At 44.8% G+C, this 461,373-nt stretch carries 448 protein-coding genes, 1 tRNA gene, 3 pseudogenes, 1 riboswitch and 1 other annotated feature (1 of these 454 only partly in view); of the genes and pseudogenes, 72 read left to right on the top strand and 380 right to left on the bottom strand.

The annotated features are described in order from the left end of the window. Nucleotides 1-71 precede the first annotated feature (71 nt). The 6 genes from J2736_RS04935 to J2736_RS04910 form a co-directional block, all read right to left on the bottom strand. Nucleotides 72-245 carry a hypothetical protein gene (locus tag J2736_RS04935; RefSeq protein WP_310224093.1) on the bottom strand — a complete coding sequence of 58 codons (174 nt, stop codon included), beginning with the start codon at nt 243-245 and terminating at the stop codon, nt 72-74. A gap of 100 nt (nt 246-345) precedes the next feature. Further along, nucleotides 346-1,347, bottom strand: a complete 1,002-nt coding sequence (locus J2736_RS04930; protein ID WP_310224092.1) for an aldose 1-epimerase — start codon at nt 1,345-1,347, stop codon at nt 346-348. A gap of 204 nt (nt 1,348-1,551) precedes the next feature. After that, the gene (gene araA / locus J2736_RS04925; RefSeq protein WP_310224091.1) at nt 1,552-3,039 is read right to left on the bottom strand and encodes an L-arabinose isomerase; all 1,488 of its coding nucleotides are present in this window, start codon (nt 3,037-3,039) and stop codon (nt 1,552-1,554) included. A 63-nt stretch (nt 3,040-3,102) separates the two neighbouring features. Further along, nucleotides 3,103-4,782, bottom strand: coding sequence for a ribulokinase (locus J2736_RS04920; RefSeq protein WP_310224090.1), 1,680 nt, complete (start codon nt 4,780-4,782; stop codon nt 3,103-3,105). An 86-nt stretch (nt 4,783-4,868) separates the two neighbouring features. Then, entirely contained in the window at nt 4,869-5,972 is a 1,104-nt protein-coding gene (locus J2736_RS04915; RefSeq protein WP_310224089.1) for a GntR family transcriptional regulator, read from the bottom strand. Nucleotides 5,973-6,068: 96 nt separating this feature from the next. Then, nucleotides 6,069-6,911, bottom strand: a complete 843-nt coding sequence (locus J2736_RS04910) for a helix-turn-helix transcriptional regulator (protein WP_310224088.1) — start codon at nt 6,909-6,911, stop codon at nt 6,069-6,071. Between the two features lie 110 nt (nt 6,912-7,021). Here J2736_RS04910 and fabF point away from each other — a divergent pair, with 110 nt between their 5' ends. Next, the gene (gene fabF, locus J2736_RS04905; protein WP_310224087.1) at nt 7,022-8,257 is read left to right on the top strand and encodes a beta-ketoacyl-ACP synthase II; all 1,236 of its coding nucleotides are present in this window, start codon (nt 7,022-7,024) and stop codon (nt 8,255-8,257) included. Nucleotides 8,258-9,080: 823 nt separating this feature from the next. Here fabF and J2736_RS04900 read toward each other — a convergent pair. From J2736_RS04900 to hrpB, 3 genes are read right to left on the bottom strand one after another with little or no spacing between them, the layout of a single operon-like run. Beyond that, a complete protein-coding gene (locus J2736_RS04900) occupies nt 9,081-9,344 on the bottom strand; it encodes a hypothetical protein (RefSeq protein ID WP_310224086.1) in 264 nt (87 codons plus the stop codon). Further along, a complete protein-coding gene (locus tag J2736_RS04895) occupies nt 9,337-10,056 on the bottom strand; it encodes a vWA domain-containing protein (protein ID WP_310224085.1) in 720 nt (239 codons plus the stop codon). The genes J2736_RS04900 and J2736_RS04895 overlap by 8 nt, the downstream gene beginning before the upstream one ends. A gap of 33 nt (nt 10,057-10,089) precedes the next feature. Next, the gene (gene hrpB / locus J2736_RS04890; protein WP_310224084.1) at nt 10,090-12,576 is read right to left on the bottom strand and encodes an ATP-dependent helicase HrpB; all 2,487 of its coding nucleotides are present in this window, start codon (nt 12,574-12,576) and stop codon (nt 10,090-10,092) included. A 162-nt stretch (nt 12,577-12,738) separates the two neighbouring features. On the opposite strand from hrpB, the gene J2736_RS04885 reads away from it, so the two are divergent. After that, nucleotides 12,739-12,993, top strand: coding sequence for a YpbS family protein (locus J2736_RS04885; protein WP_310224083.1), 255 nt, complete (start codon nt 12,739-12,741; stop codon nt 12,991-12,993). Between the two features lie 240 nt (nt 12,994-13,233). Here the strand turns inward: J2736_RS04885 and J2736_RS04880 are convergent, their stop codons facing one another. From J2736_RS04880 to J2736_RS04870, 3 genes are read right to left on the bottom strand one after another with little or no spacing between them, the layout of a single operon-like run. After that, a complete protein-coding gene (locus tag J2736_RS04880; protein WP_310224082.1) occupies nt 13,234-13,869 on the bottom strand; it encodes an NUDIX hydrolase in 636 nt (211 codons plus the stop codon). 53 nt (nt 13,870-13,922) lie between these two features. After that, the gene (locus J2736_RS04875) at nt 13,923-14,177 is read right to left on the bottom strand and encodes a DUF2164 domain-containing protein (protein WP_310224081.1); all 255 of its coding nucleotides are present in this window, start codon (nt 14,175-14,177) and stop codon (nt 13,923-13,925) included. A 12-nt stretch (nt 14,178-14,189) separates the two neighbouring features. After that, on the bottom strand, nt 14,190-14,501 hold the full coding sequence (locus J2736_RS04870) for a Dabb family protein (RefSeq protein WP_310224080.1): 312 nt from the start codon (nt 14,499-14,501) through the stop codon (nt 14,190-14,192). Between the two features lie 170 nt (nt 14,502-14,671). Between J2736_RS04870 and J2736_RS04865 the strand changes: the two genes are divergently transcribed. The 3 genes from J2736_RS04865 (at nt 14,672) to J2736_RS04855 (ending at nt 17,093) form a co-directional block, all read left to right on the top strand. Then, a complete protein-coding gene (locus J2736_RS04865; RefSeq protein ID WP_310224079.1) occupies nt 14,672-14,848 on the top strand; it encodes a hypothetical protein in 177 nt (58 codons plus the stop codon). A gap of 162 nt (nt 14,849-15,010) precedes the next feature. Continuing rightward, nucleotides 15,011-16,009 carry a YpdA family putative bacillithiol disulfide reductase gene (locus J2736_RS04860; protein ID WP_310224077.1) on the top strand — a complete coding sequence of 333 codons (999 nt, stop codon included), beginning with the start codon at nt 15,011-15,013 and terminating at the stop codon, nt 16,007-16,009. A 778-nt stretch (nt 16,010-16,787) separates the two neighbouring features. Further along, nucleotides 16,788-17,093 carry a hypothetical protein gene (locus tag J2736_RS04855; RefSeq protein ID WP_310224075.1) on the top strand — a complete coding sequence of 102 codons (306 nt, stop codon included), beginning with the start codon at nt 16,788-16,790 and terminating at the stop codon, nt 17,091-17,093. A 106-nt stretch (nt 17,094-17,199) separates the two neighbouring features. Here the strand turns inward: J2736_RS04855 and J2736_RS04850 are convergent, their stop codons facing one another. The 6 genes from J2736_RS04850 to J2736_RS04825 form a co-directional block, all read right to left on the bottom strand. Then, on the bottom strand, nt 17,200-17,760 hold the full coding sequence (locus J2736_RS04850) for a DNA-3-methyladenine glycosylase I (RefSeq protein ID WP_310224073.1): 561 nt from the start codon (nt 17,758-17,760) through the stop codon (nt 17,200-17,202). A gap of 93 nt (nt 17,761-17,853) precedes the next feature. Continuing rightward, nucleotides 17,854-18,642: a TatD family hydrolase gene (locus J2736_RS04845; protein WP_310224071.1), complete on the bottom strand. Its 789-nt coding sequence runs from the start codon at nt 18,640-18,642 to the stop codon at nt 17,854-17,856. Then, nucleotides 18,629-19,405, bottom strand: coding sequence for an ABC transporter ATP-binding protein (locus tag J2736_RS04840; protein WP_310224069.1), 777 nt, complete (start codon nt 19,403-19,405; stop codon nt 18,629-18,631). The genes J2736_RS04845 and J2736_RS04840 overlap by 14 nt, the downstream gene beginning before the upstream one ends. An 18-nt stretch (nt 19,406-19,423) precedes the next feature. Further along, nucleotides 19,424-20,191, bottom strand: a complete 768-nt coding sequence (locus J2736_RS04835; protein WP_310224067.1) for an ABC transporter permease — start codon at nt 20,189-20,191, stop codon at nt 19,424-19,426. Further along, nucleotides 20,191-20,481 (bottom strand): thiamine-binding protein, encoded by a 291-nt coding sequence (locus tag J2736_RS04830; protein WP_310224065.1) that lies wholly within the window; start codon nt 20,479-20,481, stop codon nt 20,191-20,193. Before J2736_RS04830 ends, J2736_RS04835 begins: the two co-directional genes overlap by 1 nt. Before the next feature lie 28 nt (nt 20,482-20,509). Continuing rightward, on the bottom strand, nt 20,510-21,526 hold the full coding sequence (locus J2736_RS04825; RefSeq protein WP_397340158.1) for an ABC transporter substrate-binding protein: 1,017 nt from the start codon (nt 21,524-21,526) through the stop codon (nt 20,510-20,512). 459 nt (nt 21,527-21,985) lie between these two features. Between J2736_RS04825 and J2736_RS04820 the strand changes: the two genes are divergently transcribed. The 3 genes from J2736_RS04820 to J2736_RS04810 are packed head-to-tail and all read left to right on the top strand — an operon-like array spanning nt 21,986 to nt 25,648. Further along, nucleotides 21,986-23,479 carry a spore germination protein gene (locus J2736_RS04820; RefSeq protein WP_310224062.1) on the top strand — a complete coding sequence of 498 codons (1,494 nt, stop codon included), beginning with the start codon at nt 21,986-21,988 and terminating at the stop codon, nt 23,477-23,479. After that, nucleotides 23,451-24,560 carry a Ger(x)C family spore germination protein gene (locus J2736_RS04815; RefSeq protein ID WP_310224060.1) on the top strand — a complete coding sequence of 370 codons (1,110 nt, stop codon included), beginning with the start codon at nt 23,451-23,453 and terminating at the stop codon, nt 24,558-24,560. Before J2736_RS04820 ends, J2736_RS04815 begins: the two co-directional genes overlap by 29 nt. 26 nt (nt 24,561-24,586) lie before the next feature. After that, a complete protein-coding gene (locus J2736_RS04810; protein WP_310224058.1) occupies nt 24,587-25,648 on the top strand; it encodes a GerAB/ArcD/ProY family transporter in 1,062 nt (353 codons plus the stop codon). Between the two features lie 69 nt (nt 25,649-25,717). On the opposite strand, the gene J2736_RS04805 is transcribed toward J2736_RS04810, so the two are convergent. The 4 genes from J2736_RS04805 to J2736_RS04790 all read right to left on the bottom strand — a co-directional run bounded on the left by J2736_RS04805 (nt 25,718) and on the right by J2736_RS04790 (nt 30,340). Then, entirely contained in the window at nt 25,718-26,569 is an 852-nt protein-coding gene (locus J2736_RS04805; protein WP_310224056.1) for a patatin-like phospholipase family protein, read from the bottom strand. A 282-nt stretch (nt 26,570-26,851) separates the two neighbouring features. Beyond that, a complete protein-coding gene (locus tag J2736_RS04800) occupies nt 26,852-28,417 on the bottom strand; it encodes a DUF3369 domain-containing protein (RefSeq protein WP_310224054.1) in 1,566 nt (521 codons plus the stop codon). Beyond that, nucleotides 28,414-29,949 carry a sensor histidine kinase gene (locus tag J2736_RS04795; protein WP_310224052.1) on the bottom strand — a complete coding sequence of 512 codons (1,536 nt, stop codon included), beginning with the start codon at nt 29,947-29,949 and terminating at the stop codon, nt 28,414-28,416. Before J2736_RS04795 ends, J2736_RS04800 begins: the two co-directional genes overlap by 4 nt. A gap of 10 nt (nt 29,950-29,959) precedes the next feature. After that, a complete protein-coding gene (locus J2736_RS04790) occupies nt 29,960-30,340 on the bottom strand; it encodes a hypothetical protein (RefSeq protein WP_310224051.1) in 381 nt (126 codons plus the stop codon). A gap of 323 nt (nt 30,341-30,663) precedes the next feature. Here J2736_RS04790 and J2736_RS04785 point away from each other — a divergent pair, with 323 nt between their 5' ends. Then, nucleotides 30,664-30,981: a hypothetical protein gene (locus J2736_RS04785; RefSeq protein WP_310224049.1), complete on the top strand. Its 318-nt coding sequence runs from the start codon at nt 30,664-30,666 to the stop codon at nt 30,979-30,981. Between the two features lie 111 nt (nt 30,982-31,092). Continuing rightward, nucleotides 31,093-31,728, top strand: a complete 636-nt coding sequence (gene udk / locus J2736_RS04780; protein WP_310224047.1) for a uridine kinase — start codon at nt 31,093-31,095, stop codon at nt 31,726-31,728. A gap of 50 nt (nt 31,729-31,778) precedes the next feature. Here the strand turns inward: udk and J2736_RS04775 are convergent, their stop codons facing one another. Beyond that, nucleotides 31,779-32,936: an MFS transporter gene (locus tag J2736_RS04775; protein ID WP_310224045.1), complete on the bottom strand. Its 1,158-nt coding sequence runs from the start codon at nt 32,934-32,936 to the stop codon at nt 31,779-31,781. Further along, a complete protein-coding gene (locus J2736_RS04770) occupies nt 32,926-33,468 on the bottom strand; it encodes a hypothetical protein (protein ID WP_310224043.1) in 543 nt (180 codons plus the stop codon). Before J2736_RS04770 ends, J2736_RS04775 begins: the two co-directional genes overlap by 11 nt. Before the next feature lie 170 nt (nt 33,469-33,638). Between J2736_RS04770 and J2736_RS04765 the strand changes: the two genes are divergently transcribed. Beyond that, nucleotides 33,639-34,754, top strand: coding sequence for an aminopeptidase (locus J2736_RS04765; protein WP_310224040.1), 1,116 nt, complete (start codon nt 33,639-33,641; stop codon nt 34,752-34,754). Between the two features lie 74 nt (nt 34,755-34,828). On the opposite strand, the gene J2736_RS04760 is transcribed toward J2736_RS04765, so the two are convergent. The 6 genes from J2736_RS04760 to J2736_RS04735 all read right to left on the bottom strand — a co-directional run bounded on the left by J2736_RS04760 (nt 34,829) and on the right by J2736_RS04735 (nt 40,937). Beyond that, on the bottom strand, nt 34,829-36,310 hold the full coding sequence (locus tag J2736_RS04760; protein ID WP_310224038.1) for a L,D-transpeptidase family protein: 1,482 nt from the start codon (nt 36,308-36,310) through the stop codon (nt 34,829-34,831). A gap of 209 nt (nt 36,311-36,519) precedes the next feature. Further along, nucleotides 36,520-36,849 (bottom strand): cytochrome o ubiquinol oxidase subunit IV, encoded by a 330-nt coding sequence (gene cyoD / locus J2736_RS04755; RefSeq protein WP_310224036.1) that lies wholly within the window; start codon nt 36,847-36,849, stop codon nt 36,520-36,522. Continuing rightward, on the bottom strand, nt 36,850-37,464 hold the full coding sequence (gene cyoC / locus J2736_RS04750) for a cytochrome o ubiquinol oxidase subunit III (protein WP_310224034.1): 615 nt from the start codon (nt 37,462-37,464) through the stop codon (nt 36,850-36,852). Next, on the bottom strand, nt 37,464-39,428 hold the full coding sequence (locus J2736_RS04745) for a cbb3-type cytochrome c oxidase subunit I (protein WP_310224032.1): 1,965 nt from the start codon (nt 39,426-39,428) through the stop codon (nt 37,464-37,466). The genes cyoC and J2736_RS04745 overlap by 1 nt, the downstream gene beginning before the upstream one ends. Before the next feature lie 40 nt (nt 39,429-39,468). Then, nucleotides 39,469-40,446, bottom strand: coding sequence for a ubiquinol oxidase subunit II (cyoA, locus tag J2736_RS04740; RefSeq protein ID WP_310224030.1), 978 nt, complete (start codon nt 40,444-40,446; stop codon nt 39,469-39,471). A gap of 230 nt (nt 40,447-40,676) precedes the next feature. Next, complete coding sequence (locus tag J2736_RS04735) at nt 40,677-40,937, bottom strand: hypothetical protein (protein WP_310224028.1); 261 nt, start codon at nt 40,935-40,937, stop codon at nt 40,677-40,679. A 254-nt stretch (nt 40,938-41,191) separates the two neighbouring features. Between J2736_RS04735 and J2736_RS04730 the strand changes: the two genes are divergently transcribed. After that, on the top strand, nt 41,192-41,950 hold the full coding sequence (locus tag J2736_RS04730; RefSeq protein WP_310224026.1) for an MBL fold metallo-hydrolase: 759 nt from the start codon (nt 41,192-41,194) through the stop codon (nt 41,948-41,950). 62 nt (nt 41,951-42,012) lie between these two features. On the opposite strand, the gene J2736_RS04725 is transcribed toward J2736_RS04730, so the two are convergent. The 5 genes from J2736_RS04725 to J2736_RS04705 all read right to left on the bottom strand — a co-directional run bounded on the left by J2736_RS04725 (nt 42,013) and on the right by J2736_RS04705 (nt 45,217). After that, on the bottom strand, nt 42,013-42,321 hold the full coding sequence (locus J2736_RS04725; RefSeq protein ID WP_310224024.1) for a DUF4870 domain-containing protein: 309 nt from the start codon (nt 42,319-42,321) through the stop codon (nt 42,013-42,015). 127 nt (nt 42,322-42,448) lie between these two features. After that, on the bottom strand, nt 42,449-43,435 hold the full coding sequence (locus J2736_RS04720) for an NAD-dependent epimerase/dehydratase family protein (protein ID WP_310224022.1): 987 nt from the start codon (nt 43,433-43,435) through the stop codon (nt 42,449-42,451). Next, the gene (locus J2736_RS04715) at nt 43,432-44,151 is read right to left on the bottom strand and encodes a copper homeostasis protein CutC (protein ID WP_310224020.1); all 720 of its coding nucleotides are present in this window, start codon (nt 44,149-44,151) and stop codon (nt 43,432-43,434) included. Before J2736_RS04715 ends, J2736_RS04720 begins: the two co-directional genes overlap by 4 nt. A gap of 125 nt (nt 44,152-44,276) precedes the next feature. Continuing rightward, a complete protein-coding gene (locus tag J2736_RS04710; protein WP_310224019.1) occupies nt 44,277-44,438 on the bottom strand; it encodes a hypothetical protein in 162 nt (53 codons plus the stop codon). Between the two features lie 122 nt (nt 44,439-44,560). After that, entirely contained in the window at nt 44,561-45,217 is a 657-nt protein-coding gene (locus tag J2736_RS04705; protein ID WP_310224017.1) for a deoxynucleoside kinase, read from the bottom strand. Nucleotides 45,218-45,491: 274 nt separating this feature from the next. On the opposite strand from J2736_RS04705, the gene J2736_RS04700 reads away from it, so the two are divergent. Further along, nucleotides 45,492-45,722, top strand: coding sequence for a hypothetical protein (locus J2736_RS04700; RefSeq protein ID WP_310224015.1), 231 nt, complete (start codon nt 45,492-45,494; stop codon nt 45,720-45,722). A 58-nt stretch (nt 45,723-45,780) separates the two neighbouring features. Here the strand turns inward: J2736_RS04700 and J2736_RS04695 are convergent, their stop codons facing one another. Next, nucleotides 45,781-47,964, bottom strand: coding sequence for a PAS domain S-box protein (locus J2736_RS04695; RefSeq protein ID WP_310224013.1), 2,184 nt, complete (start codon nt 47,962-47,964; stop codon nt 45,781-45,783). Between the two features lie 184 nt (nt 47,965-48,148). Here J2736_RS04695 and J2736_RS04690 point away from each other — a divergent pair, with 184 nt between their 5' ends. Further along, entirely contained in the window at nt 48,149-49,084 is a 936-nt protein-coding gene (locus J2736_RS04690; RefSeq protein WP_310224011.1) for a zinc dependent phospholipase C family protein, read from the top strand. Between the two features lie 110 nt (nt 49,085-49,194). Here the strand turns inward: J2736_RS04690 and J2736_RS04685 are convergent, their stop codons facing one another. From J2736_RS04685 to J2736_RS04630, 12 genes are all read right to left on the bottom strand, one after another. Then, a complete protein-coding gene (locus J2736_RS04685; protein WP_463675853.1) occupies nt 49,195-49,893 on the bottom strand; it encodes a uracil-DNA glycosylase in 699 nt (232 codons plus the stop codon). Continuing rightward, nucleotides 49,890-52,142: a type IA DNA topoisomerase gene (locus J2736_RS04680; protein ID WP_310224007.1), complete on the bottom strand. Its 2,253-nt coding sequence runs from the start codon at nt 52,140-52,142 to the stop codon at nt 49,890-49,892. The genes J2736_RS04685 and J2736_RS04680 overlap by 4 nt, the downstream gene beginning before the upstream one ends. A 235-nt stretch (nt 52,143-52,377) precedes the next feature. Beyond that, a complete protein-coding gene (locus J2736_RS04675) occupies nt 52,378-53,211 on the bottom strand; it encodes a hypothetical protein (protein ID WP_310224005.1) in 834 nt (277 codons plus the stop codon). A gap of 156 nt (nt 53,212-53,367) precedes the next feature. Next, nucleotides 53,368-54,225, bottom strand: a complete 858-nt coding sequence (locus J2736_RS04670) for a LysR family transcriptional regulator (RefSeq protein ID WP_310224003.1) — start codon at nt 54,223-54,225, stop codon at nt 53,368-53,370. 229 nt (nt 54,226-54,454) lie between these two features. After that, nucleotides 54,455-55,243: a GNAT family N-acetyltransferase gene (locus J2736_RS04665; RefSeq protein ID WP_310224002.1), complete on the bottom strand. Its 789-nt coding sequence runs from the start codon at nt 55,241-55,243 to the stop codon at nt 54,455-54,457. A gap of 94 nt (nt 55,244-55,337) precedes the next feature. After that, nucleotides 55,338-55,811 carry a DinB family protein gene (locus J2736_RS04660; RefSeq protein WP_310223999.1) on the bottom strand — a complete coding sequence of 158 codons (474 nt, stop codon included), beginning with the start codon at nt 55,809-55,811 and terminating at the stop codon, nt 55,338-55,340. 379 nt (nt 55,812-56,190) lie between these two features. Continuing rightward, nucleotides 56,191-57,243 (bottom strand): glycosyltransferase, encoded by a 1,053-nt coding sequence (locus J2736_RS04655; protein WP_310225200.1) that lies wholly within the window; start codon nt 57,241-57,243, stop codon nt 56,191-56,193. Nucleotides 57,244-57,343: 100 nt separating this feature from the next. Further along, nucleotides 57,344-58,429: a tetratricopeptide repeat-containing glycosyltransferase family 2 protein gene (locus J2736_RS04650; RefSeq protein WP_310223997.1), complete on the bottom strand. Its 1,086-nt coding sequence runs from the start codon at nt 58,427-58,429 to the stop codon at nt 57,344-57,346. Between the two features lie 225 nt (nt 58,430-58,654). Then, nucleotides 58,655-58,981, bottom strand: a complete 327-nt coding sequence (locus J2736_RS04645) for a DUF1904 family protein (RefSeq protein WP_310223995.1) — start codon at nt 58,979-58,981, stop codon at nt 58,655-58,657. 319 nt (nt 58,982-59,300) lie between these two features. After that, nucleotides 59,301-59,837: an MOSC domain-containing protein gene (locus J2736_RS04640; protein WP_310223993.1), complete on the bottom strand. Its 537-nt coding sequence runs from the start codon at nt 59,835-59,837 to the stop codon at nt 59,301-59,303. Nucleotides 59,838-59,894: 57 nt separating this feature from the next. Further along, on the bottom strand, nt 59,895-60,554 hold the full coding sequence (locus tag J2736_RS04635; RefSeq protein ID WP_310223991.1) for a PIG-L deacetylase family protein: 660 nt from the start codon (nt 60,552-60,554) through the stop codon (nt 59,895-59,897). Between the two features lie 27 nt (nt 60,555-60,581). Continuing rightward, nucleotides 60,582-61,061 carry a glutathione peroxidase gene (locus tag J2736_RS04630; RefSeq protein WP_310225198.1) on the bottom strand — a complete coding sequence of 160 codons (480 nt, stop codon included), beginning with the start codon at nt 61,059-61,061 and terminating at the stop codon, nt 60,582-60,584. A 186-nt stretch (nt 61,062-61,247) separates the two neighbouring features. Between J2736_RS04630 and J2736_RS04625 the strand changes: the two genes are divergently transcribed. Further along, the gene (locus J2736_RS04625) at nt 61,248-63,410 is read left to right on the top strand and encodes a HelD family protein (protein ID WP_310223989.1); all 2,163 of its coding nucleotides are present in this window, start codon (nt 61,248-61,250) and stop codon (nt 63,408-63,410) included. Nucleotides 63,411-63,514: 104 nt separating this feature from the next. Here J2736_RS04625 and J2736_RS04620 read toward each other — a convergent pair whose 3' ends face one another. Together J2736_RS04620 and J2736_RS04615 are read right to left on the bottom strand one after the other, a co-directional pair. After that, nucleotides 63,515-64,357, bottom strand: coding sequence for a DegV family protein (locus J2736_RS04620; RefSeq protein ID WP_310223987.1), 843 nt, complete (start codon nt 64,355-64,357; stop codon nt 63,515-63,517). Between the two features lie 106 nt (nt 64,358-64,463). Continuing rightward, nucleotides 64,464-65,234, bottom strand: a complete 771-nt coding sequence (locus tag J2736_RS04615) for an SDR family NAD(P)-dependent oxidoreductase (protein ID WP_310223985.1) — start codon at nt 65,232-65,234, stop codon at nt 64,464-64,466. 26 nt (nt 65,235-65,260) lie between these two features. Here J2736_RS04615 and J2736_RS04610 point away from each other — a divergent pair. Then, a pseudogene (locus J2736_RS04610) lies at nt 65,261-65,362 on the top strand (PAQR family membrane homeostasis protein TrhA); the annotation flags it as partial. Between the two features lie 9 nt (nt 65,363-65,371). On the opposite strand, the gene J2736_RS04605 reads toward J2736_RS04610, so the two are convergent. After that, complete coding sequence (locus J2736_RS04605) at nt 65,372-66,025, bottom strand: GDSL-type esterase/lipase family protein (RefSeq protein ID WP_310223983.1); 654 nt, start codon at nt 66,023-66,025, stop codon at nt 65,372-65,374. 79 nt (nt 66,026-66,104) lie between these two features. Further along, nucleotides 66,105-66,404, bottom strand: a complete 300-nt coding sequence (locus tag J2736_RS04600) for a hypothetical protein (RefSeq protein ID WP_310223981.1) — start codon at nt 66,402-66,404, stop codon at nt 66,105-66,107. A 131-nt stretch (nt 66,405-66,535) separates the two neighbouring features. Between J2736_RS04600 and J2736_RS04595 the strand changes: the two genes are divergently transcribed. After that, nucleotides 66,536-67,699, top strand: a complete 1,164-nt coding sequence (locus tag J2736_RS04595; RefSeq protein WP_310223980.1) for a M20 family metallopeptidase — start codon at nt 66,536-66,538, stop codon at nt 67,697-67,699. Here J2736_RS04595 and J2736_RS04590 read toward each other — a convergent pair. The 10 genes from J2736_RS04590 to J2736_RS04545 form a co-directional block, all read right to left on the bottom strand. Continuing rightward, entirely contained in the window at nt 67,633-68,949 is a 1,317-nt protein-coding gene (locus tag J2736_RS04590) for an MDR family MFS transporter (protein WP_310223978.1), read from the bottom strand. The two genes, J2736_RS04595 and J2736_RS04590, sit on opposite strands and share 67 nt — an antisense overlap. Before the next feature lie 66 nt (nt 68,950-69,015). Beyond that, nucleotides 69,016-69,888: a DMT family transporter gene (locus J2736_RS04585; protein WP_310223976.1), complete on the bottom strand. Its 873-nt coding sequence runs from the start codon at nt 69,886-69,888 to the stop codon at nt 69,016-69,018. A 187-nt stretch (nt 69,889-70,075) separates the two neighbouring features. Next, nucleotides 70,076-70,417, bottom strand: a complete 342-nt coding sequence (ytxJ, locus tag J2736_RS04580) for a bacillithiol system redox-active protein YtxJ (RefSeq protein WP_310223974.1) — start codon at nt 70,415-70,417, stop codon at nt 70,076-70,078. A gap of 479 nt (nt 70,418-70,896) precedes the next feature. After that, nucleotides 70,897-72,498 carry a PucR family transcriptional regulator gene (locus J2736_RS04575; RefSeq protein ID WP_310223972.1) on the bottom strand — a complete coding sequence of 534 codons (1,602 nt, stop codon included), beginning with the start codon at nt 72,496-72,498 and terminating at the stop codon, nt 70,897-70,899. 216 nt (nt 72,499-72,714) lie between these two features. Next, nucleotides 72,715-73,131, bottom strand: a complete 417-nt coding sequence (locus J2736_RS04570) for a PaaI family thioesterase (RefSeq protein ID WP_310223970.1) — start codon at nt 73,129-73,131, stop codon at nt 72,715-72,717. A gap of 52 nt (nt 73,132-73,183) precedes the next feature. Then, nucleotides 73,184-74,854: a long-chain-fatty-acid--CoA ligase gene (locus tag J2736_RS04565; protein WP_310223968.1), complete on the bottom strand. Its 1,671-nt coding sequence runs from the start codon at nt 74,852-74,854 to the stop codon at nt 73,184-73,186. A gap of 37 nt (nt 74,855-74,891) precedes the next feature. Then, nucleotides 74,892-76,664, bottom strand: a complete 1,773-nt coding sequence (locus J2736_RS04560; protein WP_310223966.1) for an acyl-CoA dehydrogenase family protein — start codon at nt 76,662-76,664, stop codon at nt 74,892-74,894. Between the two features lie 67 nt (nt 76,665-76,731). Continuing rightward, the gene (locus J2736_RS04555) at nt 76,732-77,919 is read right to left on the bottom strand and encodes an acetyl-CoA C-acyltransferase (protein ID WP_310223964.1); all 1,188 of its coding nucleotides are present in this window, start codon (nt 77,917-77,919) and stop codon (nt 76,732-76,734) included. Between the two features lie 368 nt (nt 77,920-78,287). Next, nucleotides 78,288-80,681: a 3-hydroxyacyl-CoA dehydrogenase/enoyl-CoA hydratase family protein gene (locus J2736_RS04550; protein WP_310223962.1), complete on the bottom strand. Its 2,394-nt coding sequence runs from the start codon at nt 80,679-80,681 to the stop codon at nt 78,288-78,290. A 28-nt stretch (nt 80,682-80,709) separates the two neighbouring features. Next, entirely contained in the window at nt 80,710-82,740 is a 2,031-nt protein-coding gene (locus J2736_RS04545) for a (Fe-S)-binding protein (protein WP_310223960.1), read from the bottom strand. Nucleotides 82,741-83,022: 282 nt separating this feature from the next. Between J2736_RS04545 and J2736_RS04540 the strand changes: the two genes are divergently transcribed. From J2736_RS04540 to J2736_RS04530, 3 genes are all read left to right on the top strand, one after another. After that, nucleotides 83,023-83,610, top strand: a complete 588-nt coding sequence (locus J2736_RS04540) for a TetR/AcrR family transcriptional regulator (RefSeq protein WP_310223958.1) — start codon at nt 83,023-83,025, stop codon at nt 83,608-83,610. Between the two features lie 76 nt (nt 83,611-83,686). Then, entirely contained in the window at nt 83,687-84,451 is a 765-nt protein-coding gene (locus J2736_RS04535; protein WP_310223956.1) for an electron transfer flavoprotein subunit beta/FixA family protein, read from the top strand. A gap of 27 nt (nt 84,452-84,478) precedes the next feature. After that, nucleotides 84,479-85,462, top strand: coding sequence for an electron transfer flavoprotein subunit alpha/FixB family protein (locus J2736_RS04530; protein WP_310223954.1), 984 nt, complete (start codon nt 84,479-84,481; stop codon nt 85,460-85,462). Between the two features lie 50 nt (nt 85,463-85,512). Here J2736_RS04530 and J2736_RS04525 read toward each other — a convergent pair whose 3' ends face one another. Then, nucleotides 85,513-86,091 (bottom strand): hypothetical protein, encoded by a 579-nt coding sequence (locus J2736_RS04525; protein ID WP_310223951.1) that lies wholly within the window; start codon nt 86,089-86,091, stop codon nt 85,513-85,515. Between the two features lie 182 nt (nt 86,092-86,273). Here J2736_RS04525 and J2736_RS04520 point away from each other — a divergent pair, with 182 nt between their 5' ends. Further along, a complete protein-coding gene (locus tag J2736_RS04520; protein WP_397340157.1) occupies nt 86,274-86,702 on the top strand; it encodes an ester cyclase in 429 nt (142 codons plus the stop codon). Nucleotides 86,703-86,798: 96 nt separating this feature from the next. Here J2736_RS04520 and J2736_RS04515 read toward each other — a convergent pair whose 3' ends face one another. The 3 genes from J2736_RS04515 to J2736_RS04505 all read right to left on the bottom strand — a co-directional run bounded on the left by J2736_RS04515 (nt 86,799) and on the right by J2736_RS04505 (nt 88,962). After that, a complete protein-coding gene (locus J2736_RS04515; protein ID WP_310223949.1) occupies nt 86,799-87,782 on the bottom strand; it encodes an alpha/beta fold hydrolase in 984 nt (327 codons plus the stop codon). 113 nt (nt 87,783-87,895) lie between these two features. Further along, complete coding sequence (locus J2736_RS04510) at nt 87,896-88,111, bottom strand: YezD family protein (RefSeq protein WP_310223948.1); 216 nt, start codon at nt 88,109-88,111, stop codon at nt 87,896-87,898. Nucleotides 88,112-88,131: 20 nt separating this feature from the next. Further along, nucleotides 88,132-88,962 (bottom strand): alpha/beta hydrolase family protein, encoded by an 831-nt coding sequence (locus J2736_RS04505; RefSeq protein ID WP_310223946.1) that lies wholly within the window; start codon nt 88,960-88,962, stop codon nt 88,132-88,134. A gap of 338 nt (nt 88,963-89,300) precedes the next feature. Between J2736_RS04505 and cysT the strand changes: the two genes are divergently transcribed. The 4 genes from cysT to J2736_RS04485 are packed head-to-tail and all read left to right on the top strand — an operon-like array spanning nt 89,301 to nt 93,157. Continuing rightward, complete coding sequence (gene cysT / locus J2736_RS04500; RefSeq protein WP_310223944.1) at nt 89,301-90,107, top strand: sulfate ABC transporter permease subunit CysT; 807 nt, start codon at nt 89,301-89,303, stop codon at nt 90,105-90,107. Continuing rightward, nucleotides 90,104-90,934, top strand: coding sequence for a sulfate ABC transporter permease subunit (locus J2736_RS04495; RefSeq protein WP_310223942.1), 831 nt, complete (start codon nt 90,104-90,106; stop codon nt 90,932-90,934). Before cysT ends, J2736_RS04495 begins: the two co-directional genes overlap by 4 nt. Continuing rightward, nucleotides 90,924-92,009, top strand: coding sequence for an ABC transporter ATP-binding protein (locus J2736_RS04490; RefSeq protein WP_310223940.1), 1,086 nt, complete (start codon nt 90,924-90,926; stop codon nt 92,007-92,009). Before J2736_RS04495 ends, J2736_RS04490 begins: the two co-directional genes overlap by 11 nt. A gap of 44 nt (nt 92,010-92,053) precedes the next feature. After that, the gene (locus J2736_RS04485; protein WP_310223938.1) at nt 92,054-93,157 is read left to right on the top strand and encodes a sulfate ABC transporter substrate-binding protein; all 1,104 of its coding nucleotides are present in this window, start codon (nt 92,054-92,056) and stop codon (nt 93,155-93,157) included. A 67-nt stretch (nt 93,158-93,224) separates the two neighbouring features. On the opposite strand, the gene J2736_RS04480 is transcribed toward J2736_RS04485, so the two are convergent. From J2736_RS04480 to J2736_RS04425, 12 genes are all read right to left on the bottom strand, one after another. Continuing rightward, entirely contained in the window at nt 93,225-94,010 is a 786-nt protein-coding gene (locus tag J2736_RS04480) for a DUF817 domain-containing protein (RefSeq protein WP_310223936.1), read from the bottom strand. Further along, nucleotides 94,007-94,822: a VanW family protein gene (locus tag J2736_RS04475; protein WP_310223934.1), complete on the bottom strand. Its 816-nt coding sequence runs from the start codon at nt 94,820-94,822 to the stop codon at nt 94,007-94,009. Before J2736_RS04475 ends, J2736_RS04480 begins: the two co-directional genes overlap by 4 nt. A gap of 102 nt (nt 94,823-94,924) precedes the next feature. Then, a complete protein-coding gene (locus J2736_RS04470; RefSeq protein WP_310223932.1) occupies nt 94,925-95,491 on the bottom strand; it encodes a histidine phosphatase family protein in 567 nt (188 codons plus the stop codon). 148 nt (nt 95,492-95,639) lie between these two features. Then, the gene (locus tag J2736_RS04465) at nt 95,640-96,113 is read right to left on the bottom strand and encodes an acyl-CoA thioesterase (RefSeq protein ID WP_310223930.1); all 474 of its coding nucleotides are present in this window, start codon (nt 96,111-96,113) and stop codon (nt 95,640-95,642) included. 59 nt (nt 96,114-96,172) lie between these two features. Continuing rightward, a complete protein-coding gene (purT, locus tag J2736_RS04460) occupies nt 96,173-97,351 on the bottom strand; it encodes a formate-dependent phosphoribosylglycinamide formyltransferase (protein ID WP_310223929.1) in 1,179 nt (392 codons plus the stop codon). Between the two features lie 680 nt (nt 97,352-98,031). Beyond that, complete coding sequence (locus J2736_RS04455) at nt 98,032-99,915, bottom strand: nitric oxide reductase activation protein NorD (RefSeq protein ID WP_310223927.1); 1,884 nt, start codon at nt 99,913-99,915, stop codon at nt 98,032-98,034. Between the two features lie 49 nt (nt 99,916-99,964). After that, nucleotides 99,965-100,855: an AAA family ATPase gene (locus tag J2736_RS04450; RefSeq protein ID WP_397340222.1), complete on the bottom strand. Its 891-nt coding sequence runs from the start codon at nt 100,853-100,855 to the stop codon at nt 99,965-99,967. 281 nt (nt 100,856-101,136) lie between these two features. Continuing rightward, nucleotides 101,137-101,814: a YhcN/YlaJ family sporulation lipoprotein gene (locus J2736_RS04445; RefSeq protein ID WP_310223923.1), complete on the bottom strand. Its 678-nt coding sequence runs from the start codon at nt 101,812-101,814 to the stop codon at nt 101,137-101,139. Between the two features lie 32 nt (nt 101,815-101,846). Further along, complete coding sequence (locus tag J2736_RS04440; protein ID WP_310223921.1) at nt 101,847-102,002, bottom strand: hypothetical protein; 156 nt, start codon at nt 102,000-102,002, stop codon at nt 101,847-101,849. A gap of 261 nt (nt 102,003-102,263) precedes the next feature. Then, a complete protein-coding gene (locus J2736_RS04435) occupies nt 102,264-102,743 on the bottom strand; it encodes a hypothetical protein (protein ID WP_310223919.1) in 480 nt (159 codons plus the stop codon). 52 nt (nt 102,744-102,795) lie between these two features. Then, complete coding sequence (locus J2736_RS04430) at nt 102,796-103,431, bottom strand: trimeric intracellular cation channel family protein (RefSeq protein WP_310223916.1); 636 nt, start codon at nt 103,429-103,431, stop codon at nt 102,796-102,798. 18 nt (nt 103,432-103,449) lie between these two features. Further along, entirely contained in the window at nt 103,450-104,526 is a 1,077-nt protein-coding gene (locus J2736_RS04425; RefSeq protein WP_310223914.1) for a Gfo/Idh/MocA family protein, read from the bottom strand. A gap of 253 nt (nt 104,527-104,779) precedes the next feature. Here J2736_RS04425 and J2736_RS04420 point away from each other — a divergent pair, with 253 nt between their 5' ends. Then, nucleotides 104,780-105,001, top strand: a complete 222-nt coding sequence (locus J2736_RS04420; RefSeq protein WP_056621044.1) for a hypothetical protein — start codon at nt 104,780-104,782, stop codon at nt 104,999-105,001. Here the strand turns inward: J2736_RS04420 and kapB are convergent. The 3 genes from kapB to J2736_RS04405 are packed head-to-tail and all read right to left on the bottom strand — an operon-like array spanning nt 104,998 to nt 106,247. After that, nucleotides 104,998-105,384 carry a kinase-associated lipoprotein KapB gene (gene kapB, locus J2736_RS04415; protein ID WP_310223910.1) on the bottom strand — a complete coding sequence of 129 codons (387 nt, stop codon included), beginning with the start codon at nt 105,382-105,384 and terminating at the stop codon, nt 104,998-105,000. The genes J2736_RS04420 and kapB overlap by 4 nt on opposite strands. A gap of 14 nt (nt 105,385-105,398) precedes the next feature. After that, nucleotides 105,399-105,722: a thioredoxin family protein gene (locus tag J2736_RS04410; protein WP_310223908.1), complete on the bottom strand. Its 324-nt coding sequence runs from the start codon at nt 105,720-105,722 to the stop codon at nt 105,399-105,401. Nucleotides 105,723-105,725: 3 nt separating this feature from the next. Continuing rightward, a complete protein-coding gene (locus J2736_RS04405) occupies nt 105,726-106,247 on the bottom strand; it encodes a hypothetical protein (protein ID WP_310223906.1) in 522 nt (173 codons plus the stop codon). A 73-nt stretch (nt 106,248-106,320) separates the two neighbouring features. Between J2736_RS04405 and J2736_RS04400 the strand changes: the two genes are divergently transcribed. After that, nucleotides 106,321-106,542 carry a hypothetical protein gene (locus tag J2736_RS04400; RefSeq protein ID WP_310223904.1) on the top strand — a complete coding sequence of 74 codons (222 nt, stop codon included), beginning with the start codon at nt 106,321-106,323 and terminating at the stop codon, nt 106,540-106,542. A 64-nt stretch (nt 106,543-106,606) separates the two neighbouring features. Here the strand turns inward: J2736_RS04400 and J2736_RS04395 are convergent, their stop codons facing one another. The 16 genes from J2736_RS04395 to J2736_RS04320 form a co-directional block, all read right to left on the bottom strand. Next, entirely contained in the window at nt 106,607-108,220 is a 1,614-nt protein-coding gene (locus tag J2736_RS04395; RefSeq protein ID WP_310223902.1) for an ABC-F family ATP-binding cassette domain-containing protein, read from the bottom strand. Nucleotides 108,221-108,268: 48 nt separating this feature from the next. Beyond that, the gene (locus J2736_RS04390) at nt 108,269-110,224 is read right to left on the bottom strand and encodes an ABC-F family ATP-binding cassette domain-containing protein (RefSeq protein ID WP_310223901.1); all 1,956 of its coding nucleotides are present in this window, start codon (nt 110,222-110,224) and stop codon (nt 108,269-108,271) included. Beyond that, entirely contained in the window at nt 110,221-111,270 is a 1,050-nt protein-coding gene (locus J2736_RS04385) for a M42 family metallopeptidase (protein ID WP_310223899.1), read from the bottom strand. The genes J2736_RS04390 and J2736_RS04385 overlap by 4 nt, the downstream gene beginning before the upstream one ends. A gap of 152 nt (nt 111,271-111,422) precedes the next feature. Continuing rightward, entirely contained in the window at nt 111,423-111,713 is a 291-nt protein-coding gene (locus J2736_RS04380; protein ID WP_310223897.1) for a Dabb family protein, read from the bottom strand. 33 nt (nt 111,714-111,746) lie between these two features. Next, complete coding sequence (locus tag J2736_RS04375; RefSeq protein WP_310223895.1) at nt 111,747-113,303, bottom strand: ABC-F family ATP-binding cassette domain-containing protein; 1,557 nt, start codon at nt 113,301-113,303, stop codon at nt 111,747-111,749. Nucleotides 113,304-113,408: 105 nt separating this feature from the next. Next, complete coding sequence (locus J2736_RS04370) at nt 113,409-114,908, bottom strand: DUF6382 domain-containing protein (protein ID WP_310223893.1); 1,500 nt, start codon at nt 114,906-114,908, stop codon at nt 113,409-113,411. A gap of 14 nt (nt 114,909-114,922) precedes the next feature. Then, complete coding sequence (locus J2736_RS04365) at nt 114,923-115,420, bottom strand: A24 family peptidase (RefSeq protein ID WP_310225194.1); 498 nt, start codon at nt 115,418-115,420, stop codon at nt 114,923-114,925. Between the two features lie 68 nt (nt 115,421-115,488). Next, on the bottom strand, nt 115,489-116,163 hold the full coding sequence (locus J2736_RS04360; RefSeq protein ID WP_310223891.1) for a TadE/TadG family type IV pilus assembly protein: 675 nt from the start codon (nt 116,161-116,163) through the stop codon (nt 115,489-115,491). 19 nt (nt 116,164-116,182) lie between these two features. Further along, a complete protein-coding gene (locus tag J2736_RS04355; RefSeq protein ID WP_310223889.1) occupies nt 116,183-118,468 on the bottom strand; it encodes a hypothetical protein in 2,286 nt (761 codons plus the stop codon). A 23-nt stretch (nt 118,469-118,491) separates the two neighbouring features. Further along, nucleotides 118,492-119,562: a TadE/TadG family type IV pilus assembly protein gene (locus tag J2736_RS04350; RefSeq protein WP_397340156.1), complete on the bottom strand. Its 1,071-nt coding sequence runs from the start codon at nt 119,560-119,562 to the stop codon at nt 118,492-118,494. Continuing rightward, a complete protein-coding gene (locus tag J2736_RS04345) occupies nt 119,486-119,713 on the bottom strand; it encodes a Flp1 family type IVb pilin (RefSeq protein WP_310223885.1) in 228 nt (75 codons plus the stop codon). Before J2736_RS04345 ends, J2736_RS04350 begins: the two co-directional genes overlap by 77 nt. 15 nt (nt 119,714-119,728) lie before the next feature. Next, entirely contained in the window at nt 119,729-120,592 is an 864-nt protein-coding gene (locus J2736_RS04340; protein ID WP_310223883.1) for a type II secretion protein F, read from the bottom strand. Between the two features lie 7 nt (nt 120,593-120,599). Further along, the gene (locus tag J2736_RS04335) at nt 120,600-121,478 is read right to left on the bottom strand and encodes a type II secretion system F family protein (RefSeq protein WP_310223881.1); all 879 of its coding nucleotides are present in this window, start codon (nt 121,476-121,478) and stop codon (nt 120,600-120,602) included. Then, the gene (locus J2736_RS04330) at nt 121,475-122,737 is read right to left on the bottom strand and encodes a CpaF family protein (protein ID WP_310223879.1); all 1,263 of its coding nucleotides are present in this window, start codon (nt 122,735-122,737) and stop codon (nt 121,475-121,477) included. The genes J2736_RS04335 and J2736_RS04330 overlap by 4 nt, the downstream gene beginning before the upstream one ends. Next, on the bottom strand, nt 122,718-123,857 hold the full coding sequence (locus J2736_RS04325) for a P-loop NTPase family protein (RefSeq protein WP_310223878.1): 1,140 nt from the start codon (nt 123,855-123,857) through the stop codon (nt 122,718-122,720). Before J2736_RS04325 ends, J2736_RS04330 begins: the two co-directional genes overlap by 20 nt. Before the next feature lie 263 nt (nt 123,858-124,120). Continuing rightward, entirely contained in the window at nt 124,121-124,633 is a 513-nt protein-coding gene (locus tag J2736_RS04320) for an acyl-CoA thioesterase (protein WP_310223875.1), read from the bottom strand. A 131-nt stretch (nt 124,634-124,764) separates the two neighbouring features. Here J2736_RS04320 and J2736_RS04315 point away from each other — a divergent pair, with 131 nt between their 5' ends. Beyond that, entirely contained in the window at nt 124,765-125,247 is a 483-nt protein-coding gene (locus J2736_RS04315; RefSeq protein WP_310223873.1) for a TspO/MBR family protein, read from the top strand. Here the strand turns inward: J2736_RS04315 and J2736_RS04310 are convergent. From J2736_RS04310 to J2736_RS04270, 9 genes are all read right to left on the bottom strand, one after another. Next, nucleotides 125,231-126,865: a serine/threonine protein kinase gene (locus tag J2736_RS04310; protein ID WP_310223871.1), complete on the bottom strand. Its 1,635-nt coding sequence runs from the start codon at nt 126,863-126,865 to the stop codon at nt 125,231-125,233. The two genes, J2736_RS04315 and J2736_RS04310, sit on opposite strands and share 17 nt — an antisense overlap. A 92-nt stretch (nt 126,866-126,957) precedes the next feature. Further along, on the bottom strand, nt 126,958-127,995 hold the full coding sequence (locus J2736_RS04305; RefSeq protein WP_310223869.1) for an SAM-dependent methyltransferase: 1,038 nt from the start codon (nt 127,993-127,995) through the stop codon (nt 126,958-126,960). A 54-nt stretch (nt 127,996-128,049) separates the two neighbouring features. Next, on the bottom strand, nt 128,050-128,823 hold the full coding sequence (locus J2736_RS04300) for an ABC transporter ATP-binding protein (protein WP_310223868.1): 774 nt from the start codon (nt 128,821-128,823) through the stop codon (nt 128,050-128,052). 20 nt (nt 128,824-128,843) lie between these two features. Next, entirely contained in the window at nt 128,844-129,194 is a 351-nt protein-coding gene (locus J2736_RS04295) for a cyclic-phosphate processing receiver domain-containing protein (RefSeq protein WP_310223867.1), read from the bottom strand. A gap of 4 nt (nt 129,195-129,198) precedes the next feature. Next, the gene (locus J2736_RS04290) at nt 129,199-130,032 is read right to left on the bottom strand and encodes a deoxyribonuclease IV (RefSeq protein ID WP_310223866.1); all 834 of its coding nucleotides are present in this window, start codon (nt 130,030-130,032) and stop codon (nt 129,199-129,201) included. A gap of 16 nt (nt 130,033-130,048) precedes the next feature. Further along, on the bottom strand, nt 130,049-130,852 hold the full coding sequence (locus tag J2736_RS04285) for an Fpg/Nei family DNA glycosylase (protein ID WP_310223865.1): 804 nt from the start codon (nt 130,850-130,852) through the stop codon (nt 130,049-130,051). 157 nt (nt 130,853-131,009) lie between these two features. Beyond that, nucleotides 131,010-132,434, bottom strand: coding sequence for a ribonuclease H-like domain-containing protein (locus tag J2736_RS04280; RefSeq protein ID WP_310223864.1), 1,425 nt, complete (start codon nt 132,432-132,434; stop codon nt 131,010-131,012). Continuing rightward, complete coding sequence (locus tag J2736_RS04275) at nt 132,431-134,719, bottom strand: DEAD/DEAH box helicase (protein ID WP_310223863.1); 2,289 nt, start codon at nt 134,717-134,719, stop codon at nt 132,431-132,433. The genes J2736_RS04280 and J2736_RS04275 overlap by 4 nt, the downstream gene beginning before the upstream one ends. A gap of 59 nt (nt 134,720-134,778) precedes the next feature. Then, nucleotides 134,779-135,063: a hypothetical protein gene (locus tag J2736_RS04270; protein WP_310223862.1), complete on the bottom strand. Its 285-nt coding sequence runs from the start codon at nt 135,061-135,063 to the stop codon at nt 134,779-134,781. A gap of 87 nt (nt 135,064-135,150) precedes the next feature. Here J2736_RS04270 and J2736_RS04265 point away from each other — a divergent pair, with 87 nt between their 5' ends. Next, nucleotides 135,151-135,744, top strand: coding sequence for a nitroreductase family protein (locus tag J2736_RS04265; protein ID WP_310223861.1), 594 nt, complete (start codon nt 135,151-135,153; stop codon nt 135,742-135,744). Between the two features lie 63 nt (nt 135,745-135,807). On the opposite strand, the gene J2736_RS04260 is transcribed toward J2736_RS04265, so the two are convergent. The 7 genes from J2736_RS04260 to J2736_RS04230 all read right to left on the bottom strand — a co-directional run bounded on the left by J2736_RS04260 (nt 135,808) and on the right by J2736_RS04230 (nt 143,313). Then, nucleotides 135,808-136,410: a hypothetical protein gene (locus J2736_RS04260; RefSeq protein WP_310223860.1), complete on the bottom strand. Its 603-nt coding sequence runs from the start codon at nt 136,408-136,410 to the stop codon at nt 135,808-135,810. Next, nucleotides 136,394-138,001 (bottom strand): pilus assembly protein PilM, encoded by a 1,608-nt coding sequence (gene pilM / locus J2736_RS04255; RefSeq protein ID WP_310223859.1) that lies wholly within the window; start codon nt 137,999-138,001, stop codon nt 136,394-136,396. The genes J2736_RS04260 and pilM (J2736_RS04255) overlap by 17 nt, the downstream gene beginning before the upstream one ends. A 15-nt stretch (nt 138,002-138,016) precedes the next feature. Beyond that, the gene (locus J2736_RS04250; protein ID WP_310223858.1) at nt 138,017-138,775 is read right to left on the bottom strand and encodes a prepilin peptidase; all 759 of its coding nucleotides are present in this window, start codon (nt 138,773-138,775) and stop codon (nt 138,017-138,019) included. An 81-nt stretch (nt 138,776-138,856) separates the two neighbouring features. Next, nucleotides 138,857-139,345, bottom strand: coding sequence for a type II secretion system protein (locus J2736_RS04245; RefSeq protein WP_310223857.1), 489 nt, complete (start codon nt 139,343-139,345; stop codon nt 138,857-138,859). A gap of 22 nt (nt 139,346-139,367) precedes the next feature. Further along, nucleotides 139,368-140,576, bottom strand: coding sequence for a type II secretion system F family protein (locus J2736_RS04240; RefSeq protein ID WP_310223856.1), 1,209 nt, complete (start codon nt 140,574-140,576; stop codon nt 139,368-139,370). Continuing rightward, nucleotides 140,576-141,628 carry a type IV pilus twitching motility protein PilT gene (locus J2736_RS04235; RefSeq protein WP_310223855.1) on the bottom strand — a complete coding sequence of 351 codons (1,053 nt, stop codon included), beginning with the start codon at nt 141,626-141,628 and terminating at the stop codon, nt 140,576-140,578. Before J2736_RS04235 ends, J2736_RS04240 begins: the two co-directional genes overlap by 1 nt. Before the next feature lie 20 nt (nt 141,629-141,648). Next, a complete protein-coding gene (locus tag J2736_RS04230; RefSeq protein ID WP_310223853.1) occupies nt 141,649-143,313 on the bottom strand; it encodes a GspE/PulE family protein in 1,665 nt (554 codons plus the stop codon). Between the two features lie 316 nt (nt 143,314-143,629). Here J2736_RS04230 and J2736_RS04225 point away from each other — a divergent pair, with 316 nt between their 5' ends. After that, nucleotides 143,630-148,231: a DUF5057 domain-containing protein gene (locus J2736_RS04225; RefSeq protein ID WP_310223851.1), complete on the top strand. Its 4,602-nt coding sequence runs from the start codon at nt 143,630-143,632 to the stop codon at nt 148,229-148,231. 75 nt (nt 148,232-148,306) lie between these two features. On the opposite strand, the gene J2736_RS04220 is transcribed toward J2736_RS04225, so the two are convergent. The 9 genes from J2736_RS04220 to metH form a co-directional block, all read right to left on the bottom strand. Further along, nucleotides 148,307-150,151: a hypothetical protein gene (locus tag J2736_RS04220; RefSeq protein WP_310223849.1), complete on the bottom strand. Its 1,845-nt coding sequence runs from the start codon at nt 150,149-150,151 to the stop codon at nt 148,307-148,309. A gap of 11 nt (nt 150,152-150,162) precedes the next feature. Next, a complete protein-coding gene (locus tag J2736_RS04215) occupies nt 150,163-150,699 on the bottom strand; it encodes a PilW family protein (protein WP_310223847.1) in 537 nt (178 codons plus the stop codon). Then, nucleotides 150,683-151,243 carry a PulJ/GspJ family protein gene (locus J2736_RS04210; RefSeq protein ID WP_310223845.1) on the bottom strand — a complete coding sequence of 187 codons (561 nt, stop codon included), beginning with the start codon at nt 151,241-151,243 and terminating at the stop codon, nt 150,683-150,685. The genes J2736_RS04215 and J2736_RS04210 overlap by 17 nt, the downstream gene beginning before the upstream one ends. A 189-nt stretch (nt 151,244-151,432) precedes the next feature. Continuing rightward, entirely contained in the window at nt 151,433-152,428 is a 996-nt protein-coding gene (locus J2736_RS04205) for a metal-dependent hydrolase (protein WP_310223843.1), read from the bottom strand. 17 nt (nt 152,429-152,445) lie between these two features. Further along, nucleotides 152,446-153,366 carry a lysophospholipid acyltransferase family protein gene (locus tag J2736_RS04200; protein ID WP_310223841.1) on the bottom strand — a complete coding sequence of 307 codons (921 nt, stop codon included), beginning with the start codon at nt 153,364-153,366 and terminating at the stop codon, nt 152,446-152,448. Nucleotides 153,367-153,383: 17 nt separating this feature from the next. Beyond that, a complete protein-coding gene (locus J2736_RS04195; protein WP_310223840.1) occupies nt 153,384-154,157 on the bottom strand; it encodes a GNAT family N-acetyltransferase in 774 nt (257 codons plus the stop codon). A 145-nt stretch (nt 154,158-154,302) separates the two neighbouring features. Then, on the bottom strand, nt 154,303-157,557 hold the full coding sequence (locus J2736_RS04190) for an S-layer homology domain-containing protein (protein WP_310223839.1): 3,255 nt from the start codon (nt 157,555-157,557) through the stop codon (nt 154,303-154,305). A gap of 304 nt (nt 157,558-157,861) precedes the next feature. Next, a complete protein-coding gene (gene rnz, locus J2736_RS04185) occupies nt 157,862-158,791 on the bottom strand; it encodes a ribonuclease Z (RefSeq protein ID WP_310223837.1) in 930 nt (309 codons plus the stop codon). A 105-nt stretch (nt 158,792-158,896) separates the two neighbouring features. Beyond that, on the bottom strand, nt 158,897-162,334 hold the full coding sequence (gene metH / locus J2736_RS04180) for a methionine synthase (RefSeq protein WP_310223834.1): 3,438 nt from the start codon (nt 162,332-162,334) through the stop codon (nt 158,897-158,899). Nucleotides 162,335-162,548: 214 nt separating this feature from the next. Here metH and J2736_RS04175 point away from each other — a divergent pair, with 214 nt between their 5' ends. Then, complete coding sequence (locus J2736_RS04175) at nt 162,549-163,088, top strand: 1,2-dihydroxy-3-keto-5-methylthiopentene dioxygenase (protein ID WP_310223832.1); 540 nt, start codon at nt 162,549-162,551, stop codon at nt 163,086-163,088. A gap of 86 nt (nt 163,089-163,174) precedes the next feature. On the opposite strand, the gene J2736_RS04170 is transcribed toward J2736_RS04175, so the two are convergent. The 3 genes from J2736_RS04170 to J2736_RS04160 form a co-directional block, all read right to left on the bottom strand. After that, the gene (locus J2736_RS04170) at nt 163,175-163,966 is read right to left on the bottom strand and encodes an HAD family hydrolase (RefSeq protein ID WP_310225192.1); all 792 of its coding nucleotides are present in this window, start codon (nt 163,964-163,966) and stop codon (nt 163,175-163,177) included. Between the two features lie 39 nt (nt 163,967-164,005). Further along, on the bottom strand, nt 164,006-164,191 hold the full coding sequence (locus J2736_RS04165) for a DUF896 domain-containing protein (RefSeq protein ID WP_310223830.1): 186 nt from the start codon (nt 164,189-164,191) through the stop codon (nt 164,006-164,008). Nucleotides 164,192-164,334: 143 nt separating this feature from the next. After that, nucleotides 164,335-164,736 carry a LysM peptidoglycan-binding domain-containing protein gene (locus J2736_RS04160; RefSeq protein ID WP_310223828.1) on the bottom strand — a complete coding sequence of 134 codons (402 nt, stop codon included), beginning with the start codon at nt 164,734-164,736 and terminating at the stop codon, nt 164,335-164,337. A 144-nt stretch (nt 164,737-164,880) separates the two neighbouring features. On the opposite strand from J2736_RS04160, the gene lexA reads away from it, so the two are divergent. Continuing rightward, on the top strand, nt 164,881-165,498 hold the full coding sequence (lexA, locus tag J2736_RS04155) for a transcriptional repressor LexA (RefSeq protein ID WP_310223826.1): 618 nt from the start codon (nt 164,881-164,883) through the stop codon (nt 165,496-165,498). Between the two features lie 72 nt (nt 165,499-165,570). Here the strand turns inward: lexA and J2736_RS04150 are convergent, their stop codons facing one another. From J2736_RS04150 to J2736_RS04100, 11 genes are all read right to left on the bottom strand, one after another. Then, nucleotides 165,571-166,809: an aminopeptidase gene (locus tag J2736_RS04150; RefSeq protein WP_310223824.1), complete on the bottom strand. Its 1,239-nt coding sequence runs from the start codon at nt 166,807-166,809 to the stop codon at nt 165,571-165,573. 200 nt (nt 166,810-167,009) lie between these two features. Next, entirely contained in the window at nt 167,010-168,338 is a 1,329-nt protein-coding gene (gene glnA, locus J2736_RS04145) for a type I glutamate--ammonia ligase (protein ID WP_310225191.1), read from the bottom strand. 56 nt (nt 168,339-168,394) lie between these two features. Next, nucleotides 168,395-168,805, bottom strand: coding sequence for a MerR family transcriptional regulator (locus tag J2736_RS04140; protein ID WP_047676992.1), 411 nt, complete (start codon nt 168,803-168,805; stop codon nt 168,395-168,397). 95 nt (nt 168,806-168,900) lie between these two features. Further along, nucleotides 168,901-170,151, bottom strand: a complete 1,251-nt coding sequence (locus J2736_RS04135) for a methionine gamma-lyase family protein (RefSeq protein WP_310223817.1) — start codon at nt 170,149-170,151, stop codon at nt 168,901-168,903. A 1-nt stretch (nt 170,152) separates the two neighbouring features. Then, the gene (gene hflX, locus J2736_RS04130) at nt 170,153-171,484 is read right to left on the bottom strand and encodes a GTPase HflX (RefSeq protein WP_310223815.1); all 1,332 of its coding nucleotides are present in this window, start codon (nt 171,482-171,484) and stop codon (nt 170,153-170,155) included. 211 nt (nt 171,485-171,695) lie between these two features. Next, nucleotides 171,696-172,955 carry an iron uptake transporter deferrochelatase/peroxidase subunit gene (gene efeB, locus J2736_RS04125; protein WP_310223813.1) on the bottom strand — a complete coding sequence of 420 codons (1,260 nt, stop codon included), beginning with the start codon at nt 172,953-172,955 and terminating at the stop codon, nt 171,696-171,698. A gap of 19 nt (nt 172,956-172,974) precedes the next feature. After that, complete coding sequence (locus J2736_RS04120; RefSeq protein WP_310223812.1) at nt 172,975-174,141, bottom strand: EfeM/EfeO family lipoprotein; 1,167 nt, start codon at nt 174,139-174,141, stop codon at nt 172,975-172,977. Nucleotides 174,142-174,168: 27 nt separating this feature from the next. Further along, entirely contained in the window at nt 174,169-175,656 is a 1,488-nt protein-coding gene (locus J2736_RS04115) for an FTR1 family iron permease (RefSeq protein WP_310223810.1), read from the bottom strand. A 182-nt stretch (nt 175,657-175,838) separates the two neighbouring features. Continuing rightward, the gene (locus tag J2736_RS04110) at nt 175,839-176,816 is read right to left on the bottom strand and encodes an AAA family ATPase (RefSeq protein ID WP_310223808.1); all 978 of its coding nucleotides are present in this window, start codon (nt 176,814-176,816) and stop codon (nt 175,839-175,841) included. Between the two features lie 124 nt (nt 176,817-176,940). Next, nucleotides 176,941-177,942, bottom strand: a complete 1,002-nt coding sequence (locus J2736_RS04105) for a lipoate--protein ligase (RefSeq protein WP_310223805.1) — start codon at nt 177,940-177,942, stop codon at nt 176,941-176,943. Nucleotides 177,943-177,959: 17 nt separating this feature from the next. Next, nucleotides 177,960-178,439, bottom strand: a complete 480-nt coding sequence (locus tag J2736_RS04100) for a GNAT family N-acetyltransferase (protein ID WP_310223803.1) — start codon at nt 178,437-178,439, stop codon at nt 177,960-177,962. 89 nt (nt 178,440-178,528) lie between these two features. Between J2736_RS04100 and J2736_RS04095 the strand changes: the two genes are divergently transcribed. Both J2736_RS04095 and J2736_RS04090 read left to right on the top strand, forming a co-directional pair. Continuing rightward, a complete protein-coding gene (locus tag J2736_RS04095; RefSeq protein ID WP_310223802.1) occupies nt 178,529-179,335 on the top strand; it encodes a GNAT family N-acetyltransferase in 807 nt (268 codons plus the stop codon). 34 nt (nt 179,336-179,369) lie between these two features. Then, the gene (locus tag J2736_RS04090; RefSeq protein WP_310223800.1) at nt 179,370-180,236 is read left to right on the top strand and encodes an SDR family oxidoreductase; all 867 of its coding nucleotides are present in this window, start codon (nt 179,370-179,372) and stop codon (nt 180,234-180,236) included. A 52-nt stretch (nt 180,237-180,288) separates the two neighbouring features. On the opposite strand, the gene J2736_RS04085 is transcribed toward J2736_RS04090, so the two are convergent. From J2736_RS04085 to J2736_RS04005, 17 genes are all read right to left on the bottom strand, one after another. Continuing rightward, on the bottom strand, nt 180,289-180,981 hold the full coding sequence (locus tag J2736_RS04085; protein ID WP_310223798.1) for a YdcF family protein: 693 nt from the start codon (nt 180,979-180,981) through the stop codon (nt 180,289-180,291). Nucleotides 180,982-181,004: 23 nt separating this feature from the next. Continuing rightward, nucleotides 181,005-181,664, bottom strand: coding sequence for an alpha/beta hydrolase (locus J2736_RS04080; protein ID WP_310223796.1), 660 nt, complete (start codon nt 181,662-181,664; stop codon nt 181,005-181,007). Between the two features lie 43 nt (nt 181,665-181,707). Then, entirely contained in the window at nt 181,708-182,436 is a 729-nt protein-coding gene (locus J2736_RS04075; protein ID WP_310223795.1) for a peptidylprolyl isomerase, read from the bottom strand. Between the two features lie 205 nt (nt 182,437-182,641). Beyond that, the gene (locus J2736_RS04070; protein ID WP_310223793.1) at nt 182,642-185,203 is read right to left on the bottom strand and encodes a transglycosylase domain-containing protein; all 2,562 of its coding nucleotides are present in this window, start codon (nt 185,201-185,203) and stop codon (nt 182,642-182,644) included. 150 nt (nt 185,204-185,353) lie between these two features. Continuing rightward, entirely contained in the window at nt 185,354-185,593 is a 240-nt protein-coding gene (gene hfq, locus J2736_RS04065) for an RNA chaperone Hfq (protein ID WP_029193229.1), read from the bottom strand. A gap of 67 nt (nt 185,594-185,660) precedes the next feature. Beyond that, the gene (gene miaA / locus J2736_RS04060; RefSeq protein WP_397340219.1) at nt 185,661-186,632 is read right to left on the bottom strand and encodes a tRNA (adenosine(37)-N6)-dimethylallyltransferase MiaA; all 972 of its coding nucleotides are present in this window, start codon (nt 186,630-186,632) and stop codon (nt 185,661-185,663) included. Next, nucleotides 186,623-187,393, bottom strand: a complete 771-nt coding sequence (locus J2736_RS04055; protein ID WP_310223785.1) for a class I SAM-dependent methyltransferase — start codon at nt 187,391-187,393, stop codon at nt 186,623-186,625. Before J2736_RS04055 ends, miaA begins: the two co-directional genes overlap by 10 nt. Nucleotides 187,394-187,403: 10 nt before the next feature. Continuing rightward, nucleotides 187,404-189,461: a DNA mismatch repair endonuclease MutL gene (mutL, locus tag J2736_RS04050; RefSeq protein ID WP_310223783.1), complete on the bottom strand. Its 2,058-nt coding sequence runs from the start codon at nt 189,459-189,461 to the stop codon at nt 187,404-187,406. A gap of 4 nt (nt 189,462-189,465) precedes the next feature. Continuing rightward, nucleotides 189,466-190,953, bottom strand: a complete 1,488-nt coding sequence (locus J2736_RS04045) for a S41 family peptidase (RefSeq protein ID WP_310223781.1) — start codon at nt 190,951-190,953, stop codon at nt 189,466-189,468. Further along, nucleotides 190,928-193,579, bottom strand: a complete 2,652-nt coding sequence (mutS, locus tag J2736_RS04040) for a DNA mismatch repair protein MutS (RefSeq protein ID WP_310223780.1) — start codon at nt 193,577-193,579, stop codon at nt 190,928-190,930. The genes J2736_RS04045 and mutS overlap by 26 nt, the downstream gene beginning before the upstream one ends. Nucleotides 193,580-193,803: 224 nt before the next feature. Further along, entirely contained in the window at nt 193,804-195,273 is a 1,470-nt protein-coding gene (locus J2736_RS04035; protein ID WP_310223779.1) for a putative amidoligase domain-containing protein, read from the bottom strand. A gap of 181 nt (nt 195,274-195,454) precedes the next feature. Beyond that, nucleotides 195,455-196,024: an outer spore coat protein CotE gene (locus J2736_RS04030; protein WP_310223777.1), complete on the bottom strand. Its 570-nt coding sequence runs from the start codon at nt 196,022-196,024 to the stop codon at nt 195,455-195,457. A gap of 114 nt (nt 196,025-196,138) precedes the next feature. Further along, nucleotides 196,139-197,098, bottom strand: a complete 960-nt coding sequence (locus J2736_RS04025) for an aromatic acid exporter family protein (RefSeq protein WP_310223775.1) — start codon at nt 197,096-197,098, stop codon at nt 196,139-196,141. A 78-nt stretch (nt 197,099-197,176) separates the two neighbouring features. After that, nucleotides 197,177-198,019, bottom strand: coding sequence for an ABC transporter permease (locus J2736_RS04020; RefSeq protein ID WP_310223774.1), 843 nt, complete (start codon nt 198,017-198,019; stop codon nt 197,177-197,179). Further along, on the bottom strand, nt 198,012-198,785 hold the full coding sequence (locus J2736_RS04015; protein ID WP_310223772.1) for an ABC transporter ATP-binding protein: 774 nt from the start codon (nt 198,783-198,785) through the stop codon (nt 198,012-198,014). Before J2736_RS04015 ends, J2736_RS04020 begins: the two co-directional genes overlap by 8 nt. 43 nt (nt 198,786-198,828) lie before the next feature. Beyond that, entirely contained in the window at nt 198,829-199,845 is a 1,017-nt protein-coding gene (locus J2736_RS04010) for an ABC transporter substrate-binding protein (RefSeq protein WP_310223770.1), read from the bottom strand. Nucleotides 199,846-200,132: 287 nt separating this feature from the next. After that, nucleotides 200,133-201,653, bottom strand: coding sequence for a carboxypeptidase M32 (locus J2736_RS04005; RefSeq protein ID WP_310223768.1), 1,521 nt, complete (start codon nt 201,651-201,653; stop codon nt 200,133-200,135). Between the two features lie 172 nt (nt 201,654-201,825). Here J2736_RS04005 and J2736_RS04000 point away from each other — a divergent pair, with 172 nt between their 5' ends. Then, nucleotides 201,826-202,149, top strand: coding sequence for an iron-sulfur cluster biosynthesis family protein (locus J2736_RS04000; RefSeq protein ID WP_310223766.1), 324 nt, complete (start codon nt 201,826-201,828; stop codon nt 202,147-202,149). 49 nt (nt 202,150-202,198) lie between these two features. Beyond that, nucleotides 202,199-202,777 carry a beta-class carbonic anhydrase gene (locus J2736_RS03995; RefSeq protein WP_310223764.1) on the top strand — a complete coding sequence of 193 codons (579 nt, stop codon included), beginning with the start codon at nt 202,199-202,201 and terminating at the stop codon, nt 202,775-202,777. Between the two features lie 62 nt (nt 202,778-202,839). On the opposite strand, the gene J2736_RS03990 is transcribed toward J2736_RS03995, so the two are convergent. From J2736_RS03990 to J2736_RS03955, 8 genes are all read right to left on the bottom strand, one after another. Beyond that, entirely contained in the window at nt 202,840-205,011 is a 2,172-nt protein-coding gene (locus J2736_RS03990; RefSeq protein WP_310223760.1) for a hypothetical protein, read from the bottom strand. A 24-nt stretch (nt 205,012-205,035) separates the two neighbouring features. Continuing rightward, nucleotides 205,036-206,214, bottom strand: a complete 1,179-nt coding sequence (locus J2736_RS03985; RefSeq protein WP_310223758.1) for an ABC transporter permease — start codon at nt 206,212-206,214, stop codon at nt 205,036-205,038. Then, nucleotides 206,211-206,930: an ABC transporter ATP-binding protein gene (locus J2736_RS03980; RefSeq protein ID WP_310223756.1), complete on the bottom strand. Its 720-nt coding sequence runs from the start codon at nt 206,928-206,930 to the stop codon at nt 206,211-206,213. The genes J2736_RS03985 and J2736_RS03980 overlap by 4 nt, the downstream gene beginning before the upstream one ends. Before the next feature lie 27 nt (nt 206,931-206,957). Beyond that, on the bottom strand, nt 206,958-208,703 hold the full coding sequence (locus J2736_RS03975) for an efflux RND transporter periplasmic adaptor subunit (protein WP_310223754.1): 1,746 nt from the start codon (nt 208,701-208,703) through the stop codon (nt 206,958-206,960). Between the two features lie 42 nt (nt 208,704-208,745). Then, a complete protein-coding gene (locus J2736_RS03970) occupies nt 208,746-209,357 on the bottom strand; it encodes a hypothetical protein (protein WP_310223753.1) in 612 nt (203 codons plus the stop codon). A gap of 97 nt (nt 209,358-209,454) precedes the next feature. Then, nucleotides 209,455-210,906, bottom strand: a complete 1,452-nt coding sequence (locus tag J2736_RS03965; protein WP_310223751.1) for a sensor histidine kinase — start codon at nt 210,904-210,906, stop codon at nt 209,455-209,457. Beyond that, a complete protein-coding gene (locus J2736_RS03960) occupies nt 210,899-211,627 on the bottom strand; it encodes a response regulator transcription factor (RefSeq protein ID WP_310223749.1) in 729 nt (242 codons plus the stop codon). The genes J2736_RS03965 and J2736_RS03960 overlap by 8 nt, the downstream gene beginning before the upstream one ends. Beyond that, nucleotides 211,624-212,157, bottom strand: coding sequence for a DUF309 domain-containing protein (locus tag J2736_RS03955; protein WP_310223747.1), 534 nt, complete (start codon nt 212,155-212,157; stop codon nt 211,624-211,626). The genes J2736_RS03960 and J2736_RS03955 overlap by 4 nt, the downstream gene beginning before the upstream one ends. Nucleotides 212,158-212,336: 179 nt before the next feature. Between J2736_RS03955 and J2736_RS03950 the strand changes: the two genes are divergently transcribed. Then, nucleotides 212,337-214,250 (top strand): glycosyl hydrolase family 18 protein, encoded by a 1,914-nt coding sequence (locus J2736_RS03950; protein ID WP_310223744.1) that lies wholly within the window; start codon nt 212,337-212,339, stop codon nt 214,248-214,250. 69 nt (nt 214,251-214,319) lie between these two features. On the opposite strand, the gene J2736_RS03945 is transcribed toward J2736_RS03950, so the two are convergent. Further along, nucleotides 214,320-214,538, bottom strand: coding sequence for a hypothetical protein (locus tag J2736_RS03945; RefSeq protein ID WP_310223742.1), 219 nt, complete (start codon nt 214,536-214,538; stop codon nt 214,320-214,322). A gap of 176 nt (nt 214,539-214,714) precedes the next feature. On the opposite strand from J2736_RS03945, the gene J2736_RS03940 reads away from it, so the two are divergent. Then, a complete protein-coding gene (locus J2736_RS03940) occupies nt 214,715-214,873 on the top strand; it encodes a DUF1540 domain-containing protein (RefSeq protein ID WP_310223739.1) in 159 nt (52 codons plus the stop codon). A 131-nt stretch (nt 214,874-215,004) separates the two neighbouring features. Here J2736_RS03940 and J2736_RS03935 read toward each other — a convergent pair whose 3' ends face one another. The 12 genes from J2736_RS03935 to J2736_RS03885 all read right to left on the bottom strand — a co-directional run bounded on the left by J2736_RS03935 (nt 215,005) and on the right by J2736_RS03885 (nt 228,637). Further along, nucleotides 215,005-215,466: a carboxymuconolactone decarboxylase family protein gene (locus tag J2736_RS03935; protein ID WP_310223737.1), complete on the bottom strand. Its 462-nt coding sequence runs from the start codon at nt 215,464-215,466 to the stop codon at nt 215,005-215,007. 201 nt (nt 215,467-215,667) lie between these two features. After that, nucleotides 215,668-215,823, bottom strand: coding sequence for a sporulation protein Cse60 (locus tag J2736_RS34265; protein WP_397340217.1), 156 nt, complete (start codon nt 215,821-215,823; stop codon nt 215,668-215,670). A 63-nt stretch (nt 215,824-215,886) separates the two neighbouring features. Next, on the bottom strand, nt 215,887-216,417 hold the full coding sequence (locus tag J2736_RS03930) for a hypothetical protein (RefSeq protein ID WP_310223735.1): 531 nt from the start codon (nt 216,415-216,417) through the stop codon (nt 215,887-215,889). Between the two features lie 213 nt (nt 216,418-216,630). Then, a complete protein-coding gene (locus J2736_RS03925) occupies nt 216,631-217,677 on the bottom strand; it encodes a Ger(x)C family spore germination protein (RefSeq protein WP_310223733.1) in 1,047 nt (348 codons plus the stop codon). Nucleotides 217,678-217,682: 5 nt separating this feature from the next. Then, nucleotides 217,683-218,777, bottom strand: a complete 1,095-nt coding sequence (locus J2736_RS03920) for a GerAB/ArcD/ProY family transporter (RefSeq protein WP_310223731.1) — start codon at nt 218,775-218,777, stop codon at nt 217,683-217,685. Nucleotide 218,778: 1 nt separating this feature from the next. Continuing rightward, on the bottom strand, nt 218,779-220,140 hold the full coding sequence (locus J2736_RS03915; protein ID WP_310223730.1) for a spore germination protein: 1,362 nt from the start codon (nt 220,138-220,140) through the stop codon (nt 218,779-218,781). 135 nt (nt 220,141-220,275) lie between these two features. Continuing rightward, the gene (locus tag J2736_RS03910; RefSeq protein ID WP_310223728.1) at nt 220,276-221,130 is read right to left on the bottom strand and encodes a GGDEF domain-containing protein; all 855 of its coding nucleotides are present in this window, start codon (nt 221,128-221,130) and stop codon (nt 220,276-220,278) included. Beyond that, the gene (locus J2736_RS03905) at nt 221,127-223,214 is read right to left on the bottom strand and encodes a cellulose biosynthesis cyclic di-GMP-binding regulatory protein BcsB (protein ID WP_310223726.1); all 2,088 of its coding nucleotides are present in this window, start codon (nt 223,212-223,214) and stop codon (nt 221,127-221,129) included. The genes J2736_RS03910 and J2736_RS03905 overlap by 4 nt, the downstream gene beginning before the upstream one ends. 16 nt (nt 223,215-223,230) lie before the next feature. Then, the gene (locus J2736_RS03900) at nt 223,231-224,481 is read right to left on the bottom strand and encodes a glycosyltransferase family 2 protein (protein WP_310223722.1); all 1,251 of its coding nucleotides are present in this window, start codon (nt 224,479-224,481) and stop codon (nt 223,231-223,233) included. Next, nucleotides 224,478-226,043 carry a hypothetical protein gene (locus J2736_RS03895; protein WP_310223720.1) on the bottom strand — a complete coding sequence of 522 codons (1,566 nt, stop codon included), beginning with the start codon at nt 226,041-226,043 and terminating at the stop codon, nt 224,478-224,480. Before J2736_RS03895 ends, J2736_RS03900 begins: the two co-directional genes overlap by 4 nt. A gap of 37 nt (nt 226,044-226,080) precedes the next feature. Then, entirely contained in the window at nt 226,081-227,535 is a 1,455-nt protein-coding gene (gene wsfD, locus J2736_RS03890; RefSeq protein ID WP_310223718.1) for a glycan biosynthesis hexose transferase WsfD, read from the bottom strand. Nucleotides 227,536-227,554: 19 nt separating this feature from the next. Then, the gene (locus J2736_RS03885; protein ID WP_310223716.1) at nt 227,555-228,637 is read right to left on the bottom strand and encodes a hypothetical protein; all 1,083 of its coding nucleotides are present in this window, start codon (nt 228,635-228,637) and stop codon (nt 227,555-227,557) included. A gap of 171 nt (nt 228,638-228,808) precedes the next feature. Here J2736_RS03885 and J2736_RS03880 point away from each other — a divergent pair, with 171 nt between their 5' ends. Beyond that, on the top strand, nt 228,809-229,753 hold the full coding sequence (locus J2736_RS03880; RefSeq protein ID WP_310223714.1) for a serine hydrolase domain-containing protein: 945 nt from the start codon (nt 228,809-228,811) through the stop codon (nt 229,751-229,753). A gap of 54 nt (nt 229,754-229,807) precedes the next feature. Here the strand turns inward: J2736_RS03880 and speD are convergent, their stop codons facing one another. The 14 genes from speD to J2736_RS03810 all read right to left on the bottom strand — a co-directional run bounded on the left by speD (nt 229,808) and on the right by J2736_RS03810 (nt 244,493). Next, complete coding sequence (gene speD, locus J2736_RS03875) at nt 229,808-230,620, bottom strand: adenosylmethionine decarboxylase (protein ID WP_310223712.1); 813 nt, start codon at nt 230,618-230,620, stop codon at nt 229,808-229,810. A 150-nt stretch (nt 230,621-230,770) separates the two neighbouring features. Then, the gene (locus J2736_RS03870) at nt 230,771-231,409 is read right to left on the bottom strand and encodes a hypothetical protein (protein ID WP_310223710.1); all 639 of its coding nucleotides are present in this window, start codon (nt 231,407-231,409) and stop codon (nt 230,771-230,773) included. Between the two features lie 30 nt (nt 231,410-231,439). Beyond that, nucleotides 231,440-232,615: a sugar ABC transporter permease gene (locus J2736_RS03865; protein ID WP_310223708.1), complete on the bottom strand. Its 1,176-nt coding sequence runs from the start codon at nt 232,613-232,615 to the stop codon at nt 231,440-231,442. A gap of 11 nt (nt 232,616-232,626) precedes the next feature. After that, nucleotides 232,627-234,147 carry an ATP-binding cassette domain-containing protein gene (locus J2736_RS03860; RefSeq protein WP_310223706.1) on the bottom strand — a complete coding sequence of 507 codons (1,521 nt, stop codon included), beginning with the start codon at nt 234,145-234,147 and terminating at the stop codon, nt 232,627-232,629. Nucleotides 234,148-234,240: 93 nt separating this feature from the next. After that, nucleotides 234,241-235,341 (bottom strand): sugar ABC transporter substrate-binding protein, encoded by a 1,101-nt coding sequence (locus tag J2736_RS03855; RefSeq protein WP_310223704.1) that lies wholly within the window; start codon nt 235,339-235,341, stop codon nt 234,241-234,243. Nucleotides 235,342-235,453: 112 nt separating this feature from the next. Further along, the gene (gene xylF, locus J2736_RS03850) at nt 235,454-236,545 is read right to left on the bottom strand and encodes a D-xylose ABC transporter substrate-binding protein (protein WP_397340155.1); all 1,092 of its coding nucleotides are present in this window, start codon (nt 236,543-236,545) and stop codon (nt 235,454-235,456) included. Between the two features lie 88 nt (nt 236,546-236,633). Next, nucleotides 236,634-238,211, bottom strand: a complete 1,578-nt coding sequence (locus J2736_RS03845; protein WP_310223702.1) for a response regulator — start codon at nt 238,209-238,211, stop codon at nt 236,634-236,636. After that, nucleotides 238,208-239,647 (bottom strand): sensor histidine kinase, encoded by a 1,440-nt coding sequence (locus tag J2736_RS03840; RefSeq protein ID WP_310223700.1) that lies wholly within the window; start codon nt 239,645-239,647, stop codon nt 238,208-238,210. Before J2736_RS03840 ends, J2736_RS03845 begins: the two co-directional genes overlap by 4 nt. Beyond that, nucleotides 239,628-240,629, bottom strand: coding sequence for a sugar ABC transporter substrate-binding protein (locus J2736_RS03835; RefSeq protein WP_310223698.1), 1,002 nt, complete (start codon nt 240,627-240,629; stop codon nt 239,628-239,630). The genes J2736_RS03840 and J2736_RS03835 overlap by 20 nt, the downstream gene beginning before the upstream one ends. Before the next feature lie 88 nt (nt 240,630-240,717). Then, the gene (locus tag J2736_RS03830) at nt 240,718-241,017 is read right to left on the bottom strand and encodes a TroA family protein (protein WP_310223696.1); all 300 of its coding nucleotides are present in this window, start codon (nt 241,015-241,017) and stop codon (nt 240,718-240,720) included. Next, nucleotides 241,014-241,868: an AraC family transcriptional regulator gene (locus J2736_RS03825; RefSeq protein WP_310223694.1), complete on the bottom strand. Its 855-nt coding sequence runs from the start codon at nt 241,866-241,868 to the stop codon at nt 241,014-241,016. Before J2736_RS03825 ends, J2736_RS03830 begins: the two co-directional genes overlap by 4 nt. A 51-nt stretch (nt 241,869-241,919) precedes the next feature. Beyond that, nucleotides 241,920-242,216, bottom strand: coding sequence for a hypothetical protein (locus J2736_RS03820; protein WP_310223692.1), 297 nt, complete (start codon nt 242,214-242,216; stop codon nt 241,920-241,922). Between the two features lie 142 nt (nt 242,217-242,358). Beyond that, nucleotides 242,359-243,339: an ABC transporter substrate-binding protein gene (locus J2736_RS03815; protein WP_310223690.1), complete on the bottom strand. Its 981-nt coding sequence runs from the start codon at nt 243,337-243,339 to the stop codon at nt 242,359-242,361. A 170-nt stretch (nt 243,340-243,509) separates the two neighbouring features. Then, nucleotides 243,510-244,493: an NADP-dependent oxidoreductase gene (locus J2736_RS03810; RefSeq protein ID WP_310223687.1), complete on the bottom strand. Its 984-nt coding sequence runs from the start codon at nt 244,491-244,493 to the stop codon at nt 243,510-243,512. Between the two features lie 109 nt (nt 244,494-244,602). Here J2736_RS03810 and J2736_RS03805 point away from each other — a divergent pair, with 109 nt between their 5' ends. Continuing rightward, nucleotides 244,603-245,052 (top strand): MarR family winged helix-turn-helix transcriptional regulator, encoded by a 450-nt coding sequence (locus tag J2736_RS03805; RefSeq protein ID WP_310223685.1) that lies wholly within the window; start codon nt 244,603-244,605, stop codon nt 245,050-245,052. Nucleotides 245,053-245,128: 76 nt separating this feature from the next. After that, nucleotides 245,129-245,554: a VOC family protein gene (locus J2736_RS03800; RefSeq protein WP_310223683.1), complete on the top strand. Its 426-nt coding sequence runs from the start codon at nt 245,129-245,131 to the stop codon at nt 245,552-245,554. Between the two features lie 46 nt (nt 245,555-245,600). Here J2736_RS03800 and cls read toward each other — a convergent pair whose 3' ends face one another. From cls to glgB, 5 genes are all read right to left on the bottom strand, one after another. Then, the gene (gene cls, locus J2736_RS03795) at nt 245,601-247,055 is read right to left on the bottom strand and encodes a cardiolipin synthase (RefSeq protein ID WP_310223680.1); all 1,455 of its coding nucleotides are present in this window, start codon (nt 247,053-247,055) and stop codon (nt 245,601-245,603) included. Nucleotides 247,056-247,172: 117 nt separating this feature from the next. Further along, a complete protein-coding gene (glgA, locus tag J2736_RS03790) occupies nt 247,173-248,603 on the bottom strand; it encodes a glycogen synthase GlgA (RefSeq protein ID WP_310223678.1) in 1,431 nt (476 codons plus the stop codon). A gap of 45 nt (nt 248,604-248,648) precedes the next feature. Next, on the bottom strand, nt 248,649-249,758 hold the full coding sequence (glgD, locus tag J2736_RS03785) for a glucose-1-phosphate adenylyltransferase subunit GlgD (RefSeq protein WP_310223676.1): 1,110 nt from the start codon (nt 249,756-249,758) through the stop codon (nt 248,649-248,651). Between the two features lie 6 nt (nt 249,759-249,764). Beyond that, complete coding sequence (locus J2736_RS03780) at nt 249,765-250,913, bottom strand: glucose-1-phosphate adenylyltransferase (RefSeq protein ID WP_310223674.1); 1,149 nt, start codon at nt 250,911-250,913, stop codon at nt 249,765-249,767. Then, nucleotides 250,856-252,862 (bottom strand): 1,4-alpha-glucan branching protein GlgB, encoded by a 2,007-nt coding sequence (gene glgB / locus J2736_RS03775; protein ID WP_310223673.1) that lies wholly within the window; start codon nt 252,860-252,862, stop codon nt 250,856-250,858. Before glgB ends, J2736_RS03780 begins: the two co-directional genes overlap by 58 nt. 182 nt (nt 252,863-253,044) lie before the next feature. On the opposite strand from glgB, the gene J2736_RS03770 reads away from it, so the two are divergent. From J2736_RS03770 to J2736_RS03760, 3 genes are read left to right on the top strand one after another with little or no spacing between them, the layout of a single operon-like run. Next, nucleotides 253,045-254,166 carry a peptidylprolyl isomerase gene (locus J2736_RS03770; RefSeq protein WP_310223670.1) on the top strand — a complete coding sequence of 374 codons (1,122 nt, stop codon included), beginning with the start codon at nt 253,045-253,047 and terminating at the stop codon, nt 254,164-254,166. 53 nt (nt 254,167-254,219) lie between these two features. Further along, a complete protein-coding gene (locus tag J2736_RS03765) occupies nt 254,220-255,086 on the top strand; it encodes a class I SAM-dependent methyltransferase (protein WP_310223668.1) in 867 nt (288 codons plus the stop codon). A 3-nt stretch (nt 255,087-255,089) separates the two neighbouring features. Further along, nucleotides 255,090-255,800: an RluA family pseudouridine synthase gene (locus J2736_RS03760; RefSeq protein WP_310223666.1), complete on the top strand. Its 711-nt coding sequence runs from the start codon at nt 255,090-255,092 to the stop codon at nt 255,798-255,800. 15 nt (nt 255,801-255,815) lie between these two features. Here J2736_RS03760 and J2736_RS03755 read toward each other — a convergent pair whose 3' ends face one another. Continuing rightward, nucleotides 255,816-256,220, bottom strand: a complete 405-nt coding sequence (locus J2736_RS03755) for a MarR family winged helix-turn-helix transcriptional regulator (protein WP_310225187.1) — start codon at nt 256,218-256,220, stop codon at nt 255,816-255,818. Nucleotides 256,221-256,550: 330 nt separating this feature from the next. On the opposite strand from J2736_RS03755, the gene J2736_RS03750 reads away from it, so the two are divergent. Further along, nucleotides 256,551-256,718, top strand: coding sequence for a hypothetical protein (locus tag J2736_RS03750; protein ID WP_310223664.1), 168 nt, complete (start codon nt 256,551-256,553; stop codon nt 256,716-256,718). On the opposite strand, the gene gyrA is transcribed toward J2736_RS03750, so the two are convergent. The 16 genes from gyrA to leuC all read right to left on the bottom strand — a co-directional run bounded on the left by gyrA (nt 256,709) and on the right by leuC (nt 280,803). After that, nucleotides 256,709-259,150 (bottom strand): DNA gyrase subunit A, encoded by a 2,442-nt coding sequence (gene gyrA / locus J2736_RS03745; RefSeq protein ID WP_310223662.1) that lies wholly within the window; start codon nt 259,148-259,150, stop codon nt 256,709-256,711. The two genes, J2736_RS03750 and gyrA, sit on opposite strands and share 10 nt — an antisense overlap. 24 nt (nt 259,151-259,174) lie before the next feature. Then, nucleotides 259,175-261,148 (bottom strand): DNA topoisomerase IV subunit B, encoded by a 1,974-nt coding sequence (parE, locus tag J2736_RS03740; protein ID WP_310223660.1) that lies wholly within the window; start codon nt 261,146-261,148, stop codon nt 259,175-259,177. Nucleotides 261,149-261,175: 27 nt separating this feature from the next. Next, nucleotides 261,176-262,168 carry an ABC transporter permease gene (locus J2736_RS03735; protein ID WP_310223658.1) on the bottom strand — a complete coding sequence of 331 codons (993 nt, stop codon included), beginning with the start codon at nt 262,166-262,168 and terminating at the stop codon, nt 261,176-261,178. Between the two features lie 15 nt (nt 262,169-262,183). Continuing rightward, a complete protein-coding gene (locus J2736_RS03730) occupies nt 262,184-263,143 on the bottom strand; it encodes an ABC transporter ATP-binding protein (protein ID WP_310223656.1) in 960 nt (319 codons plus the stop codon). A 13-nt stretch (nt 263,144-263,156) separates the two neighbouring features. Next, nucleotides 263,157-263,972, bottom strand: a complete 816-nt coding sequence (locus J2736_RS03725) for a GDSL-type esterase/lipase family protein (RefSeq protein ID WP_310223655.1) — start codon at nt 263,970-263,972, stop codon at nt 263,157-263,159. A 206-nt stretch (nt 263,973-264,178) separates the two neighbouring features. Next, entirely contained in the window at nt 264,179-264,400 is a 222-nt protein-coding gene (locus J2736_RS03720) for a hypothetical protein (protein WP_310223653.1), read from the bottom strand. 255 nt (nt 264,401-264,655) lie between these two features. Further along, on the bottom strand, nt 264,656-266,503 hold the full coding sequence (locus tag J2736_RS03715) for an ABC transporter ATP-binding protein (protein ID WP_310223651.1): 1,848 nt from the start codon (nt 266,501-266,503) through the stop codon (nt 264,656-264,658). Next, a complete protein-coding gene (locus J2736_RS03710; RefSeq protein ID WP_310223649.1) occupies nt 266,500-268,350 on the bottom strand; it encodes an ABC transporter ATP-binding protein in 1,851 nt (616 codons plus the stop codon). The genes J2736_RS03715 and J2736_RS03710 overlap by 4 nt, the downstream gene beginning before the upstream one ends. Before the next feature lie 263 nt (nt 268,351-268,613). Next, a complete protein-coding gene (locus J2736_RS03705) occupies nt 268,614-272,318 on the bottom strand; it encodes a dynamin family protein (protein WP_310223647.1) in 3,705 nt (1,234 codons plus the stop codon). An 86-nt stretch (nt 272,319-272,404) separates the two neighbouring features. Beyond that, nucleotides 272,405-272,680, bottom strand: coding sequence for a hypothetical protein (locus J2736_RS03700; protein ID WP_028554377.1), 276 nt, complete (start codon nt 272,678-272,680; stop codon nt 272,405-272,407). Nucleotides 272,681-272,705: 25 nt separating this feature from the next. Then, the gene (nth, locus tag J2736_RS03695) at nt 272,706-273,377 is read right to left on the bottom strand and encodes an endonuclease III (RefSeq protein ID WP_310223645.1); all 672 of its coding nucleotides are present in this window, start codon (nt 273,375-273,377) and stop codon (nt 272,706-272,708) included. Between the two features lie 194 nt (nt 273,378-273,571). Continuing rightward, nucleotides 273,572-276,292 (bottom strand): S-layer homology domain-containing protein, encoded by a 2,721-nt coding sequence (locus J2736_RS03690; protein ID WP_310223643.1) that lies wholly within the window; start codon nt 276,290-276,292, stop codon nt 273,572-273,574. Between the two features lie 29 nt (nt 276,293-276,321). After that, a complete protein-coding gene (locus tag J2736_RS03685; RefSeq protein ID WP_310223641.1) occupies nt 276,322-276,906 on the bottom strand; it encodes a GerMN domain-containing protein in 585 nt (194 codons plus the stop codon). Between the two features lie 68 nt (nt 276,907-276,974). Then, a complete protein-coding gene (locus J2736_RS03680) occupies nt 276,975-278,447 on the bottom strand; it encodes an N-acetylmuramoyl-L-alanine amidase family protein (RefSeq protein WP_310223639.1) in 1,473 nt (490 codons plus the stop codon). A gap of 259 nt (nt 278,448-278,706) precedes the next feature. Further along, on the bottom strand, nt 278,707-279,312 hold the full coding sequence (gene leuD, locus J2736_RS03675) for a 3-isopropylmalate dehydratase small subunit (RefSeq protein ID WP_310223636.1): 606 nt from the start codon (nt 279,310-279,312) through the stop codon (nt 278,707-278,709). Between the two features lie 69 nt (nt 279,313-279,381). Then, a complete protein-coding gene (leuC, locus tag J2736_RS03670; protein ID WP_310223634.1) occupies nt 279,382-280,803 on the bottom strand; it encodes a 3-isopropylmalate dehydratase large subunit in 1,422 nt (473 codons plus the stop codon). 235 nt (nt 280,804-281,038) lie between these two features. Here leuC and J2736_RS03665 point away from each other — a divergent pair, with 235 nt between their 5' ends. From J2736_RS03665 to J2736_RS03650, 4 genes are all read left to right on the top strand, one after another. Further along, entirely contained in the window at nt 281,039-282,058 is a 1,020-nt protein-coding gene (locus J2736_RS03665) for an ABC transporter substrate-binding protein (protein WP_310223632.1), read from the top strand. An 11-nt stretch (nt 282,059-282,069) separates the two neighbouring features. Further along, entirely contained in the window at nt 282,070-284,115 is a 2,046-nt protein-coding gene (gene fhuB / locus J2736_RS03660; protein WP_310223630.1) for a Fe(3+)-hydroxamate ABC transporter permease FhuB, read from the top strand. A gap of 158 nt (nt 284,116-284,273) precedes the next feature. Next, nucleotides 284,274-285,167 (top strand): LysR family transcriptional regulator, encoded by an 894-nt coding sequence (locus J2736_RS03655; protein WP_310223628.1) that lies wholly within the window; start codon nt 284,274-284,276, stop codon nt 285,165-285,167. A gap of 32 nt (nt 285,168-285,199) precedes the next feature. Continuing rightward, nucleotides 285,200-285,511, top strand: coding sequence for a DUF5658 family protein (locus J2736_RS03650; RefSeq protein WP_310223627.1), 312 nt, complete (start codon nt 285,200-285,202; stop codon nt 285,509-285,511). Here the strand turns inward: J2736_RS03650 and J2736_RS03645 are convergent. From J2736_RS03645 to J2736_RS03560, 18 genes and pseudogenes are all read right to left on the bottom strand, one after another. Next, nucleotides 285,493-286,752: a methyl-accepting chemotaxis protein gene (locus tag J2736_RS03645; protein WP_310223625.1), complete on the bottom strand. Its 1,260-nt coding sequence runs from the start codon at nt 286,750-286,752 to the stop codon at nt 285,493-285,495. The genes J2736_RS03650 and J2736_RS03645 overlap by 19 nt on opposite strands. A 33-nt stretch (nt 286,753-286,785) precedes the next feature. Continuing rightward, nucleotides 286,786-287,565: a prepilin peptidase gene (locus J2736_RS03640; protein ID WP_310223622.1), complete on the bottom strand. Its 780-nt coding sequence runs from the start codon at nt 287,563-287,565 to the stop codon at nt 286,786-286,788. 1,191 nt (nt 287,566-288,756) lie between these two features. Beyond that, nucleotides 288,757-289,107 (bottom strand): annotated as a pseudogene (locus tag J2736_RS03635) (response regulator); the annotation flags it as partial. A 35-nt stretch (nt 289,108-289,142) separates the two neighbouring features. Then, complete coding sequence (locus tag J2736_RS03630) at nt 289,143-291,044, bottom strand: hypothetical protein (protein ID WP_310223620.1); 1,902 nt, start codon at nt 291,042-291,044, stop codon at nt 289,143-289,145. A 26-nt stretch (nt 291,045-291,070) separates the two neighbouring features. After that, the gene (locus J2736_RS03625; protein ID WP_310223619.1) at nt 291,071-291,610 is read right to left on the bottom strand and encodes a PulJ/GspJ family protein; all 540 of its coding nucleotides are present in this window, start codon (nt 291,608-291,610) and stop codon (nt 291,071-291,073) included. A 6-nt stretch (nt 291,611-291,616) separates the two neighbouring features. After that, complete coding sequence (locus tag J2736_RS03620) at nt 291,617-292,147, bottom strand: type IV pilus modification PilV family protein (protein ID WP_310223618.1); 531 nt, start codon at nt 292,145-292,147, stop codon at nt 291,617-291,619. Between the two features lie 37 nt (nt 292,148-292,184). Beyond that, nucleotides 292,185-294,572: a vWA domain-containing protein gene (locus tag J2736_RS03615; protein ID WP_310223615.1), complete on the bottom strand. Its 2,388-nt coding sequence runs from the start codon at nt 294,570-294,572 to the stop codon at nt 292,185-292,187. Between the two features lie 15 nt (nt 294,573-294,587). Beyond that, entirely contained in the window at nt 294,588-295,787 is a 1,200-nt protein-coding gene (locus J2736_RS03610) for an S-layer homology domain-containing protein (protein ID WP_310223613.1), read from the bottom strand. Beyond that, nucleotides 295,788-296,858, bottom strand: coding sequence for a type IV pilus twitching motility protein PilT (locus tag J2736_RS03605; protein ID WP_310223611.1), 1,071 nt, complete (start codon nt 296,856-296,858; stop codon nt 295,788-295,790). It lies immediately after the preceding gene. Nucleotides 296,859-296,889: 31 nt separating this feature from the next. Further along, complete coding sequence (locus tag J2736_RS03600; RefSeq protein ID WP_310223609.1) at nt 296,890-297,594, bottom strand: hypothetical protein; 705 nt, start codon at nt 297,592-297,594, stop codon at nt 296,890-296,892. A gap of 8 nt (nt 297,595-297,602) precedes the next feature. Further along, nucleotides 297,603-298,214 (bottom strand): PilN domain-containing protein, encoded by a 612-nt coding sequence (locus tag J2736_RS03595; RefSeq protein WP_310223608.1) that lies wholly within the window; start codon nt 298,212-298,214, stop codon nt 297,603-297,605. A gap of 5 nt (nt 298,215-298,219) precedes the next feature. Next, nucleotides 298,220-299,218 (bottom strand): type IV pilus biogenesis protein PilM, encoded by a 999-nt coding sequence (gene pilM / locus J2736_RS03590; protein ID WP_310223606.1) that lies wholly within the window; start codon nt 299,216-299,218, stop codon nt 298,220-298,222. A 70-nt stretch (nt 299,219-299,288) separates the two neighbouring features. Further along, nucleotides 299,289-299,948, bottom strand: coding sequence for a prepilin-type N-terminal cleavage/methylation domain-containing protein (locus tag J2736_RS03585; RefSeq protein ID WP_310223604.1), 660 nt, complete (start codon nt 299,946-299,948; stop codon nt 299,289-299,291). 35 nt (nt 299,949-299,983) lie between these two features. Then, a complete protein-coding gene (locus J2736_RS03580) occupies nt 299,984-301,207 on the bottom strand; it encodes a type II secretion system F family protein (RefSeq protein ID WP_310223602.1) in 1,224 nt (407 codons plus the stop codon). 30 nt (nt 301,208-301,237) lie between these two features. Further along, a complete protein-coding gene (locus J2736_RS03575) occupies nt 301,238-302,968 on the bottom strand; it encodes a GspE/PulE family protein (RefSeq protein WP_310223600.1) in 1,731 nt (576 codons plus the stop codon). A gap of 57 nt (nt 302,969-303,025) precedes the next feature. Continuing rightward, nucleotides 303,026-304,024: a VanW family protein gene (locus tag J2736_RS03570; RefSeq protein WP_310223598.1), complete on the bottom strand. Its 999-nt coding sequence runs from the start codon at nt 304,022-304,024 to the stop codon at nt 303,026-303,028. Between the two features lie 561 nt (nt 304,025-304,585). Next, the gene (locus J2736_RS03565; protein ID WP_310223596.1) at nt 304,586-305,431 is read right to left on the bottom strand and encodes a LuxR C-terminal-related transcriptional regulator; all 846 of its coding nucleotides are present in this window, start codon (nt 305,429-305,431) and stop codon (nt 304,586-304,588) included. A 379-nt stretch (nt 305,432-305,810) separates the two neighbouring features. Further along, nucleotides 305,811-306,284, bottom strand: a complete 474-nt coding sequence (locus tag J2736_RS03560; protein WP_310223595.1) for an SgcJ/EcaC family oxidoreductase — start codon at nt 306,282-306,284, stop codon at nt 305,811-305,813. Between the two features lie 239 nt (nt 306,285-306,523). Between J2736_RS03560 and J2736_RS03555 the strand changes: the two genes are divergently transcribed. After that, nucleotides 306,524-307,015 carry a cysteine dioxygenase gene (locus J2736_RS03555; protein WP_310223593.1) on the top strand — a complete coding sequence of 164 codons (492 nt, stop codon included), beginning with the start codon at nt 306,524-306,526 and terminating at the stop codon, nt 307,013-307,015. A 72-nt stretch (nt 307,016-307,087) separates the two neighbouring features. Here the strand turns inward: J2736_RS03555 and J2736_RS03550 are convergent, their stop codons facing one another. From J2736_RS03550 to J2736_RS03540, 3 genes are all read right to left on the bottom strand, one after another. Continuing rightward, nucleotides 307,088-308,470, bottom strand: coding sequence for a glycine--tRNA ligase (locus J2736_RS03550; RefSeq protein ID WP_310223591.1), 1,383 nt, complete (start codon nt 308,468-308,470; stop codon nt 307,088-307,090). Nucleotides 308,471-308,817: 347 nt separating this feature from the next. Continuing rightward, nucleotides 308,818-309,618 (bottom strand): carbon-nitrogen family hydrolase, encoded by an 801-nt coding sequence (locus J2736_RS03545; protein ID WP_310223589.1) that lies wholly within the window; start codon nt 309,616-309,618, stop codon nt 308,818-308,820. 327 nt (nt 309,619-309,945) lie between these two features. Continuing rightward, nucleotides 309,946-310,476 (bottom strand): DUF1572 family protein, encoded by a 531-nt coding sequence (locus J2736_RS03540; protein WP_310223587.1) that lies wholly within the window; start codon nt 310,474-310,476, stop codon nt 309,946-309,948. A 155-nt stretch (nt 310,477-310,631) separates the two neighbouring features. On the opposite strand from J2736_RS03540, the gene J2736_RS03535 reads away from it, so the two are divergent. The 8 genes from J2736_RS03535 (at nt 310,632) to mtnB (ending at nt 319,859) form a co-directional block, all read left to right on the top strand. After that, on the top strand, nt 310,632-311,834 hold the full coding sequence (locus J2736_RS03535) for a pyridoxal phosphate-dependent aminotransferase (protein WP_310223585.1): 1,203 nt from the start codon (nt 310,632-310,634) through the stop codon (nt 311,832-311,834). A gap of 396 nt (nt 311,835-312,230) precedes the next feature. Next, on the top strand, nt 312,231-313,331 hold the full coding sequence (gene proB / locus J2736_RS03530) for a glutamate 5-kinase (protein WP_310223584.1): 1,101 nt from the start codon (nt 312,231-312,233) through the stop codon (nt 313,329-313,331). A gap of 48 nt (nt 313,332-313,379) precedes the next feature. Further along, nucleotides 313,380-315,083, top strand: coding sequence for a proline--tRNA ligase (locus tag J2736_RS03525; protein ID WP_310223582.1), 1,704 nt, complete (start codon nt 313,380-313,382; stop codon nt 315,081-315,083). A gap of 11 nt (nt 315,084-315,094) precedes the next feature. Then, nucleotides 315,095-316,342 (top strand): glutamate-5-semialdehyde dehydrogenase, encoded by a 1,248-nt coding sequence (locus J2736_RS03520; RefSeq protein ID WP_310223580.1) that lies wholly within the window; start codon nt 315,095-315,097, stop codon nt 316,340-316,342. A 27-nt stretch (nt 316,343-316,369) separates the two neighbouring features. Then, nucleotides 316,370-317,239, top strand: coding sequence for a pyrroline-5-carboxylate reductase (proC, locus tag J2736_RS03515; protein WP_310223579.1), 870 nt, complete (start codon nt 316,370-316,372; stop codon nt 317,237-317,239). A gap of 60 nt (nt 317,240-317,299) precedes the next feature. After that, nucleotides 317,300-318,568 (top strand): 2,3-diketo-5-methylthiopentyl-1-phosphate enolase, encoded by a 1,269-nt coding sequence (locus J2736_RS03510; RefSeq protein WP_310223577.1) that lies wholly within the window; start codon nt 317,300-317,302, stop codon nt 318,566-318,568. Next, complete coding sequence (locus J2736_RS03505; RefSeq protein WP_310223575.1) at nt 318,565-319,227, top strand: 2-hydroxy-3-keto-5-methylthiopentenyl-1-phosphate phosphatase; 663 nt, start codon at nt 318,565-318,567, stop codon at nt 319,225-319,227. Before J2736_RS03510 ends, J2736_RS03505 begins: the two co-directional genes overlap by 4 nt. Next, nucleotides 319,224-319,859, top strand: coding sequence for a methylthioribulose 1-phosphate dehydratase (mtnB, locus tag J2736_RS03500; protein ID WP_310223573.1), 636 nt, complete (start codon nt 319,224-319,226; stop codon nt 319,857-319,859). The genes J2736_RS03505 and mtnB overlap by 4 nt, the downstream gene beginning before the upstream one ends. A 369-nt stretch (nt 319,860-320,228) precedes the next feature. On the opposite strand, the gene J2736_RS03495 is transcribed toward mtnB, so the two are convergent. The 8 genes from J2736_RS03495 to J2736_RS03460 form a co-directional block, all read right to left on the bottom strand. Then, on the bottom strand, nt 320,229-320,906 hold the full coding sequence (locus J2736_RS03495; protein WP_310223571.1) for a DnaD domain-containing protein: 678 nt from the start codon (nt 320,904-320,906) through the stop codon (nt 320,229-320,231). A 38-nt stretch (nt 320,907-320,944) separates the two neighbouring features. After that, nucleotides 320,945-322,234 carry an asparagine--tRNA ligase gene (gene asnS, locus J2736_RS03490; RefSeq protein ID WP_310223568.1) on the bottom strand — a complete coding sequence of 430 codons (1,290 nt, stop codon included), beginning with the start codon at nt 322,232-322,234 and terminating at the stop codon, nt 320,945-320,947. An 81-nt stretch (nt 322,235-322,315) separates the two neighbouring features. Then, nucleotides 322,316-323,524: an acetate kinase gene (locus J2736_RS03485; protein ID WP_310223566.1), complete on the bottom strand. Its 1,209-nt coding sequence runs from the start codon at nt 323,522-323,524 to the stop codon at nt 322,316-322,318. Next, the gene (locus J2736_RS03480; RefSeq protein ID WP_310223564.1) at nt 323,521-324,393 is read right to left on the bottom strand and encodes a 3-hydroxyacyl-CoA dehydrogenase family protein; all 873 of its coding nucleotides are present in this window, start codon (nt 324,391-324,393) and stop codon (nt 323,521-323,523) included. The genes J2736_RS03485 and J2736_RS03480 overlap by 4 nt, the downstream gene beginning before the upstream one ends. 121 nt (nt 324,394-324,514) lie before the next feature. Continuing rightward, nucleotides 324,515-326,020: an AAA family ATPase gene (locus tag J2736_RS03475; RefSeq protein WP_310223562.1), complete on the bottom strand. Its 1,506-nt coding sequence runs from the start codon at nt 326,018-326,020 to the stop codon at nt 324,515-324,517. Then, nucleotides 326,013-326,549: a hypothetical protein gene (locus tag J2736_RS03470; protein WP_310223561.1), complete on the bottom strand. Its 537-nt coding sequence runs from the start codon at nt 326,547-326,549 to the stop codon at nt 326,013-326,015. The genes J2736_RS03475 and J2736_RS03470 overlap by 8 nt, the downstream gene beginning before the upstream one ends. 125 nt (nt 326,550-326,674) lie before the next feature. Next, a complete protein-coding gene (locus J2736_RS03465; protein ID WP_310223559.1) occupies nt 326,675-327,163 on the bottom strand; it encodes a cell wall elongation regulator TseB-like domain-containing protein in 489 nt (162 codons plus the stop codon). 42 nt (nt 327,164-327,205) lie between these two features. After that, on the bottom strand, nt 327,206-328,501 hold the full coding sequence (locus J2736_RS03460) for an amidohydrolase (protein ID WP_310223558.1): 1,296 nt from the start codon (nt 328,499-328,501) through the stop codon (nt 327,206-327,208). A gap of 258 nt (nt 328,502-328,759) precedes the next feature. On the opposite strand from J2736_RS03460, the gene J2736_RS03455 reads away from it, so the two are divergent. Then, the gene (locus J2736_RS03455) at nt 328,760-329,386 is read left to right on the top strand and encodes a DUF47 domain-containing protein (RefSeq protein WP_310223556.1); all 627 of its coding nucleotides are present in this window, start codon (nt 328,760-328,762) and stop codon (nt 329,384-329,386) included. A gap of 59 nt (nt 329,387-329,445) precedes the next feature. Continuing rightward, nucleotides 329,446-330,447: an inorganic phosphate transporter gene (locus J2736_RS03450; protein WP_310223554.1), complete on the top strand. Its 1,002-nt coding sequence runs from the start codon at nt 329,446-329,448 to the stop codon at nt 330,445-330,447. 52 nt (nt 330,448-330,499) lie between these two features. Here the strand turns inward: J2736_RS03450 and J2736_RS03445 are convergent, their stop codons facing one another. From J2736_RS03445 to J2736_RS03380, 14 genes are all read right to left on the bottom strand, one after another. Beyond that, entirely contained in the window at nt 330,500-331,120 is a 621-nt protein-coding gene (locus J2736_RS03445) for a redox-sensing transcriptional repressor Rex (RefSeq protein ID WP_310223552.1), read from the bottom strand. A 3-nt stretch (nt 331,121-331,123) separates the two neighbouring features. Then, the gene (gene dinG, locus J2736_RS03440; RefSeq protein WP_310223550.1) at nt 331,124-333,982 is read right to left on the bottom strand and encodes an ATP-dependent DNA helicase DinG; all 2,859 of its coding nucleotides are present in this window, start codon (nt 333,980-333,982) and stop codon (nt 331,124-331,126) included. 98 nt (nt 333,983-334,080) lie between these two features. Beyond that, nucleotides 334,081-334,677 (bottom strand): tetratricopeptide repeat protein, encoded by a 597-nt coding sequence (locus tag J2736_RS03435; RefSeq protein WP_310223548.1) that lies wholly within the window; start codon nt 334,675-334,677, stop codon nt 334,081-334,083. Between the two features lie 88 nt (nt 334,678-334,765). Beyond that, nucleotides 334,766-335,149, bottom strand: coding sequence for an aspartate 1-decarboxylase (gene panD / locus J2736_RS03430; protein ID WP_310223547.1), 384 nt, complete (start codon nt 335,147-335,149; stop codon nt 334,766-334,768). Nucleotides 335,150-335,154: 5 nt separating this feature from the next. After that, the gene (gene panC / locus J2736_RS03425) at nt 335,155-336,024 is read right to left on the bottom strand and encodes a pantoate--beta-alanine ligase (RefSeq protein ID WP_310225184.1); all 870 of its coding nucleotides are present in this window, start codon (nt 336,022-336,024) and stop codon (nt 335,155-335,157) included. 24 nt (nt 336,025-336,048) lie between these two features. Beyond that, nucleotides 336,049-336,909 carry a 3-methyl-2-oxobutanoate hydroxymethyltransferase gene (gene panB / locus J2736_RS03420; protein WP_310223545.1) on the bottom strand — a complete coding sequence of 287 codons (861 nt, stop codon included), beginning with the start codon at nt 336,907-336,909 and terminating at the stop codon, nt 336,049-336,051. A 244-nt stretch (nt 336,910-337,153) separates the two neighbouring features. Further along, nucleotides 337,154-338,122: a biotin--[acetyl-CoA-carboxylase] ligase gene (locus J2736_RS03415; RefSeq protein ID WP_310223543.1), complete on the bottom strand. Its 969-nt coding sequence runs from the start codon at nt 338,120-338,122 to the stop codon at nt 337,154-337,156. A gap of 99 nt (nt 338,123-338,221) precedes the next feature. After that, nucleotides 338,222-339,490, bottom strand: a complete 1,269-nt coding sequence (locus J2736_RS03410) for a CCA tRNA nucleotidyltransferase (RefSeq protein WP_310223541.1) — start codon at nt 339,488-339,490, stop codon at nt 338,222-338,224. Nucleotides 339,491-339,537: 47 nt separating this feature from the next. Then, a complete protein-coding gene (gene bshA, locus J2736_RS03405) occupies nt 339,538-340,710 on the bottom strand; it encodes an N-acetyl-alpha-D-glucosaminyl L-malate synthase BshA (protein ID WP_310223539.1) in 1,173 nt (390 codons plus the stop codon). 19 nt (nt 340,711-340,729) lie between these two features. Beyond that, nucleotides 340,730-341,422: a bacillithiol biosynthesis deacetylase BshB1 gene (gene bshB1, locus J2736_RS03400; protein ID WP_310223537.1), complete on the bottom strand. Its 693-nt coding sequence runs from the start codon at nt 341,420-341,422 to the stop codon at nt 340,730-340,732. 1 nt (nt 341,423) lies between these two features. Beyond that, nucleotides 341,424-341,843, bottom strand: coding sequence for a methylglyoxal synthase (locus tag J2736_RS03395; RefSeq protein WP_310223535.1), 420 nt, complete (start codon nt 341,841-341,843; stop codon nt 341,424-341,426). A gap of 25 nt (nt 341,844-341,868) precedes the next feature. Next, nucleotides 341,869-342,672 (bottom strand): 4-hydroxy-tetrahydrodipicolinate reductase, encoded by an 804-nt coding sequence (gene dapB / locus J2736_RS03390; protein WP_310223533.1) that lies wholly within the window; start codon nt 342,670-342,672, stop codon nt 341,869-341,871. A gap of 16 nt (nt 342,673-342,688) precedes the next feature. Next, nucleotides 342,689-343,213, bottom strand: coding sequence for a hypothetical protein (locus J2736_RS03385; protein ID WP_310223531.1), 525 nt, complete (start codon nt 343,211-343,213; stop codon nt 342,689-342,691). A 64-nt stretch (nt 343,214-343,277) separates the two neighbouring features. Then, nucleotides 343,278-343,616 carry a nucleotide pyrophosphohydrolase gene (locus tag J2736_RS03380; protein ID WP_310225182.1) on the bottom strand — a complete coding sequence of 113 codons (339 nt, stop codon included), beginning with the start codon at nt 343,614-343,616 and terminating at the stop codon, nt 343,278-343,280. A 117-nt stretch (nt 343,617-343,733) separates the two neighbouring features. On the opposite strand from J2736_RS03380, the gene J2736_RS03375 reads away from it, so the two are divergent. Further along, nucleotides 343,734-344,609, top strand: coding sequence for a YitT family protein (locus J2736_RS03375; RefSeq protein WP_310223529.1), 876 nt, complete (start codon nt 343,734-343,736; stop codon nt 344,607-344,609). A gap of 67 nt (nt 344,610-344,676) precedes the next feature. On the opposite strand, the gene J2736_RS03370 is transcribed toward J2736_RS03375, so the two are convergent. The 61 genes from J2736_RS03370 to J2736_RS03070 form a co-directional block, all read right to left on the bottom strand. Further along, nucleotides 344,677-345,555, bottom strand: coding sequence for a sporulation protein YpjB (locus J2736_RS03370; protein ID WP_310223527.1), 879 nt, complete (start codon nt 345,553-345,555; stop codon nt 344,677-344,679). A gap of 54 nt (nt 345,556-345,609) precedes the next feature. Beyond that, the gene (locus tag J2736_RS03365) at nt 345,610-346,269 is read right to left on the bottom strand and encodes a DUF1405 domain-containing protein (protein WP_310223525.1); all 660 of its coding nucleotides are present in this window, start codon (nt 346,267-346,269) and stop codon (nt 345,610-345,612) included. A 92-nt stretch (nt 346,270-346,361) separates the two neighbouring features. Then, nucleotides 346,362-347,252 carry a c-type cytochrome gene (locus J2736_RS03360; protein ID WP_310223523.1) on the bottom strand — a complete coding sequence of 297 codons (891 nt, stop codon included), beginning with the start codon at nt 347,250-347,252 and terminating at the stop codon, nt 346,362-346,364. A 20-nt stretch (nt 347,253-347,272) separates the two neighbouring features. Then, nucleotides 347,273-347,944 carry a menaquinol-cytochrome c reductase cytochrome b subunit gene (gene qcrB / locus J2736_RS03355; RefSeq protein WP_029193037.1) on the bottom strand — a complete coding sequence of 224 codons (672 nt, stop codon included), beginning with the start codon at nt 347,942-347,944 and terminating at the stop codon, nt 347,273-347,275. Between the two features lie 17 nt (nt 347,945-347,961). After that, a complete protein-coding gene (locus J2736_RS03350; RefSeq protein WP_310223521.1) occupies nt 347,962-348,507 on the bottom strand; it encodes a ubiquinol-cytochrome c reductase iron-sulfur subunit in 546 nt (181 codons plus the stop codon). 285 nt (nt 348,508-348,792) lie between these two features. Then, nucleotides 348,793-349,221, bottom strand: a complete 429-nt coding sequence (locus J2736_RS03345) for a DUF2487 family protein (RefSeq protein ID WP_310223518.1) — start codon at nt 349,219-349,221, stop codon at nt 348,793-348,795. A 170-nt stretch (nt 349,222-349,391) separates the two neighbouring features. Further along, on the bottom strand, nt 349,392-349,580 hold the full coding sequence (locus tag J2736_RS03340; protein WP_056616951.1) for an IDEAL domain-containing protein: 189 nt from the start codon (nt 349,578-349,580) through the stop codon (nt 349,392-349,394). 176 nt (nt 349,581-349,756) lie between these two features. Beyond that, nucleotides 349,757-350,878: a hypothetical protein gene (locus J2736_RS03335; protein ID WP_310223515.1), complete on the bottom strand. Its 1,122-nt coding sequence runs from the start codon at nt 350,876-350,878 to the stop codon at nt 349,757-349,759. Between the two features lie 124 nt (nt 350,879-351,002). Continuing rightward, a complete protein-coding gene (locus J2736_RS03330) occupies nt 351,003-351,593 on the bottom strand; it encodes a histidine phosphatase family protein (protein WP_310223513.1) in 591 nt (196 codons plus the stop codon). 45 nt (nt 351,594-351,638) lie between these two features. Continuing rightward, entirely contained in the window at nt 351,639-352,268 is a 630-nt protein-coding gene (locus tag J2736_RS03325) for an anti-sigma factor family protein (protein WP_310223511.1), read from the bottom strand. Nucleotides 352,269-352,274: 6 nt separating this feature from the next. Then, nucleotides 352,275-352,856: an RNA polymerase sigma factor gene (locus tag J2736_RS03320; RefSeq protein WP_310223509.1), complete on the bottom strand. Its 582-nt coding sequence runs from the start codon at nt 352,854-352,856 to the stop codon at nt 352,275-352,277. 402 nt (nt 352,857-353,258) lie between these two features. Beyond that, nucleotides 353,259-354,131: a polysaccharide deacetylase family protein gene (locus J2736_RS03315; RefSeq protein WP_310223507.1), complete on the bottom strand. Its 873-nt coding sequence runs from the start codon at nt 354,129-354,131 to the stop codon at nt 353,259-353,261. A gap of 165 nt (nt 354,132-354,296) precedes the next feature. After that, nucleotides 354,297-355,385, bottom strand: coding sequence for a prephenate dehydrogenase (locus J2736_RS03310; RefSeq protein WP_310223505.1), 1,089 nt, complete (start codon nt 355,383-355,385; stop codon nt 354,297-354,299). A 27-nt stretch (nt 355,386-355,412) separates the two neighbouring features. Beyond that, complete coding sequence (gene hisC, locus J2736_RS03305) at nt 355,413-356,513, bottom strand: histidinol-phosphate transaminase (protein WP_310223503.1); 1,101 nt, start codon at nt 356,511-356,513, stop codon at nt 355,413-355,415. Nucleotides 356,514-356,534: 21 nt separating this feature from the next. Continuing rightward, a complete protein-coding gene (gene trpA / locus J2736_RS03300) occupies nt 356,535-357,350 on the bottom strand; it encodes a tryptophan synthase subunit alpha (RefSeq protein ID WP_310223501.1) in 816 nt (271 codons plus the stop codon). 3 nt (nt 357,351-357,353) lie between these two features. Further along, on the bottom strand, nt 357,354-358,547 hold the full coding sequence (gene trpB / locus J2736_RS03295) for a tryptophan synthase subunit beta (RefSeq protein WP_310223498.1): 1,194 nt from the start codon (nt 358,545-358,547) through the stop codon (nt 357,354-357,356). After that, entirely contained in the window at nt 358,544-359,242 is a 699-nt protein-coding gene (locus J2736_RS03290; RefSeq protein ID WP_310223496.1) for a phosphoribosylanthranilate isomerase, read from the bottom strand. Before J2736_RS03290 ends, trpB begins: the two co-directional genes overlap by 4 nt. A gap of 26 nt (nt 359,243-359,268) precedes the next feature. Further along, complete coding sequence (gene trpC / locus J2736_RS03285) at nt 359,269-360,063, bottom strand: indole-3-glycerol phosphate synthase TrpC (RefSeq protein WP_310223495.1); 795 nt, start codon at nt 360,061-360,063, stop codon at nt 359,269-359,271. After that, the gene (trpD, locus tag J2736_RS03280) at nt 360,053-361,093 is read right to left on the bottom strand and encodes an anthranilate phosphoribosyltransferase (protein ID WP_310225180.1); all 1,041 of its coding nucleotides are present in this window, start codon (nt 361,091-361,093) and stop codon (nt 360,053-360,055) included. The genes trpC and trpD overlap by 11 nt, the downstream gene beginning before the upstream one ends. Before the next feature lie 21 nt (nt 361,094-361,114). Further along, the gene (gene trpE / locus J2736_RS03275; protein WP_310223492.1) at nt 361,115-362,662 is read right to left on the bottom strand and encodes an anthranilate synthase component I; all 1,548 of its coding nucleotides are present in this window, start codon (nt 362,660-362,662) and stop codon (nt 361,115-361,117) included. 290 nt (nt 362,663-362,952) lie between these two features. Further along, nucleotides 362,953-363,339 (bottom strand): chorismate mutase, encoded by a 387-nt coding sequence (gene aroH / locus J2736_RS03270; RefSeq protein WP_310223491.1) that lies wholly within the window; start codon nt 363,337-363,339, stop codon nt 362,953-362,955. Between the two features lie 3 nt (nt 363,340-363,342). Beyond that, nucleotides 363,343-364,437, bottom strand: coding sequence for a 3-dehydroquinate synthase (gene aroB, locus J2736_RS03265; protein WP_310223489.1), 1,095 nt, complete (start codon nt 364,435-364,437; stop codon nt 363,343-363,345). Nucleotide 364,438: 1 nt separating this feature from the next. After that, nucleotides 364,439-365,602 (bottom strand): chorismate synthase, encoded by a 1,164-nt coding sequence (aroC, locus tag J2736_RS03260; protein ID WP_310223487.1) that lies wholly within the window; start codon nt 365,600-365,602, stop codon nt 364,439-364,441. Between the two features lie 267 nt (nt 365,603-365,869). Beyond that, nucleotides 365,870-366,034 (bottom strand): hypothetical protein, encoded by a 165-nt coding sequence (locus J2736_RS03255; RefSeq protein ID WP_310223485.1) that lies wholly within the window; start codon nt 366,032-366,034, stop codon nt 365,870-365,872. Nucleotides 366,035-366,126: 92 nt separating this feature from the next. Then, nucleotides 366,127-366,909 carry a CheR family methyltransferase gene (locus J2736_RS03250; protein ID WP_310223483.1) on the bottom strand — a complete coding sequence of 261 codons (783 nt, stop codon included), beginning with the start codon at nt 366,907-366,909 and terminating at the stop codon, nt 366,127-366,129. A gap of 127 nt (nt 366,910-367,036) precedes the next feature. Then, on the bottom strand, nt 367,037-367,480 hold the full coding sequence (gene ndk, locus J2736_RS03245; RefSeq protein ID WP_310223481.1) for a nucleoside-diphosphate kinase: 444 nt from the start codon (nt 367,478-367,480) through the stop codon (nt 367,037-367,039). A 67-nt stretch (nt 367,481-367,547) separates the two neighbouring features. Then, the gene (locus J2736_RS03240; RefSeq protein ID WP_310223479.1) at nt 367,548-368,525 is read right to left on the bottom strand and encodes a polyprenyl synthetase family protein; all 978 of its coding nucleotides are present in this window, start codon (nt 368,523-368,525) and stop codon (nt 367,548-367,550) included. After that, a complete protein-coding gene (locus J2736_RS03235; protein ID WP_310223478.1) occupies nt 368,522-369,385 on the bottom strand; it encodes a menaquinone biosynthetic enzyme MqnA/MqnD family protein in 864 nt (287 codons plus the stop codon). Before J2736_RS03235 ends, J2736_RS03240 begins: the two co-directional genes overlap by 4 nt. Next, a complete protein-coding gene (locus J2736_RS03230; protein ID WP_310223476.1) occupies nt 369,366-369,980 on the bottom strand; it encodes a UbiX family flavin prenyltransferase in 615 nt (204 codons plus the stop codon). The genes J2736_RS03235 and J2736_RS03230 overlap by 20 nt, the downstream gene beginning before the upstream one ends. After that, on the bottom strand, nt 369,977-370,852 hold the full coding sequence (locus J2736_RS03225) for a UbiA-like polyprenyltransferase (RefSeq protein WP_310223474.1): 876 nt from the start codon (nt 370,850-370,852) through the stop codon (nt 369,977-369,979). Before J2736_RS03225 ends, J2736_RS03230 begins: the two co-directional genes overlap by 4 nt. 6 nt (nt 370,853-370,858) lie before the next feature. After that, complete coding sequence (locus tag J2736_RS03220) at nt 370,859-371,614, bottom strand: demethylmenaquinone methyltransferase (protein ID WP_310223472.1); 756 nt, start codon at nt 371,612-371,614, stop codon at nt 370,859-370,861. A 22-nt stretch (nt 371,615-371,636) separates the two neighbouring features. Continuing rightward, nucleotides 371,637-372,503, bottom strand: a complete 867-nt coding sequence (locus J2736_RS03215; RefSeq protein WP_310223470.1) for a heptaprenyl diphosphate synthase component 1 — start codon at nt 372,501-372,503, stop codon at nt 371,637-371,639. A gap of 99 nt (nt 372,504-372,602) precedes the next feature. Further along, on the bottom strand, nt 372,603-373,136 hold the full coding sequence (locus tag J2736_RS03210) for a hypothetical protein (protein WP_310223467.1): 534 nt from the start codon (nt 373,134-373,136) through the stop codon (nt 372,603-372,605). A 144-nt stretch (nt 373,137-373,280) separates the two neighbouring features. Beyond that, nucleotides 373,281-373,544: a trp RNA-binding attenuation protein MtrB gene (gene mtrB, locus J2736_RS03205; protein WP_310223465.1), complete on the bottom strand. Its 264-nt coding sequence runs from the start codon at nt 373,542-373,544 to the stop codon at nt 373,281-373,283. Between the two features lie 76 nt (nt 373,545-373,620). Beyond that, on the bottom strand, nt 373,621-374,547 hold the full coding sequence (locus tag J2736_RS03200) for a phosphatase PAP2 family protein (protein ID WP_310223463.1): 927 nt from the start codon (nt 374,545-374,547) through the stop codon (nt 373,621-373,623). A 122-nt stretch (nt 374,548-374,669) separates the two neighbouring features. Continuing rightward, a tRNA-Pro gene (locus tag J2736_RS03195) sits at nt 374,670-374,742 on the bottom strand. Between the two features lie 164 nt (nt 374,743-374,906). Then, a complete protein-coding gene (locus J2736_RS03190) occupies nt 374,907-375,179 on the bottom strand; it encodes an HU family DNA-binding protein (RefSeq protein WP_056614405.1) in 273 nt (90 codons plus the stop codon). A gap of 248 nt (nt 375,180-375,427) precedes the next feature. Then, the gene (spoIVA, locus tag J2736_RS03185; RefSeq protein ID WP_056614411.1) at nt 375,428-376,906 is read right to left on the bottom strand and encodes a stage IV sporulation protein A; all 1,479 of its coding nucleotides are present in this window, start codon (nt 376,904-376,906) and stop codon (nt 375,428-375,430) included. Nucleotides 376,907-377,156: 250 nt separating this feature from the next. Then, on the bottom strand, nt 377,157-377,900 hold the full coding sequence (locus tag J2736_RS03180) for a hypothetical protein (RefSeq protein ID WP_310223460.1): 744 nt from the start codon (nt 377,898-377,900) through the stop codon (nt 377,157-377,159). Nucleotides 377,901-377,921: 21 nt separating this feature from the next. Continuing rightward, a complete protein-coding gene (locus J2736_RS03175; RefSeq protein ID WP_310223458.1) occupies nt 377,922-378,272 on the bottom strand; it encodes a 2Fe-2S iron-sulfur cluster-binding protein in 351 nt (116 codons plus the stop codon). Nucleotides 378,273-378,302: 30 nt separating this feature from the next. After that, nucleotides 378,303-378,893, bottom strand: coding sequence for a nucleotidyltransferase domain-containing protein (locus J2736_RS03170; protein WP_310223456.1), 591 nt, complete (start codon nt 378,891-378,893; stop codon nt 378,303-378,305). Nucleotides 378,894-378,918: 25 nt separating this feature from the next. Further along, the gene (locus J2736_RS03165; protein WP_310223454.1) at nt 378,919-379,212 is read right to left on the bottom strand and encodes a 2Fe-2S iron-sulfur cluster-binding protein; all 294 of its coding nucleotides are present in this window, start codon (nt 379,210-379,212) and stop codon (nt 378,919-378,921) included. Nucleotides 379,213-379,233: 21 nt separating this feature from the next. Beyond that, nucleotides 379,234-379,413 carry a DUF2768 family protein gene (locus tag J2736_RS03160; protein ID WP_310223452.1) on the bottom strand — a complete coding sequence of 60 codons (180 nt, stop codon included), beginning with the start codon at nt 379,411-379,413 and terminating at the stop codon, nt 379,234-379,236. A gap of 100 nt (nt 379,414-379,513) precedes the next feature. Next, nucleotides 379,514-379,795, bottom strand: coding sequence for a stage VI sporulation protein F (locus tag J2736_RS03155; protein ID WP_397340154.1), 282 nt, complete (start codon nt 379,793-379,795; stop codon nt 379,514-379,516). Between the two features lie 102 nt (nt 379,796-379,897). Beyond that, entirely contained in the window at nt 379,898-380,923 is a 1,026-nt protein-coding gene (locus J2736_RS03150; protein ID WP_310223450.1) for an NAD(P)H-dependent glycerol-3-phosphate dehydrogenase, read from the bottom strand. Nucleotides 380,924-380,954: 31 nt separating this feature from the next. Then, nucleotides 380,955-381,557 carry a glycerol-3-phosphate 1-O-acyltransferase PlsY gene (gene plsY / locus J2736_RS03145; RefSeq protein ID WP_310223447.1) on the bottom strand — a complete coding sequence of 201 codons (603 nt, stop codon included), beginning with the start codon at nt 381,555-381,557 and terminating at the stop codon, nt 380,955-380,957. A 13-nt stretch (nt 381,558-381,570) separates the two neighbouring features. After that, nucleotides 381,571-382,896: a ribosome biogenesis GTPase Der gene (gene der / locus J2736_RS03140; RefSeq protein WP_310223445.1), complete on the bottom strand. Its 1,326-nt coding sequence runs from the start codon at nt 382,894-382,896 to the stop codon at nt 381,571-381,573. Between the two features lie 128 nt (nt 382,897-383,024). Next, entirely contained in the window at nt 383,025-383,204 is a 180-nt protein-coding gene (locus tag J2736_RS03135; protein WP_310223443.1) for a capping complex subunit for YIEGIA, read from the bottom strand. Nucleotides 383,205-383,210: 6 nt separating this feature from the next. Next, nucleotides 383,211-384,131: a YIEGIA family protein gene (locus tag J2736_RS03130; protein ID WP_310223441.1), complete on the bottom strand. Its 921-nt coding sequence runs from the start codon at nt 384,129-384,131 to the stop codon at nt 383,211-383,213. A 1-nt stretch (nt 384,132) separates the two neighbouring features. Beyond that, the gene (locus J2736_RS03125) at nt 384,133-384,753 is read right to left on the bottom strand and encodes a YphA family membrane protein (protein WP_310223439.1); all 621 of its coding nucleotides are present in this window, start codon (nt 384,751-384,753) and stop codon (nt 384,133-384,135) included. A 126-nt stretch (nt 384,754-384,879) separates the two neighbouring features. Then, nucleotides 384,880-385,938: a type 2 isopentenyl-diphosphate Delta-isomerase gene (gene fni, locus J2736_RS03120; protein WP_310223437.1), complete on the bottom strand. Its 1,059-nt coding sequence runs from the start codon at nt 385,936-385,938 to the stop codon at nt 384,880-384,882. 28 nt (nt 385,939-385,966) lie between these two features. After that, nucleotides 385,967-387,280, bottom strand: coding sequence for a 30S ribosomal protein S1 (gene rpsA / locus J2736_RS03115; RefSeq protein ID WP_310223435.1), 1,314 nt, complete (start codon nt 387,278-387,280; stop codon nt 385,967-385,969). A gap of 150 nt (nt 387,281-387,430) precedes the next feature. Beyond that, a complete protein-coding gene (locus J2736_RS03110; RefSeq protein ID WP_310223433.1) occupies nt 387,431-388,012 on the bottom strand; it encodes a lysophospholipid acyltransferase family protein in 582 nt (193 codons plus the stop codon). A gap of 2 nt (nt 388,013-388,014) precedes the next feature. Then, entirely contained in the window at nt 388,015-388,698 is a 684-nt protein-coding gene (gene cmk, locus J2736_RS03105; protein ID WP_310223431.1) for a (d)CMP kinase, read from the bottom strand. Nucleotides 388,699-388,837: 139 nt separating this feature from the next. Further along, nucleotides 388,838-389,062 carry a hypothetical protein gene (locus J2736_RS03100; RefSeq protein ID WP_310223429.1) on the bottom strand — a complete coding sequence of 75 codons (225 nt, stop codon included), beginning with the start codon at nt 389,060-389,062 and terminating at the stop codon, nt 388,838-388,840. Nucleotides 389,063-389,128: 66 nt separating this feature from the next. After that, nucleotides 389,129-389,791 (bottom strand): flagellar brake protein, encoded by a 663-nt coding sequence (locus J2736_RS03095; RefSeq protein WP_310223427.1) that lies wholly within the window; start codon nt 389,789-389,791, stop codon nt 389,129-389,131. An 89-nt stretch (nt 389,792-389,880) separates the two neighbouring features. Beyond that, on the bottom strand, nt 389,881-391,251 hold the full coding sequence (gene ypeB, locus J2736_RS03090) for a germination protein YpeB (protein ID WP_310223425.1): 1,371 nt from the start codon (nt 391,249-391,251) through the stop codon (nt 389,881-389,883). A 162-nt stretch (nt 391,252-391,413) separates the two neighbouring features. Next, nucleotides 391,414-391,572 (bottom strand): hypothetical protein, encoded by a 159-nt coding sequence (locus J2736_RS03085; protein ID WP_310223423.1) that lies wholly within the window; start codon nt 391,570-391,572, stop codon nt 391,414-391,416. A gap of 69 nt (nt 391,573-391,641) precedes the next feature. Continuing rightward, nucleotides 391,642-392,337 (bottom strand): glutamic-type intramembrane protease PrsW, encoded by a 696-nt coding sequence (prsW, locus tag J2736_RS03080; protein WP_310223421.1) that lies wholly within the window; start codon nt 392,335-392,337, stop codon nt 391,642-391,644. Between the two features lie 183 nt (nt 392,338-392,520). After that, on the bottom strand, nt 392,521-393,126 hold the full coding sequence (locus tag J2736_RS03075; RefSeq protein ID WP_310223419.1) for a genetic competence negative regulator: 606 nt from the start codon (nt 393,124-393,126) through the stop codon (nt 392,521-392,523). A 248-nt stretch (nt 393,127-393,374) separates the two neighbouring features. Beyond that, nucleotides 393,375-393,686, bottom strand: coding sequence for a hypothetical protein (locus J2736_RS03070; protein WP_310223417.1), 312 nt, complete (start codon nt 393,684-393,686; stop codon nt 393,375-393,377). 172 nt (nt 393,687-393,858) lie between these two features. Here J2736_RS03070 and J2736_RS03065 point away from each other — a divergent pair, with 172 nt between their 5' ends. Further along, nucleotides 393,859-394,713 carry a polysaccharide deacetylase family protein gene (locus J2736_RS03065; RefSeq protein ID WP_310223415.1) on the top strand — a complete coding sequence of 285 codons (855 nt, stop codon included), beginning with the start codon at nt 393,859-393,861 and terminating at the stop codon, nt 394,711-394,713. A 67-nt stretch (nt 394,714-394,780) separates the two neighbouring features. Here the strand turns inward: J2736_RS03065 and J2736_RS03060 are convergent, their stop codons facing one another. Both J2736_RS03060 and J2736_RS03055 read right to left on the bottom strand, forming a co-directional pair. Next, on the bottom strand, nt 394,781-394,987 hold the full coding sequence (locus tag J2736_RS03060) for a hypothetical protein (RefSeq protein WP_310223413.1): 207 nt from the start codon (nt 394,985-394,987) through the stop codon (nt 394,781-394,783). Further along, complete coding sequence (locus J2736_RS03055) at nt 394,984-395,592, bottom strand: CPBP family intramembrane glutamic endopeptidase (protein WP_310223411.1); 609 nt, start codon at nt 395,590-395,592, stop codon at nt 394,984-394,986. Before J2736_RS03055 ends, J2736_RS03060 begins: the two co-directional genes overlap by 4 nt. Before the next feature lie 90 nt (nt 395,593-395,682). Between J2736_RS03055 and J2736_RS03050 the strand changes: the two genes are divergently transcribed. Beyond that, nucleotides 395,683-396,606, top strand: a complete 924-nt coding sequence (locus tag J2736_RS03050) for a hypothetical protein (protein ID WP_310223409.1) — start codon at nt 395,683-395,685, stop codon at nt 396,604-396,606. 48 nt (nt 396,607-396,654) lie between these two features. On the opposite strand, the gene J2736_RS03045 is transcribed toward J2736_RS03050, so the two are convergent. After that, nucleotides 396,655-396,978, bottom strand: a complete 324-nt coding sequence (locus J2736_RS03045) for a rhodanese-like domain-containing protein (protein WP_310223407.1) — start codon at nt 396,976-396,978, stop codon at nt 396,655-396,657. 238 nt (nt 396,979-397,216) lie between these two features. Continuing rightward, nucleotides 397,217-397,451: a binding site (T-box leader), on the top strand. A 71-nt stretch (nt 397,452-397,522) separates the two neighbouring features. Between J2736_RS03045 and serA the strand changes: the two genes are divergently transcribed. Further along, nucleotides 397,523-399,103: a phosphoglycerate dehydrogenase gene (gene serA / locus J2736_RS03040; RefSeq protein WP_310223405.1), complete on the top strand. Its 1,581-nt coding sequence runs from the start codon at nt 397,523-397,525 to the stop codon at nt 399,101-399,103. A 123-nt stretch (nt 399,104-399,226) separates the two neighbouring features. Here the strand turns inward: serA and J2736_RS03035 are convergent, their stop codons facing one another. From J2736_RS03035 to J2736_RS02990, 10 genes are all read right to left on the bottom strand, one after another. Further along, nucleotides 399,227-401,113, bottom strand: coding sequence for a sensor histidine kinase (locus J2736_RS03035; RefSeq protein WP_310223403.1), 1,887 nt, complete (start codon nt 401,111-401,113; stop codon nt 399,227-399,229). Then, complete coding sequence (locus J2736_RS03030) at nt 401,114-401,827, bottom strand: response regulator transcription factor (protein WP_310223402.1); 714 nt, start codon at nt 401,825-401,827, stop codon at nt 401,114-401,116. 37 nt (nt 401,828-401,864) lie between these two features. Next, entirely contained in the window at nt 401,865-403,124 is a 1,260-nt protein-coding gene (gene ccsA, locus J2736_RS03025; RefSeq protein WP_310223400.1) for a cytochrome c biogenesis protein CcsA, read from the bottom strand. Beyond that, complete coding sequence (gene resB, locus J2736_RS03020; RefSeq protein WP_310223398.1) at nt 403,121-404,782, bottom strand: cytochrome c biogenesis protein ResB; 1,662 nt, start codon at nt 404,780-404,782, stop codon at nt 403,121-403,123. The genes ccsA and resB overlap by 4 nt, the downstream gene beginning before the upstream one ends. Before the next feature lie 49 nt (nt 404,783-404,831). After that, a complete protein-coding gene (locus J2736_RS03015; protein WP_310223396.1) occupies nt 404,832-405,368 on the bottom strand; it encodes a redoxin domain-containing protein in 537 nt (178 codons plus the stop codon). An 83-nt stretch (nt 405,369-405,451) separates the two neighbouring features. Continuing rightward, on the bottom strand, nt 405,452-406,198 hold the full coding sequence (locus tag J2736_RS03010) for a pseudouridine synthase (RefSeq protein ID WP_310223394.1): 747 nt from the start codon (nt 406,196-406,198) through the stop codon (nt 405,452-405,454). 123 nt (nt 406,199-406,321) lie between these two features. Next, nucleotides 406,322-406,855, bottom strand: a complete 534-nt coding sequence (locus J2736_RS03005; protein WP_310223392.1) for a spore maturation protein — start codon at nt 406,853-406,855, stop codon at nt 406,322-406,324. A 6-nt stretch (nt 406,856-406,861) separates the two neighbouring features. Beyond that, nucleotides 406,862-407,461 carry a nucleoside recognition domain-containing protein gene (locus tag J2736_RS03000; protein WP_310223390.1) on the bottom strand — a complete coding sequence of 200 codons (600 nt, stop codon included), beginning with the start codon at nt 407,459-407,461 and terminating at the stop codon, nt 406,862-406,864. A gap of 46 nt (nt 407,462-407,507) precedes the next feature. Then, nucleotides 407,508-408,701: a D-alanyl-D-alanine carboxypeptidase family protein gene (locus tag J2736_RS02995; RefSeq protein ID WP_310223389.1), complete on the bottom strand. Its 1,194-nt coding sequence runs from the start codon at nt 408,699-408,701 to the stop codon at nt 407,508-407,510. A 208-nt stretch (nt 408,702-408,909) separates the two neighbouring features. Continuing rightward, a complete protein-coding gene (locus J2736_RS02990; RefSeq protein ID WP_310223387.1) occupies nt 408,910-409,668 on the bottom strand; it encodes an SDR family oxidoreductase in 759 nt (252 codons plus the stop codon). Between the two features lie 187 nt (nt 409,669-409,855). Here J2736_RS02990 and J2736_RS02985 point away from each other — a divergent pair, with 187 nt between their 5' ends. After that, nucleotides 409,856-410,467, top strand: coding sequence for a TetR/AcrR family transcriptional regulator (locus J2736_RS02985; protein WP_310223384.1), 612 nt, complete (start codon nt 409,856-409,858; stop codon nt 410,465-410,467). 62 nt (nt 410,468-410,529) lie between these two features. Here the strand turns inward: J2736_RS02985 and ytfJ are convergent, their stop codons facing one another. The 15 genes from ytfJ to J2736_RS02910 form a co-directional block, all read right to left on the bottom strand. Beyond that, on the bottom strand, nt 410,530-411,015 hold the full coding sequence (gene ytfJ, locus J2736_RS02980) for a GerW family sporulation protein (protein WP_310223382.1): 486 nt from the start codon (nt 411,013-411,015) through the stop codon (nt 410,530-410,532). 126 nt (nt 411,016-411,141) lie between these two features. Then, complete coding sequence (locus tag J2736_RS02975; protein ID WP_310223380.1) at nt 411,142-411,846, bottom strand: DUF2953 domain-containing protein; 705 nt, start codon at nt 411,844-411,846, stop codon at nt 411,142-411,144. Between the two features lie 133 nt (nt 411,847-411,979). After that, nucleotides 411,980-412,585: an SMC-Scp complex subunit ScpB gene (gene scpB / locus J2736_RS02970; protein ID WP_310223378.1), complete on the bottom strand. Its 606-nt coding sequence runs from the start codon at nt 412,583-412,585 to the stop codon at nt 411,980-411,982. After that, nucleotides 412,569-413,360: a segregation and condensation protein A gene (locus tag J2736_RS02965; RefSeq protein WP_310223376.1), complete on the bottom strand. Its 792-nt coding sequence runs from the start codon at nt 413,358-413,360 to the stop codon at nt 412,569-412,571. The genes scpB and J2736_RS02965 overlap by 17 nt, the downstream gene beginning before the upstream one ends. A gap of 16 nt (nt 413,361-413,376) precedes the next feature. Further along, nucleotides 413,377-414,021, bottom strand: coding sequence for a site-2 protease family protein (locus J2736_RS02960; protein WP_310223374.1), 645 nt, complete (start codon nt 414,019-414,021; stop codon nt 413,377-413,379). After that, nucleotides 414,021-414,491, bottom strand: coding sequence for a 6,7-dimethyl-8-ribityllumazine synthase (ribH, locus tag J2736_RS02955; protein WP_028554240.1), 471 nt, complete (start codon nt 414,489-414,491; stop codon nt 414,021-414,023). The genes J2736_RS02960 and ribH overlap by 1 nt, the downstream gene beginning before the upstream one ends. A 74-nt stretch (nt 414,492-414,565) precedes the next feature. Then, the gene (locus J2736_RS02950) at nt 414,566-415,795 is read right to left on the bottom strand and encodes a bifunctional 3,4-dihydroxy-2-butanone-4-phosphate synthase/GTP cyclohydrolase II (protein ID WP_310223372.1); all 1,230 of its coding nucleotides are present in this window, start codon (nt 415,793-415,795) and stop codon (nt 414,566-414,568) included. 12 nt (nt 415,796-415,807) lie between these two features. Beyond that, entirely contained in the window at nt 415,808-416,479 is a 672-nt protein-coding gene (ribE, locus tag J2736_RS02945) for a riboflavin synthase (RefSeq protein ID WP_310223370.1), read from the bottom strand. Nucleotides 416,480-416,495: 16 nt separating this feature from the next. Further along, complete coding sequence (ribD, locus tag J2736_RS02940) at nt 416,496-417,605, bottom strand: bifunctional diaminohydroxyphosphoribosylaminopyrimidine deaminase/5-amino-6-(5-phosphoribosylamino)uracil reductase RibD (protein ID WP_310223368.1); 1,110 nt, start codon at nt 417,603-417,605, stop codon at nt 416,496-416,498. A 219-nt stretch (nt 417,606-417,824) separates the two neighbouring features. After that, a riboswitch (FMN riboswitch) is annotated at nt 417,825-417,999 on the bottom strand. Between the two features lie 165 nt (nt 418,000-418,164). Then, nucleotides 418,165-419,349 (bottom strand): hypothetical protein, encoded by a 1,185-nt coding sequence (locus J2736_RS02935; RefSeq protein WP_310223367.1) that lies wholly within the window; start codon nt 419,347-419,349, stop codon nt 418,165-418,167. Nucleotides 419,350-419,471: 122 nt separating this feature from the next. Continuing rightward, the gene (locus J2736_RS02930; RefSeq protein ID WP_310223365.1) at nt 419,472-419,903 is read right to left on the bottom strand and encodes a peptidylprolyl isomerase; all 432 of its coding nucleotides are present in this window, start codon (nt 419,901-419,903) and stop codon (nt 419,472-419,474) included. 116 nt (nt 419,904-420,019) lie between these two features. Next, entirely contained in the window at nt 420,020-421,351 is a 1,332-nt protein-coding gene (gene lysA / locus J2736_RS02925) for a diaminopimelate decarboxylase (RefSeq protein WP_310223363.1), read from the bottom strand. A 163-nt stretch (nt 421,352-421,514) separates the two neighbouring features. Beyond that, entirely contained in the window at nt 421,515-423,143 is a 1,629-nt protein-coding gene (locus J2736_RS02920) for a spore germination protein (protein WP_310223362.1), read from the bottom strand. A gap of 24 nt (nt 423,144-423,167) precedes the next feature. Next, on the bottom strand, nt 423,168-423,581 hold the full coding sequence (locus tag J2736_RS02915) for a stage V sporulation protein AB (protein ID WP_310225176.1): 414 nt from the start codon (nt 423,579-423,581) through the stop codon (nt 423,168-423,170). Between the two features lie 5 nt (nt 423,582-423,586). Further along, nucleotides 423,587-424,219 (bottom strand): stage V sporulation protein AA, encoded by a 633-nt coding sequence (locus J2736_RS02910; RefSeq protein WP_310223360.1) that lies wholly within the window; start codon nt 424,217-424,219, stop codon nt 423,587-423,589. 191 nt (nt 424,220-424,410) lie between these two features. On the opposite strand from J2736_RS02910, the gene J2736_RS02905 reads away from it, so the two are divergent. Then, complete coding sequence (locus J2736_RS02905) at nt 424,411-424,620, top strand: DUF378 domain-containing protein (protein WP_310223357.1); 210 nt, start codon at nt 424,411-424,413, stop codon at nt 424,618-424,620. 133 nt (nt 424,621-424,753) lie between these two features. On the opposite strand, the gene sigF is transcribed toward J2736_RS02905, so the two are convergent. The 17 genes from sigF to J2736_RS02820 all read right to left on the bottom strand — a co-directional run bounded on the left by sigF (nt 424,754) and on the right by J2736_RS02820 (nt 438,962). Further along, nucleotides 424,754-425,509: an RNA polymerase sporulation sigma factor SigF gene (gene sigF / locus J2736_RS02900; protein WP_028554229.1), complete on the bottom strand. Its 756-nt coding sequence runs from the start codon at nt 425,507-425,509 to the stop codon at nt 424,754-424,756. Between the two features lie 11 nt (nt 425,510-425,520). Beyond that, entirely contained in the window at nt 425,521-425,967 is a 447-nt protein-coding gene (spoIIAB, locus tag J2736_RS02895) for an anti-sigma F factor (RefSeq protein ID WP_310223355.1), read from the bottom strand. Continuing rightward, the gene (gene spoIIAA / locus J2736_RS02890) at nt 425,964-426,317 is read right to left on the bottom strand and encodes an anti-sigma F factor antagonist (RefSeq protein ID WP_310223353.1); all 354 of its coding nucleotides are present in this window, start codon (nt 426,315-426,317) and stop codon (nt 425,964-425,966) included. Before spoIIAA ends, spoIIAB begins: the two co-directional genes overlap by 4 nt. 116 nt (nt 426,318-426,433) lie before the next feature. Continuing rightward, a complete protein-coding gene (locus tag J2736_RS02885) occupies nt 426,434-427,609 on the bottom strand; it encodes a D-alanyl-D-alanine carboxypeptidase family protein (protein WP_310223351.1) in 1,176 nt (391 codons plus the stop codon). Between the two features lie 171 nt (nt 427,610-427,780). Then, on the bottom strand, nt 427,781-429,082 hold the full coding sequence (locus tag J2736_RS02880) for a pyrimidine-nucleoside phosphorylase (protein ID WP_310223349.1): 1,302 nt from the start codon (nt 429,080-429,082) through the stop codon (nt 427,781-427,783). A gap of 94 nt (nt 429,083-429,176) precedes the next feature. Beyond that, a complete protein-coding gene (locus tag J2736_RS02875; protein ID WP_056614567.1) occupies nt 429,177-429,560 on the bottom strand; it encodes a cupredoxin domain-containing protein in 384 nt (127 codons plus the stop codon). A gap of 147 nt (nt 429,561-429,707) precedes the next feature. After that, a complete protein-coding gene (locus J2736_RS02870; RefSeq protein ID WP_310223347.1) occupies nt 429,708-430,154 on the bottom strand; it encodes a flagellar protein in 447 nt (148 codons plus the stop codon). A 156-nt stretch (nt 430,155-430,310) separates the two neighbouring features. After that, nucleotides 430,311-431,165, bottom strand: coding sequence for a purine-nucleoside phosphorylase (locus J2736_RS02865; protein ID WP_310223345.1), 855 nt, complete (start codon nt 431,163-431,165; stop codon nt 430,311-430,313). A 19-nt stretch (nt 431,166-431,184) separates the two neighbouring features. After that, nucleotides 431,185-432,012 (bottom strand): purine-nucleoside phosphorylase, encoded by an 828-nt coding sequence (locus tag J2736_RS02860; RefSeq protein WP_310223343.1) that lies wholly within the window; start codon nt 432,010-432,012, stop codon nt 431,185-431,187. A 35-nt stretch (nt 432,013-432,047) separates the two neighbouring features. Beyond that, a complete protein-coding gene (gene deoB, locus J2736_RS02855) occupies nt 432,048-433,223 on the bottom strand; it encodes a phosphopentomutase (RefSeq protein ID WP_310223341.1) in 1,176 nt (391 codons plus the stop codon). Between the two features lie 122 nt (nt 433,224-433,345). After that, nucleotides 433,346-434,242, bottom strand: a complete 897-nt coding sequence (xerD, locus tag J2736_RS02850) for a site-specific tyrosine recombinase XerD (protein ID WP_310225174.1) — start codon at nt 434,240-434,242, stop codon at nt 433,346-433,348. Between the two features lie 95 nt (nt 434,243-434,337). After that, nucleotides 434,338-434,574 (bottom strand): DUF4227 family protein, encoded by a 237-nt coding sequence (locus J2736_RS02845; RefSeq protein WP_310223338.1) that lies wholly within the window; start codon nt 434,572-434,574, stop codon nt 434,338-434,340. 59 nt (nt 434,575-434,633) lie between these two features. Then, entirely contained in the window at nt 434,634-435,764 is a 1,131-nt protein-coding gene (gene ald / locus J2736_RS02840) for an alanine dehydrogenase (protein ID WP_310223336.1), read from the bottom strand. A 179-nt stretch (nt 435,765-435,943) separates the two neighbouring features. Further along, complete coding sequence (gene fur, locus J2736_RS02835) at nt 435,944-436,414, bottom strand: ferric iron uptake transcriptional regulator (protein ID WP_310223334.1); 471 nt, start codon at nt 436,412-436,414, stop codon at nt 435,944-435,946. A 102-nt stretch (nt 436,415-436,516) separates the two neighbouring features. Then, nucleotides 436,517-437,161: a stage II sporulation protein M gene (gene spoIIM, locus J2736_RS02830; protein ID WP_310223332.1), complete on the bottom strand. Its 645-nt coding sequence runs from the start codon at nt 437,159-437,161 to the stop codon at nt 436,517-436,519. A gap of 61 nt (nt 437,162-437,222) precedes the next feature. Then, nucleotides 437,223-438,407 carry an endonuclease Q family protein gene (locus J2736_RS02825; protein WP_310223330.1) on the bottom strand — a complete coding sequence of 395 codons (1,185 nt, stop codon included), beginning with the start codon at nt 438,405-438,407 and terminating at the stop codon, nt 437,223-437,225. Further along, complete coding sequence (locus J2736_RS02820; RefSeq protein WP_310223328.1) at nt 438,408-438,962, bottom strand: NUDIX hydrolase; 555 nt, start codon at nt 438,960-438,962, stop codon at nt 438,408-438,410. 93 nt (nt 438,963-439,055) lie between these two features. Here J2736_RS02820 and mciZ point away from each other — a divergent pair. Further along, nucleotides 439,056-439,130: pseudogene (gene mciZ, locus J2736_RS34260) on the top strand (Z-ring formation inhibitor MciZ); the annotation flags it as partial. Between the two features lie 215 nt (nt 439,131-439,345). Here the strand turns inward: mciZ and J2736_RS02810 are convergent. Further along, nucleotides 439,346-440,476, bottom strand: a complete 1,131-nt coding sequence (locus tag J2736_RS02810) for a M20/M25/M40 family metallo-hydrolase (RefSeq protein WP_310223324.1) — start codon at nt 440,474-440,476, stop codon at nt 439,346-439,348. A 90-nt stretch (nt 440,477-440,566) separates the two neighbouring features. On the opposite strand from J2736_RS02810, the gene prli42 reads away from it, so the two are divergent. Continuing rightward, on the top strand, nt 440,567-440,653 hold the full coding sequence (gene prli42 / locus J2736_RS02805; RefSeq protein ID WP_310225172.1) for a stressosome-associated protein Prli42: 87 nt from the start codon (nt 440,567-440,569) through the stop codon (nt 440,651-440,653). 4 nt (nt 440,654-440,657) lie between these two features. Here prli42 and J2736_RS02800 read toward each other — a convergent pair whose 3' ends face one another. From J2736_RS02800 to lpdA, 4 genes are all read right to left on the bottom strand, one after another. Further along, nucleotides 440,658-441,992 carry a dihydrolipoamide acetyltransferase family protein gene (locus J2736_RS02800; RefSeq protein WP_310223322.1) on the bottom strand — a complete coding sequence of 445 codons (1,335 nt, stop codon included), beginning with the start codon at nt 441,990-441,992 and terminating at the stop codon, nt 440,658-440,660. A gap of 47 nt (nt 441,993-442,039) precedes the next feature. Continuing rightward, nucleotides 442,040-443,020, bottom strand: coding sequence for an alpha-ketoacid dehydrogenase subunit beta (locus J2736_RS02795; RefSeq protein WP_310225170.1), 981 nt, complete (start codon nt 443,018-443,020; stop codon nt 442,040-442,042). 1 nt (nt 443,021) lies between these two features. Next, the gene (locus J2736_RS02790) at nt 443,022-444,032 is read right to left on the bottom strand and encodes a thiamine pyrophosphate-dependent dehydrogenase E1 component subunit alpha (protein ID WP_310223320.1); all 1,011 of its coding nucleotides are present in this window, start codon (nt 444,030-444,032) and stop codon (nt 443,022-443,024) included. 108 nt (nt 444,033-444,140) lie between these two features. Beyond that, complete coding sequence (lpdA, locus tag J2736_RS02785; protein WP_310223318.1) at nt 444,141-445,565, bottom strand: dihydrolipoyl dehydrogenase; 1,425 nt, start codon at nt 445,563-445,565, stop codon at nt 444,141-444,143. Between the two features lie 168 nt (nt 445,566-445,733). Here lpdA and J2736_RS02780 point away from each other — a divergent pair, with 168 nt between their 5' ends. Next, a complete protein-coding gene (locus J2736_RS02780) occupies nt 445,734-445,997 on the top strand; it encodes a DUF2627 domain-containing protein (protein ID WP_310223317.1) in 264 nt (87 codons plus the stop codon). A 36-nt stretch (nt 445,998-446,033) separates the two neighbouring features. On the opposite strand, the gene steA is transcribed toward J2736_RS02780, so the two are convergent. Then, the gene (gene steA, locus J2736_RS02775; RefSeq protein WP_310223315.1) at nt 446,034-447,173 is read right to left on the bottom strand and encodes a putative cytokinetic ring protein SteA; all 1,140 of its coding nucleotides are present in this window, start codon (nt 447,171-447,173) and stop codon (nt 446,034-446,036) included. A 132-nt stretch (nt 447,174-447,305) separates the two neighbouring features. Between steA and J2736_RS02770 the strand changes: the two genes are divergently transcribed. Then, the gene (locus J2736_RS02770; protein WP_310223313.1) at nt 447,306-447,491 is read left to right on the top strand and encodes a hypothetical protein; all 186 of its coding nucleotides are present in this window, start codon (nt 447,306-447,308) and stop codon (nt 447,489-447,491) included. 60 nt (nt 447,492-447,551) lie between these two features. Here J2736_RS02770 and J2736_RS02765 read toward each other — a convergent pair whose 3' ends face one another. Both J2736_RS02765 and J2736_RS02760 read right to left on the bottom strand, forming a co-directional pair. Then, a complete protein-coding gene (locus tag J2736_RS02765; protein WP_310223310.1) occupies nt 447,552-447,734 on the bottom strand; it encodes a hypothetical protein in 183 nt (60 codons plus the stop codon). 302 nt (nt 447,735-448,036) lie between these two features. Continuing rightward, nucleotides 448,037-448,291 (bottom strand): hypothetical protein, encoded by a 255-nt coding sequence (locus J2736_RS02760; protein WP_310223309.1) that lies wholly within the window; start codon nt 448,289-448,291, stop codon nt 448,037-448,039. A gap of 146 nt (nt 448,292-448,437) precedes the next feature. Here J2736_RS02760 and J2736_RS02755 point away from each other — a divergent pair, with 146 nt between their 5' ends. Next, on the top strand, nt 448,438-448,704 hold the full coding sequence (locus J2736_RS02755) for a hypothetical protein (RefSeq protein ID WP_310223306.1): 267 nt from the start codon (nt 448,438-448,440) through the stop codon (nt 448,702-448,704). A gap of 59 nt (nt 448,705-448,763) precedes the next feature. On the opposite strand, the gene J2736_RS02750 is transcribed toward J2736_RS02755, so the two are convergent. The 3 genes from J2736_RS02750 to J2736_RS02740 all read right to left on the bottom strand — a co-directional run bounded on the left by J2736_RS02750 (nt 448,764) and on the right by J2736_RS02740 (nt 450,680). Next, nucleotides 448,764-448,994, bottom strand: coding sequence for a hypothetical protein (locus J2736_RS02750; protein WP_310223304.1), 231 nt, complete (start codon nt 448,992-448,994; stop codon nt 448,764-448,766). Between the two features lie 73 nt (nt 448,995-449,067). Further along, nucleotides 449,068-449,493 carry a hypothetical protein gene (locus J2736_RS02745; protein ID WP_310223302.1) on the bottom strand — a complete coding sequence of 142 codons (426 nt, stop codon included), beginning with the start codon at nt 449,491-449,493 and terminating at the stop codon, nt 449,068-449,070. A gap of 86 nt (nt 449,494-449,579) precedes the next feature. Continuing rightward, nucleotides 449,580-450,680: an MBL fold metallo-hydrolase gene (locus tag J2736_RS02740; protein ID WP_310223300.1), complete on the bottom strand. Its 1,101-nt coding sequence runs from the start codon at nt 450,678-450,680 to the stop codon at nt 449,580-449,582. Between the two features lie 246 nt (nt 450,681-450,926). Between J2736_RS02740 and J2736_RS02735 the strand changes: the two genes are divergently transcribed. Continuing rightward, the gene (locus J2736_RS02735) at nt 450,927-451,025 is read left to right on the top strand and encodes a YjcZ family sporulation protein (RefSeq protein WP_155993479.1); all 99 of its coding nucleotides are present in this window, start codon (nt 450,927-450,929) and stop codon (nt 451,023-451,025) included. Between the two features lie 167 nt (nt 451,026-451,192). Here the strand turns inward: J2736_RS02735 and spo0A are convergent, their stop codons facing one another. The 10 genes from spo0A to xseA form a co-directional block, all read right to left on the bottom strand. Then, nucleotides 451,193-451,990, bottom strand: a complete 798-nt coding sequence (gene spo0A, locus J2736_RS02730; RefSeq protein ID WP_310223297.1) for a sporulation transcription factor Spo0A — start codon at nt 451,988-451,990, stop codon at nt 451,193-451,195. A gap of 232 nt (nt 451,991-452,222) precedes the next feature. Then, entirely contained in the window at nt 452,223-453,563 is a 1,341-nt protein-coding gene (gene spoIVB, locus J2736_RS02725) for a SpoIVB peptidase (protein ID WP_310223295.1), read from the bottom strand. Between the two features lie 117 nt (nt 453,564-453,680). Then, on the bottom strand, nt 453,681-455,408 hold the full coding sequence (recN, locus tag J2736_RS02720) for a DNA repair protein RecN (protein ID WP_310223293.1): 1,728 nt from the start codon (nt 455,406-455,408) through the stop codon (nt 453,681-453,683). Between the two features lie 15 nt (nt 455,409-455,423). Continuing rightward, on the bottom strand, nt 455,424-455,873 hold the full coding sequence (gene ahrC / locus J2736_RS02715) for a transcriptional regulator AhrC/ArgR (RefSeq protein ID WP_056614653.1): 450 nt from the start codon (nt 455,871-455,873) through the stop codon (nt 455,424-455,426). A gap of 2 nt (nt 455,874-455,875) precedes the next feature. After that, entirely contained in the window at nt 455,876-456,328 is a 453-nt protein-coding gene (locus tag J2736_RS02710) for a hypothetical protein (RefSeq protein ID WP_310223290.1), read from the bottom strand. A 103-nt stretch (nt 456,329-456,431) separates the two neighbouring features. Next, complete coding sequence (locus J2736_RS02705; RefSeq protein ID WP_310223288.1) at nt 456,432-457,262, bottom strand: TlyA family RNA methyltransferase; 831 nt, start codon at nt 457,260-457,262, stop codon at nt 456,432-456,434. Between the two features lie 32 nt (nt 457,263-457,294). Further along, entirely contained in the window at nt 457,295-459,187 is a 1,893-nt protein-coding gene (gene dxs / locus J2736_RS02700) for a 1-deoxy-D-xylulose-5-phosphate synthase (RefSeq protein WP_310223285.1), read from the bottom strand. Between the two features lie 114 nt (nt 459,188-459,301). Further along, complete coding sequence (locus J2736_RS02695) at nt 459,302-460,216, bottom strand: polyprenyl synthetase family protein (protein WP_397340212.1); 915 nt, start codon at nt 460,214-460,216, stop codon at nt 459,302-459,304. After that, nucleotides 460,212-460,463 (bottom strand): exodeoxyribonuclease VII small subunit, encoded by a 252-nt coding sequence (xseB, locus tag J2736_RS02690; RefSeq protein WP_310223283.1) that lies wholly within the window; start codon nt 460,461-460,463, stop codon nt 460,212-460,214. The genes J2736_RS02695 and xseB overlap by 5 nt, the downstream gene beginning before the upstream one ends. After that, a protein-coding gene (gene xseA, locus J2736_RS02685; protein WP_310223282.1) for an exodeoxyribonuclease VII large subunit crosses the window boundary here: on the bottom strand, nt 460,450-461,373 show its 3' portion. The gene runs 447 nt beyond the window's last position; the window shows 924 of its 1,371 coding nt (coding positions 448-1,371); the start codon falls outside the window, past its right edge — the gene reads right to left on this strand; its stop codon occupies nt 460,450-460,452. Before xseA ends, xseB begins: the two co-directional genes overlap by 14 nt.

Here is a 461,373-nt window from a genome sequence, read left to right as displayed (position 1 = left end):
CCAGTTTTCATTATAGCGAATCCCCAACGCTTTGTCGAACTGAGTCGTATCTCCGTATCCGACAACCCCATTTATTCATACAAAGCTTCCCTCAGCTTCGTTGACATGCTCTCCATTGAACCTGATGCTGCAGGTTTAACGCCGCGCAGGCGCGCGATTTCCGCTTTCAGTCTTTCATTTTCAAGTATTAGCACATCAAGCTTCACTTCGATTTGCTCGCGATCCAAGTGATCCCACTTCCCCATTCTTACACCTCCTAGCATGAAAATACCCCCTCCTCGCAAGTCGATCATCCCATCGGATTCTCTCCATGCATCAAAGGGGGCGGTTCCTATCGCTTACTGCTTATTTCGTGATATTGATTGTATATAGTCGAGCAGTTTCTTCCCAAACTTCGCCTGGCTCTAAGGAGACTAGTCCGATTTGATCTGCAGGCAGATTCACATTCGGCGCATTAACCAAGTTCATTTGCGGCTCTGGACAGAAGAAACCTTCGGTTTTGCCATTGTTCCAGATCATCCATTGCTTATAAGAAGTCCCTACATCATAGACTAGTTTGATGCCTTCACGCGCATCTGTCAATGCCATGAAGTTGCGGCTATTCTGCGGAACACTCGTGTAATGATTATCCATGCCTTCGAAGAATGGCGACAGTCCGCCAACTTTCATCTTCGCTTCATCTGCAGACAACGCTTGATATTCGCCCGTTGGCAGCATACGCTCGTTCAACGCCCAACGCTCGCCGATCGTCATTTGGAACGTATAATCGGATGGCTGACTGTTGACAGCAAAAGGTGCATTAATCGTCGTATGGAAAGCCAGCAAACATGGCATTGCTTCATAGCCCTCATTATGTACAGAAATTTGCTGATGCAAACCTTGCTCATTCAACGTGTAGACGAGACGAATCGTAAAATCAAAAGGCAAAAATTCATGAACAGAATGTCCTTCACGAACTCGCAAGGCAAGTGCTACGCGACTTTCATTGCCATCACTGCTGTAATTCTCAACAGCCCATGGAATATTGTGTACAAATCCGTGCAGATGATTGCCTGTTTTAGGTTCATTGACTGGGAATTGAAATACCTTACCCTGCCAAGGGAATTTACCATCTTCATAACGATTCGGCGGGAATAACACCGGGATGCCATGTACAATCGGACGTTCTTTAAACGCTTCCATCTCTTCCAGCGCAGGCTCGCGCAAAAAGCGGTATTCTTTCTCTATATCACGAAAAGCAATCAGATTTGCTCCCACATCTGGCAAAACAACCGCTTCATAGCGTCCAGCTTGCAGCCAAATCGCTTGTTCCCCGTTGTACGTTCCTTCATATGCTTTGGTAGACATCCTCTTCATTCTCCTCCTAATAACTGCTTGTCTTATGTCCATAATCTGGACGGACACATTGATTTCACTTTAGCCCATGTGCGTGAAAAAAGTCAATGGACGTAAATTGCTTTTATATCGATAAATGTGACTTTCCTGGAAGGGGCTCCAACAAACGAAGGACCTGAGGCCGTAAGCCTCAGGTCCTTCACTCCCTGCATGAATCTAACGTCTCCAAACCGCGTCATTCCAACGAAGTTCATTCCGGAACTGAAGTGGTGACGTGTTTTTATTTATAATTACAACTTCAATGCCAGCTAGCTCTGCCCAATCCACAAGCTGCTCTGTACTTACTGTGTATGAGAATACAGTATGATGAGCGCCACCAGCATAGATCCAAGCTTCTGCTGAATCGTTCAACGAAGGTTGTGGTTTCCACAATACGCGAGCTACGGGCAGCTTCGGCATGTCTTTTAGGGGTTGAACGGCATCTACTTCGTTAATCAACAAGCGGAAGCGGTTGCCCATATCGATGAGCGAAGCATTCAAAGCTGAGCCTGAAGCACCGTCAAAAACAAGACGAGCTGGATCCGCTTTTCCGCCGATACCCAGCGGATGAACCTCGATTTTGGGACGAGTCGCAGCAATCGTCGGACAAATTTCAAGCATGTGTGCGCCCAGCACAAGCTCATTGCCTGGCTCCATGTGATACGTATAGTCCTCCATGAAGGACGTCCCCTTGTTGTTCGCGATGATTTTCATTACGCGCAGCAATGCCGCTGTTTTCCAATCACCTTCGCCGCCAAAACCGTATCCCTGTTCCATCAATCGTTGAACCGCTAGACCTGGCAATTGCTTCAGACCGTGCAAGTCCTCAAATGTCGTCGTAAACGCACCGAAGCCGCCTTCTTGCAAGAAGGCTTTCATACCGAGCTCAATGCGCGCTTGTTCTCTGATCGCTTCACGAATGGGTCCTGCTGTTCGCCCTTCAGACGTAATATCGTATAGCTCATTATATTCATCCATAAGTTGATCGACTTCAACTTCTGAAATATCCCCAACACGCTGAACCAGATCTCCCACACCGTACCCATTGATGGACCAGCCGAATTTAATTTGAGCTTCTACTTTATCGCCTTCAGTTACGGCAACATGACGCATATTGTCACCAAAACGAGCAACCTTCAAGCTGCGCCCTTCGATGAAGGCCACGGAAGTCCGCATCCAACCTGCGATACGTGCCAGAACAGCAGGATCTTCCCAGTAACCAACGACCACCTTACGAGAAATCCCCATGCGTGCTCCGATGAAACCATACTCACGGTCACCGTGGGCAGCCTGATTCAAGTTCATGAAATCCATATCAATCGTTTCCCATGGGATATCGCGATTGAATTGTGTGTGTAAGTGAAGCAGCGGCTTGCGGTATTCCGAAAGACCTGCAATCCACATTTTTGCTGGAGAGAACGTATGCATCCAAGTGATAATACCCGCACAGGAATCATCGGCATTCGCATCTAGACATAGTCTACGAATGGCATCTGGTGTCGTTAAAACAGGTTTGAATACGAGCTTGCTTGGAATGATTTCCGCACGATCAATACCTGCTGTGATCTGCTTGGAATGTTCATCTACTTGAAGCAATGTTTCAGGTCCGTACAAGTGTTGGCTTCCGGTAACAAACCAGAATACTTTATCAGAAAAAGGGTTCATGAGCTATAAGCCTCCTAGGAATGTAATGAATAATGGCAAATTGGATTCTTTATTACTAGGGAACTACTGACGTGCTTCCTCGCGAATCGAGCGAAGTCGTTTCATGACATCATTGTCACCGCGACCAAAATAGTCATGCAAATTGCTATACTCTTGGTATAGCTTCTCGTATACAGCCACATTCTCAGCCTTCGGCTTAAATGTTTCTTTACGAACACGAGCCATTTGCTTCGCGGCATCCACGATGCTGTCATAACCGCCTTTGTCTGCACCCGCTGCCACTGCTCCAAACATCGCAGCTCCTAGTGCTGGTGTTTGTTTGGAATCGGCAATCTTAATTTCACGATTTGTAACATCCGCATAAATTTGCATCAAAAGACGATTTTTCTGCGGCAAACCGCCACAAGCGTACAGCTCCTCAACTTCAACCCCGTTGCTTTGGAAAGCATCCACGATTTTTCGTGTTCCGAAAGCTGTTGCTTCCAATAATGTCCGATAAATCTCTTCTGGCTTTGTAAGCAAGGAATACCCTAGAATAAGTCCATTTAACTCCGTATCTACAAGTACCGAACGGTTTCCATTCCACCAATCCAGAGCGAGCAAGCCTGTTTCGCCTGGTTTGTAAGCGGATGCACGACGTTCCAACCATTCATGTACATGAATGCCTTCTTCGGCAGCAGCTTTTTCTACATAGGCAGGAACACCTTGCTCTACATACCATGCGAAAATATCACCAACCGCTGATTGCCCTGCTTCATAGCCTAAGTAGCCTGGAATAATGCCATCTTCAACAACGCCGCACATGCCTTCGACTTCTTTCTCCTCCGTGCCAAGCAACATGTGGCAAATCGATGTTCCCATCGCCATTACGAGCTTGCCAGGTGTAACAACCCCAACGCCAGGTACTGCTGCATGGGCATCTACGTTGCCAACAGCAATCGCTGTTCCTGCTGCTAGCCCCATCCGTTCTGCCATTGCAGCCGTCAATTCCCCAGCTTTTGTTCCTAAGGCAACAACATCACCGCGCAGCTTCGTTTCTGTGACATCTACAAGACGAGGATCTAGCGCTTTGAAAAAATCTTGACTCGGATATCCATCTTGTTTGTGCCAAATCGATTTATAACCAGCCGTACAGCTGTTGCGGACGATCTCCGATTGGCCAGTCATTTGAGAAACAACCCAGTCAGTCGCTTCTAAGAAACGATCGGTTTGGTCATAAATGTCCGGTGCTTCATTCAAAATCTGCCAAACCTTGGCGATCATCCATTCAGATGAAATCTTACCGCCGTAACGCGGTAGAAAGGCTTCCCCTCTGCTCGCAGCAATTTCATTAATTAATGTCGCTTCATCCTGCGCGGCATGATGCTTCCATAGCTTCACCCAGCTATGCGGGTTGGAAGAAAGCGTCGCTTGGAAGCACAGTGGTTGACCTTCTTTATCAATAGGAAGCATTGTACATGCTGTGAAATCAATCCCTAATCCGATAATGTCAGCCGGATCTACACCTGATGCACGTACAACTGCCGGAACCGATTGCGTAAGGACATCTAAATAATCTTGAGGATGCTGCAAAGCCCAGTCATACTCTAATTTCACACCGGAAACAGGTAGTTTCTCATCAATAACATTGTGTGGATACAGCGTAACGTGATCGGCAACCTCAGTACCATCACTCAAATCAACCAGAACTGCGCGCCCTGACTCTGTTCCATAATCAACGCCAATTGCATATTTCTTCGACATCGGGGGCCTCCTTCAAAAGTGAACATGATTATTGGTTCTAGTATATCACTTGTACGTACAAGTTGGCTACCCTTATTTATTTTTAGTTACCTGATACGAATTGTGGAGTCTCTGACGATTAATTCTGGCTTGTACACTTTTCCCGTTTCACTGCCGCTAACCCGTTTATTCTCAATCATATCAATTAAAATAGCAGCTGCATCGCTGCCTAACTCCGTTTTCGGGTGAGAAAGAGAGGTCAATTTCACCTCTGTAGCGGTAGCAAGATTGGAGTCATCAAATCCAACTAGTGAGACGTCTTGTGGTACCTGCAAGCCAATTGTACGTACAGCTTCCAAAAGATGAATAGCAAGCTCATCATTATAGCAAACGAAGGCCGTTGGACGTTCTTCAACTTCAATGTGCTCCAGCATAGCAATCGCGCTGTTATATGGCTTTAATCGCTTTTCCTCCGTCGTATAATGAATTACATACTCTGGCAGCAATGGAATCTGATAGTGATGATGCGCACGAATAAAGCCTTTTAAGCGATTCACACCTTGTCCATCATCCGTTTTAAAAAAGCCCGCTAACCGTCGATGCCCAAGCTCTATCAGGTGTTCTGCCGCCTTAAAGCCTCCCTCTTCATCATCCACGATCAAAGAAGGACAGTTCATCTCCGGATATCGTTCGTTAATCATCAGATACGGAATATGCTGGTAGTCCAAAGACAAATAATAGCTAAGATTCGGATTGCCTTCCGCGCTCTTCGTCGGCTCAATAATAAGTCCACTTAGCGGCTGACTCATCATCATATCTAAGCTTTCCCGCTCTTTTGCCTTATCGTTATCCGTAGAAGAGAGCAGCAATCTATAACCTCTTGCACGCAAGGTCGCCTCTGCCCCCCGCACAATATGCGGAAAAATATAATCTGAGATGTAGGTCGTCAGAATGCCGATTGTTTGTACATCGCGCGACTTTTGAGATTGCGGGACGGAAACAAAGGTACCCTTACCTTGCATTCGGTAGAGCCGTCCTTCTTTCTCTAACTCGCCAAATGTCTGCCTTACCGTCTGTCGACTCATTTGAAATTGTTCGGCAATTTCATTTTCCGAGGGCATTTGATCATTGGGTTTGAGCCTTCCCGTATGTAACCAGGATAAAATTTCCTGTTTTAATTGTTGATATTTCGGTAATTGCTTTTCTTTCATGCTTCACCTCAAGGCTTCGATTGTGAACGTATTATACCATCCGTCCAACTTGTATGTACATATTTGTATGAACGACATGGACAAGAGAAATGGCTGCTACTCACCAATTTTACTCATCAATAATTTAATTTTGCTCTCTGTATCCGATCCAATGGACGGTGTGTACACACTGCATCTCAAATCCGTACGTCCTTGCACCTGCAAAGTTGTTAGGTCAAACAACATTTTCCCGACCTTGGCATGTCGGAATTCAATGAAAACTTCAGGTGCCGTGCTGACATCGCTCTCATTCCACAATGCACGAAAATCCTTGCTGCGCTCACTTATTTCCTCAATGAATTCGCTATACCAATTATCCCCCACGTATTGTCCGTAATAGGAACGAAACATGGCCAAAAATCCTTTTGCAAAGTCGCTCCAATTAACCGCGAGTGCTTTCAGTTCTTTCCGTGTAAAAAGCAACCATATCATATTGCGCTCCCCCTCAGGAAGTTGAGCAAAATCAAGAAAAACAGCCGCAGCCGCTTGGTTCCAGCCAACAATATGGCATCTTCGATCAGAAACAATCGTAGGACAATCGTGAAGTTCAGTCAAAATCCGATTCAGCGCCGGACTAATCGTCGGTATATTATCTATAAAAGTTGTTGGCGCAGGTTGCTCAAGGGCTAGCATGAACAAATACTGACGCTCATCCTCATTGAGCTGTAAAGCCAGTGCAATGCGATCTAACACTTGTACGGACATCTTAATATCACGCCCCTGTTCTAACCAGGTGTACCAAGTCGTACTTACGCCAGCGATCGTGGCGACTTCTTCTCGACGTAATCCCGGCGTTCGTCGCCTGCTGCCACCAATCAACCCAACTTCTTGCGGCTGAATACGTGACCGATGTGCCACTAAGAAATTGGTTAATTCCTGAAGCCTCTCCTTTGTGTTCATGCCAAGTTTCCTCCTCAGCCTATTATCATAGAAGCCATTATACCAGTATAAACGGTAACTTGTAATAGGATACACAGTATGACATTCTATGTAAAAAGGAGGACGACGCGATGAAACGTGTAGTTATTACAGGTATGGGAGTCATTACACCAATAGGAAATAAGGTAGATACGTTCTGGGGGAGTTTGACGAAGGGGCAATCTGGCATTTCAAAAATAGAGCATTTCGACACATCCGATTACAAAACGAACTTCGCTGGCGTCGTTCATGATTTCGATGCCGAGGCTGCTGTAGGTCGGCGCGAGGTGCGCCGCATGGATCGGTACTGCCAATTCGCCGTAGCGGCAGCCAAACAAGCTATTGACGATGCAGGACTTGTGATTGACGCTTCCAATGAGGAGCGTGTTGGCGTCTATATCGGTTCTGGCATTGGCGGTATTCAAACCATCTTGGACAACTATCGCACGCTGCTGTCCAGAGGGCCAAGCCGAGTCAGTCCAACCGTTGTTCCGATGATGATTGCCAATATGGCGGCAGCACAAGTTAGTATCTTATATGGTGCGAAAGGACCTTCCTTAGCACCAGTTACTGCATGCGCTACGGGCAACAACGCGATTGGCGAGGCTTTTAAGCTCATCCAGCGCGGAGGCGCAGATGCCGTGATTGCCGGCGGCGCTGAAGCGACGGTCACCGACCTCGCGCTCGCCGGCTTCGGCAATGCAACCGCGTTGTCGACGCGCTGTGACGCGCCGGAGCAGGCGAGTCGCCCGTTCGATGCGCAGCGCGACGGTTTCGTCGCCGCCGAAGGCGCCGGCGTGCTTGTATTGGAGTCGCTCGAGCATGCGGAGCGACGTGGGGCCCGGATCCATGCCGAGATCGTCGGCTATGGATCCACCTCGGACGCCTACCACATCGTGGCGACCGATCCTGAAGGCTCGGGAGCTTACCGAGCCATGCGCGAAGCGCTGGTTGATGCGGGGATCGACGCATCGGAGATCAGCACCATCAACGCTCACGCGACAAGTACCATCGCGGGTGACCTCTCGGAGACGCTGGCGATCAAGCGTCTACTTGGACGCAGCGCTTACGACGTGCCGATCAGCGCGAACAAATCAATGATCGGCCACATGCTAGGCGCCGCCGGTGGTGTCGAGGCCGTCGCCCTGATCAAAACCTTACAGGACGGCCTCATCCCCCCCACCATCAACTTGGACAATCCAGATCCACAGTGTGATTTAGATTACGTGCCCCATGTAGCGCGGCGTGCGGAGCTTCAGTATGGACTCTCGAGCTCATTTGGCTTTGGCGGGCATAATGCAGTGTTGATTTTGAAGAAGTTTGGGTAAACAGCAGGGACAGCCCAGCGTATTACTTTTCCACAAAGTATAAAATGACAAATTTCAATTAATGTCAGTTGTAAGTTGTTATCGTGCTTTATGGAGAATCCCAATACACTTACCGGAAGTCCAGCACTTCACTTTCCATGAAGTAGAAAAATGACAAATTTCAATTTTTGTCAGTTGTAATTTGTCATCGTGCTATATGGAGAATCGTAATACACTTACCGGAGGTACTCTAGATCACTTTTCTGCAAAGTGTGTAATGACATTTTTCAATTAATGTCAGTTGTAATTTGTCATCCTACTATAAGGAGAATCGTCATACACTTACCCGAGGTACTCTAGATCATATTCCGCAAAGTGTATAATGACATTTTTCAATTAATGTCAGTTGTAATTTGTCATCGTGCTATATGGAGAATCGTAATACACTTGCCCGAGGTACTCTAGATCACTTTTCTGCAAAGTGTGTAATGACATTTTTCAATTAATGTCAGTTGTAATTTGTCATCGTGCTTTATGCAGAATCGTCATACACTTACCGGAAGTCCAGCACTTCACTTTTCCATGAAGTAGAAAATGACAAATTTCAATTTTTGTCAGTTGTAATTTGTCATCGTGCTATATGGAGAATCGTAATACACTTGCCCGAGGTACTCTAAATCACTTTTCTGCAAAGTGTGTAATGACATTTTTCAATTAATGTCAGTTGTAATTTGTCAGTTGACTATTGTCTGCTTCAAGTTGGAACTTGCACGCACAACAAAAGAGGCTGTCCCATAAGCCATGATGGCAAGGGGCACCCTCTTCTTTTATTATTTAGTACTGTCTATTTCACTACTGTTTCACGCGCTGCGTTCACGAGCAGATCGAACCACTCATCTTCCTCAAGAAGTTCTTCTACTGCCTCGATGTCCTCTTCTTTGCCAGACTCACGTAAAAAGTGCAGTGCGTAGCTCCAATCGTTTTTGCCTTTGGTGCTTTGAAGTGTGATTTCATAGGGGTGCTCGTGGCCCTCTACTTTAAATTCAACATGCCCAAGGTAGCCATCTTCTTTGCTGTATTCCATAGTCGCTTTTAAAATTTCAATCATGTTCAACATCCTTTTCTAATGTTTGTATCCATGTCCAGATCGCGTTCATGGTGGTTTGTAAATTGGTTGCATTTTGCCATATGTATGGATTGTGATCTCTAAAATAATCAGCATGACTCCCGATAATCGGAAGCATGCGTTGGTGAATCGGCGCATGTTTTGCACGCTTCCAGCCGTGAATGCCAAGGCGTGTTCGACCCCAGCCTCCCCAAGTCCCGAGCCGCGATATCGGATCTCGAGATTGATTTTGCGGATTAGTAGCATGTATGTACAACACTTTATGCTTGAGTGTTGCTGGAATGGATGACCTTGGGGATCCAATTTGGATTACCCCTAGGATATCATAACCGAGACGTTCAAGCTCATCCGCAGCTAAAATCGAGGCAATGGCGCCAGCGCTATGCCCGATGAAAAGCAGTTTTTTTCCCTGTTCTTTCGTCGATAAGACGAACTGAAGCAAGCTTTTTCCACCATAAATGGATGACTTCCCATGGGCATTATGCCACATATCACGGATGATTTCCTGCAGCTGCCCCCGCTTCGAGCGATCCCAATGGCCATAAGGAAAGTGTACATACACGCGCACACACTTGCCAGTTTGCTCATATCGCGAAGCAAGTTTAGCTGCAAAGTCGTCTAGAAAATTAGATGCCGTTGCAAATCCAGCTGAAACGTATATCACGATATCTGCGGTATCAGCGTGAATGCTCATATCTTGCTTCGTTCCTTTCTCGGAATCATGCGTTTATGTTCTAGGTTTGGCACGATTCGTCGGAATCGCTGCCATTGGATCATCTGGCCAATAGTGCTTGGGATAACGGCCTTTGAGATCTTTTTTCACCTCGAAGTAGGCTTCGCGCCAAAAGCTCGCCAAATCTTTCGTCACCTGCATTGGCCTTTGTGCCGGTGATAACAAGTGCAAGGTTACTGGCACTCTCCCTTTGGCAATTCGCGGGGTATCTGCTAATCCAAACATTTCTTGCAAACGTACTGATAACGTTGGGGATTCCATATTGCTATAGTCAACCGGAATTCGCGAACCACTCGGGACTTGAATGTGGGTAGGGGCCCACTCGTCTAACGAACGGCGCTGCTCCCATGTTAGCATTCCCTCTAATAGGCTTGTCAAGTTAAGTCGGCTTATAGCCCCTTTGCTTTTTACGCCAAATAAATGTGGCCCAGCCCACTCTTCAAGGGTCGCAAGTAACGATTCATCGCGAAGGTCGGGCCAATTTTCTGTAAAACGGTGTAAAAATAGGCAACGTTCCTGAAGTTGACGTGCCGAGCGTGTCCAAGGCAGGACCTCTAAGGATTCCGACCTTATCCCTTCCAGTAAGGCTTGTAGGACCAGATCTGGATTAGGCTCCTGAAGCGGTTTATCTTTGAGTGTAATCGCACCCAACTGCCATCGTTCTCTAGCCTTGACGGAACCTACCTCTCGATCCCACTCTACAATCTGCTCCTTACGGATGCTAGCTTCAAAAGCAGTGAAAATCTCCTCCTCTTTCAGAGGAGCGGACAAATAGATCCGGCTCTCCATACCGCTATCGTCCAGCTCTGCTGCGACGATATACCGCTCATTTGAGAGCGGCTGCAGCTCCGGGAGCACAGCCCCGCGGCCGTTCGCGAGCGTAAACCGCCCCGCCGACCGCCGCTGCGCGACGCGGTCGGGGTAAGCGAAGGCGAGCAGCAAGCCGCTCGCCGCTGCATGGCTTACGCTCGGCCGTATGCCGAGCGACTGCATCAAGACCTTGGCCTCCGCCGCGATGCGGCGGCATAGGCCAAGGTCCACACCCTCGCGCGCGTCTCCTCGCAGCGCGCGCCAGAGCTCTTCGATGCGGCTGCGCACATCCGCATCCAGCCTAGCGGCGCGCATGAAATCGCGCTCGCTGAGCATCACCGCGAGCTCGCACGCCAGTGCGCCGAGCTCAAGCGGAATGGCTTGCAGCACCATGTGCGCAAGCCGGGGGTGCAAGCCTAACGCCGCGACACGCTTGCCGTGTGGCGTTAGGCTTCCGTTCTCGTGCAGCGCGTCTAGCTGCACGAGCAGTTCGCGCGCCTGCTGATAGGCAGCAGCAGGCGGTGGATCTAGCCAGACCAGCGCAGCGGGGTCTGGCGCGCCCCAGGCGGCAAGCTCCAGCGCCAGCGGAGCGAGATCTGCTTCGCGGATCTCGGGCGTAGAGCTCGGCGGGAGCTGCCGATGCTCGGTCTCGGTCCACAGGCGGTAACACACGCCTGGACCGAGACGCCCTGCCCGGCCTCTGCGCTGATCCGCAGAGGCTATCGATACCGGCACCGTCGTCAGACGGGTCATGCCGGTGCGGGGGGAGAATCGCGGCACACGCATGAGGCCGCTGTCGATCACAACCGTGATCCCTTCGACCGTTAAGCTGGTCTCCGCGATTGAAGTAGCAAGCACGACTTTGCGATGTCCAGGCGTGCGGACAGCGGTCAGAGCTTGGTCTTGATCCTCCAACGAGAGATTTGCATATAAAGGTGCTACATGCACAGTCTCTCCTAAACGTAATGCAGCAAGTCCGTTCGCAACCCGATGAATTTCTGCCGCTCCTGGAAGGAAAACAAGCACGCTTCCCGCATGCTCTCGCAATGCTTGCCCCACGCTTGCGATAACCGCATTCTCCATTCTCCCTGCAACTTTCTGTGAAAGATAGTGCGTCTCAATCGGAAAAGTTCGACCTTCACTCTCAATGATAGGCGCATGATCTAATAAGGACGAAATTTCTTTCGCTTCCAAAGTTGCGGACATCAGCAGAATTCTCAAATCTTCACGAAGCAGCATTTGTGATTGTCGCGATAAGGCAAGTCCGATGTCCGCGTGCAGGCTTCGCTCATGAAACTCATCGAAGATCACAATACCCACCCCCTCTAGGGCAGGATCATGCTGCAGCATGCGCGTTAGGACACCTTCTGTGATCACCTCAATACGCGTTTTGGGGCCAACGCGTGTCTCATTTTTCACCCGATATCCCACGGTCTGGCCGATTTCCTCACCTAGCAGCTTTGACATATACCGTGCAGCGGCGCGGGCTGCCAGTCTTCTTGGTTCCAGCATGAGAATTTTTTGTCCCTGAAGCCACTCGGCTTCCAGTAACGCTAACGGAACCTGTGTCGTTTTGCCCGCACCAGGCTGAGCGACAACAATCGCACAAGTTCGTTCTTTTAATGTCGTTATAATTTGCGGAAGTACTGCGGTAATAGGTAACACATTCATGGGGTTCACTCCGAGCTTACTTTCTAATTAATACGATTGCATAAATATCCAAGAATGGAAAGATCACGATTTGTTCAACTGTTTTCTGTTTGGAAACCTGTTCCTTCGCTTTTCAATCGTGTATACTAGAAGACAATCTAGTCACTAAAGGAGAAGTTTAACATGAATGTACATGAAGCGATTTCCAAACATTCGAATGCACAGCATCTGCATCTCGTGCGATTTGCTGAGCTAGATGCACAGCGAGAGCACGCCATTGATGCGGCTGTCGATTTGTGCAAACGCGGGCTGCCTTTTAACGTTGATTCGATCAACGCCATTACGGCCCAAATTATCGCCCATGCCCAAAAAGGTATTTCTCCACTCCGTTCCCTAGTTACTGAGGATATGGTCCGTGATTACGTAAACAAAGGGTAAGGAGATACATTTCCATGGGTGTACTAACTTTTATTTCAATGCTTATCATGGGGTCCGCCTTCAGCGCCGGATTCTTGCTCTTGTTTAAGCAAAAAATCGCATGGGGAATCACCTGCATTGGTCTCTCCATCGTGTGTTACATCGCATATGTTTACATTGCGAATTCTTATTTCGTTTAAAAGCAGTGCACGACAAGAACCGATCAGTTCACTGATTCGGTTCTTTTTCCTGCGCACGTCCTCATTTCCAACCTTGTTCGTCCAGCTTCTGAAAAAGCAGTTCAAAATAAGCCACAGGATGAGGTACAACATCCTTTAACGAAACGGGCAACTCTACGTCTACGTACTCGCCGTTCTCTCCTCTTTTAAAACCACTTGATGCAATTTGTACTCGATCACCACTAATCAGTTGTTTAAAATCAGATACAGTCACAGCGAAGAGTCCGCTCACCTCATCAGGCTGCAGGACATAGCTCCGCAGCGGTTGATCGCAGCGATAGATAAATACATGACAAAACTCACGATCCATCAGCTTGTCCGAAATCAGGTCCTCCTCCGCAAACATACCGCAGGGAATTAATTCTTCAAAAGCGACGGAGAGTCCTAACTCCTCCTCTAGCTCCCGAGTCCCCTCTTCAATGGTTTCACCTGCAGCAAGATGCCCTGCACTAGAAATATCCAATAAATCTGGGAATAGATCTTTGTCTGGGTGCCGTAACTGAAGCAGCAGCTTCGGCTCCTCCTCTTCCAAGCTGACAATCCAGCATTGGAAGGTCTGATGCCATAGCCCCTTGGCATGAACCTCAGAGCGAGGCGCCACGCCAAGCCAATTCTTTTTCGCATCAAACACATCAAAAAGCTCTTCCGACTTCTTCATTACAAATCCCCACTCCAATCAGGTTATCACTTGTCACGCATGTTAATGGAGGCCTATCTCCGTGTTAACTTCGTAACTTTCATTGCGTAAAGATCATCCTCTAGCACGGCCATACGATCTCTTACACCCTTAAGTGCATCCTCGATAGCTTGGTTATAAATAGGTGCCGCCAGCTGCTGAAGCATGTAATCAATCAATTGCTCTGCGGCAATTTGACCTACGGTTACCCCTAATTCCACATCCAAATGCTCCTGCAAATCGCTGATAAGCATGTCTTTTTCATCCTTGGGCAGCTTTAGAACTTTCATAGGTTCGCACTCCTATTTTTCAAATAATTGAAAATCGATCTCTTGGAAAGAGCTCACTTCTTTTAACCAGCGCTCAGCTACATATTGGGTATGTACAGGGTGAATATTATACGCGTCGTAAGCAGCTTGATTGGCAAAAACCATCGAAAACCCGTAATCATAATCTGCTTTCGGGCTCACTTGGCGAAGTACTTCAAATTGCTCAACACCAGGTATGGTAGTCAGCTCGTCTGCACTGAGATTAAGGAATTGCTCTGCATTCACGTTATTTTTACCAGCATGAAGCTTGAAAACCACCATATGTTTAATACTTGTCCCATTCATCCGTAACAACTCTCCTTTATTTTGCATCTTCGCTTATTATAACGGATTTTGGAGCTAGGAACTATATGGATGCCCGTTACTGCCTTCCTATGGATATGAAGGGAATAAAATCCTGTCGAGATGCGCACATTAGCGGAGTACTGTAAATTAGAAAAGAAGGAAGTGCTCCTATGGAAAACAAGAACCATGAAGGCAACTATACAGGAACAACGAATATGAATGCAGAGAATCAAGATATGGCTTTCGTCAATGATACATTGGAAAATGCACCAAGCACGAGTACTGTTAATCTGGCCAAAGACGATATTAGTGAGGAAAATGAAGAGCATCAGCTGAACCAAAAATAGTTGGCTTCATTCGTTAAGAGCAGTCATCTCGTTCCTTCTTAGGAGCCTGTGGCTGCTCTATTTTCGTTTTTTCGACTTATTTTCTTAATGATTCGAACTTGGCATCTCCCATCGCGTGCGCTACTATAGATGAAGGAAAATGGATTTGGGGAGGTTGTTACATTGGAACAAGTAATCGTTATTGGTGCTGGGCCATGCGGGTTATCTGCAGCTGTCGCCTTACAGCGCGCAGGTTTGTCGCCTTTACTTATAGAAAAAAGCTGCATCGTAAATGCCATCTATTTATATCCTACGTATTTGCAATTTTTCAGCACACCCGAGCTGCTCGAGATTGGCGGTTACTCTTTTACAACCCCACATGATAAACCTTACCGTCAAGAAGCGCTTGTTTACTATCGCGAAGTCGCTCGCCGAGAACAGCTGCGCATTCGTTCTTATGAAGAAGCCGTTCAAATTGAACAAACGGATACAGGCTTCAGGGTTCATACTTCTGATCAGTTTGGCAATAGAGCCACTTACGAAACGCATAAAGTTGTTGTCGCTACTGGCTATTTTGACCATCCAAACATGTTGGGCATTCCCGGAGAGGAACTCCCAAAAACGACTCATTATTACAAGGAAGCTCATCCTTATGCTGGAGCTAAAGTCGCGATTATCGGCGGCAACAATTCGGCTGTGGACGCTGCCATGGATTTACTCCGAGTTGGTGCAGAAGTGACTGTTGTCTATCGAGGGAAAGATTTCTCCGCGAATATTAAACCATGGGTCCGTCCGTTATTTGAGAGTATGGTGAAAAAAGGTCGTATCCTCATGTGGTTTGACTCTCAAGTTGAACGTATTGATGAACATGCTGTACATGTGCGAAAAGGAAACGAACACGTCACCATGGAGAATGACTTCGTTCTTGCCCTCACCGGCTTTCGTCCGGATCGTCAGCTTCTCACAGATATCGGCGTTCAGTTTCATGAAGAAACGAACGCACCTCTGGTCAATCCCGACACCATGGAAACGAACATTCCCGGTTTATATGTCGCTGGCGTAGTCGCTTCTTCCAAATATGATGCGAATGAGATTTTTATTGAAACTGGACGATTACACGGGCTTTCCATTACTAAACATATCGTTTCCGATTCCATTTCGGACCAGAACCATCAATCTTAGTGATTGGTGGTTTTCTTTGTTCATTAAAGTGAGTTATGTCTTAATTGGTGAGTGGATCGTAAGCGCTGGGAGTTCGTTCGATGGCGGAAAGGATGCGAAAATACATCTTTTTTCCGCAAATAGGAGCTACTATTTTGAATTCCTGCGATTATACAGGTATTTTCACCATCCGCATCTAAAATGGGCCAATTCTCGGCAAATTCCTGCACTTTTGCATCAATTCCTCTCTGGAGGCTTGGAAAGAGCTCAGAAAGATGTACTTTTGCAGGTTTTTCAGAATTAGCACGACTGGAAGGCCATGGACGGGAGCATTTGGTCCTGATCAAGTCTGGTCTGATCACGTCTGCCTAGTCTGATTCGATCTAATTTGATCCGTTACATTCTTTCTCGCTTTGTTATTCTATCTTCCTTCTGCCCTGGCCTGCCTCTGTCTGTCACTGTCTTTCCTTATCTTCCCTATCTGCTCGCATTAGTCTCAATCTACCACGGTTTGTTCCTCTCTGTTCCCTCTATCTCAATCTGCCTCGTTTCTCCCTGTCTGCTCCATCTGTCTCAATCTGACTCACTTTGTTCCCCTCTGTTCCCTCTATCCCTATCTGCCTTTGTCTGCCTCTACCTACACCGCTCTACTCCAGTCTCTCCCGATCTTTTACCCTACCAACCTACGAATCTATGAAAAATATTTCCTTTTTTCAAAGTTCCCCCTTCCATTACGAACACTTGTTTGCTATAATAAAAATAAGAACAAATGTTCCAATTAGATGAGGAGGTTGTTAACATGATGAACCCCAGTCACAATTTCCGTTTTATCGAGAGAGATTATTGGTACCAGAAGGCATTATGTGACACTGACCATCTGCTTCCCGAACAGATCGATGCTTTACTTGACGACGCTCATTCTTATTATGCCGACTACACGTTCAAGTTTTATAACGATGGATCGGTGACAATCATAGATAACGACACGAACAACCGCATTAAACCGAAAGAACTTACTGGCGCTGTCTATGATTTCTACATCCGCAAGCGGATTTATATGATTAAAGCCAATCTAATAGAGAAACAACTCCAACATGCCAATTGAAGCACAATAAGGCCATCTGATTCGGACAATTCGTCCTTCAGATGGCCTTATGTTTACCTACATTCTATTTCTTTACGTACTCACTCGCTTTTCGTTCACCTACATACTACTCGCCACGATAACAGAAACAAGTTTGTGTGTGATCATTTACCATACCCACAGCCTGCATGTAGGCATAGCAGATCGTTGAGCCTACGAATTTAAAACCTCGCTTCTTTAAATCCTTACTCATACGATCGGAGATGTCCGTTTTGGCGGGTAATTGACGACTGTCTTCCCATTTATTCTGAATCGGTTCTCCACCTACGAAGCTCCAGATGTACGAGTCAAATGTACCGAACTCTTGTTGTACTTTGAGGAACGCCTTAGCGTTCTGAACAACGGAAGCAACTTTCAAGCGATTGCGCACAATACCAGGATTTTGGAGTAAATCCTGCAACTTCGCATCATCGTAATTGACGATGACATGTGGATCAAAACCATCGAACGCTTGTCGGTAATTGTCCCGCTTCTTCAAAATCGTATACCAGCTTAAGCCAGCTTGTGCGCCTTCCAAATTTAACATCTCAAACAAGACACGATCATCATGGACGGGAACTCCCCATTCACGGTCATGGTAATCTTGATATAAAGGGTCTTCATTAACCCAACCGCATCGATTTGTCATGTTATTCTTTCACCTCATCCGAATATCGAACATGTGTTCTAATTTATTATAAATCGTAGGCGAACACTTGTCCAGTTGGATTTCGTGAAGACCTCATGACAACTGATAGAAACGATGCGTGTTATGGAGTAAAAGGGTCGCCGTTTCCAGCACCGATTTCCCTTTCAACTCTGCAATTTGCTCAATGACGGCGTGAATCATGCGCGGATGCGTTTCTTCACCTGCAAAAGGCCCCTCAAACGGCCAAGGCCCGTCGGTTTCAACCATTATAAGCTCCAACGGATATTCCCGAACAAGCGAGCGAATCTCTTCCTCATAATGCACATCTGGCGTAATCGAAATGAAATAACCAGCTTCAATCATACGTTCTATCGTTTTTTTTGATCCTTTGAACCAATGGAAATGTGCCCTCTTGATCTCACATTTTGCAAGTAAGTCACATACAAGCTCGGCATCTTCATACACCGCGTGGAGCACGACTGGCTTGTCCCACTCAGCAGCAAGACGCAAAAAACGTTCTAGCAGCAGGATATATGGTGCTAAGTCAAACGTGAGTCCTGCCATTTCGACTTCTTGTCGCGTGTAATACGGCAGCCCCACTTCACCAACTGCGATCATTTCGTTGCTATGTACACGCATCCACTCGAGTAATGTTTCAAGTTCGGTTTCCGAGGGTATTTCCTGCTCTGGATGAAAACCATATGCCGCAAAAATACGATCTGGCGCAAGAGTCTGCAATTGCTTCGTAGCTTGGCAGGATGTCAGATGTCTGGATACTGCGATCAAAGCTTGAACCTGTGAAGTATCCAGATCCGCAATGATAGCCCTAGAAGATGCTTCCGAATACATATCTAAATGAATATGTGCATCAATGGCCCGCATAGCTTGTTTTCTCCCGTCGCAAGAGTCCTTGAATATGTTGTCTTAAGGCTAAGAATGTAGGATCCTGTTGCACGTCTTCTCGTCTTGGTCGTGCAAATGGAACCTTCACCTCTTCCAAGATCGTAGCCGGTTTATTCGAAAACACATAGATCCGATCAGAGAGAAAGAGTGCTTCCTCGATACTATGAGTGACAAATAAAATGGAGCGTTTATTCTGCTCCCAAATGTTGATCAACCATGCCTGCATATCGAGTCGTGTTAAGGCATCTAACGAGCCAAAAGGCTCATCTAGGCACATGAGTTCTTGAGGACTTAACAACGCCCGCAGAAAGGAAACTCGCTGCTGCATGCCGCCTGAGAGCACATGAGGGAGCTCTCGTTCATAACCGCCTAAGCCAACTTTGGGCAGCCATTCTCTTGCTTTGGCGATCGCCGTGCTGCGTGATGCTCCTGCTACTTCATTCCCAAGCGCCACATTTTCCTCAATGGAGCGCCAAGGAAATAGTGCTGGTTGCTGCGGCATGTAGGAAATCAACCCTTTTTGGCCTGTCACGTTCTCGCCATCCAACCACACGTCTCCAGATGTCGGCTGAACGAGTCCGCCAATGATATGGAACAACGTACTCTTACCGCTGCCTGAGGGTCCTATAATGGAAACGAACTCCCCTTGATCGACATGCAGATCAATATCTGCGAGTACGGAAACGTTACTTTTTTTACTTCTGAACGCATGATGAATCCCAGTAAGCTTCAATTTGCTCATTGTTGCAGTCCCCCTTTCCTATGAAGATCGTTTGACATTCCAACGAATAACGAGCTTTTCAAGCCCTGCAATCAGCCAGAAGAAGACTAAACTCAGGATTACGATAATCCCGATGGCAACAAATTCACGATCTGCACGAAAAGCTGATTTTTGCAAAATCATATAATAGCCTAGCCCTACATTTCCGCCTAGCCATTCGGCAATCACTGCCCCCATGACACTATAAGTGGCAGATATTTTGAGGCCAGTAAATAGAAATGGCAGAGCATGAGGCAGCTCTAATTTATAGAAGATTTGGCGTTTCGAAGCACCAATCATTTGCATGTAGTTATACATGCTGCGATCTGTTTGCATAAAGCCATCTAACGTAGACATGGTTACAGGAAAGAAACAAACAAGTGAAATTAAGATAAGTTTAGGTAAAAGGCCAAATCCAAATAAAATAATTAATAAGGGTCCCAATGCAATCACTGGGATGTTTTGAGTTAAAATGAGCAGCGGATAAAAACCCGCTTTAACGAATGGCAGCCGATGTAAGACGCTAGCAACCAGCACACCACCTAGGGCACCCAGACTAAAGCCGATACACATCAAACGTACGGTAGCCCACATATGCATCCAAACACGAGGCATATCCGTGGTACCGTCACGCCATATTTTGAGCGGACTCGGAAGCAACCAATCTGCCGTGCCTGCCCATGTGACGGCAAGCTGCCAAATAAACAACAGAAGGATGACTACCACGAGTGGCGGCCATCCTGCTTTGATCCAGCGATGGATGTTCATTATCTGTATTTCTCCGTAAGTTTGTCCATCGAGGCTCCGGACGGATTGAAGTAAATTTTCACTTGAGATATCACATTCGGACTCCCCATATCAATCATAGCTGTATTCATATCTTGAATAATCAGCATAAGTTGATCTAATTCGCCTTCCATCGTCGTTTCCAATGGTGATACAACATATTTGACACCTGACTTCGCAATGACTTCGATCGCTCGGTCAACGTATGGAATGACGTCTTCGCCATTCACGGTTTTGGGTATGATTTGAATACTAACAAGCGCATTAGCCATCGGAATTCTCCTCTTTTCGGACTTTAGATTATTTCTTACTCTCAGGTAAAAATGAATTCGTAAATGCTGTATCCACATCCAGCTTTTTCTCCAAAAGCTTGTGGTCGAGCATCCATGTGGCGTAATTCTCCCAAACGGATTTCTTTTGTTCACCCCAACGTGCAGCATCGTCCTGATAGCGAGGGCTTAACCATTTTTGACTGGCAACAACCAGTTTCGTATCTAAATCAGGAACAGCTTTGATCAAAATATTTGCCGCATCTTCCGGTTTCGATATCGCGAATTGATAGCCTTTGGATGCTGCGGCCACGAATGCTTTCACGATGTCCGGCTTCGATGAGATCATCTTCTCATTTGTCGCCAAAACCGGTGTATAATAATCCAGTTTATCCGAATATTTGTTCAAATAAATCATGTTGAGCGGCTCACCACGAAGTTCTGCATCTACACCCGTCCAAGCGTAATAAATCCATGCAAAATCGATATCACGTTTGACCGCTGTAAAATAATCCGCATCACCAATATTGAGCATTTTCACTTTTGACGGATCTGCTTTTTCCGCTTGCATTAAGGAATCAATCATCGCACTTTCCGCTGGGGCGCCCCATCCGCCGTAAGATTTGTTTTCAAAATCTTTAGGCGTTTTGATATTCCTTGCAACAGGTGAAGCAAAGCCAGATGTATTATGTTGAATAACGGCAGCAATCGAAACTAACGGCACACCTTGAATACGGCCTTGCGTGATACTTTCTTGATAACTCACACCAAACTCTGCCGCCCCAGATGCGATCATCGTATCCGCTCCGCCTTCACCAGGCGCAATAATTTGAACATTCAAGCCCTCTTGCTCAAAAAAACCTTGATCCTTCGCAACATACAAACCTGTGTGGTTGGTGTTTGGTGTCCAGTCAAGGACAACTTTCACATCAGTTAGCTTTTTGCCTCCATCTGTCGGTTGAGCTGATTTGCCCGTGTCATTGCCACATCCTGCCATGAAGACGGTGAAACTCACGAGTACAAGTGGTGCTATTTTGTTCCATTTCATATTCATCTTTCCCCTCTCTGTATCTCTTGTTGCAAAAGGAAAAGCCCCCGACATCCGGGAGCACCATGTGTAGAAAATGTTAATCCCAACGATTGAAACGTTGGATGTGCATTTATTTTGAAATCTCTACGCTGGCACTACCCTAGCAGTCCATAGATATAAAAAAGCCGCTAAAGACAAAAAGTCTCTCGCGGCGTATACGTTGACATTAGCACACACTAATTGTGGTGTACAATCATTCTCTGCACTAGCATTATCTAGATCAGATCGAACGGTCAGCGGTATATCCCGCACTCTCAGCCTGACTACTCAAGCTCCCGGAAGGTTGCTATTCAATTTACATTAATATACCCCTACTGAAATAAATATGCAAGTAATCCTTAGCAATCTGTCACTTCAGCTCTTTCTTGGTCTGGGTATACTTTCCATCTTTCGTTGCATACTAAGGGTGAAGATTTATTGGGTAAGGAGTGGCTTCAGATTTCAGAAAACATTTACACAACCTTGAATGAAATAATGAAATCCCATGATTTGGTACAATCTGTCCATATCATTCAAGATAAACGGATTCATTTTACATATTACAATGCCATTGTAGACACATACCTGCTCCAACATGAATTACTACATCGACTTCAAACTTCAGAAACGAAGATCACGAACCTTCTTGTCTTACAACAAATGATTCCCCTTGAAAAGATCAGCATGTCGTCCAATGTAGAAGAAATTTCACAACGTTTGCTTAAAGGCTACATTTATATACAGTTAGAATCTAATTTAAATGAAGGACTTTTAATCGACGTTGCGGATCTGAAACTGGGGTACAGAAGTAATAATGAAGCGGATAATGAATATAGCGTAATCGGTCCAAAAGTTGGCTTTGTAGAAGATATTGATACGAATCTTAATTTACTCCGCAAAGAAATTATTTCGGACAAGCTACGATTCGAAGAACATATTATTGGTTCTCTTTCACAAACAAGAGTCATGATTGTCTATCTGGAAGGTATTTGCAATCCGCAGCATGTCAATACGATTAGACAACGACTCTTAGAACTAGATTTTGACGTTATCTTTGATAGTTCTATCCTTGACCAAATCATCTCAGATAACGCTAACTCACCGTTTCCCTTATTCATGTCTTCCGAGCGTATAGACAGAACGAAATTTAACCTTTTAAGTGGCCAAGTAGTGCTATTAAGCAATGGTTCTCCTTACGTCATTTCAGGACCAACTACCGTTTTTGATTTTTTCATCTCACCAGAAGATTATTACTTACCTTGGGTGTTAGGCTCATTTTTCCGGTGTATACGTTATTTCGGCGTTGTCTTTTCCATACTTGCTTCTCCCATCTATGTTGCAGTGTTAACCTTTCATTATTCCGTTATCCCACAATCACTATTAGCACCGATTATTGAGTCTAGAGCGAACGTCCCATTTGCACCTATCTTTGAAGTAATGCTGTTGGAATTAACTGTCGAGTTGTTGCGTGAGGCTGGGGCTAGGTTGCCAACAAAAGTAGGCCAAACGCTGGGGATTGTCGGTGGTATCGTACTCGGCGAAGCAGCTGTTCAAGCCGCGCTGACAAGCAATATTTTAATTATTATTGTTTCTCTTTCTGCTCTCTCTTCTTTTGCAACGCCTATCTTTAAAATGGCTAACACCATTCGCTTCTTGCGGTTTCCACTTATGTGTTTAGCCGCAGCCTGGGGTGGTTTAGGTATAGTCGTTGGGGTAGTCATCTTATTAGGTCATTTGCTGCGTTTAAAATCATTAGGTACTCCCTACATCGTTCCCGTATTCCCATTTCGTTTTCGTGAGTTCAGAGATAGTTTTATTCGCTCCTCTAATAACCTTACCAATAATCGAGCACGGTATTTGCGCCCACTCTCGCATCAACGGTATAAGGCTAATAAAATGAACGATGTTAGTGACGATTACAATAACGAATAAATTAGTAAGGGAAATTAAATCCATGCACAAATATGTTCTCCTTATTTTTTGCTTCTTGTTATCTGGATGCGCGAAAGAACAAATTGTAGATCGGATTAAACTTATGCAAAGTATTGGCTTTGACTTACAAGGGGACACATTTAAAGCTAGCGGTACTTACTATGCGTATAACAAACAAGTTGGATTATCTCTGATAAATGGAGAAGCGAAATCGTTTAATGAAGTACTTACCCTTTTTACAGCACAATCGGATCATCCTATCGCAATCGGCCAATTACAAACACTTGTTCTTAGTGAAAAAATGGCACGAAGAGGCATTTCAAATTTGGCTGCCGCCATCATTCGAGATCCTCTTATGAGTAATAACTCAAGAATTGTATTAACTAACGAACTTGCAAGTGATATCTTAAACGAAACTTTAAAATATCCACCAAGTTATTTATCTGATCTGATTAAACAAAATATGGAAAGTGGGAATACCCCTAACACAAATGGCCACTTGTTTCTCGATCAATACTTTGGAGAAGGACAAGATGTCTTTTTACCTATTATGTTTCGAAACCCCAAGGGAATTTTACAAATGGATGGGATCGGTGTATTTCAAAATGACAAATTAATGCTTATGCTCCCAGCTAAAGAAGGATTACTGATTAAGCTACTAAAAGACGATAAAACAAACGCAATGACCAGCACATACAACTTCACTGATGATGACAACAAACGAATTTCTTTTAAAATTTTGAATTCAAAACGAAACATGCATGTGAAAGATGATACCGTCATGATTTCACTTAAACTAAATATCGAGCTTCGGGATTACCCAGTTACTTCCAACATTAACACAAATAAAGAGGATATGATGCGTTTGAAGAATCAATACGAGCATCAATTAACAAAGGATATTAAACTTATGTTGGAAAATTTTCAAAAAAATGCGGTAGACCCCATTGGTTTTGGACATCTTACTGAAATTCGCCAACGCAATTGGTCGGAGTTAGATTTCAATAATCGCCAGTACGCCAAATTGAAATTTGAAGTAAAGACAGAGATTAACATATTACTTTTGGGAGTTGGGCATTAGTGCAGAACCTGGTGAAGGAAAATCACATGATTTCCGGTTTCTTTGTTTTTTTCCTCATCTATAGTTCCTTAGTGGGGGTTGGTGCTTTAAGCTTTCAAAATATCATTTTTGAATTTGCTGAGAACGATGCTTGGATTTCGGTTCTGCTTATGGGAGTAAGCTTACACGTCATCATCTGGATGATATTTAAAATGCTCGGGAATCCAGCCAAAGATGTGATTGACTTACATCGGATCTTACTTGGCAAATACGTAGGAAATGCCGTTTCTTTACTCATGGTTGCCTACTATTTCATCATGGCCCTAGCTTTATTTCGCAGTTACATCGAGATTATCCAAGTTTGGATGTTCCCAACACTTCAAACTTGGATTTTGTCCTTCCTACTCATCAGTATTATCTTTTACATCGTTTCTGGTGGATTTCGTGTGCTAGTTGGCTATTGTTTTTTCGGGGTTATCTTATCTACGTTGTTACCTCTGTTCATGTACTTCAATTTCAAATATGGACATCTGGATAACCTCATGCCAATTTTTAATCACTCCCTATCAGATTTTCTTTCTTCATTTAGATACGCGGGCATCATGTTTATGGGCTTTGATACGCTGTTGATCTACTTTCCTTTTATAAAATCACCTGAAAAGAATCGGAAGTGGGCACAATTGGGTTTATTCGTGACGACTTGCAAATACACGATTTTATCGATTGTAACAATCATGTATTATAGTCAGGGTCTATTAAAACACACCTACTGGCCTACTTTAGTGATGATAAAAGTGATTGAATTTTCGCTTATTGCAAGAGTAGAATTCATTTTCGTAAGTGTTTGGCTTTTAATTATCATCCCCACACTTTGTTTGTCGATTTGGAGTTGCACTCGAATTATGAAAAGAGTCACCCATCTAAAACCCACTTATTCACTCCTACTGATTCTGATCGTACTTTTTATAGCTTCTCTACTCTTTAATGATCGTGTGAAGATTAACTGGTTAGGCATGCATGTTGCCGAGATTTGTTTCTACTTTATTTACGCTTACATACCGTTACTCTTTATTCTTTATCTATTTCGGCACAAAACCGTACACAATTAAAACACAAAACCACTTTCCGCAATTAGAAAGTGGTTTCTTTTATTTATGGCATAACTTACCTGTTCGAAGCTAGTGAAGTAACCATTCCTTTAATTGCGATCCCACTCTCTTCGCATCTTCGTAACCAAGATCATGTAATTTCTCTAGTTTACGTGGGTCTTTCTCCATCCGTCCCACTTCCACTTTGGTTGAAGGTCGGATAATGATCGCACTTCCATCTGCTTCCATGCGTTCAAGCGTTTCGAGGGTGTTATTGTAAATCTCGCTGCGATTCACAAGCACATTTACCAAGCCATTATATTTCGGATAAAAGCTCTTCGCCAACCAGCGCTGTTTGAACGGCCGCTTCCGGTAGCCAAGCTCCTTCGTTAATATAATAACGTGTTTTCGATTACCGTCAGCCACTGACTTCTGAACCGGGATCGGATCAACCAATCCGCCATCAAATAAGGTTCTGCCTTCAAATTGAATCGGTGTAGCCACAAATGGCAACGAGCTAGAAGCTTGAACGATAGGCATCGTTTGTTGCTGTAGCTCATGTTTTGTGAAATAAATCGGTTCACCTGTATGCGCATCTGTTGTACCAATAGCAAATTGCTGCGAAGAGGCATAGAACGTGTCATAATCAAATGGTTCCAGCCGGTTCGGCAGCACATTAAAAATAAAATCCATACCAAATATGCTTTTACTGCGCAATAAGTTACGATAGCTTAGATAACGGTGATCCGCGACATAGCCAATCGTCACTTTCTTATTCCGCCCAGGTTGTTTAGAAATATAGGAAACGGCATTGCATGCCCCTGCAGAAACGCCCACCACATAGGGGAAATATAAATTTTGCTCCATAAAGTATTCCAAGACTCCCGCGGTGTATACGCCTCGCATACCTCCGCCTTCCAGTACGAGTCCAATCCCTTCCATGGTGACACCTTCTTTCTGTCTGTCTCAAGCCCCTTTCTAGCATACAGGAATTGTAAATCAAAAGAAACGGCCTTCTTTCTTCGTAAATGAGACAAAGACGAAGATTTCCTTCTACTTTCTAAAACAAATAAGGGGAAATCACAGTTCATCCGTATTTTTGCCGAAATTTAACGTATACGTCAACTTTTCAATCTACAATTTTCAAGTAGGTTCCTATTATGCCCAAAAACCCCTGTTCCTAAGAACAAGGGGTAAGTAGCAGAAAAAAATAGCTTAAGGCCATTAACGATTTTCTCTATACATGTCTTTGATAACAAGAAATTCATCCAAATTGCTTAGGAATAGATCGACAATAGCTGGATCAAAATGCTTTCCTCGTTCTAACTTCAATAGTTCCAATACGCGATCTAATTCCCAAGCCTTCTTATATACACGATCACTGCATAGGGCATCAAAAACATCAGCCAGCGCTGCAATGCGACCATATAGGTGGATGTTGTCCCCACTCAATCCCTGTGGATAACCAGTGCCGTCATATCGTTCATGATGCTGATGGGCAATAATAGCCGCGGCATGCAGCACCTTCTTATTCGAATGCTTGAGCATTTCATAACCTAAACGAGAATGAGTTTTCATGATTTCAAATTCTTCCGTCGATAAGGAGCCTGGTTTATTAAGAATGGCATCCGGTATTCCCACTTTACCCACGTCATGCATGGGTGTAGCTAATCGAATGATTTCGGCCTCTTGCTCCGACAAGCCGTATTTCAATGCTAATAGGCGAGAGTATTCCGCTACTCGTTTCACATGATGTCCGGTTTCCTGCGAACGCGTTTCCGTAATTTCCCCCATTGTATAAATGATTTCCTGCTGCGTACTCTCCAGCTCATTATTGAGATAAATATTCTCAAAGGCCACGGATACATTGGCACAATAAATATCAACGAGGTACTGCTCCCATTCACTGAGCGCATTGAAGCCATTCATATAAATAACGTTTTCCATCCCCATTTTGCTTTGGAAATAGATGACGAAACGATCCGCAGCAAAGCTGCTTTTACGCGTTTGAAAGGCCAACTCAATCTCCTCAAGAACCTCTGCGGGAACCACATCCCGTGCTCTAGCATCTTGATTCGAGGCATAATCCCCGCTGGCAGCAAGAATATAGATATCCTCAACACCCTTCGTCACGGCGAAACTGCAATGAATGGCGTTCTTATGTAAATTCACGATGGAGGTCATTTGCGTCAGGACGCCTGATGCAAATTTCTTCATGGATTGCAACTCAAACAGGGTAGCTGATGACTTAATGATTTCTTCTAAACCGATTCTGCTTTTCTCAATCGTTTTGATATCCCGGAATGAGCGAAGTGCCGTGACTACTGTCGTAAACAACTTCTGCGACGTCAACTCTGTCTTTTCTTTATAATCATTAATGTCATAATCCATAATGACAGTTCGTTCCGGCGCTTGTCCTGGCTGTCCTGTTCGTAAAATAATACGCACCGCTTGATTATTTAACTCTTCACGAATAAATTTCACAATCTGCAAACCAGCGTCCTCGTGTTCCATGACAACATCAAGTAATACAAGTGCTGTCTGCGGCTGCTCTCTTAGCAGCTGTTTGGCTTCCAATGCGGAGTATGCGCTGTGAAACGTCAACTTCCTGCCGGCAAATTCAAAATCATGCAAGACCATTTTGGTTACTTGATGTATTTGTTTTTCATCATCCACAATAAGTACAATCCATGGGTCTTGTTCAACAGTCCTGAGATTCGCTGCTTCACTGTCTTCCTCTTCAGCAAAAAGAAGCTCATCCTGATCGACAGACTCCAGTTCCTTGGTCATAGCTCCGCTTCCTCCTCTTTAGGAATTGTAATCGTAAATAAGCTGCCTCGCCCCCGTACACTTGAACAATGAATCGTGCCATTTAAGGATTCTTTTACAAGATTATAAACGATATTCATACCTAACCCTGTTCCGCCTTGTCCGCGGCTTGTCGTGAAAAACGGATCAAAAATATGCGCCAACACGTCATCCGTCATTCCTTTACCATCATCAGAATAGGCAAGTAGAATATGCTCGGGATATTCAAAAACACGGATACATATGTTACCTTCATCGTCTGCATCATAAGCATGATTCATTGAATTCATAACTAAATTCGTAATAATTTGGGACAGTGCACCTGGATATGTATACAACTGAAGTTGATCATCGCAGATAACATTCAAAAAAATATGTGTTTTCTTAAGCGCAGGCTTCAAGCTAGCACTTATTCCCTCCATATATTCTTTGATAAAGAAGGTTCGCTTCATTTCCACGCTCTGATCCACAGATATTTGCTTAAAGCTTTTCACTAACGAAGAAGCTCGCTCCAAATTGGACTGTACCATGACATTCGTCTCATGGGCTATGGCGAGATATTGCTCCAAATCGGATTTCTTCATCTTCCCAGATTCATATAACAATTGAAACTGTTTCGTCTTCTGATCTAAGTAACTGATTGCGGTTACACCAATGCCGATGGGCGTATTGATTTCATGCGATACACCGGCAACTAAGCTGCCTAGTGCCCCCATTTTCTCAGAATGAACGAGTTGATCTTGCGTAACATGCAATGTATTCAGCGCCTGCTGCAGCTCCTGATAACGTTCATCCAAATTACCGACCATATCATTAAAAGCTTCTGATACCTCGGCAATTTCAGGGGATGCCTTGAATTGCAATGTAGGCAGTTCTCCACCCTGTTTAACAATCAAAGCAGCTTCACGTAACAGGCTAAGTGGACGTATCACAATGACACGTAGAATGAGCCATAATAACACGGAAAGAATAATAGCAATACTAAGTCCAACGATCAGGATAAGCTTAGTTCTTTGTTTGAGCAGCAGTTCTTCTTCCGATGAATCGAAAATAACTTCAACTGCACCAACGACAGCACCATCCTCTTGCAAGGGAGCCGTTAAGCGTACGATTGGTTTTTTATTCTCTGCAATAGGAATGCGGTCTACAATCGTTTGGTCTTGTTTGGGAATCACGATCTTCGTCTCATTCAGAATCGTTCCGATTTCCTTCCGTTCCGAAGCGGCTAGAATTTTCCCTTGCTTGTCATAAAGCTTCATATCCAGAACCCGATTATTCTTATACTGGATGTAGTCGAAGATTTGCTGAATATCCGTGATAGATCGCGACTCCTCATACCTTCCATTAATCGCAATCGTCATGCCGCTAATTTGACTGACATAGGCTTCTCGAATCGATTGATTTAAACTGATCGTGTCAAACACCATCATCGTTGAAATCATACCTGCCGTCACTGCTGTAACGAGAAAAACAATACGTTTCTGTAAGCTAAGCCTCTTGGAGCGAGAAAACATCTACTCACACCTACTTCACATCAAACGTAATTGTTTTACTTACGTCGTAGGGCGTATGGTCGTTATTATGTAAGGAGACCTTCACTTCATGCGGCCCTTTGGGTAAATGATCCAATACCTTTTGATTCGTTGTAACAACAATCTTCTCACCTTTATCTAACGATATATGAACATGACCTTCACCTTGCACACGTTGTTGATCATAATGTTCCTTCGATAGCTTCAGATCCGTTGTGAGATCCAAGGTCACGGTATCGTCTTTAACCACGTAAGCAACCTCTAACGTAGGTGTAAAGGTATTTGTGGTAGACGTAGTCGTTTTAGCTGTACTACAGCCGGAAATAACGATTGTTAACGCTGTTAACAAATAAAAACTCTTGAATCTATTCATTTGTCATCCCCCGTGAAGATGTTTTTTTGTCTAAACATGCCAAAAAGCTATCTTCTCTAGCTTAAGAATAATCAGTAAATTTGTCCACTTTTATTTTGGAAACATGTGTAAGACAGATCCGTATTATCCAAATAGTTAGTGTTTTCGAAATTGTCTGACAATTAATGTCGAATCTTCTTGATAACGCTCACATTTTGCGCTTACCCAGGAAATAATTTCATTTCCCGAATCCGAATGATTTCCCCAGTTTTGGTGCAATGTAGTAAAGTCGCTTTTCATAGCTTCTCCCTTATCTTTTTTGAACCTTAAGGAGGTCCTCCCCCATGACAGGAACTAATCAACATCAACAACCAGTTCAGCATGCCATTGATGCTGCTGATCACGCTATCCTGCAAGCACAAGATGCCCAGCATAAGCTGCAAGTCGCTATAACTGAAGCCAATCCGAATGCGATTCAGTCCGCACAAGCTGCCCTTGTACAAGCAGATCAGCAGGTTAGACAAGCCCAACAACAATTAGCTGAGTTTGCCAACGATCAGTTCGGACAGCAAATTAAGCAAACCTTTGAACAATTGAACCAAGCAGCCCAAGATATCGGGGCTAATCAAGAGAAGTTCCATACACCTAAGCAGGTTCGATAACTGCTTCGCCCCTCCAAAGTGATCGATATTCGATCGCTTTTTCTTTTTAGGTGCACATTATGTTAAACTACGTAGGAAGGTTTTCAAGTTATTTGGGGAGGCACTACTTACATGCTCGTGATTGGAATTGCCGGAGGTACCGGTTCAGGTAAAACAACAGTAGCGAAATCGATTATGACAAAACTCGGATCCACGAATGTGACTTTAATTTCACAAGATAATTATTATCTTCATCATAGCGGCATTACTTTTGAAGAGCGGGAACGTATTAATTATGATCATCCTCGTGCATTTGAAAATAATTTGCTTCTTCAGCATCTGACGCAGTTAAGAAACGGGCAGGCTGTCGACATTCCTGTCTACGATTTTTCACAACATGCTCGCTCAGAAGAAACGATCCATATTGAAGTTAAGCCGATTGTGCTGATCGAAGGGATTCACGTTCTAACTGATGAAGAGCTGCGCAGCGCATTGAATATTAAGGTCTTTGTGGATACAGATCCCGACGTTCGCATCCTTCGTCGATTGTCTCGTGATATTAACGAACGCGGCCGTTCATTACAATCCGTTTTCGACCAATATTTGACGACAGTTAAACCCATGCATGATGCGTTTATAGAGCCTTCGAAGAAATATGCGGACATCATCATACCGGAAGGCGGAGAAAATCAAATTGGCATCTCTTTGCTAACCATTTTGACAGAACGCTATATGACCGATCAAGCTGCTAATTACGAAATTGGCTAGTATTCAAATGAGAAAAAGCCACCTTCCCTCATAGGGAAAGTGGCTTTTTCTCATTCTGTCCGCGCTCTAAAAATGAAACCGGAGATACCGAATAGCAAGTAGACCAGCGCAAGAAAGTAAAAAATACTGGATACGTTCAAATAGTGCAACGCCATTCCGCCAACTAAGGGACCGATGATGCTTCCTACGCTATATTGAATCGAGGCAATGATATTGGCTGTTGGCAGTAAATGCCTTGGTAAAATATCGGCCGCGTAGGCAAGACCAAGCGAGAAAAATGACCCCACCATGCCGCCTGCTACACCTAAACAGATCCCAAGTCCCCATAAGTTTGTCCCTACGAAGGGCACACAAGCGAACGCTATAGCCCCTACGATGGCTGTGCCCATTAGAATGGGCTTTCTACCTACACGATCGCTCCATATCCCAAGAGGCAGCTGCATAATGAGTCCACCAATTCCTGTGACAGGGAGTAAGAGCCCAATCGTAGACTCCGATATCCCGATTCGCAGACCGTACAGAGGAAAGTTGCTATTCATAGCTGCTTCCATATAGCCAAACAGCAAAGAGGTTATAAGCGGAAACCATGCAAATGAAATGACCGTTGTGGCTCGTTTATGGGCAGCATCCGCACGCTCTGACCGTTCAGGCTTTTCATTCTTTAGCTTCGTTAGCAAGATTAAGATCAAAAGAAAGAAGCAGGTTGTCACAAGGAAAGGCATCCAAATACCCGCTTTTAATAACGTGATACCTAAAGGCCCTATACTAAAGCCTACGCCATAAGCCATCCCATACAAGGAGATATTGCGTCCTCTCTTCTCTTTCGGGCTAGACGCAACAATCCAGAGCTGTGTAGCAAAATGTAAGGCGCTATCGCCAATTCCTACAAGCAGTCGCAGGACGAACCAAAAACCGACCTGTTGCCATACGGGAAACAAACAATTCGCAATGATGATTAAGCTCATGCCAATCATAATGACTGGTTTGTAACCATATCGTCGTACCGGCTTCTCGATGACAAACATCGTCGCGAAGATTCCTATATATAAAGCCGCAGCATTTAAACCATTCGTATCCGTTGAAACACCAGCGCGATCAAGTAAAATCGTGAGAAGTGGCAGAAGCATCCCTTGGCTCATTCCTGCCACGATAATCACCATTATTAATGTCGTTAATTGATAATTAGACTTCCAAAATTTAAGAACCATTCCCGAAATCCACCGTTTCCCATCTCTCGGCATAGTCATGTAGCTTGCCATGAAGGGGCACACGGAACTGCGTAAATATGACGAGTCTTGCTTTTTTAATCCACTCTTTGAAGGATGGGTAGGTAACGAAAAGATTCGCATAGCGATCACTCATACAAATAAAGTGAGGACCCGGCGATTTCTCAGTCAAAAAACTTAACGACGTATCCAGCGGCGTGTACTTCTTGCGTTTTCCTTCCCATTTGTCCAATTCAATTTGCAGGGTGGAATCTACATCCTCTAACAATTGCTCCAACTGTTTCACACGCGCATAATAGGGCATTTCTGTCCGAATCTCCATCCTACGCAGTGTTTCCTCATGTTGTGGATAAAAAATTGCGCGTACGAACTTTCTTTCTTCCGCCCAGGCGATACACGCGCTGATCTCGTCTGCTGTCCAGTCTTCGAACGTTTCAAATACGAGGACGGTACCTTTCTGGGACTCGGCTGGGGGTTCGTACCCAAAGGGTACTTTGATTTGATCTCGTGCCATAGCTACCTCCTCTAGTTGTCCTTACATCTTGATGACTTTATTGAAAATCCAAACTCCTATAAGTAGTATACCCCTTCCAACTCTGTGAAGCCATGCTCTCGATTGGATTACGCCAACGCGTTGCGTTATACTTTATAAGTACATATTTTTAATTAAGGGAGACCTACCGTATGAGAGATCCGAGACTTCAAATTTTTGCCCGAAACATTATTCGGTATTCCGTGAGCCTGCAGCCCGGTGAGAACATATTGATTGAAATGATTGGTGTAAGAGATCCTGAGCTTGCGAAATGTTTGATCGAGGAAGTTTATGCCGCTGGAGGTAATCCATTCATCGAATTACGTGATCCAGCTATTACACGGAGCCTACAAATGAAAGGTACACAAGCTCAATTCAGCGCTTGGTCGGACATTGAGCTAGCTCGCATGAAACAAATGGATGCTTATGTGGCTGTTCGCAGCGGCGATAACATTACAGAATCCTCGGATGTACCTGATGAACAAATGAAGCTGTTCCTGAAGTACTTCCAACGCCCAATCTTTGATGAGCGTATAAATAACACCAAATGGGTCGTTATGCGCTATCCGAATCCGTCAATGGCTCAGCTAGCGGGTAAAAGCACAGAAGCATTTGAAGATTTCTACTTTAACGTTTGCAACCTCGATTACAGCAAAATGGCAAAGGCCATGGAATCACTTGTTGATCTGATGAACCGAACCGATCGCGTGCGATTGGTAGCAAAGAACACGGACCTCAGCTTCTCGATCAAAGATATCGGTGCTGTTCCTTGCTCCGGGCGTCGTAATATTCCAGATGGCGAAGTTTACACCGCCCCTGTGAAAGATTCCGTAAATGGTGTTATTAGTTACAACACACCCACCATTTACTCCGGAACTTCTTTTGAAAACATTGTGCTGACTTTCGAGAATGGCCGCATCATTAACGCAACAAGTAATGATTCGAAGAAGTTGAATGAGATCCTGGATACAGATGACGGCGCTCGCTACATTGGCGAATTCGCAATTGGTGTGAACCCCTACATCCAACATCCGATGAAAGATATTTTATTTGATGAGAAAATTGACGGAAGTATCCACTTTACGCCAGGTCAAGCTTATGAAACGGCAGACAATACGAACCGTTCTTCCGTTCACTGGGACATGGTATTAATTCAACGTCCTGAATACGGCGGCGGCGAAATTTATTTCGACGATGTGCTTATTCGTAAAGACGGTCGATTCGTTATTCCAGAGTTGGAAAAACTAAACCCAGAAAATTTAATGTAGTTAATCACCTACAGCATGTTAAAAAAGCAGTTGAGTCTTCCGAGCGCATTCTCTCGGTAAGCTTCAACTGCTTTTTATCCTAGCCAGTGGAAAATAACGTTCGCCGCAGATTCATTATGAGCGGGAGCTTGTAACGGAATAAGAAGCGAGGTTTGTTTCACTAAACCAATTAGGTTTGGCGTACTCCCGTTGGATTGTATGCGCACCTCGGCCCCTTTGGGAACGAAAGGAAATACCTGCTGAATGTCCTCATTCGTTAAACGAATACAACCTAATGATAGATTTCCGCCGATCGAACTCTCATCGTACGTGCCATGTAAAGCGATTGCGCCTAGTCCTAAGCCTGCTTCACCGTAACTTTGACTTGTCTTCCCTTGAGGCTGCTTCACGCGGTCTACGACCCGAAATTCGCCATCTGGCGTGCTTCCGTTGGCACCAAGGCCTATTTCTTTATCCCAAAGTAGATAGGGGCCGCTTACGAGCTTTAGATGATACGCGGCTTTATCTATCTCGAGATGGACAGGATCATAAGGAACGCTTGCCCCGTTTGTTGCATTCGCATAAAACATATGCGCAATATCTGGTGACTTCGGGTCATACACCCATCCCCCTTCACCATCGTAGTTGGCTTTGATTTCATTCAATCCAGAAACCGCTTCGATGGGGATAAAGCTCAAATAATTGTGGGGATAGGCCTGTAAGAGTTCATCTATATGAGCGGGAGTGTGTCCGATATCCTTACGATACGATTCCAAGGCTGTTCGAACTAAATTAGCACCAAACGCGCTAAGCGGTTGGTGCTCTTCAAATTCAGGGTTCAAAAACCGGATGTGAACCAAGCCATCTGCCTCAGGCTGATAAGTAGCAAGGACACTTGCACGCTTCATATCCTCCTCATTGGTCAGCAGCATGGTTTTCCCTTGATCCCTGTTATCTGCTGTGACTATGCCATAGATCAGAATCGCAGCTTTCGGTATTTCTTTTGCCAAAACCAAAGCTTGATCATGAAGCATATTCTCGATTTCAGCATGTGAAGCTTCTGGCGAGAGATATAGGATAAACGGCTTGTCCACCGTTTCGTAGGTCACCTGCGTGCCTACTCCCCATACCTTCATTTTGCTAATCGTCCTAGAAATCGTTTGATTACCCGCAAAGAACGTTACCAAGATTACATTGAGAATCAGAAGGACAAGCAACAGCATTTTCATAAAAGGGGGCAATAAGGGCTTTGGCTTCACGGGCAATGTCATCTCTAGATTCGCTAGGTGAGCAGCCTGCTGCTCATCTAAGAGATGAATCGCACGATTTGCAGCCGAATAAAATGGCGAAGGATAGGTTTTGAGCACTTCCGTATAGTGAAACCTAGCTCTCTTCAAATTCCCTCTCTCACGAAACTTCTGCCCGAGATTGAAATGCGATTCTGGTGAATTCGCATCCAAATAACGAATGACCTTCTCATGATACTGTGGATCAGCATGACTAATGAACAAATTCTTGTGCAAATGAACGAGGTGATCATCGAGTTGATTACGGAATCGTTGGTTTCGTCGGATCATTTGGCTCCTCTCCGTTCATAAATATAGCTTGTCTTCCATGATGCTTGATACGTTTAGTATCTCTGATACATAATGTATCATGAAATGGATTGAAAAGACAACCCTTTTACTCATCGGGGGCTTTCCGTGTGTTAAGAACAGAAAAGACGCCCGCAGCCACCTTTAAACAGAGTGGCTGAGAACGTCTAATCCTTCATGCTATTAACTAATTAATGCGCGACTGTATTATAGGTCATGATCCAGATGGAACCGGCAACGATGGTTACTAGAATAACTAGACCAAATAGCAGCGCCATGATGTTCCACCGTGCATTCTCGCCTTCTTTGAGATGCATGAAGAAGAACAATTGCACAGCAAATTGCAAAACAGCCATAACTAAAATCAGTATTAATGTACCTGTTTTCTCAAGCATATGGTTCATGACAACAACAAGTGGAATGATGGTCAGAATGATCGATAACGCAAAACCGATGATATACGATTTCAATGATCCATGCGATTCGTGATTGTTATGAGATTGTGTATGTGGTTGGCTCACTTACATCACCCCCATGAGATAGACGACCGTAAATACGAAGATCCAAACGACATCAAGGAAATGCCAATACAAGGAAATGATCGCTACTTTACGTTTCGTAACGGTTGTAATCCCGCGGCGTTTTAATTGAAAAATTAAACCAATCATCCAAAGCAAACCAACGGAAACGTGCAGACCGTGCGTACCCACTAATACGAAGAAGGCGGATAAGAAAGCACTCGTGCTGATTGTTGCACTTTCATGGTTAACCATGGTAATAAATTCGGAGACCTCTAATCCTACGAATGAGGCTCCTAATATTACGGTCACAATCAACCAACCGATCAATTGCTTCAGATTTCCTTTGTGCATACCGAGTACAGCCAAACCGCTTGTAAAACTACTCGTCAGCAAGATGAAGGTTTCTGCAATAATACCCGGCATCTTGAATAACTCTTCCGGTGTCGGTCCGCCATTCGTATTTTGGTGAAGAACGATATAGGTCGCAAATAGCGAGCCGAATAAAATGACGTCTGTGATTAGGAATATCCAAAATCCAAACGTTTTGAGCGATTCATGCTCTTGCTCGTGATCGTGTCCATGGTCGTGTGCACCATGTGCAGCTGTGTGTGCCATTACACCTTCACTCCTTTCCAAGCGGCCTCTTCTGTCTTCTTCACTTCATCCGCTGGAATATAGTAATCCGTATCATAGCTGAAGGAGCGAGCAATCATACAGATGGCAACACCAATTAATGAAGGAATGGTTAGCCACATCCAATCCCAGACGAATCCGAAGCCAGCAAAGAACCATAACAACGATATAATAAACGGAATTGCTGAGTTTTTAGGCATATGAATCGGTTCATACGACGTTGGTTTCGGTTGTTTTTTACCTTGCTTCGCTTCCCACCAAGCGTCAGCGACTTCTGCTTTAGGCAATACTGCAAAGTTGTACAGTGGTGCTGGTGAAGGAATGGACCATTCCAGCGTTCGTGCATCCCACGGATCACCCGTAACATCTTGTTCTCTGAACTTAATGGAGTGAGCGATTTGCCATACTTGGAAAATGAAACCAAGACCCATTAAGAAACCGCCGACCGTTGAAACCATGTTAAGCGGGCCCCAGCCCATATCCCAGCTGTATGTGTAGGTACGACGCGTCATTCCGTCTAGACCTAGGAAGTATTGCGGCATGAAACATACATAGAAACCGATGTTCCACACCCAGAACGCCCATTTGCCTAAATGTTCATTCAGCTTGAAGCCGAACATTTTCGGCCACCAGTAATAAAGTCCTGCGAAATATCCAAACGCTACCCCACCAATTAACACTTGATGGAAATGCGCGATCAAGAAATAGCTATTGTGGAATTGAAAATCAGCAGGAGCAACAGATAACAAGACCCCTGTCATTCCCCCAACAACAAAACATGGAATAAAGGCAATCGTCCATAGCATCGGTGTTGTAAACCGAATTTTTCCTCGGAACATCGTGAAGAGCCAGTTAAATACTTTTGCCCCCGTTGGAATTGCAATGAGCATCGTACTTATCGCGAAGAAAGCATTCACGTCCGCCCCGGATCCCATCGTGAAGAAGTGATGCGCCCAGGTAAAGAAGGACAGCAAGCTGATGATTAACATCGCGAATACCATCGATTTATAGCCGAACAGCTTCTTCTTCGAGAACGTTGATACGATTTCGGAGAAAATCCCGAAGGCTGGAATCACCACAATGTAAACCTCAGGGTGGCCCCACATCCAAATTAAATTGATATACATCATCGGATTTCCGCCGCCGTCCAAGGTGAAGAAATGAGCACCGAAGAAGCGGTCTAAGAATAGTAAAGCAAGTGTCACTGTTAAGATTGGAAAAGCAAAGATAATCATAATGCAGCTTGAAAATACGGACCACGTAAACATGGGCATTTTCATCAATTTCATACCTGGTGTACGCATTTTCAAAATGGTCACAATGAAGTTAATTCCTGTTGCCAAACTCCCGATCCCTGAAATTTGAATGCCCCAAATGTAGAAGTTCTGGCCCACTCCTGGGCTATGTGACAATTCGGAAAGTGGCGGATAGCTGAGCCAACCAGCATCTGGTGAACCACCAATTACGAATGAAACGTTGAATAGCATAGCGCCCCAGAAGAACATCCAGAAACTCAGTGAGTTCAAGAAAGGGTATGCGACATCGCGCGCTCCGATTTGCAGAGGAACAACAATGTTGAATAAACCAAACATGAGCGGCATCGCCATGAATAAAATCATGATGACACCATGCGTTGTGAAAATTTGATTATAGTGATCTGGTTGTAAGAACTGGCTATCTGGAACCGCTAGCTGCAACCTCATTAGAAGTGCATCTACACCACCGCGGAATAACATTAATAACGAACAGATAATATACATGATCCCGATTCGCTTATGGTCAACGCTTGTCAACCATTCACGCCATAGCCAACCCCATTTTCGGAAAAAGGTGAGTACGAATACCATGGCTACTAACGAGAGCCCGATACTGACCTGAGCTCCTAGAATCATTGGATCGCCCGTTACGAAAAACTCGGATGAAAAATCTTTTATTTTATCCAGCATGAGCAGATCTCCCTTTCGTGAAACTTTGATCGATATCCAATTACTTCGACATATTCATCTGACTATGATCCATTTGTGTATGATCCATAGAGCTTTCTTTTTTCGTGTCCTTCGTGTCTTTGGTATCTTTCGTATCATGACCAGCACCGTGACCATTGTGAACGGACTGACCATTCGTATATTTGTTTACGATTTGTTCAAAAAGCCCCTCTGGAACCGAAGAGAAATACTTCACGCCAGATTTCCCCGGCATTGCTAGCTCCTCGTAACCTTCTTTGGTTAATTTCGTAGGTACTTTCTTCGTCTTCTCAATGAAGGAATCAAAATCTTCTTTCGAAGTTGCATTCACATCGAATGTCATATCAGCAAAGTGCTCTCCACTGAAATTCGCTCCTGTACCGAAATAATGTCCAATCTCATCTGCTTGCAGGTAGAGTGTCATTGCCATACCAGACATGGTATAAATTTGCCCACCTAACTGTGGAATCCAGAAGGAGTTCATTGGCGCATCAGATGTAAGCTCAAACTTAATCGGTGTATCTTCAGGAATTTGCAAGTAATTTACTGTGGCAATTCCTTGCTCAGGATAGGTAAACAGCCACTTCCAATCAAGTGAAGTCACTTGAATAGTGATTGGTTCTTTATCCGACTTCAAAGGCTTTGAAGGCTCTAATGCGTACGTGTACTTCAACGTAACAACAGCCAATGTGACAATAATGATGATCGGCACAGTCCACCATACAATTTCGAGTGAGGTGCTGTGAGACCAATTGGGTTTATACGATGCCTTATTACTTTTGCTATCGCGATATCGCCATACAATCCAAGCTGTTAGTGCAAGAACTGGAACGAGGATTACCCCGCATAAAATGGTTGCAATCACAATCAAATCTCTTTGCTCAGCACCTACGGGTCCTTTAGGATCCAACACCATAGCTTGGCTGCAGCCAGAAAGTACTACGATGATGGCGACCATCATGAAGAGCATCCCTGCTTGTACAAGCTTTCTCTTCTTCATCCACTTAACCTCCCAATCAACAAATCCTACCTGTTATCAACATATCATCTTGTTCATCAAAGTTCACCATCACAAAGTCAACTTAACAAATACGTCAACGGTTCGACGTAGTAATGTAAAACAAATGTCACAGAACGTTTGTTGACTCTGCTGGAAAAATATGAACAGCAAAAAGCCTTCCAAGTTTTAGACTTGAAAGGCTTGCCTAGTATTCCACCGAACCCTCGTTCTCATTCACCTTTGGCAATATTGCGAGAATGAACCAAATGAATCGCTGTACGAATCACATAAATGTGGACACTACCTACCATGAACCCAATGCCAACCATTAATGTCGTGTTGGTATCACTGAAGCTCTCTAAACTAACTAAGCTAAGAACCAAACCTATAGCAAGCAACGCCCACGCAGCAAACGTCATTAATTTCACTAATGGCATTACATCTCGTTCAACACGTTCAACTGATTTCACGGAAACGGCTCTATTTGACATTGTCATCACAACTCCTGACTTAAATGTAAGTGCTTCATAAATAGTATAACACAAAATCTTAATTTTGTTCATATTTTATTCACACGATGATCAAAATTTGGACAAAATTTTATTGAAATAGAGCCCGAAAACTTACGACTTGACATTACAATTAATTTATGTTATAATTAAATATTTTATTGACTTTATTTAATCCGATAGATATGATATCTCCATGTCTCTCACATTTATCATTCCTAATCGGAGGTTATTGCATGCAAATTTCAGAAGGACTTTATTCCCTTGCCCTGTCGGTTCCTATCATGGGTCAAGTCAATGTCATTCATCCCGCGTTACTCCTAGATGAACAAGGAGCTATTCTTGTGGATACGGGTTTTCCAGGCACACTACCACTCCTGCGCAATACGTTGGAGAACCTAGGTGTCGCTTTATCTAAGCTGGATTCCGTTCTCATTACCCATCAGGATATTGATCATATCGGTGGTCTCCCTTCTCTTCTACAAGCGATAACGCATCCGATAAAAGTGTACGCTTCAGAATTGGAAAAGCCCTATATTCAAGGGGATACCATGTTAATCAAAATAACCCCCGCATCTATCCAAAGTGCTTTAGCGAATTTACCTGCGGACACCACACCTGAGACTCGTGATGCCTTTCGGCGTAACCTTGAGAATCCACCAAAGGCTCCTGTAGATACTATTTTGGAAGATGGGCAAGAAATCGACAGATGCGGTGGCATCGTTGTCATTTTAACACCAGGTCATACTCCAGGGCATTTAAGTCTATATCATAAAAAGAGTAAAACGCTGCTAGCCGCTGATTCCATGGTCGTTGTGGATGGCGTTCTGGAAGGGCCTAAACCAGCCTATTGCTCCGATTACTCTTTAGCTCTTCAATCCCTAAAAAAGTACGCACAATTCGATATCGATCAAGTACTATGCTATCACGGTGGACTTTACACAGATCATGCAAACCAACGAATCGCTGAACTTGCAAACACCCTCAAAGCTTAAATAAAAAGGGCTGACCTTCGTAGATGATCTACGGATAGTCAGCCCTTACTGTTATGTATGATCTACTTCAGAAGTGTATAGCTGCCGATAATGGGAAGTGGCTTGACTTGACCTTGGGCTGCCGCGACAATGCCCAGAATAGCCAAAACAACCAGAGCCAAGTTCGCAATCGGCTGTAGGATCCAACCAATAAACGGAATAATGCCGAGTACGACATTCACAATGACCCATGCTAGGAATAATGTGAGACCTTGATTAGCATGGTAGCCAGCGTACTTAGATTCTTTTGCAGCGATTAATGGGATGAAAAACAAAATGTACGCAAGAATAGCCATTCCCTTGTTACTTTGAATATCTGTGGAATCGTACATGGACAGCACCTCATCTTCTCAGAGTTTACTCTTCCATTATATTCAGAAACCAGCAGCTATTCACTACCCTTTTGGACAAAACTCAAATTATTTTCGCTGCACGAAATTGACCTTCGGTTGATAATTCTCAGGTCTTTGCTCCTGAGAAAGCTTCCCAATCCCGCAGTAATTGCTCCTCACGCTCAGGCTTCAATCCAGCAAGTCTAGCCGCCGCCGGATCACGACTTTGGTCCCACGCCAGTGTATCTCTAACGGTTTCGCCCAGCGGCCTAGTTTTTAATCCCGCTTGGAATGCTTTCGAGTTGTTAAGCTGTAACATGCCGATTAAGCTATCACTTGGCAGCCAAAGCGGCAGCTCCATCCATGGACCCACTTCTTGTGCGATTAAGAATTCTTCCGTCACCCAAATTATTTTCGTCTCGTTGTCTCTAGACCAACAAGCGTTCACGAGCTCTTCCATCGTGTAATCACGGCCACTAGCATGAAAAGTTCCTGTGACGCCTTGCTCAATTAACGCCAATGTCCATGCTGCAAGATCTCGCACATCGATGAACTGAAGTTTTCTTTCTCGCGGCAGTGGAACGACTACGTGCCCCCCTCGCTTCAAGCGAGCTGGCCAGTACGTGAATCGATCTGAAGCGTCGTTCGGACCCACAATGAGACCTGGCCGAATAATGAGCGCTCTCTGTGGGAATGCCTCTTCAACGACCTTTTCACACGCTGCTTTTAGCGCGCCATAACGCTGCCCTGGATCTGCCGCGTCCTCCACGCGTAACACATCAGCGGTTTCATCCAAACCAGCATTCTTTAAATCCGCATAGGCAGAAACGGTTGAAATGAACGTATACTGTTTCGCAAGATGTTTCAATATCTCGGTAGAGGCTGTTACTGATTCAGGCTGATAACCACTCGTATCAATCACCGCGTCCCACTCATAGCCACTCAATTTGGATAAATCGTCATTCCGATCTCCTAGAATGTGTCGAGCTTGCGGGAGGGCATGCGCATCATGCAGACCGCGATGGAATAAGGTCACTTCGTGCCCTTTCGCGAGTGCTTCTTCCGCCAGTGCCCTTCCTAAGAATTTAGTGCCGCCAAGAATGAGGATATTCACACGCGTTCCTCCTTAAGATTCGAATGTAGGTTAATCTTATCTAGAAGCGATCTTGCTATCCGCACCTTATTTTGATCGACGGAATCGCTCACACTGCCATTTTCTCTAACTGCAGTACCTAGGTGAACACTTCGCACCCCTGTTGCACGAACGAATGAAGACAACGTTTCAAGCGTAAGTCCACCACCTGGCAAGATGTTTAAATGGCTTCCGCTAGTCATGTCGTTTAGTAAGCGAATCTGCTCCACCGCTTGAAGCGCACTCGAGGCACCTCCCGATGTGAGTACAGTATGAATTTGTTTATAAGCAAGCAGCAACTGTAATGCTTCTGCTTGTTGCGGCACTTCATCGAAAGCCCGATGGAACGTAACAGGCAAAGTACTAGCCTTTAAAAGAATGTTAAGATTATGGAAATCAATCTTTAATTCAGGTGTTAACACGCCGAATACGAGGGCATTGGCACCTGCTTGCTCAACGTGTTGGATCGAGTCAAGCATAATCGTTATATCTTCTTCTGACATATGAAACGAGCGGGCATGCGGGCGGATCATTACGTTCACAGGTATGGAGACAGAGGAAGTAATTTGATTAACAAGTGCTAATTCAGGTGTTAATCCACCTTGCTGCAAATCTGCAACGAGTTCAATCCGATCTGCGCCGCCAGCCTCTGCTCGCTTGGCATCTAAGAGTGAAGTTGCAATAACTTCTAATAACATAGTTGGAATAACCTCCACATCAATGTATATGCATGCATACTCACTCTATCATAGATGGGGCAACACAAAAAACTCCCTAATCGGAGATTAAGGAGTTGTCATGTTCGTTCGTCTTATGTAAGGTCCTAGATATTCGAAGCTTTCTGCCATTGTTGTTGTTGCACTTCGACAAGCTCCAAATTGGCAAATGATCGACTAAGCTTCAACATTTTCTCCGTTGCTGCTAATTTCGGCAATGGTGCACTCATAGGCTTGCCTTTGTAACATACGATAAACAACAATTTCATCACCTTCGCTTTCTCGGATTATAACGTTTGGTTTGGTTGGCTTTGTTACCTATAAGATTCGAAAGACCCCCTCAGGTTTGAGGGGGTCTTTTCGACAATTCGACAAATTTCGCTTTTATCTTCTAAACGATGGCCAAATCCGATAATTTCGCTTTAACTTCTTCTACGAGTTGAATAGCATCTGCCTTACGATTAACAACATCGATATGGTCCATATCAACGATCAGAACCTCGGAGGCATGATAATGATTCATGACCCAATCATCATAACCTGACCAAAGCTGACGGTAATAATCAACCAACGATTGATCCTGTTCAAAGCTGCGGCCACGAAGTCCGATACGGTGCATAACCGTCTCGAAGGAAGCTTTTAAATACACCATTAAATCAGGTGCTTTCTTTGGAAGTTCTGCCAACTCCGACATCATATTGTCTGCCAAACCTTCGTATACATCGAACTCCAACTGAGAAATACGTCCAAGTTCGCGATTCACTTTCGCAAAATACCAATCCTCATAAATACTTCTATCCAGTACATTACGATTATGTACTAACGCCTGTTTAATGGCCTTAAATCTCGTATTTAAAAAGTGTAATTGCAGGAGAAAAGGATAACGATGTTTCTCGATCTCCTCCGGTGACGCTGTATAAAAAAGCGGTAAAATCGGATTATCATCGACACTCTCATAAAAAACATTCGAATTTAATTCTTGCCCAAGCAAAGTGGATACAGATGTCTTACCAAGACCGATCATTCCCCCAACCACAATCACTGCCATTGACCCCTTTCTCCTTCTACCCAATCATAATTTACCTACTGTCAATTCAGCAAAGCTTACCTATTATACAAGGAATTCAAACGGGAGGGAACCCTCTTTTTTTTCCTTCACGATTACTTATATTTTACAAATTTTTGGAAATCCTCAAAGTAGTGAGCAAATAAAGCCTGATAATGATACAAAAAATTAAAAACACAGTGTGACGATTTCATTTGCCATGCTGTCTCTATTAATAAGTGACTTACAATCCTATCCATAAGACAGAGGTGTATCGATGATTTACGGGACTAAACTACTAGATACGGATTCAGAATTATTTGCCGCAGCTCTAACGAAAACGCCTGTATTTGTATGGTCACTCGATCAGCTAGGCGTGTATTACCAGGTTAATACAGGGATTATCAATAAATACACGCCCGATCACGTACAAGTTTACACTGAAAATAACCCCGAAGTATCCACTTGGTACTCAAGAGAAACATCCGAGTTTAGTATTGCATTCTAAAACATAGGAAAACCGCCGTTTCCGTATCCTTCGGTCGGCGGTTTTTTATTTAGTCAACTTAAGTATCCAAATTGGGCTCGTTCTTATCCGTAGGCAAGTAGACATCAATCGTAGTCCCATAGCCTACTTGACTCTCTATGCTCATTGTTCCTCTGTGCGCTTCTACAATTTTGAAGCACATCATTAAGCCTAATCCAGTCCCTTTTTCCTTCGTCGTATAGAAAGGCTCGCCCAGCTGTTTCATGCGATCCTCTGGAATCCCGCTCCCATTATCTTGTGTCCGCACTCGGATCAAATCTTCTCCATGTAACGAAACGATCATTTTAATCTGTCCATCTTTCGAGATGGCTTCCATCGCATTTTTGATCAAATTAATGAATAATTGTTTCAAATGCATTTCCGAACAAGTAATTTCAGGGATTTCGGATTGAAATTCCAACAACAATTCTACATTGCAAAGGACAGCCTGCGTATCCAACAGCGCAATGACGGATTGCAAAATCGTCTCTAAACTACTTTTCTTATAGGTAATTGCCTCCGGCTTCGCGATCACAAGAAATTCACTTACAATAAAATTAATACGATCCAGTTCGGATAACATAATGTCAAAATAATGTTTCTTGTCTTTCATATCATGCTGCAGCAACTGCAAGAAGCCACGTAGCGAAGTTAACGGATTACGAATTTCATGTGCAAGTCCCGCCGCGAGCTGACCAGCAACGGCAAGCTTGTCTGACTTGCGTAGTAGTTCTTCGGTTTGGTTGCGCTCTGTGATATCTCGAGTAATTGCGGCAAACCCGAAAATCTCACCCTTTTCATTCTTGATCGGGGTTTTTGTAATACTTACATGGATAAGTCGACCATCTTTGCGAAGACGAACAGACTCTTTCCCCGATATCTGCTTCCCTAATCGAAGCTGCTCGTACATTTCTTTGCGTTCATTTTCCAAATAGCTCGGATAAATAGGTAATGTACGACCCATTAATTCTTCTTGACTCCAGCCAAAAATATGTTCATGCGCCGCATTAACGGAGATAACTCTCGCATTCAAATCCAACACACTAATCGCGTCAGATGTGTTATTTATAACAGACTCGAGCAGCTCTTTCGTCTCGCGAAGCTCTATTTCCATCTGTTTCCGTTCCGTAATATTCACGCACGAGCCAATAACCTCAATCATGCGTTCATTCTCCATGATCGGTCGCAAGGAGGTGATGTACGTAATCCCCCGGAATGTCGACTCAAACATGACATTTTCCTCACCGTTCCATGCACGGTGGTAATAGGCCTCTATGGAAGTCGCCAACATCGTTGGCCATATTTCATATAACGTTTTCCCCAGAATGTGAGATGGCTTATAGCCCAACCGATACAAAAGCTCACCGTCACACAAGGTATGAACGTAATTTCCATTGATTTTCCGAAACTTTAACGTCATTCCTTGTTGTCTTCTCACCGTGTCATGAAGATCCTGTTGTGCGATACGCAGCGATTCCCTGTCACGATTGAACTGTGTGATATCTTTCGCAATTAAATACACACCATCCCATTCACCATTCACAATAATGGGTACATTTTTCACGCCTAATTCAATAATTTCTCCATTCGCTTGTTGAAATTTCAACATATAGTTATCATTTCGCAGGTGCATACCTTCTGCTTGAACCAGGTTCGGGTCCTTAGGTTGAAATAAATGATGGATCAATTGTAAGTGCAGTTCATCTTTTGAGTAGCCTAAGATCCGCTCCATGGCTGGATTGGCACCTAGAATGCGTCCCTGTATGTCACAAGTAAGAATACCCGCAGGATTATGTTCGATTAATGACTTATAACGCTGTTCGCTTTCAGCCAATTTTCGTTCCATCTCTGACTGTTCCGAGATTTCTTTCACTTGAACAAGGAAGGCTTGGGGCTCATAGTCTGAATCTCTTACCACAGACATCCGCCAATCTACACACATCATCGCTAAATTCTTATGTTGTATGCGCATGTTCAATTGATAATCTGTCAACGTTCCCACTTGTAGTTTTTCATATGCACTCAGGAAATGCCCCTGTTGAGCAGGCTCTAATAATGCCTTTATATTTGTTGTAAGAAGCTCTGTCTCGGAATATCCAAGCATATCGCACAGACTGCGGTTCAACCTCAACCACTGACCATCAAGCGAAATCAGAGCCATTCCCATTGTAATAAATTCAAAAATCGTATCGAACGAAGGCTCCATTTCCGATTGCTTAGTCATATTTTTATCCCCCATGGTACAGGCTTTGATGTTGCCCATCATCGCTTGATAGATTCGACAATACCCGCACTAATCCTGCCTTTTTACCCCTTTACAGCGAAATTGTTCGCGAAATGTGCCCTAGGGTTTCATCCGTATGTTAGAATATAAAAATCATTAGCTCATACTTAAGGAGGATGCTCCCTTGCCTAATATTTGGACACATCTCATTTTCGGACAAAAAGCGTTGAACCAATTAGGTCATTCATCGATTCTTAACGATAAACAACAGCGGAACATTTTTTCGCTAGGCTGCCAAGGACCTGATTTTCTTTTTTACCACAACTTCCTGCCTTGGAAAAAAGATAAAACTTTAAATGAACTCGGCAGTCTCATGCATAAAGAATCGTGCGGCCCCTTTTTGCTTGATCTGATTCGTCAGGTACAAGGCAGAGGCATTTATAATCCTGCCGTTCTGTACGTGCTCGGATTTATAACGCACCATGTGTTAGATCGTAATTTACACCCTTATGTATTCTATAAGTCAGGCTTCAAGAAATGGGACCATCAACGTTTTGAAATTATCATGGATACCATCTACGCAAAGCATGAACGAAATATTCTAACGTGGAAAACGCCAGTCTGGAAAGAAATATATGTAGGTGAAAAATTCCCACTTGGCATTGTTCCAGCACTTTCCGCTGCAACTGCCATTCATTATCCTGAAATTGCGTCTCAGATGAATGACGCCAACGACTGGGATATCGCCTATTTGGATATGATTCGTGCACAACGTCTATTCCATGATCCTAACGGAATCAAGCGAATATTGACACTTGGTCAAATATCGCCTTTGGTATTTACGAAGAACCCGGCTCCGCTCGATTATTTCAATGAAGCCAAGGCGACTTGGAACTGCCCCACAGATCTAGATGAAACTTACTCTTTTAGTGTATGGGAGCTGTTGGAAACAGCAATGAACGACGCCATTCTTGTGCTTCAAGCTGCTATTCAGGTGTTGCAACGAGGTACGGAAGCAGATTATGACGCTTTACGGGGCGTTCTTGGTAACCGCTCCTATGAAACAGGTAAAGATTGCGACTTACGCTTGCCAATTACTCACGTACAGCCCATTTTATAAAGAGTCCTCACACATTTACAGAACTTACATATAGTATTCGATACCAAACTGCGGTTTAAGTCTATATATGTAAAAAAACCATGAATGATGTCATTCATGGTTTTTCTTGTCTACATATTCGGGATATGCCAGTCGATTGTTGTCACTTCAAGTCGTTTCAGAACCGCATTCACATTAGTAAAAGGTTTGCTGCCAAAGAATCCGCGATACGCAGATAGCGGGCTCGGATGGGCAGAAGTTAGGATCACATGTCTCGTTGCATCGATTAAAGCTGCCTTCGCCTGCGCATGGCTTCCCCATAACACAAAAATGACAGGCTTCTCACGCGCACTTAATGCTCGGATTATTTGATCCGTGAATCGTTCCCACCCTTTTCCCTTATGTGAATTAGGTTGCGCCTCACGGACTGTTAATACGGCATTTAATAAGAGAACGCCTTGTTCCGCCCACGTCTTCAAATATCCATGATCCGGGATGGGGCAGTCAAGATCTGCCGCTAATTCTTTATACATATTACGTAGAGAAGGTGGGATCACCGTCCCAGGTTTCACAGAAAAGCTAAGACCATGAGCTTGGCCGTTGCCATGATAAGGGTCTTGCCCGAGAATGACGACTTTCGTATCCGCAAAGGAGGTCCACTCCAATGCACACAACACTTCATCTTGAGGTGGATAAATCGTCTGCTGCGCATACTCCTCATTCAGAAACTGCTGTAATTCCTGAAAGTACGGTGCTTGAATCTCCTCCGCCAAAATCGTCAACCAATCGTTCGTTAAAGACCTCACGCCGTAGTTCCCCCATCTGTTCATTCCGTGCCTAATGCACCAGTCACAACATCTTTCAGCACGATTTTCCCATCCGTTTCTGTGCCGTCAGCCAGGACTAACTTTAGTTTTGTCGTTTTTCCTTTTTGAACGAGCGCTTGCACCTGCGTGTCTGTTAAGCTTCGTCCGAAGCTTTCCTTCCAAATGACGAAGCTGCAACCTTCTTTGTAATGAGAGCAGCCGTAGCCTTTGCGTCCCATAAAGAGCGAGCCACCGCATCCAGGTCGTGGACAAGTGGCGATAAACGTACTTGCTCCATCGCCTGTCGATTTCTCAGCTGGCGCCTTCTTCTTGGTTGGCGATTTCGTTCCACCTTCACCGCGAGACGTTGGCTTACCTGACGCTGAGCCCCGTTTACCAGTTGCCTCTGGCGCGTTGTCACCTTCGAAATCCGTTTTCGAAGCCCTTGCTTGCTTTCGCACCTTATCCACAATCAGCGTCGCGAATTTTTTCACATTATGCATGAACTGCTCGTCCGACGCTGTCCCACGGGAGATCTCATTCAATCGGCGCTCCCATTGCCCCGTCATCTCCGGGGAAGTCAACAGCTCGATTCCCGCTCCGCGAATCAACTCGACAACCATTCTGCCCTTCTGGGTCAAAATGATTTTCTTCCCTTGCATATCGATGTAGCCAACCTTCTTCAAACGCTCGATGGTCGCTGCCCGTGTTGCAGGTGTACCCAAACCGGAGTCTTTCATCGCATCGCGGAGCTCTTCATCTTCAATCTGTTTCCCCGCGCTCTCCATTGCCTTCAACAAAGTTCCCTCATTAAAATGTTTGGGAGGTTGCGTGTCTTTTTCCTTTACAATCGCATCCGTACATGTGACGTCTCCATTGGCATCTATCGAGAAGGGTTCATTGACTTCGACCTCTTCGTCTTCTTCCTCTTCCTTCTCTTTCCCTTTTGTTGCCTTCGCCTTTTCCTTCTTCTGATCGGCATAAATCACCTTCCAGCCGAGAGACAATAGTTCTTTGACTGTCGTCTTGAACAACTCTTGCTCCACTTCTGTCATAACCGTATGAACCTTGTAGGCTGCTGGCGGGTAAAATTGCGAAAGGAATCGTCTGACGATGAGATCGTACAATTTTTGCTCGTCTGGACTAAGTCCAGATGCTTTCTTATTGGTAGGCAAAATGGCGTGGTGATCTTCTACCTTACTTGGATTACAAATAAATTTGTTATTAATATGAACCAGATTGCGATTCGCACCTTGAACAAGTTCATGATAAGCCGTTCCTTGCAACGCATTAAGCGCCTTATGCATGTCAGGAATATTTTGCTCGGTCACATAGTTGGAATTGGTTCTCGGGTAAGAAATAACTTTATGCTTCTCGTACAAAGCTTGTGCAGTATCCAAGGTCTTCTTGGCTGAAAAGGCATATTTCCCGTTCGCTTCACGTTGCAGTAAAGTTAAATCATATAATTTAAATGGGAATTCTTTCGTTTCCTTGACTTCATAGGATTGGATGCGAGCTGCCTTCCCTTTCACTTTCGCTGCAAGCGCCTGCGCTTTCTCACCATCTGTGAACCGATCACCTTGCCACATGCCGCGATAGGCCGTGTCTCCCTGCGCAAAATGTCCTTCCAATTCATAAAATTTAAGCGAAGAGAACGCCTCAATTTGTTTTTGACGATCATAGATAAGTGCAAGAACCGGTGTTTGAACGCGTCCCACGGACAGCAGTACATTATGCTTCGTCGTGAACGCTCGTGAACCATTCATGCCGATTAACCAATCCGCTTCGCTGCGAGAGCGCGCGGCACGCGTCAGATTCTCGTATTCCGCCCCATCCTTGAGTGTGGCAAAGCCATTGCGAATGGTTTCCGAGGTTAAGTCGGAGATCCAAAGCCGTTTAACTGGCTGATTTAGCCCAAGATGACGTTGAATCAGAGAGAAAATGTGCTGCCCTTCTCGCCCCGCATCGCAGGCGTTAACCAATTGATTACACTTCTTCGCCAACTCCGCAATTACCTTAAGTTGATCATAGGTACGCGGGTTAGGAATCAATTTAAACTCAGCAGGAATGATAGGAAGGTGATTAATATTCCACTTTTTATATTTGTCATCATACTGATCTGGTTCAGCCAATTCTATCAAATGTCCGATTGCCCACGTGATAATATATTGCTCACCTTCAAGATGGGACCTCATATTTTTGGCTTTTGGTTCTATTGCGGCAGCTATGTTTCGCCCCATATCGGGTTTTTCCGCAATAATTAGTGTCTTCAACAGGTTATCGCTCCTTAATTAATATATCTACTCAAAGATGAGAACGAAAACTGCAAACAAAAAAGGCCCGAGTTACTCCCTCTGGACCTTTTAAACAATACTTTCTTAATCCCATTATTATATCATCAGCAGATTCGTAAGTAAATATCAATTCAATGAAGCAATAGGATGTATTCCATCGTAACTTTTTCATTTGTACGATTAATTAGTAATGAATTTACTTGGGAACTGAAAATTACTTATTTACATAGTTTGGACGAATGTACAAGCGATTAAATCCTGCCAAGAGGTAGTTAGAGTATGACTTATTGTTGTCCTCTTCTCCTTCAGAGGGCTGTCCCGTTTCTGCAGTGAATCCAATAACTCCTGCAGAAATCCCATCTGTTATTCGACGCTTAATTAATGCATTCTGAGCTCCACGGCCCCGATATTCCACCAATGTCGCGTCAATCCCAAACCAAGCCCAGTTGTTATCTATGTACATAGCTCCGCAAGCTACAGGAACACTGTTATCGTATGCCACGTAAATCTTCCATTTAGGTCTTCCAACCAAGGCAGAAAACCATGGAATAACTGACACAGGCAATCCGAACCCTGCCTGCACAACATGACCAAAGTCTGCAGCACATTGTGGTGTCACTATCTTCACTTCAAGTGAAGATTGATTGGGATGACTTACCGCAGGCGTTGCATTGCGATAAAATTTTGCCAAACCGTTTCCAGTACGTTTAAGGCCTTTTGCTTGAACTTGCTTTTCAATGGTATCAGGATGTGTTGTCGATGCAATTTGCAAAGCATATGAAGGGGCCGCATATTCATTCATCCAGGCAATTGCTAGTTCCACTTCTGCTTTGCTTGCAGGTTTTCCAATTCCTAAACCGAGGACTCGATTAAAAGTAAAAATAGGAGTCGTTGGATCTGCAAGGGCAACACTCGTTCCAAAACGCTTGCAAGTAACACTTGAATTTAGGGCATTATTATCAGTTGCAGTGGTGAATAAGTCAAACCATGCCTCTTGTTCAATCTTTTCAATCTCGATATGGGCGTGAGTAACTAAGTTAGTTTTCATTCTACTTTCTCTCCTATTGCCTATTTATACAACCAGTATTCTTCAGCTATACTCTAGCACTACGTAGCCGTGGATTGTACTACCGTTATGTTTGATAGGCAATAACAAAAAGTTATGAAGGATGAGTTGCTTTATAAGAAGATTGGTGTTACGTAATTAAATAAAACCTAACAACAGCTTACTTACGGATTCCTCACGAGTAATGACAGAGATGCGACGCTTCATACTAAAGTCAGAAATGGGTATGGCCTTCATCGTTTCATTGATCTGGTTAACGAAGATTGCAGGCAAAATAGCTATTCCCAAGTTGGCTTGTATAAAGCCGAGAATGCCTTGGCCTAGTTCGAGTTCTAATGCAATATGCAGTTTTTGCCCTCTAATTGCAAATTCCTTCTCAACCAAAAACCGGACGTCACACCCTTCAGGTAACATAACAAAGGTTTCATCCTTTATCTCATCGAAGAATACATTCTCCTTATTTCCGAATAAAGGATGATTGACGTTAACGAACAGTAAGAAGTCCTCCATGAAAACTGGTGTAGTGTGAAAGGGATGTTTCATTCCTCGGTCATCCATAAAAATAGCATCGAGCGTTCCGTTTTCCATATTTGTCAGCAATTCAAAAAAAGTATAATACACTCTAATTTTAATCTCCAAATTCATTCCTGCCTGTAATTTACCAGCAATTAGAGTTGGTACGTATATCGTCGAGACGCTTGGCCAAGATCCAATCGTCAGGTCTGCCTTCCCTCCATCTACACTTAGCGCAATCTCTCTTCTCATTGTATTGACTTCACCAATAATTTTTCTGCTTCTTTCTAGTAAAATTTGCCCAGATGGCGTCAGCGTCACGCCGCTGGACGAACGCAACAAAAGTTGCGCTCCTATATCATCCTCTAGATTGCGAATTTGCTTGCTTAACGCAGGTTGACTAATATGCAAGGATTCACTGGCTTTCGTTAAGCTCTTCAATTCCGCTGTTAACTGAAAGGATTCCAACCATTCTATCCTCATATCCATCCCTCATACCTTCTGGTTATTCCCAACAACATACGAGTAGTTCAAACCGTGTTTCATAAACACAAAACAGACGGCTATTCTCCATAGCAGTCTGCTTTGTGTTTGTTGATCTATTCCTTCGGCTTAATTTGTCCAGTTAAATTCATGATATTCATGAGTTGGACGTTTTTAATATCAACTCGGGCACGGCTCAGTCTACTGTGTTGGATTTCTAACATAGGAATTACTTCGAAAATATTTGGATAGTCAATTCCTTTTTAAATCCAACAGCCGGATACACACTCTTTGCCATCGGAGTAGCAATAATAACTGCTTGTTTCACTCCCTGATTCTGTATCTCACGCAACACCTGAGCAATAGCCGTTCTTGCATATCCTTTCCTACGGTAAGCTTCTGGTGTTGCGACATTATAGATGCCCACTCCCCCGCCATCCTTGAACACAGTAATTGCAGTTACAGGTTCACCTTCCATGTACCCTACGTAATGTTGAAATGCCTTGTCATGACTAGGTGCATCTACAAAAATCCGACAAAAGATATCCTGCACGTTTTCAGGTATACCAAATCCTGCTAGAACTACTTTCCTGTATGTTTCAAGTTCTACCTCTGTTCGTACTGCCTGAAGTTCAAATCCACAAATGTGCTGATCGGAAGACCAATTTTCTAATGATAATGCAAATCCTGTCATCTCATTCTCTTCATTTGCTTGAAACTTGTTAGCGAGTAAAGCTTTTTCAACCAGTTCATCAGCTTCATGTGAGTAAAATAACCAAAATAACCGCTGTCCTTTTTCCGTATACGAATCTTCAATTTCTTTGACTTCGTCAACAGGATCCTTTGATTCCGAACGTTTATAGGATAATACACTATTAATTAGACCAAACGAAATATTGGATTCGCAACGCTGAATACGATCATTCTCAACGAATGAAAACATGCCACTCAACTTACTCAGTTTTTCATACGCATGAACGTAATTATCTACGATTCTTTCTTTAATGTGATTACTCAAAAGACATTCTCCTTTATATTTGTTCAAATCACTGTACACAAAAAAATAAAGCTTGATTTCTCAAGCTTTTTTGAATGCTTATGCCTAACAAAAGTTACATACTTAGATCTACATAGAATGGCGGTTTTGCACCAAGTATACGAGCATAGACAAATAGTTGTCCTTTGTGATGCGCTTCATGCGCGACTAGACGATTAAACATTTCCTCGATCTGCTCTGTAATATCAACACCGTTAATATTAATTGTGGATATATCCTGAAGCTTTGAGTCGGTGTAATCAATCAGCTTTTGCTCCGTTATGGGTGTCAAACGTTTCACAAGTTCACGAGCTTCAGCAATGGTCGAAGGAACTGCCGGTATATTCATGTCACGCTTCTCGATCTGAGCAAAAAAGAACTCAGGCGTCCAAGCGAGATGGTGTACTAGTTCCAGCGTTGTCATACCGCCGTCCCAAGGACTCCAGTTACCGCTCGTTTCTGGCAATTGATCTACCAATTGAATCACGCTGTTATGATGCATTTTCCAAGCTTTCAAGATTTTTTGAGCTGTCGTAAGTTGAGTTATCATTTATGAGTCCTCCTACATGTCCGAATAATTTTAGATTCCATTGGTATACTTATTACTGAGCAAATAAATCCGTATATATGATTGGTCTCAACAATGCTTAATACACATTATATAAACGAAATTAGTTAAAATATTTATTATTCGTTCTACTCCTAACACACAAGATAGCGCCTAGTTGTAACTACCATTAAAATATGTTTTGACATTGAATTCCCCCTTAGTTTTGGCGTTTGCTTTGGCGTAAACATACTGTAACACTAAGCAGCTATCGCTTGTACTTCAACTATGTTGGGGGAGGAATAACAAAAAGTTATGATGAAGTGATTAATTTGGCACAAAAAAAAAAACCCATAAAGGGCTTATATAATCTACTCAGCCATCACGATGGATTCGTCAAAACCTTGGCAAAATAAGCGCGATTATGAAGAATGGCAGGATGTGTAGGGTGATAGGAATAAGCGATATCATTATGCTGTTTCGCTTTATTCACATCTCCGAGCCTATCATAGCACAAACATAATTGGATGTGCGGCAACCATGTCCATGCGCTATGATCTGTTAAAGCTATGCTATCTTTTCCAGGAGTTTGATAGGCTTTCTCATACCAGTAAACGGCTTGTTCATAGCTTCTTTCGTTAATAAAAATCGCGCCGATCCGGCAACAAGTCACTGCCCTTGGCTGGTCTAATTCAAACGCACGTAATAAAGACATCATCTGGGCATCTCGATCATTCAAATGAGCGTAGCAATCCGCCAAATTCAGTGTGGCATTTATTTTATCTTCTACCCAGCCATTGGTTGCAAGAAACTCTAGATAGTACGTAGTCGCTTCCTCATACTGGGCATGATCTCGCAGCTCATTCGCGAAATAAAATAAATCACGCTCACCGAATTTTTCCCCTTGCTCCAACCGTTTGCGGTAAATACGTAAATTCCTATCGGTATATTCTTTATCTTTCTTGTGCGTAATCGCTACATCACTATCAAGAAAACTGCCAGAAGCTGCTAAGTACTCATGGACAGGGCCAATCCACTGAAAATGACGATCACGTCGAACCAATCGGTTACGACGAAGTGAGGTCGAGACATTGCCATTCGCATCAAAGCCAAGATTGTATGGCATCGTTACACGATCGACTAGCGGATTCATTGTACGGATCAGGTCCAAAAAGAGCCTGCGATCTCGCTCCAAGACAACATCATCCGCATCCAACCATAGGATGTAGTCTTTGGTCGCTTTGGAGAAGGCGAAATTCCGTGCTGCCGCAAAATGATCAATCCACTGGAAATCATAGATCTTATCCGTAAATGTTGCCGCCAATTCTTTCGTTCGATCTGTTGAACCCGTATCCACGATGATAATCTCATCTGGAATGCCAGCCACAGATTTCAAACACGCAGGCAGCGCGTTCTCTTCGTTTTTCACAATCATGCATAAGCTAATCGTAAATTTACGATTACCTGCTTTACTTGTTTTATTCGTTCGCTTATACACGTCAATTCCCCCTACACCAGATTGTCGAAAAACACCCTCATGTCGCGCTATCCTTGTTGAGCACTTTCGCAAAATAGGCACGATTATGAAGCATACTTGGATGCGTCGGATGTATGTGATAAGCTTTCTCGTTATGCTCATTTGCCTTTACCTTGTCACCTAATCGATCATAACAGAGACATAATTGAAGATGAGGCAGCCATGTCCATGCCGCATGATCCACTTTCCCCATCAAACCTTGCGGATTCCCAAGGGTTGCTGCCGTTTCGTACCAGTAGACAGCTAATGGGATCGCATTGTTATTGAAAAAGTAAGCGCCTACCCGGCAACACATTTCTGCACGTGGCTTATCGTAACTTAGTGCTCGGAAATAGGCCCGAATTTGCTGATCCTTCTCTTTTAGCACGCCATAACTATCTCCCAATTTCAGACAGGTGGAATAGACATCCTCAATCCATCCCTTCTTCGTATCCAAGAACCGTTCATAGTAGGCAATCGCTTCTTTATGAAGCCCATGATCTCGTAATTCATTGGCAAAATAATAGAGATCACGTGGAGAGAAGTCCTCATTAGCAGCTTCCCGTTTGCGATAGATCCGCAAGTTGCGATCGGTATGTTCTTTATCTTTTTTATGCGTTACTGCAACATCAGCTGCGAAAATTTGACCACCAACAATCAGAACTTCATGCACAGGCCCTTCCCACTGAAAGCCTCGATCTCGGCGAACTAAGCGATTGCGTCTCAAACTTGATGTCACTTGCCCCGCTTCATTAAAGCTCAAATGATAATTCATGGTCACACTATCAATCTTCGGATCAAGATCAGCTTTTAATTGCAATAATTTCAAGCGATCCCCTTCTTCAAATTCATCATCCGCATCCAGCCACATGATATAGGTTTGCGTAGCTTTCGAAAATGAGAAATTACGTGCAGCTCCGAAATCATCGATCCATGTAAAATCGTAGATTTTGGCCCCAAACGAAGCCGCAATCTCTTTCGTCCGATCCGTCGACCCCGTATCTACGATGACGATTTCGTCTGCAACCTCTCGTACCGAGTGTAGGCATCGCCCTAGCGATTGTTCTTCATTTTTAACAATCATACAGAGACTAATCGAAATCACCTTATGGCCTCCTTCTTTTCACTGGATTTCCTTGTGCATGGTGTGTGGCGTCGCCCTTTCATCCTTATTCATTTTTATGTCCTACGGGTTGAAAACGTTCTGTAAAGACAGCACATGCCTAGCGGAAATCTACACACCAAAAAACCTCTCACCCCACTTTTTAAGTGGAATAAGAGGTTTAACGTTTTTTTTGCGCACAATCACTGCCTAAGAAGGATGAATGTGTTAGATTAACTTACCATTCCAATAATAACTATCTTCTCGGTATACCTTGAAAGCAATTTCTACCTCGGGTATGCCAAGAGACATCACATGCTTCGTCAGAACCTCGGCATAGGCATCACGAATTTCTTGCCCGCGCTCAAACCAGCCTACTTCGATAAAGGGATAGGTATCACACACCTCACCTTGAAAGATGGAGACAGTTGGCAGACATTCCAACATGAAGTTGTCAATGCCACAGGAACAGACCTCTGCTAAATCCGCAATAAGTGCCGTGCTTATGGACTGGATGTGCGAAACGCTGATTCCTCTAATTATCATATGAGGCATATGTGCAAGCTCCTTTATTAGCTCAAGCGGTTAAGCTCTCATTAATTCCTTTATGGTCTGCAGGGAGACCCCTGTTTGATGATATACTTCAATAAGTGTTGCGCGAGGATTTGTTCGCACAAATTCCTTCACTTTATTCGAATCCACTAGAACTAGCTGCAAACAACTTGTACATCTAGTTTCCCACTTCGAGATGAAGACGCGTCCACATTTGAGACAATTACAAAGAGACATGCTTACACTCCCCTAGAACCAATGAATGACTTTCTCTTCAAGCTCATTCGTAACAGCTGCTCCGTTTCTGGGGGTACTTCAGCAATTAATTATAAATTTGAACAAGATCCCCCACTTTGAGCTCACCAGGACGCTCTACATAGGCAACAATCCCTCTAGCTTGTTGTGCCTTTTGAATAAAAAGCTTCGTAAGCAAGGAGTCTTGATAATGCTCGGCAATGATACGTCCTGGACCCGAACATGGCTCATTCTCACCTTCACATACAAGTCCTCCACCACTAGGGAGCATCATCCGGATTCCCATTGGCAGCTTGGTTAGCTCGGGGACACCGCTAATGACGATATTCGCACCCAGCCATGCTGGTTGAATCTCTTTCACGCCAATCCGTTCAGCAATTCCCTGCAGCTCCTCTACAGAAACGATACTAAGCTGACGGCGATTCATGATCTCTTGCCCCCGCTTGTACATGGGTTGACGAACATTCGCTTTCGCCAAAATGCCAAAATGACGATCACCTTCGATTCCACCAAATTGGAGCTCTACGCGTTCAAGTTCTCTCGTTACGAATGTCGCAGGATCGTCAGCGATAAGAATCGCTTCAATTCGTGCTTGAAGAGGCATCCCCTTCACACTTCCTTTCATTTCTTCATTGATAACCTACTTTGATGCTGTGTTTTGCTAAGGCCAATAAACGCCATCCTGCCAACCGAGCACAAAGGCTTCCCATCTTCTTTCCACTGGAAAATCAATCAGGTTGCCAAAGTGTCTCCCTATCGTGACATGCTGGGTTTGATGAGCTTTAAGCGCAGCGGCCTTCACTGTCCACATCGTCTCGGTATCAATTAGAATGGAAGGTTGATGTCCTTGGGTTCGCATGAGTGGCGAAAATCCGTAATATAATCTCTTTACACTCGGACATTCACCACTGTGTACGGCTGCCGTAGTCGCCTTAGAGATAGCCACGTGGTCACGATGACCATTACCGCCATCTTCCGCAAACGTATAGACATTCTCCACTTCATGACGCTGAATAAATGTAATAATCTGTCCCACTAATGTTTGAAAATCTACTTCATCCAGCTGACCGTCAGGCCAGCCTAGGTGCTCAACCTCGGAAATCCCTAGGATTTCCGCTGCTACTAACATTTCTTGCTCACGTAATTCGGCTAATTCCTGCCGATTCTTCGCGCGTTCTAACCCTTGTCTCCCTGCATCGCCACGTGTGGCAAGAAGTAAGACAACTTCTTCTCCTTCATCAGCAAGACGGCGAATCAGGCATCCGCTTAAGAATGTTTCATCATCGGGATGGGCATAAATAAACCCGTTTCGGGACCCCACTGCTCGTCCACCTCTTTTCTCAATTAGTTATGCTAAAACAGCTTCGATATCTGAACTAATATCTGCTGGTTCTGTACGTGCACCGTATTGTTTAACCACTTGACCACTCGGATCTACTAAGAATTTCACGAAATTCCATTCAATTTCGCCCGTCCGGTAAGGCTCAGGCGTATGGCTAAGCAAATAGGTATACAACGGATGAGCGTGCTCACCTTTTACATCGATCTTATCGAACAATGGGAAGGTAACTTTGTAGTTTAACTCGCAGAAAGCTTGAATTTCTTCATTCGTGCCAGGCTCTTGCCCAGCGAATTGGTTACACGGAAACCCAAGTACAACGAGTCCTTTATCCTGATATTGCTCATAAAGTGCTTGAAGACCCTTGTAGTGCGGGGTAAGTCCGCAAGCACTCGCGGTATTCACAATAAGGAGCGCCTTTCCTTTATATGTTGAAAGTGTTTGTGTTTCCCCTGTAATCGTTTGGACCTCGATATCATAAATCGACATGAATCTCTTCGCCTCCATCAATTAATTTGCGTACTTCCTGAGTATACCACTCCTTTCCACAGAAGCCCAAATGGTAAGCTCAAGATTTTCCCAGAATCGCTTTCTATCTCCAGTCAGGTGTGTTATAGTGTTTACCTGTTTATGATATATCTATAGACAACATCTGATCTTAGGAGGTAACTGATCTTGGACACAAAGACTCAAAGTGCCTATCAAGAAGAACTGCAAAGGCTCGAACAGACGAATAAGGAAATCGATAAGCAACTGGAACGCCTTCGCGCTACTCCGGTTTATTATGGTCCCGATTTAACTGAACAAGCACTTGAAGTTTTGCGTGAGAATGGCAGGCACAATTTATCCAAAGCCATTGATGAACCTTATTTCGGCCGCCTGGACTTCGAAGAAACGGGCACAGGTTCACCCCTTCCGCTTTACATCGGCAAAGCCGGCGTTGAAGACGAGCGAACAGGTCGACTTCTGGTCATTGATTGGCGCGCTCCAGTAGCCAGCCTATTCTATTCCTTCACAGGCGGCTTGGACGCTGCTTCGTATGATTCACCTGACGGACTTATCAACGGCTTAGTCTATTTGAAGCGAAATCTCGTTGTGCGCAAGCAAATTCTCCAGCGTGTTGTCGATACTTACGACCGCAATGAAGACTCCCTCTCTGTCGGTGATGAGTTCTTACTCTACCGATTGGGCGAAAATAAAGATAACAAACTGCGCGATATCGTTTCTACGATTCAAGCAGAACAAGATCGCATTATTCGTGCCGCTAAGAACACCGCACTTATTATTCAAGGTGTCGCAGGAAGTGGTAAAACGACCGTTGCCTTGCACCGACTCGCCTTCCTACTCTATCAATACCGTGAACAGGTACGGGCTGAACGCATGATTATTTTTGCGCCCAACTCCATGTTCTTGGACTATATTTCAGGTGTCTTACCTGAACTCGGTGTCGGCAACATTCAGCAGAGTACTTTCACCGACTGGGCGCTCGAAGTGCTCGACCATGAAGTACAAATCGCAGACCAAGAGCTGACGCTACAGCGTTGGTTTGCCCTGGGAAGTAAAAGGCCTCCGGTCGACGACCAAGCGCCAGGCCGCTTCAAAGGTGCCGTCGCATTCAAAGACTATTTGGATGATTGTCTCAGTCGCCTTGAAACAACCTATGTACCTACCGCGGACTTCTCGCCATGGGATGGCGTAAAGCTGCCTATCGCAACGATTCGCGAGTGGTTTTTCGTTGAAAACAAGCATTACCCGCTGATCAAACGTCGTGAGCGCGTCGTTGCGCGGATCAAGCGATGGATGGAAATCCAGCTTGAGAAGGTTTGGGAGCAAAGTTTGAAAAAAGAGCTGAAAAAGAAATCCGCACAGAAGCTACGTACCTATCTGACCGCTTGGCCTGAATATACAGCATTCACGTTCTACAAAATGTTGTTCACGGACAAAGGGCGACCAGACAGCTTGCCAGCAAATATGCTCGGTGATATACCAGAGTCAATCGTGACATCATCAGCAAAACTTTTCAAAAAGAAAGAAGTTCAGCTTGAGGATCTAGCTCCTCTCCTCTACATCCATACACGACTCCATGGTATTACGTCGGACCGATTATTCGATCATGTTGTCATTGATGAAGCACAGGACTTCTCACCTTTCCAAGTCGCCGTGTTGGATTCGTACACACGCAATAGCTCTTTCACGATTCTTGGTGATTTATCACAAGGTATACATGCTTATCAAGGCATTCAAGACTGGAAAGAATTTTCCAGTTTGTTCAAAGAAGAAGAGACAGGATACTTCGAACTGGAACGAAGTTATCGTTCCACAATGGAAATCATCCAGTTTGCGAATTCTGTCCTTCAACGCGGCGTAAGCAACCCGCTGTTGGCTGTTCCCGTCTTCCGCAGCGGAAATAAAGTTCGCGTGCTGCACACGTCTCTGAAAGATCGACTGCCGCTCTTGCAGCAAGCGATTCAACTATTACAAACGGGCACATCCAGCACGATTGCGGTCGTTGCGCGAACAGAGAAACAGGCACAAGAGTTGCACGACGCTTTGACCCTTGCTGGGATAGCAACCAATCTCATCACCTCCAAGCAACGTGTCTATCGAGGTGGCATTTCCGTGTTGCCCGTTTATCTGACAAAGGGACTAGAATTTGACGTCGTTCTCCTGATGGACGTGACCGCGGAGCACTATGAAGCGACGCTTATGGATGCCAAGCTGCTTTATGTCGGCTGCACACGTGCGCTTCATGAGCTATGGCTGCTCGTGACCGGAGAAATGTCGCCATTAGTCACAACGGATCAAACGGACATCACGACAACAGAGTTGCCGTTGTAAATAAACGACTCGTGTTCAACGTTCAACCAGCCGAACTCCAAGAATAACAAAAGACACCTACGCCTCCGATCATGTCGATCGAGCAATAGGTGTCTTTTTTCTTCTTAATAGGCGACCAATACCCCGCCTTCACCAGCATAAGTACCAATTACAGTGCCCATATTGGCGAACAGTACATGGCGAAACGGATGCTTCTCCAAGAGCTGAGCCATGAACTCTCGAGCTCTAGTTTCACAGTTACTGTGGGCGATAGCAATAACATCCTTCTCATAATCATGCTCTTTATCACCAAGGAACGAAATTAATCGCTTCAAGGCATTCTGTGAGCCACGAATTTTCTCAACAACCTCAATCGCGCCTTCTTCACTAGCTTTCATAAGCAACTTAATATTCAAGACGGAAGCTACCGCGCCGCGCACTCTGTCAAGTCTTCCGCCTTTAATAACATTCTCTAACGTATCTAAGAAGAAAAATGTCCCCGAACTCGCAACGGCTTGCTGCATCGCAGCAACTACCGTTCCGTAGGCATGTCCACTCTCCACCATCTTAGCTGCTTGATACACAAGTACACCAAGTCCCAACGAAGTAGTCTTCGAATCAATGACTTCGATGCGGCCGGTAAAACCTTCTTCCTGCAGCATCTCTTTCGCCATAACCGCGTGATGATACGTAGAGCTTAAAGCCGATGATAGACATATGACAAGAATATCTTGATCCGACCCACCCTTCTGATACTCACTTAGGAAATGTCCAGGTGAGGGGCTTGAGGTCTTAGGCAACGCGCTCTCCCGCTTCATCCTTGCATAGAAATCAGCAAGATCCATCTCTGTCGGCATACATTCCTCGCCAAATTGCACAGATAAGGGAACGATCCCTACTCCTATTTCGTTAACAGTCGTTCTAGGGAGGTCGCAGCTGCTGTCGGTGATAATCTTGATTGTCGTCATGGGGTCCACTCATTTCTTATTTTTTGGCTTATCTACTAGTACGCCATAAATAGTGATAGGTTTCGCCATTATACAACCCTATTTCTACAAATTTAGACATAATTCGCTAAAACCCGTAAATTGTCATACCACCATCCACAAAAAGTGTCTGTCCTGTGACATAATTAGCTGCATCAGAGGCCAAGAATACCGCAGGTCCGACTAGCTCCTCTAATTCACCAACACGGCGCAGCGGTGTGCGAGCGATAATTTGTGCTAAATAATCCGGCTGATTCAAAATTTTCTCTGTCAGTGGCGTTTTGAAATACCAAGGCCCGATCCCATTCACCAAGATGCCATATTGGCCCCACTCCAGTGCAAGCACTTTGGTCATCTGGATCATCGCCGCTTTGGTTGCAGCGTATACGACACCTGTACGCAATGCCACCTGACCCGCAACTGACGCAATATTGATGATTCGCCCGTATTCGCGTTGCTGCATATGACGACCTACAATCTGTGAGCACAGAAATGCCGATTTTAAGTTCGTCTGCATGATCGTATCCCATTCTTCGTCCGTTACTGCCAAAGCTTGACTCCGGATGTTCATGCCAGCATTATTAATCAGAATATCAATACGATCCGTCTGAGCAATAATAGCGGCAACAGCCTCTTCAATTTGCTCCCGATTCGTAACGTCTACGGTGTATGGATAAGCTTGTCTGCCTAATGCGCGAATTTCTTCAGCTACGTGGTCTACATCCGCAGCCGTTCTTGCAAAAATAGCGACATCCGCCCCAGCCTCTGCTAAACCAATCGCCAGCGCTCTTCCAATACCTCTGCCGGCTCCGGTCACTAGGGCGACTTTATTATTCAGTTGAAATGAAGGTAAATACATCGATTCATCGTCCAATCTATATAAGATTCTATGTATGGAGGCGCATTCCCTATCACCATGCCATATGGCACTTATTCGTGCTGGCTGGCCGCGCCTGTCATTTCATTTCCATTTTCGGGTATGTGTGATCGTTTCATTTAGATAAACAACTGCTGCAGCTGCTGCAAGGTGACAGCGACCTCTAATTGGTTTGCCACTTTCTCATAGCCTAATTCATTGGGATGGATGGCATCCTCAGCTAGAAAAAGCGCCGCTTGACCGACAAAAGCATCATAAACCTGCACGACTTGGATATGCGGCTGTTCTAATTTGCGCAGAAATAGATTAAACCGCTGCACCCAATAGGCAGCATCCGGTATTTGCGGTAAGGGATTATATAAACCAATTAAGGCCAGTAGGTAAGGAGTTTTTATACCTTGCCGCAGCTTTTCAATTTGTGAGATAAGTTTACGGTAGTTGGACTCATACGTTTGTAATGCCGTTTTGAGCACTGAGTTATCGCCGTTATAAAAGAAGGGAATAGCCGCTTGAATGAGATCGTTACCGCCAGCTGTAATTGTAATGAGAGTCGCTTCTTGAATATCCTTCTGAAGCTGTTGATCAGACTCGATAGTCTCAAGCAACTGCGCTGTCGTGGCACCATTCGTGCCAGCATGACGCAAGGTAACAGGTACATTCAGCAGACATTCCAACCTTTGTCGATACACCGAAACGAAGCCATGACCTTCTTCAGCACCATAACCAACGGTTAAAGAATCACCAAACGCCAAGTATTGAATTCTTTTTTCCATCGCTATCCTCTCCCCTAAAGCGTGACGTATATTACTATATGCGGCACCGCCCAGTTTTGGAAGGGATACCTACAGGGGTTCATTCGTCGTTTTTTTTTACGCTTACATGCTGATTAACGTAATTTTCGATTTGCGCTTTCTCTGAAAAAGTGAATTGGAATTCACTATCGCAGCCTTCATCATGAAGGACAATCTGTACAATGTCTCCATCGGTATTACAAATGACAAGGATTGATGGATCTATCAACCCTTCAGGAAAATCTTCACCTTCTGCCAATTGAATGCCAAGGTACACATCCTGCCACTGCCCCCGGCTCTCCGTTTCAAGAAAGCATAAGCTAAATTGGTGCTCTTCATGCTCTGCTCCATATTTCATCATTGTCGATCCCTCCATTTTTTCATCCAGATTTATGATCGTGTTTCTTGCCCTGCTGAGATTGCATTTGGTAGTTCTCGCTTCTATATACTACAATGGAGTGAAGAACCATTCAACAAAGGAGCCAACTTCTCATGAAATCATTAATCGCTCAAACAATAGAAAACAATGCCGCAAGATTCAAAGATATTTCCCGCTTCATTGGGGCAAACCCAGAACTTGGGCATGAAGAATTCCTTGCATTCGCACGTTTAACGGAGGAACTCACCAACCACGGCTTTACGATTGATCGTGGTGTTTTAGATATTCCTACCGCATTCATCGCAACTTACGACTCAGGCAAACCTGGTCCCATCATTGCCTTCATGGCTGAGTACGATGCGCTCCCCGAGCTCGGTCATGCTTGCGGTCATCATCTCATCTGCATGATGAGCATCGGGGCTGCAATCGGCCTCAAAGCGGCTTTAGCAGAAACTGGCGGCAGCATCCGTGTCTACGGTACGCCTGCTGAGGAAACCAAAGGCGCCAAAGTTCCTATGGCGGCAGCTGGGCTTTTCCGCGATGTCGACATCGCACTCATGGCCCATCCTTATTATACGTATGAAAAATCAGGCGAATCGCTGGCCATGGATGCCATCCAATATGAATTCTTCGGCCGTTCTGCACACGCCGCGGCACAACCCTACGAAGGCATTAATGCGCTTGATGCTGTCCTGCAGCTATTCAACAGTATTAATGCGCTGCGCCAACAGCTCAAATCAGATGCGCGCATTCATGGCATCATCAGTGAAGGCGGCAAAGCGCCGAACATCATTCCGGACTACGCGGTTGCTAGATTTTACGTCCGGTCGGCTACACGCACGTATACGAATGAGCTCGTTCAGAAGGTCCTTCACTGTGCAGAAGGCGCTGCCCTTCAAACCGGCTGCACGCTGAAAACATCCTTCTACGAGTACTCGTACGATGAGCTGCGCACAAATGAAATCTTATCCAATGTTTTCACAGACCAGTTGTTCGAGCTTGGTATCAACCCGAAAGAAATTGAAATCGGCAAAGACCACGGGTCCTTGGATCTTGGCAATGTCTCCACACAATGCCCTACCATTCATCCTTTCGTCAAGGTCGTGGGTGAACGACATTTGCTCCATACAAAGGAATTCCGTGATCTCGCTATGACTGAGCCTGCACTTGACAGCATGCTCTTCACGGCGAAGGCGCTTGCTTACACCGCTTATGAAGTGCTGTCTAATCCTGCTTTATTAGCTTCCATAAAAGAAGAATTTGCAGCAGCAAAGTAACCCTGTTTCCGCTCTTCCAACTGTGACAGTATTGAATAGAACATCCCCATACCGATCACACCACTGATGGCAATTAATGAGGCCATAAGCCAGGAAGACAGCATCCCGCCTAGGATTACACCTAGACCGCCCAGAAACGTAGCTCCTCTATATACCATGCCATACAAGGCCATATAGGAGCTGCGTGAATGGTCGGGAGCCATGTTACCGAGGTAGGCTTGCTTGATCGGAACGTACATCAATTCACCTATGGTAGCGATCAGCATCGAAAGTAAGAGTAAGGCAGGATGATTACTATAAGCCAGATAGCTATACCCGGCAATATAACAAGCATAACCGATAAAGAGCACGTTACGATCCTTAAACCGACGCATCAACACACCCATAAACACCGAGAGAACAACCACAAGTACCGTATTCTCCGTACGAATAAATCCTAGCATCTGGAAGCCATCAATACGCCAGGCATTCGTGAGCCACGGCAGAAACGGCGCATCGATCATCTCTTTCCCCAAACGAACAGCGACATAGTTACCCAAATGAAACTCCACGGATACCAACAATAAAGAAGCAATTGTGAAAATCAGAAACGTCTTATCAAGCAGCACCTGCCGATAATTCGTCCAAATGGAAGGACGCTTCCCTTTCGTTTTATTGCTTTTCGCCATTATTTGAGGCTTATAGTCATCCTGAATAAACACATATGTAACGATACCGGTAATCAATCCAATCACAGACAACGCTATAAACAATTCAAACAAATAGGATTTAAATAAAAAAGCGCCAGCCATCCCCGCGATTGCAAAAGATAGATTATTCACCCAATACATAATCGCATACATGAATTTACGTTCCTCAGGCTGCGTAGCATCCAGCAGCATAGCCTCGTTAGCAGGCCCATGAATCCCCCAGCATATACTTACTATAATCATTAAGTTAAAGGTTGCGATTGGTGATTCCCACCAAGGTGAATTTGCTGCTGCCATAAGCAGGAAACAGAGCATCCAGCCTATTTCTGCCGCCAGCATCAGCTTCTTCCTGCCAAATCGATCTGAATAGTACCCGCCGATGATACCTGCAACGACACCTGCCAAAATGCCCAGAATAACAACCAAACCAGCAAGTGTATCTCCTAATTTCCCTGAAAAATAGATCGACATAAATGGCAGCACCATATTATTCGCAGTGCCCGATAGAAAGGATAAGCCTATTCTTACTTGTACATTGCGATGAAAATCTCGAAACCTCACGCTGCACCTGCCTCCATCTCACACACCATTATTAACCTCCGTTCAATTAAAGAACGCAAGAAACACTTACGGTTTCTCGTTACTTCGCAAGAACAAGGCTACACCAACAAGCAGTAAACAACCAGCCAATAGCTGCATCGCCGTAATCGTTTCACCTAATAGAAAATAGGCTAATATCGACGCACCCAGCGGCTCCCCAAGCACAGTCATCGATACCGATGAAGCTTTCATATATTTCAGCAACCAGTTAAACACATAGTGCCCGAATATCGTGGAGACGAACGCTAGCAGGAAAAAGATTCCCCATTCCTTCATCGGATAGCCTGTGAATGCTTCTCCGGAGTAAATATTCGTCACCGCAAGCGTTAGTCCCGCGAACAAGAATACAAGAAAGCTATAGACATAGGCTGAAATGCGCTCTCTCAAGCTTTTGCCAAGTAACATATGAAAGGCAACAGCGATCGTCCCAACGAAGGAAAGTACATCGCCCTTCAGCGCTTCACCTGAAAATTGAAAATCGCCCCACCCGATGCAGATAGCTCCGACAATCGCAATACACATGGCTATGATGGCGGTACGGCTTGTCCGAACACCATACAGCAAGAAGGCACCAACCAGCACAAAAATCGGCTCAAGTGTTAAAATCGCAGTTGAGCTTGCAACCGTCGTGTAGCGCAGCGAATCCATCCAAAATAAAAAGTGCAAACCAAGCGCAATACCCGAGATCGCCGTGCGAACCCAATCTTTCATCTGAATTCTCTGAAACTCTTTGCGGTAATTCCATAGGAATGGCAGCATTAAGACATTCGTCATAAAAAGTCTGTACATCGCGATGACAGCTGCTGATGCGTCAGACCATTTTACAAATATGGAGGAAAAAGATATAGCAATAATACCGATTACCAGAAAAATCGGGATGGGAATTTTCGTTTTATTCATTGCATTCATTAGTAACGAACTCCTTAGCTGAAAATTACTGTCTTGTTGTCGTCAAATAAGTATATAGGAGGATGTTCGGCTTGCCAATCTTTTTTAAACGATGTTCAATTAATTACAGGCATGAAAAAGCCCTCCGTCCCACCTACATCACGTAGGTAAAACGAAGGGCTGTATATACGTTAAATAATTAATCTAATACTGCGGACATATGCTTGTTCGTTACGGACCAATGGGATGTATTCCAGATGGATTCTTTATTTTTGAAATAAAGAATTTGTGGGGATGCATGCTTGATACCGAGGTCCTCTGCGATTTGATTCGAAACAGGACGGGACTCAATCACCTTCACCAAGAAATAATCCACAGCCTCATTGTGTGTGCCAGATAAGTATTGTTCATATTCATCAAGTGCACTCGCACTTACTGGACATGTTGTACTGTGCTTTAGAATAACAGCGGGCTTTTCCTCAGAACGATCAAGCACTTCCTGCCACTCCGATAACGTCGTTAACTCTTTCCATGCAGACATGTTTCACATCTCCTTTCTCTACTTTCTCCTCAAAATTATAAGATAACCACTTCGCTTATGCAACTTGTTCTCTTTACTAAAGTCCTACGTACAAGTCAACCCTCCCGGACTTCTAGCGATTCTGATCGTGGCACTGTTTAGGCTTCCAGTGCTTGGTTTAGCGCGCAATAAGAAATAAATGGAAATTGTACATCTATTTAGAAATAATATTAGCATAAACTTAAATTAAATGGAAAAAATGTAGTTAATTCCCTTGAAATTACTCGAATCGGGTATAAATCTTAAAATTACATGCAGAAAATCCAGTTATTTTACAATTTAACGGAAATCCGCGTGAATTAACTACATAAAATCCATTTATTCTCCCGATGAACCGTTCTATCAACACATTTTTCGAGTTACGGAGCTAAGGCGCCTCTTTCTTGTGCTGTAACTCGAAAAACCCTAAGCGGCAACTGGCCGCCTAGGGTTCTGTTCGCTTAAGATCTCACTTGCAAGAATTGACGGAATAAGAATACCGCCTTCAACTTCAAGAGATCATTGACTTTTTTGAAATCAACTTGCAGTAGATCACTAATTTTCTCCAACCGATACGTAACGGTATTACGATGAATGAATAATTGCTTAGCAGCCTCACTGACTTGACCGTCGTTTCGAATAAATACTTCAAGCGTACGAATCATTTCTTGGGAATACTCCGGATCCTTCTCTAAGAGAGGACGCAGAATCTTCGCACAGTAATCTTCCATCATAGGAGAAGACAAGTGCTGAAAAAGATGAGCGAATTCAATCGTTTCATAATGAAGGACGCGATCTGGCAAACAGAGTTTCTCTGCCATTCGCCCCGTCTCACCACATTCCAAGTAAGCTTCGCGAAGTGCAGTAGGCTTCACTTTCAGTGATGAGATATAGAACACCATGCCCTCTCGCTCAGACACATGACCGGCTTCCCGTTCAAACTTACCTAATAGCTGTGACAGCTCTTCCTCGGGAAATCCATCCGCTTGCGTCGTGGAATAGATGGAAAACAGATGATCTTTTAGGATAAAATGATGCCCTCGCACATTGTTAGATTTCAAATGGCTCTCCAAATATTGCTTAACTTCCTTGAGCTTCTCACTCCCAGCATCCTGACTCAATGATGGATTCTTACTCTTTCCAATGACACATTGGTAAGCACCTGTAAAAATGAATACACCTCTCGCTTCCGCTTGCTCCATAAACCCCTCAAGGGACGTTCCTTTATCCAAGTAGCGGATGAGGTTATTTTGCAAATCCCGCTCAGCTGAAGCTTCAACATGGGAACGGAACGTATAGCTCATATGGAACGAGAGAATATCTGCGGCTTGTTGAAACAAACCTTCCTCCACAGTAGCCAGCAAAACAACATCAGGAATAATTAATAATTGTCCTAATGGCTCATCATCTTGTTGTTGTAAACTAACGCGATATGCTCTATCTTTTCCTGCATAGACCCAGCCTGATTTCCGCTTTTTCGGCCAGTCCTGAGCAAGTTGCTCGGCATGCCATGAACTTGTGTTAAATAAGACCCGACCTCTTGCTCCAATAACTGCCATCGGATACCCTAGAATTTCGCTGACAAGCTGAAACATGTCGTTCATGTTATCTTGTTTCAGTCCGAACTGCATCAGCTTCTTCTGCTTTTCGAGCACCGTTTGCAGCAACTCAGTATTCCGGCGATATTCAGCGTTAAACAGCGCATTCATCTGATCCGAGAACGTGAATTGAAACGGCATTTCAATAATTGGAAAATGTAATCGATCCGCTTCGTCCATGACGATTTGCGGCAGCTCCGTCCAAAATCTCCCGAGCTTAATCCCTAGACCCGCAGCTCCGCGGTCATTTAATTTGCGCAGGAGGTTCACGGTTTCTTGCGGACTGTCTTTCATTGCGAAGGCTGTCGTAAACAGCATTTCACCTGATTTTGTCCAATCGGCAATATCAGGTGCATCCATGACATTGACTGATTTAACAATGCGGGATTCCCCTTGTTTTCCGGCGACTAACTTTGCTTCCGTTAAAGGATATATCGCCAACGCTTCACGAATGGTAAGATGCATCGTGCTTCCCCCCTATGCCTTTTAATCGATTATAGGACGATCAAACGGTACCCGTCAATGGATTTACGTCATAAAACATGACATAACATAAAAATTTATGAAATTTTCATGAAAATTATTTATTATATGTAAGGTTATATGACATATAGCGAATAAAAAGAACCCTCACAACCACGATCTCCGTAGTAATGAAGGCTCCTTATGCTGAAGCTTCAACTAAATCACACGAAACGTTCCTGTCCCGATCGTCCCCAAATTGCCTTCACTGTCCTCAACGCGACCTTGAGCTGTAATCATTTTACGTGATTGATGGACAAGTTCCGCTGTTACAAGCAGCCTTCCTGCGTAGAGGGGAGACACAAAATGCACATTCAAGTTTGTAGTAACAACTTTCTCTTCTGGCCTAGCGATCATGGCGATAATTCCCATTGCGGTATCCAACAACGAGGACGTGACACCGCCATGAACCATGCCAATGGGGTTTAAATGATGCGGCTTCGCATCCAAAGCGATTGTAATGATACCATTCGCCATACCGACAAATTCACAACCCAGATAGCCCCAGAAGGTGGGTTCCGCTGCGGCGGCGAGCTGCTGCAATTTTCTTATGATACGATCATTTCCATCATCCATTGGACTCCCTCCTTCATTGTAAGGGCTGCCCTACGTATGATAGCCCTGCTATTTACTGCTTGACTTCTTCTTCTAGTAATTGCCGACGGAGGACCTTGCCAATCATCGTTTTTGGCAAAGACTTCCGAAATTCAACTTTACGAGGTACTTTATAGGCAGCCAACCGTTCTCTGCACCAGACATCGAGCTCTTTCTCCGAGAGTGTCATCCCTTCTCTAAGAACGATAAATGCTTTCACAGTTTCCCCACGGTATTCATCAGGAACCCCTGCGACAGCCGCTTCCAGAATCGCTGGATGCTCGTAGAGCACTTCTTCAATATCACGCGGGTAAATATTAAAGCCACCTGCAATAATCAAATCTTTTTTCCGGTCAACAATCGAAAAGAAACCATCCTCATCCATTCGTCCCATATCCCCGGTATATAACCAGCCATCTTTGATCGTCTTGGCCGTTTCTTGCTCCCGTTTCCAGTACCCCTTCATAATTTGAGGGCCTTTAATAATAATTTCACCGATCTCACCAATCGGCATTTCCTCCCCGGAGTCAGAGTCCACGACTTTTGTTATGGTATCCGGAAAAGGAACACCGATAGACATAATCTTACGGAATCCCCAGATCGGATTGGCATGGGTAACAGGCGAAGCCTCTGTCAGCCCGTACCCTTCAATTAATCTACCTCCGGTCAATGCTTCAAAACGCTCTTGAACCTCAAGGGGCAGTGGCGCTGAACCGCTTACACAAACATTAATGGAAGAAATATCAACGTCCTTCACCCGTTTATGATTGATTAACGCGACGTACATGGTAGGCGCACCCGGGAAAATGGTCGGCCTTAATTTGTGAATGGTATCTAGAATCATATCAATATCAAACTTAGGAATGAGAATCAGCATGCCTGCGCGATACATGGCTTGGTTCAGAAGAACCGTCAAACCGAAGACATGGAAGCACGGAATCGCACCTAAGTAACGATCTCCGCCAGGTTCAACTTGATAACACCAATGACTCGTCTGATACGTATTTGAAATTAAATTGGTGTGTGTCAACATGACACCCTTAGAGAGCCCCGTTGTTCCACCGGTGTATTGAAGTAACGCAATATCTTCATCCGCGTTGACATCTACACAAATCGGCGCAGCCGAAGCCCCTCGCAATAACTTCTTGAATGCATAAACGCCGTCTCCATAAGTCACATCGAGCTTGGCGCCATCCTTTTTCATTTTAATGGGATATAACAGATTCTTAGGAAACGGTAAATAATCCTTAATCGAGGTTACGATAACATGGCGCAAAAATGTCCGTGATTTCGCCTTCTGAACGCGATCAAATAGCAGATCCAAGGTGATTATGACGACAGCTTCCGAATCAGAGAGCTGATGAATCAGCTCTCTCTCCACATAAAGTGGATTCGTCATCACGACAATTCCACCCATCATTAGCGTGCCGAAATACGCAATGATAGCCGAAGGACAATTCGGCAGCATAATCGACACCCGTTCCCCTGGACGTACCCCAAGATCCAATAACACGTGAGCAAATTGATAAGACGCATGTAGCAATTCGCGATACGATAGCTTTTTCCCCAAGAAATACAAGGCAGGCCGTTCGGGAAATTGATGTGCTGAATCAACCAACAGACGTGCTAGATTATGTTTCGGGTACTCGTAAGTCGGCGCCACTTCCGCTGGATAATGACGCAGCCAAGGCTTTGTCTCCCTCATACAAAACCATCCCCTTCAGGTTCTTGACTCCCAAGACTCATCCGATGAATTTCTCACCCTGAATTACACGTGCGGCGATGTCGCGCTTCAACCCCACCGTATTGACACTGCTGCGTCTAGAAAGCTTCTTGAGTATAGATAGTTGAGTCCGAAGCACATCTCCTTCTTCCATCGTACTGAGTGCTTCTTTCGCATATGCCTCAATTTTGTCAAAAGCTTCATGAATAAATACCGTCGTGATCTGAATGGCGTTTTTCGCCTTACTTTCGCCTTGTTTGTCAATGAGTTTTTGGGTACGAAGCAGTCCACTTTCTGCAGCAAAAATTTGAATCATGATATCCGCTAGGTTGCTAAGCACCTCTTGATTCTTCTCAAGTGCCATCCCGTATTTCTGTACGGCAAGCCCGCCTACCATAAGGAAAACTTTCTTCGCCATGCTCACAAGATGAGCTTCTTCTTCTAAAGTCCCCTCGAACGTTTGACCTGGCATGTAGCCAAGCAAGTCGCCTTGCAGCTCTTGAGCTTTTTGTAACAAAGGCAACTCGCCTTTCATGGCTTTCTTCACTAAGGTACCCGGAATGAGCAAGCGATTAATTTCATTCGTCCCTTCGAAAATACGATTAATCCGCGAGTCACGGTAGATCCGTTCCACTTTATACTCTTGAATGAAGCCATAACCGCCATGAATTTGCAGCCCCTCATCGGCAACAAAGTCTAGAACTTCCGAAGCAAAGACCTTATTGATCGAGCATTCCAATGCATACTCAGATATACCCTTTGCCGAGATTTTGCCTGCCTCTGGACTCGAATGGTCAATATCCTTAAGGATCGTATCAAATAAGCCTGTCGTCCGGTACACCATGCTTTCTAGGATATACGTCTGAATGTTCATTTCTGCCAATTTTTTACCAATTAGAGGGAATCGCGAAATCGGTGTTTGGAACTGTTGGCGCGTATTCGCATATTTGGATGCGAGCTCAATTGTCTCCTTAGATGCACCTAGACAACCAACAGCCAACTTGTAACGACCGATATTCAGAATGTTAAAAGCAATAAGATGACCTTTGCCAATTTCGCCAAGCAGGTTTTCTACAGGTACCTTTACATCTTCAAAAAATAAGGGACGTGTCGATGAGCCTTTAATCCCCATCTTCTTCTCTTCAGGTCCCATGGTAAAGCCTGGATCACCTTTTTCCACGATAAAAGCGGTAAAGTCTGTTCCATTAATCTTCGCATAGACGATGAAAATATCAGCAAATCCGGCATTTGTGATATAAAGTTTCGAACCGTTTAAAAGATAATGTGTTCCGTCTTCCGACAGTCGAGCCGTCGTTTTGGCACCAAGGGCATCTGATCCAGAAGTCGGCTCCGTTAAGCAATAGGCGGCGATTTTCGCTCCTGTGGCTAAATCAGGCAGATACTTTTTCTTCTGCTCCGGCGTTCCGAAGAACACGATTGGCAATGTTCCGATCCCGACATGCGCGCCTATGGATAAGGCAAAGGAAGAAGCACGCGCTAAGTTTTCACTGATAATTGTGGAGCTGACCTTATCCAAACCTAGGCCACCATAAATTTCAGGCACATCTGCCCCAAGCAATCCAAGGTCACCTGCACTGCGCATGAGTTTAACGGTTAAATCATAATCCAGCTTCTCCAAGTGCTCATCATTCGGCATAACTTCCCCATTCACGTAATCACGTGTTGTTTCTGCAATCATGCGATGTTCTTCCGTGAAATCCTCCGGAGTAACAATGGAATGAAAATCAAGATCCGATATAACAAAGCTTCCGCCTACGATTTTGTTCGTCATGAGTCAACTCTCCTTATGATTTGGGATAATGATTAGGAACACTTATGAAGAAAAGATGATTGCGTGATTATTCCACAGCATGAACTTGAAACACACCAGCCGCTCCCATGCCGCCGCCAATACACATGGACACGACACCATACCCGCCGCCTCGGCGCTGCAGTTCATAAATTAAACTTGTCGAGAGCTTTGCACCCGTACAGCCCAGTGGATGGCCCAGTGCAATTGCGCCCCCGTTGACATTAACCTTCTCTTCGTCTATACCCAGTTCGCGAATAATATGCACGCACTGAGAAGCAAAAGCTTCATTAATCTCAAAAAGATCAACTTGATCTTGGGTAATTCCAGCCATCTGGAGCGCCTTCGGAATCGCTTTGACAGGTCCAACGCCCATAATTTCCGGCTCCACACCGGAAAGCGCAAAGGACAGGAACGTCGCCATCGGCTTCAGCCCGAGCGCTTCCGCGCGCTCTCGGCTCATCAGCACGGCCGCCGCTGCGCCGTCCGACGTCTGTGACGCGTTGCCCGCCGTCACAGAGCCCCCCAAGCTGAACGCAGGCTTCAGCTTGCTCAGACCTTCCACGGATGTATCGGGGCGAACGCCCTCATCCGTGGCAAAAACATAGGGGCGAACGTAGGCTTTGCCGCGTTCGTCCACACCTTTCACGCTCGTGCTCACCGGCACGATCTCGTCTGTGAAGCGGCCCGCTGCGATGGCCGCCGCTGCCTTCTGATGGCTGCGCGTCGCGAAGCCATCCTGCGCTTCGCGCGAGATGCCGAAGCGCGTCGCGACGGCTTCGGCCGTATGCCCCATGCCCATGTACACCTCGGGCATGGTCTCGACCAGCCGCGGATGCGGCGAGAGCTTGAAGCCCGTCATCGGGACGTGGCTCATGCTCTCCACGCCTCCGGCGATGACCACCTCGGCGTGGCCGAGCATAATGCGCTCCGCCGCATATGCGATGGCTTGCAAGCCGGAGGAACAGAAGCGATTGACCGTGATGGCCGGCACGGTCACGGGAAAGCCCGCATACAGCGACATCGTGCGGGCGAAGTTCAGCCCTTGCTCGCCTTCGGGCATCGCGCACCCGATGATGATGTCCTCGACATCACCTTTGTCGAGACCAGGCACGCGCCGTACGGCTTCTTCGAGTACGGCTTTACCAAGATCTTCCGCGCGCGTTTGCGCGAAACTACCTTTTTTTGCGCGCCCTACGGCGGTGCGTGTTATAGATACAATGACGGCTTCCTTCATCGAACTCACCTCATTAGGAATAGTTGGGGTTCACATTTTACAAATTGTGTTCTCATTCTTTTCTATTTCATTTAATTCCCATTTTTTTCTTTTCGTTATCCTTTTCGTTATCCTTATCCTCAATCTCGACCTCATTCTCGCCCCCGTGTCCAACCTCACCTTCATCCCTTTCCCTAAGGGAACGACAATACGCTATTTCCAGCGAAATGAGCTGATTTCAACACTAGAGGGAACCTAGGTGCACTATTTACTCGAAATGCCCACCAACTGATCGCTTTTGGACCAATTAGCGCACTATCGTTCCGCTTAACTTCGAAATCAGGCTAAATGCGGACAAATAGCGTCTGTACGTTCCCTTTGCCCGCATCCTAATTCCTCAACGCCTTCCCTTTCGAGAGCATAAACTGCATCCGCTGCTGCGTCTTCAACTCACCACATAGACTCAAGAAAGCTTCGCGCTCCAAATCGAGCATATATTGCTCCGTCACCAATGTCCCCGCAGGCACATTCCCTCCAGCCAACACATGAGCGAGCTTATTGGCTATGAGCTGGTCATGTGCACTAATGTAGCCGCCTTTCAGCATCGAGTAGGCACCAACCTGCATAACGGCCTTTCCATTCTCGCCGACCACGCGGATTTTCTCCACCACTGGAGCTGTATAGCCAGCCGCATCCATCCGAAGCACAGCTTGCTTCGCTTCATAAATCCGATGATCCGGATTCACCACAACGGAATCCTGCGCTCGCATATACCCGAGACGTTTCGTATCATGGCCGCTTGTGGATACTTTCGCCATTGCTACCGTCTCAAACGCCGCATTGATCCATGGCTGCAGATCAACTTCCGGATCTCTTACTTGCTGACTGGCGAGTAGTGCTAGTTCTTTACAACCGCCCCCCGCAGGAATAAGTCCTACTCCCGTTTCAACGAGTCCGTAATACGTCTCCGCTGAGAAAATCGTTTGATCCGCCGGCATGCAAGCCTCCACGCCTCCGCCGAGCGTCATTTTATGAGGAGCAGCGACAACCGGTCTATCCAGTCTTTTCAACTTCAACATTGCGTTCTGGAATAGCCGAATGATGCCATCTACTTCATCCCATTCGCCGTCTTGAGCTTCCATCAACAGAAGCATTAGATTAGCGCCAACACAGAAATTTTTACCCTCATTAGCCACAACCAGCCCTCGATAATTGCTGCGTACCTCATCAACGCTCTGCCCAATCATCGTAAGAATATCGGCCCCAATTGCATTATTGGGCGAATTGAATTCCAAGCATGCTACGTCATCACCAATATCAATTAAGCTCGCTCCGCTGTTCGAGCGGATGATTTTGTTTTGCTGCTTGAGTGACGACAATGAAATAATTTCTGGCCGTGACTCCACCTCACGAAGCTCCCCATTCATAATGGCGAAGGTATGACCCTCTTTTCGCTCATAAAAGCTGTCATGACCCGCGTCAATCCACGCTTTTACCCACTCTGGCACGGTGCTTCCTTCCGCTTCCATGCGTTCTACCGAACGCTTCAGCCCAATTGCATCCCATGTCTCAAAAGGTCCCAATTCCCAATTAAATCCCCACTTGAGCGCATTATCGATGTCCACGATGTTGTCTGCAATTTCGTCGCGTTTGTCAGCTGCATACAGCAATACTGGCTTCAAAATGTTCCACGCCAGGTCTGAATACCGATCCTTCGCACCTAATAAAGCTTTCAGCTTCTGGGCAGTGCCCTTTGCCTGTTTAGCTGCCTCCAACGATGCTGAGCTAAGTTTGCGACCAACCGCGTATTCCATCGTTTCCAAATTCAAAGCTTGAATTTCTTTACCTTCGGCCGACTTCACTTTCTTATAAAAGCCTTGACCCTGCTTCTCACCAATCCAACCTTTGGCCACCATCTGTTTCAAAATCTCAGGCGTATCGAAGACATCCTTCTCTACTGGATCCGTCACAAGATCAAACACATTGTTCGCCACATGCACGAATGTATCGAGACCAACGAGATCCAATGTGCGGAAAGTCGCACTTTTCGGGCGACCCATAGCAGGTCCTGTAACTGCGTCAACTTCTTCAACTGTATAACCTTTAGCCAACATTTCCCGTAAAGTAATGAGCAAACCGTAAGTACCAATTCGATTACTTATAAAATTAGGTGTGTCTTTCGCTTGCACAACGCCTTTTCCAAGTTTTTTCTCACAAAAATCATACATGAAGGATATAATGGCTGGATCTGTTTGTTCATTAGGAATAATTTCCAATAATTTCATATAGCGTGGCGGATTGAAGAAATGAGTCCCTAGGAAATTCTTTTTAAATGCAGCACCCGCATTTGCAACCATGGCATTAATTGAGATCCCCGACGTATTCGATGAGACAATCGTTCCAGGCTTCCACACTTGTTCGATGCGAGCAATAAGCTCTTGTTTCGCCTGTAAATTTTCGATAATGACTTCGACGATCCAATCCACTTGGCTCAGCTTCGCCAAATCGTCCTCGATATTCCCCGGTGTAATGCGCGAGGCAAAAGTTTCACTATACAAGGGTGCCGGGTTTGTTTTTCCAAGCTTCTCCAAGGCGCCGACTGCAAACCGATTTCGTACTTTAGGATGATCGAGCGTAAGCCCTGCTGCTTCTTCTTGCGGCGTCAACTGATCAGGCACACGATCCAGCAATAAGACAGGAATACCTACGTTGGCCAAATGCGCAGCAATACCGGAACCCATTACACCCGAACCGATTACCGCTGCCGTACGAATAGTTGTCATGAGATCATCTCCTAAATGTTTTCGTTTTCTAAAGACCAAATACCGATTGTGCCAGAATCTCTGCGATATCCCTGGCTTTTACATGCTCCTCTACTTCTTTCAACTTCGTGCCATCCTCCACCATTGTCAGACAATAAGGGCACGCCGATGAGATCACCGTTGGTTTGACACTCAGAAGTTGCTCCGTACGCGCCACATTCACACGAGTACCCGCTGTTTCCTCCATCCACATCATGCCTCCGCCCGCTCCACAGCACATGCTGTTCTCACGAGAACGCGCTTGTTCCACAAGTTCCACACCAGGAATCGCCCGCAACACGTTACGTGGCTCTTCATAAACCTCGTTATAGCGGCCTAAGTAACAGGAATCATGGTACGTTATGCGTTCATTGACCTCATATTGCGGAGTCAAGCGTCCTTCTTTCACCCATAGATCCAGCAGTTCTGTATGATGAAAAACCTCTGCCGTTAAGCCAAATTCGGGATACTCGTTTTTGAACGTGTGGTACGTATGCGGGCATGTCGTGACGATTTTCTTGACCTTGTACTTTTGAAAAGTAGCGATATTATCCGCACATAGCTGTTGGAACAGAAATTCATTCCCCATCCGACGCGGTGTGTCGCCTGAATTTTTTTCCTCGTTTCCTAATATGGCAAAAGAGATACCAGCCTCCTTCATTAATTTCACGAATGCCTGTGTGATTTTGCGGCTGCGGTTGTCATAGGCACCCATGGAACCCAAGAAGAACAGATATTCAAACGTTGGATTCTCCTTCACCGTTCGCACTTCAAGCGCATCTTCCGGATCAACCTCTTTAACCCATTTCACACGATCATTGCGGGAAATCCCCCAAGGATTGCCTTGTCTTTCGATATTTTGCAGCGCTCGCTGCCCATCATGCGGCATACTGCCTTGCGTCAGCACCAAGTGCCTGCGCATATCAATAATTTTATCCACATGCTCATTGGCTACAGGACATTGATCCTCACAGTTGCGACAGGTTGTACAAGCCCATAGCTCTTCCTCGGTGATCACGCCCCCGATAAGTTCTACCTCCAGTGGATTCCCCTGCGACTCTGGTGCGAACACCATTGCAGGCACCCAAGGTGACTTCGACGTAATGGCAGCGCCCTTCTCTGTCAAATGATCGCGCAGCTTCGTAATCAGATGCATCGGAGATAGCAGTTTACCAGTCGTGTTAGCAGGACATACGCTCGTACAGCGACCACATTCTACACAGGAGTAGAGATCGAGCATCTGCTTTTGCGTAAATTCCTCAATCTTGCCAACGCCGAATGTCTCTGCATTTTCATCCTCCAAATCCATTGAAGCAAGCTTTCCAGTAGGCTCTGTGCGTCGCAGCAAGATGTTGATCGGAGCGGTTATGATGTGAAAATGCTTGGACTGCGGCACATAAATGAGGAAAGCCAACAATATCAGCAGATGCATCCACCAGCCAATATAGAAGCCCGCTGTTGCCGCCGAAGTCGACATCCCTTCGAACATAGCCGCCCATGCGGATGTGAGTGGTGCGAAACCAGAAGTCGGAAGCCCCTCACGTACACGTTCAAAGCCACCGCTAATCACAACAGATAACATCAGGAACATGATAAAAAACACAACAATACTTGGCTTCCAACCTCGCTTAAGGCGTTTAAGCTTCTCTACATAGCGTCTGTAAGTCGCATAGGCCATGGCCAGCACGATCAATCCGACCGTCACTTCCTGCATGAGGGTGAAGTAGTCATAACCTGGGACAGGTAACCCTCGGTCAATTAATCCTTTTAAAATAAGGTCCAAGGCGCCTAACTGTAGAATAATGAAGCCATAAAAAATCACGATATGCATAATGCCGCTTTTTTTATCCTTCAATAACTTCGTCTGGCCAAACACTTGAACCGCAAACCCCTTGAGCCTTAAGCTAGCTTCCTTCTTCAAATCCACTGATTTTCCCAACTGGATGTATAAATATCGGTGATACACAACCCGGCCGAACCCGTAGAGTGCCAAACCCGTAACCGCCAGAAAGAGGAGAAACTGAATCAGCGTACCGGTCATGGAGTACCCTCCTTTTATTTAATTTTGTCCATTTAGTTCAATACTCATGTTAGCGCTTACATTCCTCTTTCGTAAAAAAGCAAATTCCATTCGTCCCTTTTTTTAAAAAAATAAGAGTAGAAACCTGCTTCCATGTGAAGAGTAAGCCGACAAACCTCCCTACTTGCTTGATTAAGCGGAATAAGTCGTTGACAAGGCGTACTGCGTATTTTATGATGAAATTACAAAAATGAATGAGTATTCATTCACCGATATTTGTATTCTAACACCGAGGTGATCTCCTTGACAAGTGGCAAAAAACCAGACAAGTATTATGCGATTCTCGAAGGCGCGTTAAAGGTATTTGCGGAAAATGGGTTTCATAAATCCCAAGTTTCGCGTATTGCCAAAGAAGCTGGCGTCGCGGATGGCACCATTTATCTCTACTTCAAGAAGAAGGAGGATATCTTAACTAGTCTTTTTCAAGAGAAGTTAGGCGAGCTTGTAGAGAAATTTAATCAGGCGGTTCGTGAAAGCACGAGCGCGAAGGATGCGTTGCGCAAAATTTGTGAAATTCATTTTAGCGAGCTGGAAAATAACATTCATATGGCTTACCTCACGCAAATTGAGCTTCGTCAAAGTGATTTGGAGCTTCGCAAAGAGATTGGTCTTGCCCTAAAGAGATATATTATCCTCATTGAAAATATATTAGAAAAAGGAAAGAATGACGGCAGCTTCCGTTCCAATCTGGATGTTAAGCTTGTGCGACTCCTGATTTTTGGCGGCATGGATGAAGTCGTTACCTCTTGGCTGATTTCTGGACAAAAATATTCGTTAACCGCACAGGTTGGTCCTACGCTTGATTTTTTCTTGAGAGGCATTGAGACGTAAGTATGGCTTCAAATCTGGCTTCAAAGTCCACCATTTCAAGTTCTTATTTCATGTATATTCAGGAGGGAGCCCCACTATGGACATTTTTGTATTAGTGAAGCAAACGTTTGATACTGAAGAGAAAATTGTCTTGCAAGGTGGCGTCATTCAAGAGGATGGCGCGAAGTTCGTCATTAACCCCTACGACGAGTATGCTGTCGAGCAAGCTATTCAGCTTCGCGATGAGCATGGCGGTAAAGTGACACTTCTATCGATCGGACCTGATCGCACAGCGGAAGCACTTCGAACCGCTCTTGCCATGGGTGCGGATGAGGCTGTCTTGATTACGGATGATCGGATTTTGGGCGATGAATTTGAAATTGCTGAGATTTTGGCCGCATATTTGCGAGAACAATCCGTCGACCTTTTGCTTGGTGGTAATTTCTCTGTCGATAACGGTGCTGGCCAAGTCGCCATACGACTTGCTGCATTGCTCGGACTCCCCCATGTAGCGTCGATCACAAAACTGGATATTTCCGGTAATGAAGCTGTCGTGCACCGTGATGCCGAAGGTGATATCGAAGTGATCGAGGTCCCTCTCCCTGCACTATTTACGGCGCAACAAGGCTTAAATGAACCAAGATATCCTTCTCTTCCTGGTATTATGAAGGCGAAGAAGAAACCATTCCAGCACTTAACCCTTGATGATATTCCAGGTTCAGATGCGATCCTAGCCAAAACAGCTCGACTGGCTTTGTCCCTTCCGCCAGAACGTCAAGCGGGTCGCATCCTCAAGGGCGAACTTCCTCACCAAGTGACTGAACTTGTTCAAGCACTGCGTAACGAATCCAAAGTGATCTAACTATTTATTTATTGGGAGGCTATAACGATGGCAAAACAATTTCTCGTAGTTGCAGAAGCTCGCAGTGGCAAGCTTCGTCAAGTATCCTTTGAGGCGTTACGTTCAGCGCAGCTATCTGCTGCCGATGGTGATACACTGGCTGCTGTCTTGATTGGCGGTGCAGGTACGAAAGCATTAGCTAGCGAACTTGCCGCTTATGGCGCAGAAGCCATTTATGTCGTAGAAGATCCGCAGCTTGAGAGCTATAGCTCGGAAGCCTATCTAAGTGCATTGCTTGCCGTTGCTGCAATTGCAGGACCGCAAGCACTATACTTCGGCCACACGGCTATCGGCCGTGATCTCGCACCTTTGGCCGCAGCGTCCCTCTCATCTGGCCAAATCTCTGACGTTACCGGCGTCGAGCGCAGCGGCGATAACGTCTCCTTCACACGACCGCTCTACGCAGGCAAGGCGGTCGAAAAGAAAGCGTTTACCGACCCTGACGCGCCATGGGTCGTCACCATAAGACCGAACAACATCGCAGCAACTGAGCCTGACGCTTCGCGTCAAGCACAGCTTATCGATGTTGCTTACCCCGCTCCCTCCCTGCGCAGCATCATCCGGGAGGTCGTGAAAAAAACGTCCGGCGCCATCGACTTGGCTGAAGCCAAGATCGTGGTCTCCGGCGGACGGGGCGTGCGCAGCGCCGATGGCTTCCAGCCGCTCGAAGAGCTGGCTGCCGTCTTAGGCGGCGCTGTTGGGGCTTCCCGCGGAGCCTGCGACGCGGGGTACTGCGAATACGCGATGCAGATCGGCCAGACCGGCAAGGTCGTGACGCCGGAAATATACATCGCGTGCGGCATTAGCGGCGCCATTCAACATCTGGCGGGGATGAGCTCTTCGCGCGTCATCATCGCCATCAACAAGGATGCGGAGGCGCCGATCTTCAAAGTGGCCGACTACGGCATCGTCGGCGATCTATTCGAGGTCGTGCCGCTGCTGACCGCGGAGTTTAAGAAGCTGCTGGCGTAGAACTGCAGACACAAGCGAGCCCCCTTTGCGCAATGCGAAGGGGGCTGCTTTCATCTCATTTTACGCCGAACAATGAGAATCGTCGCTCCAGTGATTCCGATGACTACTACGCCAGTCAGCGCGATCCAGATCGTTGGGTCTATCTGACCCGGATCTCCTTCCATCCGAACTTGTTCCGACGGAATTTTACCCACACCTAAAGCAGCAAGATCCTCTCGCGCTTGATCTAAACCTTTTGTCCGATCGCAAATGATAGTTACTAGTAATTCTTTATCTCCGTACATCGTTGAGGGATGAGCATAGACCAAATATTCCTTCCCTTTTTCGAAATTAAAGCCACAATCTCCACCACCACTTCCCGTATGAACAGTGATCTGAGATTCCGTACCGCCTTTCCATATACGGCTAACTTCGAATACCGCTGCTTTCGTCGAACCGCTCTTTGCGTTACTTTGCACCTTCACTTCAAGAACACGTCCAGCAAAAACAGCTTCCGAATGACTCAATTGTTCTTCGACCGTTTGCGGTTGGGCACATGAACACGCATAAGCTGTCGATGAATGGAATCCTGTCATGATCGTTAAACCGATGACCATCATCACAATCAAACTTAGTAATTTCCGCAACATGACTTCCCCTTCCTTTTTTATCCCACATACAACATTAGTTACTTACCTATTTCATAAACGTGCATGTTTCCCTAAATGTTTCAACCCTAGCAAAACAGATCTGCCACTTGTACTTCGTTCAACATTCCCCTATACTTTCAATACTTATCACTATTCCATGCTAGATGAAGGAGCCAACACAGATGCCAATATCCCCAAAAGATCTCGTCCAACAGTTCTTCCAACTCGTTCGTTCTGGCAAGCAGCCCGATGCCGCTCATGACCTCATGGCTGAACAAGTGCTAGCTCATCAAATGACCGCCGAAAATGAAACGACAGTTCATCGAACACCAGCGAATTATGCGGATCATGTGCGTGAGATGCTCGCCGCTTATGGCGCTTTTCAATTAGAAGTCCAGGAACTTCTCGCTCAAGAGAATCATGTCTATGTGCGGTGGAAGCAGACCGGTACGCATATCGGAGAGGTTGATGGCTACGCACCAACTGGCCACACGATTATCGAAATCGCTAGCGCCGTTTATCGTGTTGAGAATGAAAGAATCGTAGAATACTGGATTCAAATCGATCGCGAAGGCATTCGCAGACAACTTGAGCAAAATGCATCGTTATAAGCATGCAAAAGAAGCTGCTCCGAACTGGCTAGTTTCGGCCAAAAATCGGAACAGCTTCTCACCATTTTATTGTATATAACACATTCATGCTTAGACCTATTTGGCCATCCAACTATCCAACCTCGCAACAATGTCCCGCATCACCTCATCGCGGTTGATTTCATTCAACATCTCATGTCTTCCACCTGGGTACAGCTTATAGCTGATATCTTGAATCCCAAGCTTCTCGTAGCCGCGAATGAGTCTGCGCACACCTTTTCCCTGCCCACCAACCGGGTCTTCCTCCCCTGAAAAAATATAGATAGGAACATCCTTACGAATACGATTGACATGCTGCGGTTGATGAATTTCTTTCAGACCTTTAAAGAAATCTCTGAAATAACCAGAAGTGAAGATACCGCCGCAATAAGGGTCCTTCATATAAGCATCAACTTCATCTTCATCTCGACTCAACCAATCAAAGGCCGTACGATTCGGCTTGAATCTAGCGTTAAAGTTTCCGAAAGACAGCGCAGTCAGCATTAAGCTTCTAAAATGATCCCCGCGAATCGCTGCTTCAACAGTCGCAATCGCAATCCCTGCATGAAGCGCTGGGCCTTCTTTTCCATTTGAGCCCGACAACATAATCCCCTGCACGTGAGCCGGATAGCGCTCCATATAGGACACCATATAATACTGGGTTAAAAATGACCCCATACTGTGCCCTAGAATAAAAAGTGGCAGGTGATCTCGTTTATGTTCCTGTATAGGTAACTCGCTGTTATATTCATAGCGATTCCGAATCTGCATCGTAATTTGCCCCATGATATCAGCCATAGTATGGAAGCTGTCCTTGCCAAACTTGCCAACAGCATCGAGAGAGCCTGCCGTTTGTCCATGACCCAAGTGATCATTTGCATAAACGGCGTAGCCATTCTGTGTTAACACTACAGCTAAGCGTTCATATCTGGCAGCCGTTTCTGCCATTCCATGGGCAATTTGCACAAACCCCTTTATAACCACATCTGCCGAAGGAAGCCACTCGTACACATAGTGCTTGTTTCCCTGCGCATCTTCCCAAATAAAGTGCCCTTTACGCATAAGATTCTCCTTCCAAATCCGCTGTTCTCCCTCTTTAGTATACGCTTTCTTAGGAATGATAACAGCCCCCATTCCGAAGGAATGAGGGCCACCTGAATAAGTGCGATATGAAATTAAACTTTACTCTTTTGTTTGTTCGATTTCACAGCCTGCAAAGGCGTTTGAGACTGCGAGCTTGCCGGTGTTTCAAACCTTTTTCGTTCCGTTTTGTCGATCTGTGTAATCTTGCCATCGTGGACAACAATTTGCACAGATCCGTATTCTAAACCTTCTAATATTTGCTTAATTCGCTCTACCCATATTTCATCCAGCTCCAGTGGTTTCGCCATCCCCATGCCTCCAAGTCAATTTAAATTGTCCAATCATTCCACTCATTGTTTCGTTTATACATATAATTCAGCCAATCTCCTGTTTTCTGTAGCAATTCTGTCGTTGAGGGTGTCGTCGAGTACGTATGATTTGCTTGATACACGAGATCCAAGTCGCATTGACCTTCTTGACGCAGCCAAAACATCTTTTGATATAAAGGCGCATAATCAACGGGTATCGTTTCATCAGCAGTGCCATGGACAACAAAAACATCGCCACTAAACTTACGTAATTGCTCAAAAGGTTGATGCTGAGATAAAGATTCGAAGAATCGACTTGTTAGTTTATATCCATGATGATCGATCGAACCACCCAAAGGCAGCTTCTCATATTCGTTTTTGCCGACGATTCGCATAATATCGTTGTGTGGATGTGCAACAGCTGACCATAGAACTAAGGTTTTAACACGATGATCCTTCGCTGCCGTTAGAACTGCCGCGGCTCCACCTAAGCTATGTCCAAGTAGAATAACTCGACTCAGATCTACACAATCTATGGAAACACCATAATCAATGACTCGGCGAGTCTGCTCAATGAGGACATCTAGGCCACCTGCGCCATAATCCCCAGTGCTTTCACCACATCCGCCGTAATCAAAACGAAGAACTAGATAACCTTGCGCACTAAAAGAACGAGCTGCCTTAACAAAAAGCCGGTCCACACCGATTCGACTCCCAATAAATCCGTGACAAATGATAATTAAGGGCCAACGCTGACAATCGGCTTTAACCGCTGTGTGTTGCTGTGTAGGGTAATGTAATGTTGCGGCTAATTCGACATCTTCGCTTTGAATCGTGATGGCATGCTCCATGCTGGTAACTCCCTTTCTTTACTCATATTATTCTTATAAATTTACTCGGAATTAGAATGTAAACATATCTTAGCATGGCAAAATATTGGTGTCAATGCTCAATTCACATAATTATCCAAGCATTTATAAATACACCTTGTTCCTTTATCATTCCTAAAGTAGGAGAAATTTATGTTTCACTTTTTTATTATTTTTTCTTACTACTATATATGGCATAAAAACTTGACCTCACTTATTTTTTCCTAAATTAGTTATTGACAGAATAATCCTACCGCTGTTATAGTCATTTTAATAAAACCAAGTAAGTTGGTATGTTTTATGAGGATAGGTGGTGTTCCATGCAGAACAAGGTTTTCAAGGCGACGGTTCGATCCGTGCTTATAGGCTACTTAATTGTGTTTCTTCTAATCCCTATTGCCACCATCTATGTTAAAGGATTTTCATTAGGATGGGAGCCATTTTGGAAAGAAGTCACAGGACCTTTAGCATGGAAGTCAATTGTATTAACAGTTAAGCTCAGCATTATAGCAACAGTCATCCAAGCAATAATAGGAACGATTATCGCCTATGTACTTGTCAGATATCGTTTCCGAGGACAGAGTATCTTGAACAGCATGGTAGACCTCCCTTTCGCACTCCCAACCTCCGTTGCTGGATTAATGTTTCTAACGTTACTAGGTCCACAAAGTCCACTAGGATCTTGGCTAGACTCAGTAGGGATTAAACTTCTCTATAATCAAACAGCCATTGTGATCGGTCTCATCTTCGTTACTTTTCCCTTCGTGGTTCGAACGGTTCAACCGCTATTGGAGCAGATTGATCCAGCAGAAGAACAAGCAAGCTTTACACTAGGAGCAAACAAGTTCTATACGTTTTATCGCATCGTATTACCAGCGCTATTACCTGGTACGATTGCTGGCAGCATGCTCGCTTTTTCTCGATCACTTGCAGAATTTGGTGCCATTGCTTTAATCTCAGGTAATTTACCCGGGAAAACAATGGTGGCATCGGTCTATATATATGGTGAAACGCAGAACTACAATCCAGAAGGTGCAGCTGCTATCTCGCTAGTCCTCCTCACACTTTCCGTCCTGATTCTATGGGCAGTCCATATCGGGACACGCGGAAAGGGGCGAATAGCATGAGAAGATTACTGATCGGTATTTCTTTTTTAGTTATATTCCTACTAATCATATTGCCTTTCTTAGGGATAACATTTGGTGCATTTGAAGATGGTCCACGCGCTTTCCTAGATGCACTTACACGCACTGAAGCAATTCACGCACTGAAGATATCCGCCATCATTGTGGCCATTGTAACTATCCTTAACGCAATCATTGGCATTTATATTTCTTTAGAAATTGTTAGAGGATCATGGATTTCACGTTGGTTGAAACCAATCATTAATGCTCTAATCGATCTGCCGTTTGCTGTATCGCCTATCATTGTAGGTTTAATGGTTATTTTAATCTTCGGTCCAAACACAGCATTAGGTACATTCCTTGAAGACCATAACATGAAAATTGTTTATGCGATTCCAGGTATGGTGATTGCGACCATGTTCATCACTTTTCCTCTCATGGTACGTGAAGTCGTACCTTTACTGGAAGAGATCGGAACTCAGTCCGAAGAAGCTTCGGCAACTTTAGGTGCAGGACCACTGCGCACGTTCTTCCAAGTCACATGGCCGAGTATTCGATGGGGTGTCGTTTATGGGTTGATTTTGACCATCGCTCGTTCACTTGGTGAATTCGGATCCATTCTCGTTGTCTCAGGCAACATCATTAATCAAACACAAACAGCTACAACACTCGTATATCAAGATGCTGAGCAGTTCCAGCTCGTTGCTGCTAATAGTGTAGCTTTCGTATTAGGACTCATATCCATCACAATTTTGTTAGCGTTAGAGTGGTTGAAGCGCAGAAGCGAAGCAACGAGAACTCATGGAGGAGGATCCCCACATGCACATTGAAGTGACCAACTTAAATAAACATTACGGTGAATTTCATGCCATCAAAGATGTTAATTTCAAAATACAAGAAGGGCATCTTGTTGGATTGATTGGACCGAGCGGTGGCGGTAAAACCTCCATCCTGCGGATGTTGTCAGGACTTGAAAGTCCAACTGGCGGCGACATTTATTTCGATGGCAAGCTGGCTACGCATCTCCCTGTTCAGGAACGAGGCATTGGCTTCGTATTTCAAAGCTATGCGCTCTTCAAGCATATGACTGTATTTGATAACGTCGCTTATGGGCTCAAAGTGCTTAAGAAATCGAAGACAGAGATTCAAGATCGTGTTTCTTACCTGTTGAATTTAATGGGTCTTGCCGGTCATGAGCGCAAATATCCACACCAACTGTCTGGCGGCCAACGCCAACGGGTAGCATTCGCTAGAGCATTAGCACCCGAACCGCGGCTGCTCCTTCTCGACGAACCATTCGCCGCGATTGACGCCAAGATTCGTAAAGAACTTCGTGTCTGGCTGCGAAATCTCATCAGCGAATTTAAAGTCACGACGCTTTTCGTTACGCATGATCAGGATGAGGCGATCGAAGTCGCAGATGAAATCATTTTGGTCCAAGGCGGAAAAATCGAACAGCAAGGAAGTCCATGGGAAATTTACACGAAACCCGCTTCCCCTTTCGCCGCTTCCTTTATTGGTGAGTCCAATGTGCTATCCTCCTATTCGCCGCTTGTCGGATTCCCAACTCTTGCTGATCTTCAACAAGATGGCAAATGGTATCCTGATGTGAATGTACTTATTCGACCTGAGAATATCGAAGTTCGTCCACACAACGTCAGTCATCTGGCGACGGCTGGCGAAAAAGGTAAAGTAACACATGTTCACTTCCGCGGAGATTCCTGGTATTTGGAAATGGATACCGGTCAATTTAAGCTTTTCGCTTATCAGCCCGTGAAAGATCGTATCTATCAAGTTGGCGATGAAGTCAACATCCTGATCCATCAGATTTCTGTATTCACCCAATCAGGTACAACCTGGATTGATAATCAGGCGAAACAAGATCCACAGCCTGTCTTCATATAATTTTTGAAAAAATAATCTTTAGACAAGAAGGGGAGTTGTTAACCATGAAAAAATTTAAATCTCTTGGACTCGTTACTGCAGCCTTATTCACAGCAAGTATTACCCTGACAGCTTGCGGATCAGGCACAACGAAACCGGCCAGCTCAAGCGCTCCGACGGCCGCTGCAACGACCGCTGCAAGTTCAGCACCCAAAACCGAAGGCGGTAAAGTTACCATCACAATCGGAGCCTACTCCATCCTAAAAGATTCTTTTGAAGTGATCCTGCCTAAATTTAAAGAAGATTATAAAAAGAAAACAGGTACGACCGTTGAATTCCAAGAATCCTATGTCGCTTCTGGCTCACAAGCAACAGCTATCATTCAAGGCTTTGAAGCGGACATCGCTCCTCTCTCTCTCGAAGGCGATATTCAAAAAATCGTGGAAAAAGGTCTAATCACACATGACTGGAAAAACACACCGCAAAAAGGTTTCGTCACAACGTCTATCGCTGCTATTGGTGTTCGTGAAGGGAATCCTAAAGGAATTAAGGATTGGTCTGATTTGACAAAGCCAGGCGTTGAAGTTCTGATCCCGAACCCTAGCACATCTGGCGGTGCGAAATGGGACATTAATGCGGTTTATGGAGCTGGTCTCAAAATCTCCGAAGCGGCTGGTAAACAGGATCCTGCCGTAGCGAAAGATCTTGTAGCTAAAATCTACAAAAACATTAAAGTTCTCGATAAGAGTGGCGCTGATTCTCTAACTACTTTCGATAAAGGTGTTGGCGACGCGATCATTACTTATGAGAATGAGCTTATTGCTCGTATCCAAACTGGCAAAAAATATGTAGAAGTGGTTCCACAATACACAACTTCCATTGAGAATCCAGTTGCTATTATTGATAAATATGTAGATAAGCACGGTAACCGCGAAGCTGTTCAAGCGTTCTATAACTACCTCTTCTCTGCTGATGCTCAAAAAGTTTTTGCTGATAAAGGTTTCCGTTCAGTTCTTCCAGAAGTAGCTAAGCAATATGAGAAAAATTACACAACACCAGCTGGACTATTCAATATCGAATACCTTGGCGGTTGGGATAAAGTAAACAAAGAACTTTACGGTAAAGGCGCAATTTGGGAAACTATTCTCGCTGAAGGCGGAGCTAAGTAATCTATGAATTGCAATACAAGAAGACCCTCAGAGCTGCTCTGGGGTCTTCTTTCTTTTGAATCACAGGCTACTTCGTACCTTTAACTTGCTCTGGATATTTAATCCGCTTCAACTCCGCCACAATAATGATCGTAATAATTACCAGCATAAACCAGGAGCTAATTTTACCCCAATGGACAATTCGCCAAGAAATTTCTTGATCTGGATAACGCCAAGCACCAAGAAAAGTCGAAATATTTTCAGCTAGCCAAATAAAAAAAGCGACTAACATAAACGAAAGGATTGTGTGCATGCGATACGTTTTGGTTATTACCGTAAAACGAATATGCGATTTGTAAAACAGAATCACGATTAAGGCTATGAGAACCCATCGAATATCATAGGCAAAATGATGAGTGAAAAAATTGGTATAGATACTTACCGACAAAATAATGGCAAACGATGTTCGAGGCCAATGGATCAGATGCAAATCAAATCGTTTCCAAGCCTGACACACATAACTGGAGACACTGGCGTACATGAAGCCGCTGTACAGGGGAACTCCCCCTATTTTGGTCCAGCCTTCCTCCGGATAAGACCACGAGCCCATGTGCACTTTATATAACTCGAGCCCGAGTCCAATAATGTGAAACACCGTGATAACCTTGAGTTCATCCACACTTTCCAGCTTCATCCAAACTAAGACAATTTGAGCAAGAATGCATACGAGTAAAATGAAATCATAGCGATGCAAGAATGGTAACGTTAGAACTTTGGATACCGCCAATGTCAAAAATATGACAACCGGAAAAATACAGCATAACGCTTGCTTCCAACCGAATAGGAGAAAATCCTTCACATGTTCGCTCTTCATTCTGTCTCCTGTGACTCATTGGATTTCATATATTTGACCTCAGAATGATTCACATTAACCAACGCTTCATCCACAAGAGAGTCATCTTGTTTGTTTATCTTTTGCCGCCAAATTTCATTGCCTCTGTACCATTTATTATCTTTTTGATAGAACTCATGATTTTTCTCTTTCACTCGATAGCTAAAAGTCAGCTCCGAATCGCTGTATATTGCACCTTCTAAGTACTCTTCCGATACACGAAGATGAAATTGAAATCGGTAAGGAGTAGGATTATAAAATTGCAAATCCAGGTAGTTATAGAACACACTCGTCCCCGTCCCAAATGGAATTACCCTACGATCATCCGGGAATAGATCAAAGCTATGATGGTGTCTCTCCTTAATATCCAGCGGCGTATGTAAGGCTAACCAATACAGCATATTAGCTAACTGACAAAGCCCTCCCCCGGTTCCTACACGCACCTCGCCATATGACAGCATAAGGCCTTCAATATAGCCTTTCTCCTTGCTAGTCACACCGATAAGCTTCCAGAAAGAGAACGTTTCCCCAGGATGTATCACTACCCCATCTACGTGCTTCAATGCGATTTTCAAATTCACGATTTTATTTTCTTGTAAAATAGGATCCGTATACCCGAGAACACGACGTAAAATCGATTTATGCTTCTTCAGTGTATAAGTAAGCCTCTGAGAACTGCTGCCGGATACAAATGTGATTCTCGGGTTCCAATTCATCATGTGTCTTTTGAGAATCAGCTGTTTAACTCGGAGCCGGTATAAGTATGGAAACTGCTTGCCTATTCGTTGTTTCATCGTAACCAAATCCACGATTTGTTCATCCTTATCTTTGACAATGACATGTAGGAAGCTTTTCCTCTTCCATTTGACTTTCTATAGAACCAAAAAGTTCTAGGGTTACAAATCTTTTCGTTCCCAAAGCCTCTTAACACCCACTAAAGTAAGATCATGAAATTCCATCCGATAAATATCCGGCATCGAAGTTGTCTCCCAGAACTTATAATCATAACTTGGATCAAAATAATTCATGATTAAAGTCATGATGTCGCCGTGCGTACCAATCACCACGTTTAACCCTTTATGTACCGTCAAAATATGTTTGATAACGGTGATTGCTCTGTCTTGTGCCTCTTGGCTCGACTCCCCCTCTAGATAGGAGAACTGAAAGTCATCATAGACTTGTTGCTTGGCTAACTTAAAATTGATCTCCTCAAAATCACCCATAGTTCGTTCTCTCAAATCCTCATAGGTACGAATTTCTCTATTACCGGCAGCTGCTTTAATCGTTTGAACAGCACGCTCATATGGACTCGATAGAAATACATCAATGTCTACCTTATCCAAGATCGCTTTAACGGTTAATGCATCCTCTAGCCCCTTATTCGTAAGCCCTCTTTCCCTCTCCCTATTAGCGATATAGAGAGATTCTGCGTGTCTGACAACATATATTTGCGTTTTCATCATAGTCCCCTTCTGGTCAAAGCCAACTAGTCATTATGAACCTTCCTTCACTACTATTCAATAGCTACCCAATTATTCCTTCCTTTTCCAAATGGAAAAAGCAGCCCCCCACAAGGGGAGCTGCTAGCATAAACATTATAAGTTGGACGTCTTATAAACGGTTTTCTTTGCGTAGCTTGCGGGCAGTAAATCGCGCTTCCGCTGATTCGAACAATCGCTTCTCTTCATCCGATTCCGCAATAATGCTCGGCACGGGACACGGCTGTCCTTGCTCGTCTAAAGCGACAAATGTAAGGAACGAGGTAGCTGTGTGTTTCTTCTCACCGGTCAATAAGTTCTCCGACTCAATCTTCACGTAGACCTCCATCGAACTGCGGTGCGTCCACGTTACGAATGCTTCCAACTGAATAGCTTCACCAAGCTTCACTGGGGCAAAGAAATCCAAACTGTCACTCGACGCGGTGACGACGCTCTTCCGACAATGACGCATAGACGCAATTGTTGCTACTTTATCTATATACTGCATAACACGACCACCAAACACGGTGTTATGGTAGTTCGTGTCCGCTGGTAAAATAATTTCTGTCAACACGGTTCGAGACAGTCTTGCTGCTTTGGGTTCCATAGTGGTTGCCTCCGGATGATGACCTCAGACAGCTAGGGCTACTGCAGTCATACTAATTTTTAGTTGTAGTTTAATGTGAGCTTACTAGCGGCTTCTTTTGCAAGGCTCCGCGCCTCTTCCACAGTTTCTCCTGAACTTAGTGCAACTGCCATACGACGACCAACTTTGGTTTCTGGCTTGCCAAACACTCTAACTTGCGTATTAGGCACAGATAACGCTTCATCAATACCACTAATAGTGTATTCAACTTGCTCACGATCTGCCTTAAGTGTGTAGCTGGCTCCTGGTGTTAATAGGCGAATGCCTGTAATTGGGAACCCAAGAATAGCTCTTGCATGCAGTGCAAACTCGCTTAAATCTTGCGTAGCCATCGTTACCATTCCTGTATCATGTGGGCGCGGTGATACTTCACTGAAATACACGCCATCTGCCGTCAGGAATAGTTCAACACCATATAACCCATGTCCGCCAAGTGCGTCCGTAATCGTTTTGGCCATGTGCTGAGCATCTATGATTTGCTGCTCCGACATCGTGTGCGGCTGCCAAGATTCGATGTAGTCGCCATCCTTTTGAATGTGACCGATAGGCTCGCAGTAGGTTGTTCCGGATACGGAACGGACCGTCAATAATGTAATTTCGGATTCGAAATGGATAAATTCTTCGACGATCACTCGAGCGTTTTTGGCACGACCGCCTTCCATCGCAATGTTCCAAGAAGCTTCTACACCCTCAGGCGTGCGGCAAACGCTTTGTCCTTTACCAGACGAGCTCATGATCGGCTTGATCACGCAAGGTGTCCCAATGACCGCAACAGCTGCATGCAACTCTTCAAGACTGTTAGCAAATTCATATTTAGCCGTGCGCAAGCCCAATGTTTCGGAAGCTAGTCGACGAATCCCTTCTCTGTCCATCGTCAAACGAGAAGCGGTCGCTGTCGGGATTACACGGTAGCCTTCCTTCTCTAAGTCAACTAGAACGGAAGTCGCAATCGCTTCAATCTCAGGCACGATAAGATCAGGGCGTTCTTGTTCGATAATCGAACGAAGCTGCTCGCCATCCAACATAGAAATGACATGGCTGCGATGTGCAACCTGCATAGCTGGCGCATTCGCATAACGATCAACAGCAATCGTCTCAATACCAAGACGCTGTGCTTCAATGATGACTTCTTTACCTAGCTCACCCGAGCCAAGCAGCATAATTTTTTTGGACTTGTTGGATAAAGGTGCACCGTACATAAGATGAAAAGCCTCCTAAAGGTATGATGAGTTTAATTAAACTTGATAATTGTGTATGTAATACCTCCGATAATTGTCGGAGTATGGCGAAATTTACCTAGAATGACCCTGATCTATTGTACTGGATTTTGAGGGCAAAAGATAGATGAGATCTTGGCAAAAGCTTGATAAGATCAGGGATTTAGGAGAGAAAAGTAATAAATCCGATTAATTAACTGGAGTTTATGACGTTATTTGGTATCCTATAAACATTTGAAATTTAGAACAACCGGAAACTTCTGCAACTCGAGATAACTTATCGCTTCCATGACATAAAGATAAACCTCATTTGTAAAATAGCGTTATGAAAACATCTTATTTATTAGTTTAGTAGAGAATACGGGAGAATAACGTTATAGAATAGAGTTATTTCACTCTAAATGGATAAATTTCACTCCATTTGGTCGAAATAGCGTTATTTCGTAATGCTATATTTTCACAGAACATGTATATGTAGCAAATAACGTTATGGCACACCTTTATTTGAAATCGCATGTGACCGTACCTTTTAAGGAGAGACAACCTCCTCTGAAACTAACAATATTTATAAACATTCACTAAGTTGCATGTTCATTAAGCATCGATTCATTAATCGACAGTCTCGGTTTTCCAGTTAAAGGTCGGGTGAGCATGTTAAGTAATCAAGTACTGATTGACTTCAGCAAAAGCTTGCGTAATATCGGCACGAGCTGTTCATGCAGCTCCTCGACATGTGGCACAACGATGCTGCTGCGCCCATACATATTGCGCATTGCGTTCCGCTGTGTCTCATGCACGGTGCCATTGGCGAGAAACACGCTGATCACCTCGACACCTAGGCGTCTAGCTTGGAGGACGGCTTCATGCGTATCCAGGATACCGACATCATTGTAATTGGCTGCCGAAGGCTCCCCATCCGAGAATACGAGGAGGATACGTTGCCGCTCTGTGCGCCGCAGCAGCCGCTTCGTCATCTCGCGAATGGCAAAGCCATCGCGATTGTCTTGCTGCGGCTCTAACTGCATCAGAGCCGCACCGCTAGAGGCCGCGAGGCAGGAGTCGAAGTCCAGCGCAACCTGAAACAGGTTCGGTGCCTCCTGCTCTGTGACGCGGTCTGCGTCTTCCCAGAATCCCACAATTTCATGGGGGATTCTGAGATTTTGGAGCGTCTCGTGGAATAACACGAGACCGAGCTTGGTTTCGTCCATTTTGTCATACATGGACGCTGAGCAGTCAACGAGCAGCGCGAACGCGGCGTCGAGCTGTGGTACTGGCGCGCGCTTCTTATAGAAGAGGCGTGGCCGCTCTTGCGTAACGGCTCGCGTAAGCCGCTTATCGAGCCGCCCGAACAGGCGGTCGCCGCGCGGGGCGATCCGCTTCTGCTCCAGCGTGCGCCGTATCGCACGCTGCAAGGGCTTCGCGAGCGGCGCTGCGCGCTCGCTCAGGCGCCTGAACCCGTCCTCCTGCGCAGCAGTAGGACGTTCAGGCGCCAGCCAGGTCGCCGTCGCATACGCGGCGACCTCGGCTTCCCCGTGCCCCGCGGACGCGGGCACGGAAGTGCCTTGGCGCCGCTCAGCGGCGGCGCCGGTGCGCTGGGCGCGCTGCGAGCGGCCCTGGGTGATGGCGAGCGCCTGGTCGGCAGCATCGCCCTCACGGGGCGCAGAGCCCTGTGCGGCGGTGCGTGCGCCGCGCTCCAGCTCGAACCGCAGCAGCCCAGGGCTGCGGTCGCTGCTCTCGCGGTGCCAAGTCGGCAGCCGCTCTTGGCCGGGTAATTGACGCTCCCCTTCTTGCTTAGGGAGCACATCCTCATTCGCAAGCCGCTTCGCGCGCTTCAGCTCGCCTTTGTAATCCGCAGCCAAAGGCGTCGCGATTCCGCTTCCCTGCTGCGTCCAAAAATACGCAGAAGCTGCATCTCGTTCAAGCCACGCAGACAGCATGTTGTGCATCCGTTCGCACAAAACCGCAACATCAGCTGTATGCGCCGCCTCTTCCACTTGCTCTAACAAATCGTAAAGCCCAGGCAGATGGCTGGATAACTCACTCCCGATTGAAGAATCTGGCAACTCCTGCTGCCACGCCTTTCCAGTAAACCAACCATAGACCAGTAGCAGTGCAGCATCAGCCAACTCCGCCTTACCGATATGTGTTCGAAGTTTATGAAAGAAATATCCACTTAAAATGCGATGCCGATGTACGAACACAGCTCCCGTACCTGGACGTTGACTACGACAAATCCGCTCTAAGCGCATATCCTCACAAAGGGCAAATAAACTATTGGCCAGCTTGGGGAACTTAGCCTGCGTACAATAGTGAAGGTAGGCAGTGACAGCCTCACTCCCTGTAAACCAGGCACTGCCTAGACAACGCAGATACACATCGCTTTTCATGCCTGCTGTTTTGTCACGCAACGGATAGTCCCACCAGAATTGGCTCACTGTCATCTGCCTAGCTGACTCATCATAATGCGCGTGATAAGCTGCTTCCACTTCAAGCTTACCGCGTTTCGTAAATAACCGTGCCAAATCCACCAACTGCATATGCAGCATGGCATCGATTTTATCATCCAGACGGCTTAGGCTTCCTACGAACATTGCGTTACAGTAACGTTTCAGCTGTATTGAGTACGGCTGCACGTTCCCTTTCATCCTCTAACTTATCTGCGATTGCTCGGGTCACTGCTCTCATCGGAGGAATATATGCCGCCAAATCACAGGCATCTAACAGCGCTCGTATCGATCCCGCTTCATCCGGCAACTGTCCCATCTCAATAAGAGAAAGCAGATCAGCTGAGAGCTGTACAAAAGTGCGAATCAGCTTCTCATCACGTAAAACAGAACGACTTTGTAATAACTGGAACAAGAGCTCGCCTTGCAGATAGGGGACATCAATGGTTACGAAACGATTTTTCAGCGCTTCATTTAAAGGCACCGTACCTATGTATCCCTCATTAATTGCTGCAACAACTCTAAAATTCGGATGTGCCGTAATCACTTCGCCTGTAAAAGGATTAGTAATTGATCGGCGGTGATCCAATACACCATTTATTAATGGGAGTGTTTCTGGCTTGGCCATATTGATTTCGTCAATATAGAGCAGGTGTCCCTTCGTCATTGCTTTCATAATTGGTCCTGGGATGAACGCAATTCCACTTCTGCCCTGTTCATCATGCGTCAATGTTTTAAAGCCTAGCAAAGCCTCTGCATCTAAATCCGTGGAACAATTCACACTGTGCATGGGTAGGTTGAACACGGATGAAACATGCTCAGCTAGTTTCGTTTTACCCGAGCCTGTCGGTCCCTTCAGCAGCACATTTTTGCCTAAGAAAAGTGAAAGAATTGCATCCGTAAGCAGCTCCTCTGTCGGTGCTTCATAGGCAGCTGAGCCAATCAACTTATAATCCTCTGTTGTATGTACAATCCGGTTAAGCTCTCCTAAATAGGAATGAACTTCTTGCGGTAACCCATCTATCTTCAATACTCCTGACATCATCGCGTAATTATCCTTTCCTGAGTGCATATTCTCTAACTATTATCAGGAAACCGCGAATTGTCAAGCTTCTCAAGTGAGCCAAGGCTCCTCGATAACCGCATGTGCGTAAAAAGAAATGGCTTCACCACAAGAAGGACAACTTGGTTTGGAAGGAAAATCGTTGTATAGCTGTGCCAGACTATAGGCCGTTTCATAATTGATTGCGACCATCACATCCTCTTTATGTACATACTCGCAAATTCGCGAGCTGCAGTAGGCACGAACCTTATATTTATTACTCATGGGCTGCTATTAAACGTATAATGCACCATCGTATTAAACTCATATAGGTACGTATCCATACGTTTATTTTTTTGCTGTTGCCTGTCATAGTACATCATCCGATTGACAAAAAGCTCATTCGAGGAGATATACACCTTCGAATCCGGATAAACCCTCTTGATCACGTGTCGAATGGCATTCATGCTCTCCGAAGACATGGGTTTCGCTGTGACCCAGTCCATCTGCGCACCAACGCCTGAACCAAATAATCCCGCTTCTGTTGCTGGATCATTATTTTTGCTTAACTCCTTGGCTTTCTCGTTATCACGTTTATCCTGCCGCTCCCCTAGATCAACAGCCACATAAATATTCGTATCCGTCATTGCAATGGAGGCCCCGCCAAGATGTGTCTCCTGCATCACCTGATCTGCCAATTCTCGGTTCATGGAAAGATACGTGTTCTGGTGTTGTGGGTTGTCTGCTTTGCCCAATTGAGTTTCTGTTAAATGCTCCGCTTGACTACCGCTAATGGCATCCGACGAATTCATCTTCAACTTGCCACTGCCGGAATCTGATAAACCAACGCTTTGAATCGACACCGATGCTTTCTCTAGTTGATTTGAAGGTGCCGCTGAACACCCTGTTAAACCGACGAGTGCAGCCGTCATGATGACTGACATTTTCACAGCTTTCATCGTCATTCCCCCTATATTTTCTCTATCATGTACTAGTTATTTGGAAGTCCATCTGCTTCCTTTGTATACGCAATTAGCGCAATTTCGTACCCTAATTCCTCTTTCATACGAGATTCCAAATTGCGAAGTTCTTGCATCAATTCTTCATGAATGTCCAAATTCGCAAAATGATACGAGGCCATACCCATGTTTAGTCCCCCTTTCTAATCAGCTATTGACACTAGTGTTAATATGGACCAATTGCCTTATTTTTACTAAACATAACGTGAAAGATCTTAGCTGCTATCCCCTTTATGCCCGAAACTCGTTGGAAAAATGCGGTTATTCCGCACTTTTCCGCATTTTTCCCCTTTACAAATGAAAAAACTCCACAAAAGCTGCAGAATCGCAGTTTTATGGAGCAAATATACAAACGTATTTATTTGGAAAATTTACGCTTTTATCGCTTTTTATTCGCCTTTCTTTCGTGTCTCATCCATGTCTTCTAACAATTTACGAACAGCTTCCGGATCCACATTACCTTGATCATGAAAAGCTCGGAGTTTCTTAAGTAAATCTGCTGCAATAGCCTCATCTTCGATTTGTTGAGCTTCATGAGAAGGATCAAACCAGATGTAGAAGCCCTCGGGACCATTTCGTAAAAAGGATGCTTTCCAATGTTCTGGGTAGGCATATCCTTGCTCGCCAAAAATCATGCCAAGAACATCATCGTTATCAATAGGCATTAAATAGTGAAAAGATTCAGGTTCTCCCGTATTCGAGAAATCACGATGCATGTAGGCGTAATGCAAATAATGTTCCCCGGTCTCTGAATCCTTGGATACTTCATACAGATCTAACTCTGTTTGAAGCAGCTCCTTCACAGAAATAATTCGTGCTGCTATTGTCTCTGCTGAAATTCTCTGTTGCTGAGTTAAAGATGCTTCCATTGACCCACCTCCTATCTTGAAGCGATTACCCTGCAGGTATATTGGACTACGACTACGAATCTGATCTTCGGGTGGATTCCACTAAGGTATCACGCAAAGAGCGTTTAGGCAGTTTCCATTTGTAGTTAACTGAGAACATGCGCAGAATGATGATAAGTGCAAATAGAATGGCTAACTGCCATGTGCCCTGTGACCAACCTAGCCCAACTAATGCTCCCGCTAACATACCCCAGACCGCATAAATTTCATCTTTGAGCACTAGCGGCTTCCGACCTGCCAGCACATCGCGGACCATCCCTCCGCCAATGCCTGTTAAGACCGCCGCGACGATAATAGCGCTTAATGGGTGCCCCATATTCGTGGCATAGAGCGCTCCTTGGATTGCAAAGGCTGCAAGACCAATCGCATCGAAGAAAGCTTCCCACGTCTTCCACATTCGAATATATTTCACTGGCATCAAGAAAACAACCGTCATGGCAAACAAGGCGATTTGAAAATACATGCCTTGCTCCCATAACAGTACGATTGGTTTCCCAATCAACAAGTTACGGATGATCCCTCCACCAAATGCGGTCACAAGACCAAGTACATATACACCTAGAATATCGTATTCCTCTTCCATCGCGACAATCGCACCACTAACTGCGAAGGCAATCGTACCGATGATACTAAATAACTCCCAGTTCACTTGCTTTGCAGCCCCTGTCTACTCGATGTCCCAGTTCAATTTCACTTCATCGCCTGTTTGCGACGAACGGTAAATCGCATCTAGGATCAAATTATTCGTGTAGCCCGTCATCACAGACGTTATCGGCTGAGAGCCGCTTGCGATACTGGACAAGAAATGCTGTACCATACGTGCACGTGGATCATCATTCGCAGCTGGTGCTGAAAGCTCTGTCTCTACGATGCGATCGAATTTTTCTGCAAAAAGCTTACCTTTCGCACCTTTCAAATAGGCTCCGCCTTCTGAGCCCAGCAATTGGACAACAGGTAAATTATCCGTTTCAAGGAGCCCCGCCCAACTAACATCCAAGGAAAGTGTTGCCCCATTTTCAAACTTTATTAAGGCAGTAGCTAAATCCTCAACATCAAATGTACCTTGCCAATTCGGCGCCCCCCAAGTCCCAATCCCTTGCTTACGTGGTCCGAACTCTGCATACGTTGATCCATATACGGAAACCGGTTTGGGATTCCCCATCAAATACAGGGTTAAATCTAACATATGTACACCTAAATCAATCAGAGGACCGCCGCCTGATTTGTCCATTTGGGTAAACCATGTTCCCCAGCCTGGAATGCCTTTACGTCTGAGATAGCTCGCTTTTGCATGATAAATGTGACCAAGTGCGCCTTTCTCCACCTGCTCTTTAACCGCAATCGAGGATGCTTCCCATCGCATTTGATGCGGGATCATGAGAATCTTTCCTGCCTTACGCTCCGCTTCAACTATTTGACGTGCTGACGCCAAATCAATGGCCATCGGCTTCTCCAGCATGACATGTTTACCCGCTTCTAACGCTTGCACGGCAAGTGGCGCATGCCACTCATTCGATACAGCAATGACAACTGCATCAATCGTAGGGTCTGCTAACAATTTATCTGAATTCGCATATACCTGCTCAATGTTGTGTTCTTTTGCTCTTGTTTCAGCAAGCGGCAAATAAGCATCCGTTACTCCCGCAAGTTGAGCCCCAGCTATGTTTTTGAACGTCCCCATATGCACGTTTCCGATGTTTCCGGCTCCGATAATGCCTATGCGAGTTGGTTTTGCTTCTGTCATTTCTATGACCCTCCAGAACCTGTTAGAATACAATCTTATCTATTATAAATGGGGTTAACTTTCCCCGCAACCACGAATCTGACCCGCAAAAATTTATCTTATCGGAACTAGCCCTGTAGCGCTATTATTCACATATAATAAATTGCTCAAACTTTTTTAATAGTTGCACGCAAACATATTTAACATTTGAAATGTATCCTAGAACAAGTAAGTCGTAAGCATTCAGAAGTATTCGTGTAAAGGAGGGCTTAACATGCAAGCAAACACGATCCGATTCAAAAATAAATCGATCCCTGTGATGAATTTTACTCATAAACGTTCCCAAATGGAGTTACTTTCAACGAAATTGAAGGAATATGAGTTGCATTTTGAATTCCGCAGAAAATTAAAAATGATCTCGATGATCGAGATCATTGGTGATGTAGCCATTTTTAAATACAATGATGGCACCAAGCTGTACCTAGAAGTTTCCTAATTGGACGGTGGAAAATATTCTTTACTCAGCTGATCAAGCTCCTGCAGAGAGCGTCGGGCCCACGCTTCCATGTCCGACAGCTTATCCATCTGAGCCATTAGCGCTCTCTTCAGAGACACTTGGTAATCTGGTACCTCACCCGCATAAGCACGAATCGTTGCCATTGGCATTAATGCAATCTCTTGATGGGATAATGCCCTTCTTTGATGAAAAAAAGCGACACTTGGATCCATCGGATTATGTAAATCTCCTTGTGTAGGATGATCCTTCACAGCTAGAATGCGGACTGCCGCTTTCATACTGGAGGTTATCTCAACAACTTCACCGAAATAAACCCCTGTTTTATATTCTGCAACAACACGGTCTCCGACTTGAAAACTCATGATATACACAACTCCTATTCTTGTTCTATTAATGGCATAAGCCTACGATATAGCTCATCCACGGATTGCATCCGATAGATCATTTCTTTTTCTTTTCCTTGTTCAATGATGACAACACACGGGACACTAGCGATTCGCCATTCTTGACTGACCTGTGGCAGAAAATTAATGTTGCATTTGACAAGCGGCAGCTTTGGCTTCATCGCCAGAATAATATTCAGCATTCGCTCTGTTACTTTGCATGTCCCACAAAGCGGCGTATACATAAAAACAGCGAAGGGTTTCTCGTTAACTTGATTTACTTTGCTTAACAATTCTTGCTGGTTTAATTCTTGCATGGCTTATAATGACCCTCTTCCATCCAACCATACCAAGCTTTCGAAGGCATAATCGATCAAATCAGAAAAGTCATCGAGGTGGCTCTCATCAATTTTGCGACCAAAAGATAACGTAATCAGATTGCGATATTCCTCGGGTTGTTCCCCATATAAATAGGAAATTTGCTGTGTAATTCGCGGGCGCTGTTCCCAAATCGCATTCAATTGCGCTTCAATCATTGGGCAATCCAGTTCCGGATCATTCACGATCGTGTGAAGTTTAATTAACAGTGTACAACCTGGCTTAGCCGTAGGATTCTCTAGAATTTCAGCTGCCAAGTCGCTTAAATGAACATGCAAGTAGATTTCAGCTTGGCTAGGAAGTCCTAATTTCCTTGCAAACTCAATGGCAAATGTGCGAGACATCGACGACAAGTCAATCAGATCTTCTCTTCGTGTTATGATGATTTTACCTTCCAAATCCAAATCGTAGACGGCTCCTTCGAGCACGACTTTGATATTGTCATAGATCGTTGGATCAAACATCCCCACACACCTTCTTTCATCTTTTCTTTGATTCGATTATACTATGGATATACCACGTAAAGAAGGTGTTCTTATGTCAGACAAGCCTCAAGATCAGCAAGCCGACCAGGTCGAGCAACAAGGTGTCAAAAAAGTAAGTTTAGCTGACGCGATCAAAGCCAAACTAGCTCAGAAGCAAGCGGATCAAGCCGCAGCGCGCGCTAACCCGAAAGCAGCAGGTAATGGGAATCAAACTGCGAAAAGCCAAATGACCAAAAAAGTAAATAATCAACGCCGTCGTACTGGCGGAAGCTAGACAACTTTGTGTAGCTAAAAGCGCCCTGAGAGTAACACTTCAGGGCGCTTTTCATTTTTACTCTTTATGCGTAATGAATTTCCTTTTGTTTTTTCACATCTTCGCTTTCCAAATACTCATCGTATGTCACCATTTTGTCGATGATACCCTTCGGTGTCAACTCCATAACGCGATTTGCAATCGTTTGAATGAACTGATGGTCATGCGAGACGAACAACATCGTACAGTCAGAATCAACAAGACCATTATTAAGTGCTGTGATGGATTCCAAATCCAAGTGGTTCGTTGGCTCATCAAGAATAAGCACGTTCGCACCGCTCAACATCATTTTGGAGAACATACAACGAACTTTTTCTCCTCCGGAAAGGACATTCGCTTTTTTAAGTGCTTCTTCACCAGAGAACAGCATTCGGCCTAAGAATCCACGAAGGAATGACTCATCCGGATCTTTGGAGTACTGACGTAACCAATCCACTAACGTGAGTTCGGAATTGAAGTAATCTTGGCTGTCTTTAGGGAAATACGCCTGTGAAGTCGTGATACCCCATGAGAACGTGCCACTATCTGCTTCCAATTCACCCATCAAAATTTTGAAAAGTGTCGTTTTGGCAATGCCATCTAGTCCCACGAAAGCAACTTTATCGCCTTTGTTAAGTGTGAACGAGACGTTGTTCAAAACTTTAACGCCATCAATGGTTTTCGTAAGGCCTTCAACAGCAAGCAATTGCTTACCAGCTTCACGCTCACCTTTGAAGTGAATGAACGGATATTTACGGGAGGACGGACGAATATCCTCAAGCGTAAGCTTCTCCAATTGCTTTTTACGGGAAGTCGCTTGCTTGGATTTGGACGCATTGGCACTAAAGCGCGCGATAAACGCTTCAAGTTCTTTACGTTTTTCTTCCGTTTTCTTATTCGCATCACGCTGCAAACGAAGTGCCAATTGACTGGACTCATACCACCAATCATAGTTACCGACATACATTTGGATTTTACCAAAGTCAATATCTGCGATATGCGTACACACTTGGTTCAAGAAGTGACGGTCATGTGATACCACGATTACAGTGCCTTCAAATCGGGACAAGAAGTGCTCCAGCCATTTAATGGACTCCATGTTCAAATGGTTGGTAGGCTCATCGAGTAAAAGAATGTTCGGGTTACCGAAAAGTGCTTGCGCTAAGAGCACGCGAACTTTCTCGTTACCATCTAAATCCTTCATTTTGGTGTCATGCAGGGATGTTGGGATGCCAAGACCGATTAGAAGCTCTGCTGCGTCGGATTCGGCTTGCCAGCCGTCAAGATCTTGGAATTCGCCTTCGAGCTCAGCGGCTCTCATACCATCTTCTTCAGAGAAATCCGCTTTTGCATACAAAGCATCTTTCTCTTCCATGATTTTATACAACCGGGAGTGCCCCATTACAACTGTTTTCAAAACTTCGATTTCATCAAATTCATAATGGTTCTGTTTCAGGACAGCCATACGCTCGCCTGGTGTGATACTGACTTCACCTGTGTTCGGCTCGATCTCACCGGAAAGAATTTTGAGGAATGTGGATTTACCTGCACCATTTGCTCCGATTAGGCCGTAGCAATTTCCTGGTGTGAATTTAATATTAGCGTCTTCGAATAGGGCTCTCTTGCCGTAACGAAGCGTCACGTTATTTACATTAATCATGTGTTGAGTGTACCTGCCTTTATAATATTTTTATTGTATATTCTTCTATCATAACTTATTTCGCTCTATTTCTTCTACTAACTCTGATAAATAAGTCCATCTTTCCATTGCAGCTTCAAGTTCTGCAGCGGTTTGTTGCTCTTGTTCATAGAGATCACGAGCGAGATCAAAGTTACTTCCTGAGTTTTCGATTTGCTTTTTCAAGCTGTCGACTTTGTCCTCCAAAGCAGCAATCGTGTTCTCGATTTCGTCCCATTCCTTCTGGTCTTTAAACGAAAGTTTCTTTGGACGATTCGCAGCTGGAGCTGCGTTTGCACTTGATGGCGCAGAAGCAGAACTGCCGCTAGCCGACTTCGCGCTCGCTTGGCGAATGACTTCTTTCCTCGCTTGCTCAGCCTCTTCTTGTTCTCGCTTATCTTCCAAATAATCGGAATACGTGCCGATAAAAGGCTCAATCCCGCCACTGCCATCGAATGCAAATAAATGGGTAACTGTTCGATCCAAGAAGTATCGATCATGGGAAACGGTAATAACAGCCCCTGAGAATTGATCTAGATAATCTTCCAGTATCGTCAAAGTTTGGATGTCCAAGTCATTCGTCGGCTCATCAAGCAGCAAAACGTTCGGTTCTCCCATTAGGGTGCGTAACAAATAAAGTCTGCGACGCTCTCCACCTGAAAGCTTGCCAATTGGCGACCATTGCAGGTTAGGAGAGAACATGAAGCGCTCTAGCATCTGCGCGGCCGAAATGGTTTCACCATCTGACGTGCGAATCTGCTCTGCAGCTTCTTTAATGTATTCGATCACACGCATTTTCTCGTCCATTTCGACATTCTCTTGCGTGTAGTACGCCAATTTCACCGTCGTACCTGTCTCAATCGTGCCGCTGTCGGGCTGAATGCGCCCGGCTAGCATATTGAGCAGCGTCGACTTACCGCTGCCGTTCGGACCAATGATGCCGAGACGGTCCTTCGGCATCACAATATAGCTGAAGCCGCTAAGCAGCTGCTTCCCGCTGTTGAAAGACTTGGAGATGTCGTCCAGCTCCATCACCTTTTTGCCAAGGCGGCTGCCAGCCAGCGCCATGTCTAGCTTGTCAGCGGGACCGTCCACCTTGCGGTCCCGTAATTCCTCGGCGCGGTTAATACGCGCCTTTTGTTTCGTCGTGCGCGCCTTCGCGCCGCGACGGAGCCAGGCCAGCTCGCGGCGGAGGAGATTCTGCCGCTTATCTTCACTAGCGGCTTCGGAATCCATCCGCTCCGCCTTTTTCTCGAGGAACCACTCGTAGTTCCCCTCATAGCTGTAGATCTTGCCCCGGTCCAGCTCCAGAATGCGGGTTGTGACCCGCTCTAGGAAGTACCGGTCATGGGTAACGAGCAGCAAGGCGCCGCGCCATTTGCTGAGGAATTCCTCGAGCCAAATGGCCGTCTCGTTATCAATATGGTTCGTCGGCTCATCTAGGATGAGCAGATCGGCGGGTTGAATGAGCACGCGCGCCATGGCAACGCGTTTGCGCTGACCGCCGGACAGCAGGCCGACGGGTTTGTCGAATTCGCTGATGCCGAGCTTCGTCAGCACGGTTTTGGCCAAGGTGCTGGCTTCCCAGGCACCTTGTTCATCCATGCGCGACTGGGCGCTGTAAAGTCGCGCTTGCTTTTTCTCATTGGAGGCGTCGAGCTCCAGTTCAGCAAGTGCCAGCTCATAGTCGCGAAGTGTCTTCATGAGCGGCGAATCGCCGTGGAATACTTGCTCAAGCACCGTGGAGTTCGGATCGAACTCTGGGTTTTGCGGCAAGTATTCCACGCGGAAATGGTTCGCGTGCACGAGCTTGCCGCGATCCGGTGTTTCCAGACCCGCCAGCATCTTCAGCAGCGTGGACTTGCCTGTGCCGTTCACGCCGATGAGGCCAATGCGCTGCTTCTCGTTCAGGGTGAACGAGATGTCATCGAAGAGCACCTTGTCGCCGTAAGTTTTGGTTATATCTACTGCACTTAGTATATTCATCCTTGTACCGGCTCCAAGATGTACGCGGCAAGAAGGGCTGCCGTGTTCACTACAGCATCCATATGCGTGCGCTCCATGCTATGTGACGCATGAACACCAGGTCCTATGAGCGCTGCGCGAATGTCGCGGCCGCCTCTTAACGCTGCTGATGCATCCGAGTTATAGCGCGGATAAATATCAACAGCATAGCCGATCTCGAGCTTCTCGGCATGCTCAATCATTTTCGACGTCATCGCGTAGTCGTAAGGACCAGAAGAATCCTTAGCGCAGATCGAAACATCGCGTTCACTGCCGCTCAAATCGTCCCCAAGCGCTCCCATATCAACCGCAATAAAATCAGTGATATCTGAAGGGATAAATGAGGAGCCATGACCGACTTCTTCATAGTTAGAGAAGAACAACTTGATGGTGTAGAATGGTTGAATCCCTTGTTCTTTCAATAGTTTGAGAAGACCAAACAAAGAAGCCACACTTGCTTTGTCATCCAGATGACGTGATTTGACATACCCATTTTCTTTCACCTGCACACGAGGATCAAATGAGATATAGTCACCAACACGGATGCCAAGTGCCTGCACATCTTTTTTGGAAGAGACAAGCTCATCAATACGAACTTCCATATTCGCTTCATCACGCTTGTACTCTCTCGCATCCTCATACACGTGAACTGAAGGTCTAGAAGTCAGAATCGTCCCATCGTACACTCGCTCATCTCGTGTGTGAATTTGAACATATTCATTCTCGATCGCGCCCATCATGAAGCCGCCAAGCGATGTAATTTTCAGCGTGCCATTCTCTTTAATAGAACGAACCATAGCACCGAGCGTATCCACATGCGCAGATATCCCAATAACGCGATCAGAACTCGCCCCGGGAATGGTAACAATGCCGCAGCCTTTATTCGTATAAGAAAGCTCGAAGCCAAGCTTACTCACTTCTAGCTCTACCTTTTGCATGATGTGATGTGTATAGCCTGTTGGACTAGGAGTCCGCAGCAGCATTTCAAGAACTTCCGTCATATAAGCTCTATTTAATTTGGACTTCAACTCGGATTCCTCCTTTTTTAGATGTAAGTATGTATTGCGCTAAACACACAAAAAACAGTGCAGCCTCAGAACATTTGCTAGCCCCTGACAACATCAGAAACGAGCCTCTTCTAAGGATACTACACTGTTCTCCTATGTTTTACAAACGTAGGTTAGCTTACAAAATCAACACAGATGGACGTTCCATCAAGAACTGTTTTCATGTGAGCTTTAACTTCTTCATGTAGAGGGTGAGTATCGTAAACCTTCAAATCATCTAGTGAATCAAATTTCGTAATCAGTGCGATATCGTAAGAACGCTCCAAATGCAGAATGTCTGTCCCAACCTCAATGTGTCGTAATACCGGGATTTTACCTTCCATATTCGTAAGAACGGCTTTGGTTACTTCCACGGCTTCAGGACTGCGATCTTTGAGCTTAAAAAACACAACATGCGTTAACATTGTTATCTCCTCCGATTCGATTATACGTAGTGGTTAATTCGTTACTTTGGCAGACCACTCTTCCACGTCCCACACACGTGTTACCCAACCTTCATAAAATTCAGGCTCATGGCAGACGAGAAGTACGGTACCCTTATACTCTTTCAAAGCCCTTTGAAGTTCTTCCTTGGCTACGACGTCCAAATGGTTCGTAGGCTCATCGAATAGCAACCAGTTGCTTTCTTGCATGAGCAGTTTGCACAGACGAACTTTCGCTTGCTCACCACCACTTAACATGCTCATCGCACGGGTGATATGCTCATTCTTAAGTCCAACTCGCGCAAGAGCTCCTCTGACTTCGTTCTGCGTCATGGAAGAGAATGAATTCCATACATCATCAATTGGTGTCATACTAGGCGCTTTGACTTCTTGTTCGAAGTACGCAGGACTTAAGTAATCGCCACGATACGTTTTACCGCTAAATGGCTCGATTTTCCCAAGTATCGTCTTCAACAGTGTGGATTTACCGACCCCATTGCAGCCGACGATCGCAATTTTCTCACCGCGTTCTATCGTCACATTCATTCTAGGAAGCAATGCACGATCATAACCAATTTCCAAATCTTGCGCCTCAAATACGATTCTACCACTTGAGCGCGATTCTTTGAATACGAACGTTGGCTTCATAGCTGTTTCTGGACGTTCTATACGGTCAATGCGATCTAACTGCTTCTCACGGCTCTTCGCACGCGTTGACGTTGAAGCCCGCGCTTTGTTGCGCGCGATGAAATCTTCTTGCTTTTTGATGTACTCCTGCTGTTTCTCATAAGCATCAATGTGCTGTGCCTTGTTCATTTCAGCCATATCTAGGAATTTTTCATAGTTTGCTGTATATCTTGTCAATTTGGAGAACTCCAAATGATAGACAACATTGACGACTTCATTCATAAATTCCGTATCATGTGAAATTAACATGAATGCATATGGGTAGTCCTTCAAGTACATTTTCAACCACTCAATGTGCTCAACATCCAAATAGTTGGTAGGCTCATCCAGCAGAAGGACAGTTGGTTTTTCTAATAATAACTTAGCTAGAAGAACTTTCGTTCTTTGTCCACCACTAAGCGATGTTACATCCCGGTCCAATCCAATTGCATTCAAGCCAAGGCCATTACCCATCTCTTCAATTTTCACATCGAGCAGATAGAAATCACCAATCTCCAAGCGCTCTTGAATCTCGCCCATTTCCTCCAGCAGAACCTCAAGTTCCTCTGGTGTGGCGTCTCCCATTTTGTCAGTTATCGCCATCATTCTTTTCTCTTCTTCATACAAAGGCAGGAACGCATCTCGCAAAATATCACGAATCGTTCTACCTGCTGCCAACACAGAATGCTGGTCCAAATAGCCATAGTGGACTCTTGGCGTCCATTCTACCTTGCCTGTATCTTTCAAAAGCTTGCCCGTTAATATATTCATCAACGTGGATTTCCCCACGCCATTCGCTCCTACGATACCAACACGTTCACCAGCTAGCAAGCGAAACGATACATTTTTGAACAATGTACGGTCACCAAAACTGTGGCTTAAATCTTCGATTGTTAAAAGACTCATATTGTAAAAACCAAACCCCTGTCTAGTTCTAAGATAATCACGTTTTTCCTCGCGACTTCTTATTATACCATTGCTCATGTCAGACAGGAAGTAGAACTATTTGTATTAGAGTCGAAATGTCAGTTCTTGACGAATAATTCGCACAATATCCCCATCTTTTAGCGGATATGCTTGATAGATGACCAGTGGTTGATCATTCAAGTACGTCCCATTCGTAGAGCCTGCATCTCGAAGGTGGTAACCTTGGCTCGTTTGAATAATTTCCGCATGGATTCTAGAAACACCAGCTACTTCCAACTCACAATTCACATGAATGCTAGTATCGCCTCTCCCTATAATAAAAAGATCCGTGTCAATGGGAACTATTTTACTAACACCTTCAGCTTCAAATTCCAACCGAGGACCGCTCTTGTGGGTAGATAATTTGCTTAATAAAACAGTTGCATTATGTTTGGGAGGATTAAGCATCGTGGTATGCATGGGGAGATTTTGATAGTAGGCCTGAATATCCATAGGCTCTGAAGCGGTCTCGAATGTAGCAGCTTCTTCATGAGGTATGGATGGAACTTGTGCCTTTTCACCTTTTGAAAAGACTGGAAAGCCGAATACTAGCAAAATGAATCCTACGTCGCCTAACAGTAAAGTTATGCCCGCTATGAGTTGAAATGTACTTGTGGAGGGTTCCGCGGCGTAATATTGCCAGAGGAAGGCTGTAGTAATGATGAGTACTGCAATGGCAATCCATTTTGCGCGTTGTTGTAGTGGAAGCCATGCAAATACAATAGAATTCTTACTTAAGGCGCTTTTTGTAGTAGGCATGATTGGCATTGCATTCTGACTTTTCGCTGGTAGTGAAGCTATATTGGGTATGGTAGGTTGTTTAGTCGAATATGTAATTGATTCAGGGATGGCATGCTCATTTGGAGTCATTTCATGCCGTTTCCAGTGTGCTTTAGGCAGCCCGGCTTCCACTTCTACTTTCGACAACTCATGTACATAGGATTCTATAGGTACGTTGGTACGAATTGGCTCGTCCATTAGCTTTAATAATAAATCTTTATAGGCCTGCATGCTTTTCAAATTGGACGTCATGGAGATCCAGGCATTGGCCTGATCCTGCTCTTCCTCTGAAATATGGGAAGCAAGCTTACACATCAACTTAGCTATCGAAGGAAATACATCCTCTTCAACGTGCTGTGTATCTATCGGTACATAGGTCAAATAAATATCCGACCAATCCTGGCCAATGAAAATAAAATTTTCCTTTAGCACATAATTGATTTCATACAGCATGTAGTTGTTACTTTCATCCAGTGTACTCACGATAGCGTACATGAGCTTTGCAAATTGATGCACGGAAAATGATTCAACTTTTAGGACATGCGTCAGCATGCGTTTTGAAGATAGTTTATATTGTAAACGAAGTTTAGCATCCACCTCCAGGATGTCAAGCGGAAGCAATCTAGGCACTTGGTTTGCTTCCAGCATGCGGATCTGCAAGTGGGATAACTCACTGATTGAAAGTCCTTCTTCTTTATAAAGCTCCATATAATGACCATGCCGATATACAAATTCGTAACAGAGTCCAAATACCTCTTCCGTCATTCGACCACCTCATTTCATAGCAAGGAATAGTACCAAGTGACAGCTACACTAGGTGCAACTGCGTACATAAATGGAAACTTGATGTTTTTCTGATGCTTCAGTTCGAATAATGTGTCTATTTGACGATAAGCACATATCGAGATGAGCCAGCCCCTTAGTTTCTCGCTTGTTGTTCTCATTTGCTTCTGAATGAGTAAGAGAATAAGTCCAATTATCCCGGCACATAAAATTGCGTACACGAGCGTTTGCATGACAAATGCAACCCCCATAAACGCCCCAATGGCTGCAAATAGCTTGACATCTCCCGCTCCCAAAGCGCCAATAACATAGAGGAAAAGCACGACAACAAGGCCTGTCCCAGAACCGAGGAATGCAAAAATCAGCCCTTCCCAACCTTCGTTCATTGTGTGGAGAACTATGCCGATCACAGTTCCGCACATGGTCAACTTATTGGGCAGTTTTGCTAGTCGAACATCAATAACAAAGGCAACTGTAATAAAAACTAGAAAAATGCCATGGATCAGTACTATGGTATTTCACTCCTCTTTCGAATTTCATCCATGCATTCGATGACAGCAGATTACATGGAAGACGAACCTACCCACGCGCGTTCAAAGGCCCTTTTCTTTAACACGATGGTATGGCTTATAAAAGGAATAGGCAGTTTATACGTGAGTTGAGCTTCCACGCCAAAGTAAGAATCCTCATTCTGCACCATACTTGGAACTGTCACAGCAGTGACTTTAAAGTTTTCTCTATGTAAGATGTTTGCATCACAAAATGCGAATACAATTGGGGTAAATGCAGCAAGGATACGCGGTTTTACCTGTGACTCAAACATGGCATTCAACTCATCTTCAGCCATTCCTTCACCAAGTTCCCTTTTTTCCTGTTCCCATTGAACAAGCGCTAGAACGTAATCAGGTATATAGGCTGCATATTGCTCTACAAAATTCTCGGTATTGACGATTTGGCTCCGTGCCGACTGCACTTGATCTACCACCGTATTTATCAAATTCGCAGCGGCGCTTTGATCGTATTTCGATTTCGCTTCCTGTACTAGCAGTTGGACTGGATATACTTGACCCGCAATCGATTTCGTCGCTTCAGAAACACCAGCTTGCAATGCCATTTCTGCTATGGCTATCTGAATGAAGAGAATCAGCCCAACTACAAAAGATAGGAACAAAGGCAATATAAGAGCTGCCTCTAGCACGATCCCCCCTTCTTGATCCTTGCACAATTTTCGAAGCAATCTCATTCCTCCCACGTTGTTAATAAGCTACAATTGCTGTCCGATTAAATTGACATTGTGTCCCAACGACTTTACAGCCTAGAAGATCTGATCCATTAAATAGCTTCATCATCTGTGGAATGAACCACAATCTAATTTCACTAGTGGCATTGGTCTGGATATAAGCTGCTGCTTGCGTAAGGTCTTTGCCTGTTTCTAATTCAATTAATGCTTGCATTCTCGCCATTAGCTTCGTATTATCGCTGTGCAGCATCAGAAATAAACGTAAGTAATCTTTGTACGTTAATTTTAAGATAGCTGCTGAAAGCTTAGAAGATAATTCAACTGACTCCCCCTTCACTAATGCGTTCATATCTGCAAATGCTTCTACTGCACCTTGCGCCGCTGCGACTAATAATACGAGTAAGGGCGAACCTACGTTGAGCAATTCTTTTTCAGGATCCAATAAATTTTCTACCGTTCGGATAGCAAGACGCAAAGAAAACATTTCTGCATAGGCAGATGAGATGTTCGCGGCGCACGAGGAGAATCCATATAAAAGATACTCAGCTTCTTGATTTGCTAATTGGTGAGAACCTGGATCAACCAATTCATTTGACAATTTTGCTTGACCACTTCGATCTTTCTCAAGTCCATAAGTACGATAGTTGAACTTTGTCAGGGCATATTCATTCACATACAACTCGTCCCGAAGCATTTCTGATGCTTGGGTAATCACTCCCAGAATATCCATTGCTCTTAAGCTCGTTGATTCCGCTTTATCCAAATCATAGGCAACATCGTTCCCGATCAATACATCTTGCGCATTAACTTGACGATATTTCTGATAGAAACCTTGTACATTCGCTGATTCAAGATTACTTGTATCACCCTGCAGTTTGTTATACAATGCCTCATCATTGGATTGTGATTGAATGAAGCTACAGCCGCCAATTGCTTGTTTGGCTTTATCCAAAACAGCTTGAATCTTATTTCTTTCCGTTTGTTTTTTCGCCTTTGTCCCATCGTTCGCATCCATTCTAGCTTTTTCGATTGAGCTTTTTTTACTGTAAAAATCATTGACTAATGTCCAATAAGCGTCATTCGCTGCATTTGCCTGATTCGTGTTCGCAGCCGTGTATAAAGCGATACTTTCAATTTTCAAATGAAATGCGGTAAATAAAGAAGCAATACTCGCCACCGAGATCTGATAGTCATAAAAATAGTTATCACCTATGAGTGAAACATGCTGAAATACATCATTCACACCTTGACTATCACTCGTAGTAGAAGTAGAAGAACCACCAATCGCCGTTAACTTTGCCCGAATATCGTCATTTTTTTGCTTAGCCAGTCTCAAAACAGGCTCTATACTCTGCTGAAGCTGCAAGATGTCTCTCTCATTTACTGCAACCTCTAACTTCGTGCTGACGATAAGAGCCGTGTACTGAATAATTAATTGTACGAGAGCTTCAAGGTCATTCAATTTCTGTGATAATGTACTATACTGTTGTTCAAGGTTGCTTCTAGCGGAGAGTGCAGCTTGAATACTTTGCGGACTCGCTGTCATCATTGAGCTCATCGAGAGATCCATATTATGTATCGCGTTCGAAAGTGATTGCAGTTGATCTTTCACTTGATTGATCTCGATTCTCAGTTCATCAATTGTATGGAGTCCAATGCGGTTTGCCATTGCATCTAAATCCGAAATCCTTTTCTGATAGTAAAGGTGAAAAGTAGTTATTCGAGCATACATCACTTCCGTACTGTGCCACGCTTCATCAAGTGCATCTTCCCGTTGCTCGATAAGTTTCTCAACTTCCGCCGCATTTTTCGCAAATTGTGAACCCATCTGAAATGGCGCTTTCACTCCGCTTTTTTGAAATTTATCTGCAATTTCCAGAGAGAATTCAATAGGACCTTTTAACTTCATATCTTCGAGAAGCTGACCCTCAAAAATGGCATGACTAGCGAGTGCATACACAGGAGTAACCCGCATGCCTCCGTCTACCGCTTTGGTGTCAATAAAATGAAAGGCATTGGCGGTAACGCCACTAGAAAGGTTTTTTGCAAAAACTTCGCTAAATAGCTGTTCAGAATTTTCCTGTGAAAGAACCATCCCATAGAGACCTCTCTTTTGAAGATCTGAATCGAAGGATGACATGACAGAACGGGACGCAGCCTGAACCGCAGATTCCGATTCTTTCTCAGCTGCTTTAATCCGGGCAAAATCAATTAACACGGCTTGAAATAAGAAAATCGGCACGATAATAAGTATTAAATATACCGATACTGCGCCATTTTCAGCATATAGAAATCTTCTCAAGGCCTCCTCCTCTCTCGCTCTTCTTAATTGTGAATCACAACAACGATCCCCTTGCGTTCGAGCTCTTTTCGAAAAGCATCAGTTGGCATCCCTTTACCGGTGGCATCTTTTTTGAAAAAGTGCCATACGACACCTTTCACGGTTGGATCTTGCTGGAGCAGTTCAACATCCTTCGGCAGCTGTTCCGTACGCAGCTGAGCTTCCGTTAAACTATAGAAGGCTTGATGAGCAATGCCGCGAGCATCTAGCGCGTCTATCAGTCTACTTTTCCCCGAGGCGGTTGTTCGAACAACTTCTTTGCCTCCCACAAGAGATCGTAAATAGGTAGAGGCTTGTCTCTCAGACTGAATAGTAACTTTCGGACCTGATAAATTACTGTTCTCTGGCTCAACAAGAGCTGCCTTTGCTTTCTCTGGAGATATTCGGCCTGCCAATGTAGGTACATAAGTGCGGGTTAGATCTGTCATACGAATTAGTTCGACGGAATCGACGACATGGGCAATTGCTTTCCCACTTGTCGTATGTGTTTGCAACCATTTTCGCATTATCGAAGGCATTAAAAAAGACTTGTTTACATCCACCTCAACCTGGTGATCGAGTACATAATTCCTGTAACTTGCCGTTCCAGTAACGCCATTGGGGAGTAAACCTGAGGCTCTTGCCAGCTTTCGTTCCACAAGGCCATCACCTTGATGTGTTGGCAGTGCTATACTCACGCCCGCGCTCCCGTTCAGAAAGCCAAACAAATCAGTCACGTGATCCTGTGTCAAACGCCAATATAAACCATCGGTTTCCTGTGGATTAAAACTTCCCGGATTCAGATTTTTATGGCTATTCGTCCAAGTGAAGGCAAGCCGTTCCGCCGCTGTACGTGCTAGCTGTTTGATATACACATGTTGGTACGCATATAATCCAACAAATAAGAGAGACACTGTACAAATCAAAATCATCGGAAACACCAGGGAGGCTTCTAACGTGAAGCTTCCCTGTTCGTTTCTCGTAAAACCGAGTAACCGCTTATGGCGCACAGCTCGTTGTGGGGCTAGGCGCACACGGTGCAACGGCGCTATTATCCTTGAGATCTGTGTTTGCATCGCCAATCAGTTTTTGAAACCACGAAACGATCCACTTTCTAAAAATAATAGCAATCGCGACAAGTACAGCAACAATCAATAATATCTCCAAAGTACCTAGACCATCTTCTTCTTTCCATACTCGCTTGAAGCATTCAATTACAGTCTTCATATCCACATTTCTCCTTTATTGTTTCATCATTAGCAGCGCAGGTGCGGCGACGATCACCATAACCACCACAAAAATAAGTACCATTGGAAATACCATCTTGGAAGATGCTTCCTCACCTAAGGTTCGAGATACCGTTTTCCTCCGCTGCCACAATTCGAGAGACAGCGATTGCAGCGCGACAGCGAAATCATTTCCACCCCTTTTATAATTCAGCCCAAGTGTTGATGTGAATAATGAGACTTCATGTAAGGCACATCGTTTACTGAAATCCTCTAGCACTTTGGTGAACGAGATGTTCATTTCAAGCTCATGTACGGCGACAAGCAGCTCTTTGAAAAGCGGTGAATCCGCTAAATGAGGTTTCGCCTGCACGCAACGTATCCACGCACGATTCACCGTTTCACCAGCATTGACCAACAGGACAATCGTGCTCAAAAATTCAGGCAGCGCTAGTATCATTTGCTGCTGTTTTTTTCGTATTTTCGTATCCAAATCACGGACCATCAGCATCGGTGTCACACAAGCAGCAATTACACCACAAACGAATAATGAGCTATCTTCACCCGCAAGAATGGCGAGCAAGGTAACCATACATAAACACAAGCTCCCTGCCGAAATGAGCTCCGCCAAGAACCATTTACTGCCTTGTGACGACAAGCTTCTCCCGTATAAGGTCATACATTTATGATGGATTTTCGATGTGAATTCTGGCATTTTCTCCAATAATTGAAATTTATCAATCAAGTAGTAGCTAATAGGCAGGAGTAACTTCAGTCGAAATGGATAAGCATAGGTTTGAAGTTGTACACCATATTTCCGCCAACCGAGCATATATAAGGTCATACCCATGACAATTTGAATGATTCCTAAGATCCACATCCACATGCTACACCTTGATATCCATAATTTTTTGAGTAAGAGCATAACAAGCTCCAAGTAAGAACAAGCACACTGTCATAATGAGAATTCCACTCCCTTTATACAACGGTTCCATGTAATCTGGAGAAGAAAAGGCCAATACAGCAACAATCGCAATGGGAGCAATTACCAGCACTCTAGATTCAAAACGTTTTTGTGCAATCATGACGGAAATTTCTTGTGTAATTTCTAATTTTTCAGTAATAACTGTGGCTGTTCGCTTCATGACTTCTACCAGATTACCACCTGCTCGTTTGCAGGTCAGAAAGACATCCGTAAAGCTCTGTACATCCTCCAAATGGCTGCGATCAGCAAAATGCTTCAAGGCAGACTCGATGGGCTCGCCATTGTCAACTTTACGGCAGATCAGACCGAACTCAACAACAATTAGACATGCTGGATCGGGATACAAAAGTTTAAGATCCTCCCAAGCCTCACGGAATGCAGTCTCAATCGATTTTCCAACCGTCATCGAAGAGGAAAGGCAACTAAGCGCTTGCTTAAATTGTACATACAGCATATGTTTGCGTTTGTGAATCAACTGTTGCCGACGAATCTTTGGAAATAGGAAACCAGTTGCCGAAAAGGCGAGGGATAACATGACATTTTGGTAAAAAATATATCCAATTACGAATGCTGGCACCGCAAGCAATAGAACGGCATAAGCTTGCTCTTTGGACGATAAGTCATAGTGGTTGTAATCAATGAAGGGAACTAGTGCTGATGCTTTGTGATCGAGGGAGGGTTCAATGAGTTGTTTAGTTCGCGTAGTTTTCCGGCGTTCTATGTATAGCAGAAGCAGCCAACTGCCACCGCCTGCAATGAGAAGTAATAACCACATCATCATGATGCTTCACACGAAATAACGGTTGGTATAAACCAATCTGGCAGCGACTTGCCAGCCATTCTGATTTTATTTAAGTTACAAAGTGTTTGCCCTGTATAACGCAGTGAACCCATGATTGTGCCTTCTGGCGTTTCTCCGTTCTCTTCGAATAAAAAGAGTGGCTGAAGCTTCACTTCACCGTCCATAACTCCAATGACTTGATGAATTTCTGTGACTTTACGGGATCGATCACGCATCCTTGAAATATGGATAATAACGTCTAAAGCAGAGGCAATTTGTTTCCTAATTACTTCGATAGGCAGTGGAGCTGCACTTAAGACCATCGTTTCCAGCCTGCTTAGCATATCCGAGGAGGTATTGGCGTGACCGGTACTCAAACTTCCATCATGCCCCGTATTCATTGCTGCGAGCATATCTAGTGCTTCTGCACCCCGCACCTCCCCGACGATGATCCGATTGGGACGCATTCTCAGCGAAGAACGGATCAGCTCTCTCATAGTGATCGCTCCTTTCCCTTCCGTATTGGCATTCCTAGTTTCAAGTCGAACGAGATTAGGCACAGATTGGATCTGAAGCTCTGCTGAATCTTCGATCGTAATTACCCGTTCATGCTCGGGAATCCAAGCACTCAATGCATTGAGAAACGTTGTTTTGCCTGACCCTGTCCCCCCGCCAACAAATAGATTAAAACCCGCTTCAACCATAATGCGCAGCAGGTCTGCCGCTTCCTCTGAAATACTTCCCATCTTAATCAAATCTGACATGTCCATTGGTTTCGCTGGAAACTTTCGAATTGTTAAGGTGGGACCACTGAGTGAAGCTGGAGGAAGTACGATATTGACCCGTGAACCGTCTTTTAGACGAGCGTCTACGATCGGGGTAGATTGATTTACGATTCGATTCACTTTTGAAACAATCATCTGGATGAGATCTTCCAGTTTCTCCTCACTTTCCAATTCAAGAGGATAACGTTCCACGGTACCCATTCGTTCAAAGAAAATGCAAGTGTGACCATTGACCATAATCTCTGTCACAGTTGGATCATCTAACAGTGGCTGGAGGATGTCGAGTCCACGAAAGCTGTCGAATATTCGCTTGACGCCTGCCTGAATTTCACTCGAAGTCCATCCTTGGCCAGTCGCAATACGAAAGATGGACTCTTCAATGTGACCTTGTAACTGCGCATCGCTAACTTCATTAGACAGATCGAGGTTTTCTTTTATCTCCCGCTTTAACTCATTAAACAGCTGTTGATTCAACGAAGGAACCAGCTCCTTCGATCAGATTCGGGGTTGAAGGATTCCTTGGCAGAACATTCGCCAGCATCTCATACACCTGCTCAGAAAAAAGCTCAGAATGCCAGATTTGTTCTGGACGATTGATTACCTTCCACTCCGGAATATACGGAAGTCTGTAACTCATTTCTTTTCCAAGAAAATCGTATGAATTGGTTTGACTGCCCCTGTAACACGCCATAACAAAATGAATGGGCTGGAAATGCCTCATTTGTGCATATAACGACTCTGTTTTGAAAGCATCGTTACAGTCATCTTTGACAAGCCATATAATTTCGTCACTCATCTCCAAACTTGTCACAATACGAGGATGTACGGATGATTCCAGATCAATGATGAGCGTATCATACACCGATAGCTCGACAATGGAAGTGATGAGCTGACGAACAATATCCCCACTCATTTCGTGCATTTCCCTCATTTGCTCTTTCGGTATCAAATAATCAAAGCGCAGCTTGGTATCATGTGATTTCAGCAAAGCTAGTTTAGATTTGAACTGCTCTGGTGAGCTCTTCAAATAATACAACAATTGCGATAATCCTACGGATTCTCCCTGTAACCACTGTGAAGCAGCGCTTATCGTCTCCAAGCTCAAATAGAAAACACGTTCCCCGCGAAATGCCAATTGCTTGGCCAAATGAACGGCGGTAACCGATTTGCCGGAATACCCGCTGCTGCTGTAGAGTGAAATTACACGCGTCCTGTTTACACCAGTTGAATGACGATAATCGAACTGAATGCCCTCCGCAAATAAGGCTTGAATACGCGATATGAGTTGATATAGAGGTTGAAATCGAAATAAGAACGGAAGCACTTTCCCTGCTCCATTTGAATTCATGATATTCGCGCTCAAAAACATCTTGTATAAAGGCGTTCGATGATGCTGCAATAGTGGGTAATAAGTTTCTGAGAGGAGTAAGACACCTGTAAGATTGGGCTTATACAGCTCTTGCAGCAACACATCTGGATGTGTAAAAAGCTTTACTTGCAGCTGCGTAGCAGCATCCGTAGATCGAATAAATAAGACTAATCGTTCCGCATAAGACGTGTCGTCATCTAAGACATATAGTTGCAGTTTGTTCACTTAAGCATCTCCTTTTTCTTAAATGAAATTATCCCGAAAGCTTGGCATACACACCACTTCCAATGAGAACACAACTCATAATGGCAAGAACAATAGCCACACGCGTGGTCGTTTCGGCTTTCATTAAGTTCCTCCTTCCCATTTCGGAACAACAAAAAAGCACGCGCCGATGAGAGAGATTAACTCCATCATCAGCGGTGCTTCCGCTTGTCCGATATTCAATTACCCAAATTGTACCACATTTCCCTAATAAATCAATCCCTTTATTCCCAGGGATACTTCATCGTGAAAAAGCTCGCCAGCTTTTTACTTTCCACGCGGCGAATCCTTCTCATTTCCGCACGATGAGGTGCGGATTCATGCAGCTTTTTCTCCTCTTCTGTCTCTGGAATAACATCAGGCACCTCCACAGGCACCTTATTTTCATCTAAGGCTACAAAAGTCAAAAAGGAAGTTGCAGCTATTTTTCTCGCACCCGATTTTAAATCTTCAGTTACGACCTTTACGAAAACTTCCATGGAGCTTTTGCCTGTCCAAGTTACGAATGACTCTAAACAGACAGAATCTGACGTATGAATTGGGTATAAAAAGTCAACTGAATCCGTTGATGCGGTAACGACCGATCTGCGACAATGTTTATGTGCAGCAATAGAAGCAATGTCATCAATGTAGGACATCAGCTTACCACCAAATAGCGTATTATGATTGTTCACGTCTGTCGGAAAAATGCGTGATGTTTTAAAACATCTGGATTCTCTCGAATATCTCTGTTCCATGACTGTTCCCCCTCATTTCCTCTACAAAATATGACTCATCATACCACACTTTTGATTGGATTTGGTTATAACTATTCCTTATTGTGGAATATATTAAAACAAGCTATACAATTCACAGGAGGTGCTTCCATGTGTTTACGTTTATCATCGTTTTCTTAATTACTTATGCTCTTTTCTCAATTTCAGGCGTACTTTTCCCAACAGATCTCGCTTACTACGCTACGCTGAAAAAACCAAGTTGGAACCCCCCAGCCAAGTTGTTTGGAATCGTTTGGGCCGTTATTTACGCACTCATCTCAGCCTCAGTTGCCATCGTCTACATCTCAACAGACGGGTTTCAGCAGGCTTCCACTAGTTATGTGTTGATATTGCTTATCAATTATGTAGCTAATCAAGCTTTTACCTTTTTCGAATTCAAATTAAAAAATGTACGTCTAGCTTTTCTGGACACAGTGTTAGTCGCAATCACAACGTTTATGTTAATTTATGCAACTATTCCTTATTCCAAACTGGCAGCTTGGTTATTAGTCCCCTATTTATTGTGGTCATGCTTCGCTACCCTACTGGCCTGGACAATTTATCAACTGAATAAAAAACCTAACCTAGCTTATTAAATTTAGAAAATAAAGATTTCCTTCGGGGTCGATCCAACGATTTGAGACTTACTTTTGGGAGCATTTCACGTAGAATTGGCCCCAGCGCTTCGGAAAAAGTAGGCAAATAAGCAGGTGAATCCTGAATACACTCCCCTTTCCAAATCGCGTTCAGCACATCGTCTCTAGGAATTTCTGGCATTGTACACAACGGAACCGCTGGTAAAGAACCTTCCCATTCTTTGCGGAATTGCGTAGGAATATTTCCTCTAGCGATATAATGCACAGGTATACCACGCTTCTGATACGATTCAAAAAGATTGATAAATTTACGTGAGCTTGGTCGTGTACATTTGCCCGGCGAAGCATCGATCATGACAATAATCGAATCCGCACAATTGCAAAGCTCCTTAACAGCAGGGTGCTCCCACTGAGTCGATACGTCCCATAGGACGATCGGCTTTTTGATCATGTGCAGCAACTTAAATGAATCTGTCGATTGCCAATTGGCTGTCATACCATCAGGGTCTGTGGGTACCCATGTGGTAAAACCATTTGTCCAAACCGTTGAAGTATGCATAAGTGTTGGGTCTTGTAGGAGCTGTGAGGGGAATTTATACGTATCAGGGGCGTGCCGATCACCGTAGAGCAGCATGTATAAATCAGGATCAATCGTGGGTTGTTCGACTAACGCATTGGGAATTTGCAGCGCATGCAAGATCCTCGCTAACGTGACTGCAGTAAATGTTGCACCGATACCTGCAAAGAGTCCGCCTACGACGATTAATTGGTCTGTAAATTTTATGGGAGACGTGTGTTTCTGTTTCGAGTTGGAAGAAGGCTCATCGGGGTACATAGAACGAAGTCTATGTCTGACTTCCATCGCAGTTTGGCAGCGGTTCTGGGGCTGATCTTGCAGAAGTAGATGAACCGTTGTAAGTAAATCTTCAGGAATCCCTGATTTCAGCTGTCCCAAAGGCTTGGGAGTGAGATACGCGTAGTGGCCGCCAGATAGTAAGTAATACAGTAAGGATCCCAGCGTGTATAGATCGCTACGTGCATCCGTTTGTTGACCTAAATATTGTTCAGGAGCTGCGAATCCAATGGTTCCCATTTGCATGGTATCCGATGCTTGCCCTTGCTTAAATTGCCTGGCTACGCCGAAATCGATTAATCGCACTTGGTTATGTTCATTGAGCATCACATTGGAAGGTTTGAGATCGCGGTAAATAATCGGTCGAGGCTGAAAGGTGTGTAAATAGTGGAAAATATCAATGAGTTGAAAAGCAATTTGGACAATTTGTGTGATTGGCATCTCACGATGATGCTGTTCGAATAAATCTTGTAACGTGGGGCCTTCGATGTAATCCATCACCAGATACCCTTTTTTCTCTTCCGTGATAAAATAGTCCACTAATTGAGGCAGCTGCGCATGTCCAAGTTTGGCGAGCATTTCTGCTTCTTCCAAAAATGTGTTCGTATCTGTATCTGAAAATAGGATTTCCTTTACAGCCCAGCGCTTTCCTCTTAGTTTCTCATCCTCGGCTAGATACACTTGACTCATACCCCCTTGACCAAGCAGAGAGATAAGTCGGTATCTTCCTCCAATCAGCATGCCCTGCCACTGCGGTGTGTGCATATCGATAACTAAAAACCCCCTCTTGTAAGCAAGCCATAATGCACTTGATTATAAGGGAGGGTGGTTAGAAAATCCAGTTAATCTTCCAAATTTTATATCTTTTGTAAATAAAGAGTTAGTTCTTCCCGATTATGAAATAGCTGCTTCGCTTTTAAGAGGAATAGGGAGTCCTCAAAAATCCGTAAGATATCACGCACGGTTTGGAACGGTTTTTTGTGCATGAGTTTCACTGTAATGATCGCGGTACCTCCACTTTTTAAAGAAAAAAGCAGATCCGCCACGAGACGTCCCATTTGCCGCGGGTCCCAACTCATGTCACACACAAGTAAATCAAACTCATTTTCGCGAAGCTTCACATCTCCGGCATTTTTCTTTAAGAACGTCAACAGCGGATTACCGAGAAGTCTAGGATTCATGGCCGCTGGATCGATAGCTGTTACTTTCAAGCCACGTTCTAGCAGCAATGACGTCCATCCACCGGGAGCAGCTCCAATATCAATCGCTTTGCGTGCTACGCTAAAATCAATACCAAACCGCTTTTCTGCTTCCAAAAGTTTAAACTTTGCCCGTGAAATCTGATCCTCTTCCTTCATGAAGCGAATTGCGCCACCTGACCAGTCCGACAAGTTTTCTGCCGGTTTGGAAATACCGATGAACAACTTCTTTGCGCTGATATAAACCGAAATAATGTGGTCCGCATACCGAACTACGGGGTCAGCTCCACACTCCGCTGTAAGAATTTCATCGATCGCAGCTTTAATAGCAAAAGGAGCATACGGCACATCGGCCCGCTCTTCTTTGCGAATTTGCGTAGCTATTTTCTCACCAAAAACAAAAAGTCCAGAGGCATAGGCTTCACGAACCCAAGCCTTTACATGCGCAATATCCGCATCCGTACGGGAAAGCTCCCATTCTTGATGAACAGGCTGCACATGACGTAGAAAAATAGGTTCTTGATCTTGCAGCGCTGGAATCACTTGATTGGCATCATCAGGAACTTGGAAATAAAATACCTCTGTTGGTATCAACAAAGTAAATTTGGTCAATGGAAACAACTTGCGAATTTCGTCTTGTGCATATTGCGCAAATCCATGATTCGAGGTTCCTATATAGGTCGTTAATTGTGTCATAGCCGCATCCTTAATGTAATTTACGTTCTTGCTTTCAGTGCTTATCTGCCTTGCTTATTTACCACCAATTACTTTAATCCACGGACGATCTTGGTACCATTCCAATGAAATATCGATTGCGAACGCTTGACGAATGTTCTCTGGTGTTAATACTTCTTCTTTGCGTCCTGCAGCAATCAATTTACCTTGTTCGATAATGGCGACATGCGTAAATAAAGGAACGATTTCCTCGATGTGGTGCGTTACATAAACAACAGTAATGTCTTGTTTACTTAAATCGTTGATGTCCGCTAAGAGGAGCTCTCTCTCGTACAAATCCAATCCAGCAGCTGGCTCGTCCATAATAAGAATATCTGGCTGCATCATCAGGGATCTGGCAAGCATGACCTTCTTCCGCTCACCTTGCGAGAGCGTGCCCAGTGGTTGGCCAGCGAGATGTGGAAGTCGCACACGTTCCAGCATAGCAAATGCGCGATCTTTCACTTCTTGTGGAATCTCTTCATAGAAGCGGAGATACGCATACTCACCCGTCGCTACAACCTCGATGACTAAGTCATTTAGGTTCAATTTTTCAAATAACGATTGGGAAATATAACCAATTTTCTTGCGTACTTCACGAACGTCGCATTGACCATAGCGATTGCCAAGCACATCAACTGTGCCTCTCGTTGGAAATTCATAGCCATTCATCATCTCTAGCAGCGTTGTTTTACCTGAACCATTACGGCCCAGCAATACCCAGTGTTCACCGGATTCGATATGTACATTCACATCATCTAAAATATGGCGTTCGCCACGAATAAAATGTATCCCTGATAAATGAATCATAAGTTCGGTTTCCTTTCAGATTACGGTTTTCTTGGTTTACTTTGAGCAACTTGTAACAGTAATTCATCCGGCGTGCGATGTGCGAATAATCCCATGTCCTCTGGCTTAGCAGCATACAGCATTTGATACATCTGTGTACATGCGGAAGGGCTGGACGTATGAATATAAATCGTCTTGGGAAACTTACGTCCACTAATCAACCAATGAACGACATCCATGCCTGTCTGTTTCGACATCCAACCCAAGTCATGATCCAGCGATAAAATATCAACTTCATATTCTTCGAGTAAAGTGATACATTCTACGGCATCTTTGGCTAAAACAAATCCTTGAGGACAAGGACGCGAATCATCTAAGTATACATGAATCATCCACTCATTTCCTTTCCAGCAACGAATTTACGAACGAAATTTCTTGCCGGTGCGTGCCATCTGGTCCGCTAGATGTTTCCAAAACCACAGGAATCCCCTGCAAATAAGGGGAAGCTAACATTGTTTGAAAACTCGCTACTCCGATATGACCTGCCCCGATATTCGCATGCCGATCACGGCGTGATCCGTAAGAGTAGACAGAATCGTTCAGATGAACCGCTTTTAAATGTGGCAGATAATCTAGCTTTGTCCCTTTCGATTCCAACTCACGCCAATCTGTTCCTTGCCATAAACGACTCGCAAATGCGTGACAAGTATCGAGACAAAAACCGATTTTCTCAGGATGATTACACAGCAACCGTACCTGTACCATTTCTTCCATGGTCAGACCTAACTGAGCCCCTTCTCCTGCTTGATTTTCAAGCAAAATGAAAGAAGCACCCGTGTAGTCCTCCGTAGCGCTATTCAAACATTGTATAATATTTTTGTAACCTTGTAACGGGTCTTTTCCTGCATATTTTCCAAAATGTACCACAAGCCCGACTGAACCACAGGCATTCACAATGTCCAAACCATTCTTCAGTAGCTTAACCATGACTTCACGTTCAGGTTCATCCACTGCAGGATTCAAGGCATAAGGCGCATGACCAATAGAAACAATGCCTTGCTCTTTGCATAGCACTGAACAAGCGCTTGTGTCTTTGGCGTTGACTGCTTTCGTTACAAGACTTCGAGGATTCATAGGGAAATATTGAAAAGCAGTTGCTCCAATTGAGATAGCAGTCTTGGCTGCGTTCAGATAACTGCCTCGGGTACTTACATGTGCACCAACATACATGGTTCTATCCTACCTTTCACACTTGGCAATGGGCACAATAGAAGCATTTCCGACTTGATACTTCCGTATGAACCACGGGATGACCACAACGCGGACAAGGCTCATTCCCCCGATCATAAACACGACATCTTGGATTGTACTGACCCGTCAACCGATCCCCAACGAATAATGGTTCCTCCATGTAGCCACCGAATTGAATCGCTTCTCGAAGCAACGCTTGCATCGCTTGATAGAGCATCATTTGCTCATTCTCGGAGAGCGAAGGTACTTTACGCAAGGGCAAAATCCTCGCTTCAAAACAAATTTCATCTGAGTAACAATTCCCAATGCCAGATAAAAAACTTTGATCTACGAGGGACACTTTTAGATTGCCTTTTTTCGAGCGTAACACACGACGAAATTGAATCAAGTCCAATCCAAGTGGTTCAGGCCCTAGCTTTTGCAATATCTTTTCAACTTCCGTTGACGTGTGATAGTGTAAATACCCTAATCGTAGTCCAATAAAAGATAAATGATGTTCACCAAAGTGGATCTCTACCTGAACAGTTCTGTCGGGCTTTTCTTCCTGCGTGCCGTAAAATATCCAGCCACCAAGCATAAGGTGCAACACTAATACGTCTCCAGTAGCCAGGTGAAAAAGCAAATGCTTCGCCCTGCGCTCAATCCGTGAAATTCGGTTACCCGTAAGCTTTCTAATAAACTCATCCGGGTCTATATTTAATGATTTGGACCGTGTTACTTCGGCTCCCGTAATCGGTACACCTAGTATTAATCTCGACAATTGCTGACGATACGTCTCCATTTCCGGAAGCTCGGGCACGACGCTCACTCCTTGCCGTTTTTATACCTTGTATATCCAAATGGCGGCTCGTGTAAACACCCTCATATGAGCTGAAAACATACACAAGAGTTACGGAGATTAGAAAGCGTAATACCCTTTCGGGAATAGTAAAGTTCGTATCAAAGAGAAATGGTCATTATATTAACCCTTCACTCGCGTATGTCGGCTTCATCGTTTTTCTTCTCTTTCTTTTTGGCAACACATCGTCTATCGAAGAGAGGTCTCCTTGAGACTGAGAAATCCTCTCATTCTTGCGCATTTTATCTTGCAAACGGCCAAGCCGTTTCTCCCAAGCTTCCTCGATCTCATTAATCTTACGATCACCACGGTGCAATGCACGTCTTCGCCAAAGTCTCGCCCACGCTTCCTCTGCATAAAAAATGGCTTGAGACAAATTCTTCTCACGATGCTCAAAATACATCGCAAGCTCCAAATACGGTTCTAACTGCAAGGAAATGCTCGCAGGCTTAAGTAGGATCGCATGTTTCCACAGTATCGTTGCACGGTCGTATTGACCGCATTTCTTGTAGTAGCTTGCTAATTGAAGCAAAGCCGTTTCGCGTTCGATTGGCGGTGTCGTGGCAACATCTAACGTTAATCTATCATATAACTCGTCAAAATAACGCTTCGCTTTGGCAGGTCGTGTCATTTTCTCAAGCCATAGGCCCGTGCGGAAAAGCTCTTCTAGTTCGAGGGTGGGGTCGAGACTGGGATTAGATTCATGATCAGATTCAAAATCAAAATCAAGATCACTAAGTCCAGCATCTGGCCTCAGTAGTTTTCCAAAATGAATCGTCAAAGCAGCCAATGTCACAATATCATGCTCATTATGGATGAAAACACCCTCAAGCACGGATGGGTCCTTCTCAGCCAAGTATTGAAAATATAGCGTCGGTGCCGTTGATCCCGGTACATCATCCACGCGCTCAAACCCTAAGCGGCTCTCCTCCACCTTGCTGAGCCGACAGGAAGGCAGCGTGTTCCGCCATAGACTCCTTGACGGATATAGTAGATCGAGCTGTAGGAGCTCTGAATCGTCCAAGCTAAGACGATTCAAAACAAACCGATTCTTAAGTATAGGCCAATCGAACGTTCGGCCGTTATACGAAACGATATGCGTATATCGTTCTAAAAGTTCTTTCAAATACACCAGCATCGCATGTTCCTCTGCTGGGTTACGAATCATGAGCTGTTCCACCGTGAACAGCTCTCCCGTGTAGAAGCCGATGCCGACCATGAACGGCACATTGCCTGCACCGACGCCGAGTCCGGTAGTCTCGGTATCGAAGAAGAGCAGCTCTTCGAGCCGGACGACGGCGTCCCCGCCGTGAAAGCTGGACAGCTCAGGCGCAACATCGGCAAGCTCTCGCAGCCGATATTTGCCGTGCGCGCTGTCCGCGCCGTACACACGGCGCCGCATGATGAACGAGCCCGCTGGGCTCGTCGTGATATGGGCGCCGAGCTGCGCCCACTCGCCCCCTGCCTCCGGCGGGGGCGGCGGTGTTACCCCAGCGGCTGCTGGCCCCCGCAGCCGACCGAGCCTTTCGCGGAGTCCGCTCATCGGGCACCGCCTTCAAGCTCTGCGAGCAGCTCCAGCGCGAGCTTCTTGCCTAGCAGGCCGACCTCTTCGATCGGCCCGACACACGCTGGGCAGCCGCTGATGCAGCCGCAGTCCTGAATCAGGCTGCGCGCCTGATCCATCAGCTGTCCGTGGACCTCGTACAGCCGATCACTAAGGCCTACGCCGCCTGGATAGCGGTCGTAGAAAAACACCGTCGGCAGCTTGTTATGCACCGCCTTCACTTGTGGCACGACCCGAATATCCATCGGGTCGCACATCAAATACAGCGGCGCCAGATGCGACAGCACGTTGGCAATGCCAAGCAGCGCATGCTGCATGTCATTGGCCGATCGTCCCGCCGCCATCGCCTCGTCAAAGGTAAACCAATAGGAACTTGTATGCAGCTCCTCTTCTGGTAGTCTGATCGGCCCCGAGCCGATATTTTCATGCGTTCGCAAACGGATTTTCTTAAAAATCGTTGGCTGCGCATTCACCGTGACCTCACCTAATTGGCGAAGAAGTCCGCCTACACGTCCTTCTCTATTCACATGCAGCACCTTCAACTGAACCGCCATACTCGCATCCGTGAAGTAATCCACACTGACTTGTCGTACGAAGGCTTTCTTTTCTTCGTAATCCAACTTTTCCACTTGGAATTGTATGCCCTCATGAATGTAAATGGCTTCTTCGTGAATCAACGTTGGCGCGCTAAAACGATCACATTCCCCAATAACCCGATGTCCATTGGTCATATCGATAATAATGAAATTCTCTTGCGCCGCAGAGCGCAGCGAGATGTTATGCGCGGGGAAAGACTGCTCCATCCAATACCAACGGTCATTGACCTGATGAAGCACCTGTTCCTCGGTTAAATATTCAAGTACATCGGTGAGCGACTCCTCGCCGAACTTCTCATTCGCTTCAAAAGGCAGCTCATACGCTGCACACTTCACATGATCCACAAGTATGATCAAGTTGTCGGGATGAATCCGCGCCTGCTCCGGAGGGCGCTCGAAGAAATACCGCGGGTTCTGGATCAAATACTGATCCAGGGGGTTGCTGCTCGCGACGAGGATCGTCAGCGAGGTTTCCTGCCGTCGTCCGGCACGCCCGGACTGCTGCCAAGTGCTGGCTATCGTGCCAGGATAGCCATTAAGCACACACGCTTGAAGCTGGCCAATGTCGATGCCCAGCTCCAGCGCGTTCGTGCTCACGACGCCGCGGATCTCGCCGCTGCGTAAGCCTCTTTCGATCTCCCGGCGCAGCTTCGGGAGATACCCGCCGCGATAGCCGCGAATCGATTTGCTGCCCAGCTCGTGACTCACGAGCTCTTGCAGATAGGTCAGCAAAATCTCAACGCGCACGCGGCTTCGCGCAAAAACAATCGTCTGTATCCCGCTCCGCAGCAGCGTTCCCGCTAGCTTGCGTGTCTCCAAGACGGAGCTTTTACGAATCCCAAGTTGTTGATTAACGACTGGAGGATTATAAAAAACAAAGTGCTTCTCGCCAGCTGGCGCACCGTTATTATCAATCAACGCAACGGATTCACCGATTAGTCGCTCCGCATGCTCCTTCGGGTTATCAATCGTTGCGGATGCACAAATAAACTGTGGATTTGACCCGTAGAAACGGCAAATCCGTTTCAACCTGCGGATCACATTGGCCACGTGACTCCCAAAAACACCCCGATAGGAATGGACCTCATCGATGACAATATAATTCAAATTCTCAAATAACTTCACCCATTTGGTATGATGCGGGAGAATGGCAGAATGCAGCATGTCTGGATTCGTGACGACAATGTGCCCGGCATTTCGAATGGCTTGCCGAACCGTCGGCGGCGTATCGCCATCATACGTATGCGTTTTGATATCAACGTCCATAAATTCAATCATTTCCTGAAGTTCAGCAACTTGGTCTTGTGCTAATGCTTTCGTCGGAAATAAATAGAGCGCTCGCGAGGCATCGTTCTCCAAAATCTTCTGTAAGACTGGCAAGTTGTAACAAAGCGTCTTGCCAGAGGCTGTCGGCGTAACCGTTACAACATGATTCCCCGCGGTCACCTGACGAAAAGACTCCGCTTGATGCGTATATAATTGCCCAATGTTTTTATGTTGAAGTGCAGAACAAATACCCTCATGCAATCCTTCTGGAAAATTAGCCAGCTTCGGATCACGTGGGGGTATTGTGTGCCAATATGTCACTTGTGCCATGATTTCGGGCGTTTGGCGCAGCCCTGCAATCATCTCTATCATTGAAGAAACCTTACCTGTGAAAGGATTCATAAACCGAATCTCCTTACCCATTTCGTTTCTTCCATTTTACAGAATATACGTTCGTATGTCTACATTAAATCAGCTGAATCATCATAATCGTATCGAAAACCGTCAAGATCATCGCTTGTCATCTGAGCTGTAACTGATAATGCTTGATTTGCACTTTCTTGCATTTTAACCAATACTTCTTGATAGTCTCTAGTTCGGTGCTCTTCTCTATCATGCTTCATGGCAGTTCTTAAAGCTCTTTCAATGATAATGACATCATGACTTGTGAAATTCACGGCTTCTCGCACCTCTTCTTCGTCCATCATTTCATAACAATTAGCTTTGCCAAATTGCTCCAACCCCATACAAACCAACTAAAAATTAAGAAATTCGTAAACCGGCGTAGAATAAGGTAAAATTAGGATGAATTCGAAAATAAGGAGGAATTACTAATGTCCGCATCATTACCTGCAGAAATCGAAACACACCGCCAGCCGGAACACGAGATCAACCCACAATTCCTTGAAAGATGGTCGCCGCGCTCCTTCTCGGATCAAGAAGTAACGGAAGACGCTTTACTTAGCTTATTTGAAGCAGCTAGATGGGCACCATCAGGAAGTAATAATCAGCCATGGCGCTTCATTGTCGCTCGCACACCAGAGCAGCTAGCTAAATTCCACACATTTATTTCTCCATTTAATCTTGTTTGGTGCGAAAAAGCCCCCGTTCTTACGCTCATTTTCTCACATACCAAAACACCAAAAGGGACAGATAACCCTAGTCATGCGTTCGATGCTGGCACAGCTTGGGGTTACTTAGCGCTTGAGGCAAACAATCAAGGACTCGTCACGCATGCCATGGGTGGATTCGACGCCGACAAAGCACGTGAAACCCTTCAAATCCCAGCTGATTATCAACTTCATGCCGTTATTGCTATTGGACATCGCGGCCCTGTGGAAGCTCTCCCAGAGAACTTGCAAGAACGCGAAATTCCATCAGGAAGACGTGAAGTGAGTGAGTTTATTTACGCAGGACAATTTGAATAAATGGTAGCCGTTTACCAAAAAACAGGACATCACTTTATGTAAAGTGGCGTCCTGTTTTTTCATTTAATACGGTGATTCGATCTTGTCCACTTTCGATTTATAAGAAGGATCAAAATATGCTGTAAAACTTAGATTTACTGTGATTTTCTTATTTGCCTCTTTCGGTAGATTACCATAGTTTACAGCATCTACATTGATCAAACGCGGCAGAGATTGCAATTGTGTTAGCGCAGCCGAAACTTCTTTGAATGTGCCATTTAACGTTGTTGTTACTTTGATCTCACGAACATTCGGAAAGGCATTCTTTTTCGTCGCATCTGCTGGCTGCGCCGTTTTATCATTCATACTGTAAGCAATACTGCTAAAAGTAACATTTTGCTCTGTTCGGATCTTATTTAAATCGAGCGTTAACTGTTCTGTATTATCCCACAGAGGAAGTGCAGCCTGTACATCTTTCATCGATGGACCTGGGTTTGATTTTTGCTTTTCACTCACTTTTTGCGTGAGGAGTTGAATTTGCTTATCAAGGGCGCTAACCTCATTCGCTTGATTCTTCACTTTGGTTGAGGAAGGAATTTGCACAAAGTAATAGAACGCGAATAGCCCTAAGAAAAGCAACACAGCGACGAATAAAAGCAGGGTTTGCTGATTATTTTTGTTGGACATTCGTTGTCGCAGCCCCCTTCACTTCCGTCGTTGCAGCCTTATTCGCGGCATCCTTGGCCGCTTCCTTCTTCAGGGAAATAGTGTAATTTACCACATATTGCTTCGTTGGCAGTGAACTGGTACTCATGTCAGTGACAGCATCATGTGAGGAGCTATTATCCGCAGGGCCATTCAGCGTTGTTTTCCCATTCGTCGATTCTGTGATGGATTGTAGCAAAGCATTCTCACCAAAAGTAAGTTTGCGAAGATCATACAAATAGCGCGCTGAATCTTCCATTTTAGCAAAAAGTACGGTTAAGGAGATCTGTGAATCTGCCGAGTAGGCCATCGTAGTGATGCGCCCATCTACGGGTAATGGTTTCATCAAATCATTGGCTATGACGACGACATCTTTGCGAGAAGCCTTCATTGTTGTAATGAAATTAGCTGGGTCAGAAGAAAGTTCAGGTTTCACCAATAATTTGGCCTCTAGAATCGCTTTATTCTGATTTAATTGTTGAAGTTTGGATGTGTTTTGTGTGATCTCTTTGCTATTACCCCAATACGTATAACCACTAATACCCATGCAAGCTACCCATGCGATGACAAATATCCATAAGATAAACATCTTAATCTTGGTCTCTGCTTTTCGATGCGGCTGCAGATTAATGCATGCATTTCGCTTCGAGAACATCGCAACACCAGCAGTTACGCGAAACGCGTTGGCATTGAAATCTTTGGATCTACTTTTGGTGAAAATATCAAAATCCAGCGTCTCTACATGAAGTTCTGAAAGTCCCAGTTGCAATTCTCGATGCAGTTGAATTCTAGTTTCATTTGCCCCCGTTACGATAATATGTGAGATTCGGCTTGCGCCTTCTTGAATGCTGTATTGATAAAAGCTTAACATCCTTGAAATCTCGGCAATAATTTCGGCAACCTGATCGGAAGTCAATGCTTCTACATCATTCGTTTCATGATCTACAAATGTGATCGTTCGCATAAAAATGGGATTACCATTTTGCAGCATATACACTTCAAGTGCATTTTTATCCAGTGAAATGAGCATTGATTCTTGGACAAAATCATTCTGCTGCGCAGTAATCGCTCTGGCAAGTGCTGTTGCTGATATTTCTACGGCTCTAACATGAATGCCCGCATCTTCAAAAATGTTGACATAGCTCTGAATTAATTTCTTAGGCGCAGCAAATACCAGGATTTGTGTACTCTCATCGTCATGTCCAACTTTAATGAAGTCATAAACAGGATCCTCAAAAGGTAAACGAAGTGCCGTTTCTACCTCTAGCTCTACGAGTTGACTAAGTTCAGCAGCCTTTATACTCGGTATGCGCATTTTACGAATAATAATTTGCGAAGTTGGGATCGCAACGGTTGCAGAAGCACCCCGAAGTTTCTCTGTTTTAACCCATTGTTTAACTTGCAGACTGAGTGACTCTGAATTCATAATATGATCTTCAACAATGATGCCAGGTGGGATTGGCAAATAGCCGCTAGACCCGATCTCCCACGACTTTTTCTTCTTGATCGTTACATATCGGACACCTGTTTGATCAATTGTTATTCCGATTCGTTTATTACCTAGACCGAACATGCCCATCACATCCTGCTATCCGATTAAATTGAGGTACGCTTGTATGAGATCCGATCCATATCCATATGAAATAAGAATGCCCACTGCCAAATAGGGGCCAAATGGTACCGGTTGTTTTCTCTTGATGAGTTTTAACAGCAGCAGCAATCCACCGATCAGACTACCAATTAGACATGCCAAAACGAAAGCCACTAGGATATGAGTCAGCCCTACGACAAAGCCGCAAACCAACAGGAGCTTGGCATCTCCCATTCCCATTCCACCGCGCGTTAATAGGGAAATCAAGACGATAATCCCACAACCAATTACAGCTCCAAGCACATAACTCCACCAAGCCTGTCCATCTGGAACAGCAATTCTTACAACCACACATATAGGAAAGAAAAAAAGTAAAACCTGATTCGGTATTCGCATAACCGTTATATCCGAAATCGTAATAATAACTAATAAACTTACCAGTACTAATGCTACTAGCGCTTCCGCTGTCATTCCCACATGCACATACACCCAGAGGAACAATAACCCCGTAGCAAGCTCTCCAATTGGATATAAAATGGAAACCTTCGCCTGGCAGTACTGACATTTTCCACGGCTTAAAAGATAGCTGATCACCGGGATCAGATCCTTCGTTTTCAATTGCATCCCACAGGATGGGCACGCGGAAGGCGGCTTTACGATGGACTGCTTCGCAGGCACGCGTAAAGCAACTACGTTATAGAACGAACCTAGAACAAGACCTAGGATGAAAACATAAATCGCGATTAATATCGTCATGTGTTAGGGTCGCTTTCGTTAGATTTTAAAAAAGGAATCGGAATGGACCGATTCCTTTTTTATGTTTTAAGAAATATTATTTCATTCAGTTGTATAAATTGACCCTGTTGCATCTGGTACTGTTTCGCCTGTACTTGCAATTACACTTGCTCCAGCAAGTGTCCATGAAGCGGTAGCTGTACCAGTAACTGTTCCAGTACCTAATGTAATACTGTCGACATTCCCACTTTTATAAATTACTTTTCCGACTTGAATGATTTGTTTATTACTAGGTAGAGTAATAGCTTTTTCAAGATAGTTTTTTGCCATAAGTGTACCTCTAACAGTAATTGTCGTTCCAGTGGCTGATGATACATCAATATTTTCAGTTGTTACATACAATCTAGCAGCTTCGTACACCTGATGGAATGTAGCCACATCTGCATTCTTCTTCGATTTCTCAATTACCCCCAAAATATAAGGCACCGCAATCGCCGCAATAACCGCCAAAATAACGATAACTGCCAATAACTCAATCAAAGTAAAGCCCTTCTCTTCTTTTTTCAAACGATTCATCATTTTAATTAACATCGTCATTACCTCCATATTTTATCTAGCTTAAATTCGAATACATACTGAACATCGGCAGCATAATCGCTGCTACGATCCCGCCTACCAAGCCTGCCAAAACAACTAACAACAACGGCTCTAATAATGATTTCAAACGATCTACCGTATTCTCGACGTCCATTTCATAGAAATCAGCAATCTTCTCCAACATTTGATCCAAAGAGCCTGTCTCTTCTCCAATTGCAATCATCTGAGTGACCAGAGGTGGAAACACCCATGCTTGCTTGAGTGGTTCAGATAGTGGATTCCCTTGGCGCAACGACTCGGCTGATTTGCGAATAAAACCACCAATCACCTTGTTGTCTACCACCTCTTCAACGATAGCTAACGACTGTAGCACAGGGACAGCACTCGCATACAGCGAAGCTAATGTTCGGGTCATTACCGCTACAGACCCTTTCTGCTTCAACTTTCCAAAAACCGGAACCTTCAGCTTCAAGTAATCTATCGCATAAGCCCCTTTAACATTCCGCTTTGCAATCTGGTAAACAACAATAAGAGCGATAACTGCGAATAACCACATCAGCCACTGGTTCTGAATGCTGTTACTCAATGACAACACAATTCGTGTAATCAGTGGCAACTCAGCTTGCAAGGACTCGAACGTACTCACAAACTGTGGCACGACTGACTTCAAGAGATAGATAACGGCAACAATGGATAAACCGCCGACTGTAGCTGGATACGTCATCGCTGATTTAATTTTCTCTCGTGTTACGTGCTCTTTCTCGAAGAATTTGGCTAAACGATCTAGCGTCCCATCCAAATCCCCTGTCTCCTCACCTGCTCGCACCATGTTGATAAACATGGAAGGGAAAATCCTTTTGTGCTCCGAAATCGATTGGGAGAATGCAACTCCCTTCGATATACTTGAAGCCACATCAATTAAAGCCTTTTTTAGTGCTTTACTTTCGGTTTGAGCCGCCAAAATACTCGTAGCCTCAACGATATTCACTCCCGCTCGGATCAACGTGGCAAATTGGCGGCAATAGACGATAAAATGAATCGTTTTGACGGGATTTCCGATATAAATCTCCGTCTTTAATGCTTTAAATTGCTCTTCTTTTACGGAGAGAACTATGTAGCCTTTTTTACGAAGCTCATCCACGGCTGCGGGCTTATCAGAAGCCGTAATTTTACCTTTATGCTGCTTACCGCTATGACCTCTTACTTCGTACACATACTCGGACATTACAAGACACCACCTTCAGCAAGATACGCTCTTGCTGCGATCGGATCTATAAGCCCTTGCTGCATTTGTTCTTTAATTGCCATCTCTAACGTATGCATACCTTGATTTTTACCCGTTTGCATGACACTCTTAATCTGATGAATTTTCTCCGAACGAATCAAGTTACCTACAGCAGGCGTATTAATCATAATTTCCGTAGCACAAGAACGCCCCTGACCACCTGGCTTTGGAAACAGTCGTTGCGAAATGACGGCAACGAGAACAGCAGCTAACTGAACGCGGATTTGTCCTTGCTGATGAGCTGGGAACGCATCAATAATACGGTCAATGGTTTGTGGGGCATCCGAGGTATGTAAGGTTGCAAAAACCAAATGCCCTGTCTCAGCTGCTGTAACCGCTGGGGCAATGGTTTCGAGATCTCGCATCTCCCCTACCAAAATGACATCTGGATCTTGACGCAGTGCAGCTCGCAAGCCATTCGAAAATGATTGGGTATCACTCCCGACTTCCCTTTGATCAATGATTGATGAGGCGTGCGTATGAAGAAACTCGATAGGATCTTCGAGCGTAACAATGTGCTTTTTCTCTTTACGATTGATGTAATTAATCATGGCCGCTAACGTTGAAGATTTCCCGCTTCCTGTGGGTCCTGTTACGAGCACCAAGCCTTGTGGTTTTAAAGCCAATGTAGAAATAATGGAAGGCAGCTGCAGCTGTTCAAGAGATGGTATCGCAGTGGGAATCGTACGAATCGCGACACTTACTCGTCCTCTTTGGCGATAGGCATTGATCCGAAATCTCGAACAACCTTCTAATTCGTAAGAAAAGTCAATCTCACCCGCTTCTTGAAATCGTTCAATTTGTGCAGCACTCAATAACGACTCTGCCATCGACCGCGTCTCATCTGCTGTTAAAGCCGTTTGTCCGAGCAGTTGTAATGTGCCATGCACACGTAATACAGGGGGAGACCCAACGGATAAATGCAAGTCCGATGATTTTGACTCATGAGCCTGCTTCAGTAAATCCAACATAGGTATTAACGAATTAGACATGAAGACCACCTCCCTTCTCTTTAATAAGCGACAGTCTCACGAATAACTTCTTGCAAAGTTGTGATTCCGATTTTCACTTTCTCTATGCCATCATCCATCAATTGAATCAAGCCATGTTCTTGAGCTATTGCTCTCATTTCCTGAACTGTTGCTTTATTACTAATTAATTGACGGAGTTCTTCGTTGATCACGAGAATTTCATGAATGGCGAATCTGCCTCGATAGCCTGTTCGGTTACAGTTGCCGCAACCAGTACCTTTGTGCAATTTTTCTGCATAGATCCCTTTATTTTTCATAAAAATAGCTTCTTGTTCCGTTGGTACATAAGCTACTTTGCACTCTGAGCAAATTCTTCGAACTAAACGCTGCGCGACAACTCCAATCAAGGAGGAAGCAATTAAATACGGTTCAATTCCCATATCTCTGAAACGTGTAATCGTACTTACGGAATCATTCGTATGTAGGGTGGATAGTACCAAATGACCTGTCAATGAAGCTCGAATGGCGATTTCTGCTGTGTCTGAATCACGTATCTCTCCAACCATCACAATATTCGGATCTTGCCGAAGGATCGAACGCAGCCCTGCTGCGAAGCTTAAACCAATGGTCGGATTCACATGCACCTGGTTAATGCCTTGCAATTGATATTCGACCGGATCTTCAATCGTAATAATGTTGGCATTTTCTCGATTCAAGTGGCTAAGCGCAGAATACAGCGTTGTCGTCTTTCCACTTCCGGTTGGGCCCGTAATTAGCAAGATACCGTAGGGTTGCTCAATCATCTCTCTGAAAACACCCATGTTACGCTCACCAAAGCCAAGCTGGTCAATCGGTTTAACACCTGTGGACAGATCTAGTAATCGCAGTACAATTTTCTCACCGTGAATGGTTGGTAATGAGGAAACACGAATATCTACATGTTTAAAATCCACTTGCATTTTAATGCGACCATCCTGAGGTAATCTTCGTTCGGCGATGTTCAGCTTGGCCATAATCTTCAACCTTGCGGTAATAAAGCCTTGCATTTGCTTAGGAATAACCCGTTCCGTTCGTAGGTGTCCATCCACCCGATATCGGATCATAAGGCTTGTCTCACCTGGATCCACATGAATATCAGATACTTTCAGTTGCACGGCTTGCTGAATCATCTGATTCACGAGCCTAACGATAGGAGAATCCTCATCGGTGATTTCCGTTTCTTTGATATCTTCCGTTGAGGGCATATCCGTCAACATTTGACTCATCGAATCTTGGAGACCATAATGTCGCGCAATTGCTCGCTGCAACTCATCTCTGCTCGTGATTGCCGGTTCAATGCGATAGCCTGTACTCATCCGCATTTCTTCAATTGCAAAATAATCAAGCGGGTCAGCCATCGCGACCATAAGCTTTCCACCATCTTTAGTTAGTGGAATTGCTTGGTAACGCCTAGCCATGCTTTCTGGAATGATTTTTGTAATCTCAGGGTCAATCTGATATTTGAACAAGCTCACATGTGGGATACCAAGTTGAAATTCAAGAACTTCAATTAATTGTTGCTCGGTGATATAGCCTTGCGTGATCAGCAAGTCACCTAGTTTTTGTTTCGTTTTCCGCTGTTCTTGAAGTGCTTCTTGGAGTTGAGCCTCCGAAATAATTCCACTATCGACTAGCAAATCACCTAATCTTTTTCTAAGTAGTGCCATACCCATTCAGCTCCATCCCTGGTTAACGAGGTAAATAGAGTTGTCATTTACCCAAACAAAATAGGTCTATGTACCTATAATTCGATTGCAAGACTCATTATACAACATCGAAGTCACATAGTGAATATGTTTTTCAGTGTTTTCCTGAAATTTTTCCCGAAAATCGACAAATAAATAGGTAATTAAACTCATAAAACAAATAAATTTACAAAATAATTCGATATTACGTGCACAAACTGTATATTTTTCATTGTCAAAAGTAGTAAAATAGTCTCATATAGTTCTACTCTCATTAAATTAAAGAGGAGATGATCGATTGAGGACCATACATAAGAGAATAAGTCTCATACTAATTGCTGCTTTACTCGCTTCGATGTTCAGTTTGTATCAAGGGCCGTTCACACATGAAGCAGTTGCGGCTACGGGAGATTCGGTTACGGTTGCTTTTCAAGCTTCTAATAACAAGTTTGTTTCGGTGGATACGAGTGATACCTCTAAACTTAAGGGCAGTCAAACTAATCCTTGGTTTAGTGAATTATTCGATGTCATCGAACAAGGAGATGGAAAAGTTAAACTGAAATCAAGAACGAATGCTATGTATGTTAGAGTTATTACCCTTGACAACAACAGTACGAAAGTTCTTTCAGCCAATGCGTCGTCTCCATCTGATGCAGAACTATTTACGATGACGAATTACGATAATTCTTTCACCTCATTTAAATCAACTACAACAAATAAATTCGTCAGATACGAAGCAAATAGTTCCTATTTAATACCTGACCTAGAAACTGTGAATGATAGTGCCAAGTTCAAAGTAACTTATTTTGATCTCACGAAGCCGTTAAAGGTTCTTGAAATCAAAGATTTGGATAAACCTGCTAGCGGAGACGCAAATACAGTTATTTCCGATCTCTCTTCGGTCCTGGGCACGAACGCCAGCTTTCAGCTTGAAACGATGAGTATTAAAAAATTTGTTGCCCTTCGTGATGAGCTGGATGGGAAATATGATGCCATTTATTTTGGGAAGAGTTTGTTCAATCCCACTTCCGAAAAAGGCAATAATCATAATACGCGCTACGAAGAAAATGACATTACCACACTAAAGGCGACTGAAGTCACCGAGAAATACATCAATAAGGGGCTCCCCGTTATCGTTTTCAGTGATTCCTCAAGTGATTCCAAACAAAATCGAGGAGCCCTTTATCAAGGCTATTTGGATGCGAATGGCAATTGGACAAGCAATCGTGGAAAGTTGTATACCTTATTTAATCCGTATAATACAACAACACCAAAAAGCAACGTTATTTTCGTTAACAGATCCGATTTAGCGTCAATCAGTGCCTTTATGACCAAAACGAACCTGCTCGTGAACGCAAATGTTAGACCTCAGCTCAATGTAATAACCAAGCCTACGGACTATACGGTAAGCACGAATAGAGAAGCAACATATAAAGCAGGCGACACTTTAACATACACGTTTGATGTATCCAATGTACGTAATCTTGCGCAACGCAATCTCGTCGCGAATCTGTATTTGGGCACGGACAGTGTATTAAGATTCAGTGCAACGAACATTGTTCAAACTGTTCCTGTCACTGCTTTAACAAACAACACGATTAGTTTTACACTTCCTAAAGGTTATTCAGGCTTGTACTACTGGCGACTAGAACTTGTAGACCAGACTAGCACAGGAAAGTTAAAAGATACGGCCTCTGGCGTATTCCGTTACAAGGACCAAAAACCAACAATTAATGTGTTACAAGTATTACCGAACTCACAATCTTCAGCGTTAACAAGTAGTTTACTCAAAAATACCAACATGAACCAAACTTACTTACACGCAAGTGATTATGATATTAATCTAACCGTAACTGATTTCAGCACATTCAACTCAACGATTCACAGTACACTAAATAGTAAATACGATATGGTCATATTTGGTTTCAATGATTCCTATAATCAAACGGGCGATATCTCTACCAAAGCTGCTGAGGCAGTTAATTCCTTCATTGCTACAAAGCAAGGGGTCATGTTCACGCATGATACGGTTTATCAGGGGAATCAGACATGGATTAACTATTTCCAAGCAGCAACAGGTCAAATTGGGCCGATGACGAACATGGGGCTCAATGCACCTCATACGTCTACGACCACGGTCAAAGTAAATGAGGGTCTTCTTACACAGTTCCCTTTCTTTATTAGCGATTTGCCGACCGCGGTCGCCACCACACATGATCAATATTTCCGACTTAACTTGGACGATCCAACAGTCATTCCTTGGTACAACATTAAAGGCGACGCCCGCGATATCGAAGACAGCTGGAATCATTACTACACCTATTCCAAAGGTAACGTAACCTACTCAGGAACAGGACATAACTTTGTAAATACAACGACAAATAGCACCTTCCCCGATTGGGAACAGAAGCTGTTCGTCAACACTATGTACCGTGCATTTATCGGCTCTAACCATAAGCCAACTTTGGACATCTTATCACCAGCCGCTTTTAATGCGACGTCTAAAAACTACATCTCAGCGAATAGCGATATTTCCGTCAGCTTCAAGCCAGATGATTTGGACTTAGATGATAAGACGGTCACATCTACCGTAACGTTTACTTACCAAAATGCGAATGGCACAACGCAAGTCTACACTGTTCTCTCCAATTTAGAAAAACCTAAAGGAGAAACAGTCACAAGGACTTTTACAAATCCATTAGCTACTCGAGGGGGAGACCTAACAATTACGGTTTCTACCGTGGATCCAAGTGGTGCAAAAGAAACGAAAAGTGTGTTAGTCAAGGTTATTACCTCAACAGGATTGAATCCGACTCGTACCCTGTCTAGTGCCCGTGTTGAGAAAAACACGCCAGTAACGATACAGTATGCGATTACACCGATTGCAATGGATTACAATGATGCCATTAATGTAGACGATCTCACGATTAAGAACATCCATTTCAAAGAAAAGCTACCAGCAAATTTAGAAATTATAGACATTCCCGCTGGATTCTCCAAAACAGGCACTGTAGCAGCAGGATATACGATTGAAGGAGACTTATCAGACATCCCTTATCATCAAGTCGGCAACAGATTTATTGGGAACAATAGTTTCTTCTCCATTCATGTAAAACCTTTATACAATGGTGATTATTCTTTAACCAATGCCACTTTGAGCTTCAAGGATTACAGCACGGCAACTGCTCAATCTATTCTTTTTACAGACCGATTACTGACGGCTTTCACGAAATTAACTAGTCTAGCATTAGATAGCGTAACGATCGCAAAGGACGACAAATCAAAGTTAATTCCAAAATATCAACCTGATGACGCCACATTTGTTAGAGATACGGATTTCACATGGTCATCAGATGCACCATCTATCGTAAGTGTCGATGATACTGGCGTCGTGTTAGGTAAACAAGCCGGTGTTGCCAATGTCACAGCGACTTCGAAGGATGGAAGTGGATTGAGTGCCACAGCCCAAGTAACCGTCATTATACCAGGCTTAAATATTACTGGTCCTTCTGTTGTGAATGTCGATCAACCCATTGAATTAAAATCGGTATTTGTCACCGCAAATGAACGCATCAATACAATTTACTGGAGTTCATCGAATGACTCCATTGCCAAATTCAGTGAGAGTACGAATACCCTGACTAATGGTGTGCTTTGGGGGAAATCACCTGGACAAGTCGTTGTCCATCTCACGATAACAACAGATAAAGGAAAGACTTATAATCAAACGTATGGCGTAACCGTCTTAGCTCCACTCACATCCTTAGACCTTAATGGCGGGACGAGTTATGAGGTTGGTGACTTATCCACCTTACATGCTTACTATCAGCCTGGATATGCAACAAATCCATCCTTGGAGTGGCATTCATCGAATTCAAATGTGATTGAAATTTTGCAAACAAGCACGAATGCAAGCTCAAATGAAGGGCTCGCAACCATCAAAGCTAAGGCAGCTGGAGAAGCAACGATTACCGTAAGCTCTCGCGATGGAAGTAATCTATCCGACCAACTCACGATCACAGTGATTAATCCAGCAATTACGATTAATACCCCTGTACAAATCAACGTAGCGGATACGCCTGTAACGTTAAAGGTATCCACAAATTTCATTCATCAGGTTCCCATAAAGAGCAGTTGGAAATTAGATGATGTTAATCAGTCTATTGTTGTGTTTACAGGAAACGACATTCTTACAAGATCCATAACCGGCGCTAAAGTAGGTACCGTAACAGGGACAGTGACGATCGAAACCAATGAGGGTAAGGAGTACTCGGCGAACTTTCGAGTCACTGTGGAGAACCCCGTTAAATCCGTATCCATTAAACGCCAAGTCAATGGTGAACCCGACGAGACTGATAACTCAAACAGCACAATTTCCGTGGACAAAGGCTCATCTGTCAATCTTACTGCCCTGATTCAGCGTCCAGATGCTGTTCACACCGGCTTTAAATGGTTCGTCATCAAAGAAGCTGGTTCCATTGGCTCCGCCACATTAAATACAGACAGCGCCCAGAACGTTACTCTTACGGGTGAAACGAAAGGAACCATCAAAGTAAGAGTCCTCGTTGGCGGTAAAGAAGATATTAGAAACGTGACAATCGAACAAGAATTAACCAGCATCAAATTACCTGACGGGCCGATACGTTTAGTCCTTAATACGGATAAAAACACTTTCGACATCTGGTCTCAGACCGTCGTTACGCCAACGAAATGGCGCGATGAGCTCAAAGGTCGATTAGAATGGATCATCGATGACCCCACAATCGTTTCGTTGAGCAACGGTGTTGTTACGGGGACTAAAGCAGGTACAACGACTGTTACCCTTAGATATATCGATGACAACCAGGTATTCGGTACGGTTCGTGTTATTGTTCAAAAGCAGTTTGATAATCGGTATTAATTCCGATTTCGCCAGACAGAAAAGGCTATACCGAGAAATTCTCGGTATAGCCTTTTTTATCATCATTGATTAGATCTAGTGTGTTTGAACCTTCTTGCTCGTTTTTAGGTTTATTCCTCTTACTCGCGGAAGACCCACATTTTGGTTCGTGAAAATATCCTTATTATATTCAATAACAAAGCGTGAAAGCTTTTCATTTAAATTGGATTGACCTGTGGCAAAATCAATGTATGATAGTCCATCCGAGCCAACCAATTCATGCGTGTTCCCTCTTAGAGCATTGATCGTTAAATCTCCCCGCGCAAAGAATCCCCCTTTAATCCAAAAAACAGAACCCACCCCATACAACTCGGCACCATCCTCTGTATAAAAAAAGGCGTCCAACCTATCGAGTTGCTTATTCGTTAAATCATACCCCGTTGCAGGGAGATCTTTAAATGAATTCACGCGTGTAATTAATATTTTCCCTTTGGACATTAGCAGTAGCTCTTTATCATCAAGACCTCTGATACTCGAATCACTAATCTCAACACCAGTCGATGATTTCGATGCTACGACGCTTGCTTTACTATTCGAGGTAGTAGCTTGATAGTTACTAAGTGAAAAAATAGTAGCGTCAATATCCGTGTTCCCATTCATGTTCACATTCCCAGTAACCAGGATATTTCCTCTTATTTGAATTGGCGATAAGTTGGTTGAAGGCTCAATATTTAAGTCACCATCAATAATAAACCAATTGCTATTACAATAAGTTTCTAGGCAAGGAGAAGAATTGGATAAACGACCTGTTCGGCTCCCTTTGGCATTATTGGTGTATAATAGTTGCGAGAAGCTCCCGCCTACGCCCATATTAAAATTACCTTTGTAGAGCACAGTGATGCCGCCAAGCTCGGAGTCATTTATCGTATTGATAAAGGTTTGGAGTTTACTAGCATATTCATTGGCATCCTCCTCGCTCGCATTAAGCGGCAAACTCGGCAGCTTCTGTGATTCAGGTAAACTATCGTCAATGTACGATATTAAAGTAGGGATACTCGCATAATACTTGTTTTTAACAAGCGTTCGGATAGCACCATCTCCATGTAAGGCTTCCGTTACCTTATCAATAAATGATTCATCCATATTTAACTGAACAAAGCTTTCCTGCGACTTAAATTGGACATTGTCTTTCTCCGTGCTCAGTACAACAGGAATTGTCGTTACACCCGAGTCCGATGTGCTGCTAATAGGTACATAATTATTATTCGTGCAATTAATCGCGCCATTTTTGCCATCACAGTACGTAAATTTGTCAAAGGATTGTACAAAGGCTCTCCCATCTAAAAAAGGAAACCTTGCAGGTTCACTTTTTTCATTGGGGTCATTGTAAAGGTAGTTAGCTTCATTTTTTATTTTCAATTTATCGCCTGCATATAAATCACCATTCAGAAAATACGGTGAACCATTAATGATGAGATTCCCTTCCGATCCTGCCGCATAATTCAGCATATCTGGATAGGTATTAATCGTAATTTGCTGTTCAAGCTTCCTCCTCACGCCATCAACGATAGCTGTAGCTTCTACGGTAACGATAGGTGGGTTAGAGTTACTGACACTCGCATTAATCACAGGATCCTCTTCAAATTCAGTCCCTCTACTAACAATATTACCTTTAATCGTTGGCAGGATTTCCTCAATTTGAGAAGTTATTGAATTTACGCTAACATCCTCACCATCTAAATTAGCTTTAAGAATCGCCACCGCTTCATTTAATGCTTTTTCAGCTAGATGTAGACTTTGCACATCTCTTTGCTTTGTTTCCGTTCTTACAGCCCCTCCTAAACTTGCACTAAGAACAGCCATGCCCAGCATTGTGAATACAATAATCATAAAAAGAACGATTAACAGCGCTGCTCCTTGTTCATCTTCCCATCGGTTCACGAGTTCACCTCCTAGAATCCAAATCGACTCTCCGTCGTAATTTGATGTAGTTGTTGCTTCTGGTCACTCTGTTGAAGTACAAGAACAATTTTGATTAGTCCATCCGTACACGAGGTAGCGGTACCACAATCCAATTCAATTTTGGAACCCGTTAACAAGCGTGACTTCAGATCTGAAATAGCCCCAATACCCTCTGCATCCGTATCATTTTTGATAAAGAGTGTCCCATTTTTTATATTAATTTGTTTATTAGGCACGGTTCCAGTAACGAATGCCCCCTTACGTTCTAACGTTAAGCCATTTTCATTCACAAGACTTCGAACTGAAGTAGGACCATATGTGTATAACTCTGACATGATCGTCGACATCAGGATGTCGGCCTCGTCACGCAAGGAATTCTCAACTGTCACCTTGTTGTACGCTGTAAACCCAAAAGTGATCACACCATAAATAGATCCCATGACCAGAGACAGTATCGTTAAAGTAGCAATAAGCTCAACCAAGGTCAGGCCCTGCTCATTTTTGATAAAGCTAGCGAATTTGCTCATTGATGACATACCCCTCTACGAAAGTTTGATTTCTCATATTGGGATTTGACGCTGATTTAACATTCACGCGAATCGGGATCAAATATTGATTCACGTTCCCATTTACTGCACTTTTTTGTAAATTTTCCTGATCAACATCCTTCTGATAAGTAATGGTAATTTCATAGTCACGTCCATTAATATTCGGTGACAAAATGTTCTGTATGCCAGAGAAGTTAATTAGATAGTCTCTCTTACTACTTTGCGAGCAATGTAACGTACCGTCGTATGAGCAACCCGCAAACGTAATAACCGGATTCCCGTCTTCCACTTCGTCCACATTTGCAAAATAGTTCTTCACATCATTAAAGCGCTGCTTCTCCATATAAAATAAAGCATTACGCGCCAAATTAACCATCACCATTTTATTCTGATTTCCTTTGTTATACGACATGGCGTTGATGAAAAAAGTCATCATGGCTAATGAAGCCACCGATAGAATGACCGTTGCAGCTAACACTTCAATAAGTGTGAAACCCTCATCTCGCTCTTTTCGTTTACTCATCTCTATCGGACTCCCATTTATTATTTCATCAAATACCCGCAACTATATACCTAGGACTATTGTACCATATTTTCAACAAAAACTGCCATGCCTCCTCCTTATAAAATGACAATTTGGTCACACTTCGTATGCTCAACCAATAATAAAGAGCCTCACTCCACGATGGAGTGAGACTCTTCACAACCTATTTTACACGTAAGGGGGATCCCATGCCTTTTTGTCCATCCCGATTCGATCACTCACTACGTTCATATTGCCATCCAGCTGCACGTCCACACCGAAAGAAAATTTTCGTTTGTACCAGAACCGCATATCTCGCCATTGCACTTCGTAACCGTCATTCTTCACGTTCCAACATACATAAATATTCTGAGCATAGTGCAGAAAAGATCGTACCCCTTCAGTACCCATCGTTGCTTTCACAATGGGATGTGAGCCCTCCGAATTGTAATTCTTGCGGCTGTACTGCTCAAGGACAACTACCTTCCCAGAACGAATTTCTCCCAGATAAAAACTAGTCTCACTTTCATAAATAAACTGCCAGTAAAACCAGCTTAAACTAGGCACAAGACGACAAACACCTGTAGTTAGCTTTATCTCCTTCTCAACAAGCTTCATCAAGGCATTCCGCTGAGAGGCTTGTGTGCCAATATACAATAGTGTAGCCGCAAAAATTAGTGCATACATTTCACCAATGTGACTGCCCGCTTCGCCTCGCCAAACGACAAACCATAATATCGCGCCTGCCCCGTGAAGTACAAATAGGAAAGGATCGTAGAGACAGAGTGTATCCAGATGAATCCATTTTTTCGTAAAAGGCCGCAAGCATTGCACACCATAGACATTCAACGCATCTAGACCAACATGACAGACGACAGCTAAAAACGTCCACAGGAATAAGCTAAAATAATGCTCCCACACACCAAACACCGCGGCGAGCGGTAAACTAATCAATAGCGGCCATAGGAATAACGCTGGCAATGAATGTGTCACACCTCGGTGGATGCGAACATAGCTTCCATATCCTCGCAAGCGGGCTACCGTATCCAAATCCGGCGCATAAGACCCTATCAATGTCCCCGCTAATATTGCCTGAACTACCGTTGGCTCTTGAACAACGCCTGGTGCCAAACAGGCCAATCCTGAAAGACTGACCCCAAACAATAAGTGGCTAGCTGAATCCATATTGAACCCCTCCATCCTTATGCTCTTACTTGCTGATGCGCGTTCTCCCATCTCTCATGGGCGTTAAACCAATAAAACCAAGAAGCCGGCTGCTCACGAATAACCCGTTCGATAAAGTTATTAAGAATAAGATTCGTATCTGCTCTAGCAGATCGCGAAGCTCGTGCTGATTGGGAATGTAGGTTTAATGGGGGGCCAACGATAAGTTGATGCTTAAAATTTCGCTTGCGATATCCGTAAAAAGGAATAATCGGTACTTGCTGCTCAAGCGCTAGCATCGCAGCTCCTTCAGGTGTCCGGGTAACTCGACCGAATAATTTGGATAAGGGAAATGAGGATCTCCAGAAATCACCCAGAAGGAAGACGACACCACCAGACAATACATGATTTTTTAAGGTCCGATACAATTCAAGTGGCGGAACACGATCGTAATCCAAGCCTTTACATCCTAATTCAGCGAATTTCATGTACAAAGGCAACAATTCCGGACTGCCAGCCGAAGCCACTGTAAGACAATCATACCTTTTTGAGAAATACCAATAATAACTGAAGAAATTACCTACATGCGGCGCATAGATAATAAAACCTTTTCCATTGGCCAATTGCTGCGCTTCATGCAAATACGCTTCACCTTGAAGTTTGAAATTCTTCTCCTGCATGCGATCAGACAAAAGCAAAATCTCACAAAGCGAGTACACAACATTCCGCACATATCGTCTTCTTAGCGACCTTAGCTTACGTTTGGAAATCGGGGATAAGAGATCAGCCAGATTATGTTCCACACGTTTTAGAAACCCGTTGCGCGATACCACACACAATAATGCGGCCAACACAGCACATAGGCATGACATTAACCACAATGGAAAAATGGGCAACACGCGCGCCAAACGGCTTTGTTTACCATCATTCAAAGTTAGTTTGGCAATCCATTCGTACAAGGCAAGTCCCCCTCATCTCAATCTGCAGGCAAAAAGTGTCGTTTGTACCGACTCGTAATTTTATCTTTTTGGAAAACAATGAAAAAATCAACCGTACCAAATAACGCATCGTAGGCAGGATCCCCACCGATTTCTGCTCCCAGCCACTGATAACCTTTCATTAATGGAGGGAGTTTGCGAAACATTTCCTTGTCGTTACCAGCAAGTTCAATTTGAGCTAAACCAGAGATCCGATGCGTCTCGAGTGGCTTGACCCCGTAGCGGTCCGTCAAAACCCCCTTCTTATGAAGAAGCGTGTAAATTTCATTCAATTCCTCTATCGTTGGGATGTGTACACTTGCACAACCGATTAAATGTGTATATGGACTATTGTGTATATATCCTGCAATCCCTTCCCAAAGCATACCAATCGCTCTTCCGCCGCGATGCTCAGGTGCGATACAGCTGCGACCTAACTCTAAGGACTGCTTTTTCAAACTGCTGTAACTATCCAAATCAAATTCGGTCTCTGAATAAAAGCCGATCGCATCCAATGCTCGATCCCCTGGAAGTAGACGATACGTACCTATCACTTGATCTGACTCTAGCTCTTTGACAATGAGGTGATCACAATATTCGTCGTAGGCATCCATTTCCAACCCACTCTCATTGCGCAGACGCAAATTCTTCTCTTCCTCCACGAAAATCTGATAACGCAATCGCATCGCTTGTTCGATTTCTTGTGAATTACTAGCCAGCTTCATCATCAGTTTCGCAGGTTGCGGCGCCAATTGTAGAGGTACTCCACTCATTCGTCCTCACGCCCTTCACTAGAGTTTTATAACTCTAGATTACCAGAGCAATATTTCCGATTTATTTGCGTGTTATGAAGAATTTGTAAGTTTGAGCACAAAAAAAGAACGCAATCGCTTAATAGCGAATTGCGTCCTAGACCCGTTAATTCATGAATTGCAAATAAATGAGTAAACGCTTCAACATGACGGCCGCTTGCGCTCGTGTTGCATAGGCATTCGGATTTAACTGCGTTTCCGTAACACCTTGGATCAAGCCTCGTTGCAAGGTAAATGCCATGGCATTCCTTGCCCAGTTATCAATGGCATGTTGGTCTGTGAATGGATTTAGAATCGTATCTTGCGCATAGCTTTCTTGTTGATCACCTGTGATTTGAACCGTACGATTAATCATAGCCGCCATCTGCTCACGTGTTACTTGCTGAAGAGGTCGAAAAGTCCCATCATCGTATCCCTCGATTAGGCCTGCGCTTGCCGCTGTATTTACCATTTGTGCATACCAATCTGTCTCGTGGATATCTTTGAATTGCGAGGGACCTGCCGCCGAATTGTTGCCACGCATACCTAGGGCACGAATGAGCAATGTGGCAAATTCAGCCCGGGAAATTTCCTTCTCAGGGGCGAAGTTTCGTTCATCAACCCCAGTAATGATATTTTTAGAGGCTAATTTTTCAACGTCTTCTTTGGCCCAATGTGCGCCCATATCCTCAAATTGCTTATTTTTTTGGATGATGGTGTACAACCCGCCATACTGGTCTTTAATAACCATATTCCATGTGTTATCCCCACCTGTTAGGAGGGACGGGACGAAAGCCATCTTGCCTGTTTCCGCATCAAGTCGAACTGCCGTCACATTAGGGGTATACGAAGCTCCTGGAAGCTTGATGGATCTCTCGACATGAATGTTCTCATAATGCGGTATTGAAACACCGCCTGCTTGAATTTCGAATTCAATCGGATTGGTCACTTGCAAAATCGCTTGCTCTGAGGCTGCTTGCTCCTTCAGCATTTCCGCTAGGTGACCTGCTTCATGTCGGATGAGAACGGCGAATAACCCATTTGTTCGATTGGCATCTCCAACATGATTTTTGAAAAGCATCAGAGGAATTGTAAACTGAATAGCGCTCATATCCAGTTGGAGGCTTGCATTCGCCCCTGTCTCCTGTAATCTACTCAACCTACTAGATGAGAATTCTACTATAGTTGTATCATGATCATCTTGAATTTGCATCGAAAGGGTTGTGGCTGATCCATTATTTATTGCATTGATCGCATCATTCAGTTCAGCTTCATCAATTCGAATTCTGGATAGCATACTGCCGTCAGGTGCCGATTCACGCACTCGCTCACTCGTAAGAAGTACCGTCGAAGAAGCGATCACCCTTGGACCTCCAGCTAATGTGTACGCTGCACTAGGCCCAGATGATGACCAGTTATTCGCCAAATCTCCCGCTTCTACTTTAAAGTTCATCGGTGTGCCTTGCGTTAACCCCGACATTTCGGTCGTTAGTTCACTTCCGCTCACAGTCGTTACCAACTCTGAGTCCTTATACACCCGATATGAAGTTACGCCAACATTGTCCGTAGCTGCAGTCCAGGTCAGAGTAACCGCAGATACCGAACTCGGTGTAACGGTAATTGTAGAGCCGTAGTTCCAAGTTGGAGCTACTAGATCTTTCAGTGCTACAGTAACATACACCGTTGTAGAGATGCCGCTATATGTTGCCGTAATAATAGCACTCCCTGCGCTTATAGCTGTCAGATAGCCGCCGGAGCTAACTGTGACGACGGATGAATTTGAACTCGTGAAGCTCGTATTCCCCGTTACTTCCGTAGCATTATATTGCGAATCATACGCATGAATAGTTATATACTGGGTGTCGTTTACGTCTAAAAATAAGGAGCTTTCATCAGCTTCAATCCGGCTCACCGCAGCTGTAACTTGTAGGCTCGCAGATGCTGTAAAATTCCCATAATGAGCGGTAATTGTCGATGAACCCGGTGAAATCCCTGTCACTACCCCACTGGCATTCACACTTGCTACTGATGGATTAGAGCTCGCAAATGTGAGTCCACTTGTCAATGTTTGCGTGGAGCTATCATATTTATATCCCGTCACATAAAGAGATCGTGTTGCACCTATTTGAAGTGAATACGTATAGGAGTCTAAGGCTATGCGATTCAAGTTTGGCACTAGGGAAGCTACCGTAATGGTCGCTGAAGTTGTTCTGCCGTTGTAGGTAACCGTCAAAGTTGTAGAACCCGCAGCTATTCCCGTTATTACCCCGCTTGCATTGACCGTTGCGACAGCCGTATTAGCTATTCTGTAGGTGGCACCGGATTGAATATTCGTCGTTTGTCCATTTGCATAGACCGCGGTCAAATAACTAGCTATCGTCTCACTAGGCTGCAGTTGATACCCCTCTTCATCCAAATAAACTCTTGTTGGTGTCTGTGTAGGAGGAAGGTTGGTTGAACCGCCATCTGGCCCGTAGATTTGAAACTCGGCGACACTGGCATACCCCCCTGACGCTGCTCGTGTTGTGGTTAACCGAAAATAACGTGCCGTAACATTCCCTTCATCCACATATCGCGGCTCAGCCGCCTGTGTATTTCCAGTCCGATCCGTAAAGGTATACCAACTCAGACCATCTATTGAAAAATCAATCTTGTACCCATACACATCTTGCGAATTTGTATACGTCGTCTCAAAACGCTGTACTTGATTCAGCTGCCCGAGATCCACGACAAGCCATTGTGGCAAGGTAGGGCTGCTTGGTGCCCAGCTCGATAATAACTGACCATCCACAGCCTTCTCAGAGCCCCATGAACCTGAAAAACTACTAAACGCTGCCGTAGTCTTATTGTGTGAAAGAAGCGCTAGTGAATCATTCGATGAATACACACGAAAATCATACACACTAGCTTGATCGCCAGGCGAACCAACGCCTAGCACTTGTAATCGGACGAATCTCGCCGTCATATCCCCGTTGTCCGAGTAAAAGGGAAAGTTAATAGATGAATTTGAGGATCGATCAGCAAAAACATGCCAATTGATGCCATCGATCGAGGTTTCAATCTTATAAGCATAAGAACTATTGACATGTTCAAATACAGTTTCAACCCGCGAAACATGCACATTTTGCGCAAGATCTACGGTTAACCATTGCGGGAGTTGCGCGTTACTCGCCACCCATTTCGTATGAATAAATCCATCAACTGCTTGACTTGCACTGTATGTAACTCCTGTAACCGTTGATGCAACAGTAGATTTACCTTGAGAAACCGGAATCTCAGAGGCATATGCATCTTTGGATAGACATACTAATCCAACTAAAGCGCATAGAAAAAAGAAAACCGTGATAGGGTATACAGTCCATCTGTAAACCGGATACGTCATGTCCACCCCCATTTATAAAGCGTTTACACTCATTTTATCAGAAGCCCTAGCATTCCGTATAGGGCCTCTAGGCTAATTATTGAATTATTCTGAATCTTTGTAAGACTTCCTAATTTCCTTTATCATGATGAAAAAGATCGAGGATATAAAGATAGAAAGCAGCACTTCACCAAGTGTAATTGCCATACCTTCACCTCAATTTCCATCGGTTTTGTTTAGTGTATGAGGCAACCGCACAAAATTGACGAAAGAACACAAAAATAAGCTTCCTCCGCATGTTACCATCGGAAGAAGCTTATTTTTTTTAACCTTTACGTGGCACGTCAAAGCTCCAAAAATCTTTCGCCAAGTAACTGTTGGCGTGAATTTGCTGCGCTTCATGGAGCAGCACATTGATGCTTTCTCCCTGATAGCGAGAGCTAAGATGCGTCATGATCAACGCATGGGCTCCAGCCTCCTGAGCTGTCCTTGCCGCGTCGGTTGAAGTCGCATGATCAAAGGCATACGCGAGTTCTTGCTTATCCATCGCGAACGTCGCTTCATGCACCAGCACATCAGCACCGCGCGCTAACCGCTTGGCACCTTCACAGTAGCGAGTATCCCCTAGAATAACAACGATGCGACCAGGAACTGGTGCACCTAAGAAATCTTGCCCATGGAACATTCGACCATCTTCCAGCTTCACGGAAAGACCTTGCTTTAATTGACCATAGAGCGGACCTGCGGGTACACCAAGCTCTTGCAACTTCTCGCTCAGCAACTTGCCAGGTTGATCTTTCTCTACAATTCGAAAACCGAAACATTCAATGCGATGCTCTAAGCGCGCAGTTTCCACAAGAAAGCTTTCATCTTCGAAAATAACGCCTTCCTCATCAAGTTCAACAAGATGAAGTGTATACGTTAGATGGGCACCACTGACCTCTAGCGCTGTCTCCACAAATTTCTTGAGCCCGCGTGGACCATAGAGCGTCAAGGGCGTATCGCCTCCTAGATAGGAGCGACTCGTCAACAATCCGGGAAGTCCGTACAAGTGATCGCCATGCAAATGCGTGATGAACAATTTCTCTGTACGCCCAAGTTTCACAGGAGAGTTCAATATCTGCTGCTGCGTACCTTCCCCGCAATCAACTAGCCAGTATGTTCCCCTCTCGTCCAATAAATTCAAGGCGATTGAGGTTACATTCCGCTGCTTGGAGGGCATCCCTGCCCCCGTTCCAAGAAAATACAAATCCACAAGCCAAACCCCATTCTGTTTCAATATCACATCGGTGGTAAAACCGAAAGCGAGGATACCGCGGAACCTGAACAGTTCACACTGGCTGCCTCGCTCTCCCCCTACTTATCCTACGTTAAAGTAACGTGCTTCTTTATGTGCAAAAACAATCGCAGAGACAGATGCTTCCGGCTCCATCATGAACGACTCCGTCAGCTCAACGCCGATATCCTCAGGCTTCAACAAATTAAACAGCTTCGCCTGATCATCGAGATTAGGGCATGCTGGGTAACCGAATGAGAAGCGTTGACCGATATATTTGGCCCCGAATCTTTCTTGCATGGTCATATCCACGCGATCTGCAATCCCAACGACATCACGCATAATGTGATGAACGCGCTCAGCAAAACCTTCTGCTACTTCTAAAGCTGTCGCTTGCAAAGCATGAGATTTCAAATAATCCCCTTTATCGCGCCATTCCTTAGCCAACTCATTAATATCATGGCCAGCTGTCACGAGTAAGAAACCTACGTAATCCATTTCGCCGCTTTCAACGGATTTCAAATAATCGGCCAAACATAAGTACGGCTCCTTGTCTTGTCGAGGGAATGTAAATGTCTCGAGTACCTTGCTTGTATCTGACGGATCATAAATGATGACATCATTCCCATTGGACTGTGCTGGGAAGAAGCGATACATACCATGAGCCTTAATAATACCATTATGCTGGGCAGCATGGAGAATCGAGTCAACTGTGTCTTTCAACTGCATCGCTTTCGTATCTTTATCACTCAACAACTGCTCGACTTTCCCCTTCAAACCAAGGTGATGACCTAACAGCATTTGCATATTCACATAAGGCATCAAATGGCTGATAGGATAGTCACGCAAGATATGACGATCCGTATCCTGCGGTACTTGAACAGGCAGATCTTTGGAAACAGCTGACGAACTCACGCGTGTAAGCTGTGGCAGCTTCTCTTCTTTTTTCCCCGTATCCATCACATCGGATTCCAAGCTATCACGAAGTTCTTGAATCAACCGTTTGCGCTGCTCAGGATCACTCAACTTGTTCGCAATATCCAGACCATCCATCGCATCCTTCGCATATAGAACTACACCCTCATATTCCGGTTGAATACGTGTCTTGGTGAATTTCCGAGTCAGCGCAGCTCCACCAACGAGAATCGGTACATCCACACCTGCAGTCCGCAAATCCTGCGCAGTAATTACCATTTGTTGTGCGGATTTAACTAGCAAGCCAGATAGCCCGATCGCATCTGCTTGTTCTTTCCGATAAGCTTCAATGATTTGTTCCGGCGGTACTTTAATCCCTAAGTTAATAATCTTGTATCCGTTATTGGACAGGATAATCTCAACGAGATTTTTCCCGATATCATGAACGTCCCCTTTGACAGTTGCCAAAATAATTTTACCCTTCACGGCAGTCTCGGATTTCTCCATAAATGCTTCTAGGTAATTAACGGACGCTTTCATTACCTCAGCGCTTTGCAGCACCTCAGCTACGATAAGTTCGTTCCCATTAAAGAGACGCCCAACTTCCTCCATTCCTTTCATGAGCGGCCCATTAATGACCTCTAGTGGGGAATAGGTTTGAAGTGCGATTTCTAAGTCCGGTATTAAACCTTCTTTTGTACCTTCAACAACATAAGAACCCAGTCTCTCTTCCAGAGATAGATTGGAAATCTTCTCTTTCTTTTCGACTTTTTTCTCACGGAAGTGAGCGACAAAATTCGCCAAAGTCTCATCCGTTGTATTATAAATGAGTTCTTCTGCTAGTTGACGCTCTGTTTCCGGAATCGATGCATACCGCTCTAGTTTCTCCGTATTTACGATCGCATAATCAAGTCCAGCTTTCGTACAGTGGTACAGATAAACCGAGTTCAGAACTTCACGACCTGCATCCGGTAAACCAAATGAGATATTACTTAGTCCTAAAATCGTTTTTGCAAGCGGATATTTCTCTTTAATCAGCTTAATCCCTTCAATGGTTTCCACGGCAGAACCAATGTATTGCGGATCTCCTGAACCAACAGGGAACATGTTCGGATCAAAAATAATATCTTCCGGATTCATCCCATACTTGCCAGTAAGAAGCTCATAGGAACGAGTTGCCACTTCGATTTTCGCTTGACGCGATACCGCTTGGCCGCGCTCGTCAATCAGAATACATACGACAGATGCTCCGTAACGGTGAATCAATGGTAAAATCCCTGCGAATTTCGTTTCTCCATCTTCTAAGTTAATCGAGTTGATAATCGCTTTACCTTGTGAATATTTGAGTCCAAGCTCAATGATGTGATCATACGTCGAGTCAATCATTAATGGCACTTTAACTTTTTTGACAACCTCTTGCATGAATTCCTCTACTGCGTAGGCTTCGTCAATATCGGTATCTTGTAGATTAATGTCGATAACATGTGCGCCGTTTTTCACTTGGTTCCGAGCAATTTCAGAGCCCTCTTCAAATTTGCCCTCTTTAATCAGACGCTTAAACTTTCTGGATCCGGAAATATTCGTCCGCTCGCCAACCATGATAGGTCGGTTCTCTGGCTCAATATAGACGGTCTCGATACCTGAAATCGCAGGTGGATGGGAGCCATATTCCGATCTTGGCTTGTAATTCGCTAACGTCTCAGCCATCGCACGAATGTGCTCAGGCGTCGTTCCGCAGCAGCCGCCGGCAATATTGATCCAGCCTTGCTCTGCAAATCCAGCCATCTTCTTCGCCAAAGATTCTGGTGATTCGTGATAGTGACCATTCTCATCCGGCAAGCCTGCGTTCGGATAGCAGCTGATCGCTGTATCTGCAATACCGGCTAATGTACGGATGTGATCTCTCATGAATTCTGGTCCTGTTGCACAGTTCAAACCCATCGAAATCGGCTTCAAATGTTCGAGTGAAATATAGAACGATTCAATATTTTGTCCAGCAAGCGTTGTACCCATGGGCTCAATTGTTCCGGAAATCATAATGGGCAGCTCTACACCTAAAGTTTCAAAAGCTCTGCGAATCCCAATACTTCCTGCTTTCACGTTGAGTGTATCTTGGGAAGTCTCCAACAACATCGCATCAACGCCAGCTTCAACAAGCGCAAGCGCCTGTTCGTAGTAGCTTTCTTCCAGTTGCTCGAAAGTCACACCACCCGTTACGGATAGGGTCTTGGTTGTCGGACCCATTGCCCCCACAACGTATCTCGGCCATTCTGGTGTGGAATATTTCTCAGCAGCCGCAATTGCCAATTTGGCAGCAGCGATATTTAACTCCCGATGACGATCTTGCAAGTCATATTCCGCCAAAACGACACTTGTCGTACCGAAGGTATTCGTTTCTATCATATCAGCGCCAGCGGCGAAATAAGCTTCGTGAATTTTTTGAATGACATCTGGGCGTGTCACACATAGGATTTCATTACACCCATCTAAGTCATCACTTCCGAAATCATCAGCCGTCAAATTCTCCTGCTGGATCATCGTACCCATGGCACCATCTAGGATCATAATCTTTTTCTTTAGTTGTTCTTGAATCGGTGGTTTCTTCATGAATAGACTCCCTTTCAACTTTTCCTAAACCGTAATAAAAAAAACGACAAATTATGTTAAGATTTAGTGTAACAGAATAAGGCCTTTATGAAAAGATTTTGAATTATCATAAATTCCTATGGGTTTTATCGGAAATATTTATTTCCTTCCATCGACAGTTACCATGATTTCCACTATAATATGTATATATTTATTGAAGAAAGAGGGATGTAGCGTGGCACAAATTAGAATTCGTAATACAAATGAACGCATCGAAGGCGAAAATGAAGTTAAAGCCTTCTTGGATAGTCAACAAGTTGTCTATGAACACTGGGATGCAAACAAGCTTCCTGCCCCACTACGCGAGAAATTTATCCTAAGTGATGAAGAAAAAGCAGAAATCATTTCCACGTATGAACCAGAAATTAAAGATCTAGCCGCTAGACGCGGGTATGAAATTTGGGACGTTATTTCCCTTTCTGATGTAACTCCGAATATCGAAGAGCTTCTGAAGAAGTTCGAGCAAGTGCATACGCACACCGAAGATGAGATTCGTGCCATCGTTTCAGGTAAAGGAATTTTCATTATCAAATCCGAAGAACACGGCTATTTCGATGTTGAACTTGAGCCAGGAGATGTCATCTCCGTACCAGAGAACACGAACCACTTCTTCACTTTGATGGATAACCGTGAGATCGTTGCTGTTCGCCTTTTCATCGAAAAAGATGGTTGGGTTGCTTACAATGTCGATGATCCACAATTCAGTAAAGCTTAATCTATACTTCGTAAAAAATAGCCCAACAGCACAGGACATTACGTCTTGCTTAGCTGCTGGGCTTTTCTATTAATAGACCTTATGACCTAACCGTTCGCAATAATCGGTAATACTTCTTGAAGACGGCTTACTTCGTAAGCAGGTACGATTTCATCGCCACTTTGTAGTCCGTGGTGATTAATCCAAATATTGCGCATACCGATGCTTCCCGAACCCAAAATATCTGTCGTTAGCTTGTCCCCAATCATAATGCCTTCCTCAGCATTGATCTCAAGCAGCCCTAATGCATAGTTGAAAATAGCCGCAGCTGGCTTCCCTTGACCGAATTCACCTGAAATTACGATGTGATCAAAGTAAGAAGCAATCGCAGGAACACCTGCTAATTTCTCTTTTTGAAGATCTGGTGAACCATTCGTCAGAAGAAGTAGCTTGTAGTTACCCTTCAACGCGTCTAACACGCGGAACGTTTCTTCATATACATAAGGACGACTGCGACGCTCAGCTGCAAAAAACTCACCTAGCTTGTAGCCCAGCTCACGATTCTCGATCCCAAGCGCTGCTAATCCTCTTGTCCACGATTCCGTGCGGTAGCCTGGCGCTAGCTTCTCTAACTTACGGAAGTTCTCATCTTCGCCTTGCGTGAAGTTAGCCCATAGTCCTTCAAATGGATTAATCCCAATCATTTTCGTAAATGGGAACGTCTCAAAAGATTCATACAAACTTCTTGCTTCTTTACGAACAGACGCTTCTAATTCCTCAGGTTTTACATCGACATGCTTCGCTGCTTCTTCACAAGTTGCAGTAAAGGCTTCCTCCACACTACGATCATCCCATAATAGCGTATCATCCAAATCAAAAAGCACAGCTTTCAACGTCATCATTCATTTCCCCTTTGAATGTAGTATCTATGTGTAAGCTTAATTCTCTTCGTCAGTGAACTTAATCGAATCCAATTGGACTTTCAGGTTCCCTCTGAATGCATCAATATACTTCCTTCTCAGCTCGTTGCGCTCATCCATTTCTGCATCTGTAAGGCCAACTGTCTTCGCTTTACGAGCTAATTCATTGATGCGCTCAATCGTTTTATCCATGCTGTCACTCATTGTAATCCTCCCAGTCAAAATTTCAATATGAGTATTACTTTGCCATCACCGTTTGTGATTGTCAAGGATACATCATAAAGAGCCATAGACCTAAAGGTCCATGGCTTAACTTTCATCTATATAGATAGCTAAAAATGTACGTATTAAGGAAGTAATAGAACCTGACCCGCTTGTAGCGAACTGCTCGATAAATGATTAAATGATTTCAATCGTTCGACGTAAGAACGTGTGTTCTCACCCTTGTTTTTGTGAGAGTCTGCGATATCCCACAGTGTATCACCACTTTGAATGACAATCTTCTCGTGTTGAATCGGTTGTGCTGATGGTTGAATGGAAGCAATTGGTGTAGACGCTGTAACCGCACTATCACCTGCATAGGCTTGTACAATCGCACCAAACGAAAACACAGTTCCAAGAATGACTGCTATCAGCAAGAAACGAAGTAGTAGTTTCGCATGACCCCGTTTAGTCGTCATCCCTTTGGATGCTTGAGCAGTACCTTGAAGTGTTGTTCTTCCGTTCGATTGTGAATAAGCCATATACATAAAATCATCCCCCAAACATTTGTTCTGATATCAGAATAACACGAACACATGTTTGAGTCAACCATTTCTCGAACTTATGTTTGTACGAACTCGGGTTCTATGTTATACTTTGGGTAATGATTCCCAGTATTGGAGTGATATCTTATGAGTAAAATTTCGCAGCGTCAACAAGCAATCATGGAATTCATTAAGAACGAAGTGAAAGATAAGGGCTACCCGCCTTCCGTTAGAGAAATAGGCGAAGCTGTTGGACTAGCTTCCAGTTCAACTGTACATGGACATTTGGAGCGTCTTGAGAAAAAAGGCATGATTCGTCGAGATCCTACTAAACCGCGTGCAATCGAAATTCTAGGGCTTGATGGTGCCGAAACCCAGTTCAATGTCAACGTCGCTCGTGTTCCCCTCGTTGGTAAAGTAACGGCTGGTGTTCCGATCACAGCCACTGAGAATATCGAAGATTATTTCCCGCTTCCTACCAGCATGGTTGGTGACAACAACGTGTTCATGCTCAGCATTATGGGTGACAGTATGATCGAAGCTGGCATTCATAATGGCGACTATGTCATTGTTAAACAACAACAAACAGCGAACAACGGCGATATCGTTGTCGCTATGACCGAAGATGATGAAGCTACCGTTAAGCGTTTCTACAAGGAGAAGGATCACATTCGCCTTCAACCTGAGAACTCCGCGCTACAGCCTATTCTCTTGAAGAATGTAACGATCCTTGGGCGCGTTATCGGTTTGTTCCGGGATATGTAAGACACCAATACCGCAAAAAAGCAGGCCCTCAAAGTGATATCTCACTTTGAGAGCCTGCTTTTTTTCATCTTTTTAAAAAGTTAACACCCAGTTCCCCGCACGGAAAATCGGTTCGATCGTCCCATCTGCTAGCTCCCCATCGATCTCAAGTTCCGCAGAACCTATCATGAAATCCACATGGATCAAGGAGCTATTCCCTCCTCGAGCTTTCAACTCCGCATTGGACAGCGTAGTCCCTTCCTTTAAATTGATCGGATAACAACTGCCTAAGGCCAAATGGCATGACGCATTCTCATCTATACCCGTGTTATAGAAAATACGATTAACATTGGAAATCGGAGAATCAAACGGTACAAGCGCAACCTCTCCTAGATAACGCGCACCTTCATCCATATCCAATAAACGAGCCAAATGGTCATAACCCACTTCAGCTTGGAAATCTACAACCTTACCTGCTTCGAACGTAAATGAAAACCGATCTACTAATGCCCCATTGATATTTAACGGCATCGTACTCGCTACAGTCCCACTTACCCCTGTTCGGTTAGGAATGGTAAACACTTCTTCCGTCGGCATATTTGCCACATAACGGATGCCCCGAGCGTTCTCATTATCCCCGCCTAGCCAAATATGTCCCTCAGGCAGCTCAACTCGTAGATCAGTCCCTGTAGCCCGATAACGCAGCGCTTTATAGCTTCTTTCATTCAACAAGCTATGCGTGGACTTTAGCGTATCCAAATGTGTCTGCCATGCCGCAATAGGATCATCTTCATATACTCGATTGAATTTAAAAACAGCATCCCACATCGCAGGAATACGCTCCTCTTTAGGCAAATCCGCATACACCATGTTCGCCCAGGCTTCTGTAGGCGCTTTGATCAGACACCAGCTGAACTGGCCTGTACGTACGTACTGTTGGTACTTGGCTCTCGCCGTCGATGCAGCTTTCGATGCACGCGAAATTAAACTAGCATCAATCCCGTCATACAAGTTCGGATTCGGAACCTTGATATTCAACAATGCGCCGCCATTTTCTACAAAGCGCTCCAACATCGTCGTGTACCACTCCGGGTAATAGTCCATGGATTCATCCGGCGCATGATCAAATTTGCTACGTGTTACGACATCGTCTTGCCAATGCACATGCACATATTTTGCACCTGCTTCATAAGCTTTCTGGACAATAAGCCTTGTTAAATCAAGCGTCTCAATCGGCGCCTCTACCAAGAGGTCCTGACCTTTATTCAAATTAACCCCAATGCGAATCACTAACTCTGCATACTTTTCTAGATTTCTATTAAAATTGTCCATTGTTCAATTACGCTCCTTCGCATTAAAAAGCCCATCAACTCTTCCCATCGATACCGAGACGAGATTGACAGGCTTATCCTATGTAGTTGTCAAATAAGATCTATCTCTATGATACCGCACCCCATAAGGGGTTGGCAATCTTAGCCTGTTCCTCCCCAAAGAAAAACCCCCGACGCTTAGAGCGCCAAGGGCTTCGCTGCCTAGTACAGGGATAGATATTGATCTCTTTCCCATTGGTGAACTTGTGTGCGGTACATGTCCCACTCAATTTCCTTCAACTCATAGAAATGTGCCAACGCGTGTTCGCCTAGTGTATCGCAAACAACATCATCACGTAGCAATTCATCTAAAGCTTGTTTCAAGTTAAGCGGTAAGCTAGGAATACCTTCAGCTTCACGCTCTTCTTCCGTCATCACATAAATGTTACGATCGGTTGGCGGAGGAAGTTGCATTTTGTTCTTGATTCCGTCCAAACCAGCAGCTAGCATAACTGCCAATGCCAAGTATGGATTTGCCGCTGGATCCGGGTTACGAACTTCAACACGCGTGCTTAGACCACGGGAAGCTGGAATGCGAATCATCGGGCTGCGGTTACTAGCTGACCATGCTACATAACAAGGCGCTTCATAACCAGGAACTAGACGTTTATAGGAGTTAACCGTTGGGTTCGTAATCGCTGCAAAAGAACGCGCATGACGAAGTACGCCCGCCATATATTGTCTTGCTACTGTGCTCAAACCTAATTTATCGCTTTCATCATAGAACGCATTCGTCTCACCCTTGAACAAGGATTGGTGACAGTGCATCCCTGATCCGTTCATTCCGAACAATGGCTTCGGCATAAACGTTGCGTGCAAGCCATGCTGTCTAGCTACTGTTTTGACAACAAGCTTAAAAGTCTGAATTTGGTCAGCTGCTTTGATCGCATCTGCATATTTAAAATCGATTTCGTGTTGGCCTGGCGCTACTTCGTGATGAGAAGCTTCAATCTCAAAGCCCATTTCTTCCAAAGTTAGCACGATATCACGGCGGCAGTTCTCACCTAGATCCATCGGTGCCAAATCAAAGTAACCACCTTGGTCATTCAACTCCGCAGTTGGGTTACCTTTTTCATCTGTTTTGAAAAGGAAGAATTCTGGTTCTGGTCCAACATTCATCGCCGTGTAACCCATTTCTTCTGCTTGCTTTAATGCGTTTTTCAAAATAGCGCGCGGATCCCCAGGGAATGGCGTGCCATCCGGCATATAAATGTCACAGATTAAACGTGCAACTTTGCTTTCTGTAACCCATGGGAAAATAACCCATGTATCCAAATCCGGATACAAATACATATCCGACTCTTCAATACGAACGTAACCTTCGATAGAAGATCCATCGAACATCATTTTATTATCAAGCGCTTTCTCAAGTTGGCTTAGAGGAATTTCTACGTTCTTAATACTTCCCATCAAGTCTGTGAATTGCAAACGGATGAAACGAACGTTTTCTGCTTTGGCAATACGAAGAATATCTTCTTTGGAATAGTTAATGTTATAACTCACGTGTGCATTCTCCTCTCAAATGTTAAGCGATTGGACAACTGATTTTATTTGTAAAATCTGGACAATTGCCCCTGAATCAAAGACACTTGATCCGGACGTTTACCCCCGCCAATCAATTGCTGCTTCAGCATTTTGTGCAATTGAGAGTCGGTTAATTCTTTCCGTTTCACTTCCGTGTGCTCGTTAAGGATGGTGGCATCCTCAGAATCCTTATCCACAGGGATTAGAACCTGCTTAATACCTGCAATGTTGACACCTTTTTCAATCAAATCTTTAATCTCAAGAAGACGTTCCACGTCATTAAACGAATAGAGCCGTTGATTACCAGCCGTACGTGCCGGGATGATCAGTTCGTGTTGCTCATAGTACCGAATTTGTCTTGCTGTCAAATCAGTCAGCTTCATGACGATTCCGATAGGGAATAACGCCATATTTCTACGTATTTCATCACTCATGCTAATCACTCCTGGTCAGTAAGTACCTCTCTCTCATTGTACCTTTCTAACAAAAACGTGTCAAGGAGTGTCAGGTTTGTTCACAGATTAAATTTTCACAGTAATCCCTTGTCTTCCATATGTTGGATAGCCGTTAGTACACCTAACTTGCAATGTGAGTAGGTCAAGCCGCCCTGCATATATGCGATGTATGGCTCTCGAATTGGCGCATCTGCGGACAGCTCCAAGCTGCCACCTTGAATGAATGTGCCTGCAGCCATGATGACCGGATGCTCGTAGCCAGGCATGTCCCAAGGCTCTGGCACGACATGCGAATCGACAGCAGACGCCTTCTGGATGCCTTGGACGAAAGTGATCAAGTGCTCCGCCGACGTGAAGCGGATCGCTTGAATCAAATCCGTCCGCGGCGCGTCCCAACGCGGAGAGCTCACAAAGCCGAGGTCTTCGAAAATCGCAGCTGCGAAGACCGAGCCTTTGACGGCTTGCCCCACCAAATGCGGGGCAAGAAATAGCCCTTGAAACATGGCTCGTGTCGCGCCGAGCATGGCTCCGACCTCGCCCCCAATACCGGGGGCGGTCAGTCTGTACGCGGCGAGCTCGACGAGGTCAGCTCGCCCGGCGATGTAGCCGCCGGAAGGGGCGATGCCGCCGCCGGGGTTCTTGATCAGCGAGCCGGCCATGAGATCGACGCCAACCTGCGTCGGTTCCTGCGGCTCTGTGAATTCGCCATAGCAATTATCCACGAAGACAATCAGCTCTGGGTTGATCTCTTTGACAAATCGGACCATTTCGCCGATTTGTTCGATCGTGAACGACGGCCGCCACGAGTAGCCGCGTGAACGCTGGATGCCGATCACCTTCGTGTTCGGCTGAATGGCTGCGGTGATGGCGGACCATTCCGGAGAGCCATCTTCCAAGAGCTCGACTTCGTCATAGCCGATGCCGAAGTCTTGGAGGGAGCCTGTGCCATCGCCAGGCTTACCAATGACTTTATGCAACGTATCATAGGGCTTACCCGTGATGTAAAGTAGATGTTCGCCAGGTCGAAGCACGCCAAACAGAGCCGTACCAATCGTATGCGTGCCTGATACAAAGTGAGGCCGCACAAGTGCTGCTTCCGCTCCCATTGCATCCGCGTACACTAAATCCAGCACCTCTCTGCCGCGGTCATTATACCCGTACCCCGTCGATGAAGCAAAATGATAATCACTTACTTTATGTTTTTGGAAGGCTTCAATGACCTTCCATTGATTACGATCAATGGTTTTCTCGATTTGACGAAAAGCGCTCTCTACGCGTTGCTCCGCCTTTTCCATTCTTGCAAGTACTTTTTCCCCGAAATGCATCTTAGTTGCTCTCTCCCTCGTTCTCATCCTGCTCTGACTTTTTCTCTACCGATTGATCGTAATCTACCAGCAGATAGGCCTGTTTGACATAATCCTCCTTGTTTACTCGAACCTTGAAGATCATGTCTTCCCCATCCACATCGGTCTCAAGTACCTCGCCAATGCGATACATGAGGGCAATGATATCCCCTTTATTAGCTGGAATGCGGAATTCTTTGCTATCGCCCATCAGCTTACCTTCAATAGTAATACGAAGACGCTCTAGATCGTCAGGCGTGTAGGCACTCATTTTCATGAATTCGCCTTCCGTTGTAAGCATTTCACGATCTTCCGCAGGACAAAGATCAATTTTATTAAAAATCGTGATTTGTTCTTTCTGATGAGCGCCAAGCTCTTCCAACACTTCCTGCACGACACGCATCTGCTCGCCCCGCATATCCGTTGAGCTATCTACCACATGAAGAATCAAATCAGCCTCATTCGCCTCTTCCAACGTGGCGCGGAACGAAGCGACAAGATCATGGGGAAGATTTTGAATAAAACCTACTGTATCTGTAAGAACGATTTCCTTCCCGCTTGGTAATACCATTGTGCGTGATGTTGGATCTAGGGTAGCGAAAAGTTGATTCTCAATATAGACATCCGCCTGGGTTAGTTGTTTCAACAACGTAGATTTCCCTGCATTGGTATACCCCACTAAAGCGACTTGGAATACACCGCTCTTCTTACGACGTTCTCGGTGCAGTGTACGGTGACGAACAACTTCCTCCAGCTGTGCCTTAAGCTCGTCAATGCGCCCACGGATGTGCCGGCGATCGGTTTCCAGCTTCGATTCACCGGGACCTCTCGTTCCGATACCGCCGCCTAGACGAGACAGGTTTTTACCTTGCCCTGAAAGTCTCGGCAACAGATAGCTTAGCTGCGCTAGTTCAACCTGAATAATCCCTTCACGAGTTTTGGCACGTTGGGCAAAGATATCCAAAATCAACTGCGTACGATCAATAATTTTCACATCAAGTGCTGCTTCCAAATTACGAACCTGTGCACCTGACAGTTCCTGGTCGAAGATCGCTGTATTTCCGCCAAGCTCTTCCAACATTAGCTTTAATTCTTCGACCTTTCCTTTTCCAATAAACCACTTGGTATCCTTGGCTTCTTTGTTCTGTGTCATTGTCTCCAGCACCTGAACACCAGCAGTTTCTGCCAGCTTCACTAGCTCTTGCAACGAATATTCGGCCAAAAGCTCATTTTTCTTCTGTTTCTGTGTAATCAAACTGACGAGCACAGCTCTGTCATCGATGTCTTTCTCTACCATATGTGAAGTTGTTTTCATAGTCGTCTCCTTTAACTTCCTGCAAATGACTTAAAATGACTGAAATAAGGCCCTACTGGCCTATTCCTTCATTATTGTGTAGGAAATGATTAGGAAAGTCAATTTGCCTCTCAGGAAAATTCGATTATAACGGACTTCCTTTTAAAAAGATGAGCTGTCACACAAGTAGAATAATCTACCCACGCAACAGCCCTGTTAACACCCACGTATTTTACTCAAATAATGATTGCCCTAAATAGGAGCCTTTCGAAGGAACACCAGGCAAAACAGCAAAATAGCCTCCACCTGTCGTATCCGTATAGGCAAGCATTTGATCCGGCATTTTCGGATTCGTTAATCGTTTTTGGATCGATTCAAACTGGGTTTGGATATTTCGATTGAAACAGACAAACAACAAACCTGCATTAATGCGACCTACACTGTCTAGATTTTCCATGAAATTATAACCCCGTCGCAAGATACGCTCACGTTCCGAATTCTCTCCCGTACGTGGATTAGAAAGACGTATATGTGAATCTAGAGATGTCACCTTGCCGTCGGCATCTGCTTCAAACTGCGGTGTATCGAACTCCGCTTTGCCATCAATCGGGGCACCTGATACCTTCTGACGGCCAATGATTTCTTCTTGATCAGCGTAGGACTGTTGATCCCACGTTTCAATCCGCATATGAATGCGGCGAACGACCATATACGTACCGCCAGCTAACCAAGGTGTACCATCTCCTGCATCAGCCCAGACATTATTTGTCATAAATAATTCATCCTGCAGGGCTGGGTTTGCTGTACCATCCTTAAAACCAAACAAATTCCGCTTCGTCCCCTGTGCTTTCACACCGAGCTGCCCCGTTTGCTGCCAACGCAAATGAGCAACGCCTCTAGCCGCTTTAGATAGATTGCGAATCGCATGGAAGCAGATGATCGGATCATCGGAACATGCTTGCACAACAATGTCTCCGTGGGTCAATTGCTCCTCCAGTGAGTCTTTATGGAAGATCGGCATTTCCGTTAAACCAGCAGGTTTACGCGAACGAAGACCGAAACGATCCATGCCTTCCTTTTCAAAAAGAGAAGCGCCTATGGCAAATGTAAGGGTTAATTTCCCTGTATCAAGCCCCAACTGCTCCCCCGTATCCGTTGGCGGAAACGCCGCATCCTGCGGCTCAACTGCGAGCGGTTTGCCAGCCATAAGCGTGGCCGCCATCTCCGTCCATTGCTTCAGAAGCGCTTGAAGTTCCTTCACATCACTTGTCGTTACATCGAAAGCTGCTACATTTGCAAAGTTCTGCTGGGGTGTAACAACACCTGTTTGATGATTTCCATAAAAATCCAGGATCTCAGAGGTAGTGTTGGCGGCAACTTTATTCGTCGGAATCGCAGCTTGCGCTTTCCCCAACAAATCTCCCAAAACTACGCCCGCAGCGCCTGCAGCCGTCATCCCCAAGAAAGCTCGTCGATTCATTTTGCCAGACATACCGCTCACCCACTTTTATTTATTTGCTTAAGGTTCCTGGCATCTTTACAAGCGGTTCAGCCAATGCTTCTAATTTATTCTTCAGATCGACTTGTTTGGCTTGCTCTAATTTACTGAAGTCATTCCAAGTTGGACCAACAGGTGAAAGAGTGTTTATCGTCTCGATAACCGTCGCCAAACTCTTACTAATTTTCTCATCCAACGCTGCATCTTTCTTCTTCAATTCCACTTTAACTAGATCGTAGATCGCTTGTGCACCTTCTACATTGGCGCGAATCACCGGCACTGTAGCACCGCTCCAACGTTCTTCTTCACCTGTAATTTTGCTGGATTGTGCTTCTTCCATCAATTCGCCAACACCTGCGATAAAATCCGTAGGAGCAATCGTTGTACCTGCAATCGCTTGTTGCATCTTCTTACCATCTTCAAGCAAACGCGCAGCAAATGGCTCGGCATCCTTCACATTCTTCTTCACAAACAGTAGATATTCAATTCGGTGATACCCTGTAAAAGCAGGATCTTTTTCGTTTTTAAAATCGTCCACACGTGCGTCCATAACGCCATCCAGCTCACTGAACGTTTCAATAATGGGCTCAATTCTCTCATATGGCATCCGAGCTAGTCCATAAGCTTCAGTCGCTTTTTTCAAATCACCACTTTTAATAGCTGTATTCAATTGATCAAGTACTGTCACCAGTTGGTTACCTTGGTCTTGCACATACTTGTTATAAGCTTTGGCCGCATCCTTAAGCGCAGCAGAAGCTTCAATCACGTCTTTATTAACCGCACCTTTATTATCTGTAAAAGAGGTTGTCAGCTCCGTCAGAGCTGATTTTAAATTTGTATTTAAAGCTGTTAAGGTAGGAAAATCCAGCTTATCTTCCTTTAATCCCGCTTCTAGCGGAGTTAAGTACTTTTCCACTTTAAAATATAATTCCGGGAATTTCGGTTTCACTTCATCTTCAAAGCTGGCCCATTGATCTTGCAGTTGATCAGCAAGTTTCTTAGCATCCTTGACTTTCGCGGCATCTAATTGGCCCTTCAAACTATCGACACTCGTCACTAACGTTGAGGAACCTTCTTTAAAAGGTACTTTCGCAACCTCTGTTGGCTCTGATTTTCCACAACCTGCGAGTACAAGTGTTGTTGCTGCTGCTAAAATAATGAGTTGTTGACTTTTTTTCATGGGATATTCCCTCCACTTTTCTTTAAATTAGGATTTATTAGTTAAAGATATATTTCTCGTCTGTCGTGTTTTACGACGATCCCAAATCACCGCTAACAGCGCCAGAAGCAATAAGATGAATTGAGGAATTGCGCTCTCTAAAGTAGGATATAAAGCTGCGGCATCCCAGCTTGGCAGCCAATCGGCTGTTGTCGCTGGCAAATAACCAGCTAATTGCAGTCCGTGAACGCCCATCCCTGCAAACTTGAAACATAAATAAAAGACAAAAACACTTGAGATTAGGAAAAAAGGGCGCATTGGAATACGCAGACCGATCTTCAGAATCAAGAAAGCTACAATAAGCAGGATGCTAACACCAATTCCAATCCCGCCAAGCAAGGAAGCTAAAGAAATCGAAGATGCCATACCGATCATAAACAGGACCGTTTCTGTCCCTTCACGGAACACAGCTAGAAACGCAAGTAAGCTGAGGGAAGCCAAACTTCCAGTTGCCAATGCCTTAACACTTTGATTACGAATGTAGGACTGCCAATTGGAAATGCTTGATTTACTATGAAGCCAATAGCTCATATACAGGAGCATGAGCGAGGCAAATACCCCTGTGCAACCAGCAATTAGAAAGTTATTGTTACCAAAGGCGCTCGCCGAAAACAACTGCTGAACCACAATGCCAAGCGCTAGAGAGACAATAAGTCCTCCATACACACCAAACCAGATCCATCTCTTCTTATCTTCATGGCCAGCCTTTTTGAGAAACCCTAGTAATGCTATGACTACTAATAAGGCTTCAAGCCCTTCCCGAAGAATGATCGTCGTGGCATCAAGCATTGTATAGCTTGTTTTCGCGGCTAATGGTTGTAAAGCGGCATGCATCCGAGAAATCGTTGCAACCGCATCCTCCATTTGTGGCGGCGCAGCGGAAAGCTGTGCATATGCCGTTACCATGTCTCGCTCCATTGAGGTATAGACAGCCTGAGATTGTGTCAATACGATTCCTTCAATAAGCAACCAGGAATTACGAAGCGTTTGAATACTATCTGCTGCTCCCTTTATATCCTTTTGCTTCACTTGATCTGATGCCCTCTCCAACAACGTCACAAGAGAGGCTACGGTGATCTGGCTGTCACTCTTTGCAGAAGAACCAAATGCGGCGAGATTCCCTTCTATGAAATAGAGATTCAACGTATGTAATTCCTTCAATTTTGCAGCGAGCTTCTGCGCATCAACAGGCTGCTTCATTGTTTGCAAGGACGCTTCTCCCATCGCGCCTTCAATCTTCTGATAGGCAGCCAATGATTGCGCCTTGATGCCATCTTCATAACTCAGCCAATTGATTTGAAAAGCTTCAAACAACTTCGTTGCCTGCTCGATCTGACCGTTTTCTGCAGCCTGAATCGCACTTACAATCCCCACATCTTCCTTGACCAAGTCATCCTGCGCCTTTGCGCCAACGCCCAGTGGAACAGATAAGAACAATAGCAGTGCTATCCAGCTTGATAAGATGATTTTTCGCAAACATGACAACTCCTTTGGAGTGACAAACATAATGTCGTCTCATTTCATTTATAAGTAATATTGATAATCATTATCAATGGATTATTTACTCTGTTTATTTTACTCCGATCCGCTTAACTGTCAATCTTTTTACATACGAAAAAAACCAATTAACTAAAATAAGTTAATTGGCTTTTAAATCCCTATTTAAATTTCACATCTTCCGGACGAATCGACATCAGTTCGATTTTGGATGGTGTGTTCACATACTGACTAAGTAATCGAACGGCTTGATGCCGCATCGCTTTTTCCAGTATGTTTCTAACATACCTCGCATTGCTGAACGCCCGCCAGGTCATCGCTTTCTCTTCAGCGAGATGTTGCTTTAATTTCGCAAGGGTTTGCGGTAAGAGCACATACTCCCGATCCTTCGCCATCAACTCCGTGATTTGGATCAGTTGATCAATGGCATAATCCTCGAATTCAATTTGAATGGGAAAGCGCGAAGGAAGTCCAGGATTTGTCGCTAAGAATTGCTCCATTTCATCACTATAGCCAGCCAGAATCAGGATAAATTCATTTTTCTTGTCTTCCATGCCTTTAACTAGCGCATCAATGGATTCCTTGCCAAAATCCTTCTCGCCGCCACGTGCCAAGCTGTATGCCTCATCAATAAATAGGACGCCGCCCATCGCTTTTTTCATCAGTTCGCGTGTTTTCAATGCGGTATGCCCGATGTATTCACCTACAAGGTCTGCCCGTTCCACTTCAATGAAATGTCCCTTACTCAGTACGCCCATAGCATGAAACATGCGGCCTAGAAGCCGTGCTACTGTCGTTTTCCCAGTTCCAGGAGCACCCTTGAAAATCATATGGTACACATGAGCATTGCTCAAAAGTCCAGCTTCAACACGAAATTGTGAAATCTGGAGGAGCGCATAAATTTCATGTACCAGCTCTTTGACATTTTCTAAGCCTATTAGCTGATTCAGCTCTTTGAAAATATCGGATAGCGGCCCCTCCATTGGCGTCCTTTTGCCAGAAATCATTGGCTCGGCGTCGGCAAGGGGGACAGCTCCTGACTGCCCACCCGATCCCTCAACAGTACGCCGCTGACTGCCTGGTTCCGGCTGCCGTAAAACGATGTTGATTTGTCTGGATGGCAAGCTTCTACCACTCATGAGGATCACCTCGTTTACATGATGGTTTATTAGTTCGTATCCACCATCCTACGCTTGGAAACGCCATTTTAGACCGTAGCCAGCATAGTAATACAAGGTTAGTTGTGACTTGCTCCTTTGAGACTTAGGCTAACATAAGCAAAGCTATGAATATCTCCTTATCCAAAGCGCCGAAGTACCTTTTCAACTCCACATCAGACAAGCGTTCACGCACTACATTCTCCTCATACCGTGTACCAGTTAGCTTCTCTTCCAGCTCTGCGACATCATGTGCACCAAAGAAATCGCCAAATATTTTCACTTGCCTAATATGTCCTTCTTCAATAGCTAGCCGAATATCAATTCGACCAATGCCTTCAATTCTTTTCGCATGTTGAACCGTACTTTTGGGTGACTTGCCGTAGTTCCAATCCCAATTCTGATACCGCTCTTCGGATATTTGATGAATCTGATTCCAGTCTTCTTCAGTAAGCTTGTATGTTGGCACAGATGCTTCATTCACTCCGAAAATAGAGGTAAGAAGCTTCACTCTGAACGCCTCCATCGTCAGGGGTTCTTTCAGAAATTCAACGATATTCGCAACCCGGCTGCGGATAGATTTAATTCCTTTTGATTGAATTTTATCCGGATCAACACGAAGGGCTGACACGACATTCTCTACTTCCGAATCAAACAGAAGCGTGCCATGACTAAACATTCTCCCCTTCGTTGAAAATTGCGCATTACCCGAAATTTTGCGTTCCCCTACTTGAATATCATTGCGACCTGTTAACTCCGCTTCGATACCAAGTCCATGCAGTGCTTCAACCACGGGAGCCGTAAACTTTTGAAAATTGTGAAAGGAATTCCCATCATCTTGGGTGATAAAACTAAAATTCAAGTTGCCCAGATCGTGGTAAACCGCGCCTCCCCCAGATAATCGACGAACAACGTGCAGGTTATTTTCTTTGACATATTCAGCATTAATTTCTTCAATTGTATTTTGATTTTTACCGATTATGATGGAGGGTTCGTTAATATAAAAAAGCAAATAACTTTCGCCAGCTGGGAGCTGTCGCAGAGCAAATTCTTCAATGGCCAAATTGATTCTCGGATCCGTAATTCCTTCATTATCAATAAAAAGCATATCTATTCTCCTTTATTCTAATCCTTTAAATTTGACGTAAGGGTGCGATTTAATGTCTGCATACCAACGGATGCATAAAATTGCATGGCTCGCTCATTAAATTCCCACACATTCAACTCTAGAGATGCAGCTTCGCGCGCTCGCGCCCATTGGGTAGCAGCCTCATAGAGCTTCTTGCCAACGCCTTGCCGCTGATGTGTGGAAGCTACCGCAAGTTCATTTACATACGCATACTGGCGTGGAACTAACGCATCATAGTTTGGACTCTGTTTCATCTCTAGCATGGCCACTCCTATGACTTCAGAATCAAGTACCGCTACAATGATCTCCTTGTCCGTCTTCGCCGAGAAGCTTCTATACCACCCCATAGCCACTACATGATCTAGTCTGGTAAACCGATCTGGCAATGCCTCCGCATGTTCTTCCTGACCTTCTCGAATGATGGCATTCACAGCATCGAAGTCTTCCAATGTCGCTGATCGCAATAAAAGTTCCATCGTTATTTACCTCCGAAAATGAATTATTGAATTTTTATACATCAAAATGTATATTTATGTAATAGTTTAGGGAGATGGAGGTTCTATTCATGCAAACAGAAAAAGATTTTTTCGAATTCCTAGATCGCATAGCAGTCAATACTTGGCCAGCTGAAACCAGTTCCATGGTTGATCACTGGCTCGTCAGAGCTTCACAAGGTATAACCAAACGGGCAAACAGCGTTTTTGCAGTTGGTCCTTACCCGCGTGAGGATAATTGGCTTTCACGTGTTGAACAATTTTACCATAGTCATGGCCTGCCTGCTATTTTCCATATCAGTCATGCGTCACCTGAGCAATTGGATCTCCTGTTGCAAGATCAAGGTTATGAACTCGATACGCCTTGCCTCATGATGACGGCTGACAGTTCATTCGTAGCAGCTAAAGCCCTAACGTACATGCAAAAGAAGTATCTTACTTCCTTGTCCGTAGATGTACATATTTCAGAAACGCTAACTCCAGAGTGGTTGGATGCCTTTCTACACCTTGAAAAGTACCCAGAAGAACGTAGGAGTTTCTATCAAGGGTTATGTGATCGGATGCCATCTCCTAAAGCTTTCATCTCACTAAAAGAAGGAGGACAAATCGTTGCACTTGGCACAGCCATCGTAGAGGGAACTTGGGCTGGTTTCGTCAATGTCATTGTGCACGAAGAACATCGCGGCAAAGGCTACGGATACGCCATTCTTCATGCCATGACAACTTGGAGCATGACCCAAGGCGCTGCACAGCAATATTTACAAGTTATTTCTAACAATACACCCGCCGTTTCCTTATATGGGAACTTGGGATATCAAACGAAATATGGCTATCATTACCGTGTGAAGTATGATTTGACTGCTCTTGTATCATCCTAACAAAGAATTTCTTTGGATGAAAGGAGACTATGTCATGACTGCCACGAAGGAGAAACCCGTATTCCCACCGCAGCACCAGAACCACCAGCCAGGCATCGAATCTGACATGACGCCGCTTCCCGAATTTGAGAAGGCCAGTTATCAACCCGCAGGTAAACTCAAGGATAAGGTGGCCATCATCACGGGAGGTGATAGCGGGATCGGTCGCGCCATTGCTGTTGCTTATGCGAAAGAAGGCGCAGATGTTGTCATCGTTTACCTGAATGAACATCAGGACGCGGAAGAAACACATCGACATGTCGAGCAAACAGGCCGGAAGTGTCTGCACATCGCAGGTGACATTGGTGAAGAGAGCTTTTGCAAACAAGTCATCTCGCAAGTTATCAAGGAGTTCGGGAAGCTCGACATCTTGGTAAATAATGCCGCTGAACAACATCCTAAGCAAAGCATTACAGATATTACATCTGCTCAACTAGAGCGAACGTTTCGCACGAATATTTTCTCCTACTTCTATATGACGCAAGCCGCGCTTCCTCATTTGAAGTCTGGCAGTGCCATTATTAACACCGCCTCCATTACCGCTTACCACGGTCACGAGCAATTAATCGATTATTCATCAACCAAAGGCGCCATCGTCACCTTCACACGTTCACTCTCCCTCCAATTGAATGCCAAAGGTATTCGAGTGAATGGGGTCGCTCCTGGGCCGATCTGGACGCCTCTGATCCCTTCTACGTTCACAGCTCAGGAAGTCGAGGTCTTTGGCTCTACGACACCAATGAAACGAGCAGGTCAGCCTAGTGAATTGGCCCCGAGCTATGTATTCTTAGCCAGCGAGGACTCCTCGTATATGGCAGGGCAAATTCTTCATATCAACGGTGGCACCATCGTGAACGGCTAGATGAGAAAAAGCATGACAGACAGCGGTTCTTCGCTATCCTGTCATGCTTTCTTCATTTTAGCCCAAGCTTCAGTTGCAATTTGGTTAAGTACCAGTTCGTGTAAGCCAAGGTTTCTCTCGTATCATGATAAGGCATAAAAAGTACTTCTGATTTTGTTGTGGAGACAAACGGATCTATGTAGCCCAGTGTTTTGGCAATATCTAGTGACCGTGAGCCATGAAACTTATGGGTAACGATAATGGAACTCACAAGTGATTTTTCATCCATCATTTGTTTGCTGAACAGTAAATTCTCATAGGTGCTCGTTGCATTAGGCTCGATTAAAATGCCTGTTTTAGGCACCCCTTTTTTCACCAAATAGTCCCGCATCCCCTCAGCTTCTGTTAGCTTGGAGCCATTGTGATCCAATCCACCGGTAACGATAAGTTGTTTGAAACGCCCTTGGTTGTACAAATCCACGGCTAAGTCTAGCCGTTCTTGCAAACCTGGGCTCGGTATATCATTGCGTAAAGAAGCACCTAATACAATTCCGATATCGACCTGCTTCGGTAAAGTCTGTTGCGGCCCTACCTGCACCTTCCACTGGATAAAAACAAGCCATGCAACCAGTAGTGTAAAGGAGATCAATGTAATTTGAAATGTCCTTACAAATAAACGATACAACTTCGATGGCCGTTTGCTTTTACTCGTAGTGGCTTTCCTCTTCGTTGGCGCGGGATTGATAGCGCTTTGTTTCTTGTTCATGCTAGGCTTTACCGGCATCCAACCTACTCCTTATCCAAAAATGCACTTACTTGCCGAAATAAGGCTGGTGCATCCTCGCTCAAACAGATCAAGTGATCCGATTTGGCGTGCCAATGCAGCTCTCGCTGCCCTCTCAGCTTGCTATAAATGTATCGCGCACTTTGCGGATGGATCACTTGGTCTCTTTCCGCCTGCGCGATGAGTGTAGGTTTATTCACTTGACTCAGCTCTGGCTTCAAATGTCGAACAAGTCTTGTAAATTGCCATGTAGCAACGAGCGGGGTTGATTTCCCCTTTATTAAAGTAATTTTCCGCTGATATTTCCATTCATCACGGAGGACGTTCAGCAGTCTGCCTGGGCTAACATAGATGACAGCTGTATTTAACAATATAAGTTTGCGCACAGGGTACCGAACGGATAAATAAGCAGCTAGAAGACCTCCCATTGAGAACCCCACCATATCAAAGGACCCATAGGTTTCTGTCATTCTGTCCGCATGCCTTTCGGCTGCCTGCACCCAATCTTCCCAACGCGACGCATGAAGCTGATGACGGCTCTCTCCATTCCAGGGTAGGATCGGTACCTCACATAGCTGACCACGTTCTCGTAAATGCCGAGCTAACGGCTCAACCTCATAAGGTCCACCTGTAAATCCATGGAACAATAAGCACGGTTGTTTCATGAGATCCACTCCTATCCAGCATGAAAGCGTTGTTTATGTTAGTTTATTTTTCTTTGATGGTAATGGTGTTAATCGTGACCTTTTCTTTTGGCTTACTTGGAGAAGAATCTCCACCATTTGGATCTCTTTCCACAGGTGTTTCCGCGATTTTAGCGATCGTCGCCATACCGTCAGCCGTTACTTTTCCGAAAATCGAGTAATTCGGCATCTTGTTCAATGAAGCGCAATCCGCACCCGAACAGATGAAAAATTGGCTGCCATTCGTATTAGGACCCGAGTTTGCCATCGCTACCGTACCTGGTTCGTAGGTGTGCGTTGTTTTCAGCTCATCAGCAAATTTATAACCTGGGCCACCTCTTCCTGTCCCTTGAGGATCTCCCGTTTGGATCATAAACGTTTTGATAATACGGTGAAACGTCACATTATTGTAAAAGCCCTCTTTGGACAGAAAGACGAAGTTGTTCACTGTCTTTGGCGCTTCTTTGGCGTAAAGGTCAATGGTGAACGTCCCTTTGGAAGTAGTCACTTCAGCTTGATAAGTTTTGTTTGAATCAATGATCATATCAGGCGCTTTGCTCCACTGCTTCGCTCCAGCAGGCGATGTCGCCGGCGATGCTGCTGATGTTGGAGAGGAAGTGCTCGTACTTGGCGATGAAGTCCCGCCAGTCGTTTCTGTTGGCTTGTTCCCGCATGCTGAAGCGAGTAGCGTTAGCGTAAGCAAGGAAGCAGTGATTAGCATTTTGTAATTCATTGACTTGGTGGCAAATTTCATTGATGGATCCTCCAGTTAATTAGATTGGCATTGCAGGACGTAAGTGCCAGTTGAGCGACTGCATTGTGGCGAGTCATGCTCGAGCAACCGCTTTGCGGCGAGCAAGCTGCCTTTTAACGCCCCTTTGGGGCGTTATTTGCTTGTCCGCCTTGGCTCGCTAGAGATATAAGGCCCTTTTGGGGCCTTATCAGGCTCACTTAGCCAACTAAGTCCCACTCTTCGGCTTGTCATCCGTTGGCTTACCGGGAGAAGGTGTCGGCGTTGGTGTTGGTGTCGGCTTCGGACTCATGGATGGACTTGGCGTCGGGCTAGGCCCTGTTTCATTCCCATTACCCGGCTTAATCGTCGGCACCGGCGACTGTGAAGGACCTGGCTTCCCAGAAGGTGACGGAGATGGACTGGTCCCATTCCCTGGCGAAGGTGAAGGTGATATCGATGGTGTTGGAGATGGAAGCCCTCCATTCGGCAACGAATCATCCTTTGGAATTTCGACGGTAACTACATTCGACTTCGCACCTGGCGTATTCGAACTCGTTTCCATCGGAACGACGTAGTATTGATAGGTTTCCCCACTGTTTATCGTGGTATCTTCAATTTGCGATTTAGGTGTTTGAATAATCATTTGCGCTTCTGCCTCAGTTGAACTTTTACGGAACAATTGGTAGCTAACTTTATCGCCTAGCGAAGTCCATGCTATTTTCACTTGCTTCGTTTCTGGCACGTAAACAGCTGATACATCCGCAATCCCCGTCGGCGGTTCTTTCAAATCATCGACATTTGCAGGCTTAACAAAGTTTGTAACTGTTTTGCCCGCTAACGACAGCGTCATGACTTCCTTGAAAATAGCAGCTGTGCTGCCGCTTCCTACCGACACATAATGCTTGGAATCAACTTTATCAAAGCCTTCCCACACGGCCGCAGTCCATTCAGGCGTATAGCCCACGAACCAGACATCTCGATCGTACTGTTCAATGCCTTTAATATCAAGTCCTGTAGATCCCGTCTTCCCGGCGACTGGCCGATTCAACTTCGCTTTAACACCCGTACCACCCGTTTCTACTACACCTTGCAACAACAAGGTCATGTAGTAGGCAGTTTTTGGCTGCATGACTTGCTTTTTCTCCGGCTTGTATGCCGCAACTTCTTTACCTTGTGAATCGGTTATACGTAGAATCGCGTGCGTTTTGTTTTGAACCCCTTGATTGGCAAAGGCCGTGTAAGCTGTTGCCATTTGCAATGGCGATACGCCATCCGTAAGACCGCCTAGCGCAACCGCTAAATTCTGATCCTTCTGAGCGTTTAAGGTCGTACCTAACTTATTAGCAAAATCAGTCCCCGTCCTAACACCTATTTTATTTAATAACCAGACAGGTGCTAGATTGTAGGATTTCTTGACGGCTTCGAACATCGTCACTTGCCCATGTGTTTGGCGGTCATAGTTTTGTGGTGTATACGAGCCGAAAGAAGTCTGCGTATCATCAAGTAACGAATATGGCGTATATTTCCCACTTTCTAAAGCAGGAGCGTACACCGCAATTGGTTTAAATGAAGATCCTGGCTGTCTTTTCGAGTACACACGACTGAACCCTTTGGTTTTATAATCGCGTCCACCAATTAAACCCATGATACCACCGGTTTTATTATCCAAAATGACCATCGAACTCTGAATTTTTTGACCATCAGCTGCGTCCTTTTGGAAGAAACTCGGATTCGCATAAGTTTTCTCAATGTTTTGCTGTGCTTTAATATTCATCGTTGTGTAAATGCGATAACCTTTTGTCAACAATTCATCTTCTTCAATACCGTACATGTCTTCTGCTTCATTAACAACATAGTCAACGAAAGAAGCATACTCTTTGGTCCCCGTGTTTCCAGTCGTAGGAGGTACATAATCAACAGCTGCGGCTTTCGCACGCTCAGCCTCTGTAATATAACCTTGATCCGTCATTAGTCTTAGAACAACGGCTCGACGTTCTTTGGATAAATCAGGATGTGTTAATGGTGAATATCTGGAAGGTGCTTTGGGTAGCGCGGCAAGTGTCGCCATTTCCCATACATCCAAGTCATTCAAATTCGATTTGCCAAAGTACACCTTGGCTGCTGCTTTAATACCATAGGCGTTACTCCCAAAGAAAATACGATTCAAATATTTCTCTAGAATCTCATCCTTCGTAAACCGTTCATCGAGCGCAAAGGCGATCGACATTTCCGTACCTTTCCGGAATGCGGTTTTGTCTGAGCTTAAGAATACGTTTTTGGCAAGCTGCTGTGTGATGGTACTTCCACCTTCCACATAGCTCATGTGAATAATATCCGTTGCCAACGCGCGGCCGATCGCCCGTAGATCTACACCGGAATGTTCATTGAAGCGACGATCCTCTGTGGCGATAAAAGCTTGCTGCAGTCTTTCTGGAACGTCTTTGATATTGACGCTTTCCCGATTTTCACCGCGATAAATTTTTGAAATCTCTGTTGCAGGTTTGTCTTTCCCATCCTTATCTTTGCCTTCCTCTTGTGCATAAATAAGTGTCGACTCTGTCGTGGAAATAATTTTATCAATATTTGCATCCAAAATTTTGAAGCCGCTCATAATGACAACAATATAGATGCCTGTCGCACAGATGACAGCAACGATTGCTGCAATGATGGTACCCATAATGAGCTTACGTGCACTAAATCGCTTTTTCTTGGATCCCTTATTATTGCTCTGTTTGGACTCCCTTGGCTTGGTTTGCGGCGTGGATGGACGTCTCGTAGGTTTATCCATATTCACCAACTCCCTTACGTTTCGTTTCTCTCTAATTTAGAAGATGAAACCAACAAAAGAACAACCTTTATACAAGGTTGCTCCCAAAAGTTTCTATTCGGTTAGACGTTTCAGTCCATTAAAAAGTTGCAAATTGAAGCGAAAACCCAATTATTCCGATGCTTCTGCAGCTGCCATTAACGAAACAGCACGCTGTGGTGTGAAGGTAGAGATGGCATGCTTGTACACCATTTGTTGACGTCCTTCGCTGTCAATAATGATGGTGAAGTTATCAAATGCACGAATAAGTCCTCTAATTTGAAAGCCATTCGTTAAATAAACAGTAACAGGAATGCTTTCTTTACGCAGCTGATTTAGAAAATTGTCCTGAATATTAATGGATCGATTCATCAGTAGGTCCCCCTTAATGGAAAGAAACTTTCGCCTTCACGGCGCTATTTTCTAATGGTGATATTTGTTAATTATATTCTATTTTATGTACAAACTTTCCTGCTAGTATATCACTAATCATTTCGAAATGGGCAGAAAAATTTGCTATGTCCGTCACATCAACCCAATCAATGTCTTTCATATGCCGAAACCAAGACAATTGACGCTTCGCAAATCGACGTGTATCCCGCTTAAGCAGAGTCACGGCATCCTCGAAACTTAGCTCATGCTCCAGATAGCTAACGATCTCTTTGTAGCCAAGTGCTTGCATCGAAATCGCTGACTTTGGGGTGCCAGCAGATAGAAGCGCTTGAACTTCTTCGACCAATCCCTCCCCAATCATCACATCGATGCGTTCTTCAATGCGCTGATAAAGAAGAGCTCGATCCATCGTTAGCCCAATGATACATAGTTCGTAAGGGGATTCTTTTTTCTGGGAGGCCAAATGAGCGGTCATCGTTTCACCAGAGATATGAAAAATCTCAAGCGCTCGAATGACGCGTCTTCGATCGTTCGCATGCAGACGTTCTGCACTCTCAGGATCGATCTCCCGCAGCTTCGCATGCAGGGCCTCTTCCCCATGCGTATTCGCAAAGGCTTCCTGCGCTTGCCGAAATTCCTCATCCATGCTGACATCGGTAAATCGATAATCGTAACAAACCGATTCGATATATAATCCTGTGCCACCTACGATAAAAGGCAGCTTGCCACGCGAGTGGATGTCATGGATTAATCCTTTGACCCGCTCTTGGAATTCGGCTGCAGAAAAGGAGTACGACGGATCATGAATGTCAATCAAATGATGCGGAACGATCTGCTGCTCCGCTTCACTCGCTTTGGCGGTACCGATATCCATGCCGCGATAAACCTGCATCGAATCGCCAGAAATAATTTCACAATTGAAGCGCTGCGCAATCTCCAAGCTGAGCTTGGTTTTGCCAACTGCGGTGGGACCAAGTAGCACGAGTAATTTCGGCTTGGGAGATGGGGCTAACACAATCGAATCACTCCATACGTTGTTTTCGTTGTTGATCGTAACACATGCTCGAACCCGAGCCGGGCAAACTCCGAACTTTCTCTGTTTTCCTTAAGCACAATACTTTTGCGCGCGACGCGTCTTGCTTCTGTGATCGAAGCCAAACGAACAGCTTCATCGTTCGCACGATGCCGAAGTGGGGATATCGCGTGCGATTCCTCAATCGGACTGCGAAACATAGGATCAAAATAAACAACATCCACACTCTGCGTCTCTAACTTTTGCAAATAAGAAAGGTGATCTGTCCGCCTAACCTCAATGCGTCTCATCGCTGCATTCAACTCCGGTATTTCTGACTGATACTGAGCCAATCCTTCTTGGATGAGCATGGCCGGTATCGCTTCACTTTCCAGAGCTGTAACTCGCCCTTCCTCACCAACAACATAAGAGAAGACGATCGCATCCGACGCTAATCCCGCTGTACAATCTACGATACGGTCTCCTGGACCTGCTCCTGATGCCTCAATAAGTAAATCAGGCTCGCCTCGCTGCATCCGTTTGACACGTACGAGGGACATGCTAGGATGGAAAAAAGTTGCAGGGTGATCTTCTTCATAGTACCTGATCTCTTCTCTTGTCACAAGCAGAACGGAACTATCCTTATAATTTCTCCTAAGAAGTTCCAAAGAATACTTCTTCCGGGGCACAATTCGGCCACCATATAAAGCTGATAATCGTGCGGCTTCCGCTGTCAATTCGGCAGACGGGTTATACGAAGTTGTCACTAGCACAGGGTTACATCACTCGCTTAAACATTTTTTCTAACTCATACGTTGTAAAACTTACTACGATTGGTCGTCCATGTGGGCACGTGTAGGGGTTTCTACAGCCAGCAAGTCGATCAATGAGCATCTCCATCTCGACAACGCTAAGACTTTGATTAGCCTTAATAGAAGCTTTGCAGGAGCACATGATCGCCGCCTTTTCACGCAGCTTAGCAATATCCAACGCCTTGCGGTCCGAAATGATTAGTTCGCACATCTCTTCGACAATGGACTTCTCCTCGCCAGATGGGAACCAATGCGGATGTGCACGCACAAGGAACGTATTGCCGCCAAAAGCTTCCATAAACACGCCTACTTGCTCAAACAGGGCAAGCCTATCTGCAATGACACCTGCCTCAGATGGTGTAAATTCCAATGTAATTGGAACGAGTAATTCTTGGCTCGCCTCAGCAGGATTGCCAAAACGCTCATAAAAATATTCATAATTGATGCGCTCATGTGCCGCATGTTGATCAATGAGGTACAAGCCCGTTTCATTCTGAGCGATCAAATAAGTGCCATGCATTTGTCCTATCGGGTCCAATCTCGGAAACGTCGGCAGTTTAGGCGCGTCGCTATCCTCATTGGAAGGCATCAAATCCATAAACGCCTCATTCGTGCGTCGTTGCTGCTGAATAGAGGTATTGCGATAAGGTGCATTACTGGAGGACGTGTATCCTTGATTCGTGAATGACGGCCGTGAGGCCACTGGTGCCTCTGTGGTTGTCACTTGCTTCGCTGGAGATGGCGCAGGCGTCACTGGAGATGATACCTGCTGCTGATATGCTGGTGCCGTTTCCTTTATCTGTGGCAGCGGTGGCATCCAAGGTTTCTCCGTGCTTTGCGTAACGCTTGGTTCCTTCAAATTCAGCCTATTCGTATCTTCTGGATCCTTATGGTCTTTAAAAAACTCCGCATCCAAATCCATGGATGTGCTGCGTGTTTCCTTCGGAGGCTCCACCGTACGCGTGAGCTCCAATTGCTCCTGGACGTAAGCTCCCTTCGGAGCGGTTGCCGCCTTGACTCCCGTAGGAATCAAGACTTGTCGCCCAAATAGCCGCTTCACCTCGGCTTCGATCAATGCCGTTAGCTCCGCTTCCTTACTGAAGCGGACTTCGAGCTTGGATGGATGCACGTTGACATCCACAAGCGCAGGATCCATCCCGATATGCAGCGCAGCAACGGGATAGCGATTGATCGGCAGCAGGGTATGATACCCCTGCAGCAGTGCTTGATTCAGCGCGAAGTTGCGCACATACCGACCATTGACAATGGTCGAGATGCCGCCGCGATTCGCGCGCGTCATTTCGGGCTTCGCCACGAAGCCCGTGATGGAATAATCCAAGCTTTCCACTTGGAGAGGAAGCATTTGTTTGGCAATCGCCGTGCCATAGATGCCGGCAATGACTTGCAGCAAATCCCCGTTGCCTAACGTTTGGAGCAGCACATTTCCGTTATGCTTTAACATGAAAGCAATCCCCGGATGAGCCAATGAAAGACGATATAAATAATCAGAGATATGCCCCAGCTCTGTCTGGATCGTCTTCATATATTTTAATCTTGCTGGCGTGTTATAAAATAGATCACGTACCGTCACTTCCGTGCCGCGCGACGCTGCCGTCTCTTCCACAGCGCGTATCGTTCCACCTTCGATGACGATTTTCCTGCCTAGTCCATCTTCATTAGCGCTTGTCACACACTCCAGTCTGGAGACAGAAGCAATACTCGGCAAAGCCTCGCCTCGAAAGCCCAACGTGCGGATGGAGAATAGATCCTTGCTCGTCGCGATTTTACTCGTCGCATGCCGCTGAAATGCTAGTTCACAGTCCTCAAGTGCCATGCCTGAGCCATTATCCGACACCCGAATAAGGCTCAATCCACCTTCTTCAATCGTGACATCAATACGGGTACTTCCCGCATCAACCGAGTTTTCAACCAGCTCTTTCACGACCGATGAAGGTCGTTCCACCACTTCACCTGCTGCAATTTGGTTCGCAATATGCTCGCTTAAGAGCTGAATTTTGCCCATTGATTTAGTTCCCCTTTGTACCTTGAATTGAAACCGAGTCCCCTTGAACGTTGACCTTCAGCTGTGGGAAATAATCATCGAAAAGATCAACATTGATATAGCTTGCATCGTTTACAATCATCAATTTATCCGCTTCAATTGGAAATGCATGCGTTCCCTTGTTATCTGTGATATCAACGGTTCGATCCGCATTATTCCATGAAATCTTGGCTCCGATTAAAGCAGCAAGTCCTCTTGCAGAAGCATAAAACTTGCCATTCTCTTGGAAGCTGCCAAAGCCAAAGCCGACATCAACCCCATTATAAGTAGCACCATGTTTCTTGATCATAACTTGAATATCCGATATGCCAGATTCATGAAGAGCTGTGATAAATTGTGCAGATACACCATCAACTTGTAGGTCTGGTGTAATGCCTTCTTTGTTCACTTTCCGCATTTTGGGTGTAAGGTATTCTTCTACCGTGACCTTCAAAACACTATGATCCGGAAACTCAAATAGTTGCTGCACGCTTCCTTTCCCATAGGTTTGCATTCCGATTACTTTCGCAACCCCATAATCCTGAAGAGCGCCTGAGAGCACTTCAGAAGCACTAGCACTATTTTCATTAGCTAAAATATAAACAGGAATCCCTAGCGGATTACCGTCGGTAATGTTAACAGGATCATCGACACCATCCCGATCTTTCGTATGAATGAGGACGCCATCTTTTACAAAATGCTTTGCAATATTCCTCGCTGTTTCCAGATAACCACCGGGATTGTCACGCACATCTAAGATTAACGACTTCAATCCTTTTTCCTGAAGGGCACTTAGTTCTTTGTCAAATTCCTCGTCAGCTTCATCGGAAAAGTCTGTAATTTGAATATACCCAACACCATTGGTAAAGGAGCTGCTGTAGACTTCAGGGGAGTTCACAGCTTGGCGTGTAATCTCGAACGTTAATACTTTATCTCCGCGCAAAACGGTAACCTTCACTTTCGTCCCAGCAACACCGATAATTTTGTTCCGAACTTCGTCAATTGACGTCGTAGAGGCAGGAACGCCATCTACAGCACGTATATAATCATCCTTCTGTAAGCCAGCAATCGCTGCCGGCGACCCTGGGATTGGCTTCGACACATATACGCCTTTATCATCGAGCCCAATCACACAGCCTATGCCTTCAAAACTGTTCTCAAGGGTATTTGAAAATTGACCATAATCCTGCGGTGTGAATAGCACTGTATAAGGATCCTTCAAACTCTCGATCATTTGCTCAATGCTTTTATTCTCAAGCGCCTCTAAGGAGACGCCGCTCACATGGTTTTCCACCAGTGTTTTGCGAACGAGAACCGTATTCAAATCCTCTTGTGCCATGGCACTCACAGGCATAACGACGGCTAGCGTCGATGCTAGGGCTAACGTTGCTTTCAAAGCTTTTTTTCGAAGTGGTGATACTTTCATATGGCTATCTCCGTTCATTAATTTACTGTAGCTTTTGTTTCCACTCATACACCAAATTGAGCGCCTGCAGCGGCGTCATATTGATAAGATCAATCCCCTTCAACTGGTCAAGCACCAGTTGAGATTTGCCGTCATGCTTCTTCTTGACGGCAACTTCAACCGGGCTGTCCTCCTCGAAGAGGGACAGCTGCCGGATCGGGGCTGCCACAGGCTCAGCTGAGGCAGTCGTCATTGCAGCCACGGGTTCCCTCGTGGCTACTTGTACGTGCGGCGCTGCTGCGGCACGTTCTTCAAAGCCATTCAGCAGCGCGTACGAGCGCTGAATGATCGCATCCGGCAGCCCGGCAATTTCGGCACAGTAGATGCCGTAACTTGTACTGGCTGCCCCAGGGATAAGCTTGCGCAGGAAGGTTACCTGCCTGCCGCTTTCCTTCACAGCCATGCAGTGATTGCGCAGATGCCCAAGGCTCTCTTCCAGATGCGCGAGCTCATGGAAATGCGTCGACACGAGCGTCTTGCAGCCGATCTGATCGTGAAGAAATTCGATGACGGCCTGCGCGATTGCCATGCCTTCACCGGTCGAGGTGCCGCGGCCCAGCTCATCAATGATGACGAGGCTTCGACTTGTCGCCTTCTCGGTCATGACCTGGATGTCCATCATCTCGACCATGAACGTACTCTGCCCGCCGATGAGGTCATCGGCAGCACCGATCCGCGTGAAGATCCGGTCTGTGACCGGAATTCGCGCGGAGCTCGCAGGCACGAAGCAGCCGATCTGCGCCATGAGGCAGATCACAGCAACCTGCCGCATATACGTACTCTTACCGGCCATATTCGGCCCGGTAATCAGCAGGATGCGGCCCTGCTCTTGCAACAGGCTCGTCCCGTTCGCAATGAACGAGCCGTCCTGGATGACAGCCTCCACCACCGGGTGGCGGCCGTCCATGATTTCAAGATCGAAGCCTTCGCCGATCTCCGGCTTGCGGAAGTGCTGCGCCGCGCTGACTGTTGCCAGCGATTGGTAGACATCGGCGGTGGCAATGACCTCCGCCAGCTTTTGCAATCTGGAGATATGCTCCGAAATCCGGTCGCGCAGCTCCGTGAATAGTTCATACTCCAGATCAATCATTTTATCTTGCGCTTCCAGAATGAGCGCTTCTTTTTCTTTGAGCTCCGGCGTCACATAACGCTCAGCATTCGCTAGCGTCTGTTTACGCTCATAGCGGCCTTCCTGCAAAGCGGACATGTTGGCCTTCGTGACCTCAATAAAGTATCCAAATACTTTGTTGTAGCCGATTTTGAGCGACTTAATGCCCGTTGCTTCACGTTCTTGACGCTCCAGCTCAGCGATCCATTGCTTCCCGTTCTTGCTAGCCTCACGAAGCGTATCCAAGTAAGGCTGATAACCTTCGCGGATCATTCCCCCGTCACGTATCGAAACCGGTGGCTCGTCTTCAATGGCATTGGCAATCCACGACATGACGTCATCACAAACATCCATATTTTCAACGAGCTTCCGCAGTGTTTCAGACCCAGATGTGGCACATAACTGCTGGAGCATCGGAACTTGCTGTAAGGAGTGTTTCAGTGCAATCATGTCACGGGCATTGGCATTGCCATAGGAGATGCGGGCAACTAGGCGCTCTAAGTCATAGACTTCCTTCAGAGCTTGCTTCACGTCTTCACGTACAATCAATTGATTATAGAGGAGATTGACCGCTTCTAATCTTTCTTCAATACGAGCCACGTTCATCAGCGGCTTCTCGATCCAGCGGCGCAGCATACGTGCACCCATGGCGGTTACGGTTTTGTCCAAAAGCCATAGTAATGAACCTTTTTTGGCGCGTTCACGAACCGTTTCAACGAGTTCTAAGTTGCGGCGCGTGAATGGATCCATCGTCATGAATTGATCCGGCTCATAGATACGAATGTGCTTTACGTGTGTAATTGCTCTCTTTTGTGTTTCTTTCAAATAGGCAAGTAATAAAGCGACACCTTGTCGACTGATACTGGATAAGTCCGCTAGCGCAGCATCTTCAGCGAAATGCTCATCAAGCAAAGCTTCATCCGCGTTCGTCCACTCTGTCAGCACCATGTTACGGCCCCAAGCTGCACCCGATTCACGAATCGTAGTCAACAAAGCTTGATTCGTTATAATTTCTGACGGATTATACACATTCAACTCGTCTGCGACGAGTTCCCAAGAAGGTGGCAGATGCGTCGTATACAGCTCACCTGTTGAAATATCGCAAGCTGTAAACGCGTAACCATGGGCTTGATTTACCAAAGAAACGATGTAATTATTGACGGATTCGCCTAACAACTTACTGTCCATCACGGTACCTGGAGTGACAATCCGAACAATTTCGCGTCGTACAACACCTTTGGCTTCTGCAGGATCTTCGACCTGTTCACAGATGGCGACTTTGAAACCTTTTTCAATTAAACGGGACATATAGTTGTCAGCCGCATGATGAGGAACGCCGCACATCGGAATTTTCTCTTCACCGCCACCTTCACGGCCTGTTAACGTAATTTCTAGTTCACGCGATGCATTAATCGCATCCTCAAAAAACATCTCATAAAAATCGCCAAGACGAAAAAATAAAAAAGCATCTGGCACCTGTGCCTTCACGGCTAAGTATTGCTGAATCATCGGCGTATATGTAGCCAACTCGTGTTCCTCCAACCTATTGCAAAGTAAATAGTGAACTCTATGAAACTAGTAATCTTATTTTCAATGATACACAAACTCATAGAAATCATTCTGCTTACCGCAGGAAAATCGCCCCCGGGCAAGCAGAACAATGGAATATGTGTACTGCCTTCACATGCCACACATTTTTAGAAAAACCAACAGCTATTCATCTCTAACTCTAGGATGCAATAGATAATCTATTATAACATGATTTCTTCGTCAAAAGCTTCTTTACGCACACCGGGTGCAATTTTCCAAGCGACCCGAATGTCGGCCATCTCGCGCCACGGCAGCATGGAGGTTATCTGTAATCGAAGCCCTTCCAATGCCCCTGCATAGAGCTCATACCCCTTGAGCTGCTCCAAATCCTTCCAAAGCTTGGCAACCTCACCCTGAAGCCTGTTCTTATCACCCTTGTAATAAGCCGCTTGGATATCGAGTTCTTGCAGCGGCTTCCGCGGCAAGCGCCAGTAATTATTCACAAGCAAGGCGGCAAGTGCGAACACTCCTCGTGTAATGGTTGGAGACTGAAGCCAGCTTGGCAGTGTTCGGTATTCGAACCCGCCATGTGACTTTTTGCGGAAGTCACCTAGATAGCCATACTTTGGACGCCGACCGCGCGTTGATTCGTCTTCAATTAAGATCAGCGGCAGCGCGAGATAATTGTCCAGGACCCGCAGCAGGTGCACATTCATCCAGCAGCGGCTAAAATGGATGTGTCCGCCTAGCGGGTAGCCTCGCACAGGCATGCCGCCAGAGCACCACGCTAGGCTATGGTCGGTAATCTTCCGTGCAGCAATCCCCATGGTCACTCGCACATTCTTTACAAGCTGCAGCGGATCAACGCTGGGCTGCGGGCGCAGCTCTGCTAGCGGCAGAATCACGCGATGGCCGCTCAATACGATGGCGTCGCTGCCCACAGCGCCTTCCCGGGTTAAGAAGCGGTCGGCGAATACGACCTTCCCCTGCGGATTCACGAGCAGGAATTCGGGGTCGCAGCCGAGCATCACTCGCTCTTTCCGTTCCAGCTCTTTAGTGAGCGATTGATCATACTGATCAATCGCTTGCGCAAAGAGCTGTACTAATCTCCCGTTCAACTTGGGAACGGGATCTACATCCAGCACGAGTGTATGCCCGCTGGGCGTGATACCGATGGTGACAAGGCCGTAGTCTAAGCCAAGTGCGTAGATGGCTTTAACGGATTCCCGGCTCGCTCTGCGTGCGTGGAAATTGATTTGAGCTGTTCCAACTTCTATGTAAGCTGCGTTCACACGATATTGTCTCTGATGTTGCAAGGATTTCTCAGCAAGCAGAACGGTCTCTTTTTTTTCATAAATGAGAAGCGTTTGCAAGTGAAACACAGCCACTTTATATTTAAGGATAAATGGCTTCTGTTCCTTTTTCCCCTGAGCTGAAGCAGCATGAGATGCCATAGTTTTCATCCCATGAAGCTGAAGTATCTCCTCCCGCTTCCTTCGATTCTGAGCGCGTATGATCGCTTTAATGGGCTGCAGAGCAGCCAGATAGGGATATTCATCATGTGCGGCTCCCCAATGCAGTACGATCTGTCCTTGCCAATTCTCAGGAAGCCTAGATCCACTAGGTATTCTGATTCGTTCAGCAAGCTCAAGTGCGTCTTTCTCCTGAGCATGCAGGAAGAAGGTTTCCACGCAAACACCCCCTCATTCTTAACTTTGCTGCTTAGTTTTAAGTGCATCCTGCCCAAAAGTGCGAATACAACAAAAAAGAGGGCAAATGCCCTCTGCCGAACCCTTTTAGCCCGCATATACTGGCGTATAAAGTTCCTTAGGAGACTTTCCGAAATCAAGTATCGAATTTCCGAAAGCTCCCTTAATCCAGTTCATCCTCGAGCAGATCGGCGTCCAGATCCTCAAAATCCCCATCGCCACTGTCATCGAAATCCACGTGCTTGTCGTCGAAGTCATTGCAGCCGTTGGTGCAAACGACTACACAGACTTTTGTTTCGGCAATGAGTTCTACTTGGAACTCACGTTCCACCCGAATGGTTACGCCGGTGCCGCTAGACGAGATGCTGGCTTCAACGCAATTCGGCTCCTGCGTCGCGACAGCTGATACTTCGGCTGTCGCCGACTTATGTTTTTTGTCTAAGTAGCTTAGTCCAACAATTTCTACATACGATACGGTTTCTTTTGCTACGTCTGTTTTGGTGTTACGATCGTAAGAATACCAGATGTTGATATCGTAAGTACCAACTACCTCTACGCCCTCTCCAGATGAATGGACAGCCTCGAATTGGTTATTAATAATCCAAGCGCCCAAAATACTGGTTGGAGAATAAGGCGGAGTCACGGTATGACTTACATGAGAAAATTTGCGACCTTTACCGCAGACAGCTTTTGTAATGATCTCTCTGCATTGCAAATCTTTATCTAATGACATCCTTTCAACCTCCTCCATACAATCATTCATTACAAGTGTATGCAGGACAGTAGTCTAGAGTGACAATTATTTTATATTATTTTTGAGATTCAAAAATACTTATATCTGTCAGAGTCAACCCGCTTCTGGACGGTGTTTTTTTTGCTTTTTGGCAATAGCTAAGTAGTGCATTAACTCCCTATTAAGCTGTAAAATCGCTGATCTCACTTCGAATTCTTCACGACTCTCAGGCAAAGGCATCAATTTATATCGAGCCACCAGCTCTTGTAATTCTTTCTCCGCAGCCCCTGTATAATAGTCTTCCTTGACAGTTTGGCTAATATCTTCGAAGATCGCAGCGACTAACTCTCCTTGAGGTAAAGTCTGATACACGCCGGCCACTAGATCAATCATGCGATGTATCGATTCCAGCTGCTCCCCACGCATGTAGAAATACACTCGCCAATAAGGATCCCAGCCGAATAACAACGTATTGTCCATCGAACGTTTGGCCATTAAGGCGCCATTTTCGATTTCCTCACTAACTTCCAGCAGCTCTTTTCCATCCCAAATGACTTTATCATCCCGGAGATGCTTGGCAATATTGATAAATATGACAGAAAATAATTCCTCAATTTTTCGTTTATGCGCGTTCAGTGAGGTGTCTGCCTTCGGCATGTAGGCAATATTGATTAGGGTCGCTGATCCCAGTCCAATGACTAACAAAATCAGCTCGTTGAGCACGGATTGCCAATCCGCCGATTCATAAGCAAAGAGATGCAGCATCACGACCGCTCCTGTTACAGCCCCTTCGGTAATCCGAAGCCGAACGAGAACGGGAAACACGATAAGAATAAACAAACTAACCACCCAGATATGAAAGCCAAACACGTTAAACAAAATGGAACCAATGAATAAAGCCAAAATGGATGCCGCGATACGGTGTAGAGCACTCTGAATGCCTTTCTTCTTCGTCACTTCAATACCCAGAATGGCAAGAAGTCCCGCTGCCCCTGGCGTATGAACCCCTAATATATACGCCAAGTACATCGCGATTATGACTGCAAGAGCTGTTTTGAGCACACGAAAGCCCATAGCGTTTTCACCTCTTTACAGGTTATTCTATGGGCTCATTATTTCATTTTACATGGTGTTGTGGCAAGCCTCTCTCTATTACCGATGTTTCGTTAGTTTCTTCTCTAGGTTGGCAACAAGCTGGTACATCACCGTAGCGACTAAAGCAATTACGAATAAGGTGGATATCACTAAAGTGAAATTAAAGACTTGAAAGCCATATATGATTAAGTATCCCAGCCCCTTCTGGGACACTAGAAATTCTCCGACGATGACGCCGATCCAGGCCAAGCCAACATTGACTTTCAGCGTAGAAACAATAGTGGGGAACGAAGCGGGGAAAATGGCTTTGAGAAAAACTTTACGCTGATTGCCACCGAATAATTTTACAACCTTAATGTAATTATGATCCACTTCCTTGAAGCTTCCGTATACAACAAGTGTCGTAATAATAACCGTAATCGAAAGTGTTGTCGCGATAATGGAAAGTAGTCCAGGCCCGAAGCCCACAATAAATAAGGGTCCTAGCGCTACTTTCGGCATACTATTTAACACGACAATATAGGGATCCAATATCCGCGATAGAAAAGGAGACCACCAAATCACGACGGCTAAGGCTGTTCCTAAAAGGGTACCCAAGAAAAACCCAATAATCGTTTCTTCTACGGTTACAGCGACATGAGGAAGAAGCGTTCCGTCAAGCAACTTCTCCCAGAGCAGTTGAAATACTTTAGAAGGATAGCTAAAAAGCAGCACATCAATCCATTTCAATCGCGATGCCATTTCCCATATGGATAAAAACAGAAGTAGGATCGCTGCTTGGATAAGTCGAACCCACTTCGTCTCTCGCTTTCTGGCCTTTAGAAAACGCTGATGTACATCCTGCTTTAATTTCTCATTCGATTGGTCTTTGAGGATGTGCCCCTCATCTCGATTATCCATGCTGCACACCCCCAAATTCCTGCCAGATTTGTCGAAATAGTACATGAAATTCAGGCAATTCTCTCGCTTCAAAAGGTACGGCTGCCCGAACTACGTCTGGCATTTCGAAGGATCGGCGAATACGCCCTGGATTCGGCGCCAACACAAGAATACGGTCACTCATCGCAATCGCTTCTGAAATATCATGTGTGACCAGTATCGCGGTTTTCTTCTTTGCGCGCAGCGTCTCTACAACCAAATCTTCTAACTGCAGCTTCGTCTGATAGTCCAGTGCGGAAAATGGCTCATCCAATAGCAGCAATTCTGGTTCTGTTGCCAAAGTCCGAACAAGCGCTACCCGTTGCCGCATACCACCTGATAGCTGCGCGGGATAATAATCTTTGAATGCAAGCAGTCCCATCTCTTCCAATAAGTGAAGCGCCCCCTGCCTCTTCTCTTTCGTGAGTGAGCCTGCGATTTCCAACCCCATACAAGCATTAGCTTCAATTGTTCGCCAAGGAAATAAGTAGTCCTGCTGCAGCATGTAACCTACTTTTGCCGATGGCCCATGCACCTGATGACCAGCTACGGTAACCTTGCCAGAAGTCGGCGAGAGGAGTCCCGCAATGATGGATAAGAGCGTTGTTTTGCCACAACCGCTAGGACCAATCAAACTGACAAACTCGCCTTTGGCAATGTCGAACGAAATTCCCTGGAGGGCCAGCGTGGCTCGCTCTTCTGTGACATATACCTGCGTGACATCCCCCACTTGCACAGCTGTTTCCATGGCGCCTAACCTCCTCTTTTCTCCATCTTGCGGGTATTTTCTTTTAGTACTTCTTCACATTCGTTTTCGCTTTTTCCGCAAAGGAATTATTCACTAATTTACTCCAAGCTACTTTCTCTTTCAGTTCGCCCGCTGATGCCATAACATCGAGTAAATTGTTCCATTCGGCTTCATCCACAATGCCATCTGGAGCAAAGGAACCTTGATCTTTATATCGTTTCACTACATTTTTGACAATTGCGACATCAATATCTTTAAAATATGGCAATACTGCTTCGGTGATTTCATCCACACTTTTCGCAGCAACCCACAGCTGCGCCCGTTGAATGGCATTCGTAAACTTCTGAATCGTGCTCGCATTCGATTTCAAAAAGCTTTGCTTCGCCATGAAGACGGTATACGGCAAATGTCCGCTTTCTACCCCGAAGGATGCCAGCACATACCCTTTGCCTTCTTTTTCAATAATGGACGCTTGCGGTTCGAAAAGCTGAACATACTCTCCTGTGCCTGAAGCATATGCAGAAACAATGTTAGCAAAATCAATATTTTGGATTAGCTGCAAATCCTTCTGAGGATCAATGTTATGTTTTTTCAAGGTGAATTCGCCTGCCATTTGCGGCATTCCGCCCTTACGTTGACCTAGGAAAACTTTCCCTTTGAGGGCGTTCCAATCCAACTTATCCACTTTGTTGCGTGCTACGAGAAAAGTTCCGTCTGTTTGCGTAAGTTGGGCAAAATTGATAACTGGATCATCCGAGCCTTGCTGTGATACGTAGATCGAAGTTTCTGAGCCTACTAGTGCCACATCGATTGCATTGGAGAGCAGCGCGGTCATTGTTTTATCTCCGCCTGGTGTCGTTGTGAGCTCAACATCAAGCCCTTCATCTTTGAAAAAGCCCTGTGATAACGCGACATATTGCGGTGCATAGAACAAGGAACGCGTCACCTCACCAATGCGCACCTTCGTCGTTTCTTCCGTTTTGGTTCCACACGCAGAAGCAATTATGCTTAGGAGCAGAACGACGGATAGTGTGAATCCCCATCTTTTCCGATTGTTCATAAGACGTCCCTCCGATTTGAATTGTACTGTATCGTATGCAAGAGCCCAGACGTCGGTTAATGGTTCTTACAAAAAACCTTGTGGCGTCCATAAAATTTGGGGAATTTGACGAAGATGATGACGATGCTATCGTGCTTTTGTGCGTGCGTACGAAGACATGCAGTGGGTTGGGAGATGACAAACAAGCAGCAACACGAAAAAACAGCTTCCCGTGACGGAATAACCGTCAACCGAAAGCTGTTTCTAATACTTCCTATAGCTACTATGTGCTTACTTACTGAAATTCTTTAAATTCCGTATACTTCGGCGTACTTCTCTTCCAAATACGCAATCAGATGTTCCGGATTTAACGGTTCACCTGTCACTTGTTGAATGATTTCATTCGGCGTGAGCAGTTTACCGTGCTGGTATACTTTCTCGGTCAACCACGCTTTGATAGGTGCCAGGTTGCCTTCAGCAATTAGGCTATCGAAGTTCGGCAGCTCTTTCCGTAGCGTGTTCGTGAATTGCGCCGCGTACATGTTCCCAAGCGCATACGATGGGAAATAGCCAAAAGCGCCGCCAGACCAATGCACATCCTGCAGGACACCTTCTCCGTCATTCGGTGGGGTTACCCCTAAATACTCCTCGTATTTCGCATTCCACGCTGCGGGAAGATCTGCTACGGTAATCGTACCGTTAAATAACCCTTTTTCAAGCTCATAACGAATCATGATATGTAAGTTATACGTGAGCTCATCCGCTTCAATTCGGATTAAAGATGGCTCAATATGGTTAATGGCACGGTAGAAGTCTTCGACACTAACATCATCAATTTGCCCGCTGAACGTCGTCTGAAGCTCACCATAGTAGCGATCCCAGAACTGTTTGCTGCGGCCGATGACATTTTCCCAGAAGCGGGACTGCGATTCGTGAATCCCCATGGAAGTACCTGTACACAGATTCGTTCCAACAAGGTTGGTTGAAATATTTTGCTCATACAGCGCATGTCCGCCTTCATGAATCGTCCCAAACAGGGCCGAAGTGATATCATTGGGCAAATAGCGTGTCGTAATGCGCACATCCCCTGGGTTCAATGCTGTAGCGAAAGGATGAACAGTTTCATCCAAGCGACCCGCTTCGAAATCATATTGCATTTGTTTTAAAATAGACAACGAGAATTGCTTTTGCTTACCGATATCAAATTGTTGATCTAAGAAAGTGCGATTAGGTTGGTTGGCTGAAGCGGCGATCCGCCCTAGCAGTGGAACTGCTTTTTCCCGTAGGGTGCCAAATACCTCATCTAACTTCTCAACTGTCATTCCTGGCTCATACATATCCAACAATGTGTTATATTTATGCCCTTCATAGCCCCACAGCTCGATAAATTCTTGTGTAGTCGCTACAATTTTCTCCAAAAATGGTTGGAAGGACGCCCAATCAGAATTATGCTTCGCGCCTTCCCAAGCAGACTCTGCCTGAGACGTCAATACAACATATGCCTGATATTTTTCAGCTGGTATTTTTTTACTGCGGTCATATTCTTTTTTGCATTCTTGCACCATTTTGCGGGAAATGGGATCTAATTGGTCCAGCTCAGCTGGCTGCACGAAGAAGTCGAGATAACTACCCATTTCATCCGACGTAGACATCCGAAACACCTCGGTGGAGAGCTCACCGACAACTTCGGAACGCGTTTCAATCCCTTTTTTCGGAGCACCTGTCCGCATGTCCCAATAAATCAAAGAGATTGCCTCTTCGTACTGCTTCATTTTACGAACATAAGATTTGAACGATGCCAATTTCGCATTTACAACACCAACACTCATGTGCTCATCTCCTTCAAGTTTTCGATAGAAAACTAACATCGCAAGCATTTTCAATATTTATCATACTTCCTACGAGGGATAGAATCAAATTTCCATCTAGATGTGGTACAATATAATAATGCCTTGGAATGACTGGCTGTTTGGGTGCAACTTAACGAGGGAGATGACCGGAATGAACATCACGTTTACGGATACAGCGAAACAACGATTGTCACCATATTTGGATCAAAACAACACCTTACTGAAACTCGTTTTTGATACGGAAGGCTGCGGTTGTTCGGTGAATGGTGTACCTACTTTGTGGCTGGTTACTGAGGCAAAAGCTGAGGATGCTAAGGCTGTAACCGACTTTTTTCCACTGGTTTATAAAGCGAAGGACGAGATCTTTTTCGAGGCGAATATGAAAATCGACTTTCACGAAGCCAATAAATCCTATATACTAAAGAGTAATAATCAGATTTACAATGCGGGTATGAGCCTAGTCGACAAACGATAACGCTGCACAACATAGAAACGCAGCCAACAACTTACCTGGAGGGAACACCATGTCTTTGATTAATGAAATTTTGAGCTACAACAAGGATTTTGTAGAAACGCAACAGTATCAAGAGTTTCTGACCACGAAATTTCCAGACAAGAAAATGGTCGTTGTTACATGTATGGATACACGCTTAGTCGAATTACTTCCTAAAGCCATGAATCTACATAATGGTGATGCTAAAATTATTAAAAATGCCGGCGCCATCGTCTCTCACCCTTTCGGCAGTCTCATGCGCAGTATTATTGTTGCTGTCTATCAGTTGCAGGCTGATGAAGTTTTCGTCATTGGACATTACGATTGCGGGATGACAGGACTTAACTCGGCAAACGTTATTGCCAATGCGAAATCCAGAGGAATCTCCGATGATGTCATTGAAACATTAGGTCATGCAGGGATTGATCTGAACAAATGGCTAACAGGATTCAATGATGTGCGAGAAGGCATCGAGAAAAGTGTGAATATCATCCGAAATCATCCTTTATTACCTAAAAATTTACCCGTTCACGGCATGATCATCGATCCGGAAACAGGTCGTTTAGATCTCGTAGATTCGGCTTATCCACTCGCTCCAGAATTGTTATAGTAACTAAAAAGAGTAGATCCAGTTTATCTGGACCTACTCTTTTTTTCATTTTACCCATTCGATTATGGCTTAATTGATCTGATCAAACGTTTGGCTTCCCCATTCGGCGTGGAAACAACTTCATAAATATTGATAAATGAGCCTGATGTATCTTGTTCCGATCTTAAATTTGGAAATTCTAGGAACTGAATACCGGACATTATTTTTTGCTGACCTGTGAAGGTCATTGTTTTGGAGCTCAATAGACGTCCTTCCATGTCCACCACTTCAAACAAGAGCGAGGAGAAATTCGCATCTGTGATCACTTGTGCTTGACGCTGCACATCCAGATCTAACCGCATACGGTAACCATACCCGCCGTCTTTGCTATAGGTCGTACTTATCGAGTAATCGTCAAAATCGATCGTAAATGGATATACGGAGATAGGACCCGTCGATGGTACAGGCTGCACTTCTGCCTTGTATGAGCCAAGTGCCAATCGGCTTGTATCATACAGATTTAGCGCAAGCTTATCCGCATCCTCACTATCAGGTACCATGTACGAGTAGCTCATCACATAGCTTGTATTCGGAGCGATGCTCTTCGCCACATTAGTTTGACGAACACCTGTATAGGTGTAGCCATCTTCGTTCGTTAAATCCGTTTGAATATCCGGCAACGTTAAGGTGGATGTGCCTTTATTCGTTAATTTGTATTTTCCAACGACCGTCTTGTAACCGAAATCTGAATTCACACTCAAACCCAGCTCAACCAGAGACATATCCACGTTGGAATCAATCGCATTCGAGGATGTAAATTTAAAAGATTCACCGATCTTATAATCTTGAGCTGCTGCATAGGTCGTACCTTCACTCGCAGCACCTGCACCCGCAAGTGTGGTTACAGCTACTGGCAGAGAGGCTACTTGTTTCCCATTGTTATTCGTATTGTTATTCGTATTGTTATTTGTATTGTTCTCCGTATTCCCCGTATTGCCATTGCTGCCTATACCTGTTTGTGTTGTTGTCGCAGCAGCAGCTTGTTTCTCCAGCAGAACAAGTTGTAACACTTCTGCGCTTAGCGCCGCAGGCACCACGCCTTGGAAACGGAACGTAGTGGACTCATTTGGTGATAAATACGAAGTACGTACCGCGTTATCACTGGATGTCACGCCAACGTTGCCACGATTCGCCTGGAACTCAGCTGTTAGGTTTGGAATCGTAATAATTCCTTCACCTTCGTTGGTCAACGTCACATTCGCCTGTACATGCAACCCATCGGATTGTTGAACGGCTGTTGCCCAAGAGGTCGAGATGACGAGACCTTTCAAATCATCATTCGATTCTGTATATGGATAAGCTACTTTGTCACCAATTTTGCCTACGGCGAACGTCTTTGCAGCGTTCAATGTGCCTAGCACCGTCGTTTTCACTTTGCCTTTAGGTGAAAAAACCAAAGACAATTTGTTCGTATCTATCGAAGCCGGTACAGCTGCCTGCAATTTCACAGTCACAGGCTCTTCAGGAAGCAATGATCCTACATTGCCAATAAACTGTGCTCCGTAGGTCAATCCTTTACCGTCTGTGAAATTGAGTTCCAGTGCTTCTGGCAGCTTAACGCTTGAACTACTTTCATTCGCAAGTGTCAGATCCGTGTAAACCATCCACACACCGTCTTTGTAAACCTTATAACTTTTACCTAGTTTAGCAGTTACTATAACTTCTTCAGCCAGCGTTGTATCAATCTCTTTTAAATTAATAACTGCTTGCTGTTCCAGGGTTTGACCCCCATCAACCATCGCAGATTCGACAGAAAGCGCACCAATCTCTGAAGTCGTGTTATTATTCCATCTGAAAATATCCACTTTCAAATCGGAAGGGGTTAGATTGTTCGGAATTTCTGACGTAAATTTAAACGTCCCCGTCTCTCCTGCCTTCACACGTGCTACTACCTTCTCATTAAGCTTCGCTGTATACGTAATGCCATTCGCATCTATGACTTTAACACCATAATTATTAAAATCGACGATGGCGTCACTATGATTATTCAAGCCTAGTGAGAAACGTAACGAGCCATCCTCCGCTCCAACTGATAACGACACTTTGTCTAATGTGAAATAGACGGAATCACTTAGAAATACACCTTCCTTACCAGCGAAAGCTGAGGTTGCCAGAGGAAGTGTTAGAAAGCTAGCAGCAGTTAGCAATAAAGCTGAACGACTGAGCAGTCTTTTCATTTTACGTTGTTGAATCACAGGAAGTCCTCCTTGTAGTTACATTTAGTCAGAACGCAATGCGTCAATCGGACGCAGCTTGGATGCTTTATTAGCCGGATATAGACCGAAAATTACACCGACTAAGACAGAGAATAAGAAGGAATAAAGGCCTACATTAAATGAAAGACTGGTTGACTGCTTCGGGCTGAAATACGGCAGTGCATAAGAGAAACCAATCCCTAGCAGAAGTCCGATCAAGCCGCCCATTCCACTGATAACGACCGCTTCCACCAAGAATTGCAACAAAATATTTCGACGCTTCGCGCCAATCGATTTGCGAATCCCGATCTCACGTGTACGTTCACTTACCGTAACCAACATAATATTCATAATCCCGATTCCACCGACAAGCAAGGAAATCAACGCAACCGCTACTAATTGATTCGTAAGCGTATTGGTTGCTTCTGTCCGTGCTTTCAATAGCTCGTCCTGATTCGTTAAAACAAAGCCTGTATCACTTTTGAACTTATACGTCAGGAACTGCTTCATCGTCTCCTGAGCGGTATAAATATCCTCTTTTGTAGGTGCTTCGATGTACGTTGTCCGGATTTGTCCCAGCTTAAATTGACGTCTTGCCGATTCCAGCGGCACAATGACAGAGCTATCGACAGAAGCTCCCCCAATGTTTGAGCCCTTTTCTTTGAGCGTCCCAATGACGTTGAACACAACACCATCAATATTGATGTTTTCGCCAACTGGATCTAATGTTCCGAAAAACTTTTTCGTCACTTCACTGCCCAAAATCGCAACATTGGAACGAAACTCAAGGTCAGTTGGCGACAAATTCCGACCTTTATCGATTTTTGCTTTGATAATGTCGAAATAACGATCATTCGTTCCTAGCACATTATATTTCTCTTGTGTACGATCATATTTGATGTTTGATCCGTTCTTCGACATCGTCGGTGCAATGGATTTGAATTCCGCGAAATTCTCAAAATTCATTAAATCATCATAGCTTAACTGTGTCGCACGTCCGGTCCCAGTCGCCGTAACCACAAGTAAATTCGTTCCCATGTTCTCGTATTGCTTCGCAATCGCCTCCGAAGTTCCTTGACCGATGGAAACGAGCGTTACGACCGAGCTTACGCCAATAATAACGCCTAGCATGGTGAGAAATGTTCGCATTGGACTTGAAATAATCGTCCGAAGCGACATCCGGATGAGTTCACTTACCTTCATACGCTCACCTCTTGCTGCAACAAAGCTTTGTTCGTGTCATTTCGATAGTCATCCACAATGACGCCGTCGCGAAGGGCAACGACACGTTTGGCATTATCCGCGATATGATGATCGTGCGTAATGAGAACGATCGTATTGCCTTGTGCATTAAGTTGTAGGATTAGCTCGAGCACTTCCTCACCTGTACGTGAGTCCAAAGCTCCTGTCGGCTCATCCGCCAAAATCAAGGATGGTGAGATAGCCAACGCACGCGCAATGGCTACACGCTGCTGCTGACCACCGGACAGCTCGCTTGGTCGATGATGACCGCGTTCGCCCATCCCAAGCATTTTCAGCATGGCATTGGCACGCTCCTTACGCTCTTTCTTAGAAATGCCCGCGTAAATCATCGGAAGCTCAACGTTCTCCATCGCCGTCAATCGCGGAAGCAAATTAAACTGCTGAAAGATAAAGCCAATCTTCTGATTGCGTAACTCAGCTAATTCATTATCACTCATGCGTTCCGTCACAACACCATCCAACGTATAGCTGCCTGAGCTTGGTATATCCAACAAACCGATTGTATTCATCAAGGTTGATTTGCCGGAACCACTTGGTCCGATAATGGCGACAAAATCACCCTCGGCTACAGATAACGATATATTGCGGAGAATGGGAAGATCTTCCTCGCCGCGCCTATAGGTTTTCGTAATATCTTTTAGTTCAATGATATTCATCCCGCAATAGCTCCTTTCAGGGCAGCATTATCTGTTTCCGCCACCAGCATTACCGCCACCTTGGGTACGCTGTGCAGCTCCGCCTCCGGCATTGCCTCCACCGCCAGCTCCGCCTGCGCCACCTTGTTGGAATTGCTGGAAGTTACCACCACCGCCTGCTCCACCGGGACCACCTGCGCCTTGTTGGAATTGTTGTCTCAAACGATTAATCTCGTCTTGACTTAAATTTTGCTGTCTTTTTGCAGCTTGAGGGACGAGAACTTTATCGCCTTCTTTAAGTCCTTCGGTGATCTCGATTTGGGTTGTGGAACGAATACCAATTTTCACTTCATGTTCTGTTTCTAATGTGCCATCCGCTTTTTTCACAGTTACAACGCGTTTACCACGCTGTAGTTGAAGTGCTTCTGGTGGGATGTACAGAACATCTTTCTTATCTTGAATCAAAATTTCACCCGTTGCTGTCATTCCGTATTTCAACAAATTATCTTTGTTTTCAGTAGCAAGAATAACGTCATAAAAAGTTACACCGTTCGTTGTCGTACCTACCGTAGAGACTTGAGTCACTTCAGCTGGGAATGGGCGTCCTGGGAAAGAATCAACCTTAATCTCAGCCTTCATTCCTACTTTAATGTTCGGCAAGTCCAGCTCATCCACTTGAACCGGGAGCTGCATTTTGGCAAAGCTAGCCACAGTACCAAACTGCGTGCCGCTTTGAACCCTTGTTCCCGGGCGGAAGTTGCTCAGAATATCCACTTTTTTATTCACGAAATCTGTTGAGAACACACCATCAAAAGGAGCAAGAATTTTCAATGCGGTTACGCGATCTTGTGCCGCATCTACTTTCAACTTCTGACGCTCTAGGGCAGCTTGCGCTGTCGTGATGTCATCGTCTAAGGTATCATTCAAGAACGAGGCAAGCAGATCACCTTGGTGCACAATTACACCTGTTTTGAAAGGCAATGTGGAGATACTGCCCGTCGTACCTGCAAGAACGGTAGCAACCTGCACGTACTGTAGTGCTGCTTTCCCTTGCGAATCAACCGCACGTCCGCCAATCGTCGCAGATCCCATTGCATTCAAACCTGCATCCATGGAATTGTCATTCTTAATTTGAATATCGATATCGACAAGCTTACCGCCCTTACCATCCGATTTCGGATCTTTGGAAATGGCTGCTATTGTTCCTGTTTTGGTGATCATGAAGCCATCAACCGTAATGTCAATGGTATCACCTTTATGTAATTGTGCCGCATCCTCCACAAAAAATGGCAAGGTAACGGTTAGCGTACTCGCATCGCCAATCGTAGCGATTTTCGTCGATTTATTAATCGTTGCGCCAACATCAATATTGGCATACGTTAATTTCCCGCTAATAGGTGCGGTAACACCGGTAATTCCTCTTTGTTGTTGCTTCGTGGCCAAATCTTTCGCCAATTGCTCATAAGTCGTTTGGTTATCTCGTAGATCATTTTCCAAGTTGGAGCTTGTCAATTCGATCAGAACATCTCCCGCTTTAACCGGCTGATTACGTGTCAGGCTTATCGATTTGATGACGGCATTTTCTGTAGACGTAATCGTTTGGGTATCTTTAGGCTCAAATTGGGCAGTTCCCGAAACAGAGGAGCGAATGTTCCCTTTTTTAACATCGACTGTAACTTCTTTGGTCTCTGCTGCTTTCGATTTCTTTCCTTTCGATAGATAGGCATAGGAACCACCAGCACAAACGAGGATTGCCACAATCACGATGAACCATTTACTGCGAAAAAATTTCATTCTGATACTTCCCCCTTAGCAATTGTACGCTTGTACGCAATCTTACGACTTCGAAACCAGTAATTCGATTAATTGCTGCTCGACGCTGATCCCTAATCCACGAGAATCAGGAGATGGCGCATCGCTGTTGACACGCTCTGAGACACCAGCTTCAATCTGCTGTTCGGACTTCCTCCTCTTTTCGAAAGCGGTTACATACCGTTCCCTCTCCGCCGCTGTCAACGCTTCCCTATGAGCTTTCACTCGTTCTGCGATACGCTGCTTCAATTGCTTCGATTGTTCATCCAGGTAAGCTTTCTGCTCTTTCGTTAACACTTGGATGACTGCTTTACGCTCGGATTCGTCAATACTTCCTTCTTCTTCACTCTTGCGAACAATGGGCAAAATGGATCGAGATTGCTCTGCTGTTAATGCTAATAACGGTTGTCGATCCATCACGATTAACCCTTGAAATAGCATAACCAGCTGCTGCTCTGTTACATTTTGTACATCTTCTGCCGCAGGGATCTCTTGCGAGACTTGGGCTGAAGCAGGCATAGACGGAGCCACAGCTGCAGAGGATCCAACTTGTCCGATACTCTGATTAGTACAACCGACTACCAAGAAGGTCGTGAGGATTACACACAGCAAACTATTGCGTGTACTGCTGCTCAACCAACATACACCTCCACAAAAAAACCTATCCATCAGCAACAGGATAGGCGAAATATGTGTATGAAGTATGATAAAATTGTGAACATTTTGTGAACTTTTAGCTTTTTCTAGCAAATACGATATGAAACTCTGTCCCTTCCCCAACACGGGAACGAGCGTTAATTGTACCATTCATTCCGGTGACTAAATGCTTGACGATTGTAAGACCTAACCCCGTCCCCGAAATTCCGTCTGCTTTGGATGTTCTAGCTTCATCTGCCTTATAGAATCGATCCCAAATGCGAGATAATTCGGAAGCTGTCATCCCAGCCCCTGTGTCACGAATGTACAAATGGACTTCTTTCTCATTCTCTTCTAATGCGAGTGTCACTGTACCCCCTTCTGGGGTAAATTTAAACGAATTATAGATGAGATTATGGATGATTTGGGCAAAACGATCCGGGTCTAACAGTATGTAACATCCTTCAACATGTGTTTCGGGTAAGATGAGATGTAAAGAAATGTGTTTCTCTTTCATCGCAGGCTTCAAGAGTTCCATTGAATCTTCCAATAATTCAATCATATCGACGGGTCGCAGCCGAAAGACATCCACCCCATTTTGAATCTGGGCAAGATCAAGAAGATCCGCTACTAGCCGTTGCAAACGCTGCACTTCTTGTTCACAAATAGTTAAATAGTGCGGGTATTTTTCCTGAGGAATAATATGATCATTCATTGCAATGATGAAACCACGTAATGTTGTTAACGGTGATCTGAGCTCATGCGAGACATTGGCGAGAAATTCTTGCCGCGTCTCCTCCCACTCCTCCAGTTTCTCCACCATGAAATTAAAGCTTTTCGCCAACTGTCCCACTTCATCCTGCGAATTGACTGGAACACGGGTCTTGAAATCGCCATGTGCCAACTCTAATGCAGCACGATTCATCTGTTGCAGCGGCCCAGCGAGCTTACGGGAAACAATGAACAAGATAAAGCCAACGGCAATAAGCGAAAACAAGAGCGGTAATAAAATATTCAGACGAACCGCGGAAATGACTTCACGCACGTCACCTGCAGGGAAATGAAGAATAATGACCATCGGCTGATCATTTAATTGATACGGAGCGTAGAAGGCAAATAAGTTTCGTTTCCCTTCCGGCGTTTCCAGACTAATCATGCTATGCCCTGTACGACCATGCAAACCATCAATAAACAACGTGTCCATCTGTTTGGGAATGGCTCTTCCTTCACTATCGGATGAACCGTTGCTGATATTGCCTTTCTCATCCACGAGCCAGACTTGTCCATTAATACTTCTGGCGAGAATCCGAACGGTATATTTCAATTCACGGATAGAAATAGTGCCATCCTGAACCGAATTCAATAAGCGGGCAATTTCTGTATTTCTTTTTTCTAGAAGCTCGATTTTATCCTTATAGAAGAGATCTGTAAAATAATAATTCCAAAAGACGAATAGACCGATAAAAAAAAGTACACAGGTCGCAAGAAAGGAGAGGAAAATTTTAATATACAAGCTATTGTACTTCCCCATGACCCAACGTTTAAGCATGCTGAACAACCTCAAATGAGTACCCGATTCCCCACAGTGTTTGGATATTCCACGTCTCATGCTGTCCTAACTTCTTCCGAAGGTTTTTCACATGTGCATCCACGGTACGTGTTCCTCCTGTAAAATCAAAGTTCCACACATACCCGAGCAAATCCTCGCGTGTAAATACACGTCCTGGATTGCTCATTAAGAAGAATAGAAGCTCAATCTCTTTCGGCGTTAATTCGATTCGGTTGCCATCAACCGTTACACGATACTGCTCTAAGTCGATCATAATATTGCCCATTTCCAACCATTTGCGCGGTGAGCTTTGTGGCCCCGTCATATCAGCGGGCACTTGCAAGGTTCTGCGGAGCACAGCTTTAATACGCGCAATTAGCTCATTCGGATCAAATGGCTTCACTAAATAATCGTCGACTCCCAGATTGAAGCCTCTCAACTTATCCAAAGATTCACCTTTTGCCGTTAAGAAAATGATCGGGGTGTGATGGTAAGGAGCATCCATCCTGCGAATTTGCTCACACAATTCATAGCCAGATACATCCGGGAGCATGATATCGAGCAGCACCAAGCATGGCCGTTCATTTGTGATCGTTTTAAGCACATTGCCGCCGCGAAACAGTTGAATCGCTTCATAATTCGAATGCTCCAAATACAGCCTGACAACCTCGGAAATATTAGGTTCATCTTCAACGACTAGAATTTTACCCTCTGAACTCATTCCTTGCCACCTAATTCCTTTCGAATATGATGTTGTCTTGCCCTCTCTTCAATCACTTCAGTCCGATCTCTTCGCGTATGTTTATGAATGATCATCTCGTCCAATAGCCGGCTCGGCGCTTGCCAAGTCCAGCCCTTAAGCTGACATAATTCCATACACAAATCCTGCAATTCAGGATCTGCAATAGGCAAATTCATATCGACAAATTGGTAATTGTCAGTTCCGATCGCTTGCCATGCTTGCGCAATTCTTGCTTGCAGTTCCACATCATCTAACCCCAAGGTACGCACATCTTCAGCTTGCAAGTTTTTCGCAGCACTTTGCAGCATTTTCACAGCGCCTGCGTAATTCCCTCTACGACTGTGATACATGCCTACAGCAATTTGAATAAGTCCTACGTACGTTAACCTCGCTGGGTCATTGGGATGTTCCTTCCAATATTCTTCCATAACTTCATGACATTCGAAATAATCCCGCTCTCCGTGAAAATAACATAAATAATCGGTGTATGCCTCTGGATATTGCGTCATTTGAAATCCCCTCACCTTTAAGTTCATCACGGTTAAACCATTCTCTCCATATGTTACTAAAAAGTCGGGTCATCGTCCAACTTCATACTTTATCCATGAACTTCCATGGGGTCGAAAGCGCAACCAATCTACCTTTTCATGCGTCCAATAGAGTAGCTTACTAGAAAGAGGCGGAATGAATGAAAATAGGAAAATGGTTACTTAGCGGCACATTACTACTCTCCATGACGGTGCCTTCAACAGTTTTCGCAGCAAGCAATGGTCCATCTAGTATAGACAAAACGACGAAATACCGCGTCTTTCAGTACAATCAAGTACTCATGGAATTTGCAACGTATGCACAGGCCGAAGCGTATGCGAAATGGTTTTCGAACAGTCATGTTGAAGAAATTGGCACTCGTATTTGGATTTGGAGCAATTTCCCTCGCTATCAAGTGTATCAGCAAGATCTCACCCTGCCGGAATGGCAATTCGCCACTCTGAATGAAGCTATCGCTGAAGCTAAAAAATGGACGAACGCGAGTGTGCGGGATCTACAATCCACGGGTTGGGTGTGGAACAATTACGCCCGTTTCCAAGTCTATCAAAATGAGATTACACAAGATTCATGGAAGTTTACTAGTCTACCTGATGCCATCTCGGAGGCTAAAAAGTGGGGCGGCGCTCATATTATCGATATGAATTCGAATAAGTGGGTGTGGGATAACATCCCGCAAGCGGCAAACAGCGCGGGCAGTGTGGTATACAAGGTGTATCAAGGATCTTTTTCAGCACCTAATTGGGGATTTGCCTCTTTGGAAGATGCGATTAACGAAGCTCTTAATTGGGGGAATTCCACTGTCGTCAATATCAATACCAAACAAACGGTTTACAGCAATCTTAAAACTTATAAAGTATTTCAAAATGATGCTTTTCTTGAGGAATTCACTTCCGTTGATGACGCGATCAACTATGCAAAGCTATGGGGACATAGCGCTATTTACCGAGAAGGTCGTAAAATTTGGAACAACTATGCGTCATATCAAGTGTATCAAAGTACGAATCTGATTGGTGAGTTTAAAACCTTACCAGAAGCTTTATCCTATGGTAAACAGTACAGTAATTCTTCGATTCAAACCTTGGAGCATCGGATATTATGGGATAATTTCAAAAAACTTCAAGTCTGGGGCTGGAATGGCAGTTCAGGTGCAGAGACGATTAAAGCTCATGTTTCTAACACACTTGGACTAGATGTCGATTCCCCTTCTTATTTCGAATTAGCAGACAACGCGGGCAATTTGAAGGATACGTCGAATGTGGATACCGTCAAATGGCTGCAGAAAAATGGCTATACGGTCTATCCATTAGTTAGTAACCAATTTAGCTCTACGTTAACCACACAATTTTTGGCAAACACCGCAGCACAGGACAAGTTCATTACAGCTTTGGTCAACCGATCTGTCCAGTTGGGTGTTCCAGGCATCAATGTGGATTTCGAAAGCTTAGCGGGTTCAGATCGCAATGCGTTCACAGCGTTTATGACCAAATTAACCTCAGCCGCACATGCCAAAGATTTAGTCATCTCGATTGATCTGCCGCGCGGCAGTGTGAAATGGAATCATCTATCCGCATTTGACCATGAGAAGCTCGGTTCCATTGTTGATTACGTCGTTATCATGGCTTACGATCAATATTGGAAGGGAAGTACATCGCCAGGCTCCGTTGCGGGTATTCCTTGGGCAGATGGAGGCGTTCAAGAGTTCCTATCCTATGGGATTCCACGTGATAAAATCATACTTGGCATTCCGTATTATGTACGTGAATGGCAGTTAGATGCCAAAGGAGCATTGGTCGGTAACCGCACCGTACTGATGAAAGACATCCCTGCTTTAATGGCTTCGAAATCAACCACCCAAACATGGGACAGTGAATTTGGACAATACCGTGTCGAATACAAAGAGAATGGCTACACGTACGTTCTCTGGCTAGAGAATCAAGCGACCGTTACAGCGCGTATGGACATTGCCAAAAAGTACGACATCGCCGGTGTTGCTGCTTGGCGCCTAGGCTATGATTCAGCTGATTTATGGCAGGCTGTGCTGCAGAAGAAGTAAACTGGCATCCTTGCAGAAGAAAGACAATAACCTGAGGGAAGGACAAGGTCCTTATCTCAGGTTATTTTATTAGATAAACCCCAATTGACTGAACGTCGTCTCTGTCCCACAATCCGCACAGTACTTCGCATCCGCTTTGTTAACTTTATAACAACCCTTATGCATCAGGGATTTTTCTTTCGTACATTTATTCTTGAGCGGCGCCCCGCAACGTATGCAGTACCTGTCTTCTTTCCCTGCAACGTATTTGCATCTGACACAGGTTTGAAGCTCATCCTTTCCAGCCATTTCTTCATCCCCTTGAAATCTTTTATCGCTTACTTCAAGTATATGAAGATGATCTGTGCGATTGTGAATAGGGATGTGAAATCTTCAATGATGATCATTAAATAAGTATTTTGCATGCGATGTATAAAAAGAGGTCCCTTTCGCCCACCCTATGAGGTAGGGGAGGTGAAAAGGACATGGCAAAAGATGTAATGTGTGAAGTGAATTCCTGCAAATACTGGGCCAATGAGAACAAATGTAATGCGAAATCAATTGCAATCGTGAGTCACCACGGCAGCAATCAAGCGCGCAATTCAGAAGAAACGGATTGTCGTACGTTTGAATCCAAAGTTTAGAATTTGAGTGAAAAGAGGCCGTTTTGGCCTCTTTCTATGTTTCTACATCTATTGTAACCAATAATGATAATTATTATCAGTGAATTACAGGAGATTTTTGAGGAGAAGATAACTTGCACAATAAATATTCTTTATTTCGCTGCTGGTGGCTGATATTCGCCAGGGATCATACCTGTTGAAATCGCTATACGATTCCAAGCGTTAATCGCATTAATCGCCATAATCAAGTCAACAAATTGTTCTTCGTCAAAATGTCTACGGACTTTCTCAAACAATTCCTCTGATACACCACCGTTAGAGATTTGGGTCACAGCTTCTGTTAAGGCAAGTGCAGCCCGCTCAGATTCAGTGTAAAATGGCGCTTCTCGCCAAGCGTTGAGCAAATAAATTCGCTGTTCCGTTTCCCCCATCGCTCGCGCATCTTTGGAGTGCATATCCAGACAATAAGCGCAGCCGTTGATTTGAGAGGCGCGGAGTTTAATTAACTCCACTAATTTAGGGTCAAGACCGCTTTTCTTCACATAGCCTTCCAATTTTAATAGTGTTTGCAAAGATTCAGGACGTACTTTCGTATAATCCAATCTGATTTCCATATCTCATTACTCCTTTATTTTTCATTTTTTAATGTCGACAATAGTTATCGCCGATTAACAACATCTACAATATAACGCTATTTAGTGATGAAGTCAACTAGCCTATTACTGACAATTCTTAAAGGAAAAACGACACATAAACAGCCTTAGGACGATGGTCGTCCTAAGGCTGTTTATGTGTCGTTTTGTCTTATACCAAATCTACGATTTATAAGTAACTAAAATATCGAAAGACCCATCAGAAGAGGAAAACTTAACATCGACAACGGATGATTCTGGTAGTCCAGCCAAGAACTTATTGGCATCATCTTGTACAAGCATTTTATTCGAACTAGAAAACACCCTAACTTGAATCATTTCAATCACCTCATCATCATAGTCGTTTAGAACCATTATACATAATCGTGAGGTAAATTAATGCTACGTTCTTGTGTTCTTTACAAAGAAGATACGTATCGCTGTGATCCATCGACGGATTCTTCTTTTCAACTTACCTGTTGCAAGACTAGCAACTGTAGCTTCTGTAGTACCCTTTTCACCTGTTTCAGCTGTTTCACCCATTTCCCCCGTTGCATCCGTAGCTATCTCCTCACCTAGATCACTAGTTTCATCTGTTGCACCTGTAGTTCCATCCGTTCCTGTACTCCCCGTAGTTCCCGTCTCTACTGTCTCTCCGGGAGCTCCTGTTACTCCCATCTGCCCTATCGCAGCTACATAAAATTTAAGTTTCACTTCTCTTCCCTGGTACTCTTCAACATCAATTTCCTTGACCTGGATCCAATCAACGGTTGCTACAAACTTATCAAATTCGGATATTCTTTGAATAGCGCCATCACCAATATTGAATTTTATTTTCAACTCGGTTTCGTTTGCATATTCGACTTGCACTTTTTCGATATTTGTCATACCTACAGTGCCAATATGATTCATTAACTGGGCAAGTTTGCTCAAAAGCATCACACCTCCAAAATAGGAATATCCTGTCCTATTGCATAGCGGAAACCGTTTCTATTTTCTATATCATATGTTCCCTAAAATACCCGTGCATGGACGAAACTCATAGAATTCTGGCTGTTTATCAACTTATTTTGCAAGGCAAAAAAGCCATCCCCAAAGGTTCTTCAACCTTGCTGAGACAGCTTATTAGATCGCACTTATGTTAGTTTACGAAGCTTTCAAATTCCCCGTATTTCGAATCGTAGTCGAGACCTTTAAATCAATATTCAAATTTGTAAAATACGTTGTTCGCCAAACTTCCAGTTGTGACCGCGTCAAATCATTCCTGAAATGTTGTCCTGCTCCTAGGACGTCTGCCCCGCCTTGCTTTATTTTTTCAAATAGTTGTTCGAATCGTGCCAAAACCTCCGTGTTCAAATCGGATTTGATGGATTCTAATGTTGGTTTACCTTTCGTGTCCAACAAGACTACTTTTAAGTGTAGGTTACTCTTTAAAAGCGGTTGGTTATTCACGATGGAGCTTCGATGTACGAGGGTGTTACCTACGATTTGAACTGTAGCCTTCCCCGTTACTTCAATTTTCCCCTGCGTTTTATTTCCGTTAAAAACATTCATTAGTAAGGTTTCTTCATTGTTGAGTCTTCCTACCATTTTGCCATTTTTCATAATGGCTGACCCCGAGCTTTCAATAACAGTTGTTTTGCCTGATTTAATGACTGGTATGACCACATCGTTGGTAAAGGAGTGAATGCTCCTAAAAATTTTCCACGTTTGTGTATAGGCAATTTCAGGACTCAACCCACAATTTTTTTGGAAAAAATCATAAATCATGGTCCCATCATTCGAATTTCGATCCATTTTCCGAAAAAATTGTTCTGGCGATTCATCACAAATAACGAACAGTGTCTTCGGAGAAACATGCCTAGAGCGAATAAGGCTAGCCACACCATCATTTAAACCGTGTCTGGCAAACTCTTTATCAACGATAATGATTTTCAGATGGAGCAAATCAATTTCGCTCTCCATATTCATGCTAATGCGATCAATGATTTCATTGATGGAGTCGCCACTGTCCGAGACGATTTGAATCGTATCTGTAGCACTTACTTTGGGAATATCCAGAAAGACCGTATAGTTGCCTTGATTATACGAAACCCCCATAGCGATCGGTAAAGAGCGATGATTAATATCTTTATTATCCCAACAGCCTGTTAGTATAAATAGCATAAGAGTTGCCAAGATCCATTTCAGCATAGTCTTCACGTCAACTTTCTCTGGCTTGTTTGATGATATCGATACCCGAAGAAGAAAATGACAATAGGAACAACTAGAGCAACATAGAATCGAAGAATTGAGTTCCACTGCAGCAATAATTCTACACTCTCCCAGTCAGGAATGAATAAACAAACCAAGAGCACAACAATGGCTATGGCGGTTAGTAAATACGGATATTTCATTTTTTTGACTCGACACCGCATTAAGCAAGCAATTTGCCACAGGGTCATTGCAACAAACAGAATAACAAAGGCGATTTGACTTAATAGAAAAAAAATCGTAATCCGATCAAACATCAGCCAGTTAATTTCTATTGTATCAATCGTGAAAATGAAGGGAAATGCAAGCTGCTTGGCGGTTTCTTCCCCTAATGTCAGAATAGGAATGTAGACAGATAGCAGGAAAAAGAGTAAAAGGATGATGCTGCTTATATAGATGGTTTTGGGCTTAAATGTGATATAGGATGGAATAAAACCGAGGAATAGAAAGCCACCCGCGAACGCAAACAAGCTTTTATAAAAGGAAAAGTGAGTTAGAAATGCGAATAGATCTGTACGACTACTGGGAATTAATGGAAATAAATAGTGCAGATCGATATTTTGAAAAGTTGATATCATGACAAAAAGCATAGGAGGCAGAAATAAGACTGCTAATAATAGGCCTACTCTTAATAGCGCTCTCACTCCACCATGGATGACCATAAATACAGGAATCCCTAGCAACACACACATCAGAATCCAGATCGGGGTGTCGGCTAGAAAAACAATCGAAATAATTTCAGCATAAGCCCTAATTGTAATCACAATGACCAAAAAGAGGTACAGGAGACCCGGAAATAACGTTAACCAGACGATGACTTTGTTCTTGTTGCTCAGGATTTGTAGGATATTCTGATTCTTAAAATAACTAAGCCCCTTCAGATAAGTATAGATGACGATGACATGGATGATGAAACCTAAGGTTACAGGTATCCAATGTGCTTCCTTCGTACTCGCTATAATATCCGTCGGATACGCAAAGAATATCAGCCCTAAATGGGTTAAGATATAGATTACTGCCACTTGTACATTTTTCATCATGTCATTCACCTTCTGGATTTTTCAATTGCAGGTACGGCACTCCAAGTGATTTGACACCAGCCAAATAGGAGCAGATAATGACGATCCCAAACAAAAGACCTAGGACGCCAAATATGGCTGATAGAAGTAATAATATATATTTAAACAATCGTATCGTCAGCCCATTTTGATAGCCAACAATGGTTGCGCTTGAAATCGACGTCGCTGCCAATACGATGATGAGTAAACTACTTACTAATTTCGCGGCTACGACTGCCTGTCCTAATACAATCGCCCCAACCATGGTAACCGTAGGTCCTATACTTGGGGGAAGTCGGATAATGGCTTCCAAGGTTAACTCCAGAATAAATAATAGCAACAAAGTCTCCACGATGGCTGGATAAGGAACGTCTATCCGACTTCGTGCGATGGAGTGCGCAAGCTCGAATCGCAGTACATCTGGATTCACAGAGACTAGGGCAACGTACAAACCAGGGATAATGAGTGTTATTAGCGCACCTATAATCCGGATGAGGCCCAGTGTCACTGCAAACACTGGCGGATGATTGGAATCATCCGCAATAACGAACATATCTGACACAAGACTCGGTAATACCAAGGCAAACGGCAATCTTTCAATGAAAAGCACCGCTTTACCATTTTTTAAAGCTCGAGCTGCACTCTGTGGCAATTCCGTTGTATTGTATCGAGTAACTAGCGTAAAGTTTGAAAATCCAAACATTCTGGATAGTTCTTGCACATTAGTAATATCCTTATCTAAATTTGACTCGATCGCATCAGTAATCGACTTTAGAAGTGTAGGATCAATCTTTGTATCCATATAGGACAAAATCACGCAATTTTTCGATTCTTCTCCAAATCTATATGTGGCAATCTGCAACTCGCTTGAATTGATATGTTTCCGAAGCAGTCCAATATTGATCCCAATATCTTCGTTAAATGCACTGCTTGATCCCCTAACCACATTTTCAGTTAATGGCACTGCCACTGAACGATTGATCGGTTGTGCAACCGGGATAACACTAATATAAGTACCAGATGGCTCATGAATAACAAGGAGCATGCCATCTAATAGCTCTGAGATGAGATCGTCTAGTGTGCACTCAGACACATTGTGACCAAGCCCTTTCAGCCTCTCTTCGACTAGGTGATCTAAACCATCTACACTTAGTAATTGTTCGCGTATCATGGTAAGAGATTGTGGGAAATTAATAAGCGTCCTTAATCCCAGCAACGTTATAGGAATACTGCCTAACCATAAATGGCGCGAAGTGTATTCCCTGTCATGATGAAAATGTTCTTTCAGGCTGTTCACAATCGACAAACATGTATCCCCCGTTCCGCATCCTATGGTATCAGACATATCTTAGGTAGTATTTGCTTCTCTCTGTTTTGTTAATCATTTCAATTCATGCTGTACAAATGGATTACATAAAAAAGGTACAAATCTCCATAAGAGATTTGTACCTTTTACATTCATGGGGAGTTTCTCCCCCATCTACACATCAAATTCCACCTGCTTTTTAGCGAGTGTAATAAATTCCAATGGGTTGGATACTTGCTGCGCATCATACTCGACAGCCCCCATCTTCAGAATAAGCTCTACTCGAAATTTGTCCCTATATTCGTTCCGGTTTCGTTCTTCGACGTTATTCCTGAGCCGATCAATCACAATGGATGCGCCAGGTCGATCCGTAAACAATAGCATCCCCCACATCGGATTCTCCTGATTCAGCAAATAGAGGGAATCATTCGTTCGGATACTAGTTTGACTCATTTGAGAAAGGTCAAGGACCGCTTCCATCAGCTGCTCTTCCCCAATAATACGCCGAATCTCATCCCAGTATTTCACACTGAAGACTAACAGGGTTAACGGAATGTGATAACGCACAGACAACGCCATGAAGATGGTCGCATCGGATTGAAACGAGAATGTATTCTTTAAGCTCGTTTTGGCATCTACGGTTGCCAGGTACTTGTTGGCCTTCTGTAACTGTTCATTCTCCAACTGAAGCTGACGGTTCCCGTAGGTAAGCAACCATGTTGAAATGGTGAATAAGGGTGTCATAATGAGCCAGAAGTAATTTTGTGTACTGATCAGCCCGCCTACAACAATCGTTTGATAGAGCGTGTATGTGCCGTAACCGAAGATGAAAATTATATTCAATATCAATCCCGTTGTTACGTTTGTAAAGTAGGTAACAATCGCAATTAATAAGGCGATATTCAGAAATATAATATTTTGAATATAGAGGTTGGGGTTCCCCGCCGTAAATACAATACAAATAAAACAGACAATGATCAGCAAAATGAATGCGCCATCCGAAACCATATTGCCCTGTATTCGCCTCATGATCGATCCCTCCGCTTCTTCCGATACTTGCGGATCAATAGAATGAGTGAAAGGAGCACTATTAAAGCAACAAGGACGACTGCAATCATGAAACCTAACACATCTTTACGCTCCATGACATCGTTAAGTACTGAAGGTGGTTCTGCCGTTGTAACTTTCTTAAAACGAAAAGCTTCGATATGCCCATCTATATCGGTTACAGCGCCATCACCGAATACTTTCCATAGGGTTCCTTCTGAACCGATCAGCTTAGATGCCAGATAGGCGTACTCTGTGCGACTTCCTGTGATAGCAAGCAGCCCGAAGCCGCTAGCGTAAGGCGAATCGATCAATTGTAAAGAACCAATTTGCTTGCCATAGTTAGCCTCGATGCTCATTTTTTCGTTGGACATAAAGCCCGTCCCACTTTGGTTATATCGAAAATATAACTTTTCATTATTCGTTCGAATGACTTGGTTATTCTGATAACTGCCGATAGCGATGATCTCGCGGCCTTTAAGTTGTGATACCGCGACATTATCTTGATAAAATAGGACTTCCCCGGTATTCGTCTGTGCATAACGACCTAACAAGTTGAAGATATTCGAAAGCGTTTGATATAGATATGTATCATGCTCTTTGGGCAATACGACGGCCACTTGATTATAGCTGCCATCGCGCAAAAATGGGTAAGGGTAATTGTTGAACAGCATATCCGCTCTATCTTTGGTATTCAGCTGCAGCATGGATTCTTTGTCAACAAACGCCCACGGCATTTGATCCGGATTCTCTATACATCCTGCATTCTTAAGTTCCAAATCAAAAGCAACTTTTACTGAAAAATTCCCACTACTATTCAGCGTTTTAGGAATCGTAATATCCATATGATCATTGTCTGCAAGTTCGGTGGACAACCTCTTACTGCCAATAGGTGTATCATTGATTAGAATAGTCACCATGGAGCGGTCGAAATCTAGGTTTTTCGCATATCGATACTTAATGCTTAATTTACTCGCCTCTGCAATCGAACGGTTACCAGGGAGTGATATGTAGTACTCCTTCTCACGATGATGATCTCCTTGAAGCTTATCACCGGTTTCCGTTAAGGTGATGTTACGGCTAATGCTCACTGCTGGTGTCTCTACCTCAGTCGCTCCATCTACTTCTTTTCGATCTGTATCCAGTTGACTTAGCAAGGCCTGGTTTCCTACTAGACGCCCCGCTTTAACTAGCATCGCAGTGTCCGTTGAAGTCACTACTAAGGTTGGACGTCCCGCAACGGTAACCAATTTAATTAAAGCCTTATTATCAAGATTCTCCGATTGAAAAGCCGACTTCACTTCCTCAGGTAGATCATTATAGAACGAGATAAGAATGATTGCCTGCTTCAACTTCAAATTATTCGTATTATAGGAAACAATCGGAATCCCATTATCCGACACAGGATTTACTTTTGCGAATCCAGAAAGCGCGTAGGTTGCCGCCTCAAGGACAGACAAGTTGCTTTCCCCTTCTGTAACTGCAATGGCATTCTGACCTTCTTTAATCGTATCCAAACCGATAAAATGTTCATTAAAATCACGGATGCTCGTTTGAATCGGAGTATTCGTGTAATTCACAGAGATCCGCGAGGTTTTGGCAATCTGTAACCAATTATCTCTCGTATCCGTCGGCAAACAAGCATTCACTGTAAGAGGTGCAGTTGTTTCGAAATGTCCTTGAACCGTTAGCGTGTTCCCGCCTTTCACGATATACGCTACGGGTACTAAGACCGTCAACTGCTGTTTCGCTTCTTGCATGACTGGACGAAAAGAATGAAATGGCTTCCCATTCAACGATAACGTCACACTGGAACGGTCATTCTGCATAAGGCGTGAAACTTCATAGTCAAGATGAATCTCTACACTCTCTACGTTCCAATAGTTTTCAACTTGAAAAACCTGCTGCGTATAGGTTATACCGCCAATTAACGATGTGTCTGCAAAATTGGTTTGGTATTGTCTCGTCCCAGCAGGGGCAATTTCTTCAGCCCAAGCTGAAGATTGACATACATGCAGCAAGGCAAACAGACCAACGGTTGCAATCAACAGCCATCGTTTTCTCATCAATGATCCCCCCTATCTAATACCTCTCGGTTTTATACCATTTGGCTTCTCGCTTGAAAACCAAATCTTTCAAATAAGCGTACATGCCATATGCAGCTACAACCATCCACATCTGACAATAGGACACATACATGAGCATAATAATCCAAACGTTAGAAAGTTTCATTTCCCCTTTTTCAGTCACAAGCGTAATAAATGTTCCTACAATGAATAAGATGATGGCCAGCCCCCATAAGAAGGAGCTAAAACTTGCTATCGTTGTTCTCACATAACCCAATGCATGAAGTATTAGAAGTAAATCAGACATCACAAGTGAGGTTAATAGTAAGACATAAATGGAGAGGTAGTATAAAATGTCAAAATGAATGTTCTTCGCTGATCGCTTGAATAACAAAGGTATGTTTTTGACGATGACATAAATGTTTCCCTTGGCCCACCTTGTTCGCTGTTTAAACCAAACCTTGACGGTTTGAGGTTCTTGCTCCCATGTTACCGACTTGGGCTGAAATTTAATCTTATATCCCATCAAATAGATACGAAAACTAATTTCAGTATCTTCCGCAATTGCCTTTACATCCCAGCCACCCATCTCCTCGATAATCGATCTCCGAATAATGAAGTTCGTACCAGGAATCGTACATAACTTGAATAACTTCCATCGTCCTGCCTGCGCCATCCATTGAAAAGATAACGTCTCGATATTGATAAAACGAGTTAAAAGGCTAGCATCTCGATTACGCGTTCGAAATTTCCCGATAACAGCTCCTAACGTTGCATCCTGCGTAATTTCAGATACTAAATATAGCAACGCTGTTTTCTCAGGCGTGTTATCTGCATCATAAATGGCAATAAGTTCGCCTTTGCTGACCTTTAGTCCCAAATTCAAAGCATTGGACTTCCCTTTTCCCCCTACCACATTATCCGTATTCAAGATGATCAGATTGCGCCCAGGATAATTCTCTTGCAGCTTACCTAATAACACACTGCTATTATCGGAGGAATTATCATTGATGACAATAATCTCATAACGATCCTGTGGATAAGAGAGCGCCAGCAGGGATTCTACGGTTTTGGTAATAACCTTCGCTTCATTGTGTGCAGGCACCATGATACTTACGAAGGGATACTCCCCTTCCACGGGAGCAACTGGTTTATTCTCAATTTGTATATAGTACATGTACCCCGCGACAATCAAACCCACATTGACCAAGAGGAGCGACCAAATACAGAAGACGGCGATTAGCATGAGAATATCTGCGATTGTCATAATGACTTCTCCTGATGCATGAATTTGCGTCTATACAGACGGTAACCAATAATGAGAAATACCATGAAAATAAGAAGCGTCATGAGGATAAGGGCAATAAAAATGTTATTTTGGACTGAAAATAAAGTTTTGAAGCTTTTCTTCACTTCTTGCACGTAGGTGTGATCAGCGTCAACCTCAGCCATCTTATTGTTCAATGCGATAACTTGTCCATTGATTTGCAAGTGGCCGTTATGCGAAGCCAATTCATTCGTTGCCGTCCTCACTGTATGCTCCGCATTCTTAAAGTCCGAAAATGTCGTCCAGCTTGTTAATAACATGTCTAGTGTGGCTTCCATTTCTTTACGATCAATTGGAAACGGATATACGAACGCTGTGTTCATTGGTAAGGAATCTCGTATTTTAGATGCGTTCACATACTTGTTTATGTCCTTCCCCTGAATGGTATACATCGCTGATTGAAAGACACTTGAAGTATTTCGTTGTGTGTGATACCTAATATTACGATTATCATAAACAATGCCTGAATCGAAGATCGACAATCCATAATCCGTATAATGCTGATCATAGGTCCAATATAGTTCTGAACTAATGCCAAGAGGAACAATTTCTTTTTGGGCTAATACGTCAAGAAAAGCACTCATCTGTGATTTTAAGCCAGCGATGTCTGGACTTATTGTTGATGCAACAACGGGTGCATTCACCACTATACTTCCATTTCGCGATTGCAGATGCTTTAATGTCTCCAAATACCGCTGCATCGCGGGGAATTGGAAGTTACTAAACACGGGTTGGACGCTCGCAATGAAGGGAATTCCAGCATTATATAACCGATCGGCAACCTCATTAAGTACATCCAAATCTGAGAATGGATATATCTCATTTAATAAAACATAGTTCTGCCCTGTGGTATTCACATGTAACCAATCCTTCATGACGAAGGAAGTTGCCAGTTCGCTGACATTCCCTTTCACCATGTACGGAATATAGGCATTTCTACCCTGAATCACGCCAAAAGGATAGCTGACATTCCCGTTGTCAGAAGTGCTAGACCCATAAGGGGTTCCCTTAAACTTCGTGATATACGAGATGTTCTTTGCCATTATTGAATCTTCTGTAAGTTGACCCATGGTAATTTTCAGAGTATCGTTGGCGTGCTGTTGTACCTCTAGCCCCATTTCTTGAGCAACAAGCTGTGGGAGTTGATACCCTATATGCATATAATCTCCAAAGTAACTTTTCATATCACGGTCAAAAGCTTCAGATGAATGCGGAATGTCTTCCAAGTTATGGATAGTAATCACTTTACTGAATTTCTGAAGCGTTCCTGCCTCATATTTATCCGTTGAAGTTATCGTTACCTGGGAACTAAATGATGCTAGTATACGCTGCAGCGCTTCTATATTACCTTCATACGGTGTTCCGATAGCCAAGCTATCATAAACAATCAAAACAGGAGCTGTCACCACTGAATTCGCAGAGGTAACTTTAGGTAAGCAGAAAAAAAATAGTAACTGAACGAATACCAATAACGAAGTACTTATTTTGTTTCTCTTCAACATGCCTTTTGGTCTCCTCCCTTCTCAATCCAATGGCGGCTCACGTTTCTTGGCTCCATAGGCGCTTTGCGAAGAGATCTACAACTGTAATCAACGATACTAAATCGAAAATTAACGTGAATAAAAATTCATGTTTAGCAAGATCCGCGTCCCCGGCGCCTATGATCGACACAAAAATCCCGGAAAGACCAATCCCTATTAGCATCAAAATCAGTGGCAACCTAATCGCATTCCTCCATAAACGTGACCTAATAGCTGATATAAAGGAAGGTAAATACAGTCCTAGGATAGTTAAAATCCATAGGAAAACAAAACCGAATGTTTTAGGAGCAACCGCACTCTTGAGTAGACTATATCCCGAGAAAAACACGGTCTGTGCGCCAAATGGTTTACCCACAGATCGCTCATAGTTCCCCATTGCTTTGGGTCGGATGCTGAAACCGTCGCGCGCAGCCAAATTCAACATTTGACCAGCTTGGTTCGGATGCATCATGTAATAAGTTAAAATAGATACGAAACCATATTTACTATAGAACTGTTTCTGAAGGATCTCAGACTCCACATTTACCGTTGTATACGCATCGAAATATTCGGTTTCATTCAAAATGGCATATTGTTTATCGATGTCAAACCCTTTGAGGGTATTCTCTGGGTTCTCTGCGCCCATGAGTACGCCTCGGGTCATGGCATGATATTTGTTAATATTGACAAACTCCTTCGGTATGAGCACGTAGGTGCCAACGCCAACACCCAGTAATGCGATAAGCAATACGGATGTCACGACGCGGTACAAGGCATTCTTCCTTAAATAAATGAAGAAAATGCCAATAGGAGCAGCAATCATACCAACAGGAGCATTTTGCTGTTTACTTGCTGTCAAAATCATGGCACTAAGGACAAATAAGATGATCATCAGATAGTCATTATATCGTTTTCGATAGAGAAGTACGCCGAAAGCGACCATGTACACCGTCATGATCAGCACTACGCTCTCTCCATAAAATGAGCTAAAATAAGCTGTATACCCTGTATCACCTAACATAAAAATAACGAGGGCAGCCATCAAATAGCCTAGCTTCTTTGACATTTTCCAAGTCAGTGCTTCGACGAGCAAATAGATCGCGCCTATATATAACATCACATACATACCCGCTTGAAAGCGAATATCAAACATATCTTCACGATACAAAAGTTGATTGATGAGAATAGCGGCTTTCATGAAAAACGTTTGTGTGGAAAATATGGAAGCACTATTCTCGTTATAGTACTGAAAAATACCAAAAGTTTTGATAAAATAACCAAAGTATTGGCTCGTATAGGTAGGATCGTTCACGTATAGACCATTCAAAATACGTGCATAGTCCCCATTATCAGCCATCCCAATATAGGGAGGCGTAAACAGTGCAATCACCGTAATTAGGAGCACGCTTATAGCGGCAAAACTGGCTGGAGACACAATACGGAGCACGGTTTTCACCACGCGATTGTTCCACATGTGATCGTACTCCTTTCTGTCAATACACGTATGCTAACAACGCCATCAAATTATCGAAGGAATAGGCTTGTCCATTGCGGGTATCCCCGAATCCGCCATATAGCGGACTCTGAGGATCCTGTATTTGAAACTCATTCATTTGGAGAATGCTATCTGTATACAACTCTTGATCCTTGATGACCGAGCCAATCATAGCGGATATTGCATAAATCGCTGTTGACCGAATGTTGTTTAAAGGTTTTCCGTCCAGATCGTATTGCCCGTATAAAGTCCCTGCTTTGACTCGTTCTTTGATATAACGAATACTTCCCGCTTTTTGTTGCTGAACTTCAGCCAAATTCAAAATCGTTAGCAATGATTCCACGGTACTGATACGCTCAGATTGATATTGATTCGTAGTGAAATCAAAGCGTGTTTGGTAAAATGGGAACGCATCTGACAAGTAGCCCTTCTGGGCAATCTGCAGCATGTTCGATTCAAGTGTCGTTTTTTTCTTCCTAGATACCGAAGCAAGTTCCAAAGATGCCGCATCTATGTAGCATAAAGTAAGGAACGAATTGGTCACTTTGTAGGTGGGATCATAGAAATCTCGCAATTGACCATTCACAACATTATGTTCATACAAACGGTTTCCGAAAGCTTTGGCTTCCTTGTTATAGCTCTTCGTACCAAAAGCGATTGAAGCTTCATCTAAAGCACGAATGATGCGCAAATCATCAACACTTGCATTCATCGGGGACAGTCTATTTTGTTTCGGACTGAAACGGTAACTAAAGCCAATCGATGTATCAAAAATACGCCTGGCTTGCTGCCACTGTGCATCAAACTTATCTTGCTGTCCTGTGAGCGCGTAATAGCGCATCCAAAGTCCTGCGGATTCACTCAAGACCTCGTGTCCAGATGCCGCGGCTCCATTTTGATCCGTATCCAGCAGATTTGTATAAGTGCCATACTTACTAGTAAGCTTATTTTGGATAAAGCTAATCAACAATTCGCGATTTTTTGAAATTGGCATCGTCTTACCGTATTGGCTATTGGGCTGTCTCTGCAGACTATTCCCCATCGTAACGTGATACATAGTATAAATGGCGGCTATACCCATCAAAACGAGGCTAAGAATTATGAAATTCCTGTTCATTCGCATGAATTCCAGCAGCTCCGTTTCTTAAACAAAAGTAGTTATGTAAGTTAAATTTTATCATAGGAACCTAAACGATCCTAAGGTAAATCCTCCTAATTTTAGAACAATGTCGAATACATAAAGAAGGATGTCATGAACTTTCAAAAAATAACTGAGACTTTAGAACCAGTCAATCTCGTGAGTTGTTTGATCAGTCAACAAGGCCAACTGCTTTTTGAACAATATCGAGAACCGCAACTTGCAGATGCCTTAGACAAAATCAATTCATGCACCAAAAGCATTCTTTCTGCACTTTGTTGTATCGCTTTGGATCAAGGATTATTGCCAGATCCATCTACACCAGTGTCCTTCTTTTTCCCACAACTGGCCAACGACCCACAATCGCAAAAAGCTGATATTACATTACTTCATCTATTAACAATGACTTCCGGAATCAATTGGACCGAATTTGGAGGGCAAAACTCCTTTCCTTCTATGACACGAACACCACATTGGGTGAATTTCGTCTTAGATCAACCCTTAGCCGATGTGCCAGGCACGCGAATGACCTATAACTCTGGCGGTTCGCAATTATTGGCAGCTATCCTCAGGGAAGTAACGGGTATGTCCGTTGCTCGCTATGCCGAGAACCATTTATTTGGACCGCTTGGCATTGAGTCCTATACATGGGAACAAGATCCTCAAGGCATACATACAGGTGGATTCGGGATGTCTATGCGTCCCTTGGATATGCTTAAATTCGGCCAACTCTACGCGCAGCAAGGTAGATGGGGGAACCAGCAGATTATTTCCCAAGCACTTATCCATCGCTCTACGCAACCTGCCATTCATGCAGAATCCCCCCGTCGCGGCAGCTATGGCTGGCACTGGTGGACAGATACCTATCCCGATCAGACTGGTACTGGGTTGAACACGCCCTCCTTCGACTACTTCAATGCCTATGGCTTCGGAGGACAAGCCATCTATATCGTACCTAGTCTCGAAGCTGTTATCGTGTTGACCAATGATCAACGCGTTAAGAAAAAGATCCCCTTGCACGTGTTCCGAACAGCGATTGCCCCTTATCTTCTTACGTAGATCGCACAATACCAAAAAACCTGTCCTACACGCGACAGGTTTTTTGGTGTAAATTCAATTAAAAATCATATTTTTCCCATAGAAGATCTCATCCATCTCCCATTTGACGCTTTTCTCGATTTCTAGCTGCTCCTCTTTGCTAAGCGTATCCTTCGTGTATCCAAACAAATAATTGTTCAGATCAAACTCGCGAAGCTTGCACTTGGTATGAAATATATTTTCTTGATAGACATTGACATCGATCATCTGATATAAATCTTGAATTTCCTCAGGGATGTAATTTTGAATGGAGCTAATCTCATGATCAATAAACAGCTTATGTCCACTTATATCGCGTGTGAACCCTCTGACTCTGTAATCCATCGTCAGAATATCGTTATCGAAAGAGCGAATTAGAAAATTCAACGCTTTAAGCGGCGATATCTCTCCACATGTTGAGACATCAATATCTGCTCGGAAGGTGCTGATGCCTTCGTCAGGGTGATATTCAGGATACGTATGTACCGTAATGTGACTCGTATTCAGATGCATCACAACAGCCTCAGGAAGCGGTCCCGGTGATTCTTCGAACGATTCACTTGGTTCCTGCTCAATGGGACCTTCCGACACAAGCATGGTCACGCTAGCTCCCTGAGGGATATAATCCTGCTTCGCTATATTCAAGACGTGAGCCCCAATAATGTCAGCAACCGTGTTCAATAAAGCTGTCAAACGATCCGCATTATATTGTTTATCAATATACGCTATGTAGGCTTCGCGCTCTTCTCTAGTCTTGGTGAAACAGATATCATACATATTAAAACTTAGCGATTTGGTTAAATTATTAAAGCCATGCAGCGTGATCATCTGCTCCGAAGTTAATTTCAAGTAAATCCCCTCCTATGTGTAAACTATAAACTGCTTACACAAATATTAAACAGCTACACATAGGATGGTATCTCGGAGTCGCTTTTATTCTATCGTTCTAACTTTCAAAAATAGCGAAGACCCTGCGCTGGAACCACGCTTCATACTAAGCTAGGAGCGTAAACGCAGCTGCTTTTTTTGATCATTTTGAATATAATCCGTATGCGTCTCTCGCCAAAAGGTTTCCTGCAACTCTTGGTAAGACAACTCCAAGCTCATGGACTTACCAAGTTGAAATGCATGATACCGATAAGCATTGAAAAAATTTCGTTCCGCAGTGCTAATTGCATGCCCATGCTTGAAGGCAGCATGTTGCGCGAAGCCCATCCCAACAATGAGTGCAATGCCTGATGCAACAAATCGTGTTAGCAGATAGGAAAGAACACCTGCCCAACCAGTCAGGATCAATCCAATAGCAGTTGCAATTATCGTAGGAAGAAAAATACCATAGATATGGGAGAACAACGCGCCAAGCTGAATAAATGGAAACCAAACGATTCCTTTATTTGTTAATAGAATCCCTATTATCATAGAAAACAGCGTACATATGCCAATATTCGAAGGGCTTAATCGCAGCACGAAACACAAAATCCCAGTAAAAAAACCTAAGGAAGAAGTCATGACACTAATCGATTCTGTGGTTTTTAGAATGCTATCTGGTTTTACTTCTGGATACAATCTCGCCATAAGACCAAAGCTTGTGGAATCGTCAAGATTTATTTTGAGCCCTTGCGGCGTATAAATGGCCATTCCCCAGTCCCTCCTCTACGGCCACCATCCTTACGCCCTCTTCTTTCTCGTAACGACATCGAAGATAACTGCGATTGCCAATACCGCACCACGTATCATGTATTGATAGGAAATACCAATACCCATGAGATTCATCCCACTGGATAAAGAAGCCATAACAATCGCTCCAATGATGGAGCCTGTCACTTTTCCAACCCCGCCCGCTGCCGATACACCGCCCACGTAGGCAGCTGCTATCGCATCAAGTTCGAATAAGGTTCCGGCGGTTGTCGTCGCGGATTGCAATCTTGCCGTAAAGAGAATGCCCGAAAGAGCGGATAGCAACCCCATAGATCCAAACACGATATACGTAATTTTCTTCACACTAATCCCGCTTAAATTCGCTGCCTCGGGATTGCTGCCAACGGCATAAATATGTCTGCCTAACACGGTCGAAGTTGTTAAGAAATGATACACCGCAACCACAATCAAGACTACGATGACCGTCCAAGAAAAGCCGTTGTACCCAGCTAGAATCCATGTAATATAGGCAACGATTGCCGAAACGAAAATGACCTTCACGGTAAAAATGTTGGAAGAAACGACTTCAAAATTGTATTTCAGCTTGTTATTTCGTTTGGAAATTTCACTGTACATATACAGAATGATCATCAAGGCGCCTAGTATCAAGGAGAGGAGATTCAACCCGCCAACCTTCGCTATGGCAGGAATAAAGCCATTCCCAATTGCGTTGAAGTTCTCATCTTTAATGATAATCGTACCCGTTTTCTCTGTTACGCGCAGGAGAGCGCCTCTAAATATCAGCATACCTGCGAGGGAAGCCACAAAGGAAGGTATACCGAACTGTGCGACTAACAACCCATTAAATAATCCTACGACAATACCAAGTACAAGAATAATTGGAATCGTGATATAGAAAGGAACTCCTGCTTGTGACAGAAGCACGGCAGCAATTGCCCCCAGGAAGCCAGCTGCAAATCCAACAGATAAATCAATATGTCGGATGACAATGACTAACGTCATTCCCACGGCTAGAACGGCAATGTAGCCTGTAGCGTCAATTAGATTACTTATATTGCGTGAGGACATGAACAATCCATCCGTCATGATGGAGAACGTCAGCATGATGATGAATAGGGCAATGTACATCCCATATTCTCGAATATTCACTTTGATTAGCGATTTGGCTTCACTATAAAATTGCACTGGTCTTCCTCCTATTGCGTCGCAAGCTTCATAATCATTTCTTGATCCGCATCCTCGATGGATAGCTCGCCTTTTATTTTACCTTCAGCCATCACGTATACACGGTCACTCATGCCCAAGACTTCGCTGAGCTCCGATGAGATCATAATGATGCTCATTCCATCGCTGATCAGCTTGTTCATGATCGTATAAATTTCATATTTGGCCCCAACATCAATGCCGCGAGTAGGTTCATCTAAGATGAGCAGGCTCGGATTCACAAACAACCATTTGCCGAGTGATACTTTCTGTTGATTTCCCCCGCTCAGATTACCAACAATTTGCTCAACGGAAGGCGCCTTTATGTTCATAGATTGCTTATAATGATTAGAAATTTTCACTTCTTCATTATTGTTGATGACACCATTTTCTGAGATATCATTCAAGTTGGCGACGGAAATGTTTTGCTTTATATCTTGAATGAGGAATAAGCCGTCCCCTTTGCGATCCTCCGTCACATAAGCAATGCCTGACTTGATGGCATCTTTCGGATGGTGAAAGTTATGTGGAACACCTTCCATAAGAAGATCTCCGCGGAGCTTATACCCTTTGGGATTGCCGAATATACTTTGTGCCAGCTCCGTTCGACCTGAGCCCATCAAACCTGCAATGCCGACTATTTCACCCTTTTTAATATGCAAATTAACATCTTTCACAACGTCACGGCCCAACTGTGGATCATACGCCGTCCAATTTTGGATCTCGAGAATGTTCGTACCGAAGGACTTCGTCATTCTTTTTGGATAAATGTCATCGATTTCACGGCCTACCATGTTTTTGATGATGACGCTTTCCGAAATCTCACCTTTGGATGCATCCAAGGTACAGATCGTTCTACCATCTCGTAACACGGTGAGTTGATCGGCAATCGCCGTCACTTCTTTAAGCTTATGCGAAATCATAATGCTCGTAATGCCTTGCTTTTTTAGTTCTCGCAGCAGATCAAGCAAATTCTCGCTTTCTTTCTCATTGAGCGCAGCTGTTGGTTCATCTAGAATAAGCAGCTTCACATCCTTGCTCAAGGCTTTGGCGATTTCCACAAGTTGCTGCTTCCCAACACCCAAATCCTTCACGAGAACTTCCGGGTTTACATCTAGCTTCACTTTCTGAAGCATTTCTTTGGCTTGACGAATCGTTTGATTCCAATCAACCATGAGGCCTTTTTTTACTTCATTACCAGCATAAATGTTCTCATACACGGTGAGGTCGGGGAATAACGCTAACTCTTGATAAATAATGGCGATACCGGTCTTCACGCTGTCGCTGATTTTCGCAAATTGCTGAACCTTGCCTTCAAAAACAATATCTCCCGTGTAAGTGCCATGCGGATACACGCCGCTGAGTACCTTCATCAAGGTAGATTTGCCTGCACCATTTTCACCGACTAAACAATGAATTTCACCGGAATTAACTTTAAAATTAACGTTCGCTAGTGCCTTCACACCCGTGAATTCCTTGGAAATGTTATTCATCTCTAATATATATTTGCTCATTATCAAGCGCTCCTTAGCCGAACGACTCTTGGAATAGAGGAATAGTGATAGACGTATCTATCACTATTCCATCCAAGCTATGTGATCTTACACTTACAAGCCTTTGAAATCGGATGCTTGGTAGTAGGCTGAATCTACAAGTGCGGATTTAACGTTCGCTTTATCAACAACGATGACATTCGTTTGTTTCGCTTTAACATCAATTTTTCCATTGTTATAGGATCCTGTTGTTTCAGGCGTTTTGCCATCTAGGATCGCAACAGCCATTCCCATTGCATCTTTAACGAGTGTTCGAACATCTTTGAATACCGTCATGGATTGTTTACCATCAATAACATATTGAATGGAAGCTTTCTCTGCATCTTGGCCTGTTACAAGGAACTTCGTAACAGCCTTATCGGAGAAAAATACATCCGCGATGGAACGAGCTGTACCATCATTTGGAGCTAGAATCGCAACATCGCCTTTCATATCTGCTGCAGCCGCTGTCAAATGCGTTTGAGCTTTGTTTTTCGCTTCGTTCGCATCCCAGTTCGTTGTTACTTGACCGATAATTTTACTCATTTGCTCACGAGTCAATTTGGCGTTACCTTTTAGAGCAACAGCTTCACTGGAGTTGGCAATTTTGAATGTGCCATCGGCAATTTTCGGTTGAAGCACTTGCCATGCACCTTCGAAGAATAAGAACGCATTATTGTCAGATGCTGCACCTGCATACAGGTACAACGGTTGACCTTTTTTAGCTTTATCAACTAAGTACTGTGCTTGTGCCTTACCTACAGCGATACTATCGAAAGTCACATAGTAGTTAACCGCATCTGTTTTTGTAATCAAACGGTCGTAGGAAATAACTTGGATACCGGCTTTCTTAGCGGATTCTACTGCAGCTGCTGCTGCATCACCATCTTGCGGACAAATGATCAATACTTTAATACCTTTGGCAATCAAAGCATCCACATTTTCTTTTTCTTTCGCCGAAGAACCTTGGCTGAACAAGATTTCCGTTGTATATTTCGATCCTTTCAATGCGTCTTTGAAGCGTTGCTCATCTTGAACCCATCTTGGCTCGTCTTTGGTAGGTAATACAATCCCAACGCTAACTTTGGAACTGCCGGAGTTCCCACATGCTGCAACCATCACGGCTAGAAACATGACCACTACCATTAAAGAAATCGCTTTCACACTTCGTTTCATTTGTAATACCCCTCTCATTTGTTTTGGCTGTGCGCCAACTACAAACTGAGTATATCACCGGGATTTTCCAATGTAACCGCTTTATATTAGCACTTTTTTTAACATTGCTATACTAATTTGTCATTTGTCTTTGTATCACATTTTTATATACGTCTTCTCTCACGTGGAAGCCATCTGCAATGATCGTAGCATCCATATTCGATTGATCAACGGCAATCGGTTCAAGCAAAATGGAGGGAACATCCATTTTCTTATTGTTTACTTTCTTATCCGCATGGACATTTTCACCCTTCGCCATCTTCACAGCAAGCTCAGCTGCCGTTTCTGCAAGCTTCTTAATCGGCTTATACACCGTCATCGTTTGTGTACCCTCGACGATTCGCTGCGCAGCTGCCAGCTCCGCATCTTGCCCAGAGACAGGAATATGACCTGCCATGTTCTGGGCAGCTAAGGCCTGAATAACACCACCTGCTGTGGCGTCATTGGCGGCAACAACCGCATCCACTTTGTTCTGATTCGCCAGCAAAGCCCGCTCCATATTCGCTTTCGCATTCGCTGGTTTCCACTCTTTGGTCGCTTGATCAAATACGATGTTAATATCCCCCTTCTCGACAAGGGGTTTCAAAATGTTCATTTGCCCTTTTTTGAACATATGGGCATTATTGTCCGTATCCGCGCCTTCAATGAGCACATAGTTCCCCTTGGGCGCCTTTTTGACAATTGCTTTGGCCTGTAACTCCCCAGCCTTCTCATTATCGAAGGAGATATATAAATCGACATCCGAATTGACAATTAATCGGTCATAGGAGATGACCTTAATGCCTGACTTATGTGCCTTCTCTACAATCGCTGCGGATACCTCCGCGTTGTGCGGCACAACGACAAGAACATCAACGCCGCGTGATATCAGGTTTTCTGCCTGAGCTAGCTGCAAGGCATCGTCGCCATTCGCGGCTTGAACTTCGATATGAGCACCAAGCCTTTCTACCGCAGCTTTGAACAAATCACGATCCTTTTGCCAACGTTCTTCCAGCAATGTGTCGATGGATAATCCAACGACCACACGCTTATCCGCACGGACGATTCGCGTTGGACTTGGTTTACTATCGATCTGCGGGCTAGCTTGATCCATGGGTGTACGACTCGCTCCGATGAACGAGCAAGCGGTTAGCCCTACAGCCAAGATGCCGATAAAGCCAACCATTCCGCTCTTTTTTATGACATATTGCAGTGCAACCTCCTCCTCTCCTCAAAGATTTCCGCATTCAACAGCTCCGCAAGTGAGTATCACCTTAGCTGTGCTTTTTGTTCGTTGGCCGAATCAACATTTTCCGGTAGTCCGTCGGTGCATATCCAACTAACTTTTTAAACACCCGACTGAAATAATTCGGATCATTATAACCCACTTCAAAGGTAATTTCTTTTAGGCTTTTATCCGTTTCTTGCATCAATTGTTTCGCCATTTCAATCCGGTAGTCCGTAAGAAAATCGATATAATTCATTCCGAAATGCTCTTTGAACAGCTTGCTGACATAAAAAGGGTTCCGATCAACCGTGGCGGCAATCCGTTCCAAAGACAAGTCTTCATGAGCGTGCTTCTGGATATATTGCTTCATCGTCTGCAGTAGATCTGTCTCGACAACTTCTCCCAGCGAGATTAAATTATGAATTAACAGCCGAGATTCCGCTCTTAATTGCATATAACTAGTTGTTGCATAGGGAAAATAAGGGGTATTGACTTCCATCCCCATTTCCTGCAGCATACGAGACACAACAATCAGCACTTCAAATATGCGCTGCTGTGACATGCCAACCCCTTGCCCAATGCCTTCAAACACATCAATCATTCTTACAATCTGATCCCCTGACCCTTCTAGATTGCCGCGTCTCATCTCTTCGAGCACGGTTTTCTCCATCTCAAAAGTAAGAATCCCCATCGTTTGAATCTGGTCCTGCGTCAAATTCTCATACAAACAATAACGAGCCGGCAGCGTCCTGTCCATGGAAGCCAGCAAAGCTTCCTGATAGGATTTGCGCATGTCCCATATGTCCTTGCTTAAACCGCCTATTCCAATAAAAAGACGAAATCCACATCTGTCGTCCATTACTTGAAGCCATTTCTTTGCGATGCTAATCGCTTGTGCACGATAGGAGAATTCACCGTCCATAAAAACAATAGCTGGCACTTGATTACCTGACATTTTCCCAAGCCACATTGGATTTGAAATTTCGGGAAGCCGTTCATTTAATTGCATATAAGCCATATCTAAATCACGGATTCGCGTTGACGATTCCTCGGAGACTTGTGTAAACTGCATCGTCATCACGAAGCCCTCTCGCCCAGTTGGCATTCCGACCAGATCGATCAATTCAGACAGTGAAGCGGATTGCACACAATCAAATAATAACTGCTCCACGAGATCTGCCTCGACGAGAGGTATCATTTTCAGCAAAAGTTCTTGCTCCGAACGTCTACTCGCCAACTCGAGCTGGATGTTCTTAATTTCACTGGCCACACGGCCAATCGTCTCCAACACAACCGAAATTCGACTTGGTTTCAGCATATAATCATACACGCCTAATTTAATCGCTTGCTGCGCAAATTCAAACGTATCGAATGCGGTGACGACGATAAACTTGACTGTTTTATTCGTCTCCCTAATCTTCTCAATCGCTTGAAGTCCATTAATGCCAGGCATTTTGATATCCATCGTAATCAAGTCTGGCTGCAAACGTTCTGCCGCTTCAATCGCTTCCCTGCCATTCGATGCTTGGCCCACAACCTTCACGTCTGGCGAACCCTCTTCTATAATTCTTTGCAGGGCTGTCCGCTCAATGTGTTCATCATCCACGATTAATAAACGAATCATACCGCTTGCCCCCTCGGCAATTTCAATGTTATACAAGTACCCGCTCCAAGATGGGATTTTATCTCTATGATCTCTTCAACCCCATAGAACAGCTGTAAGCGATGAATCACATTCCATATACCAATACCCGTTGAATGTCCTTTATAGACGGAATTCTCCGTATGCGATAATAATTTAGATAACTGTTCTTCATCCATACCTTGTCCTGTATCCTGTACCTGAACGAGGATATGTTTCTCATCCTGCTTGACACGAATCGTTAACGTGCCGCCCTCTTCAGCGGGTTCAATTGCATAAATAAAAGCATTCTCTGCAAGCGGTTGCAAAATAAGAATAGGCAGCTCGATGTTCAGTGCTTCTTCATCAATTTCACGCACGACATGCAAGCGATCGCCGAAGCGGGCCTTTTGAATCGTTAAATACTCTTCAAGTACTTCCAGCTCATCCTTTAAGGACACTCGGCTATCCAACTTACGGAGATTATATCTAAGCATACCAGCGACAGAGCTAATTAATTCGCTTGTTTTACCCGCACCTGCCAAATAGGCTTCCTTAGACAGCATATTTAGGGTGTTAAAAAGAAAATGAGGGTTGATTTGACTTTGTAAGCTTTTCAACTCACTTTCCTTCAACATGAGCTTATGTCGATGAAGATCATATTCCAATTGCGCCTTACTCTGAATATCGTCGATAAAATGTCCTATTTTCAATCGCATACTATCCAAGGTTTTGGCCAGGAAGGCCATTTCATCGTTATTGCCCAGATCAATCGGATTCTTGAAATTTCCTCGCGACAATTCACGCGCGGACAGCGTTAATTTCAGCAAAGGCTGGGTCACACTATCGACGAATCGATACGAAAAGAGCAGCAACAGCAAGGAGACGAGCGCCAGTGTCCAGAGGCCCATTTTCTTAATATTTTCACTTCGCTTAATAATTTTTCTGTAGAAGGCATCATAGGTGTTTTGCTCACCGCTAATTAAGGTCAGCGTCGTTTCTGAAATATATTTCGAAATGTTAGATGCCTCGTCAAATTGCTTTGCCGCATTTTCTTCATCATTATCCTTCTGGAAACGTACAGCCAGATCCATCGCTTCCGATTGACTTTCCAGCATGTTCTGCAAATTGTCGAGCAGCATCGTGTTACTCGCATTGCGCAGCCAATCCATCTCGGACTTCGTTCGCAGCAAGGAGCTATTATCCGTTGCATATTGATTTAAGCTTTCCAGCGTAGGAGACATACGGTATTTATTCAAGGTGGTTAAAGATTGCTGGCTTAATTGCGAGGCTTGGTTCATCTGCATATAACGCTGAAGAATCTCGTTGTACTTCTCCACTGTTCGCTGATTATAAATGCTCATGGAAAGCCAAATGATCGCCATAATGACCCAGATGAGGATCGATAACATCATCATTTTACTTCGAATGGTTTTCAAGGGCTTTCTCCTTTTCTCCAGATGAAGTCACCACACTGATGGGTGTGAAATAGCTGTTCTCTAGCGGCAATTGTGTCGCATCTAACCATCGTTTCATCAAGTTAACACTCAAAATCCCCATGTCTTCATAATGCTGCGAGAGCCCTGCTTTCACCTGACCATTCTTAATCAGCATGATGGTTTGCGGGGAATCATCGAAAAGAAAAATCGGATATTCCTTCGTTCGCGAGCGTGAACGCGCTGCCTGCACGATACTCTCACCAGATTCTGTGGTCAGTCCAATGAAAGCGGTAACATTTGGATAGTGGTTTAAAATATCATTCGTTTGCATCTTCGGTTGTGACATCTCAGGATCATTCGCCGCCGTAACAATCTTCAATCCGTCGTACTTACTAAACACCTCGCGCAGACCTTTTAATCGGAGATCATCCGTTGATGGAGATGACAGGTTCTTAATCACACCGACTACCCCTTTACCCTGTAATTGGGTCGCGATATATTCGCCCATAATGATTCCTTCTTGATAATGATCAGAACCTATGTACGACTTGCGCAAACTACTTGGGGCGTCAGAATTAATTGTAATAATTGGAATCCCTTTCTCCGTTGCTTTCTTCACCATAAGATTGAAATCAGGATGATCGACGCCTTCCACGACAATCCCACTTGCTTTGGAAGCGATTGCAATATCAATTTGTTTAATTAAGCCTTCTAAGTTTGAACGGTAGACACCCCAAAAATCAATTTTGATATGGTGTTCTTCCGCAGCCTCATGCGCCCCTTTTTGAATCGCATTCATCATAAAGCTACCCTGCTCTTGTGAGATGATCACGATACGTTCTTCATGCTTAGGCACCATGGGTTCCCCTGCACTACTCGACATACTCAAATCGCTTTGATAAATCTTGAGCATATAGTAGAAAGAAAATGACAGCGTAACAAAACTACTAGCAATGATCGCAATCAATATCAATTTTTTCATACATTCACCCACATACTCTTCCAATTTCCAGTAATTCTATCATGATTTCAAGAATTCGAATACATTCAAAAATAAAATCCAACAACAATTACGTCGCTGGATGTATGATTTGTGCAAATTGCCCGAGAAACCGATCATGATTGAAAGCGGTATGTTCATTCCAAGGCGACTCCCAGCCTGCATAACCAGAGGTCCAATGAACCTGCCCTTTCTTCACAGCCTTTAACCCGTGCCAGCTTGCTTGGCTAGATTGATTTGCCCAAGTTGCTTGAGATATAGCATCCTTACCAATATTCACGATGATATGATCAGCATCACATTCGGCCAACTCCGACAATTGCACCGATTTCGTCCACTGAATATCATCGACTAGAGTCGCTGGGGTCATTGCAAATCATCATAGAGCACTGTCCCGGCAAGACGTCCCCATACTTGAATATCTTGGTGATGAAACAGTACGACTAGCACCGTCTCTTTCTTCAAGGTCATCTGAACGGTGTCGCGCACATCAGCTGCTTTAAGGTCATAGTTTTGTAACCATTTCTCCGCTTCACGTTCTTTGCCTAAGAATTCACCGATCAACATCAGATGCTCGCGCCAATTCCTATCCCAGGGTAAGAATAAAGCAGGAGAGATTTCAGCAAGTTTATCTTGCCCCTCTTTAGGGACCCAAGTATCAATGCCTATGATGTAATCCGGTTTGGCTTGTTGTAAGGCAGCAAGATTAAACCCATAGTGATGACTTAAAGGCACGCTAACATCATAGGCATATTTATTCCGATAAAAATCAGTCCAATAGTGATCCATAGGCGCGGCATAAGGGATGATTTGTAGAGCTAGCAATTGACCGATATTCACCCAACTGTAGGCTGCGACTTTCATTTTCGTATTTTTCAAATAAAGGGCTGGTGCCATTCCCATATGTTTCTTAAAATTATTGCTGAAATATATTTCATTTTTATAACCTACTTGGAAAGCAATCTCCTTAATAGACGCTTGAGGGAGTTCTCGCATTAACTCCTTGGATTTACTTAAGCGTAACTCCGTTACGTATTCGATAACACCCTTACCGAATTTCTCCTTGAATAATCGCATAAAATGGAACCGACTTAAACCGGCTCTTGCTGCCAAGGCATCAATCGTTATTTCTTCGGTAAAATCTCGTTCGAGCATGAACTTGGCATACTCCAAGGCGATCGCCGTTTTGTGCTCTTCATTTTGCAAGACCAAACTGAGCAATTCATAGAATCCTGCCTCAGCCCGAAAACGATCCGCTATGGTACCATTCTCTCAATGTGTTGTGATCATTTTAACTAATGGAATGACCGTAGAAACGGCGAGGTGCATAGCTTCCCCTTCACCTGGAAACGAGTTCACATGCTGGATATTCGCTTCGTCAGATTCGGTTTGGAGTATGGCTGCTGCATGAAACCGCAGAATATAGATCCCATCCTCCACCCCTTTAGGTAGACCTACTTCAATAAGTTGCCCTGGCCTGCCTATGAAAACAGTACCGGGTCGCAGTGGGTAATATTGACCATTTATGATCAAACGACCATCCGTTGAATCAGATACGATTAACATCATGGCGTCCGCTTTAATAAAATCTCGCGTCCACAGGGAATTGCAAATCCTTCCCCAATATGTGTTCAATCAATTTGAGCTTATACCACATCGTACTACTTGCGTTATCGTCTACGACGTCCATTTGAGAATCCTCGCTCACAACCTATTTGACTACAAGTCGAAGTACATCATCAATAATTAATTGGTTCGCGATCACGTTCTGATTGAACCAGTGTCCGGAATCCACTTCATACACGTGACCTTGTTTAACCGCGGGCAATTGCTGCCAAAGCGGATTATCCACAGGAGCCTTCGCATGACCTTTGCCTGAAAGCACGAAAATGTAATCCACATCATCGAGTTGAGCCAGCGTTTCCAAGGAATACGTATCATAATCGCCTTTTAACATTTTAGGCTGTTTGAAACCAAACCCCTGGTACAATAGTTTACCACTATAGAAATTCGCACCGAACAGTTTAAATCCTTTTTCATTAGCGGATTGGAATAATACGGCAGATTTGTCCCCTATCGCTGTCCGAAGTTTATCTTTGGAAGCTGTGACTTTCTCATCATATTTCTTAATTGCTTGCTCTGCTTCCTTTGTTTTCCCAAGCACTTCACCTAATTTGGCAACATTCCCGCGCCAGTCGTTCTCATCATTGGATAACACGAAGGTAGGTGCAATTTTGGAGAAATCTTCATAGGTACCGTTTTTCATATACGTTGGTGCAGCTAGAATGATCAGATCTGGATTATGGCTTAAGGTTTGCTCTGGCTTGAGTCCACCTGTCATGTCTAAGACAGGCACCCCACTCAATACGTTTTGCAAATAGAGCTGAGGTTCACCGGCTGCAGACCATTGCGCGACAGGCTTAATGCCGAGTGCCGTTAATCCATCTTCTAGGAAAGGGGCGATTACGCGCTTAACCTCGCCTGGAATTTTCACCTCATGTCCCATCGCATCCTTCAGGACACGATCTTGCGGTTTTGCCGTTGCCGTTGCTGTTGCCGTTGCTGGCGTCGTACTTGCAGGCGTAGCTACATTGTTCGTATCGGTTCCGGCACCACAGCCGGCTAAAAATATCGAAGACACGAGTAAAACCGCTGTGAAGTTAATGAACTTTCTTTTACTTGCTTGAATCATTGGATATCCCCCTAGATGATACTGATAATCATTATCGATATTTAGGAGTATATAGGACAATTCCTTCTTTGTGAATACGTAAAAATGCTGACTTTTTATTCATCGACCGCACGATTGTATATATTCGGGCATGCAACACGAGAAAAACCTGCATAGAACTTGTCAAAGTTCTACCCAGGTTTCTTCTTGCGCGAAAGATTTATTCGATGATCCGAAGCACAATCCTTCCGCGACCATGGCCCCGTCTGGCTCTTCTCATGAGCCTGACGTACTTCTTCCATAGTAAAGCTTTGCTCAATATGACAAGTAAGCTTCCCCTCATCGATAAGCTCAGCAATAGCTGATAAATCCGTTTTCGTTGCGATACCAGCACGGATCAAAGCGATGCCATGTTGTTTGGCCATATCCACAGGTGGTTGACCTGCGATGGATGCCAAGCGTCCACCTCGCTTCAGGACAGCCCAGGTCCGCGCTAACGTTTCTCCACCGAGGGTATCAAGCACGAAATCTGCGTCCTTCACGATATCTTCAAAACATTCAGACGTGTAATCTATGACGTGGTCTGCTCCTAACGAGGCCACAAATGCCTTGTTCGCTTGACCAGCAGTTGCAAACACTTCTGCGCCTCGCCATTTCGCGAATTGAACCGCGAACATGCCGACGCCTCCCGCGGCGCCGTGGATCAGAACACGCTCGTTCGGTTTCACTTGCCCTTCCGTGACAAGGGCACGCCACGCCGTGGTGGCTCCTCCTGATAACGATGATGCTTCTTCGTAAGAGATCGAAGCTGGCTTCAGCGCAAGCTCTTCCTCCGACGCTGTCGTATACTCCGCGTAGGTTCCCTTCGTACTGCGCCCAAAGACCGATTGTCCAATCTGCCATCCGGACACACCTTCTCCTACAGCTGTAATAACACCCGCAAACGCTGTTCCCGGAATATGGGGAAATTGAACCGGCATCGGGAACATTCCCCTGCGTATTTTCCAGTCAACAGGAAGAACACCTGCTGCATGAATACGCACAAGCACTTCTCCTGCTCCAGGCTGCGGTACGGGGGCCTGCTCAACTTGTAGAACATCCGTTTCACCGAATGAATGATATCGAACAGCTCGCATTTGTTTGGCTTTTCCAATGACTTCTTTGTTGTCTGTCATTATCGTTCCCTCCTCTTTTCACACCATCTATGGTATAATTATTGTGTATACTCAGTAATTCGATTGATACTGAGTATACTCAGTAATATCGCAACTGTCAAGGAGGATTATGAAGCCTAACCATTTCCCAGAGGGTCCATCCACACCAACTGCAGGTGACATTTTGCAGCTATTAATCCGTACGACCCATCGTTTGCATACACAATTCGAAGAGCACTTAGCTGCGCTAGGGATACCTGCTTATTTGACAGGGCCTCGCGTACGGGTACTCATCGCCATTGAAGAAGAAGGAAGCATCCGCATGTCCGATCTTGCTTCCAAATTAGGCATCAAAGCACGCACCGTTACCCAATTCGTGGATGCGCTTGAACAAGAGGCCCTCCTCGTGCGTACGACTGATCCTGACGACCGCCGAGCCACCTTCCTCCAGTTGACGGAAGCAGCGCCTCCCTTGATTGCAAAAGCACGTGCCGCGATGAGCCAAGCTTCGGATGAGGTGCTCCAATCCTTGTCCACCGAAGGCAGAAGTCAACTCCAGTCCCTATTACTCCGCTTATAGGGCTGGTGGATTTTCTAAGTAACCAGTGGTAGAATATAGGAGGTTGTCCCAATTCACAAATTAGAGGAGAATGGTCATGTCAATTAATGCTTATTTAAATTTCCCAGGAAACACCCGAGAAGTTGTAAATTTCTATGCAGACGCATTTAATCTGCCATCTCCAAAAATGATTACATTTGGCGATATGCCGCAAAACCCTGACTATCCGCTGCCTGAAGAGGCTAAAAACGGTGTCATGCACACTCGTTTGGATATTAACGGAAGCCCTCTGATGTTTTCCGACACGTTCCCAGGTATGCCATACGTTGTAGGGAACAACATTAGTCTTTCTTATGTCAGCCCTAACGAAGAAGAACTTACAAATGTATTTCATAAGTTGAAAGTTGGCGGCAAAGTAGTTATGGAGCTGCAAGCGACGGACTGGAGTAAACTATACGGTCAAATAGAAGACAAATTCGGCATTCTTTGGCAGTTTAATCTTGATAGCGGTGAATCTTTCTAAACATACGCATCATAAGGCCCGTGCTGTAAGCACGGGCCTTTCCCTTTTACAAGATCGGGGAAATCAACTTCGAAATCGACTCCAGGAATCGGATGCGAAGCGATCGCTTCTCATACTCCTCCAAGGTCAACTCCATACACCCCTCCATATCCATCCAGAAAGTTTCTTCCAGCTTTCTAGCGGTCTCCTCATGAAACATCAGCGCATTCGTCTCAAAATTTAGCCGCAAGCTGCGAATATCGAAATTCGCTGTTCCTACCGATGCTACTTTGCCATCTACAATAATCGTTTTGGCATGTAGAAATCCATAATCATATAGATAACATTTCACGCCAGCGCGCAGCAATTCACCTACATAATACAAAGAAGCCCAGTGTACGAAGAGATGATCAGCCTTCTCCGGTATCATAATCCGCACATCAATCCCCGAAAGCGCAGCAATTCGCAACGCATTCAACATACTTTCTTCGGGAATAAAATAAGGCGTTTGCAGCAAAATGCGACTTTTGGCCATATGTATCAGCTTGAGGAATGTATACACGAAGTGCGGCCAAGTCTCGTTCGGACCACTTGCAACAATTTGCATAGGGACCTTCCCTTGCTCAGCACTATTCACAATCTCCGGAAAATGACCGGCACCCACTTCAAGCGTCTCTGACGAAGCCAAATTCCAGTCAAGGATGAATCGGGATTGTAACGCACGCACGACAGTGCCTCTCAGGCGAAGATGCGTATCGCGCCAATAGCCAAACTTAGGGTTTAATCCAAGGTATTCATTTCCGATATTAAATCCGCCAATATAGCCAATTTGTCCATCAATGACCACTAGCTTACGATGATTCCGATAATTCACACGATAGTTCAGAAAAGGAATACGCGATGGAAAAAATGCAGCTTTGTGCCCGCCTGCCTGCAAAAAATCTTTAAAAAAGGAGTCCTTCAACGTACGCGAACCGATATCATCATAAAGAAAGCGAACCGTAACACCTTGCGCGGCTTTGCGAGTTAGCACTTCCATAATTCGCTGACCTAAGGAATCATTTTTCACAATATAGTATTGCATATGGATATGGTTTACGGCTTCCTCCAGACGGCTGATCAAATCATTAAATTTCTCCACACCATCCGTGAAGATATGTACTTCATTATTCTGTGATAAGAATGAATCATTCGTAGCTACATTCAAATAAATTAAATACCGATAATCCTTTACCATGGGATCAATATAGGGAAAAGTCCCCTCCATGAGTTGCTGCCGTTGCTCGCCAATCACCGTCTGCATTCGTTCCTGCATGCGCTTATTCCATTTATACAGTTTACGTCGGCTCAGGTTTTGCCCCAGCATCACGTACAATAGAAAGCCTAGAATAGGAATGAATAATAGCACCATTAACCAAGACCATGTAGCCGCAACATTACGTCGTTCTAAGAACACCACCGTGAGCGCCAATAAAATATTGACGACGAACAACACGGTTAACATATGAGAAAACCAATCCATGCCCATCATTTACCACTCCAACCCTCTTTACTTGTCTGCCCCTATTATACCTGAATTTTCTAAATAACGAAAAAGACCCCCTCAATCTTCCGAATGAGGAGGTCCTATTCACAATCGTTAAGAGATCATTTCTTTGTAAAGTGCGATATACTGCTGCGCGGATCTGCGCCAGCTATAGTCACATTTTTTCATATTTTGCTGAATCTTCATCCAACTGTCCCGATCATTCTTATAAAAGAATACCGCTCGTCGGATGATATGCAGCATATCATGAGCGTTGTAGTGCGTGAACGAGAAGCCTGTCCCTTCTCCTGTGAACTCATTATACGGCTGCACCGTATCCTTCAGACCACCTGTTTCCCGTACGATCGGCACAGAACGATAGCGAAGGGCAATCAATTGACCGATGCCGCATGGCTCGAATTGGGATGGCATCAAGAAGAGGTCCGAAGCTGCATAAAACTGATGGGCTAACGCTTCGTCGAAGTAAATATGGGCAGACACCTTGGTCGGATAAGCAGCGGCCGCATCCCGAAACATTTGCTCGTAGACAGGCTCGCCAGTCCCCAGAACAACAAGCTGAATATTGAGCGTTAGAATCTCGCGCAGGACGTGTTGAATGAGATCTAAGCCTTTCTGCTGCACCAAACGAGTCACGAGTACGATCATCGGGATATCGCCATCCACAGGAAGCCCTAGGCGCTCCTGAAGCGCTATTTTATTCTGCGTTTTCTTCGGCAAGGAATCACGGTAATTCACGACGAGATTCTTATCCGTCATGGGGTCGAAAATATCGTAATCAATCCCATTCACGATGCCCGTCAATTGATTTCTACGATGGCGCAGCAGGCTGTCCAAAAACTCGCCGTAATACGGCGTTTGAATTTCCTCTGCATAGGTCTGGCTAACGGTTGTAATTTGATCTGAATACAAGAGTCCGCCTTTTAGGAAACTAGCCCCACCATGAAGCTCAAGGGCGGTTCCAGAGAAATGATCGTCGGACAAGCCGAACAAATCTTTGAACACTTCTTGACCAAACACACCTTGATACTTCAGGTTATGCACAGTCGTCATCGTTTTGATTTCGCTAAAGAAAGGCAAATGCTGATAATGGGCCTTTAACAAAACAGGAATCATTCCCGCTTGCCAATCATGACAATGAATCACGTCCGGCTGGAAGTCCAGGTAGGGAAGCGCCTCGATGACCCCGCGACAGAAGAAGCCAAAACGCTCCGCTTCATCGCCAAAACCATAGATGCCTGAACGCTTGTAATAAAATTCATTATCCACGAAGTAAAAGGTGACTCCTTCATGTTCAAGCACATCAATGCCGATATATTGTTTGCGCCAGCCTAATTGAACATCGAATGCTGCCACTTGTGACATTTTGTCTCTAAACTTAGCAGGGATATCCCCGTATTTGGGCAAAATGACCCGCACATCAAGCCCTTGTTGGGTCAGCTCCTTGGGTAAGGAGCCAATCACATCTGCTAATCCACCTGTTTTTATAAAAGGCACGGCCTCCGAAGCCGCGAACAGTATTCTCATCTTGCCACTCCTCCAACTTTGGTGGTGCAGGGATCGCTCCTGCTCTTAGATGACTTTCGTTTTTGCTGCAATAAATGGGGCTTTGTTGTCCCCCGTTAACACACGGCCACGGCTGATGAATACATCCTTATCCAGTATCGAGTTCTCGATAATGACGTTTTCCTCAATCTCGCAGTTTTGCAGGATGATACTATTTTTCACATAAGCACCTTTGCGGATCTTCACGCCACGGAACAAAATACTGTTCTCGACTTTCCCTTCGATTTGACAGCCATTCGCGATAAGCGCGTTCTTGGCAGAAGCCGAGTCCCAATATTTAGCAGGCGGTTCATCCTTTACTTTGGTATAAATCAGATTCTTCTGGAAGAAGAGTTCACGCCAAATCGCTGGGTTCAACAGCTGCATACTGTGCTTGTAATAGCCTTGAATGGAATTCACAATGCCCAGATGCCCTTCAAATTTGTAGCCGTATACGCTTAACTTATCAATATTTTTCATAATGCCGTCACGAACCAAATGATCATATCCTTGCGCTAGGCAGGATTCCACCATATCCAAGAGCAATGCCTTGCTCATGATATACATTTCCATGGAGATGTTGTTCGTCCGCAAGCGGCCTGTGTGATCTTCCATCAACGTAACTTGACCGGTCTCTTTAACTGCCATCCGGCGGAATTTCCCATGAACCTCTTCGTCTGTTTGCTTGTAAATCACCGTGATATCCGCTTGCATATCTTCATGGTAACGAACAGCATCGTTCAAATCCAGATTGCATACCATGTGACTGCGGGAAATAATAACGAACTCTTCTTTACCACGGTAGAAATAGTCACGATGACTATAGAATTGATACAAATCTCCGCGAGAAATCCCTGTCGGTTCATCAAGAACGGATGGAAGGACGAATAGTCCCCCACGTTTACGATCTAAATCCCATTCTTTACCAGACCCAAGATGATCCATGAGCGAACGATATTTGTGTTGTGTGAATACGGCTACGTTGTCAATCCCTGAATTCACCATATTCGAAAGTGCAAAATCGATTAACCGATAACGTCCACCGAATGGCACGGATGCCGGGCAGCGGAAATAAGTCAGTTCCTCCAAATCATCCGGTTCATTGACTAAATTAATGACTCCCATCACGTGTTTCATCTGACATCATCCCTTCTGATTAGCGTAGCCTGTTACCCGCTCGTTACCGCCAATAAGTACAATTTCTCCTGCACCATCAACAACCGCACCATCTTCAACCACCGTATTTTCACCAATAATTGCTTTGATAATCGTTACGTTGTTACCAATTTTGGCATTTGGCATAATGACGGAATCTTTAATCTGGCTGCCTTCACCAACCTGAACACCGAAGAAAAGGACAGAATGATCAACATCTCCAAAAATCGCGCAGCCCTCATTGACCAAAGAACGTTTAATATTGGCTGTAGGTGCTACATATTGAGCAGGTTGATACGGATTCTGAGAATACACGCGCCAGTCTTTATCATTGAGGTTTAGTTCATTATTGTCGTCCAAAAGGTCCATATTCGCTTCCCATAGACTATCAATGGTACCGACGTCTTTCCAATAGCCTTGGAATGGATAAGCAAACATTCTCGCTTCATCCTTCAGCATCATCGGAATGATATCTTTCCCAAAATCTTTGCTTGACTCCGGATTCGCCTCATCTTCCAGCAAATAGGATTTTAACGCTTTCCAGTTAAAAATGTAAATTCCCATGGACGCTAAGTTAGAGTTTGCTTCCTTCGGCTTCTCAGCGAATTCCGTAATCTCCTGCTTCTCATTTACGCTCATGATGCCAAAGCGGCTTGTTTCTTCCCATTTCACTTCGATAACGGCGATAGTCGCGTCCGCATTTTTTTCTTTGTGATAGGAAAGCATGAGGTCGTAATCCATTTTATAAATATGGTCACCTGAAATGACCAGCACATATTCCGGATCATATTGCTCGATAAAGCCAATGTTGCGATAGATCGCGTTAGCAGTACCTTTGTACCAGTCGCCGCCTTTTTGCTCCATGAACGGTGGCAGCACCGTAACACCGCCATACTTGCGGTCAAGATCCCAAGAGCTTCCAATACCAATGTAAGTATTCAATACGAGAGGCTGATATTGGGTAAGTACCCCAACCGTATCAATCCCTGAATTCGTACAATTGCTGAGAGTAAAATCAATGATGCGATATTTGCCGCCAAAGTGTACAGCTGGCTTAGCTAAATTGTTCGTCAGTACGCCTAATCTTCGCCCTTCTCCTCCAGCGAGGAGCATGGCAACACATTCTTTACTGCGCATATTTGATTTCCCCCTTCAACTTCATCATGCTCTGATTGGAATTCACTCACACACTTGATATAAACAGCCGCAAGCGGCGGAATACATAGAGATAAACTATACGGATGACCATGCATGGGGCTAGCTTTGCTTGTGATCGGCAGTGTATTGCCTTGACCAGAACCGCCAAACTCAGACGCATCGCTATTGAAAACAACTTCGTATACACCTAATTTCGGAACGCCGATTCGATAATCCGGATGAACAACGGGGGTGAAATTACACACAAGAATAAGTTCATCCTCCGGCGCAGTCCCTTTTCGCATATAAGTGACAACACTTTGGGTCTCGTCATGGGGGTTAATCCACGCAAACCCTGCTGGATCATGATCCAGCTGCCATAAGGCTGGTTCATTCAAATAAAACTGATTGAGCGACTTCACGTAATGATGCATCTGCTCGTGTTTCTCATAACCATCTAACAAAAACCAATCCAGCTCTTCAAGATCTTTCCATTCATCGAATTGACCGAATTCACTTCCCATAAAGAGCAGCTTTTTACCTGGATGCCCCGACATGTACCCATATAACACCCTCAAATTAGCGAATTTCTGCCAATAGTCACCAGGCATTTTATGCAGGAGTGAACGCTTTCCATGCACAACCTCATCATGTGAAAGAGGAAGTACATAATTCTCACTCCAAGCGTACATGAACGAAAACGTAATTAACTTGTGATTGTACCTGCGATGGATGGGATCCAGCTTCATATATTTCAGCATATCGTTCATCCAGCCCATATTCCACTTGTAGTTAAACCCTAATCCACCTTCGTGGACGGGTGCAGTTACGAGCGGCCAATCCGTTGAATCTTCTGCCATCATCAGGGCATTGGGGAAATAGGAGAACACAACTTGATTCAATTTGCGAATGAACGCGACTGCCTCTAGATTCTCCTCGCCACCCTGTTGGTTGCGAATCGGAGTTTCATCCCATCTGCCGAAATTTAAATGTAACATGGAAGCAACCGCATCAACGCGTATCCCATCCATATGATACATGTCCATCCAAAATACGGCATTTGAGATTAAAAAACTCTGAACCTCCGGTCTGCCAAAATCGAAAGTGAGTGTTCCCCACTCGAGCTTTTCCGCTTTGCGAGGATCTTCATATTCATACAAAGGCTTGCCATCAAACTGACGTAGTCCATGACTGTCTTTGCAGAAATGACCAGGTACCCAGTCCATAATGACGCCGATACCCTTCTGATGACACGTATCCACGAATCGCATGAATTCCTTTGGCGACCCATGACGACTTGTAACGGAGTAGTACCCCGTTGCTTGGTACCCCCAAGAGCGATCAAAGGGATGCTCGGCCAGAGGCATTACCTCAATGTGCGTATAGCCCATTTCTACCGCATAATCTACTAACTCAGTCGTTAATTGCTCATACGTATACAGCTCTTCGCTCTTGCGGTCTTTCTTTCGCCAGGTGCCAAGATGCACCTCGTAAATGGAAAGCGGCTTGTTATACGCAGGTACATCTTTCTTCTGGAGCTGCCAGGCTTGATCCTGCCAGTCATAACCACCCAAATCAACAACCCGAGAAGCAGTACCGGGCCTTAACTCGGAATAGAAGGCATAGGGATCTGCTTTTATTAAAATCTGTCCCGTCTGACTATGAATTTCGAACTTGTAATAGTCACCTTCACTCGCTTCTGGAATAAAAAGCATCCAGAGGCCTAACGAACTAATCTTTTCCATGTGATGCTCGCCGGTTTGCCACTCATTGAAATCTCCAAGTACAAAGACAGTTTTTGCATGTGGTGCCCATACGGCGAATCGAACACCCTCATGCCCTTTTTCTTTGCTAACATGTGCCCCTAAGATACGATAACTGTGGAAAAGGGATCCTTCATGAAGCAGAAACAAATCCTCGGAGCTTGGAATACCAACATTTGCTCCCACATTATCCCCCCCTATTTCGACATGTCCTACTTCTAAGATGCGTGTTGCAAATCGTCTCTACCTCTACAAATACAACAAACAGGTAATGAATTCCTTCAATTCAAACGGAATAAAATAAAGGAAATCTCTCAACCTTCGGTGAATTATTGGTAGGACAAGAAATGAAAGGTGGATCACACATAATGAAGGATAAAGTAAAAGGACTTATCGTGGGTTTAACGATTGGATCAGTTTTAAGTGGAACGGTAGCTTTTGCTGCAGGAACTCAGATTGAAGTAGCCTTCCGTAATCTGACGTATATGTTTGATGGTGTCGAAAAAACGCCAACGGATAGCAAAGGCTTTATTTACGAAGGGACAACTTATGTTCCTTTACGTTTCATGAGCGACTCGCTAGGCAAAAAGGTAGCGTGGGATGATGAGACAAGCACGATTTGGATTGGCAATAATCCGAATCAAATGGTTGCCACTTATAAAGGCGGGACTGTGACAAGAGCTGATTTCGATGCCTTCTTTAATCTCAAAGCTTTATTCAACAGCAACCATGCTGCCTCCAAAGATAACGTGGAGTATCAGACAGGTATTCTGAAGGAATTAGTAACGAACCGCGTTCTCTATAGTCGTGCTTCAGAGGCTGATATCGCAGCAGCTAAGGAAAGTGCGGCTTTACAAGTTGCAGCATGGAAGCAACAAATGGGCGAAGCTAAGTTTGTTGCCGACTTGAAGAATGTGAATACGTCAGAGAGTGCTATTCAGTATTTCTTGGTGGGCAGTTTGACGGCATCGAACTACGTGAAATCAAGCATTACTGATACGCAGTTGAAAGCACAATATGATGCGGCACTTAAAGCAGATAAAGATGCTTATACCATTGCGTCTGTTCGTCATATTTTAATTGGACTATCGGATGAAGAAGGAAAAGCACTTCGCACGAAGGAAGAAGCACTCACAATTGCCAAAGATGTAGCATCCAAGCTTAAAAATGGCGGGGACTTTACTGCACTTGCCAAACAATATTCCGAAGATCCAGGTTCAAAGGATGCGGGCGGACTTTATGCTGATGCTGCTGTAAGTCAATGGGTTGAAGGCTTCAAAGTCGCTGCTATTAATCAAACGGTTGGGGTAATCGGCGACCCTGTTGAAACCGAATTCGGCTATCACATCATCAAGGTGGAATCTAGATCTGTTAAATCGTTTGATGCTGTCAAAGATTCGCTCAGAGGTGGCCTTGAGCAAGCACAATACCAACAATTCGCAGAAAAAGAACTGCCTGGATTGATTGAAAAGATCGATTTAGGTCAATAAATGGTGTACAATGGATGTTTAGTCTAGTAAACAGTTGAAGGATGGATTACAGCATGTTTTATGCAAAAGATTGGGTTGATTATGAACTACTCGATACTGGCGGCGGCGAAAAGCTAGAACGCTGGGGAACGATTGTACTTCGCAGACCCGACCCGCAAATTATTTGGCCTCTACAAAAAGAAACACCCGCTTGGCGTCAAGCTGATGCTCACTATCACCGCAGCTCCAGTGGCGGCGGCCAATGGCAGCAGCACGCAGAGCTACCTGAACGCTGGACGATCACTTACGATCAGAAGCTGACCTTTTATATAAAGCCTACTAGCTTTAAGCATACGGGTCTGTTCCCTGAGCAAGCGGTCAATTGGAAATGGATGATGGACAAGATTAAAGGCGCTGGACGCCCCATTAAAGTGCTCAACCTTTTCGCTTACACGGGCGGCGCAACACTTGCTTGCGCGCATGCAGGCGCTGAAGTATGCCATGTCGATGCTTCGAAAGGCGTTGTTCAATGGGCAAAAGAGAATTTGCACCTAAGCGGTATGGGTTCCAGACCTGTTCGATTCATTACGGATGATGTGTTCAAATTCGTTCAAAGAGAACAGCGCCGCGGCAGCAAGTATGATGCGATCATTATGGATCCACCTTCTTATGGACGTGGACCTAACGGTGAAACCTGGAAATTGGAAGATGACCTCTTCCCGTTCATTCAGACTTGCCAATCCATTTTGACGGACAACCCGTTGTTCTTGTTGATTAACTCCTATACAACAGGTATCTCGGCTACTGTGCTTCAGAACATTTTGACCATGGCGATGAAAGAAAAGCATGGCGGAACGATCTCTAGCGGAGAAATCGGGCTTCCAATTACGCATTCCGGCCTGATGCTCCCTTGCGGTATTCTGGGACGCTGGGAGGCGTAGGCAGTGGCTTTCAAAGAGGATAACGGTGCATCGCAGATCCCGATTATTTTTGAAGACAACCACATTCTTGTGGTTGAGAAGCCCGTCAACATGCCTACGCAGGAAGACGAGTCTCGTGATCTCGACTTGTTGAACGCCTTGAAGGCGGACATCAAGGAGCGGTACAACAAGCCCGGCAATGTGTATCTCGGGCTTGTACATCGCTTGGATCGTCCCGTTGGCGGCGTGATGGTCTTCGCCAAAACGTCAAAAGCCGCGTCCCGACTTTCGGACGCGGTAAGAACGAGGCAGCTCGACAAGACGTACGTCGCTGTCGTGCACGGTAAACCCTCCCAGCCGGCCGCTACGCTGCGCCACTGGCTGTGGAAGGATACGCGGACGAATACCGTCAGCGTGGTCAAGGCAGGCCAGCAGGACGCCAAGGAGGCGGTGCTGGATTATAAGCTGCTCGGCAGCCAAGACGGGCTCAGCTTGATCCAGATCAAGCTGCACACCGGGCGGCCGCATCAGATCCGCGTGCAGCTGGCTGCCATTGGCTGCACGTTGTACGGGGACCAGCGCTATGGCAGCGCTGTGAACAAACCGGGCCAACAGCTCGCGCTGTGGGCCACAGCACTTACCTTTGAGCATCCTGTGCTCAAAGAGAGCATGCATTTCCGGTCGCTGCCTCCCGTGCAGCGGCCTTGGAACGAGTTCACCATCCCCGAGTTATGAGGGGATGAATGCCATTTAGTTGGCAACTTTGCCCAACAAATAAATAAGCAATTTCTGATTATGAGCGGAAACGCGATTCAGGTACGAATCCAACAGTTCTTCACGGATTCCACGACCTCTCTCGCATTCCGCTTTTCCTTTGCCTGTTACGTGAATCCAGACGATACGACGGTCTTTCTCATCTCTTATACGTGTAATTAACTCCGCTTTTTCCATCCGATCGAGTAAGGTTGTGACGGCCGCAGGTGTCGTGGATAAATATTCAATCAAATCCGAAGGCTTCATACGTTCATGGACTAGGAGCAGTTCTAACACATTCAGCTGTCCTTCCGTAATCGTAGGGGCTAAGCCTACCTCCATCTGATTTTTCAATTCCTTCGATAATTTTAGCCATAGCTTTCCGAATTCATCGGAATACATCCTCATCAACTCGCTTCCATTTTCACCTATTTATTGCAAGTATAGCACGCCTTTTCGCTAGTTTAAAGATTAATGCCATTAATATTTTCTTACAAAAATTGCAATTGAAGTGGACATGCTGAGGTTTGCTGATACCTGATGTCGAGCCTCCGCAAAGCTTGTCTACTCTTGGATAATCGGACAAGCCAATCGACTTCTTTTAACAAGTTGCCCAGTAGTCACATATACTGTTCGAAGGTACCCTGCACCCTTGTAGACAACAGCGATTTCTTTTTTTTCGGAGAAACTTGCCGTGCAAGGCTGTTTACTAACTTTCAAGGAGTGATTGAGTTGGAAGATTGGAAAGTAGAGCTAGGCAAGAAAGCACTGGAAGCGGGCATGCTGAAAGACCCACAGTGGCTGAATCGATTAGACGAACCGATGCCCCTGTGGGTCCTATTAGAGTTAGCTTTTACACTGATTGAAAGATTGGATCCCCCAACAATTAGTTACGATTGAGGAAAACGCAAAATCTCTATAATGGATTCTGTTTTCGTGACTGGAATAAATGATTTGCCTTGCGCTTTACGATCTTCTAGCGGAGCTGTTTCCGTTGAGAAGCGCAGCTTTTCACCATTGCTCATCACAGCTGTAATCAAGTAATCCATTTTCACAATAAACGTTCGGATTAAGGCAGAACCATTAGGTCTTACACGTTTGCCTTCTTTGAATTCGAAGGTAATGATCCCCTTTCCGCCGCGTCCTTGAATTGGATAATCGACAACGAGAGATCGCTTCGCATACCCGAGGTCCGAGATGACCAGTACTTCCCCTTCATCCCCGTAAATCCACTCAGCAGACACGACTTCATCGTCTTCCTTCAGCTGGATGCCGCGCACACCCGCGGCCGCACGGCCCATCGGGTTCACTTCTTCCTCACGGAAACGGATGCTCATGCCCTGCTTCGTGACGAGAAGAATTTCCTTCGTATTGTCACTTAAATGGACTTGCAGCACTTCATCTTGTTCCCCAAGCTTACACGCGACAATCGCGTTTGAGCGATTCGTCATGTACTCTTTGAGCTCTGTGCGCTTCACTTGTCCTTTGCGTGTGACGAATACGAGTGACTTCGTCGGATCGTCAAAGCCTTTGACAGGAATCACATTCACGATGCGATCTTCCTTCGCAATGGGGATGACATTGACAATCGCAGTTCCGTTTTCTTTCCACTTGTACTCCGGAACTTGATGGACAGGCAATAAGTAGTATTGCCCCTTCTTCGTGAAGATCAGCAAGCTCTCGATCGTATTCACATCTAGCAAGAAACGAAGGTAGTCGCCTTCCTTCATGCCTGTATTCTCAAGCTCCCCACCTGAACGTGTGAAGGATAGCTTGCTTGTACGCTTCAAGTAGCCCTCATTGGACAAGGTGACAAGCACATCTTCAGCCGTTACAAGAACTTCAAGATTTACTTTCAGTTCTTCGACTTCCCCTTGAATCTCCGAGCGGCGATCGATCCCATATTTTTTGCGGATCTCCCCCATCTCGTCTTTAATAACACCGAGAAGCTTCTTCAAGCTGCCGAGAATCCCGCGCAAGTACGCAATCGTTTTCTCAACATCCTTCAATTCCTTCTCCAGCGTCGTTATTTCCAAATTCGTTAAACGGTATAATTGCAGGACGAGGATGGCATCAGCTTGTCGTTCTGAAAAATGAAACTTCTCTACGAGATTATTTTGGGCATCCTGCCTATTTTTCGATGCTTTAATCGTGGCAATGACCTCATCCAAAATGTTTAATGCTTTGACAAGCCCTTCGAGGACATGTGCCCGATCTTCTGCCTTTTCCAATTCGTATTGCGAACGGAACGTAACTACTTCCTTCTGATGCTCAATATAAGCCTCCAGAATCTCACGGATACCTAGTTGACGCGGCGCTTTATTGACAATGGCAACCATGTTGAAGTTATACGTCACTTGCAGATCCGTTTTCTTCAACAGATAAGCCAAAATTCCTTGTGCATCCGCTTCCTTCTTGAGCTCGATCACGATACGAAGCCCATTACGGCCGCTTTCATCTCGAACTTCAGCGATGCCTTCGATTTTCTTCTCCAGGCGGATATTCTCCATCGCCGTGACCAACCGAGATTTCACCACTTGATAAGGAATTTCAGTAATGACAATTTGCTGTCTGCCGCCGCGCATTTCTTCGATCGCGGTTTTGGAGCGGATATAAATACGTCCCTTACCCGTCCGATAGGCTTCACGAATGCCTTCTTCACCCATAATAATCCCCGAAGTAGGGAAATCCGGGCCTTTGACAATAGACATTAACTCGTCAAGCGTAATGTCAGGTTTATCGATCATAGCCGTACAAGCGTCGATGATTTCACGCAAATTGTGAGGCGGAATTTCCGTCGCAAAACCTGCTGAGATCCCACTTACACCATTTACAAGCAAATTGGGATAACGTGCAGGCAATACAACCGGTTCTTTGGTTGAATTATCAAAGTTATCCTTGAACATCACCGTACGCTTCTCAATATCGCGAAGAAGCTCCATCGCGATTTCTGATAAACGTGCTTCTGTATAACGCATAGCTGCTGGTGGATCATCGTCTAAGGAACCCCAGTTCCCGTGACCATCCACGAGGGTATGCCCCATTTTCCATGGCTGCGCCATACGAACCATACCATCATAAATCGACGAATCCCCATGCGGATGATAATTACCCATGACATCCCCAACGGTTTTCGCTGATTTCCGATAAGGTTTATCCGGCGTGTTACCTGAGTCGTACATGGCGTACAAGACCCGGCGTTGAACAGGCTTCAAGCCGTCTCTAACGTCAGGAATTGCTCGATCCTGAATAATATATTTGGAATATCGACCGAATCGATCGCCAACGATCTCCTCTAGAAAGGCTGGTAAAAACTCTTCTAAAATGCTCACTTTCTCGTCACCACTCTTTTTGGTCTACTCAACATATTCAGTAAAATCAACGTTTTCGATAATCCATCTCTTACGTGGATCTACTTTATCACCCATCAATGTTGTCACACGTCGTTCTGCTTTGGCCGCATCTTCAATCTGTACTTGAAGCAGCGTCCGGCTTTCCGGATTCATTGTCGTTTCCCACAGCTGATCTGGATTCATCTCGCCTAGTCCTTTATAACGCTGAAGCTCTGTATTTTTACCGAGCTCTTTGACCACCTTTTGCAGCTGATCATCTGTCCAAGCGTATTTATGACCACCATTTTTACCTTTTCTCGTCACTTTATACAGAGGTGGCTGCGCAATATACACTTTACCTGCATCAATCAACGGCTTCATGTACCGGTAGAAGAAGGTTAGCAGCAGTACTTGAATGTGTGCGCCATCGGTATCGGCATCGGTCATCAGAATGATTTTACCGTAATTCGTCTCTTCCGCTTCGAACTCCGACCCTACGCCAGCGCCAATCGCAGCAATAATAGCTTTATACTCTTCATTTTTCAAAATATCCAGCAACTTCGCCTTCTCAGGGTTCATTGGCTTCCCTTTAAGCGGTAAAATCGCTTGATGCTTCGAATCTCGCCCTTGCTTCGCTGACCCACCTGCGGAATCACCTTCCACGATGAACAGCTCATTTCGTTGCAAATCCTTCGACTGTGCAGGTGTAAGCTTCCCATTCAGGTTCGAGCTTTCGCTCTTTCCTTTCTTGCCGCTGCGAATCTCTTCACGTGCTTTACGCGCTGCTTCTCTCGCTCGTGAGGCCTGTACAGCTTTCTTCAGCATCATTTGTGCGATTTGTGGATTCTCTTCCAGGAAAACCGTCATTTTATCGGAAACTACGGCGTCCACTGCACTACGTGCAATTGCACTTCCAAGTTGGTCTTTGGTTTGCCCTACGAACTCAACATCACCCATTTTGATATTGATAACAGACATCATACCTTCTCTGAGATCCGTACCATCGAGGTTTTTATCCTTTTCCTTGAGAATGCCCCCTTTACGGGCATATTCATTCATCACCCTCGTATAGGCAGTCTTAAAACCCGTTTCATGGGTTCCACCACCGCGGGTAGGAATAGAGTTCACGAAGGAAGCAATGGTCTCTGTGTAGCCATCGTTGTATTGAAGTGCAACTTCAACTTCAATCTCGTCCTTCTCTGAGGCAAAATGAATCACAGGGTGAAGCACGGTCTTCTCTTCGTTCAAGAAAGCTACGAATTGACTTGCGCCGCCTTCATACTGGAACTGATCCACTTTATCGGTGCGATCATCCTTCAGGTTTACTTGCAGCCCGGAGTTAAGGAACGCAATCTCCTGTAAACGTTCAGCAAGCGTATCATAATTAATCGTCGTGCCGCCTTGGAACACACGTTTATCTGGTTTGAACGTTACTTTGGTTCCTGTACGGTTGGTATTGCCGATAACTTCTAGTCCTGTAACCGGCTCACCAACATGTTCGATCCCTTTATCATCGACCCAATATTCAAAGCGCATCCGATGTACTTTACCTTCACGGTTGATTTCAACTTCCAACCACTCGGAAAGTGCATTCGTAACGGAAGCGCCTACACCATGTAAGCCCCCAGACTTTTTGTAACCTGAGCCACCAAACTTACCGCCTGCATGCAGAATTGTATAAACAACTTGAGGCGTAGGAACACCTGTTTTATGCATGCCTGTAGGAATACCGCGGCCATTATCTTGTACCGTAATAGATTGATCTTTATGTATCGTGACATTAATTTTGGAACAATGCTTTGCCAGATGCTCATCGACTGCATTATCTACGATTTCCCAGATCAAATGATGAAGACCTGAGGAACTGGTACTCCCAATATACATCCCTGGTCTTTTACGAACAGCAACAAGCCCTTCCAGGACTTGAATATCATCTGCTTCGTAATCCGTGACGGGTGTCGGGGCTTTCCCTTTCGCAAATTCTAGCTGCTCAGCCATTGGAGCCCTCCTTTATCTCTTTTTACTCTAATTTAAAATATCTTTGCGTGAAAATACCGTAAATGAAACGATTAACGCCAGTACGGTCCAAACACTTAATACACTAAGAGAGAAACCTAGATCCATACCTTGAATAGGTGGGATTCCTCCTGTCAAATACTTTGTCAGATCCAAGTTGACCATAAACAAATATTTAGCCGTTTCCCAAGAGGACACCATGTTCGAAAGAATTGTTCCTGATATTAATACGGCAAGCATGACCCCCATACCTGCTGCGGTTGATCGAATTAGTACAGAAAGCATAAGCGACATAATCGCTACGACAATTGCTGTAAACCATACTAAGCCGAATTCCATCAAGAGGAAGAACCATTGATCTACCGCTCTTACACGACTAAAATCGACATCTGCACCTGTTAGCTGAATACCCGTGAAGATCGGCATCGTCCATCCGTTATAGCCAAAAACAATGCCTGAAATCAAGTAACAGATCAATCCAGTCGACAAAACAGTCAGTGATGTAAAGAAGACAACGGTAATTAATTTACTCAATAGGATTTTCCAACGCCTGACCGGTCTTGTCAACAATAATTTAATAGTCCCCGTAGAATGCTCAGATGATACGATATCTGCTGAAATGACCATAATAATCAACGGAATAAATAAACCAACGGCATTTTTGACAAATTCACGCGTAAATGTAACCGCATTCGGGGAGCTAGGATTCACGTCTTGTTCTAAATAATAATTCGCAATTTGAATTTGAACGCGAAGCTGCTGCTTCCACTCATCTGGTGTTCGTGCAGAACTAAGCCGTTTTTCCCAATCTATCACTTTCTGACGTTGATCAGCCTTCCAATCCGATGTTCCAAATTGCTTCTGTGTATGTTGAGCAACTCGCATTTGAGCATAAGTGAACATGGGAATTAAAGCAAGAAGAATAAGTAGAATGACATAAAATCGCTTTTTCTTAATCATTTTAATCATTTCATTTTTAACTAAAGCATATAGTCCTGTCAATTCTTTCACCCTCTTTTACTCAATTCGTTCTCCTTCAGTTAAACGTAAGAATAAATCCTCTAATGTTGGATTTTTGATTTCTACCGCATATAGGCTGATTCCTTCCTCGATAAGTCGTTGACTTAACTTAGGAATGTTTACTTGATCCATTTGCGTAGCAATCTGCTTAGCAGCAGCTGGTATCCCCATAGGGCTGTCTGAATCTAAGGTGTGGACAGATAACACCATTTCCGAAGATTGAAGCACACGCTCGGCTTGATCTCCCGGAGAAACTGTCCAAACCACCCTGCCACCTTGAGCAATCAGCTCATCCACAGCACCAACTTGAATCACTTCACCATGACTAATAATGGCTACACGATCACACATTTGCTGAAGCTCGCTAAGTAAGTGACTGGAGACGAACAAGCTAAGTCCACCCGCAGCTAAACGTTGTATAAACTCCCTCATTTCTTTAATTCCCTGAGGATCAAGTCCGTTCGTAGGCTCGTCCAAAATCAATAGACTTGGTCGCCCTAGAAGTGCCTGAGCGATTCCTAAACGTTGGCGCATACCTAGGGAATAGGTCCTTACTTTATCATGAATGCGCGCATCCATCGAAACAATGTCGACAACTTCTTTAATTCGATTGTCGTCCACATCTGGCAGCATGCGGGCAAAATGCTCAAGATTTTCCCACCCCGTCAGGTAGGAATAGAGTTCAGGATTTTCAACAATACACCCTACTTTTCTCATGGCTTGGTCATGTTCCTTATGAACATCGAATCCACAAATGTGTATCGTGCCTTCCGTAGGACGAATTAGATCCACGAGCATGCGAATTGTCGTTGTTTTACCTGAACCATTAGGCCCAAGAAAACCAAAAATCTCGCCTGCGTAGACATCAAAAGAAATTCCTTTAATAATTTCTTTATTTTTAATTCTTTTTTTAAGATTATTGACAGATAAAACGATCTGAGGCGTTGCAATAGCCATTTCTATGCCCTCCCTATTTTAAAATTTGGACAATTCGATCTGCAATTCGTTCATAGCCATCCCCATTTGGATGGAAATGATCCGCAGAGGATAAATATTTGATCAAATTTTGCTCAAATAGGTCGTAGGTAGGAACAATCAGCATCTGAGGATATTGATTAGTTAACTTAAATACGCCGTCATTCCATCGCTGTACGGTTAAAGAGCCCTCTCTTGTCGGATCAAGATCCAAAAAAGGGTGATATAAACCGATATATAATAGCGTTGCTTTCGGATTTGCTTTATTGATGGTCGAGATGATCTTTTCCATCTTAGTGAGTGCAGGGTCTACACGCTTCTCAGCAGCCTCAGGATTAAATTCCGTTTGGTTAGCTCCTTTGAAAAGCCCTTCTCCTCCTGCAAAAATATCATTTCCCCCAATGGTAAGCAAAATAATATCAGCTTGCGCAAGTGCATCTTGTGTTTTTTTCTGTTCTAAATCAGTCAGAAGTTGATCGCTTTTGTAGCCGGGAATAGCGAGGTTATTAAGTACGAAGACAGGTTTGCCGCTTGCTTTTTCCAGCTTCTCGCGGACTCGTCCTACATAGCCTTTCCCCGTATTGTCGCCTGTTCCAGCTGTAAGTGAGTCCCCTAATGCGACAATTTGTAACTTATTGTTACTTTCGATTATCGATGGTTTCGTTGGCGCTGGAGTAGCTAATTGCAAATCTCCAGAGGCTTTAGGAAACCATATTTGATTCGCCGCGTATGCAAAGCCGACAGCGAAAACGATCGTAGAAATTGACGCGGTTAAACCAATGGCACCCCAAATGAAACGAGATGATTTCATTGCTGTCCCCTCCTGCGAATATTTGGCATATTTCCAATTTAAGAGTATAGCTTCTCGTCAAATTTTGCAAACATTGTAAAGATGGCTGAGTTTACGGGAGGGGATTGCAGTATACTCACTGCTCTAGTCCCATGCTGTAAGTTGATATTTTTGAGTTGCGGCGGCTTCGGTGTGCTTTTTCTACACCGTAACTCGAATTTTTCGAGTTACGGTGGCTTCGATCTGCTTTTTTTACTCTGTAACTCGATTTTTTCGAGTTGCAGCGGCTTCGTTGCGCTTTTTTTACTCTGCAACTCGATTTTTTCGAGTTGCAGCGGCTTCGATCTGCTTTTCTTACTCTGTAACTCGATTTTTTCGAGTTGCAGCGGCTTCGGTGTGCTTTTTTTACTCTGTAACTCGATTTTTTCGAGTTGCAGTTTTATTTCCACTTTTCCAAGTGTAGAAGGAGTCCCTAGATGAATGGCTATGAATCTCGAGTGTGTGATAGAATGTCGTGTTACGAGATGACTAGTGTTTAGTTGTTAAGTAGTATGGTTAGTCAAGTACTCGTTAGTCAAGTAGTGCTTTTCAGTGCTGCTCCTCAAATGACACTCATTCTCAATTGTTTCAATGTTTTCTCGTTAAAACAAACAAAAAGCTGCCTAACCACATTCAAGTGGCTAAGCAGCTCCTTTTCTTCATGCCTACACAGCATCCTGCAAAAATTTATATTGCGCTTGGATCAAACCATAATAGATCTTCTGTTCCTTCATAAGCTCGTCATGATTACCAATTTCCATCATGCGCCCGTGATCCAATACGACGATTTTGTCCGCATTACGAATCGTAGAAAGACGATGCGCTACGATAAAGGACGTACGACCCGCTAGAAGCGTCTTAAGTGCCTCTTGGATTTTGAGCTCTGTATCCGTATCAATACTAGCTGTCGCTTCATCCAGAATAAGTACTCGTGGATTAGCAAGTAATGCACGTGCAAAGGAAATCAACTGACGCTGCCCCATCGATAAGATGTTCCCGCGTTCTTGCACTTCCGTATCGTACCCATTGGGCAGCCCTACAATAAAGTCATGCGCATGGACAGCCTTCGCTACCTTCTCGATTTCATCGTCCGTTGCATCTAAGCGACCGAATCGAATGTTATCACGGATCGACCCCGAGAAAATAAACGTATCTTGCAGTACGACACCGATTTGAGAGCGAAGACTTTGTATTGTGACGTTACGAATGTTGTACCCATCGACTTCAATTACCCCTTCGTTAGGGTCATAGAAGCGACAAAGTAAGTTCATAATCGTACTTTTGCCTGATCCGGTATGTCCTACCAAAGCGATAGATTGTCCGGCAATTACATCCAAGTTAATTCGGTTCAATGCTGGACGCCCTGGCTCATATTCGAATACAAGATCTTTGAAATTCACATTTCCTTGAACAGTAGGTAAATCTTTGGCACCCTCGATTTCTGCAACCGTTGGTTTCTCATCCATGAATTCAAAGATCCGCTCCGCCGAAGCCATCGCAATCAACAACTGCGAATACATTTGCCCCAAACGTGTAATCGGCTCCCAAAAATAACCGATGTAAGTCGCAAACGCAACGAGTAAACCAACGCTGATTTCTCCCGTTTGAATCAAATGAGCGCCTAACCAAAACAAGATAAAATAACCAATCGCACCTGTTATTTCAATCAGAGGTCCAAAGGATTGATTCAGCATGGATGCACGGTTCCAAGACAATCGATTGATCATATTCATTTTGGAGAAGAACTGAATGTTCTCTTTCTCCTGCGTGTAGGCCTGTGTAACTTTAATCCCTTGAATACACTCATTCAAATGGGCATTCAATCGGGATTGCTTCATTGTAACGTCTTGCCAAGAGCGGCGGATTTTGGTCCGCAGCTTCGTCGAGATGATAAACATAATTGGAACCGTTACAATGATCGATGCACCTAATTTAAAATTAAATGAGAGTAAAATAATGATGATACCTACAAGTTGTACAACGTCGATCAATAAGTTGACGACACCGTTCGTAAATAGATCCTGCAAGGAGTTCACATAGTTCGTAACACGAACAAGGACAGATCCCGCTGGTCGTGTATCGAAGAATCGGAATGAGAGCTTCTGAATATGACTGAAAAGGTCATGGCGAAGATCGTAGATAACACGTTGCCCGATCATGTTCGTATACTTAATGCGGAACGTATTGGCTAACCATTGAATGAGATAAACGCTTAACATGATGCCAACAATGAGAAAGAGCAGACTCTTATCTTTTGGGATAATTGCATTATCAATTGCTTTACTGATCAGCAGTGGTACTGTCAATTTCGTAATCGCACCTAATAGCATCATAGTAATAATAATAGGCAGCATTTGTTTACGATAAGGCTTCATATAGCCGAACAAGCGTTTTAATTGGCCCCAGTCAAAAGGCTTTTCGATCAGTTCATCATCTTGATAGACGAAGCGATTGCCTGTTTGTGAATCTGGATTCGGCGCAGCCGCCTCAGCTTGTTTCGATGGAGTACTCAATTTGCCAACCTTCTTTCTGGCTTGGAGGAATGGGTTATTGGATTGCCTTCGGAAACTTCTGAGTCTGCAGAAGTCCCTTCTTCTCGTGTAACCGCTGCTTGGTTCTGAGCAGTTTGGTTTTGCGGACCATCCGCATATTGAATATCATACGTTTGACGGTACAAACCATCTTGCTGCAGTAATTCTTGATGCTTACCTCGTTGAATGACGCGACCTTTATCTAGGACAATGATTTCATCCGCGTGTTTCAATGAAGAAATCCGGTGGGCAATGATGAACGTTGTTCGACCTGCCATAACTTCACCAAAACCAGCTTGAATCTCATGCTCTGTTTCCATGTCGACAGCACTTGTGGCGTCGTCTAGCACGAGAATTTTCGGATCTTTGATCAAAGCTCTAGCAATCGCAATACGCTGTTTTTGTCCCCCGGAAAGTCCAAGTCCACGTTCACCTACTAAGGTATCGTAGCCTTCAGGAAGTTCCGAAATGAAATCATGTGCTTTCGCGAGCTTCGCAGCCCGAATAATATCATCCATAGTCACATCTTTACGACCGTAAGCGATATTATTGCGAATTGTAGAAGAAAATAGGAACGTTTCTTGAAAAACTGTTGAAATTTGGCTGCGGTAGCTTTCAATCTGTAAGGAACGAATATCCTTTCCATCCAGCATAACCTTGCCTTCTTTGACGTTATAAGCTCTCATGAGGAGCGATATTACCGTTGTTTTACCGGAACCAGTGCTTCCCAGAAGACCAATAACGGAACCTGGAGGCGCATCTAATGAAAAATCATACAACGCTGGTTGTTTCTCCGGATAGGCGAACGTTACGTGATCAAAACGTACATGACCATCTACCTTGGTCAAGGCTGCAGCGGTATCGCTATCTTTGACATGCATATAGTGATGCAGAACCTCAAGGATTTTCTCACCCGAAGCCTTCGTTTGCGTAAAGTTATTGATGTGAAAACCAAGTCCCCACATCGGCCCGATTATGTACCAAATAAGACTAAAACATGCTACCAAATCCCCAAGTGAAATCGACCCATCAATAACCATGTAACCGCCAGCGCCAAGTAGTATAACGACACTCAAGTTTGCTAGAATCTCCATGATCGGGAAGTACTTCGCCCAAATCCCTGACGATCCAATATTCATGGACTTGTAATCTTCATTGCGTTCTGCGAACTTGGTTATTTCATGCGGTTCGCGAGCAAAAGATTTGACGGTCCGAACACCTGTAATATTTTCTTGAACAGCAGTCGTCATCGTGCTCAGAGACTGACGCACCATCCGGAAAGCCGGGTGAATTTTACCTTCGAAGCGAACAGCAGTAAATGCTAGAAATGGCATCGTAATCATTGTAAGTAAAGCTAACTTCCAACTGATAGAGAACATCATCGCCATACCAAAAACAAGCATTAACAAAACGTTCAGAATCTGTGCGAAACCAAAGCCAATAAACTGGCGAATCGCTTCTAGATCGGCTGTCAATCTTGACATCAGATCTCCTGTCCTCGCTTGATCATAGTACTGAAATGATAAATACTGCAGCTTGTTGTACAGCGCATTCCGTAAGTGGTATGCAACACGGTTTCCTAAGCGACCCCCGCACAAACCATGTAGAAACTGGAACATCCCTTTCATAGAAACGACAACAACAACAAATAGTGCCAATCGTGGAACTAGGTCAAATTGCTTCTTGGTGATAACTTCGTCAATCAAATACCGAAGTAAATTGGGGTACACCAAGCCGAGCGCGGTAGCGATTGCAAGACATGCAATAGCTCCAAAAAACAGTTTTTTCTCTGGCCAAAAATATGGCTTCAGTTGCCTGAATACATCCACTTTGGGCCCTCCTTAAAAGGATAGATTTGAAACGCTTATAATGTGTGAACACTTTATGAATCTTAACACCATCACTATATGTGAGCAATTCGAGGATAATCGGATTTAATCGCTTAAATAGGCATAAATTCACAAAAACGTGTAGAAATCCCCCCTATTCTTTTAAATCATCGGGATAACCGCCAATGAAAGCCTTTACATGAACAATCCAAAAAAAGGGGCAACTAAGTTCCGAAGAACCTAGTCACCCTATTGTTTAATAACTAAACAAACGCCTTCAACTGATGCTGTTTCGATATGAGTTCATCTAAATCAATCTTCATTTGAAGTGCATCGCGAAGCCCTTCCGCGTGTTCTTTAACCTGTTGCTCCATGATTAATTTCTGTGAAATTAACCACTTTTCTAATTGAATGCCGTAAGCTTGCTCGAGCTCATTGGTTTGCCCTTCAATAAACGAAACAACCGGCGCATTGATCCGATTCTCTAGTTCCGCTTTCAGCTTGCTTTTACCGTCACCCTCAAAAAATTGCTTCGCATTCTTGAAATAACTCTGCAGCAGCTTCAAACTCACTTCCGATGCTTCAAGCTTCGTAGTCACCTCAGGCGTCACAAACGTGCTGGACTCGTAGGCAGCCTTCTCAAAGCCTTCTAGCAGTAAGCCCAGCTCCTCACCCCAACGATTCATTCGCTTCGTACTGATGAGATTCATGCGATTCTCCACACGAAGCGTAGTGGCTAGAACTTCTTGGGATAAATCGTGGCCAATCATGCGCAACAGTTCATTCCATGCGAATTGCAGTGCGGCTTTAGGGTCTTTGGCCTCATCACGGAAAGTTGATGGATTGAATGCAAAATTATAGAGCTCTCCAAAGCGATACATCGTACGTTGCTTGACGTAGTACATCAACTCTTGGATTTCCTTCTTCAGCTCTTTCAGCTCGGCATCATAGCGTGTGTCGTCTAATAGATCTAAGCCCTGCTGCTCCGACTCATCCAACATAATTAATTGCAGCCTGCGCTCTTCCTCACCTGATTGTGCTCGTTCCAGCCACTTCTGCATGGTGCTAATAGCTCGATGAAGCTCTAGATTAGCCGAATGAATAGCCACATCACTAAGCTCATTCAAGGTGAACTGAACAAACTGCTGCTCAAACGGTTGAATGCCCGATTGTACGACTAAGCTTTCGTTGCCATTGATTTTACCTTCTGCTGCCAAATAACTGGATATCGGATAAATCCGTGGATGACGAATACCGTGCTGCACTAAATTCGTTTCTACATGCTTCACGACCCCCGCCAGCTCCTCTGAGCTTGCCGCCAAATCAGACGCGTTGACGATGAAAAACATTTTATCCATTTCAAAACTATCTTTAACACGACCTAGCTGAAGCAGAAACTCGCGGTCTGCCTGGGAGAAAGCATGGTTATAATAAGTGACGAATAGGATGGCATCTGCATTTTTAATATAGTTAAAAGCGACACCTGTATGTCGGGCATTAATAGAATCTGCCCCCGGCGTATCTACGAAAATGATACCTTGATCCGTCAGCGGATTGGAATAATATAATTCAATAAATTCTACAAAACAGGACTTGTGTTCTTCCGCTACGTAGCCTGAGAATTCATCTTTGGTGATCCGAAGTTCAGTACCCAATTGACCTGAGGCTGCTTCCCACCCTTTTTCAACAGCTTTCAGGAAAGAGAAATGCGGTTTTCCTTTGGCTGTTACATCGGCAGGTGAAAGCTGGCCTATCCGTTTCAACGCGGACGACATATCGGTCGCTTCAACCCCTAGTATTTGAAGCGAGTAAAGCACATCCTCCAAGATGGCATCTGCCTTCTTCATCTTGACCTTGGCTGTACCATGCGGCCAGCCTTCCGTCGGCGGCATGATCTTGTTGATCGCCGCCGTTGTCGGGTTCGGCGATACTGGCAACACCCGTTCACCAATCAAAGCATTGGCGAACGAAGATTTACCCGCGCTGAACGCACCGAACAGCGCAATCGTGAACGTCCGCTGGCGCAGACGATCCGCTTTTTCGCGCATGGAGCGCGCGAGCGACCGCATCGACGGCAGCCCGTCGATGAGAGCGGAGGCCGCCTGCAAGTCGGCGGCCTTGCGCTCCATGCGCTTACCGTGTTCACCCGAGGTGAACACGGATGACGCCGGCTCGGCTGCCACTGCGGGGCCAGCCGAGTCCGTGCCGGCAGCTGCCGAAGCTATCGCGGCAGCTTGCAGGATCGTGCCCATGGAGGTCACGTGCAGGTTAGCCCCGCTCAGCGGGGCTGCTGCCGGCTCCTCCATGGCCGTGTAGAGCTGCGCATCCGGCAGCGCCGGCGCAGAAGGTCTTTCCCAGCTGGCCATGCGCAGCAGCTGGGTCTCTGCCGCCGCCTCGGCTTCCTCGAGGCGGGCGAGCTCGCGGCAGGCGCTCAGCCGGCCGCTCAGGGCTTCAAGCTCAGCCGCTAGCGCAGCGGCGGCTGGTTTGCTGCCATCGCGGACCGCAGCCGCGATGATGTCAATCACCGCAAACGCCAGTTTGCGGTACTGCAGCTTTAACTCGCCAGCGAGCTGCTTCATGTAGTTCAATGTATACTCGCCATTGAACGTTGCACCTGTATTCACTTGGGACGCAATCAAAGCACCAGATACTTCAACCTTCAACGCTTCAATCTGCGCAATTAACGCAGCATCATGTTGACCTTGATCACTTGCTGCCTTCTTCAAGGCATCTCGCAAGTGCCAGTCAAGTTGGGCTTCCACTTGCTCAGCCAATTCTCCCTGAAACGCCGTCAGTCGTTTCTCTTGCTCTGCTGCGGTCTTTGCTGCGCCACCGAAGAATCCAACCTTAAACCCAGGCTTACGGCTCTCCAAATAAGCGTTGGCATAATCTCGCGTTAACGCAGGTGTTATATTGGCATTCTCTATAATGGCACCAACATCTTTCCGGAGTTCAAGTATTAACGTTTCCGGCAAACTTTTTAATGTGTTAAGTTGTTCCTGCTTAGCTGCAGCCAATTGTTGAACATCTTCCGCATCGCCATCTTCCTTGATCGATTCCAGCAATTCCGCCTTCTGAGGTTCGTGTTGCTCCGCCAACCATTTACTATGCTCGGCTGCCAAATACCGCGCAGAAGCATCAATACTATAGCTGCGCAAAGAATCACCACGCTCAATAAGACGGCTTAGCAACCATTGCAGCTTAGCGTACTCATTATGTGGATGCGCAGGTTCCTTCATCGTAACGAACAACAAATCATCAGGTTCAATGCCCCAGTTCAAGAAAGCTTGCTTTGTACCCGTTTGATATTGTGCAAAGGGAAGCTCCCACTCCTTGTGCTTATCAATCATATTTACAACCAGATAGAGCGGTTTTCCCCACTCCTTCATTTTTTTCGTAAAAGCTAAATTCACCTCTGATTGCACATGGTTATAGTCCATGACATAGAACACCACATCAGCTAAGTGTAGGGCAGATTCCGTCGATTGATGATGTGCATCATCCGTAGAGTCAATCCCTGGTGTGTCCAACAGCGCAGTGTCTTCACCTAGAAAAGGAATTGGATACGTGATCTCTACCGTTTCAATATCGGTACCATTTACACAGTAAGCCTCAAGCTCGCTGAGCGGAATGGTTGTCGTCTCTCCTAAGGGATTGACCTTTCCTTCAAGACTGCGATGCGTCACATGCGCACCAGGCTGCCCATTTCGAATACTCACGATATTCGCACTCGTAGGAATCGGGCTCGACGGTAACAAAGCATGGGCACAAAGTTGGTTAATGAGCGTGGATTTCCCTGCAGAGAAATGTCCGCAGAACGCAATATTCATCCGTCCACTATCCAATTTGTCCAGCAATTGCCCCATTTTTGCCGCGTTATCTTCATCTCCTGCATGCCCAAGCACCTGTTGCATCTTCTTAAGCGCATCCGGCATGACCGTGATGCTTCTAGCTACCAATTGCGACATTCGTTCATTCCGCTCCTCTATGATTGATTCTTACCTATCCCTCGCAGCTATACAGAAAAAAAATCTCCCAAAGGGAGATTCTGGACTTACGTGAGGGCGATTTTTTCTTTTTCCGGTAGGAAAATTTCAAAAACGTCACGATGCTGAAGAATCGTAATATCCGAATCCTTCACTTTCATCACAACAACCTCGGATTTTGTTTTCATTTTGTCTATGTAATTCTGAGGAACCTCACCGGATTCACTGACAGTTACACCTTCAATGACTTTTTCCTCATTATCGGCTAGCGGCGTGTTGATCACTTGCTCATAAATATCGGAGAACAATTCGAAGCTATTGGTATATACGGCGATGCATTTCATTTCAATCCCATCCTTTGTCAGCATTTCATTTGTTTGTAATAGTTTTCCTTGTTGACGGTGGTTTCATACGCTTCTTCCCCTCGCGGCAATTGTCCAATAAGGGACAAATCGGGCAATTGGGGTTCTGTGCCTTGCAGTGATATCGACCAAAAAATATCAATCGATGATGTGTTTGCGTCCATTCGTCGCGTGGTACTTTCTTCATTAGCTTCTTTTCAACTTCAAGTACGGAATCATCCCAGCCAACAAGTCCTAATCGCTTAGAGACTCGTTCGACATGCGTGTCAACCGCAATTGCCGGAACTCCGAATGCGTTCGATACGACGACATTTGCCGTCTTACGCCCAACGCCAGGCAATTCAACCAATTGCTCGTGCTTCTCAGGAATTTCACCACCGAACTTGTCCAGTAGCAACTGACACAGCTTATGAATATGACTAGCCTTGTTGCGAAATAAACCAATTCGCCGAATATCTTGCTCCAATTCCTCTAAAGGAACAGCCAAGTAATCTTCAGGTCGTTTGTACTTCTCAAACAAGTCTTTGGTAACCTTATTCACGGTTTCATCCGTACACTGCGCTGATAGCAACACGGCAATCGTTAATTCAAATGGATTACTGTGATTCAACTCACAATGCGCATCCGGATATAGTTCACCGATGGTGTCCAGAATATGTCTTACTGTCTTCTGTGTCATAGCTGATCTTCCTTAGGGTCGTAATATTCTTCAGTTTAGCGAATTGTCAGGGCATAATCAATCCTTGAAAGCGTCAAAATGCGAACATTTTCTAAAAAATAAACATTTTTTTTGAAAATAAGAAAAAAACCGCCTGTTTGAGAAGAATGGCTTCTCCTATACAGACGGTTTTCCTTAAACAATTGTTCAACGATCTACTTTTCTATCTCAACAATTTTATTGTCAAGGATATAAAGCGTCAGCTGATCTCCAGCAACGAAGGAAGATGGCAACACAATGGAGGAACTAGTGTGCAGGTAAGCTCTCGGGAACAGGTTGTAGGCAGTTTGCTCGCCACCAGAAGCTTTGACATTCACTTGGTTCAATGTAGGGCTATACTGATCAAATTCACGTTTAGAAGCGATAGCAACTTGAATCATGAGTTTGTCATTGACGTCCTTCATCAATTGAACACGATCCCCTACTTTAATCGAGGAGAAGCTCCAATCCATGCCGCCATTGAGTTTTACACTGTAACTACTGCCAGCGTTAACTACTTGACTTTTACCTGTAAAATCTTGAATGGTTAAACTCGAACTTGCAGCGTTCACCGCTGTTACTTTACCTCGAACTGGTGTTACTAACTCGGCTTTCGTGATCGCAAGGCCTTTGAAAGAGAATTTCACATAATCATCGATCGCAAGGTCAGCAAATGCAGCATTCGTGCCATCTGCTTTCACAAGCGGGACCCCATCTAAAGGAATTGTAACAGTCGTATTGGAGTCATTCAAGAACGTAGCTTGTTTTAGGTTCGTATTCGTTAAAAGGGTTTTGAAAACCTTGGTGTCACTAGTGACGATTTTCGTTACTGTCGATTGATCAAAACTTAGAAGCAGACTAATTTTATCTCCGACTTTCAAATCAGAAAGCGTACTGTTTGGCTTGTTTGCAAGTTCAACAGTTGGTGTAAAATTTAGTTTAAACGTTATACTTTGTCCACTATCTGTTTTCACTGTTATATCATTCGTTTGTAAATTCAATTGTGTCAGTGCACCATCAAGCTGCAAGGACATTTGAATTTGTTTAACCGAATCATTGGAAACAAGAAGATCTACATATTTGCCAGCTGAGAAAAGGCTATTGAAATTAGTGAATGGAAGTTTAGTTCCATTGTACCAAATCGCAACACTATCATTCAAAAGAAAGGCATGTGGTTTTCCTGCATTATCAGTGACAGTTAAAATTTTGGATGAGGCATTGTAATCAATAATTTTAGCAAAATATAAATTCTCAATTGACCGATTAATAACTGTAATCGTTGTAACCTTATTATTCAACACATCTAACTTCAATTGATCCCCTGCAGCCAAATCATAAACACTCGCATTAGCTAAGCCATTAATAACAACACGCGTGTTACTACTTAACTCATAGGCATCCACTGTTTTACCAGACGTTTTATTAATCAAAATCGTAGATTGGTCGTCTGTAAATTGTTTAAACGTTCCTTCCACACTGGTTCCAACATCCGCTTGCTTTTTAACAATAAGCTTCACAATTTCACTATTCTTGACGGTGTATTCAACTGTGTCTCCAACGTGGATGGCATCCAAATTGATGAGCGTATTATCTGCCATCGTAGCAATCAAATTACTCGAAAATCCGTAGGTCTCTGTCTCTCCAGAGGCAGACTCAATCAACGTAAGCTGCATCGCATCTTTATTCAACGTTTGGATATCACCAACCGCCGTTTTACTCACTGGAATTTGTTTAACAACGATAGAAGTATATTTGTCGCTGTCTACAAGTTGACTTTTACGAATTTGGATCGTGCTTCCGGCTACAATTTCACCTAAACTAAGTCCGCGACCATTCATATCCGTTACGGCAACATCGGACGCTAAGTCGTAACTTTCATAATCGTCCAGCGTCGCTTTCATCGTTGTCAGATTAAGCTTTAGTAATTGTCCTTCGTGGATGTCCATATGCAGCTCATCACTTAGGATTTCTACATAATAAGCTGTACCGTTCACTTGAACTATGGATACTTCATACGTTTCTTGCAATTCTTTGGATGAAATAGCCACATCATTTTTATTTCCGAAAAATACGGTATTAGGTGAAATCTTGTATGTACTCGTGTTTCCGTCTTTATCCATTAGACCAATACTGCCGCTTGTTAGGCTCGTCATATAGCCTTTTTTAGCGCGTTCTGGTAATGTCGTCAAATTCTTTTGTGAACGACTTAGGAATGCCGCCATTTGAGCACGTGTTACCGCGCCTTTCGGTTGGAATGAGCCATCTTCGAACCCATCTACAACTTTTAAAGACACAGCTGCATTGACGAATCCTAGCGCACTGTTGCTGATCTGTTGGTTATCTGTAAACGAAGTTGCTTTCGTAGATAAGCTTTCTGCTAAGGAAGCTTTCCCAATAGCACGAATGACGACTTCAGCCACCCATTCCCTCGTTGCTTTTTGTTGTCCCCAATTACCGACCGGCTTGGTACCTTGCGTTCTTACTTTTTCTTGCTCTGTTGAAATCAAACCTTTTTGTAAGGCTAGCGCTACGTAGTTACGAGCATATTTATCAACTAACATGTAATCCGGGAATACCGTATCCGTCGCCAGATTGTCGGCATCAGCCTGTAAGCCCATCATACGTGTAGCCATAATTAATACATCTTGTTGTGAAACCGAAGTTTCTGGCGAGTAAATACCCTCTGCGACTCCCTCGATAACGCCTTCCAAAGCTAGCTTGGAAATGTGTCGAATCCCCCAGTAATCACTGCTCACATCATTAAAAGATAGTCGTACATTCGAGTTCGATGTTGTTGAAGTTGTTGTATTCACGGGTGCTGCAAGGACTGGCGTGCCTGCTAGACTTGTGATGATCATGGAGCTTACGATAGCACTCGCCAATTTCTTATTTTTCATGTTCGATGTAACTCCTCTACAATTCCTATTTAGTTAGGTCGTTTGATCGGGTAAGGAAGCTCTAGATGTCCCATTAGACTATCAACTTGCTTACCGTCTTTAAGTACATACAAGGTCTTCACTTCAGGAAATTGGAACACTGTTTTCTTTAATGCTTGTACAAATAATTCCTCACCAGGCGCACCCATTTGCGTCTTGGGTCCGAATGCCATATCCAACTTCAATTCACCTTTGGCAGCATCGAACTTGACACTTGTGAATTTCATATCATCAAATAAGGAAGGTGCTTTGGGGTCATCATTCTTCTGAAGTGCTTTCAATGCAGCCTCATAAGTGTCAGCATCCTTCTCCACGCTGATTGTTACTACTTTCTCAACGAGCTTCATTTCATCTTGATCACTGTAATAAGCCTTAACTTGCAACTGCTTAAGAGGCGCAGGTGTCGGCTTAGGCGTGGCTGTTGGCGTAGAAATAGTTGCAATCGGTGTAGCCGTAGCTTGCGGTTCCGACGTAGCAGCTCCTGTTAATTGTGTTTTCTGGCCACAGGCCGTGATAGACAACGTGATGGCACTTACAAGGAGCGCTCCTTGAACTAGGCGACTTGTTTTGTTCATCTTATTCACTCCTTAGCTTTATGCCTAGACATGCTAGCCTAGTTTTTGCTGCTTCGAATTCTTACTGCTTACTTAAGGTTCAAGTACTCCTTAATAGCAGCAACCAGCGAAGCAGCTAATTTGTCCTGGAATGCCTCTTTGTACATCGCGGATTCATCATTTTTATTGGACAAGTAACCAACTTCAAGCAATACTGCTGGCATGTTGGTTTTCGTGATCACACGGAAATCTGCTTGGCGAACTTTGCGATCTGCAAATCCAGTAGCCGGAACAGCATACTTATGAATAACATTGGCGAAATCTAAGCTTTCGGGCCTGTTATAGTAGGTTTCGGTTCCTGACACGGTTGCTTTGGCGCTATTTCCATGAATCGATAAAAATAGGTCCGCTGAAATATTGTTGGCAACAGAAACACGATCATCTAATGGAATAAAGGTATCATCTGAACGGGTCATCAGAACGTTAATTCGCTTATCTTTTATTAACAGTGCATTTACTTTATTCGCTGTTGCAAGTGTAAAATCCTTCTCATGCCTACCTGTAATGGAAAGCGCACCTGGATCGTTATCCCCATGCCCAGCATCAATAATCACAGTTAGCTTCTTCTCACCAATCGTTGCCTTCCACTGATTCGGCAGTTTGGTAGCTATCTTTTGGTAACCAGCTGGACCGTTCAAATCCAGAATAATCCTTACAGTAGCCGGATTATCATTAAAGTTAGAGAATCGCACTTTGGATACAAGTGGCTGCTTGGATGGCAGTTCTCCTGCATTTTTAACGAGCAGCTTCTGAAGTGACTCATCTAATGTCGTGTTCGGGAAATCAAACACCATGCGTGAAGGATTCGATAGATTTAACACATTCGGAGTTAGGGTTCCATCCTTCGCAGTAACCGTTAATTCTGTTTCTGTTAGTGAAATAGACGTGATTACGTGAACCGATGGATCTGGTATCGGCGTTCCGTTGCCGTTTCCATTGCCGTTGCCAGTTCCAGTCCCAGCTCCAGTTGTTGGCTTCGTTCCAGGCGGCTTTGTTTCAGGATTTCCGTTATTGCCATTCGGGTCTTTCACATCTATAGGTCCGGTTACGGGTTTTGAATCGGAATCATCCTTTTTGAACATATGGACAGACGATGTAGGGCCATCCCATTTGAACTCGATTCCAAACACCTCACCTATAAATCGCAGCGGTAGCATGGTAGAACCATTTTCAATCTTCGGACCTACTTCTAATGTCTCTTTCTTCCCATTAATAAGTGCGGTCAGATTGTTAATCACGAGTTGGATATTAACTTTGTCTTTCACAATGGTTACTTTACTGGTCGCTTCGTCCCAGCTCACTTGCGCACCAATTTGCTCGACAATAATTCTTACAGGAACAATTGTATTATCATTCACAATGCGGGGTTGAGCCCCCTGGACATCCAACAGCTTTTCATTCATAAATAGCTTTATTGGCTTAGGGGATTCAGCACCGAGGGCAGTAGTTGGCAGCAGCAACAGACAAGTGAGCAAAAACAAACATATTGCAGGAAATTTCATTATTCACCTCTATGTAATGTCGGAATGGGGGGGGATGTCACTACGAAGTTATTTAGCCAACTCTATCATTCTATCAACTTCCTTGTTATTATAGCAAAATTAACCTTTACCTGACAGCGCTACCTCCTTCCCTTCGACAATCTAGTAATCTATTAGACGTTAGTAACTGCCAAAAGTTGCAAGATTGCTCAAGAAAATATGCAAATTATAGCAAAAAAAAGGCGTATCCCCTCAAGGGGATACGCCTTTTACTCTAATCTTATTTATAAGCTAAACGCTTTTGGTGTACTTGCTCATACGCAGTAATTTTCGCTTCGTGTTGCAGCGTCAAACCGATGTCATCCAAGCCTTGAAGCAAGAATTGACGACGGTGCTCATCCAAATCGAAGTTGATTTGGAGTCCGTACTCATCTGTCAGTTTCTTGTTCTCAAGATCAACATTCAGCTTGTATCCTTCGTGCTTAGCCGTACGTTGGAACAGATCCTCAACTTGCTCTTCTGACAATTTGATTGGCAGAATGCTGTTTTTGAAACAGTTGTTGTAGAAAATGTCTGCGTAGGAAGGCGCGATGATTACGCGGAATCCGAAATCTTGGATTGCCCAAGGCGCGTGCTCACGGGAAGATCCGCAACCAAAATTCGCTCTGGAAATCAAAACGGAAGCTCCTTGATAACGATCTTGGTTTAACGGGAAGTTCTCGATGACGTTGCCTGCTTCGTCCCATCTCCACTCGAAGAATAGGAATTGTCCGAACCCAGAACGCTCAATACGTTTAAGAAATTGCTTAGGGATAATTGCATCTGTATCTACGTTTACACGATCAACAGGGCCTACTAGACCTGTATGTTGTTTGAAAGCTTCCATGTTCTCATTCTCCTTAAAGTTTTGCTATTGCAAAACTAGCATCTTAAGCATTGCTTGATTTAGCCGAAATTAAGCTTGTTGGTATTCTTTAATTTCCCAATCACGAACGTCATAGAAATGACCTTTGATTGCTGCAGCAACTGCCATAGCTGGGGAAACAAGGTGAGTACGTCCGCCGCGTCCTTGACGTCCTTCAAAGTTACGGTTGGACGTGGAAGCACAACGTTGTCCTGGTTGAAGCACGTCTGGGTTCATCGCCAAACACATACTGCAACCTGCATCGCGCCATTCGAATCCAGCGTCGGAGAAAATTTTGTCCAAACCTTCTTTTTCAGCTTGAATTTTAACACGACCCGAACCTGGAACTACGATTGCTGTAACGCTAGGATCTACCGTATAACCTTGTGCAATCTTAGCTGCTGCACGAAGATCCTCGATACGTCCATTTGTACAAGATCCGATGAAGACATAGTCTACTTTCAGCTCAGTCATCGGCGTGCCTGGTGTTAAATCCATATATTCAAGTGCTTTTTCAGCAGCTTTACGTTCATTTTCGGTTTCAAAGCTTTGCGGATCTGGAACGAGAGAAGTTACGCTTGTTCCCATACCAGGGCTCGTACCCCAGGTTACTTGCGGGATCAAAGTATCTGCGTCGAATTCCAATACCCAATCATACACAGCGCCTTCATCTGTAACAAGGTTGGACCATTCTGCTACCGCTGCGTCGAAATCAGCACCTTGAGGTACGTATTCACGACCACGCAAGTAGTTAAATGTTGTAGCGTCAGGAGCAATTAGTCCTGCACGAGCTCCACCTTCAATTGACATGTTACAAACGGTCATACGCTCTTCCATGGAAAGACCGCGGATTGCTTCGCCTGTGTACTCAATAACATAACCTGTTGCAAAATCCGTTCCGTACTTCGCGATAACACCAAGGATTAAATCCTTTGCTGTAACGCCTGGCTTCAAACTGCCCGTGATGCGAACTTCAAGAGATTTCGCTCTGGATTGTTGCAATGTTTGTGTCGCCATTACGTGCTCAACTTCACTTGTTCCGATACCGAAAGCAAGTGCGCCGAAAGCACCGTGTGTAGATGTATGGCTGTCTCCACATACGATGGTTTTACCTGGGTGTGTAAGACCAAGCTCAGGACCCATAACGTGGACAACACCTTGATCAAGACTGTCTAAGTCAAAAAGTGTAACGCCGAAATCGCGGCAGTTTTGTGATAGTGTATCGATTTGTTGTTTCGAAATTGGATCTGTGATATTGAAACGATCTTTCGTTGGTACGTTGTGATCCATCGTTGCGAACGTTAAGTCTGGACGACGAACTTGACGACCTGACATACGAAGTCCTTCAAAAGCTTGCGGTGAAGTTACTTCATGTACTAGATGCAAATCAATATAAATAACACTAGGCTTGCCATCTTCCTGGTTAATAACGTGATTATCCCAAATTTTCTCGAACATTGTCTTTTTACTCATATCCAGTCACCTCTTGTCATTATCCGCATTAGTTTGCTAATGTCTTACCCTCATATAGTAATGTAGCACGGATTATCTCATAGTTCCAAGATATAATAACTATAAGCTTGATAGATTGTTCCTATATAGCAAAATAAGGTTGACAATACGAATGATAATGATTATCATTCTCCTAGTGGACTCGAGTTGGCCATCGATTCTAGAAAGAAAAAAGAATATCTAGGGGGAAATTTTTGTGAAATCCATATTTAAACCACTTACTTTTTCAGTCGCACTTCTATCGTTAATCGTAACTGCTGCATGCGGAAATTCTACGACAACAACATCGCCTGCACCAAGTGCAGCTGCCGCTGCAAGTGTGGCGCCAACAGCAACACCTGCTGCAGATAAGACAATTACACACGCACTCGGAACAACAACAATTAAAGGTACACCAAAACGCATCGTAACATTAGAATGGGCATACACAGAAGATGTGTTGGCACTTGGCCTTCAACCTGTAGGTCAAGCTGATAATAAAGGCTACTTAGGAGCGGTAAATGTGAAGCCTGCCTTAGATGCTTCCGTTGTTGACGTAGGGACTCGTCAAGAGCCTAACCTAGAAACAATCACGGGTCTGAAGCCAGATCTTATCATTACAAGCACATTGCGTTCGAGCAAAAACTACGAAGCTCTTTCCAAGATCGCTCCAACTATCGCATTTGAATCCTACCCAGCTGAAGGAAAAGGCGATCAATATTCCGATATGATCACTACATTCAAAACCATTTCAGATATCGTAGGTAAGAAAGCTGAAGGAGACAAGGTACTTGCTGACCTTGACAAAGCATATGCAGATACGAAAGCAAAATTAGTTGCTGCGAAAAAAGATGGCGCTGAGTTCGCTTTAACACAAGCGTTCAGCAACCAAAACAATGCGGTTCTACGCATGTTCACTGACAACTCCATGGTTGTTCAAATTTTGCAGCGTATCGGTTTAAAAAATACTTTTAAATCCACGAAATTTGAGCTTTATGGCTTCTCTACTGCTTCCGTAGAAGCTTTACCTGCTGTTCAAAATGCAAACTTCTTCTACATCGTTCAAGATGCAGATAACGTATTTGAGAAACAATTGAAAGACAATGCCGTATGGAAAGGCCTTTCATTTGTGAAAGACAACAAAACATTTAAGCTTCCAGGTAACACTTGGACTTTCGGTGGACCATTATCTGCCAAAGTATTTGCTGAGCTAGCTGCTGCATCCCTTACAAAATGATCCAATCTGCGATGAAATCGAAAACTAACCCTTTCGCTAATATCGCGTGGAAATCACTTCTTGTATTTGGAGGTGGGGGAATCGCCCTCTGCCTCTTGCTTTTTCTCAACTTAACACAAGGAGAAGCGAACATTACCGTTCATACGGTTATACAAGCTTTGATCGCTCCACAAGATACCCCCGACCATTTAATGGTGCGGGGGCTTCGCATGCCGCGCGCTGTGATGGGGATGCTCGCAGGAGCAGCACTCGCAGTTGCAGGTGCTTTACTGCAAACCGTCACACGTAATCCTCTCGCTTCGGCTTCAACATTAGGTTTGAATGCGGGCGCTTATTTCATTATTGTTTTAGCTGCCGTTTTTTTCCCAGCCCTGAAGTCGGATCACGCTTTAATTTTGGCCTTAGTTGGGGCTTGTGGTGCAGCCGTTATGGCCTATTACATGTCAGGCGGCCGCAAAAGCTCGCCTCTGCGCATGGCACTTGCGGGCATGATCGTAACACTCGTACTCTCAGCTTTCACTAGCGGACTCCAGATCATGTTTGAGGATGCCACGAATGGCTTATTCATGTGGGGTTCAGGTGCATTAGGTCAAAACGATTGGCAAGGTGTCCAATATGCACTCCCTTGGATTTGCATTGGTCTCGTCGTTGCCTTTCTGTTCCATCAAAAGCTAGATATGCTTGCGTTAAGCGAAGAAACCGCTATTTCATTAGGTGAAAATATTAACCTAGTTCGATTGGTTGCGCTAGCCACAGCAATTCTACTCGCAGGTGTAACCGTGAGTGTTGTTGGCCCCATCGGCTTTATAGGGCTTATCGCGCCTCATCTTGTTCGATTAATTGGCTTACAACGACATCGACTGTTGATTCCAGGGAGTGCGATCTGGGGTGCAGCCGTTTTACTTGGCGCGGATACAATTGCCAAAATGTTCCGCAGTACACTAGGCGAACTTCCTGCAGGTTCCGTAACCGCTCTAATAGGTGCACCTTGGTTAATTTGGCTGACAATTCGAGGATCTCGCATGAAAGCTTCCGCTGAGAGCAGCTCGATGAGCGTCGGTTATGTAGGAACCAAAATTCCATATCCGATCCTAGTTGTGGTATCTGCAATTGCCCTTGTCGTCTTGGTTCTCTTCGGCCTAACAGCTGGAGCTTTACATATCCCCCTATCTAACGTTATCGCTGTAATGACTGGGCAAGGTGAAGAAATGGCGCGCAATGTCATTCTCAACTTGCGTCTGCCGCGCATTCTGGTTGCTGCGCTCGCTGGCGCCTCCTTGGCTGTTGCTGGCTCCATGATGCAAGGGGCTGTTCGCAATCCACTTGCAGACCCCTCCGTCGTTGGTGTTACATCTGGTGCCGGTATGGGCGCTCTGCTTGTGTTGACGATTTGGCCAACAGGGTCCGCTACTTGGGTGCCAATTGGTGCTATAATCGGTGCACTCCTTTCCGCGGGAAGCGTCTATGCCCTCGCATGGAAAAAGGGACTAAATCCCGTCGTGCTGATTCTAGTCGGTATTGCGATTTCTGCAATAGGTTCGGCTGTTATTCAATTTCTCGTGATCCAATCTAAGCTTGGTGCCGCTCCCGCACTTACATGGTTAGCGGGCAGTACCTATTCTAGAGGTTGGAAAGAAGTCATCCAACTGCTGATTACAACGATCATTCTACTGCCAAGCGCTTGGTTACTTGGTCGACGTGTAGATTTATTAGCATTCGGTGACCACGTGTCTATAGGACTAGGTCTGAGGCTGCAGAAGACAAGGTTGGTGTCTGCTGCAATCGGTGTGTTCGTTGCTGCGATTGCCGTAGCCGCGGTTGGAACCGTAAGCTTCGTTGGCTTACTCGCGCCACACGCTGTTCGGCTCTTCATGGGGCAGCATCATCAGAAGTCGGTTGTACTTTCAGCCATCTTAGGAGCTATTCTACTTACATTAGCTGATATTATAGGCAAAACCATTCTCATTCCCAAAGAGATTCCTTCGGGGATCGTAGTCGCAATCATTGGTGCTCCATATTTGTTGTACTTAATGTATCGAAGTACCGTTCGCAGATAACCATCGATTCGCGAAAAATAACCATAAAGGGCAGCGAAACTGGAAGAAACCAGTTCTTGCTGTCCTTTATGGTTATTTATTCCTATATTCAGCTTGTTTCGGCCCAAAAAGCTTGATATGATTACCTTCAGGCCATGAAAAAGGAGACACTTCTTCGGATGGAATTACGTCAATTACAATATGCTATTCAGATCGCGATCGAACGCAATTTCTCACGCGCAGCTGAGAAGCTTCATATCGCTCAGCCCTCTTTAAGCCAGCAATTATCCAAGCTGGAGAAGGAACTTGGCGTGCTTTTGTTCCAACGCAGTACGAATTCTGTTGAGTTAACCCATGCAGGCTCCCTCTTCGTCGAGAAGTCACAAAAAATTCTCGACATGATCGAAGGACTCAAAAAGGAAATGGAAGATATTTCACAAATGAAGAAAGGTCGTCTTGTCATTGGCAGTATGCCAATCACAGGATCAACCATTTTACCCTTCGTAGTTCCTGTGTTTCAAGCCGCATATCCGGATATTGAAATCTCGCTTGTTGAAGAAACTTCATCCAACCTCGAGACGTTGACAGTGAATGGTCAAACCGATATTTCTCTTCTTTCCTTGCCTTTACGTGAAGAATCTCTTGTGTATGAGACCTTGTTAGAAGAAGAAATTATTCTAGCTGTTCCGCCGCTGCATCCATTAGCAGCAAGTAAAGAGCCGATACGTATTTCTCATCTTGAGAAGGAAGCCTTCATCGCATTAAAAAAAGGGCAAGGTTTTCGCAAGCTGACGCTTGATCTATGTCAGGAAGCTGGCTTTACACCGAATATTGTTTTTGAATCGAGCAATATGGAAACTGTGCAATCGCTTGTTGCGGCTGGCATGGGGATCGCGTTCGTCCCTTACTTGATATCAAAAAGAAGTTTACATGAGCTTTCTCCAGTTAACGTTTCATTAGAAGGTAGACCTACCCGCAAGCTCGTAATTGCTTATCGCAAAGGTCGCTATATCTCAAAAGCCGCGGAAGCGTTTATTTCCACAATGAAAGAGGTTATGCAAACGATTCGTTAGCATAACCTCTTAAACCAAAAGGAGTGGTTCCTTTGAGTCGAACTTTAATTATCTTCTTATGTATTGCTAGTCTATTGGATGCTGGTCTTACGGATATAGGACTTCGAATGAACTTAATTGGTGAAGCTAATCCGATTATGGCCTTCCTATATGAGCATAGCTATGTGGCCTTCTATGGCATTAAAATTATTCTCCCCCTCTCCCTTTTCTTTTTAGCGGCTAAAGCAGGTAAACGACTGCTCATCCAAAACTTGTTTCGCTTCTCAACCATCGTGTATTTGGGTATTCTCCTCTTGCATGCTTTCTGGATCTCAACTTCGTTCTCTCAAAGCTTGAATATCTGAATCGTGCGCTGTAATTGTGTTACCATTCGAAGCATTTGTTCCGACTGAATAACGACAGCCTTAACGGATCGCGTTTGTTGAACCATAGACGTAGATACTTGCTCAGTTCCAGCCGCCGATTGCTGTGTAATGGCTGAAATATTTTCCATAGTGCCCGTGATGAATTGGGCTGCATTTAGCATCTTCTGGCTTTCACCCGTAAACTCACCCATACGCTTCGTAATAAATTGTATACTTTCAACCATTTCAGCAAATATTTTTTCCGTTGCTTCAATAGATTCTGTCTGCCTGCGGGCGATTTCCTCATTAATTTGAATATTCTTCTGAGCCATTCGGATGCTATTCTCAATGTTGTGTACCATATGAAATACGCTTTTGGCGGACTTTGACGACTCTTCAGCTAATTTGCGCACTTCTTGCGCTACCACAGAGAACCCTCTTCCATGTTCACCAGCACGCGCTGCTTCAATTGAGGCATTCAATGACAACAAATTGGTCTGTTCAGCAATCTCTGAAATCGTACGTGTGATAGATGAAATACCAGCGGCTTCCTTCACCAGATCATCAATCGTACCCGATACATTGCTTGTCGCAAGAACAATGTGAGAGACACTTTCCGATTGGCTTTCCACGGCTCGCATCCCTTTTTTCACAAGCTCTAACGTTTGTCCACAACGATTATTCATTTCATGCGTGGAATCCACATAATCCGTAATTTTGGTCTCGATTTCCTTCACGACGGAAAAGCTTTTAAACACCCCGGTCGATATTTCATTTGCTCCTTCAGCAAGTGAAGTCACAGAACCTGTGGCTTCCACAATCATCGTGTTAATACCTTCATTTTTGTGGTAAATATCACGGCTTGAGTCAGCGACATGCTTAGAAATGGAGGCAGTTTCATTCAGAAGCTCCTTCAATTTCACAATCATTGCATTGAACGATCTTCCCATGTCTCCTAAAGCATCCTTAGAAGAAGCATCCACCGTTTGCGTAAAGTCTCCTTTTGCAATATTCATGGCGACACGCGTTACATTATCGATAGGCTCGGTTAACGCTTTTTCCAAGAAACGCACATAAGGAAAGCTGAAGACCATGAGAATCAAGGATGAAGAAAGGGCAAAAATGACAGATACATCTGCTGTTAACATTAGAATTAGAATAATAATTGTGTAAAAAACAACAACAGTATAGTAACCGAGCTGAAGCTTAGCACGAAACGATTGCATTAGAAACCAGTTCATAGGAATTCGACCTCTCTTTTACGAAATGTAGGTTTACTGCCACAGGATGAGGTCCATGTACCACGTCATCAATGGGTCTCCGAAGCAAAAGCAGATGAAACCAGCGACAGCGATGAAAGGACCATAGGGAATGGGTGAACGCCGATCCAATTTGCCTGAGGCGATGAGAACCACACCGATAACGCTGCCAAGCAGCGCCGACAGAAAAATGCATAACAGCACAAGCTTGATTCCCATTACAAGTCCAACTAAAGCCATCAATCGAATATCCCCAAAACCCATAGCTGGCTTCCCCATCCAAGTCGCAACAAGGGATACGATGATCAAAGCGCCTCCCCCAATTACAAATCCCAGAGCATAATGCCAAATCGGCAAGGGGTGTACGAATAAGCGTAATCCCGTAAATAATAGCATAGCTGGATAAATGATTTTGTTAGGCAGCAGCATGTAGGCCAAATCACTCACCGTAAGAATGAGAAGCACAGAGACAAGCGGGTAAGCAATCCATAGTTCTTCCATGCTGACCAATGCTGGAAGCGAAGCAAATAAGACACCACCTGCCAACTCACCTACGATATACACAGGGGATATGGATGACCCACAGGTATGACATTTCCCTCTGCGGATGAACCATCCCAAAATTGGGATTAAGTCTATCGCGTTAAGCTGGCGTCCACAACTTCCACAACTGGATCGCGGAGCAATAACAGAGATACCTTTCGGTACTCGCAGCCCCACGACATTAAAGAAAGAACCAAATAATGCACCCACTATGAACAATAGAATTGTGTAACTCCATGCTTCCCACCCCATCGCCCTAACCCCCTCTAGATGTCTAACCTAGCTATTCCCTACTTAAAAATCTGCTTTCTTCGCATATTCACGATTGTTCACGGGTGCTGTTCCCAATTGAACCTGCAGCCAGGCTGCCAATTGATTAAAGCTCTCAATGGTAACCGTAATGGATTGCTTTTGCCCACTTGAAGTTGTCATATCGATCTCGATTTTATTCTCTGCTTCTGTACATACGACCAAGTATTGCGACATTTCGCCGTTCAAATCCTCGCTCCAATTACACATAACACTGCTTGTGAAGTTCTTCATTGGTCCATTCCCCCTGAATAAATTAATGATCTTTCCGCCGTTCACAGCTTTAAAGCCAACTCTATTCGTATCCGTCGGTTCTGGAGACTTGTATGTGGTGATGACAGGAGCCTCATCTTTCACTTGAGTAACTTCATTGACTAGATCATCCATTTCATGGACCGGCACAATATTCGCAAGCGATTCCATCTCCATTGTGAGTTCATTGAGATCTTCTAAGCTAAGTTCAATTGAACTCGCTTCCAGATCTACTACGATTTCTTCCGTAGCTTGCTCCACTACGACAAGCGACTCTGCCTCATTAACTTCTTCGGACTGATCGGCAATCGGCTCTTCAATTTGGTCATGTTGCAATTCTTGCAATAGTTCTTGTTCCAATTGCCATTCTTGGTCCAAGTCTCCTTGCATCGCAGCAGCAAGTTTTTCCATTTCCGAGAGGCGATCTTCAGATTCGTTGGAAAGTAAAAGTTCCGTTACATCTTCCGTTTGCATGGAATCCGTGGATTCCAACACTATTTTAGACTCCTCCACTTCAGCAAAGGCCAGCAATACTTCTAGCGCATTAACGACCTGATTTGGCTTGGTAGCAACTTTCCGTTCCTCCACGACTGGACTCTTCATTTCAGGTTCCGGCATAGATTGTCGAAGTTCGATAACTTCTGGTACGTGTACTTGTTGCTCATCTTGCTTCGTATAAAGTAATACCTCAGGCTCTGAATAAGCTTGGTCAACTGCTTTCAGACCTTCAACTTGGGCGTTGGCACCTTCGGCAATCGTAGCCTGCAATTCCAATTCTTCTTTCTCAAATATCGTCTCTTCGGCATCCATTTCTGCGGGAACGGTTTCCATGCGTTGCATCTCTTGTGGCAGTAAATGACCTATTACACGCGGCACACCATATTTACGAACAATTTCGTTCACACGATTTGGTTTAAACGGTTTCATCACATAGCCGTTCGCTCCTGCTTTTAGCGCATCAGAGATGAGATCCTGCTGACTCATGGCCGAACAAATGAGAACGACAGCTGTCGGATTGAGCTTGCGAATTTCTTTCATCGCTTCAATTCCGTCCATCTCAGGCATCGTAATATCCATGAGAACGATATCCGGCTGCAGCTCCTCGTACTTCTGCACGGCCTGTCTACCATTCTCTGCTTCGCCAACCACCTCATGACCGTATTGCTTCAAAATATCAGTCAACATTTTCCGCATGAATTTCGTATCGTCAACGACTAGGATTTGGAATGACATTGAAGGTACCTCCTTCCAGAATGGTTAATCTGTCCTTACTTGATGTATTTGACGTTCTTCACAAACACGTTAAAATTGTCAGTCGTTGGGATGCCATCTGGAGGTGCGTCATAGAGATTATCATCGTAGAAAATCTGGAGCCGGGATGGTTTCGAATTGCCCAATTGAATTTCTGGCACGTCTCTATTCCAATCTGTACTCCCTTGGTATCTCTTAATCGTACTCCCTCCGCCAGTGAGTAAGTCACCTTTCACAGCATTAAGTTCAACTCCCCCAGTACCACCGTGTATGCCACCGGTTAGCCACAACTTCGAGATGACTCCATACAAACGAATTCCTTGTTTGGTATAGAAGAAGGCGCGAACATTTTCATCACCTGCATTCGAACTGTTCCCAAGTACGATTTCACCAGAGGCAACTACGATTAGTGGTGTTTGCGATGAACCTGTTGATCCTTCCACTTCTTTGTTAATCGACGTCATTTGTTTCAGTTCAACATTACCCTCCACATATACAGTACCTTGCAGCCATACATTGCCAATGATCTTCAAATCACCCTTGATGTACATCGTGCCCTTCGGAAAACGGAAGCCGTTATTCAGCGTCACATTGCCATCAACGGCGACGAATTTACCAGCTGCTAGCGAAAGTTCTCCTCGCAAGTCAGCAGCGACTAAATTCGGATCAGGCGACTTCACATACACAGAACCATTGCTAAGAATGAGCTTCGAGGCATCATTCGCCATCGTGAGAACGCCATTATTCACGAACATATCCGCCTCGTTTGCAGCGGAGACAGCGTCCTTTACGTTCACCTCACCATCAACAGTCACCCACAAATCGTTGTAAAGCATACTCTTTGTCAGATCACCGAATAACGGCGGAAGCTCAATCAACTCTGGATCAGGCTCCGAATTACCACCTACAGACAAAGCAGTTAATTTGGCTTGTAATTCGGTTTGTGTTTTATTCGAAACATACCCCTGCACATCGACATCAACATCAGCGTCAAGGGTAGGATCTTCTAAAGGAAAATTCTGAGGAGCAAAATAGTCTGGCTTTACAATGTCACTCGCATCCGTTATTGGCAGGGTTTCAGTCACACCATCCGATTGTGTAAAATTGAATTTCCTTGGCGCAATCGTATCCGAATCACCACCCACCCGAATGAATCCGCGGATCGCGGGAAGTCCCGTTTGTATGCCATATTTACTCAGATTGGTTCCACTCGCAGTCCCCGTAAATAAAGCTTCATCTCGGATTTTCAGATGATTGGCCACATAAATATCACCGGTTATGGAAGGAGTTCCATTCAGCAAAAGATCACCGCCGGATGATACGGGATACCGAAATACCGGGTTAATCGTACTCACATACACCGTCATCACTTTGGTTACGACTGTAACTGGCTTCCCCTCCATGATGCCTCGCGAGGTAATGGTGAACTTGCGCACATAGGGTGCATCAGGAATCGCTAAAGGCTTTTTCGGCGATAACTCTGGATTCGTCGGCTCATCAAGCACAACATCAACTTGATAGCTTCCTTTCTTGGCTTTAACCACTTCTCCATTCTTATCGTTTGGATTATTGGGATCACCTACATGCTTATCAATAAATGGCAGCATCATTTCGACGAGTTGCTTTTCTACATGGCTAACACGACTCCGATAGTTCATCCCGCCATTGAATTCTCCTTGCGCAACCGCTCGCCGGATTTGTGCCAATGTGTCGTCCAAGCCTTTCTGTGCAATGGCCTCTGCTTGAACACTTGATTCTGTCGTCGCTGCTTGGATAGCTCCACCTCGCAGCACGCTCATGAGAATGAGCCCCATCATGGTCATTAACACAACGGCCAGCAAAGCGATAACTAGCGCAGAGCCTTGCTCAGGATGCATCCTCGGTTGGAGGTCGTTGTTGTCTTCATTCACAGCGTTCAATGTATGCCTCCTCCAATCCGTTCCATTTAATCATTGCGAAATAGTGGGATTTGCGAATCAATGACCAGTTTCGGATTATCTGCGTCCTTATACTGATTGCTATTCACTCTGGCATATTCGAGCGTCACTTGAACACGGTCATGATTCTGACTCGCTTCACTTAAGCTGCCCTCACGAATCGTAAATTTGTTTCCCAGTTGGAAAACACGTTTAACCGCATTCGTGCCAGCGTCCCTAATTTCAATTTTCCCTCCGCCTTTTGGATCCGGTATAACTTCCATTTCAAAAAGATCAATATACATTTTGGGATCATTGTTCTTCTTCGCATACCGAATGATCTTCTTATCCGTTCCCTCATCCTGAACGTAGATCGCTTCCTTCAGCTCCGATATAATCTGACTGTACAACCCGTCTCCTTGATTACGCATCTGGGTTTCCATCGTGACTCGTTTATACATCGACACGCCCATTAGCATAAAAGAGTACAGGATGGAGGCTACCATGCCGAAGATCAGCAAAGCAGCCAGAATCTCAATCAAGGTCATCCCTTTCTCATTGCGCTGCATGTGGCGCTACCACCTTTTGATAAGATACGTATCGAGTGTCGTTGATGATTTGGCTGATGGGACTGCAATTGACTCTTCGCCTGACCAATATACAGTAACGAACATTTGAGCCAAATAGTCGTCCGAGTCATTACGAAACGGATCTGCAGCCTCCCAGCGAGAATAGCTCTTATCCAGTTCAACCAAATAGCGGTAGAGCGTGCCATTAATCTCAGTCGCTTTTAATCTGCCTTTCATCAACTCTGAACCATTACTCGATAGGTCACCTGAAAATTTGGGACTGCTCGTCAACAGTGGAACAATGGCATCTCCATAGCCCGTTTTAAAAACATCGCGCAGCTCAGCTGCTTTCAAACGAGCTAAGTTAGCGCCAATGATTTTGCGGCTTTCTTGTGCCGATTTATCTACAGCTGAAGTAAAATAGCCCATCAGCGTAACGCTGATAATCGACATAATCGTCACAGCAATCAAGATTTCCACGAGTGACATGCCGTCTTCGTTAGATTCCACTTGCTTCAGACGTTCATTGCGGCGCACCGTAAGTCCTCCTCACTACCTCACCGATTTCGCCGGTCTAGTTGTTGTTTTGTTCTGTATCGAATTGAACACTAAACGGTTGTTGAACGATTTCAACATTGGAACTATCAACCAACTTTAAGAACACGTAGGAAGTCCCTATTGTCGTATTCGTTTTCGTAGTTACCGTTAAACGCTTCGATGTTAATGGTTTCCAATCGCTTTTCTCTGGTGATGCTGAAGACGGCATAATCGCATAATACATGGCTTTCAGCGTGTATCCTTCCTTTTTAACGTTGCCAAACGTGCGATCCGCTACTGGATACTTCTCATCCACGACCGTTATACTAACCGGTTTATCGGAAACTTCGCCTGCGTTATAATTCACACCTTTTAGCGTTGCCGTCGGGCCTGGATTGATTACGAAATATTCCGGCGTTTGCGCAGTAGATGTAGTCCCCCCTATTGAAGTAGCTTCAAAATGAATTTGATGCCAGCCTTGGCGCTTCTCAATCGTTTCCAATCCTGCCACATCGCTTAAACGGAAAGCATACGTATTGCCATTCTTCATCATTTTCGGAGAGCTGGATGAGATGGAAAGTGATTTATTATCGAACCAAACTCTAACACTCGTTACAGGACTTAAATCATCCGTTGCCGTAATATAAATGATGGCATCATTCGTCGGTTTTGTAAGATCGATGTCGTTACTCCAGCTAATCAATGGCCCTGAACTATCTAAGGAGACATTGCCAGTCGCAACTGCCCCAGCAATAGGAGTCAAAGCACTACCGCTGATTGCATGTGTAAATGCTCGCGTTTTAAAATTCATACCATTCCCATCTGGAACGACCACACCGTCTGTTGTTTGCTTTTGCCAATTGCCATTATTCACGGATATCTCATAACCCGCAATATAGTTACCTTGGAAATCATCATTCGCATAGACAGTCGTGTTAGGAAGTTGTGAAATGGAACCAGAAACAGAACGAAGCTTTCCTGGTCCAAAATGCCAGCCATTCTCATTAATCAGCTTGCCATTCCCATCAACGAGTTCATAAGACGATGGCGCTTTCGGCTTCAAATCAATTTGCTCTGTTGTACCATCTTTATAACTAATCCTTACAACAGAATGATCCGTATCCACAAAGTGTATATCCGTGATCGCTGAATTTTTATTCTTATTCGTCCATTGCTTCTGCTTATCACTTGCGCGCAATCGCTGCAATTCACCTACACTATTCCCGATATACACATTGTCGTATTTATCAAGGACACGAACACTAACAGACAGCTGTGTATTGAAATTAATGTTAAACTGTCGGTTCGCATTACATGCATCTTTGTAAGTTACTTTGGCATCTTGCAGTGGATAATCACCTGCAGCAGTGTCAGGAATTAACTTAATAGCTAGATCAATCTTGTCTTGCTCCGGGCTATATGGAAAATTAATATCTCCAACGTTGACCACAACTTCGTGAGTGGCCGCATCATATCTTACATTTGATGCATTCTCGCCTGGCGCCAAGATGAAACCAGCTGGAATCGGTTGACGCAGTGTCACCGTTTTAAGTTGCGTTGGCGCTTCTATCGTTTTGGTAATGTTATCAAAAACGGCTGAAAGCTGGCTGGTAGAACTTGCTTCATAAGCGGTTCCCCCGGTTTTGGTAGCAATATAACTCAGCAAGTCCAAATCAATCTCATCAGAACCAGGCGTAGCCAAAGCGATCGTATACACTTTAATACCTAGACTAGCTAAGACATCTGCGTCTGCTTTTGCAGCGTTTTTGGCGCCTGTATCATTCGTTATTAACTTATTGCCATCGTTTTCATTGGTCCATACTGTTGCTTTACCGTCTGTTAGCAAAATAATTTGTTTTAAGGGCTTAGTACCACTAGCGGTAAGCATTGTTTTGGCTTTTGCTAGACCATCGTCAATATTCGTACTGCCATTAGCTTTAAACTTTTCGATCTCCGATTGAACATTCGAATACTTCGTATCCAAATCAAGTACTTTTGTCGCATCAGAACTAAACTTTATAAGCCCTAAGCGGTCCCCCATCTTCACGCTTGTAAATTTATCCGTCAATGTAGCTGAGGCATCCTTTAAAATCTGAAGACGAATTGGTGTTCTGCTATCATCTTTATCCATATGGTAGGCCATACTGCCAGATACGTCGGCAACGAAAGCAATATCTACAGGATCACGCGTTTGCGTAACCGTATGTGTCCCGCTCGGATCCAACGTGTAATTGATCGTAACTAATTGGTTCCGCTCAACGCTGGTGACAGGCACATTACCTACACCACTAATGGCTAAGCAACCATTGTCTACTTCTGTCCCATATGCGGGGCTCGATCCTACAAACGCAGGAAACATACTCGTAAGCAGCATCCCAGCCAGCATGATCGCGCTTTTCTTTTTCATTTGAAGATACCAATGCATGGATTGAACTCCTTCCTACACCAAATGAATGATTCTCGAGATGACCTTGAATGCTTCTGCCCGAGTAAGTGACCCTTGTGGTCTGAATGAACCGTCTTCATATCCGCCGACAATGCCTGCCTTTATCACATTTTGCAGGGATGCCTTATTCTTATCTGTTAAGCTTGTGATGTCATTAAAATCGCCAGTTCCCGTACCGACCTTCACATCATATTTTTGTAAAATGCGATCGACCACTCCAACCATTTCTATCCGTGTAATCGGCAAGTCTGGGGAGAAATTTAGATCCACAGGTCTCAGGTCAAGTAATCCCATCGTTTGCGCGGAAGCTACCATACTGGTAGACCAATGCTTGCCCATGTCCTCGTAGCCCAAGACCGGTGACTTGACAGGTTCAATCCCTAATGCTTTGACGACAAGCGTAATAAATTCTGCCTTCGAAAGCGTTCGGTTCGGACGAATCGTATGATCTTCGTATCCATCAATGATCGACTTCTGCATCAAATCGAGAATTTCTTCTTTCGCCCAATGCGTCTCTGCATCAGAAGGCACTGTATTTAGGGATGTTTGTTTCCAAGTGCGCAGCGTAGGTATTGTTTCTGGCATATCGACAGCTTTTTTCACTGAACCTAGCGTCGGCGCAACAGCGCGATCTGGATTTTGAAAAGCAATACCATACACGTTTATCAACCCGTCTGACGTTACTTTCGCACTTCCATTGCTAGCCGCTTCCGCGTCCGTTGGGATGTTAGCCCAAGGCACTTTGCCCAGATAAGCTTTCACTCGGTAAGATTCTTGGGAGGCGCTTTCGAAGTACGAACGGACGATCTCGTCTACATCTGTTGCATGAAAATCAAGTGCACCTGTCGGCTTAACGCCAATTTCATCCCAGAACACGATTAAGTCGTTACCAGCTCGCGCAATCGCTCCTGTCCAAATTTTCACATGTGCGCCTGTTGCATCTGCTTTCGTAACTACAGCATAAGGTTCCTTAGAGACAACCATGCCGACTTCCCAACCCGCCGGTGACAGCTTCATTGTTTCGTATTTCAGACTCCGAGCTTCATAATCGAGCCCCTGTACGACTGCAAATGGGTTGCTCGCTTGGCTTACAACTGTCGTGTTAACGGCTGCTTCGCTTGCAAGGACAGCAGATGGTGACATGATGGACATAACAAGTAGTGCAGTGACAAGTGCATGTTTATTTCGTTTCATTTAATCCTCTCCTAAGGTCATCTCATATTCTTTGATCGCATCTCGGTGAATAATACCCTCTTCAACCAACTGTTTCAGACTGGATACCATCGTCTGCATCCCGATTTGGCGGTTCGTTTGAATGACAGATTTGATTTGATAAATCTTTTCTTGGCGAATCAAGTTCGCAACAGCGGGTGTATTAATGAGTATTTCAAGCGCCATGGCTCTCCCTCTGCCATCCATACGCGGAACTAAACGCTGGGATAAGACACTAATCAATACGGAAGCAAGCTGTACGCGAATTTGTCTCTGCTGTTCGGTAGGGAATACATCGATAATCCGATCGACGGTTTGAGGCGCATCCGGGGTATGCAGTGTTGCCAGAACTAAGTGACCTGTTTCTGCAGCCGTGATAGCAGTCTTAATCGTTTCTAAGTCCCGCATCTCACCGACTAGAATAACATCTGGATCTTGACGCAGTGCAGCTCGCAAACCGTTGGAGAACGTCAATGTATCAATACCAATTTCACGCTGCGCGACAAGACAGTTTTTACTTGGATGTATGTACTCAATTGGATCTTCCAAGGTGATAATATGTTTCTTTTGCGTTTCATTAATAAAATCGATAATGGAGGCAAGTGTTGTGGACTTCCCGCTTCCAGTAGGACCTGTTACTAGGACTAGACCTTGATGCTTATATGCAAACTCCTGAACCAAATCTGGCAGATTTAAGCTAAAAAGGGATGGTACTGTCGTCGATAACACACGAAATACCATGTTGATATGTCGTTTTTGCTTAAACACATTTCCTCGATAACGGGACAGTCCAGGAAGCTCGAACGAAAAGTCGACCTCCCCTTTTTTGGATAACGTTTCGTATTGCTCTTTGGTTAATATTTCTTTCGCCATTCGATGGGTATCCTCTGGCGAAAGCACCGAATCAACCACCTTCATTAATTTCCCATGAAGCCGCATAAGCGGTTCTGTGGTTGCATTAATATGCAAATCAGAAGCCTTCGACTCGTAAGAAACACGCAGCAAATCTTTCAGTGATAACATGTCAGACGTGGATGGTGCTATCATACTCATCGTATTTCCTCCTGAATGGATATGAATTTCGTTAATAAAGTGGATTCGTCTTGCCAGCTGGCTTGTTATATGGAACCGGCAGCGGTGCCTTAAAGAACTTCTGTAAGCCAGGCGCATAATACGAAACAAGCGAAATGTTGACCGTAATCTCCCGTTTGGATGCGTTTAATTTCACTGGCGCTGCACCTTTAACAGCAAATGTCAGCTTATCTACTTGCATCAACCGATTCGCCGTTTGCAATTCACTAAGAAAGCGGCGGATTTGCTGATAATCCCCTTTAACTGTTGTATTGAGCTTAACTGGGATCGCCAGTGATGGCATGACAGCCGCTGTCGCAGCAGGCGTTGCGCTTCCATTAGCAGGCTGTGCACTAGAAGCTGGTGCAGCAACAGGATCTGCGGCTTTGCCAATCTCAAAGTTATAAGAAGCTAACGACATTTTCGTAATGACTTCCAGCATTCTCACTTCGCGAATGAGACCTTCCACATCGGGCACTTCTGGCACACGACTGCGCGCTTTGGAAAGGCTGATTTGCTCGGCTGCGCCGACTGCGCTTCCTCCAGCAGCCCGTTTATTCAATGAATCCAGCTCTTGCTTCTTTTGGACTAACAATTTCGCTTTGGACTCCTTTTCACTTTGCAGCGGAGAGACGAAATTCATGTAGACCATCACGAGCGCCAACGCAAGGATGACAGCTACGATGACTTGATTTCTTGTGCTGTTAAGCATGCTCATTCGCAAGATCAACCTTTCTTGGTGGCATCGGACTTGTACTGCAGTTCAAATGTGGCTTGAATGACTGGCAAAGGTGGATCTATGACGGTGGTTGCACTCTTATCCTCTTGGGCTGCAGCTAACTTATTCATTCCACTTGTGCTAATTAAGGTAAATGACGTCGAAGCTTTCGTCGCTTGCATGAATGTAATGACATCTTCACTCGAAGCAAAATTCCCTGTCACTTTGAGCTTATTGCCATCCCCAAAGCTCAATGCGGTGATATTGGATGCGAGCGGCATGAGGGCTGAAAGTTTATCCAATACATCCGTGGCAAGGGGCTTACTGGCGATAATTTGTTTTGGAATGGCGATGAAATCAGCAACTGCCCCGACTGTTGGGGAATTAGCAAGTTTCGATTGACCTTCCTTAATTTGAAGGTTCACTTGCTCGATCGCGGCATTCGTCTTTTTCAGCTCTGATTTTGCGGTCGTATACATCCATCCCATGCCGCCAACCACCACGACGATTGCTGCCATAAATACATAGCGGAGTAGCGGACTTGATCCTGTTTGCTCTTCCTGCCGCATTTGCAGCAAGTTAATTTCGATGGACTGAAGTTTCTGTACACTTGCGCTCATCGTCCTTAAGCTCCTTTCATCGCTAGTCCAACTGGAACCGCGTAAGCTTGACATGTTGTATCTTCATCTTTCAAAATAGCCTGCAATGGAAACGAAGTAATCTCCCCCGTAAAAGCGCTTTCCAGATGCTCTGGCAGTGCCGTTATCCAGTCATGCTCACCTACGAGATACACGAGTTCCACATGTTTTTGATCCGTAGACACCGTATATTGGAAATAATTCAATACACGACCAAGCTCCATGGATAAGTTGCGCGCATAGGCTGCAAGTTGATCTGTCCCCGTGTCCAAGAAAAAGCTCGTATTGATTTGAATCGATCTGAAAAATACCGGAATGCCATTCACGAATATGCTGACATCCGCATGATCGGGCTCGACATGCAATAGCATGAATCGATCCTTCATCGCGGAGCCGGTTAACCGAGTATGGCGTACCAACATGCGGTGTAGCGCCAGCGGTGCGAGGTCAACAGCCACAGGAACGAGTCCTGATTGCTTGATAACGTGCGCATAGCTTTCAACTACTTCGCTAGGCGTTGCAAAAATAAGGACTTCTTCTTGCGCAGAGGCTTTAGACGATTTCAAAGCGCCTTCCACCGAAGCCGCTGCCTCATCCTTTGGTGCGCCTAATCGAACAAAGTCAAAAACAGGGTTCTTAAATGGCAGCTGCTGCCCGCCGTGTAATTCAACGTCAATCATGTTGCGTAATGCTTTATCTTTTAAGGCCGAAAAGACCGATTTTCGCAGCACCACATTAGAAAGCGGTACTGTGACATTGATATGTGCACCTTGTAACCCTATTTGTTTCACTAAGGTTGAAATGCGACCAATGACCGCGTCTTCGTCCACGAATTTTCCGTGTTTAATACTGCCTCTATCCAGCGCGATGGAATGACGCTGTGTCAGGGTAACTTGCCCATTCACATTCATAATTTCAACTAACTTCGCTTCTGTATCCGAAATTTGCATGCCGTATGTGTATTTGCTAATTTTCTTTGCGAACATTGCGGTGACTCCTCTCGGGTATGCATAAGGGATAAGGGGCGCGCCGCTAGGCGGCGCGCTTGAATTGGAATTATGGTAATACGACAGCAATTGTATCTAGGTTAGCCTCTTCTACACCTGGTGTACCTACGTCAGTACCATCAACAGTTAGATAATTATGTGTGCCATTTACTAGGTGAACAACATAAGTGAATATTCCGGCAGTATTAGTAATAACTACTTTCGACCCATCTGTTGCTGGAGTTGCAGGAGCAGTTGTTTTTGTTCCAGCCGTGTACGTAGTTCCTTTGTTTGATGGATCTTGAGGGATGATTTGTAAATATCCTTTTGCCTGTAGGTCCGCCATATTTACCGTAACGTTTCCATTCGTAGGCACTGTGATGCCTTCCCCAGTTACGTAAAGTCTTGCTGCGTCTACCATCATATGAGCATTTGATTTATGTGCATTCGCTTTCGTTCTCTCCAGAATGGAGCTAATGGATGGAATTGCAATTGCTGCAATAATCGCAATAATGACGATAACGGCTAGCAACTCGATGAGTGTCAACCCTTTTTCATTCTTCATTGCTTCTCTGAAAGACATTTTAGGAGCTTTAAAACCTTCGATTTGTTTGTTTTCCATGGCCATTGCGTTCATTTCATTCCCACCTCTTGGTTTATTTTGGTTATGTACATTTTCTTGCCATACTGGTGTTGCTTTATGTTGGATTGCTAGTAAAACCGCCGACATGTCTATCTATCACCTCCCTTCAAGCCTGAATGACATTAGCCTAAGAAATTATCGTACATTTTGAACATCGGACTCATAATTGCAGCGACAATGACTCCGACAATACTGGAAATAAACAATAACATCAGAGGTTCAATGACCGCCTTTAATCGATCGACACTTTGATCAACATCGGCTTCAAAGAAATCGGCAATTTTTGCAAGCATGTTATCGACTTGCCCTGTTTCCTCACCGATCATCAGCATTTGAACGACCATTTTCGGAAAAATACCGCTTTTCTGAATCGGCTCCGATAGCATCTTGCCTTGCTGCAAACTATCTTTGGCTTCAACCAGCACCTTGGCAATAACGCGATTACCAACGACTTTCGCAGTCACATCAAGCGCCTGTAGGACTGGCACCGCACTAACAAATAGCGATGACATCGTGCGTGTCATTCTTGCAACTGCTGCTTTTTTGAGAATAATTCCGAAAACGGGTATCTTAAATTTGATCGTATCAACCCAGAATTTCCCCTCCTCACTGGATGTGAAGCTCCGATAGAGAACAATCAATCCAACAAGTCCAGCCAAGAACATCCACCAATAATGAACGATTGCGTCGCTTGAACTCATGACAAATCTCGTAATCAATGGTAATTCCGAGCCTTGATCCATGAACATGGATGCGAACGTTGGCACAATTTTTATTAAGAGAAAAATGACAACGACGACGGCAATTACCAGTACAACGATTGGATAAGTCATAGCTGACTTCACCTTTTGAACTGTTTTGTGTTCTTTCTCGTAATGTTCAGCCATTCGTTCAAGTACTTCGTCTAAGTTACCTCCCGTTTCACCAGAGGCCATCATATTAACGAACATGTCGGGAAATACTTTCGGGTGTTCTCCCATTCCTTTGGATAAGGGATGACCGTTGCGGATTTGCTCCGAGATATCACCTAAAGCTGTTTTCAAATACTTGGATGTCGATTGATCTTCGAGAATAGAAACCGCTTGGTCGATTTGAATACCAGCTCGGATCAAGGTAGCAAATTGTCGACAGAAGATAACGAAGTCCTCCAACTTAACTGCTCGTCCAATGTGAATCTCCAGATCCATCGCTGTTTTCCGCTGCTCTTGGATACTTCGTATGGTAATTCCGCGTCCTCGCAGCTCCGTTATGGCCAACTGCTTGTTCTGGGCCTTGACCAGCCCCTTCAGCTTCTTACCGCTTTCGTTGACGGCTTCATACGTAAAGTTCGCCAAGTTAACATTCACCCCCAATCCACACTTGCTTCTTTGCTGTCGTTATTCGTCCGCCACGGCTTTCAACACTTCTTCAATCGTTGTGTGTCCTTGACGAATCTTGAGCAAACCATCATATAGCATGTTCTTAAAGCCGTGCTTAACCAAATGCTGCTCTAGCTCACTTACTGGTCGGTTCTGCACAATTAGGCTGCGCAGCGGTTCATCCACGACTAGCAACTCGTGAACAGCAATACGCCCTCTATAACCTGTTTTGTTGCATGTGCCACAGCCTTTACCTCTGGTCACCATGACTTGCTTATCGGCTACTTTTGGCGAACTCAGCGGAACTACGACACCTGTTCCTGTACCCGCCAATGATTGCTCACTGCCACCCAGTAGTCCAGCCGTTTCCAGCATCTTGATTTCATCTTCTCTTGCAGGAACTTGAGCTGCGCATTCTCGGCATACGCGCCTTACTAAACGCTGAGCGACGATACAGGAGAGCGATGATGCGATTAAATAGGAATCGATACCCATATCGACTAGCCGGCTTATTGTGCTGACTGCACTATTCGTATGGATGGTGCTTAAAACTAAATGCCCCGTAAGAGAAGCACGCACCGCAATCTCTGCCGTTTCCGCGTCCCGGACCTCCCCGACCATGACGATGTTCGGATCTTGTCGAAGGATGGAGCGTAAACCAGAGGCAAAGGTTAATCCAATCTGCGAATTAACCTGCACTTGCGTGACACCATTCATCCGATACTCGACAGGATCCTCAACCGTGATGATTTTGACATCATCACCGTTTAATTGTCCGAGTGCGGAATAGAGCGTTGACGTTTTCCCACTTCCTGTAGGTCCTGAGATCAGCATGATCCCATTTGGTTTTTGAATCATTTTGTCGAATTTCACCAGATTAGCTTCACTGAGTCCTAATTCGGCAATTTTTTTCACACCAGCGGATTGATCTAAAATCCGGAGAACGATACTTTCACCATGAACTGTCGGTAATGTGGATACCCGAATATCAATTCGGCGATTATCGACCTGCATCTGGATGCGACCATCCTGCGGTAACCTGCGTTCCGCAATGTTCAGCTTCGCAATAATCTTCAAACGAGCAGTCAACACACCTTGCATATGCTTCGGCAGCGCTTTCTCTGTTCGCAGCACACCATCAATCCGGTATTTCACGATCAGTTGCTTCTCTTGTGGATCAACGTGAATATCGGACGCCCGCTGCTGCACAGCGGATTGAATGATTTGGTTCACTAGCTTTACAATCGGTGAACCTTGGTCATTTGCTTCCGATTCCTCGTCCTTGATTTCAATCTTATCCAAGTCGACCATGAGCTCATCGACGGATTCTTTCATGCCATAGTTTTTCGTAATCGCCTGCTCAACCTCAGAGCGAATCGCAATGACGGGCTGCACACTCATATTCGTCGCCATGCGAATTTCTTCAATCGCGCCGTAGTTCAGCGGATCTACCATCGCGACCTTGATTTTGCCATTTTTACGTTCGATAGGAATGACACAGTGCTTACGCGCTAGCGCTTCTGGAATTAATTGAACTGTTGGCATATCCAGCTGCGTCTCAAACATATTGACGACTGGAAAACCTAATTGAAATTCCAGGACTTCGACTAACTGTCTTTCTGTAATCAACCCTTTATCGATGAGAATCTCACCGATTTTCTTCCGTGTGTGCACTTGCTGCTTCAGCCCTTGTTCAAGCTGATCCTCCGTGATGAGTCCGTTCATGACAAAAAGTTCACCTATGCGCATTGGGGGGTCCTCCCTTCTGTTGATAGAGTACGTAACGGATCTGTGCAACCTTGTGATCTATGGTGATTTAAGCTCTTCCGCAGTTGGCGCCTTTGCGATAACAATAGGACGTGGTGCGTAGAAATCTTTATATATCAGCTCGTTCTTGCCATCATTCTTCTCATCAACGAACACTTTGACTAGAAGTCCTGATTGGCCTTCACTTCGTTTAGCTTCACCTTGACCCGCCAGCGTAAAATCGGTCACAAACATGCTCTCCGGTGCGAATACTTCTTTCGTAACCGTAATTTTAGGAGCTTTCCACTCTGCTTTCGGTTCTCCATTCAACGTCAGGATTGGAATTTCACCGTTATACATCACGCCTACCGTTAAGGGCACATCCAGCGAGTTATACAAGGTTAGATCCTTCTGCTCAGCTTGAATTTCAACATCGAATCCTGCAGCTGCATAGCTCGGATTATCTTGATGAGCATAACGCTCACCAACTTGCAAGCCAGCTCGTAATGCTGCTTCATACAGTAACGACGCTACCTGAGATAACTCATCTGCTTTCTTCTCTGGCACTTTGCCTTTGCTAGCTTCAACCATCCAAGCTTGAAAGGAGAACAACTTCCCAGGATCAAGTTTGATCAATCCTGCCTGCTCCAGCCATGCTTTGACATTGGCATTAACTCCGACAATACTTTGTGCTTGTGAGATCACTTGTAAGCCCGCCGTTGTTGCTGGTGCTGTTGGTGCCGTTGTTTGTGCTGGCGTGCTTGCAGGCGTTACTGTTGGTGCTGCCGATGTGGTAGCTGTTGGTGCTCCACTTACAGTTGGTGTCGGTTTGACCGATGCTTTCGCATTGTCTTTATCCGTACCTGCTGCAAGCGCAATTCCTTTTGTTGAAGCATTGTCGGTGGTTTTCCAAAACATCAAGCTCTCCAGCTTGTGCTCTGAGTTCCACTCGATGAATCCTGCCGCCGATAACCCATATACGCTTCCAGAACCGACGACGCCTAGAAGAAGAATCCATTTAATAGGCTGCAGGATCAAGGCCTTTCTTCTTTGTCTCATAGCCTACCGTCCCTCAAAGCTCGACATTTTCCCTCCCGTTTCGGTGGGATGCCTCAAATATAGACGGTAATTTCTGTAGAGCAAATCATACATATTTATTAATTCAAATGACCTAATGCATGCACTATAATTCTTAAGGTATGCCTAATAGGAATGGGCCTTTTTATAGGGATTTAAAGCTAGTTGAAAGCTTCAAAAGAAGAATGGAGTCGGGATATCTCATCCGAACTCGTACTTCGGAAACGGTTTCATATAGTTCTTTCGAAACGTCTTCTCCCCTTGCAAATTTCAATCTTTCTATATCTCACTTGCCTTTGTATCTGGTCAATCGTGTTTTTTCTGCAATTTCAGTGAAAAATGGGTCTTCCATCTGTATAGCGGCTCTCGCTATTCAAGTAAATAAGACGTTACTATTCGTCTTTGGATAACAAAAAAAGCTCCATCCCACGTACAGCGTGTGAGATAGAAGCTTTTTTCAACAAATTTGAACCATTTCTCTGTATAGCACGTCAATATTTAGTAGAACTGCAATATTAATATCTTTCTATCTTTCATGCAGCATTATATAGCACCAAGAACACTTAGAATCAAAGAAGCTTTGGAATTGACTTTGAGCTTACGATTTATTTTAGTAACATAGACACGAACGGTATTCTCACTTATTCCCAGCACTTTTCCAATTTGCTTGTAATCATAATCTAACAGCCAATACGTTGCGACTTCCTTCTCCCGAAGCGTTAACTTGAAGGCTTTCAATCGTTCTTCCAGCATTTCCTCAACGAACCAAGTTTTACTTTGCAGCTCTGTCTTTCTTAACTCATATTCAAGCAGAAGCGCAATTGATTTGATGCATGGATACATGAAAGGTGCGGAAATGTGTTCAAAAGCCGTCAAAACTAAATACCCTATAATTTGATGATCAGCCGGTTGTATCGGAACACACATCGTCACCCAATTATGCATCGTATCCAGATAATGATCTTCACCACTTATCCAGACTGGACGCTGAAGGTCAATTGCAGCCGACACCGCATTCGTCCCCGCACTAGATAGTGATAACGAAGAACCAATGCCAATATTATTCAGATTCGCGGCTTGTAGAATGGATCTTTCATCCCCATTAATTGTTAATATGACCCCGTGATTATCCGTTACCATTAATAAATTAGGAAAGTAGAAGGTATTCGTCTTCAAATGTGCTTGCCGAAGTATGACATCCATGAGTACTTGGTTTTTAGCTAGCAGCCGTTCCATCATCTTGCCTTGCACGCGAAACCTCACGCGTGTCGAATCTCTCTGAACGCCATTAAGAAATGATTTCTCATGCAGCTTGGCAATCTCCGCTTGTGATATGCCTATTCTCTCTGTAAATTCATGCATTTGCGTCTCTTCAGCTAATCCTTTCATCAATTCCACTCCTTCTTCCCTATGTACCCTTGTAATGAAATAGCATCCATGCTGTGAGTAGAATTGAAATAATTGTCGTTTATCGCGGTTTCTATTTTCACGACCTTTACAAAATTTTGTATTTTTCGCGCATGTGTCACTAACTATAAGGCTCAAAACGAATGCTTGAAATAGTGCAAAGGTAGTAATTCCAATAAGATAGTATACTTGCACTACTAAACGACATGGTTCGCAGATTTCCCGCTAAGAGTAAGGATTTCAGGCACGTGCCATTCGTAGGATATATACGAAATATGTGTGGAATGTTCCAATTCGTAACTACCAGGAACACCGCAGATGAGGTTAGAATACGTGGTCAATGGAGATGGAGGACAAGTCCTCACGCATTTTTGGCATTTTTTGATTTCGCTTTGTTCATGAACCACTTTTGAATAAAATTCGGCCGTTGGATGCGGCAATTATGAAAGGCAGCAATTTTCCATTGCCCTTTTTCCTTAATCACCACGTTCGTATTTATGGAATCTCGATTCTTAGGCGCCTTCTTCTGCCAACGCAGCTTAATGGCCCCTACGGCATGCGCAATTGCCATATCGGATGTCACGAATCGTATATTCAGAGATCCCCCTTCAACCATACTGGAACCACGCAAAATACCATCAAACAATACTTGATGAACATCGCTTATGGCTTGACGCCCCTTCAAATGCTGCCCATTAAACGTCACATAATCAGCATCTTCTGTAAAACAAGCACCAAATGCCTGACCATCATGGTCATTCCATGCCTTGCTTAACGCAGTAAATACGGCCAAAATTTCTTTCTGATCTTGCTCATTCACTCCAACCTGCAGCATACTCGTTCATCCTCTCAATTTCCGTAGATTGTCATATCTACTATTGTCTCAGATTCGATATCCGTATGTCATACCGCTAGAGTAGGAACATTTCCCCGTCTGCAGACTGATTTCCACGTTAAAATCTTACATTTATCCCTAACCTTTTGAAACTCCGAGGCATATTATATAAACAAAACTTATCCTTCCCCAAATTATTTTTGATAAAGAGATAAGAATGCCTAGGAGGCGAGATGCCAATGACGCTCATCAGAGCAATTGAACAGACATTCTGTAAGTTGCATGCACCAACCCTGGAACAATTAATAGAGGCGCTTCAATCGATAGAGCGAAATCTATCCTTCGTTCCAGACCTCAAAACGGAACCTACTCAACTACCATATGGCCGAAATGTCGTATTTAGCTCACCCGATCTCGAAGTCATCGTCATTCATATCCCCGCTTCCTGCTCAACCGCTATCCATAATCATGGCTCGTCCATCGGCGCAGCTTATCTGGCCTCAGGTTCCTTAGTCAATTCAACCTTCGCCTTAGACTCGGAAGGGTATCCGATTGCTCATCAAGACGATTTCATCCAAGCTGGCGAGTATTTTGTTGCACCTGCAGAGCAGATTCACCAGTTGAACAATCCATTTCATGAGCCGGCTATTTCCCTGCATGTCTATACGCCGCCGTTACGTGAAGTTCGACGTTACTTACCCTATAGCGAAGTCTTAGATTATGTCATCTAGGAGAAAAACCCCTTGTAGCTTACGTCATTAGACGTGCTTACAAGGGGTTTTTTCCTACATATGATATGCCTATTAGAATTGTAGAGCGTTCTCGATAAAGGCTTTTAGCTCCGAAATCGGCATCCGTGTTTGTTCCATCGTATCACGATCACGAACCGTTACTTGACCATCTGTTTCGGATTCGAAATCGTATGTGATACAGAATGGCGTACCGATCTCGTCATGACGACGGTAACGTTTACCAATGGATCCCGTATCATCGTAATCCACCATGAAATGCTTCGCAAGGTCTGCGAATACCGCTTGTGCACCCTCATTCAATTTCTTGGAAAGTGGGAAAATCGCTGCTTTCATCGGTGCCAACGCAGGGTGGAAGTGAAGAACCGTACGAGTGTCGTCACCTTCCAGCTTTTGCTCTTCAAACGCATCGATTAGAAGCGCCAAAGTAACACGATCTGCCCCAAGGGACGGCTCGATACAATAAGGAACATAACGCTCATTCGTTTCTGGCTCGATGTAGTTGAAATCTTCGCCGGAATGCGCCATATGTTGCTTCAAGTCGTAGTCCGTACGATCCGCGATACCCCAAAGCTCACCCCAACCGAACGGGAATTTGTACTCGATATCTGTTGTTGCATTACTATAGTGGGACAACTCATCGTCGTTATGATCACGTAGACGAAGATTATCTGCTTTCGCACCTAGGGATAGCAACCAGTTATGGCAGAAGCTTCTCCAGTATTCGAACCATTTCAAATCTTCACCTGGTTTGCAGAAGAATTCAAGCTCCATTTGTTCGAATTCGCGCGTACGGAATGTAAAGTTACCTGGCGTAATTTCATTACGGAAGCTTTTTCCGATTTGACCAATACCAAATGGCAGCTTTTTACGCATTGTACGTTGTGCGTTCTTGAAGTTAACGAAGATCCCTTGTGCCGTTTCTGGACGAAGATAAACAACGTTGGAGCTCGCTTCTGTTACGCCTTGGAACGTTTTGAACATCAAGTTGAACTGACGAATATCTGTGAAATCTTTACTTCCGCAATCTGGACACACAATGTTGTGTTCCACGATCAGCTTCATCATGTCATCGAACGTCATACCGTCTACGATGATTTCGATATCTTTCTCAGCCAGCTTGTTCTCGATCAATTTATCCGCGCGGTGACGGGCTTTACAGCTTTTGCAATCGATCATTGGATCGTTGAAATTCCCTACGTGACCGGATGCTACCCAAGCTTGCGGATTCATCAAGATTGCCGCGTCTAATCCTACGTTATACGGGGACTCTTGAATGAATTTTTTCCACCATGCGCGCTTAATGTTGTTTTTCAATTCAACACCAAGTGGGCCATAATCCCACGTATTCGCCAAACCGCCATAAATTTCAGAACCAGGAAAAACAAATCCTCTGTGCTTCGCTAACGCGACAACTTGCTCCATTGTTACACTCATTGTTCAATCGCTCCTTAAGCTTTCTAGTTAGTGGGCCATCACCCGACGATGACCTTCTGGATCTGAGCAAACATCAAAAAAGCTCAACATCCAAAGGCATCAAATAATGCCTAGGGACGAGAGCTTCAGCACCCGCGGTTCCACCCTAGTTGATACACCTCGAAGAGCATGTATCCCCTTTATCGTATTGGCTCCGGATAGCCGTTTCCTTGAGCTTCATGCTGGGCTTACACCATTCCCCAACTCGCTGATGATGAAGTTCTTCAAGTACTATTCATCCTTCACAGCCACAATTGATCATTCAATTGGTTTTAGTTTACAGAATATCGCTGCAAAAATCAACTTCCCTAATACAAATGAGGCCTGCGATCTTCAAAAACGGGTATTTTACCCCGTACGCGCACTACTTCTTCCAAATCAATTGTAGCCCGCAAGATCGCTTCACTTTCATCGCCTTCAACCAGCACTTCGCCCCAAGGGTCGATGACCATCGAATGACCGAAGAAATTCGTTGTACCGCTTGTCCCTACGCGATTGCATGCTACTACATACATTTGATTCTCGATGGCACGTGCCATGAGGAGTGTACGCCAATGATGCAGACGTGGATGCGGCCATTCCGCCGGAACGAATAAGATTCTTGTTCCCTCTAGCGCTAATTTGCGCGAAAGCTCAGGGAATCGAATATCATAGCAAATCATCGCGCCAGCAGGCACACCTTCTAGTTCAAATAAGCCAAGTTGCTCCCCGCTGTGCAAGAATTTCTCTTCATCCATGAGTCGAAAAAGATGAATTTTTGAGTATTCTACGATCTCGTTGCCTTCTCGATCCCATGCATAAATCGTATTAAGTACGCGTTCTTCTTTTTTATCCGCAATCGATCCGCCAATAATATTCACACGATGTGTACGAGCGAAGTTGCTTAAAAAAGCTTTCGTTCTCTCCCCATTCACATCAGCTAGTTGTTGGATTTCCGTTAGTGCATACCCTGTGTTCCACATTTCGGGGAAAATCAGGACATCCGGCTTTTGTTCCGCTTGGACGGCTTCGTGAAGCTTCTTTTCGAGCTGTGCAAAATTCACATCGGGTTCCCCGATCGCAATATCCATTTGAATTAATGCAAGGTTAAGCAGTTGTGACTGCGACATTTGGTTAGACCCCTTCCAGTAAAAAACATATATGACTACATACTAGTCGAAAAATACGTGCAACTCAATATTCACTTACAACGCACTACCTCACACTGCCTATTCGCCCGTAACTTTTCAAATCAAGCTTGCTAAACTGATTAGTCAGAAAACGCCGAACTAAACTAGATAAAATCATGCCCGACGCTGGATTAGTTTGGTTTTGCCCAACTATACAGCCATTTTTCTGACTCACAACCCTTTATAAGCCATTTAAGCAGGCAAAATCCAACTAATTCCACTTTCTGATTCACTACATCCGAATTAAGTTGGCAAAATCCAACTAAACTACGTCCCAGGTTTAAACTGTTTTGACTCTCCTCTAGCGATACTAAGCGTTTGCCAATCCTGACTCGCCCCATGCTTACACAACAACACAATTTGCCCCACATGATAGCCGTAATGCGAAACTTGGCGCTGAATCGCTTGCAAGACAGTATGATGTTCCCCTCGAATCCGCACCAGAGAAAGAACATCCTCAGAGGTTAACGAACCTAGTGTTGTAAAAAGCACTTGCCAACCTTCTTCCCACAAGGCAAGTAAAGCATTCCGAGATAATCGTTCCCCTTCAAACTCGCCATCGCGATCACGCGACTCTTTTTCCCCATCTGTGGTTAAGAAATCCGTCCAACGGGACAACATATTCCCATGCATGTGCTTGATAAGAACCTCTAACGAGTTCGATTCTTCATCTAATGTCTCATAAAAAAATGACTCATCCGTTTGGGCAAAAGCACGATCTCCCAACTTTTTCATACTTTGAAAAGCACGTATCGATTCCTGTAGAAAAACATCAGCGATTTGGGCTTGATCTGTCATCTGCATTCCTCTCCTTCGTATCTCGTTGCCTCCATCATATGATAACGGCAAAATGAAGTACAATCGATTATCTTCATCGACTATGAAAAAAAGTTTAATCATGTTACATTTAGGGTATAATCTAAAATCCCGACCTCCGGAGTGTGAATTAAACCGTGACCAACGTATCTTCAACAACTTCTCGCTTTGCCATACAACCTGCTGAAAGAATGAAGGGGCTCCCTACCCAATTCTTTGCAACGCTCGTAGGTAAAGCGAATGCACAAATTGCCGCCGGGCATGACGTCATTAATCTGGGCCAAGGGAATCCTGATCGCCCTACGCCTCCGCATATTGTGACATCCATACAAGAAGCATCGGCTAATCCTTTGTATCACAAATATCCACCATTCAGTGGCTTCCCTTTCTTGAAGCAAGCGATCGCGCAGCGCTATAAGGAAGATCATAACGTTGATCTGGATCCAGATACGGAAGTTGCCATCCTATTTGGCGGTAAAACTGGACTCATTGAAATCGCGCAGTGCTTATTAAATCCCGGCGATGTCTGCTTAGTCCCTGATCCAGGCTACCCTGATTATTGGTCTGGGGTCGCTCTGGCTGGTGCTGAAATGGCCTTCATGCCGCTGCGGGAAGAAAATAATTTTCTACCTGATTACACGCAGTTGAAACAATCTGACTTGGATCGCGCCAAGCTCATGTTCATTAATTATCCAAACAACCCGACGGGTGCTACCGCTCCCGCTTCCTTTTATGAAGAAACGGTTGCCTTTGCAGAGAAAAATGGTGTCGTAGTAGCAAGTGATTTCGCCTATGGAGCCATTGGATTTGATGGTCAAAAGCCGATTTCATTCTTACAAACCCCTGGTGCCAAAGAAGTAGGCATTGAGTTCTACACGTTATCCAAAACCTACAATATGGCTGGTTGGCGTGTCGGTTTTGCCCTCGGTAACAAAGAAGTTATCCGCCTGATTAACTTGATGCAAGATCACTACTATTGCTCGTTATTCGGAGGTATTCAAGTCGCGGCAGCTACCGCATTAACAGCTTCACAAGACTGTGTAACTGAGTTACGTGATGTGTACGAGAGCCGTCGAAATGCCCTCTACACTGCGCTTGCCAGCATTGGCTGGAATGCCCGTCCTTCCCAAGGCTCCTTCTTCTCGTGGTTGCCAGTGCCGAAAGGTCATTCCTCCCAGAGTCTAGCTGATCTCCTCTTAGAGGAAGCGAAGGTTGTCGTGGCACCAGGTGTGGGCTTCGGTACACACGGTGAAGGCTATGTCCGACTCGGGCTTCTATCCTCTGAAGAACGCTTAGAAGAAGCCGTACAGCGAATTGGGAAATTGAATCTTTTTGCGTAATCCATTTGGGCATGCCCAATGTAAGATATGAGCAGTAATCTAGGCTTTTGCTTCTTTACAAAGACTTGCGTACCATGCTATTCTAGTTAGAATTATAATTACAAACAGCAACGTGATGATGGGAATAGTAAGAATCGTACAGCACGTAACCAGAGAGTAAGCTCCACCGACTGAGAGAGCTTGCCGTGAACCGAATCTGAACCTGCCCCTGAACCGTCAACGATGAGTTGAACAGTGCCCTACTGTTATACAGGGAATAGAGTTGAGTGCAGCTGGACATCAGTATGCGCTAATCTAAGGTGGTACCGCGGAAGCAACAGACTTTCGTCCTTATGTTTTAAGGACGGGAGTCTTTTTTGTATTTACATAGCTACGAAAACGAAGGATGGGATGAATATGACTCAGCGAATCGTCGTCAAAATTGGCAGCTCCTCATTAACGTCAGATACGGGCGGCCTGAATCCGGATAAAATACGTTTCTTTGCGTCTGAGCTCGCGCACTTGCAAAGCAGCGGCAGCCAAGTGCTGCTCGTGACCTCAGGCGCCGTTGCCGCAGGCTTCACGTCCCTTGGCTATCGCACACGCCCCAAGGTATTGCACGAGAAGCAGGCTGCCGCAGCTGTCGGCCAAGCACTGTTAATGCAGGCGTACCATGAAGCATTTGCATCCCACGGCGTGAGCGTGGCGCAAATCTTGCTGACTCGGTACGACTTCTCCAACCGCAAGCGCGTCCAGAACGCGATGATGACGATCGACGAGCTCCTGCAGCGCGGCGTCGTCCCGATTATTAACGAGAATGACACCGTCTCGGTGGATGAACTGAAATTTGGCGACAATGATACGTTGTCGGCATTGGTAGGCAATTTGGTCAAGGCGAACAAATTGATCATCATTACCGATATGGACGGCCTGTACACGGACGATCCTCGCAAGAACGCGAACGCGCAGCGCATCGAGCGCGTAGACGCCATCAGCGATGAGCTGTTCAGCTTCGCTGGAGGCTCTGGGAGCGCGGTCGGCACCGGCGGCATGCGCTCCAAGGTCGAAGCCGCCCGCATCGCGATGCGCGGGGGCGTGCCTGTCTTCATCGGGCGCGTGCTGGAGCCCGATGATCTGAACCTTGCCGTGCAAGGCACGGGCAAGGGAACGTACTTTGACACGGCGCTGAACAATCTGCCGGTCAAGAAACAGTGGGTCGGCTTCCACTCGCTGCCCCAAGGGCAAATCATCGTTGATCAGGGGGCGAAGTCAGCCCTGATCAACGGTGGGAAGAGCTTGCTCCCCGCTGGCATCACGTCAGCGGTTGGCGACTTTCACCCCGGCGACGTCGTCGAGGTGATCTGCAGTGAAGGCGCGCTGCTCGGCCGCGGCGTCGTCAATTATGCGGCTTGGCAAGTGCAAGCCGCGGCAGGCCTTTCGACTGACGAGGTTCAGAAGCGCGTCGAAGTATCTCGCATCGAAGTCATTCATCGCGATGAATGGGTACCTTTGACCTAAGCTTGTAATTACTTAATTCGATTATAGAGAGCGAGGTTCTCCCTACACATGAGACAACAACGATTACTTAATCCAACTTTACGAGATGTACCGGGAGATGCCGAGGCAGCCAGTCACCAACTTATGCTTCGAGCAGGACTCATTCGCCAGTTATCCAGTGGCATTTATTCCTACTTACCCTTGGGCCTTAAAGCCCTTCAACATATTCAAACGATTGTACGTGAAGAAATGGATCGTGCAGGCGCACAAGAGATGCTCATGCCTGCTCTCCATCCTGCCGAATTATGGAAAGCATCCGGTCGTTGGGACGTTTACGGTCCTGAATTAATGCGGTTGGAAGACCGGAATGGTCGCGAGTTCGCGCTAGGCGCAACCCATGAGGAAGTCATCACGACACTCGTTAAAGATGAGATCCATTCGTACAAGAAATTACCCGTGACGCTTTATCAAATTCAAACGAAATATCGGGATGAGCGCAGACCTCGTTTCGGCCTGCTGCGTGGTCGTGAGTTCCTAATGAAGGATGCCTACTCCTTCGACCGCTCAACAAGTGGTCTCGATGCGAGTTATCAAGCGATGTTTGACGCCTACGTCAACATTTTTACACGCTGCGGTCTACAGTTTCGAGCGGTAGAAGCTGATTCTGGCGCAATTGGCGGTACGGATACACATGAATTCATGGCATTGGCGGATGTCGGTGAGGATACGATTGTCCATTGTCCATCCTGTCAGTACGCAGCGAATTTGGAGAAAGCCACTGGAAGCATTACTAATACAAGGAATTCCCATACGGACTTGGCAACTACACAACCCGTTAAAGTGCATACACCAGGTGTAACTTCGATCAAGCAATTAAGCCAATTCCTCCACATTGAACCACAGCACATCATTAAATCGGTCGCCATCCAAGCAAACAGTACACCTGTCATTGTGCTTGTCAGAGGTGACCTCGATATCAATGAAATTAAGCTGAAACAGGTTCTTGGCGTTGAAGACATCGTTATGCTCTCCGAGGCCGAAATTGCAGGGCTTGGTTCAATTGCAGGTTTTATCGGTCCGATTGGTTTATCCACCGTCAGATTACTTGCAGACACCTCAATTCAAGGTTTACAGAATGCGGTTGTCGGTGCCAATGAAGTTGATTATCATCTTCAACACGTGGATGTCGAACGCGATCTAGGTGAGTTAAACTATGTTGACGTTCGCAACGTCGGTCAAGGCGAAAACTGTATCCATTGCGGACATGAACTTTCTTTTGCTAAAGGGATTGAAGTTGGTCACGTATTTAAGCTTGGCACGAAATATAGTGAATCTCTCGGCGCTTCCTTCACGGATGAGAATGGACTGTCCGAGCCCATGATTATGGGCTGCTACGGAATTGGCGTATCACGCGTATTGGCTGCAGTCATTGAGCAGCATCAAGATGAGCGAGGCATTATATGGCCAAACGCAATCGCACCTTACGCCATCCATCTTTTAACCGTTCAGTTGAAAGATGAAGCTCAATTGAAATTATCTGAAGAGCTCTACCAGACCCTAACTCGCGCAGGTTTCTCTGTCCTTTGGGATGATCGTGAAGAACGCCCAGGCGTAAAATTCAATGATGCCGATTTACTCGGCTTCCCACTACGCATAACGGTCGGTAAAAAAGCCGGCGAACACGTTGTTGAATGTAAAGAGCGCCGTAGTGGTGCATCTTATGAGCTTACTGTCGAACAATTGTTACCGCACTGCCAATCCTTATTGAACTAGGAGGTTCTCCCATGAGTGAAGTTATTTCGAAATCCAAGCTTGCCAAACATGCTGCCCAAGCGATGGGCAATTTAACGACCGAACAGAAGAATGAAGCTCTGCTTCTTATGGCCGATGCCTTAGTAACAGAACAGCAAGCAATTATTGAAGCCAATGCGAAGGACTTGCTGCGTGGCAAAGAGTTGGGAACGAGCGCTTCCCTCCTTGACCGTCTAGCGTTGAACGAAACGCGCATCGCAGCGATGGCGGAAGGTCTTCGACAAATCGCCGAGTTGCCGGATCCGATTGGCGATACGCTGGAGTCTTTTGACCGCCCGAATGGCCTGCGGATTCGCAAAATCCGAGTGCCCCTAGGCGTCATCGGCATTATTTATGAAGCTAGACCGAATGTTACAGTGGATGCCGCAGGGTTATGTCTCAAAACGGGCAACGCGGTCGTGCTGCGTGGTGGATCTTCTGCCCTCTTTTCGAATGAGAAAATTGTAGAGGTGCTGCATGCAGCATTGGAACGTTCTGCCCTGCCTGCTGACGCTTTGCAATTAATTCTAAGCGCCGATCGCAGCTCTGTGGATGAAATGCTGAAACTCAATGGACTCATTGATGTGCTGATTCCGCGTGGCGGGCACTCACTTATTCAAAATGTTGTCAATAACGCATCCGTCCCAGTCATTGAAACAGGTGCAGGGGTATGTCATACTTTTATAGATCAAAGTGCTCAGCTCGATATGGCTGTACGGATCGGCATTAATGCCAAAGCGCAGCGTCCTTCTGTTTGCAATAGTATGGAAACTTTGCTTGTCCATGAAGCGATTGCTGAGCAACACTTAGCAGCGATTGCCGAAGCGTTTCAAGGCGTCAATGTGGAGCTGCGTGGTGACGAGCAAGCAAGAAACCTAGTGCCAAGCATGCTGGTTGCTGAACAAGCTGATTGGGGAACAGAATACGGCGATTATATTTTGTCGATCAAAATTGTAAGGGATCTGGACGAGGCGCTGTCCCACATTCGTACGTATGGCACGATGCACTCGGAGTGTATCGTAACGGAAGATGCTGCCAATGCAGAGAAATTCCTGCAAGAAGTAGATGCTGCTGCTGTCTATCATAATGCTTCGACGCGCTTTACAGATGGCTTTGAGTTTGGATTCGGAGCCGAGATCGGCATCTCCACACAGAAGCTTCATGCACGTGGTCCCATGGGACTGCCTGCGCTAACTTCAACCAAATACCGCATCTACGGAAGCGGACAAATACGTGAATAAACCGTATATCCTAAGGAGGAATGCCCGATGTCCACGATGTTATCTCAAGCGAAAATTGCCTTTGTAGGCGCAGGTTCTATGGCAGAAGCCATTGCCCGCGGCCTTATTCAGACGGAAGTAGCCAATCCGAAACATGTTTATATGATGAATCGTTCCAACCAAGACAGATTAGCTTATCTTCGCTCGGAGTACGGGCTAGAGGCTACTTCAGATCCAGAAACAAAAAATGTCTTCATTCGTGAGGCAGACGTCGTTGTCCTTTGCATGAAGCCAAAGGATGTCGAGACCGCTTTTGCTGAGCTTGCTCCCCTTTTGAATGAGGGACAGCTGTTGATTTCGGTCATTGCTGGACTATCCATCGAGAAGATCGAGAAGCTTTTACAAACCAACATGCCAATCGTTCGTACAATGCCTAACACCTCTTCAACCATCGGATTAGGCGCAACAGGAATGAGCTTCTCCGCTAAGGTTAATGATACATTCAAGCAGTTCGCTATCCAAATGTTTGAAGCTGTTGGAACCGTCACGATTGTGGACGAAGATAAGTTAGAAATTCTGACAGGCGTTTCCGGAAGCGGCCCTGCCTATGTCTATTACTTCATGGAAGCCATGATTAAAGCTGGAATTGATGGCGGTCTATCCGAAGAAGATGCGCGGCAATTGACACTTCAAACGTTTCTTGGCGCTGCCCATATGGTGCAGCATACGAAAGAAGATCCTGCGGAGTTACGCCGCAAAGTGACGTCTCCTAATGGCGCTACGCAAAAATCAATTGAAGCCTTGGACCGTTTCCAATTTAACGAAGCTGTAACGCAAGCTGTGTTTGCTTCCGCTGCACGTGCGAAGGAAATGGGCGAGCAGATTGCTACTACCAGTCCTGTAGGCAAATCGCTCTAAGCGACATTTACATGTAACAAGTTCGTTTGAATTCTAATTTAAAGCAGGTGAAAATTCGTCATGAGTTCCTATTGTTTAGCAACCTATCGGAGTTTCGATGAGAAAGCCGATTTTCATAAAAAAGCTACAGGTATCGCCATTGGCCTTACCGTTGGCAGCTGGACGGAATTGCCTGAGGCACAGAAGGCTTCCATGGAGAAGCATTTAGGCAAGGTCGTCTCCGTTGAAGTTTACGAGCCAGGGGCTGGCGAGCCCCTTTCGGGACGATATGCGGATATCACGATCGCTTACCCTGATGTGAACTTTAGCCGAGATATTCCCGCGCTATTAGTGACTGTATTCGGAAAGCTGTCTATGGATGGCAAAATCAAGCTGATCGATCTTGCATTCTCATCCGATTTCCTCGCGGGATTCCCAGGTCCGAAATTTGGGATGCAAGGTGTTCGATATCTGCTTGGCGTGCATGACCGTCCGCTGCTTATGAGTATTTTCAAATCCGTTGTAGGGTACGAATTACCGGCTCTTCGCGAACAGTTTTACTTGCAAGCCGCCGGGGGCGTTGATCTGATTAAGGACGACGAGATCCTATTTGAAAATCCGTTAACACCGATGGAAAAACGTATCGCCATCTGTCTAGAAGCAGCTGAGCAAGCTACACGAGAAACCGGTCAGAAGCTTCTATATGCCGTTAATTTGACAGGACCTACTTCCAAACTTGCTGCCCAAGCCAAGAAAGCTATTGCCGCTGGCGCCAATGCTTTGCTTTTCAATGTATTAGCTTACGGCTTTGATGTGCTGCATGAGTTAAGTGCGGATCCGGACATTAACATTCCAATTATGGCCCATCCTGCGATGGCAGGCGCGACCTATCCGTCACCACATTACGGCATCTCAGCTTCTGTGCTTCTAGGTAAATTGATGCGCTTGGCTGGTGCTGATTTGGTGCTCTTCCCTTCGCCTTACGGCTCTGTTGTCATGCCGCGGGAAGAAAATTTGGCGATTAAACATGTACTCTTAACGAAGGATTTACATAAAGATTACACGTATCAAGTGTCGAATGAAGTAGAATTGAAATTAGCGACTAGCTTCCCGGTACCGTCCGCAGGTATTCATCCTGGCTTAGTTCCGCTTATCCTGCGGGATTTTGGAGGGGATGTCATTGTGAATGCAGGTGGCGGGATCCACGGTCATCCGATGGGAACGATCGCAGGTGGACGAGCTTTCCGTCAAGCTATCGACGCAACACTGCAAGGCACATCTTTACGCGACTACGCCCAAACACATCCAGAGCTACAATCAGCTATCGACACATGGGGGATTAGAGAATGAGCAAGGAACGCATTATCTTTTGTGACTTTGACGGTACGATAACCGTTAGCGATAACATCGTCGCGATTATGAAGCATTTCAATCCTGAAGGCTGGGAAGGAATTGTCGAACAAATCGTGACGCAGCAAATCTCCATTCGCGAAGGCGTTGGGGCGATGTTCCATCTGCTTCCTACCTCGCGTAAAGCGGAGATTGTGGACTTTGCGATTAACAATGCTATCATCCGCGATGGTTTTGAAGAATTCGTCACGTACTGTAAGGAGCAAGGGATCACGCTTCTGGTCACGAGCGGAGGCATCGATTTCTTTATTTACCCGCTGCTTCGTCCATTTGCGATTCCGGATAATCATATTTATAGCAATGCTAGCTCTTTCGAAGGAGAAACGATCGAGATTCTATGGCCGAATCCGTGCGATGCTCACTGCCAAACCGATTGTGGGATGTGCAAAACAAGCATCATTCGCTCCTACGATGCTGAGAAATACGAGCGTATTATTATCGGAGACAGCATCACTGATTTTGAGGGTGCTAAGCTTGTGGATACGATTTTTGCCAGATCCTATCTCATTGAACGTTGTGAGCAACTCGGTTATGCTTACCACCCCTTCGAAACGTTCTTCGATATCATTAAGCAATTGGAGGCTGAACCGGTCAAATGAGTATTTTACTAGAAGAAAAACAGCGTGCCTTCGCTGAATTACGTGACATTAAAGCAGATCTCGCGGCGCGTGGATGGTTTCCAGGTACGAGCGGCAACTTATCTGTGCGTGTTGGCGGTTTCGAGCCTGACGCTTTCACTTTCGCGATTACATCCAGCGGTAGAGATAAATCCGTTCAAACCCCGGAGGATTTCCTCCTCGTTAATGAAAAGGGCTTGCCGTCCGAAGCAACAAGCTTGAAGCCATCTGCAGAAACGTTGATCCATAGCGAAATTTATCGCTTAACGGGCGCTGGCGCGATTTTCCATGTGCACACGATTTTCAACAACTTAGCTTCCGAGCTTTATGGTGAGCGTGGCAGCATCCCAGTGGATGGTGTTGAGCTTATCAAAGCGTTCAATATTTGGGAAGAAGAAGCGCAAATTGAGATACCAATCCTGCCCAACTACGCGGACATTCCACGCATTGCTGAACTTGTCGAAGGTGCGATCGTACCTCGCATTCCCGGTATCGTGCTGCGTAAGCACGGTATTTACGCTTGGGGCGCGAATGCTTTTGAAGCGAAACGTCACCTAGAGGCGTTCGAGTTCTTATTCGAATATGTGTATCGTTTGCATGTAATGAACAAGTAGTTGAACGATAAACAAGTGTGAACACGAATAAACACCTGGCTGCCAAGTACGATAAGTACTGGTGGCTGGGTGTTTTTTGTAATCCACAATTCCTGCAAATATGCATCTTTTCCCGCTCTTATCATGCTAATATAAGAAATTGATGCGAAAATACATGTATTTCGAGCTAAAGAGCTATCACTTAGTAAAATCTCAAATTTTTCCTGCATATTTGCATCAATTTCTACAAAACTCCGATTTTCAGCTCAAAAGCCTGCACTATTGCATCAATTCCCCAAATACCACGCGCTCCCACAACATGTGCTGATGCATAAGAGAGACAATGAAATGACAAAGGGAGCACCACCTAAGTGGCACCCCCCTCACCTTTTATCTAGTTTGCCTGAAGCGCTGCGAATATTCCTTGGCTTGATCCACCGTCGAAACGCGATTGCGACTCCAATCCAGTAAAATCCGATCAATATAGCGGAAATGAACTTTCCCCGCAAATACCGCTTCTTTCAAAGCCGTCATAATTAGCTCTTCTTTGTAATGATCTTTATCTAACCAATTGGAGATCGTTTCCAGCTCCATTGGCGTTAACGGTCTTGCGAATTCATTCTCGATCGTCGTATAAATGTTCTTCACACGATCATCCGAAAGAGCAGGCGCCTGTGTCGCTAACTCTTGGAGCTGCAGTTCAGCCACATGTTTGGCTAGTTTTTTATACAATGGTGTTAGATTGTACTGCTCGCTTCGAAAACCTGTCGTCTCATGCGTTTCCTCATCGATGGCAATAAATTGCTCTCGAATCAGCTTCTGCACACTCGCAATAACGACATCAGGTGAAGCTGACATCCGCTCCTGAATTTCATCTAAAGTCGGGAAGTTGTTCCTATCCTTTTCAACAAAAGAAATGAAATGAATGAGTGTCATGACATCCACTTCACTCAAAAGCAAAGCGCGATAATGCTTGAGCAATAGACTCGGTACCGCGACGCTCCCCTCCATAAAGCTATTCATTAGGATCGCTTCGACCTTCATCTGTGTATTCGTTTGAGTACTCATACGTCTTTCCCCTTTCTCCCCATGGACATTGCCACTACTTAAGGGTATAGACGGTATAACAAACGTGGGAACGGAATCGTTTCACGCACATGATCCAAGCCACAAATCCAAGCAACTGTGCGCTCTAATCCCAAGCCGAAGCCGGAATGCGGCACAGTTCCATATTTGCGCAAATCCAAGTACCATTGGTACGCTTCTTGCGATAGCTCATGCTCCTTGAAGCGCTGCTCCATCAATTCAGGGTCATCAATCCGTTGACTGCCCCCGATGATTTCTCCATAGCCCTCTGGTGCGATCATATCGGCACATAGCACGACTTCTGGACGACTAGGATCTGGCTTCATGTAGAAAGCCTTAATTTCCGTAGGCCAATGTGTGATAAATACCGGCGTTTCATATTGCGCGGCAATCGCGGTCTCATGCGGAGCTCCAAAATCTTCGCCCCATGCGAATTCATGCCCATTCTTTTGCAAATAGTCAACAGCCTCATCGTACGTAATACGTGGGAAACTGCCTTTGATCTTCTCTAGCTTCGATGTATCCCGCTCCAATGTCTCAAGCTCTGCCTGACAGTTTTGTAGCACAGTCTGCACGATATGGGAAACGAATTGCTCTTGCACTTCAAGGTTTTCGGTGTGATCCACGAACGCCATTTCGGGCTCAATCATCCAAAACTCAATCAGATGTCGACGCGTCTTCGATTTCTCTGCTCGGAATGTTGGACCAAAAGAGTATACGCGTCCTAACGCCATCGCAGCTGCTTCCATGTAGAGCTGTCCGCTTTGTGTAAGGAAAGCATCTTCATCAAAATATTTCGTGTGGAACAAGTTGGTCGTGCCTTCGCAAGAGGATGGCGTCAAAATCGGCGGATCCACCAAATGAAAGCCGCGGTCATTGAAGAACCCTTGAACCGCTTTGATAATTTCGGCACGGATCACAAGTACGGCACGTTGACGCGGGCTCCGAATCCACAGATGACGATTGTCCATTAGGAAATCTACGCCATGCTCCTTCGGTGTAATCGGATACTCCTCGGTTACTTGAATGATCTCAACACCAGTTACATCTAGCTCGAAACCACCTTTACTGCGGGTGTCTTCTTTCACTTTGCCCGTTATGTATAAGGAGCTCTCTTGGGTTAACTTAGAAGCCGCTTCCCATGCCTCTTCACTCACTTCACTTTTCACAACAACACCTTGTATATATCCCGAACCGTCGCGAAGCTGCAAAAATTGAATTTTACCGCTGGAACGCTTCTTGTTTAGCCAACAGCCGATGGTGACTGACTCGCCGACGTGATGTTTAACTTCACCTATTGTACTTTTCATTTAAATATCCTGCCTCCTTAGAACTGAAGATCACTGAAGATCTACTCTATTGTACACTATTTGACGATTCCCACGAAAGAATCACGGGGTCTGCGATTTCACCAGACGATATGTATCCTGAGCGATTACCCATTCCTCATTGGTTGGGATTACTAGGACCTCAACACGTGAATCAAGCTTCGTAATTCGCTTCTCAATGCCTCTTCCTTGCCCATTCGCTTCCTCGTCAAAATTAACGCCAAGGAAGCTCAGTCCCTCGCAGACCGCTTTGCGCAGCGGCGCAGAATTCTCGCCTACGCCGGCAGTGAAGACAATCGCATCGACGCCATTCATCGCTGCGGCATAAGCCCCGATGTATTTGCGCAGTCGATACGCATACATCTCAAAAGCCATGGTAGCGTTCTTATCGCCCGCTTCCATCGCTTCCACGATCTCCCGCATATCGCTGGAGATCCCCGAGATCGCCTGCAGTCCGCTATGCTTATTGAGCATGGAGCTGACCTCGCCGATCGTCAAATCCTCCTTGCCCATCACGAAGGGCACGATGGCCGGATCCAGATCGCCGCTGCGCGTGCCCATCATCAGACCCTCGAGCGGGGTCATCCCCATGCTCGTGTCAACCGACTGGCCGCCCCATACAGCGGCGCAGGAAGCGCCATTACCTATGTGACAGGTAATGAGCTTCAACTGCTCCAGCGGGCGTCCTAGAAAGGCTGCGGCACGCTCGCTGACGTACTTGTGCGACGTGCCATGGAAACCGTAACGGCGCACCTTGTGCTTCCGGTAGAGTGCCATCGGCACCGGATACAGATAGGCTTTCGCCGGCATGGACTGATGGAAGGCGGTGTCGAAGACGACGGCCTGCGGCACGCCAGGCATGTTCACTTCCACCGCCGTGATGCCCAGCATATGCGCCGGGTTATGCAGCGGCGCCAAATCGAAAAGACGCCGAATCTCTTTCTTCACCTCGTCCGTGACGAGGACAGAGTTCTTGAACGATTCGCCGCCGTGGACGACACGGTGGCCAACGGCATCGATCTGCGAGATGGAGGTCAACACGCCATGCTCGGGGTGAACCAGCACATCCAGCACGCGGCGGATGGCGGTGGTGTGCTCTAGAATTTCATCTACTTTGTGAAATTCTGCCTTATTCGCTGGCTCGTGCATCAGGATCGCGGTATCCATACCAATGCGCTCAACTCTGCCTTTTGCGAGCACCTTCGCATTTTCCATATCATAAAGTTGATATTTCACGGATGAACTGCCAGCATTAATCACCAGAATGTTCATAGTCGGTCACCATCCTTGTCGTAACGGAAGAAACCTTCCCCTGTCTTGGTCCCCAGATGCCCAGCACGCACCATTTGCTTCAACAAATAGGATGGTCGATATTTGATATCGCCGTATTCTCGGAACATCCCTTCTAGCGCAGCCAGAACAGCGTCGAGTCCGAATCGGTCACACATTTCTAAGGGGCCGTGCTTAAACTCATAGCCTATGCGCATAGCCTGATCAATATCTTCCGCCGAAGCGACACCTTCGGATAAGGTGTGCAGCGCCTCGTTGATGAGCGTGCAGATCAAGCGGGTCGTAATATACCCCGGCGATTCATTGACCTTTATACTCTTTTTCGACAGTAAATCGTCAACAAAACGGCGAGTGTGTTCATATGTTTCGTCTGATGTTTTCATAGCCCGAACGATTTCAACCAGATTTACTTTGGCTACCGGATGCAAGAAGTGCAGACCAATAACCCGCTCTGGATGCGTCGTTATGGCAGCGATTTCCGTTACACTTAAAGTGGAAGTATTCGTTGCCAAAATAATGTGCGGCGAACATATTTGATTCAGCTGAAAAAAGATATGTTTCTTAGCATTCAAATCTTCGGAAATCGTTTCAATAACAAGCTCACAACTTGCCATATCCTGAATCGATTCGGCTCTTTTTATTTTGGATAAAATCGATTTTTTCTCTGCTTCGGTCAATGCCCACCGCTCAATTTGCTTATCTAAACTAACCGTAATCAACTCGATTGCTCGGTCTAGTTTTTCAGTTGATTTCTCCGCAAGCATAACGTCAAGGCCACGGGCTGCCAGCATTTCAGCAATGCCTTGTCCCATCGTTCCTCCGCCAATTACACCAATTGTTTTAAACATCATAGCTCGTTTCTCCTTCTTCCTTGCAACTTGCTTATCGCTTATGGTTCACACACTTAGTATATGTATAAGTACGGCCCTAGGCAAAGACAAGAACCGCTGGCCTAATTGGCCAACGGTCATATTATGCACTTTGAGATACCGAGGCGTCAAATAAGGCGCGAAAAGTTTCCCCGGAAAGTACTTCTTCACTCATCAAAATAGCAAAAGCATGCTCGAAAATACCGCGTTGCTCCTCTAACATGTTCTTCGTTCTTCGCATTAATGCATCCAGAATGGCCGCATTTTCTTTCATAAGTTGTTCCTTCGTCACCATATCACGATCAATGATGCCTAAGCTGGTTAGTCCAGCGTCCATCATATTACGAACCATGGAAAGCGATTGTTCAAAATCATTTCGTGAACCCGTGCTGCGACCACCGTAAATCATTTCTTCAGCGGCAGCTCCACCAAGGGCAATCATAATTTGATCTTCGATATAATCCTTCGTATACAAATAATGATCCTGCGGAGGATTATGACGAACGTAGCCTAATGCTTTTCCCCGTGGGCTTACAGTAACCTGTGAAACTGAACCTGGTCTAACTAGCTCTGCAATAATAGCATGGCCTAATTCATGATACGCCACACGTTCTTTCTCTTCATTCGCCGTTTCTTTATCTGTCCGTTCACCCATCATCACTTTATCGATCGCTGAAGCCAAATGTGTCTGCTCAATCGCTGGCTTGTCTTCTCGCATGGCATAAATAGCCGCTTCATTCAACACGCCTTCTAGCTGTGCACCTGAGAAACCAAACGTTTGTTCCGCCGTTGTATCCAACGTAACACCTTCTGCCAAGGGCTTATTTTTGGCATGGATATGAAGAATTGCTAAGCGGCCCTTTTTATCTGGGAGATCTACCTCAATATGACGGTCGAAACGCCCTGGACGCAGCAAAGCGCTATCGAGCATTTCCTTTCTGTTGGTAGCAGCAATAATTAAGATGCGCGGCGCATCATTTGTGTGAATGCCATCCATCTCGGTCAACAATTGATTCAAGGTTTGGTCATACTCACGCTGTTGACCCCCATCACGCTTACCGCCAATTACATCAATTTCATCAATAAAAATTATGGCATTATCCTTGCCCTCTTTTAGCGCTCGCGCTCTGGCATCATTAAATAAATCTCTCACCCGGCTTGCACCAACACCCACATACATCTCCACAAATTCACTGCCTGAAGCAGCCATATAGACGGAATTCGTATAATGCGCTGCAGCCTTCGCCATTAAAGTTTTCCCTGTACCTGGAGGCCCAGTCAGAAGTAGACCTTTCAGCGGACGAATGCCTAACTTCTTAATTTCCTCATGCTTAATTAAAAAATCGAGAGCTTCCATCAATTCTTTTTTCGCTCGATCTTGTCCACCAATCTCATCAAATGTCAAAAAAGACGGAGTCCTATTCTTACTTTTACGATCTCCGCCGCCTGCAGCAGCACCGATACCACCGCGAGTTTTCATCATATAGAATAAAGAAACACCAAGCGCACTAACGAAAATAATGGGTAGCACATTCACACCTTGAAAAGCTAAAAATACAAGTAGAACGGGTATAAAACCAATACTTATCTCTTTATATATTTTACTCATTCGGCCACACTCCGATCTGGGAGACTCTTGGCAGCATGATAAATTTTGTCGCATCACCATCTGTTAAACGGATATATACGTTGTGTTCGTCCATCTCACTATCTACTTTCATCGTAGGCACACCATCAGCATATTTCTGTAAAGTTGCTGGAATATCCGCATAATGTTTGGTTTCCATCGCTTGCGCTACTTCAAATAAAGCTTTGGACCACCATTGATCCAGCTTCTCCGAAGACTGATTGTTAATCGTTATATTCACAGAACGCTTCGCAATGCTCGAGGCGCCATCTTTTTTAATTAATTCTACAACTTGGCGTAAATTTGCATCAGGCTTGAGTGTCAACTCAATATCCACTTGATTAGAAGTCAGCTTCATCGTGGAATCCGTCACTCCTGGCGCATGATTAATAATGTTGGCTAGAGGATTCTCCACTGCAAAGCTTGTATAAGCGAACCAGCCACCGAAAAGTACACCTGCTGAAATAATCACGCTACAAATCACAGGTAAAACGCGCAGCTTCATCTTCATGGATTGGCGTCCACCTTTCTGTAATGAATTATTTTGTCCCCAAAAAGCTATACGATGAGTATATCACTTTATATATACGAAATACCTTATGCAAACAGTGGAAACTACAAAAAAACTCAACCTTCTTATTGAAGGCTGAGTCGATAGGTATCCAAAAACGTTCCATCTTTGAAGGCATAATAATCATAGAAATAACGTGTACCTCTATCATCCTTCGTCTTATAAAACACTTCCCATACATAATCATTTCCTAATCTTCCTGGCATAACACGTTCAATTTCACTACTCGGTGCTTTCGTCATGACAGCTGCGCGGGCTTGCTCCTCTGTGAAAGCTTCGTCCGTTATCTCCGTATGAACTTCTTGATCTGACACCCAAGCAATTAATCGCTGTCCTAGCTTATTTTCACCGTATACAATTTGATAGGCGGCATCACCATAGAAAAAATCAACTTTGGAGGCTTTTGTCATCATACTTCCCTCGTAAGCTTTCTCTACAGCAACACGTTTCTCATCCCAGTGTTCATTCTGTATATTGAGGTAGAATCGGCCAAGCACAACACCTAGCGTTAGTACGATAAAAATGCCAAGTGTAATCGTCCGCTTCGCATTCATGAACGCCGCGCACCTCCCCACATGCCCTTACTCCGCATTCATTTAACCAATGAGTTTATCGAAGCTAAGTTCAAATTCACGTTTAATTTTCTCTTCATCAAGCGTTAAGCACTCACCTTTACGTACGATCCAATTCCCATCTACACACACATCTACAACGTCTTTCGCACAAGCCGAGTACACAATGTGAGAAACGAAGTCTGTCTTCGGTAAGAAATGAGGTTGATCAATATCTAATGCGATGAAATCTGCTTTCATGCCCGGTTCAAGCAGTCCAACATTATCTAACCAGATGGATTCTGCTCCCATACGCGTTCCCAACAGTAAAGCTTCTTTCGCAGGTACTGCCAAAGGGTCTCCGGATACACCTTTGTGAATAAGCGCAGCTAAACGCATTTCTTCAAACATATCCAAATTGTTGTTGGAAGCTGCACCATCCGTACCTAACGAAACCTTGACTCCAGCACGCAGCAAGTCAGGAACACGGGCTACGCCACTCGCAAGTTTCAAATTGCTTCCTGGATTGTGGGACACACGTACATCATATTTACTAAGAATCGCGATTTCTTCATCATTTAAATGAACGCCATGCGCTACCAAAGTTGGCCGTGTAAACACACCTAGCTTTTCCAAATGAGCAACTGGACGTGCCCCATACTGCTCTACATTGCCATCAACTTCACGTCTTGTCTCTGACATGTGTGTATGGATAGGCAAATTAAGATCATGGGCAACTTGTACAATGCGCTCGATATAATCAGGAGGACATGTATATGGTGCATGTGGTGACATCATCGTTGTAATTCTGCCATTTGCTTTGCCGTGCCAATTTGTCGCAAACTCCGTTGCTTCTTTGAGCTTAGCTGTTTGAACATCAGGTGGGCAAAGACCGATAACACCGCGAGTTAATACGCCGCGCATACCGGAATCTTCTACAGCAAGCGCTACTTCATTCATATGGTCATACATGTCGACAAATGTTGTCGTGCCGCCCTTGATCATTTCCAGGATCGACAATCGTGTTCCCCATTTCACGTCCTGCGAAGTGAATTTCCCTTCCATTGGCCACATTTTTTCCTCTAACCATACTTGTAGGGCTAAGTCATCCCCATACCCGCGGAGCAGTGACATAGCAGCATGTCCATGTGTATTGACAAGTCCAGGCATATACAATTTATTTGTCCCATCTATCACTTCGTCATAATTTTCTAATGGTTCTGGGATTTCTGCTCCCAAGTATGTAATTTGACTGCCTTCGATGACCATGCAGCCCTTGATGGATGTTTTGTCTTCCTTATTAGTAATAAAAATACCATTTGAAATTAATGTTTTTTTCATAGTAAAAAACCCTCTCTATGCTCATTCTATAAACAGCTACTGCTCCATAAACTTTACATCTTCAGGCTTGTAAAATCAAGGAAGCTGAGCACGATTTCAAAGATGTTGAGAAATTGTAAATTGTCACGGAATTTTCGTTGCTTTAGCACTATTGAGTATGATACTTTAAACCTTGTGAGTTTTTTCTACAATTTGGTCTTTTTCGATTAACAAATTCGTTTAAAAACTTGTACATATAGTAAAATTTAGGAGGATTCTATGACAACATTATTCACCAGAAAGAATGAAGTCGATTTCTTGCAACTTCTCATTCGTGCTGCAGAGAACGCTCTAGAAACAGCTCAACTGTTTCGCACAGCGATGATGGGTGAAAAACCCCCAATTGAATATGTCAAAGCGATTCATGATCTGGAACATGCAGGTGACTCGATTACCCACGACATCTTCAGAGGTCTGAACAAAGTATTTATCACCCCAATTGATCGGGAAGATATTATGGTTCTTGCTTCTAAAGTAGACGATGTTACAGACGGCATTGAAGCAACAATTGCTCGTTTCGACTATTTAAATGTTTCTCATACGGATTCTTATATGAAAGATTTCTCAGGCGTAATCGTTGACTCTTGTCAGCATATGTTAGATGCCTTCAAGCTACTGGCTAAGAAAAAATATATGCAAATTCCGGAACATACCGTGGCTATAAATAAGCTCGAAAATGATGGAGATCGTTTGATGCGCGAAGGCATTCGCCAAATTTTCATCACACGCAAAGATGTGTACGAAGATTTTAAACTCAAAGAAATTTATGAGCGCCTTGAAGAAACAACTGATGCTTGTGAGGATGTCGCTAACATTCTAGATAGTGTAGTACTTCGTTATTCTTAAGACGAAATGTCTTAGTGTACGAGGAAAGTTTTCCAATTGGAAAACGCTAGGAGGAATTCATGTTAACTTATTTGATCATTATCGTTGCATTAGCACTGCTATTCGATTTCATCAACGGTTTTCACGATACAGCTAATGCGATCGCAACTTCGATATCTACGCGAGCACTAAGCCCGCGGGTAGCTATTTTCATGGCAGCTTCACTTAATTTTGTAGGCGCCATGGTATCTTCCGAAGTAGCCAAAACAGTTGGGGGTAGTATTGCGAATCCAGCCAAAATCGAAAATGGTGTTGAAGTTGTAATTGCCGCTTTACTTGCCGCCATCATTTGGAACCTGCTCACCTGGTATCTGTCAATTCCGTCTTCTTCCTCCCATACACTGCTTGGTTCCTTAGCTGGAGCAGTTATAGCGGGCGCTGGCTTTAATGGCGTGAATTGGAGTGGGTTCACTCAAATTATTATTATTCTGATTCTGTCACCGATTATTGCCTTCATATTGGGCTATCTCATCATGGTGTTGATCAAATATATCGTAATTTGGACAGGCAACACGTCCCGATCTAAGCTAAATCGTGGATTTCGTACGTTACAAATCCTGTCGGCCGGCTTGCTTTCCTACTCACATGGTGGAAATGATGCACAAAAGGCGATGGGGATTATCGTATTTGGTCTCGTTGCGGCTGGCGTTCAAGATGATTTGAACGTACCGCTCTGGGTAAAAATTGCTGCAGCTCTCGCGATGGGTCTTGGTACATCGATTGGTGGATGGCGTATCATCAAAACCGTGTCTGGTAAAATTGTCAAAATTGAACCCATTAACGGTTTCGCGGCCGACTTAACGTCTTCCATTGTTATTCAAATCTCCACGTTCATCGGAAAACCGTTGTCAACGACACATGTTATTTCCTCCGCGATCATCGGAACAGGGAGTGTCATGCGGTTCCATGAAGTTCAATGGGGCACTGTAGGTCGCATGCTTATCACATGGATTATCACGATTCCAATCTCCATGGTGCTAGCCTACTCTTTGTACTTTGCGATTTTCCGTTTAATCATGTAATCAAACAAAAGGCACGACCCGCTGAAGTTGCGCGGGCCGTGCCTTTTTTCATTTAATCTAAGTAGTACGCCAGGCTCTGAAGTTCCGTCGTGAAGTCTGCATAATGTACGCGAACATCTGGCGGCACTTTTATAATGCAAGGTGCAAAATTCAGAATCGCTTCAATCCCACAGGCAACGAATTCATTGGCCACATTTTGCGCCTCATTTGCTGGCACGGTAATAATACCAATTCTCACACCAAGGTCAGACAAGACCGATTTCATTTGATCCATAGGCCGTACGACCAAGTTATTAATAACTTCACCTGTTTTAGAAGGCATGGCATCGAATACAGCGACAATTTTCATATCATTCCGTAAGTAGGTATTATAATTGCAAAGGGCTCTCCCCAAGTTGCCCGCTCCTACGAGTGCAACTTGGATATGTCGATCCAATTTCAGGATCTGCCTAATCTTCTCAATGAGATAATTGATATCATAACCGATTCCTTTTTTACCAAACTCACCGAAATAAGCAAGATCCTTACGGATTTGAGCCGGATTTAGATCCAGCTTCTGACCTAAATCCTGAGAAGACACAGTGGATACATTGTTCATATGCAATTCATTGAGATAACGCAAATAGATCGGTAAACGACGGACAACGGCTTCTGATATTTTTTGTGTTTTCACGTGTTAGGCTCCTCCCATCCACTGCTCGATCCTCGGTAACATTTGTTCACATGTCATGTGCTCGATCTTCGGACCAGGCAACGAGTAGAGGAAATGCTTGCCATAATACGTTTCAATAACACGTGTATCATAGATGATAACGATCCCTTTGTCAGACGCTCTCCGAACAAGACGACCAAAGCCCTGCTTAAACCGAATGACGGCCTGTGGTACAGAAAATTTCATGAAAGGATTTTCATTCCGCTTCTTTATATTTTCACACTTCGCTTCCACGAGTGGATGATTCGGCGGCTGAAACGGTAGACGGATGATCGCTAGACAACTAAGCGCATCGCCAGGGATATCCACTCCCTCCCAGAAGGAGCTTGTGCCTAGCAGCACGCACATTTTGTTGTCTTGGAACATGCGTGTCAGCTTACTCCGATTGCCGCTGTCCACACCCTGTCCAAGCACGGTAATGCCATGCGGGCTCAGCTTTTCTTTCATGCCTGCATGCACGAGCTTCAACATCCGATTCGACGTACACAGCACGAGCATACGCCCCTTCGTCACTTGCGCAACATCACTGAGTGAAGCGATCAGGGCATCAATGAATACGGGATCTCCTGCTCCCTTGATCGTGGGAAAATCACGCGGAATCACAACAAGCGCTTGTTCCCGATAATTAAATGGAGACGGCAATTGCACAGTTTTCAACTTGCCCGATTCTTCATCTTCTGGAATCGCGAGTCCTAATTGCTCTGCCGAGTATTGGAACGATTTATTGACCGAAAGTGTCGCAGAAGTCAAGATGATACTATCCTTCGTTTCAAAGAAATGCTGTTGCAGCAAGCTGCTTACATCAGTGGGAACAGAGTTAAGCTGAACCGATTTGGCTTTGGCGTAGGTACCCGCTTCAATCCAGTACACATAGCCTTCATCTGCCATCTTCATGAAGAAGTGCAGGGCATCACGATGCGCATACAATTCTTTCACAGTACCATTCAGATCGGTAACCAGCCCTTGAACCCCTAGACCATCCTGCGCTTCTTTCAATTCGTTCAACAATTTATCTAATGTTCGCAACAGATCATTGGCATTCAGATAAATATTATCCTCCATAATCAGCAGTTCACGCCAATTCGCAGGCAATGTTTCTGATTTCAAACGCAGTACATACTGCGAATTCTCTGATTGTGAAGGGTCGCTTCTGGAGGAGACCAATTCGTAAAGCGCTTCGCTTAATCGCTCCCAGTCCTCTTTAATTGAAATGATTTTGGGAAACAATCCATCAATCGTGTTGCTCCATGCTGCTGCGCGCTCCCCAGCCTCGTCCGATTTCTGTAATCGGAAGCGAAGCATAGGAAGCTGGCCACTTCGATTATCCTTGTACAACCACAGTAAGGAATGATAAAACGCTGAAGCATGCAGTTCGATACCTAAGTGCTTACTTGCCACTTCTTCAAAATGATGCGCCTCATCAATGACAAGGTGCTTGTAAGACGGTAGAAGGCGGTTCTCAGCCTTCATATCTGTAAAAAGGAGGGAATGGTTCGTGATGATCACATCGGCCGTGTTGGCATCATTACGCGCGCGGTGGTAGAAGCACTTCTTGTACCAAGGACACATGCGATTCAAACAGGAGTCCGTATCACTCGCAACCGAATACCAGAATTGAGCGCCTTTGTTCCCAAAATGCAGCTCCTCTTCGTCCCCATGCTCCGTTTCACTTAACCAAACCACCATTTGCGCAGCCGTAATTGGGTCTTCCCTGCCATTTTCATAATCCCGCGTGGTCAACTTTGTCTCAAATTTGCGCAGGCACAGATAATGACTTCTGCCCTTGAGCACAGCCGCTTTAAAGGGCACAGGAAAAATTTCTTTTAGCAAAGGAATATCCCGCTCCCGCAGCTGCTCCTGCAAATTAATCGTATGCGTGGATACGACTACTTTCTTCTCATATTTCAAGCCGTAATAGATCGATGGGATCAAGTATCCTAAAGATTTACCTGTCCCTGTTCCCGCTTCGATCATCAAATGCTGATCCGCTTCCAAAGACTTTTCTACTTCAAGAATCATTTGGTCCTGAGATTCACGATCTTCGTAGACCTCGAATCGTTGCTGCAAAGCGGATTTTAACCCCTGCTGAAACGCTTGAAAAGAGGCGCCTAGCGCTTCTGTCACTTCGTAATCTGTTCGCAGTTCCTCATCTTCGCCCCAATCCGTCACATTCAAAGTAAATTGACGGAAGTAGCGATTCGTGTCCATATCAACACTAATTACTGACTCTTTATATAAAAAAATTTCGTCCAAAAACCAGCCTAAATCGTTGTTACCGTTTTCGAAAATTTGGTTCAACCTTTGTACAGTTAACAGCGGTAATCCTAATAAACGATCCAAACATTGAATCCAAATCAAAGCCGTCACTTCTGCATCACTATCCGCTTGGTGCGGTCTCTCATGATCAATGCCAAACAAGGCAGCAACCATGCTGAGTTGCAGACTCGAAATCGATGGGAATAAAATGCGCAGCATATCCATCGTATCGAGCACACGTCCTGAGAAAGGAGGATATCCTGTTCTCGTTAATCCTCGTTGTAGGAAAGACAAATCAAAGGCTGCTTGATGCGCGACTAATACGCAATCAAACAGCAACGGGAACATGTCTGACATGACCCCATCGAGTGAAGGTGCGTCGGCAACCATCTCATTAGTAATCCCTGTTAAAGTTGTAATCGAAGAAGGTATACTAATCCCTGGATTTACCAGAGAAGTATACCTGTCTGTAATGTCAAATTGATCTATGATGACGAGTCCAACCTGTATAATTTCATCCCCAGGCTGACTTCCTGTCGTTTCAAAATCCAAAACTGCAAATTTCATAACGTCTGTCTTCAATCCCTTCGTCCTACACTTCTCCTAGCATACCAAATCTGATTAGGAAAAGGGAATACCTTGTTTTACCGTTTCGGGTTAGGACGTTAGGACTCATCTAGATTGATTAGTGGCTCCATAGAAGAGGGGTCGGTATGATAAGCTTTTTGAAAATACTCAAAAGCCTTCTCTAAGTTCTGATTCTGCACTTGGATACAACCCATGGCGTTGTAAGAAATAGCTTTCATCTTCGAATTTTCCGTCAATGGAAGCAGGAATTTGAAGTGCTGATACGCATCTCCAAACTCCCCTTTCCGCAAATGTCCCATCGCCAAATATACGCGTGCTAATAAGAAATCCGGTTGCCGCCTAATCAACACCTCGAATTCTTTGATCGCCTGGTCATACATGAACAACTTGTAGTACCCTTGCCCACGCATGAATTCCTCCGTTTGCTTGCCCGACACATCGAGCTCCATCAGCTCGTCATGTAAGGTTTTGGTACTGATGACTGGCTCCGCCCCATAGAACTTTCCCAGCTTCTCCTCAAAAAGCAGCCACGCCTCAATGAATTCATCACTCATCGTCTTCAACACTTGCAGTTGTTCGTCAAGCTCTGCTTTTTTCTCCACATCGCTGTTCGGATATTCCTTCTGGATTTCTTCCAAAACCTCATTCATTGTGGAAAATAAATGCTTAAACATTTGGCATCCCCACCTTTGCTTCGAAAGCTTACCCTCATTCTTTGTAAACGAGGCCGATTTCATGCATGCAAGTGGTTCTACCCCTATCTTAAAGAACAGTGGAATGCTCTTCTTCCTTCAGCAATTGAGCAACCGTGTTGTTCGCTCCCATAATAGCAATCGTTGGGTGGTGCTTCTTAGCTTCTTCATCACTCATCATGGCATAAGAAACGATAATTACCGTATCTCCTGTTTGAACCAGTCTTGCTGCTGCGCCATTTAAACAAATGACACCTGTGCCGCGCGGCCCCGGTATAATGTAAGTTTCAAGACGTGCACCATTGTTGTTGTTCACAATTTGCACTTTCTCATTGGGAAGCATATCCACTAAATCAATTAAATCCTCATCAATCGTGATACTGCCAATATAATTTAAATTCGCCTCTGTAACCGTGGCGCGGTGGATCTTAGCTTTCATCATTGTGCGAAACATAGACGTCACTTCCTGACTTGTAGAATAAGATTATCAATTAAACGTGTTTTCCCGAACTTTACAGCCAGCGCAATAATAAGAGTAGAAATAGAATGGCTATGTTCAAAAGGCTCTAAAGTTGGGTAGGACAGCACTTCAGCGTAGTCAATAACGGCTAATGGCGCCGTTTGTATATGTGCTCGGACAAGAGCTTCCACTTCTTGTGAGGTATAAGAATCAAGTGGCTGGCTTTCGATGAACGCCTTTGCTTTCTGCAGAGACTGCGACAATACCAGTGCTTGTTGACGCTCCTCCTGAGATAGATACACATTACGTGAACTCATCGCCAAGCCATCCTTTTCACGAAGGGTTGGGCATGGCACGATTTCTACCGGAATATTCAAATCCCGAACCATCTGCTCAATGACCGCAACTTGTTGGGCATCTTTTAGCCCAAAGAAAGCTTGATCAGGCTGAACCATATGAAACAGCTTACTTACAACCGTAGCCACACCATCAAAATGGCCTGGCCGTGATGCACCACATAGCCTAGTAGTAACTTCCGCTACACTGACATTCGTTCGTATCGGTGTAGGGTACATCTCCTCTACGGATGGCATGAATACAATGTCCACGCCAGCTGCCTCAGCTACGGCCAAGTCTTTCTCGGCATTGCGCGGATAACGTTCAAAGTCTTCGCCAGGACCAAACTGCAGCGGATTCACAAAAATGCTTAATACCACCAATCCACTTTGTGAACGTGCCTTGTTCAGCAAGCTAGCGTGTCCCTCATGTAGAAAACCCATCGTCGGCACGAACCCGACTGATTGATCGTTCTTCCTTCGATATGCCTTTATTCGAGCTCGCAAATCGGCAATTGTTTGAACAACTTCCATGGTATGGATCGCTTCCATCGCCAATCACTCCTTATCGCCGTATAAATATTGCACAACATCATTGTCCATATGAAATGTATTTTCTTGCGCAGGGAACGTCCGCGCCTTCACTTCTTTCACATATTCGCCAATACCCGTACGGATAGTTTCCCCCACATTTGCATAAGCTTTTACAAACTTTCTGGGAGCACTGTCAGAACCATACTGAAGCAAATCGTGGTACACCAGCACTTGCCCGTCGCAATGGACACCAGATCCAATTCCAATTGTAGGGATCGATAGCTGCTTCGTGATCCATGCTGCCAATTCATCAGTTACGAGTTCCAGAACAACTGCAAATGCGCCAGCCTCCTCGATCGCCTTAGCATCGCTCAGAAGCTTCTTTGCTTGGTCTGAGCTGCGACCTTGAACGCGGAAGCCACCCAATTGGTGAACGGACTGCGGCGTTAATCCCAAATGGCCAACCACAGGCACACCTGCTTCTGTAATCGCTTTGACAGTCGCGGCAATTTCTGCGCCGCCTTCCAATTTAACGGCCTTCGCGCCGCCTTCGCGCATTAAACGCCCGACACCTTGCAATGTAGCGTCCAAGCTGCCATGGTACGTTAAGAATGGCATATCCGCGACGACAAACGTATTCGCAGCGCCGCGCACAGCTGCACGCGTATGATAGACCATATCATCCAAAGTAACAGGCAACGTAGAATCATAGCCTAGCACGACATTCCCAAGCGAATCTCCTACTAAAATGACATCAATACCAGCTTCCTCTGATAAACGTGCGGAGGGATAATCATAAGCCGTCACCATCGTAATCGGTACGCCGTCCTGCTTCATTTTTCTCATCTTTGCTGTCGTTAGCGCCTTACGTTGTTCCACAGTCATCCCAGCTTCCTCATATAAAATAAAAAACCTTTTAGCTAAGAGCTAAAAGGAACGCATGCAGAAAGAATCAATGATCCCTCTGTCTCGGTCCAATAAGGCTCAGAGCAGAATCCAACATCTTGTTTCAAACGTTATTTCGTTGTCGAGATTGACACCCAACTTACAAGTGCAGTTCCTATAAGGATACCGCCTTCTGTTTCTATTATACCAAAGCTTGCTCCTGGAGGATACCCTTTATCTCCCACTACTTAAGTTCAATGTCACCAGAATAAATTTTAATCCGCTCACCTGAGGCAGATATAACTGTTAAAGCCCCCGTATCATCCAGAGAATCTGCAATACCTTCAATAAAACCTGATGGCGTTGATGTCCGGATTGGTCTCTTCAATGTGACACTTAAAGCTTCCCAAAGCAGACGAATGGGAGCAAAGCCCTTCTCCAAATAAAGAGCATACATCTCTTCAAATTCCAAAAGGAAGGCTTGTACTAAACCCTCGCGTGAAACTTCGCTGCCGGATTCAATCGCTAAAGAAGTTGCAATCGAACGAAGTTCCTCCGGATAATCCTCTACAGACAAATTCACACTGATACCAATACCTGCGATGACATATTTCAAACGTTCATCCTCACCGCTGCTTTCCAGCAAAATGCCACTGACCTTCTTCCCATGAATCAGAAGATCATTCGGCCATTTGATTCCGATCTCCACTTGGCATACTTTTTGAATCGCTCGACAAAGGGCAACCGCACTTAGCAAAGTTAACTGGGGCATGAAGTATACAGGAATACGCGGGGTCAAAATAAGACTCATCCAGATCCCCTTACCCGAAGGAGAATGCCAGCTGCGCCCCATTCGGCCTCTTCCTGCCGTCTGCCTTTCTGCAAGCACAATCGTGCCCTCAGGCGCCCCTGAGGCGACGAGCTGATGCGCAATCGTTTGAGTCGAGTCGACTTCATCATAGATATGTACTTTCTGACCAAGTACCTTCGTTCTCATTCCGTTCAATAACTCGCTAACCCGCCATTTTGCCGGTTTGCTCAGCAGACGATACCCTTTGCGTGGAGCCGCTTCGAATGCATAGCCCTCCTCACGCAGTTCCTCAATATGCTTCCAAATGGCCGTTCGGCTCACACCGAGCCGTCGACTGATCTCCGCTCCGGACACATACGTCTCAGGAGCTTCCTCAAAAAGCTCTAAAATGCGTTCATTCATACGATTTCACTCGCAATCTTATAGTTTGATCTATAGTAGCACAGGGGTGCGCTTGTTTTCTAATTCAATTTATTCAAAAAGAAAAACCGCACAGCGCTGCTACTTCGCAGCCTGCGCGGCGTAAATCAGAGCTTCGCGCTCATTCGGGATTTCCCCGAGAGCCGCTCGCTCGAGCAGATCCTGCAGCAGCACGCCCATCCATGGGCCTGGCTGCTTCTCAAGTGCTGCCGCCACATCCTGGCCGGATATGGCGAGTTCCTTCAGGCTGAAGCAGGGGACCTCCTTCAGCCAAGCCTCCCCGCGCCGCAGCAGCTCCGGCGCGATTGCCGTTAAGAAGCGCGCCAAGCCGCCGCGCTTCCCATCCACCTGCGGCAGCTCGCGCAGCAGCCGCAAGAACGCGCGGGCTGCGGCTTCGCCGCGGCGCACCGCGCCAAGCTTCCAGACCCGCTCCAGCGGAGCCGGGTCCTCGCCCTCGATCTGCGCGGCGACAGCGTCGCGCAGTGCAAGCACGCCCGCGACCGCAGCAGCGTCGGCGCGGGAGAAGGTCAGCTCCTGGAGCGCCTCGCGGACAACGTCCGCTGGCACCTCCAGGAGCATCAGCAGCATGGCCCAGCGGTCATGCTGCGACTCCAACGCGCTGACAACGTCCAGCGCGTCGTCCCAGGCGAGCCAAGCCTCAAAAGGCAGCGGCAGCTGCTTTTTGAGGTAGGCCAGCAGGCCGCTCGCCAGCATTAGCCTCACAGCCCTCGCAGGGGCTGGGCCTTCAACCATACGCTGCAGCTCGCTGCGGACGCGTTCCATCGCAATATGGCGCAGTAATGGTGCTTTCGCCAGCAGCGCTTGCCAAGTACCCTCCTCGATCTCTAAACCGTAGCTCGAGGTGAAGCGAATACAGCGAAGCATGCGTAACGCATCTTCGCCAAACCGTTCCTCCGGTGTGCCTACGCATCGGAGGATACCCGCGGCCAGATCCGCCTGGCCGCCAAAAGGATCTTGCAGAACGCCAGCCCAATCCATGGCCATCGCGTTCATTGTGAAATCCCTTCGTTGTAAATCCTCGGTTAAATCTGAAATAAATGCCACAGAGGCTGGGCGACGAAAGCCCTCATACGCAGCTTCTTTGCGAAAGGTGGTTACCTCATAAGTTTCCTGCGCAATGAGTACGGTGACAGTCCCATGTTGAAGACCCGTCGGTACTGTACGCTGAAAAAGCTGAATAACCTGCTCCGGCAACGCTGAAGTCGCGATGTCAATATCTTTAATCGGTCGTCCAAGAACAGCATCTCGCACACAACCACCGACCAAATAAGCCTCGAAGCCTGCTTCCACTAGTGTCGACAAGACCTCCGCAGCACCTGGATCATGCATTCCCTTACTTACTCCCAACTTCATTCTCCTATCCGATTCGCATATCCTTACTGGCAGGAAGATGCTGAAATACGGTGTGATTCAGGGAGCTCTCTCCCTAACACGCGATAATATATCTCTTCATATTGAACCGTCGTAATATCATTGCAAAACGTATAACGCGCACGATTCAAACAATTTTGTGCCATTTGCTCGTACATCACTTGGTTTTTCAGCAAATTAATCGCATATGCAGCCATTTGAGACGTATCTCCAACATCCGCCAAGAATCCAGTTTCACCATGTGTAATCAACTCCGGAATACCACCCGCATTGGATCCAATAGTAGGTACACCACAAGCCATTGCTTCTAGCGCCACTAGACCGAAGCTCTCTTTCTCAGAAGGAAGCAGCATCACATCTGCAAGTGAAATGACTTGAGCCACATCATCCTGTTTCCCACAGAAGGTAACCTTATCAGAGAGCCCAAGTTCCTTTACCTTCGAAATCATTTTCGAAAGATCCGGCCCTTCCCCAACAAATAAAAGTCGAGACGGAACTTCCTTACTTACCTTGGCGAAAATATCTACAACGTCCTGTACGCGTTTCACAGGTCTGAAATTGGAGATATGGATAAGAATTTTCTCATCCGGTCGCGCGAATTCGCCTCTCAGCTTCGATATATCACGCGGGTAATACACCCGTTTATCTACAAAGTTATAAGTTAGATCAATATCACGGTCAATAGCAAGCAATTCGCGTGTTTCTTTAATCAAGTCTTTGGAAACAGCCGTTACAGCGTCACTTTCATTAATGGCATAACGTATGAGATCCGAGATCGAATGATCTTGCCCCAATACCGTTATATCTGTACCGTGGAGTGTTGTAACAACCTTGAGATTCGAACCTACCATTTGCTTTGCTAGCAAAGCACATACAGCGTGCGGAATAGCATAATGCACATGCAGTAGATCAAGCTCCTCCATTTTGGCAACCTGAGCTAATTTACTGGCAAGTGAAAGATCGTAAGGCGGATAGCGGAAGACGTAATATTGACTCACTTCCACTTCATGATAAAAAATATTTTTATGAAATTTGCCTAAACGAAAAGGCATGCTATGTGTTATAAAGTGAACTTCGTGTCCTTTTTCAGCCAATAACTTTCCTAATTCAGTCGCAACAACTCCTGAACCGCCTAAAGTCGGATAACAGGTAATACCAATTTTTAATTTGTCTTTCATCTGTCACACCTCTTTCCGATCAATCAAAATGTGCTATCACCAAAGGCAGTTTGGAAACAAACCCTTCCGCGTACGTCAATTGACGTCTCTGACCCATTATTCGATCACGTGCTTCAACGCGTTCGACATATCCTTGAGTGAGTGGCGTCACAACCGAATTCGCACCCGTTACAAACTGTGACTGGTACGCACGGAGTGCGGCCATTTTTTTATCATACGTATCTGTGACATCTACAATGGCATTCGCTTCGTAAACATCATTAATAAAATAGAAAAATAATTGTTCCACATTCACTGCTTCCGTTTCAGGTAAATATTTGCGCAGCTTCGCATTAAAGACAGCTTCTTGAACAAGCATGGAACACGCGATATGATCGGGATGACGATCTTGCCAATACGGCGCGAACACGATACGTGGACGAAACTTTCTGATTTCTTGTGTAATGCGTTCAATGTTCTGTGCATTGATGAACAAACCGCGATCTGGTAATCCAAGATTCGTACGGACTGCAACGCCTAGTATTTTGGCAGCTTCTGCGGCTTCTTCTAATCTCGTTTCAACCGTACCATTCGAAGACATTTCGGCATAGGTCAGTTCACAAAGTCCAACTCGAAGTCCACGCTCCGTATGTTTCGCAATGGTTGCACCCATCCCAATCTCAGCATCATCTGCGTGGGCACCAAATATGAGAATATCTACATGTTCACTCATATTACTCAATACCTGGCTTATATTTATGTACGAGTTCTCTCCACGCGAAATCTCCGCGGTCTAACGCTCTCACTAGCAGTTCTGCTGTCGCAATATTGGTTGCGCAAGGAATCCCCTGCACGTCACATAAGCGAAGCAAAGCGATAATATCAGGCTCGTGCGGTTGTGCCATTAGTGGATCGCGTAAGAAGATGATGAAATCCATCTCATTTTCTGCAACCATCGCACCAATCTGCTGGTCACCGCCTAATGGTCCTGACATAAAACGATGAATACTTAATTTCGTATTCGCCATAATGCGTGTACCCGTCGTGCCTGTTGCATATAGTTTGTGCCCCTCGAAAACATGCTCATAAGCAGTAACGAAATTCACCATCTCATCTTTTTTCCGATCATGGGCAATAAGCGCGATGTTTAACATCTGACTTCCACTCTCCTAGGGGTCTCTAATCTATAAAATGCTCAAATCCATAAATCATTCCGGTATATGTCATCACTTTACGGACCGCGATAGCTACACCTGGCATGTAGGCAGCACGATCGTAAGAGTCATGTCGAATTTTGAGCGCTTGGCCTTGCTCTGCCATAATAACTTCTTGTTGGGCAAATACACCTGGTAAACGTACACTATGTATTCTGAATCCATTGTAATACCCGCCGCGTGAACCTTCAATTGTTTCTTCTTCCTTCGGATTCCCTTGCTTAATTTCTTCTCGCACTTCTGAAATCATTTCAGCGGTCTTAACAGCTGTACCGGATGGAGCATCTAGTTTTTGATCACCGTGATATTCAATGATTTCAAGATGTGGAAAATATTTAGAAGCTTGTGCAGCAAATCTCATCATTAGGATTGCCCCAATGGAGAAGTTCGGTGCAATTAATCCCCCAATATTGTTATCTCTGCACAGCATGTCCAAGTCAGCAATAGCCTGAGGGGTGAAGCCTGTCGTTCCCATCACGGGGCGAATCCCTAGGCGAATCGCAAGATTTGTATGTGAAACCGCTGTTTGCGGTCCTGTAAAATCAACTAATACATCAGGTTTGGATTCAATAAGTACTTTTTCAATATCGTTACCCATCAGAATTCCGCATTCTTCCATGCCAACCATTTTCCCAAGATCAATCGGGCCAGAGGTACGACTTACCCCTGCTACTAACTCCATATCGGATTCACGCAGTACGGTTTTGACTACCTCCCGCCCCATTCTTCCACTTGCTCCGATGACTGCTACGCGTATTGGACGCTCCATAATATGATGATCTCCTTTATCTTTGCCTCGGGCCCTGTTCAGACTTCATTTTAATCTGATAGATCGCGGCATGTTGTTTCGCAAGCTCGTGATGCGGCTCCAATCGTACAGCCTCCATAACGGTTTGATAAGCTCTTGCATAATCTTTACGCATAGCGAAGGCTTCTCCTAGAATAAGATACGCCTCAATGGCTAGCGGATCAAGTACAATCGCTTCTTTCAGTAAAAAAATAGCACGTTCTGCATGCGCCGACTGATTCGTAAGCTGTCTTCTGGCTTGTTCAACCAGCTCACGTGCATTTAACACTTGCAAATGGAAGCGAAACGCCTCATTCGTCGGTTCTAGTTCAATCGCCCTTGAAGCATGTTCCACCGCTTTGCTCAGTTTATTGCTTCTAGCGAAAGTAATGGATAATTTGTGGTGATAGGCAGCATTGTTTGGTTCTTCAGCTATTGCTTTTTCAAACCATTCAATGGCCTTTTCAAAATCATGCCCAAGTATGGATTCGTATGCTTTCTGTATTTGATTTTCTCCATTCATCTGCCCATCCTCCTTTGCCATAAGCGGTTTTCCCGACTAGTGGGGATGGTTTAGTTTATGAAGATCATTTCGTTTCGGTGTTTATTTTAGTCCAACGCCCTGCATCGCGGGTATTGAACTTGTGCATGATTTTGTCATGCGCTTCAGTCAGATCAATGCCTAGTGAGTTCGCAAAGCAGATCGTGATGAACAAAATATCACCAAGCTCCAATTCGATTGAATTGTCCGCTTCTGTGCTCTTTTTTGGTTTTTCACCGTAAGAATGATTCACCTCACGTGCTAATTCACCCACTTCTTCTGACATTCTTGCCAGCATGGCGAGTGGACTGAAATATCCTTCTTTGAACTGGGAAATATAAGTATCAACCTCTTGTTGCAGGTCTTTTAGTGAACGTTCTGACATTGGCATCCTTCTTTCCATCATCTTCACAAAGGTTATCCTCCTTATGTTAAACTAAACGAGAAAAGTTGACAAATTTTTTGTTACACCCAAATGTAATTTAAGCATGGAGGAATTCACATGATTTTCAAGGAAAGGTTCGCTGATCAATTTCTAAATGTGGTAGGCATTCTGATTGGAACCGCTATTTATGCGTTTGGTTTGCATTATTTCGTCATATCCAATGAACTCATGGAAGGCGGATTAACAGGGATATCGCTGTTGCTCAAATATGTGTTAAATGTTCCGCCTTCCATCTCTACGCTCCTGTTTAATATCCCTTTATTTTACTTAGGATGGCGTAATTTCGGCAAAGGTCCCATGCTGTATACGATCTTCGGTGTTATTTGTCTTTCGTTCTTTCTTTGGGTGATGGAGTGGCTGATCCATATGGGCTGGTTAGTCCCTTTTCACACCACACAAGATTATTTCCTAGCAACCCTCTACGCAGGCATAACGCTAGGGACAGGGCTCGGGCTCGTCTTCCGGTTCGGAGGAACAACGGGCGGTTCTGACATTTTGGCTCGTATCGGACATAAAAAAAGAGGTTGGAGTGTCGGGCAAGTCATCCTCATTATTGATGTTGTGGTGATTGGCTCTTCCTTCTTATATCTGCCAAAAGAAAAAGTGCTCTACTCCCTTGTTGCCGTCTTCGTTACTTCTCGCCTCATTGATTACATATCCGAAGGGGCTTATGCTGCCAAAGCATTTACGATCATCACGGAACAACCGAGTGTCTTAGCAGAGTCCATTACTAAAGTTTTAGATCGTGGGGTAACGCTCTTCCCAGCGCGAGGTGCCTATTCCGGCAACACCAAGGAAGTGGTTTATTGCGTGGTATATCGACATGAAACCAGACAACTGCGAGAGATCATTCATGCCGTAGATCCACGGGCCTTTATCATTGTTGGGGATGTACATGAAGTCATTGGTGAAGGATTCAAAACCATACAATAACAACTACAAATGAATAACAAAAAAGTGGGTTAAGCAGCTCTCTCCGAGCCATCTTAACCCACTTTTATTATCTATTTTCACTTTCCTTTGTTTGCTTAACAGGTACAATGTGACGGCCGGACTGGTACATTTGCCAACCTACATAGGATAGGACTCCTATTATGATGACACCCATACTGAGTGACCAGATAATAGGCTGTTTGGGATCCGTGAGGGGTACATAGGCCAGAGCATCTTTATGTTTCATAAATAGTTCATCCAACACTTGATTCAGATGATCAATGCCGCCTTCTATCTGTTTTATCGGCATTGGTTTCGTGTTTACTTGAGTTCGAAGGAAAACAAGTATCGAATCTAACTTCTCTACCGATCCAGCGTCTCGACTAATCGTTAGTGAGGGATGAATAATAGCGATATGCTGTGAGAGTTTACTAAATTCTGCGATCGCTTCCTGCTGCTTATTGGCTTTTACTTGCTGACTTAGCAGCTGACTATCATTGCGCAGCACTTTATCATATTGCAGCCACATTGGTTGATTCTTATGAGAGAGTGCGTCTGTCGCAAGTCGAATTTTGGCTACTGCCACTTGTCCATCTGTTGGCGAATAGTTAACCGCATTATATACGCGCTTTGCCTCAGTAACTGTTTCCGTCAAAGCGTTCAAGCCCTCAATGGACGTAATGCCTTCAAATGAGATTTTCGGAATTTGATCAGATAATTGAATTAACTTATTTCTTGCCTCTGGAATTTGTCCAGACATCGTCAACGTATACATTTCCTCAGCAATTTGATTCAGAAATGTAATCCGCTCTACTTGTGCGGGGTCTATGGGTTTACTAACTTGTCCGACTGATCGGCTGCTTGCTCCGCAAGCTACAAGTACACACAGCACAAGACCGAGTAAGAAAGTCACCGCTATCCCTCTCACCGCTCTACCCAAAAACATGGGACATCCCCTCCTTCACCATCATCATATGGAGGTTCGTCCCACTTTAGACCATCAGGTGTTCGCTTTCAACATTTTTTTCTCTCTTACCATAAGACACGTGATCGCAATCCAGATTCCTATAATACTTAAGCATATCGTGAAGAATTGAATTGTACCTAAATATGGATGAAGCTCACGCTGTAACCTCGGGAAGACCCCTCGCTCATAATCCATGAAATCATTCCAAAAGGTCCAAATTCCCACGAGGACAATAGCCGGCATGCGAAACGAAAACCAGCGCACAAATAACAGCGCTTCCACAGCCATTGCCAAATGCGAAGCCGTTAACATCCAACCATCCCAGCCCACGGTTGCTCCTTGCGCGGCTCCTGCCCAGATCATCGTAACTGCCCAAATCCCATACTTAAATGAAGTGATGAGACCGAAAGCTTCAATAAATCCGCGTATGGCCTTAGAAAGCTTCGTTGTCGCTCTAGGTCGAGCGTGATCCCAGATCAAGTAACCAACGGATAGTGTGAAAAACAAGCTTGCTGTAGGGCTATCCGGTACAAATATCACATACCAGACTGGACTTTCAGCAATCGTATCTACCATTTGTATCCAGTACCATTCATAGCCATAAATCGTCCCTAACAAATTACTGATGAAAAGTACCCATAGCATTTTCTTACTAAGTAAGAAGTCCCTGCTCCAAAAGTAGGAAACAGACATGTAGGCTCCTCCTTAAAAATATCAATATTGAAACGTAGACTGGTTTATTTTTTCAAAAAAAACCTGATCACTTTCGCGATCAGGTTTCATTGTTATTGCGTTTTTTGTTTGGATAACCAATCAGCAAGTTTATCGATATCCGCATCCGTCAAACCTTTATCAATGTTAGGCTTATACATGGCAGGCATGTTGCCTTTACCATTTTTGATAATGCCCATGATATCTTCTTTCGTATGCGTATCGCCTACACCTAGCAAAGCTGGTACACCCGAAGCTGGCATTCCTTTAAGCTGTGCACCGTGACATGCTAAACAAGTTGCTTTCGCATAAATCGCAGCAGCTGGATCATCAGCAGCAACAATCGATGCTTTCTTTGTATCATTCTTAGCGCCATTACCAGCAGCTGCTCCACCTTTGTTCGCGTGCATTTCTTCTTCACGCTTGATGTGCTCTGGAATGATGTTTTTCTCTTTAAGCTCTAATTGATAATGTGACCAAGACGTGTACGTTAGGTATGTACAAGCGATCAAAGATAAAATCATAAGGCTTGAAGCAATTGGTCTTCTATAGAAGCGGCGTTCTTTGCCAGTATCCAAGAATGGAGCTAGCAACAAACCACCAAATAGTAAACCTGGTACTACAACCGCTCCAAGAACAACATAATCACCCGATGTGTACGGATACTTCAGCAATTGATACATGAACAAGAAATACCAGTCAGGCATCGGAATAAATGCTGTGTTCTTAGGATCCGCTGGATAACCTAACGGAGCTGGGTCGGACATAACTAGAACTAGCATACCGACCAAGACAACGACACCAACCATCCACTCTTTCAACAAGAAGTTGGGAATGAAGGCTTCTGATTTACCTGGGTAAGCAGAGTAATCTCTCGGAATGAGTCGTTGTTCTTGCGTTTTCTTAATTACGCGGGAATCCCCTACGTAAACGATTTTTTCATCAGACTTATGACCATGCGCCACGCTATTCGCCCCTCCCTAAATTATAGCGGTCCGGAAATACCTTGTTTGCGAATCATGAAGAAGTGTCCGGCAAGCAAAGCGAGCAGAACGCCAGGCAGGAAGAACACATGAATAGCAAAGAACCGTGTTAGTGTTTGTGCACCAACAATGCTTCCGCCTTGCAGCAATGTTTCGATGTACGGTCCAGCAAATGGTACCGCTGCTGCAATTTTCATACCTACTTGTGTTGCAAAGTAAGCTTTGTTATCCCATGGAAGCAGGTATCCCGTAAAACCAAGACCTAACATAACGAAGAAAATGAGCATGCCTACTACCCAGTTCATTTCACGTGGAGCTTTGTAAGATCCTGTGAAGAACACGCGCAGGGTATGTAAGAACATCATTACGATAACCAAACTAGCTCCCCAGTGGTGCATACCTCTGACGATAACACCGAAAGCTACTTTATGTTGTAGGTAATCAACACTTGCATAAGCATTGATAATATCAGGTGTGTAATACATAGTTAAGAACATACCTGACAAAATTTGAATGACTGTGATGAAAAACGTCAATCCGCCAAAGCAATAAACGAATGCGGAAAAGTGATGAGCAGGGTTAACGTGTTCTGGCACCTCGTGATCCGCTACATCTCTCCACATAGGCGTAATATCAAGACGTTCGTCAATCCAGTTGTATACGTTTTTAAACATCTGATCGTGACGCCCCCTTATACTCTAGTGTTAGCATGCAGTTGTCCAACATACACGAAACCATTCTCTACTTTTGTTGTGTACTCATCTAATGGACTTGGCGCAACAGCAAGGTTCTTGCCGTCTTGCGTATAATGCGCACCATGACAAGGACAGAAATACTGATCTTTGTAAGCTGGGTTATCGTTCCAGTTGACCGTACAACCTAAGTGCTTACAAGTTGGATTTAACGCAAAGAGAGCACCCTTACTATCTTTGGAAATCCATGCTACGAGTTCAGCTTCACTTTCATACCAACCATCTACCTGATGGATTTGGAACGTAAACGCTTGTGGAACATTCGTAATTTTACTTTCTTCGACAACTTTAACCCAGTCCGATGCTGCTTTAGGCTGAAGGACAGGATCAACGGCAAACCGAATCATCGGTATGATAATCCCGGCTCCCATGAATCCACCAGCGCCACCAAGGGTATAAGAAAGAAATTGTCGACGAGACATTTCGCGTTTGGTCCCGGGTTTCTTCCCATGCTGTTCTTCATTGTGATTGTTATGATCACTCATTCTCAGGTCTACCCTCCTACATTGGCCGAAGCCCGAACCCTCTCGGACATCAGCTACCTCTATCACGTGTCGTTCGACATTACACTACATAACTAGGACATTTCTAATAATAGCCTACGTCTACTAGGTCGTCAAGAATTCATAACTCCTTTTATTGGATTGAAATCTTCGCTTTTGGACAAATTTTAACGAAATTGTCACAACTTTTTGCAAGCCACATTCATCCATTACTACCCTTATCTTGCACATTTTTTTTCCATTAATACACGACATCATCAAAGTTACTTAGGCAGAGTACCATAGTTGCTGCACATGTTTGGAAATACCTGATTTAATTACCTCTGCTTGCTGGACCCATTGCTCTTGATCGACAACAATCAACAAATCGATATCATCCGATTTCCAATTCAATGCTTCCTCATACAAGGTTACGATGATGATGTAACGAAAGCCGGATTTCTTCAAATGTCGCACGATGTCATTCACTTGGTTATTAGTTCCCATATCTGCTATGTAATGAAGAGCTGGATAAGTGACTACTCTGCCTTTGTAAGGAATCTCTATGGTTTCCATCACATCTCGGAGCTGCTCCAACGCTTTGGTTACATGCATCGGATCTTCCATTCCTGTCAATCCGGTTACAGGCAGAAGACATGTGTCCAAGTAAGGTTTCAATTCCGTCCAATCTTGTGAAGCAATCTCATTAAACTTCAAAGTGATGCGCCTCCCTATCATTTACCAAAACAACATTCGCTATGTAGCATAAGCTCAACTTGTACTTTAATCCGTCATCTCCTGACTGTCAATCATACGACAGACAAAAAGACATGGGATTGGAATCCTCATGTCTTCGTGTTTACTTACTCATTCTTTCGCGCTAATGATTACCCTAGTGATTGTAAAATCCTTAATTCAGATGTTAGCGCCAGAAAAGATGTCTGATCTCCTTTAGCCAAGGCGCTATCAATCTCCTTATAAAGATTTTCTTCTCTATATTTGCGTAAGGCATTATCCCAAATCATTTCCGCGAAAAGTGCCAGCAGCGCATCGTTAGATACATTCATTTTTCCCATGAGACCTACCTCCAAATGTTGTCCGCGGTTTGTCAGGAGCTTCTTTTTCGCAAAAATATGTGTCTGCATTTTGGTGTACGCCAACCCGTTGTTATGCTCCTATCACATCATATTCACTCGCTAATACTACGCTTCATTCAAAAGCCCGTTTGAACATGAATGTGTTAATACCTAGTTTAAATAAGCACCACTTTGTCATCTTCGGCAATATTAATTCCTCGTATTACTTTAGATCCTAGCTTGGTTACTTGAATGACCGCACCGTGACTGTGGTCTTCCCCAATTCGGATCAGCCCCATATGCATCATCATTTGAATGATCCTTTGCTCAACTATGGATGCTGAACTATCATAGTAAAATGGTTTTACCAATTGACTTAGCAACTCTACGATGGAAGCCATCGTCACCCACTGGTCACACAGTCGATCCATCCAACCTGCGATGCTCTGGATATTCGGAATTGGTGTTTTGTAAAGTCTCAACCAAAACGAATAAATATCCGCTATTGACTCTTTTTTTCCTTCCATTAAACGAGCTTTGCCTACTTCTGTAAGGCGAAGGACCAAGTCATGTTCACTTATGAATTCGTGGTAGTAGCAATAATCGTAAATAAGTGAAAATCGATTTGGGTATTCTTTAAACATTCGTCCATAACCAAACCGCCAAGTCCCTTTTGGAACCATGTTCTCTTGAACAGATAATAACGTGATGATCTGCCCTAGCTGCCTTTTGTAAAGAAAACCTTCTGCTGTTAAAGGCATCTCTTGCTGCGCAACGGCTGTTAAGAAGTGAAATACGTCGTGGGCTAGAAGTACTTGCTCATCGCGATAAATCTCTGGTTCTTCTGTTTTGACCAAAGCTTGCTTGAATTGATTGGCCAACACATCACTAAATCTTCGCTTTAAATCGGATGGGACGTGAAATAGATATTTCGTTTGCTGTGAGTAACCGTTAAACAGCCATCCTAGCTTCTTGAAGTTCAGGATCATATCTCGTGGATTCCAACTCTCTGACGATTCTTCCTTTTGAAATCGAGACTGCTGGGCTCTAGCAATAAGCTCCTCCATACTAAACGCATTGCGAGGATCGGAGAGTAAGGAGTTGAGGAATCGAATATTTTCCGAACTAAGACTCTGAATGTGTTTTTCGAATATATCTTTGCGCATGGCCGTACTTAGTATGGATTGAATCAACTCATTCTTAGAATGGCCATTACACTCACACTCGTAGGTATGTGCAATTCGGCCTAAATCATGGATATCGGCATAGCTAAGCATATCCGCTAGGTTCATTTCCATCCTACATCTCCCATCTAACGGAGCAATTCTACTCCGATGTTTCTAGTAACCATTATGGGATTATTTTCTGAAAATATTCCGTGCAAAACAAAAAAACACGACTCGGATCGAGTCATGTTTACGTTTATACCCTCGATTCCGAGGTTGTTTGCAAATGAGTTAAACAATTATACAATTGGAGTTCCCATTGATCAGACTGACGCAACAAAAGGGTTAATGACGTATTTTGTAAAAATTCTTCTTGATTCAGCTTTAGAACGCGAAGCACTTGAACAATGAAGCCACCATGTGATACGAGCAGCATCTTCTTATTCGGGAAATCGCGCAAAATCTCCGTCTCCAGCCCCATCCATCGTGCCCATAGTTCGCTATCCGTTTCTTGACCTAGATCCTGAAGCTTCCATTCGGCTCCCCAGCGCTCTTCACGTTCAGAAACGGTAGTGCCTTCTACTAGCCCATATTTGCGCTCTCTCAACCGCATATCCGTTCGTATAAATGGAATACCTGATAAGGAAGAAATAATTTGTGCAGTTTCATTTGCTCGTTTAAGATCACTGCTTATGATCCCATCCCAGCTTTCATTGGCTAAACGTAATCCAAGCAATCTAGCTTGCTCTCTGCCTTCTTCTGTTAAATCTGTATCCAACTGTCCCTGCAGCTTGCCTATGCGATTCCATTCCGTGCTGCCATGTCGTATGAAGCCGATTGTCGTCATTCTTTACCTCCAGCTCTTGAAATGCAAAATGCTCCATAAGGAGCACTAGGTTTTCGTTCGTGATAACCAATTCATAATAATAATGGTGGAGACTAACCCAAGCAGTGAAACGACTAGTAAATAATGCGGATACGAGTGAATGGGTCCCACATGAAAGCGTAATGGCTCCATGAAGCTTGGATTTAGACTGGCTACTGCATCCCCCAGCTTATGTCCATTTAACGATTCTGCCCCACTTGATTTAAGTGCTTGCGGCGCTTCTAAATCATAAAGCGAATTGTCCGCAGAAGCCATGGTTGACTGAGGTGTGCCATCATAAACAATTGCAAATAAAAAGCTAAACACAAAAAGCGCAAGACAAAAAGCGATGACGGCAGTTAAATTTCTTCTTAATTTGTAGGAAATCGAATATATCCGTTCCGAAACTGGTATCCGCCATGATTCATCTTCATAAATACGGCTCATCACTTTCGTGGAAACGATAGGCTCAAAGTCCGTAAACTCTTCTTCCGTTGCTGCAGTTCGGATAAGGATCATGCTTTCTTCCCATATCTGAAATTCCTCTTTACAAGAGTCACATGTTTCTAAATGTACATCAACTGCCTTACGACGCAGGTCATCATTCGGTAAATCCCAATAGACGCCAAATAAGTCCTGGATCTCACTACACTTCATCGCTTGTCATCCCTTCGATTCTTCGAATATCGGTTCACTGAAATAAGGATCCAAATGCAATTTGACGGATGCTCTCGCTCTAAACAAGAGAGATTTCACCGAGCTGACAGTTTGACCCAAAATGTTGGCAATTTCTTGATAATCCATCTGATCGTATTCACGTAAAATCAATGCTGATCTTTGCTTTTCAGGCAAGCTATTGATCGCGTCGCGAACCATGGACACCTTCTCATTGCGCAACATCGCCTGCTCTGGCATCGCGTCAAAAGAAGCATGGGGAGTTAGCCCGCTTTGCTCCAGCGACACTTGGACACTTTTATTTTTGCGCAGCTCACTCAATACGGTATTACGGGCAATCGTGTATAACCACGTAGAAAAAGATGCCTCAATCTCACGGAAAGAATGCAAACTGCGATATGCTTTATAAAAAGTTTCATTACACAAATCTTCGGCGATTGCTTCCATCTGTGTACTCTTGAGCATGTGATAAATAAAGGCAAGGATTTTACGCTCGTAACGACGCATAAGCTCGTTATACAGCTGTACATTTCCATCCTTGATTTCTCTGATCAATTGGGAATCGGTCATTACGTGGCGACCCTCCTCACGATTCCGGGTACCACTCCAACTGTTCATACATGTTTTACTTCAGTTGGAGTGAAAAGTTGCGTTGGATTGTAAAAAATATGTGAATACCTAAATTGGCAAATAATTAGCCTATTATCTATTCTCGATTCAGCACGAGATTCCTGCTAGATTCGACAAATTGTTGGATAAAGTTCATATTTCATTTATTGTGTGACTCTTTAATTACTCCTCTATCATTTCATATGTACAATCTTAGAAAAATAGACAAAAAAAAACCGCCGAATCGGCGGTTGCACTTATGGTGCGATTATCGGATAGGAGTGGAGAGAAACCATACTGTACTTTTATTATATGTATACGGTTTCATTCTGTCAACACTTTTTTGAAAACGTTTACTACGGATTAATTCTTGCTTGCAAATTGGGATTGCTCTCTCTTCGCCTGCTTAATTAAATTACTAATGGAATGCGGACGAACAAAAGGACTTCCTCCATTAATTCGTGGAATCTGCATCGGATCTGTCCAATCTGAAGCAATCCCTGATTTCGTTGTAAAAGCATAGCGTACTCCCGCTTCTTGCAAGTAGGAGATTGTCGTACCATCATAGCTGCCATATGGATAGGCGTAGGCATCAACTTCCTTTGAAGCCTGTAATGCCTTAAGTTTTGCCATACAATTGCGCGTATCTTGTACAACTCTGATCTTAAACTCATCATCCGTTTCAAGGGTCCCCTTGTTCAGAATCTTATTAGAAAGCATGGGCTTCCCATCTCTCATTGCATGCAGTTCATCTGAATGCCCTTGAAAATCAATGTAAGAATTCTCGCTGCGCATTAGCCTGATCTCATCTTTGGACAGGGATGCCAACTTGGGCCTTTTGGGATCTTCTAGATCTTTGGTGATAACGAAATTCACGGCAGGTATATGCAGCTTTTGCAGAATGGGATAAGCATACGTATAAAAGCTTTCATAGCCATCATCAAACGTGACGAGCAATGCATTATCTGGGACAGCCTTTCCCTTGCTCTTAAAATCCTTAAATTCGTCTAAGGTAATGAACTGAAAACCTTTCCTCTGTAACGATACGAGCTGCCGCTGGAAGAGCTTTGGTGTAATGGTGACAGAGCTCTGTTCATTCTCGTCGATGTGATGATAGACGAGTACGGCTACCTCATTGGAATAATACACATCTTTGGCACTTACTAAAACGGGTGAAAAGTTAAGGATAACAATTATTACTGCCAACAAACTGACTACCAGCATTCGATATTTCATTTCAACAGCCCCATTACAATAAAAAGTATGTATATGAATAATAAGTCCCATTATAGCATGAGCCTTTTGACCTGAGAATCTGTTTATTAAAATAATAAAAGACCCCCTTCACATTGGCAGAAACCAATGCAAAGGAAGTCCAAGTAGGAAGTATTGTGATACATATTACACATGTACAGCATATTCTTTGCCCAACAATTCTGAAGCGCGATCCGCATCCTCTTGGTTACGGAAAGATAGTCGTAGAATGCCAGGTACATCTTCCCGGCTTTCGATGATTTGAATGTTGCTCAAATTGATTCGAGCATTCCCAAGCAACGAAGTAATGGCTCCAATAATTCCTGGATGGTCAGGTACGTCTACATAAATATCAAATAAAGAGGTCAGTACGCCCTTGCGACGTTCCGGTAATGTATTGCGGAATTCGCCTGCAATGCGAAACTGCTCAGCAATCCCCTCACCATCGCTCTGCTCAATAAGCTGAACAAAACGAGCGATCTCCTCTTTCCAATCCTTGAGCAAACGAAGCAGAACAGCACGATTATTGACTAGAATATCACGCCAAATCGTCGGCTCACTAGATGCAATCCGTGTAATATCACGAAAACCACCAGCCGCCAAGTTTTGATATAAGGGATTGCTCTCATTATATCCTCTCACTTGATTGACGAGTGCTACCGCGATGATATGTGGCAAATGACTAATCGCACCCACGATATCATCGTGTTCTCGTGCGTCAACCTGCACGATTTGAGCTTTGGTTAAACTTAGCAGACTAGATAGACGATCCACTTCACTTTGTGGCGTCCCTCGTGCTGGAGTCAACACGTAGAACGCATTCTCGTACAAGTGCGATGACGCAGCTTCCACCCCATGCCGCTCAGAGCCTGCCATCGGATGACCACCAATAAAGAAATAGCCTTCCTTCAAATGGGCTGCCGCGCTTTCTGTGATGGAAGCCTTCGTGCTCCCTACATCCGTAATGATGCAGCCTTGTTTCAAGGGCAGCTTCATCAGCTTCTGTACATATTCCTCCAGATTACCTACAGGGACACAGAGAAATATGTAATCAGCCCCGTCAACCGCTTCAGCCATATCTGTTGTGGCATAATCCACTACATTTCGTTTCAGCAGCTTTTCTACCGAATTCGGATTGGGCGAATGTCCTACAACGGTAAAGTCTGGTTTTCCTTTGAAACACAAGGCTAGTGATCCACCGATCAGCCCTACTCCGAATATTGCAATTTTCGTCATGACAGGAATCTACCTTTATCCTCTGAATTAGACTTGAACGGGAACCTCTGAGAGTACTTCCGTTAGAGCCGCAATAAATTTTGCATTTTGCTCGCTAGAGCCAATTGTGACTCGCAGCGAAGTTGGGAAACCTAACATATGTCCACCACGAACAATAATTCCGCGGCGCATTAAGCCATTGAACACGTCTCCTGCTGGTCGTGAAACATCCACCATAATAAAGTTACCGTGTGCAGGGAACGATTGCAGACCAAGCACTTTGAATTGCTCTTCTAGGTAGTGCAAACCAGCTGTATTCGCATCACGACAACTTGCAATAAAATCTTGATCTTGGATCGCAGCGAGTGCAGCAGCTTGTGCGAAACGTGTCGTGTTGAAAGGCTCACGAACTTGGTTAATTGATCGAATAACATCAGGATGTCCAATTCCGTACCCAATACGAAGTGAAGCAAGACCATAAATTTTCGAGAAGGTTCTAAGTGAAATCACATTTTTATATTGACCAATTAGCTCAATACTATCTGGGAACTCACCTGTTGTATTGTACTCGCAATACGCCTCATCAAGGACAACAATCGTGTGTGAAGGAACTTTGGCTAAGAAAGCTTTAATTTCAGCATCCGTGTTCATTGTTCCTGTTGGGTTATTTGGATTACAAATCCAAACGATTTTCGTACGATCTGTAATAGCAGCAGCCATCGCATCCAAATCGTGCGTGCCCTCTTTCAACGGAACTTCAATAGAAATCGCACCTTCGATTTCACAATTGTGTTTGTATTGAGGGAATGTATGAGAAGCCATTACCGACTCATCACCAGGCACTAGAAATGCACGTGCTAACATTAGGATGACTTCATCGGAACCTGCGCCAAAAATAAGTTGATTTGTCTCAACGCCTAGTGATGCTGCTACCGCCTCCGTTAGCTGTACAGCACCTCCATCTGGATAAAGGCTAATATTGGCGATTTCCGCTTCAATCGCAGCCTTGACGTGTGGAGAAGACCCGAATGGGTTCTCATTAGAAGCAAGCTTGATGACTTCGGTTAATCCAAGCTCACGCTTGACTTCTTCTATCGGCTTACCTGGTTGATAGACTGGCAAATGTATAATGGTTTGTTTCGGTTTCATGTCGTGTAGTCACCTCATCAATTAGTTGTTCGAACCTTTTAACTGACCTACAAAGCTGCCGATTTGCTTGAGACCTTCCGGATGTGCAGCGTCAACTTCGAAATGCGGCAAAGCATTCTCAATTGTACGGACAATAGCGCTCCCCACGACAACGCCATCACAAAGCTTCTCGAAACGTTCGACTTGCTCACGCGACGAGATACCGAAGCCCACAACAATGGGCACCGAAGCAGCTTCCCGAACAGTTGATAGAAAGTCTTCAATTCCTCCAAAGAACTCAGCGCGCTCACCGGTTACACCTAGAGAAGATACACAATAAACGAAACCGCGCGCACTCGCTGCGATACGTTGCACACGTGCATTTGATGTTGGTGCCACTAATGGGATCAAATGAACGCCGTATTTCTCCGCAATACTTCTAGTCTCACTATCTTCTTCTAAAGGGAGATCAGGTATGATGATACCACTGATTTCATTCTCTTGCATCACTTTGAAAATACGATCCAAACCGATCTGAAGAACTGGATTATAGTACGTAAAGAGGATAAATGGCAACTCCGAACCGCGGGCTCTTGCTTGTTTGGCCACATCGATGACATCAAATATGGAAATCTTACGTTTGAGAGCGCGTTCCGATGAACGCTGAATCACTGGCCCATCCGCGAGCGGATCGGAGTATGGCACTCCGAGCTCGATTAAATCGGCCCCTGCGCGTTCCATTTCGAGAATAAGTTCCAGAGAAGCCTCTATCGATGGGTCCCCAATCGTTAGAAAGGGCATCATTGCGGTTTCACCGCGCGCTTTGAGTTCTGCAAAACGACTGTCAATACGGTTCATCGCCTATACCCCCTCGCCAAGATAACTTAGAATGGATTCCACGTCTTTATCACCGCGTCCAGACAAGCTTACGATAATAATTTGATCCTTGGACATCGTAGGTGCTAATTTCAATGTATGAGCAATTGCATGTGCACTCTCTAGTGCAGGAATAATACCTTCTGTACGGCTCAGCAGTTGCAGTGCATCCAGTGCTTCCTGATCCGTAATTGGATAATACGAAGCACGCTCGGAGTCTTTCAAATAAGCATGTTCGGGACCAATCCCTGGATAGTCCAAACCTGCTGAAATCGAATGCGCCGGCAGTACTTGACCGTACTCATCTTGCAACAAGTAGCTGAGCGAACCTTGGAACACGCCCGGCGTACCCTTGGTCATGGTCGCTGCATGCTCCTCCGTGTTCACGCCACGTCCAGCTGCTTCAACACCAATTAACTTCACGGAAGCATCTTGTACGAATGGGTAAAAAATCCCCATCGCATTACTGCCTCCGCCTACACAGGCAACTACCGCATCTGGTAATCGGCCTTCTGTTTCTAGAATTTGCTCACGGGACTCGTCTCCAATTACGCGTTGGAAATCACGAACCATCATCGGATAAGGGTGTGGTCCGGTAACCGAGCCAAGAATATAATACGTATCTTGCACGTTACTAACCCAGTAACGAAGCGTTTCGTTACAAGCATCTTTTAACGTACGCGTTCCCGAAGTCACAGGAATAACTTCCGAACCTAACAGTTTCATACGGAATACATTCAATTGCTGACGCTTCGTATCTTCTTCTCCCATGAACACTTTACATTCGAAACCCATGAGTGCCGCAACGGTAGCAGAAGCAACACCGTGCTGACCTGCTCCCGTTTCTGCGATGATTTTCTTCTTACCCATTCGCTTTGCGAGAACCGCTTGTCCAATGGTGTTATTAATTTTGTGCGCACCTGTATGATTTAAATCTTCACGTTTTAAATATATTTTCGCTCCACCAAGAAGCTCAGTCAGACGTTCTGCATAATATAGCGGCGTAGGTCGCCCAGAGTATTGCTTTTGCAAATAACGAACTTCCGCAATAAATTCAGGATCATCTTTATATCGCGCATAAGCTTCTTCAAGCTCATGTAACGCATTCATTAATGTCTCGGGCACATAACGGCCACCGAACTTGCCAAATCTACCATGCTGATCAGGTACTTGTGTCACTTACGGGTCACCCTTTCCACAAACGCGGTTATTTTCGCAATATCTTTTACGCCATCTGTCTCCACGCTGCTCGATACATCAACGCCGTCAGGAGCATAGGCAAGCACTAATTGATCTACATTATCATGTCGAAGTCCGCCTGCCACCAACAGTTGTACACCCGCAGCCCTTGCCCATGCTTGATACACGGGAATACAATCCCAGGCAAAAGTCTTACCGGAACCACCGCCATATACGGGGTCAAAGGTATCTAACAAAATAGCATCGACATTCCCGATATACGGATCTAGTTGAGCTGCAACCTCTGCAGAGGAGGGAATTCGATCTTCTGCTTTCGAAATAGAAATGGATTTGAATACACTAACTCCGAAATGTTCACGAACCCACCCGCAAAAAGAGGGTGTTTCTTGACTATGAAGTTGAACAATGTCAAGTGGGGCTACGGCCAAAATCTCGATCAATTGCTCTTTCGTCGGATTTACAAAAACGCCTGCAGTACGAGGCACAATTTGCCCATTCGCTTCTTCCGTTTTCAAGTAAGCAATCAACTCGGCAGCTTTCTCTGGCGTAACCTGTCGCTTGCTCGGTGCAAAAACAATGCCGATATGTGCTATCGGCAAATGTACGATTGATTTTAACACTTCAACGCTTTGAAGTCCACAAATTTTTACCGTCGGAATCGTGCCAACCGCCATCAAATTCGCCTCTTTCTTCCCTGTTTCTAAGCCTTTTTGAGCAGTTCACCCATTAACTGATGGACCGCTTGCTCCACAACCGGTTGACGCATGAAATGCTCGCCGATCAGTACAGCTTGAGCGCCTACACGTTCCACATAACCCATATCTCCAACCGTGGAGATGCCGCTTTCGCTTACGACAGTTTTACCTTTTGGCATATAGCTGATCAACTCTTCAGTTGTTCCTAAGTCAGTTACGAAGGTTTTTAAATTTCGGTTATTTACACCTATGAGTTGGGTATCCAGTTCTAATGCGCGCTCCAGTTCTTCACGATCGTGCACCTCAACTAGCGCATCCAGTCCAAGGTCTTTGGCTAAGGTCAAATATTGCTTCATTTGCTCTGTTGTCAGAATCGCAGCTATGAGAAGGATCGCATCAGCGCCAAGTAATCTAGCCTCATAGATTTGTTTCGGATCAATGGTGAAATCTTTGCGCAGTAACGGTACATTCACGGCTTTGCGCACAGCTTGCAGATAGTCATTACTCCCTTGGAAGTAAGACACATCCGTCAAAACCGAAATGCAATCCGCACCAGCACGTTCATAAGACTGGGCCAACGCAACAGGTTCGAAATCCTCGCGAATTAATCCTTTGGACGGAGAAGCCTTCTTCACTTCGGCGATTAACCCCATGGATCGATTCTTCCTAGTCGTTAACGCCTTCTCAAAGCCTAGGCAAGGAGGAAGCTGAGCAATCCGCTTCTCTGCCTCTGCGATTGAAAATCCACTCATCGCTTCCACTTCTACAAGCTTGGTAGCTACAATTTTATCAAGAAACATGGCATAGTTCTCCTGTATATTGGATTAAATCATTCAATTTCTGTTCTGCGCGCCCCGAATCAATCACATCAGCTGCCAATTTAACGCCTTGCTGCAAGGTGCCTACAAGTCCAGTTACATAGAAGCATGCGGCAGTATTAGCAAGAACGATGTCTCGGTAAGGCCCTCTTTCACCTGCAAATATATGACGAATAATTTCTGCGTTCAATGAAGCATCCCCGCCAGCGACATCTTTGATACTATGCGAACGAAGGCCCAAATCGTCTGGGGTTATCGTATACGTTGTGATGGTATCTGACTTGAGCTCAGTTACCTTCGTAGGTGCGGAGATGCTGAACTCATCCAACCCATCCTCGCTTGCAACAACGAGAGCGCGCTTCAGTCCAAGAGCTTGCAACGATTGTGCCAGCATTTCCGTCTTGGTTCTGTCGAAGACGCCAAGTACTTGACGATCTGCGCCTGCTGGGTTCGTTAGTGGTCCAAGTAAATTGAACACTGTTCGAAAACCAAGCTCTCTGCGAGGTGCTGCAACATGCTTCATCGATTGATGGTAAGCTTGCGCAAACATAAAGCAAATCCCCGTACGGTCTAGGCACTTTGCCGCTTGTTCACCACTGAGCGTAATCTTGACTCCCAGCGCTTCAAGAACATCAGCGCTCCCGCTTTTACTAGACATCGCTCTATTTCCATGCTTCGCTACTCGAATTCCACCTGCTGCTGCAACGATTGCAGCTGTTGTTGATATATTGAAGGTATCCGCACCATCCCCACCTGTTCCACAGGTATCGAGGAGGTCGCTTTGGTGAACCTTCACCTGCACGGCTTTGCTTCGCATCGTCTCCGCAAATCCTGTGATCTCTTCAAAGGTTTCCCCTTTGATACGAAGCGCCGTCAACAAGCTGCCGATTTGTGCAGGTGAAGCGCCTCCATCCATAATCTCAGCCATGACACTACGTGATTCCTCCCGTGACAAATGACTGCCACTAATGACTTTACCAAGTGCTTGCTGTATCGAAATGATTCCGCTCATATTCATCCATGCCCCTTCCTTCTATGAGTTAACAAAATAATCTTTGTTAATATCGCTAACAGGTCTTGGCTCAGGACTGAACATGGCTTCTGCCATACGAATTGATTTCAGCAAAGCCGTCGCTTTGTTCACGGTTTCTTGATATTCACTCTCAGGTACTGAATCCCAAACGATTCCTGCCCCAGCTTGCACATAGGCTTTGCCATTCTTGAAAACAATCGTCCGAATCGTAATACACGTATCCAAATTACCGGAGAACCCTAGATAACCAATCGCACCAGCGTAAGAACCGCGAGATTCAGGCTCCAATTCAGCAATAATCCCCATTGCGCGAAGCTTCGGCGCTCCAGACACCGTGCCTGCAGGCATACAGGAAAGGAAAGCATCAAAGAAATCTTTATCTTTTGCTATCTTACCAGACACATTCGAAACGATATGCATCACGTGCGAGTAACGTTCAACGTCCATGAACGTATCACATTTGACAGTACCGAATTCCGACACACGCCCGATATCATTGCGTCCTAGATCAACCAGCATCAAATGCTCCGCACGTTCTTTCTCATCCGCAAGCAATTCAAGCTCTAATGCATGGTCTTCCTCAGGTGTTTTGCCTCTAGGTCTTGTTCCAGCAATTGGCCGCGTTTCTACTTTTTCTTCCTCAACACGTACCAGCAGCTCAGGGGATGTACCGACAATAACCTCATCATCCATTTTTAACACGTACATATAAGGCGAAGGATTCATTGTTCGGAGTACACGATACACCTGCAAAGGAGAAACGGTCGTTTCCATTTCAAAACGCTGCGAGAGCACGACCTGGAATATATCCCCGGCACGAATGTATTCTTTCGCTTTGTGCACGTTGGCAATGTACTTTTCCTTTGTAATATTAGAGCGAATTTCACCCAGTTCTGGTTCAGACACAATCGGATTATGCGTCATCGTATCTGATTTAAGTGGACGTTTAATCTTTTCAATCGTCGCATCGATTTTCTCACAGGTTGCTTGATAGGCTTTCGCGATATCCGCATCCGTTGCGAATTGGGGCACATGTATGTTTGCAATCACTTTGATCTGCTGTTTGAAATGATCAAACACGATAACCTGATCACAGAACATGAATTGAATATCATTCATTTGTAAGTCATCAATGAGATGAGCTGGCAGTTTCTCATAGTATTGCAATAGATCATATCCGAAGAATCCAACCGCACCGCCTGTAAAGCGAGGAAGGTCTGCAAGCTGAGGGCTGGAGTAGGAACGAAGATAAGCCTTCAACACTTCGATCGGTTTCTCGTCCGTAACTTTTTTCTCGGACCCCGTCTCGACCGTTGTTTTTCCATGCTTCGCCGTAATCATTAAGAAAGGATCGCTGCCTAAGAAGGAATAACGAGCCCATTTCACTCCACCTTCTACGCTTTCTAAAAGGAAAGCACGGGGCTCTTGGTACAAATGTTGAAATACACGTATTGGCGTCTCGGTATCGGCTAGTAAATGACGCACCACTGGGATAAGGTTATAATCTTTGGACAAACGAATGACTTCTTGCAACTCAGGTGTATACATGGAAACATCCCCTCTCAGCTTGTGAGCTACTCGTCTTTGCGGTGCTCAAAACTCTATTCGAATACAAAAAAACCTCTACCAGGGGTAGAGGTTGACTTTAGTTTCAGTAGACGATCAGGATGAATGTGAAAAAAAATAATGAGGGCTGGGTATGAGTAAATAGACGATCCCCTATGGGAACGAACCTATGGTCATACGGCTCCTACTTTACTTTTTCTCATCTCAACTCGGCTCTGCTCTACTCGACTAAACTCTGCTCTACTAACCTAAACTCATCTAAATTCACTATACTACCGTGTAGCTTCATTTGTCAATTTAACAATATCAGGTCGAAGCGCTTTCGCTTCTTTCAAATACACATGATTGATCTCCGCTTGGGTTTTGGTCGTGTTCACCTGCACCATCAAGCGAATACATTTGGGTAATGCATTCTCAACTGGCACCTCTAATGAACACATTAGCGGTACAAGTTCCCAGCCTACCAACGTACGAATAGCTCTTGCTGGAAACGTTGCCGTAATATCTTCCGTAACTGTAATGAAAACCGATCCAATATCTTCTGGAAGGAAATCATTGGCTTCTACAATCGCTTGAAGAAGCTCACTCGTAGCTGAAAGTATTTCATCTGCATCATTGTGTTGAACTGTTGTCGCGCCGCGAATTCCCCTTAAGTACATCGGTTATTTCTCCCCTTTTAGAAGGTCAACAATTTCTCTGACTTGCTGTGCCGTTACGTCCTTGCGGATCTCGACTTTACCAATTTCGGTAGGAATGATGTACACCATCGTACCTTCTTTGAATTTCTTATCATGCATCATGGCACTCATAATGCGATCTGTATCCAAATGCGAAGGAATGGCTACTGGCAGCCCATATTTCTCAAATAAACCTTTGGTCACCGTATGAATATCTTCGCTGTAGCCAAACTGCTGAGCAAGCTTCGCAGCGCCAACCATCCCAATAGCGATGGCCTCCCCGTGCAGCAACTCACCATATCCCGCTACAGCTTCTAACGCATGACCAATTGTGTGGCCTAGATTCAGAATCGCTCGAAGATCGTTCTCGCGCTCATCCTGTGATACCACGATCGCTTTCACCTGACAACCTATATAAAGCGCATAACTTAACGCTTCTGGATCTAACGCTAACAACTTGTCTGCGTTTTCATCGCACCACTGCGTGAAAGCGGCATCCCAGATCAAGCCATGCTTGATCACTTCCGACAGGCCTGCCTTCACTTCGCGCTCAGGCAAAGTCAACAGCAAGTCGATGTCGAAGAGGACTAGCTCGGGCTGGTGAAACGCCCCGATGATGTTCTTCGCCATCGGGTGATTGACCGCCACCTTGCCGCCGACAGAGCTGTCGTGGGCAAGGATCGTCGTCGGGATCTGCACGAAGCGGATCCCGCGCATGAAGCTCGCCGCGGCGAAGCCGGCGAGATCGCCGACCACGCCTCCACCGAGGGCAATGATCGCAGAATTGCGATCAAGGCCGGCCTGGAGGGCGGCAGTGACGATTCCCTCGAGCTGCGCGAGGGATTTGGATGTTTCGCCTGCGGGCACGACGCAGGCCGTCGCGGCGAAGCCGCCTTCTCGGAGCAGCGTCAGGACGCGCTCCAAGTGTAGTGCCGCCACCGATTCGTCGGTGACGATGAGCAGCGGCGACTTGCGGCTAAGCTTCGCGCGATCGAACAGTGCCGAGATATTGGTTAGAATGCCTTGGCCAATATATATGGGATAAGACCGTTCTCCAAGCTCTACGGTAAGTTCTCTCATCTTAGTAGTTCTCCACTTGCTTGAGGAAATTCGTTAAGTTCGTACGAATTTCTTCGATGGAATCCCCGCCGAATTTATCTAAGAAAGCATTCGCCACTTCCCAAGCGATTACGTTTTCCATAATCACGCCTGCTGCTGGCACGGCACAAGTGTCGGAACGCTCTACTTGCGCTGTGAATACTTCTTTGGTATCAATATCCACGCTTTGCAACGGCTTGTACAACGTCGAGATCGGCTTCATAACACCGCGCACGATGATTTGCTCGCCAGTCGTCATACCACCTTCAAAACCACCTGCACGATTCGTTCTGCGTCTGAAGCCTTCTTCTTGCGTGTACAAGATTTCATCATGTACATTGGAGCCTCTACGCTCCGCTGCTTCAAAACCAATACCGAATTCGACACCTTTGAATGCTTGAATGGACAACACCGCTTGTGCAATTTTGCCATCCAATTTGCGATCCCATTGAACGTGGCTGCCTAGTCCAACTGGCACACCTTCAATAATAACTTCTACAATACCACCCAGTGTATCGCCATCTTCTTTGGCAGCATCAATCGCAGCGATCATTTTCGCTTCTGCTTCTTTATCCACTACACGAACTGGAGATTCTTCCGTAATACGAATAAGTTCATCAACTGGAAGCTCTTGACGCTCTACTTCTACATCCCCGATTCGAATCACTTGTCCAGCTACTTTGATCCCGAACTCAGCTAGCAATTGACGCGCTACTGCCCCCGTTGCAACGCGCATTGTTGTTTCACGCGCACTGGATCTTTCCAAAATATTACGTAAATCTTTTTGATTATATTTAAGTCCGCCGTTTAAATCCGCATGTCCAGGACGAGGACGATTTACGCGACGCTTACCTTCATTATCTTCTTCAACGGGTTCGATACCCATAACCGAAGTCCAATGTTTCCAGTCATTGTTTACAACGACTAAAGCGATTGGTGCTCCTGTCGTTTTACCGTGGCGCACACCACCTGCAATGGTAGCTGTATCTTTCTCGATTTGCATCCGACGACCACGACCATAGCCTTTTTGACGTCTATGTAATTGATGATTCAAGTCTTCAAAGTTAAGGGTTACATTACTCGGGAACCCTTCAATAATCGCAGTGAGCTGCGGTCCATGCGTTTCACCTGCTGTTAAATATCTCACAATCCGTTACCCCCTAAGAATTTTACGAAGAACATCGAACTCCGTATATAAACATAATAGTATGGAAAAACCGAGCATACTTACTTCGTGTGCCTACGATGAGAATGTTGCAGCACCAAGCACTTTAGCGCTTTGACGCGCGATTATCTGTTGTCATTATAGTATAGGTATGCGGGTTTGGCAACAACACAAATGCAAAAACACGCTTCACAGGTCGGGGACATTCCCTTCCGCGTAAGCGTGTCATCAACTAGACAGGAGCTAGTATTACCCGTGCATAGGCTGCTTCTGGACAACCCTCTGAGGCTCACAAAGCTGAGGATCATTCATTAGACCCGTAATTTGTGAGGAATCGACTCCTAAAATTTGAGCACATTCTTGAATGGAAATCATTCCTCTGCGATAAGCGGTAATCACCTTGCGTTTGTCCATGATAGCCCCCTAAGCGTGTATGCATTGTTCAAAGCGCGATATTTCTCTCACTTTGCATTGCTACATCTTAGTATTGGAAGAATAGGAAGATCTTATACACCCTTTTTGCGATAAAAGAACGTTTCGGCTGCCTCTAAATCATATTGTCCAGGAGAGAAGATTTGCTCTGTGGAACCGACGAAAAGCAGACCGCCAGGTTTAAGGGCTTTGGCAAACTTCTGATAAAGGACATGCTTCGCTTCTTCGGTAAAATAGATAATAACATTCCGGCAAACGATAAGATCGTAACCGCTATCAAACGTGTCTACGAGCAAGTTTTGCTTTTGGAATTTCACCGCTTTTTTAAGTTCATCTGAAACATGAAACATGAGACCATCTTGTTTAAAATATTTCTTCACATAAGCAGGCGGAACATCGCGCACAGAGCGGTCCAGATACATGCCTTTACGCGCTTTTTCCAAGGCACCATCGTCAATATCCGTCGCGTGTAAGGTCGTCTCACCCAACGCTGCTTGCTCAGCTAAGATCATTGCTAACGTATATGGCTCTTCCCCCGTCGAACAGGCGGCACTCCAAATTTTTAACCGGCGATTTCGTTTAAGCATTTCTGGAATGAATTTTTGCTCCACGAGCTCCCAACGATTCGGATTCCGCCAAAACTCAGAAACATTGATCGTCATCCGATCCAGAAACTCATAAAAGAGTTCTTTTTCTTTCATCATAGCTTCGAAAAAAGAAATAAACGTATTGTAACCCCGCTTCATCCGCAAGGTAGTTAATCGTCGCTTCATTTGCGCTTCTTTATAGAGCGCAAGATCAATGGACGTGTGTTCCTTTATCTTTTTAATAAATAGTAAAAAATCTTGATCTTCCATGCTGTCCACCCACCTTGATCAGTATCTACCCTGATACATTCTGTGTGGATTTACCAAAATCCTTCATAAAACAACAAAAAAGAACCTGTATCCCCATCAGATACCAGATTCTTTGATTAAGTAGTTGTTAGATCCATTCTTGTATGTTTTTCGTATACATGTGAATTTCACTAGGCTGAAAGAAATTATTAATTTCACGTTCAGCGCTTTCAGGTGAATCAGACCCATGAATCAGATTGAGATTCGTATGTACAGCGTAATCTCCGCGAATGGTTCCAGGTGCGGCTTCCAGCGAATTGGTTTTGCCAATCATCGTTCGGGACAAAGTGATAACTTGATCACCATGCCATACCATAGCAAAGACAGGGCCTGATGTAATAAAATTCACAAGTCTTTCGAAAAAATCTTTTCCTTTATGCTCTGCGTAGTGTATCTCCGCTTGCTCACGGGTAATGACCGTCAGCTTGCTGCCAATCAATTGGAAACCCTTTTGTTCAAAGCGCTTAACAATCTCGCCGACAAGTCCCCGCTGCACGCCATCTGGTTTAACCATGAGAAATGTTTTTTCCATTGAAAGACTACCTCCTTAAAGTTTTCGCCAGAAAACTGACTTCGTTAGCTTCCACTTCACGTTAACGTTAGTACGATCGATTCCCAATGAAATACGCGACTTCGATGAGATCCTTCTTCGCTTGGATATTTGGCAGGCTGTCTAACGACGAAATCGCTTTATCAATATAAAGCTGAGAAAGTCGATCGGCTTCCTTAATGCCAGCGCTGCCGCGGATCATTTCTAGGAATCGACTCACATCTGTTTGTCCATCCAGTTTATGGATTCGATCCAGTTCTGTCAATATCATTGGCTTCAAAACAGGATCTTGGAGGGTCAGCAAAACCGGTAATGTGATATTCCCCTGCTTGACATCGCTCCCAGGTGGTTTCCCGATTTGCTTCTCAGTTCCGATTAAATCCAGAATATCATCTCTAATTTGGAAGGCCATACCTACATTATAGCCAAAATTATACAATTTAGTGCTCACCTGATCAGAAGCCCCTGATGCCATCGCTCCTAATTGACATGAAATCGCAATTAATAAAGCAGTTTTACGGCGAATCCGCAATAAATAATCACGAATGGTTTGTTCCGAATGAAAGAAAAATCGAATCTGTTCCATCTCGCCAATGGACATTTCCACAATCGCTTTGGACATAATCTGATGAACTTTGGGGTTCGGGATCTGTGTAATCACACCAAGCGCTCTTGCAAAAATATAATCACCCGTAAACATAGCAATGCGATTATCCCATTTGGAGCGTACCGTCAATTGGCCGCGCCGCGTGTTCGCATCATCGATGACATCATCATGGACAAGGGAGGCCATATGAATTAGCTCTAATGGCACGGCTACATTTTTCATCGTTTGAAGTTGATAATTACCAAATTCACCCGATAGCAGAACGAAAACGGGTCTAATCCGTTTCCCTCCTGCTTTAAGTAGATGGATCGAGGTTTCTCTTAGTAAAGAATGATCGTTGTTAACACTCTCTTCGAGTTCTTTCTCGATCGCTGAAATATCTCTTCTTTTTCTAGAATAAATATCCAACAAGTTTTTCATTCTGTCACCCGTGCCACTTTATTATCTTCCCATATGTCTAATTGAACTGGTTTGGGCAAGAATCCTAGCTCGTAACAGTACTGATAATACGAAGTAAGTCCTTCCCACTGTTCAGCCGCGAAATCATAACACAATGTATGAAAATAATGATGCCAATACTCCGCGTTGCCGCCAACGGTAGCTTGCGCCTCTGCTATCATGAATGACGGATCCCGATGCGCTTTTTCTTTACTTGCTTTGAATGCTTCATAAATGGAATTTACAAGCTCAGGATATTTACGAATCGTTTCCTTTCGAATGGCCCAGACGGCAAATGACATCCATTTCCCTGTCCATTTGGCCCATTCTTGACCGAGATCCGTAATCATATACCTCTGATTGCGCCAACTTTCCTTAATCGCATCGTCTCCAATGAGGAGTGCAGCATCTGCTCCCTCCATCATTTGATCCAAGTTTGGCTTCGCATACTCGTAAGTCGGTTTGCCATTATAAAATTTTTCAATAATAATTTTAAGTAAATTCATTGAGGTTGCGGATGTCGTTGGAAGGATGATCTTCCCGTTTACGATTTCTCGCAGCGGTTTGTCATGAAATAACAGAATTGAATTCACTTCACCATATGAACTAACAGAAAGGTCAGGGAAAAGCATATAGTCCTCGAAATATTGTCCATATGAAAAAGATGAAATTGGCCCCATATCAATACGGCCTTCCGCCATTGCTTGATTGAGTGATGTAGGGACTTGCTCAATAATGTCGACTTCCGAACTGTTCATTAGTTCTGGAAAATAATAATAGATCGGCCATACATTTGTATAGTTAATTCGACCAATTCGGATTTTAGGGTCTAGGTTGCTCATCAGTATCTCCCCATCTCCGGTACAAGGAATGTTCAATCTCCATACTATCCATTACTTTGCCTACCAGAAAATCAACCATCTCATCGATTGAGCGCGGACGATTATAGAAGGCTGGCATAGCCGGAATCATTCGCACACCCATTCTTGTTAGGGTAAGCATATTTTCTAAATGTATAGCATGCAAAGGTGTTTCCCTTGGCACCAGAATTAATTTTCTTCCTTCTTTCAACATAACATCCGCTGTACGTTCTAGTAAGTTATCGGATGATCCATGCGCAATGCCAGATAAAGTCCCCATTGAACATGGCATGACAACCATCCCCTTGGTTCGAAATGAACCGCTGGCAACTGTCGCACCAATATTCGCTACGGGATGATATTCAAACGAACCTGCTCGTCCCCCGAATTGCTTGTCGAGGACATCCTGACGTTTTGTGACACTCCAGTCCAATTCGTCCTGCAGGACACGCCACCCAGCATCCGTAATAATAAGATGCACATCTAAACCAAGATCCAACAATACTTCACACAAACGTACGCCATAAATTGCACCACTCGCCCCCGTAATACCAACAACCCAGTTTCCACTACTCATGAATGTTGGCTCACTAAGACATCAAGTAATGTGAATGTGAACATGACTAAACTCAAGACACCGTTCATCGTGAAGAAAGCTGTGTTTAATTTGGATAAATCCTGTGGTGTAACGAGTCTATGTTCTTTAAACAGCAAGATATAAGCAATAACTAGCCCGACTAAATACAACCAACTCAAATGCGTGATAAAGAATAAGGAGACTAATCCGATTGCGGTTAAAACATGAAGCACACGAGCTGTTTGCAAGGCTGCCTTAATGCCAAATCGACTAGGCAGGGAGTGTAATCCTTCTTTGCGATCAAAATCTGTATCCTGACAAGCGTAAATTAGGTCAAACCCAGCGCTCCAACAAGCAACCGTCAGGAAAAAGATGATCGAAGACCACGTAAATTGACCTGTAACCGCAATCCAGCCGCCTAATGGAGCAAGACCTAGCGTCAAGCCAAGAACGAAATGGCAGGTCCATGTGAATCTTTTGGTATACGAATAAATGACAAGAAAGAATACAGCTATCGGAAGCAGCTTCATTGACAATGTGCTTAGATGATAGGTTGCCCAGAAAAGTACTGCAAACGAGATAATGATATAGATAATGACTTGTGGGACTGAAATAAGCCCGGCAGGGATAGCACGATTCACCGTCCGAGGATTGCGTTTGTCAATCGCTTGGTCAATAACACGATTCAACGCCATCGCGGCAGTTCTTGCCCCTACCATAGCTAACGTAATCCAGCCTATTTGCGCCCAACTCGGCAGATGCCCATTTAGTACTACGGAACCAAGAATAGCTCCCATGAAGGCAAAGGGTAAGGCAAACACGCTGTGTTCAAATTTAATCATTTCAAGAAAAATCTTCAATTTAGTAAACATATGCTGTTACACTCCTGATTTCGTTTTACCTTTAGTCCCTACATGTAAGGCTGCAACACCGCCAAAGAGCGGGTGGGCTTGTACCTGATCTAAACCATTCTTTGCGAAGATCGCTGCAAGCTGTTTATGATCTGGAAATGTAATTAGGGACTCCGGTAACCATTTGTATTGCTCATATTTTTTGACAATCAATTTACCAAGGAAAGGCATGATATGCCGGAAATAGATATAGTATAAGGACTTGAATGGCTGCCAGGTTGGTTTAGATAGCTCTAAAGACACAACTAGCCCTCCGGGCTTAACGACACGTTGCATTTCTCTAATGACTTGTTCTAGATCGGGAACATTACGCAGGGCAAACCCGATTGTGGCAAAGTCAAAAGTATTGTCGTCAAACGGAAGACTCATCGCATTTCCTTGTATAAGCTCGATCTGTTGATCTAAGCGCAATTCTTTTACTTTCTCCGCTCCAAAATCCAGCATGTTCTGGCTGAAATCTAAGCCAACCATTTTCCCAGTACCACTGGCTTGCGCAAGACTTATTGTCCAGTCACATGTACCACAGCATAGATCGATTGCTGTATCCCCTGGCTGTACATTCATCTTCTTCATCGCAAATTTGCGCCATGCTTTATGCCGGTTAAAACTAATAATATTATTCATCAAATCATATTTAGGCGCGATACTTTCAAAGACACCATGGACAAACTCTTCTTTGCTCTTAGCTTTTTTGTTGTCGGTATTTGTTTTACTTACACTCATTACCCAGGTCCCCTTAATCCCCTTAAATTTCTTCTAATACTTTGGGCTTCTCCCCAGTCCATCGTAAAAAAGGCTCTCCCATGTGAAAGAGTTCACTTTGTAGCCTGTCCGAATCAAGCTTCTTAATATAATCCTGCAATTGCTTGGTCTGAGTGTTAAGCAATTGATACAATTGCGAAGAGATACTGTATTTATGCAAAAGAGTGCGAACCTTTGTTGTATCAACTTCTTCAACTTGCAGCTGCTTTCGCTCTTCTTTGGTGCCATTCTGGTTAATATGCCAGTATCCCCAGCTACCTCTGAACTTCGAAGTTGACTCCATACAGAAAATTTCATTAAATAATAGTTCACATCTCACAAAGCTTCTCAAAATATCAGGCCATGCTGGCTTGTGTGTTTCGGACATGACTTCTGAAAAAGACAAAAACAGCTGAGATTTGATTTCCACCATATGGTGAATGTAATCTTCTGCCGTCAGTTTCAGCTGTTTCATTTTCATATAGCTGCTCATCTTCAGCCGATTGACTTCACAGATCGCATTCGAGAGTTGCTTAATCATATCGATCTGTCCCGTTTTGGCTAGGAGATGATAAAATCTGGCACTAAAGTAGTCCCCAGCCAGCACCTTCAACTGCCTTGATCTGGATGCCTTCTTCTCCTTGACTTCATTGGATGCTGTCACAAGATCATGGGTATCGAGGCCAAGCTGGACAAGTGCAGTAGCTAAGGTAAATAATTCACTTAATGAACTTAATTTGTTATCTTCATTCAAGAATGCAAACAACAGACGTGTGCGCAACTCAGGAAAATCGGGCAAGTCTGTGTGAATTTGGATCATATCATACTCCGTGTACTGCTTAGCGATCTCAGGGATCCGATAAGAATTCATGCAAAAGCCTCCGTAACCGTATGCCAAATCTCATTTTATAAACCTCGATGTCTCAATCCAAATTATTATAGCATAACAAGTTAATAGAAGCACAATAAATTATAGCGGATATTTTTGCTGCCATTTAGAGGTATATGTGATTCGAAAGCGGTTCTGCAACTCCTGCTCCAATTGAATTAAACTTAATTCAGAAGGTTTCTTCTCCATATCCTTTCCATATTCTCGCTGCGCTACCATGGCAAGGACGAGCTGTGTTGAAGTTGTATCTGCAGCTCCTGAATAATCAATGATGCGTACCCATACTTGATCTACATTCTTCGTATTGATAAGCATCGTCTGGGCAATGGTATATAAGTCCCGGTAAACGGCAATCGTATCCGCATTTTTGGGCAAGCTCAAATCCAGTGACAATCTTGTTGCACTCAGCTCCACCTTCCGAATCCGCAGCTGCAGCGGAATTTGAACGAGTAGATCCGCTAGATTATTCTCAGTCAACTGACCGCCTCGATTATTGGACCACGTGTAAGCAGAACTCAAGCCTGAAGAAAGATCCATCTTCGGCAGCATGGATAAACTTATCGCAACAACAACAGAAATACCAAGCGTCATCACAATGCGCATCGACCATTTCACATTCAACACCTCCTAAGCATATGCAGGAGCCGAATAACCCACAGGTTATTCCCAATGACAAGTCCTATACACCATTGTACAAATAAAAAAAGCAGGCTATGCCTGCTTTTGTCCAAATAACAACACTTATTTGTTAATTCTCTCTTACTCTTCTGTATCGATCGTTCCAAACTTCGTCATAATCAATGCTTTACCTCTCACTTTTACCGCGGAGGTATGCTCCGTAAATTGTGCAATCATGACTTCGCCTTTATCCAGCTTCTCTGTATGATGAAAACGTGTGTCTTGTCCACGTGTTAGTCCAATCACATGAACACCATTGTCTTTGGCTTTAATCACGAAGTATTCATTACCATTCGAGTTCGTGTTCGACTGATTGGGCTGATTCGATTTATTCGATTGTTCCATCGTTATCCTCCGTTCTCCCTATCCTTGATCCCTATATCTAATGATGCCAAAAATAGTAACCGGAAGTCAACATGTCCTAAAGGGATATTTCAGCAGATGTTGAATTTGTGCGTTTTCGGTAAAAATGTTTGAATTTAGCTGGCACCACATGTGTGGTTCCTAGTCTAATGATGAGATCCGTTAATTTCACTGTGCCATATGCGAATAACATGCCTGCGCAAACATCAATGACCCAATGAATTTGTAAATATAACGTTGAGAAAATAATCGCTGAGCAATAGGTAACCATCATGTATTTAAATATACGGTCCTTCTCACGAAGTGCCAGAAGCAGCATGGCAAATGAAATAGAGGTATGCATACTAGGAAAACAATTCATGACGGCTACTAGCAGCGAATTCTCATCCGCGAATACGCGATGCAGCAAATCTGGTTGTTTATTTACATACCACACTTCATGTAGCAGGATGAGATTATAGAATGGCAAAATGAGCGGAAATTGCAGCATATGTCCCGATAGCGCATAGGACAGCATTTTTTTCACACTGCGTGTCCAAAAGCTTCTCACAATACAAATCCAAAGGGAAAGCACAAAGCCGTAGTTATACACCCATACCATCGCTCGATCTAGAAAAGGATTAGAAATCCATCTGGCCCATCCACCAGAGTTCAGCGGAATGGCATTCATATAACCATCCCAGCGCCAGGGGTGGCGATTATTTTCAAACATCCAGTTGGCGATCTTCCACCAGAATCCGTTCCCTGTCCCATAAAAATAATAAAAAATACCCAATAGCGGGATTCCGATCATAAAAAAGCGTTTCCAATCCACATCAATCTGATCCTTCCGAACACCTAACAGGCAGATACATAACAATATCCAGCATTCTGTACTCCAGTTGCCAACAGTCCCAATTCGCCAGATCAAGTAAATCGAAGCAATAATACCAAACATCGTCCAATCCTGTGACTTCACTAGCTCATTCAACTTCAATTTAGTCAAAACCGGTACCCCCTACGTCTTCCAAGAAAAGAAATTCTAGACATCTATGCCCACTGAAATTGAACTGCCGCTGTATTCTTGACAATAGAAAAAGACATCGAACGCCGATGTCTTTGTGATAATCGGAGTAACACGATTTGAACGTGCGACCTCACCCACCCCAAGGGTGCGCGCTACCGAGCTGCCCATACCCCGTCATTCCCCGTTTACAGCCAAGAATAACGCTTTCACTTTTGTAATTATAGTAGGAGAATTTCAAATTGTAAAGCCATATTAAGGGAAACAAATAAAGCCGTACCACCATTCCGGGGCCACGGCTTTATAATTATGTAACGTTCAATCCTATGTATAAATACAAATTATTGAATGCCATCTTTAAGTGCTTTACCAGGTTTGAAAGCTGGGATTTTGCTTGCTGGGATATCAATTTCTCCACCAGTCTGTGGATTGCGTCCTTTACGAGCAGAACGTTCACGAACTTCGAAGTTACCAAATCCAACCAATTGCACTTTATCTCCACCTTGCAATGCTTCAGAAATTGCATCAAAAACAGCATCTACTGCTTTCGTTGCGTCTTTCTTGGAAAGCTCAGATGTTTCCGCAACTTTGTTGATCAATTCAGATTTATTCATGCCATTCACCTCCCCCCAAAATTTCTCACTTCCGTTACTTCCTGTTTTCACCGTTTTCTCAGAAATTATACATAAACCGCTGAAAAATCGTTGATTTTCTAAGCAAAATGAACTTTGAAAGCAGACGAATAAATTCATAGTAATACACTCAGGGAGCAATTTCAAGTATCTATTTCCAATTTATGTGGGTCTTTCCGCTAAGAAACGACAAAAAACACTCTTTCGAGTGTTTTTTCGTCCATATTTACCTACAAAATAATGGCAATCAAGCCACCAGAGCCTTCGTTAATGATACGGCCAAGTGTTTCTTGAAGTTTGTATCTCGCGTTATCTGGCATTTGGGCAAGCTTACCTTGAATGCCTTCTCGCACAATCGAGTGCAGCGATCTTCCAAAGATATCAGACTCCCAAATCTTCAGCGGATTATCCTCGAAGTCCTGCATCAGATAGCGCACAAGCTCTTCGCTTTGTTTCTCAGTTCCGATAATCGGTGAGAATTCGGATTCAACATCCACACGAATCATATGGATGGAAGGCGCCGTAGCTCTCAAGCGAACACCGAATCTGGAGCCTTGGCGGATCAATTCAGGCTCATCCAGCGCCATCTCCGCTAACGTAGGAGGCGCTATCCCGTAGCCGGTTGTTTTGACCATCTCAAGGGCTTCAGCGAACTGATCATATTCCCTCTTCGCATGTGTGAAATCCTGCATGAGCTGAAGGAGATGATCCTTCCCGCGAATTTCGACACCCACGACCTCAACGAGAATCCGATCATAGAGTTCATCCGGTGCAAAGAGATCAATCTCAGCTACACCCTGACCCATATTCAGGCCAGCCAATGCCGCCTTGTCGATAAACTCATATTCAGCAAATTGACTGACAACTCTGTCAACATCACGTAAGCGTCTGATATCCTGTACCGTATCGCGAACGGATGCTTCGAACTGTGTGCGCAGCCAATGATTCTCATCCAGCACCATCACCCAGCTAGGCAAGTTCACATTCACTTCATGAACTGGGAACTCATACAACACCTCACGCAGCACAGAGACCATTTCTTCTTCTCCAGCGCTGGCTACACTCATTGTCACAACAGGAACATCATAGCGGCTTTGCAGCTCGCTGCGCAGCTCAAGCGCTGGCTCACTGTTCGGCTTCTGAGAGTTAATGATCACAATGAACGGTTTCCCGACTTCTTTGAGTTCATTAATAACTCTTTCTTCTGCTAGAACATAGGAAGACCGCGGAATATCCGAAATCGTGCCATCCGTTGTAACTACAACTCCTAATGTGGAGTGCTCTTGAATGACTTTCCGAGTTCCGATTTCTGCCGCTTCTTGGAAAGGAATCGGCTCATCGAACCATGGCGTATTGATCATCCGAGGTCCGTTCTCGTCTTCATAGCCTTTGGCGCCATCGACTGCATATCCAACACAATCAACAAGGCGAACATTGACGTTCAGCCCCTCGGCCACAGAAATTTGAACCGCCGTATTCGGTACGAATTTCGGCTCCGTTGTCATAATCGTGCGGCCAGCAGCGCTCTGCGGGAGTTCATCGGTAGCCCGGATCCTATCCGCTTCGCTTTGAATGTTCGGCAGCACTACAGATTCCACAAAACGCTTAATAAAGGTTGATTTCCCTGTCCGGACTGCTCCGACAACCCCCAGGTAAATGTCCCCTCCCGTTCGTTCTGCAATGTCCTTAAAGATATCCACTTTCTCCAAGAGAATCCCTCCTACAGTTTGGTCGTCAACTGACGCTAATGACGGTAACAATTGACTACTCGTACATTCATTTGGACTAGTAAAAATATATGTACTTTCGATAGAAATATGATAGATGCGTTTCAACTTTTTTTCGCTCATATTTTATGAAGCACATACGGCTTTCGAAAGAATATATGATCTGTCGGTTGCGCTTATTCTATAAAGACAAAAAAACCTCCACCAGTTTTGGAGGAGGTTAGCTGTATAACTACTTTTGCGGCATAGGTTGATTATCCTGCCAGGCATAGGCAACGCTTCGAATCGGCACAAAATAAGATTTTTCTACGAGAATCTGCCTTAAATCCTGATCTGGCTTCAACGAATTGGTTAATGCATTATTCTGAATAAATGTGTTAATATCCATCGCATAATCAATGGAAACTTCACCCGTTTGCTTATTTAATATATACGTTATCGCATTTTTCCGATTATAGACCGACTTAATCTCGGGTTGCTTCATCCCTAGCAACTTGAAATCAACATAAGCAAATGCGTCATTCTGCGATACCGTTTGCGGCATATTGCCGCCATGCTTCACAATGTAGTCATTCACTTTCTTCTGAACATCTTCCACACTTTGATAGGCGGATAGGTCCATCAGCTTTACAACGGGCTTCGTTTCGGCGTCCACGAGTACATAGATGAATACACCCCCGCTTTCAAAAGCATTTGCAGGCACTGTACTCAGTAGATTCATTTTTTTCAGCTTCGGAAAATCAATCACATATTTCTCATAGAGTGGCGTTGACATCTCGCTATTTTTAATGGGAAGCACGCCTGACTTCGTGTGAAAGGTATCGACAGCCTGTTGAACAACAGTAATAAATTCAGCGGGATTAATCTGATTTTCTTTTCGGAGCTCTTGCGGGTATGCACAGCCTGTAAGCAAAATAACCAAGATAAGCGCCAGAAGCAAGCTTCTACCTTGGGTCCATCTTCGATTTATTGTCACAACTCAACCATCCTATCCCATCTAAAATAAGTCATTGTCCTCGGCTTGTCTCGCAAGTTGCGCACGAATTGCTGCCTTTAACGGATCCTCTGGAATGTGAACCTCAACTGCACCTGTTACACGCGCCTGACAGGCAAGTCGCACTCCCTCATGGACCAAGGAACCTAGCTTCAAGCGTTCGTTCGTATTCATTGGAGCAAGACCACTTTGATCGTTCACCTTCACTTTGCACATTAAACAGGCAGCCTTTGCTCCGCATCGCGTACGGATATGGACCTTCGCCCGATTGCCAGCATCCAATAAAGATGTCCCAGGTCTCACTTTAATTTTTTTATTATCTGGCCAAAAATGAACCTCATAGATACTCATCATCGTCACCTTCTTAGCGGACCGTCTATCTGACTATCGGTTCCAATCTAGCATTTCGTTCATCTTTTCCTGAAATTCATGACCCCATTGATTCCGGTTTATTAATTCACGCAAAGCTTTCATATGTTGCTCAGGATATGCTTTCATGGTCCTAAGAATTGGTTCATAGCGATCTGGCCTATTGCGCAGTACATTGAAGAGAAACTCATGCGCGAGCGGCATACGTGGAACCTCTTGTCCTTCGACATAGGCAGGGGAATAGAAGTTTTCCCTTAAGTAGCTGACTTCAACCTGATACATCGAATCTAAGGCTTTTACTTTAAAATCACCAACAACTTCAACGAGATGCCCCTCGATGTTATAGTGACTAAGGATAGACGCATATATGGAGGTTTCACTCAATTCCGGACGATCCGTCGCGTAAGGTTCAAGCAACATATGCACCGTATGAACATCCTTCAGATCGATATAGATATCCAAATCTCTAGGTGTTCTCCCGATATCGACGTTGTGCAGGAGTAAACCACAGCTACCACCAATCAACCATTGCACATTGTGAGCTTGCTGTAACCGAGTATGAATAGTCGAAATCGACGGGAGTAGTGGCTCCAGCAGTTTCATCATGCCCACACCTTTCAGGCAGTAATTTTTAAAAATAAGGTTTATGTGTCACTGAAATCGTACCTTCTTGCTTCACTATGCATTGACAGGCCAGTCTGTAGCCTTGTTCCAGCTCTTCTGGCTCTAGACGATCTTCTTCCGCCTCTGATGCTTCAGAAAGCAATTCACGGCCCTCTGCTACATAGCAGCGGCATCTTGCGCAAGTTCCTCGTGTGCAGGAGAACCCCCAGTCCACATCTGCCTTCAAGGCATGATCCAGAATGGTTAAGCCTGTTTCCGGCGTTAGTTTAATTTGCGTTTTGCGTGTTTTCAACTCTAACATGATGATCTCCCCTCTAGTTGTTTAAAACAAAGAAGACAGCATAAATAGCAATATAGGGATAAACATTAAAAAGGCAATAAGCGATAAAACACCACGCCACCATCCATTTGTTCTTGTCCTAGCATATGAAATTAGAAAGGAAGCAGCAACCATTAATCCCATGGCTACAAATGAGGCCCACATTTTGTCTAAAGATGACATATTCTATACTCCTTATGTAAAAATCATAAAATGAAACACATGTAAGTATAGCACAGAATAAGAAAAAAGCATAAAGGGGATGGGGTCCCCTTCATGCTTCTTATTTCTTGCCCATCATCATGCTCATTAATTGCTGCATATTATTGGTGTCCAGTTTACTGCTTTTTACTGCTTGAATGATATCATTAATCGTTTCTTCCGATACCTTGACATTCACTAATCCAGATACCTGTTTAATGAGCGCTCTTAATTGAACTTCACTCTGCAAGGTTGAAGGTTTCACTCCACTTGCAATTTTTTCGATATCTTTTGATGTTACGGATTTTCCAGTCTTCTTCTTAACTATTCCTAATACGTCCTTGGACATATCTTTATTCGCCAACTGTGCCGCCTCCCTATACCCTAAACTGTGTAGAACTACTGATAGGGTATAGTATGAACGCGGAGAAGATCTGGTGTAGGCTATCTCTAACCTTTTGTTACTTTATCGTGTCATCGGTAATTCTTCCATCTCGTGAGTACGCACACGGCCCATTAGATCGCGCGCTGCCAACTGTGGAGATTTCCCCTCGAATAACACATTATGTAATTCATTTGTAATTGGCATTGTGACCTCATAACGGCTTGCAAGATCATAGGCTGCTTTCGTCGTCTTGACGCCTTCCACAACCATGCCCATCTCTTGGAGTACCTCATCTAAAGGAATACCTTTAGCCAATTTATTGCCAGCCCGCCAATTACGACTGTGTCTACTTGTACATGTAGCGATCAAATCACCAATGCCAGCTAATCCTGCAAAAGTAAGCGGGTTCGCCCCCATCGCTGTGCCTAGCCGCGTAATTTCCGCGAGCCCCCTCGTCACAAGCGCCGCTTTCGCATTATCGCCAAAATCCAAACCATCCGTCAGCCCGGCACCAAGACCGATAATATTCTTCAGAGCACCGCCTACTTCAACACCGGTTACATCCGGATTCGTATAGACTCGGAAGTATTGCGTAATAAGCAAGTCCTGAGCAGCCTCAGCAGCTTGTAAATCCTCCGCAGCGACTACAACGGTTGTCGGCATTTTGCAAATGACCTCTTCCGCATGACTAGGTCCCGAAAGAACGACAAATCGCTTTGGATCCATTTCTGGCAACTCGTCGGCAAGCACCTCGGTCATACGCTTTAGCGTTCCCGTTTCAAAGCCCTTAGTAGCGTGAATGATGAGCGTCTCTTTCTTTAGAAAAGGACGCATTCTAGAAGCCACCTCACGCATGCCTGAAGAAGGCACAACCATGATGATCGCATCCGCATCCTGCACAGCATCTTGCAACGAATTCGTTGCTATAATTGAAGGAGAAAGCGAGATCTCCTTAAGAAAACGACTGTTCGTATGCTTTTCATTGATTTCCACTACTTGTTCTTCATTACGAGACCATAGCTGTACTTCTTTCCCATTATCCGCCAATACCGAGGCGAGTGCCGTCCCCCAACTTCCAGCGACAAGGACCGATACTTTTTGTGTCACGGTTACCCCTCCTACGTGTAGTTGTATTGCGTTAGGCTCTTTTCTGGCCCAGCTTGTTTTCTTTGCCTTGAATAAGCTTTACAATGTTCGTCCGATGACGTAAAAATGCAAAGGCGCACAGCAATATGCTAATCCACAAAACAGGCAACGGCCGGTCCATCCCCCAAATAAGAAAAGGTAAGAGTGCTGTAAGAATGAGGGAACCGAGCGATACAAAGCGTGTGATAGCAATGATAAGGATTGCTGTAAGGCCAGCGATCAAGGTAGGAACGAAACAAAGTGTTGCCATGACCCCAATAGTGGTTGCAATGCCTTTACCGCCACGGAAGCCAAAATATACTGGCCAATTATGCCCTACGATCGCTGCTAAACCACACAGAACGCGAATCCAGATGTCATCAGGTCCTGGGGCCGCCCATATACCCAACAGGACAGCAGCTACGCCTTTAAACGCATCCAGCAGCAGGACGAGGATTGCAGGGCCTTTCCCCAGTACACGAAGCGTATTCGTGGCACCTGCGTTGCCACTGCCATGTTTGCGAATATCAATGCCCTTAAACCATTTTCCGAATAAATAACTAAAGCTTATGGATCCCAGTAAATAGCCCACTACAATTGTTATTATCGAAAGCAATGTACAACATCTCCTATTCTTTGTCCGAAGTTTTTCTTCGGCTCAAGATGCGAATGGGCGTTCCTTCAAAACCGAAAGCTGCACGTATCTTGTTATCCAAATAACGCTCGTACGAGAAATGCATAAGCTCGGGCTCATTCACGAAAAGAACGAAGACTGGCGGCTTCACAGCCACTTGGGTCACATAGTTAATCCGCAGACGCTTCCCTTTATCCGTTGGAGGCGGATTATAGGCAACTGCATCGGAAACAACATCATTAAGTAGATGAGTTTGTACACGCAATGCATGATTTTCAGCCACTTGAACGATAACTGGCAGCAACTTATGAAGACGCTGTGTCGTTTTGGCTGATACAAATACAATCGGCGCGTAGCTCAAGAACAAGAAATGATCACGGATTGTTGTCGTGAAGTGTTGCATCGTCTTATCATCTTTCTCTACGATGTCCCATTTATTTACGACAATGACAATCGCTTTTCCTGCTTCATGCGCGTATCCAGCAATATGCTTATCTTGATCAATAATACCATCTTGACCATCGATAACAACTAATACCACATCAGCACGCTCGATGGCTTTCATAGCACGCATAACACTGTATTTTTCTGTGTTCTCGTACACCTTGCCACGCTTACGCATTCCCGCGGTATCAATGATAACGAACTTCTGTCCCTCACGTTCAAACGGCGTATCAATGGCGTCACGCGTTGTACCTGCAACATCGCTCACGATAACTCGCTCTTCACCAAGAATCGCATTCGTCATGGACGATTTCCCGACATTTGGACGACCGATCAAGGCAAATTTAACAACTTCTTCACCGTACTCATCATCTGTTTTATCCGGGAATAAGTTACATACGACCTCAAGAAGATCGCCTATCCCAATACCGTGCGAACCGGAAATCCCGACAGGGTCACCGAAACCAAGGGAATAAAACTCATAAATATCATCTTGACGCGCTAAATTATCGACTTTGTTCACGGCCAGAACGACTGGTTTCTTGGAACGGAACAATAGCTGCGCTACTTCTTCATCTGACGGAGTTACGCCTGCTTTCGCATCAACCATGAACACGATAACATCCGCTTCTTCAATCGCAAGCTCAGCTTGCACACGAACAGATTTTAAGATGACGTCTTCACCGTCAATTTCAATACCGCCTGTATCAATCACACTGAACGACGTATTCAGCCACTCACCAACACCATATAAACGATCCCGTGTAACACCTGGTTTATCTTCTACGATCGCCATACGATCGCCTACGATTCGGTTAAAAATGGTGGACTTCCCGACATTAGGTCGGCCTACAATTGCAAGTACGGGTCTAGCCAATTTATATCACTCCTTCGAATTCCATGAATTCCATGGAAAAATACGCAACTTACATCATAACAAAAAAGACGCGCCTTGGCTAATCTGTTTTGAGACTTGCTCCAGCGAGATCCTTTCACTCGCGGTTTTTAGCCATGTTTCACCAAAATCATCGTGCCATTTTTCAAATCATGGGCATTTGCATCTAACATTTTCTCCAAAGAAAATGCCATTCTCTGAAGCTCGTCCTCCCCGTCAACAACAAAGATCGGAGCACCGCCGGCAATGCGTTCTTTCGTTAATGTTACAATTGCGAGGATCTGTGACATTAGGGATTACCCCTCCCTCCTTTTATTCACACCAGCTTCAGAAGGCATGCGTACAGCACTTTCAAGGACAGGCACGCGATGTAGGGCAGTTACTGTTTTCTCTTTATCATTCTCCTGCAAAAGAAGCAGTAACCCGATCGTTCCTGAATCTAGGTCCAGCTTCGCCATGGGGCGCAAGGAAGGCTCTCCCTCATCACGATACACACCAAATAAGGTCGACATATCGTACATGATCGCTTGGCGCTGCCCCAAATGAGAAATCGTTACGCGTGCATTGCGATTTTTGGGCTTAATGAGAAAACCTTGTCCATATTTCATTATTTTCTCACGACTATCAACAAGTCCAACATTCATCATATAGATGGAGCCGACGTAAACATCTGGCCCTTCCATTCGAATATCGACCTGTTCTATATCAGTGATATCTCCTAAGTTACTGCCTGATTTAAAAAAGTTAGCCAGTCCTATCGAAAGCACGCCAGCAACTGCTCCCCAATACCAAGCAAATAAGATGCTAAATAACGAGGCCAAGAATGCTGTCATGATGACTAAATAATTTCGACCTTCGAAGACCATGGCGATACCTTCAATATAAGCAGAACCTCTGGGTACTAATTCTAATTCATCTATTTTCGTTAAGCTCTGTCTTTCCATATTTCGTACATCTCGAAATTGCTGAGCAGCGAGAGATAGGAATGTGACCGCTGTATAATTCTTCTCCAGAAGTGCTGGAATGGCCACGGCCCCAAGTCCTGCAGCGATAACGCCAAGGGAGACATGAATGATTTTGCCATGTGGATAAGTGGGATATTGCCTGTAATCCGTACGCAGCATATTAATCCGTGAGATAATGCCAAAAATAACACCAATGACGATCCCAATCGTATAACGATGTGTATGAAGCCATGCTATATTCGTGATATTCATCTCATCTGTCCCCCCTGCGGCCAAACCAATCTCTCCATACCGTTCGACATCCACCATACGCAGCTTGAATCAAGATCGTTACGGTCCTCGCAGTGAAGATTGTAAGCCACCACTGATCTTGAAAAGTAGCCATACCTAATTGATGAAAACCATTGACCTCATGAATACCCGCTTGGTACATATCCCCGATCAGATAACCAATCGAAATCGCTGCAATCTGTTCCCAAGCTTGTCGTTGAACAACCACGGCAACTATGGCGATTAACAGAGCAGTCTGCCACTCTGAGTTACGTATGATGAGAATGGGGTCCATCTCAAGAAGCTGTTGAAAAAGAAAGTGAAGTGAGCCGATCAACAGACCAATGGAAAGCAGATGAAGCTTATGTATAAAACCTCGCGTGACATAAAGAATGGTGAATGATATCACTAGCACGACGACATAGACAAGTTGAATATGTACATGTTGAATCGTTACGGTTACTCTCGTCCCAATCAACCAAGAGGCAAAAAAAAGAAGCATGCCCTTATGCGATATACTTCGAATGTAAAGCTCCTTCCAACCGCTGGCAAGTAAGATCAGCGTGATGCAAAGGAGAATAAGCGATAGATAACCGTCATTCATAATCAAACCACCTTACCCTGCTATACCTTCGAAAAGTATCCCCCTCGATGGGCTCGCGGATCTTCAGGCTCCCCCTTGATGAAAATAAGGGAGAACTGCCTGATCCTTAGTATGGCAATATTGAGATTATTTACTCTGATTTCTTCGCTCTGCATATGAAGTTAAGTCAATGCCTCTCGCGCGACACCACTCTGCGGTATCTCCAACGATAACTACTGGACATTGTGTTAAGTCTTGAATGGAATTAGCACCTAATGCTGTCATGATTAAAATAAGTCCTTGGTGAAGCTCCTCCGCATAAGCATGAAGAGCATCTACGCCATCTTCACGCAATACTTTCAGAAATGCGCCTGCCATGCCTACTGCTGAAGCACCTAATGTAAGTGCTTTAGCGGCTTCCAACGCATTCGTTATACCGCCTGAAGCAATAACAGATCCCCAAGGATAAACAGATAGGACCTCTAATAAAGTCATGCTAGTCGGTGTTCCCCAATCGTTCAACCACGCGAGTTCAGATGGTCGTCTTGCATTTTCTATAGCTGCAAAATTAGTTCCGCCCGATCCGCCTACATCGATAACCTGCACGCCAATATTCCGCAGCTGCTTCGCATTATCGCTTGAAATACCAAAGCCGACCTCTTTCAAAATGACAGGAACAGGAGCATGACGAACGATGTTCTCAATCCGATCAAGCATACCTACGAAGCTGCGATCACCTTCTGGCATAATCAGCTCCTGCATCACATTCAAATGAATTTGAAGCGCATTCGCTTCAATCATATCAATAGCACGTAATGCTTGTTCTGTTGTTGCTTCACTGCCCAAATTAGCGAATATCATGCCGTTTGGGTTCTCGCGCCGTACGACTTGATAGCTGGATACAACCTCACTATTTTTAATAGCTGACATCTGAGACCCAACAGCCATTGGCAAACCTTTCTCCCTGGCGAGTATGGCCAGTTCGCGATTGATGCTCTCTGTTTCGTGAGCGCCGCCGGTCATTGCATTAATTAAAATCGGCGAACTCATAATGAGATCGCCGATTGTTGTGGTTAAAGCAATATGATCCGTCGAAGTCTCAGGAAGACAGTTATGCACAAGCTTGATATCCGCCAGCCCTTGCTGACGAGTTTGACCAAGCTCCAGCGCGTAATGGACATGCTCCATTTTGCGTGAGATGCGCATTTCTTTACCTCCTAGAAGTTGGATCTATTTATTTTTTGAATTTTGCTAGTTTATCACCAAAACGCTCACCAAGTGTCATGGACAAACCTTGATTGCTCAGAGATACATTTTCGTTACCAGCAATTTCTTTTTGATGACTTGCACTGTTACCGCGGTCACGATCACCACGTGGTTGTCTTTCTCTTTCTGGTTTGCCAGCAGATGATGGAGCAGCTGCACCAGCAGGTGCTTCAGGAGCATCTTCTGTATCTTTGATACTCAAGCTAACGCGTTTCTCAGCAAGGTTGATTTCCAAGATTTTCACTTGAACTTCTTGTCCTTCTTTCAACACTTCATGAGGTGTACCAATGTGACGGTGTGCGATTTGGGAAATGTGCACAAGACCTTCAACACCTGGAGCTACTTCAACGAACGCGCCGAATGCTGCAAGACGTTTAACAGTACCCGTTACGATATCACCAGCTTTGAAATCACGCTCAACATTGGACCAAGGACCATCTTGCGTTGCTTTGATGCTCAAGCTGATTTTGTCATTAGACGCATCAAGTTTAAGGATTTGTACCTTAACTTTGTCGCCTTCTTTAACAACATCAGATGCTTGTTCTACGTGTTGCCAAGCAAGTTCGGAAATATGAACAAGGCCATCAATACCACCGATATCAACAAATGCACCGAATTGTGTCAAACGTTGAACAGTACCATCAAGTACTTGACCAACTTGAAGACCTTCAATGATTTTCTTTTTGTTCGTTTCGAACTCTTCATCCAAAATATCTTTTTGAGATAGGATGACTTTGTTTTTCTCGCGATCGATTTCTTTCACACGAAGACGCAATGTACGCCCTTTGTAAGAGGAGAAATCTTCAACGAATTGACGCTCAACCATGGAAGCAGGTACGAAACCACGTACACCGATATCCACAACTAGTCCGCCTTTAACAACTTCAGCAACTGCAGCTTCAATGATTTCTTTGCTTTCTAGTTGTCCTTGAAGAGTTTCCCAAGCTTTCTCGTTGTCAACAACGCGTTTGGACAATACCAATGTTTCTTTTGCATCGTTGATGGAAACGATTTTCAATTCAACTTCTTGACCTAACTCAACTGCTTGTGCAGCGTCGTTCAAGCTTACGGATGAAAGCTCACGAACTGGGATGACACCATCGTATTTGTAACCGATATCGACGAAAGCTTGATCAGCGTCTACTTTAACGATTTTGCCTTTAACTGTAGCGCCTTTCTTCAGCACAGCAACATTGTTAAGCGCATGCTCTGCTTCTGCTTGTGAAACGGCCGTTTCTTGAGCTTCCTGTGATTGATCTTCAACTTTTACTTCATCTGACATGAGATTATCCTCCTCTATTTACAACCAACAAAAATAATTTATAAGTCACAAAGCAGCAGACAAGCAACTACTCTGTTTCAAACACAATAATAAGTTCGAATCACTTTAAGGTTAGTATAATTCCAAGCTTTCGATTCCATACATTTCTGACTAGGCTTTACTAGTAACCGTATGTAGTCGGCGTATTTCTTTCATGATCGCCTCTGTAGCCAGCTCTAGATCTTCTGAGCTCCCTCCTGCATAAGCAGTCAAATCCAGCGGCGCCCCATAAACGATTGTCATACGACGGAATAGTGAATAATTGCCTACGATAGCTACTGGAACAACAGCTGCACCGGACTTCAATGCAAGACTTGCTGCGCCTTTTTTACCCATGCCTCCAGCATTGCTTCTTGATCCTTCTGGAAAAACGCCAAGGATATTGCCGTCACGCAACAGCTGTACAGCCAGTCGAATCGACTCTCTGCTAACACCGCCGCGCTTAACAGGGAATGCCCCTACTTTGGAAATGATCGTCCCAAGTACTGGGATATCAAACAGCTCTGCCTTGGCCATGAAATGAACCTTCCGCCGCAGAGGTGAACCTAAGAAAGGCGGATCCAAGTAACTGGTATGATTACCACACAAAACCACTGCGCCTTGTGCCGGTACATTCTCCATCCCGATCGCTCGCATTCGGAAAAATACGGTAAAAATAAATCGAAATAAGGCTCTTCCGATGCGATATAGCATCTTTATTTGCCACCTCCGACTTTGTCCTTGCAAAGTCCAAGGATTTCGTCCACAACTTCTTCAATCGTCATTGACGTACTGTCCATTAACACGGCATCATGCGCCTTACGCAGCGGTGATATTTCCCTAGCCTCGTCGAATTGATCGCGACGTGCGATATCTTGCTCCAATTCGGAAAGAGTTAGTGTATTCGTACCACTGAGTTCTAGTTCCTTGAATCGGCGCTCAGCACGTTCCTCCACACTCGCAGTTAAGAAAACTTTAATTTCTGCATCTGGCATGACATGCGTACCAATGTCACGGCCATCCATGACTACGCCTTTGGAAACAGTCATTTGCTTTTGCAAAGCAACTAACAAATGACGTACAGCACCATAGCTGGCAATTTGTGAAACATGTGTCGTTACTTCCGCTGAACGGATTGCTTTCGTCACATCAACACCATCTACGAATACTTGTTGTCCTTCCTCTCCAGGTATGAGCTCCAGCTTCATGCGATTGGAGAGCGCAGCCACTTCTGTTTCTTGCTCAGGTAGCAGCCCTTCTTGCTGTACTTTCCATGTTACTGCTCGATACATGGCTCCTGTATCCACGTAAATGAAACCTAACGCACCGGCGACTAGCCGTGCAATGGTACTTTTACCGGCTCCAGCAGGACCATCTATGGCAATATTGAACTTATCCAAGCTGCTGTTCCTCCTAACAATACTTCACAGTACCTTACGTACAAAAAAGCAGGCACTTGCCTGCTAATTACTAGAAATTATACCACAGAACATGGTCACATGCAAAACTTGGGTTCATTCCTTCGTTGATTTCAAGCGCTTAGGAGCGTTCTTTCATTGGATGTTCTGGCACGATATACGGTTGCCCTTCCAGCGGCTCAACACGTGTAAAATGCTTACGAATATATGCATTTTGCAGCAAAGCTTGTACACAAACTAGCAGAATAACAACAAAAATGACAGCTCTAATAATGATCTTCTCTACTTTCACCGAGAAGCGAATAAATAACTGCTCATACGATTCTGACTCTTGCTCCTTCGACATGAGACCACTCTCCTGCTAGCTTGCAATATGCTTAGCAGTATGCCCGCAGTCGACTCCTCTCAATCCTTAACGTTTACGAAAATCCATTTGTCTTTCGAAGCAAAAGCGAATCAACTTCTGCCGCTCTCTATCCGCAATTTCTGCGAATCGAATCATCACAAGTTGTTTACCTGTCTCAGTCGCCTTCACTCGGACCACTTCACCCGTGAATGGGATATGTTCGATTGCGCCATTTTTGAAAGGGGCTAGCACCCAACATGTAATAATTGCATTTAAACCGATCGGGATATGTCCATCACAAATAAATGAAATACCGCCACCGCCAACGTCATCCGTTAAGCCAATGAATTGGATTTGGTCATTGAGCTTCACAGCAATCTCAAGTTCAGCCAATACCCGCAAAAAATTCCTGCGTTGTATTTGCGTTATTGCACTTAACTCAGGGAGTCGCAATTCAATTAAACGGATGACGTCTTCCGTGAAACCTGTGACCTCCGTGGTGAAATAGTGTTTTACACCGCCTTGTCCAAGGAAGTGTGCGCTTATTTCATCCCCATGATACATCTTTTTCAAGCGTCCTGTTTTCTCATTCAGCGGGATTTCAATAATGATCGCGCTTTCTGTCACATCCGCGATTCGAGACTTGTACTCGATTTTGGTCTCATCTTCATCAATACTGTTCATTTGCATATGTAATATCTGGTTGACCTTAGGAAGCAATTTCCGCACCTCCGCGAAGTATTATGTCCTAATTATACCATGCGATCAACAATTAGATAGAAAAAAAAGAAACAGGCCATTTGCCTGCTTCTTCTCTACTAAGATTTTCCTTTTGCAGCTTCTACCTGATCCTGACGGATCGTCTCAATTTTCTCTTCCATGCCCACATCCGCATTAACATAAATCCGATAGATATTGTTATTCATCGTACCAATAAATTCATGACACAGCACCTCTTCGTCCAGATCATTCTTGATGATTGCGAGAGATTCACCGGTCACTTTCATTTTAGAACTCAGTTGCTTACGCGCTTGATCGGCAGTAATTTTGGGCTGACCAATTTTGCGATCTTTTTGCGAATAAATATAATTAGTAGCTTGTAACCCTGTTACTTCAAGCGTATCCAAGGCAACTTTGACCGTTACTTGTTCGGGGTAAATGGTGACATTGTTTTCTTTCTTTGCAAAAAGAATGGTCGCGGTGTTCTGATATTGATCATAACTAATGGCACTTAAATCCTTATATTCATGTTGATCCAAAAATTCATTGGCTACATCTCTTGCTTGACGAAGATTAAACTTCGAGGATGTCACATCACGCGACTTCATGAAGTAAATGAGATGTCCGCCTTTTTTAGTGAAATCCATTTGTGTATCCGCTTTGGAAGCATCCCCGCTCGGAACCACAACACTAAAGCTTTGAAATTCTGGTGCATTTCCACCGTTTTCAATCACTTTAATGTTTGCTGAATCTTGAACACCAAGGAATGCAATGGCTTTCTTTTTAATTTGATCAGCCGTCATCTCGTTCCCTGTCAACATTTTAACATCATTTTTGGAGAACACTGATAAGTTGCCTGTCCCCCAATTTAATTCGTCATATCCGCCTACTTGCTTATCCACAATCTTAAAACCATCGATAATCGCATTGTCATGCATTTGGTTCTCAGATACTAGCGCCGTCTCTACATCCATCCATCTTAAATTATTCGCAATGACTTTATCTTGAACGCCGCGAATTTCTTTCGTAATATCAGCAGAATGTGCGTAAAGCGTGTTCAACGTATTCATTTCCGCTTCTGTTAAAGGTTGCTTCGTCATATCTCGTACCGACATCCGATAAGAGAAATTCGCCATATTTGCTAGAAAATCTTCTGTTTTATTAAAAGGCAGCAGCATAAGTGGCAATTGGGTGATATCGCTTTGTGCTTGACTCGTTAGACGCCAAACATTCACTAATCCTTTTCGATAGGAAGGCTCCGATGTTTCATTCACGGCCAATGTATTTCCTAACTCCGTATGTAGCTTATCCATGTGAAAGGACAGATCGTGAAACGCCCGTTGATACTGATTTTCTGCTTTAATTAATATCGTATTCTTCTCTTGGTGCTCTAAATACCCCCATACAGAAGCCCCGATCAATGCCAGCAATAGAAATGGAAACATGACAATACTTAATCTTTTATACACAGAACTGCTCCTTTCATACCCAATCTTGCGCTTAGTTTTTACGCGAGGAGGCAGGTTTATACAAGATTGACACAAAATAAAAGCCTCACAGTCCTGCATGGACGGGAGGCGTTAACCACAATTCTATACAAAAAAAGGCCTATTCGGAAGAATGGCCTTTCGCTAACTTTCGGTCTCTATTTCAAAGTCGTTCTCATTACTGCATATGCATTGCCGAAATCCCGTTTCAATTTTGTCTTTTTCCTTTTTACCTCGTAAAACGAACTTCTCACCACATAATCGACATCGGATCTTCACTTTCACGCGCATCGTTAATGACATGTATGCCCTCCCGGTCTATCCCCATTCCATGTAATGGAGCTCACCAATTATACAGTCATTATACCCAATTCATCCCATTTTAATCTTCTCATCAACGGTCACAACGCGTAAGGGAGAGTGTGCATTCGCACGATCAACGCGCCAAATCGACCGTATCCACAGAAATGTCATCAGCGGAATCATAATCCACATCCAGCCTGTTTTGAAAATGAGCAAAATATAATCGAAAGCACCATGCCACGCAATCGGAAGCAGAAGCGACATCCAGAGGTACCTGTTTTGCTTGTGAGGAACGAATTTCGCTTTCCCCATGTAATATCCCATCATCACACCGAATAAGGCATGACCCGAAACAGGCAGCAGTGCACGAAGCATTAGAGCTGAGAACGAAGAAGCATGTAAGAAGGCGTAAATGATATTCTCTAGGGTTGCGAAGCCGAGACTTACAGCTACCGCGTACACAATTCCATCATAGGGCTCATCGAAGGCTTCATGGCGGAAAATCAAATGATACAACAATAACCACTTCAGAAACTCTTCAATGCCTCCAGATAGAAAAAAGGACGTCATAATCGTGCCATTGCCGAATTCTTGAATAAATGCGTTCTGTAGAACCATCGTCGGATACACAAGGAGTACACCGAAGAGAAACATGCGAATCACTAAATGTATAGGTTCTGTTTCATATCGATCCTTCAGATAAAAGTAGGCGAGCAACGAGAGACCTGGGGCTATGGCTGCCAGTAAAATAGGCACGATATGCAAAGTTCCAGCTCCCCTCTCTTTTTGAAATACATACCTCTATTATAGTCGTTCTTGTTTGACTTATCTACTTGTAACACATGACACCTTAGTTGCGTATTATGGAAAACAAAACAAGCATCCTCAAAAACGGTTGTTTTTGGGAGATGCTTGTTTCATTGGACTGCATGAGGACGTGAGTCCTGCTTACTTGAAGTGACGGCAGAGCACCTTCACAGCATCATCAGCGATAATCGTCTTTCCGTATTCTTCGAGGACGGCTAACGTTATAGAGGAAGCTTCACCAAACTCAGATAGGACAGCAATGAGTGCTTGATACTTCGTCTCTTCAAGATCTACAGGCTCAAGCTGTAAAATATATTTCCCTTTGTACGAATACAGGGTACCGCCTTCCATCAGAAGGGGATTGATTACTTTGGATACACGCAGCAGATCTTCAAAATCACGGAAAGCATAGGAGATTAAATCGCTTTGTTCAAGCGTAACTTCCATTTCGTACACTTCTTCAGCTTCGTGATCGTCATATGCATCAGAACTTGCATACAAATCAAGCTTACCTCTGGTTACAATTACAACCATTCCTTGTGCTGGGAGTGCGAATACCTCAACAGCAAGCGGGCCGGACGGGTCAAATCCGAGCTCCGAATAGGCTTGATCCATCATTTCACTAAACAACTCGTGTACTTTTGGAATTTCTCTCCACATGTCGTCTTTTTGAATTCCACGTTCAGTTAAGTCATCGAATGTTAGGAAAATCCGTATCTTATCCTGACTTAAGCGTTCTATTTTCATGATAGGATCCTCCTTTGAGCTCTCCACTAGGAAAGCTTGCATCGAAAGCATGGTCACCTTATTTCAATCAGAATATGTTAGAAAAATAAAAAGGTGAACCATTAATTAATAAATGGACATGCATCCATCTATTGTTTTCACCTATCATGTTAACACTAATTCAAACCAATTGCACGCGATAGTTATGTATAAAAAGAAAAAGCACAGCCGGCCCCGTGGGTATGCCAGACTGCGCTGCGAGCTTATTATTATTGAATTGTAGCGTTGCTTATTTTATTATCTTGCAGAATTTCGCTGACGGTTGCCTTCAAATGCGGGTCTTCTTTCACAATTTTCTCCACTTGATTCAAGCCATTTGTACTCGTCGAGGAGAAATTTCGGGAGGCAGATTCTCCAAAAGATTTGCTCGCGAACGTTTCTTTCGCCTTATCCATGACATTGCCCATCGATTGATTGGATGAGCTAAATGCTGAGAAGAGCATCGATTTACTTTTGCGATTGAGATAAATGACAGCAGCCGCGCCTGCAATACCACCAAGCATAAATGTGCCTAATTTCATTGGATCTCCCTCCATGATAAGTAGTATGAAGCCTTCCTAGGTTGTGCGAGTTTAGAAGGGAGCATACGTCAAATCAGCAGGTAAACATAGGAGAATTGACATCTGCGAAATATGTATATACTTGTGGTACTATAAGGAATGACTACCATGTAAGGATCTGAGGAGAAGACATATGATGAAAAAGAAAGCAAGTACCTTGCTCCTGTCGGTCATGCTTTTATTAGCTGCCTGCAGTTCAAATCAAACAGAAACGAGCCCTGCTGCCTCAACAAGCTTGGCCCCAACAACACAAGCAACAGCTAGTCCAAGCCCAACTTCCAGTCCAACACCAACCGCGGCATCTACGCCGACACCAACACCAACACCTGTTGCACCTGAAGTCGTTCAAAAGACTTATCACATGAACAAGAATTATGATATTGTACCGAATGACCCGAATGGCAATAAGAAAGTCGTCCTGTTAACCTTTGATGATGGCCCTAAAGATCAAGCGATGAATCAATCTCTGATTGATATTCTGAACAAACACAAAGCGAAAGCAATCTTCTTCATGAACGGCTATCGCATTAAGCAAAAGCCGGAGCTCGTTAAGCTTGTTCATGAAAGCGGAAATATCATCGGCAATCACGCTTGGGATCATGAGAATCTGAAAGATATGGCGAATGAGAAGATTGATAAACAGGTGGATGATGTACAACAAGCTGTGAAAGACATTATTGGGCAATCCCCGCAGTTTTTCCGTCCCCCATTTGGTTCAGGCAACGATTATTTGAAAACGAAAATTAAAAACAACAAAATGCTTTATATGACATGGTCTAACGGTTCGTTGGATTGGGATATGACGAATAAAAATAATGATTCGAACAAAGTCATTGAGAATGTGTTGCAACAGCTTCACAATGGCAGCAACATCCTCATGCATGAACTCCCTTGGACCGTGAGCGCCCTCGATACGCTGCTTACAAAGCTGGAGGAAAAAGGCTATACGTTTGTAGATCCGAATGCGATCGAGCTTGAAATGCGGTAGAAATGAAAATAAGAGCCATACGGCTGCCACGAAACTACCGGGCAAACGTATGGCTCATTTTATGGTCTCATAACGAAGAATATTTAATCCCCCAAACAGTTAGACTCACCACCAACGCGATAAACAGCCATAGCAGGGTCATATAAAAAAGATTCGTCCATTTACCTTGTTCTGAAGGATGTACGGCTCTACGCGGCGGTAAATAGGTCTCATCCTCCTGCTTCTCATCCACTCCAGGATTCGATCGCGAAGCTACTCTATCTCCTACACTCATGAAACTTGATCTTCCTCCTTGCTAAAACGAAGTATGCATCCCATCACCATATCAATCATAAAGTGAGCAATTATCGGTGTCCATAGGCTTCCCGTATGAAGGTAAATCCAACCTAAGCCATAGCTTATACAGAAAACCATGCCTGTCATAAGCCAATGCTGAAGATACCGAACATGAATCGCAGCGAACAGAATACTAGTCCAGTAAGGCCCCCATGCATGTTGAATCGCACCACGGAATAGGACTTCTTCACAGACAGATACGATAAATGAGATAAGTGCAATATGCCAAAGGGCTCTATTTCCAAAAATCATTTGATTAATGCCGCCGTCATCCGCAACTTCCTTGGGTACCCATCTTGAAATAAGCAAGTCGACACCAAGCACCACTACAGCAAATAAGCATCCCCAAATCACAACTTTCCATCCGCCTTGAAAGGATAAAGCAGAAAGAATCTTAGAATTGCTCTGAAATAATAAGATGATTATTCCGATAATAAGCGTAAGCAGTTGTGTAAAGTAAAGATTTAGTAATAAAGTCTTGTCATTCAGCTCACTAATGTCAACTTTCCCAATACGAAGGTTCTTGAAATCGAATTTTTTCAAAGGAAGTACCTCATTTCCTTATAATATTCCTTTTTAATGCTGATTGACCTATACTAAAACAAATATCAAAGACAACAAGGAGCTAGATTTATGGAGAAGCGTCTTACTCGCACTGATTATTTATTTGCCCTCATGTTTATCTTTATGCTGGTCTGTATCCTTGGCGCGTTTTTCTATGGGTTACGATTAGGACAATCAAAAGCGGATTTGAAGTATGATAAAATAATGAACGTAGGTAAAGCCGCCGCAGTCCCCGAAGTAGGTGCTTATGACCAACAAGTGCTAGTGTCATATTACCATACCATCTTTTTACCCTTTAGGGAATTTCAGAATAAATGGTTTGAATTGCTGAGTCAAATCGAGATGGATAATGCCGCTGTGGACGCTTCCGCTGTCCTGAAAGAGCTTAGTAAAATTGCTGCGGACAAATACAATACATTACAGAACAAAAATATGCCTGCGTCTTCACCACTGCTGGTTCAATCACACCAAGGTTATTTAAAGAGCTTAAAGCTTTTCACAGATGCATTAAATACATACCAATCGAAAGCGAACGCCCAAAGCCATTCACAGTTAATTGATGCGATTCACAAGGACGCTTATTTTCTTGAAGCCAAGACACAAGCTTTAACCGCTCAAAAAAATTATTTTGACTCCATTCTTGTGTGGAATGGTACATTGGATCCAGATATTGAATATTTCGATTCCAACAATACGGCTAATCTTGATCAGTGGCGATCCATGAATTTGAATGTAAAGAATGTTTATATCACCGCTAAATTGTTGAAAAACAAAGCCTTCTCGCCATTTTATCCGCAGGATTTAACGATAAGAATTGACGAGTTCATCGCCTCAGGTCAAGCTAAGAAATTAAATGTAACCGATGTAAATCAAACGATGGAATTATTGCTAAGTACCAATGCCGTTCGAACAGGCGACTTTGTCAAAGGGAAATCCAAATGGTATACCAATGAGATGTTACCTCAATTACCCTTCTTTTCAGATGTAAATTAATAAAAGCTGAGCATGTGGTTGATAAACCGCATCCTCAGCTTTTTCAGTTTAGTCGTATTGGAAGCCGCGGAACATAGCAATGGCTGCCATTCCTCCATCAACATTGATGACGCGATCAAACCCATTCTCTTTCAAATATTCAGCTACACGCATACTGCGCACCCCATGTGCACATACAATATATATGTCTTCATCATCTGGAAGCTCCCCCATACGCAGCGGTATTTGCTGCATCGGAATGAGCTTCGCTTCTTCCATATGATAATACTCCCACTCATGGGGCTCTCTTACATCAATGATCACACTTTTGCCAAGCGATTTCTTTTCTATCTCTTGGAGAAAAATTTGCGGATAAATGCGATTGATTTCCATTTCCGTACACACTCCTGATTTTTTAAAATGAGATCTTAACATTCACTGTACCATACACGAAATATAGGCTCAAATATGAACAAAAACTCATTGCTTTCTTAACATTCATGCTATAAAATAAACGAAAAGCTTCTGAATGATTGTCAATCCGAACATTTATGACGTAAAAGTGAAAATCGTTCGACATGTATTGACACGATTTCGAACGCATGGTAATCTAGTAAAAATTCTATATCACAGTACAGCGTTGACGGAGCCAAGCAAGTAAAGTAGCTTTCAGAGAACCGATGGTAGGTGAGAATCGGTAGCGAACTATTGCGGAGCACTCCAGAGTTATTGCATTGAACATCTTGAGTAGATGCAATCGGGATAGGAACACGTTACAGTTCCAGGTCGCAAGACCAAATGAGGCTACCCATGCGAATGGGCAGCGAACTAGGGTGGTACCACGAAAGCAATCTCTCGTCCCTTTGGCTACAGGCTAACTGTCTGTATCCGAGGGCTGGGAGTTTTTTTATGTTCAAATCTAAGGAGGAAACGAATTATGTTCAAAGTTCTAGTATCCGATCCAATTAGTGACATGGGAATTCAAATGCTTTATGATGCAACTGATGTTGAAGTGGTTAAGCAATCCGGTCTATCCGAAGACGAACTCATCGCAATCATCGGTGAGTACGATGCCCTCTTAGTTCGTAGCCAAACGAAAGTAACCGAGAAAATCATGACTGCCGGCACAAAGTTGAAAGTCATCGGCCGCGCTGGTGTAGGTGTCGATAATATCGATTTGGAAGCAGCGACAAAACGCGGAATTATCGTAATCAATGCTCCTGATGGAAACACAATCGCAACTTGCGAGCTTACATTCGCTATGATGATGGCAACAGCTCGTATGATTCCACAAGCGTACAAGAAAACAGTTGGCGGCGAGTGGGATCGTAAATTCATCGGCGTTGAGCTTCGTAACAAAACACTAGGTATTCTCGGAATGGGACGTATCGGTAGTGAAGTTGCGAAACGCGCGAAAGTATTCGGCATGAACGTTATCGGGTATGACCCATTCTTGACAGAAGAGCGCGCTGAGAAAATGGGCGTTAAGCTTGGTACGGTTAACGAAATCGCTGCTCAAGCGGATTTCATTACGGTTCACACACCACTTACACCTGAAACGCGCCACTTGATTTCCAGAACACAATTCGAGCTTATGAAGCCAGGCATTCGTATCATTAACTGTGCGCGCGGCGGTATTATTGATGAGCTAGCACTAGTTGAAGCGATTGATCAAGGCATCGTGGCAGGAGCAGCATTCGACGTATTCGAAGTAGAGCCGCCTGCGAAAGATCACCCTTTCTTAAACAACCCGAAAGTGATCGTAACACCTCACCTTGGCGCATCGACAATCGAAGCACAAGAGAACGTAGCGATCGACGTATCCGAAGAAGTTCTTCACATTCTTCGCAACGAGCCATTTAAGAACGCTGTTAACATGCCTCCAGTTCCTGCTGACGTGCTTAACAAGCTGCAACCATACTTTAGTCTTGGTGAGAAAATCGGTTCTGTTCTTGGTCAAATTGCCCAAGGTGCTGTTTCTGAAATCATCATTAACTATGCAGGTGATTTGATGGATGTGGATACAAGTCCGTTAAATCGTTATATCGTAAAAGGTATTTTCCAAAACCAATTGGAATCCATCAACATTATCAATGCGATGCATCTGGCTAAATCACGCGGCGTGAACATCGTCGTGCAAAAATCAAATGCATCCAACAGCTTCACTAACCTTGTTACCGTAACGGTTAAAACGAAGCAAGAAGAGAAAACTCTTGCAGGTACACTACTTGCAGGCTTCGGCGAGCGTATCGTGCGTATTGATCAATACCCAGTTGACTTCGCTGCTGAAGGTAACTTGCTACTGATCTCCCACAACGATAAACCAGGTATTATCGGGCGCGTTGGTACATTGCTAGGAAGCAACCAAGTTAACATCGCGACCATGCAAGTGGGTCGTAAAGTAATCGGCGGGTCCGCAATCATGGTTCTGACGATTGATAAAACAGCTCCTGCAGAAGTGTTGGCTGAATTGACAAAGCTTGATGAAATCGTGAATGTTCGTGCACTTACGCTCTAATAAGCACAAATTGTTTCACGAACAACAAGATTTTATCTGAATATTCTACACATGAAATAGGCGTTTGCTGAGTATTCCTAGCAAACGCCTATTTTTTGTGTCGAAATTGGCACAATTTTCTGTTTATTTGTGTTCACAAGGCAAGCAGATCGTAAACGTGCTGCCGTGCCCCCATGAGCTTTGTACCGTTACTGTACCATGATGCGAATCAATGATATTCTTGACGATTGCGAGGCCAAGTCCAGTCCCCCCTGAGGATCCGCGCGTACGCGCTTTGTCTGCCTTGTAGAAGCGTTCAAAAATGAACGGCAAGTCTTCGGCAGGGATACCCTGTCCTTCGTCAGCGATCTCAATACGGATCGCTGGCCGATCCTTCGAGAGGCACGCCTCCGCCTTCATGGCAATACGCGCCTCTGCAGGCGTATGGCGGAACGCGTTGTCGAGCAGGTTCGTCAACACCTGCTCCAAGCGATCCTCATCCGCACGCTGCAGGATGAGCGGCTCTTCCGGCAGCGACACGCTAAGCGCGATGCCGCGCTCTTTGGCCAGCACCGCGAATTTGCGGTGCACGCGACGCACCAGGGAGTCGATCTCGACCTCCCTGAAGGAAAGCTCGAGATGGCCGGCCTCCATCCGAGCCAGATCAAGCAGGTCACGGACGAGGCGCCCCATACGGAGCGATTCGTCGTGAATGACCTGCACCAACTCCACGCGCTCCTCCGGCGTGGAGGGAATATCATCGAGCAGGGCTTCACTATAGCCCTGCAGCATGGAGATTGGCGTACGCAGCTCGTGTGAGACGTTCGCCACAAAATCCTTGCGCAGCTTATCCAGCCGCTCCTCCTCCGTCACATCCCGGAGGACAGCCACAGCGCCGCGCACCTGGTCTTGCGAGTACAGCGGCGTCATAGCCACGGACCAGACGCCATTCTTTACATGAAGCTTCGTAGCAGCTTCTGCCGACTCATCGACAACCGCTTCAAAGAGCGGAATCAACGGCACAGGAATTGGCTTGGTGTTCGGATTGCTGTAGCTCATGAGTCCCCAATCGCCAAGTGCGGTATCCGGTTTTGGGAAACGTCTTGGCTCTCCCTCATCATCAGACCACTCAATTGTGCTCCACTCTTCTACGATCTTCTCCCCTTGTGGGTTGCTCAGCATAACAGATCCATTCACATCCAGGGTGATCACCGCATCGGTCATACTTCCTAGAATGCTTGATAAATGTTCCTTTTCCTGACTAAGGGCTTGAATGCTTTCCTGTACCTTTTCGCCCATGTGGTTAAACGTTTTGGCTAGCTCACCAATCTCATCTTTGGATAAAATAGGGACACGTCTTCCATATTCCCCATGTGTAATAAAATCGGCTGCTTTCTTCAATTGCTGCAGCGGCCTTGTAATTTGCGAGAACAAGAAGAAGGCGAAGAAAGTTGTCATGAGAAAACCAACAATGGAAACATAAACAAACAATCTTAACATATACGATTGCGTGGCTTCTAATGATTGAAGGGATTGATACAACAAGGTTGCCCCTACAATGCCCCCCTCCAAATTGAATAGCGGCACTGCTACAACGAGGTATTCCGATCCAGCATCAAAGCGTCCTGTACGCGATTTATTGACTTGCTTATCAATGGTTTGTCCGGTAAACACAGGCTTCAATTCTTCTGCTGTATAAAAATCAGAAACATGGAATTCAGCTAACTGACTCCCGTTCGTTCGTGGGATGACCATTTCCTTCATATCTGTAGAAATCACAAGCATTCTTGAGTCTTGAAAGCTGAGCAACTCATTACTTAATTGATAGAATTGCTCATTGTACATGTGTGTCGTTGCTTCTTCCGAAAACTTGATTGCCGTTTTTCTCATATCATCGCGTTGATCCGTAGCATTTGAGAAATAATTTTCCATATAATTGACAAGAAAAAAGCCCAGTATGAGCAAAACAACCCCAACTAGGCCAATAATCGTTAACCACAATTTCCCGACGACACTCCTGAAAATAAACACTTATTTAGGCACCTCTAGCTTGTAGCCTACACCCCATACGGTCGTAATCATTGCGGCAGCATCCGGGGATACTTTATTTAATTTTTCACGAAGTCTTTTTACATGTGTATCTACCGTACGTAAATCTCCAAAAAACTCGTAATTCCAAACATCCTTCAACAGCTCTTCACGAGAGAAAACTTTATCCGGAGATACAGCTAAGTAATGCAGCAATTCATACTCTTTCGGCGTTAAAGCAACTTCCTGACCACCCGCTGTCACACGATGTGCATCATGCTCGATAATCAGGTTCGGGAATACAATATTATTGCTGGAGCTTGCATCTTTGGATAGATAAGCCGTTGCTGATGAGCGGCGTAGGATCGCTTTCACCCGATAGATCACTTCACGAGGCGAGAACGGTTTAACCACATAGTCATCCGCTCCCACTTCAAATCCACTCACACGATTCGTCTCTTCACCTTTCGCAGTCAACATAATGACTGGTGTGGACTTCACTTGACGAAGGCGTGCACATACTTCAATCCCATCGATGCCAGGCAGCATCACGTCGAGCAAGATTAAATCAAAATCGGTTTCCGACGCCATCCGCAAAGCGGTTTCTCCGTCCTCCGCCTCTTCAATGAGATAACCTTCTTTCTCTAAATACATGCGCAGCAATCGGCGAATACGTTCTTCATCATCTACAACGAGTATACTTGGCTTCAATTCCATGGAGCGTCACATCCTCTTTTAATGTACGTACTTGATATTAAACACCTGCATACGAATGCAGTCCTGCAATCACTAAGTTCACACCTACTAAGGTGAACATAACCACGATAAATCCTATAACCGTTAACCAAGCGGATTTTTTACCTTGCCAACCTTTTGAAAGACGAAGATGTAGGAATACAGCATAGAATAACCAAGTTATCAATGCCCATACTTCCTTGGGATCCCATCCCCAAAAGCGGCCCCATGCCTCCTGAGCCCAAATCATCGCAAAGATCAGTGCACCCAGTGTAAAGATCGGATAACCAATCGCAATAGCACGATAACTGATTTCATCCAAATCTTCTGCATCCATTCCTTTTACAACGGGACCAATCGCCGCTCCTAAAGGTTTGCGCGCAACTAGGCGTGCTAGCCAATAGAGGATTAAACCTCCTAGAATGGACCAAATCACGGTATTCAATTTACGTCCCGCACTTGCCCCTTCCATCCAGGATGGCGCTGTGAATAATGGCTCTGACATCCCTAAGAATGACTTCATCTCCACGAGTTGTGTATCATACGGTTGTACAATTGGAGGCAATACATACGTTTCCGTTGTATGATTCGTTTCCTGCACACCTTGCGCGTTGGTTACAATCACGTCTTTGGAGAAGACTGCTTTGTAACCCGATCCATTAAATGTAAATATTGACGCAATAAATGCCACGAGCATAAGGATAAAGAATAGGGTTAGCTCAACACCACGTTGTTCTTTTTTATCCGTCTTCGTCGTACCTTGATAGTCGACAGCACGCAGCAGATACATCAAGCCGCCGGCAAAGCCTACTCCAAAGAAAGCTTCTCCAGTTGCTGCCGTCGTCACGTGAATTTTGAGCCAATAGCTCTGTAGTGCAGGAATCAATGGCTGTACTTCACTTGGGAATACAGATGCATAAGCAATGATGATAAAGCCAATCGGTAAAGCAAAGACCCCAAGCACAGGTGTCCGATAGATGAGATATACGATCAAGAAGGCACACATGATCATCATCCCTAAGAAGGTCATAAATTCATACATATTGGAGGTAGGGATATGACCCCCTTCTGCCCATCTGGTGAAAAAGAACGTCACATGACAAGCAAAACCAATGACCGATGTTATAAAAGCGACGAAGCCCCACTGTCTCGTGTGATCCTCGGGCTTCCGATTGCTCCATCTTTTACCGGTAATCGATAGGACGAACAGGAAGAATGCGAGCAAGTATACAAAAAAAGCGATGAGTAGAAAGGTGCTGCTGACAGAGTTTACATTCACCCCTGGTTTCCTCCATTTGCTAATGTTTTCGGCTGAACATCTAAATCATTCTTATTTAAGGCGGCGGCAACTTCATTGCGAAGTCCGAACCAGTTCTTGTTCGTGTGACCGCCCAGCGTAAGCTTACCCTCATCAATTCGAATCCAAATGCGTCGATGCTGCCAATAAAAGCCCATGATGACCCCGATCATAAAGATCGCAGAGCCAACCCAGATATACGGCATAGCTTTATCTACGCGGATATTCAAATAAGTCGTGTAATTAGCAAACTGAACGCCTTCCATAGAACCCACTGCTATCTTCAACTTTTGGCTAATTGCACCGTTAATCGTATCTTGCGAGAACGTTTCCTTATCAATTTGTCTTGGGAAATATAGATAAGGTTCGCCTTTTTCTGCTAGCCCCGGCCCCGTAATACTAAAAATAAAAGCAGGAGCTTTCGGTTCGTTCGATTTCGAGATTGGTTGCCCCTTCTCCATGCCAAACTCCGGGAAAAAGCCTTTTAACGTAAGCTTATACGGTCCTACCTGGTAGGAATCCTTGGGATTATTCATAGGTAAATCAAAGCTGCCATAGGTCTCACCCGTTGTTGGGTTGCTTAACGTTGGTTTCACGGAGATCAGTAATGGCGTTGCTTTATAATCAAACTGATAGGCTTGCAGCCCCTTGTAATCCAGTGGGTGGTTCACAATGATGTTGGCTTTGTGGACTTCTTCCAGTACTGGCGCCTCTGACCCATCTTTGCAATTCGCTGTACAATGGTACAAAATTGCTTGCGTTTCATACGTTTTAGGAACGATCTGACCTTTCGACTTAATGCTTTCAGGCAGATCTTGCTCATCATACAACGTAAGTGTAAACTTCTCATTTTTGATGTAGTACGAAGTATGGGGGATTGGCTTCGTTTCGCCTTCGAGAATACCCATATATTGATCCATATGCCAACCAGGGATGCTTCGCATCAGCACACCGATGAGAAAGATAATGAGTCCAATATGATTAATATAGGGACCCCAACGGCTAAAACGATATTTTTCAGCAAGAAGCGCTGAACCCTCTGTATGTACGCGATAATTTTTTTTACGTAAAAGTGTACCTAACTTATTCGTCCATGCAATCTCATCCGTACCTTCAGGCAAGTTAGTTACGTAGGTAACATTTTGTCGAGTAAGGAAATTGATATGCTTGCGTATTTGCTGCTTGGATAGCGCCCGATATAAGGGCAGAACACGATCCAGACTGCATATGACAAGCGAGGTTCCGATCATGAATAGTAACGTGATGAACCACCAGGAACTGAAAGTGTGAGAAAAACCAAGCGCGTGGTAGATACTCCCTAGCGTTCCATAATTATCCGTGTAGTATTGCGTTGGATCCATGTCCAGAAACGTATTCTCTTGTGGATAAATTGTTCCTACTGCCGAAGCTACCGTTGTAATGAATATAATCCATACGGCTATTTTGACCGAGGAGAAGAAATTCCAGACTTTATCGAGCAGAGAGGGATTTGATTTCTGAGAGCGGCGAGCCATGCCATCATAGCGCATTTCCAGAATATCTCTGCCATCGGCATCGATCAACGGATTGCCACATGATTCACACAGCGTAGTCCCTGTGGGATTCTGATGCCCGCAATCGCATTTGGTATTGTAGAACATGATGACCTCCTAAAAACATTGAGCCTGCGTGCGACATTTCTTGGACAACTTACGATTTTTTATTAACCAAGCTAGCCAAGGTCTCATCAATATAAGCCTCATCCATTTGGCCAATTCTTTTCACAGCAACTTTGCCATCCGCCCCTATGAAAAAGGTGGTTGGATAGTCCATAACGCCGTACAACTTACGTACAACTTCATTGGCATCGAGCAGCACCGGCATATTCAAATTGTATTGTTCCATAAAACTCTGAACGGTCACTTTATTCTTATCCACATTCACTTCCAAGAAAACGACGTCTTGACTCTTCCACTTATCATATTGCTTCTGAAGATCAGGCATTTCTTCTTTACATGGTGGACAAAATGTACCCCAGAAATTCACTAGCACAACCTTCCCTTTGTAATCGGAAAGCTCATGCGTCTTACCATCTAACCCTACCAAGGAAAAGTTCGTAGCTTTCTCCCCTTGCTGCGGGTACTTTTTGCTTGCTGAAGCAGACAAATTTGTAATAATCGTAAACACACCAATAATGAGCACGATTGCAAAAATCCCAATCTGTACCCACTTCTTATTACGACCCATTGATAATCACCTTCGCTTTGTCGACAATGTTAGTTTTGGCATATCGAATTATACCCTTATTATAACGAAAAGAAGGCCAATTCTTATTGGCCTTTTTGAACGTTATGTGTCCTTAGAGCTTCGTTCCTAAGCTCTTCAACCTCTTTGGGCGTCAAGTGACGATACTTCGCTCTTGGCAGACCTGTTAAGAAGATGGGACCAAATTTAATCCGCTTTAATTTGATAACTGGGAATGAAATCGCCTCAAACATCCGTCTAACTTGGCGGTTTCTTCCTTCATAAATCGTGATCTGAACGACGGACTCATTCTTCTCCATGTTCACATCCGCATACTCAACTTCGGCAGGTGCCGTCATCCCATCTTCTAACTGTATGCCCATTTTGAGCTTATCTAATAACGTGCCGTGTGGCACCCCTTTGACAGTCGCTTGATAGGTCTTTGGTACATGATGCTTAGGATGTGTCAATAAATGAGCAAACTCACCGTCATTGGTTAGAATGAGTAAGCCTTCCGTATCGTAATCCAATCGACCGACCGGATATACGCGCTCTCTGATCCCTGGCAAGAAATCAGTAACGACTTTACGTCCTTCTGGATCCGTTGCACTCGTAATTACACCTTTGGGCTTATTTAAAATGACATAGATCTTCTTCTGTTGACCTATCGCACGTCCATCGACCCTAATTTCATCTTCTTCTGTATTCACTTTCACACCCAGCGTCGTGACGACTTCACCGTTCACTTGCACGCGTCCCGCTGTAATGATCTCTTCACATTTCCGGCGGGATGCAATCCCAGCTTCGGCTAATACTTTTTGCAGTCTTTCCATTATCCGCTTTCACCTCAAGCTAATGATAACGGACTTAACCGCAAATCTCAAGCGGCAACCCACATTAACTGACAGAAGGTGACAGAATGTTGACTTTGAGCGGCCTCGTAGACACACAACGATTTAAGAAAATACCAAATAACAAATAACAAGGGATGCAATAAAGCCAACCGCATCGGAAATTAATCCAACTTTAAGCGCATAACCGGCTTTTCGAATGCCAATAGCGCCAAAATAGACCGTTATCACATACAACGTCGTATCCGTGCTCCCTTGCACCGTTGATGCTATACGTCCAATCATTGAATCCGGTCCAAATTGTTCAATCAAATCGGTGGTAAAAGCTAACGAACCCGCTCCCGTGATCGGTCGCAAAATAGCTAAAGGCAGCACTTCCGTAGGCACGCCGATACTTTCGAAGAAAGGCCGCATCCAGCCGATCAGCATGTCCATTGCGCCAGAAGCGCGAAACACAGAGATCGCCACCATCATCCCCACTAAGTGCGGAATGATTTTGATCGCCGTGTCGAAGCCGTCCTTAGCTCCCTCTACAAATGACTCATAGACGGGTACTTTACGGTATGCGGCGTACAGGGGAATGAATACGATCATGATTGGGATTGCCCATGCCGAAATGAGCGAAACGAGTGCGTACATGCCGGTTCATCCTTTCAGCGGAGGGATAGGTGAGCGCGATCTACGATACCATCGATCTACGAAAATGGCCGCTGTTGTTGAGATGATAGTCGCTATGAGTGTAGTGCCTACGATTTCTGCTGGATTCATGGAATTGAAATTCATACGTATCGCAATGAGTGTTGTTGGGATTAGCGTGATACTCGACGTATTTAGTGCAAGCAGCGTAGCCATTGCCGTACTAGCTTCGTCCTTGTTGGGATTGAGCTTCTGCAGCTCCTGCATCGCTTTAATCCCCATCGGAGTAGCCGCATTCCCTAAACCTAGGATATTTGCACTCATATTTGACATAATATAACCAATTGCAGGGTGATTCTTAGGAACACTGGGGAAAAGGAAACGTACTGCTGGTTGAAGCAGTCTAGCTAGCTTTTGTAAGATACCCGCATCTTCGGCAATTCGCATCATGCCCATCCAGAATACCAATACACTAATTAATCCGAAACAGACCGTTACCCCATTCTTGGCCCCATCAAAAGCCGCTTGTGTAACCAACTCGATATCTCCATTAATCGCCGCGACGAGGAAACCAACGACGATAAAAAACAACCAAATCCAATTCACCATAGCTTAACCTCCTTACAACCCGACTTTTGCCCTAACTTACCACCGATTAATCCGCCCATTGAGAGCCAGAAAGATTAAACAGTCCCTGTACAAGCATTCGGCAGATATACCCATACTTGGTCAGTATCGTCTCTTTATACGGAGAGCTGGGTTGAAATGAAAACGTCGCCTTCTCCGGTACGGCTAATAACGGATTCGTCTTATCATAGATCGGAATCGTTTGAATCAACTTGTTCTTCAATAAGATCTGTAAAGAGCCGCGCTCTGCTAGTCGATACTCTGTCGTCAAGGGATCCACTGACGTCACTTTGTGGGATAGGCTAGCATATTCACCTTCTGCAAGTGGATATTTAAATGTTCGGCTTGCCACCCATGGGGTTCCTTCAATCGCATCCCCTTTCTTCACTAACGTCTGCAGCGGAAAATGTGCAAAGCCGTATTGAAGCAATCTTGCGTGGTCTGCCCAGTCATCCCCATCATTCAATGTAACGACGACAAGTTGCTGCCCGTCTCTAGTAGCTGAAGAGACAAGGCAACGCTTAGCCAGCTTCGTATAACCGGTTTTTACGCCGTCGGCTCCTTCGAACATAGAGAGCATCTTATTCTTGTTCAACCAGGAGTAATCCCATGTTTCATTCGGGTTAGGTACTTTCTTCAACTTCGTAGACACGATGTCGGAGAAAACACTATTCTTAAGCGCATAAGCCGTCAACTTCGCCATATCGTTCGGACTTGAGCGATGCCCCTCACCTTCATCCAGTCCTGATGGATTCGTGAAGTGGGAATGATCCATCCCCAGCATTTGCGCTTTTTCATTCATCAAATAGACAAAACCATCGACGCTTCCACCGATATGCTCTGCAATCGCAGTAGCCGCATCATTACCGGAACGCATCATGAGTCCATAAAGCATGTCATGAAGTCGCATTTCTTCCCCAAGTTTCAAATAAATCGAAGACCCTTCTTTGCCAAAGGCGTTCTTGCTGACTTTGACCATACTCCCCAGATCACCTTGCTCAATGGCAATGATCGCAGTCATAATTTTGGTCAAGCTGGCTATACGCATAGGCGTGTCCCCTTTTTCACTATAAAGGACCCGACCTGACTCCACATCAACGAGCGAAGCACCCACGGCATTGGTATGAATGCTTGGCGGCGCGGCGTCTACATAAGACCATGGCGCGATTAATATGCCAATCAAGGCACAGCAAATGAAGAAGAACTGGTGTTTGGTTTTCATCGTTTTGGTTATCCTCCCACACGAACGAACTTGTACACATGTTAGTTCGAATCAACAGATAAAACTTTGTACAAGTATATGCGGTTGGACGAGGGATATGTCCTAGAATTCGATGGTGCCCCAAGGGAAGCGACATCTGCGCTAAAACAACAAAAAACCTGTTGAATAATCAACAGGTTAAACTTTTTATATTTAGATGTTGTATAGCTTAGTAAGCTGTCCAACCCGCATCAGCCGTAACAACTGTCCCATTGACAAAGCTAGCATCATCGGATGCCAAGAATAAGGCTACCTTTGCGATTTCCGCTGGCTCACCAGCACGTGGATTTAAGCCCATCCCAGCCATCGCTCTTTCCATCCCGAACGGATTTGGCGAAGTAATGGTTGTCCCAATGTTCGTGCTTACACCACCAGGTGCGATCGCATTGCAACGAATTCCTAGATTGGCATATTGAAACCCTACGTTTTTCGTGAAGCCAACGACCGCATGCTTGGATGCCGTATAGGCTGCACCTGCTCTAGACCCATTCAGTCCTCCTGCAGAGGCAATGTTCACAATTATACCACTTTTTCTTTCGGTAAAAATAGGAAGGACTTTACGTGTTGTTCTCATAACACCCGTCGTGTTAATTGCAAATACACGCTCCCATAGCTCGTCCGTTACATCTCCAGCAGGAACAAAATTATCCATAATTCCAGCATTATTTATTAAAATATCGACGGTGCCGTATTCCTTCACAGCCGCATCTATTAAAGCTTGTACATCTTCTTCTTTTGCAACATTGGCGGCAACAGCGATGGCAGAACCACCTTTTTCTGCAATGCCCGATACAACGGTTTGAGCCGCTTCTACCCGAAGATCGGATACAACAACTTGCGCACCTTCCGTCGCAAACAACTCTGCTATGGCTTTCCCCATACCTGACGCTGCACCTGTAACAATAGCCACTTTTCCTGTAAGCTTCATCTATTATTCCTCCAAATGAACCGTATTTTCGGTGCGAATTCTTCATTGAAATGTGCCTATAGAACTTCTTACAATTGGAGTATAATAGAGGTTCAAGTTTGAGACAATCAGTAAAAGACGAGCTTTTGTTAGCTACTGTACAAAATGCTCGGATGTGTTCACTATCGTCAAAAAGGAATGAGCCGAAATGTCGGAAAACACGAAAAAAACGGATCGCCGCGTCGTAAGAAGCAAACTAGCTTTAAGGGAAGCACTGCTTTCGCTAATGGCTCAAAAACCGTTCTCCACCATTTCGATTACTGAAATTGTAGAATGTGCCAACTATAATCGAGGTACCTTTTATGCCAACTACGAAAGCAAAGAGGAACTGCTTGATGAAGTCATTGACAATTTGACCTTACAATTACTTCAATCCTTCCGCGCCCCCTATGAACATGTAGAAGTGTTCCGCATCAATGAATTGACAGCCACCTCAGTCCAAATATTTGAACACTTTTATCAAAACGCTGGTATATATACCGTCTTAACCAAAAGTGATGTACTTCCTAAATTAAAAGAGAAGATGTTTACCGCCTTGAAAAAAATCACACAAGAAGAACTTATCTATTCCGAACAAGATACCGCAATTGATCAAGAACTACTCAGTATTTATGCTATACATGCGCTGCTCGGTCTCATTTTCCATTGGGTCGAAAGTGATTTTAAATACTCACCCGCGTATATGCAGGATCAACTTATCCGATTGGTAAATTGGCGACCAACGTCTGCCAAAACGGCAGTGAAAGGTACGATGGATTGATGCTTGGACAAAATCATAAAGAAAAAAGCTGTCCACAAAGGACAGCTCATGATGACCAGATGCTACACGATAAAATTCTGATTCTCGACGTTGGTGACATTCGTTGAAGCAGGTACAGACGGCTTCGCTGACATCCCTTTGATCATACTTTGAATCTTGTCCACAACCTGCGGTGCAGAGTCGATGAGACGCTCCAGAATATGCGTTTGGTTGTCTAGCGGAACGACCTTCACACCATTCTTACCCACGACTAGGAAAGCAATTGGTGTAATGGATACCCCGCCACCGCTACCGCCACCGAATGGCAACGCAACTTTGGCATTAAGTGCATCTCCACGGTTCATTGACCCGCTTTCGATTTCGATTTCAGAGTCAGTCACAAACTCACTGCCACCTGCCGCGAAACCAAATCCTACTTTGGATATCGGCATAATGACACTTCCATCTGGCGTTTCGACCGGATCACCGACAATTGTGTTTACGTCGACCATTTCTTTTATATTTTCCATGGCGACTTTCATGAGGCCTTGAATCGGGTGTTCGGACATCTTCATATTCCTCCTTAGCGTTTTTCGCCATACATACTGGCATCGAAAGCTCAAGCAACAAGAACTCAAAAGAACAAATATGGTTCAGTTCTAGAGTGCCCCTACTGGCATGGGGTTATGTACGACTCAGGATGCAGGTTTAAATCTAGCTCTGGCCTTCAGCGCGAACTGAATCCAGCTGCGGATACCCCCTTTGACCTTAGCTGCTCGGTACAATAACCGTATGCCTGCAGTAACGGCAAACCATACACGGATACGACCAGCAAATCGAAACTCCGTCGCAAATTGCTTCTCGTTATACTGAGGAATGACATCAACACGCGGCTTCGCAATCAACTTCACATATCCAATGGCGAACCCCAGCAGCGATGACTTAATTCCCCATACCGCCCCTGTCGTAATCGCCGTTTCTGGCGCATCACCAAGTCCTACCCGTGTGATCCATTTCAGCTCCGTACACTCCACTTTGGCCAATGTTTGCTTCATCCAGCCATATAAATTCAACGTATGTACAAGGACATCTTTGGATTCCTTGTAGAAGGTAATGACTTTATCTTTGGTAATATGATCTCTCGTTTCATCTTTTAACTTAGCATCATGCTTTGTTACGGTTTCTGACTTAATTAAAATCCCTTGAGTCAAACCTTTGAATTGAATGATAGGGATCACATACCGATATCGTACGAGTCCAAACAGCCCCCGCATCTCCACGGAAAGCGTATCGTTATCTTTGACTCGGGAGAAATAAAACTCACCGCGCATAAAACTGCACAGCACAACGATACTGGCAATAATAACAACCAAGACGGCCAATCCTACCCACAGCAACACTTACGCCTCCTCAGTCAAAATAAAACGGCATGTAAAAAACTCCACCTACAGGAAGAAATCTTCTCGCAGGTGGAGTTAGTATGACCTCTTAGAGGAAATGAAATGCATGTTTGGATAAGCTTTAGTTCACGTTCTATTCGGAGTGGTCGTCACTCACATCGTCCAGTGTTAGTTGCTTCTGGTCTCCACCTAACCGATCGAATAACATGCGTGTCTCTTCCTCCAAGTCAAAATTACCTTGGAAGTTTGCAGAGTCTGGCAATTCTTGAATCGAGTTAAGACCAAAATATTCTAAGAATTGTTTGGATGTCCCATATAAGATAGGCCTGCCCACCGCGTCGGCTCGCCCAACCTCCGTAATTAAATCTTTGCCCGTTAAGGTAGCGAGTGCACGGTCACACTTGACGCCGCGGATCTCTTCGATCTCTACGCGCGTGATAGGCTGTTTATATGCAACGATGGACAATGTCTCTAAGGCAGCCTGTGAGAGCGAAGAACGTGACGGCGTATAAGCCAGTCGTTCAAAATAAGGAGCATGCTCTGCCAGCGTTGTCAGCTGGTAAGCTCCCGCAACCTCTACAATTTGGACGCCGCGCCCTTTTCGTTTGAAATCCGTTCGCATATCTTTCAGTAAATCTTTAATCACATAAGCATCAAGCTCCATCACTTCAGCAAGTTGCTTGAGATCTAGACCTTCATCGCCAGAAGCGAAGAGTAGTCCTTCAATAATCGATTTCATCTGTTGGAAGTTGAGTGTCAAGGTCAGATCCCTCCTCTTTGGCTTGAATGACGATATCTTCAAAAAGCTGGTTTTGGTAGCATGTAATTTTCTTCATTTTCATCAACTCCAGAATGGCTAGAAAAGTGACGACGATCTCTTCTCGCGTCATCTCATAATCGAATAGCTTGGAGAATAATAGCTTACCACCTTTTATTTTGAGCAAATCAACAACCTCACGAATTCGATCCTTTACCGAGATCTCATCGCGCCTAATCCGAGCTACGACGTTACGGTTTGAAAGTTTACGCAGTGTGCGTTGAAAAGCAATCAGTAAATCAGCAACATCCAACCCTTCCACCGGATTCTCTTGAAGCTCCGGCAAATAAGAGGTTAAATCCTCTGGTTCACGAGTGTATACGAGGCTGCGCTCTACCTCTTTATCACGAAGCATATCCGCAATCGATTTATATTTCCGATATTCAATCAGCTTGGCAACGAGCTCTGCGCGCGGGTCTAACGCATCATCCATATCATCAAAATATTCGTCAAATTCAATGACAGGCGGCTTAGGTAAGAGCATTTTGCTTTTGATGGAGAGCAGCGTGGCTGCCATAACTAGAAACTCACTCGTAATATCTAACTCCAGCTCCTGCATGGCTTGTACATACCCAAGGTATTGATCTGTAATGTCTTTGATCGGAATATTGTAAATGTCGAGTTCATTTTTATCAATCAGATGCAACAATAGATCAAGGGGACCTTCAAATACTTCTAACTTATACGTAACCTTCATGTCGTTCTTCCCCTTGTCATAGTGAATAAAGATGCATAATTACTTGTACGGCATATGGATAAATGCGACTAAGCGCTAATTGACCAATCGGGGTAACCATTAAAACGATTACAAGAATAAGTGCTTTTATTTCATGCCTTGCCATCCATCGCTGTTTTGGAGGAGTAACGAACCCTCTCCAGATGTACCATCCGTCCAGCGGATAAAGCGGCAGCATATGTATGAGTCCAATCATTAAGTTAACAATTACACAATATTGCAAATAAACACGCCATTGTTCGATGGCCATCGATTCTGCTGCTGAAGAACCCAAAAGCGAGGGTAAATAAAAATATAACCACCAAAAAAACAGAACAAGTACGAGATTCGTCACAGGTCCCGCCAGGTAAACTAGGGTATGCGAAAGCCTTTTGTGCTTGCGAAAATGGTTAGGCTCTACTGGTATTTTCTTTGACCATCCGTAGGGTCCGAATATAATCATCGCTAGCCCCAAGACATCTAAATGTGCCAAGGGGTTTAGCGATAATCTTTTACTGTCTCGGGCTGTTCGATCTCCTAACCACCAAGCAACTCCTGCATGAGCGGTATCATGCAGGGTCATGGCGATTAGGAAGGCAAACAGCCTAGGCAGCAAGGTTTCCAAATGGTAATAAGCCAGCATTACGAAGTGAATTGCTTCGTCAAATTCGCCATTTCAATTGCCGTTACGGCAGCTTCCCAACCTTTGTTGCCTGCTTTCGTTCCTGCACGTTCTACAGCTTGCTCAATGGAATCCGTTGTTAATACACCGAAAATCGTAGGCACGCCAGTTTTCAAGTTAATCGCAGAAACACCTTTGGCTACTTCGCTGCACACATAATCAAAATGCGGCGTTGAACCACGAATAACAGCACCAAGGGTAATCACTGCATCATACTTACCGCTCTCCGCCATTTTTTGAGCGATAAGAGGAAGTTCAAATGCACCAGGAACCCAAGCGATATCAATCTCGTTCTCGTCCACACCGTGACGTTTAAGCGCGTCTTGTGCACCGCCAAGCAACTTGGAAGTAATGAATTCGTTGAAACGACCTACAACAATCCCATATTTTAAGTTTTGCGAAATTAAATGTCCCTCATAAATTGTAGCCATGATAAGAATCTCCTTTTCTGTTAAAGCATATTAGTGGTTTGTGATGCGATCTATAAAATCTACTCGTAACTAAATTAAATGCCCTTGCCGACATCGTTGAAATTCAGCATGTGGCCTAACTTCTGTTGTTTCGTTTGCAAATAATTCAGGTTATCCTTCTTGCTTTCCATCTGGATCGGAACACGCTCATCCACTTCGAGGCCATAGCCTTCCAAGCCTTTGATTTTGCGCGGATTATTCGTTAATAAGCGAAGCTTCGTAATACCAAGATCCCTTAAGATTTGAGCGCCAATGCCATAATCACGAAGATCTGGAGCAAATCCAAGCTTAATATTCGCTTCTACCGTGTCTAATCCCTGCTCTTGAAGGACATATGCTTTTAATTTATTGATTAAACCGATGCCGCGACCTTCCTGACGCATATATAATAATACACCATTGCCCTCTGCATCAATCTGTTTTAAAGCAGCTTCTAGCTGTGGACCGCAATCACAACGGTGAGAGTGGAACACATCGCCAGTCAAACATTCGGAATGGACACGCACCAACGTAGGCTTGGATGGGTCAATCGTCCCTTTTACAAGAGCTACATGTTCTTTGTCATCCAATTGATTCGTATAAGCGATTGCTTTGAATGTACCAAAATCGGTAGGCAAATCCACTTCAACTTCTCGCTTCACTAAATTTTCCTGTTGATTGCGATATTGAATCAAATCCTGGATCGTAATGATGCTCAATTCATGCTTCGCGGCAATTTCCATAAGATCAGGAACGCGAGCCATCGTGCCATCTTCTTTGATAACTTCGCAAATCACACCCGCTGGGTACGAATCACAAAGAATCGCAAGATCAATCGCTGCCTCAGTATGACCTGCTCTACGGAGAACACCGCCTTTTTTGGCGATCAAAGGAAAAATGTGACCTGGCCTACGGAAATCCTGAGGCTTCGTCGTTGGATCAATCAAACCCTGAATCGTTCTAGAACGCTCATGGGCCGAAATCCCGGTACTTGTATCTGTATGATCAACCGAAACCGTAAAAGCAGTACCATGATAATCCGTGTTACGCGCTACCATCGGCGGTAAATCAAGCTCTCTCGCTCTATCTTCAGTAATCGGTGTACAGACAAGTCCACGTCCTTCTTTGATCATGAAGTTGATCACTTCTGGTGTCGTTTTATCTGCCAGGGCAATAAAATCGCCTTCGTTCTCCCGATCCTCGTCATCCACAACAATAACTACTTTTCCTAACTTCAAATCCGTAAGGGCTTCTTCAATCGTGTTAAACTTAATGGGTTGTGTCATATACACCTCTCCTTACATAAAGCCATTATCTGCTAAAAAGCTTGCAGTCAGTGTGCTTTTCTTAGACTCCCCGCGAACAGAAGATTCCGCAGGACCAAATTTAAGCAGTCGTTCCATATATTTGCCGAGTACATCACATTCAATGTTGACGGTGTCTCCAGCTTTTTTGTCATGTAGAACGGTTTGTGCAAGGGTGTGCGGGATAATCGATACCGATACATCATGTTCTGTGACATCTACAATCGTAAGGCTAATGCCATCAATCGTAATTGAACCACCCGGAATCATATAGCGGAAAATATGCGGATTCTCAGGCTCGAATCGGTACACGACAGCATTCTCTTCCGGAGTTCGAGAAATAATGGTTGCTGTTGCATCTACATGTCCCTGTACGATGTGTCCGCCAAATCGACCATTCGCGGCCATCGCTCTCTCCAAATTCACACGCGTGCCAGACTGTAACTTGCGAAGATTCGTCTTCCGATATGTCTCAGGCATGACATCAACGGAGAATGAATCACTATCATAGGAGATGACGGTAAGACATACGCCATTTACAGAAATACTGTCTCCTAAATGAACGTCTTCTAATATTTTTTTGGCGCCAATGGTAAGTACCATCGCTTGCCCACCACTATGAATGCGGCGCATGTGGCCGATTTCTTCAACAATGCCGGTAAACATGCCACTCCTCCATTCTCTAGCTCTTATACATCGGGTAACCGGTCATGCAAATGTCCGGTCCGAATTGCTCGACTCGCAGTCGGTCGAGCGTAATCGCGTCATCCATCTTCGCGTAGCCGTCGAAGTGGATGTTGACAGGTGCTGCCCCGCCCCCGCCGATAATTTTCGGCGCAAACATCAGCACCAGCTTATCAATGAGGCGCCGCTCCAGCATGGCGCCATTCAATCGGCCTCCACCCTCAAGGAGGATGGAGCCGATCTCGCGCTCGCCAAGCTGCTGCATGGCGAGCGTCAGATCCACCTGCGGGCCGTCGCCGCAGGTGAGGATTGTGATGCCGCGCGCTTCCAGCGCGGCACGCCGCTCCGCGGGCGCCTGTGCGCTTGCGAGCAGGATCGTCGGCTGACGATCCTGCTCGGTGAGCACGCGGGCGCCGAGCGGGACTCGCAGCTGCGAGTCCGCGATGATGCGTACCGGCTGCACAGCCGGTACGTCGCCTCGCGTGCTCAGCTGCGGGTCGTCGGCGATGATCGTCTGGACGCCGACGAGGATACCCTGATGCCGGTGGCGTAAGGTATGAACGAAAGCACGCGACGCTTCGGATGTAATCCACTTGCTGTCGCCGGTCTTGGACGCGATGCGGCCGTCCAGTGTGCTCGCGGTCTTCATCGTCACGAATGGCATACGCGAGACAATGAATTTGTTGAACACCTCGTTCAACTTCGCGGAATCTTCACCAAGCAAGCCTACGCTGACTTCCAAACCATGCGCGCGCAGTTTGGCTATGCCTGTGCCGGCAACTAATGGATTCGGATCTGTCACCGCAACAACGACGCGGGATACGCCAGCCTCGATGAGGCGATCACTGCAGGGCGGTGTTTTACCGTAATGACTGCACGGCTCAAGGGTCACATAAGCTGTGCTTCCTTTCGCATCCGCACCTGCCATTTGCAACGCCAGCACTTCGGCATGCCCATGACCACGTTGGAGATGTGCGCCCATGCCAACGATCCGGCCCTCTTTAACAAGCACACAGCCTACAACAGGATTAATCCCGGTTTGACCGAGTGCGCTCTCTGCCATCTGTAACGCGAGTCTCATATAGGCTTCGTCGTTCAATAGCTGCATGGATGTTCACCGCCTTTTGAATCTAATGCAAAAAAGCCCCTTCCGCTTTCGGATGGGGGCCAGAGATTGTTTAGATAACACGAATAAACACCAGCTAATACGCCTGTTGCATTTTTGATCAAATCAAACAATACCGACGAGATCGTCTCTACAGACAGACCTGCCGAATTTTTGTTAATGTGAAAAAATGAACAAGCATGCTAGCGAATTGGCATTCGCATTTTCCTTCTCTCATCCAGACTATACTGTCGGTCCCGGAGTTACACCAGGTCAACCGTAGCGAAGCTGTTGTCAGATACCGCTAGCTTCACAACGGGTCACGGACTGATCGCAACCATTTTCATGTGTGCGAATCACCGCCGGTGTGGAATTTCACCACGCCCCGAAGGTTTTGCATACTATAAAAGAAATAGTAACTAACCTTAGCTACTTATTTTCTTTATTAAACAAAAATTTATCACTCATGCATGAAAATTGCAAGGTCTTTTTTCATTTTATCTGATAAAACTTGTCGGAATTCATGGATTTGGAACTCCATATGGTTGATTTCACTATGAATTCACGGTTCTAACAATGCAATATCTGAGCAAATTGTTCCTTCTTCCCAATGCGGATTCGCATAACCTGCAGGTGCGTTCAGGTACGTCAACCAGGCCATGTCAAAGCCAGTTTTCTTTTTTGCCGCTAAACAAGCATTTCGAGGGTCAACACCTCTGGCCACTTCCGTTAAAAGTTCCTTACGTAGCAATGCGAAACGTTTGATTGTACGGTCGAACTCGGCTTCCTTCACGGTATTTATTCCACCTTGTACCCATTCACCTTCAAAAATAAAAGCATAATCTTGATACGACATAGCTTTCATCTCGGCGGCTTCCGAATAATCATGTATCGCTTGCTCATGGTATCCGTAGGATTCCGCCCACATGCCACTTATCAGACGATGATACGGTGTAGGTGATTGCGCATAGACTCGCCCGATCCGCTTCAGCTTATCTTGAACAATGGCATACGACTCCGTGAATTCCTGCTGCCAGGGTCCCGCTCCAACAGAATCAATTAGACCACCTGATAGCTGAAGCCTCCTGTCTTGAACTACTGCATGGGTTAAACTAGCTATTACTGCTGTTCCCATGTAGGTTTCAAGTTTTCCGGTTCCCCATGAAGACACTGTGTATTCGGAAAAGGTGGTATGTGCCCCGTTATTTGATGACACCCAAACGATTTCAGGCTTGCCATCACTTGTCAGGTCTTCTACGGTCATAACTTTTGCTCGGCCATTATTCACAGATGAAAAATTCAAACTCTGGAGTGTGTATTGGTCATCTTTCAAATGAATTACAACCCCATATGACTTACGCGCTCGGATAACGCCTGTTTGCTCATCTAGCATATCTTCCGCTAGCACGGTAACCCATTCATTCATAAAACCATCTTGATCCAGGTCTGTCCGAATGACGTCTAACGGCTCTTTCTGGGAATCGTATGACGATCTTCGTATTTGAAGCCATTCCGTCATATCACGGATAGGTTCATGGACTTGGCTAAGCTCTGCGGTGAGCTGCTCAATCAGAGATCTTCTCACCGTTCCTGAGGACGTTTCAGGCCTATTTACCTCAGAGATCAAGGTTACATCTTGCGGACTTTGAACAAGTAGCACCGGCTGGTCTGCTCGTGTCCAAGTTAATAAACCTAGTATAACCATCCCTGAACCTGCTCCTACACACCAAAGCCAAATCTTTTTCATCCAGATATCACCTTCCATACGTATTCCCTTTTTAAGTTTGACGTATCCATATGGGAATGTGTTCTAACGGAAAAAACAAAAACTGCCCAGACCGAAGTCCGAGCAGTTGTGTTTGCTAATAATTATACTTCTACTACTTCTACTTTTTCCATTTTGTCTTTGCCTTTGAAAGCATCAACAAGCTCCATACCTTTGGATACTTTACCGAACACTGTGTGTCCACCATCCAAATGTGGTTGCGGTTGATAAGCGATGTAGAATTGGCTTCCACCTGTGTTACGACCCGCATGTGCCATAGCTAGGGAGCCACGCTCATGTTTGTTCGGGTTGATTTCACAGTTGATTTGGTAACCAGGGCCACCAGTACCTGTTCCAGTTGGGCAACCACCTTGTGCTACGAATCCTGGAATAACGCGGTGAAAGACAAGTCCGTTGTAGAAACCAGAGTTTGCTAGTTTTTCAAAGTTAGCGACAGTGTTCGGTGCATCTTTCTCAAAAAGATCGATGATAACCTCTCCGCCACCTGCTAGTTGAATTTTTGCTTGTTTTGCCATTGTGTGGTTCACTCCTTTAGGAAATAATATCTTATTCTACTATGAATGACAGCATTACACAAACAGCAGAAGGAACCCTCACTAACGAAGGGCCTCCTGCTCGTAGTCTAATAGGATTAGACCGTCTTACTTACCTGTTTCATTCTCGACGGAATCAAGTCATTTCCCACGATTTGATCAAAAGATTCACGTTTCACGACAAGGTCGCTTTGGCCGTCTTTGACGAAAACAACACCCGGTCTGCGAATGCGGTTATAGTTGCTAGCCATCGAGTAATTGTAAGCCCCTGTACTCGACACCGCTAGAATATCACCTGCCACTACCTTCGGCAGATTCACATCCCAGATCAACATATCGCCACTCTCACAGCATTTGCCGGCAATGGATACGATCTCTGCTGGCTGCTCAGACGCGCGATTAGCAAGTCCCGCTTCATACACAGCTTCGTACAGCGCAGGACGCGGATTGTCCGTCATGCCGCCATCCACCGCGACATACTTGCGCACACCAGGAATATCCTTGGTTGTACCTACTGTGTAAAGCGTCGTCCCTGCGTCACCCACGATGCTGCGGCCGGGCTCAACCCAAATCTCAGGAAGCGGGTAACCGTTGCTGCCGAAGTTTGTTTTGATCGCATCTGTAATCGCTTTGACGTATACAGCCACTGGAAGTGGTGTATCTTCGCTAACATAACGAATACCAAAGCCACCGCCAAGGTTAATTACCTTAAACGTGACGTCTAATTCTGTACGCACATGAATGGCGAATTCAGCCATCTTCTCAGCAGCAATACGGAATCCTTCTACTTCGAAAATCTGTGAACCAATATGCGAATGAATGCCCAATAGGTCTAAATTGGAAAGTTGTGATGAGTCTTGAACTGCGCGGAATGCGGAGCCGTTCCCCAAATCGAAACCGAATTTGGAATCAGTTTGACCTGTTGAAATATATTCATGCGTATGCGCCTCAACCCCTGGCGTAATCCGCAATAAAATTTTCACCTTTTGGCGTTTCTCCGCCGCAATCGCATTTAACATTTGCAGCTCGATAAAGTTATCTACGACGAAACAGCCAATTTTGGCATCAATCGCCATTTCCATTTCTGAAATCGTTTTGTTATTACCATGGAAATGAATCCGTTCAGCAGGAAACCCAGCTTGAAGCGCTGTATATAGCTCGCCGTCGGATACCACGTCCAACGACATTCCTTCTTCTTCTACAATGCGGCACATAGCCATGACACAAAATGCTTTACTCGCATAGGCTACTTGAAACTTCAGCCCGGAAGCACTGAAAGCTTCAACGAACTCACGACAGCGCTGACGCACAAGTGACTCATCAAATACATAGAGAGGCGTGCCATATTCGGCAACCAACTTCGTCGTATCGACACCGCCAATTTCGAGATGGCCTTGGTCATTTATTTTACTGGTACCATGTAAATACATAGCTATATTTTCCCCTCTCTACTTGAACCTTCCCTATGCCAAATTCCGCTAAAGAGGTCGCATACATACTAATAAAAGTACCATAGTGCACGCGTATTTGACAATACATGTGCCTAGAACAAACAAAAAAGGGCTGGATCATTCCAGCCCTTCCCGCATCTTATTATTCAGGTTGACGAGTACCATCTATTGGCTTCGTTATGCTTAGCCTTGTTTTGCTAGCGAGTACCGGACGACGCAGTAAAATAGAGAAAAAGCTCTTGGCATTAAATGGGATAAACGGCCACATATAGGGCGCGTCATAGGACTTTTTCGAAGCCAGAAGTATAAGCCATAAGGTGGAGCCAATCACAAACCCAGGAACTCCAAAAATAGACACCGTTATTAATAACGCTAGCCTTACAATTCGATTGGCTAACCCTAATTCATAACTCGGTGTTGCGAACATCCCAATGGAAGCCAGCGCTAAATAGAGGATGACTTCATTGATAAAAAGCCCTGTCTTTACTGCAATGTCTCCGACTAGGATCGCCGCCACCAAGCCCATCGCGGTTGCAAGCGGTGATGGGGTATGTACCGCGGCCATTCGCATGAGGTCAATCCCTATATCTGCAATTAAGAATTGCAGGAGGAGCGGTAAGGTCCCTTCCTTCTGTGGACCTAGGAATTCTAGGCCCGCTGGCTTTAAGGAAGGCTCCATCACCATCAGATACCAAAGTGGGAGCAAGAAGATGGACATCATAATCCCAGCAAACCGAACCCACCTTAAATAGGTACCGATAAAAGGCGTATTTCGATATTCCTCCGCATGCTGTACATGATGGAAAAAGGTCGTCGGCAAGATCATGACGCTGGGTGACGTATCCACAAACACACAGACATGACCTTCTAATAGATGTGCAGAGACCACATCGGGCCGCTCTGAATAGCGCACCATCGGATAGGGATTCCAGCCCTTATTAACGATCATTTCCTCTAATTGTTTCTCACCTAATGGCAATCCATCAATATCGACTTGTTTCATTTTATCTTTAATCGTTTGGACGAGATTCGCATCCGCAATATCATTTATATAACCAATACAGACATCTGTCTTGGTTCGCTTACCGATTTGCATAATTTCTAATTTAAAACGCTCATCGCGAATACGGCGTCTAACCAAAGTTACGTTTGTTAAAAGGGTTTCTACAAAACCATCGCGCGAACCTCGCACGACGCGTTCTAGATCCGGTTCAGCGATGGAGCGGATAGGAAAGGTTTTCGCATCAACGGCTATAGCCGTCGTGACTCCCTCGATAAAGAAGGCTGTCCCACCCATTAACACTTGTCCCACGATCTCCGACATTTTGGTATAATGCTTTACTTGAATGTGGGGTATCAGTTTTTCAATGAATGTTTCCAAGGTATGATGAGCCACTGCTTCACTATCTGCATAGGTCAGACGAGTGATAATGTCCGTCAATACCGTATCTTTGGCGAATCCGTTGCAGTAAAAGATGCCAACCCGCTTAGCGCCAAATATCATTTCTCTCATCACAAGATCAAAACTTCGATTCAATCCGACCCGTTCTTCCAAGACACGTTGCACGTCATGAAGATTCTTCGGAATATCTTCTTCAATCTTCAATTGTTTTTCTTCCGGCGTCATATTTGTAATCGGATTATAGGCAGATAGATTTCCTTCCGCATCAACGGCGAGTGGTTCATCATGATGATCCCGCTTCGTTACTTCCTGAGGTTCTTCTGCGTTTCCTTCTTCAGTTGATGAACCATTTTTAACAATAAATTTCATTGGTGTGCCACCTTCCTCCGCCCGTTAATAAAATATCCATTCAAATAAGGAGCCAACCACTTTACCGAGAATCATGGCCATCAGTAACATGATCCGGTAGGAATCCATCCCTACTCGTTTGGCCAATATCGGCAGAACATTGACGATTTCAGTCAATGCTGCGGCAAGTAAGCCTACGAAACAGCCCGCAAATAAACCAAACAGGGCAGCTCCCATGGGAAATAAATGCATATGCAAATCACTGAAATCCACCCAAGTAAACCCTAATGAACCAAGAACAACTGCTGCTTCATAAGCGCGGATTTTGTTAAAGGACCTTGTGATCTGTGCTAATCTAGGAATGATATCCAGCACAACTAAGAAGGCAACCATGCCACTGCCAACCGTGATTCCTCCAGCTAACCCGATAAAAGCAGCCAGGAAAGCCTCCCCAATCAACCTAATCACTTCGATTCACCTTCATCATGGATTTTCGAATACTCTTCTGTTATCACATAATGATTAATGTTTTCTTGATACATAAACATTTCAACTTCGAGTGGACTCGGCTCTTCATTAAATTTCTTCTTGAACAAGTGATTAAAGAAGAGAACCATCCCTACTCCAATACCAATCGAATATGGGATTTGCAAAATAAGCGGATGTTCCACCTTTTTCCCCGTCATCAACTCATAAATACGCTGATGAACATCTAGCATCGAGACATCTGCATGGAAATTCATAATTGCCAGTCCTGAACCAATAAATAAAAGCAGCCATACGATTCCGATGAGAAGCGGGTTTGCTTTCTTATTATCGGTGTATATTTCTAACAGCACATGTGGTTCACCAAAATGTTCAACCTGCAGCTCTGGAAACCGTTTCTTCACTTTACGAATGATCAAAAGCATATCGATAAGCACTCGATTTCCATCCTCTTGCTGGGGTTGATGAATGACCAATTCGTTCAGAGCTTGTTCATATTCAGGCTCCACAAATAGCTGTGCAATATGATGCAATCTCACGATATGACCTTTGCGTACACGCGCTTTGCGACGAAGTCGAATATACAAATATTTGTTAACTGCCTGGACCATGGTTCACCCCTCTCAGAGCTTAACAATGACAATTTTGGCTGCAGTCGTCCATGTATAGAAATAGTATGCAAAATCATTCCTTCGCGTAATCAATTCGAGATCTGGTAAATTCTCCTTGCATAAAGTCTGTTTTAGCAAGGCATGTTAAATAGGGAATACGATTACTTATTCCATATAAAGAAGGTGATAACATGGCAAAATTCGCGCTAACACTCGTCATCATTGGTGCGCTGAATTGGCTTCTAGTTGGGCTTTTCGAATGGGATTTAGTTTCTGCCTTACTGGGAGGGGATTCACACCGTGAATCTTCAGGGTTAAGTCGTATCGTCTATTCCCTCGTTGGTTTATGCGGGATCTACTGCGTAAGATTTTATACCGTAGACCGTTATTCAGCTCGGTAGATTATCAATCAGGGAACAAGCCGCTCATCACCCACGAGAAGCTCTTGGGGAATTAGCGGCTAACTGGCTAAACAGGTAAAAAACCGTACTCCCTTATTAGGAGCACGGTTTATTCATTCCCTTGTATGGGAAGTTATTGCGCAATCTGATCTTTAATCGATTGCAAAATCTTTTTCTCCAAACGCGATACCTGCACTTGCGAGATGCCAAGCCTGCTAGCGACCTCAGATTGCGTCTGATCACGGAAATAACGGAGATAGACAATGAGTCGTTCTCGCTCAGAAAGCGTCCCAATCGCCTCGTTCAAAGCTAACTTCTCAAACCATTTTTCCCCGGATTCATCCGAAATTTGGTCCATGAGCGTAATGGGATCACCATCATTCTCAAATACAGTCTCATGAATCGACGAAAGCGGTTTATTCGCTTCTTGTGCGAATACGACCTCCTCCGGCGTTATCATAAGTTCTTCTGCTACCTCTTTAATGGTCGGCAATCTGCCTAATCGTTTGGAAAGCTCATCTTTCGTCTTGCGAATTTTGTTCGCAAGTTCCTTCAGCGAGCGGCTTACCTTTAACGTGCCATCATCCCGCAAGAACCGCTGGATCTCCCCAATAATCATCGGGACGGCATACGTTGAGAATTTGACATCATAAGATAGATCGAATTTGTCCACAGACTTAAGAAGTCCAATGCACCCGATCTGGAACAAGTCTTCGGCTTCGTACCCACGGTTCAAAAAGCGCTGAACCACGGACCACACCAAGCGGATATTGCAGCTGACAAGTGTTTCTCTAGCGAGTCCATCTCCGGATTGGCTGAGGGCGATTAACCGTTTGACTTCCGAATCGTCTAAATAACTATGAGAAGCATGCTTCAGATCAACATCCATAGATCCTACCCCTAATTGTATAAAGCTTTTTTAGATTCAATTCGCTTCAACATGTTTATTTTCGTTCCGATGCCTACGGCCGTCACAACTTCCACTTCGTCCATGAAATTTTCCATAATGGTAAACCCCATCCCAGAACGTTCGAGTTCTGGTTTCGACGTGTACAGGGGCTCCTTCGCTTGCTCAAGATCAGCAATACCTTCACCCTTGTCTTCAATTGTTAACCGAATGATGTCATCATCAATTTCAGCTGAAATAGTAATGACACCATCCGTTATATTGTTATAACCATGTATAATCGAATTCGTTACGGCTTCTGACACAACCGTTTTGATATCCGTCAATTCATCTAAGGTTGGATCTAATTGAGAAACGAATGCAGCCACTGCTACTCGCGCGAAGGCTTCATTTTCGGAACGACTGGCAAACTGCAACGTCATAAAGTTACGTTCACTCATAAAGCAACCTCCAAACTGGACATTGCATTACGCTCGTTATCTTGAATCGATACGATCTTAAACATACCCGAAAGCTCGAACAAACGATAAACGGCCGGTGACACGTCACAGACGACCATTTTGCCGCCCTTGCTCGTGATTTGCTTGTAACGACCAAGGATGACGCCTAGCCCTGAGCTATCCATAAAGGAGAGGTCTTTCAAACTAAGAATTAAGTGGTGCGTCTGCTCCTTGGCAATCGCATCTTCCATCCTCGCCTTCACACTATCCGCTGCATGATGATCTAACTCGCCTTTCAATCTTACAATCAGCGCTCTTCTACCTTGCTCAAACTCGATTTGCAGGCCCAATATGTTCACTCCCTTCAGGTCATGAACACTAGTTTCTACAAGGCTTCTTGTATTTCCTGCCCTCCGACAAAACTAGAAGAAAACCGCTAAAAGTAGGCAAAATAATCGTCTATTAGCTAATCCGTGTGAAATAGATTCGAGGTTGTCCGCTTGAATAACTTCCACCAAGAGGCTTTATCTACAGCTTGAGGAGACGCTAACGGGTACTCTGCCAAGACAGTATCGCCGTTGTACACCATAATTTTACCAATCGGCTGACCTTCACTTACAGGAGCTCGCAAGCTAGGATCTAATTGCAATTCATGTCGGATATTCGCCGTGTCCGTCCCTTTTTTCAATAAGATACTGTAGTTTTGCTTCGCAACTAAAGGGACCGTCGATACTTGCCCTTTATTTATCGTAAACTGACCCAAGCTATCGCCTGTTCTGAATAAAGGGTAATTCGTATATTGGGCAAAAGCATAATCAAACAGTTTCGTCACTTCGGCGTTACGCGTTTTGGTATTAGGTTCACCTAACACGACAGCCACGACCCTTAAATTGTCTCTTTTTGCAGTTGCAGACAGACAGAATTTCGCTTCGCTGGTATAGCCCGTTTTCAAACCATCAGCACCACTATAAAAGCGCACAAGTTTATTGGTATTCACAAGCCAAAATGGCTTAGGTGAATCTTTGCGTAAATAATCTTGGTAAGCACCTGTAAAATTCGTAATTCCTTCATGCTTCAGCAGTTCTCTCGACATAACGGCAATATCATTAGCCGTTGTGTAGTGATTAGCAACGGGAAGTCCATTACAGTTCGAGAAATGCGTATTCTTCATGCCAAGCTGCCCTGCACGTTCATTCATCATGGCCACAAAATTTTCTTCTGAGCCGGCAATTTTCTCAGCCATGGCTACCGATGCATCATTCCCAGATGCCATAGCGATTCCCTTCAGCATTTCCTGAACAGACATTTGCTCGCCAGGTTCTAAGAAAATTTGTGAACCGCCCATGGAAGCAGCATATTCACTAACACTGACTTTTTCATCCATTTTGATGGTGCCCTTGTCGATCGCTTCCATAATCAGCAACATCGTCATAATTTTTGTAATACTCGCCGGAGGAAGCTTCGCGTCCTTATTTTTCTCCGCGATCACCGTACCGGTATCCGCATCCATCAGAACAGCAGATAACGCATTCGGTGTTAGATCCACTGGCTGTACCTTGGTTTCCGCCGCATATATCGACGGCAGGACCAGCATCACACCTAGTTGTAAACAAATAAAACTGATTAGCCCTTTTTTTCGCATAGCAATTGTACCCCTCCTGAGATGTATGAAGTGAAAGTTTGGCATTTTGCAGCATGAATGACTGCTAATCAGTGTTGACGAATTCCCTCTAAATTATTCCATGAGGGTGAAAATAAGCCATAAAGACAAAAAAGCACCTTCCCGAAGGAAAGTGCTCTCTCGCAACATGAACTATTCAATGACATCATAAATCAATTGCTTCTGTGCTGGCTGTGTTGAGGTAATCTGATAGGCATCAAGAATCATAGCTTCAACCTCAGTCACATCTAGTCGGTTCGCATGAATGGTACAAATGGATTCGCCTACTTGGACTGCATCTCCAATTTTCTTATTCAGTGTGAGACCAACGCCATAATCGATTAAATCTTCTTTCTTCGCTCGCCCCGCGCCTAACAGCATAGCCGCAATTCCGATATTCTCAGCTTGAATCTCGTTAATGAAGCCAGCTTGCTGTGCTTTAACCTCCATATGATATGCGGCCGTTGGCAATAACTCAGGCTGATCAACAACGCGTGCGTCGCCGCCTTGACTGGCGATAAAGCGCTTGAACGTGTCTAACGCCTTCCCCTGCGTGATGATGTCACGAACAGCTTCCTGTGCTTCCTCGAAGGAAGTAAACACCTTACCCAGGACTGTCATGTAAGCTGCAACGGAAATGGCAACTTCCGTTAGCTCCGCGTCGCCTGTTCCACGAAGCACATCGATAGACTCTCGAATTTCATTCGCATTACCGATTTCGCGGCCAAGCGGCTGATCCATATCCGTAATCATCGCGATGGTTTTCCGATTCAAGCGAGTTCCGATGTCCACCATCGTACGTGCAAGAACGCGCGCATCTTCCACCGTTTTCATGAAAGCACCCGATCCGATTTTCACATCCAAAACAATCGCTTCTGCACCAGAGGCAATTTTCTTACTCATAATGGAACTGGCAATCAAAGGTATACTATCGACTGTCGCTGTCACATCGCGCAAGGCGTAGATTTTCTTATCAGCGGGGGCTAGATTACCGCTCTGACCAACAATCGCAATTTTGTTCGTATTCACCGCTTCGATAAAAGCTTCCTTCGATAACTCGATCTGAAAACCTGGAATCGATTCTAGTTTATCTAACGTCCCTCCCGTATGTCCCAAGCCTCTTCCAGACATCTTGGCCACTGGTATGCCTAGCGAAGCGACAACGGGTCCTACGATGAGACTTACTTTATCACCTACACCACCTGTAGAGTGTTTATCAACTTTCACGCCGGCGATTGCAGATAAATCAATCATTTCACCGGAACCCGCCATTGCCAAAGTAAGAAACGATGTTTCTTCATCTGTCATGCCATTCAAGAACGTCGCCATTAAGAAGGCAGACATCTGATAATCGGGGATTTGTCCTGCCGTGTAGTCCGTAATGATAAACGTAATTTCTTGTTCTGTTAACGCTTCACCAACGCGTTTCTTATGTATTAAATCAACCATTCTCATGAGAATACCTCCTTTAACATCCATCTTACCTCACATTTAGGAAAATGGAAAAAAGGGAGCTATTAAGCCCCCTCTTATCTGTCATCTATAAAGATTATTGTACAATTAGTTTGGATTTCATTTTGGCATGTCCTTCGCCGCAAGGAAGAACACAATCGATTTCATATGTACCCGGCTTATCGAAAGTAATTTCTTTCGAAGGGTTTTCTTTATCAAGTTTGATATCTAACCCAACAATTTCAACCGCATGTACGCCTTCTTTTAAAGATAAAGATACTTTTGTAGGCTCACCTTTTTTGATTGTGTACTCTGGCGTATCGAACTGCCAGTTTGAAGCAACCAATTTCAGCTGTTGCATTTTACCAGCGGCAGCCTCGGCTTCCTGTGCCTCTTGGCGATCAGAAATATCTTGAAAGAGGACTCCCAGCCCCAATGCGCCCGCAAGTATAAATAGTACAAAGAAAATCCACTTTTGCATGCATATCCCCCTCATCGTGTGTTCACTTCATCTATTCTACCTAACATCAGAGAATAATCCCATATCTAGTACGTGGCAAAAATTTGACTATTTCGTGACGAATTTGTGAACTGAACTCCATCTTACTATTGCCCATTCCACAGCAAATTACACGCGATTCCAACGATCACTAATTTTGAATCCACCTGTGATTCCCTGAGGTTTCAATTCAGGCTGCTTCATTCGCTGTTGTACGGTTCCATTGTCTGTAAGCTTTCTAATATCACGAGTGATACGGGTGCTGCAACTTACACACAACTTATGTTCACGAATGGGCTCCGCACAGGAAGCACATGGATAACTTAAATTAGGATAATCCGAAAGCGGCAACTTGCCTTCCTTCATCCACATTTGTAATTGAATGCTGGAAACGCCTGTCACAGCACATACTTGTTCGTTGGATGAACGGTAATTTCTACGTAGATAATCGACACAATGCTTCAATTGATCGTTCATACTTGTGCTGCAATCCATGCATTGATTGCGCAAGTTGCGCTGAAACACTTTCCCGCAGCGCGGGCAATTGGCTACCATAAGTTGTTGAGGAATTGACATGCTCCAGCACATCCTTCTATGGGGGTAGGTCACATCTCTTCGAGATATGATCCTCGAATATAGTTCTAATTAACTATATTCTATCATGAGTCCCATAGGTTAGATAGGTCTTAAGGCGCTCAATTCCACAAAAAAACACGATTATCCCGATCCAATTTATCCCAATTGAACTTCGCGTACGAATGCTTTTACCAAAGCAATGAATTTAGGCTTCGTCCGATTGGCGACAGCCACAACTTGTTCATGTGTCAATGGTTCAAGTTCTTCACCAATTGCCATATCTGTGATACAGGAAATACCGAGTACCTTTAGCCCCGCGTGGCGCGCTGCAATCACTTCACCTACGGTAGACATACCAATCGCATCGCCGCCAATACGTGCCAGCATCGTTAATTCTGCAGGTGTACAATAGGTCGGACCCGTAATTCCGGCATACACACCCTCTTGCAATTGAAGCGGAGTACCGTCCTCTCCGACTATAGAAGCTGCTAGCTTACGAGCAAGACTGAGGTATTCGCGATTGTACGCTTCGGACATATCCGGAAAACGAACACCTAGCTCTGCATGATTCGGCCCAATCAGTGGGTTGTCACCTGTCATATTAATATGATCACTGATCAACATCAAATCACCCGCATGGAAAGAACGATTCATCCCACCGCAAGCGTTCGTCATTACAACGGTCTGTACCCCGATCGCTTTCATTACGTACACGGGGAACACGACTTTTTTCATATCGTAGCCTTCATAATAATGAAAACGACCTTGCATCACGATAACTTGTTTACCTTCCAGGGTACCAACGACAAACCGACCTTCATGCCCCTCAACAGTCGATATAGGAAAATGTGGAACCTCACTATAATCAATTGCAATTGGCTGCTCAACTTGATTCGCCATATCACCAAGGCCTGAACCTAGAACTAGACCAATGGATGGTGATACGCTGCCTAATCGCGATTGTATGAAGCTTGAAGCCTCGTTAATTTGTTGTATGTAAGACAATGTCATGATAATCTCCTTTTCTGCTTTAGAGCGCTTCAATAATGCCTAGGACTAGCTTTAAGAACTTCGGTTTAACCTTCTCCGTCGTTTCCATCACTTCTGCATGGGATAACGGTTGATCCAGAATACCCGATGCCATATTGGAAATACAAGAGAAGCCAAGCACTTCAATGCCCGCGTGACGAGCGACTATGACCTCAGGAACGGTTGACATCCCAACGGAGTCTCCACCTAAAGTGCGGAACATGCGAATTTCAGCAGGTGTTTCATAGTTCGGACCAAGCAGCCCCACATAGACCCCTTCTTGCAGTTTAAAATCCTGCGAAGCCGCTACATCGTGCGCTAATTTGCGCAGACGCTTGCTGTAAGCTTCGGACATATCCGGGAAGCGAACGCCAAGCGCTGAATCATTCGGTCCAATCAACGGATTGCGGAACGTCATATTCAAATGATCGCTAATGACCATCAGATCGCCTACTTGGTAAGTTTCATTAATCCCGCCTGCCGCGTTGGTAACGATTAGTGTTTCCACGCCAAGCTCTTTCATAACACGTACAGGGAACGAAACTGTCTCAGCTCCGTAGCCTTCATAGGCATGAAAACGTCCTTTCATCATAAGCACTTGTTTACCCTTAATGGAACCAACAACTAGCTCCCCCGCGTGTCCTTCAACGGTTGAGACCGGGAAATGCGGAATCCGGGAGTAATCAATGACGATAGGCTGCTCAATCAAATCTGCGAGAACACCTAAACCTGAACCGAGAATAAGACCAATTTGCGGTGTAATATTCGTTTCCTTTTTAATAAATGCTGCTGCTTCTTGAATTTCTTGAATCATCGACGTATTTGACATGTCTTCATGCCTCCTCAACATATTTAAACTGCTTCTTATTTCAAAAGGTGCAGGAAGCTCTCACCATGCTTAGTTGGTTCTAGGCCAAAGTTCTCGGCGATCGTTGCGCCCAAGTCAGCGAATGTCCCCCGTATTCCTAAGGAAACAGGCGATTGGAAGCTTGGGCTATACAGTAAAATCGGCACATACTCGCGTGTGTGATCCGTCCCTGCATGCACAGGGTCATTCCCGTGGTCCGCTGTTAATATGAGAAGATCCTTGGGACCAAGCCCCGCCTTCAGCTGCGGCACATAGGCATCAAACTCCTCTAGTGCTCGTCCATACCCTTCTGGATCACGTCGGTGACCATATAAGGAATCGAAATCAACGAGGTTTGTGAAAGCAAGTCCTTTGAACGATGTTCCCAATACGTCGATCGTCTGCTGAATACCATCCAAATTACTCTTCGTGGAAGTTGCTTTGGTCACGCCTTCCCCGTCAAAGATATCATTAATCTTGCCGATCGCAATGACATCCCATCCAGCATCCTTCAATTGATTCATAACGGTAGGCGCGGGAGGCTTAACCGCATAATCATGGCGATTCGGTGTACGTTTGAATGCCCCTGGGGTACCGAGATAAGGTCTAGCTATGACGCGTCCAACTGCAAATTCATCTTGCATCGTTAATCGTCTAGCTACTTCACACGCGCGATATAACTCATCTAATGGGATGATCTCTTCATGTGCAGCCAATTGAAACACACTATCGGCAGACGTGTAGACAATCCATGCCCCCGTCTTCATTTGTTCCTCGCCAAGCTCATCTAAAATCTCGGTACCCGAAGCTGGCTTATTTCCAATGACCTTGCGACCTGTCTCTTGCTCGAATTGCGAGATCAAAGCTTCAGGGAAACCGTTAGGAAATACATTAAATGGGGTAGAAATACGAAGTCCCATTAACTCCCAATGCCCTGTCATCGTATCCTTGCCAACAGATACTTCTGCCATTTTGCCATAGTAACCTTCTGGTGACGAAACAGGGGGAATCCCCTGAATATCCGCGATATTGCCTAAACCCATTTGCTGCAAATGGGGCAGCGCAAAGCCACTGACTTTCTCTGCTATATGACCAAGAGTATGTGCTCCAAGGTCGCCAAACTGTTCAGCATCCGGTAACTCTCCGATGCCTACGCTATCCAATACGATTAAACTTATTCGTTCAAAGCGCACCGATGTCCCTCCAAATCAATCCCTAATGTTAATGATATCCACCCTTCATTATCCCACTTCCAACCCGTGAATGCAAAACAGCAGCAATTCCTAATGGAATTGCCGCTATGCTGCCACGCGAACTATAAATGAGCTCTAGGGTGAGCTCGATTATAAACATCCTTCATTTTGAGCTTCGTCACCTGAACATATAGCTGTGTCGATGAAATATCAGAATGTCCTAGCATTTCCTGCACGGATCGCAAATCAGCACCATTTTCAATTAAATGAGCAGCAAAAGAATGTCTAAGCGTGTGCGGCGTAATTTCATTCGTAATTTGGGTTTCTACTGCATACCGCTTCATAATTTTCCAGAAGCCCTGCCTCGTCATCCGCGTCCCCAGATGTCCTATGAATAGGGCATCTTCTTCTGGCGATCGTTTCAGGAGTTTCATGCGATATTGCTTTATATACGTATCCAACATTCGCATGGCAATGCCGCTTAGAGGGATCATTCTTTCCTTCTCCGCTTTACCCACACATCGTATGAAGCCCATCTCCAGATTCACATCCGCGATATTCAAGGAGACGAGTTCTGATACACGAATCCCCGTTGCGTACAGTAATTCTAGCATCGCTTTATCTCGTGCACCATTTACTTGCTCAGCCTGAGGTGCTTCAAGCAGCTTCTCAACTTCATGAATGCTCAGTATTTTGGGAAGCCTTTTTTCCAGCTTAGGCACCTCGACGAATACGGAAGGATCCGAATCAATGATTCGTTCTTTCACCATATATTGAAAAAAGGATCGTAAAGAAACCCGAATACGCGAGAGGGTGGCTGTTGCTCGTCCGAGTGTTTTCAATTGTGATAAATAGCTTGCTATTTGCATTTTCCCGGTCTCTCGCCAGCTTGTAATACCTTGCACATCAAGATACGTAACAAATTGAAGGAGATCTCTTTCGTAGGATTCGAGTGTATTCCGTGAAAGACCTCGTTCAGTCGTCAAAAATCGGATGAAGGTTTGCACCTCACTCGTCATCATGTCAGTCTCTCCCTCGTTTACCTGCTATACTTGCCATAACTTTCAACATATAGCATTCCACGAGACTAGAAGAAATCCCTTTATTTTTCGTTTTACTCACCATACCAGTAGAATAAACGTAAACGCTCACTCATCGAATTCGAATCAAAAGAAACATGTTCACTTTGTCCGAATACTTTGACGGATTTACCGGTCGGCGCTTTATACTTGTTTACAGGCTGAATCCAACCGGAAATGGCGAGCAGCACTTGATATAAAACGACTGTCAACGCGACAAAAACCAAAATATACTGTAATCGAACAATTAATTTTCGATAAGAAAATATCATAGCTCTGCCCCCATGTCTATGCCATGTCTTAGGAACAGAATATGAGGCTCGGCCTATAATTATGACAAGTCAATCAATTTCGTGTACGGCATACCAAGCGCCTCAGCTACCGCCGGATGCGTAACACTGCCTTTGTAGGTATTCACACCTAGCTGCAGCGTGTAATTCTCCGCCAAGGCCTTCGTGAAGCCTTTATTGGCCAACTCCAAGGCATAAGGCAACGTAACATTCGTCAATGCGAGCGTCGAAGTTCTCGGTACAGCCCCTGGCATATTAGCTACTGCATAATGCAGCACACCGTATTTCTCATACGTGGGATCACTATGGGTTGTCACCCGATCAATCGTTTCGATGGATCCGCCTTGATCGACGGCAACATCCACGATAACCGCCCCAGGTTTCATGCTCTGCACCATCGCTTCGGTCACTAATCGCGGAGCTCTCGCCCCCGGAATCAGAACTGCACCTATCAGCAGATCCGCCTTCTGAACGGCGCTCGCGATATTATACGGATTGGACATCAACGTGCGGAGATGCCCTCCAAAAATATCGTCCAGCGCTCGCATGCGTTCTGCACTGCGCTCAATGATTACGACATTAGCACCAAGACCTAGCGCCATTTTGGCTGCGTTCGTGCCGACTATGCCACCGCCTAGAATAATGACATCCGCTGGTGGCACACCAGGGACACCCCCTAGTAAAATGCCGCGGCCACCATAAAACTTCTCCAGATACTGTGCGCCAATCTGCACGGACATCCTGCCTGCTACTTCACTCATCGGCGTCAGCAATGGCAGTGACCCATTAGGCATCTGAATCGTCTCGTAAGCTATGCCCGTCACTTGCTTCTCTATTAACTGCGTGGCCAGATCACCAGCTGCAGCTAAATGCAGATACGTAAATAGGATCTGCCCTTCTTTAAAATAGCCATATTCGGCTGGCAGCGGCTCTTTCACTTTCATGATCATATCGCTTTGTGCCCAGACTTCAGACGCACCCGTGATAATTGTCGCACCTTCTTGTTGATAATCCTCGTCAGTAAAGCCACTGCCAATACCTGCTCCCGCTTCCACCAACACACGATGACCGGACATTTGCAGCATACCTGCGCCGCCTGGCGTTAAGGCGACACGATTTTCATTGTTCTTAATTTCTTTAGGAACTCCAACGACTAGGCATGGTTTTGACACACTCGCCACCTTCTTCCTTCTGTTCATTCGTCTATAATGTACCCCTACTCCCCTGCCAAATATGTGACGGAACGTGATGACCTTTCTCCTAATATGATATGAGAAAAACACAAAAATGCCTGTATGCAAGTGACGCATACAGGCATTTTCATAATTTGAACAGTTCCTTTCGGAGACTGTTAGTGGGATTTCTCCAATGAGTCCGGTTTCCCTCGTTCGGTACAGCGGTAGCAAATACCTTGAAAATCAAGTCGATGATCTAGGACTTGAAAATGAAATTCAGTCTCTAACCGTTCTTCGAAAGGTCCGAGCCAATCGTCCATAATTTCATCTACGGCTCCGCATTGCACGCAAATCAAGTGATGGTGATGATGGCGTGAATTATCATCACGTAAATCGTAACGAGCCACACCGTCGCCAAAATTCATTTTCTCCAAGACATGCAGCTCACTCAGCAGCTCCAAAGTACGGTAGACAGTAGCTAGACCGATCTCTGGCGCCTTATCCTTCACAAGCATAAACACATCTTCTGCACTAAGATGATCTTGTTCATTTTCCAATAAAACGCGAACAGTCGCTTCCCGTTGAGGCGTAAGCTTGTACCCCTGAGATTGCAGTTGTTGCTTAATTTTCTCGATCCTTGTTTCCATATGCCTCCCCCTCAGAAAGGTGGGCATCCTAGCCCAGTTTTAGCCACTCTTTTCATTATAGGGGGAGCTTACTTACAAAGTCAAACAGAATCACAATTCAATTCATTCCCCATAAACCCCTACCAGCATTGGGGTTACCCATTTCATCATGTATTGGGAGAAGTATCCTTCTAATAATGCAGCTGCTAAGAGGCAGCCGCCCATCATTAGAGTAATCGTTGTATATCTCATGAAGGGCTGGTAAATGTTACCACTGCGACTCATAATTCTATGTTTGATCATATAGAGAGAGAATGACATCGCGGCCACGCTGCAAAATAAAATAGCCGGAATCACAATTAAATTCTGTGGTAAGACAGCCACTAGCGCAAAGAGCATGCCTTTCCATGACATCTGCCCCACTAGGTATCCCACCGTAAAGCCGATCAGTACCCCTTTTAGAAAATCCAGTACTAAGATCAAGGGTAAACCAATAATGGATAGACCAAATAACCAGATCAATAAAATCCACTTCATATGCATGCCAAAGGCTTGACTGAACGATTGCTGGCTATCGATTTCGATACCTTCATTGATTTCATGAAAGAAACTGCCTAAATGACGTGTCATCTCGGTCCTTTGTTCCAAGGAAAGTGCATTCACCATGACGGCACCGAACACAACGCCAATAACAAAGAGTACTGAGACGAATATAAATAACGGCAAATTATCCTTCATATATTGTTTCATCGTTAAGTTCCTATTCACACTCGCCACTCCTTCCTTGTACAACCTCTACAAAGACAAGCTTATGAGCACAAAGTCAAAACTATGAATGATTATTTCTCACTTTGCCGTATTTTCCTCCGCCACCGACTTCAAGCGATAGAGTTCCTTCCCTCGCGTTTACGATATATGAAGTCAGTTCTTCCCCAACGACGTCTACTAGCTCTTCAGGCTTGGCATGATGTAAGACATGCATTTCCGTTCCGAACCTGCTTAGCAGCTGCTCAAGCTTCTTAGGTCCTAACCCTGGCAGATACTCTAAGGGAACTTGAAAATGGTACGGCGGTCGATGGTCAGGTTGATAGGACTTCTCACGATCTGCAATCGCCATGATCCGATCCATCACGCCTCGAACGATCTTAGGACTGCCGCAATTCATACAACGCTCGACAGCTGCAGCGTCTTCATCCAGTACAGCCTCACAGAGGCTGCAATACGTTCGATGATACTTGCCTAATCGTGAATTCAATCCGTAGTTCGCCGTTACCCCTCGACCTTCCTGTCGCGCTAAAGCTTTGACTAATTCCACAAAGGTCGGAGCAGCAAGCCGCATTTGGTTGTACTCACGACCTATTTTGGCAAGAGAATGCGCGTCAGAGTTCGTCAGATAGGTAAAATCATCGAGTTCCGAGATCAATCCAGCCATATCGGAATCTGCGCTTAAACCGAGTTCCACCGCGAGGACTCTATTCACATCAAGCAACTCATTCATCGAGCTTACAGCGCTGCCATACACGCTCTTGTGCGGCGTAAAGATGTGCGCTGGGATAAGAATACCACCTCGGCCTAGCACCTCTTCCTGAAGCTCACGAGCAGGCACATAAATACGCTGAGAGCTAAGCTCTACATTTTTCATGTACCGGCTCATCCATGTTGTAAATTCTTGCATCACTTGCAGGGTAGGCATATAGGCCAAAACGTGTGCAGGACCCATCCCAGGGTCTCTAACTTCAATCTCGCTTCCTAGGATGATCGATGTCTCTCGATAGCGAATGCCTCCGCCTTCAAGCTCCATCATCTCCCCCTTATCCAAATACATCATAATCTCCTCTTGGACGGAAGGTGAATGGGTATCAATGATCGAGATCATCTCCATCCCTTTTCGGTTAGCAGCTTCATGAGCAATATTGAAAAAAGTGAGATTATTGGCTGCACTAATTTTGACAGCTTGCCCCTTCTCCGTTCGACCAATGTGAATATGAAGATCTACGTAGTAATCCTTCAACATCTAGATTTGACCAGTCAGCTTATACAGTTGCCACGCCCAAACCGCCATGATTGTCTTGGCATCGCTGATACGCCCTTCACGCATATACTGCTGTGCTTGCTCCAAGGTTATCGCTTCACAATCCAAGAATTCATCGTCATCCGGATTCGCTGTCCCCTTCACTAGATCCTCTGCTATGTATAAGTGAATGATTTCGTCCGCAAACCCTGGTGACGTAGAGAACGAACTAACCAAGCGAATGTTATCTGTTCGAAACCCTGTCTCTTCCTCAAGCTCACGTAACGCCGCTTTCAGAGGCTCCTCTCCACTATCAAGTTTACCCGCAGGGATCTCTACCTGACTCTTCTCTAGTGGCTTACGGTACTGCTCTACCACGATCATTTTATCACCTAAGAGTGGAATAACTGCGACCGCACCTGGATGCTTCACAATTTCACGGGAAGCGGTTCCGCCATTCGGCAATCTAACCTGATCTACTTGCAAGGAAATAATTTTACCTTTGAAAATCATTTCACTACTTATGGTCACTTCTTCAAACTTTTTATGTTCTGTCATTTGAGCACCTCATCCTCGTAAGTTGGCATAACTTGTCCACTTTTTGCATATCGTTCATTATATGAAATATTTTCCTGAAAAGAGGGTCTCCCTATGAAGAGCTATGTGAGTGATAATCAGATTCGACTTGTTGGTAAAGCCTGGGAAGTCAAACATGGGCTTGCGCAAATGCTTCAGCAAGGCGATCCGAAACTAACCGTTGTAGATTATCTAGCTAGATTACCTGCTCGTTCTAGTAAGAAGGTACAGGGACATTCTGCTCATATACTCCCCTTCCCTTTGGCTGCCAACTAACATGCTTATCTGCTCCAACAATAAAACGAAAACCGATTAGCCGCGCCAATAGGCGGACGAATCGGTTTTTTTATTGGACCAACCAAGTATTAAACCTTGGCTGCTTCCTTCACTAAAGCAACAACAAGTTCGGCGGTTTTGACGAGGTCACTTATCGCGATACGCTCTTTGACCGTATGAATCTCTAAATAACCAACGGCCAAATTCACAGTAGGGATGCCCATGCCGTTGAAAATATTCGCGTCGCTTCCACCACCCGAGTGGAACGTTTGCGCCGTAAGACCGATCGTACTCATCGCCCGAGATGTCAATTGGACAATAGGTGCTGAATCATCATGCATGTAGGACGCATACACGATATCCGCATGGAATTCACACGTCGTCCCCGCTTCTGCAGCGGCAGCTTCACAAGCCTGTTTCATCGCTTCAATCTGCGCTTCCAGCTTATGCTGAACGATACTGCGCGCTTCGGCTTCCATTTTCACCTTATCGCATACCACGTTAAGTGGTCCTACGCCTGAAAAGCTGCCAATGTTGGCAGTCGTTTCATTATCAATTCTGCCGAGTGACATACGTGAAACGGCTTTGCTAGCCACTTGGATGGCCGAAATCCCATCCTCCGGATTCACTCCCGCATGAGCGGATTTGCCATGGAAAATGATTTCAATTTCCGCACGTCCAGGTGCTGCCGTTGCAATCGCGCCAAGGTTGCCATTGGAATCCAATGCGAAACCATATTCAGCTTCCATGCTGCTGCGTTCCATCGCACGAGCGCCTTTCAAGCCGCTCTCTTCCCCAGCGGTAATGACGAACTGAATACGACCATGCGGGATATTTTGTTCTTTCAGAACTAAAATCCCTTCAATCATCGCGGCAATTCCTGCTTTATCATCGCTTCCAAGAATCGTAGTGCCGTCCGAGCGAATATAACCATCTTCCCCAATTTGCGGCTTGATGCCATTGCCAGGCGCGACAGTATCCATGTGTGATGTAAAGAAAATGGTAGGAATCGCGGTATTACTGTCCGTTGCTTCCAATGTGCAAATCAAATTGCCAGCGCCGTGACCACTTTTGGACATGGAATCATCCTCGACAACCTGCAAGCCTAGCTGACTGAATTTTTCTTTGAGAACGACACAGATGTTTTGCTCATATCGCGTTTCACTATCCACCTGAACTAGGGAAATGAACTCTTTAATTAAACGATCTTGTTGAATCATGTACTTTCCTCCGATACACACTTTGAGTTACAATAAAACGGTACAAGCTTGGATGAAAAAGGAGTGAATCCCGTGCTACAAAATAAGAAAATGTTTAAAATCGTTATTTACATTATGCTCTTCGTTATGCTGTTATCCAGTATATTGTTTACAGCTGGTCTGTTTTTCACATCTTAAACCATTAGTAAATTTTAGTATCCGCGTTGTAGCTTTCTAAATTTTCTTTCACTCTCTGCAGGAACCTTCCACAGATCACACCATCAAGAATCCGGTGATCGAGCGACAAGCAAAGGTTTACCATGGAACGAACCGCTATCATATCTTGAATCACGACAGGCTTCTTCACAATCGATTCAAATGTCACAATCGCTGCTTGCGGGTAGTTAATGATTGGATACGAGAGAATCGAACCGAAGGAGCCTGTATTATTTACAGTAAACGTACCGCCAACCATATCAGTTAGCGCTAATTTCCCCGCACGCGTTTTCTTCGTCAACTCATCAATTTCCCTTGCTAATCCTGCGATATTCTTTTGATCCGCTTTCTTAATGACTGGGGTCATCACGGAATCTTCTGTCCCAACGGACAAGGAAATATTAATATCGCGTTTCACGATAATTTTATCTACAGCCCACACGGAGTTAATAATCGGGTAATCTTTAATCGCATTGACGACCGCTTTCAGCATGAACGCTAGGTAAGTCAAATTGATTCCCTCACGGCGCATGAACTCATCTTTCACCTTGTTACGCAAAACCACGAGATTCGTCACATCGACTTCGATCATCGTCCACGCATGTGGAATCTCCGTGACGCTCTGACGCATCTTCGTAGCAATCGCATTACGCATTGGCGTGACATCAATGAAATGCTCATTCCGTGCATCTAGGTTATGGCCTTCTGCTTCGATCAGCGGTGTTTGTGGACTCGCTGACAAATGAATGCCCGAGCTGCGAACAGGCTGATTCACTGGCTCTTCCGCAGCAACTGGTGCTGCAGGAGCTGTTGGCGCAGCAGCTTGGATCTCTGCTGGTGCCACCGCATTGGCTCCGCCAGATGCGATGAAGGTCTCAACATCCTTGCGGGTAATCCGTCCGCCAAGGCCAGTACCCGGTACGCGTGACAAATCCACGCGGTTATCTTGGGCAAGTCTGTGGACCGCTGGAGAGAAGCGGCCACGCATGCTCTGATCCGCGTCTTCGGACACGACTGCCGAAGGAGATACAGCTGCTGGTGCAGCTGTACTGCCTGTTGAAGAGCCAGCTGGCTCTTCAATCACACAAATCGCTTCGCCTACCGCAGCCGTTTCACCGTCACCGACAATGATTTTGATCAGCTTGCCTTCGATGGGACTCGGCATTTCTGTATTTACTTTCTCTGTGAATAGCTCACATAGAACGTCATATTGTTCAATATAATCGCCTGGCTTTTTCAGCCATTTGCCGATAGTAGCCGAAACGAGACTTTCCGCCAAATGCGGAACAGTCACCTCGGTGAGGCGGCCAGTTTGGTTCATAGAAGTACCTCCTAATTTCGGGAAAGATCAACGGATAAGAACAAGAACTAGAATAACGCTAATTGACGCATAGCTTCCTTCAGCTTATCCGCATTCAGCAGGAAAAACTTCTCCATTGGCGGATTGCTGCCTACTGCCGGAACATCGGGACCACATAGTCTCGCGATGGGCGCATCTAGCTCAAATAGCATCTCTTCCGCGATGATAGCAGATACTTCTGCACCTACCCCACCTGTTTTGTTGTCCTCATGCGTAATAAGTACTTTGCCAGTTTTTCTAGCAGCTTCTAGTATCGCTTCGCGATCAAGCGGCTGCAAGGTACGCAAATCAAGCACATGCGCTGAAATACCTTCCTTCGCCAATTCCTCTGCGGCTTGCAGTGCATAATTAACCACCATGCCATAGGCAATGACGGTAATATCAGTTCCTTGACGCTTCACATCTGCTTTCCCAATCGGAACGATATAGTCCTCATCTGGTACATCGGCTGATAACGCAAGATAACATTTTTTATGTTCAAAATAAAGGACAGGGTCGCCATCACGAATTGCCGCCTTTAATAATCCCTTCGCATCATACGGATTCGACGGTGCGACAATTTTGAGTCCTGGCGTGCCGAAGAAGACGGATTCTGGACACTGGGAATGGTACAACGCACCCGCGCCAGTTGCGCCGTAAGGGGCACGAATGACGATTGGGCAGCTCCAATCATTATTGGAGCGGTAGCGAATTTTCGCAGCTTCGCTGAGAATTTGATTCGTTGCCGGGAAAATAAAATCGGCAAATTGGATTTCAGCAATTGGCTTCATGCCGTACATCGCCGCGCCGATGGCTACACCAACGATCGCTGATTCTGCCAGTGGCGTATCCAACACACGTTCTTCGCCGAATATATCGCGAAGTCCCTTCGTCGTGTTGAGCACACCGCCTTTGCCTACGTCCTCCCCGAGGACGAAAACATTGTCATCCTTCTGCATTTCCTCTTGCATCGCAGAACGAATTGCTTCCAAATACGTAATCGTTGCCATCTTAGTTGCCATCTCCTTCCGCATAAACATGAAGAAGCGTATCTTCCGGCTTCGGATAAGGGGCAAGATCAGCATACTTCGTCGCTTCATTCACTTCTTGCTTTTGACGCTCTTGAAGTGCTTGGTCTTGTTCTTCACTCCAAAGCTCACAAGCGATGAGATATTCCTTGAATTTCAAAATGCCGTCCTTCTTGCGGTTTTCTTCTACTTCTTCTTTCGTACGATATAGCATGTCATCATCAGAAGTGGAATGCGGCATAATGCGATAGCACATCATCTCGATTAAGGTTGGACCTTCGCCGCGAGCAGCTCTTTCTCTCGCTTCCTTCGTAACACGGTACATTTCTAATACATCCGTACCATCCACTTGAATGCCTGGGAAGCCATATCCGATGGCACGGTCAGCAATTTTACCTGCTACCTGTTTATGAAGAGGCACAGAAATGGCATACTGATTATTTTCACAAACGAAAATAACCGGCAGCTTATGTACACCTGCGAAATTGCAGCCCTCATGGAAATCCCCTTGATTGCTGGAGCCTTCCCCGAACGAAACGAATGTGACAAAATCCTGTTTCTTCATTTTCGCTGCCAAAGCAATACCCGCTGCATGAGGAACTTGTGTTGTAACCGGAGAAGATGCCGTTACGATATGATTTTTGCGATCCCCGAAATGACCGGCCATTTGTCTGCCGCCGCTATTCACATCTTCCGCTTTACAAAAAATAGCGAGCATTAGATCTTTCACCGTCATACCAACCGATAGGACAAATGCATAATCACGGTAATAAGGTAAGAAATAGTCCTTCTGACTCTGCATCGCGAAAGCCATACCAACTTGTCCGGCATATTGTCCCATACCTGAAACATGAAAAGGAATTTTACCAGCACGCTGGAGCATGAAGGCTCTCTCATCAAATTTCGTTGCAAGGCTCATGACCGTATACATACGCAAAGCCTCATCATCGGATAATCCTAAACTTCTGTGCTTATATAGCTGACCAATGGACATGGAGTTTGCCTCCTTAGTGAGATTATATGGTTACTAAAGCTTATTACCTGGTCCTAGTACTTGACTCTATAAGCATATTATAAACGGAAACGTTTATGATTACAATTTTTATCCGCTAATTGCAATGCCATCCACCGCAAGCATCGCTTCCCCTAAGGCCTCTGAAAGTGTCGGATGCGGATGAATCGTTTGTCCTACTTCCCACGGTGTTGCATTCAGCACCTGGGCTAGCGCAGCCTCTGTGATACTGTTCGTAACTTGAGGGCCGATCATGTGAACACCAAGAATATCATTCGTATCTTTATCCGCAATCACCTTCACGAATCCATCGGAATCTCCATAAACTAGAGCTTTCCCTATTCCTTTGAAGCTAAATTTGCCAACTTTCACTTGGCGGCCTTGATCTATTGCCTGCTGCTGAGTCCATCCAACACTTGCGATCTCAGGTCTCGTATAGGTGCATTTGGACACAAGGTGCGTCTGCAACTCGTCTGGTTGATGTCCTGCGATATGCTCCGCCGCCACAATGCCTTCATGCCCCGCCATATGAGCGAGCATTAACCCGCCGATAACATCCCCAACCGCATAAATATGGGATTCCGTAGTCTGCATGAAGCGATTGACGCGAATGACACCTTTATCGATTTTGACATCGGTATTTTCAAGCCCCATCGCTTCAACATTCGCTACACGACCTACGGAAACAAGAACACGCTCCGCGAATAGCTCGTGCACCTCGCCTTGCTTGTCCACTTGCATCGTCACCATGCCATCCGACACCTTGACCGACTCTGGCAGCAACTTCGTACCCGTCTCCAGCTTAATGCCACGTTTCTTGAACAAGCGTTCCAACTCTTTGGAAACATCCTCATCTTCCAGATTGACTAGACGCTTATCGACTTCTACAATCGTAACCTCAACCCCAAAATCATGCAGCATAGAGGCCCACTCCACGCCAATTACGCCACCGCCAACTATAATAATAGACTTCGGCAGACTCTCCATCCGCAGGGCATCTTCACTTGTGATAATCGAAGTGCCGTCTATCTCTAACCCTGGCAAGCTGCGTGGTCTAGAGCCCGTTGCAATGATCAGATTGCTCGAAAGAAGCGTCTCAATATCGCCATCTTCCTTCTCGACAGAAACAGCCCCGCTGCGCGGAGAGAAAATGGAAGGGCCAATAATACGTCCATTTCCATGATGGATCGTAATTTTGTTCTTTTTCATCAGGAACTGAAGTCCTTGATGTAGTTGATCGACAATCCGTTGCTTGCGTCCTAGAACTCCATCAAAATTCAATGACACTGATTGTGCAGATATCCCATAATCTTCACTATGCTTCATCGAAGCATAGACTTCCGCGCTGCGTAATAATGCTTTACTCGGAATGCAGCCTTGATGCAAGCAGGTACCGCCCATTTTGTCACGTTCAACAATGGCTACCGTTTTCCCTAACTGCGCAGCCCTAATTGCAGCTGTATAGCCTCCGATTCCGCCGCCTAATACCACAACATCATATCTATGTTCACTCATGAATGTTAGCCTCCTATGAAACAATTCCTTGTTATATGTATATGTGTGTCTCTATTATATTACCCTTTTTTGGGATCGAAGTCATAGTCTTATTTATGAATTAGACACACTAGCTGTTTCAGAGTATGATGTTAGAAAAACATGTTTCATATCAAGTAAGGAGTTTATATGAAAGCACCCTTTTATCGTTTTGTTGCTATTCTACTTCTCGTTATTCCAGGCATAACCGCTACTTATGGTTTTCTCGCAATGAAAGATGCCTTTTTCGCCCAATTTGATACGGCTACCAATAGCGGCATGTTATGGGGGAAATTTTTCTTAGGTCTTGTCTTATTTCTGATCGGCGTTGCTTTTATTGGCGGATGGACCTTCTTCAGAGATCGCAAACGGAACTATCTAGCCCCGCGTTTCAAGCCTAAACGCAATAAATAGACCGGACAATGTGTCCGGTCTTTTTTTGTATCGCGCTCAATCTGCCCCAACAAGCTTCCATACGACATGACTTGCACGTTTCAGGATCCACTGCAATTGAAACAAGCTTAAACCAATAAAAGCACCGGATAGAACAAGGGTTGAAATCACTTCTCTCCGCCAATTTACGGGCTGGCGTGAGGTAAAGGCTTGCAAGGTTTTTATATCCACGAGGCGAGCCCCTACTTTCATCCGCACAAGGAGGGCACTCCCCATATTGTCATTGCCACTAGCCAGAAAATCACTCATATGCGCCTGTACACCTACCGTAACAAGCCATTCCCCACCCTTTTCATAAGCTAGCAATAAAGCAGCATCTTCACTGTTACCTGTATAAGGCAAGATATGCTCCACATCTATATCAACACTACAATGTTCGTCTGGGTACGTATGGACAATGATTTCAGCACCGCAATGCCAAGCTCGATTCGATATCTGATTCGCATCCCCAATGACTATATCAGGGACATAACCATTCGCGATAAGTACATCCGCCCCTGCGCCTACCCCCAGTAATATCGGCTTAAAATCCGAAATAAACCCGCAAGCTGCTTGCAAGTCCTTTTTATAACCTTTTCCAGCGGAGACCACAAAGACGTACCTGCCAGTGAACTGTGTGCGCAGCGGCAAGTTGGGTAAAGGAGCTTTAACTGCTTGCCTTTCGCGCATCGCATAAGCTAAGGTATGTTCCACAAAGGGCTCCCAGCGCTCCACAGCTTGCTCGTTAGCTGCCCGTTGAGCGATTAGCCAATTCTCCCGTGTAAATTGACGACAGGGCACATCCTGACCGCTCACATGAATCGTATCTTGATATATAAGGATCTCTGCTTCATGCAGAAAGAGTTCAACATACACCTCATCCACTTCCATGATGGGAATGTGCTCATGTAGAATCATAAGTGGGCCTTGCGTCGGAAACACACCGCTCATGACATGTCCACATTGCACAATCGCTTTCACTTTTCGATCTATCAGTTCTTGGGCATCCTCTTCATCCATGTCCCCTTGAGTAAGTAAAACAATTCGACTACTCGGCATCTGTTGATAAGACTCACAAGTGCCCGAAATCTTTGCTATTTTCCCTTTGCAGATCAAATCCGGCTTCGCGGCAAATAAAGATAAGGATGACCAGTTCATGGTTAGACACCTTGCTTTCCTAACGTAAGTCTCGTGGCCTACTTAATTTGCCCGATCCCACAAACTTCTATGTATATTTTGAGCTGTGAATGGCAAGCATTGTTTATAATCTTAAAAGAAGGAGGAACATCTATGGAGCTAAACATGAGCGCAGATGAAGTGTTAGGCCAAATTGTGCAGCTTCACAGCACAGGGGAATCACTAGCTAAAAAAAATGTGAAGAAGCTGCATCCTGATCTTATGAAAAACGCCCTGTATTACTACCCAAGTTGGGAACATGCTTTACAGAAGACTGGAGTTAGCACCATTGTTCACTAAACATACATAGGACTTGCCTCATGCTCCGAAAGGTTCATCCTTCCGGAGCCGTTTTTATGCTTACTCCTCTTCGAGTACTTCCCACTCCACCTGAACCATGCGATCTACCCACGTTCGAATTTTTACTTCAATCGCTTGTTCGATTTCTTCATCTGTCATTTCACCCAGTTTGTGCTCAGCAATCTCCAGCACGTCCGTTTTCTTCGTTTCGCCATCTATCGCTAATTGAATTTGAATGCGCATGCGGTTCCCCTTTTTCCGTTATCAACTAAACTTTCCATTGCCTCTTGCCTATCACCTGTTAAAATAGAAGTATCACTTACATTCAAATAGAAATGAGGAATTACTATGTCTCGATCTCAAGCACAAAAGCTTCGCCAACGCAGTTTACGGGAAGGCAAATTAGATCCTACCATGAATCGCTTACACTGGTTCGGAACGAATCCCGTAACCAAGACAACACCTACTCGCATTGAACTGCAAGCCAGACAACAGAATAAACACAAATCTAGGAATTTGAACCATTCATATGGCGATGATTCCTTTTATTTTTCTATCTCTTCTTGAATTGAGATCCCCTGCTGAGCAGCAAAATGGATCATTTCTTCCCTTTCCGAGGGTCGGAACGTATATTTACAGTCGAACCCGTTGAAAAATAACTGCCAACTCCTGACAACACTGTGCTCATCTACTTCTAACTCCGCAACATATAACGAATCAGGCTCATCTTCAAACTGCAGGCCGATGTGTAAGTACGTCTTCCCCTCAGATATTTCCTGTTCACAATAGTCCATGATCATGTCTAAATGACCTCCTATTGAATAAAATCTTTTTTATTTATATAATATACTAATGCAACCGAGCTAACAAAGTGAAAGCATGCTAATTTATGAATTTGCGAAGTAGTCCTGTTAGATACTGAGCAAACTCTTAGGAGGAAATACATTTGGCTTACGATCCGCAAGTAGTTGATGCAACAATAGTGAGTGATAATAAAAAGAATGGTCTCTTCGAAGTTGTTGTTTCTTTGAAAGACCGCAACAAATGCCGTCTATTCTTTGAAAGAGACGCAGAAACAGGTATCGGCCGAGTAACCGACTTGAACCGATTGATGAAAGAGCCTTGCCCGATTTGCCGCAAAGATTACCTATGCAACTGTCTGGACCGTTACAAGCACTCTATTGCAGATCAAGCTTTAACGCTCATTAAGTAACAACACAATGAAACCCCCTGAGCCGATGGCTAAGGGGGTTTCATTGTATGACTTGCTATTTATTCGTAGATCACTCGATAGAGTCCTTCTAACAAACTTTGGTAATTCCTAGGGTCATACGTAATCTCCGCAAAGGAGACATGAATGACCTTGTTGGTTGTTTTAACGATGAAAAAGCTGTCCGAACTATCATCAGCGTCAATATACGTATAGCATACTAACTGACTGCTGCCCGTTTGGTTCCGTAGAAAAGCTGTTGCTTCTTCACTCTCATTTGCGAACTTCGGCACACTGTCACCTCCTAATGACCATTCATCCTCGTCATCTCAACTGATTACCATGTCTATCGTTCCTAGCCATTAATTAAGACTGTGATGTTTTCTTTCTCTTCAAAGCCAGGTATCCACCTAGGAGTGACGCGGGAACGATGGCAATTAAACCAATCAACTCATACCACAGCGGAATCATATCCTGCGTTAATATGGAATCAAATCCAATCCCGGCTCCAATTACACCTATGATTGCTGCATTGAAGAGTTCGGCGCGTTTTGCTACTTTTGCAGTGAAATAACTACCTAAGAACGTCCAGAACAAGCCAACGACTAAAAATAAGAGTAATAGACCTACATTCGCATATATGGCATTTACATCTTGATCCGACGTAGGACGGTTTGCAAAATACAAACTCCCGATCAATCCTGACGACAACATCGTTCCGATATTATCGATAGCTATTCCCAGCAACACGGCTAGGAAATGAAATTTCCGCACACTTTTTTGTTCCGACATAGACTCTTCTTCTCTCCTGCTCACTTCTATCTAGTAACCTCATCCATAATACCATGTGGAAACCCTACTAGCCAGTTCAGATCGAACTAAGCCTGCACCCACCAATCAGTTTTTGTGTAATTCCCTATATCGGATCCCCGCAAGGTGATGGTTTGCCCAATTCGTGGCGTCACAATTTCGACCCCTTTCTCCTGAGCAGCTCTTACTGCTCGAGTGACAGGATCATTCCAATCATGCATAGCTAACGTGAAGGCCCCCCAATGAATGGGCAGCATAACCTTACCTTTCACGTCAAGATGCGCTTGAACGGTTTCCTCCGGCATCAAGTGGATATCCGCCCAACGCTCATCATACTGTCCGCATTCCATTAGCGTAAGGTCAAAAGGGCCATATTTATCCCCAATATGTTTAAAATGAGGCGTGTACCCACTGTCACCGCTGAAATAGATGTTGGACTGTTTCCCTTTGATCACCCACGAACACCACAAGGTTGCACCGCGGTCATTCACACTGCGTCCCGAGAAATGGTTAGCAGGCGTGCATGCCAGCTCTAATCCTTGGTAAGTGAACTCCTCCCACCAATCATGCTCCTCAATCTTGGCCGCCGGTACACCCCAACGGATGAGATGACCGCTAACACCCAGCGGCACAATAAAGCGATTCACTTTGTCTTTCAATTTCATAATAGAGCCGTAATCCAAATGATCATAGTGATCATGAGATAAAATGACAGCATCGATGTGAGGGAGTTCTGCAATTTCAAAAGGAATCCCATTGCTGTATCTATTTTTCCCCAGCCAAGGAAACGGTGACGGTGTTCGGCCGAACATGGGGTCGAGCAGCAAGGATTTGCCATCGATCATCAGTAAACTAGCCGAGTGACCGAACCAAGTAACGCTTGTATCCCCATTCCCTATGAATTGAGGCTTATCCATCGCCAAGGAGGTTGCAGGGCGTCGATTCGGGCTTCCTTTGATCATATCGCGCAAGATTCCAAGTGTCGTTGAAAAGCTCATATTCATCATCGCCGGGACTGGATTCTCAAACTTATCTAGCCCATACTGAGGTGATTTCGCAAATTTCTTCATTTCATCCCGTGAAGGCTTTCGGCCGAAAATCGGGTACACATTCATAAATACGTAATAGACACCAACCAAACCCACGATAATTCCTAGCGTTAGTAACATCCTCGTTGCCTCCATGTAATCTCTGTTCTACTTACACATACTCATCCAAGAAAGAATAAGCTACGTTGTAATAACGTAACAACTAATCCCTTGGTTCCAATTTTTCAGGATGCGCTTCATGGGCTCCAAAATTATTTCAGCGGACAGGGACAGGAGCACAATCAGTCGTTTCGCCCAAACATTCCGCCGAAATAGTCATAAGCTATCTCGAAACACAAACCAAATAACCATTGGAGGTTGATTCGAATGAGTTGTGGAACTGGCGTAGGTTATGGAACGTCTGCAGCTGCTGTGTTGGTACTTTTCATCTTGTTGGTTATTATCACTAGCGCATTTGTTTGGTAATCTAAAACCATACAGGGGGACTACCTAGACCTTCTAGGTAGTCTTTCTGCTTCCCACTGCTTCCCCACTGCGCCTCCCGCAGATGATGAACAAAAGAAAAAGAACGCTCAGCGTTGAGCGTCCCTTCTCACATATATGTTACACATATTTTATTGATTCTAACTGTCTCAAGAAACCTTATGCTCGATTCTTAGCTTATCCGCCACCATTGCGATAAATTCGCTATTGGTCGGTTTAGATTTCGAGATATTAATCGTATATCCAAAAATAAAGGAGATACTGTCGATGTTGCCGCGCGTCCAAGCGACTTCAATCGCGTGACGAATGGCGCGTTCGACGCGGCTAGGCGTTGTTTTATATTTTTCGGCAATGGCTGGATAGAGCGTTTTCGTAATTGCACCTAGGATTTCAATATTGTTGTAAACCATCGTAATGGCTTCACGCAAATATTGGTAGCCTTTAATATGGGCAGGTACACCAATTTCATGAATGATACTGGTAATATTGGCATCCAAATTCTTACCTTTTGGCATATGCACAACATTCGCACGCGGCGTTGAGGTTGACGTTGTTGTTGTAGCTGAATTCCCTGCAAGCTGACGAATGCGATTCGTGAGGGTTTCCATATCAAATGGTTTCAATATGTAATAAGAAGCTCCCAGCTGCACAGCCTTTTGTGTAATATTCTCTTGACCAAAAGCTGTTAGCATGATGATTTTGGGCTGTGAAGGAAGATTCATTTCTCGCATTTTTTCCAGAACACCAAGTCCATCTAGATGAGGCATAATAATATCTAAAATAAGAACATCGGGTAGCTCACGCTGTTGCTCCAGAAACCGAAGGACCTCGTTACCGTTATACGCAACGCCCATAATTTCCATATCCTCTTGCTCACCAATGAACTCTGATAATAAATGGGTGAATTCTCGGTTATCGTCTGCAAGTAACACCTGAATTTTTTGCAACTGAATTTCCTCCTTTAGCTACTAAACAAGTTGGTATTTTCTCTCTTAAGTAAGCTATTCGACAGCTCATTTTAAAATCCTTCTGTCGAATATTATTTTTCTTTTCTTTTGTTTGACTTTCTTATATAATATAATATTTATCTTCTGATTCCAACATCTTTCGACACGAAGCCACTAAACTCGCTATTTCACTGTCGCATCCGATAAAAAAGAAATAAAGAACTAAAGGCCACTAGCTCACCTTTAGTTCTTTGTTGATGTCTCCAGATGTTGGACGAAGGATAATGCCCGAATCCTGCAGCATCCATTCAATGAAGCATCCATAGCCGCTCGTTGGATCATTCACGAACACATGTGTGACCGCCCCGATCAATTTGCCATTCTGAATAATTGGGCTTCCGCTCATCCCCTGTACAATACCACCTGTTTTATCTAAGAGACGAGGATCCGTGATTTTGATAACCATACCTTTCGTACCTGGTACGTCTTGTTTGGATACATGAACCACTTGGATATCAAACTTCTCGACCTTCTGTCCTTCGAGCACCGTATAGATTTGCGCCGGCCCTTCCTTCACTTCTTCAGCAAAAGCTACAGGAATCGCTTCTTTATCTAAGCTATGATCCGGTGCACCATACATTTTCCCGAAAATGCCGAATGCCGTATTTCGTTCAATGTTCCCAATTACTTTACTATCCTTGTAAAGCGTAGCATGCTTTTCACCGGGATCTCCATTATGACTTTTGGAAATCGAAGTCACATTCGAATAGACAATGTCACCATCGCCTACAATAATAGGAGTCTGGGTATCCATATCGGTTATTACATGTCCAAGAGCCCCATAGACGCCTTGATCGGGTGCATAGAAGGTTAATGTTCCAACACCTGCCGCGGAATCACGAATGTACAATCCTAAGCGATAAGACTTATCTACTACGTCATACACCGGCTGCAGCTTGACAACAAGTTCTTGATTATTTCGTAAAATTTGCAGAACAAGCGGATTCTTGCTTTCGCCTGATTTCGCCACTAACTCTGCGACCTTGCTTACATCCTTAGAATCTTTGCCATTAATTTTGGTAATTAAATCGCCGACTTGAATTTTCGCTTCTTCCCCAGGTGAAACTTTCTGTTCGGAGGCAACCGTTACGAGATGGTGACCCACTACTAGAATACCCGCGGACTTAATTTTAACACCGATCGTCTGTCCCCCTGGAATTACTTTTAAATCAGGTACGACATTCACTTTGACAGTCTTGATTGGAATAGCTCCAAAAAGCTTGAGCTTCATTTCCGTTTGTCCAGAGTGATCGGATTGCAGAGAGATAGGTTCGTTCAAATTAACTTGAAATGAGTGCTTGGCGTTGCCATTTACCTTCACAATATCCGTATCCTTGACCGTTACCTGGGCACTGACCGGCATCGTTAGCTGAAGCTGCTTTCCTTGTCCACTAAATAAGCGTAGTTCCTGTGGGAAGGAGGCAAAGCTCTGAAAAGGCGGGGACACACTGACCAAGCAAACGAAGAAGACGAGCAAGAGTCCGAACAATCTTTTTCTTTTGTTGGATTGCACTATCAACACGCTCCTTCAAGATTCCTTGAGCCCTGACGAACAACTCGTCAATTGCGTACCTATAAGTTAACCCCAGTCCCTCTCTTTTATAACTGTAAATGATGACTATCTATACTTTCATACCCTTGCTTTCTTATTTTTTGCCATGGTAAGCATTTCTCCCGCATGATGCAGTGTTGTTTCTGTTACTTCTACACCGCCAAGCATCCTCGCCAGCTCCTCAATTCGGCCAGCATCTGGCATATCTTGAACCCGTGTGAACGTACGCTCATGATCCACTTCTTTGCGAATGTAGAAATGAACATCAGCAAAACTTGCAACCTGTGGCAGATGCGTAATGGAGAATACTTGGCAGCTCTGCGAAAGAACCGACATTTTCTCCGCAATGGCTTGTGCCGCGCGCCCACTCACCCCTGTATCAACCTCATCGAAAACGAGTACAGGAATTTGATCAATTCGGGCAAAAATGGCTTTCATGGCGAGCATAATACGAGAGAGCTCACCGCCTGAAGCAATTTTACTAAGTCCACGCAAAGGTTCTCCTGGGTTAGGTGCCATCAGGAACTCCACCTGATCAATCCCTTGTCTGGAAAAGCGGACCTTATTGCCGTCCACCTCAATTCCGCGATCATCAATTATATGGGCGATCTGCACGCGGAACTGTGTCCGTTCCATTTGTAGATCACGTAATTCGTGTTCAATTTGAGCGGAAAGATCGCTCGCAATTCCCTTGCGAAGGTTAGATAAGTCCAAAGCATGAAGGCCGACTTGCTTCTCAGCAATCGCCAGCTTCTCTTCTAATTTACGAATGATTTCATCTTTATTTTCGATCGTATCGACTTCGTTCTTGATCTTCTCGAGATAAGCTAAGATCTCTTTAATATTCTCTCCATATTTTCGCCGAAGAGACGTGATGGTATCTAATCTTTGTTCAATAAAATCTAGTCGGGAGGAATTGAATTCGATACCGTCACGATAATCTCGGATTTGATAAGCGGCATCTTCTAATTGATAAAAGGCGGATTGCGCCTGTTCGAGAAGAGGACTTAGGTTAGTCGGATCTAACTGAACAATATCTTGCAGGCGCGAGACAGCTTTCCCCGCCGCATCTAATCCCCGATTCGTTGCATACAGAAAATCATAAGCCTCGGAAGAGTTTTGATACAGCTTCTCTGCATTCGCCAGCTTCCGTTTCTCTTCAGCTAAGGATTCATCTTCACCGATCTTGAGCTTCGTAGCGGATATCTCGTCTATCTGAAAACGATACAAATCTAACATTTGCAAAGCTTGCTTACTTGTTTCCTGTAAATCATTCAGCTCTTTTTGCAACTTCATGTACTGGTCGTAGCTTGCTTGATACGTCACTTTTGCTAATTCAATTTCTGCACTTCCAAACAGGTCAAGCGAATGAATATGCTCGTCCACATGAAGGAGAGACTGATGCTCATGTTGACCATGAATATTAACGAGCCACTCACCTGTCTTGCGCAGCATTGTCATATTGACAAGCTGTCCATTAATGCGACTTGAGCTTTTGCCTGTAGCTGTAATCTCTCGACGAATGATGAGATGCTCAGAAGCATCGGCCTCGATTCCAAGCTCTGTAAGCGTATGCCAAACGGGATGCGAAGCAGGTAAATCGAACATGGCTTCGATCTCCGCCTTATCTGCACCATACCGTACCAATTCTGCTGAACCTCTACCGCCGACTATGAGTGTTAACGCATCTATGATGATCGATTTCCCAGCACCCGTTTCCCCTGTCAACACGTGAAAACCTGCCTTAAACCGAATATGTACATGTTCAATAACAGCTAAATTACGAATTGAAAGCTCTGTAAGCATGAACGCCTCCTGAAATTATGATAATAAGGACATGACTTCATTGACAAAAGTTACACTGTTCTCTTTCCCGCGGCAAATAACAAGAATTGTATCATCACCACAAATGGTTCCCATCACACCGTTCCATTCCAAGTTATCAATTAAGGCACAAATCGTATTTGCAGTCCCTGGTAAACACTTCATAACAACTAAATTGTCGGTATAATCGATACTAACAAAATGGTCGCTTAACGCGCGTCGAAGCCGTTGCATAGGATTAAACCGCTGATCTGCCGGCATTGAATACTTGTATCTGCCATCATCTAGCGGAACTTTGATCAAATGGAGTTCTTTAATATCTCTTGAAACCGTCGCTTGCGTGACATGGAATCCTGCCGCGCGCAGCGCTTCAACCAGTTCATCTTGCGTTTCAATCTCATGATTTGTAATAATTTCTCTAATTTTTACATGCCTTTGACCCTTCATCCTTACACCTCTATGTGAAAAATGATTTTTTTGATTTTGCTTATGCTCATATCAACGTAAAGGATACCCTGTGCCTCAGGATAAATGAGGGTGTATGGCAGCAGCATGTCACGAACAGCGCTCCCTGTCATCTCAAGTGGTTTACGATCTTTGGCCACTTTCACAAGATAAACATGATCTTCCTTTTGTACAAAATAATCGATAAACAAGCGACTTTCTAACTGATCTCTTTCACCAACGGTCATCGTAATTGGTATTTTGGTCTTACCCGCAAGCACCTCGAAACCAGCACCTTCAAGCAGATCAACAACATCGTCCTCAGGGATATTCGCATGCCTCGGAATTCGCCCTCTTCTTCGATTTGAACCCGCTGACCATTTCTGAAATCGCCAAATGACTACACAAACAACAACGATCAGGATTAACAAAATGACTCTTACATCGCCTTGTTCCATGTCCTTCACCTCGCCATAGTATTCGCGAATCCGACAGGAAAATCCTTTCTGTTATGTGAAAAAACCCATCTCAGGGCCGCAAAAGGCGTTCACAAAGATGAGTTTATTTGCCATGTAATTTCTGAGACCCTCGCGCAGTCTCTGCGATTAGAGCTTTCATTGATTCTGGTGCTGCAAGTGATGCATCGCTCTCGTTACTCGACCAGTAGGCAAGGAATTCAATGTTCCCTTCTCCGCCTGTTATTGGTGAATACGTCAATCCTTGTAACCGGAAGCCCAGCTCCTCCGCAAATGAAAGTACCGTTGTCAGAACGTCAATGTGGACATCTGTGTCTCGTACAACCCCTGACTTGCCAACTTTCTCTCTGCCTGCTTCGAATTGTGGCTTAATAAGCGCGACAACATGTCCTTGATCACCTAAAATTTCCTTCAACGGCGGCAAAATAATCCGTAATGAAATAAACGATACATCGATACTCGCAAAGGTTGGTCTAGGTCCGTTCAAATCTTCCAATTTGGTGTAACGGAAATTCGTTCTTTCCATTACATGAACACGTTCATCATTACGAAGTGACCAATCCAATTGGTTGTAGCCAACATCGACAGCGTACACAGAAGCAGCGCCATTTTGGAGCGCACAATCCGTAAATCCTCCTGTAGAAGCGCCAATGTCTAACATTACCGCACCTTGCAAATCAATCTCGAATTGCTTTAGCGCTTTTTCAAGCTTTAGTCCGCCACGACTCACGTAAGGATGCAGCGCTCCTTTTACTTTGAGTACAGCTTTACGACTAATTTTCATTCCGGCTTTATCAACTGGCTCTTCATCCGCAAAAACAAGGCCTGCCATAATGGCGGCCTTTGCCTTTTCTCTGCTTTCAAAATAGCCTTGCTCTAGTAGCAATAAGTCTAATCGTTCTTTATCCGATGACATATATGTTGTGTTGCTCCTATTCCAATCGGTTACTAGACCTTAGCCCGCAAGGCCTTACGAGGCACTAGTTTCTTCACTTCCGTAATTAGGTTTTGAGCCGTAAGGCCAACCTCATTGCGTTGCTCTGGCACGCTGCCATGCTCAACGAAATAATCTTGAATCCCCATCAATTCCACTTGTAAACCAACTACACGTTTCTCCGCATAAAACTCCAGGACAGCACTTCCGAAGCCACCTTGAATGGAGCCTTCTTCCATCGTAATCACTGGCATGGATTCTTTCGCTAATTGCAGCAGATAAGCTTCATCTAACGGCTTGATAAATCGCGCATTCACGACGCGAAGCTCGATGCCCTCTTGCGATAGCAACACTGCTGCCTCTTCCGCAACTTGAACCATAGGTCCGACTGCAAGAATAGCTGCGTAATCTCCCTCTCGCACTGTTTCCCAAGTGCCGATAGGAATTGCTTTGGGTGCCTCATCAATGTTAGCACCAGTACCATTAATACGCGGATAACGATAAGCAATCGGCCCGTCGTTATATTCTAGCGCCGTCTGCATCATATCACGCAATTCTTTCTCATCCTTCGGCATCATCAAGACCATGTTAGGAATTGTACGTAAAAATGAAATATCATAAACCCCTTGGTGCGTCTCGCCATCTGGGCCAACAAAGCCTGCACGGTCGATCGCAAAGGTAACATTTAATTTAGGTCGACAAATATCATGAACCACTTGATCATACGCACGCTGTAAGAACGTTGAATATACGGCGAATACCGGTTTCAAGCCTTCACTCGCGAGTCCTGCACATAAAGTAGCCGCATGCTGTTCCGCAATACCAACGTCGATCATCCGATTCGGGAATTGCTTCGCAAATTTCAACAGTCCAGATCCACCTGGCATAGCTGGTGTAACGGCAATAAGACGGGAGTCTTTCTCTGCAAGTTCAATTAAGGTATCTCCGAAAACTTGTGTATACATCGGCGGTCCCGAAGACTTAAGTACTTGCCCCGACTCCATTTTATAGGGTCCTAAGCCATGCCAAGTATGAGAGTCATTTTCTGCTGGCTTATAGCCTTTACCTTTAGTCGTAACGATATGAATAAGGACAGGACCTTGAACCTTCTCAGCTTGCTTGAGCGTTTCCATAAGTACTTGCAAATTATGTCCGTCTACAGGTCCAATGTAGGTGAAGCCTAGTTCTTCAAACCAAACACCATTCAATACAAAATATTTAAGACTATCCTTCAGCTTCTCCGCTGTTTTGGCCAGCGTTCCGCCGATGGCAGGAATTTTCTTCAGTAAGTATTCGACTTCTTCTTTAGCTTTCAAATAATGACGATCCGAACGAATCTTGCTTAAATAATTATGAAGAGCCCCAACATTGGGCGCAATAGACATTTCATTGTCATTCAGAATGACCGTAATATTCTTCTTCTCGTGACCGATATGATTCATGGCTTCTAACGCCATGCCGCCTGTAAGCGCACCATCACCAATAATGGCAACTACCTTATTATGTTCGCCTTTCAGATCACGCGCCATCGCCATACCCATGGCAGCGGACAGGGAAGTACTGCTATGTCCTGCTTCCCAGACATCATGTTCGCTCTCAGACCGCTTAATAAATCCGCAGAGCCCTTTGTACTTGCGTAAAGTATCGAACTTGTCTTTGCGTCCAGTCAAAATTTTGTGCACGTACGCCTGGTGACCCACATCAAAAATAAATTTATCATACGGGCTGTGAAACATGGTGTGTAATGCAATTGTGAGTTCAACCACGCCTAAATTCGGGGCCAGATGTCCACCTGTAACGGAAAGCTTCTCAATAAGAAATTGACGGATTTCTCCCGCCAATTCTTCAAGCTCCGTCAAGGATAACCGCTTCAAATCTGCAGGCCGATTGATTTGTTCGAGCAGCACGCTTGTTTCCTCACTTTCAATGTGAAAATACTAAGATTTCACCATTATATCATATAATTGGGCATTTCGTGTAAAACTACCTCTCGATGAGGACGTTCTACTTTAAACATATGCTTAATGATCCCGTTTCATTAGGTAATCTGCGATCTGAAGTAACCGCTCTGGGTTCGGAATATTGGAACGAATTAAGGCTTCTTTGGCTTGGTTCGTCAATTCTTTTACCTTTTGCTCAGAAGCTTCCATACCGATAAAATAAGGGAACGTTACCTTCTGCTGTTTCTCATCGCTCTTCACAGGCTTACCTAGCTTCGCTTCATCGCCGATAATATCCAAAATATCATCTTGAATCTGAAACGCGAGTCCTAAGGCATGACCAAATTCACTAAGCGCCTCTAATTGCGCTTCTGTCGCGCCAGCAATGTGTCCGCCAGCACGTAAAGAGAAAACGATCAAATCGCTTGTCTTGTGCGTATGAATATAAGTAAGCTCTTCCAATTTCGTTAAGCCTTGCTCCCCCAGCATATCCGCAGCTTGCCCGCCAACCATTCCACGAGCACCTGCCAACACAGCAAGTTCTTCTGTGATTGCCAGCACACGCTCTGCAGGAACACCAAATCGTTTGTGGGATTGCGCAATGCAGAAGAAGGCGTGCGTAAGCAATGCGTCGCCAGCTAGAATAGCCATAGCCTCGCCATAGACTTTGTGATTCGTTAACTTGCCTCTGCGATAATCATCATTATCCATCGCTGGCAGATCATCGTGTACCAAGGAATAGGTATGAACGTACTCAATAGCTAACGCAACTGGCATAGCTGCCTCAAGAGAACCACCTAGTGCCTCAGAAGCAGCTAGAACCATGATAGGACGCAGTCGTTTGCCGCCTGCCATCAAGGAGTAATCCATAGACTCACGAAGTGAGCTTGGCACCTCCCACGCAGTAGGCAATGATTGACGTAATGCGGCTTCAACCAATTGGGCATGGGAAGCGATATATGTATGAATATTAGACGTCGTGTTATTCAAACTAATTCCCCTTATCTTCCAAGACAGGCTGGAAAGGCTTCCTTGTTACCCCAGCTTCCCCTTCAACCAGCATCTCAATTTTCTTCTCCACTTGCTCCAGCTTAACGCCGCATAAATGGGAGAGTCTTACGCCTTCTTGATACAATTCAATCGCTTTCTCTAAAGGTACGTCGCCGCTTTCCAGCTGACTTACAATACGTTCTAGTTGCTCGATTGCCACTTCAAAGCTTACTTCCGCTTCACTTGTTGACATCAATGTTCGCCTCCATCTCCGAAACTTGACATTGTATTTTACCGTCCTTAAGACGTATGGATAACCGATCCCCGATCTTCACTTGCGATATCGATCTCACAAGCTGCTTCTCTTGTTCGTCATAGGCAAGGCTATAGCCCCGCTGCATGACCTTCAGCGGGCTGAGCGCGTCCAGATGTCGGACGCTGGACTGCCACTCCTGCTTCTTCGAGCGCAGGAGGGTCTGCATGGCCGTGAGCATCTGGCGTTTGGACGTGTCCAACCGCCGTCTTGCCGCCACGGCCTGCTCGGTTGGATTGAAGCTGGATAAGCGACGCTCCAGCTTCAATCTGCGCTGCGCCGACTCCGTCAGGCGCTGGCGTATGCGGTAACCGAGCTGCTCCGCCAGCCGGTCGAGACGCTCCGCAGGCTGCATAAGCAGCTGCCTGCGGGGGTTCGTCAGGAACGGCGAGCGCTTCGCGCGCTCCAGCCGTTCCTGCTTGCGGCGCAGCTGCTGCAGCAGCCCGTAATGCAGGCGCTGTGCCTGCTGCGATAGCTGCTGCTTCAGCTCGAGGTGGTGCGGCACCGCGAGCTCTGCCGCCGCCGTAGGCGTCGGCGCTCTCAGATCGGCGACGAAGTCGGCGATCGTGAAGTCCGTCTCGTGGCCGACGGCCGAGATGATCGGAATCGCGGAGGCTGCGATAGCCCGCGCCACGATCTCCTCGTTGAAGGCCCACAGCTCTTCCAGTGAGCCGCCGCCGCGGCCCACGATGAGCACGTCGGCTTCACCGAGCCGGTTCATCGCTTCGATCGCTTTGACGATCGAAGGCGCCGCCTGCGTACCCTGTACGAGGACAGGGTACAGTAAGATCGGGATCGACGGGAACCGCCGCTGCAGCGTGATGATGACATCACGAATGGCCGCGCCCGT

The sequence above is a fragment of the Paenibacillus qinlingensis genome, assembly GCF_031455095.1.
Classification (GTDB): domain Bacteria; phylum Bacillota; class Bacilli; order Paenibacillales; family NBRC-103111; genus Paenibacillus_E; species Paenibacillus_E qinlingensis_A.
Note: the sequence above shows the minus strand (reverse complement) of the source record. Positions and strands in the feature narration are given on the sequence as shown.

Excerpts from the sequence above, each read along its gene's own strand:
- J2736_RS04935 (WP_310224093.1), bottom strand. The coding sequence starts at position 245 with ATGGGGAAGTGGGATCACTTGGATCGCGAGCAAATCGAAGTGAAGCTT.
- J2736_RS04930 (WP_310224092.1), bottom strand. The coding sequence starts at position 1,347 with ATGTCTACCAAAGCATATGAAGGAACGTACAACGGGGAACAAGCGATT.
- araA (WP_310224091.1), bottom strand. The coding sequence starts at position 3,039 with ATGAACCCTTTTTCTGATAAAGTATTCTGGTTTGTTACCGGAAGCCAA.
- J2736_RS04920 (WP_310224090.1), bottom strand. The coding sequence starts at position 4,782 with ATGTCGAAGAAATATGCAATTGGCGTTGATTATGGAACAGAGTCAGGG.
- J2736_RS04915 (WP_310224089.1), bottom strand. The coding sequence starts at position 5,972 with ATGAAAGAAAAGCAATTACCGAAATATCAACAATTAAAACAGGAAATT.
- J2736_RS04910 (WP_310224088.1), bottom strand. The coding sequence starts at position 6,911 with ATGAACACAAAGGAGAGGCTTCAGGAATTAACCAATTTCTTAGTGGCA.
- fabF (WP_310224087.1), top strand. The coding sequence starts at position 7,022 with ATGAAACGTGTAGTTATTACAGGTATGGGAGTCATTACACCAATAGGA.
- J2736_RS04900 (WP_310224086.1), bottom strand. The coding sequence starts at position 9,344 with ATGATTGAAATTTTAAAAGCGACTATGGAATACAGCAAAGAAGATGGC.
- J2736_RS04895 (WP_310224085.1), bottom strand. The coding sequence starts at position 10,056 with ATGAGCATTCACGCTGATACCGCAGATATCGTGATATACGTTTCAGCT.
- hrpB (WP_310224084.1), bottom strand. The coding sequence starts at position 12,576 with ATGAATGTGTTACCTATTACCGCAGTACTTCCGCAAATTATAACGACA.
- J2736_RS04885 (WP_310224083.1), top strand. The coding sequence starts at position 12,739 with ATGAATGTACATGAAGCGATTTCCAAACATTCGAATGCACAGCATCTG.
- J2736_RS04880 (WP_310224082.1), bottom strand. The coding sequence starts at position 13,869 with ATGAAGAAGTCGGAAGAGCTTTTTGATGTGTTTGATGCGAAAAAGAAT.
- J2736_RS04875 (WP_310224081.1), bottom strand. The coding sequence starts at position 14,177 with ATGAAAGTTCTAAAGCTGCCCAAGGATGAAAAAGACATGCTTATCAGC.
- J2736_RS04870 (WP_310224080.1), bottom strand. The coding sequence starts at position 14,501 with ATGAATGGGACAAGTATTAAACATATGGTGGTTTTCAAGCTTCATGCT.
- J2736_RS04865 (WP_310224079.1), top strand. The coding sequence starts at position 14,672 with ATGGAAAACAAGAACCATGAAGGCAACTATACAGGAACAACGAATATG.
- J2736_RS04855 (WP_310224075.1), top strand. The coding sequence starts at position 16,788 with ATGATGAACCCCAGTCACAATTTCCGTTTTATCGAGAGAGATTATTGG.
- J2736_RS04850 (WP_310224073.1), bottom strand. The coding sequence starts at position 17,760 with ATGACAAATCGATGCGGTTGGGTTAATGAAGACCCTTTATATCAAGAT.
- J2736_RS04845 (WP_310224071.1), bottom strand. The coding sequence starts at position 18,642 with ATGCGGGCCATTGATGCACATATTCATTTAGATATGTATTCGGAAGCA.
- J2736_RS04840 (WP_310224069.1), bottom strand. The coding sequence starts at position 19,405 with ATGAGCAAATTGAAGCTTACTGGGATTCATCATGCGTTCAGAAGTAAA.
- J2736_RS04835 (WP_310224067.1), bottom strand. The coding sequence starts at position 20,191 with ATGAACATCCATCGCTGGATCAAAGCAGGATGGCCGCCACTCGTGGTA.
- J2736_RS04830 (WP_310224065.1), bottom strand. The coding sequence starts at position 20,481 with ATGGCTAATGCGCTTGTTAGTATTCAAATCATACCCAAAACCGTGAAT.
- J2736_RS04825 (WP_397340158.1), bottom strand. The coding sequence starts at position 21,526 with ATGAAATGGAACAAAATAGCACCACTTGTACTCGTGAGTTTCACCGTC.
- J2736_RS04815 (WP_310224060.1), top strand. The coding sequence starts at position 23,451 with ATGTTAGTGACGATTACAATAACGAATAAATTAGTAAGGGAAATTAAA.
- J2736_RS04810 (WP_310224058.1), top strand. The coding sequence starts at position 24,587 with ATGATTTCCGGTTTCTTTGTTTTTTTCCTCATCTATAGTTCCTTAGTG.
- J2736_RS04805 (WP_310224056.1), bottom strand. The coding sequence starts at position 26,569 with ATGGAAGGGATTGGACTCGTACTGGAAGGCGGAGGTATGCGAGGCGTA.
- J2736_RS04800 (WP_310224054.1), bottom strand. The coding sequence starts at position 28,417 with ATGACCAAGGAACTGGAGTCTGTCGATCAGGATGAGCTTCTTTTTGCT.
- J2736_RS04795 (WP_310224052.1), bottom strand. The coding sequence starts at position 29,949 with ATGTTTTCTCGCTCCAAGAGGCTTAGCTTACAGAAACGTATTGTTTTT.
- J2736_RS04790 (WP_310224051.1), bottom strand. The coding sequence starts at position 30,340 with ATGAATAGATTCAAGAGTTTTTATTTGTTAACAGCGTTAACAATCGTT.
- J2736_RS04785 (WP_310224049.1), top strand. The coding sequence starts at position 30,664 with ATGACAGGAACTAATCAACATCAACAACCAGTTCAGCATGCCATTGAT.
- udk (WP_310224047.1), top strand. The coding sequence starts at position 31,093 with ATGCTCGTGATTGGAATTGCCGGAGGTACCGGTTCAGGTAAAACAACA.
- J2736_RS04775 (WP_310224045.1), bottom strand. The coding sequence starts at position 32,936 with ATGGTTCTTAAATTTTGGAAGTCTAATTATCAATTAACGACATTAATA.
- J2736_RS04770 (WP_310224043.1), bottom strand. The coding sequence starts at position 33,468 with ATGGCACGAGATCAAATCAAAGTACCCTTTGGGTACGAACCCCCAGCC.
- J2736_RS04765 (WP_310224040.1), top strand. The coding sequence starts at position 33,639 with ATGAGAGATCCGAGACTTCAAATTTTTGCCCGAAACATTATTCGGTAT.
- J2736_RS04760 (WP_310224038.1), bottom strand. The coding sequence starts at position 36,310 with ATGATCCGACGAAACCAACGATTCCGTAATCAACTCGATGATCACCTC.
- cyoC (WP_310224034.1), bottom strand. The coding sequence starts at position 37,464 with ATGGCACACACAGCTGCACATGGTGCACACGACCATGGACACGATCAC.
- J2736_RS04745 (WP_310224032.1), bottom strand. The coding sequence starts at position 39,428 with ATGCTGGATAAAATAAAAGATTTTTCATCCGAGTTTTTCGTAACGGGC.
- cyoA (WP_310224030.1), bottom strand. The coding sequence starts at position 40,446 with ATGAAGAAGAGAAAGCTTGTACAAGCAGGGATGCTCTTCATGATGGTC.
- J2736_RS04735 (WP_310224028.1), bottom strand. The coding sequence starts at position 40,937 with ATGTCAAATAGAGCCGTTTCCGTGAAATCAGTTGAACGTGTTGAACGA.
- J2736_RS04730 (WP_310224026.1), top strand. The coding sequence starts at position 41,192 with ATGCAAATTTCAGAAGGACTTTATTCCCTTGCCCTGTCGGTTCCTATC.
- J2736_RS04725 (WP_310224024.1), bottom strand. The coding sequence starts at position 42,321 with ATGTACGATTCCACAGATATTCAAAGTAACAAGGGAATGGCTATTCTT.
- J2736_RS04715 (WP_310224020.1), bottom strand. The coding sequence starts at position 44,151 with ATGTTATTAGAAGTTATTGCAACTTCACTCTTAGATGCCAAGCGAGCA.
- J2736_RS04710 (WP_310224019.1), bottom strand. The coding sequence starts at position 44,438 with ATGAAATTGTTGTTTATCGTATGTTACAAAGGCAAGCCTATGAGTGCA.
- J2736_RS04705 (WP_310224017.1), bottom strand. The coding sequence starts at position 45,217 with ATGGCAGTGATTGTGGTTGGGGGAATGATCGGTCTTGGTAAGACATCT.
- J2736_RS04700 (WP_310224015.1), top strand. The coding sequence starts at position 45,492 with ATGATTTACGGGACTAAACTACTAGATACGGATTCAGAATTATTTGCC.
- J2736_RS04695 (WP_310224013.1), bottom strand. The coding sequence starts at position 47,964 with ATGACTAAGCAATCGGAAATGGAGCCTTCGTTCGATACGATTTTTGAA.
- J2736_RS04685 (WP_463675853.1), bottom strand. The coding sequence starts at position 49,893 with ATGAACAGATGGGGGAACTACGGCGTGAGGTCTTTAACGAACGATTGG.
- J2736_RS04675 (WP_310224005.1), bottom strand. The coding sequence starts at position 53,211 with ATGAAAACTAACTTAGTTACTCACGCCCATATCGAGATTGAAAAGATT.
- J2736_RS04670 (WP_310224003.1), bottom strand. The coding sequence starts at position 54,225 with ATGAGGATAGAATGGTTGGAATCCTTTCAGTTAACAGCGGAATTGAAG.
- J2736_RS04660 (WP_310223999.1), bottom strand. The coding sequence starts at position 55,811 with ATGATAACTCAACTTACGACAGCTCAAAAAATCTTGAAAGCTTGGAAA.
- J2736_RS04655 (WP_310225200.1), bottom strand. The coding sequence starts at position 57,243 with ATGATTGTGAAAAACGAAGAGAACGCGCTGCCTGCGTGTTTGAAATCT.
- J2736_RS04645 (WP_310223995.1), bottom strand. The coding sequence starts at position 58,981 with ATGCCTCATATGATAATTAGAGGAATCAGCGTTTCGCACATCCAGTCC.
- J2736_RS04640 (WP_310223993.1), bottom strand. The coding sequence starts at position 59,837 with ATGCCTCTTCAAGCACGAATTGAAGCGATTCTTATCGCTGACGATCCT.
- J2736_RS04630 (WP_310225198.1), bottom strand. The coding sequence starts at position 61,061 with ATGTCGATTTATGATATCGAGGTCCAAACGATTACAGGGGAAACACAA.
- J2736_RS04620 (WP_310223987.1), bottom strand. The coding sequence starts at position 64,357 with ATGACGACAATCAAGATTATCACCGACAGCAGCTGCGACCTCCCTAGA.
- J2736_RS04615 (WP_310223985.1), bottom strand. The coding sequence starts at position 65,234 with ATGTATTTACCTTCATTTCAACTGAATAATAAAGTCGCCCTAGTGACC.
- J2736_RS04605 (WP_310223983.1), bottom strand. The coding sequence starts at position 66,025 with ATGGAAAAAAGAATTCAATACTTGGCGTTTGGTGATTCTTTAACCGTT.
- J2736_RS04600 (WP_310223981.1), bottom strand. The coding sequence starts at position 66,404 with ATGATGAAATATGGAGCAGAGCATGAAGAGCACCAATTTAGCTTATGC.
- J2736_RS04595 (WP_310223980.1), top strand. The coding sequence starts at position 66,536 with ATGAAATCATTAATCGCTCAAACAATAGAAAACAATGCCGCAAGATTC.
- J2736_RS04585 (WP_310223976.1), bottom strand. The coding sequence starts at position 69,888 with ATGAATAAAACGAAAATTCCCATCCCGATTTTTCTGGTAATCGGTATT.
- ytxJ (WP_310223974.1), bottom strand. The coding sequence starts at position 70,417 with ATGTCTGCATGGAAAGAGTTAACGACGTTATCGGAGTGGCAGGAAGTG.
- J2736_RS04575 (WP_310223972.1), bottom strand. The coding sequence starts at position 72,498 with ATGCATCTTACCATTCGTGAAGCGTTGGCGATATATCCTTTAACGGAA.
- J2736_RS04570 (WP_310223970.1), bottom strand. The coding sequence starts at position 73,131 with ATGGATGATGGAAATGATCGTATCATAAGAAAATTGCAGCAGCTCGCC.
- J2736_RS04565 (WP_310223968.1), bottom strand. The coding sequence starts at position 74,854 with ATGAGGGAGACAAAGCCTTGGCTGCGTCATTATCCAGCGGAAGTGGCG.
- J2736_RS04560 (WP_310223966.1), bottom strand. The coding sequence starts at position 76,664 with ATGACGAACAAAATCGTAGGCGGAAGCTTTGTTATATCGGATCTTGAT.
- J2736_RS04555 (WP_310223964.1), bottom strand. The coding sequence starts at position 77,919 with ATGAAGGAAGCCGTCATTGTATCTATAACACGCACCGCCGTAGGGCGC.
- J2736_RS04550 (WP_310223962.1), bottom strand. The coding sequence starts at position 80,681 with ATGACAACTATTCGTACGGCAGCGGTAATCGGTTCGGGTGTAATGGGT.
- J2736_RS04545 (WP_310223960.1), bottom strand. The coding sequence starts at position 82,740 with ATGACCGGTACGCTGATTCAGTTTCTCCTCTTTCTGGCGGTTACGGGT.
- J2736_RS04535 (WP_310223956.1), top strand. The coding sequence starts at position 83,687 with ATGGACATTTTTGTATTAGTGAAGCAAACGTTTGATACTGAAGAGAAA.
- J2736_RS04530 (WP_310223954.1), top strand. The coding sequence starts at position 84,479 with ATGGCAAAACAATTTCTCGTAGTTGCAGAAGCTCGCAGTGGCAAGCTT.
- J2736_RS04525 (WP_310223951.1), bottom strand. The coding sequence starts at position 86,091 with ATGTTGCGGAAATTACTAAGTTTGATTGTGATGATGGTCATCGGTTTA.
- J2736_RS04520 (WP_397340157.1), top strand. The coding sequence starts at position 86,274 with ATGCCAATATCCCCAAAAGATCTCGTCCAACAGTTCTTCCAACTCGTT.
- J2736_RS04515 (WP_310223949.1), bottom strand. The coding sequence starts at position 87,782 with ATGCGTAAAGGGCACTTTATTTGGGAAGATGCGCAGGGAAACAAGCAC.
- J2736_RS04510 (WP_310223948.1), bottom strand. The coding sequence starts at position 88,111 with ATGGCGAAACCACTGGAGCTGGATGAAATATGGGTAGAGCGAATTAAG.
- J2736_RS04505 (WP_310223946.1), bottom strand. The coding sequence starts at position 88,962 with ATGGAGCATGCCATCACGATTCAAAGCGAAGATGTCGAATTAGCCGCA.
- cysT (WP_310223944.1), top strand. The coding sequence starts at position 89,301 with ATGCAGAACAAGGTTTTCAAGGCGACGGTTCGATCCGTGCTTATAGGC.
- J2736_RS04495 (WP_310223942.1), top strand. The coding sequence starts at position 90,104 with ATGAGAAGATTACTGATCGGTATTTCTTTTTTAGTTATATTCCTACTA.
- J2736_RS04490 (WP_310223940.1), top strand. The coding sequence starts at position 90,924 with ATGCACATTGAAGTGACCAACTTAAATAAACATTACGGTGAATTTCAT.
- J2736_RS04485 (WP_310223938.1), top strand. The coding sequence starts at position 92,054 with ATGAAAAAATTTAAATCTCTTGGACTCGTTACTGCAGCCTTATTCACA.
- J2736_RS04480 (WP_310223936.1), bottom strand. The coding sequence starts at position 94,010 with ATGAAGAGCGAACATGTGAAGGATTTTCTCCTATTCGGTTGGAAGCAA.
- J2736_RS04475 (WP_310223934.1), bottom strand. The coding sequence starts at position 94,822 with ATGAAACAACGAATAGGCAAGCAGTTTCCATACTTATACCGGCTCCGA.
- J2736_RS04470 (WP_310223932.1), bottom strand. The coding sequence starts at position 95,491 with ATGATGAAAACGCAAATATATGTTGTCAGACACGCAGAATCTCTCTAT.
- J2736_RS04465 (WP_310223930.1), bottom strand. The coding sequence starts at position 96,113 with ATGGAACCCAAAGCAGCAAGACTGTCTCGAACCGTGTTGACAGAAATT.
- purT (WP_310223929.1), bottom strand. The coding sequence starts at position 97,351 with ATGTACGGTGCACCTTTATCCAACAAGTCCAAAAAAATTATGCTGCTT.
- J2736_RS04455 (WP_310223927.1), bottom strand. The coding sequence starts at position 99,915 with ATGCTGCATATGCAGTTGGTGGATTTGGCACGGTTATTTACGAAACGC.
- J2736_RS04450 (WP_397340222.1), bottom strand. The coding sequence starts at position 100,855 with ATGTCAGGAGTATTGAAGATAGATGGGTTACCGCAAGAAGTTCATTCC.
- J2736_RS04445 (WP_310223923.1), bottom strand. The coding sequence starts at position 101,814 with ATGAAAGCTGTGAAAATGTCAGTCATCATGACGGCTGCACTCGTCGGT.
- J2736_RS04440 (WP_310223921.1), bottom strand. The coding sequence starts at position 102,002 with ATGGGTATGGCCTCGTATCATTTTGCGAATTTGGACATTCATGAAGAA.
- J2736_RS04435 (WP_310223919.1), bottom strand. The coding sequence starts at position 102,743 with ATGGAAGCATCTTTAACTCAGCAACAGAGAATTTCAGCAGAGACAATA.
- J2736_RS04425 (WP_310223914.1), bottom strand. The coding sequence starts at position 104,526 with ATGACAGAAGCAAAACCAACTCGCATAGGCATTATCGGAGCCGGAAAC.
- J2736_RS04420 (WP_056621044.1), top strand. The coding sequence starts at position 104,780 with ATGCAAGCAAACACGATCCGATTCAAAAATAAATCGATCCCTGTGATG.
- kapB (WP_310223910.1), bottom strand. The coding sequence starts at position 105,384 with ATGAGTTTTCAAGTCGGAGACCGTGTTGTTGCAGAATATAAAACAGGG.
- J2736_RS04410 (WP_310223908.1), bottom strand. The coding sequence starts at position 105,722 with ATGCAAGAATTAAACCAGCAAGAATTGTTAAGCAAAGTAAATCAAGTT.
- J2736_RS04405 (WP_310223906.1), bottom strand. The coding sequence starts at position 106,247 with ATGTTTGATCCAACGATCTATGACAATATCAAAGTCGTGCTCGAAGGA.
- J2736_RS04400 (WP_310223904.1), top strand. The coding sequence starts at position 106,321 with ATGTCAGACAAGCCTCAAGATCAGCAAGCCGACCAGGTCGAGCAACAA.
- J2736_RS04395 (WP_310223902.1), bottom strand. The coding sequence starts at position 108,220 with ATGATTAATGTAAATAACGTGACGCTTCGTTACGGCAAGAGAGCCCTA.
- J2736_RS04390 (WP_310223901.1), bottom strand. The coding sequence starts at position 110,224 with ATGAATATACTAAGTGCAGTAGATATAACCAAAACTTACGGCGACAAG.
- J2736_RS04380 (WP_310223897.1), bottom strand. The coding sequence starts at position 111,713 with ATGTTAACGCATGTTGTGTTTTTTAAGCTCAAAGATCGCAGTCCTGAA.
- J2736_RS04375 (WP_310223895.1), bottom strand. The coding sequence starts at position 113,303 with ATGAGTCTTTTAACAATCGAAGATTTAAGCCACAGTTTTGGTGACCGT.
- J2736_RS04370 (WP_310223893.1), bottom strand. The coding sequence starts at position 114,908 with ATGACGGAAGAGGTATTTGGACTCTGTTACGAATTTGTATATCGGCAT.
- J2736_RS04350 (WP_397340156.1), bottom strand. The coding sequence starts at position 119,562 with ATGCAAACACAGATCTCAAGGATAATAGCGCCGTTGCACCGTGTGCGC.
- J2736_RS04345 (WP_310223885.1), bottom strand. The coding sequence starts at position 119,713 with ATGAAGACTGTAATTGAATGCTTCAAGCGAGTATGGAAAGAAGAAGAT.
- J2736_RS04340 (WP_310223883.1), bottom strand. The coding sequence starts at position 120,592 with ATGTGGATCTTAGGAATCATTCAAATTGTCATGGGTATGACCTTATAT.
- J2736_RS04335 (WP_310223881.1), bottom strand. The coding sequence starts at position 121,478 with ATGATGATGTGGTTATTACTTCTCATTGCAGGCGGTGGCAGTTGGCTG.
- J2736_RS04320 (WP_310223875.1), bottom strand. The coding sequence starts at position 124,633 with ATGGAACAGAGATATTCGAGAGAATCCAGATGTTTTAAAACATCACGC.
- J2736_RS04310 (WP_310223871.1), bottom strand. The coding sequence starts at position 126,865 with ATGCACACACCGCAGTGGCAGGGCATGCTGATTGGAGGAAGATACCGA.
- J2736_RS04305 (WP_310223869.1), bottom strand. The coding sequence starts at position 127,995 with ATGACACAATTAACGACCTATATAGGAACCTCGAATCATGGATTTGCG.
- J2736_RS04300 (WP_310223868.1), bottom strand. The coding sequence starts at position 128,823 with ATGATTCATTTATCAGGGATACATTTTATTCGTGGCGAACGCCATATT.
- J2736_RS04295 (WP_310223867.1), bottom strand. The coding sequence starts at position 129,194 with ATGATTCATGTATACTTAGATGATTCGCGTCCTTGTCCTCAAGGATTT.
- J2736_RS04290 (WP_310223866.1), bottom strand. The coding sequence starts at position 130,032 with ATGTATGTTGGTGCACATGTAAGTACCCGAGGCAGTTATCTGAACGCA.
- J2736_RS04280 (WP_310223864.1), bottom strand. The coding sequence starts at position 132,434 with ATGAGCGGACTCCGCGAAAGGCTCGGTCGGCTGCGGGGGCCAGCAGCC.
- J2736_RS04275 (WP_310223863.1), bottom strand. The coding sequence starts at position 134,719 with ATGAATCCTTTCACAGGTAAGGTTTCTTCAATGATAGAGATGATTGCA.
- J2736_RS04270 (WP_310223862.1), bottom strand. The coding sequence starts at position 135,063 with ATGGGGTTGGAGCAATTTGGCAAAGCTAATTGTTATGAAATGATGGAC.
- J2736_RS04265 (WP_310223861.1), top strand. The coding sequence starts at position 135,151 with ATGTCCGCATCATTACCTGCAGAAATCGAAACACACCGCCAGCCGGAA.
- J2736_RS04260 (WP_310223860.1), bottom strand. The coding sequence starts at position 136,410 with ATGTCCAACAAAAATAATCAGCAAACCCTGCTTTTATTCGTCGCTGTG.
- pilM (WP_310223859.1), bottom strand. The coding sequence starts at position 138,001 with ATGTTCGGTCTAGGTAATAAACGAATCGGAATAACAATTGATCAAACA.
- J2736_RS04250 (WP_310223858.1), bottom strand. The coding sequence starts at position 138,775 with ATGACGATATTAATCGCGATTTATGTTTTCATCCTAGGTCTTGTTCTA.
- J2736_RS04245 (WP_310223857.1), bottom strand. The coding sequence starts at position 139,345 with ATGTTAATTAAAATGATGAATCGTTTGAAAAAAGAAGAGAAGGGCTTT.
- J2736_RS04240 (WP_310223856.1), bottom strand. The coding sequence starts at position 140,576 with ATGTCCGAGTATGTGTACGAAGTAAGAGGTCATAGCGGTAAGCAGCAT.
- J2736_RS04235 (WP_310223855.1), bottom strand. The coding sequence starts at position 141,628 with ATGTCTAATTCGTTAATACCTATGTTGGATTTACTGAAGCAGGCTCAT.
- J2736_RS04230 (WP_310223853.1), bottom strand. The coding sequence starts at position 143,313 with ATGGCACTACTTAGAAAAAGATTAGGTGATTTGCTAGTCGATAGTGGA.
- J2736_RS04215 (WP_310223847.1), bottom strand. The coding sequence starts at position 150,699 with ATGAGCAAATTCGCTAGCTTTATCAAAAATGAGCAGGGCCTGACCTTG.
- J2736_RS04210 (WP_310223845.1), bottom strand. The coding sequence starts at position 151,243 with ATGAGTAAACGAAAAGAGCGAGATGAGGGTTTCACACTTATTGAAGTG.
- J2736_RS04205 (WP_310223843.1), bottom strand. The coding sequence starts at position 152,428 with ATGGATTCAGCTAGCCACTTATTGTTTGGGGTCAGTCTTTCAGGATTG.
- J2736_RS04195 (WP_310223840.1), bottom strand. The coding sequence starts at position 154,157 with ATGAGTGGAGTACCTCTACAATTGGCGCCGCAACCTGCGAAACTGATG.
- J2736_RS04190 (WP_310223839.1), bottom strand. The coding sequence starts at position 157,557 with ATGACGTATCCGGTTTACAGATGGACTGTATACCCTATCACGGTTTTC.
- metH (WP_310223834.1), bottom strand. The coding sequence starts at position 162,334 with ATGAAGAAACCACCGATTCAAGAACAACTAAAGAAAAAGATTATGATC.
- J2736_RS04170 (WP_310225192.1), bottom strand. The coding sequence starts at position 163,966 with ATGACGTTGAAAGCTGTGCTTTTTGATTTGGATGATACGCTATTATGG.
- J2736_RS04165 (WP_310223830.1), bottom strand. The coding sequence starts at position 164,191 with ATGAGTGACAGCATGGATAAAACGATTGAGCGCATCAATGAATTAGCT.
- J2736_RS04160 (WP_310223828.1), bottom strand. The coding sequence starts at position 164,736 with ATGTATATGGCTTATTCACAATCGAACGGAAGAACAACACTTCAAGGT.
- lexA (WP_310223826.1), top strand. The coding sequence starts at position 164,881 with ATGAGTAAAATTTCGCAGCGTCAACAAGCAATCATGGAATTCATTAAG.
- J2736_RS04150 (WP_310223824.1), bottom strand. The coding sequence starts at position 166,809 with ATGGACAATTTTAATAGAAATCTAGAAAAGTATGCAGAGTTAGTGATT.
- J2736_RS04140 (WP_047676992.1), bottom strand. The coding sequence starts at position 168,805 with ATGAGTGATGAAATACGTAGAAATATGGCGTTATTCCCTATCGGAATC.
- J2736_RS04135 (WP_310223817.1), bottom strand. The coding sequence starts at position 170,151 with ATGCATTTCGGGGAAAAAGTACTTGCAAGAATGGAAAAGGCGGAGCAA.
- hflX (WP_310223815.1), bottom strand. The coding sequence starts at position 171,484 with ATGAAAACAACTTCACATATGGTAGAGAAAGACATCGATGACAGAGCT.
- efeB (WP_310223813.1), bottom strand. The coding sequence starts at position 172,955 with ATGTCTGGCAAAATGAATCGACGAGCTTTCTTGGGGATGACGGCTGCA.
- J2736_RS04120 (WP_310223812.1), bottom strand. The coding sequence starts at position 174,141 with ATGAAAAAAAGTCAACAACTCATTATTTTAGCAGCAGCAACAACACTT.
- J2736_RS04110 (WP_310223808.1), bottom strand. The coding sequence starts at position 176,816 with ATGAGTGGTAGAAGCTTGCCATCCAGACAAATCAACATCGTTTTACGG.
- J2736_RS04105 (WP_310223805.1), bottom strand. The coding sequence starts at position 177,942 with ATGCTTTTTATTGATAATGAAGGAATTACGGATCCGAGAATCAATTTG.
- J2736_RS04100 (WP_310223803.1), bottom strand. The coding sequence starts at position 178,439 with ATGGAACTTTTATTGCGATCAGCGACATTGGAAGACTTCGATGCTGTG.
- J2736_RS04095 (WP_310223802.1), top strand. The coding sequence starts at position 178,529 with ATGCAAACAGAAAAAGATTTTTTCGAATTCCTAGATCGCATAGCAGTC.
- J2736_RS04090 (WP_310223800.1), top strand. The coding sequence starts at position 179,370 with ATGACTGCCACGAAGGAGAAACCCGTATTCCCACCGCAGCACCAGAAC.
- J2736_RS04085 (WP_310223798.1), bottom strand. The coding sequence starts at position 180,981 with ATGAACAAGAAACAAAGCGCTATCAATCCCGCGCCAACGAAGAGGAAA.
- J2736_RS04080 (WP_310223796.1), bottom strand. The coding sequence starts at position 181,664 with ATGAAACAACCGTGCTTATTGTTCCATGGATTTACAGGTGGACCTTAT.
- J2736_RS04075 (WP_310223795.1), bottom strand. The coding sequence starts at position 182,436 with ATGAAATTTGCCACCAAGTCAATGAATTACAAAATGCTAATCACTGCT.
- J2736_RS04070 (WP_310223793.1), bottom strand. The coding sequence starts at position 185,203 with ATGGATAAACCTACGAGACGTCCATCCACGCCGCAAACCAAGCCAAGG.
- hfq (WP_029193229.1), bottom strand. The coding sequence starts at position 185,593 with ATGAATCGATCCATTAATATTCAGGACAATTTTCTAAATCAGCTGCGT.
- mutL (WP_310223783.1), bottom strand. The coding sequence starts at position 189,461 with ATGGGCAAAATTCAGCTCTTAAGCGAGCATATTGCGAACCAAATTGCA.
- J2736_RS04045 (WP_310223781.1), bottom strand. The coding sequence starts at position 190,953 with ATGAGTGGAAACAAAAGCTACAGTAAATTAATGAACGGAGATAGCCAT.
- J2736_RS04030 (WP_310223777.1), bottom strand. The coding sequence starts at position 196,024 with ATGTCATTAGATAAAGATTTGCAATGCAGAGAGATCATTACAAAAGCT.
- J2736_RS04025 (WP_310223775.1), bottom strand. The coding sequence starts at position 197,098 with ATGGGCTTTCGTGTGCTCAAAACAGCTCTTGCAGTCATAATCGCGATG.
- J2736_RS04020 (WP_310223774.1), bottom strand. The coding sequence starts at position 198,019 with ATGGATAATCGAGATGAGGGGCACATCCTCAAAGACCAATCGAATGAG.
- J2736_RS04015 (WP_310223772.1), bottom strand. The coding sequence starts at position 198,785 with ATGGAAACAGCTGTGCAAGTGGGGGATGTCACGCAGGTATATGTCACA.
- J2736_RS04010 (WP_310223770.1), bottom strand. The coding sequence starts at position 199,845 with ATGAACAATCGGAAAAGATGGGGATTCACACTATCCGTCGTTCTGCTC.
- J2736_RS04005 (WP_310223768.1), bottom strand. The coding sequence starts at position 201,653 with ATGAGTGTTGGTGTTGTAAATGCGAAATTGGCATCGTTCAAATCTTAT.
- J2736_RS04000 (WP_310223766.1), top strand. The coding sequence starts at position 201,826 with ATGAACATCACGTTTACGGATACAGCGAAACAACGATTGTCACCATAT.
- J2736_RS03995 (WP_310223764.1), top strand. The coding sequence starts at position 202,199 with ATGTCTTTGATTAATGAAATTTTGAGCTACAACAAGGATTTTGTAGAA.
- J2736_RS03985 (WP_310223758.1), bottom strand. The coding sequence starts at position 206,214 with ATGAAGGTAAGTGAACTCATCCGGATGTCGCTTCGGACGATTATTTCA.
- J2736_RS03980 (WP_310223756.1), bottom strand. The coding sequence starts at position 206,930 with ATGAATATCATTGAACTAAAAGATATTACGAAAACCTATAGGCGCGGC.
- J2736_RS03975 (WP_310223754.1), bottom strand. The coding sequence starts at position 208,703 with ATGAAATTTTTTCGCAGTAAATGGTTCATCGTGATTGTGGCAATCCTC.
- J2736_RS03965 (WP_310223751.1), bottom strand. The coding sequence starts at position 210,906 with ATGCTTAAACGTTGGGTCATGGGGAAGTACAATAGCTTGTATATTAAA.
- J2736_RS03960 (WP_310223749.1), bottom strand. The coding sequence starts at position 211,627 with ATGAGTTCAGAGGGTAAAATTCTAGTCGTTGAAGATGAACCTAATATT.
- J2736_RS03955 (WP_310223747.1), bottom strand. The coding sequence starts at position 212,157 with ATGACGCAATATCCAGAGGCATACACCGATTATTTATGTTATTTTCAC.
- J2736_RS03950 (WP_310223744.1), top strand. The coding sequence starts at position 212,337 with ATGAAAATAGGAAAATGGTTACTTAGCGGCACATTACTACTCTCCATG.
- J2736_RS03945 (WP_310223742.1), bottom strand. The coding sequence starts at position 214,538 with ATGGCTGGAAAGGATGAGCTTCAAACCTGTGTCAGATGCAAATACGTT.
- J2736_RS03940 (WP_310223739.1), top strand. The coding sequence starts at position 214,715 with ATGGCAAAAGATGTAATGTGTGAAGTGAATTCCTGCAAATACTGGGCC.
- J2736_RS03935 (WP_310223737.1), bottom strand. The coding sequence starts at position 215,466 with ATGGAAATCAGATTGGATTATACGAAAGTACGTCCTGAATCTTTGCAA.
- J2736_RS34265 (WP_397340217.1), bottom strand. The coding sequence starts at position 215,823 with ATGATTCAAGTTAGGGTGTTTTCTAGTTCGAATAAAATGCTTGTACAA.
- J2736_RS03925 (WP_310223733.1), bottom strand. The coding sequence starts at position 217,677 with ATGCTGAAATGGATCTTGGCAACTCTTATGCTATTTATACTAACAGGC.
- J2736_RS03920 (WP_310223731.1), bottom strand. The coding sequence starts at position 218,777 with ATGATGAAAAATGTACAAGTGGCAGTAATCTATATCTTAACCCATTTA.
- J2736_RS03915 (WP_310223730.1), bottom strand. The coding sequence starts at position 220,140 with ATGTCTGATACCATAGGATGCGGAACGGGGGATACATGTTTGTCGATT.
- J2736_RS03910 (WP_310223728.1), bottom strand. The coding sequence starts at position 221,130 with ATGAGGCGAATACAGGGCAATATGGTTTCGGATGGCGCATTCATTTTG.
- J2736_RS03905 (WP_310223726.1), bottom strand. The coding sequence starts at position 223,214 with ATGAGAAAACGATGGCTGTTGATTGCAACCGTTGGTCTGTTTGCCTTG.
- J2736_RS03900 (WP_310223722.1), bottom strand. The coding sequence starts at position 224,481 with ATGACAATCGCAGATATTCTCATGCTAATCGCCGTCTTCTGTATTTGG.
- J2736_RS03895 (WP_310223720.1), bottom strand. The coding sequence starts at position 226,043 with ATGTTGAAGAGAAACAAAATAAGTACTTCGTTATTGGTATTCGTTCAG.
- wsfD (WP_310223718.1), bottom strand. The coding sequence starts at position 227,535 with ATGTGGAACAATCGCGTGGTGAAAACCGTGCTCCGTATTGTGTCTCCA.
- J2736_RS03885 (WP_310223716.1), bottom strand. The coding sequence starts at position 228,637 with ATGGGTATAGCCGCCATTTATACTATGTATCACGTTACGATGGGGAAT.
- J2736_RS03880 (WP_310223714.1), top strand. The coding sequence starts at position 228,809 with ATGAACTTTCAAAAAATAACTGAGACTTTAGAACCAGTCAATCTCGTG.
- J2736_RS03870 (WP_310223710.1), bottom strand. The coding sequence starts at position 231,409 with ATGGCCATTTATACGCCGCAAGGGCTCAAAATAAATCTTGACGATTCC.
- J2736_RS03860 (WP_310223706.1), bottom strand. The coding sequence starts at position 234,147 with ATGAGCAAATATATATTAGAGATGAATAACATTTCCAAGGAATTCACG.
- J2736_RS03855 (WP_310223704.1), bottom strand. The coding sequence starts at position 235,341 with ATGAAACGAAGTGTGAAAGCGATTTCTTTAATGGTAGTGGTCATGTTT.
- xylF (WP_397340155.1), bottom strand. The coding sequence starts at position 236,545 with ATGGTTGGCTTTATCGGCATCTTGGCTGTAGGGCTAACCGCTTGCTCG.
- J2736_RS03845 (WP_310223702.1), bottom strand. The coding sequence starts at position 238,211 with ATGATTCGTTTATTAATCGTGGATGATGAACACATTGAGCGGACAGCC.
- J2736_RS03835 (WP_310223698.1), bottom strand. The coding sequence starts at position 240,629 with ATGAAAAAATTGATATTGATTGCGATCATTGCTAGTAGTTTTGTTACG.
- J2736_RS03830 (WP_310223696.1), bottom strand. The coding sequence starts at position 241,017 with ATGACCCCAGCGACTCTAGTCGATGATATTCAGTGGACGAAATCGGTG.
- J2736_RS03820 (WP_310223692.1), bottom strand. The coding sequence starts at position 242,216 with ATGATGTTAATCGTATCTGATTCAACGGATGGTCGTTTGATCATAAAT.
- J2736_RS03815 (WP_310223690.1), bottom strand. The coding sequence starts at position 243,339 with ATGATTCAAGCAAGTAAAAGAAAGTTCATTAACTTCACAGCGGTTTTA.
- J2736_RS03810 (WP_310223687.1), bottom strand. The coding sequence starts at position 244,493 with ATGACAGACAACAAAGAAGTCATTGGAAAAGCCAAACAAATGCGAGCT.
- J2736_RS03805 (WP_310223685.1), top strand. The coding sequence starts at position 244,603 with ATGAAGCCTAACCATTTCCCAGAGGGTCCATCCACACCAACTGCAGGT.
- J2736_RS03800 (WP_310223683.1), top strand. The coding sequence starts at position 245,129 with ATGTCAATTAATGCTTATTTAAATTTCCCAGGAAACACCCGAGAAGTT.
- cls (WP_310223680.1), bottom strand. The coding sequence starts at position 247,055 with ATGGATTGGTTTTCTCATATGTTAACCGTGTTGTTCGTCGTCAATATT.
- glgA (WP_310223678.1), bottom strand. The coding sequence starts at position 248,603 with ATGAGAATACTGTTCGCGGCTTCGGAGGCCGTGCCTTTTATAAAAACA.
- glgD (WP_310223676.1), bottom strand. The coding sequence starts at position 249,758 with ATGAAACACGTGATGGGAGTCATTAATTTAGTCAATGAACCGGATGAT.
- J2736_RS03780 (WP_310223674.1), bottom strand. The coding sequence starts at position 250,913 with ATGCGCAGTAAAGAATGTGTTGCCATGCTCCTCGCTGGAGGAGAAGGG.
- J2736_RS03770 (WP_310223670.1), top strand. The coding sequence starts at position 253,045 with ATGAAGGATAAAGTAAAAGGACTTATCGTGGGTTTAACGATTGGATCA.
- J2736_RS03765 (WP_310223668.1), top strand. The coding sequence starts at position 254,220 with ATGTTTTATGCAAAAGATTGGGTTGATTATGAACTACTCGATACTGGC.
- J2736_RS03755 (WP_310225187.1), bottom strand. The coding sequence starts at position 256,220 with ATGTATTCCGATGAATTCGGAAAGCTATGGCTAAAATTATCGAAGGAA.
- parE (WP_310223660.1), bottom strand. The coding sequence starts at position 261,148 with ATGGCTGAGCAGCTAGAATTTGCGAAAGGGAAAGCCCCGACACCCGTC.
- J2736_RS03730 (WP_310223656.1), bottom strand. The coding sequence starts at position 263,143 with ATGGCTATTGCAACGCCTCAGATCGTTTTATCTGTCAATAATCTTAAA.
- J2736_RS03725 (WP_310223655.1), bottom strand. The coding sequence starts at position 263,972 with ATGAAATCATCTCGTTTCATTTGGGGTGCCATTGGTTTAACCGCGTCA.
- J2736_RS03705 (WP_310223647.1), bottom strand. The coding sequence starts at position 272,318 with ATGTCGCAATTGGTAGCTAGAAGCATCACGGTCATGCCGGATGCGCTT.
- J2736_RS03700 (WP_028554377.1), bottom strand. The coding sequence starts at position 272,680 with ATGAAATGCATCGCCGTATATACCAATAGCTTCGAATTGTTCTCCGAT.
- nth (WP_310223645.1), bottom strand. The coding sequence starts at position 273,377 with ATGACACAGAAGACAGTAAGACATATTCTGGACACCATCGGTGAACTA.
- J2736_RS03690 (WP_310223643.1), bottom strand. The coding sequence starts at position 276,292 with ATGAAAAATAAGAAATTGGCGAGTGCTATCGTAAGCTCCATGATCATC.
- J2736_RS03685 (WP_310223641.1), bottom strand. The coding sequence starts at position 276,906 with ATGAACAAAACAAGTCGCCTAGTTCAAGGAGCGCTCCTTGTAAGTGCC.
- J2736_RS03680 (WP_310223639.1), bottom strand. The coding sequence starts at position 278,447 with ATGAAATTTCCTGCAATATGTTTGTTTTTGCTCACTTGTCTGTTGCTG.
- leuD (WP_310223636.1), bottom strand. The coding sequence starts at position 279,312 with ATGGAAGCTTTCAAACAACATACAGGTCTAGTAGGCCCTGTTGATCGT.
- leuC (WP_310223634.1), bottom strand. The coding sequence starts at position 280,803 with ATGAGTAAAAAGACAATGTTCGAGAAAATTTGGGATAATCACGTTATT.
- fhuB (WP_310223630.1), top strand. The coding sequence starts at position 282,070 with ATGAAATCGAAAACTAACCCTTTCGCTAATATCGCGTGGAAATCACTT.
- J2736_RS03655 (WP_310223628.1), top strand. The coding sequence starts at position 284,274 with ATGGAATTACGTCAATTACAATATGCTATTCAGATCGCGATCGAACGC.
- J2736_RS03645 (WP_310223625.1), bottom strand. The coding sequence starts at position 286,752 with ATGAACTGGTTTCTAATGCAATCGTTTCGTGCTAAGCTTCAGCTCGGT.
- J2736_RS03640 (WP_310223622.1), bottom strand. The coding sequence starts at position 287,565 with ATGGGGTGGGAAGCATGGAGTTACACAATTCTATTGTTCATAGTGGGT.
- J2736_RS03625 (WP_310223619.1), bottom strand. The coding sequence starts at position 291,610 with ATGCAGCGCAATGAGAAAGGGATGACCTTGATTGAGATTCTGGCTGCT.
- J2736_RS03615 (WP_310223615.1), bottom strand. The coding sequence starts at position 294,572 with ATGCATTGGTATCTTCAAATGAAAAAGAAAAGCGCGATCATGCTGGCT.
- J2736_RS03610 (WP_310223613.1), bottom strand. The coding sequence starts at position 295,787 with ATGAAACGAAATAAACATGCACTTGTCACTGCACTACTTGTTATGTCC.
- J2736_RS03605 (WP_310223611.1), bottom strand. The coding sequence starts at position 296,858 with ATGAGTATGATAGCACCATCCACGTCTGACATGTTATCACTGAAAGAT.
- J2736_RS03600 (WP_310223609.1), bottom strand. The coding sequence starts at position 297,594 with ATGAGCATGCTTAACAGCACAAGAAATCAAGTCATCGTAGCTGTCATC.
- J2736_RS03595 (WP_310223608.1), bottom strand. The coding sequence starts at position 298,214 with ATGAGCGCAAGTGTACAGAAACTTCAGTCCATCGAAATTAACTTGCTG.
- pilM (WP_310223606.1), bottom strand. The coding sequence starts at position 299,218 with ATGTTCGCAAAGAAAATTAGCAAATACACATACGGCATGCAAATTTCG.
- J2736_RS03585 (WP_310223604.1), bottom strand. The coding sequence starts at position 299,948 with ATGTCGGCGGTTTTACTAGCAATCCAACATAAAGCAACACCAGTATGG.
- J2736_RS03575 (WP_310223600.1), bottom strand. The coding sequence starts at position 302,968 with ATGCGCATAGGTGAACTTTTTGTCATGAACGGACTCATCACGGAGGAT.
- J2736_RS03570 (WP_310223598.1), bottom strand. The coding sequence starts at position 304,024 with ATGAGACAAAGAAGAAAGGCCTTGATCCTGCAGCCTATTAAATGGATT.
- J2736_RS03565 (WP_310223596.1), bottom strand. The coding sequence starts at position 305,431 with ATGAAAGGATTAGCTGAAGAGACGCAAATGCATGAATTTACAGAGAGA.
- J2736_RS03560 (WP_310223595.1), bottom strand. The coding sequence starts at position 306,284 with ATGCTGCAGGTTGGAGTGAATGAGCAAGATCAGAAAGAAATTTTGGCC.
- J2736_RS03555 (WP_310223593.1), top strand. The coding sequence starts at position 306,524 with ATGACGCTCATCAGAGCAATTGAACAGACATTCTGTAAGTTGCATGCA.
- J2736_RS03550 (WP_310223591.1), bottom strand. The coding sequence starts at position 308,470 with ATGAGTGTAACAATGGAGCAAGTTGTCGCGTTAGCGAAGCACAGAGGA.
- J2736_RS03545 (WP_310223589.1), bottom strand. The coding sequence starts at position 309,618 with ATGTCGCAGTCACAACTGCTTAACCTTGCATTAATTCAAATGGATATT.
- J2736_RS03540 (WP_310223587.1), bottom strand. The coding sequence starts at position 310,476 with ATGACAGATCAAGCCCAAATCGCTGATGTTTTTCTACAGGAATCGATA.
- proB (WP_310223584.1), top strand. The coding sequence starts at position 312,231 with ATGACTCAGCGAATCGTCGTCAAAATTGGCAGCTCCTCATTAACGTCA.
- J2736_RS03525 (WP_310223582.1), top strand. The coding sequence starts at position 313,380 with ATGAGACAACAACGATTACTTAATCCAACTTTACGAGATGTACCGGGA.
- J2736_RS03520 (WP_310223580.1), top strand. The coding sequence starts at position 315,095 with ATGAGTGAAGTTATTTCGAAATCCAAGCTTGCCAAACATGCTGCCCAA.
- proC (WP_310223579.1), top strand. The coding sequence starts at position 316,370 with ATGTCCACGATGTTATCTCAAGCGAAAATTGCCTTTGTAGGCGCAGGT.
- J2736_RS03510 (WP_310223577.1), top strand. The coding sequence starts at position 317,300 with ATGAGTTCCTATTGTTTAGCAACCTATCGGAGTTTCGATGAGAAAGCC.
- J2736_RS03505 (WP_310223575.1), top strand. The coding sequence starts at position 318,565 with ATGAGCAAGGAACGCATTATCTTTTGTGACTTTGACGGTACGATAACC.
- mtnB (WP_310223573.1), top strand. The coding sequence starts at position 319,224 with ATGAGTATTTTACTAGAAGAAAAACAGCGTGCCTTCGCTGAATTACGT.
- J2736_RS03495 (WP_310223571.1), bottom strand. The coding sequence starts at position 320,906 with ATGAGTACTCAAACGAATACACAGATGAAGGTCGAAGCGATCCTAATG.
- asnS (WP_310223568.1), bottom strand. The coding sequence starts at position 322,234 with ATGAAAAGTACAATAGGTGAAGTTAAACATCACGTCGGCGAGTCAGTC.
- J2736_RS03485 (WP_310223566.1), bottom strand. The coding sequence starts at position 323,524 with ATGAACATTCTGGTGATTAATGCTGGCAGTTCATCCGTGAAATATCAA.
- J2736_RS03480 (WP_310223564.1), bottom strand. The coding sequence starts at position 324,393 with ATGATGTTTAAAACAATTGGTGTAATTGGCGGAGGAACGATGGGACAA.
- J2736_RS03475 (WP_310223562.1), bottom strand. The coding sequence starts at position 326,020 with ATGAGTAAAATATATAAAGAGATAAGTATTGGTTTTATACCCGTTCTA.
- J2736_RS03470 (WP_310223561.1), bottom strand. The coding sequence starts at position 326,549 with ATGAAGATGAAGCTGCGCGTTTTACCTGTGATTTGTAGCGTGATTATT.
- J2736_RS03465 (WP_310223559.1), bottom strand. The coding sequence starts at position 327,163 with ATGAATGCGAAGCGGACGATTACACTTGGCATTTTTATCGTACTAACG.
- J2736_RS03460 (WP_310223558.1), bottom strand. The coding sequence starts at position 328,501 with ATGAAAAAAACATTAATTTCAAATGGTATTTTTATTACTAATAAGGAA.
- J2736_RS03455 (WP_310223556.1), top strand. The coding sequence starts at position 328,760 with ATGACAACATTATTCACCAGAAAGAATGAAGTCGATTTCTTGCAACTT.
- J2736_RS03450 (WP_310223554.1), top strand. The coding sequence starts at position 329,446 with ATGTTAACTTATTTGATCATTATCGTTGCATTAGCACTGCTATTCGAT.
- dinG (WP_310223550.1), bottom strand. The coding sequence starts at position 333,982 with ATGAAATTTGCAGTTTTGGATTTTGAAACGACAGGAAGTCAGCCTGGG.
- J2736_RS03435 (WP_310223548.1), bottom strand. The coding sequence starts at position 334,677 with ATGTTTAAGCATTTATTTTCCACAATGAATGAGGTTTTGGAAGAAATC.
- panD (WP_310223547.1), bottom strand. The coding sequence starts at position 335,149 with ATGTTTCGCACAATGATGAAAGCTAAGATCCACCGCGCCACGGTTACA.
- panC (WP_310225184.1), bottom strand. The coding sequence starts at position 336,024 with ATGGAAGTTGTTCAAACAATTGCCGATTTGCGAGCTCGAATAAAGGCA.
- panB (WP_310223545.1), bottom strand. The coding sequence starts at position 336,909 with ATGACTGTGGAACAACGTAAGGCGCTAACGACAGCAAAGATGAGAAAA.
- J2736_RS03415 (WP_310223543.1), bottom strand. The coding sequence starts at position 338,122 with ATGAATGAACGCATTTTAGAGCTTTTTGAGGAAGCTCCTGAGACGTAT.
- J2736_RS03410 (WP_310223541.1), bottom strand. The coding sequence starts at position 339,490 with ATGCATGATCCAGGTGCTGCGGAGGTCTTGTCGACACTAGTGGAAGCA.
- bshA (WP_310223539.1), bottom strand. The coding sequence starts at position 340,710 with ATGAAAGACAAATTAAAAATTGGTATTACCTGTTATCCGACTTTAGGC.
- bshB1 (WP_310223537.1), bottom strand. The coding sequence starts at position 341,422 with ATGAGTGAACATGTAGATATTCTCATATTTGGTGCCCACGCAGATGAT.
- J2736_RS03395 (WP_310223535.1), bottom strand. The coding sequence starts at position 341,843 with ATGTTAAACATCGCGCTTATTGCCCATGATCGGAAAAAAGATGAGATG.
- dapB (WP_310223533.1), bottom strand. The coding sequence starts at position 342,672 with ATGGAGCGTCCAATACGCGTAGCAGTCATCGGAGCAAGTGGAAGAATG.
- J2736_RS03385 (WP_310223531.1), bottom strand. The coding sequence starts at position 343,213 with ATGAATGGAGAAAATCAAATACAGAAAGCATACGAATCCATACTTGGG.
- J2736_RS03380 (WP_310225182.1), bottom strand. The coding sequence starts at position 343,616 with ATGTCAGAACGTTCACTAAAAGACCTGCAACAAGAGGTTGATACTTAT.
- J2736_RS03375 (WP_310223529.1), top strand. The coding sequence starts at position 343,734 with ATGATTTTCAAGGAAAGGTTCGCTGATCAATTTCTAAATGTGGTAGGC.
- J2736_RS03370 (WP_310223527.1), bottom strand. The coding sequence starts at position 345,555 with ATGTTTTTGGGTAGAGCGGTGAGAGGGATAGCGGTGACTTTCTTACTC.
- J2736_RS03365 (WP_310223525.1), bottom strand. The coding sequence starts at position 346,269 with ATGTCTGTTTCCTACTTTTGGAGCAGGGACTTCTTACTTAGTAAGAAA.
- qcrB (WP_029193037.1), bottom strand. The coding sequence starts at position 347,944 with ATGTTTAAAAACGTATACAACTGGATTGACGAACGTCTTGATATTACG.
- J2736_RS03350 (WP_310223521.1), bottom strand. The coding sequence starts at position 348,507 with ATGAGTGATCATAACAATCACAATGAAGAACAGCATGGGAAGAAACCC.
- J2736_RS03340 (WP_056616951.1), bottom strand. The coding sequence starts at position 349,580 with ATGGGAAAAATGAATGTATCTAACGATGCGCTGCTGGCACTTTTCGCG.
- J2736_RS03335 (WP_310223515.1), bottom strand. The coding sequence starts at position 350,878 with ATGGAAATGAACCTAGCGGATATGCTTAGCTATGCCGATATCCATGAT.
- J2736_RS03330 (WP_310223513.1), bottom strand. The coding sequence starts at position 351,593 with ATGACGACAATCGGCTTCATACGACATGGCAGCACGGAATGGAATCGC.
- J2736_RS03325 (WP_310223511.1), bottom strand. The coding sequence starts at position 352,268 with ATGAAGTGTAGTGAGATCCAGGACTTATTTGGCGTCTATTGGGATTTA.
- J2736_RS03320 (WP_310223509.1), bottom strand. The coding sequence starts at position 352,856 with ATGACCGATTCCCAATTGATCAGAGAAATCAAGGATGGAAATGTACAG.
- J2736_RS03315 (WP_310223507.1), bottom strand. The coding sequence starts at position 354,131 with ATGAAATATCGAATGCTGGTAGTCAGTTTGTTGGCAGTAATAATTGTT.
- J2736_RS03310 (WP_310223505.1), bottom strand. The coding sequence starts at position 355,385 with ATGACGAAAATTGCAATATTCGGAGTAGGGCTGATCGGTGGATCACTA.
- hisC (WP_310223503.1), bottom strand. The coding sequence starts at position 356,513 with ATGAAACCGAAACAAACCATTATACATTTGCCAGTCTATCAACCAGGT.
- trpA (WP_310223501.1), bottom strand. The coding sequence starts at position 357,350 with ATGAACCGTATTGACAGTCGTTTTGCAGAACTCAAAGCGCGCGGTGAA.
- J2736_RS03290 (WP_310223496.1), bottom strand. The coding sequence starts at position 359,242 with ATGGCGGTTGGCACGATTCCGACGGTAAAAATTTGTGGACTTCAAAGC.
- trpC (WP_310223495.1), bottom strand. The coding sequence starts at position 360,063 with ATGTTTCTTGATAAAATTGTAGCTACCAAGCTTGTAGAAGTGGAAGCG.
- trpD (WP_310225180.1), bottom strand. The coding sequence starts at position 361,093 with ATGAGCGGAATCATTTCGATACAGCAAGCACTTGGTAAAGTCATTAGT.
- trpE (WP_310223492.1), bottom strand. The coding sequence starts at position 362,662 with ATGTATACACCTGAGTTGCAAGAAGTCATTCGTTTGTCCAAAGATTAT.
- aroH (WP_310223491.1), bottom strand. The coding sequence starts at position 363,339 with ATGTACTTAAGGGGAATTCGCGGCGCGACAACAGTTCAACACAATGAT.
- aroB (WP_310223489.1), bottom strand. The coding sequence starts at position 364,437 with ATGAGAGAACTTACCGTAGAGCTTGGAGAACGGTCTTATCCCATATAT.
- J2736_RS03255 (WP_310223485.1), bottom strand. The coding sequence starts at position 366,034 with ATGGACAAACGCAAGGTGATTACCGCTTATCGCAGAGGAATGATTTCC.
- J2736_RS03250 (WP_310223483.1), bottom strand. The coding sequence starts at position 366,909 with ATGGAAGATCAAGATTTTTTACTATTTATTAAAAAGATAAAGGAACAC.
- ndk (WP_310223481.1), bottom strand. The coding sequence starts at position 367,480 with ATGGAAAAAACATTTCTCATGGTTAAACCAGATGGCGTGCAGCGGGGA.
- J2736_RS03240 (WP_310223479.1), bottom strand. The coding sequence starts at position 368,525 with ATGAAAAACTTGTTGGATATTTATTCTAGAAAAAGAAGAGATATTTCA.
- J2736_RS03235 (WP_310223478.1), bottom strand. The coding sequence starts at position 369,385 with ATGAGCAACCTAGACCCTAAAATCCGAATTGGTCGAATTAACTATACA.
- J2736_RS03230 (WP_310223476.1), bottom strand. The coding sequence starts at position 369,980 with ATGAGTAGTGGAAACTGGGTTGTTGGTATTACGGGGGCGAGTGGTGCA.
- J2736_RS03225 (WP_310223474.1), bottom strand. The coding sequence starts at position 370,852 with ATGTTTACTAAATTGAAGATTTTTCTTGAAATGATTAAATTTGAACAC.
- J2736_RS03220 (WP_310223472.1), bottom strand. The coding sequence starts at position 371,614 with ATGAGTGTAAGTAAAACAAATACCGACAACAAAAAAGCTAAGAGCAAA.
- J2736_RS03215 (WP_310223470.1), bottom strand. The coding sequence starts at position 372,503 with ATGAATTCTTATCGGATCCCTGAGATCGCTAAGCAGTACACGGAGTAT.
- mtrB (WP_310223465.1), bottom strand. The coding sequence starts at position 373,544 with ATGGAACAATCGAATAAATCGAATCAGCCCAATCAGTCGAACACGAAC.
- J2736_RS03190 (WP_056614405.1), bottom strand. The coding sequence starts at position 375,179 with ATGAATAAATCTGAATTGATCAACAAAGTTGCGGAAACATCTGAGCTT.
- J2736_RS03175 (WP_310223458.1), bottom strand. The coding sequence starts at position 378,272 with ATGATGAGTATCTATGAGGTTCATTTTTGGCCAGATAATAAAAAAATT.
- J2736_RS03170 (WP_310223456.1), bottom strand. The coding sequence starts at position 378,893 with ATGATGAAACTGCTGGAGCCACTACTCCCGTCGATTTCGACTATTCAT.
- J2736_RS03165 (WP_310223454.1), bottom strand. The coding sequence starts at position 379,212 with ATGTTAGAGTTGAAAACACGCAAAACGCAAATTAAACTAACGCCGGAA.
- J2736_RS03160 (WP_310223452.1), bottom strand. The coding sequence starts at position 379,413 with ATGTCATCTTTAGACAAAATGTGGGCCTCATTTGTAGCCATGGGATTA.
- J2736_RS03135 (WP_310223443.1), bottom strand. The coding sequence starts at position 383,204 with ATGTCACAGATCCTCGCAATTGTAACATTAACGAAAGAACGCATTGCC.
- J2736_RS03130 (WP_310223441.1), bottom strand. The coding sequence starts at position 384,131 with ATGAATATCACGAATATAGCATGGCTTCATACACATCGTTATACGATT.
- J2736_RS03125 (WP_310223439.1), bottom strand. The coding sequence starts at position 384,753 with ATGAATGACGGTTATCTATCGCTTATTCTCCTTTGCATCACGCTGATC.
- fni (WP_310223437.1), bottom strand. The coding sequence starts at position 385,938 with ATGCGCATCTCACGCAAAATGGAGCATGTCCATTACGCGCTGGAGCTT.
- rpsA (WP_310223435.1), bottom strand. The coding sequence starts at position 387,280 with ATGTCAGATGAAGTAAAAGTTGAAGATCAATCACAGGAAGCTCAAGAA.
- J2736_RS03110 (WP_310223433.1), bottom strand. The coding sequence starts at position 388,012 with ATGCTATATCGCATCGGAAGAGCCTTATTTCGATTTATTTTTACCGTA.
- J2736_RS03100 (WP_310223429.1), bottom strand. The coding sequence starts at position 389,062 with ATGTCGAAGGAGCAAGAGTCAGAATCGTATGAGCAGTTATTTATTCGC.
- J2736_RS03085 (WP_310223423.1), bottom strand. The coding sequence starts at position 391,572 with ATGTCATTAACGATGCGCGTGAAAGTGAAGATCCGATGTCGATTATGT.
- J2736_RS03075 (WP_310223419.1), bottom strand. The coding sequence starts at position 393,126 with ATGAAAATAGAACGCTTAAGTCAGGATAAGATACGGATTTTCCTAACA.
- J2736_RS03070 (WP_310223417.1), bottom strand. The coding sequence starts at position 393,686 with ATGAAATTAGGCACATTTATGCTTGGTGGTATTGCAGGCGCGGCTGCT.
- J2736_RS03065 (WP_310223415.1), top strand. The coding sequence starts at position 393,859 with ATGATGAAAAAGAAAGCAAGTACCTTGCTCCTGTCGGTCATGCTTTTA.
- J2736_RS03060 (WP_310223413.1), bottom strand. The coding sequence starts at position 394,987 with ATGAGTGTAGGAGATAGAGTAGCTTCGCGATCGAATCCTGGAGTGGAT.
- J2736_RS03050 (WP_310223409.1), top strand. The coding sequence starts at position 395,683 with ATGGAGAAGCGTCTTACTCGCACTGATTATTTATTTGCCCTCATGTTT.
- J2736_RS03045 (WP_310223407.1), bottom strand. The coding sequence starts at position 396,978 with ATGGAAATCAATCGCATTTATCCGCAAATTTTTCTCCAAGAGATAGAA.
- serA (WP_310223405.1), top strand. The coding sequence starts at position 397,523 with ATGTTCAAAGTTCTAGTATCCGATCCAATTAGTGACATGGGAATTCAA.
- J2736_RS03030 (WP_310223402.1), bottom strand. The coding sequence starts at position 401,827 with ATGGAATTGAAGCCAAGTATACTCGTTGTAGATGATGAAGAACGTATT.
- resB (WP_310223398.1), bottom strand. The coding sequence starts at position 404,782 with ATGTTCTACAATACCAAATGCGATTGCGGGCATCAGAATCCCACAGGG.
- J2736_RS03015 (WP_310223396.1), bottom strand. The coding sequence starts at position 405,368 with ATGGGTCGTAATAAGAAGTGGGTACAGATTGGGATTTTTGCAATCGTG.
- J2736_RS03010 (WP_310223394.1), bottom strand. The coding sequence starts at position 406,198 with ATGGAAAGACTGCAAAAAGTATTAGCCGAAGCTGGGATTGCATCCCGC.
- J2736_RS03005 (WP_310223392.1), bottom strand. The coding sequence starts at position 406,855 with ATGTACGCACTCGTTTCGCTCATTTCGGCATGGGCAATCCCAATCATG.
- J2736_RS03000 (WP_310223390.1), bottom strand. The coding sequence starts at position 407,461 with ATGGTGAATTGGATTTGGTTGTTTTTTATCGTCGTTGGTTTCCTCGTC.
- J2736_RS02995 (WP_310223389.1), bottom strand. The coding sequence starts at position 408,701 with ATGAAAACCAAACACCAGTTCTTCTTCATTTGCTGTGCCTTGATTGGC.
- J2736_RS02990 (WP_310223387.1), bottom strand. The coding sequence starts at position 409,668 with ATGAAGCTTACAGGAAAAGTGGCTATTGTTACAGGTGCAGCGTCAGGT.
- J2736_RS02985 (WP_310223384.1), top strand. The coding sequence starts at position 409,856 with ATGTCGGAAAACACGAAAAAAACGGATCGCCGCGTCGTAAGAAGCAAA.
- ytfJ (WP_310223382.1), bottom strand. The coding sequence starts at position 411,015 with ATGTCCGAACACCCGATTCAAGGCCTCATGAAAGTCGCCATGGAAAAT.
- scpB (WP_310223378.1), bottom strand. The coding sequence starts at position 412,585 with ATGAAATCGATTATTGAAGGACTACTCTTCGCTTCTGGCGATGAAGGT.
- J2736_RS02965 (WP_310223376.1), bottom strand. The coding sequence starts at position 413,360 with ATGAAGGTTACGTATAAGTTAGAAGTATTTGAAGGTCCCCTTGATCTA.
- J2736_RS02960 (WP_310223374.1), bottom strand. The coding sequence starts at position 414,021 with ATGCTGGCTTATTACCATTTGGAAACCTTGCTGCCTAGGCTGTTTGCC.
- ribH (WP_028554240.1), bottom strand. The coding sequence starts at position 414,491 with ATGGCTACAATTTATGAGGGACATTTAATTTCGCAAAACTTAAAATAT.
- J2736_RS02950 (WP_310223372.1), bottom strand. The coding sequence starts at position 415,795 with ATGACACAACCCATTAAGTTTAACACGATTGAAGAAGCCCTTACGGAT.
- ribE (WP_310223370.1), bottom strand. The coding sequence starts at position 416,479 with ATGTTTACCGGCATTGTTGAAGAAATCGGCCACATGCGCCGCATTCAT.
- ribD (WP_310223368.1), bottom strand. The coding sequence starts at position 417,605 with ATGCAGCTATTGAACGACGAAGCCTATATGAGACTCGCGTTACAGATG.
- J2736_RS02935 (WP_310223367.1), bottom strand. The coding sequence starts at position 419,349 with ATGAAAAAGATTTGGCTTTGGTGTGTAGGAGCAGGTTCAGGGATGGTT.
- J2736_RS02930 (WP_310223365.1), bottom strand. The coding sequence starts at position 419,903 with ATGGCAAAACAAGCAAAAATTCAACTAGCAGGTGGCGGAGAGGTTATC.
- lysA (WP_310223363.1), bottom strand. The coding sequence starts at position 421,351 with ATGTATTTACATGGTACCAGTAAAATAAATGACCAAGGCCATCTCGAA.
- J2736_RS02920 (WP_310223362.1), bottom strand. The coding sequence starts at position 423,143 with ATGAAATTTATTGTTAAAAATGGTTCATCAACTGAAGAAGGAAACGCA.
- J2736_RS02910 (WP_310223360.1), bottom strand. The coding sequence starts at position 424,219 with ATGGTCCAGGCAGTTAACAAATATTTGTATATTCGACTTCGTCGCAAA.
- J2736_RS02905 (WP_310223357.1), top strand. The coding sequence starts at position 424,411 with ATGGCAAAATTCGCGCTAACACTCGTCATCATTGGTGCGCTGAATTGG.
- sigF (WP_028554229.1), bottom strand. The coding sequence starts at position 425,509 with ATGGATGTTGATCTGAAGCATGCTTCTCATAGTTATTTAGACGATTCG.
- spoIIAB (WP_310223355.1), bottom strand. The coding sequence starts at position 425,967 with ATGAGTGAACGTAACTTTATGACGTTGCAGTTTGCCAGTCGTTCCGAA.
- J2736_RS02885 (WP_310223351.1), bottom strand. The coding sequence starts at position 427,609 with ATGCGAAAAAAAGGGCTAATCAGTTTTATTTGTTTACAACTAGGTGTG.
- J2736_RS02880 (WP_310223349.1), bottom strand. The coding sequence starts at position 429,082 with ATGAGAATGGTTGATTTAATACATAAGAAACGCGTTGGTGAAGCGTTA.
- J2736_RS02875 (WP_056614567.1), bottom strand. The coding sequence starts at position 429,560 with ATGCAAAAGTGGATTTTCTTTGTACTATTTATACTTGCGGGCGCATTG.
- J2736_RS02870 (WP_310223347.1), bottom strand. The coding sequence starts at position 430,154 with ATGTCAATTCCTCAACAACTTATGGTAGCCAATTGCCCGCGCTGCGGG.
- J2736_RS02865 (WP_310223345.1), bottom strand. The coding sequence starts at position 431,165 with ATGACATTGTCTTACATACAACAAATTAACGAGGCTTCAAGCTTCATA.
- J2736_RS02860 (WP_310223343.1), bottom strand. The coding sequence starts at position 432,012 with ATGTCAAATACGTCGATGATTCAAGAAATTCAAGAAGCAGCAGCATTT.
- xerD (WP_310225174.1), bottom strand. The coding sequence starts at position 434,242 with ATGACGAGTGAGGTGCAAACCTTCATCCGATTTTTGACGACTGAACGA.
- J2736_RS02845 (WP_310223338.1), bottom strand. The coding sequence starts at position 434,574 with ATGATATTTTCTTATCGAAAATTAATTGTTCGATTACAGTATATTTTG.
- fur (WP_310223334.1), bottom strand. The coding sequence starts at position 436,414 with ATGGAAACAAGGATCGAGAAAATTAAGCAACAACTGCAATCTCAGGGG.
- J2736_RS02825 (WP_310223330.1), bottom strand. The coding sequence starts at position 438,407 with ATGTTGAAGGATTACTACGTAGATCTTCATATTCACATTGGTCGAACG.
- J2736_RS02820 (WP_310223328.1), bottom strand. The coding sequence starts at position 438,962 with ATGACAGAACATAAAAAGTTTGAAGAAGTGACCATAAGTAGTGAAATG.
- J2736_RS02810 (WP_310223324.1), bottom strand. The coding sequence starts at position 440,476 with ATGATTCAACAAGATCGTTTAATTAAAGAGTTCATTTCCCTAGTTCAG.
- prli42 (WP_310225172.1), top strand. The coding sequence starts at position 440,567 with ATGTTTAAAATCGTTATTTACATTATGCTCTTCGTTATGCTGTTATCC.
- J2736_RS02800 (WP_310223322.1), bottom strand. The coding sequence starts at position 441,992 with ATGAACCAAACTGGCCGCCTCACCGAGGTGACTGTTCCGCATTTGGCG.
- J2736_RS02795 (WP_310225170.1), bottom strand. The coding sequence starts at position 443,020 with ATGGCAACGATTACGTATTTGGAAGCAATTCGTTCTGCGATGCAAGAG.
- J2736_RS02790 (WP_310223320.1), bottom strand. The coding sequence starts at position 444,032 with ATGTCCATTGGTCAGCTATATAAGCACAGAAGTTTAGGATTATCCGAT.
- lpdA (WP_310223318.1), bottom strand. The coding sequence starts at position 445,565 with ATGAGTGAACATAGATATGATGTTGTGGTATTAGGCGGCGGAATCGGA.
- J2736_RS02780 (WP_310223317.1), top strand. The coding sequence starts at position 445,734 with ATGAAAGCACCCTTTTATCGTTTTGTTGCTATTCTACTTCTCGTTATT.
- steA (WP_310223315.1), bottom strand. The coding sequence starts at position 447,173 with ATGAACTGGTCATCCTTATCTTTATTTGCCGCGAAGCCGGATTTGATC.
- J2736_RS02770 (WP_310223313.1), top strand. The coding sequence starts at position 447,306 with ATGGAGCTAAACATGAGCGCAGATGAAGTGTTAGGCCAAATTGTGCAG.
- J2736_RS02765 (WP_310223310.1), bottom strand. The coding sequence starts at position 447,734 with ATGCGCATTCAAATTCAATTAGCGATAGATGGCGAAACGAAGAAAACG.
- J2736_RS02760 (WP_310223309.1), bottom strand. The coding sequence starts at position 448,291 with ATGATCATGGACTATTGTGAACAGGAAATATCTGAGGGGAAGACGTAC.
- J2736_RS02745 (WP_310223302.1), bottom strand. The coding sequence starts at position 449,493 with ATGTCGGAACAAAAAAGTGTGCGGAAATTTCATTTCCTAGCCGTGTTG.
- J2736_RS02740 (WP_310223300.1), bottom strand. The coding sequence starts at position 450,680 with ATGTTACTAACGCTAGGAATTATCGTGGGTTTGGTTGGTGTCTATTAC.
- J2736_RS02735 (WP_155993479.1), top strand. The coding sequence starts at position 450,927 with ATGAGTTGTGGAACTGGCGTAGGTTATGGAACGTCTGCAGCTGCTGTG.
- recN (WP_310223293.1), bottom strand. The coding sequence starts at position 455,408 with ATGCTTACAGAGCTTTCAATTCGTAATTTAGCTGTTATTGAACATGTA.
- ahrC (WP_056614653.1), bottom strand. The coding sequence starts at position 455,873 with ATGAAGGGTCAAAGGCATGTAAAAATTAGAGAAATTATTACAAATCAT.
- J2736_RS02710 (WP_310223290.1), bottom strand. The coding sequence starts at position 456,328 with ATGGAACAAGGCGATGTAAGAGTCATTTTGTTAATCCTGATCGTTGTT.
- J2736_RS02705 (WP_310223288.1), bottom strand. The coding sequence starts at position 457,262 with ATGTCATCGGATAAAGAACGATTAGACTTATTGCTACTAGAGCAAGGC.
- xseB (WP_310223283.1), bottom strand. The coding sequence starts at position 460,463 with ATGTCAACAAGTGAAGCGGAAGTAAGCTTTGAAGTGGCAATCGAGCAA.